At 39.1% G+C, this 461,373-nt stretch carries 454 protein-coding genes, 1 tRNA gene, 4 pseudogenes and 1 riboswitch (2 of these 460 running past the window's edge); of the genes and pseudogenes, 221 read left to right on the forward strand and 238 right to left on the reverse strand.

The annotated features are described in order from the left end of the window. The 3 genes in view from plsX to yceD are tightly spaced (at most 16 nt apart) and all read right to left on the reverse strand, a layout consistent with a single transcriptional unit that may run on beyond the window. Window positions 1–45, reverse strand: partial view of a phosphate acyltransferase PlsX gene (gene plsX, locus ED622_RS11005; RefSeq protein WP_122033929.1) — the beginning only. The gene continues 981 nt to the left of window position 1, outside the view; only the first 45 of its 1,026 coding nucleotides appear in the window; it begins with the start codon at window positions 43–45; its stop codon lies beyond the left edge, outside the window. Between the two features lie 10 nt (window positions 46–55). Beyond that, entirely contained in the window at window positions 56–226 is a 171-nt protein-coding gene (rpmF, locus tag ED622_RS11010; RefSeq protein WP_122033932.1) for a 50S ribosomal protein L32, read from the reverse strand. A 16-nt stretch (window positions 227–242) separates the two neighbouring features. Beyond that, window positions 243–764: a 23S rRNA accumulation protein YceD gene (yceD, locus tag ED622_RS11015; RefSeq protein WP_122033934.1), complete on the reverse strand. Its 522-nt coding sequence runs from the start codon at window positions 762–764 to the stop codon at window positions 243–245. A 133-nt stretch (window positions 765–897) separates the two neighbouring features. Between yceD and ED622_RS11020 the strand changes: the two genes are divergently transcribed. Continuing rightward, the gene (locus tag ED622_RS11020; RefSeq protein WP_122033936.1) at window positions 898–1,479 is read left to right on the forward strand and encodes a nucleoside triphosphate pyrophosphatase; all 582 of its coding nucleotides are present in this window, start codon (window positions 898–900) and stop codon (window positions 1,477–1,479) included. Between the two features lie 90 nt (window positions 1,480–1,569). On the opposite strand, the gene rluC is transcribed toward ED622_RS11020, so the two are convergent. Continuing rightward, window positions 1,570–2,517 (reverse strand): 23S rRNA pseudouridine(955/2504/2580) synthase RluC, encoded by a 948-nt coding sequence (gene rluC, locus ED622_RS11025; protein ID WP_122033940.1) that lies wholly within the window; start codon window positions 2,515–2,517, stop codon window positions 1,570–1,572. 444 nt (window positions 2,518–2,961) lie between these two features. On the opposite strand from rluC, the gene rne reads away from it, so the two are divergent. The 3 genes from rne to cobO all read left to right on the forward strand — a co-directional run bounded on the left by rne (window position 2,962) and on the right by cobO (window position 8,389). Further along, entirely contained in the window at window positions 2,962–5,934 is a 2,973-nt protein-coding gene (gene rne / locus ED622_RS11030) for a ribonuclease E (protein ID WP_122033942.1), read from the forward strand. A gap of 173 nt (window positions 5,935–6,107) precedes the next feature. Next, window positions 6,108–7,655, forward strand: a complete 1,548-nt coding sequence (locus tag ED622_RS11035; RefSeq protein ID WP_122033945.1) for a SulP family inorganic anion transporter — start codon at window positions 6,108–6,110, stop codon at window positions 7,653–7,655. 128 nt (window positions 7,656–7,783) lie between these two features. Next, window positions 7,784–8,389, forward strand: coding sequence for a cob(I)yrinic acid a,c-diamide adenosyltransferase (gene cobO / locus ED622_RS11040; protein WP_122033948.1), 606 nt, complete (start codon window positions 7,784–7,786; stop codon window positions 8,387–8,389). Between the two features lie 89 nt (window positions 8,390–8,478). Here the strand turns inward: cobO and ED622_RS11045 are convergent, their stop codons facing one another. The 3 genes from ED622_RS11045 to apbC form a co-directional block, all read right to left on the reverse strand. Further along, window positions 8,479–10,614 (reverse strand): AsmA family protein, encoded by a 2,136-nt coding sequence (locus tag ED622_RS11045; protein ID WP_122033951.1) that lies wholly within the window; start codon window positions 10,612–10,614, stop codon window positions 8,479–8,481. 172 nt (window positions 10,615–10,786) lie between these two features. Beyond that, the gene (gene udk, locus ED622_RS11050) at window positions 10,787–11,434 is read right to left on the reverse strand and encodes a uridine kinase (protein WP_122033954.1); all 648 of its coding nucleotides are present in this window, start codon (window positions 11,432–11,434) and stop codon (window positions 10,787–10,789) included. A gap of 105 nt (window positions 11,435–11,539) precedes the next feature. Further along, on the reverse strand, window positions 11,540–12,607 hold the full coding sequence (apbC, locus tag ED622_RS11055) for an iron-sulfur cluster carrier protein ApbC (protein ID WP_122033956.1): 1,068 nt from the start codon (window positions 12,605–12,607) through the stop codon (window positions 11,540–11,542). 133 nt (window positions 12,608–12,740) lie between these two features. Here apbC and metG point away from each other — a divergent pair, with 133 nt between their 5' ends. Further along, window positions 12,741–14,801, forward strand: a complete 2,061-nt coding sequence (gene metG, locus ED622_RS11060; protein ID WP_045102541.1) for a methionine--tRNA ligase — start codon at window positions 12,741–12,743, stop codon at window positions 14,799–14,801. 278 nt (window positions 14,802–15,079) lie between these two features. Here the strand turns inward: metG and pyrF are convergent, their stop codons facing one another. From pyrF to aroA, 7 genes are all read right to left on the reverse strand, one after another. Then, complete coding sequence (pyrF, locus tag ED622_RS11065; RefSeq protein WP_122033959.1) at window positions 15,080–15,784, reverse strand: orotidine-5'-phosphate decarboxylase; 705 nt, start codon at window positions 15,782–15,784, stop codon at window positions 15,080–15,082. A gap of 69 nt (window positions 15,785–15,853) precedes the next feature. Further along, window positions 15,854–17,023, reverse strand: a complete 1,170-nt coding sequence (lapB, locus tag ED622_RS11070; RefSeq protein ID WP_122033962.1) for a lipopolysaccharide assembly protein LapB — start codon at window positions 17,021–17,023, stop codon at window positions 15,854–15,856. A gap of 7 nt (window positions 17,024–17,030) precedes the next feature. Continuing rightward, window positions 17,031–17,315: a LapA family protein gene (locus ED622_RS11075; protein WP_122033965.1), complete on the reverse strand. Its 285-nt coding sequence runs from the start codon at window positions 17,313–17,315 to the stop codon at window positions 17,031–17,033. A gap of 133 nt (window positions 17,316–17,448) precedes the next feature. Next, a complete protein-coding gene (ihfB, locus tag ED622_RS11080) occupies window positions 17,449–17,730 on the reverse strand; it encodes an integration host factor subunit beta (RefSeq protein ID WP_045102545.1) in 282 nt (93 codons plus the stop codon). A gap of 59 nt (window positions 17,731–17,789) precedes the next feature. Continuing rightward, window positions 17,790–19,463 (reverse strand): 30S ribosomal protein S1, encoded by a 1,674-nt coding sequence (gene rpsA / locus ED622_RS11085; RefSeq protein WP_060991473.1) that lies wholly within the window; start codon window positions 19,461–19,463, stop codon window positions 17,790–17,792. Between the two features lie 96 nt (window positions 19,464–19,559). Next, entirely contained in the window at window positions 19,560–20,234 is a 675-nt protein-coding gene (gene cmk, locus ED622_RS11090; protein ID WP_045102547.1) for a (d)CMP kinase, read from the reverse strand. Between the two features lie 159 nt (window positions 20,235–20,393). Continuing rightward, window positions 20,394–21,674, reverse strand: a complete 1,281-nt coding sequence (gene aroA / locus ED622_RS11095; RefSeq protein WP_122033968.1) for a 3-phosphoshikimate 1-carboxyvinyltransferase — start codon at window positions 21,672–21,674, stop codon at window positions 20,394–20,396. A gap of 197 nt (window positions 21,675–21,871) precedes the next feature. Between aroA and aat the strand changes: the two genes are divergently transcribed. From aat to infA, 3 genes are all read left to right on the forward strand, one after another. Then, window positions 21,872–22,582 carry a leucyl/phenylalanyl-tRNA--protein transferase gene (gene aat / locus ED622_RS11100; protein ID WP_122033970.1) on the forward strand — a complete coding sequence of 237 codons (711 nt, stop codon included), beginning with the start codon at window positions 21,872–21,874 and terminating at the stop codon, window positions 22,580–22,582. A gap of 5 nt (window positions 22,583–22,587) precedes the next feature. After that, window positions 22,588–23,280, forward strand: coding sequence for an arginyltransferase (locus ED622_RS11105; RefSeq protein ID WP_122033973.1), 693 nt, complete (start codon window positions 22,588–22,590; stop codon window positions 23,278–23,280). An 89-nt stretch (window positions 23,281–23,369) separates the two neighbouring features. Beyond that, a complete protein-coding gene (infA, locus tag ED622_RS11110; protein ID WP_005420180.1) occupies window positions 23,370–23,588 on the forward strand; it encodes a translation initiation factor IF-1 in 219 nt (72 codons plus the stop codon). 90 nt (window positions 23,589–23,678) lie between these two features. Here the strand turns inward: infA and clpA are convergent, their stop codons facing one another. Together clpA and clpS are read right to left on the reverse strand one after the other, a co-directional pair. Continuing rightward, entirely contained in the window at window positions 23,679–25,934 is a 2,256-nt protein-coding gene (gene clpA, locus ED622_RS11115) for an ATP-dependent Clp protease ATP-binding subunit ClpA (RefSeq protein ID WP_122033976.1), read from the reverse strand. A 42-nt stretch (window positions 25,935–25,976) separates the two neighbouring features. After that, a complete protein-coding gene (gene clpS / locus ED622_RS11120) occupies window positions 25,977–26,297 on the reverse strand; it encodes an ATP-dependent Clp protease adapter ClpS (RefSeq protein ID WP_122033979.1) in 321 nt (106 codons plus the stop codon). 394 nt (window positions 26,298–26,691) lie between these two features. Between clpS and cspD the strand changes: the two genes are divergently transcribed. Both cspD and ED622_RS11130 read left to right on the forward strand, forming a co-directional pair. Beyond that, window positions 26,692–26,913 carry a cold shock domain-containing protein CspD gene (gene cspD, locus ED622_RS11125; protein ID WP_122033982.1) on the forward strand — a complete coding sequence of 74 codons (222 nt, stop codon included), beginning with the start codon at window positions 26,692–26,694 and terminating at the stop codon, window positions 26,911–26,913. Window positions 26,914–27,064: 151 nt separating this feature from the next. Continuing rightward, the gene (locus ED622_RS11130) at window positions 27,065–27,568 is read left to right on the forward strand and encodes a hypothetical protein (protein ID WP_254052625.1); all 504 of its coding nucleotides are present in this window, start codon (window positions 27,065–27,067) and stop codon (window positions 27,566–27,568) included. A gap of 75 nt (window positions 27,569–27,643) precedes the next feature. Here the strand turns inward: ED622_RS11130 and ED622_RS11135 are convergent, their stop codons facing one another. Both ED622_RS11135 and ED622_RS11140 read right to left on the reverse strand, forming a co-directional pair. Next, entirely contained in the window at window positions 27,644–29,101 is a 1,458-nt protein-coding gene (locus ED622_RS11135; RefSeq protein ID WP_122033987.1) for a protein adenylyltransferase SelO, read from the reverse strand. 110 nt (window positions 29,102–29,211) lie between these two features. After that, window positions 29,212–29,288: transfer RNA gene (locus ED622_RS11140), tRNA-Arg, on the reverse strand. 264 nt (window positions 29,289–29,552) lie between these two features. Here ED622_RS11140 and folD point away from each other — a divergent pair. From folD to ED622_RS11160, 4 genes are all read left to right on the forward strand, one after another. Beyond that, the gene (folD, locus tag ED622_RS11145; protein ID WP_122033989.1) at window positions 29,553–30,410 is read left to right on the forward strand and encodes a bifunctional methylenetetrahydrofolate dehydrogenase/methenyltetrahydrofolate cyclohydrolase FolD; all 858 of its coding nucleotides are present in this window, start codon (window positions 29,553–29,555) and stop codon (window positions 30,408–30,410) included. A 185-nt stretch (window positions 30,411–30,595) separates the two neighbouring features. Further along, complete coding sequence (locus tag ED622_RS11150; RefSeq protein ID WP_122033992.1) at window positions 30,596–32,530, forward strand: PrkA family serine protein kinase; 1,935 nt, start codon at window positions 30,596–30,598, stop codon at window positions 32,528–32,530. A 127-nt stretch (window positions 32,531–32,657) separates the two neighbouring features. Then, on the forward strand, window positions 32,658–33,926 hold the full coding sequence (locus tag ED622_RS11155) for a YeaH/YhbH family protein (RefSeq protein WP_122033996.1): 1,269 nt from the start codon (window positions 32,658–32,660) through the stop codon (window positions 33,924–33,926). Window positions 33,927–33,935: 9 nt separating this feature from the next. Continuing rightward, entirely contained in the window at window positions 33,936–35,453 is a 1,518-nt protein-coding gene (locus ED622_RS11160; protein ID WP_122033999.1) for a SpoVR family protein, read from the forward strand. 98 nt (window positions 35,454–35,551) lie between these two features. Here ED622_RS11160 and ED622_RS11165 read toward each other — a convergent pair whose 3' ends face one another. After that, window positions 35,552–37,780 (reverse strand): NADP-dependent isocitrate dehydrogenase, encoded by a 2,229-nt coding sequence (locus ED622_RS11165; protein WP_122034002.1) that lies wholly within the window; start codon window positions 37,778–37,780, stop codon window positions 35,552–35,554. Between the two features lie 170 nt (window positions 37,781–37,950). Here ED622_RS11165 and ED622_RS11170 point away from each other — a divergent pair, with 170 nt between their 5' ends. Both ED622_RS11170 and ED622_RS11175 read left to right on the forward strand, forming a co-directional pair. After that, the gene (locus ED622_RS11170; protein WP_122034005.1) at window positions 37,951–38,571 is read left to right on the forward strand and encodes a pseudouridine synthase; all 621 of its coding nucleotides are present in this window, start codon (window positions 37,951–37,953) and stop codon (window positions 38,569–38,571) included. 104 nt (window positions 38,572–38,675) lie between these two features. After that, window positions 38,676–38,849, forward strand: coding sequence for a hypothetical protein (locus ED622_RS11175; protein ID WP_122034007.1), 174 nt, complete (start codon window positions 38,676–38,678; stop codon window positions 38,847–38,849). A 115-nt stretch (window positions 38,850–38,964) separates the two neighbouring features. On the opposite strand, the gene ED622_RS11180 is transcribed toward ED622_RS11175, so the two are convergent. The 5 genes and pseudogenes from ED622_RS11180 to norV form a co-directional block, all read right to left on the reverse strand. Continuing rightward, the gene (locus ED622_RS11180; protein ID WP_122034009.1) at window positions 38,965–39,237 is read right to left on the reverse strand and encodes a hypothetical protein; all 273 of its coding nucleotides are present in this window, start codon (window positions 39,235–39,237) and stop codon (window positions 38,965–38,967) included. Window positions 39,238–39,298: 61 nt separating this feature from the next. Continuing rightward, window positions 39,299–39,634, reverse strand: a pseudogene (locus ED622_RS11185) (DUF1971 domain-containing protein). A gap of 55 nt (window positions 39,635–39,689) precedes the next feature. Further along, window positions 39,690–40,463, reverse strand: a complete 774-nt coding sequence (locus tag ED622_RS11190) for a ferredoxin--NADP reductase (protein ID WP_122034012.1) — start codon at window positions 40,461–40,463, stop codon at window positions 39,690–39,692. A gap of 13 nt (window positions 40,464–40,476) precedes the next feature. Then, entirely contained in the window at window positions 40,477–41,622 is a 1,146-nt protein-coding gene (gene norW / locus ED622_RS11195) for an NADH:flavorubredoxin reductase NorW (protein ID WP_162922546.1), read from the reverse strand. A gap of 14 nt (window positions 41,623–41,636) precedes the next feature. Then, window positions 41,637–43,172 carry an anaerobic nitric oxide reductase flavorubredoxin gene (norV, locus tag ED622_RS11200; protein ID WP_122034016.1) on the reverse strand — a complete coding sequence of 512 codons (1,536 nt, stop codon included), beginning with the start codon at window positions 43,170–43,172 and terminating at the stop codon, window positions 41,637–41,639. Between the two features lie 187 nt (window positions 43,173–43,359). On the opposite strand from norV, the gene norR reads away from it, so the two are divergent. The 4 genes from norR to purB all read left to right on the forward strand — a co-directional run bounded on the left by norR (window position 43,360) and on the right by purB (window position 48,210). Beyond that, window positions 43,360–44,898, forward strand: a complete 1,539-nt coding sequence (gene norR, locus ED622_RS11205) for a nitric oxide reductase transcriptional regulator NorR (RefSeq protein ID WP_122034018.1) — start codon at window positions 43,360–43,362, stop codon at window positions 44,896–44,898. Between the two features lie 116 nt (window positions 44,899–45,014). Beyond that, window positions 45,015–46,139: a tRNA 2-thiouridine(34) synthase MnmA gene (gene mnmA, locus ED622_RS11210; RefSeq protein WP_045102564.1), complete on the forward strand. Its 1,125-nt coding sequence runs from the start codon at window positions 45,015–45,017 to the stop codon at window positions 46,137–46,139. A gap of 12 nt (window positions 46,140–46,151) precedes the next feature. Continuing rightward, complete coding sequence (gene hflD / locus ED622_RS11215) at window positions 46,152–46,769, forward strand: high frequency lysogenization protein HflD (protein WP_045102565.1); 618 nt, start codon at window positions 46,152–46,154, stop codon at window positions 46,767–46,769. A 70-nt stretch (window positions 46,770–46,839) separates the two neighbouring features. Next, window positions 46,840–48,210 carry an adenylosuccinate lyase gene (purB, locus tag ED622_RS11220; RefSeq protein WP_122034020.1) on the forward strand — a complete coding sequence of 457 codons (1,371 nt, stop codon included), beginning with the start codon at window positions 46,840–46,842 and terminating at the stop codon, window positions 48,208–48,210. 122 nt (window positions 48,211–48,332) lie between these two features. Here purB and ED622_RS11225 read toward each other — a convergent pair whose 3' ends face one another. Continuing rightward, a complete protein-coding gene (locus tag ED622_RS11225) occupies window positions 48,333–48,761 on the reverse strand; it encodes a hypothetical protein (protein WP_122034023.1) in 429 nt (142 codons plus the stop codon). A gap of 232 nt (window positions 48,762–48,993) precedes the next feature. On the opposite strand from ED622_RS11225, the gene ED622_RS11230 reads away from it, so the two are divergent. The 5 genes from ED622_RS11230 to ED622_RS11250 all read left to right on the forward strand — a co-directional run bounded on the left by ED622_RS11230 (window position 48,994) and on the right by ED622_RS11250 (window position 55,840). Continuing rightward, complete coding sequence (locus tag ED622_RS11230; RefSeq protein WP_122034025.1) at window positions 48,994–51,087, forward strand: methyl-accepting chemotaxis protein; 2,094 nt, start codon at window positions 48,994–48,996, stop codon at window positions 51,085–51,087. A 290-nt stretch (window positions 51,088–51,377) separates the two neighbouring features. Then, on the forward strand, window positions 51,378–52,355 hold the full coding sequence (locus ED622_RS11235; protein ID WP_122034027.1) for a tripartite tricarboxylate transporter substrate binding protein: 978 nt from the start codon (window positions 51,378–51,380) through the stop codon (window positions 52,353–52,355). Window positions 52,356–52,475: 120 nt separating this feature from the next. Further along, on the forward strand, window positions 52,476–52,976 hold the full coding sequence (locus ED622_RS11240) for a tripartite tricarboxylate transporter TctB family protein (RefSeq protein WP_045102570.1): 501 nt from the start codon (window positions 52,476–52,478) through the stop codon (window positions 52,974–52,976). Window positions 52,977–52,992: 16 nt separating this feature from the next. Next, window positions 52,993–54,519, forward strand: coding sequence for a tripartite tricarboxylate transporter permease (locus ED622_RS11245; RefSeq protein ID WP_045102571.1), 1,527 nt, complete (start codon window positions 52,993–52,995; stop codon window positions 54,517–54,519). A gap of 124 nt (window positions 54,520–54,643) precedes the next feature. Then, window positions 54,644–55,840, forward strand: a complete 1,197-nt coding sequence (locus tag ED622_RS11250) for a DEAD/DEAH box helicase (protein ID WP_122034030.1) — start codon at window positions 54,644–54,646, stop codon at window positions 55,838–55,840. 110 nt (window positions 55,841–55,950) lie between these two features. On the opposite strand, the gene ED622_RS11255 is transcribed toward ED622_RS11250, so the two are convergent. From ED622_RS11255 to ED622_RS11270, 4 genes are read right to left on the reverse strand one after another with little or no spacing between them, the layout of a single operon-like run. After that, entirely contained in the window at window positions 55,951–56,835 is an 885-nt protein-coding gene (locus ED622_RS11255) for a patatin-like phospholipase family protein (protein ID WP_122034032.1), read from the reverse strand. Between the two features lie 20 nt (window positions 56,836–56,855). Continuing rightward, window positions 56,856–57,326 carry a Cys-tRNA(Pro) deacylase gene (gene ybaK, locus ED622_RS11260; RefSeq protein ID WP_122034034.1) on the reverse strand — a complete coding sequence of 157 codons (471 nt, stop codon included), beginning with the start codon at window positions 57,324–57,326 and terminating at the stop codon, window positions 56,856–56,858. 26 nt (window positions 57,327–57,352) lie between these two features. After that, window positions 57,353–58,027 carry a response regulator gene (locus tag ED622_RS11265; RefSeq protein WP_122034036.1) on the reverse strand — a complete coding sequence of 225 codons (675 nt, stop codon included), beginning with the start codon at window positions 58,025–58,027 and terminating at the stop codon, window positions 57,353–57,355. Between the two features lie 45 nt (window positions 58,028–58,072). Next, window positions 58,073–59,674 (reverse strand): sensor histidine kinase, encoded by a 1,602-nt coding sequence (locus tag ED622_RS11270; RefSeq protein WP_122034038.1) that lies wholly within the window; start codon window positions 59,672–59,674, stop codon window positions 58,073–58,075. A gap of 215 nt (window positions 59,675–59,889) precedes the next feature. Here ED622_RS11270 and ED622_RS11275 point away from each other — a divergent pair, with 215 nt between their 5' ends. Together ED622_RS11275 and ED622_RS11280 are read left to right on the forward strand one after the other, a co-directional pair. Then, complete coding sequence (locus tag ED622_RS11275; RefSeq protein ID WP_122034040.1) at window positions 59,890–61,644, forward strand: formate--tetrahydrofolate ligase; 1,755 nt, start codon at window positions 59,890–59,892, stop codon at window positions 61,642–61,644. Window positions 61,645–61,747: 103 nt separating this feature from the next. Beyond that, entirely contained in the window at window positions 61,748–62,248 is a 501-nt protein-coding gene (locus ED622_RS11280; RefSeq protein ID WP_045102578.1) for a YfbU family protein, read from the forward strand. A gap of 203 nt (window positions 62,249–62,451) precedes the next feature. On the opposite strand, the gene ED622_RS11285 is transcribed toward ED622_RS11280, so the two are convergent. Beyond that, window positions 62,452–63,156 (reverse strand): oligogalacturonate-specific porin KdgM family protein, encoded by a 705-nt coding sequence (locus ED622_RS11285; RefSeq protein WP_122034042.1) that lies wholly within the window; start codon window positions 63,154–63,156, stop codon window positions 62,452–62,454. Between the two features lie 508 nt (window positions 63,157–63,664). Between ED622_RS11285 and rlmA the strand changes: the two genes are divergently transcribed. Both rlmA and ED622_RS11295 read left to right on the forward strand, forming a co-directional pair. Continuing rightward, entirely contained in the window at window positions 63,665–64,474 is an 810-nt protein-coding gene (rlmA, locus tag ED622_RS11290; RefSeq protein ID WP_122034044.1) for a 23S rRNA (guanine(745)-N(1))-methyltransferase, read from the forward strand. Between the two features lie 260 nt (window positions 64,475–64,734). Continuing rightward, a complete protein-coding gene (locus ED622_RS11295) occupies window positions 64,735–65,337 on the forward strand; it encodes an outer membrane beta-barrel protein (RefSeq protein ID WP_162922510.1) in 603 nt (200 codons plus the stop codon). Here the strand turns inward: ED622_RS11295 and clcA are convergent. Together clcA and lpxM are read right to left on the reverse strand one after the other, a co-directional pair. After that, window positions 65,314–66,726, reverse strand: coding sequence for a H(+)/Cl(-) exchange transporter ClcA (gene clcA / locus ED622_RS11300; RefSeq protein ID WP_122034048.1), 1,413 nt, complete (start codon window positions 66,724–66,726; stop codon window positions 65,314–65,316). The two genes, ED622_RS11295 and clcA, sit on opposite strands and share 24 nt — an antisense overlap. 223 nt (window positions 66,727–66,949) lie before the next feature. Beyond that, window positions 66,950–67,891, reverse strand: coding sequence for a lauroyl-Kdo(2)-lipid IV(A) myristoyltransferase (gene lpxM / locus ED622_RS11305; protein ID WP_122034050.1), 942 nt, complete (start codon window positions 67,889–67,891; stop codon window positions 66,950–66,952). Between the two features lie 78 nt (window positions 67,892–67,969). Between lpxM and ED622_RS11310 the strand changes: the two genes are divergently transcribed. Then, entirely contained in the window at window positions 67,970–68,395 is a 426-nt protein-coding gene (locus ED622_RS11310) for an HIT domain-containing protein (protein ID WP_122034053.1), read from the forward strand. A gap of 89 nt (window positions 68,396–68,484) precedes the next feature. On the opposite strand, the gene ED622_RS11315 is transcribed toward ED622_RS11310, so the two are convergent. Together ED622_RS11315 and ED622_RS11320 are read right to left on the reverse strand one after the other, a co-directional pair. Then, window positions 68,485–68,745: a YfcL family protein gene (locus ED622_RS11315; protein WP_122034055.1), complete on the reverse strand. Its 261-nt coding sequence runs from the start codon at window positions 68,743–68,745 to the stop codon at window positions 68,485–68,487. A gap of 7 nt (window positions 68,746–68,752) precedes the next feature. Further along, on the reverse strand, window positions 68,753–69,283 hold the full coding sequence (locus tag ED622_RS11320) for an elongation factor P hydroxylase (protein ID WP_122034057.1): 531 nt from the start codon (window positions 69,281–69,283) through the stop codon (window positions 68,753–68,755). Window positions 69,284–69,456: 173 nt separating this feature from the next. Between ED622_RS11320 and ED622_RS11325 the strand changes: the two genes are divergently transcribed. Together ED622_RS11325 and ED622_RS11330 are read left to right on the forward strand one after the other, a co-directional pair. Next, window positions 69,457–69,984 carry an MgtC/SapB family protein gene (locus tag ED622_RS11325; RefSeq protein WP_122034059.1) on the forward strand — a complete coding sequence of 176 codons (528 nt, stop codon included), beginning with the start codon at window positions 69,457–69,459 and terminating at the stop codon, window positions 69,982–69,984. A gap of 111 nt (window positions 69,985–70,095) precedes the next feature. Continuing rightward, window positions 70,096–70,734, forward strand: coding sequence for a trimeric intracellular cation channel family protein (locus ED622_RS11330; RefSeq protein WP_122034061.1), 639 nt, complete (start codon window positions 70,096–70,098; stop codon window positions 70,732–70,734). Between the two features lie 184 nt (window positions 70,735–70,918). Here the strand turns inward: ED622_RS11330 and aroC are convergent, their stop codons facing one another. Next, window positions 70,919–72,004, reverse strand: a complete 1,086-nt coding sequence (aroC, locus tag ED622_RS11335) for a chorismate synthase (RefSeq protein ID WP_122034063.1) — start codon at window positions 72,002–72,004, stop codon at window positions 70,919–70,921. A gap of 611 nt (window positions 72,005–72,615) precedes the next feature. Continuing rightward, a complete protein-coding gene (gene prmB, locus ED622_RS11345) occupies window positions 72,616–73,548 on the reverse strand; it encodes a 50S ribosomal protein L3 N(5)-glutamine methyltransferase (RefSeq protein WP_122034065.1) in 933 nt (310 codons plus the stop codon). A gap of 52 nt (window positions 73,549–73,600) precedes the next feature. Between prmB and smrB the strand changes: the two genes are divergently transcribed. Beyond that, the gene (gene smrB / locus ED622_RS11350; RefSeq protein WP_122034067.1) at window positions 73,601–74,134 is read left to right on the forward strand and encodes an endonuclease SmrB; all 534 of its coding nucleotides are present in this window, start codon (window positions 73,601–73,603) and stop codon (window positions 74,132–74,134) included. 74 nt (window positions 74,135–74,208) lie between these two features. Here smrB and sixA read toward each other — a convergent pair whose 3' ends face one another. Then, entirely contained in the window at window positions 74,209–74,679 is a 471-nt protein-coding gene (gene sixA, locus ED622_RS11355) for a phosphohistidine phosphatase SixA (protein WP_122034069.1), read from the reverse strand. A 154-nt stretch (window positions 74,680–74,833) separates the two neighbouring features. Here sixA and ED622_RS11360 point away from each other — a divergent pair, with 154 nt between their 5' ends. After that, entirely contained in the window at window positions 74,834–77,611 is a 2,778-nt protein-coding gene (locus ED622_RS11360) for an insulinase family protein (protein ID WP_122034071.1), read from the forward strand. A gap of 110 nt (window positions 77,612–77,721) precedes the next feature. Here the strand turns inward: ED622_RS11360 and fadJ are convergent, their stop codons facing one another. Both fadJ and fadI read right to left on the reverse strand, forming a co-directional pair. Further along, the gene (gene fadJ, locus ED622_RS11365; protein WP_122034073.1) at window positions 77,722–79,821 is read right to left on the reverse strand and encodes a fatty acid oxidation complex subunit alpha FadJ; all 2,100 of its coding nucleotides are present in this window, start codon (window positions 79,819–79,821) and stop codon (window positions 77,722–77,724) included. Beyond that, window positions 79,821–81,149, reverse strand: a complete 1,329-nt coding sequence (fadI, locus tag ED622_RS11370; RefSeq protein ID WP_122034075.1) for an acetyl-CoA C-acyltransferase FadI — start codon at window positions 81,147–81,149, stop codon at window positions 79,821–79,823. The genes fadJ and fadI overlap by 1 nt, the downstream gene beginning before the upstream one ends. Before the next feature lie 856 nt (window positions 81,150–82,005). Between fadI and ED622_RS11375 the strand changes: the two genes are divergently transcribed. The 3 genes from ED622_RS11375 to ED622_RS11385 all read left to right on the forward strand — a co-directional run bounded on the left by ED622_RS11375 (window position 82,006) and on the right by ED622_RS11385 (window position 85,874). After that, entirely contained in the window at window positions 82,006–83,244 is a 1,239-nt protein-coding gene (locus ED622_RS11375) for an outer membrane protein transport protein (protein WP_122034077.1), read from the forward strand. Between the two features lie 562 nt (window positions 83,245–83,806). After that, complete coding sequence (locus tag ED622_RS11380) at window positions 83,807–85,105, forward strand: outer membrane protein transport protein (protein WP_122034079.1); 1,299 nt, start codon at window positions 83,807–83,809, stop codon at window positions 85,103–85,105. 163 nt (window positions 85,106–85,268) lie between these two features. Next, window positions 85,269–85,874 (forward strand): DUF2238 domain-containing protein, encoded by a 606-nt coding sequence (locus tag ED622_RS11385; protein ID WP_122034081.1) that lies wholly within the window; start codon window positions 85,269–85,271, stop codon window positions 85,872–85,874. 82 nt (window positions 85,875–85,956) lie between these two features. On the opposite strand, the gene ED622_RS11390 is transcribed toward ED622_RS11385, so the two are convergent. The 22 genes from ED622_RS11390 to flhA form a co-directional block, all read right to left on the reverse strand. Next, a complete protein-coding gene (locus tag ED622_RS11390; protein ID WP_122034083.1) occupies window positions 85,957–86,742 on the reverse strand; it encodes an MlaA family lipoprotein in 786 nt (261 codons plus the stop codon). A 106-nt stretch (window positions 86,743–86,848) separates the two neighbouring features. Further along, on the reverse strand, window positions 86,849–88,063 hold the full coding sequence (gene ccmI / locus ED622_RS11395; protein WP_122034086.1) for a c-type cytochrome biogenesis protein CcmI: 1,215 nt from the start codon (window positions 88,061–88,063) through the stop codon (window positions 86,849–86,851). Continuing rightward, window positions 88,060–88,575 (reverse strand): cytochrome c-type biogenesis protein, encoded by a 516-nt coding sequence (locus ED622_RS11400; RefSeq protein WP_122034088.1) that lies wholly within the window; start codon window positions 88,573–88,575, stop codon window positions 88,060–88,062. Before ED622_RS11400 ends, ccmI begins: the two co-directional genes overlap by 4 nt. Then, the gene (locus ED622_RS11405; RefSeq protein ID WP_122034090.1) at window positions 88,575–89,126 is read right to left on the reverse strand and encodes a DsbE family thiol:disulfide interchange protein; all 552 of its coding nucleotides are present in this window, start codon (window positions 89,124–89,126) and stop codon (window positions 88,575–88,577) included. Before ED622_RS11405 ends, ED622_RS11400 begins: the two co-directional genes overlap by 1 nt. Before the next feature lie 3 nt (window positions 89,127–89,129). Next, window positions 89,130–91,088, reverse strand: a complete 1,959-nt coding sequence (locus ED622_RS11410; protein WP_122034093.1) for a heme lyase CcmF/NrfE family subunit — start codon at window positions 91,086–91,088, stop codon at window positions 89,130–89,132. Further along, window positions 91,085–91,570, reverse strand: coding sequence for a cytochrome c maturation protein CcmE (ccmE, locus tag ED622_RS11415; RefSeq protein ID WP_122034095.1), 486 nt, complete (start codon window positions 91,568–91,570; stop codon window positions 91,085–91,087). Before ccmE ends, ED622_RS11410 begins: the two co-directional genes overlap by 4 nt. Next, window positions 91,567–91,773 (reverse strand): heme exporter protein CcmD, encoded by a 207-nt coding sequence (gene ccmD / locus ED622_RS11420; RefSeq protein WP_005420294.1) that lies wholly within the window; start codon window positions 91,771–91,773, stop codon window positions 91,567–91,569. Before ccmD ends, ccmE begins: the two co-directional genes overlap by 4 nt. After that, window positions 91,773–92,519 (reverse strand): heme ABC transporter permease, encoded by a 747-nt coding sequence (locus tag ED622_RS11425; protein ID WP_122034097.1) that lies wholly within the window; start codon window positions 92,517–92,519, stop codon window positions 91,773–91,775. The genes ccmD and ED622_RS11425 overlap by 1 nt, the downstream gene beginning before the upstream one ends. A gap of 42 nt (window positions 92,520–92,561) precedes the next feature. Continuing rightward, window positions 92,562–93,230: a heme exporter protein CcmB gene (gene ccmB / locus ED622_RS19950; protein WP_045102604.1), complete on the reverse strand. Its 669-nt coding sequence runs from the start codon at window positions 93,228–93,230 to the stop codon at window positions 92,562–92,564. Beyond that, window positions 93,231–93,845, reverse strand: a complete 615-nt coding sequence (ccmA, locus tag ED622_RS19955; protein WP_045102605.1) for a cytochrome c biogenesis heme-transporting ATPase CcmA — start codon at window positions 93,843–93,845, stop codon at window positions 93,231–93,233. Between the two features lie 275 nt (window positions 93,846–94,120). Next, window positions 94,121–94,582: a DUF2802 domain-containing protein gene (locus tag ED622_RS11435; protein ID WP_122034100.1), complete on the reverse strand. Its 462-nt coding sequence runs from the start codon at window positions 94,580–94,582 to the stop codon at window positions 94,121–94,123. Beyond that, complete coding sequence (locus tag ED622_RS11440) at window positions 94,582–95,076, reverse strand: chemotaxis protein CheW (protein ID WP_122034102.1); 495 nt, start codon at window positions 95,074–95,076, stop codon at window positions 94,582–94,584. The genes ED622_RS11435 and ED622_RS11440 overlap by 1 nt, the downstream gene beginning before the upstream one ends. A gap of 29 nt (window positions 95,077–95,105) precedes the next feature. Beyond that, window positions 95,106–96,197 carry a chemotaxis protein CheW gene (locus ED622_RS11445; protein ID WP_122034104.1) on the reverse strand — a complete coding sequence of 364 codons (1,092 nt, stop codon included), beginning with the start codon at window positions 96,195–96,197 and terminating at the stop codon, window positions 95,106–95,108. Further along, on the reverse strand, window positions 96,197–96,964 hold the full coding sequence (locus ED622_RS11450; protein WP_122034106.1) for a ParA family protein: 768 nt from the start codon (window positions 96,962–96,964) through the stop codon (window positions 96,197–96,199). The genes ED622_RS11445 and ED622_RS11450 overlap by 1 nt, the downstream gene beginning before the upstream one ends. Window positions 96,965–96,973: 9 nt before the next feature. After that, window positions 96,974–98,110 carry a chemotaxis response regulator protein-glutamate methylesterase gene (locus ED622_RS11455; RefSeq protein WP_122034108.1) on the reverse strand — a complete coding sequence of 379 codons (1,137 nt, stop codon included), beginning with the start codon at window positions 98,108–98,110 and terminating at the stop codon, window positions 96,974–96,976. Between the two features lie 15 nt (window positions 98,111–98,125). Beyond that, window positions 98,126–100,300: a chemotaxis protein CheA gene (locus ED622_RS11460; RefSeq protein ID WP_122034110.1), complete on the reverse strand. Its 2,175-nt coding sequence runs from the start codon at window positions 100,298–100,300 to the stop codon at window positions 98,126–98,128. Window positions 100,301–100,309: 9 nt separating this feature from the next. Further along, a complete protein-coding gene (locus ED622_RS11465; RefSeq protein ID WP_122034112.1) occupies window positions 100,310–101,026 on the reverse strand; it encodes a protein phosphatase CheZ in 717 nt (238 codons plus the stop codon). A gap of 33 nt (window positions 101,027–101,059) precedes the next feature. Beyond that, window positions 101,060–101,440 carry a chemotaxis response regulator CheY gene (gene cheY, locus ED622_RS11470; protein ID WP_005420316.1) on the reverse strand — a complete coding sequence of 127 codons (381 nt, stop codon included), beginning with the start codon at window positions 101,438–101,440 and terminating at the stop codon, window positions 101,060–101,062. A gap of 36 nt (window positions 101,441–101,476) precedes the next feature. After that, entirely contained in the window at window positions 101,477–102,208 is a 732-nt protein-coding gene (locus ED622_RS11475) for an RNA polymerase sigma factor FliA (protein WP_122034114.1), read from the reverse strand. Beyond that, window positions 102,201–103,091, reverse strand: coding sequence for a MinD/ParA family protein (locus tag ED622_RS11480; protein WP_122034117.1), 891 nt, complete (start codon window positions 103,089–103,091; stop codon window positions 102,201–102,203). The genes ED622_RS11475 and ED622_RS11480 overlap by 8 nt, the downstream gene beginning before the upstream one ends. Continuing rightward, window positions 103,088–104,578 (reverse strand): flagellar biosynthesis protein FlhF, encoded by a 1,491-nt coding sequence (gene flhF, locus ED622_RS11485; RefSeq protein ID WP_122034119.1) that lies wholly within the window; start codon window positions 104,576–104,578, stop codon window positions 103,088–103,090. Before flhF ends, ED622_RS11480 begins: the two co-directional genes overlap by 4 nt. A gap of 33 nt (window positions 104,579–104,611) precedes the next feature. Beyond that, window positions 104,612–106,705 (reverse strand): flagellar biosynthesis protein FlhA, encoded by a 2,094-nt coding sequence (gene flhA, locus ED622_RS11490; RefSeq protein ID WP_122034121.1) that lies wholly within the window; start codon window positions 106,703–106,705, stop codon window positions 104,612–104,614. 263 nt (window positions 106,706–106,968) lie between these two features. Here flhA and ED622_RS11495 point away from each other — a divergent pair, with 263 nt between their 5' ends. Further along, window positions 106,969–107,643: a flagellar brake protein gene (locus ED622_RS11495; RefSeq protein ID WP_122034124.1), complete on the forward strand. Its 675-nt coding sequence runs from the start codon at window positions 106,969–106,971 to the stop codon at window positions 107,641–107,643. 11 nt (window positions 107,644–107,654) lie between these two features. Here the strand turns inward: ED622_RS11495 and flhB are convergent, their stop codons facing one another. The 41 genes from flhB to ED622_RS11700 all read right to left on the reverse strand — a co-directional run bounded on the left by flhB (window position 107,655) and on the right by ED622_RS11700 (window position 149,361). Further along, the gene (gene flhB / locus ED622_RS11500; RefSeq protein ID WP_122034127.1) at window positions 107,655–108,785 is read right to left on the reverse strand and encodes a flagellar biosynthesis protein FlhB; all 1,131 of its coding nucleotides are present in this window, start codon (window positions 108,783–108,785) and stop codon (window positions 107,655–107,657) included. 30 nt (window positions 108,786–108,815) lie between these two features. Continuing rightward, window positions 108,816–109,598, reverse strand: a complete 783-nt coding sequence (fliR, locus tag ED622_RS11505; protein ID WP_122034129.1) for a flagellar biosynthetic protein FliR — start codon at window positions 109,596–109,598, stop codon at window positions 108,816–108,818. Between the two features lie 18 nt (window positions 109,599–109,616). Continuing rightward, entirely contained in the window at window positions 109,617–109,886 is a 270-nt protein-coding gene (gene fliQ, locus ED622_RS11510) for a flagellar biosynthesis protein FliQ (RefSeq protein ID WP_122034131.1), read from the reverse strand. Window positions 109,887–109,896: 10 nt separating this feature from the next. After that, entirely contained in the window at window positions 109,897–110,766 is an 870-nt protein-coding gene (gene fliP, locus ED622_RS11515; RefSeq protein WP_122034133.1) for a flagellar type III secretion system pore protein FliP, read from the reverse strand. Then, window positions 110,753–111,139, reverse strand: coding sequence for a flagellar biosynthetic protein FliO (fliO, locus tag ED622_RS11520; RefSeq protein ID WP_122034136.1), 387 nt, complete (start codon window positions 111,137–111,139; stop codon window positions 110,753–110,755). Before fliO ends, fliP begins: the two co-directional genes overlap by 14 nt. A gap of 28 nt (window positions 111,140–111,167) precedes the next feature. Next, the gene (fliN, locus tag ED622_RS11525; RefSeq protein WP_122034138.1) at window positions 111,168–111,557 is read right to left on the reverse strand and encodes a flagellar motor switch protein FliN; all 390 of its coding nucleotides are present in this window, start codon (window positions 111,555–111,557) and stop codon (window positions 111,168–111,170) included. 22 nt (window positions 111,558–111,579) lie between these two features. After that, on the reverse strand, window positions 111,580–112,614 hold the full coding sequence (gene fliM / locus ED622_RS11530; protein WP_122034140.1) for a flagellar motor switch protein FliM: 1,035 nt from the start codon (window positions 112,612–112,614) through the stop codon (window positions 111,580–111,582). Window positions 112,615–112,621: 7 nt separating this feature from the next. Then, window positions 112,622–113,107, reverse strand: coding sequence for a flagellar basal body-associated protein FliL (gene fliL, locus ED622_RS11535; protein ID WP_122034142.1), 486 nt, complete (start codon window positions 113,105–113,107; stop codon window positions 112,622–112,624). Window positions 113,108–113,177: 70 nt separating this feature from the next. Further along, entirely contained in the window at window positions 113,178–114,386 is a 1,209-nt protein-coding gene (locus ED622_RS11540; protein WP_122034145.1) for a flagellar hook-length control protein FliK, read from the reverse strand. A gap of 134 nt (window positions 114,387–114,520) precedes the next feature. Next, entirely contained in the window at window positions 114,521–114,961 is a 441-nt protein-coding gene (fliJ, locus tag ED622_RS11545; protein ID WP_122034147.1) for a flagellar export protein FliJ, read from the reverse strand. Window positions 114,962–114,994: 33 nt separating this feature from the next. Next, window positions 114,995–116,314: a flagellar protein export ATPase FliI gene (gene fliI / locus ED622_RS11550; protein ID WP_122034149.1), complete on the reverse strand. Its 1,320-nt coding sequence runs from the start codon at window positions 116,312–116,314 to the stop codon at window positions 114,995–114,997. Beyond that, window positions 116,315–117,112: a flagellar assembly protein FliH gene (fliH, locus tag ED622_RS11555; protein ID WP_122034151.1), complete on the reverse strand. Its 798-nt coding sequence runs from the start codon at window positions 117,110–117,112 to the stop codon at window positions 116,315–116,317. A 97-nt stretch (window positions 117,113–117,209) separates the two neighbouring features. Beyond that, window positions 117,210–118,262: a flagellar motor switch protein FliG gene (fliG, locus tag ED622_RS11560; protein ID WP_122034153.1), complete on the reverse strand. Its 1,053-nt coding sequence runs from the start codon at window positions 118,260–118,262 to the stop codon at window positions 117,210–117,212. Next, on the reverse strand, window positions 118,255–119,985 hold the full coding sequence (fliF, locus tag ED622_RS11565; protein WP_122034156.1) for a flagellar basal-body MS-ring/collar protein FliF: 1,731 nt from the start codon (window positions 119,983–119,985) through the stop codon (window positions 118,255–118,257). Before fliF ends, fliG begins: the two co-directional genes overlap by 8 nt. Window positions 119,986–120,002: 17 nt before the next feature. Beyond that, window positions 120,003–120,314: a flagellar hook-basal body complex protein FliE gene (gene fliE, locus ED622_RS11570; RefSeq protein WP_060991566.1), complete on the reverse strand. Its 312-nt coding sequence runs from the start codon at window positions 120,312–120,314 to the stop codon at window positions 120,003–120,005. A gap of 100 nt (window positions 120,315–120,414) precedes the next feature. Next, entirely contained in the window at window positions 120,415–121,851 is a 1,437-nt protein-coding gene (locus ED622_RS11575) for a sigma-54 dependent transcriptional regulator (protein WP_122034158.1), read from the reverse strand. Window positions 121,852–121,853: 2 nt separating this feature from the next. Beyond that, window positions 121,854–122,915 (reverse strand): PAS domain-containing sensor histidine kinase, encoded by a 1,062-nt coding sequence (locus ED622_RS11580; protein ID WP_122034160.1) that lies wholly within the window; start codon window positions 122,913–122,915, stop codon window positions 121,854–121,856. 126 nt (window positions 122,916–123,041) lie between these two features. Next, the gene (locus ED622_RS11585; protein WP_122034162.1) at window positions 123,042–124,523 is read right to left on the reverse strand and encodes a sigma-54 dependent transcriptional regulator; all 1,482 of its coding nucleotides are present in this window, start codon (window positions 124,521–124,523) and stop codon (window positions 123,042–123,044) included. A gap of 189 nt (window positions 124,524–124,712) precedes the next feature. Further along, window positions 124,713–125,123, reverse strand: coding sequence for a flagellar export chaperone FliS (gene fliS / locus ED622_RS11590; RefSeq protein WP_122034165.1), 411 nt, complete (start codon window positions 125,121–125,123; stop codon window positions 124,713–124,715). Window positions 125,124–125,138: 15 nt separating this feature from the next. Further along, window positions 125,139–125,429: a hypothetical protein gene (locus tag ED622_RS11595; RefSeq protein WP_122034167.1), complete on the reverse strand. Its 291-nt coding sequence runs from the start codon at window positions 125,427–125,429 to the stop codon at window positions 125,139–125,141. Window positions 125,430–125,462: 33 nt separating this feature from the next. Beyond that, complete coding sequence (gene fliD, locus ED622_RS11600; RefSeq protein ID WP_122034168.1) at window positions 125,463–127,430, reverse strand: flagellar filament capping protein FliD; 1,968 nt, start codon at window positions 127,428–127,430, stop codon at window positions 125,463–125,465. Window positions 127,431–127,454: 24 nt separating this feature from the next. Then, window positions 127,455–127,874, reverse strand: a complete 420-nt coding sequence (locus ED622_RS11605; RefSeq protein WP_122034170.1) for a flagellar protein FlaG — start codon at window positions 127,872–127,874, stop codon at window positions 127,455–127,457. Between the two features lie 125 nt (window positions 127,875–127,999). Continuing rightward, a complete protein-coding gene (locus tag ED622_RS11610) occupies window positions 128,000–129,136 on the reverse strand; it encodes a flagellin (protein WP_122034172.1) in 1,137 nt (378 codons plus the stop codon). Window positions 129,137–129,378: 242 nt separating this feature from the next. Beyond that, window positions 129,379–130,506, reverse strand: coding sequence for a flagellin (locus tag ED622_RS11615; RefSeq protein ID WP_122034174.1), 1,128 nt, complete (start codon window positions 130,504–130,506; stop codon window positions 129,379–129,381). A 438-nt stretch (window positions 130,507–130,944) separates the two neighbouring features. Continuing rightward, window positions 130,945–132,078, reverse strand: a complete 1,134-nt coding sequence (locus ED622_RS11620; RefSeq protein WP_122034176.1) for a flagellin — start codon at window positions 132,076–132,078, stop codon at window positions 130,945–130,947. Window positions 132,079–132,391: 313 nt separating this feature from the next. Then, a complete protein-coding gene (locus tag ED622_RS11625; protein WP_122034178.1) occupies window positions 132,392–133,525 on the reverse strand; it encodes a flagellin in 1,134 nt (377 codons plus the stop codon). A gap of 56 nt (window positions 133,526–133,581) precedes the next feature. Beyond that, entirely contained in the window at window positions 133,582–133,962 is a 381-nt protein-coding gene (locus ED622_RS11630) for a hypothetical protein (RefSeq protein ID WP_122034180.1), read from the reverse strand. 251 nt (window positions 133,963–134,213) lie between these two features. Further along, the gene (locus tag ED622_RS11635) at window positions 134,214–135,353 is read right to left on the reverse strand and encodes a flagellin (RefSeq protein WP_122034182.1); all 1,140 of its coding nucleotides are present in this window, start codon (window positions 135,351–135,353) and stop codon (window positions 134,214–134,216) included. A 738-nt stretch (window positions 135,354–136,091) separates the two neighbouring features. Beyond that, a complete protein-coding gene (flgL, locus tag ED622_RS11640) occupies window positions 136,092–137,285 on the reverse strand; it encodes a flagellar hook-associated protein FlgL (RefSeq protein ID WP_122034184.1) in 1,194 nt (397 codons plus the stop codon). Window positions 137,286–137,302: 17 nt separating this feature from the next. After that, window positions 137,303–139,183, reverse strand: coding sequence for a flagellar hook-associated protein FlgK (gene flgK, locus ED622_RS11645; RefSeq protein WP_122034186.1), 1,881 nt, complete (start codon window positions 139,181–139,183; stop codon window positions 137,303–137,305). A 271-nt stretch (window positions 139,184–139,454) separates the two neighbouring features. Next, a complete protein-coding gene (flgJ, locus tag ED622_RS11650) occupies window positions 139,455–140,459 on the reverse strand; it encodes a flagellar assembly peptidoglycan hydrolase FlgJ (RefSeq protein WP_122034188.1) in 1,005 nt (334 codons plus the stop codon). Window positions 140,460–140,596: 137 nt separating this feature from the next. Further along, window positions 140,597–141,718 carry a flagellar basal body P-ring protein FlgI gene (locus ED622_RS11655; RefSeq protein ID WP_122034190.1) on the reverse strand — a complete coding sequence of 374 codons (1,122 nt, stop codon included), beginning with the start codon at window positions 141,716–141,718 and terminating at the stop codon, window positions 140,597–140,599. A gap of 2 nt (window positions 141,719–141,720) precedes the next feature. Then, window positions 141,721–142,512, reverse strand: coding sequence for a flagellar basal body L-ring protein FlgH (gene flgH, locus ED622_RS11660; protein WP_122034192.1), 792 nt, complete (start codon window positions 142,510–142,512; stop codon window positions 141,721–141,723). A gap of 12 nt (window positions 142,513–142,524) precedes the next feature. Beyond that, window positions 142,525–143,313 (reverse strand): flagellar basal-body rod protein FlgG, encoded by a 789-nt coding sequence (gene flgG / locus ED622_RS11665; protein ID WP_122034194.1) that lies wholly within the window; start codon window positions 143,311–143,313, stop codon window positions 142,525–142,527. Between the two features lie 54 nt (window positions 143,314–143,367). Next, complete coding sequence (locus tag ED622_RS11670; RefSeq protein ID WP_045102651.1) at window positions 143,368–144,117, reverse strand: flagellar basal body rod protein FlgF; 750 nt, start codon at window positions 144,115–144,117, stop codon at window positions 143,368–143,370. A gap of 213 nt (window positions 144,118–144,330) precedes the next feature. After that, window positions 144,331–145,629 (reverse strand): flagellar hook protein FlgE, encoded by a 1,299-nt coding sequence (gene flgE, locus ED622_RS11675; protein ID WP_122034196.1) that lies wholly within the window; start codon window positions 145,627–145,629, stop codon window positions 144,331–144,333. Window positions 145,630–145,793: 164 nt separating this feature from the next. Then, complete coding sequence (gene flgD / locus ED622_RS11680) at window positions 145,794–146,504, reverse strand: flagellar hook assembly protein FlgD (protein WP_122034198.1); 711 nt, start codon at window positions 146,502–146,504, stop codon at window positions 145,794–145,796. A 15-nt stretch (window positions 146,505–146,519) separates the two neighbouring features. Continuing rightward, window positions 146,520–146,936 (reverse strand): flagellar basal body rod protein FlgC, encoded by a 417-nt coding sequence (flgC, locus tag ED622_RS11685; protein WP_005420405.1) that lies wholly within the window; start codon window positions 146,934–146,936, stop codon window positions 146,520–146,522. Window positions 146,937–146,938: 2 nt separating this feature from the next. After that, window positions 146,939–147,334, reverse strand: coding sequence for a flagellar basal body rod protein FlgB (gene flgB, locus ED622_RS11690; protein WP_065593831.1), 396 nt, complete (start codon window positions 147,332–147,334; stop codon window positions 146,939–146,941). A gap of 192 nt (window positions 147,335–147,526) precedes the next feature. Further along, window positions 147,527–148,354: a protein-glutamate O-methyltransferase CheR gene (locus tag ED622_RS11695; protein WP_122036092.1), complete on the reverse strand. Its 828-nt coding sequence runs from the start codon at window positions 148,352–148,354 to the stop codon at window positions 147,527–147,529. 86 nt (window positions 148,355–148,440) lie between these two features. Further along, on the reverse strand, window positions 148,441–149,361 hold the full coding sequence (locus ED622_RS11700; protein WP_122034200.1) for a chemotaxis protein CheV: 921 nt from the start codon (window positions 149,359–149,361) through the stop codon (window positions 148,441–148,443). A gap of 74 nt (window positions 149,362–149,435) precedes the next feature. Here ED622_RS11700 and flgA point away from each other — a divergent pair, with 74 nt between their 5' ends. The 3 genes from flgA (at window position 149,436) to ED622_RS11715 (ending at window position 151,187) form a co-directional block, all read left to right on the forward strand. Continuing rightward, window positions 149,436–150,182, forward strand: coding sequence for a flagellar basal body P-ring formation chaperone FlgA (gene flgA, locus ED622_RS11705; RefSeq protein WP_162922512.1), 747 nt, complete (start codon window positions 149,436–149,438; stop codon window positions 150,180–150,182). A 215-nt stretch (window positions 150,183–150,397) separates the two neighbouring features. After that, window positions 150,398–150,709, forward strand: a complete 312-nt coding sequence (gene flgM, locus ED622_RS11710; protein WP_122034204.1) for a flagellar biosynthesis anti-sigma factor FlgM — start codon at window positions 150,398–150,400, stop codon at window positions 150,707–150,709. A gap of 49 nt (window positions 150,710–150,758) precedes the next feature. Beyond that, window positions 150,759–151,187: a flagella synthesis protein FlgN gene (locus tag ED622_RS11715; protein ID WP_122034213.1), complete on the forward strand. Its 429-nt coding sequence runs from the start codon at window positions 150,759–150,761 to the stop codon at window positions 151,185–151,187. Between the two features lie 376 nt (window positions 151,188–151,563). Here the strand turns inward: ED622_RS11715 and ED622_RS11725 are convergent, their stop codons facing one another. Together ED622_RS11725 and ED622_RS11730 are read right to left on the reverse strand one after the other, a co-directional pair. Continuing rightward, window positions 151,564–151,995 (reverse strand): LPP20 family lipoprotein, encoded by a 432-nt coding sequence (locus ED622_RS11725; protein ID WP_122034215.1) that lies wholly within the window; start codon window positions 151,993–151,995, stop codon window positions 151,564–151,566. A gap of 11 nt (window positions 151,996–152,006) precedes the next feature. Next, entirely contained in the window at window positions 152,007–152,642 is a 636-nt protein-coding gene (locus ED622_RS11730) for a FlgO family outer membrane protein (protein ID WP_122034217.1), read from the reverse strand. Between the two features lie 168 nt (window positions 152,643–152,810). Here ED622_RS11730 and ED622_RS11735 point away from each other — a divergent pair, with 168 nt between their 5' ends. Together ED622_RS11735 and ED622_RS11740 are read left to right on the forward strand one after the other, a co-directional pair. Continuing rightward, complete coding sequence (locus ED622_RS11735) at window positions 152,811–153,947, forward strand: flagellar assembly protein FlgT (RefSeq protein ID WP_122034219.1); 1,137 nt, start codon at window positions 152,811–152,813, stop codon at window positions 153,945–153,947. Between the two features lie 142 nt (window positions 153,948–154,089). After that, window positions 154,090–156,030 (forward strand): diguanylate cyclase, encoded by a 1,941-nt coding sequence (locus tag ED622_RS11740; protein WP_122034221.1) that lies wholly within the window; start codon window positions 154,090–154,092, stop codon window positions 156,028–156,030. A gap of 117 nt (window positions 156,031–156,147) precedes the next feature. Here ED622_RS11740 and gltX read toward each other — a convergent pair whose 3' ends face one another. The 7 genes and pseudogenes from gltX to zipA form a co-directional block, all read right to left on the reverse strand. Further along, window positions 156,148–157,575 (reverse strand): glutamate--tRNA ligase, encoded by a 1,428-nt coding sequence (gene gltX / locus ED622_RS11745; RefSeq protein WP_122034223.1) that lies wholly within the window; start codon window positions 157,573–157,575, stop codon window positions 156,148–156,150. Window positions 157,576–157,744: 169 nt separating this feature from the next. Then, window positions 157,745–158,536: a hypothetical protein gene (locus tag ED622_RS11750; protein WP_122034225.1), complete on the reverse strand. Its 792-nt coding sequence runs from the start codon at window positions 158,534–158,536 to the stop codon at window positions 157,745–157,747. Between the two features lie 299 nt (window positions 158,537–158,835). Further along, window positions 158,836–159,772: pseudogene (locus ED622_RS11755) on the reverse strand (porin); the annotation flags it as partial. Between the two features lie 396 nt (window positions 159,773–160,168). Continuing rightward, window positions 160,169–160,966 carry a hypothetical protein gene (locus ED622_RS11760; RefSeq protein ID WP_122034229.1) on the reverse strand — a complete coding sequence of 266 codons (798 nt, stop codon included), beginning with the start codon at window positions 160,964–160,966 and terminating at the stop codon, window positions 160,169–160,171. A gap of 298 nt (window positions 160,967–161,264) precedes the next feature. Further along, window positions 161,265–162,204 (reverse strand): annotated as a pseudogene (locus ED622_RS11765) (porin); the annotation flags it as partial. A gap of 537 nt (window positions 162,205–162,741) precedes the next feature. Beyond that, entirely contained in the window at window positions 162,742–164,748 is a 2,007-nt protein-coding gene (gene ligA / locus ED622_RS11770; RefSeq protein WP_122034233.1) for an NAD-dependent DNA ligase LigA, read from the reverse strand. A 90-nt stretch (window positions 164,749–164,838) separates the two neighbouring features. Further along, on the reverse strand, window positions 164,839–165,801 hold the full coding sequence (gene zipA / locus ED622_RS11775; protein ID WP_122034235.1) for a cell division protein ZipA: 963 nt from the start codon (window positions 165,799–165,801) through the stop codon (window positions 164,839–164,841). A 288-nt stretch (window positions 165,802–166,089) separates the two neighbouring features. On the opposite strand from zipA, the gene cysZ reads away from it, so the two are divergent. From cysZ to crr, 5 genes are all read left to right on the forward strand, one after another. Then, a complete protein-coding gene (cysZ, locus tag ED622_RS11780) occupies window positions 166,090–166,842 on the forward strand; it encodes a sulfate transporter CysZ (protein WP_122034237.1) in 753 nt (250 codons plus the stop codon). Window positions 166,843–166,975: 133 nt separating this feature from the next. Beyond that, window positions 166,976–167,944, forward strand: a complete 969-nt coding sequence (cysK, locus tag ED622_RS11785; RefSeq protein WP_122034239.1) for a cysteine synthase A — start codon at window positions 166,976–166,978, stop codon at window positions 167,942–167,944. Between the two features lie 319 nt (window positions 167,945–168,263). Further along, window positions 168,264–168,521 (forward strand): phosphocarrier protein Hpr, encoded by a 258-nt coding sequence (gene ptsH, locus ED622_RS11790; protein WP_045102671.1) that lies wholly within the window; start codon window positions 168,264–168,266, stop codon window positions 168,519–168,521. 56 nt (window positions 168,522–168,577) lie between these two features. Next, window positions 168,578–170,302: a phosphoenolpyruvate-protein phosphotransferase PtsI gene (gene ptsI, locus ED622_RS11795; protein ID WP_122034241.1), complete on the forward strand. Its 1,725-nt coding sequence runs from the start codon at window positions 168,578–168,580 to the stop codon at window positions 170,300–170,302. 76 nt (window positions 170,303–170,378) lie between these two features. Beyond that, on the forward strand, window positions 170,379–170,888 hold the full coding sequence (gene crr, locus ED622_RS11800; RefSeq protein ID WP_045102673.1) for a PTS glucose transporter subunit IIA: 510 nt from the start codon (window positions 170,379–170,381) through the stop codon (window positions 170,886–170,888). 318 nt (window positions 170,889–171,206) lie between these two features. Here the strand turns inward: crr and ED622_RS11805 are convergent, their stop codons facing one another. From ED622_RS11805 to ED622_RS11815, 3 genes are all read right to left on the reverse strand, one after another. Next, the gene (locus ED622_RS11805) at window positions 171,207–172,112 is read right to left on the reverse strand and encodes a Dyp-type peroxidase (RefSeq protein ID WP_122034243.1); all 906 of its coding nucleotides are present in this window, start codon (window positions 172,110–172,112) and stop codon (window positions 171,207–171,209) included. A gap of 82 nt (window positions 172,113–172,194) precedes the next feature. Further along, complete coding sequence (locus ED622_RS11810) at window positions 172,195–172,587, reverse strand: hypothetical protein (RefSeq protein ID WP_122034246.1); 393 nt, start codon at window positions 172,585–172,587, stop codon at window positions 172,195–172,197. A 13-nt stretch (window positions 172,588–172,600) separates the two neighbouring features. Then, window positions 172,601–173,050, reverse strand: a complete 450-nt coding sequence (locus tag ED622_RS11815) for a DUF2919 domain-containing protein (RefSeq protein WP_122034248.1) — start codon at window positions 173,048–173,050, stop codon at window positions 172,601–172,603. Between the two features lie 200 nt (window positions 173,051–173,250). Here ED622_RS11815 and ED622_RS11820 point away from each other — a divergent pair, with 200 nt between their 5' ends. After that, entirely contained in the window at window positions 173,251–173,610 is a 360-nt protein-coding gene (locus ED622_RS11820; protein ID WP_122034250.1) for a DUF2956 domain-containing protein, read from the forward strand. Between the two features lie 78 nt (window positions 173,611–173,688). Here the strand turns inward: ED622_RS11820 and ED622_RS11825 are convergent, their stop codons facing one another. From ED622_RS11825 to napF, 6 genes are all read right to left on the reverse strand, one after another. Then, window positions 173,689–173,820 (reverse strand): TIGR02808 family protein, encoded by a 132-nt coding sequence (locus ED622_RS11825; protein ID WP_122034252.1) that lies wholly within the window; start codon window positions 173,818–173,820, stop codon window positions 173,689–173,691. 9 nt (window positions 173,821–173,829) lie between these two features. Next, window positions 173,830–174,405, reverse strand: coding sequence for a NapC/NirT family cytochrome c (locus ED622_RS11830; RefSeq protein WP_060991610.1), 576 nt, complete (start codon window positions 174,403–174,405; stop codon window positions 173,830–173,832). A 32-nt stretch (window positions 174,406–174,437) separates the two neighbouring features. Further along, window positions 174,438–174,911 (reverse strand): nitrate reductase cytochrome c-type subunit, encoded by a 474-nt coding sequence (locus ED622_RS11835; protein WP_122034254.1) that lies wholly within the window; start codon window positions 174,909–174,911, stop codon window positions 174,438–174,440. A 76-nt stretch (window positions 174,912–174,987) separates the two neighbouring features. Beyond that, complete coding sequence (napA, locus tag ED622_RS11840; protein ID WP_122034256.1) at window positions 174,988–177,477, reverse strand: periplasmic nitrate reductase subunit alpha; 2,490 nt, start codon at window positions 177,475–177,477, stop codon at window positions 174,988–174,990. After that, on the reverse strand, window positions 177,474–177,746 hold the full coding sequence (locus tag ED622_RS11845) for a chaperone NapD (RefSeq protein ID WP_254052651.1): 273 nt from the start codon (window positions 177,744–177,746) through the stop codon (window positions 177,474–177,476). Before ED622_RS11845 ends, napA begins: the two co-directional genes overlap by 4 nt. Before the next feature lie 11 nt (window positions 177,747–177,757). Continuing rightward, window positions 177,758–178,276, reverse strand: coding sequence for a ferredoxin-type protein NapF (gene napF, locus ED622_RS11850; protein WP_045102682.1), 519 nt, complete (start codon window positions 178,274–178,276; stop codon window positions 177,758–177,760). A gap of 188 nt (window positions 178,277–178,464) precedes the next feature. On the opposite strand from napF, the gene narQ reads away from it, so the two are divergent. From narQ to ED622_RS11865, 3 genes are read left to right on the forward strand one after another with little or no spacing between them, the layout of a single operon-like run. Beyond that, a complete protein-coding gene (gene narQ, locus ED622_RS11855) occupies window positions 178,465–180,156 on the forward strand; it encodes a nitrate/nitrite two-component system sensor histidine kinase NarQ (RefSeq protein ID WP_122034258.1) in 1,692 nt (563 codons plus the stop codon). 20 nt (window positions 180,157–180,176) lie between these two features. Further along, complete coding sequence (locus ED622_RS11860; RefSeq protein ID WP_122034260.1) at window positions 180,177–180,788, forward strand: response regulator; 612 nt, start codon at window positions 180,177–180,179, stop codon at window positions 180,786–180,788. A 1-nt stretch (window position 180,789) separates the two neighbouring features. Next, window positions 180,790–181,119, forward strand: a complete 330-nt coding sequence (locus ED622_RS11865; protein WP_122034262.1) for a DUF4156 domain-containing protein — start codon at window positions 180,790–180,792, stop codon at window positions 181,117–181,119. A 100-nt stretch (window positions 181,120–181,219) separates the two neighbouring features. Here ED622_RS11865 and ED622_RS11870 read toward each other — a convergent pair whose 3' ends face one another. After that, complete coding sequence (locus ED622_RS11870; protein ID WP_122034264.1) at window positions 181,220–181,501, reverse strand: helix-turn-helix domain-containing protein; 282 nt, start codon at window positions 181,499–181,501, stop codon at window positions 181,220–181,222. Between the two features lie 271 nt (window positions 181,502–181,772). Between ED622_RS11870 and ED622_RS11875 the strand changes: the two genes are divergently transcribed. From ED622_RS11875 to ED622_RS11890, 4 genes are read left to right on the forward strand one after another with little or no spacing between them, the layout of a single operon-like run. After that, window positions 181,773–182,120, forward strand: a complete 348-nt coding sequence (locus tag ED622_RS11875) for an ArsC family reductase (protein ID WP_162922513.1) — start codon at window positions 181,773–181,775, stop codon at window positions 182,118–182,120. 54 nt (window positions 182,121–182,174) lie between these two features. Next, the gene (gene dapE / locus ED622_RS11880; RefSeq protein WP_122034268.1) at window positions 182,175–183,308 is read left to right on the forward strand and encodes a succinyl-diaminopimelate desuccinylase; all 1,134 of its coding nucleotides are present in this window, start codon (window positions 182,175–182,177) and stop codon (window positions 183,306–183,308) included. Window positions 183,309–183,362: 54 nt separating this feature from the next. Next, complete coding sequence (locus ED622_RS11885; protein ID WP_122034270.1) at window positions 183,363–184,031, forward strand: M15 family metallopeptidase; 669 nt, start codon at window positions 183,363–183,365, stop codon at window positions 184,029–184,031. A 2-nt stretch (window positions 184,032–184,033) separates the two neighbouring features. Continuing rightward, window positions 184,034–184,234, forward strand: coding sequence for a DUF2897 family protein (locus ED622_RS11890; RefSeq protein WP_122034272.1), 201 nt, complete (start codon window positions 184,034–184,036; stop codon window positions 184,232–184,234). Window positions 184,235–184,270: 36 nt separating this feature from the next. Here ED622_RS11890 and bamC read toward each other — a convergent pair whose 3' ends face one another. Together bamC and dapA are read right to left on the reverse strand one after the other, a co-directional pair. Then, the gene (gene bamC / locus ED622_RS11895) at window positions 184,271–185,323 is read right to left on the reverse strand and encodes an outer membrane protein assembly factor BamC (protein WP_122034274.1); all 1,053 of its coding nucleotides are present in this window, start codon (window positions 185,321–185,323) and stop codon (window positions 184,271–184,273) included. Window positions 185,324–185,334: 11 nt separating this feature from the next. After that, window positions 185,335–186,216, reverse strand: coding sequence for a 4-hydroxy-tetrahydrodipicolinate synthase (dapA, locus tag ED622_RS11900; RefSeq protein WP_122034276.1), 882 nt, complete (start codon window positions 186,214–186,216; stop codon window positions 185,335–185,337). A gap of 273 nt (window positions 186,217–186,489) precedes the next feature. Here dapA and ED622_RS11905 point away from each other — a divergent pair, with 273 nt between their 5' ends. Both ED622_RS11905 and bcp read left to right on the forward strand, forming a co-directional pair. Next, window positions 186,490–187,020, forward strand: coding sequence for a glycine cleavage system protein R (locus tag ED622_RS11905; RefSeq protein WP_122034278.1), 531 nt, complete (start codon window positions 186,490–186,492; stop codon window positions 187,018–187,020). A gap of 27 nt (window positions 187,021–187,047) precedes the next feature. Beyond that, window positions 187,048–187,515, forward strand: a complete 468-nt coding sequence (gene bcp, locus ED622_RS11910; protein ID WP_162922548.1) for a thioredoxin-dependent thiol peroxidase — start codon at window positions 187,048–187,050, stop codon at window positions 187,513–187,515. 87 nt (window positions 187,516–187,602) lie between these two features. On the opposite strand, the gene ED622_RS11915 is transcribed toward bcp, so the two are convergent. Further along, complete coding sequence (locus tag ED622_RS11915; protein ID WP_122034282.1) at window positions 187,603–188,673, reverse strand: AI-2E family transporter; 1,071 nt, start codon at window positions 188,671–188,673, stop codon at window positions 187,603–187,605. Window positions 188,674–188,681: 8 nt separating this feature from the next. Continuing rightward, window positions 188,682–188,903 (reverse strand): sulfurtransferase TusA family protein, encoded by a 222-nt coding sequence (locus ED622_RS11920; RefSeq protein WP_122034284.1) that lies wholly within the window; start codon window positions 188,901–188,903, stop codon window positions 188,682–188,684. Window positions 188,904–189,073: 170 nt separating this feature from the next. Between ED622_RS11920 and ED622_RS11925 the strand changes: the two genes are divergently transcribed. The 3 genes from ED622_RS11925 to ED622_RS11935 are packed head-to-tail and all read left to right on the forward strand — an operon-like array spanning window position 189,074 to window position 191,346. Then, complete coding sequence (locus tag ED622_RS11925) at window positions 189,074–190,528, forward strand: M48 family metallopeptidase (RefSeq protein ID WP_122034286.1); 1,455 nt, start codon at window positions 189,074–189,076, stop codon at window positions 190,526–190,528. Window positions 190,529–190,543: 15 nt separating this feature from the next. Beyond that, on the forward strand, window positions 190,544–190,894 hold the full coding sequence (gene arsC, locus ED622_RS11930) for an arsenate reductase (glutaredoxin) (protein ID WP_122034288.1): 351 nt from the start codon (window positions 190,544–190,546) through the stop codon (window positions 190,892–190,894). Between the two features lie 20 nt (window positions 190,895–190,914). Beyond that, on the forward strand, window positions 190,915–191,346 hold the full coding sequence (locus ED622_RS11935) for a DUF2069 domain-containing protein (protein WP_122034291.1): 432 nt from the start codon (window positions 190,915–190,917) through the stop codon (window positions 191,344–191,346). A gap of 82 nt (window positions 191,347–191,428) precedes the next feature. Here ED622_RS11935 and ED622_RS11940 read toward each other — a convergent pair whose 3' ends face one another. Next, window positions 191,429–192,595, reverse strand: coding sequence for a DUF2066 domain-containing protein (locus tag ED622_RS11940; protein ID WP_122034293.1), 1,167 nt, complete (start codon window positions 192,593–192,595; stop codon window positions 191,429–191,431). 205 nt (window positions 192,596–192,800) lie between these two features. Here ED622_RS11940 and ED622_RS11945 point away from each other — a divergent pair, with 205 nt between their 5' ends. Further along, complete coding sequence (locus ED622_RS11945; protein ID WP_122034295.1) at window positions 192,801–194,051, forward strand: uracil-xanthine permease family protein; 1,251 nt, start codon at window positions 192,801–192,803, stop codon at window positions 194,049–194,051. 122 nt (window positions 194,052–194,173) lie between these two features. On the opposite strand, the gene upp is transcribed toward ED622_RS11945, so the two are convergent. Continuing rightward, window positions 194,174–194,800: a uracil phosphoribosyltransferase gene (gene upp / locus ED622_RS11950; protein ID WP_045102702.1), complete on the reverse strand. Its 627-nt coding sequence runs from the start codon at window positions 194,798–194,800 to the stop codon at window positions 194,174–194,176. Window positions 194,801–195,025: 225 nt separating this feature from the next. Between upp and purM the strand changes: the two genes are divergently transcribed. Both purM and purN read left to right on the forward strand, forming a co-directional pair. After that, complete coding sequence (purM, locus tag ED622_RS11955) at window positions 195,026–196,066, forward strand: phosphoribosylformylglycinamidine cyclo-ligase (protein ID WP_045102703.1); 1,041 nt, start codon at window positions 195,026–195,028, stop codon at window positions 196,064–196,066. Between the two features lie 138 nt (window positions 196,067–196,204). Further along, the gene (gene purN / locus ED622_RS11960) at window positions 196,205–196,843 is read left to right on the forward strand and encodes a phosphoribosylglycinamide formyltransferase (RefSeq protein WP_174213445.1); all 639 of its coding nucleotides are present in this window, start codon (window positions 196,205–196,207) and stop codon (window positions 196,841–196,843) included. Window positions 196,844–196,895: 52 nt separating this feature from the next. Here purN and ED622_RS11965 read toward each other — a convergent pair whose 3' ends face one another. After that, on the reverse strand, window positions 196,896–197,723 hold the full coding sequence (locus ED622_RS11965) for a class II glutamine amidotransferase (RefSeq protein ID WP_122034298.1): 828 nt from the start codon (window positions 197,721–197,723) through the stop codon (window positions 196,896–196,898). A 74-nt stretch (window positions 197,724–197,797) separates the two neighbouring features. Beyond that, a complete protein-coding gene (lpcA, locus tag ED622_RS11970; RefSeq protein WP_045102705.1) occupies window positions 197,798–198,379 on the reverse strand; it encodes a D-sedoheptulose 7-phosphate isomerase in 582 nt (193 codons plus the stop codon). Between the two features lie 352 nt (window positions 198,380–198,731). On the opposite strand from lpcA, the gene fadE reads away from it, so the two are divergent. Then, the gene (gene fadE / locus ED622_RS11975; protein ID WP_122034300.1) at window positions 198,732–201,179 is read left to right on the forward strand and encodes an acyl-CoA dehydrogenase FadE; all 2,448 of its coding nucleotides are present in this window, start codon (window positions 198,732–198,734) and stop codon (window positions 201,177–201,179) included. Window positions 201,180–201,250: 71 nt separating this feature from the next. Here the strand turns inward: fadE and ED622_RS11980 are convergent, their stop codons facing one another. The 3 genes from ED622_RS11980 to dnaQ all read right to left on the reverse strand — a co-directional run bounded on the left by ED622_RS11980 (window position 201,251) and on the right by dnaQ (window position 203,605). Next, complete coding sequence (locus tag ED622_RS11980; RefSeq protein WP_122034302.1) at window positions 201,251–201,430, reverse strand: hypothetical protein; 180 nt, start codon at window positions 201,428–201,430, stop codon at window positions 201,251–201,253. Between the two features lie 174 nt (window positions 201,431–201,604). Next, the gene (locus ED622_RS11985; RefSeq protein WP_122034304.1) at window positions 201,605–202,867 is read right to left on the reverse strand and encodes a TIGR03503 family protein; all 1,263 of its coding nucleotides are present in this window, start codon (window positions 202,865–202,867) and stop codon (window positions 201,605–201,607) included. Window positions 202,868–202,876: 9 nt separating this feature from the next. Then, window positions 202,877–203,605: a DNA polymerase III subunit epsilon gene (gene dnaQ / locus ED622_RS11990; RefSeq protein WP_122034306.1), complete on the reverse strand. Its 729-nt coding sequence runs from the start codon at window positions 203,603–203,605 to the stop codon at window positions 202,877–202,879. A gap of 37 nt (window positions 203,606–203,642) precedes the next feature. Here dnaQ and rnhA point away from each other — a divergent pair, with 37 nt between their 5' ends. Further along, window positions 203,643–204,116, forward strand: coding sequence for a ribonuclease HI (gene rnhA / locus ED622_RS11995; RefSeq protein WP_122034308.1), 474 nt, complete (start codon window positions 203,643–203,645; stop codon window positions 204,114–204,116). Here the strand turns inward: rnhA and ED622_RS12000 are convergent. Continuing rightward, window positions 204,113–204,853, reverse strand: coding sequence for a methyltransferase domain-containing protein (locus ED622_RS12000; protein ID WP_174213449.1), 741 nt, complete (start codon window positions 204,851–204,853; stop codon window positions 204,113–204,115). The two genes, rnhA and ED622_RS12000, sit on opposite strands and share 4 nt — an antisense overlap. A 51-nt stretch (window positions 204,854–204,904) precedes the next feature. Between ED622_RS12000 and gloB the strand changes: the two genes are divergently transcribed. From gloB to ED622_RS12015, 3 genes are all read left to right on the forward strand, one after another. Further along, window positions 204,905–205,663, forward strand: coding sequence for a hydroxyacylglutathione hydrolase (gene gloB / locus ED622_RS12005; protein WP_122034312.1), 759 nt, complete (start codon window positions 204,905–204,907; stop codon window positions 205,661–205,663). 113 nt (window positions 205,664–205,776) lie between these two features. Further along, window positions 205,777–207,342 carry a LysM peptidoglycan-binding domain-containing protein gene (locus ED622_RS12010; RefSeq protein WP_122034313.1) on the forward strand — a complete coding sequence of 522 codons (1,566 nt, stop codon included), beginning with the start codon at window positions 205,777–205,779 and terminating at the stop codon, window positions 207,340–207,342. Further along, entirely contained in the window at window positions 207,339–208,031 is a 693-nt protein-coding gene (locus tag ED622_RS12015; protein ID WP_122034315.1) for a YIP1 family protein, read from the forward strand. The genes ED622_RS12010 and ED622_RS12015 overlap by 4 nt, the downstream gene beginning before the upstream one ends. Here ED622_RS12015 and ED622_RS12020 read toward each other — a convergent pair. The 21 genes from ED622_RS12020 to rpsB all read right to left on the reverse strand — a co-directional run bounded on the left by ED622_RS12020 (window position 208,012) and on the right by rpsB (window position 230,765). After that, the gene (locus ED622_RS12020; RefSeq protein ID WP_122034317.1) at window positions 208,012–208,878 is read right to left on the reverse strand and encodes an endonuclease/exonuclease/phosphatase family protein; all 867 of its coding nucleotides are present in this window, start codon (window positions 208,876–208,878) and stop codon (window positions 208,012–208,014) included. The genes ED622_RS12015 and ED622_RS12020 overlap by 20 nt on opposite strands. 89 nt (window positions 208,879–208,967) lie before the next feature. Then, window positions 208,968–209,306: a nitrogen regulatory protein P-II gene (glnB, locus tag ED622_RS12025; RefSeq protein ID WP_060991646.1), complete on the reverse strand. Its 339-nt coding sequence runs from the start codon at window positions 209,304–209,306 to the stop codon at window positions 208,968–208,970. 92 nt (window positions 209,307–209,398) lie between these two features. After that, complete coding sequence (locus ED622_RS12030) at window positions 209,399–209,710, reverse strand: cytochrome c (RefSeq protein ID WP_122034319.1); 312 nt, start codon at window positions 209,708–209,710, stop codon at window positions 209,399–209,401. A 52-nt stretch (window positions 209,711–209,762) separates the two neighbouring features. Then, window positions 209,763–211,106, reverse strand: coding sequence for a tRNA lysidine(34) synthetase TilS (gene tilS, locus ED622_RS12035; protein WP_162922514.1), 1,344 nt, complete (start codon window positions 211,104–211,106; stop codon window positions 209,763–209,765). Between the two features lie 72 nt (window positions 211,107–211,178). Then, a complete protein-coding gene (gene accA / locus ED622_RS12040; protein ID WP_122034324.1) occupies window positions 211,179–212,138 on the reverse strand; it encodes an acetyl-CoA carboxylase carboxyl transferase subunit alpha in 960 nt (319 codons plus the stop codon). A gap of 51 nt (window positions 212,139–212,189) precedes the next feature. Then, the gene (gene dnaE, locus ED622_RS12045; RefSeq protein WP_122034327.1) at window positions 212,190–215,669 is read right to left on the reverse strand and encodes a DNA polymerase III subunit alpha; all 3,480 of its coding nucleotides are present in this window, start codon (window positions 215,667–215,669) and stop codon (window positions 212,190–212,192) included. Then, window positions 215,669–216,292: a ribonuclease HII gene (rnhB, locus tag ED622_RS12050; protein ID WP_122034329.1), complete on the reverse strand. Its 624-nt coding sequence runs from the start codon at window positions 216,290–216,292 to the stop codon at window positions 215,669–215,671. Before rnhB ends, dnaE begins: the two co-directional genes overlap by 1 nt. A gap of 4 nt (window positions 216,293–216,296) precedes the next feature. Then, window positions 216,297–217,448 carry a lipid-A-disaccharide synthase gene (gene lpxB, locus ED622_RS12055; protein WP_122034331.1) on the reverse strand — a complete coding sequence of 384 codons (1,152 nt, stop codon included), beginning with the start codon at window positions 217,446–217,448 and terminating at the stop codon, window positions 216,297–216,299. A gap of 74 nt (window positions 217,449–217,522) precedes the next feature. Beyond that, the gene (gene lpxA / locus ED622_RS12060; protein WP_122034333.1) at window positions 217,523–218,311 is read right to left on the reverse strand and encodes an acyl-ACP--UDP-N-acetylglucosamine O-acyltransferase; all 789 of its coding nucleotides are present in this window, start codon (window positions 218,309–218,311) and stop codon (window positions 217,523–217,525) included. Between the two features lie 2 nt (window positions 218,312–218,313). Next, window positions 218,314–218,766, reverse strand: coding sequence for a 3-hydroxyacyl-ACP dehydratase FabZ (gene fabZ / locus ED622_RS12065; RefSeq protein WP_122034335.1), 453 nt, complete (start codon window positions 218,764–218,766; stop codon window positions 218,314–218,316). 127 nt (window positions 218,767–218,893) lie between these two features. After that, window positions 218,894–219,913, reverse strand: a complete 1,020-nt coding sequence (gene lpxD / locus ED622_RS12070; protein ID WP_122034338.1) for a UDP-3-O-(3-hydroxymyristoyl)glucosamine N-acyltransferase — start codon at window positions 219,911–219,913, stop codon at window positions 218,894–218,896. 8 nt (window positions 219,914–219,921) lie between these two features. After that, on the reverse strand, window positions 219,922–220,437 hold the full coding sequence (locus ED622_RS12075) for an OmpH family outer membrane protein (RefSeq protein WP_122034340.1): 516 nt from the start codon (window positions 220,435–220,437) through the stop codon (window positions 219,922–219,924). Between the two features lie 73 nt (window positions 220,438–220,510). Beyond that, the gene (gene bamA, locus ED622_RS12080; protein WP_122034342.1) at window positions 220,511–222,937 is read right to left on the reverse strand and encodes an outer membrane protein assembly factor BamA; all 2,427 of its coding nucleotides are present in this window, start codon (window positions 222,935–222,937) and stop codon (window positions 220,511–220,513) included. Window positions 222,938–222,966: 29 nt separating this feature from the next. Further along, window positions 222,967–224,325, reverse strand: coding sequence for a sigma E protease regulator RseP (rseP, locus tag ED622_RS12085; RefSeq protein ID WP_122034345.1), 1,359 nt, complete (start codon window positions 224,323–224,325; stop codon window positions 222,967–222,969). A gap of 2 nt (window positions 224,326–224,327) precedes the next feature. Beyond that, on the reverse strand, window positions 224,328–225,530 hold the full coding sequence (gene ispC / locus ED622_RS12090) for a 1-deoxy-D-xylulose-5-phosphate reductoisomerase (protein WP_122034347.1): 1,203 nt from the start codon (window positions 225,528–225,530) through the stop codon (window positions 224,328–224,330). 272 nt (window positions 225,531–225,802) lie between these two features. Further along, complete coding sequence (locus tag ED622_RS12095) at window positions 225,803–226,642, reverse strand: phosphatidate cytidylyltransferase (protein WP_122034349.1); 840 nt, start codon at window positions 226,640–226,642, stop codon at window positions 225,803–225,805. Window positions 226,643–226,645: 3 nt separating this feature from the next. After that, window positions 226,646–227,419 (reverse strand): isoprenyl transferase, encoded by a 774-nt coding sequence (locus ED622_RS12100; RefSeq protein ID WP_122034351.1) that lies wholly within the window; start codon window positions 227,417–227,419, stop codon window positions 226,646–226,648. Between the two features lie 123 nt (window positions 227,420–227,542). Then, a complete protein-coding gene (gene frr, locus ED622_RS12105) occupies window positions 227,543–228,100 on the reverse strand; it encodes a ribosome recycling factor (RefSeq protein WP_122034353.1) in 558 nt (185 codons plus the stop codon). A 35-nt stretch (window positions 228,101–228,135) separates the two neighbouring features. After that, window positions 228,136–228,867, reverse strand: coding sequence for a UMP kinase (gene pyrH / locus ED622_RS12110; RefSeq protein ID WP_122034355.1), 732 nt, complete (start codon window positions 228,865–228,867; stop codon window positions 228,136–228,138). Window positions 228,868–229,056: 189 nt separating this feature from the next. Further along, on the reverse strand, window positions 229,057–229,902 hold the full coding sequence (gene tsf / locus ED622_RS12115) for a translation elongation factor Ts (protein WP_122034357.1): 846 nt from the start codon (window positions 229,900–229,902) through the stop codon (window positions 229,057–229,059). Window positions 229,903–230,036: 134 nt separating this feature from the next. Next, window positions 230,037–230,765: a 30S ribosomal protein S2 gene (rpsB, locus tag ED622_RS12120; RefSeq protein WP_122034359.1), complete on the reverse strand. Its 729-nt coding sequence runs from the start codon at window positions 230,763–230,765 to the stop codon at window positions 230,037–230,039. Between the two features lie 356 nt (window positions 230,766–231,121). Between rpsB and map the strand changes: the two genes are divergently transcribed. The 3 genes from map (at window position 231,122) to ED622_RS12135 (ending at window position 235,133) form a co-directional block, all read left to right on the forward strand. Continuing rightward, window positions 231,122–231,949 carry a type I methionyl aminopeptidase gene (gene map / locus ED622_RS12125; protein ID WP_122034361.1) on the forward strand — a complete coding sequence of 276 codons (828 nt, stop codon included), beginning with the start codon at window positions 231,122–231,124 and terminating at the stop codon, window positions 231,947–231,949. Window positions 231,950–232,003: 54 nt separating this feature from the next. Continuing rightward, entirely contained in the window at window positions 232,004–234,625 is a 2,622-nt protein-coding gene (gene glnD, locus ED622_RS12130) for a bifunctional uridylyltransferase/uridylyl-removing protein GlnD (RefSeq protein WP_122034363.1), read from the forward strand. A gap of 127 nt (window positions 234,626–234,752) precedes the next feature. Beyond that, entirely contained in the window at window positions 234,753–235,133 is a 381-nt protein-coding gene (locus ED622_RS12135; protein WP_122034365.1) for a DUF3461 family protein, read from the forward strand. 74 nt (window positions 235,134–235,207) lie between these two features. Here ED622_RS12135 and secF read toward each other — a convergent pair whose 3' ends face one another. From secF to queA, 5 genes are all read right to left on the reverse strand, one after another. After that, a complete protein-coding gene (gene secF / locus ED622_RS12140; protein ID WP_122034367.1) occupies window positions 235,208–236,158 on the reverse strand; it encodes a protein translocase subunit SecF in 951 nt (316 codons plus the stop codon). A gap of 13 nt (window positions 236,159–236,171) precedes the next feature. Beyond that, complete coding sequence (gene secD / locus ED622_RS12145) at window positions 236,172–238,028, reverse strand: protein translocase subunit SecD (protein ID WP_122034369.1); 1,857 nt, start codon at window positions 238,026–238,028, stop codon at window positions 236,172–236,174. Between the two features lie 53 nt (window positions 238,029–238,081). Continuing rightward, on the reverse strand, window positions 238,082–238,414 hold the full coding sequence (gene yajC, locus ED622_RS12150; RefSeq protein WP_122034371.1) for a preprotein translocase subunit YajC: 333 nt from the start codon (window positions 238,412–238,414) through the stop codon (window positions 238,082–238,084). 95 nt (window positions 238,415–238,509) lie between these two features. Further along, window positions 238,510–239,637 (reverse strand): tRNA guanosine(34) transglycosylase Tgt, encoded by a 1,128-nt coding sequence (gene tgt / locus ED622_RS12155; protein ID WP_122034374.1) that lies wholly within the window; start codon window positions 239,635–239,637, stop codon window positions 238,510–238,512. Window positions 239,638–239,833: 196 nt separating this feature from the next. Continuing rightward, entirely contained in the window at window positions 239,834–240,886 is a 1,053-nt protein-coding gene (queA, locus tag ED622_RS12160) for a tRNA preQ1(34) S-adenosylmethionine ribosyltransferase-isomerase QueA (protein WP_122034376.1), read from the reverse strand. 244 nt (window positions 240,887–241,130) lie between these two features. On the opposite strand from queA, the gene ED622_RS12165 reads away from it, so the two are divergent. Then, window positions 241,131–241,574, forward strand: a complete 444-nt coding sequence (locus ED622_RS12165; RefSeq protein WP_122034378.1) for a CBS domain-containing protein — start codon at window positions 241,131–241,133, stop codon at window positions 241,572–241,574. A 96-nt stretch (window positions 241,575–241,670) separates the two neighbouring features. Here the strand turns inward: ED622_RS12165 and aceA are convergent, their stop codons facing one another. The 3 genes from aceA to ED622_RS12180 all read right to left on the reverse strand — a co-directional run bounded on the left by aceA (window position 241,671) and on the right by ED622_RS12180 (window position 246,091). Continuing rightward, entirely contained in the window at window positions 241,671–242,999 is a 1,329-nt protein-coding gene (gene aceA / locus ED622_RS12170; protein ID WP_122034381.1) for an isocitrate lyase, read from the reverse strand. Between the two features lie 14 nt (window positions 243,000–243,013). Then, window positions 243,014–244,618, reverse strand: a complete 1,605-nt coding sequence (gene aceB, locus ED622_RS12175) for a malate synthase A (RefSeq protein ID WP_122034383.1) — start codon at window positions 244,616–244,618, stop codon at window positions 243,014–243,016. 573 nt (window positions 244,619–245,191) lie between these two features. Beyond that, complete coding sequence (locus ED622_RS12180) at window positions 245,192–246,091, reverse strand: hydrogen peroxide-inducible genes activator (protein ID WP_122034385.1); 900 nt, start codon at window positions 246,089–246,091, stop codon at window positions 245,192–245,194. A 148-nt stretch (window positions 246,092–246,239) separates the two neighbouring features. On the opposite strand from ED622_RS12180, the gene ED622_RS12185 reads away from it, so the two are divergent. Together ED622_RS12185 and ED622_RS12190 are read left to right on the forward strand one after the other, a co-directional pair. Beyond that, window positions 246,240–246,848, forward strand: coding sequence for a peroxiredoxin C (locus tag ED622_RS12185; protein ID WP_122034387.1), 609 nt, complete (start codon window positions 246,240–246,242; stop codon window positions 246,846–246,848). A gap of 250 nt (window positions 246,849–247,098) precedes the next feature. Then, on the forward strand, window positions 247,099–247,842 hold the full coding sequence (locus ED622_RS12190; RefSeq protein WP_122034389.1) for a copper homeostasis protein CutC: 744 nt from the start codon (window positions 247,099–247,101) through the stop codon (window positions 247,840–247,842). 85 nt (window positions 247,843–247,927) lie between these two features. Here ED622_RS12190 and ED622_RS12195 read toward each other — a convergent pair whose 3' ends face one another. Together ED622_RS12195 and ED622_RS12200 are read right to left on the reverse strand one after the other, a co-directional pair. Continuing rightward, window positions 247,928–248,293: a YgiW/YdeI family stress tolerance OB fold protein gene (locus ED622_RS12195; protein ID WP_122034391.1), complete on the reverse strand. Its 366-nt coding sequence runs from the start codon at window positions 248,291–248,293 to the stop codon at window positions 247,928–247,930. Between the two features lie 44 nt (window positions 248,294–248,337). Then, window positions 248,338–248,973 carry an AcfA family outer membrane beta-barrel protein gene (locus ED622_RS12200; RefSeq protein ID WP_122034393.1) on the reverse strand — a complete coding sequence of 212 codons (636 nt, stop codon included), beginning with the start codon at window positions 248,971–248,973 and terminating at the stop codon, window positions 248,338–248,340. Window positions 248,974–249,105: 132 nt separating this feature from the next. On the opposite strand from ED622_RS12200, the gene ED622_RS12205 reads away from it, so the two are divergent. The 3 genes from ED622_RS12205 to ED622_RS12215 all read left to right on the forward strand — a co-directional run bounded on the left by ED622_RS12205 (window position 249,106) and on the right by ED622_RS12215 (window position 251,955). Continuing rightward, window positions 249,106–250,032: a LysR family transcriptional regulator gene (locus tag ED622_RS12205; protein ID WP_122034395.1), complete on the forward strand. Its 927-nt coding sequence runs from the start codon at window positions 249,106–249,108 to the stop codon at window positions 250,030–250,032. A 183-nt stretch (window positions 250,033–250,215) separates the two neighbouring features. Next, complete coding sequence (locus ED622_RS12210; protein WP_254052627.1) at window positions 250,216–251,136, forward strand: YadA C-terminal domain-containing protein; 921 nt, start codon at window positions 250,216–250,218, stop codon at window positions 251,134–251,136. Window positions 251,137–251,460: 324 nt separating this feature from the next. Continuing rightward, on the forward strand, window positions 251,461–251,955 hold the full coding sequence (locus tag ED622_RS12215; protein WP_122034400.1) for a hypothetical protein: 495 nt from the start codon (window positions 251,461–251,463) through the stop codon (window positions 251,953–251,955). A gap of 89 nt (window positions 251,956–252,044) precedes the next feature. Here ED622_RS12215 and ED622_RS12220 read toward each other — a convergent pair whose 3' ends face one another. The 8 genes from ED622_RS12220 to phoB all read right to left on the reverse strand — a co-directional run bounded on the left by ED622_RS12220 (window position 252,045) and on the right by phoB (window position 261,207). Beyond that, entirely contained in the window at window positions 252,045–252,605 is a 561-nt protein-coding gene (locus ED622_RS12220; protein WP_122034402.1) for a VC2662 family protein, read from the reverse strand. Between the two features lie 188 nt (window positions 252,606–252,793). Further along, window positions 252,794–253,492 (reverse strand): phosphate signaling complex protein PhoU, encoded by a 699-nt coding sequence (phoU, locus tag ED622_RS12225; RefSeq protein WP_122034404.1) that lies wholly within the window; start codon window positions 253,490–253,492, stop codon window positions 252,794–252,796. Between the two features lie 37 nt (window positions 253,493–253,529). After that, window positions 253,530–254,348, reverse strand: coding sequence for a phosphate ABC transporter ATP-binding protein PstB (gene pstB / locus ED622_RS12230; protein ID WP_122034406.1), 819 nt, complete (start codon window positions 254,346–254,348; stop codon window positions 253,530–253,532). Between the two features lie 4 nt (window positions 254,349–254,352). Further along, window positions 254,353–255,876, reverse strand: a complete 1,524-nt coding sequence (pstA, locus tag ED622_RS12235; RefSeq protein WP_122034409.1) for a phosphate ABC transporter permease PstA — start codon at window positions 255,874–255,876, stop codon at window positions 254,353–254,355. A gap of 25 nt (window positions 255,877–255,901) precedes the next feature. Next, window positions 255,902–258,115: an ABC transporter permease subunit gene (locus ED622_RS12240; protein WP_122034411.1), complete on the reverse strand. Its 2,214-nt coding sequence runs from the start codon at window positions 258,113–258,115 to the stop codon at window positions 255,902–255,904. A gap of 70 nt (window positions 258,116–258,185) precedes the next feature. Continuing rightward, window positions 258,186–259,166 carry a PstS family phosphate ABC transporter substrate-binding protein gene (locus ED622_RS12245; protein WP_371413441.1) on the reverse strand — a complete coding sequence of 327 codons (981 nt, stop codon included), beginning with the start codon at window positions 259,164–259,166 and terminating at the stop codon, window positions 258,186–258,188. 16 nt (window positions 259,167–259,182) lie between these two features. Beyond that, window positions 259,183–260,481 (reverse strand): phosphate regulon sensor histidine kinase PhoR, encoded by a 1,299-nt coding sequence (gene phoR, locus ED622_RS12250; protein WP_122034415.1) that lies wholly within the window; start codon window positions 260,479–260,481, stop codon window positions 259,183–259,185. 33 nt (window positions 260,482–260,514) lie between these two features. Continuing rightward, window positions 260,515–261,207, reverse strand: a complete 693-nt coding sequence (gene phoB, locus ED622_RS12255; protein ID WP_122034417.1) for a phosphate regulon transcriptional regulator PhoB — start codon at window positions 261,205–261,207, stop codon at window positions 260,515–260,517. Window positions 261,208–261,422: 215 nt separating this feature from the next. On the opposite strand from phoB, the gene rdgC reads away from it, so the two are divergent. The 3 genes from rdgC (at window position 261,423) to ED622_RS12270 (ending at window position 264,205) form a co-directional block, all read left to right on the forward strand. Continuing rightward, the gene (rdgC, locus tag ED622_RS12260; protein WP_174213450.1) at window positions 261,423–262,334 is read left to right on the forward strand and encodes a recombination-associated protein RdgC; all 912 of its coding nucleotides are present in this window, start codon (window positions 261,423–261,425) and stop codon (window positions 262,332–262,334) included. Window positions 262,335–262,559: 225 nt separating this feature from the next. Continuing rightward, a complete protein-coding gene (gene yegQ, locus ED622_RS12265) occupies window positions 262,560–263,951 on the forward strand; it encodes a tRNA 5-hydroxyuridine modification protein YegQ (RefSeq protein WP_122034421.1) in 1,392 nt (463 codons plus the stop codon). Continuing rightward, window positions 263,951–264,205 (forward strand): YfhL family 4Fe-4S dicluster ferredoxin, encoded by a 255-nt coding sequence (locus ED622_RS12270; RefSeq protein ID WP_122034423.1) that lies wholly within the window; start codon window positions 263,951–263,953, stop codon window positions 264,203–264,205. The genes yegQ and ED622_RS12270 overlap by 1 nt, the downstream gene beginning before the upstream one ends. 114 nt (window positions 264,206–264,319) lie before the next feature. Here the strand turns inward: ED622_RS12270 and ED622_RS12275 are convergent, their stop codons facing one another. The 4 genes from ED622_RS12275 to ED622_RS12290 form a co-directional block, all read right to left on the reverse strand. Beyond that, window positions 264,320–265,414, reverse strand: a complete 1,095-nt coding sequence (locus ED622_RS12275; RefSeq protein ID WP_122034425.1) for a DUF3541 domain-containing protein — start codon at window positions 265,412–265,414, stop codon at window positions 264,320–264,322. 182 nt (window positions 265,415–265,596) lie between these two features. Continuing rightward, window positions 265,597–266,742 carry a molecular chaperone DnaJ gene (gene dnaJ, locus ED622_RS12280; protein ID WP_122034427.1) on the reverse strand — a complete coding sequence of 382 codons (1,146 nt, stop codon included), beginning with the start codon at window positions 266,740–266,742 and terminating at the stop codon, window positions 265,597–265,599. Window positions 266,743–267,227: 485 nt separating this feature from the next. Then, on the reverse strand, window positions 267,228–269,132 hold the full coding sequence (gene dnaK, locus ED622_RS12285) for a molecular chaperone DnaK (protein ID WP_122034429.1): 1,905 nt from the start codon (window positions 269,130–269,132) through the stop codon (window positions 267,228–267,230). Window positions 269,133–269,346: 214 nt separating this feature from the next. After that, a complete protein-coding gene (locus tag ED622_RS12290; protein ID WP_105054892.1) occupies window positions 269,347–269,766 on the reverse strand; it encodes an Hsp20 family protein in 420 nt (139 codons plus the stop codon). Between the two features lie 396 nt (window positions 269,767–270,162). Here ED622_RS12290 and ED622_RS12295 point away from each other — a divergent pair, with 396 nt between their 5' ends. Beyond that, window positions 270,163–271,260: a YcjF family protein gene (locus ED622_RS12295; protein ID WP_122034431.1), complete on the forward strand. Its 1,098-nt coding sequence runs from the start codon at window positions 270,163–270,165 to the stop codon at window positions 271,258–271,260. Next, window positions 271,247–272,863 (forward strand): GTPase family protein, encoded by a 1,617-nt coding sequence (locus tag ED622_RS12300; RefSeq protein WP_122034433.1) that lies wholly within the window; start codon window positions 271,247–271,249, stop codon window positions 272,861–272,863. Before ED622_RS12295 ends, ED622_RS12300 begins: the two co-directional genes overlap by 14 nt. A 53-nt stretch (window positions 272,864–272,916) precedes the next feature. Here ED622_RS12300 and ED622_RS12305 read toward each other — a convergent pair whose 3' ends face one another. Then, window positions 272,917–274,602, reverse strand: coding sequence for an amidohydrolase (locus ED622_RS12305; protein WP_122034435.1), 1,686 nt, complete (start codon window positions 274,600–274,602; stop codon window positions 272,917–272,919). A gap of 132 nt (window positions 274,603–274,734) precedes the next feature. On the opposite strand from ED622_RS12305, the gene ED622_RS12310 reads away from it, so the two are divergent. Beyond that, window positions 274,735–275,622 carry a LysR family transcriptional regulator gene (locus tag ED622_RS12310; protein WP_122034437.1) on the forward strand — a complete coding sequence of 296 codons (888 nt, stop codon included), beginning with the start codon at window positions 274,735–274,737 and terminating at the stop codon, window positions 275,620–275,622. Here ED622_RS12310 and ED622_RS12315 read toward each other — a convergent pair. Together ED622_RS12315 and ED622_RS12320 are read right to left on the reverse strand one after the other, a co-directional pair. Then, window positions 275,585–276,124, reverse strand: coding sequence for a CIA30 family protein (locus ED622_RS12315; protein ID WP_122034438.1), 540 nt, complete (start codon window positions 276,122–276,124; stop codon window positions 275,585–275,587). The genes ED622_RS12310 and ED622_RS12315 overlap by 38 nt on opposite strands. Before the next feature lies 1 nt (window position 276,125). Then, window positions 276,126–276,401, reverse strand: coding sequence for a DUF3081 domain-containing protein (locus tag ED622_RS12320; protein ID WP_122034441.1), 276 nt, complete (start codon window positions 276,399–276,401; stop codon window positions 276,126–276,128). A 197-nt stretch (window positions 276,402–276,598) separates the two neighbouring features. Here ED622_RS12320 and ED622_RS12325 point away from each other — a divergent pair, with 197 nt between their 5' ends. Both ED622_RS12325 and ED622_RS12330 read left to right on the forward strand, forming a co-directional pair. Then, on the forward strand, window positions 276,599–276,751 hold the full coding sequence (locus ED622_RS12325; RefSeq protein WP_371413436.1) for a DUF2256 domain-containing protein: 153 nt from the start codon (window positions 276,599–276,601) through the stop codon (window positions 276,749–276,751). A gap of 37 nt (window positions 276,752–276,788) precedes the next feature. Next, a complete protein-coding gene (locus ED622_RS12330) occupies window positions 276,789–278,360 on the forward strand; it encodes a cryptochrome/photolyase family protein (protein ID WP_122034444.1) in 1,572 nt (523 codons plus the stop codon). A gap of 19 nt (window positions 278,361–278,379) precedes the next feature. Here ED622_RS12330 and ED622_RS12335 read toward each other — a convergent pair whose 3' ends face one another. Next, the gene (locus ED622_RS12335; RefSeq protein ID WP_122034446.1) at window positions 278,380–281,253 is read right to left on the reverse strand and encodes a UvrD-helicase domain-containing protein; all 2,874 of its coding nucleotides are present in this window, start codon (window positions 281,251–281,253) and stop codon (window positions 278,380–278,382) included. Window positions 281,254–281,594: 341 nt separating this feature from the next. Between ED622_RS12335 and ED622_RS12340 the strand changes: the two genes are divergently transcribed. Continuing rightward, window positions 281,595–282,299: a hypothetical protein gene (locus ED622_RS12340; RefSeq protein ID WP_216822080.1), complete on the forward strand. Its 705-nt coding sequence runs from the start codon at window positions 281,595–281,597 to the stop codon at window positions 282,297–282,299. Next, window positions 282,292–284,610: a DEAD/DEAH box helicase gene (locus tag ED622_RS12345; protein ID WP_122034450.1), complete on the forward strand. Its 2,319-nt coding sequence runs from the start codon at window positions 282,292–282,294 to the stop codon at window positions 284,608–284,610. The genes ED622_RS12340 and ED622_RS12345 overlap by 8 nt, the downstream gene beginning before the upstream one ends. 217 nt (window positions 284,611–284,827) lie before the next feature. Here ED622_RS12345 and ED622_RS12350 read toward each other — a convergent pair whose 3' ends face one another. Next, window positions 284,828–286,054: a hypothetical protein gene (locus ED622_RS12350; protein WP_122034452.1), complete on the reverse strand. Its 1,227-nt coding sequence runs from the start codon at window positions 286,052–286,054 to the stop codon at window positions 284,828–284,830. 269 nt (window positions 286,055–286,323) lie between these two features. Between ED622_RS12350 and ED622_RS12355 the strand changes: the two genes are divergently transcribed. Beyond that, window positions 286,324–287,169 (forward strand): LysR family transcriptional regulator, encoded by an 846-nt coding sequence (locus tag ED622_RS12355; RefSeq protein ID WP_122034454.1) that lies wholly within the window; start codon window positions 286,324–286,326, stop codon window positions 287,167–287,169. A 4-nt stretch (window positions 287,170–287,173) separates the two neighbouring features. On the opposite strand, the gene ED622_RS12360 is transcribed toward ED622_RS12355, so the two are convergent. From ED622_RS12360 to ED622_RS12370, 3 genes are all read right to left on the reverse strand, one after another. Next, window positions 287,174–287,551: a RidA family protein gene (locus ED622_RS12360; RefSeq protein WP_122034456.1), complete on the reverse strand. Its 378-nt coding sequence runs from the start codon at window positions 287,549–287,551 to the stop codon at window positions 287,174–287,176. Between the two features lie 2 nt (window positions 287,552–287,553). After that, window positions 287,554–288,684: a pyridoxal-phosphate dependent enzyme gene (locus ED622_RS12365; RefSeq protein WP_122034458.1), complete on the reverse strand. Its 1,131-nt coding sequence runs from the start codon at window positions 288,682–288,684 to the stop codon at window positions 287,554–287,556. Between the two features lie 306 nt (window positions 288,685–288,990). Beyond that, window positions 288,991–289,863: a LysR family transcriptional regulator gene (locus ED622_RS12370; RefSeq protein WP_122034460.1), complete on the reverse strand. Its 873-nt coding sequence runs from the start codon at window positions 289,861–289,863 to the stop codon at window positions 288,991–288,993. Between the two features lie 101 nt (window positions 289,864–289,964). Between ED622_RS12370 and ED622_RS12375 the strand changes: the two genes are divergently transcribed. After that, complete coding sequence (locus tag ED622_RS12375; RefSeq protein WP_122034462.1) at window positions 289,965–291,011, forward strand: DUF1214 domain-containing protein; 1,047 nt, start codon at window positions 289,965–289,967, stop codon at window positions 291,009–291,011. Between the two features lie 75 nt (window positions 291,012–291,086). On the opposite strand, the gene ED622_RS12380 is transcribed toward ED622_RS12375, so the two are convergent. Next, window positions 291,087–292,568, reverse strand: a complete 1,482-nt coding sequence (locus ED622_RS12380; protein ID WP_122034464.1) for a carboxypeptidase M32 — start codon at window positions 292,566–292,568, stop codon at window positions 291,087–291,089. Window positions 292,569–292,722: 154 nt separating this feature from the next. Further along, on the reverse strand, window positions 292,723–292,854 hold the full coding sequence (locus ED622_RS20090) for a hypothetical protein (RefSeq protein ID WP_122034466.1): 132 nt from the start codon (window positions 292,852–292,854) through the stop codon (window positions 292,723–292,725). A 235-nt stretch (window positions 292,855–293,089) separates the two neighbouring features. On the opposite strand from ED622_RS20090, the gene ED622_RS12390 reads away from it, so the two are divergent. Then, window positions 293,090–293,719, forward strand: coding sequence for a LysE family translocator (locus tag ED622_RS12390; protein ID WP_122034468.1), 630 nt, complete (start codon window positions 293,090–293,092; stop codon window positions 293,717–293,719). Window positions 293,720–293,804: 85 nt separating this feature from the next. Here the strand turns inward: ED622_RS12390 and ED622_RS12395 are convergent, their stop codons facing one another. Next, window positions 293,805–295,490: a mechanosensitive ion channel family protein gene (locus tag ED622_RS12395; protein ID WP_122034470.1), complete on the reverse strand. Its 1,686-nt coding sequence runs from the start codon at window positions 295,488–295,490 to the stop codon at window positions 293,805–293,807. A 380-nt stretch (window positions 295,491–295,870) separates the two neighbouring features. Beyond that, complete coding sequence (locus ED622_RS12400; protein ID WP_122034471.1) at window positions 295,871–297,247, reverse strand: sodium:alanine symporter family protein; 1,377 nt, start codon at window positions 297,245–297,247, stop codon at window positions 295,871–295,873. A gap of 96 nt (window positions 297,248–297,343) precedes the next feature. Further along, window positions 297,344–297,449, reverse strand: a riboswitch (glycine riboswitch). A 301-nt stretch (window positions 297,450–297,750) separates the two neighbouring features. Between ED622_RS12400 and ED622_RS12405 the strand changes: the two genes are divergently transcribed. The 3 genes from ED622_RS12405 to ED622_RS12415 all read left to right on the forward strand — a co-directional run bounded on the left by ED622_RS12405 (window position 297,751) and on the right by ED622_RS12415 (window position 300,349). Next, entirely contained in the window at window positions 297,751–297,909 is a 159-nt protein-coding gene (locus tag ED622_RS12405; protein WP_122034473.1) for a hypothetical protein, read from the forward strand. A gap of 80 nt (window positions 297,910–297,989) precedes the next feature. Next, complete coding sequence (locus ED622_RS12410) at window positions 297,990–298,736, forward strand: hypothetical protein (RefSeq protein ID WP_122034475.1); 747 nt, start codon at window positions 297,990–297,992, stop codon at window positions 298,734–298,736. A 143-nt stretch (window positions 298,737–298,879) separates the two neighbouring features. Then, window positions 298,880–300,349: an MATE family efflux transporter gene (locus ED622_RS12415; RefSeq protein ID WP_122034477.1), complete on the forward strand. Its 1,470-nt coding sequence runs from the start codon at window positions 298,880–298,882 to the stop codon at window positions 300,347–300,349. 86 nt (window positions 300,350–300,435) lie between these two features. On the opposite strand, the gene ED622_RS12420 is transcribed toward ED622_RS12415, so the two are convergent. Next, a complete protein-coding gene (locus ED622_RS12420; RefSeq protein WP_122034479.1) occupies window positions 300,436–303,096 on the reverse strand; it encodes an ExeM/NucH family extracellular endonuclease in 2,661 nt (886 codons plus the stop codon). Window positions 303,097–303,452: 356 nt separating this feature from the next. Between ED622_RS12420 and ED622_RS12425 the strand changes: the two genes are divergently transcribed. Continuing rightward, window positions 303,453–304,307: a DNA ligase gene (locus ED622_RS12425; RefSeq protein WP_122034481.1), complete on the forward strand. Its 855-nt coding sequence runs from the start codon at window positions 303,453–303,455 to the stop codon at window positions 304,305–304,307. 65 nt (window positions 304,308–304,372) lie between these two features. Here the strand turns inward: ED622_RS12425 and ED622_RS12430 are convergent, their stop codons facing one another. The 6 genes from ED622_RS12430 to rbsD form a co-directional block, all read right to left on the reverse strand. Continuing rightward, window positions 304,373–305,386: a substrate-binding domain-containing protein gene (locus ED622_RS12430; RefSeq protein ID WP_122034482.1), complete on the reverse strand. Its 1,014-nt coding sequence runs from the start codon at window positions 305,384–305,386 to the stop codon at window positions 304,373–304,375. A 75-nt stretch (window positions 305,387–305,461) separates the two neighbouring features. Further along, window positions 305,462–306,379: a ribokinase gene (rbsK, locus tag ED622_RS12435; RefSeq protein ID WP_122034484.1), complete on the reverse strand. Its 918-nt coding sequence runs from the start codon at window positions 306,377–306,379 to the stop codon at window positions 305,462–305,464. Between the two features lie 205 nt (window positions 306,380–306,584). After that, the gene (gene rbsB, locus ED622_RS12440; protein WP_122034486.1) at window positions 306,585–307,463 is read right to left on the reverse strand and encodes a ribose ABC transporter substrate-binding protein RbsB; all 879 of its coding nucleotides are present in this window, start codon (window positions 307,461–307,463) and stop codon (window positions 306,585–306,587) included. 142 nt (window positions 307,464–307,605) lie between these two features. Further along, window positions 307,606–308,592, reverse strand: coding sequence for a ribose ABC transporter permease (gene rbsC / locus ED622_RS12445; protein ID WP_122034487.1), 987 nt, complete (start codon window positions 308,590–308,592; stop codon window positions 307,606–307,608). Further along, complete coding sequence (rbsA, locus tag ED622_RS12450; protein ID WP_122034489.1) at window positions 308,589–310,103, reverse strand: ribose ABC transporter ATP-binding protein RbsA; 1,515 nt, start codon at window positions 310,101–310,103, stop codon at window positions 308,589–308,591. Before rbsA ends, rbsC begins: the two co-directional genes overlap by 4 nt. 12 nt (window positions 310,104–310,115) lie before the next feature. After that, a complete protein-coding gene (gene rbsD / locus ED622_RS12455) occupies window positions 310,116–310,535 on the reverse strand; it encodes a D-ribose pyranase (RefSeq protein ID WP_045101937.1) in 420 nt (139 codons plus the stop codon). 299 nt (window positions 310,536–310,834) lie between these two features. Here rbsD and catB point away from each other — a divergent pair, with 299 nt between their 5' ends. The 7 genes from catB to ED622_RS12490 all read left to right on the forward strand — a co-directional run bounded on the left by catB (window position 310,835) and on the right by ED622_RS12490 (window position 315,936). Further along, on the forward strand, window positions 310,835–311,464 hold the full coding sequence (gene catB, locus ED622_RS12460) for a type B chloramphenicol O-acetyltransferase (RefSeq protein WP_122034491.1): 630 nt from the start codon (window positions 310,835–310,837) through the stop codon (window positions 311,462–311,464). A gap of 211 nt (window positions 311,465–311,675) precedes the next feature. After that, complete coding sequence (locus ED622_RS12465) at window positions 311,676–312,707, forward strand: cytosolic protein (RefSeq protein WP_122034493.1); 1,032 nt, start codon at window positions 311,676–311,678, stop codon at window positions 312,705–312,707. A gap of 173 nt (window positions 312,708–312,880) precedes the next feature. Then, window positions 312,881–314,146 carry a DEAD/DEAH box helicase gene (locus ED622_RS12470; protein ID WP_122034495.1) on the forward strand — a complete coding sequence of 422 codons (1,266 nt, stop codon included), beginning with the start codon at window positions 312,881–312,883 and terminating at the stop codon, window positions 314,144–314,146. Between the two features lie 135 nt (window positions 314,147–314,281). Further along, window positions 314,282–314,443, forward strand: coding sequence for a hypothetical protein (locus ED622_RS12475; RefSeq protein ID WP_122034496.1), 162 nt, complete (start codon window positions 314,282–314,284; stop codon window positions 314,441–314,443). Between the two features lie 64 nt (window positions 314,444–314,507). After that, window positions 314,508–314,960 carry a YccF domain-containing protein gene (locus ED622_RS12480; RefSeq protein WP_122034498.1) on the forward strand — a complete coding sequence of 151 codons (453 nt, stop codon included), beginning with the start codon at window positions 314,508–314,510 and terminating at the stop codon, window positions 314,958–314,960. 248 nt (window positions 314,961–315,208) lie between these two features. Continuing rightward, complete coding sequence (locus ED622_RS12485; protein WP_122034500.1) at window positions 315,209–315,451, forward strand: hypothetical protein; 243 nt, start codon at window positions 315,209–315,211, stop codon at window positions 315,449–315,451. 149 nt (window positions 315,452–315,600) lie between these two features. Next, on the forward strand, window positions 315,601–315,936 hold the full coding sequence (locus ED622_RS12490; RefSeq protein WP_122034501.1) for a DUF4156 domain-containing protein: 336 nt from the start codon (window positions 315,601–315,603) through the stop codon (window positions 315,934–315,936). A 47-nt stretch (window positions 315,937–315,983) separates the two neighbouring features. Here the strand turns inward: ED622_RS12490 and nqrM are convergent, their stop codons facing one another. The 3 genes from nqrM to ED622_RS12505 are packed head-to-tail and all read right to left on the reverse strand — an operon-like array spanning window position 315,984 to window position 316,902. Continuing rightward, the gene (nqrM, locus tag ED622_RS12495) at window positions 315,984–316,181 is read right to left on the reverse strand and encodes a (Na+)-NQR maturation NqrM (RefSeq protein WP_122034503.1); all 198 of its coding nucleotides are present in this window, start codon (window positions 316,179–316,181) and stop codon (window positions 315,984–315,986) included. Next, window positions 316,178–316,618: a NifB/NifX family molybdenum-iron cluster-binding protein gene (locus tag ED622_RS12500; RefSeq protein ID WP_122034505.1), complete on the reverse strand. Its 441-nt coding sequence runs from the start codon at window positions 316,616–316,618 to the stop codon at window positions 316,178–316,180. Before ED622_RS12500 ends, nqrM begins: the two co-directional genes overlap by 4 nt. Beyond that, window positions 316,618–316,902 (reverse strand): DUF134 domain-containing protein, encoded by a 285-nt coding sequence (locus tag ED622_RS12505; RefSeq protein ID WP_122034507.1) that lies wholly within the window; start codon window positions 316,900–316,902, stop codon window positions 316,618–316,620. The genes ED622_RS12500 and ED622_RS12505 overlap by 1 nt, the downstream gene beginning before the upstream one ends. Before the next feature lie 222 nt (window positions 316,903–317,124). Between ED622_RS12505 and ED622_RS12510 the strand changes: the two genes are divergently transcribed. Both ED622_RS12510 and ED622_RS12515 read left to right on the forward strand, forming a co-directional pair. Further along, window positions 317,125–317,469: a hypothetical protein gene (locus ED622_RS12510; RefSeq protein ID WP_122034509.1), complete on the forward strand. Its 345-nt coding sequence runs from the start codon at window positions 317,125–317,127 to the stop codon at window positions 317,467–317,469. Between the two features lie 8 nt (window positions 317,470–317,477). After that, window positions 317,478–317,753, forward strand: coding sequence for a nitrogen fixation protein NifW (locus ED622_RS12515; protein ID WP_122034511.1), 276 nt, complete (start codon window positions 317,478–317,480; stop codon window positions 317,751–317,753). 80 nt (window positions 317,754–317,833) lie between these two features. On the opposite strand, the gene ED622_RS12520 is transcribed toward ED622_RS12515, so the two are convergent. Next, window positions 317,834–319,405, reverse strand: a complete 1,572-nt coding sequence (locus tag ED622_RS12520) for an arylsulfatase (RefSeq protein ID WP_122034512.1) — start codon at window positions 319,403–319,405, stop codon at window positions 317,834–317,836. A 414-nt stretch (window positions 319,406–319,819) separates the two neighbouring features. On the opposite strand from ED622_RS12520, the gene ED622_RS12525 reads away from it, so the two are divergent. From ED622_RS12525 to ED622_RS12565, 9 genes are all read left to right on the forward strand, one after another. Then, complete coding sequence (locus ED622_RS12525; RefSeq protein WP_122034514.1) at window positions 319,820–321,367, forward strand: arylsulfatase; 1,548 nt, start codon at window positions 319,820–319,822, stop codon at window positions 321,365–321,367. Between the two features lie 162 nt (window positions 321,368–321,529). Beyond that, complete coding sequence (locus tag ED622_RS12530) at window positions 321,530–323,776, forward strand: multiheme c-type cytochrome (RefSeq protein ID WP_122034516.1); 2,247 nt, start codon at window positions 321,530–321,532, stop codon at window positions 323,774–323,776. A 97-nt stretch (window positions 323,777–323,873) separates the two neighbouring features. Beyond that, complete coding sequence (locus ED622_RS12535) at window positions 323,874–324,869, forward strand: MoxR family ATPase (protein WP_122034518.1); 996 nt, start codon at window positions 323,874–323,876, stop codon at window positions 324,867–324,869. A gap of 8 nt (window positions 324,870–324,877) precedes the next feature. After that, window positions 324,878–325,816, forward strand: coding sequence for a DUF58 domain-containing protein (locus ED622_RS12540; protein WP_122034520.1), 939 nt, complete (start codon window positions 324,878–324,880; stop codon window positions 325,814–325,816). Continuing rightward, window positions 325,813–326,337, forward strand: a complete 525-nt coding sequence (locus tag ED622_RS12545) for a DUF4381 domain-containing protein (protein ID WP_122034521.1) — start codon at window positions 325,813–325,815, stop codon at window positions 326,335–326,337. The genes ED622_RS12540 and ED622_RS12545 overlap by 4 nt, the downstream gene beginning before the upstream one ends. Further along, complete coding sequence (locus ED622_RS12550; protein WP_122034523.1) at window positions 326,327–327,397, forward strand: VWA domain-containing protein; 1,071 nt, start codon at window positions 326,327–326,329, stop codon at window positions 327,395–327,397. The genes ED622_RS12545 and ED622_RS12550 overlap by 11 nt, the downstream gene beginning before the upstream one ends. Next, entirely contained in the window at window positions 327,390–329,105 is a 1,716-nt protein-coding gene (locus ED622_RS12555; RefSeq protein ID WP_122034524.1) for a VWA domain-containing protein, read from the forward strand. The genes ED622_RS12550 and ED622_RS12555 overlap by 8 nt, the downstream gene beginning before the upstream one ends. After that, window positions 329,105–330,454, forward strand: coding sequence for a BatD family protein (locus ED622_RS12560; RefSeq protein WP_122034526.1), 1,350 nt, complete (start codon window positions 329,105–329,107; stop codon window positions 330,452–330,454). The genes ED622_RS12555 and ED622_RS12560 overlap by 1 nt, the downstream gene beginning before the upstream one ends. A gap of 64 nt (window positions 330,455–330,518) precedes the next feature. Beyond that, on the forward strand, window positions 330,519–331,427 hold the full coding sequence (locus ED622_RS12565; protein WP_162922550.1) for a LysR family transcriptional regulator: 909 nt from the start codon (window positions 330,519–330,521) through the stop codon (window positions 331,425–331,427). A gap of 88 nt (window positions 331,428–331,515) precedes the next feature. Here ED622_RS12565 and ED622_RS12570 read toward each other — a convergent pair whose 3' ends face one another. After that, window positions 331,516–333,168 carry an alkaline phosphatase family protein gene (locus tag ED622_RS12570; protein ID WP_122036097.1) on the reverse strand — a complete coding sequence of 551 codons (1,653 nt, stop codon included), beginning with the start codon at window positions 333,166–333,168 and terminating at the stop codon, window positions 331,516–331,518. A gap of 94 nt (window positions 333,169–333,262) precedes the next feature. Then, the gene (locus tag ED622_RS12575; RefSeq protein WP_174213451.1) at window positions 333,263–334,048 is read right to left on the reverse strand and encodes an SUMF1/EgtB/PvdO family nonheme iron enzyme; all 786 of its coding nucleotides are present in this window, start codon (window positions 334,046–334,048) and stop codon (window positions 333,263–333,265) included. 215 nt (window positions 334,049–334,263) lie between these two features. Here ED622_RS12575 and ED622_RS12580 point away from each other — a divergent pair, with 215 nt between their 5' ends. Next, window positions 334,264–335,580 (forward strand): anaerobic sulfatase maturase, encoded by a 1,317-nt coding sequence (locus ED622_RS12580; protein ID WP_122034531.1) that lies wholly within the window; start codon window positions 334,264–334,266, stop codon window positions 335,578–335,580. Between the two features lie 15 nt (window positions 335,581–335,595). After that, entirely contained in the window at window positions 335,596–336,585 is a 990-nt protein-coding gene (locus ED622_RS12585) for a HEAT repeat domain-containing protein (RefSeq protein WP_122034533.1), read from the forward strand. A gap of 69 nt (window positions 336,586–336,654) precedes the next feature. Here ED622_RS12585 and ED622_RS12590 read toward each other — a convergent pair whose 3' ends face one another. Next, window positions 336,655–338,037, reverse strand: a complete 1,383-nt coding sequence (locus ED622_RS12590; RefSeq protein ID WP_122034535.1) for an MATE family efflux transporter — start codon at window positions 338,035–338,037, stop codon at window positions 336,655–336,657. A gap of 278 nt (window positions 338,038–338,315) precedes the next feature. On the opposite strand from ED622_RS12590, the gene ED622_RS12595 reads away from it, so the two are divergent. Continuing rightward, the gene (locus ED622_RS12595) at window positions 338,316–338,921 is read left to right on the forward strand and encodes a riboflavin synthase subunit alpha (RefSeq protein WP_122034536.1); all 606 of its coding nucleotides are present in this window, start codon (window positions 338,316–338,318) and stop codon (window positions 338,919–338,921) included. Window positions 338,922–338,938: 17 nt separating this feature from the next. Here the strand turns inward: ED622_RS12595 and ED622_RS12600 are convergent, their stop codons facing one another. Both ED622_RS12600 and ED622_RS12605 read right to left on the reverse strand, forming a co-directional pair. Then, a complete protein-coding gene (locus tag ED622_RS12600; RefSeq protein WP_122034538.1) occupies window positions 338,939–339,142 on the reverse strand; it encodes a CPXCG motif-containing cysteine-rich protein in 204 nt (67 codons plus the stop codon). A gap of 177 nt (window positions 339,143–339,319) precedes the next feature. Continuing rightward, window positions 339,320–340,192, reverse strand: a complete 873-nt coding sequence (locus ED622_RS12605; RefSeq protein WP_122034540.1) for a fructosamine kinase family protein — start codon at window positions 340,190–340,192, stop codon at window positions 339,320–339,322. Window positions 340,193–340,466: 274 nt separating this feature from the next. Between ED622_RS12605 and ED622_RS12610 the strand changes: the two genes are divergently transcribed. Beyond that, a complete protein-coding gene (locus tag ED622_RS12610) occupies window positions 340,467–340,802 on the forward strand; it encodes a DUF3802 family protein (protein WP_122034542.1) in 336 nt (111 codons plus the stop codon). 102 nt (window positions 340,803–340,904) lie between these two features. On the opposite strand, the gene ED622_RS12615 is transcribed toward ED622_RS12610, so the two are convergent. Beyond that, window positions 340,905–341,381 carry a C40 family peptidase gene (locus ED622_RS12615; RefSeq protein ID WP_122034543.1) on the reverse strand — a complete coding sequence of 159 codons (477 nt, stop codon included), beginning with the start codon at window positions 341,379–341,381 and terminating at the stop codon, window positions 340,905–340,907. Between the two features lie 336 nt (window positions 341,382–341,717). Between ED622_RS12615 and ED622_RS12620 the strand changes: the two genes are divergently transcribed. Together ED622_RS12620 and ED622_RS12625 are read left to right on the forward strand one after the other, a co-directional pair. Next, window positions 341,718–343,310 carry an AbgT family transporter gene (locus tag ED622_RS12620; RefSeq protein WP_122034545.1) on the forward strand — a complete coding sequence of 531 codons (1,593 nt, stop codon included), beginning with the start codon at window positions 341,718–341,720 and terminating at the stop codon, window positions 343,308–343,310. Between the two features lie 167 nt (window positions 343,311–343,477). After that, the gene (locus tag ED622_RS12625) at window positions 343,478–344,167 is read left to right on the forward strand and encodes a pseudouridine synthase (RefSeq protein WP_122034547.1); all 690 of its coding nucleotides are present in this window, start codon (window positions 343,478–343,480) and stop codon (window positions 344,165–344,167) included. A gap of 77 nt (window positions 344,168–344,244) precedes the next feature. On the opposite strand, the gene ED622_RS12630 is transcribed toward ED622_RS12625, so the two are convergent. Beyond that, a complete protein-coding gene (locus ED622_RS12630) occupies window positions 344,245–345,048 on the reverse strand; it encodes a sterol desaturase family protein (RefSeq protein WP_122034549.1) in 804 nt (267 codons plus the stop codon). Between the two features lie 86 nt (window positions 345,049–345,134). On the opposite strand from ED622_RS12630, the gene ED622_RS12635 reads away from it, so the two are divergent. Then, window positions 345,135–345,878, forward strand: a complete 744-nt coding sequence (locus ED622_RS12635) for a tRNA-uridine aminocarboxypropyltransferase (protein WP_122034551.1) — start codon at window positions 345,135–345,137, stop codon at window positions 345,876–345,878. 124 nt (window positions 345,879–346,002) lie between these two features. Next, a complete protein-coding gene (gene nagK, locus ED622_RS12640; RefSeq protein ID WP_122034553.1) occupies window positions 346,003–346,914 on the forward strand; it encodes an N-acetylglucosamine kinase in 912 nt (303 codons plus the stop codon). Window positions 346,915–347,036: 122 nt separating this feature from the next. Here nagK and ED622_RS12645 read toward each other — a convergent pair whose 3' ends face one another. Next, entirely contained in the window at window positions 347,037–347,747 is a 711-nt protein-coding gene (locus tag ED622_RS12645) for a hypothetical protein (RefSeq protein WP_122034554.1), read from the reverse strand. Between the two features lie 285 nt (window positions 347,748–348,032). Then, window positions 348,033–348,653, reverse strand: coding sequence for a porin family protein (locus ED622_RS12650; RefSeq protein ID WP_122034556.1), 621 nt, complete (start codon window positions 348,651–348,653; stop codon window positions 348,033–348,035). Window positions 348,654–348,810: 157 nt separating this feature from the next. On the opposite strand from ED622_RS12650, the gene ED622_RS12655 reads away from it, so the two are divergent. Next, on the forward strand, window positions 348,811–349,311 hold the full coding sequence (locus ED622_RS12655; protein ID WP_216822081.1) for an acyloxyacyl hydrolase: 501 nt from the start codon (window positions 348,811–348,813) through the stop codon (window positions 349,309–349,311). A 98-nt stretch (window positions 349,312–349,409) separates the two neighbouring features. On the opposite strand, the gene ED622_RS12660 is transcribed toward ED622_RS12655, so the two are convergent. From ED622_RS12660 to ED622_RS12690, 7 genes are all read right to left on the reverse strand, one after another. Further along, the gene (locus tag ED622_RS12660; protein ID WP_122034560.1) at window positions 349,410–349,742 is read right to left on the reverse strand and encodes a PBPRA1643 family SWIM/SEC-C metal-binding motif protein; all 333 of its coding nucleotides are present in this window, start codon (window positions 349,740–349,742) and stop codon (window positions 349,410–349,412) included. A gap of 110 nt (window positions 349,743–349,852) precedes the next feature. Continuing rightward, on the reverse strand, window positions 349,853–350,902 hold the full coding sequence (locus ED622_RS12665; RefSeq protein ID WP_122034561.1) for a YhcG family protein: 1,050 nt from the start codon (window positions 350,900–350,902) through the stop codon (window positions 349,853–349,855). A 244-nt stretch (window positions 350,903–351,146) separates the two neighbouring features. Then, a complete protein-coding gene (locus ED622_RS12670; RefSeq protein WP_122034563.1) occupies window positions 351,147–352,928 on the reverse strand; it encodes a bifunctional molybdopterin-guanine dinucleotide biosynthesis adaptor protein MobB/molybdopterin molybdotransferase MoeA in 1,782 nt (593 codons plus the stop codon). Beyond that, window positions 352,925–353,509 (reverse strand): molybdenum cofactor guanylyltransferase MobA, encoded by a 585-nt coding sequence (mobA, locus tag ED622_RS12675; protein WP_122034565.1) that lies wholly within the window; start codon window positions 353,507–353,509, stop codon window positions 352,925–352,927. The genes ED622_RS12670 and mobA overlap by 4 nt, the downstream gene beginning before the upstream one ends. Next, the gene (locus ED622_RS12680) at window positions 353,487–354,194 is read right to left on the reverse strand and encodes an energy-coupling factor ABC transporter ATP-binding protein (protein ID WP_122034567.1); all 708 of its coding nucleotides are present in this window, start codon (window positions 354,192–354,194) and stop codon (window positions 353,487–353,489) included. The genes mobA and ED622_RS12680 overlap by 23 nt, the downstream gene beginning before the upstream one ends. A gap of 12 nt (window positions 354,195–354,206) precedes the next feature. Then, window positions 354,207–354,905, reverse strand: a complete 699-nt coding sequence (locus ED622_RS12685; RefSeq protein ID WP_122034569.1) for an ABC transporter permease — start codon at window positions 354,903–354,905, stop codon at window positions 354,207–354,209. Window positions 354,906–354,908: 3 nt separating this feature from the next. Continuing rightward, window positions 354,909–355,730: a substrate-binding domain-containing protein gene (locus ED622_RS12690; protein ID WP_122034571.1), complete on the reverse strand. Its 822-nt coding sequence runs from the start codon at window positions 355,728–355,730 to the stop codon at window positions 354,909–354,911. A 281-nt stretch (window positions 355,731–356,011) separates the two neighbouring features. Here ED622_RS12690 and ED622_RS12695 point away from each other — a divergent pair, with 281 nt between their 5' ends. Both ED622_RS12695 and ED622_RS12700 read left to right on the forward strand, forming a co-directional pair. Beyond that, entirely contained in the window at window positions 356,012–357,430 is a 1,419-nt protein-coding gene (locus tag ED622_RS12695) for a sigma-54 dependent transcriptional regulator (RefSeq protein ID WP_122034573.1), read from the forward strand. Further along, window positions 357,427–359,469 (forward strand): cache domain-containing protein, encoded by a 2,043-nt coding sequence (locus ED622_RS12700; RefSeq protein WP_122034575.1) that lies wholly within the window; start codon window positions 357,427–357,429, stop codon window positions 359,467–359,469. Before ED622_RS12695 ends, ED622_RS12700 begins: the two co-directional genes overlap by 4 nt. Window positions 359,470–359,728: 259 nt before the next feature. On the opposite strand, the gene ED622_RS12705 is transcribed toward ED622_RS12700, so the two are convergent. Next, the gene (locus tag ED622_RS12705; protein WP_122034577.1) at window positions 359,729–359,911 is read right to left on the reverse strand and encodes a hypothetical protein; all 183 of its coding nucleotides are present in this window, start codon (window positions 359,909–359,911) and stop codon (window positions 359,729–359,731) included. 249 nt (window positions 359,912–360,160) lie between these two features. Here ED622_RS12705 and ED622_RS12710 point away from each other — a divergent pair, with 249 nt between their 5' ends. Continuing rightward, a complete protein-coding gene (locus ED622_RS12710; protein WP_122034579.1) occupies window positions 360,161–360,892 on the forward strand; it encodes a glycosyltransferase in 732 nt (243 codons plus the stop codon). 21 nt (window positions 360,893–360,913) lie between these two features. Then, complete coding sequence (locus tag ED622_RS12715; protein ID WP_122034581.1) at window positions 360,914–362,191, forward strand: LssY C-terminal domain-containing protein; 1,278 nt, start codon at window positions 360,914–360,916, stop codon at window positions 362,189–362,191. Window positions 362,192–362,251: 60 nt separating this feature from the next. Here ED622_RS12715 and ED622_RS12720 read toward each other — a convergent pair whose 3' ends face one another. From ED622_RS12720 to ED622_RS12730, 3 genes are read right to left on the reverse strand one after another with little or no spacing between them, the layout of a single operon-like run. Then, window positions 362,252–363,616 (reverse strand): ATP-binding protein, encoded by a 1,365-nt coding sequence (locus ED622_RS12720; protein ID WP_122034583.1) that lies wholly within the window; start codon window positions 363,614–363,616, stop codon window positions 362,252–362,254. Between the two features lie 15 nt (window positions 363,617–363,631). Beyond that, window positions 363,632–364,288 (reverse strand): response regulator transcription factor, encoded by a 657-nt coding sequence (locus ED622_RS12725; protein ID WP_122034585.1) that lies wholly within the window; start codon window positions 364,286–364,288, stop codon window positions 363,632–363,634. A 32-nt stretch (window positions 364,289–364,320) separates the two neighbouring features. Further along, window positions 364,321–364,710, reverse strand: a complete 390-nt coding sequence (locus tag ED622_RS12730; RefSeq protein ID WP_122034587.1) for a PepSY domain-containing protein — start codon at window positions 364,708–364,710, stop codon at window positions 364,321–364,323. 329 nt (window positions 364,711–365,039) lie between these two features. Here ED622_RS12730 and ED622_RS12735 point away from each other — a divergent pair, with 329 nt between their 5' ends. The 4 genes from ED622_RS12735 (at window position 365,040) to ED622_RS12750 (ending at window position 368,384) form a co-directional block, all read left to right on the forward strand. Beyond that, on the forward strand, window positions 365,040–366,596 hold the full coding sequence (locus tag ED622_RS12735) for a BCCT family transporter (RefSeq protein WP_122034589.1): 1,557 nt from the start codon (window positions 365,040–365,042) through the stop codon (window positions 366,594–366,596). Window positions 366,597–366,732: 136 nt separating this feature from the next. Then, window positions 366,733–367,167: a hypothetical protein gene (locus ED622_RS12740; protein ID WP_122034591.1), complete on the forward strand. Its 435-nt coding sequence runs from the start codon at window positions 366,733–366,735 to the stop codon at window positions 367,165–367,167. Between the two features lie 120 nt (window positions 367,168–367,287). Beyond that, window positions 367,288–367,683, forward strand: a complete 396-nt coding sequence (locus ED622_RS12745; RefSeq protein WP_122034593.1) for a copper resistance protein — start codon at window positions 367,288–367,290, stop codon at window positions 367,681–367,683. A 209-nt stretch (window positions 367,684–367,892) separates the two neighbouring features. Continuing rightward, window positions 367,893–368,384, forward strand: a complete 492-nt coding sequence (locus ED622_RS12750) for a hypothetical protein (RefSeq protein WP_254052628.1) — start codon at window positions 367,893–367,895, stop codon at window positions 368,382–368,384. A gap of 85 nt (window positions 368,385–368,469) precedes the next feature. On the opposite strand, the gene ED622_RS12755 is transcribed toward ED622_RS12750, so the two are convergent. Then, a complete protein-coding gene (locus ED622_RS12755; protein WP_122034597.1) occupies window positions 368,470–370,149 on the reverse strand; it encodes a chitinase in 1,680 nt (559 codons plus the stop codon). 186 nt (window positions 370,150–370,335) lie between these two features. Here ED622_RS12755 and ED622_RS12760 point away from each other — a divergent pair, with 186 nt between their 5' ends. The 7 genes from ED622_RS12760 (at window position 370,336) to ED622_RS12790 (ending at window position 374,209) form a co-directional block, all read left to right on the forward strand. Further along, window positions 370,336–370,782: a GNAT family N-acetyltransferase gene (locus tag ED622_RS12760; protein WP_122034599.1), complete on the forward strand. Its 447-nt coding sequence runs from the start codon at window positions 370,336–370,338 to the stop codon at window positions 370,780–370,782. Between the two features lie 56 nt (window positions 370,783–370,838). After that, entirely contained in the window at window positions 370,839–371,258 is a 420-nt protein-coding gene (locus ED622_RS12765) for a GNAT family N-acetyltransferase (RefSeq protein WP_122034601.1), read from the forward strand. A 12-nt stretch (window positions 371,259–371,270) separates the two neighbouring features. Beyond that, window positions 371,271–372,056, forward strand: coding sequence for an SDR family oxidoreductase (locus ED622_RS12770; protein ID WP_122034602.1), 786 nt, complete (start codon window positions 371,271–371,273; stop codon window positions 372,054–372,056). Between the two features lie 35 nt (window positions 372,057–372,091). Continuing rightward, window positions 372,092–372,937 (forward strand): sulfurtransferase, encoded by an 846-nt coding sequence (locus ED622_RS12775; RefSeq protein WP_122034604.1) that lies wholly within the window; start codon window positions 372,092–372,094, stop codon window positions 372,935–372,937. Between the two features lie 18 nt (window positions 372,938–372,955). Continuing rightward, complete coding sequence (locus ED622_RS12780; protein WP_122034605.1) at window positions 372,956–373,174, forward strand: DUF6500 family protein; 219 nt, start codon at window positions 372,956–372,958, stop codon at window positions 373,172–373,174. After that, a complete protein-coding gene (locus ED622_RS12785; protein ID WP_122034607.1) occupies window positions 373,175–373,615 on the forward strand; it encodes a GNAT family N-acetyltransferase in 441 nt (146 codons plus the stop codon). 129 nt (window positions 373,616–373,744) lie between these two features. Continuing rightward, window positions 373,745–374,209 (forward strand): N-acetyltransferase, encoded by a 465-nt coding sequence (locus ED622_RS12790; protein ID WP_122034609.1) that lies wholly within the window; start codon window positions 373,745–373,747, stop codon window positions 374,207–374,209. A gap of 9 nt (window positions 374,210–374,218) precedes the next feature. Here ED622_RS12790 and ED622_RS12795 read toward each other — a convergent pair whose 3' ends face one another. Continuing rightward, the gene (locus tag ED622_RS12795; protein ID WP_122034610.1) at window positions 374,219–374,869 is read right to left on the reverse strand and encodes a glutathione S-transferase; all 651 of its coding nucleotides are present in this window, start codon (window positions 374,867–374,869) and stop codon (window positions 374,219–374,221) included. A 182-nt stretch (window positions 374,870–375,051) separates the two neighbouring features. On the opposite strand from ED622_RS12795, the gene ED622_RS12800 reads away from it, so the two are divergent. The 4 genes from ED622_RS12800 (at window position 375,052) to ED622_RS12815 (ending at window position 381,599) form a co-directional block, all read left to right on the forward strand. Continuing rightward, window positions 375,052–377,304, forward strand: a complete 2,253-nt coding sequence (locus ED622_RS12800; RefSeq protein ID WP_122036099.1) for a peptidase U32 family protein — start codon at window positions 375,052–375,054, stop codon at window positions 377,302–377,304. A gap of 121 nt (window positions 377,305–377,425) precedes the next feature. Then, window positions 377,426–377,956, forward strand: a complete 531-nt coding sequence (locus tag ED622_RS12805) for a GNAT family N-acetyltransferase (protein ID WP_122034612.1) — start codon at window positions 377,426–377,428, stop codon at window positions 377,954–377,956. A gap of 63 nt (window positions 377,957–378,019) precedes the next feature. Then, window positions 378,020–378,370 carry a hypothetical protein gene (locus tag ED622_RS12810; RefSeq protein ID WP_061002434.1) on the forward strand — a complete coding sequence of 117 codons (351 nt, stop codon included), beginning with the start codon at window positions 378,020–378,022 and terminating at the stop codon, window positions 378,368–378,370. A gap of 337 nt (window positions 378,371–378,707) precedes the next feature. After that, complete coding sequence (locus ED622_RS12815; protein WP_122034614.1) at window positions 378,708–381,599, forward strand: alkaline phosphatase family protein; 2,892 nt, start codon at window positions 378,708–378,710, stop codon at window positions 381,597–381,599. 22 nt (window positions 381,600–381,621) lie between these two features. On the opposite strand, the gene ED622_RS12820 is transcribed toward ED622_RS12815, so the two are convergent. Then, window positions 381,622–382,515, reverse strand: a complete 894-nt coding sequence (locus ED622_RS12820; RefSeq protein ID WP_122034615.1) for a LysR family transcriptional regulator — start codon at window positions 382,513–382,515, stop codon at window positions 381,622–381,624. A 147-nt stretch (window positions 382,516–382,662) separates the two neighbouring features. Here ED622_RS12820 and ED622_RS12825 point away from each other — a divergent pair, with 147 nt between their 5' ends. The 11 genes from ED622_RS12825 (at window position 382,663) to ED622_RS12875 (ending at window position 395,607) form a co-directional block, all read left to right on the forward strand. After that, window positions 382,663–383,448: a putative hydro-lyase gene (locus tag ED622_RS12825; RefSeq protein ID WP_122034617.1), complete on the forward strand. Its 786-nt coding sequence runs from the start codon at window positions 382,663–382,665 to the stop codon at window positions 383,446–383,448. A gap of 61 nt (window positions 383,449–383,509) precedes the next feature. Further along, window positions 383,510–384,250 carry a 5-oxoprolinase subunit PxpA gene (locus ED622_RS12830; protein WP_122034619.1) on the forward strand — a complete coding sequence of 247 codons (741 nt, stop codon included), beginning with the start codon at window positions 383,510–383,512 and terminating at the stop codon, window positions 384,248–384,250. 2 nt (window positions 384,251–384,252) lie between these two features. Further along, window positions 384,253–384,969: a 5-oxoprolinase subunit PxpB gene (pxpB, locus tag ED622_RS12835; RefSeq protein ID WP_122034621.1), complete on the forward strand. Its 717-nt coding sequence runs from the start codon at window positions 384,253–384,255 to the stop codon at window positions 384,967–384,969. Beyond that, complete coding sequence (locus tag ED622_RS12840) at window positions 384,966–385,922, forward strand: biotin-dependent carboxyltransferase family protein (RefSeq protein ID WP_122034623.1); 957 nt, start codon at window positions 384,966–384,968, stop codon at window positions 385,920–385,922. The genes pxpB and ED622_RS12840 overlap by 4 nt, the downstream gene beginning before the upstream one ends. A 114-nt stretch (window positions 385,923–386,036) precedes the next feature. Beyond that, window positions 386,037–387,281, forward strand: a complete 1,245-nt coding sequence (locus ED622_RS12845) for an NRAMP family divalent metal transporter (RefSeq protein ID WP_122034625.1) — start codon at window positions 386,037–386,039, stop codon at window positions 387,279–387,281. 213 nt (window positions 387,282–387,494) lie between these two features. Next, entirely contained in the window at window positions 387,495–388,184 is a 690-nt protein-coding gene (locus ED622_RS12850; RefSeq protein ID WP_122034627.1) for a DUF969 domain-containing protein, read from the forward strand. Further along, window positions 388,178–389,083: a DUF979 domain-containing protein gene (locus ED622_RS12855; RefSeq protein WP_122034628.1), complete on the forward strand. Its 906-nt coding sequence runs from the start codon at window positions 388,178–388,180 to the stop codon at window positions 389,081–389,083. Before ED622_RS12850 ends, ED622_RS12855 begins: the two co-directional genes overlap by 7 nt. A 9-nt stretch (window positions 389,084–389,092) precedes the next feature. After that, window positions 389,093–389,731, forward strand: coding sequence for a pyroglutamyl-peptidase I (gene pcp, locus ED622_RS12860; protein ID WP_122034630.1), 639 nt, complete (start codon window positions 389,093–389,095; stop codon window positions 389,729–389,731). Window positions 389,732–390,088: 357 nt separating this feature from the next. Continuing rightward, on the forward strand, window positions 390,089–391,981 hold the full coding sequence (locus tag ED622_RS12865; RefSeq protein WP_122034631.1) for a methyl-accepting chemotaxis protein: 1,893 nt from the start codon (window positions 390,089–390,091) through the stop codon (window positions 391,979–391,981). 239 nt (window positions 391,982–392,220) lie between these two features. Then, complete coding sequence (mltC, locus tag ED622_RS12870) at window positions 392,221–393,375, forward strand: membrane-bound lytic murein transglycosylase MltC (protein WP_122034633.1); 1,155 nt, start codon at window positions 392,221–392,223, stop codon at window positions 393,373–393,375. A gap of 174 nt (window positions 393,376–393,549) precedes the next feature. Next, window positions 393,550–395,607 (forward strand): HD domain-containing phosphohydrolase, encoded by a 2,058-nt coding sequence (locus ED622_RS12875; RefSeq protein WP_254052629.1) that lies wholly within the window; start codon window positions 393,550–393,552, stop codon window positions 395,605–395,607. 124 nt (window positions 395,608–395,731) lie between these two features. On the opposite strand, the gene ED622_RS12880 is transcribed toward ED622_RS12875, so the two are convergent. Beyond that, on the reverse strand, window positions 395,732–396,571 hold the full coding sequence (locus tag ED622_RS12880; RefSeq protein WP_122034635.1) for a formate dehydrogenase accessory sulfurtransferase FdhD: 840 nt from the start codon (window positions 396,569–396,571) through the stop codon (window positions 395,732–395,734). 183 nt (window positions 396,572–396,754) lie between these two features. Here ED622_RS12880 and ED622_RS12885 point away from each other — a divergent pair, with 183 nt between their 5' ends. From ED622_RS12885 to ED622_RS12980, 19 genes are all read left to right on the forward strand, one after another. Next, window positions 396,755–397,216: a DUF3305 domain-containing protein gene (locus tag ED622_RS12885; protein WP_122034637.1), complete on the forward strand. Its 462-nt coding sequence runs from the start codon at window positions 396,755–396,757 to the stop codon at window positions 397,214–397,216. Further along, window positions 397,197–397,769, forward strand: coding sequence for a DUF3306 domain-containing protein (locus tag ED622_RS12890; RefSeq protein ID WP_122034639.1), 573 nt, complete (start codon window positions 397,197–397,199; stop codon window positions 397,767–397,769). Before ED622_RS12885 ends, ED622_RS12890 begins: the two co-directional genes overlap by 20 nt. Window positions 397,770–397,972: 203 nt before the next feature. Further along, window positions 397,973–399,649: a 4Fe-4S dicluster domain-containing protein gene (locus tag ED622_RS12895; protein WP_162922516.1), complete on the forward strand. Its 1,677-nt coding sequence runs from the start codon at window positions 397,973–397,975 to the stop codon at window positions 399,647–399,649. Between the two features lie 5 nt (window positions 399,650–399,654). Next, window positions 399,655–400,254, forward strand: coding sequence for a molecular chaperone (locus ED622_RS12900; RefSeq protein WP_045103297.1), 600 nt, complete (start codon window positions 399,655–399,657; stop codon window positions 400,252–400,254). Between the two features lie 79 nt (window positions 400,255–400,333). Further along, window positions 400,334–400,531: a twin-arginine translocation signal domain-containing protein gene (locus ED622_RS12905; RefSeq protein WP_045101998.1), complete on the forward strand. Its 198-nt coding sequence runs from the start codon at window positions 400,334–400,336 to the stop codon at window positions 400,529–400,531. 12 nt (window positions 400,532–400,543) lie between these two features. Continuing rightward, on the forward strand, window positions 400,544–403,399 hold the full coding sequence (locus ED622_RS12910) for a formate dehydrogenase subunit alpha (RefSeq protein WP_122034642.1): 2,856 nt from the start codon (window positions 400,544–400,546) through the stop codon (window positions 403,397–403,399). 13 nt (window positions 403,400–403,412) lie between these two features. Beyond that, complete coding sequence (gene fdh3B / locus ED622_RS12915; RefSeq protein ID WP_045102000.1) at window positions 403,413–404,021, forward strand: formate dehydrogenase FDH3 subunit beta; 609 nt, start codon at window positions 403,413–403,415, stop codon at window positions 404,019–404,021. Between the two features lie 16 nt (window positions 404,022–404,037). Next, entirely contained in the window at window positions 404,038–405,057 is a 1,020-nt protein-coding gene (locus ED622_RS12920) for a formate dehydrogenase subunit gamma (RefSeq protein WP_122034644.1), read from the forward strand. Between the two features lie 210 nt (window positions 405,058–405,267). Then, window positions 405,268–405,462: a CPXCG motif-containing cysteine-rich protein gene (locus tag ED622_RS12925; RefSeq protein ID WP_122034645.1), complete on the forward strand. Its 195-nt coding sequence runs from the start codon at window positions 405,268–405,270 to the stop codon at window positions 405,460–405,462. Window positions 405,463–405,850: 388 nt separating this feature from the next. Next, window positions 405,851–406,258 carry a VOC family protein gene (locus tag ED622_RS12930; RefSeq protein ID WP_122034647.1) on the forward strand — a complete coding sequence of 136 codons (408 nt, stop codon included), beginning with the start codon at window positions 405,851–405,853 and terminating at the stop codon, window positions 406,256–406,258. 240 nt (window positions 406,259–406,498) lie between these two features. Further along, entirely contained in the window at window positions 406,499–407,038 is a 540-nt protein-coding gene (locus tag ED622_RS12935) for a GNAT family N-acetyltransferase (protein WP_122034649.1), read from the forward strand. A 194-nt stretch (window positions 407,039–407,232) separates the two neighbouring features. Next, entirely contained in the window at window positions 407,233–407,919 is a 687-nt protein-coding gene (locus tag ED622_RS12940) for a hypothetical protein (RefSeq protein ID WP_122034650.1), read from the forward strand. Between the two features lie 30 nt (window positions 407,920–407,949). Continuing rightward, on the forward strand, window positions 407,950–408,270 hold the full coding sequence (locus tag ED622_RS12945) for a hypothetical protein (RefSeq protein ID WP_162922517.1): 321 nt from the start codon (window positions 407,950–407,952) through the stop codon (window positions 408,268–408,270). 278 nt (window positions 408,271–408,548) lie between these two features. Then, window positions 408,549–409,382, forward strand: coding sequence for a hypothetical protein (locus tag ED622_RS12950; protein ID WP_122034654.1), 834 nt, complete (start codon window positions 408,549–408,551; stop codon window positions 409,380–409,382). A 144-nt stretch (window positions 409,383–409,526) separates the two neighbouring features. Beyond that, entirely contained in the window at window positions 409,527–410,432 is a 906-nt protein-coding gene (locus tag ED622_RS12955; RefSeq protein WP_122034655.1) for a hypothetical protein, read from the forward strand. 152 nt (window positions 410,433–410,584) lie between these two features. Next, complete coding sequence (locus ED622_RS12965; protein WP_122034659.1) at window positions 410,585–411,127, forward strand: hypothetical protein; 543 nt, start codon at window positions 410,585–410,587, stop codon at window positions 411,125–411,127. A gap of 180 nt (window positions 411,128–411,307) precedes the next feature. Next, window positions 411,308–411,994, forward strand: coding sequence for a hypothetical protein (locus ED622_RS12970; protein ID WP_122034662.1), 687 nt, complete (start codon window positions 411,308–411,310; stop codon window positions 411,992–411,994). A 103-nt stretch (window positions 411,995–412,097) separates the two neighbouring features. Further along, window positions 412,098–412,628 carry a GNAT family N-acetyltransferase gene (locus ED622_RS12975; protein WP_122034663.1) on the forward strand — a complete coding sequence of 177 codons (531 nt, stop codon included), beginning with the start codon at window positions 412,098–412,100 and terminating at the stop codon, window positions 412,626–412,628. A gap of 125 nt (window positions 412,629–412,753) precedes the next feature. Then, window positions 412,754–413,635 carry an NAD(P)-dependent oxidoreductase gene (locus ED622_RS12980; protein ID WP_122034665.1) on the forward strand — a complete coding sequence of 294 codons (882 nt, stop codon included), beginning with the start codon at window positions 412,754–412,756 and terminating at the stop codon, window positions 413,633–413,635. 194 nt (window positions 413,636–413,829) lie between these two features. Here the strand turns inward: ED622_RS12980 and ED622_RS12985 are convergent, their stop codons facing one another. Further along, window positions 413,830–414,336, reverse strand: a complete 507-nt coding sequence (locus ED622_RS12985; RefSeq protein WP_122034667.1) for a GNAT family N-acetyltransferase — start codon at window positions 414,334–414,336, stop codon at window positions 413,830–413,832. After that, entirely contained in the window at window positions 414,333–414,605 is a 273-nt protein-coding gene (locus tag ED622_RS12990; RefSeq protein WP_122034669.1) for a DUF1778 domain-containing protein, read from the reverse strand. Before ED622_RS12990 ends, ED622_RS12985 begins: the two co-directional genes overlap by 4 nt. A gap of 237 nt (window positions 414,606–414,842) precedes the next feature. On the opposite strand from ED622_RS12990, the gene ED622_RS12995 reads away from it, so the two are divergent. The 23 genes and pseudogenes from ED622_RS12995 (at window position 414,843) to ED622_RS13105 (ending at window position 430,876) form a co-directional block, all read left to right on the forward strand. Next, entirely contained in the window at window positions 414,843–415,244 is a 402-nt protein-coding gene (locus ED622_RS12995) for a hypothetical protein (RefSeq protein ID WP_122034671.1), read from the forward strand. Between the two features lie 77 nt (window positions 415,245–415,321). Beyond that, entirely contained in the window at window positions 415,322–415,654 is a 333-nt protein-coding gene (locus ED622_RS13000) for a YnfA family protein (RefSeq protein ID WP_045102021.1), read from the forward strand. A 21-nt stretch (window positions 415,655–415,675) separates the two neighbouring features. Further along, window positions 415,676–416,128, forward strand: coding sequence for an NUDIX pyrophosphatase (locus ED622_RS13005; protein WP_122034672.1), 453 nt, complete (start codon window positions 415,676–415,678; stop codon window positions 416,126–416,128). Between the two features lie 35 nt (window positions 416,129–416,163). After that, window positions 416,164–416,327 (forward strand): annotated as a pseudogene (locus tag ED622_RS13010) (transcriptional regulator); the annotation flags it as partial. Then, entirely contained in the window at window positions 416,322–416,504 is a 183-nt protein-coding gene (locus tag ED622_RS19990; RefSeq protein ID WP_216822089.1) for a hypothetical protein, read from the forward strand. The pseudogene ED622_RS13010 and the gene ED622_RS19990, both read left to right, overlap by 6 nt. Window positions 416,505–416,530: 26 nt before the next feature. Then, the gene (locus ED622_RS13015) at window positions 416,531–417,313 is read left to right on the forward strand and encodes an aminoglycoside phosphotransferase family protein (protein ID WP_122034674.1); all 783 of its coding nucleotides are present in this window, start codon (window positions 416,531–416,533) and stop codon (window positions 417,311–417,313) included. Window positions 417,314–417,557: 244 nt separating this feature from the next. Further along, window positions 417,558–418,049: a type II secretion system protein gene (locus ED622_RS20115; protein WP_122034676.1), complete on the forward strand. Its 492-nt coding sequence runs from the start codon at window positions 417,558–417,560 to the stop codon at window positions 418,047–418,049. 203 nt (window positions 418,050–418,252) lie between these two features. Then, the gene (locus tag ED622_RS13025; protein WP_122034678.1) at window positions 418,253–418,849 is read left to right on the forward strand and encodes a glutathione S-transferase family protein; all 597 of its coding nucleotides are present in this window, start codon (window positions 418,253–418,255) and stop codon (window positions 418,847–418,849) included. A gap of 52 nt (window positions 418,850–418,901) precedes the next feature. Beyond that, window positions 418,902–419,666: a GNAT family N-acetyltransferase gene (locus ED622_RS13030; RefSeq protein ID WP_122034680.1), complete on the forward strand. Its 765-nt coding sequence runs from the start codon at window positions 418,902–418,904 to the stop codon at window positions 419,664–419,666. After that, window positions 419,667–419,867 carry a hypothetical protein gene (locus ED622_RS13035; protein ID WP_122034682.1) on the forward strand — a complete coding sequence of 67 codons (201 nt, stop codon included), beginning with the start codon at window positions 419,667–419,669 and terminating at the stop codon, window positions 419,865–419,867. It abuts the gene before it with no gap. A gap of 636 nt (window positions 419,868–420,503) precedes the next feature. Then, entirely contained in the window at window positions 420,504–422,357 is a 1,854-nt protein-coding gene (locus ED622_RS13040; RefSeq protein WP_122034684.1) for a retron Ec67 family RNA-directed DNA polymerase/endonuclease, read from the forward strand. 192 nt (window positions 422,358–422,549) lie between these two features. Beyond that, complete coding sequence (locus ED622_RS13050) at window positions 422,550–423,995, forward strand: HEPN domain-containing protein (protein ID WP_122034687.1); 1,446 nt, start codon at window positions 422,550–422,552, stop codon at window positions 423,993–423,995. A gap of 149 nt (window positions 423,996–424,144) precedes the next feature. Beyond that, on the forward strand, window positions 424,145–424,603 hold the full coding sequence (locus ED622_RS13060) for a hypothetical protein (protein WP_122034691.1): 459 nt from the start codon (window positions 424,145–424,147) through the stop codon (window positions 424,601–424,603). A gap of 176 nt (window positions 424,604–424,779) precedes the next feature. After that, window positions 424,780–425,757: a hypothetical protein gene (locus ED622_RS13065; protein WP_254052630.1), complete on the forward strand. Its 978-nt coding sequence runs from the start codon at window positions 424,780–424,782 to the stop codon at window positions 425,755–425,757. Window positions 425,758–426,355: 598 nt separating this feature from the next. Continuing rightward, entirely contained in the window at window positions 426,356–426,625 is a 270-nt protein-coding gene (locus ED622_RS13070) for a DUF1778 domain-containing protein (protein ID WP_122034694.1), read from the forward strand. Further along, window positions 426,622–427,152 carry a GNAT family N-acetyltransferase gene (locus tag ED622_RS13075; protein ID WP_122034696.1) on the forward strand — a complete coding sequence of 177 codons (531 nt, stop codon included), beginning with the start codon at window positions 426,622–426,624 and terminating at the stop codon, window positions 427,150–427,152. The genes ED622_RS13070 and ED622_RS13075 overlap by 4 nt, the downstream gene beginning before the upstream one ends. 77 nt (window positions 427,153–427,229) lie before the next feature. Next, window positions 427,230–428,111, forward strand: coding sequence for a DMT family transporter (locus ED622_RS13080; RefSeq protein WP_254052631.1), 882 nt, complete (start codon window positions 427,230–427,232; stop codon window positions 428,109–428,111). A 110-nt stretch (window positions 428,112–428,221) separates the two neighbouring features. After that, window positions 428,222–428,983 carry a ribonuclease H family protein gene (locus ED622_RS13085; RefSeq protein ID WP_122034700.1) on the forward strand — a complete coding sequence of 254 codons (762 nt, stop codon included), beginning with the start codon at window positions 428,222–428,224 and terminating at the stop codon, window positions 428,981–428,983. Window positions 428,984–429,076: 93 nt separating this feature from the next. Further along, on the forward strand, window positions 429,077–429,358 hold the full coding sequence (locus tag ED622_RS13090) for a hypothetical protein (RefSeq protein ID WP_122034701.1): 282 nt from the start codon (window positions 429,077–429,079) through the stop codon (window positions 429,356–429,358). Window positions 429,359–429,461: 103 nt separating this feature from the next. Further along, window positions 429,462–429,593 carry a hypothetical protein gene (locus tag ED622_RS20095; RefSeq protein ID WP_256372594.1) on the forward strand — a complete coding sequence of 44 codons (132 nt, stop codon included), beginning with the start codon at window positions 429,462–429,464 and terminating at the stop codon, window positions 429,591–429,593. A gap of 108 nt (window positions 429,594–429,701) precedes the next feature. Then, a complete protein-coding gene (locus tag ED622_RS13095; RefSeq protein ID WP_122034703.1) occupies window positions 429,702–430,037 on the forward strand; it encodes a zinc ribbon domain-containing protein YjdM in 336 nt (111 codons plus the stop codon). A 5-nt stretch (window positions 430,038–430,042) separates the two neighbouring features. Then, window positions 430,043–430,396 carry a YkgJ family cysteine cluster protein gene (locus ED622_RS13100; RefSeq protein WP_122034705.1) on the forward strand — a complete coding sequence of 118 codons (354 nt, stop codon included), beginning with the start codon at window positions 430,043–430,045 and terminating at the stop codon, window positions 430,394–430,396. Next, window positions 430,397–430,876, forward strand: coding sequence for a hypothetical protein (locus tag ED622_RS13105; protein ID WP_122034707.1), 480 nt, complete (start codon window positions 430,397–430,399; stop codon window positions 430,874–430,876). It begins immediately after the preceding gene. 184 nt (window positions 430,877–431,060) lie between these two features. Here ED622_RS13105 and ED622_RS20050 read toward each other — a convergent pair whose 3' ends face one another. Beyond that, window positions 431,061–431,207, reverse strand: coding sequence for a hypothetical protein (locus ED622_RS20050; protein WP_254052632.1), 147 nt, complete (start codon window positions 431,205–431,207; stop codon window positions 431,061–431,063). A gap of 150 nt (window positions 431,208–431,357) precedes the next feature. Here ED622_RS20050 and ED622_RS13115 point away from each other — a divergent pair, with 150 nt between their 5' ends. The 3 genes from ED622_RS13115 (at window position 431,358) to ED622_RS13125 (ending at window position 432,772) form a co-directional block, all read left to right on the forward strand. Next, window positions 431,358–431,864: a hypothetical protein gene (locus ED622_RS13115; protein ID WP_122034709.1), complete on the forward strand. Its 507-nt coding sequence runs from the start codon at window positions 431,358–431,360 to the stop codon at window positions 431,862–431,864. Between the two features lie 120 nt (window positions 431,865–431,984). Next, a complete protein-coding gene (locus tag ED622_RS13120) occupies window positions 431,985–432,332 on the forward strand; it encodes a RidA family protein (RefSeq protein ID WP_122034711.1) in 348 nt (115 codons plus the stop codon). A gap of 44 nt (window positions 432,333–432,376) precedes the next feature. Then, complete coding sequence (locus ED622_RS13125) at window positions 432,377–432,772, forward strand: ACT domain-containing protein (protein WP_122034712.1); 396 nt, start codon at window positions 432,377–432,379, stop codon at window positions 432,770–432,772. Here ED622_RS13125 and ED622_RS13130 read toward each other — a convergent pair. Further along, window positions 432,762–433,535: a carbohydrate deacetylase gene (locus tag ED622_RS13130; RefSeq protein ID WP_122034714.1), complete on the reverse strand. Its 774-nt coding sequence runs from the start codon at window positions 433,533–433,535 to the stop codon at window positions 432,762–432,764. The two genes, ED622_RS13125 and ED622_RS13130, sit on opposite strands and share 11 nt — an antisense overlap. Before the next feature lie 172 nt (window positions 433,536–433,707). On the opposite strand from ED622_RS13130, the gene ED622_RS13135 reads away from it, so the two are divergent. The 6 genes from ED622_RS13135 to ED622_RS13160 all read left to right on the forward strand — a co-directional run bounded on the left by ED622_RS13135 (window position 433,708) and on the right by ED622_RS13160 (window position 437,380). Then, window positions 433,708–433,971: a hypothetical protein gene (locus ED622_RS13135; protein WP_122034716.1), complete on the forward strand. Its 264-nt coding sequence runs from the start codon at window positions 433,708–433,710 to the stop codon at window positions 433,969–433,971. A gap of 107 nt (window positions 433,972–434,078) precedes the next feature. After that, entirely contained in the window at window positions 434,079–434,624 is a 546-nt protein-coding gene (locus ED622_RS13140; protein WP_122034718.1) for a sugar O-acetyltransferase, read from the forward strand. Window positions 434,625–434,831: 207 nt separating this feature from the next. Continuing rightward, complete coding sequence (locus tag ED622_RS13145; RefSeq protein ID WP_122034720.1) at window positions 434,832–435,257, forward strand: DUF1090 domain-containing protein; 426 nt, start codon at window positions 434,832–434,834, stop codon at window positions 435,255–435,257. Between the two features lie 16 nt (window positions 435,258–435,273). Then, the gene (locus ED622_RS13150) at window positions 435,274–436,074 is read left to right on the forward strand and encodes a PhzF family phenazine biosynthesis protein (protein ID WP_122034722.1); all 801 of its coding nucleotides are present in this window, start codon (window positions 435,274–435,276) and stop codon (window positions 436,072–436,074) included. Window positions 436,075–436,146: 72 nt separating this feature from the next. Further along, window positions 436,147–436,809, forward strand: coding sequence for a hypothetical protein (locus ED622_RS13155; protein ID WP_162922519.1), 663 nt, complete (start codon window positions 436,147–436,149; stop codon window positions 436,807–436,809). 133 nt (window positions 436,810–436,942) lie between these two features. Then, a complete protein-coding gene (locus tag ED622_RS13160; RefSeq protein WP_122034725.1) occupies window positions 436,943–437,380 on the forward strand; it encodes a PaaI family thioesterase in 438 nt (145 codons plus the stop codon). 456 nt (window positions 437,381–437,836) lie between these two features. On the opposite strand, the gene ED622_RS13170 is transcribed toward ED622_RS13160, so the two are convergent. Both ED622_RS13170 and ED622_RS13175 read right to left on the reverse strand, forming a co-directional pair. Further along, on the reverse strand, window positions 437,837–439,447 hold the full coding sequence (locus ED622_RS13170) for an NAD(P)/FAD-dependent oxidoreductase (RefSeq protein ID WP_122034728.1): 1,611 nt from the start codon (window positions 439,445–439,447) through the stop codon (window positions 437,837–437,839). Between the two features lie 101 nt (window positions 439,448–439,548). Continuing rightward, complete coding sequence (locus ED622_RS13175) at window positions 439,549–440,493, reverse strand: LysR family transcriptional regulator (RefSeq protein ID WP_045102047.1); 945 nt, start codon at window positions 440,491–440,493, stop codon at window positions 439,549–439,551. A gap of 123 nt (window positions 440,494–440,616) precedes the next feature. On the opposite strand from ED622_RS13175, the gene ED622_RS13180 reads away from it, so the two are divergent. The 5 genes from ED622_RS13180 (at window position 440,617) to ED622_RS13195 (ending at window position 444,063) form a co-directional block, all read left to right on the forward strand. Then, entirely contained in the window at window positions 440,617–441,969 is a 1,353-nt protein-coding gene (locus ED622_RS13180) for an MATE family efflux transporter (protein WP_122034730.1), read from the forward strand. Window positions 441,970–442,044: 75 nt separating this feature from the next. Beyond that, window positions 442,045–442,701, forward strand: coding sequence for a bifunctional 2-polyprenyl-6-hydroxyphenol methylase/3-demethylubiquinol 3-O-methyltransferase UbiG (locus tag ED622_RS13185; RefSeq protein WP_122034732.1), 657 nt, complete (start codon window positions 442,045–442,047; stop codon window positions 442,699–442,701). A gap of 160 nt (window positions 442,702–442,861) precedes the next feature. Continuing rightward, window positions 442,862–442,987, forward strand: a complete 126-nt coding sequence (locus ED622_RS20100; RefSeq protein WP_256372595.1) for a hypothetical protein — start codon at window positions 442,862–442,864, stop codon at window positions 442,985–442,987. 68 nt (window positions 442,988–443,055) lie between these two features. Further along, window positions 443,056–443,601, forward strand: a complete 546-nt coding sequence (locus ED622_RS13190) for a VRR-NUC domain-containing protein (protein WP_122034734.1) — start codon at window positions 443,056–443,058, stop codon at window positions 443,599–443,601. A gap of 63 nt (window positions 443,602–443,664) precedes the next feature. Continuing rightward, complete coding sequence (locus ED622_RS13195) at window positions 443,665–444,063, forward strand: DUF3465 domain-containing protein (protein WP_162922520.1); 399 nt, start codon at window positions 443,665–443,667, stop codon at window positions 444,061–444,063. Window positions 444,064–444,101: 38 nt separating this feature from the next. Here the strand turns inward: ED622_RS13195 and ED622_RS13200 are convergent, their stop codons facing one another. Beyond that, window positions 444,102–444,257 carry a carbohydrate-binding protein gene (locus tag ED622_RS13200; protein WP_254052633.1) on the reverse strand — a complete coding sequence of 52 codons (156 nt, stop codon included), beginning with the start codon at window positions 444,255–444,257 and terminating at the stop codon, window positions 444,102–444,104. Window positions 444,258–444,532: 275 nt separating this feature from the next. Between ED622_RS13200 and ED622_RS13205 the strand changes: the two genes are divergently transcribed. Both ED622_RS13205 and ED622_RS13210 read left to right on the forward strand, forming a co-directional pair. Further along, window positions 444,533–446,464, forward strand: a complete 1,932-nt coding sequence (locus ED622_RS13205; protein WP_122034740.1) for a transglycosylase SLT domain-containing protein — start codon at window positions 444,533–444,535, stop codon at window positions 446,462–446,464. 21 nt (window positions 446,465–446,485) lie between these two features. Continuing rightward, a complete protein-coding gene (locus ED622_RS13210; protein ID WP_122034742.1) occupies window positions 446,486–446,812 on the forward strand; it encodes a DUF4144 family protein in 327 nt (108 codons plus the stop codon). A 46-nt stretch (window positions 446,813–446,858) separates the two neighbouring features. On the opposite strand, the gene ED622_RS13215 is transcribed toward ED622_RS13210, so the two are convergent. Next, window positions 446,859–447,020: a CCGSCS motif protein gene (locus ED622_RS13215; RefSeq protein ID WP_122034744.1), complete on the reverse strand. Its 162-nt coding sequence runs from the start codon at window positions 447,018–447,020 to the stop codon at window positions 446,859–446,861. A 176-nt stretch (window positions 447,021–447,196) separates the two neighbouring features. Here ED622_RS13215 and ED622_RS13220 point away from each other — a divergent pair, with 176 nt between their 5' ends. The 6 genes from ED622_RS13220 (at window position 447,197) to ED622_RS13245 (ending at window position 450,408) form a co-directional block, all read left to right on the forward strand. Next, entirely contained in the window at window positions 447,197–447,640 is a 444-nt protein-coding gene (locus tag ED622_RS13220; RefSeq protein WP_122034746.1) for a PACE efflux transporter, read from the forward strand. Window positions 447,641–447,690: 50 nt separating this feature from the next. Further along, a complete protein-coding gene (locus ED622_RS13225) occupies window positions 447,691–448,302 on the forward strand; it encodes a sugar O-acetyltransferase (protein WP_122034748.1) in 612 nt (203 codons plus the stop codon). 148 nt (window positions 448,303–448,450) lie between these two features. Continuing rightward, the gene (locus ED622_RS13230) at window positions 448,451–448,882 is read left to right on the forward strand and encodes a hypothetical protein (RefSeq protein ID WP_122034750.1); all 432 of its coding nucleotides are present in this window, start codon (window positions 448,451–448,453) and stop codon (window positions 448,880–448,882) included. 179 nt (window positions 448,883–449,061) lie between these two features. Then, window positions 449,062–449,718 carry a Qnr family pentapeptide repeat protein gene (locus ED622_RS13235; RefSeq protein WP_122034753.1) on the forward strand — a complete coding sequence of 219 codons (657 nt, stop codon included), beginning with the start codon at window positions 449,062–449,064 and terminating at the stop codon, window positions 449,716–449,718. 12 nt (window positions 449,719–449,730) lie between these two features. Next, entirely contained in the window at window positions 449,731–450,042 is a 312-nt protein-coding gene (locus tag ED622_RS13240) for a cupin domain-containing protein (RefSeq protein ID WP_122034755.1), read from the forward strand. 75 nt (window positions 450,043–450,117) lie between these two features. After that, entirely contained in the window at window positions 450,118–450,408 is a 291-nt protein-coding gene (locus tag ED622_RS13245; RefSeq protein WP_045102058.1) for a putative quinol monooxygenase, read from the forward strand. Between the two features lie 137 nt (window positions 450,409–450,545). Here ED622_RS13245 and ED622_RS13250 read toward each other — a convergent pair whose 3' ends face one another. Together ED622_RS13250 and ED622_RS13255 are read right to left on the reverse strand one after the other, a co-directional pair. Further along, window positions 450,546–451,766, reverse strand: coding sequence for a NupC/NupG family nucleoside CNT transporter (locus ED622_RS13250; protein ID WP_122034757.1), 1,221 nt, complete (start codon window positions 451,764–451,766; stop codon window positions 450,546–450,548). 292 nt (window positions 451,767–452,058) lie between these two features. Further along, the gene (locus ED622_RS13255; protein ID WP_045102060.1) at window positions 452,059–452,970 is read right to left on the reverse strand and encodes a LysR family transcriptional regulator; all 912 of its coding nucleotides are present in this window, start codon (window positions 452,968–452,970) and stop codon (window positions 452,059–452,061) included. Here ED622_RS13255 and ED622_RS20170 point away from each other — a divergent pair. Further along, window positions 452,927–453,037, forward strand: coding sequence for a DUF3894 domain-containing protein (locus tag ED622_RS20170; RefSeq protein ID WP_371413437.1), 111 nt, complete (start codon window positions 452,927–452,929; stop codon window positions 453,035–453,037). The two genes, ED622_RS13255 and ED622_RS20170, sit on opposite strands and share 44 nt — an antisense overlap. A 100-nt stretch (window positions 453,038–453,137) precedes the next feature. Next, the gene (gene cobB / locus ED622_RS13260) at window positions 453,138–453,851 is read left to right on the forward strand and encodes a Sir2 family NAD+-dependent deacetylase (protein WP_122034759.1); all 714 of its coding nucleotides are present in this window, start codon (window positions 453,138–453,140) and stop codon (window positions 453,849–453,851) included. A gap of 88 nt (window positions 453,852–453,939) precedes the next feature. Here cobB and ED622_RS13265 read toward each other — a convergent pair whose 3' ends face one another. The 5 genes from ED622_RS13265 to potA all read right to left on the reverse strand — a co-directional run bounded on the left by ED622_RS13265 (window position 453,940) and on the right by potA (window position 459,067). Next, window positions 453,940–454,983, reverse strand: coding sequence for an extracellular solute-binding protein (locus ED622_RS13265; protein WP_122034761.1), 1,044 nt, complete (start codon window positions 454,981–454,983; stop codon window positions 453,940–453,942). A gap of 209 nt (window positions 454,984–455,192) precedes the next feature. After that, window positions 455,193–456,227 carry an extracellular solute-binding protein gene (locus ED622_RS13270; RefSeq protein ID WP_122034763.1) on the reverse strand — a complete coding sequence of 345 codons (1,035 nt, stop codon included), beginning with the start codon at window positions 456,225–456,227 and terminating at the stop codon, window positions 455,193–455,195. A 110-nt stretch (window positions 456,228–456,337) separates the two neighbouring features. Then, window positions 456,338–457,108, reverse strand: coding sequence for a spermidine/putrescine ABC transporter permease PotC (gene potC, locus ED622_RS13275; protein ID WP_122034765.1), 771 nt, complete (start codon window positions 457,106–457,108; stop codon window positions 456,338–456,340). Next, on the reverse strand, window positions 457,108–457,965 hold the full coding sequence (gene potB / locus ED622_RS13280) for a spermidine/putrescine ABC transporter permease PotB (protein ID WP_045102066.1): 858 nt from the start codon (window positions 457,963–457,965) through the stop codon (window positions 457,108–457,110). The genes potC and potB overlap by 1 nt, the downstream gene beginning before the upstream one ends. Beyond that, complete coding sequence (gene potA, locus ED622_RS13285; protein WP_122034767.1) at window positions 457,949–459,067, reverse strand: spermidine/putrescine ABC transporter ATP-binding protein PotA; 1,119 nt, start codon at window positions 459,065–459,067, stop codon at window positions 457,949–457,951. The genes potB and potA overlap by 17 nt, the downstream gene beginning before the upstream one ends. A 326-nt stretch (window positions 459,068–459,393) precedes the next feature. On the opposite strand from potA, the gene ED622_RS13290 reads away from it, so the two are divergent. The 3 genes in view from ED622_RS13290 to ED622_RS13300 are tightly spaced (at most 9 nt apart) and all read left to right on the forward strand, a layout consistent with a single transcriptional unit that may run on beyond the window. Beyond that, complete coding sequence (locus ED622_RS13290) at window positions 459,394–460,242, forward strand: hypothetical protein (RefSeq protein WP_122034769.1); 849 nt, start codon at window positions 459,394–459,396, stop codon at window positions 460,240–460,242. Window positions 460,243–460,251: 9 nt separating this feature from the next. Beyond that, the gene (locus tag ED622_RS13295; protein WP_122034771.1) at window positions 460,252–460,986 is read left to right on the forward strand and encodes a glucosaminidase domain-containing protein; all 735 of its coding nucleotides are present in this window, start codon (window positions 460,252–460,254) and stop codon (window positions 460,984–460,986) included. A gap of 1 nt (window position 460,987) precedes the next feature. Continuing rightward, window positions 460,988–461,373, forward strand: the 5' portion of a protein-coding gene (locus ED622_RS13300; RefSeq protein ID WP_122034773.1) for a DUF2987 domain-containing protein. Its footprint extends 262 nt past the window's final position; only the first 386 of its 648 coding nucleotides appear in the window; the start codon lies at window positions 460,988–460,990; its stop codon lies off the right edge, out of view.

Below are 461,373 nucleotides of genomic sequence, written 5' to 3' on the forward strand. Positions count from 1 at the left end.
GAAATCCCCACCCATCGCATCAATTGCAATGGTTAGCTGCTGCAAAGCGTCAACCTTACTTGTTGATTACCTTGCGGCCACGGTAAAAACCGTCAGCTGTAACGTTGTGACGAAGGTGAGTTTCGCCACTAGTTGCGTCTACAGATAAAGCAGCTGTAGTTAGTGCATCATGTGAACGACGCATGCCACGCATTGAACGTGATTTTTTGCTCTTTTGTACGGCCATGGACCCTACTCCTCAATTACTGTTGTTTTAAAGATTTTAAAACATCAAACGGATTCGGTTTCTCTTCCTCTTCAGGAATTTCGCCAAATACCAAATTGTTAGATTTGACCTGACAATCTTTAATGTCATGCATAGCGACTTGCGGCAACGCTAGAATAAACTCGTCAGTTACCAACTCAACGAGATCAACTTCACCTACTTCATTTAAATCTACAAACTCATATTCCTCAGGAACTAGAGCTGCCTTTTCTTCGCTTAAAAAAGGCGTACACTTAAATGATACATTTAGGTGATGTTCAAAATTTTTATTACAGCGTTGACATTCCAACAATACATTGACGCTAGCTTTACCAGAGATAACGGCTAATCGTTGTTCGTCAACTTTAAATGACATCGTGACTTCAGCATCACTTTTCACATCTTCAGTAGATTCAGCCAAACGCTTTAAAATATCAGATTGGATGATTCCATCGTAATCTAATCTTCGTTGAGCGTTTTGGATTGCATCAACTGTTCGTGGTATTTTTACCTTTTGCATAGGGCGCGCATCTTATCTTTCTAAAGCCTTAGAGTCAAAGAAAAATGGCAAAAAATATGCTTTTTTTCTTCCCAGTTGCTATTTCAGCAGAGTTGCTAATAATAAACGAAAAGTTTAAGAAGAAGAACCCATTATGCAACCAAAACTCATTCTAGCTTCAACATCGCCTTTTCGACGCTCGATCTTAGAGAAGATCCAAGTCCCTTTTGATGCAATTTCACCCAATTGCGATGAGACACCGTTGGAAAATGAATCACCTAGAGATTTAGTCACTCGCTTAGCGGAGCAAAAAGCACTCTCTTGCGGCATTAAGGATCCTAACTACTTGATCATAGGATCCGACCAAGTCTGCAAGATTAATGATCGCATTGTAGGAAAGCCATTAACACGCGAAAAAGCCATTACTCAACTTCAGGAAGCCAGCGGGCAAATTATTACTTTCTATACGGGTTTATCGCTATTTAATAGCACGACAATGGTGAGTGAAACCCTTTGTGAAGAGTTTAAGGTTCATTTCCGCCAGTTAACAAAAAAACAAATTGAAAATTATGTGGATAAAGAAATGCCATTGTATTGTGCTGGTAGTTTTAAGTGTGAGGGACTTGGTATTGCCTTATTTGAAAAACTAGAAGGAAAAGATCCAAATACTTTAATTGGTCTTCCCTTGATAACACTGATAGATATGCTGGAACGTCAACAATTCCAAGTTTTATAAGCAATTTTTTGATCGAAAGATGTGAGTAAAAAAAAGCGATAAGTGCTAAATAACACTTATCGCTAGAATAATAAAAAGAGTAACCACACGTTACTTTTTAGAACGTAATCCTTTTAAAACTCTTTCTAGTCGATTTTCCATTGGAGCGCTAATATCCATTAACTCTTCCGTACTTGGGTGAGTAAATTTGATATTCGCTGCATGTAAGAACAATCGGTCTAGACCAAACTTACCTGAATAAGCATCAAATCGTCTATCTCCATAACGATCATCCCAACCAATTGGGTGACCAGTATATTGTGCATGTACACGAATTTGATGGGTACGCCCTGTAATTGGACTCGCCTGAATCAATGTTGCTTGCTCAAATTTCTCTAAAATCTTAAAGCGTGTTTCAGAAGGCTTACCATTAGGGTTCACTCGAACAATACTGTTCACTTCATTTTTAAGCAAAGGAGCATTGACCACTTTACAGGTACTTTTCCATTCGCCCATAACTAAAGCAAAATAATACTTTTGAACCGTCTTATTTCGGAACTGTTCTTGCAATCGACGTAATGCTGAACGCTTTTTAGCAATTAAAAGAATACCTGATGTATCTCTATCAATTCGGTGCACTAGTTCTAGAAAACGAGCCTCTGGACGTAACGCACGTAACGCTTCTATCGCCCCAAATTTTAAACCACTACCGCCGTGTACCGCAGTACCCGATGGCTTATTCAAAATAAGAAGATGATCATCTTCATAGATAATGCAGCTTTCAAGCTCAGAGACTTTTGCCAATTTAACATTCGGCAACTCAGGAGCTGTTGATTCAGGTAACTTCACAGGAGGAACTCGAACTATATCCCCCTCTTGAATTTTATACTCTGGTTTAATGCGTTTTTTATTTACACGAACTTCGCCTTTACGCACAATTCGGTAAATCATACTTTTTGGTACATTTTTTAAGCGGGCAAGAAGAAAATTATCGATTCGTTGCCCTGCAAAATCGTCATCGATCTCGACGAATTGCACTTTAGGTTTATCTTCATTCATTTGTGTATTCTACTGTCTTAATTCTAATTGATGAACCTTTTTTAGCTCACTTTCAAATATTGAAGATTGCTGAGGCTTGATCTGACTGTTATAGTGAGCATCTGAAATCAGCCCAGATGGCTATTTCTTCACCTTGGTGAGCATAAAAGCACCAACACGAACTAAAAATATACTGCTCGAATGCGGTGATGCAGCAATTGGCGTAAGACATCCGTACTGCTTTGAGTTTTTTTGCTTGATATGCCTCAACCATTTTTTATGTTTTAACGACCGCGAATTATTGCGGATCAGCACTATTTTATCGATAGTGTTGATGTGGATTGTGCCCTAGAGCATCCCTGAGTTCCAGCCGTGAGGCTGCACATGTAATCAGCCTTGGGATCTGGCACCATTTGAAATGGATGTGGACAAACAAGCTCGACAATTTGTAATGAGTATTCCCTAATGAAAAGAATGTTGATTAACGCAACCCAAAAGGAAGAGTTGCGCGTCGCATTAGTTGATGGCCAACGCCTTTTTGATCTAGATATCGAAAGCCCTGGTCACGAATCTAAGAAAGCTAATATTTATAAAGGCAAAATCACACGTATCGAACCAAGCTTGGAAGCAGCTTTTGTTGATTACGGCGCTGATCGCCACGGTTTCCTTCCCCTTAAGGAAATTGCAAAAGAATATTTCCCACAAGGTTACACTTATCAAGGCCGTCCAAATATCAAGGACGTATTGAAAGAAGGCCAAGAAGTTATTGTACAAGTTGAGAAAGAAGAGCGTGGCAATAAAGGCGCAGCTTTAACAACATTTATATCTCTTGCCGGTAGCTACCTTGTTCTTATGCCTAATAACCCTCGTGCTGGCGGAATTTCTCGTCGTATCGAAGGTGAAGAACGTACCCAATTAAAAGCAGCACTAAGTACATTAGAACTACCTCAAGGTATGGGTCTGATCGTACGTACTGCTGGTGTTGGTAAGTCTGCAGAAGAATTAGAATGGGATTTAAACGTACTCCTAAATCATTGGGAAGCGGTTAAACACGCCTCAGAATCTAATCAAGCTCCTTTCCTAATTCACCAAGAAAGTAACGTAATTGTTCGCGCAATTCGTGATTACTTACGTCGTGATATTGGCGAAATCTTGATTGATAGCCCAACAATTTTTGATCGTGCTCGTCAGCACATCCAACTTATTCGCCCTGATTTCTTATCTCGCGTTAAGTTGTATGAAAGCGAAGTACCGCTATTTAGCCACTACCAAATTGAAAGCCAGATTGAATCTGCTTTTGAACGTGAAGTGCGCTTACCTTCTGGCGGCTCAATTGTTATTGACCCAACAGAAGCACTGACTTCTATTGATATCAACTCAGCTCGTGCAACTAAAGGCGGCGATATCGAAGAAACAGCATTAAATACTAACCTAGAAGCAGCAGATGAAATTGCTCGTCAATTACGTTTACGTGATCTAGGTGGCCTAGTTGTTATCGACTTCATTGATATGACGCCTGTTCGTCACCAACGTGAAGTAGAAAACCGTATGCGTGAAGCTGTTCGTATGGACCGCGCTCGTGTTCAAATTGGTCGTATTTCTCGCTTTGGTTTATTAGAAATGTCTCGCCAACGCTTAAGCCCGTCTTTAGCTGAAGCAAGCCATCACATTTGTCCTCGTTGTACGGGTACTGGTGTGGTTCGTGATAATGAATCTCTAGCACTGTCTGTTTTACGTCTTATTGAAGAAGAATCTCTAAAAGACAATACAACACAAGTACTTGCTGTTGTTCCTGTCTCTATTGCTTCTTACTTGCTCAATGAAAAACGTCGTTCAGTTCAGCACATTGAAAAGTTCCATAACGTTCGCGTTATCATTGTTCCTAACTCTGACATGGAAACACCTCACTTTGAAGTGGTTCGTATCCGTGAAGGTGAAGAACAAGAAATGCTTTCTTATCTTCTGCCTAAGAAGCTAGATTCATTACGTGAAGCGGATGCGAAAGAAGCACCGGTTGCTAATACTGCACCAAGAAAACGTGAAGAACCTGTTCTTCAAGGTTTTAGTGCTCCTACTCAAGCTGCCCCAATGGCAAAAGCTCCAGAAGCAAAAGTAGCAGAAACTAAAGCTGTCGCTTCAACAGAAGAGAAACCAGGCATTATTAGCCGTTTCTTCTCTGCAATTGCGAACTTCTTCTCAACACCAGAAACAGCGCCTGTTGCTGAAGCTGAGAAAAAAGTAGAAGAAGAAAAACCAGCTCAACCTCAACGTCGTAACCAAAATCGTAATAACGATCGTCGTCGAAATGAGAATGGTCGCAATAATCGTAATCGCCGTAACGGTAATGAACCTCGCAATACCAACGAAAATCGTAACGATAATCGTCGTGGTAAAAAAGTTGAAGACACGCCAGTTGCTACTGCTAAACCAGTAAAAGCAGCTGATAATAAGCCAGCTAAACAGCCTAAAGTTCGCAAAGAAATTGTAGAGCAAGGCACTCAATTGGCAGCGGATGCACAACAAGCACCAGTTCAAACACCAGAAAAACCTGTAGAAAAACGCGAGAAAACGGTTCAAGTTAAACAACGCCGTCAACGTCGCCAATTACAGAAAAAGGTACGTACTGGTCAATCTGTTGAAGTTGAAACTAAAGTAGAAACTGAAGTAGTAACAGCAGTTGAAACTCAAGTTAAACCAGCAGTTCCTGTTGAAGCGAATACCGAGCGTAAAGAAGGTCAACGTCGTAACCGTCGTTCTCCACGTCATTTACGTGCAAGTGGTCAGCGTCGTCGTCGTCGTGATCGTCGTCCTTTCAACCCTTCTCGCTTATTTGCTGGTGTTGCATCACCAGAACTATCGATGGGTAAAGTTTGTCCTGATTACACTCGAATTTTAGAGCAGAAAAAAGCCAAGCTGCAACAAGAGAAATTCGTTGATAACGAAACTCAAAATGCACAGGATAAGGCAAAACAATCGACACCAGCGAAAGCAAACGTCGGCGGTGTCGCTTTCCCTGAAATGGCAATGGGTAAAGTACTACTTCCTTACATTGCAGCGCCTATTGTAGAAGCTGTCGTTACTGAAACTGTAATTACTGAAACACCAGTAATTGAAACTCCAACAATCAACGAAGCACCTGCGAAAGTAGAAGCACCTATTGTTGAACAAAAAGTTGAAGTTAAAGAAGAAGTAATTACTCCGGCTGTTATCGCAGTTGAAGAAACGCCAACTCCTGCTGTTAATGTTGTTGCTACAAAGCCTCAATATAAAGGTCAAGCATCTTCTGGTATGACAAAAGCAAGCGGTCCAACAGAGATTAAGGAAATCACTGTAACTGCAGCGACATTCAGAACAGAACGCTTTGAACCAAAACAAGCGGGTAGCCAAACAGCCACTTCTCAAGCAAGTGCTGCAATGGCAAAAACTGCTGGTTTATAACTTTTTAGGCTAACGCCTTCTAATAGATAAACCTGAATTAAAGCAAGTTACGTTTCGGCGTAACTTGCTTTTTTTATATTGATAACCTGAATAAATATTGAACTTCATCACGCTTTTCTGTACGATCCGCGGCATGAATGACTGAAAAACAACCAAGAAGATATCTAAAAAACATGTTTGAATTCCCAAAATTTTCTAATCATTCAGTAAAGAATGATGTTCTATCAGGATTAACCGTTGCGTTAGCTCTTGTTCCAGAAGCCGTAGCCTTTGCCTTTGTTGCCGGTGTTGACCCAATGGTTGGCCTTTATGCTGCCTTTATCGTTGGTCTAATTACTTCTATCATTGGCGGACGTCCAGGCATGATCTCTGGTGCTACAGGCGCTATGGCTGTAGTTATGGTTAGTCTTGTTGCTATGCACGGCGTTCAATACCTTTTTGCTGCCATTTTACTCGCCGGTATTCTGCAAATTACTGCAGGTTTATTTAAACTAGGTAAATTTATTCGTATCGTTCCACATCCTGTGATGATCGGTTTTGTAAATGGCTTGGCTATTGTTATTTTCCTTGCTCAACTTGGTCAGTTTAAAGCTCCGGATGCCCTAGGTAATCTTGATTGGTTACAAGGCCCAGAAATGATGCTAATGCTTGGTCTTGTTGCATTAACAATGGCTATCATTCACTTTTTACCAAAACTAACAACGGCTGTTCCTTCTTCTTTAGTTGCTATCATCGTTGTAACTGGCTTAGTTCAAGGGTTAGATTTAGACACACGTACTGTTGTTGATTTCTTGCGTACAATGAGTGGTGATGAAGCTGCAACACTTGCTGGTTCACTGCCTACCTTCTCTGTACCTAACGTTCCTCTTTCTTTAGAAACGTTATACATCATCTTCCCATACGCATTAATTTTAGCGGCAATCGGTCTAATCGAATCATTACTAACCCTAACAGTAATTGATGAAATGACAGGTACTCGCGGCCAATCTAACCGTGAATGTGTTGGTCAAGGCGTTGCAAACGTAACTTGTTCTGTATTTGGTGCGATGGGCGGCTGTGCAATGATTGGTCAATCAATGATCAACGTAAACTCAGGTGGTCGTGGTCGTTTATCAGGTATTACTGCCGCACTTGCTCTACTTGGCTTCATTCTTTTCGCTTCAGGCTTAATTGAAATGATCCCATTAGCTGCATTAGTTGGTGTTATGTTCATGGTTGTTATTGGTACGTTTGAGTGGGCTACATTCAAACTGGCTCGTCGCGTACCAAAACAAGACTTCTTTGTAATTGTTTTAGTAACCGTGGTTACTGTACTAACCGACCTTGCTGTTGCCGTTGGTGTTGGTGTTATCGCTTCTGCGCTAATGTTTGCATGGCAACACGCGAAACACATTTACTCAACAAATTCAGTTTCTGACGAAGGTTCTAAGGTTTATGAAATTAACGGCCCAATCTTCTTTGGTTCTGCTGCTAACTTCTTAGAGTTGTTTGATGTAGAAAATGACCCGCAAAACATCGTGATTGACTTTGCGGCATCACGAGTTGTCGATCACTCAGCAATTGAAGCGGTTGATACCATCGCTGAACGCTACTCTAAAGCTGGTAAAAAAGTACACCTGCGCCATTTAAGTCAAGATTGTCATGCGCTTCTAAACAAGGCTGGTAGCCTAGTAGAGATTAATGTGCAAGAAGACCCAATCTACAAAGTGGTTAGCCAATAGTTGCTCTTTCATTTTTATAATTGATTGATAATAAAAATCCCGATATGGTTCTCCTATCGGGATTTTTGTATTTATCACGCGACAAAAATTCAAACAGCTTCCCCCCCTCTTATTTAATGGAATAAAAAATGACTGACCTAGAACAAAAAAACGAACGCTATAAACAACGTCAATCAAAGATCAAAGAAAATGTAGATAAGCGTGTAGAAGAAGCACAAACAGAAAAAGGTTTACTGATTGTTGTTACTGGCAATGGAAAAGGTAAAACAACCTCAGGTTTTGGGACCGTAGCCAGAGCGGTTGGACATGGCTTAAATTGTGTTGTTGCTCAATTTATTAAAGGTACTTGGGATTGTGGCGAAAGAAACTTACTAGAAGGTCATGGTGTCCCTTTCTATGTAATGAAAACAGGGTTTACTTGGAATACGCAGGATAAAACCGCTGATACAGAAGCCGCACAGCGTGTATGGCAAGATTGTAAGAAAAGCCTGTCTGATGAGTCAATCGATCTCGTTTTATTGGATGAGATGACTTACATGGTCACTTATGGCTATATTGACTTAGAAGAGCTTAAAACGGCTTTGATAAATCGTCCAAAAATGCAATCCGTAGTAATTACAGGACGAGCAGCCCATCGTGAATTAATTGAAATGGCTGATACGGTATCTGAAGTTCGAAATGTAAAACATGCTTTTGATTCTGGCGTTAAGGCCCTAAAAGGCATCGACTGGTAGATCAGCCCTCTATCCTTAATAACAAATAAAAATGGCCTGTATCAATCATGATCACAGGCCATTTTTTAAACTGTTATTATTACGGTAGATTAATTAAAAAGTCCTTTCAGCAGTTTATTTGCCGCTTCTTTTACTTTTTCATCTTTAATTTTATCACCATACTTCTCTTCAAGCTTTTCTATACCACGATCAATTTCTTTCTTGGCTTTTTGCTGCATAACATCATCAAACTCAAGCTTATATTTTGGCTTAACCCATGGGCCAGTAATTCTAATTGGTATGGTTACGTCTTTTAGATCATCAATATCTTTCCCACCCTGACCTTTCAGGGAGCCAACGATAGAAGTCTTAATTAGCATATTTGCCGTTTCATGAACGTAATCAGCCGAGCCTTCGCCATGAATACGTAGTAATGGGGATACCATCTTAATATTTTTCGTCGTTGCATTGCCTTTTGATAAATAAAAGTCTGCCGTTAATGCACTAAAATCAGTTTTTTCAGCTTCTTCACTTCCTTGAACTTTTTCACCTTTGATTTTTGCATAAGTTGTTCTAATCAATAATGGGATATTAACGCCATTCACGGCACCATCTGCAAAATTAACGGATGCTTTCCCTTTAATATTTTGTTTTAGAGCACTTGGTTTTAAGCTCTTACCTGAAATATTAAGTGCGATATTACCAGTACCTTCAACTAGACTTTCACCCATAACATCAGTCAATAAAGGAGCAACCTGTACACCTTTAATTGATTGCTTAAAGGTATACGTTGGCGTGCTATTACGAGCATCCAACATTGCTGTCATATCAATGCCACCACTGTACAAGCTAGAGTGGAATTTTGTCAGTTTTAGCACCCCACGATTCACTGAAAATACAGAGGTTACATTTTGCATCTTGGCATTACTTGCCTTAAATTTATCAATAACTATCGAGCCTGCCACATCAAGTGTTTTTAATGCACTTAAATCAGGTTCCACTTCTTTTGCCTTACTCGCTGATACTTTTTTATTACTGTTTGTTGTCTTTTCAGTTGCTGTTGGTTCACTCTGAGGTAAGGTTGCTAATAACGCATCAACATCAACATTTGGACTCTGCAGTTCAAAACGTACCTTAGGAATATCGTTTAACTGCACGCTCATCTTGCCATTAAAATCAGTATCTACCGCTGACAGAGCCAATTTTTCAATCTTTAAATACGATTTATTTAAATCAAATGAGCTGTTAAAACCAATAACGGCGGTAACATCTTCATTTGGTATCCCTTTTCCTTTCACATTATTTGTACTTGAAAAGTCTTTAACTTGAACAACATCTAATGCTTTTGGTACATACAATGCAAATGTAGAGTTTGAACTTACTTGAAGCGCATTAGCCTTACCCGCCGCCTTTAAACGAATGTTCGCCCACTCATCAAAAGAGAATTGATCAATGGTGAATGTGATATCTTTAAATTTATTTGATGCATCAGAATAAGAAGCAGTAAATTCTGTCTGCTTTAATGACGCCGCATCTAATGTAGCAGCAATATTTAAATCAGTCTTACCGTCTAGCGCCACTTTTTGCTGACCTAGGTCTCCTTTTAAATTAAAGGATAACTTTGCCCACTCACCTGGACTGAACTGAGATAATGACAAATTCATATCACTAAAATACATTTTAGTGCCTGCTTTATCATCTTGAATAAGTACTTCCGCATTGGTTAATGCAATACCTTCTAGAGTCACCTTCCAATCATTAAGCTGCGTGCTCGGTTTTGTATTTTCAGCGCTAACCGTTTCTTCTGCAGCCGTTTCTGTTGGTATTACTTCCGCGGTATCATCTGTTACTTTTTCTGGCCCAATGTTATCAAGGTTACTCACCCCATTTCTTAATGTATGCAACGTAAAAGAGGCACCATCTAGAGTCACTAATCCAATATTAATTTCATGCTGGAATAATGGACGTACATTAAGATCTAAAACCGCATTATTAAACTTCACAAGATCAGGAGTAGCAAAGCCATCTGGATTACTTAGAGCTACTTCACCAATAGAAAAGCCAATCGTTGGGAAAAAACGCCACTCGATATCACCATCAATGGTTAACTGGCGGCCAGTCTGCGCTTCTACCTGCTCTTTTATTAGCGGTTTGAAGTCATTTGGATTCACAAGCAGCACTAGCACCAAAAATGCAACGATGACTGCGATAAACGGAATGCTAATTAATAAGGCTATTTTTTTCACGACCAAAATCCATCTATTGTATTTAAAGGGTTACAAGAGTGTTAATTATGCCATCAGTTAGACATAAAAAACATACGGTTATCTATAGTTATATACCTAAATATTTCAAAGTGACAGAAAGCAGACAAAAAAAAGGCCAACAATGACGTTGGCCTCTTTTAAAATCACTATATTACGCTTTTAGTAAGCGTGAAATATGAGCTTTCAATACATCAATCGCAATTCGGTTTTTACCACCACGTGGAACAATGATATCTGCATGTTGTTTTGATGGATCAATAAATTGCATGAACATTGGGCGTACTGTTTTCTGGTATTGCTGGAATACCGATTCCATTGTACGACCACGCTCTTCTACATCACGCTTAGCGCGGCGTAACAAACAAATATCTAATGGCGTATCCATAAACACACTTGCGTGCATTAAATTACGTAAACGCGGATCAGTTAAAAGTAGAATGCCTTCTAAGATGATCACTTTTTTAGGAGTCATCACATCGACTTCAGAAGTACGAGTATGCTCGGTATAGCTGTAGGTTGGAATATCAACCGCTTCACCACGCATAAGCTGCTCAAGATGCTCACAAAGTAATTCGTGATCAAGTGCGCTTGGGTGATCGTAATTTGTTTTGACTCTTTCTTCCATGGTCAGGTGGCTTTGGTCCTTGTAGTAACTGTCTTCAGTTATTACACCAATTTGATGATCGCCAACTTTTGCTCGTAGTTCGTTATAAATAGTCGAAGCGATCAAACTCTTACCTGAAGCTGATGCCCCTGCAATACCTACGATAATACAGTTTTGATTACTGTTCTCTGACATAAAAGATACCTAAAAGTGTGCGAGATGCGGTGATTAAAATAAAACCGCCTAATTATAGGGATTACGAACTACACTTTCCACCGATAATTACACTTAACTTAGACACTATAATGACTTGAACATTATTTGGTCAACAATGACCTCTCCTTGCCAATATAATCGGCTAGACACCTGCTCTGCTAACTGAATATAGAGCTGACTGTGAGCACTTTTCACATTTGAGGCCACACTTGGCGTCCCAGAATCCGTTTCACTTCGAATATCAATATGTAGAGGAAGCTTACCTAATAATGGGATCGCATAATGTTTCGCCATTGATTCTGCACCACCAGTCCCAAAGATCGCTTCTTCATGCCCACATTGAGAACAAATATGCACACTCATATTTTCGACCACACCAATCACTGGAATATCTACTTTAGTAAACATATTAACCCCTTTGATTGCATCCATTAATGCGAGGTCCTGTGGTGTTGTTACGATAACAGCCCCTGTCGTTGGGATCTGTTGTGACAAAGTAAGTTGAATATCACCGGTACCTGGTGGCATATCAATGATCAAATAATCCAAGTCAGGCCATAAGGTTTCATTCACTAACTGTGACAATGCTTTAGAGGCCATTGGACCACGCCATACTGCCGCTTCTGCTTTATCAACTAAATAACCAATTGAATTACTATAGAGACCATGAGCTTCAACTGGCATCATTCTATTATTATCAACAATATTTGGCTTTTTATCTTCAACACCCAACATAAGAGGTACAGATGGGCCATAAATATCAGCATCTAAGATCCCAACTCTCGCGCCTAGATGTTGGAGTGCTAATGCTAAATTAACCGCCGTTGTTGATTTACCCACACCACCTTTACCAGAACTTACTGCAATAATATTCTTAACGCCTTTCACTGCCGGTTTATTTGTTTTTAAAGTAGCAGGTTTCATTACAATCACGACTGATAATGACGGTATCGCTAAGATTACTTTTTGTGATTCCACCCAAGAGAGTAATTCCTGCTTAATTGAGCCAGAAACAAAGGGTAATGTTACTGTAATCACGCCAGTTGCCGCGATTGAAACCATATTAGGGATCTCAGCCCAACCCTCACAAAGTTGTGGATGCGTAAATTCATTTAACCAATTTTTAATCTCTGCCATCGTTGTAAATGCCATCTTAGCAACTCCTCATCTATTTTTACCCATCCTATCACTAATTGAACCCTTGATCCTCTATGCTTTCTAGCTCGCTTCAGGTACTATTTATCTCTTAAAATTTTCACCCATCACATTAAGCGAAAGAGAAGATATGGCTACAGATCCGAGAAAAATTCTGGTTACATGTGCCCTACCGTATGCAAACGGTTCAATCCACCTAGGTCATATGCTTGAGCATATCCAAGCGGATATCTGGGTTCGTTACCAACGTTTACGCGGCAACGACGTTAACTTTATTTGTGCAGATGACGCTCACGGCACACCAATCATGCTTAAAGCTCAACAGATGGGTATTACTCCTGAAGAAATGATTGCAGCAGTTAGCGAAGAGCATCAAAAAGATTTCTCAGGCTTTGACATTAGCTTTGATAACTATCACAGCACACACAGTGATGAGAACCGTGAACTAGCCTCTCATATCTACTTAGAGCTAAAAAAGAACGGTTTTATTACTAGCCGTACTATCTCTCAGTTGTTTGATCCAGAAAAAGAGATGTTCTTACCTGACCGTTTTGTAAAAGGCACATGCCCAAAATGTAAGTCAGAAGAGCAATACGGTGACAACTGTGATAACTGTGGCGAAACGTACAGCCCTACTGATTTAATCAACCCTAAATCAGCCGTTTCAGGTGCTACACCTGTAATGAAAGATTCAGAGCATTTCTTTTTTGACTTACCTCAATTTGAAAGCATGCTAAAAGAATGGACTCGTTCTGGTTCTCTTCAAACTGAAACAGCAAACAAAATGCAAGAATGGTTTGAGTCTGGTTTGCAACAATGGGACATCTCTCGTGATGCACCTTATTTTGGTTTTGAAATCCCAGGCGAAACAAACAAGTTCTTCTACGTTTGGCTAGATGCCCCAATTGGCTACATGGGTTCATTTAAAAACCTGTGTGACAAGCGTGACGATTTAAACTTTGATGAATACTGGAAGAAAGACAGCACCACTGAACTTTACCACTTCATCGGTAAAGACATTGTTTACTTCCACAGCCTATTCTGGCCTGCAATGCTAGAAGGTTCAGGTTTCCGTAAGCCAAACAATGTATTTGTTCATGGTTACGTTACTGTGAATGGCGCAAAAATGTCTAAATCAAAAGGCACATTCATTAAAGCAGGAACTTACTTAAATCACTTAGATCCTGAATGTTTACGTTACTACTACGCCGCTAAACTTAACAGCCGTATTGATGATCTTGATTTAAACCTTGAAGATTTCACTCAACGTGTAAACTCTGATGTCGTAAACAAGATTGTTAACCTAGCTTCTCGTAACGCTGGTTTCATTACTAAACGTTTTGATGGCAAGCTTTCTGATAACTTTGTTGCTCCTGAGCTTTACAACGAATTCGTTGCTGCTGAAGGTCGCATTGCTGAGCTATACGAAACGCGTGAATTTAGTCGTGCTATTCGTGAAATTACCGCGCTTGCTGATAAAGCAAACCAGTACATTGACGAAAAAGCACCTTGGGTTCTTGCGAAAGAAGAAGGTAAAGAACAAGAGCTACAAGAAGTCGCTTCTGTTGGTATTAACCTATTCCGCGTATTAATGGCTTACCTAAAACCTGTAATGCCAGAGCTTGCTGCACGTACTGAAGCTTTCTTAAATGAAACGCTGACGTGGGAAGGCATTGCACAACCACTAACGTCTCATGAGATTACTAAGTTCAAAGCATTATTTGCTCGTATTGATCCTAAGAAAGTAGAAGCAATGGTTGAAGCTTCAAAAGCAGATGCTGCAATTGAAATGGCAGCAAAAGAGAAAGCGGAAGCGGACAAAGAAAAAGCAAGCCAAACTGAACTAGACAAAGAACCAATCGCAGATGAGATTGAATTCGATGCGTTCGAAGCAGTTGATATGCGTATTGCTCGTATTATCTCTTGTGAAGAAGTTCCAAAGGCAAACAAATTGCTTAAATTCCAATTGGACATCGGCGGTGAAACTCGTCAAGTATTCTCTGGAATTAAATCAGCATACAAACCTGAAGAACTAGAAGGCAAGCTAACTGTTATGGTTGCTAACCTTAAACCTCGTAAGATGAAGTTTGGTATGTCTGAAGGCATGATCCTAGCTGCAGGCCCTGGTGGTAAAGATCTTTGGATCCTTGAACCACACGAAGGTGCTCAACCTGGTATGCGTGTAATGTAATTCTTTTTCTAAAAGATAATACCAATCGTAGTAAATAACTGCTCATCCTAGCTAGTTAAAATGCTCGATAACTGCGTTGAAATTTTTGATTGTAGAATAACTACTTATCGAAAAATTTCGCCTTGTTCTCAATCATTTTTTCTGCGCTATTTCTGATCACTTACTTACTGTGATTGGTATAACTTACAAACAAAAATAGAGACCAAATGGTCTCTATTTTTTTATCTATTTTGTAGGTGATTACAAATTTAGAATCTTTCACCTATCAAATTACACACTTATAAAACTGACGCTAAAGAAAGGTTAATCTCATTTAATACTTGCGATGGATTCTCAGCTTGTGTAATTGGGCGACCAATCACTAAATAATCAGAACCTGAAGTAATAGCATCTACTGGCGTCATAATACGTTTTTGATCACCTACAGCAGAACCTGCTGGACGAATGCCAGGAGTCACTAATTTAAATTCTTTACCTAGATCAGCTTTTAACATTGATGCTTCTTGTGCTGAACACACAACACCGTCTAAGCCACTATTCTTAGTCAATGCAGCAAGACGTTTCACTTGTTCTTGTGGTGCAATATCTAAACCAATGCCCGCTAAATCTTGTTGCTCCATACTTGTTAGTACTGTTACACCAATAAGTAATGGACGATCTTTACCATACGGTTCTAAAATCTCACGTGATGCGGTCATCATACGCTCACCGCCACTAGCATGAACGTTAACCATCCATACACCCATTTCAGCAGCCGCACGTACCGCTTTTGAACACGTATTCGGAATATCATGAAACTTTAAATCTAGAAAAACAGAAAAACCACGCTTATGAAGCTCTTTTACAAACTCAGGGCCAAATAAAGTAAACATCTCTTTACCTACTTTTAGTCGGCAAGAGCTAGGATCAATTTTATCAACAAATGCTAATGCGTCTGCTTGATTGTCATAATCCAATGCCACAATCACCTTTTGGTCTTTCATTTTCTCTCCTTGGGAAATTAATCTACTTACATTTTATTCAAAAAAAGAGGCACAAATTGCGCCTCTTAATTATTCACCATCTAAACCTTTAATAGGCTTAATAACGCCCCATCCTTTACAAGAAGGACATTGCCAAAATAATCGATGTGCAGAAAAACCACACTTGGCACAGCGATAGTTTGGCTTCATTTTTAACTGTTCCCCTACCAAGTTTTGTAAACTTGCTAGGCTTGCTTTTGCTCGACCATCTTCAGCTTCATCAACATGATAGCCCATCAGACGATAGAAGCCTTTCATTGTTGGGTTTTTAAGAAGCTGCTTAGTCATATAACCTTGTGCTAATGCCGTACCTTCATGCTTAGCTATTAAATTAGAAAGCATGAGTTCTGCACTTGCTCCAGCCCCTTTTGCAATCGCTTCTTTTAAGAAGTTAAGCAGTGAACCTTCTCTATCTAGATGTTCGTAACACTCAGCTAACAGCGGCAATGCTTCACTTATAAAGTCAATATCTTGATCTAGTACCGACTCTAACTGGCTTGCAGCGCCTTTATAATTTTCTTCTTCTATGAGTAATTTAGCCATCATAATTGATGCACGTACACATTGATTATCAACTGATAATGCTTTTTTTAAATTCTGCTTGGCTTTGTTTAGGTTACTCTCTGCAAGTTCCTGCATTGCTAATTCGCAGTAGTAGTGAGCAATATCAGGTTTTAGCTTTTTCTTACCCATTTTGACTAAACTGTTAGCAAAGATAATGGCTTGTTCCCATTCACGAGTTTGTTGATGAATAGCGACAAGTTGCAATAAAGCAGCTTCTCTATGATCGGGTTCATCAATCAATTGCTCAAATATTTTTTCAGCTCGATCGAGAATACCAGCAACCATATAATCTTTGGCTAATTGCTGTAGAGCGATATTACGTTGGTCTAACGTTAGGTTTGGACGAGCAATGAGGTTTTGGTGAATTTTAATGGCTCGATCAACCTCTCCGCGACTTCTAAAAAGATTACCTAGCGCAAGGTGAGTATCAATCGTATCGCTATCAACTTGGAGTAGTTCGATGAAGTGATCTACCGCTTTATCTGATTGGTCAGAAAGCAATAGATTCAAACCCGCCACATATTGACGTGACAGGTGATTAGTATCTCTTTGACGTTGTTGTCTCGCACTCCTATTACCCATATACCAGCCGTATCCTGCTGCAATAGGTAATAATAGGAATAGCAACTCTAACATTCAGCTATTACCCTTTTGTTGAATCTAAACGTAATTTATCCAACTCAACCGTTTTCTTTTCAAGACGTTTACGTAAACGGCGTTGAGTCATACTTACTTTTAAATACATACTTCCGCAAATCAACCAACCTAGGCCAAAACCAGTAGCAAAGAAAATACCAAGCAAAGTAGATAATTGGAAATCACCTTGAGCTAACAAGTAATTAAAATTCACAACAATCTGATTCTGTGCTCCCACGGCTAATGAGATCAAAAATAAAATAATCAATAAAACAGCAACAACAATTTTCACTGGTATTTCCTCCAGTTAATGAATATCCAAAGTATCTTATTTTACAAATCTAAAGATACACCTAAACGCACTGAAAATGAACATAAAAAAACGGCATACTAAAAAGTATGCCGTTTTTATATGCCAATTCACATTAGCTGAAATTCACACGTTCACGCAGTTCTTTACCTGGTTTAAAGTGAGGAACGAATTTACCGTCCAATTCAACTTTATCGCCAGTTTTTGGATTACGACCTAAACGAGGCTCTCGATAGTGTAGAGAAAAACTACCAAAACCACGAATCTCTATACGATCCCCGCCCTCTAGCGTTGTTGCCATCTGTTCAAGGATTTCCTTGACTGTATCTTCAACCTGCTTAGCAGAAAGTTGAGGCTTTTTACTACACAGTTGTTCAATCAGTTCAGATTTTGTCATAAATGACCTCTCCTACGTTATCGAAAGAAAAGGGAGCATTACGCTCCCTTTAAATTTACTTATTCGCCTTTAGCAGCTTTGAAAGCGTCAGCCATAGCGTTACCGAAACCACCGTCTTCAGACTTAGTGTTCAGTGAAGCCATTGCTTCTTGCTCGTCAGCTTCATCTTTAGCTTTGATAGATAGGTTAACTACGCGGTTCTTACGGTCTACACCAGTGAACTTCGCTTCAACGCTATCGCCAACGCTTAAGATTAGAGATGCATCTTCAACACGGTCACGAGAAAGCTCAGAAGTACGGATGTAACCTTCTACGCTGTCTGCAAGAGTGATTGTAGCGCCTTTAGCGTCAACAGCTGAAACAGTACCGTTTACTAGAGTACCTTTCTTGTTGTCTGCTAGGTAGTTGTTAAATGGGTCTTCTTCCATTTGTTTAACACCTAGAGAAATACGCTCACGTTCTGCATCTACTGCTAGAACTACAGCAGAGATTTCGTCGCCTTTCTTGTACTCACGTACCGCGTCTTCACCTGTAGCATTCCAAGAAATGTCAGATAGGTGAACTAGACCGTCGATGCCGCCGTCAAGACCGATGAAGATACCAAAGTCAGTGATAGATTTGATCTTACCAGTAACGTGGTCGCCTTTAGCTTGCGCTTCAGCGAATGTCTGCCATGGGTTAGCTTTACATTGCTTAAGACCTAGAGAGATACGACGACGTTCTTCGTCAATCTCAAGAACCATAACCTCAACTTCGTCGCCTACATTAACAACTTTAGAAGGGTGGATGTTCTTGTTAGTCCAATCCATTTCAGAAACGTGTACTAGACCTTCAACGCCTTCTTCGATTTCAACGAAGCAGCCGTAGTCAGTTAGGTTAGTAACACGACCAGAAAGTTTGTGACCTTCTGGGTAACGCTTAGCGATAGCTACCCATGGATCTTCGCCAAGTTGCTTAAGACCTAGAGAAACACGAGTGCGCTCACGATCGAACTTAAGAACTTTAACATTGATCTCGTCACCAACATTTACGATCTCAGATGGGTGCTTAACACGCTTCCAAGCCATATCTGTGATGTGTAGTAGACCGTCAACGCCACCTAGATCAACGAATGCACCGTAGTCAGTAAGGTTCTTAACGATACCTTTAACTTCCATGCCTTCTTGTAGAGAAGCAAGTAACTCGTCACGCTCAACACTGTTTTCAGATTCGATAACAGCACGACGTGAAACAACAACGTTGTTACGCTTTTGGTCAAGTTTGATTACTTTGAACTCTAGCTCTTTGCCTTCAAGGTGCAGAGTGTCGCGTACTGGACGTACATCAACAAGAGAACCAGGTAGGAATGCACGGATACCGTTAAGTTCAACTGTGAAGCCGCCTTTAACTTTACCGTTGATAACACCCATAACTGTTTCAGCATCTTCGTATGCTTTTTCAAGTTGGATCCAAGCTTCGTGACGCTTCGCTTTCTCACGAGAAAGTTGAGTTTCACCGAAACCGTCTTCAACAGCGTCAAGAGCAACGTCTACTTCAGAACCAACTTCAACTTCAAGTTCGCCAGCAGCGTTCTTGAATTGTTCAGCAGGGATTGCTGCTTCAGACTTAAGGCCAGCGTCAACAAGAACGAAACCGTTCTCGATAGCTACTACAGTACCTTTAACGATGCTGCCTTGTTGGAATTCAGTTTCAGATAGAAACTCTTCAAAGAGTTGAGCAAAAGATTCAGTCATTAATTTGATCTTCAATATTAAACGTCCATGGGTATCCTACCGCATGGGGTTGATAGTAAGGTTAGTTATCATCCTTGCAACTAACTAAGTTTTTAATTATAGCTTAGATTCAATAAAAGCAATAGCTTGAGCAACCACTTCTTCAATATTCATTGACGTTGAATCTAATACTAAAGCGTCTTCAGCAGGACGTAATGGCGCGACAGCTCTATTGCGGTCTCGATCATCACGTTCTTGAATTTCGCCTAAAAGACGGTCAAATCTAACATCTAACCCCTTCTGTTGCAACTGCTTCATTCGGCGATTCGCTCGTTCTTCAGCACTTGCATCTAAAAATATCTTAACTTCTGCGCCCGTAAATACAACAGTTCCCATATCTCGGCCATCAGCAACAAGGCCAGGAGCCGAAGCAAAGGCTCTTTGGCGACGCAATAAAGCTTCACGAACCTGTGGTAATGCCGCGACTTTTGAAGCCGCCATTCCGGTCTCTTCTTTACGAAGTTCAGAAGACACATCTTCGCCTTCTAAGATGACTTTTACTAAATCACCTTCGGCCTTAAATTGTACGTCTAGATTTGCAGCCAGCGGAACAAGTGCGTCTTCTGAATCTAAATCAACGCCATGGTGGATTGCAGCTAATGCTAACACGCGATAAATCGCACCAGAATCTAATAAGTTATAACCTAGCTTTTCTGCAAGTAACATGCACAGTGTGCCTTTACCTGCTCCACTTGGACCATCAACAGTAACGACTGGTGAATGAGTTGTCATGGAGTTCTCCAATTATTTATTGTGATTGGTTTCTACGAGCGCATTATACCCAAGTCAGATTATTTATATACTCTAGATAGCCAAAAACTAAAAAAGCCCTGTATCTTTTTATACAGGGCTTATGTCAATAAAATCGTACTCTTACTTGTAAATCAAAAATTACACACTTAACTCTTTTAATTTATCAAAATAATCAGGGAACGTTTTTGATGTACAACCAGGATCATTAATCGTCACTGGTGTGTCACTCAATGCTACGAGTGAAAAACACATCGCCATACGGTGATCATCATAAGTATCAATTGCTGTATGCTTTAATGATGTCGGTGGCGTTATCGTAATGTAATCCTCACCTTCTTCGACTTCTGCTCCCACTTTTCTTAATTCTGTCGCCATCGCCGCTAAGCGATCAGTTTCTTTTACACGCCAGTTATATACATTGCGAATAGAGGTCGTGCCCTCTGCGAATAACGCTGCAGTCGCTATTGTCATCGCGGCATCAGGAATATGATTAAAATCCATATCAACGGCTTTTAACTCACCTTTGCGGGCAATAACATAATCATCCCCCCATTCAATGTCAGCACCCATAGCCGCTAACGCATCAGCAAACTGAACATCGCCTTGAATGCTTTTTTTGCCAATTCCCGTGACTTTAACTGAACCACCTTTAATGGCTGCCGCCGCTAAGAAATAAGACGCTGACGATGCATCACCTTCAACAAGAAAGTCACCCGGTGCAACATACGTTTGATTAGCAGGAACAACAAAGGTTTGATAGTTTTTGTTATCAATCTTAACTCCAAACGTTGCCATGATATCTAAGGTAATATCGATGTATGGTTTAGAGACTAAATCACCCACAATATTAATTGTCGTATCTTGATTTGATAATGGTGCCGCCATTAAAAAAGCCGTTAAAAATTGACTTGAGATAGAACCATCGATTTCTACCGTTCCGCCTTTTAAGCCAGTTCCTTTAATTTTTAATGGTGGATAGTTTTCATTTTCTAAATATTCGACATCAGCACCAGCCGCTTTTAATGCGGAAACTAAATGACCAATAGGACGCTCTTTCATACGAGGTTCGCCAGTAAGAACAAACTCACCCTTGCCTAGACATAATGCAGCCGCTAATGGTCGCATTGCTGTTCCTGCATTACCAAGAAATAGCTCCAAAGCTTCAGTTGGCTCAAAAGCATGACCTAAGCCAATAACTTCACAAACTGTTTTATCTTCGGATAAATTATATTCCACACCTAATGACTTTAGTGCATTGAGCATATGACGAATATCATCACTATCAAGTAGATTAGTAAGTGTTGTTTTCCCTGAAGCCAATGCAGCAAGTAATAATGCTCGATTTGAAACACTTTTTGAGCCAGGTAGATTTATTTGACCATCAATTTTTGAAATTGGTTGAAGAGTTAAGCTTTCCATGTTTATGTAAAAATTCCTATACAAATAAATAATAATGCTACGCTCGGTATTTCACCTCATGATTGCATAGCTGTTTCAGCTTTCATTGTTATTTTTTGTTATTCTTCATACTTTCAGAGTAACGAAAACCAAAGCGTTGTACCAGAGGCAATGTCGTCTCTTTACTTAAAAATAATGAATACTTATTTCTTTTGCTTATGACTATCTATTTGCCCCAACTTGATTCAAATGAAACAAGCCCTTTCCCTGCCATCGAAAGTGCATTAAATGATCCTGATGGATTGCTTGCAATGGGGGGAGACTTATCTTCAGTTCGTCTACTCAATGCTTACCAACATGGTATTTTCCCTTGGTATAGTTCTGGTGATCCTATTTTATGGTGGAGCCCAAGTATTCGAGGTGTTTTTTTACCGACTCAATTTTCACCATCGAAGAGTTTAAGAAAGTTTTTTAGAAAATCGAACTATGAAGTCACCATAAACAAATCAACAGATCAAGTGATTGAACTTTGTGCATCCACTAGGAGTGCAGAAGAGACGTGGATCATGCCTGAAATGATTCACGCCTATAAGCAGCTCGCAACATTGGGGATTTGTCATTCTGTTGAAGTCTGGTGCAATAATGAACTTGTTGGTGGGCTGTATGGTCTCCAAATCGGCCAAGTATTTTGTGGTGAGTCTATGTTTTCATTACAGACAAACGCTTCTAAGATTGCCTTATGGCTATTTTGCGAACACTTTGTTAACTCTGGAGGGAAATTAATCGACTGCCAAATGATGAACCCTCACCTTGAAAGTCTAGGAGCAGTAGAAATGAAACGATCTGACTTTAAGGTCACACTGGACAAACTTGTAAATACTCACGTCGCATCAAATTGCTATCTACCACAATTATTAGGGGGTAAATAATCACCATGAGTCAATACTCTCTTGAAGTTGGATTAACCCCCGAAGGCCCTTGTAGCTACCTTCCCGAACAGCGAGAACGCCTAGCTGTCGCTATGGATCAAGAGCTGCATTCACCTCTGGGTTATCAAGCATTAATTCGCCTTGGATTTAGACGCAGCGGAGCTACTATTTATAAACCTATGTGTAACGCTTGTAGTGCTTGCCAACCTTTACGAATTGATGCTGAAGAATTTTCACCAAGTAAAAGCCAAAAACGAATTTTAAATAAATTATCTGCGTTTACTTGGGAAATAAAAACAGAAATGGATGATGAATGGTTCGCATTATATGAACGATATATAACCGCCCGCCACCAATCAGGCAGTATGTTTCCTGCGAATGAGGAACAATTTTTTGAATTTTCTCAAGCAGAATGGTTACCTAGCCATTTTCTTCATATTTATGAAAATAATGTTCTTATAGCAATTGCAGTAACCGATATCTTAGTTGACTCAGTCAGCGCTATGTATACCTTTTTTGAGCCAGAGCATCTGTTATCTCTAGGAACCGTTTCTATTCTAATTCAACTAAAATTATGTAAACAATTGCAAAAAAACTGGCTTTACCCTGGTTACCAAATAGACGATTGTCCAGCAATGAAATATAAAGATCGATATAAACCTAACCAAAAGCTAGTAAATATGGTCTGGCGAGGGTAAAATGCCCACCAAACTTTACATACATCATTTTTAAGGGCATTATTGGCCGCTTAAAAATCAGCCAAAGCTATCTATATAAAGAGGATTCAATGGCAAAAGAAGACGCAATTGAGCTGCAAGGCACGGTTCTAGATACTCTACCAAACACAATGTTTCGCGTAGAATTAGAAAACGGTCACGTTGTTACTGCTCATATCTCAGGTAAAATGCGTAAAAACTACATCCGTATTCTTACTGGTGACAAAGTAACAGTTGAAATGACTCCTTACGATTTATCTAAAGGCCGTATTGTCTTCCGTGCTCGTTAATTTGTCATTTTTAGCAAATTAGTTTGCTATAAATAATAATAAAAAAACCCAGTCAATGACTGGGTTTTTTATTATTTAAACATTAATCAATTAATGTACCGCTTCTGCTTCACTGGTAAACTCAAAGGCAAGCTCTCCGCCTTTATTCAGTTTAACTCGAACCGTACCACCATTAACTAACTCACCAAATAACAATTCATTTGCCATTGGTTTTTTCAGGTTTTCTTGAATAACTCGAGCCATTGGGCGTGCACCCATTGCTTTATCATAGCCTTTCTCTGCAAGCCATTCTTTCGCTTCTTTTGATACTTCCATTGAAACACCGCGAGCATCCAACTGCACTTGCAATTCAACAATGAACTTCTCAACAACAAGAGATATCACATCTTTGCTTAAATGCTCGAACCAAATAATGTTATCTAAACGGTTTCTAAATTCAGGCGTAAAGATTTTTTTAATCGCCGCCATTGCATCAGTACTATGATCTTGTTGAATAAGACCAATCGATTTCTTCACCGTTTCTTGAACCCCAGCATTGGTTGTCATAACAAAAACCACATTACGGAAATCTGCTTTACGACCATTATTATCAGTCAGCGTACCATTATCCATAATTTGAAGTAGTAAGTTAAAAACATCTGGATGCGCTTTTTCTAGTTCATCAAGTAAAACCACTGAATGAGGGTGTTTAATAACTGCATCTGTTAGTAGGCCACCTTGTTCATAGCCAACATAGCCAGGAGGAGCACCGATCAAACGACTTACTGTATGACGCTCACCATATTCAGACATATCAAAACGAAGAAGCTCAATACCAAGAGCTTTTGCTAATTGAACCGTTACTTCTGTTTTACCAACCCCTGTAGGTCCAGCAAACAAGAATGAACCAACTGGTTTATTATCCGCACCTAAACCTGCTCTACTCAGCTTAATAGCTTCACATAACACATCAATGCCTTGGTCTTGCCCAAACACTAACATTTTAAGCTTCGCATCCAGTTTCTTCAGTACATCTTTATCACTAGAAGATACTGATTTTTCAGGGATCCTTGCCATCTTAGCCACCATCGACTCAATATCTGCAACATTGATGGTTTTCTTTCGACGACTAGCAGGCATTAAACGACAGCGAGCTCCAGCCTCATCAATTACATCAATCGCTTTATCTGGTAGATGACGTTCATTAATATACTTAGCAGACAGCTCTACCGCCGCTCGTAGCGCTTTATTGGTATAACGAACTTCATGATGCTCTTCGTATTTACTCTTAAGACCAATAAGGATCTTAGTAGTGTCATCCAATGATGGTTCTAAAATATCAATTTTTTGGAAACGACGAGCCAATGCACGCTCTTTTTCAAAAATAGTGCTGTGCTCTTGATAAGTCGTCGAGCCAATGCAACGCAACTTACCACTACTTAATAACGGCTTAATTAAGTTAGCGGCATCCACTTGTCCGCCTGACGCCGCACCCGCACCGATAATCGTATGAATTTCATCAATGAATAATACCGCATGTTCTTCATTTTCAAGCTGTTTTAAGATGGCTTTAAAGCGTTTCTCAAAGTCACCACGATACTTAGTTCCTGCAAGCAATGAACCTATATCTAATGAATAAATAATGCAGTCTTTAATTACATCAGGAACTTGCCCCTCAACAATGCGCCAAGCCAGCCCTTCAGCAATGGCCGTTTTACCAACGCCCGCTTCACCAACAAGTAGTGGGTTATTTTTACGACGACGGCATAGCACTTGAATTGTGCGTTCAAGCTCTTGATCACGTCCAATAAGAGGATCAATCCCCCCATTTTTAGCTACTTGATTTAAGTTAGTAGCAAAACTTTCTAACTGATCTTCGGAATTAGCTTCGACTGCTGTTTCGACATTATTTGAATTGCTATTTTCATCTCCGTGCTCTGGAGCACCGTGAGAGATAAAATTAACAATATCTAATCGGCTAATGTCATTCTTTTTAAGGAGGTATGCGGCATGCGATTCTTGCTCACTAAAAATAGCGACAAGAACATTTGCACCAGTGACTTCACTGCGACCTGATGATTGAACATGAAAAACAGCTCGCTGAAGAACACGTTGAAAGCTTAACGTAGGCTGAGTTTCACGACTTTCATCATCAACAGGAATCAACGGCGTCGTTTGTGTAATGAATTCATCAATTTCAGTTGCCAATGCCTTTAAATCGGTATGGCAAGCTAAAAGAGCTTCGTGAGCAGATGGGTTCTCTAATAGAGCAAATAACAAATGCTCTACTGTCATGAATTCATGACGCTTTTCTCGTGCACGAGCAAACGCGCTGTTTAAACTCGCTTCTAATTCTTTATTTAGCATAGGAACCTCCCAAAACACCAAAATATGGTGTAACGAACAAACTTACGCTTGTTCCATTGTACACAGCAGTGGGTGCTCATTATCACGCGAATACGTATTGACTTGCGCAACTTTAGTTTCTGCAACTTCAGCAGTGAAAACCCCACATACTGCTTTCCCTTCATAATGCACTGTTAGCATTAATTGTGTTGCTTTTTCCAAATCCATGGAAAAAAATTTATCTAAAACTTCGACAACAAACTCCATTGGAGTGTAATCATCATTATTTAAAACCACCTTATACATTGGTGGTGGTTTTAACCCAGTTTTCTCCAATTCCAATACATCTGAATCAGGAGAAATCCATTCATATGGTTTGCTCATGTCGCCAACTGATTAGTTAAATAACATTCCCAGATACCTTTTAGTATCCCCTTATTATTCAGCCTAATCCAGACCGGTAACGACATCAAACAAAAGATGTCATTTTCATGTCTTTATCACTTATTTTTTACTTAATCGAATACAAAATCGACGATACAAACTAAAGGATAGTGCGTTTTTTTTGTTATCACCAACTTATTTATCAATCTGATATTACTGATAATAATGTTAATCTCAGATGTGATATAATGCGTGAATGTTACAAAAGTAAATAAATTGTACTTGACTCCCTCTTTAGATTTAATAGAGTGTAGTAATTAGTGGTTATCAATTAATCAGATTTTTAATTGATGAACATTATGCTAGGTAAATTAAATGCAGAAGGATGTATAGCATGGCAACAGGTACAGTAAAATGGTTCAATAACGCTAAAGGGTTTGGCTTCATTTGTCCTGAAGATGAAGATGGTGATATTTTTGCTCACTATTCTACAATTGAAATGGATGGCTACCGCACATTAAAAGCAGGGCAAGCCGTTACCTACGAAATTCATGAAGGACCAAAAGGCTTTCACGCAAGTGAAATTAAACCACTTGAAGGAGAGCTTGCTAAATAACCTTCGTGACGACTAAAAAGGTGAGTATTGGTACTCACCTTTTTTGAACCTATCAAAATAGCCACACTCCAACTCTTATCACGTCCAACTTTAGGCCTTAACTTTGAAATATTTATTATCCTTCGTATTGTTCATTTTTCTAAGTGGTTGCGTGTCAGAAACCATTGAAGAAAAAAGCACGATTAATCTTGTTACCATTGGCAATATCAATGACGTGGTTGCAGGAAAACATTTTTTTTCTTGGCACCCAACGATTAGTGCGAATTACTTAAACACTGAACTGAATGATAATAATACGGAACAACAATTTATTACCTCATTAAAAAACGAGTTAATACAAAAAGGCTTTATCTACACTGACAACCTAACACAAGCAGATTTTTATATTGGCTATGGATTGGGTATCGATAGTGCGATTAGTGATCAACAGATTTTAAATAAAACAGGTCTACTGACAGGTCTACAGCCTTTAAATACAGCAGATGAACAAGAAAAAAATAAAGCCAGCGTATTTATCGCTGTATTTCTACCCAATCAAGTCAATGCCTCTTGGACTATATTGGCACAAGGTTACACCAATACCGATGATAGTAGAAAAGATGCCATGAACGAATTACTGCAATTCATGTTTCACAGCTTAGAAAGTAAGATTTAGATCACACAGATTAAATGTTAACCAAAAATAAAGAAGCAGCGAATATCGCTGCTTTTTTATTTCTAAGATTATCGATTATGAGGAACAGCTAATTTCCATTTTCTTACCCCACTCAGGAGGTAATTGAGCATACTGTTCAAATTCAGGGTGTTCATCAAATGGCGACGCTAATAACATAGCTAATACATCAACCTCCCTGTAATCCCCTTCTTTAGCCTTATCAATCGCTTGCTGAGCTAAATAGTTTCGAAGAATGTATTTAGGGTTTACCTTTCTCATCTCCCGACAACGCATCTCGGTGTTCTCTGCTTCACTTTCACAGCGTATTAGATAAAAGTCCATCCATAATGTTGCTGCGTCTCTATCTATAAATAAATCCACCACCGTTTGCTTATCTTGAGTATCTAAATAAGACAAAGCTCTCATAAAGCGAGTGTAATCGACTGAATTTTGAGACAGCAACTCAAACATCGATTCAAATAAACGACTGTCTCCTTCTTGCTTAGACAGAAGACCCAATTTTTTCCGCATCGCCTGACTAAAATAACCATGTAATTGAGTTTCGTATTGCTCTAAAGAGGTTTCTAAATCTGATTTATCAATCAATGCAGAAAGAGAATGAGCCAGTGCAGATAAATTCCATAACCCTATTTTAGGCTGCTGGTTAAATGCATAGCGTCCTTGGTAGTCAGAATGATTACAAATGTAGCCGGGCTCATAATCATCAAGAAAACCAAAAGGACCATAATCAAAGGTTTGACCAATAATCGACATATTATCCGTATTCATAACACCATGAGCGAATCCAACCGCCTGCCACTGTGCAATCATATATGCCGTTCTATCTATGATTTGATTGAACATTGCAACATATGGTTTCTCTTCATTTAAGCAATCTGGAAAATGCCATTCAATTACTTTATCCGCTAATAATTTCTGCTCTGCCAATAAATTTGAATAAAACAAATGCTCAAAATGACCAAATCGAATATGAGTCTCAGCCATTCGGATCAGTAAGGCTCCTGTTTCATAACCTTCTCTAAAGACAGGCGTATCACTCGTCATCATCCCTAATGCTCTTGTTGTAGGGATACCTAATCCTGCCATGGCCTCACTGCACAAATATTCACGAATAGTAGATCGAAGTACTGCTCGACCATCACCAGAGCGAGAATAAGGCGTTAGCCCTGCTCCTTTTAAATGAAGATCAAAACGGTTTCCTTCTTTATCTGCTATTTCAGCAAGTAATAACCCGCGACCATCACCAAGATCAGGATTATAGCCACCAAATTGATGTCCGGCGTATTTCATCGCTAATGGTGAAAAAGCAGACGGCACAGTCTCCCCAGAAAAAGAAGATAACAGCTCTGGGTTATTCTGCGGCATTTCAGGTAAACCAAATCGCATAGCCAATTCACTGTTCCATATTAGCCAATCAGCGTTTTCTAATGGCGTTGGCTGAACATAGGTAAAAAAACAATTCGGCAGTTCTGAATAACGGGTGGTAATTGAAAAGGCGTTCCAAAAAGACATGAGAGTAATCCATTAACGGTGCAATGAACTAACGCTAGCATATTGAGATATGATATGACAGAAATGAAAAAAGCCGCACTAACCATGAGGTTAATGCGGCTTTTCCAATTTGGTACGCCCTGAAGGATTCGAACCTTCGACCACCTCCTTAGAAGGGAGGTGCTCTATCCAGCTGAGCTAAGGGCGCTCTATGGGGTAGGATTATACGAATATACGAAAACAGATCAATCCTTTTCTTATCATTATCTTACTGAATGCTGAAAAATAAAGCAGATTGGCTATTGTTTGATTAAATATAGGCTTTTAACTTCATACTCAATAACATATTTATGGGTGCTGCTATTTTTAAAACTTCACAAACGGAGAAAGCAATCGTTTGCGTCTAGCTATTACTATTTAATTCTGAGACAATACGCACGTCAATCAGTCAAAGCCCTTGTATAGGATTATTATGACCGCTCAAATTATCGATGGAAAACTTATCTCCCAAACTGTTCGCTCAGAAGTTGGGGCTCGTGTTAAAGCTCGCGTAGAAGCCGGATTACGTGCTCCAGGGCTAGCCGTGGTATTAGTAGGACAAGATCCTGCCTCTCAAGTTTATGTTGGAAGTAAACGTCGAGCTTGTGAAGAAGTCGGCTTTATTTCAAAATCTTATGATTTACCAACAACAACGACAGAAGCTGAATTGCTGTCTATTATTGATACATTAAATCAAGATGCTGAAATTGATGGTATTTTAGTTCAACTCCCTCTTCCTGCAGGAATGGACAGCACTAAAATTTTAGAGCGCATTGACCCAGAAAAAGACGTCGATGGCTTCCACCCATACAACGTAGGTCGTCTTTCTCAACGTATTCCAAAGTTACGTTCATGTACCCCAAAAGGTATTATCACTCTGCTTGATCGTTACAATATTCAAGTGCGTGGAATGCACGCAGTTGTGGTTGGAGCATCAAACATCGTTGGTCGCCCAATGACACTTGAATTGCTGCTTGCTGGTTGTACTACTACAACTTGTCACCGATTCACTAAAGATCTTGAACACCATATTCGTCAAGCCGACCTTGTTGTGGTTGCCGTTGGTAAACCAAACTTCATTCCAGGAGAGTGGATTAAAGAAGGCGCTGTCGTGGTCGATGTAGGCATCAATCGCTTAGATTCAGGTAAATTAATTGGTGATGTTGAATACGATGTAGCAAAAACAAAAGCAAGTTACATCACCCCAGTTCCTGGTGGCGTTGGCCCAATGACAGTGGCTAGTTTGATCGAAAATACCTTATTAGCTTGTGAGCAATACCACAGCAAATAACATAAACTATTAACTAAAATATCAATTAGCGAGCTTTATTAGGCTCGCTTTTTTTATATCTGCGCACTGCCACACTTCTTGATTAAATTTCATCCTATTTTCAGTTTTTTCTTGGACAAAATAAGGGTTTAGTAACTAACCTTAAGATGCTTAATAAAAAAAACGGATGACAAGAGGAAATGGATATGAGTATTTTTGACCACTATCAAGCCCGTTATGAAGCGGCAAAAGATGAAGAGATTTCACTGCAAGATTTCTTGTCCTTATGTAGTAATGACAAAAGTGCTTATGCCAATGCAGCAGAAAGACTTCTCATGGCTATTGGGGAACCTGAAGTTATCGATACTGCTCTTGACCCTCAACTTAGCCGTATATTTTCCAACCGTGTGATCTCTCGCTATGAGACATTTAAAGACTTCTACGGTATGGAAGAGCCTATTGAACAAATTATTTCTTACCTAAAACATGCAGCTCAAGGTCTCGAAGAACGTAAACAAGTGCTTTACCTATTAGGCCCAGTAGGTGGCGGTAAATCATCATTAGCAGAAAAGCTAAAAAGCTTAATGCAAAAATTACCTATCTATATTCTAAGCGCGAATGGCGAAAGAAGTCCCGTCAATGACCATCCCTTCTGTTTATTTGACGTAACAGAAGATGGCGAACTGCTAAAAAAAGAATATGGTATTGAACCTCGTAACCTTCGTTCAATAATGTCCCCTTGGGCCGCAAAACGATTAAATGAATTTGGTGGTGATATCACTAAATTTAAAGTCATTAAAGTTCACCCCTCAATTCTTGAGCAGATCGGTATCGCCAAAACCGAACCCGGTGATGAGAATAACCAAGATATTTCATCATTAGTTGGGAAAGTTGATATTCGTCAGTTAGAGCATTTTGCCCAAGATGATCCCGATGCTTACAGCTATTCAGGATCACTCTGTAAAGCCAATCAAGGCTTGATGGAATTTGTAGAGATGTTCAAAGCACCAATTAAAGTACTCCACCCTCTTCTAACTGCAACTCAAGAAGGCAACTTTAATGGGACAGAAGGCTTATCCGCCCTACCATTTGATGGCATGATTTTGGCTCACTCAAATGAATCAGAATGGCAAACGTTCAGAAACAACAAAAACAATGAGGCCTTTCTAGATAGGGTATACATAGTTAAAGTTCCTTATTGTTTACGAGTATCTGAAGAAGTCAAAATCTATCAAAAGCTATTGGAACACAGTGATCTATTTCATGCGCCTTGTTCTCCAAGTACCTTAGATATTTTGGCTCAATTCTCGATACTTTCGCGCCTAAAAGATCCTGAGAACTCATCTCTGTTCTCAAAAATGCGCGTTTATGATGGTGAAACACTTAAAGACACCGATCCAAAAGCCAAAAGCTATCAAGAGTATCGTGATTTTGCAGGAGTCGATGAAGGCATGTCAGGGCTTTCAACACGGTTCGCTTTTAAAATTCTATCTCGTGTATTTAACTTTGACCAAACCGAAGTTGCCGCCAACCCTGTTCATCTATTCTATGTTATTGAACAACAGATCGAACGAGAACAATTTGCTCAAGATATTGCCGATAAATATACCGAATTCGTCAAAGGCTTCTTAGTCCCTAAATATGTCGAATTTATTGGAAAAGAAATCCAAACCGCTTATTTAGAGTCGTATTCAGAGTATGGTCAAAATATCTTTGATCGCTATGTCACCTATGCCGATTTTTGGATTCAAGATCAAGAATATAGAGATCCAGAAACCGGACAATTGTTTGATCGCTCTGCCCTCAATGATGAATTAGAAAAAATTGAAAAAACCGCAGGGATCAGTAACCCGAAAGATTTTCGAAATGAAATTGTTAACTTTGTTCTAAGAGCGAAGGCAAATAACAATGGCCAAAATCCAAATTGGACAAGTTACGAAAAACTTCGTGTCGTTATCGAGAAAAAAATGTTCTCCAATACTGAAGATTTACTTCCAGTGATCTCTTTCAATGGAAAAACGTCAACTGACGATCAGAAAAAACACGATAACTTCGTTGCTCGTATGATGGAAAAAGGCTACACCAAAAAGCAAGTCCGTCTATTAGCAGAGTGGTACTTACGTGTTCGAAAATCTTCATAAGTAAACAACAGGACGTTGCAGCCCATAATCAATTATGGGCTGACCCAGTAACATTTTGATTAAATTACTGTCTATATAAGTAGGCAGAATACTTTATCAAGGTGGTATGAATTAGGAGGGCAATATTATGGCTCAATTTATTGACCGAAGGTTGAATGGCAAAAAGAAAAGCACGGTCAACAGACAACGCTTTATTCGTCGCCATAAAGATCAAATTAAACGTGCAGTCTCTGATGCCGTAAATCAACGTTCAGTCACTAATACTGAGGGTGGTGAAAGCATTTCGATTCCAAAAGGAGACATTTCCGAGCCTGTTTTTCATCAAGGCCAAGGGGGTATTCGCGAGCGTGTTCTTCCCGGTAATGACCAATTCATCAAAGGCGATAAAATTGACCGTCCACAAGGGGGAGCAGGTGGTGGTTCAGGCGCAGGAGACGCGAGTGCTGATGGTGAGGGAGAAGATGAGTTTAGCTTTCAGATCTCAAAAGATGAGTATTTAGATATTCTATTTGAAGAGCTTGAGCTTCCTAATTTAGAAAAAAATCAAGTCCAAAAGATCACCGAATGGGAAACCCACCGAGCGGGCTATCAAACCGCAGGGATCCCATCCAATATTGATATCGTTCGCTCATTGCAGCAATCACTGGCTCGCCGAACCGCCATGACCGCAGGCAAAAAGCGCTTACTGAGCGAGCTTGAGCAAGAATTAGAACAGGTAAAAAACAGTGAACCCGCTCACCCACTTGCTGTTCGTAAAATGAAAGAAGAAATAGAAGAGCTACGAGAAAAGATTAAACACGTCCCTTACATTGATTCTTTCGATCTACGCTATAAAAACTACGAACGAACCCCGATTCCATCAAGTCAAGCTGTCATGTTTTGTTTAATGGATGTCTCAGGCTCAATGGACCAAGCAACCAAAGACATAGCAAAACGCTTTTATGTTCTACTTTATCTATTTCTTACTCGCACTTATGAAAACGTCGAAGTCGTTTTTATTCGCCACCACACTCAAGCAAAAGAAGTTAACGAACACGACTTTTTCTATTCTCAAGAAACGGGCGGAACCATGGTTTCTAGTGCCCTAAGATTAATGAAAGAAGTCATAGTAGAGCGATTTCCGGTTAATGAATGGAACATCTATGCAGCTCAAGCGTCTGATGGCGATAACTGGGCAGATGATTCACCAAAATGTAAAGAGTTACTCACGGCTTCAATTCTTCCATATTGCCAGTACTACTCTTACATTGAAATAACCAAACGTCACCACCAAACATTATGGACTGAGTACGAAAAGCTAGCACAAGGATTTGATAACTTTGCGATGAAAAACATTCGTTCGCTTGAAGACATCTACCCTATTTTTAGAGAATTATTTAAAAAACAGCTGGCTTAGGAGGCAAGGATGAAGAACAAAAAAATGCTACCTGATGGGCCAGATTGGACCTTTCAAATGCTAGAGCAATATCATGTTGAGATAAAAAAGGTCGCAGAATTTTATCGCCTAGATACTTATCCCAACCAGATTGAGATTATTACCGCAGAGCAAATGATGGATGCTTATTCTAGTGTCGGTATGCCGATTAACTACCACCACTGGTCTTTTGGTAAAAAATTCATTCAAACAGAACAAAACTACAAACATGGCCAGATGGGATTAGCCTATGAAATAGTGATCAATTCCTCACCATGTATTGCTTATTTAATGGAAGAAAATACCATCACAATGCAAGCCTTAGTCATGGCTCACGCCTGCTATGGGCATAACTCTTTTTTTAAAGGTAATTATCTATTTCAAACATGGACTGATGCGAGTTCAATTGTCGATTATTTACTTTTTGCTCAACAATACCTTACTCAATGTGAAGAAAAGTATGGAGTTGATGAGGTAGAAAAGATCCTCGATTCTTGCCATGCCTTAATGAACTACGGGGTAGACAGATATAAACGCCCAGAGAAAATCTCAATCGCAGAAGAGAAAATCCGCCAAGAAGACAGAGAAGCCTATCTTCAATCTCAAGTGAATGACTTATGGCGAACCGTGCCAAAAGCAAAAGAAGAAAATAGTGAAGAAAAAATACGTTTTCCCTCAGAGCCTCAAGAAAACATTCTTTATTTTATAGAAAAACACGCGCCGTTATTAGAGTCATGGCAACGAGAAGTGGTTCGAATTATCAGAAAAATCAGCCAATATTTTTACCCACAAAAACAAACTCAAGTCATGAATGAAGGCTGGGCAACATTTTGGCATTACACCATCTTAAATCACCTTTATGATGAAGGCCTAGTCTCAGAAAAGTTTATTCTAGAGTTCTTACATAGCCATACTAATGTGGTTGCTCAACCTGCCTATAACAGTCCTTATTATAACGGGATAAACCCTTACGCTCTTGGCTTTGCTATGTTCCAAGATATTCGCCGGATATGTGAAGAACCCACCGAGGAAGACAAAGAGTGGTTTCCTGATTTAGCAGGTAGTGATTGGCTCGATGCCGTACATTTTGCAATGCATAACTTCAAAGATGAGAGTTTTATTAGCCAATATTTATCGCCTAAACTCATACGTGAATTTAAGCTATTTTCCATTTTAGATAATGATAAAAATAAGCATATTGAAGTTAATGCAATTCACGATGAAACAGGTTATCGGGAAATAAGAGAAAAGCTAGCAGCTCAATATAACTTAAGTAACCTTGAACCTAATATTCAAGTATGGAATGTCGATGTTCGAGGAGATCGCTCTTTAGTTCTTCGTCATATTCCACATAATCGCATTCCTTTAGATAAAGGCCATGACGAAGTCATGAAACACCTTCATCGTCTATGGGGATTTGATGTGATTCTTGAAGAGGTTATTTCATTTAATCGAGCAGAGATTATCTCTTCTTGCCCTAAGCGTAATTATTACAATACCAATATTTAACTTCTTTTATTCTAACCGCCATTAAATAGAAAAAGCCTTGAGATATCGCTACCTCAAGGCTTTATTTTATCTAACAACTATTATAAGTAATCGATAAATTATAGTGACGCTAGTGCTGCATTTAATGTAGCACTTGGACGCATTTCTTTCGCAGCAAGCTCAACAACAGGCTGGAAGTAACCACCCACATCGCCAACCACACCTTGTGCTGCATTTAGCTCATCAACAATCTTAGTTTCATTAGACGTTAATGTTTCAGCTAATGAACCAAAGTAAGCTTGAAGCTCTGCATCTTTTGTTTGTACTGCTAGCTCTTGAGCCCAATACATTGCTAGATAGAAGTGGCTACCACGGTTATCTAACTCACCGACACGACGTGATGGTGATTTATTTGTTTCAAGGAACTTAGACGTTGCAGCATCTAACGTATCTGCAAGAATTTGTGCTTTTGCATTACCCGTTGTCACACTTAAGTGCTCAAATGAAGCAGCAAGCGCTAAGAACTCACCTAAAGAATCCCAACGTAAATGGTTTTCTTTTTCAAACTGTTGCACGTGTTTTGGAGCAGAACCGCCCGCACCCGTTTCAAACAGGCCACCACCATTCATAAGAGGAACAATAGACAACATTTTCGCTGAGGTACCAAGCTCTAGAATTGGGAATAGATCCGTTAGGTAATCACGCAGTACATTACCCGTTACAGAGATAGTATCTTCACCTTTGATAATACGCGCTAACGTATATTCAGTGGCTTCAACAGGAGATAGGATTTGAATATCAAGACCTGCTGTATCGTGATCGGCAAGGTAAGTATTTACCTTTTTAATCAACTCAGCATCATGAGCACGATTTGCATCAAGCCAGAAAATAGCAGGAGTACCTGTTGCACGAGCACGGTTTACTGCTAATTTAACCCAATCTTGAATTGGAGCATCTTTCGCCTGACACATACGCCAGATATCGCCTTCACCCACAGAATGTTCAATTAGAGCAGAACCCGCTCCATCAATCACTCGTACCGTTCCTGCTTCAGAAAGAATGAACGTCTTATCGTGAGAACCATATTCTTCTGCTTTTTGAGCCATCAAGCCTACGTTTGGCACAGAACCCATCGTTGTTGGATCAAATGCACCGTTTGCTTTACAGAATTCAATCACTGATTGATAAACACCCGCATAACAACGATCTGGGATCATCGCTTTAGTGTCTTTTAGTTGGCCATCAGGACCCCACATACGACCAGAAGTACGTAGTGCAGCAGGCATAGATGCATCGATAATCACGTCACTTGGCACGTGAAGGTTTGTAATACCGCGATCTGAGTCCACCATAGCAAGTTCAGGTTGGTATTCGTAAACAGCCGCAAGATCAGCTTCAATCGCTGCTTTTTCAGCTTCTGGCAATGAGGCGATTTTAGTGTAAACATCACCTACACCATTGTTTGCATCAACACCTAGCTTTTCAAAGGTTGCTGCATGTTTTGCAAACACCTCTTTATAGAACACTTTTACGGCATGACCAAAAATAACAGGATCTGATACTTTCATCATGGTAGCTTTCATATGCAAAGAAAGCAGAACATCTTCTTCTTTCGCTTTTTTGATTTCAGCGTCAAAAAATTCAACTAATGCTTTTTTGCTCAGACAAGAACCATCAATGATCTCTTTATCTTTCAGTGCCAAACCTTCTTTAAGAACCGTCACTGCACCATTGTTAGCAACAAATTCAATACTCACATTTGTTGCACCATCAATCGTTACTGATTGTTCACTTGAGTAAAAATCGCCTTCACTCATACTTGCAACGTGTGACTTGGAATCAGCAGACCAAGCACCCATTGAGTGCGGGTTATTACGAGCGTATTGCTTAACTGCACCAGGCGCACGACGATCAGAGTTACCTTCACGAAGAACTGGGTTTACCGCTGAGCCTTTAATCTTGTCATAAACCGCTTTAACGGCTTTTTCTTCATCTGTTTTTGCTTCTTCTGGGTAGTTAGGTAGAGCATAGCCTTTTGCTTGAAGCTCTTTAATTACCGCATGAAGCTGAGGAATTGACGCACTGATATTTGGAAGTTTAATGATATTGGCTTCTGGCGTTTTTGCTAGTTCGCCAAGCTCTGCTAATGCATCACTAATGCGTTGTTCTTCTGTTAAGTACTCAGGAAAGTTTGCAATTACACGACCAGCAAGTGAGATGTCACGTGTATCAACGTCAATATCCGATGACGCTGCAAATGCTTGAATAATTGGAAGAAGTGAATGCGTCGCCAGTGCTGGCGCTTCATCAGTGATAGTATAGATAATCTTAGATTTTTGCGTTGTCATTTAATTTCCCTATTTAATCTACAAAACCCGTAACAAAACGTATAATAGGCTTTGTAATTTACCGACTTTATTTTTATTAGTCTCTTGTTTCACGCGCGTACTATAGCGAAAAGCGATGAACTTTAAAACTAAACACCACAAAAGCTTTACAATTTTGCAAGGTAGTTAACATGACATTCAAGCGTTCCCCTAATTGGAAAAAACCGGCCTTTAAGAAAAAAGCGATTCAAAAGCCACGCCCTGCACCAAAAGATCGTAAAGTCCTTATCTTTAATAAACCTTTTGATGTATTGAGTCAATTTACTGATGACCAACATCGCCAGACGCTCGCAGATTTTATTTCAGTAAAAGATGTTTACGCCGCTGGTCGCCTTGATCGCGATAGCGAAGGGTTATTAATCTTGACCAATGATGGTGTCTTGCAAGCACGATTAACTCAGCCAGAATCGAAATCACCAAAAACCTATTGGGTACAAGTTGAAGGTGCTCCAACCGAAGAAGATTTAGAAAAACTTCGCCAAGGCGTAGAATTAAAAGATGGAATGACACTGCCAGCAAAAGTAGAAATGATGACAGAACCTGATTTATGGGAGCGTAATCCTCCGGTTCGATTCCGAGCTGCCATTCCAACCACTTGGATTGCGATAACGATTATTGAAGGCCGTAATCGTCAAGTTCGACGCATGACGGCACATATTGGCTTCCCAACGTTACGTTTAATTCGTTACTCAATGGGCTATTGGACTATAAAAGATGTCCCTCACGGTGAATGGAAAGAAGTCAGTCTATAGTCACAGCAATAAACAATGTAAATAATAAGTTAAAAAAGCGCTACACGTTTAGTCCTTTTTCACTTAGACTCAAGAAAAGACGATGAAGTTATGAAGGAATAAAAATGAATGTAATCATTAAGGTAGCAGGGATTGCTAGCGTACTATTATTATCTGCCTGTGCTCCAGCAGATAGAGCAGATATAAACTCTACTGAACTGACTAACGAGCATTATAAGAACCAAGAAAAACAACAACAAAACTGTATGCTAACAGGTGAAATTGGCTGTGCTAATTAATTAGGCTAAGCCCAGAACAAACTTATTAAGCCAATAAAAAGGCCTGATAGAATCACTACTATCAGGCCTTAATTTCAACATCAAAAAGACAGTTTACTGCCCTTTTGTATTGAGTTTATTCATCACCCATAAAGCTCATATCTGGTAATGATTCTAGATTTTCTTTATAGCGTTTTTGATTAAATTCTGCGCCATTTTTCATCACATCAAAAACTTCAACAGCCAACGCACACGCCATCATTTCAATCGCATCTTCGCGTGAGTTACCTGTCATTACCAAGCGCATTAATGTCTCTTTTACTGCAACTGGGCTGCCATCTTCAATTTGATTTTTTACGGTCTCAATCAATGTTTCTTCAGTCATGAAATCGTCTTGTTGATCTGTCATCTTACTTCTCACTCAATAATTTCGCCTACTATGCCATAAATGCAAAGTAAAGAGGCGTAAATTATTTAGCATTGAACATTTTCTTACCGGTCTTATCTTGATCTGACCAAAAATTAATATTGAATTGAGCATCATCACTCAACTCAACTCGATGCCAGTACTGAGGAGGGCTTGTTGCAAATTGCCCTGCGTTAATAACGACTTTAACTTCAGGCTCTGTCGCTTCTGAATCTGCAAAGCCATAATAAGTGACCACACCTTCCATTACACATAACTAACCAAAAACATCAGCCGCTGTATGATGATGCGATAATAGTGCCTCAGGTACATTATCTTTCGTGAAAAATGGGGTAGAACGTTGGATTTTCCAATTTTTTGGGATACGTAAATGGCTCATAATAATCTCTCCAAATAAATTTTTTATTCTTTCGTCATCATATATTTATCGGTTCTTACCAATAGTTTTCAGAACTAAACTGCCCTGCTTTACGACGAAGATGTTTGTTAAAACCTAACTCTTTTAGCGCATCAGATGTGTCTTTAACCATGTTAGGGTTGCCGCAGATGTATAAGAAACTACGCGTTTTACTAAGCTGGCATTTGGCACGACTCTCGATCTCTCTGCTGAGCAGCAAAGTCGGGATTCGTCCACATAAAGTTCCGGTGACATGTTCTCTAGAAACAATTGGTACATAATGAAACCTCTTATTGTATCTATTAATTAATTGTTGGATCCGCTCTTGATAAATCAACTCAGACTGCGTTCTTACTGCATGAACTAACACAATATTTTTAAATCGAGTTTCAAGTAATGGTGTTTCTAATATTGAGATAAATGGCCCTATGGCCGTACCTGTTGATAATAACCATAAATCCTCTACACCTTGAGGCATTTCATTAATGGTCATAAACCCTGAAGCTTCTTTACCAACAAAAATCTCGTCACCAGAATTTAGCGCTTTAAGACGAGGAGATAACTCCCCGCTTTCATCTGCAATGATCAGAAATTCCATCTGTTGGTGCCCTTCCGTCTGCTTTGGGTTATTCACTATGGAATAAGCTCTTCTTACCCAATCACCATGCCCATCAGGTAGTGCTAATTTAGTAAATTGTCCCGCCTGATAAGCACTAATTGGCGCTTCTACAAACAAACTGAATAAATGATCAGTCCAGTCATAACGACGAAGAACAACCCCTTTAATTAATCCATGTGGAATTTCTGTCATAGCTCACCTCTCATTATTTCGTATTATGTATCTCTCTAAATAAAGGAAATGCGTTCTTAACTAATTCATTGGTTACCACAAATCCAGTTAACTGATTATTGGCATTGTAAGCTTTAGCACATAACCCTTGCGTATCAATATCAACAGCCCAACGTTCAATGTCGACTGATGTATTACCCGCAAGCTGTATTGGATAATGGGGCGTTTTCACCTTCACCATCATATTTGGTAATTCAAGTATCGTCTCAGTTCCTAATAAGGTTTTTGCTAACGCATTCGCACTCAATAAGATAGGTTGTAGGTATGCCATTACCTTGCCTTCTATTTCAGCACAGTCACCTAATGCATAGACATTATTCGCTGACGTTTGCAGTATTGAGTCAACAACAATCCCTCGATTAACCATAATGTCCGACTTTATGGCTAGCTGCGTATTAGGTTTTAGCCCAGCGGCTGATATCACACAATCCACTAAATACGATTGACCATTCGTTGTCGTTACTCGATATCTATTATCTTGTTTATTTACCGCTTGCACACAATCCGACAAAGTAACGGTAACCCCTTTTTCTCTGCATGCTTTTTCAAGTGGCAGTGAAATAAAGTCAGGGATCATATTAGCCAGTAGATGACTATTTGGCTCAACCAAGGTCACCATTTTCCCTGCATTTGCCAAATCCATTGCGAGCTCTGTACCTATTAAACCACCACCAACAACAAGTACTTTTTTAGACTCCAATACTTTTTGTTGAATACCAGCAAACTCTTTTAGGCTATTTAATGTCAGGATTTCTTCACATCCATCACCGTGAAAAGGTGGAATAAATGTTTGAGACCCTGTTGCTAATACCAATTTCCCATAAGCATACTGCTCATCATTTACAGTAATCGCTTGGTTCTCAGCATCTATCGACTCAACGAAGGCATGCGTATGTAAAATGACATTGTATTGCTCAGCAAAAGCTCCTCCAGTTAATGTAATCATATCTTCTGGATTTTGTTGCTTTGAAAATACGTGACTCAAATCTGGCTTGTTATAGTCATCACCACTGTCATTCGTAAACACATGAATCGGACAATCACTATTAGTTCGACGAATAGTTTTAATTAATTGGTAAGAGGCAAAACCACTACCAATAATAACGATAGGTAAACTCATCATTTATCCTCCAACTACTTAATTTCAACAAATACGTCTTTACCTAGATGACACTCAGGGCATAAGAAGTAATCAGGTACTTCTGACCAAGGAGTATTAGGCTCTACACCTTGATTTGGCTCACCAAGAGCAGGATCGTACACCCAGTTACATACTGTGCATAACATGCACTGTGAAGCGCTGCTTTCTCCGGTAGCTCCGACTTCTGTATCGTTTGCCGCTAATTCAACAGCAGGTTCAATCATGACGACTGGATCTTGGGCTGTTACTTCTTTAGCCACCGTTGGTTCAATGACTTTTGTTGTTTGCTCTTTTTTTTCTACATTAATGGTATTAAACGTGGTAGTTAGTGGTTTTAGTGCCCACTGTTTTGCAATAAATTGCCCATGCTCTCGACATAACTGCATTGCTTTACCATCTGGACGCCATTTCGCTTTTAAACCCACCGCGGTTTCAAAACCAGCATCAGTTAAGCGAGAATGAATTCTGTCAACAGCACCACCATTCCAACCGTAACTACCAAATGCACCTGCTTTTTTCGCTTTAAATCGAAGGCCTGTAATTTCTTCTAACATGCCCGCAATTTTAGGCATCATCACATTGTTCATGGTTGATGAGCCAACAAGGATCCCTTTTGAGCGGAAAACACTGGTTAAAATATCATTCTTATCTTGGCGAGAAACATTGAATACTTTGACCGCAACAGCAGGGTCAATATCATGAATACCTTGAGCAATCGCATCAGCCATCATTCGAGTGTTGTTTGACATAGAATCGTAGAAAATAGTAATACGATCTTCTTGATAATTATCAGCCCACTCTAAATATTGATGAATGATTTGAGTTGGATTATCTCTCCATACACAACCGTGAGAAGTTGCGATCATATCGACAGGTAAATTAAAGCTTAATACTTCTTTGATTTTTGCCGTTACTAATGCACTGAATGGCGTAAGGATATTAGCGTAGTAACGTAAACATTGATCCATCAATTCCGTTTGATCTACTTCGTCATTAAACAAGCGCTCATCACAATAGTGTTGGCCAAATGCATCATTACTAAACAAAATTGCATCACCGGTTAAGTACGTCATCATGCTGTCTGGCCAGTGCAGCATTGGCGCTTCAACAAAAATCAATTGCTTGCCATTACCTATATCTAACGCATCGCCCGTTTTAATTGGATTAAAATTCCATTCAGGGTGATGATGGTGACCAACAATTGAATCAATCGCGTTTTCAGTACAATAAATTGGTGTACCCGGGATCTTATCCATTAACGCAGAAAGTGCCCCTGCGTGATCTTCTTCAGCATGATTAATTACAATATAATCGATGCTAGCAAGATCAATTTCCATTTCTAAATTTTGAATAAACTGGTGGCTAAAACGATGGTCCACCGTATCAATTAATACTGTTTTCTCTTCTTGAATAAGATAACTGTTATAGCTTGTGCCTTTGGTCATTTTAAATTCAGTACCATGGAAGTCAGACACTTCCCAATCACGTTGGCCAACCCAGTTAACATTATTTTTAATATGAATAGTCATTGTTTTTTTCTCATTTAATTATTAGCGTTACAATATCTATAGCATTGAGCGTGCCAGTTTTTATCTTATTGATTTAAAAGAAATTAATAAACAAAGGCATTTAGTAATTGTCATTATGACACCTGTTTACTTTTGTCAAAAAGACACTACAATAGTCAAATTGACAATTAAAGAGTTGGGTAGAATAATGAGGAACATGAAAGAAGAATGGGCTCAAATTGCATTGGATTTAACGTCCGGATTAGACAGTAAAGACCGTTTTGAACGTTTATTATCAACCATTCGAAATGCGTTAAAATGTGACGCTTCTGCTTTACTCTTATTTAAAAATCAATACTTCTCACCACTAGCAACCAACGGCCTAGACAGTGATGTGATTGGGCGTCGTTTTGCTATTTCACAACATCCTCGTTTAGAAGCCATAGCACGAGCTGGTGATATTGTTCGCTTTCCTCCAGACAGTGATTTACCCGATCCTTATGACGGATTAATTAAAAATAAAAAAGAACTCCTTCATGTGCACTCTTGTATCGGGCTGCCTTTACTTGTTAATGAACGATTGATTGGCGCAGTAACTATTGATGCATTCGATCCTGCTCAATTTAATAGTTTTACCAATAAAGAACTTAGGATCATTAGCGCCTTAGCTGCAACCAGTCTGAACACCGCTTTACTGATGGAAAAATTAGAAAATCAGTCTTCAGGGGGATCAACTGGATCATCCTTTGAAAACGCGCAGCAGAACAATGTTGAGATGATTGGTGAATCAAAAGCGATGAAAGAGTTAAAAGCCAATATCAAAGCCGTCGCCAATACCGAGCTATCCGTTTTAATCACAGGAGAAACAGGGGTTGGTAAAGAGTTAGTGGCGAGTGCTTTACATGAGCAATCGTCAAGGGCAAATCAAAACTTAGTCTACTTAAACTGTGCCGCTTTGCCCGAATCTGTCGCAGAAAGTGAACTGTTTGGTCATGTAAAAGGGGCGTTTACAGGAGCTATTAGTAACCGTAAAGGCAAATTTGAATCCGCCGATAATGGCACGCTGTTTCTAGATGAAATTGGTGAGTTATCTTTAGCGCTACAAGCCAAATTATTACGCGTTTTACAATATGGTGATATTCAACGAATTGGCGATGATAATCACATTAAAGTAAACACTCGTATTATTGCAGCGACCAATAAAACGTTAAGTGAAGAAGTTAAAGAAGGCAATTTTAGAGCTGACTTGTACCACCGTTTAAGTGTCTTCCCAATTTTTGTGCCTCCACTGAGAGATCGAGGAAGTGACATTACTCTTCTAGTTGGCTACTTTGCCGAAAAGAGTCGCGTAAAACTAAGAGCATCAAGCCTACGTATTACCCCAGAGGCCATTAGCGTACTTAATGCTTATCCTTGGCCTGGTAATGTTCGTGAATTAGAACACGTCATAAGCCGAGCGGCTGTTTTATCTAGAGCACAAAGTATTGATTCAGATTTAACCCTCTCTACTTCGCATTTTTCTATTCAAAAAGAAACCGACACTAAAGAGTCTGTACCACAATCAACAGAAGAAGTAAGTTTGGAATGTAATAAAGGATTACGCTTAGCAACCGATGAATTTCAAGCCAAACTAATCCAAAAAACGTATCAAAAACATCAACAAAATTGGGCGGCGACAGCAAGAGCATTACAAGTTGATACGGGAAATTTACATCGTTTAGCAAAACGTTTAAATCTTAAGGAATAAATCCCAAAAATCATTTTTATTTCGCAGATATAATTATGTGATTTTGCTCTCGGATCTGTCCTGAGCATATTCTTTCTGTTAGAATCTGCCTCAAGTTTTATTAGTGGTGTTAAAGAATGTCAGACAACAGCCAAAAGAAAGTCATCGTCGGTATGTCCGGTGGTGTAGATTCTTCAGTATCAGCCTATCTACTTCAGCAACAAGGATACCAAGTTGAAGGTCTTTTCATGAAAAACTGGGAAGAAGATGACAACGAGGAATATTGTACCGCTGCCGAAGATTTAGCCGATGCACAAGCGGTGTGTGACAAATTAGGTATTCACCTTCACACCATTAACTTTGCATCTGAATACTGGGACAACGTTTTTGAATATTTCTTAGAGGAATACAAAGCGGGCCGTACGCCAAATCCTGATATTTTATGTAATAAAGAAATCAAATTTAAAGCTTTCTTAGAATTTGCTGATGAAGTACTAGATGCAGATTTCATAGCTATGGGCCACTACGTTCGTCGTACTTTCCCAAGCGCAGAAGAAATCGCAAATGGTGCAAAACCAGAAATGCTTCGTGGTTTAGATTCAAACAAAGATCAAAGCTACTTCCTATACACATTAAGCTCAGATCAAGTATCTCGCAGCCTATTCCCTGTTGGTGAGCTTGAAAAACCTGAAGTACGCCGCATTGCTGAAGAGCAAGATTTGATCACAGCGAAGAAAAAAGATTCTACTGGTATCTGCTTTATTGGTGAACGTAAATTCACTGAATTTTTAGGCAAATACTTACCAGCACAACCAGGTAATATCGAAACCCCAGAAGGTAACATCATTGGTCAACACCAAGGTTTGATGTACCACACTCTAGGTCAACGTAAAGGGTTACACATCGGTGGCTCTAAAGGCGGCGGCGGTAACGAAGACCCATGGTTCGTTGGTGAAAAAGATTTAAAACGTAATGTATTAATTGCCGTTCAAGGTAAAGATCACCCATTACTAAAATCTCAAGGCCTATTAGCTTCTCAACTGCACTGGGTTGATCGCACTCCGATTAAAGCCCCATTGAGCTGCACGGTGAAAACACGTTACCGTCAAACTGATATCCCTTGTACCATCATCCCTATTGATGATGAAAACATTAAAGTGATTTTTGATGAAGCACAAATCGCAGTGACTCCAGGTCAATCTGCTGTTTTCTACTCAGGTGAAATTTGCCTAGGTGGCGGCATCATCGAAGAGCGTATTTAAGGAGTTCCGAGCGTGGCTAACACTTTATTTGACAGAACCATTGCATTTGCTGGCATTTGCCAAGCGGCAAGCTTAGTACAAAAAATGGCGAAAGATGGGCACTGTGATCAAGCTGCGTTTGATACTGCTATTCAATCAATATTAGAAATCAATCCAAGTAATACGCTTGCTGTTTATGGTAATGAAGCGAACTTACGTATTGGTTTAGAATGTTTGGTTCGAGATTTTGACAATACGCCATCAGGCAGTGAATTAACTCGCTACTTGATCAGTTTAATGGCGTTAGAGCGCAAACTTGCAGGCCATCGCGATGGTATGAGCAAGCTTGGTGAACGCATTAGCACTATTGAGCGTCAACTTGAACATTTTGATATTCACGATGAACAAATGCTCAGTAACATTGCCAGCATTTATTTAGATGTGATCAGCCCTATGGGCCCTCGCATCCAAGTGACTGGTACACCATCTATCTTACAGCAACCGATGACACAGCATAAAGTGCGCTCCCTGCTTCTTTCAGGTATTCGTTCCGCTGTATTATGGCGCCAAACGGGTGGCAAACGTCGCCATTTAATTTTTGGTCGTAAGAAAATGGTAGAGCAAGCAAAAATTATTTTAGCTCGAATTTAAAAAATTAAAGCCTACTTGAATCTCAGGTAGGCTTTATCCTTTAACCTTTATAGATATCTAGGAGATTCACATGGAATTGTCAGCATTAACTGCTGTTTCACCTGTAGATGGTCGCTACGGAAGTAAAACAATTTCTCTACGCAGCATCTTTAGTGAGTACGGCTTACTAAAGTACCGCACTGTTGTTGAAGTTCGTTGGCTTCAAAAATTAGCAGCTACGCAATCGATTGCGGAAGTGGCTACATTAAGCGCAGAAGCGAATCAATTCTTAGATAATATCGCAGCTAACTTCAATGAAGAAGATGCTATGCGTATCAAAGAAATTGAACGCACTACTAACCACGATGTTAAAGCTGTTGAATATTTCCTTAAAGAAAAAGTTGCAGAGGTTCCTGAACTTCACGCAATTAATGAGTTCATCCACTTTGCATGTACTTCAGAAGACATCAACAACACATCTCACGCTCTAATGCTTAAAGAAGCACGTGATACTGTGATTCTTCCTGAAATCCGTAACGTTATCGATGCAATCAAAGCATTAGCTAACGAGTACCGTGACATTCCGCTTCTTTCTCGTACACACGGTCAGCCAGCTTCTCCATCTACTATGGGTAAAGAAATGGCTAACGTTGCGTACCGTATGGAACGTCAATATAAGCAAATCGAAAACGTTGAGATCCTAGCAAAAATCAATGGTGCTGTAGGTAACTATAACGCTCACCTTTCTGCTTACCCTGATGTTGATTGGCATGCATTTAGCGAAGAGTTCATCACTGAATCTCTAGGCGTTAACTGGAACCCATACACAACTCAAATCGAGCCTCATGACTACATTGCTGAGCTATTTGATGCGATTGCACGTTTCAACACTATCCTTCTTGATTTTGACCGTGACGTTTGGGGTTACATAGCTCTTGGTCACTTCAAACAAAAAACGATTGCTGGCGAAATCGGCTCTTCAACAATGCCGCATAAAGTTAACCCAATCGATTTTGAAAACTCTGAAGGTAACCTAGGTCTTGCTAACGCTATCTTTAGCCACCTAGCACAAAAACTGCCTGTATCTCGCTGGCAGCGTGACCTAACTGACTCAACGGTTCTTCGTAACCTAGGTGTTGGTTGTGGCTACGCTATCATTGCATACACGTCGACTCTAAAAGGCATTAGCAAATTAGAGATCAACCGTGCTGCACTTGAAGCTGAGTTAGATAAAAACTGGGAAGTTCTTGCAGAACCTGTACAAACAGTAATGCGTCGTTACGGCATCGAAAAGCCATACGAAAAACTAAAAGAACTGACTCGTGGTAAACGTGTAGATGGCGAAGGCATGCGTGCATTCATCGACGGTTTAGAAATCCCTGCAGATGAGAAAGTTCGTCTAAAAGAGATGACGCCAGCAAACTACATCGGTCAAGCTATCGAGCTAACTGACAAGCTGTAATCTTTACGGTTATTTTTAACCCGACAGATTAACAAGCACTAAAAAGCCCTGTATCAAACGCCTTTAAGCGTACTGTTACAGGGCTTTTTTATTCGGTTTTTATTTATTCGAGTTGATGCTAATTACATCACACACTCTTGCATTTCTTTTGCGCCTTCAACACCTTTCTCAATTAAGCTCTGCGCTTCTTGGTTTGAAATCGTCGACATCACTTTATCCAATAACTTCTCTGCACTAGATTCTGATGACGCTTCCACTAAACAACTGTACGCATTAGCAATGTGCTCTTGGATTTCAACCAGTGCTTTAGGGTTGCTGTAATCTGCATTTAACGCTTCATCAATTGATTCTGCAAACTCAGATGCAGAGCTGGCTGCGTCACCAAATTGTTCAATATTAATCGCTTCTAGATCTACTGATTCTAGCTTTTCTTGAGCCATATCTACGGCCTTATTTGCAGCCTCTTGCGCTTTATCAATCGCTTGACTTGCGTCATCACACCCCATTAAAGCCACAGAAAACAATAAAGGAACTAATAATTTTTTGTTCATTTTTTTCTCACTATACAATTATAAAGATAACCAAAACAGACTAACAGAAAACCAATAAAATAAGAGAGTTAGCTTGTATCTAAGTATGAATATACAAGTATAAATCATCGCTTGTGAAGTCAATGTGAACAAGGCGACTAAATAATATACGATTAATATCCATATTTAACTAATGGTTATTCATTCTGAGTCGATAAGAGGTTCTATAAAATACACTTCTATTGGAAAGATTATGTTTAAATCGATAAAAACACGTATAGCTGTCAGTGCTGGGCTTGCTATTTTTATTACACTAAGCACTACAATGTTTTTTACCACCATCTCTTATAACAATGTTAATGACGAGATTACCCGACATGTATCTGACCAACTTGCTGATAACATTGATTATAAATTACTGTCTATTGCCAGCCAACAAAGTGCAGAACTAAACGGACTTTTTTCTCCTGTTATTAGTAATTTAAAACAACTCAAATCAGTTTTAGAACTGTCTAATGATAACCAAGCAAATGCCGACCTTTTAATTAAACAATTCATATCTTCATTAAAAAACCAAAATGACAGCGTATTTGCTGGCTATATGGTATGGGAAGAAGGCCAATTCATTAAAGACGATTCTGAGCTTACCCAAAAAGCATTAAATAAAGACGGTATTTTATCTCCATTCTTTTCACCAACAGACTCTAGTTTTGAAGCATTAGGTATGGCTAGCTTTAGTAATACAGCTTTAAATAATAATGGTGAACGTATTGATGAATGGCACTTAGCACCTTTTGAATCAGGAAAAAGCTTTGTAATGGAACCATACTATTACAATGTAAGAGGCAACGAGGAGCTAATTACTACTATTAGCTTACCATTAGTAACAAATAACAAAATTATTGGATCTATAGGCTATGATTGGTCAATTAAAAGTTTCCAAACAATTAGTAAGCAAGCAGCCCAAGCCATTGGTATTCCAAATGCTGTAGTGTCTATCGCATCATGGAACGGAACTTTATTATCTTTCAGCCAAAATGAAAGCTTAGTCGGAAAACAAGTTAGAAACGATTTTGCTCAGCACTGGGCTCAAATCCAACAAGAAGCAAAAACAAACAAACCATTCTTAAAAGACATAGGTCAATTCAAAACAGCTATCGCAACCATTAATACAGGTTCAAAACCCTGGATTGTAATGGTGTCAGTTCCTGTAGAAATTTTACAAAAAGAAATTACTGACTTTAACTCACTAAGTACTCAACTCAGTCATGATGCGCTTTCTAATGGCCTTTTAAGTGGTTTAGTTTCTTCAATTATCGGTATTACTATTATCTTTATTTTAGCAAGACAAATTGGGAACACATTGATGAACTTAACATCACGCTTTGAAAATATAGCTCAAGGCGATGGCGACTTAACTCAGCGTATTGAAGTCACATCTAAAGATGAAATTGGCCAACTTGCTTTCTGGTTCAATACCTTTATCGAGAAAGTTCAAAATACACTTCATAATGCAAAAGAGACGGCTGAACTCGTCTCTCAATCATCAATGAATACCATGACTGAAACAGAAAAGTCACAAATAAAACTTCAAAATCAAGTCAATGAAGTGACACAGTTGGCAACTGCAATTAATGAGATGAGTGCAACAGCCCAAGAGGTAGCATCATCGGCATTACAAGCCGCAACGGCAGCAAGCCAGATCCAAGCAAGCAGTGAAGAAGGTCAAAAAATCATGGATAACGCAGCAGCTTCAGTAGAAGAATTAGCGTCGTTCATTAATGAAGCCCAAGAGCAAGTCGTTAACTTGGCGGCATCGAGCAATGATATTCAAAAGATCCTGCTTGAAATCGGCGGAATTGCTGAACAAACCAATCTACTGGCATTAAATGCCGCGATTGAAGCCGCTCGTGCAGGTGAGTATGGCCGTGGGTTTGCTGTTGTTGCTGATGAAGTTCGTAACCTAGCAAGCCGCACACAAAGTTCAACTCAAGAAATTAATAATATGCTTGCTGTATTACAACAAAATACTCATAGCATTGTGACGGTAATGGACAGTAGCCAAAAGCAAGCATTCGCAACTAAAGAAGAAACGCTAATTGCACAAGAAAATCTGAAAGAGATCAGTACCGCTATTCTGGTAGCCAATGACATGAATAATCAGATTGCTTCAGCCGCAGAGGAACAAAGCTCTGTCTCTGAAGAGATAAATCGCAATGTGACAAGTATTAACGAAGCCGCTGATGAAGTTCTTTCTGATATGCAAACTTCGTTAAATGATACCGCAGAGCTAACAAAAGAAAGCCATTCACTAGCTCAGAAATTAAGTGAATTTAAAACTCAATAGATTTTAAAACCTAGAATCTACATTTAATTAAGCCATGCTTTTTCTCTATTGCATGGCTTTTTTATTTATCCAAATCCGCATGAACTTTATGAACAAAATTCATTTAATGTTCTAAATAGCCATTATCATCTCTATCTAGCCAAAACCCCCTCAAGTGAATAACATTTACGTAACAACCAAGAAAAAGCAGTATATATCGAACGATAACAGCTCATAGAAGCTGTAACCCCTACTCTCAAGTTTCACACCATAACGACAGAGAAACTTGGACACATAAGGACATGTTATTCATGCTTACTTCATTTAAAAAACAAATCACAGCCTCAATGATTGCTGCAACCTTTGCACTTTCAGGTTCAGCTATTGCAGCCGAACTTGAAAAAATTCACTTCATCATTCCTGGTGGTGCTGGTGGCGGTTGGGATATGACAGCTCGCGGTACCGGTGATGTATTGCTTAAATCAGACATCATTGAACAAGCGTCATACCAAAACCTTTCAGGGGGCGGCGGCGGTAAAGCTATTGCTCATTTAATTGAAACTGCAGAGCGCCAGCCAGATACATTAATGGTCAACTCCACGCCTATCGTGATCCGATCGTTAAGTGGTATTTTCCCGCAGTCATTTCGAGACCTAACCCCAGTTGCTGCAACTATTGCCGATTATGGTGCGATTGTCGTAAATAAAGACTCTAAATATACCAGCTGGGAGCAAGTGGTTGCTGATTTTGAAAAAGACCCTCGTTCAGTAAAAATTGCAGGCGGTTCAGCTCGAGGCAGCATGGATCACCTAGTGGTTGCGGCAGCATTTAAAGGTGAAGGCTTTGATGCAAGAAAAGTACGTTACATTGCGTACGATGCCGGTGGCAAAGCAATGGCTGCACTGCTTTCAGGCGAAACACCTCTACTTTCAACAGGGTTAGGTGAAGTGCTTGAAATGTCGAAAAGCGGTCAAGTTCGTATTCTTGCTATCACAGCACCTAAACGTTTAGAAAGTGCGCCAGAAATCCCAACACTAACTGAATACGGCAATGAAACCGTCTTTGCTAACTGGCGTGGTTTCTTCGCAGCGCCTGGTACACCACAAGCGAAAATCGATGAGTACAGAGAAGCCTTCGATAAGATGTATGAAACGGATCAATGGGCGGTAGTTCGAGATCGTAATGGTTGGATTGATAACTACAAGGCGGACAAAGACTTTTATGCTTTCCTTGAAAATCAAGAATTGCTAATGGGTAACCTAATGCGTGAGCTTGGCTTCTTAAAATAACACAATCATTTCAGCTGCCTTGAATAATTAATGACTCTCCCGGATATGGCTCATTAATGTTCCTGTTACCTCCTCCTTGCACCTTATGTTCAAGGCAGCCTTTTTCTTACTCTTTTTTAAATGGATGAATGGAGAGAACTCATGTCGTACTCTAGCTCTTCTCTACTATGCCGAGATCGCGTTGGCGCAATCATTTTTTTACTGGTCTGCTTATGCTATGGCTACCAAACCAGTTTAATTCCTTTATTTCCTGGTGATGAATACGAACCCTTCACCGCTCGAACCCTACCTTACATGCTGACCTTTGCTGGTATTTTTCTTTCATTACTTCTTATTGTCTCAGCTCAACCTGATGAAAAAAGTGGTGCCGTATTAGGCTTTAACTGGAAGCTCTTAATTGGGTTTATCATTTTAATGGTGTTGTATGGCATTGGTTTAACATGGCTCGGTTTTGTTCTAGCTACAAGCCTATTTTTACTGGCAGGGTTCTATCTTTTAGGCGAACGTCGTAAACCCATTTTATTTGGCGCCTCGTTTCCTTTCGTTACTGGATTCTGGCTACTTCTTACCAAAGGTTTGGATATCTATCTAGAACCTGGTTATCTTTTTCTTGCTTGGTAAACCCTAGGACTTAATTATGTTAGATGGAATTTTAGCAGGCTTATCAACAGCGATTATGCCAACCAACTTGATGATGGTGATGATCGGCTGTTTTGTAGGTACATTCATCGGTATGTTGCCGGGTCTTGGCCCTATTTCTGCCATTGCCTTAATGATCCCGATTAGCTACGGACTTGATCCAGCATCAGGTATGATCTTAATGGCGGGTGTTTATTATGGCGCCGTTTTTGGTGGGTCTACCTCATCAATATTGATTAATGCACCGGGCTGTTCTTCAACTGTGGTTACTGCCTTTGATGGTTATCCAATGGCACAAAAAGGTCAGGCAGGTAAAGCCCTTGCGCTTGCTGCCTACTCCTCTTTTACCGGTGGTACACTTTCAGCCATCATGCTACTGATTGCAGCTCCAGCGCTTGCCAAGGTATCTCTTAGCTTCCAATCATCAGATTACTTTGCCCTAATGTTAGTCGGCTTATCCGCTGTTGCAGCATTCGCAGGTAAAGGCCAAGTGATTAAAGCTTGGATGATGACCATTCTTGGTTTAATGCTTTCAACCGTCGGCATTGATAAAGGCATTGGTGTCGAGCGCTTTACTTTTGGCTTAACTGATTTAATGGATGGATTCAGCTTCTTATTGCTTGCAATGGCAACCTTCGCATTAGGGGAAACCTTGATGGGAATATTAAAACCAGAGCAAGACACGCGAGATGATGAACAAAATAAAATGTCTGACCTAGGCAGCATGAAAATCACCAAAGAAGAATTTAAAGAGGTTGCTCCTGTTGCTGTTCGTTCATCTATCCTTGGTTTCTTTACTGGCGTATTACCCGGCGCTGGCGCAACTATTGCGGCATTCTTAAGTTACGGAATGGAGCGAAACCTAGCACCAAAAGATAAAAAAGAAGAGTTTGGTAAAGGCAGCATCCGTGGATTAGTGGCACCTGAATCGGCAAATAACGCCGCATCAAGTGGATCATTTGTTCCCCTGCTTACCTTAGGTATTCCTGGCTCTGGAACGACCGCAATCATGCTTGGTGCCTTAATCGCTTATGGTATTCAACCTGGTCCAAGACTGTTTGTCGATCACCCTGATATCTTCTGGTCAGTTATTATCTCTATGTACTTTGGTAATATCGTATTAGTGATCCTAAATTTACCGTTAATTCCATACATCTCTAAATTACTTGCTGTGCCAAGAACCGTATTGATGCCGATGGTTTTATTCTTCTCAATTACTGGGGTGTATTTAGTCTCATTTAATACCGTTGATGTATTCATCATGATCTTTATTGCGATGGTGGCAATAGCCCTGCGGCTTGCCAATTTTCCACTAGCCCCCTTACTGCTCGGATTTATATTGGGTGGCATGATGGAAGAGAATTTACGTCGAGCATTAATGATCAGTGATGGTGAGTTGAGTTTCTTGTGGGAACGTCCTATTACCTTTAGTTTCACTGCTATTGCTGCAATTGTGCTTATTCTTCCAATGCTACTGACGTTTATCAATAACGTTATCCGTCCTAAGTTTGCAGTAAAGTCATAATCTTCTAATCTAACCGTCTAATATGGACACCAATACTAAGGATAGTATTGGTGTCTATTTCCTCTGCTGCCATTTCTTTTTTTCATGCTACAATCCCCTTCTATTCATATATCTGAGATTTCACATGCCATTTTCCAAACTTGGGTTAAGCGATCCAATTTTAAAAGCCATCGACGAACTGGGTTATAAAGCCCCAACTCCAATTCAAGAAAAAGCCATTCCCGTTGCGCTTACTGGAAAAAACCTAATTGCAGCCGCGCAAACAGGTACAGGTAAAACAGCCAGTTTTGTATTACCAATTTTAGAAATCCTCAGCGAAGATCCAACTAAGGTTCGTGCTAAACGTGTTCGTGCATTAATTTTAACGCCGACACGTGAGCTAGCGATCCAAGTTGAAGACAATATTCAAAAATACAGTAAGCATATCGATATTAGTTCACTGGCTATGTACGGTGGCGTTGATTATAAAAATCAAAAAGAACGTCTGATTGAAGGGGTTGATGTATTAGTTGCCACTCCTGGCCGTCTTCTTGATATGTACACGCAACGCGCAATTCATTTCGATGAAATTGAGATTTTAGTTCTTGATGAAGCAGACCGTATGCTCGATATGGGCTTTATTGAAGACATCAATAAAATCATCGAGCGTTTACCGCTTGATCGCCAAAACATGTTGTTCTCTGCAACACTGTCTGATCAAGTACGTTTTTTAGCGAAAACAGCGGTAAATAATCCAATTGAAATTACTATTTCGCCAAAAACGACATCAGCACCACAAATTGATCAGTGGTTAACCACGGTTGATAAAGACAGAAAATCAGCACTGCTTAGTCACTTAATTACAGAAAATGAGTGGGACCAAGCACTGATCTTTATTGAGACTAAACACGGTGCGGCTAAATTAGTTAGCCAATTAGAAAAACGCGGGATCAGAGCAGAAGCTTTCCACAGTGGCCGAAGCCAAGATGCTCGTGCAAAAGTACTAAATGACTTTAAAGAAGGTAAATTACAATACCTAGTTGCTACAGGTATTGCGGCTCGTGGTATTGATATTGATGAGCTAACACGAGTGGTTAACTACGACCTACCTTTCCCTGCTGATGATTACGTTCACCGCATTGGTCGTACTGGTCGTGCTGGTGCAAAAGGTGAGGCTATCTCATTTGTTTCTAAAGATGACTTTAAAAACTTATGCATGATTGAAAAACGTCTTGGACACTTAATTGTTCGTAAAGAAATAGAAGGCTTTGCACCACGTAAAGAAGTGCCTATTTCTATTTTGAATTTTAAGCCTGCAAGAAAACCAGCACCAAAGTTCTAACCACAACTTGGTTAGATTACTAAATTAAAAAACGCCCATACTTTTTACTAGAAAGAGAAGTGAAAAATATGGGCGTTTTTATATCTATCTGTTGATTAAGATAAGAGGATTTATAGAAGATGCTTTAAGGCATGCCCCGCTCTTTCATAACCTAAGTCTATCATTTCAGCTGTGCGTTCAAACTCAAATGTGCCACACGCATCTCTTGCTATTTCAACCGTAATATCTGGCGGATAAGCCGCAAGCTTTTGTCTCGCAATAGTGCTTTGCATCGCATCGAACGCTTGGTTTGCAATATCATACATACCTAAATCTATTCGCGATGCCTTCTCCGTTAAAGAACCAAAATAATCACTCACTTTTCGATGAAATGGCATATCTTCTTCTGGCTCTTGTGCTGAAATATCCACTTGATTGATCCCAAAGTCATCAATTTTATGGCTAATTTCACCAGCTAAGTTTACCGCAAGAGTAATATCGGAATGATCAGCAAAAGTTGGAGCAATCGGAACAGGGTTTAATACTCCGCCATCAATTAATGTTTTTCCATTAAATTCAATTGGCATTAAGTAAAGCGGTAAAGAGATAGAAGCTCGAATCGCTTGCAAAAGTGACCCTTTTTGTAACCACACCTCTTTTTCATTGCTAATGTCTGCAGCAACTGCGGTATAAGGAATTGAAAGATCTTCAATATGTAAATCTCCCAAGATATGACCAAGACGATTCATAACTTTATCGCCTTTAATTAGTCCACCTTTACCCCAATTGAAATCCATCAAAGAGACAATATCGAGCTTGGTGATAGTTCGCATCCACGCTTCAAATTCATCTAACTTTCCGGCGGCATATACCCCTCCGACAACAGTACCAATAGAGCAACCAGAGACAGATACAATCTCAAAATCATGTTCTTCTAACCAACGGATCACGCCGATATGAGCAAGGCCTCTCGCTCCACCACTTCCAAGAACAAGCGATACTGTTTTTTTCTTCATGGGGTTTCTCCCTTCCATGATCACTCTGCTTTAATATCCATAAATTGTGCGTTTAACACTTGCTGTAAAGCCTTAGGGGCTAACCCAATATCTAGCCCTCTTTTACCACCACTGACATAGATGGTTTCAAACTGCTCAGCCGTATTATCAATCACTGTTTTCAATCGTTTCTTTTGGCCAAGAGGACTAACGCCTCCCATGACGTATCCGGTCGATTTTTGAACCAAAGCAGGATCGGCCATTTTTGCTTTTTTGCCACCAGCAGCTTTAGCAATTAATTTCATACTTAAATGGGCAGCAACAGGAATAATACCAACGACTAGCTCTTTCTCATCTACTTGAACCACTAAGGTTTTAAACACCTCTTCATCAGGTAATCCCAGTTTTTCGGCCGCTTCTAATCCATACGCTTGAGCTTTTGGATCATGGTGATACTCAAGCACTTGATGTTCAATTTTTGCTTTCTTTAATAATTTCGTTGCTGGTGTCATTGCTATTAATACCTTAAAAAATAGGGTTACGCCTTAAAGTACGTCCGCTCTGGTCGCCCAACACTGCCATAAGAGAGGTCGGCACTCAATTCTCCAGAGCTAATGAGATATTCTAAATAACGACGAGCAGTAGTTCGGCTTACACCAATTAACTCACCTGCTTGATCTGCCGTTAATTGCTTTTCATTCACAAACAGTTGGCGCACTTTTTCTAATGTTACGCTATCAATGCCTTTGGGTAATCTTGCCACAGGCGTTGTCGTGGTAGAATGCAGCATGGCATCAACCATGGTTTGATCAATATCAACTCGATTAATAAATTGTTCTTTTTGACTTAAATATTTATTAATTGACTCTTCTAAGCGACTAAATATAACAGGCTTTAACAGATAATCTACCACACCACCACGCATTGCTTCTTGCAGCGTATTCACATCTCTGTCAGCTGTAATTAAGATAACATCAGGGGACGACTCTTTTTGGCGTAACTCACGCAATATATCAAGCCCGTTACCATCAGGAAGATAAATATCCAATAGCACTAAGTCTGGGTTTAACACATCAAATAACGTCGTCGCTTCTTCCTTACTGGCTGCAATTCCTATGACCTCTACATAATCTATTTTATCCAGATTACGGCGATGTATTTCTGCGATGCCAATATCATCTTCTACGATAACGATCTTGATTTTACTACTCACACAATATCCTTTTGTTTATTCTTTATATTTATAAGATTGGTTGCTCTATGAATGCAACTTTTTTGGCAAATAAATGGTCATCAAGGTTCCTTTTCCCTCATCACTTCTGACCGTAAACTCTCCGTGATAATGATCGACTAATTGCTGAATAAGATGCAAACCAACCCCACGTCCTTGTTCCGGTTTTGTAGATACGCCTCTTTGAGTTAACTGTTTAAAGCTAAATGCCTGCGGTAGGCCGCACCCTTTATCTTCTACTTCGATAATCACTTCTTGGCCAAAATCAGTCACACTGACAATAATAGGCTCAGTTACTTCTTTTGATTGATTCAAGGTTGCATCAAACGCATTGTCGATTAAATTTCCGATAATCGTCACCATATCTTCAGCACGAATATGCTCAGGTAAATGCGTTAATTGCGTCCCTTCCTCTATATCTAAAACTAAACCAAGCTCTCTCGCCCTCTCACTTTTACCAAGCAGTACCCCTGCAATCATAGGTGCAGAGATACTTTCTCGTAAAAACTCAATTAACTTTTGATAGCGTAGGCTTTCTTGTCCGATGATCTGCTGTACTTCTTCAATCTTACCTAATTGGATCAAGCCGCTAATGGTATTTAATTTATTTCGATGCTCATGAGTTTGGGATCGTAATAAATCGGCATATTGCTTAACTTGAGAAAGTTGAGTCGTCAATTCACTGATTTCATCTTTACGTCGAAAACTAGATACCGCCCCAATCACTTCACCGTCCATCTTAATCAATTCTCGGTTAGCAATAACGGCTTGGCCATTTAGTATCAACTCAATATCATGCTCTGATTGTTGGGTAACCAAAAGCTTAGTCAAATCACTGTCTGGCAAGACTTCAATAAATAACCGATTTAAAGACTGCTTAGGATCTATACCTAATATGTCACAGGCGCTTTTATTAATAGATCTAAGCTTACCATTCGCATCAATACTCAAGACCCCTTCACGTAATGTTGAGAGTGTGACTTGTTGTTCTTTATATAAACGCCCAAATGCTTCTGGCTCAAAACCAAAAATAGGCTTTTGAAAGCGCCTAGCGACAAAGTTAGCAATGAGGGTATTAGCAAAAATAACCAGCACAGCCATCCCAAGAAAAAAGCTGAGAAAGTGAGAAACTTTGCTATCAATAGTGGTTAGTAAATAACCGACTGAAACCACTCCGATAATCTCACCACGATCATTTATAATCGGTGTTTTTCCGCGTACAGAGTGACCTAATGAACCTTTGGCGTATGAGATATAGGATTCGCCTAACTCTAGCGCTTGCTGGTTATCTCCCCCCTGCATCGGCTTTCCTATCCGCTCTTTAATCGGATGAGCGATTCGTATACCTTCTTTGTTCCCCACAACAATAAAAGCCGCACCAATGGATGAGCGTAATCGTTCTATTTTTTCTTCGATTAACAAGGGAGCATTTTTCTCAATGGCCATCATCACTAATGGTGACTGAGCGAGAAATCGAGCAACGCCTAACGCTTTATCTCCGCTGTCTTGTGATTCCCAGTGCTTGATATATAAGAACGCACACACAGACAAAATTAAAAGCTTACCTACGCCAGAAATGGTCATTACTGTTAATAATCGACGTCTAAAATTCAAATCACGCCAAGACATTCATTTTTCCTTGTTAATCTTGCCTTAACAAAGAGTATCACAAGCCATTAACCTATTCTTAAACCTTGTTCATACTCTTGATCACACCTTATAAATATTTTCATCAATTCCATCGTAAAGTTAGGGAATTAATTCAGTATCACCCCACTTATGTGGTATAAAAAGCGCGCTTCTTTTCAGCATTTTTAACTCTTTCCCAAAAGGTTTCCGTTACTATGAAAAGCGATATTGAGATCTGTCAAACTGCGACACTTATCAGAATGAAAACGATTGCGTCAAACTTAGGACTGCATGATGATGACATTACGCCACAAGGTCGCTATAAAGCAAAAGTCAATATTGACGCCTTAAAACACCTTGAAAACAAACCAAATGGTAAGTTAATTTTAGTCAGTGCTATCACGCCAACGCCCCTTGGTGAAGGTAAAACAGTGACGACCATTGGCCTAGCTCAAGGCCTAGCAAAATTAGGCGAATCCGTCAGTGCCTGCATTCGTCAACCTTCAATGGGACCTGTGTTTGGGGTAAAAGGCGGGGCTGCAGGTGGTGGTTATAGCCAAGTCGCTCCAATGGAAGAACTAAACCTTCATTTAACAGGCGATATTCATGCTATTACCGCGGCACATAACTTGGCCTCAGCAGCCATTGATGCTCGTATTTATCATGAGCAACGTCTAGGCTACGAACTGTTTTCTGAAAAGAACGACCTTCCCGCATTGCGAATTGATCCTGAACGAGTCGTTTGGAAACGAGTAATGGATCATAACGATCGCGCCCTTCGCATGGTCACTATTGGCAATAATGAAGAGGGAAAAACTATTAACGGCTATCAACGTGAAGATGGTTTTGATATTACCGCCGCTTCTGAATTGATGGCTATTCTGGCACTGGCGAGCGATCTTCAAGATTTACGTCAACGTATTGGTCGCATTGTTGTTGCTTATAATCTTGATGGCGAGCCCGTAACCACTGAAGATCTGCAAGTTGCTGGCGCAATGACGGTAACAATGAAATTTGCTATCAACCCAACCTTAATGCAAACGCTAGAAGGCGTACCGACTTTTGTTCACTCAGGTCCTTTTGCCAATATTGCTCATGGTAACTCTTCTATTATTGCCGACAATATCGCATTAAAACTGACTGATTATACGGTAACAGAAGGCGGTTTTGGTTCAGATATGGGATTAGAAAAAGCCTGCAATATTAAAGCGCCATTAGCAGGTAAAGCACCTGATTGTGCAGTGCTTGTTGCAACACTTCGAGGCATTAAAGCAAACTCTGGTTTATTTCCATTATCTCCAGGTCAAGCCTTACCTAAAGCCCTATTCACTCCAAACCAAGAAGCATTAAATGCAGGTTTAGATAATTTACAATGGCATATTAATAACTGTGCTAAATATGGTTTACCTGTTGTTGTAGCGATTAACCGTTTCCCTGAAGATACTCAAGAAGAGTTGGATTTCTTACAACAGTGGATTGCTGCATTGTCATCAGAAACCAATGTCGATGTTTCTATTAGTGAAGCTTTCGTTAAAGGTGGTGAAGGCGCAAAAGAGTTAGCTTCAAAAGTGATTGCTGCTTGTAAAAAAACAACTCAATTCATACCGCTATACACCAGTGACATGAGCTTATTTGATAAATTAAATGCAGTCGCAATTAAGGGTTACGGTGCTGAGCGTATTGAGCTATCAGAAAAAGCGCAGCAACAACTAGAACAGTTTGAGAAGTTAGGTTACCAATCTTTATCTGTGTGTATGGCAAAGACACCAGCTTCTATTTCAACAGATGGCAATATCAAAGGTGCACCAACAGATTTCATTGTTCCTATTCGTGAATTGAAACTGTGTGCTGGTGCCGGCTTTATTTATGCACTGTGTGGCAATGTCATGACGATGCCGGGTTTACCAGAAAAGCCAGCATTTATGAATTTAGACATTGATACAGATGGAAACATAACTGGACTTAGCTAAGATCACATAACTTAATATAGATCATATTCTATGTGCTACATTTACTGTTAATCTAGCTTCAACTTTTTATACAAATTTACTTATAATTTTTGAGGTTATCCTGATGGATATGACAAATGCTCAACGCTTAATTCTTTCTAACCAGTATTATTTGATGTCACAGATGGATCCTGCAAATGCAGAAAAATACCAACGCCAACAACTGATTGTTGAACGTGGTTATGAACTACAAATCCGTGAATTAGATAAAGACTTTGGTTGCATTACAGAAGCAGAATGTCGTGAGATCATCGACTTCATGGAGATGTACCATGCAATGCAAGAATCTTACAATATGTTAGTTCCTGAATGCCAAGCAAAAGTAGACGCTCGTCGTCTTCAGTTTTTAGGCTTTGATATTGCAACAGAAGCGCAGCAAGTGAACTACGTTCGTTTCCTAACAACTTCTGAAGGTTTATACCCTCAGTTTGATAAAGCGGATCACCACTTCAATAGCCAAATGACAATGACTGATAAATATCGTCGTATGCTAACAACATGGCGCAACTGCCCACGTCAATACCACTTATGTTCAACAGAGATGGCGCAAATCTTTAACGCTTAATTTCTATATAGCTAAGCGCTAAACATAAGTAACCAATTAAAATCCTCGCTCTGGCGGGGATTTTTTATGCCTGTGTTTTATTACTATATAAACAAAAAAATCCCCACTGACGGATCAGTGAGGATTTAGCTTTCTAACTTGATTAACGCTAGCAGTCCACCCTTATAGGATTTGCATGATTAATCATGGTTTAGAAACAGAGATTACCAGCTGTAAGAAGCACCAACTACGAATGCGTTGTTGTAGTTGTCAGCTTGGTTACGGTACTCAACGTATGGTTGAACACCTTCTGATTTATTCCAAGTAGCACGAAGCTCGTGGTCCATAGCGCTATCGCGTGAATCACCATTATGAGCATCACCAGCAAGTACGTATACGTTGTTGTAGCTTAATGTCACTGCCGCGTCTGTCAGTGTATAAGCAATACGGTTATCAAAACGTACATCCATGTCATTAGCATTTTTATCAGCAGCATCAATGTGAGCACGAGTACGGTTAGAGATAGAAATACCGTTATCGAAGTTGTAACCAATTTTCACTAGTGGACGGTATTGTACTTCTTTACCGTTAGCCATTAGGTGGTGGTAACCTACCGCCATCCATAAATTTTCGTTAATAGCGAATGATTGCTCTGCACCTAATGTTACGTATGCTGGAGAGTTTGACTTAACGCCATCATCGTTTGCTTTTAAAGAACCTAGTTGAATACCATCAAACTCGGTTAATAGCGTTAAACCACCGAATGAATTATCAAACGTATGACCCGCTTCTAGCGTAGATGTCATACCAGAACCATGTAGGTTGCTATCGTGTGCTTGTACGTTACCAGTTACATAAGTTGAGTCAGCCATTGCTGCACCAGAAAGAAGAATTGCTGGAACGATAAGTGCTAGTGTTGATTTTTTCATGTGATATACCCTATATATTTAAACTGTTTGGCTTGGTTCTTCTATTGAGACCATCAATATATAAAGACCAAACTCTCAAAATTTTGTAATCCGTTAATGTTTCTCTAAATCCGTTGAGATGAATCATGCCCTATTAATTCGCTCTGAAAAATTAATCCAATTCATAGTTTGACCAACTTCAAAAACAGCCTGTATGAAAATATATAAAGCAAATAAAAACAATAAGATAGGCACTAATTATCATTTTATAATTTAGGTTTTATGTTATTTATTAATGGTGAGATCACATTTTTCACAGCGATAATTAACAATTAACGTGATCACGGTCTCTCTGTTTTGAGAACAAAAAAGGTCTTGTTAGCTTCTATTAGGGGCTGTATTTGAAGTGAGTCACATTATTAATTTTGAGACTAAAATTAAATAGCAGCAGAGATTTTTTATTAGTGGGTCTTTTTATTCTAGAAATGAAGAAGTACACTGCAGCCCTAATCTAATTTCAGGTCTGGTTATGTCTTATCAATGCCCTTTATGCCAATGCGAGTTGCATCTTACTAGCAACCAATATCGTTGTGAAAACAACCATCAGTTTGATAACGCAAAAGAAGGTTATGTAAACCTCATGCCAGCTCATCATAAGCGTTCTAAAAACCCTGGTGACAATAAAGAGATGATGCAAGCTAGACGCGCTTTTCTAGAGGCTGGGCATTATCAACCGATGCAACAACAGGTAGCTAGCTTATGTCAGCAATATATAACGGATGATTCAGCCAACCTACTTGATATTGGTTGTGGTGAAGGTTATTACACCTCAAAAATTGCAGAGCAACTTGATGGTAAAGATGCGAACGTCTTTGGCCTCGATATTTCAAAAGTTGCTATTAAATATGCTGCAAAACGTTATCTAAATTGCCAATTTAGCGTCGCTTCAAGCCACCGCTTGCCTTTCTCTGATCTAAGTTTAGATGGCATTGTACGTATCTATGCACCATGCAAAGCACAAGAGTTGCACCGTACAATTAAAGATAACGGATACCTAATTACCGTAACGCCAGCAAGTCATCATTTATATGAATTGCGTGAAGGGGTTTATGGTGATGTTCGCCTACATGATGAAGAAGCAGAAGATATTAGTGGATTTGATCTTATTGAAGAGAAAAAATTAACTTACGATATGCACCTAAATGGTCTAGAAGCCCTGCATTTATTGGATATGACGCCGTTTGCATGGAAAGCGACAGCAGAATTTAAAGCCGAATTGGAAGAGAAAACTGCATTTGATTGTAAAGCGGACTTTATGATTAGAGTTTATAAAAAATAAACATTGAGTCTCAAAAATAAGATGCCAAATAACTATTTAATTAATAAAAGTTATTTGGCATTTTTATATCTACAACCAATAACTCTTCCATTTTTCTCTCATTTTTAATCCATTCCTGCCTACAATATAAAAACGCAGCGTAAAAACTGATCTAAATCAAAATATATCGATAGGCACCATTTTATCGAACTCCGAGAGAACAACAAGGAGAAGTATTGTTTGGTCTGATACTTACATATTAATCAATATGGATGAATCTTATGAAGTGTTTACTTATTTGTATGTTGCTGCTTATTTCTAGCCATAGTTTCGCTAAACTAGATAATATTTACCTCTCATCTGGAGTCGAGAAATCATCATTAGCATTAAGCGGGGCTGAAATTGATTTAGAAAATGGGTTATTTGTAAAGATCGGTTACCCGTTTGTATTAGCGCCAGATTATAATCTTGTTGTTGAGTTTGAGTATAGCCAGATAGGAAGCTATGAACATCATTTAACTGATAATGTTGGTTATGATAATGTAGAAATAGAGGCTAGCTCTGTAGGTATGAATTTAAAATATCAATCTTATCTTTTTGATTCTGATTTCTATTTAGCAAGTATTCTTGGAGTTCATCAATATTCTTTAGATTTAATGGTAGATAGCTTATCGCAAACGAATGCAAACGGAACAACCTTACAAACTACCATCTCTGGTGAAAAATCAATAAAAGAAGTCGGACTATCTTATGGCGTGGAAATTGGATACTCACTGCCATATTCATTAAATATAGCAGCAAGTTATACTATGGGAAGAGTGATTTCTGATGGTGTCGCTATCGACCTTTTATCAAGCCAACTAATCTTGAGCTACATCTTTTAAAGGTGGCTGATGATCCGCCCTCAACTCTTTATCTTTCAACAAAGATTGCTTTAAAAGTGCAGAATACAATGGCTGACCACCAAGTGCTTGAGCAATAAAAGTGGCTCCTAGCGTGGTCACAAGTAGAGGCAGTATCAGCTGGTAATTATTCGTCATTTCTACAACAAGAATTACCCCTGTAACAGGCGCTCGAACCGTTGCTGCAAATAACGCACCCATTCCCGCAATAGCATAGACCCCAGGCTCTGAAACCCATTCAGGGAACCAAGCAGCCATTACCACACCAAAAGACAAACCAAGTAATGTTCCCAACGCTAACATTGGTGCAAAAATACCACCCGGAGCACCCGATGAAAAACAAGCAACTGTTACAATAACACGCAGTACAAAGAATCCAACCATGATCATCCAAGCCATTGGGCTATAGAACATCTCTGTAATAATTTCCATACCACTGCCAGAGAGCTTTGGTGCGATTAGCTGTAATAAAGCAAATGTCCCACCAAATGCAGCACCCAATAAAACAAGACGTGACAATCTATTTTGGTGGAACTTTTTAACTTTACTGGTCCCTTTTAAAATCCACTTATTAAAATTAACACCAATAATGCCAAATATAATACCTAAAATAGCGAATAAGAGCAGAGATCGAAGTGGTGGAACCTCAAAGCTTGGGATCGTCAAAAATGCTTCTTGGCCATGTAAAGAGCGCATTACAATAGTTGCAACTGCCGTTGCTAAGGTGACACATTTAATTGAAGTAATGTTATATCGAAACTGGGGACGCATTTCTTCAATAACAAACAAGATACCCGCTAAAGGCGCATTAAATGCAGCGGCTAAACCTGCCGCAGCACCAGCTGCTGTTAATATATGAGAAGAGTGACTAAAGCGTTTACCTTTAGATGCGATCATTCGTCCAACCGCACCACCAATTTGAATCGATGGTCCTTCACGGCCAAGCACCATTCCAGAACCAATGGTTAACGTGCCTGCAATAAATTTGATCGGTAATACACGAGCCCAACGAATATCATGAGTACCATCTAATGCCCCTTCAATATGAGGGATCCCACTGCCTGCCGCTTCCGGTGCAAATTTAAAGGTAAGCCAAAAACCAAAAGCCGCCATTGCTGCACCCGCAAGTACCGCCGCAACAGGAGCTAAGTATTCAGAATAAGGAAGAGAGTCAACAAAATGAAGACGTTGCTCTGTAATTAATCGAATTGATGCTTCAAATAAAGCAACGACAGAGCCAGCAATACCACCAACAAGGGCTGATAAGAAAAGCAGTGCATAGTAATCAGTTTGTGTAGTTAAGAATTTAGGGGTTGTGCGATGCTTTAACATCCCACCTTGAAAGAAACGAAAATTGGGTGATTTTGGCATTTATCGTATCAACTTAGCACTAAAGAGCATTATGAACGTTATAGAATAGAGATCACAAATAATTATACGCTCTGCACCTAAATAGACCCTAACCATTTGTAAAAACTTAGATTGATTAAATGACCAAGATCGAACTTTGATATAAATCAACAAAATATAAGGATACAAAAAAAGCTCATTTCATGATGAAGTGAGCTTTAAAATACATAAATGTTATTTACATTTAATATAAACGGCTACCGTCAGGTCGAGAACGCAGTAAGTTTAATACCCACATATATTGCTCTGGACGCTCTGTCACTAACTGCTCAATTGCAATATTCATTGCACGTGCATCGGTTTCTTCATCGCCAGATGGAAAATCAGCAATCGCAGGTAGAGTGATAATTTCAAACTGCCCTGTTTCTGCATTATAAGATGGCAACATTGGTACCACTTTCGCCTTCGATAAGCGAGCCAATTTACCAAAGCCTTTTAATGTTGCTTTTTGAGTCGCAAAGAAAGGCACGAACACACTGTTTTGCGGTCCATGATCTTCATCTGGTAAGTAATAAGCCAAGTAACCTTCTCTAATCGCCTTGATTAATGGTTTTATACCAGCACTACGAGCATAAATTTTACCCCCATACTGCATACGCTGAACATGCATTAACCAATCAGTAATAGGGTTCTTTTGTGGCTTCATCATGGTTGTCACATGATAACCGCGAGACGCGAGTAGAATAGCAGGGAAATCAATCGCCCACGCATGTGGAGCAAGAATAATAATATTCTCTTTTTGCTCTAAAAGCGGAAACAAGTTTTCTCCACCAACAAAAATACCTCTATTCTCGTTATGCTTACGACTGCGAATAATTAACTCAGAGAACCCAAGCATAACTTGAGCGCCTGTAATATAGGTATCTTCTAGTAACTTTTGTTGCTCTTGCTCTGACTTCTCAGGAAAACAAGTCGCAATATTTAACTTAGCACGTTTAATCCCACCACTTGGCTTCTTAAGTACCAATTTAACAATCTTTGCAGCTAATTTGTCACGTAATCGAAAAGGAACAAACGCCAAAATAACAGCGAAACCAACCCCTAACCATGTAGGCCAGTATCTAGGATGTAGAAACGCCCACTGAAATGTTGGGTTATATGCATTTTTATCGACTTTTTCACTCATGAATAGATTCACTTATTCTTTATTATGAACTGTTTATGATATAACAAAGCATTGCTGATAGAAACCAAGGAAATTCGAATGGCTTTTCAATTACACTCTCGTCTACAACAAGATTGCATTATTTTAGGTAATCTTCCTTTATGCCAAATTTTAATGATTAAAGAAGATATTGGTCCTTGGTTAATTTTAGTTCCTCGTATTGAGAATTTAAAAGAAATTCACCACATGACAACAGAGCAACAAATTCAGTTTATTCAAGAGTCGAGCGCCGTTGCACAGTTATTAGAAGATAACTTTACGCCAGATAAAATTAATATCGGCGCGCTTGGTAATTTGGTTCCTCAACTGCACATCCATCACATCGCACGCTTTACCACTGATTGTGCTTGGCCAGGACCGGTATGGGGCAACACTAATGGAATAATCAGAGAGCAATCAGCTCAAACAACATTAGTTTATCAATTGCGCGATAAGCTTGATGCGATCTCTGGTTTTAAACGTTAATTTGTTGGTTAATTAAAACAATAGACATAAAAAAGGCAGCTCTTATTCAAGCTGCCTTTCTATAACTCTACATTCAGTACATCTATCGGTTATGCGTTTTGAAGCTCATCCCATAGATCAGCAACAATAATGCGATCAGCAGGTGCTAATTCTGATTTTGCAGCATCAAGACTGTCATTGATGTGTGCTTTTAATACTTCGATATCACTTACACCTTGCTCTTCACATTTAGCTACAGACAGTGAAATATGACCACGTAAATAGCCACCAGCAAATAACTCATCATCCGATGCTGTTTCGATACGAGCATCAATCAGTTCAAGCATTTTTTCTTCAAATTCAATGATCATCTTTTTCCTATTGGACAATAAATTGTTCTTTAGTTAGTGGGGTGACTTGATAAAACTCACGCAACGCATTAGATAGCGCCTCTACACGCGGAGGTAATCCATTATCTAAAATCCCCATCACTTCATTATGTACTTTAGCCATGAATGCTAAACGATCTGGTTCAAAATCGCCATTTAAGTTGTCACAACTGACGTTAAATTTTAACCCCGCACTTAATGAAAGGATCCACTCATACGCTTGAGGTCTAATTTCAACTTTCTCAAACTCAGATTGAACTTGCTCTGTTCTGCCATCCGGTTCATACCAATAGCCAAAATCTTCCAATAAACGACGTTCAGGACCAGCAACACACCAATGAGCAATTTCGTGCATACCTGATTGATAAAAACCACGAGCAAAAACAATTCTATGGTAATCAAACTCACTATCTGCAGGTAAATAAATCGGTTCATCGCCCCCTAATACGAGTTTCGTATTAAAAGACTCTAAGAAAGTAGCGTTAAAAATAGAAATTAAATCGGAGTATTGATGAGACATACGAAAAGCTTAGCTATAATAAAGAAGGTAACATTCTACCTTAAGCATAAACAAAGACCTATCTAGATAAATAATTTTTATCCTCTGTTTCAAAATTATTCATTATCTGTAAAAAGAGTGTCCTGATACTCTCAATAATTATCATTTCCCTTTTGATTGGAGTTTCACCTCCCGTGAATGACATCACTTTACAACTGGCTCAATTACTTGATTTAGGGCCTTTTTCTTGGACTGCTATTTCAGCTTGTGCTTTTAACGGTTTATTAATTGGTGTTGAAAGACAAACTCGAGGAAAACCAGTAGGAATAAGGACCTCTATTTTAATCATCTCAGGCACTTATTTCTTCTTAGCAATGGCCATGTCTTTATCTGTTAATTCCCTTGACCATGCTCGAGTTCTTGGGCAAATAATTACTGGTATTGGTTTTCTTGGCGCTGGTGTAATGATGACTCTAGATGGAAAAATCCACGGCGTTACCTCTGCCGCCATTATTTGGGTTTTAGCCGCATTAGGTATGATGATAGCACTGGGGTACATTCAACAATCAATCATCATTACTTTACTCGCTCTATTTGTTTTATTAGGCATTGATAAGCTTGAAAATACCTTTAAAAGTCTCCGTCGAGGTGTGCATCAAAAATTCCTTAATATAAGAACACATAAACCAAGATCTCAAAGCCTCGATAAAACGCATAAATAAAACTAATCTGAAAAATGTCGGAATAGTTTTTTTCATTCGTCATTATAGGTTTAATTTCATAAAATCCCTGCCTTATTATTTCGCCAACATAACACGGTATGGTATTAGTAAATGTTATTAACAATTCTTTATATTATAGGGATCACCGCTGAAGCCATGACTGGCGCATTGGCGGCAGGCAAGAAAAAAATGGATTGGTTTGGCGTCATGCTAGTAGCAAGTGCTACCGCTATTGGTGGTGGTACTGTGCGTGATATTTTATTGGGTCACTACCCTGTTGGCTGGGTAAAGAATCCTCACTTTCTTGTAATTACTTGTATTGCAGGCGTATTAACCACATGGATTGGCCCATGGGTTGCTAAAAACCACCGTTTCTTTGTGGTATTAGATGCTATTGGCCTTATTGTATTTAGTATTATTGGCTCACAAGTGGCGCTAGATATGGGCCTGCATCCATTAATATGTGTGGTAGCAGCCATTGTTACCGGTGTCTTTGGTGGGTTATTACGAGATCTATTCTGTCGTCAAATGCCAATGGTATTACATAACGAACTCTACGCATCGATTTCACTACTTTCATCAGTCTTATACATTAGTTTGTTGCACTTCGGCGTAGATGAATTAATAACAACGGTTGTAACTATCACGATTGGTTTTTCTGCGCGTATGGCGGCGGTAAAATTTGGTTGGTGTTTACCTGTTTTTCATTTAGATATTACCGAAGATCAGCCAGAAAGCGTTAAGAAGTGATGAACGTTAAAGAGACTAGGGACGAGATCTTAGGGGCTAGGAAGAGCTAAATATCAAATACAAACAGAAAGAGCCAGATCGAATGTAACTTCAATCTGGCTCTTTTTATTTATGTCTATTAATAGTAGAGGATGGTTCTTCCGCTCTTAACTCGTCCCTAAAAACTAGTCCCTATCTCCTACCACTAAATCTTAGGCGTTTCTGTTTGTACACCGAAGTTCTGACCACGGTGACGAACTAGATGATCCATAACCACAATCGCTAACATCGCTTCAGCAATCGGAACCGCACGGATACCAACACAAGGATCATGACGTCCTTTCGTAATTAACTCTGTTTTTTCACCGCTACGAGTAATCGTTTCACCCGGAACTGTAATACTAGAAGTAGGTTTTAACGCAATGTGAGCCACAATATCTTGGCCAGATGAAATACCACCTAAAATGCCACCCGCATGGTTTGAACTAAAACCTTCAGGTGTTAATGGATCACGATGCTCTGAACCACGTTGTTGAACCACTTCAAAGCCATCACCAATCTCAACACCTTTAACCGCGTTAATTCCCATTAAAGCGTGGGCAACATCTGCATCTAAACGATCAAAAACAGGTTCACCTAAACCAACCGGTACACCTTGTGCAACGACGGTAATTTTAGCACCAATAGAGTCACCCTCTTTCTTTAACTTACGAATAAGCTCATCAAAGGCGTCAACTTTACTCGCATCAGGGCAGAAAAAGGCGTTGTTTTCAATTTCATTCCAATCAACAGAATCAATGGCAACATCGCCCATTTGTGATAAATAAGCGCGGATCTCAATACCAAATTCTTGCTTTAAGTATTTCTTTGCTACAGCACCTGCCGCCACACGCATCGCTGTTTCACGAGCTGATGAGCGACCGCCACCACGATAATCGCGTTGTCCATATTTCTGATGGTAAGTGTAATCTGCATGTCCCGGACGGAACTTATCTTTAATTTCTGAATAGTCTTTAGAACGTTGGTCAGTATTTTCAATCAATAAACCAATTGAAGTACCTGTTGTTTGACCTTCAAATACGCCCGATAGAATTTTTACTTCATCGGCTTCACGTCGTTGAGTAGTGTATTTTGATGTACCCGGTTTACGACGGTCTAAATCAATTTGTAGATCCGCTTCGCTCAATTCCAAACCTGGAGGACAGCCATCCACTATACAGCCTAAAGCTAAGCCATGACTTTCACCAAACGTTGTTACTCGAAAATGTTGTCCAATAGAGTTTCCAGCCATTACTTCCTCTGTAAATAAATTGATTCGCCACTATTAACTGACTAATAATCAGTTTTCAATAAAACCATATTGTCTTGAATCTCAGTAAGAGTAAAGCCCCTAGCAATGCTTTCTCTCTAAATTAGTGGATGCACCTTTTTCTTACTCCTAATTTTCTTTGCCATAATTATGGTTTTAAAAAATAAAAGCGGCAATTTGTGACCTCGATCCAAAAAGTAATTTTAATTGATAAGACTCTCAATTTGAGGAATATCCCTTTACTGACATCGATGCTACAACGTATAATTAACACTTGATTCATTAATGAGCCAAAAACTTAAAATAAACACAAAGATGTTGATAAAACAAGCAATTCATGGATGAAGTTTTTAACGAAAGGATAGCAAAAAATAATTGGCATCATTCCTGCTAATTACTTAATACCATTAACGATTAAGAGAAGAAAATGAAACTACTTCGTCTAGTAAAAAAAGCATTGCGTAAAAATAATATCAGCGAAAAGCAACAAACTCTTCGTAATCGTCTTGATTTTGCTATGTCACAAAGTAAAAACGCATAAAAAAGCCCAATGCGAACATTAGGCTTTTTATCATGATTTAAGTATTTCTAACTTAATCGCGGTAAAGAGAAAACTCTTCAGCACAGTCAAGAAGCTGTTGTTTAGTTAACATGAATACACCATGTCCACCTTCAGCAAACTCAATCCATGTAAATGGAATTTCTGGGTACTGATCCATCATATGAACCATAGAGTTACCCACTTCACAGATCAAGAAACCGTCATCAGTTAAGTAATCTGGTGCATTCGCTAGAATACGACGAACTAATTTAAGACCATCAGTACCTGCTGCTAAACCTAATTCAGGCTCGTGCTCAAACTCATCAGGTAAGCTGTTCATGTCTTCTTCATCCACATACGGTGGGTTTGAAACAATGAAGTTATACTGATCTTTTGGAATGTCTCGTAATAGATCAGAACGCATTGGGAACACTTGTTGCTCCATGCCGTGATCTTGAACGTTTTGCTCTGCAACCATTAGTGCGTCAGTTGAAATATCAATCGCATCTACTTCTGCATCTGAGAATGCATGAGCACACGCGATAGCGATACAACCACTACCCGTACAAAGATCCATAATGCGAGTTGGTTCTTCTTTCAACCATGGTTCAAATTGTGCTTCAATCAATTCAGCAATTGGTGAACGAGGTACAAGTACACGCTCATCAACAAAGAACTCAAGGCCACAGAACCACGCTTTATTAGTTAAATAAGCTGTTGGAATGCGCTCGTTAATACGGCGAACAACACGCTCAACAATACGTAAACGCTCTGTTGATGTTAAACGAGATTCACGTACATGAGCAGGAACATCAATAGGTAGATATAACGTAGGAAGTACGAGTTGAACCGCTTCATCCCATGCGTTATCTGTACCATGGCCATAAAAAAGACCTGCTGCATTAAAGCGGCTTACTGTCCAACGCAACATATCCTGTAACGTATGAAGCTCAGAAACGGCCTCTTCTACAAAAATCTTATCCAAAATTGCCCCCAAAACAAGTTATAATACTGCTGTTAATTATTGGAATTTAAAAATGAGCAAAAACGACCACCTATCAGATGACGAACTTTCGCTGTTCCGTGAAGCAGTACAAGGCTCTAAAAAGTTGCAACAGGATACCATAATCCATCAACCGAGTAAGAACTTTAGCGAACAACAAAAGCAAAGAAAATCGTTAAAAGAAGGGAAAAATGAAGAGTTTTTCTTTTCTGATGAATTTGTGCCGCTTTTAGACGAAGAAGGCCCAGTTCGCTACGCTAGAGATGGCGTATCAAAATACGAAGTAAAACGCCTAAGACGTGGTGTTTATGTGCCAGATGTCTTTCTAGATATGCATGGTATGAAGCAAGATGAAGCCAAACGAGAGTTAGGTTCAATGATTGCTTATTGCCTTAAAGAAAATGTTTCTTGTGCTAGTGTAATGCACGGGATTGGTAAACATATCTTAAAGAAAAAAGTGCCTTTATGGCTTGCTCAACATCCTGATGTAATGGCTTTTCATCAAGCGCCTTTAGAGTTTGGTGGTGCCGGAGCAATTTTAGTCTTACTCTCAATCCCAGACAGATAGATACAAAAAAGATCCCGAAAAGCATCATAATAGCCGATGCAAAGGGATCTTTTTTAGGGTACTTAGCTATTGTTTTATGGCTGTTGCAACCATAACAGTTCACTTTTCCCTGTAGTGTGAGAATACTCAACACAAGATATCGCTGATGTAGGAAACATTGGTGGCATGATCCCAGGAACAAAATCCGCCGTTAAATATCCAACAAGAGGCAAATGAGAAACAATTAAGATATTCTCAATCTCTGCAACACTACCTAACGCTTTCACGTATTCCACCACATCATCAGAATCACCGTATGGCGTGATCTCATCAGAGGTTTCAACTTTCGCATCCACCACATTCAAAATAGGCTTAATCGTTTGCCAAGTTTGCTGAGCACGAATGTACGGACTCACTAATACATAATCGAACGTGACATTATGTGTTTTCATTAACCAATGCGCTATTTTCGCAGATTGGCTCTCACCGTGTGACGTTAAATTGCGTTCTTCATCAGAAGGGGCGTACGCTTCTGCTTCGCCGTGACGCATTATGAATACTTTCATTTATTCATTCTCAAATCATTACTAACCTCACAATAGTAGCAAGCAAAACTAAAAAGAGGAAAGAGAGAGTTTGCTAGTCTGTGGTATCAGCGCCATAATTGTTCAAATAAATAGAATAATAACGTTGGTTTTCGCCTTCAAACAGGAGCACCCTGTGCATATCAGCCCTAATGATAAAAAACATTATCGTTTCATTGAACTCGATAACAAGCTGTCCGTACTACTTATTCAAGATGATGCAGCCCCTCGCTCTTCCGCTGCACTTTCTGTCAATGTTGGTCATTTTGATGATCCTGAACATCGCCCAGGTCTTGCCCATTTTTTAGAACACATGCTGTTTCTTGGCACTGAAAAATACCCAAAGGTCGGTGACTTTCACGCCTTCATCAATCAACAAGGCGGCTCAAATAACGCATGGACCGGCACTGAGAACACAACGTTCTTCTTTGAAATAGCTCACAATGCCTTTGAAGAAGGGTTGGATCGCTTTGGGCAATTCTTTTATGCCTCTCTGTTTAATGAAGAAGCGGTAGACAAAGAGCGTCAAGCCGTCGATTCTGAATACAAATTAAAACTGAAAGACGATGTACGCCGAATTTATCAAGTTCATAAAGAAACCATCAACCAAGCGCATCCGTTTTCCAAGTTCTCCGTCGGCAGTATTGATACTTTAGCAGATACCGAGACCTCTTCGATTCGTGATGAAATGCTGGCCTTTTATCAACAACACTACTCTGCTGATTTAATGACAGCGGTGGTCCTTGGTAATCGCCCACTATGTGAACTAGAGCTATTAGCAACCCAATCTTTCGCCTCGATCCCAAACCAAAATCTTGGTCATAAAGCCATTGATGTTCCTTATGTCACCGAAAAAGAACAAGGTTGCTGGATTAATATCGAGCCACTTAAAGAAGTGCGTAAACTGAGTCTTGCTTTTCACTTACCAAATCAAGACCATTCCTATAAAACCAAACCATTGAACTACATTGGTCATCTTCTTGGTTATGAAGGTGATGGAAGCCTAATGCTGTATTTAAAAAAATTAGGTTACATCAATTCATTAACCGCAGGTGGTGGTGTCAGTGGCAGTAATTTCAGAGAGTTCACTCTATCTTATAACCTGACAGAAAAAGGGCTTTCTCACACTGATGAGATAATTAAAACCACGTTTCAATACATTGAATTAATTAAACAGCAAGGGTTTGATGAGTGGCGTTACAGCGAGAAAAAAGCGGTTTTAGAATCGGCTTTTCAGTTTCAAGAAAAGAGTAAGCCTCTTGATTTAGTTAGCCATTTGGTGATGAACTTACAGCGTTATCATGCCGAAGATGTCATGTACGCTGATTACATGATGGAAGGCTACCATGAGCAACAGATTAAAGAGTTACTGAGCTTATTTACTCCAGAAAAAATGCGCATTACTTTGGTTGCTCAAGATCTAGAATATGATCGTAAGGATAAATGGTATCAAACGCCTTACTCTGTCTCCCCTATTAGCCAAGAGCAACTTCTTGCTTGGCGTGTCAAAGAGTTACATCCAGAGTTACATCTACCAGAGCAAAACCCGTATATTTGTTACGATCTTGAGCCGCAGCAACTCGAAGAAATAACAGAATATCCAACCTTAATCGAAGACTTACCCGGTTTTCGTTTATGGCATAAACAAGAGGACGAATTTCGAGTACCAAAAGGCATGGTCTATATTGCTATCGACAGCCCTCACTCAATTTCTGACCCAAGAAAAATTGTAAAAACTCGCTTATGTGTCGAGATGCTGATGGATGCGTTAAGTGAACAGACTTACCAAGCTGAAATTGCAGGCATGGGCTACAACCTCTATTGTCATCAAGGTGGTGTAACACTCACCTTATCTGGTTTTAGTCAAAAGCAACCATTACTGCTTGATGTGATTTTAGAGCGCTTTACCACTCGTGAGTTTAGTGTTGAACGTTTTAAATTCATTAAAGATCAGTTAATCCGTCATTGGAGTAACGCATCAAAAGAACGTCCAATATCACAGCTATTTAATGCGTTATCTGGGATCTTACAACCAAATAACCCTCCATACCCTGTGCTTCTTGAAGCATTAGAAAGTATTGAAGCGGATGATCTTCCTAATTTTGTTCAAGCGATGTTTGCTGAATTACACGTAGAGATGTTTGTTTATGGCGATTGGTCAAAACAACAGGCATTTGATTTAGGTGATTCGCTTCAAAATGCCCTAAGAATGCAAAACCAAACTTACGAAGAGTCTTTCCGTCCTCTTATCATGTTAGGTAATTCTGGCACATTCCAACGTGAATTATTTTGTGATCATTCTGATTCTGCACTCTTGGTTTACTATCAATCAGAACAAGAAGATCCACGAAGTTTTGCGCTGTATACCTTAGCAAATCATTTAATGTCGGCTTCTTTCTTCCATGAGATAAGAACCAAACAGCAATTGGGCTATATGGTCGGGACTGGTAATTTACCGCTAAATAAACATCCAGGATTGATCTTGTATGTTCAATCACCAATGGCACCACCAGCGCTATTATTGGATTCGATTGATGAATTTTTAAATGCCTTTTATATGGTGTTATTAGAGTTAAATGAAGAGCAATGGCAAAGCAGTAAACAAGGCTTAATTGACCAAATATCAGATCCAGACACCAACCTGCGTGGACGCGCACAACGTTTGTGGGCTTGTATTGGTAATAAAGATTTAAATTTTGATCACAAAGAACGAGTGACAGAAAATCTAGAAAGCTTAACTCGTACTGAAATGCTGCGCTTTGTAGTAGGTATTTTAAAACCAAGAACGGCGAATCGTTTGATCATGCATTGCCAAGGCACAGAGCACGAACAATATGATCGTCTAGATGTGGGTCTTGAGATTGATTCTATTGATGAGTTTCAACTTAGAGCCAAAGATATCACCCTTGGGTAAGCTTTAATAATCTCGACTTTATTAAGTAAAAAAAGCCATCATACTCCTTCGACTATGATGGCTTTGTACTATTGATGACTTACTCTCGGTTAATAAGAACTACCAACTTCTTACTGAGAAAAACGATCGCCATATTTCTCAGCGTATTGTTTCATCAATGCGGCTAATTTCTCTTCACCAAGGCTTTCCATATAAGTAAATGGACCGCCTAAGAAAGGAGGGAAACCAATCCCAAAAATAGCGCCAATATCCCCATCTCTTTCTGAGCGAATAATACCTTCATCCAAACAACGTTTTGCTTCAGATAACATAGGTAATACGCAACGCATCGCTATTTCATCTTTAGTTAGTTGCGATTGAGGTTTTATCTTTAGTAACGAATAGACCTCTTGATCTGGCTCTTTCTTCTTACCTTTATAGACATAAAATCCGCGTTTGGTTTTCTTACCTAAACGCTTATCATCAATTAAGGTTTGGAACACATCAGGACTGCGGAATCTATCACCCAGTTCAGCTTCTAATATAGGCATGATCTTCGCGCCAATATCCACACCAACTTCGTCTAATAATGAAATTGGCCCAACAGGGAAACCAAAGTCGAGTAAAGCTTCATCAATCACTTCTATCGGTTCGCCAGCTAATAGTAATCTTGCCGCTTCATTCATGTAAGGCGCTAAAATTCGGTTTACATAAAAGCCTGCACAATCTTTAACCACTATCGGCGTTTTACCTTGTTGCTTCGCTAAAGAGACCACGGTAGAAATCGTTTCATCACTGGTGGTTTCATGAGGGATCACTTCGACCAACGGCATTTTTTCTACCGGGCTAAAATAGTGCAAGCCGATAATGTTTTCAGGCTTTTGAGCTCCTTCCGCTATTTGGCCTATTGGCAGTGAAGAGGTATTCGTAGCGAAAATAACGTCCTCTTTTCCTTGCTCTTGTACTGCTTTCACCATCTCTTGTTTTAAAGTGAGATCTTCAAAGACAGCCTCAACCACCACATCTAATTTTTTAAACCCACTAAAATCCGTCACGCCCGTTAATTGCAGCATCTGTTGCTGTAATTTGGCTTTACTGATTATTCGACGTTTTCTTAATTTATCTAGACGCTGATAATGGTATTGGTAAGCGTTTAGTAACCCATCGTTACTAATGTCTTTTATCGTGACGTTCTTTTTAGCTTTAGCAATAGAGACATGAGCAATGCCGCCCCCCATTAATCCACCACCTAATACACCAACTCGATGAATAACCTTAGGTTCAGCATCACTGCCTTTCTCTTTCTTCATCTCTGTCATTGCAAAAAATAATGAACGCAGTGCGGCGGATTCTTCTGTCATGGTAAGTTTGCCGAACTGCTCGGCTTCTCGCTGTAATCCTTTTTTAATCCCTTTATCTAAACCGTGTTCAATGCTATCTAAAATCGCGGCAATGGCCGGATAGTTACCACGAGCTTTTTTCTGAGCTTGTTTCTCTGCCTGAGAAAAAATCACATTACGGCCAATAGGGTTTCTTGATATCGCCCACTCTTTCGCGGCTAATTTTGTTTTTGATTTTTTCTTTAGTGCAAATTCAGCAGCCGTTCGAGATAAAATAGTTTGTGGTACTGACGCATTAACAACGCCTAGTTTTAGCGCTTTTTTAGGTCTTAATTGCTTACCAGTCAAAATAATATCTAAGCTTGCAAGCAAACCGATTAATCGAGGCAATCGCTGTGTTCCACCAGAACCTGGAAGCAAGCCTAATTGCACTTCAGGTAAACCTAATTTTGTTTTATTGTCATCACTACAGATACGATAATCACACGCCAACGCCAACTCTAATCCGCCACCTAAGCAAGGACCGTGAATTGCGGCAACCGTGGAAAATGGCAGATCTTCAATGCGTTGGAACAGTTGCTGACCTTTTTCAGCCAATGCTTGTGCCTCTGCTGCACTTTGGCAATCCGCTATCATGCTAATGTCGGCACCCGCAATAAAGTTATCGGCTTTACCAGATTGGATTACTAAGCCTTTAATGCTTGAATGCTGTGCTTCAATGTCATTTAGGACTTGAGTAACCTGCTCTGCAAACGCCGCTTTTAAGGTGTTCATTTTTTCGTTAGGTACATCAATCGTCAGCCAAGCAATGTTTGCATCATCTTTATACCAAGTAAATGCACTGGTGTTTTCTACTGCTTCAATACGATTATTATTAATTTCTTCCGTCATTATTCTGCCTCCAAGACCATTGCTGCACCTAATCCACCGGCGGCACATGCGGTATTTAATCCAAAACCACCACCGCGGCGTTTTAATTCTCGCAGCGTTTGAATGATCATTCTTGCTCCAGTAGCTGCAAAAGGATGCCCATAAGCCAGTGAACCACCAAGCACATTGAATTTATCCATGTCTATTTCGCCAATGGCTTTATCTCGCCCTAAACATTCTTTGGCAAATTTATCAGACGCAAACATTTTTACGTTAGACAAGGTTTGAGCTGCAAAAGCTTCGTGCATATCAATAAGCGTTAAATCTGATAAAGAGATACCAGCTTTATCTAGTGCCATTGGTGTGGCATAAGATGGCCCCATTAGCATATCGTTATGTACATCGATCGCGCTAAAGGCAAAAGAGCGAATATACCCTAATGGTTCATAACCTAATTCTTTGGCACGTTTTTCACTCATCAATAAGATCGCAGCTCCCCCATCGGTTAATGGCGTACTATTGGCTGCGGTCACTGAGCCATATTTACGATCAAACGCAGGTCGAAGCTTGGCATAACTAGCAAGCTCAGAGTCATAACGAATATTGTTATCTTGCGCTATCCACGTTTTATACGGTTCTGGAAATGCAGTCATGACTTCATCTTGTATCAGCCCGTCTTGCCACGCTTTAGCGGCTAACGAGTGTGAACGGTGCGCTAATGCATCTTGTTCTTCACGCGTAATGCCGTGACTTTTTGCCATTTGCTCTGCGGTTTGTCCCATTGAAATCCCTGTTGAGTATTCCGCTACAGCAGGAGGAACAGGGGCAATGTCTTTCATTGATAAGGTACGAAGAAGAGAAAGTTTTTGACTCATGGTTTTGGTTTTACTGAGGGCAAGCAGAGTTGCTGCCATTTTTTTTGATACCCCAATAGGCAAAACAGAAGATGAATCAGCCCCGCCAGCAATACCGATATCAATGGTTCCTGCCATGATACTTTCAACCACGTTTGCCGTTGTTTGAAAACTGGTCGCACAGGCACGAGTCACACTGTAGGCATCAGTTCCGATGTTCATTCCTGTTCCCAATACAATCTCACGTGCAATGTTTGGCGCTTCTGGCATTTGTACCACTTGCCCAAAGACAACTTGGTCAATCAACTTAGGATCGATATCTGTTTTATCCATTAGGGCTTTCACTGCAAGCTTACCGAGGTCTACCGCAGGCGTAGAAATAAAAGCGGTTGATTGCTTTGCAAATGGGGTTCGAATGCCTGAAACAACCGCAATACGATCACCTTGTCGTGTCGTTAGTGGCTGATAGGTCTTTGAAAATTTGGCGTTTGACATTGCATCTCCTTGCATAATATCAACCTAAATTAGTGGTCTGACCTCAAATTGTAACTAATTTGTTAATTTTGAAAAGTGCGTTATAGTAGAAATGTGAGCGGCGGATTATTAATCACTAAAATAGGATATTAGGAAGATTAGTGTGATAGTGCGTGGAAGCGGTCAAAATGTCATCAACTGACAATTTTGATAAAAAAAAACCACATCAATCGATGTGGTCAGAATAAAAAACAATTAACGATATAGCCAATTGTAAAATCAGTTTCACCTGATAAGGAGAAAGTAAAGTCAGCCTTCAAAAGGAAATGTTATCTTGCTCAACGGGTTGATTGCTCAACCAGATAACGAGAGCAACTATAACGTGTCTCAGAATTCATTTATTGAAATAGATCAATTTTATGTTCTTTTCCTACTTTAAGATAAAATCTATCAATTGAGCCAAATTCAATTACCATAAAAATACCTGTCACTACCAATTAACATACCCCTTAAAAAACTTCGAAAAATAATGAACTTATCTACAATTTAGCCCACTCAAGCGCCTCATATAGAGCACAAGCTCTAATATTCACTCAACTTTAAAAATTAACCATAAAAATCAAACGTTTAAAACGAAGCCCAACACAGTAAAATAACCACAAAACTAGAGCTTTAACTCTAGTTAGTTAATTCAGGATGATATTTACGCGCAAATCACGACCAGATCACGAATTTTAATGATTTTTTAGAAGTGGTCGGATTTGTCGTCTATGCTCTGATCGTTATTATCTCGTCATCGAGATTTCAGTCTCAACTAAAATAAATCTTTTCAGTCGTAAAATTGAAAGGAAATAACAATATATGGAATATAATAATTATGAATAAGAAGCGCTTGTTTACCAAAACACTTCTAGCTGCAACCATTACTCTTGCAACGCAACAAGCTACTGCTGCAGGTTTCCAACTAAACGCACAATCAGCAACAGGCCTAGGCCGCGCATTTGCTGGTGACGCAGTAATCGCTGATAACGCATCAGTAATGTCACGTAACGCCGCCGCTATGGCCCTTTTCGATTCATCACAGTTCTCGACTGGCGTTAACTACATCAAAACAGATATTGATGTGACTGATATTGAATATGCAGGACAAAGCCTAGATAGCGAAAATAATAGTAGTGGTACTCCTGTACCAAATATCTACTACGTTCATCGTTTAAATGATCAATGGGCATTTGGTGCTGGTATTTATTCAAACTTTGGAACAACGAACAACTTCGATGATAGCTTCGGTGCTACAAATGGTGCAAGCATCTATGGCGGTACAACTGAAATCAAGAGCATTAACTATGCATTAACTGTATCTTACCGTATCAATGAACAATTTAGCATCGGTGGTGGTTTAGATATCGTTCAAGGTACAGGTACGCTAAAAAGAGAATCAGCCCTTGTACCTGGAAAAACAGCTTTAGATGTAGAAGCTGATGGTGTTGGGCTTGGCTGGAACCTTGGTGCTGTTTATGAGTTAGATGAACGTAACCGTTTTGGTTTCTCATACCACTACAGCCCAGAAATTGAAGCCGAAGGAGATATGTATTATTTACCAGCGGCAGCAACAACAGGAAGCCCTGATATAAGTAACCAAAAACTATTAATGCCATTACCAAGCATGGCTGAGTTTTCTGGTTACCACGAAATCAAAGACACTAAGTTCGCAGTTCACTACTCTGTACAATGGATTGGTTGGAGCTCATTTGATGAATTAAATACATCAGGTGGTGAAACTTTAAATGAATATAATTGGCAAGATGGCATGCACTATGCGATTGGTGGTACTTACTTCCTAAATGATGCATGGACACTACGCGCAGGTTATATGTACGATACTTCAGCACAAGATCAAGATACATCAATCTCTGTACCTGATTCAGATCGCCAATGGTTCTCGGGTGGTTTCAGCTATCACTTTCAGAAAAAACACACGGTTGATTTTGGCTTCACTTATCTATTAGGTAAAGATGTTACTGTATCTGAAACAAACGCTGCTGCCGCACCTTTAACAGCAACAACACACGCAGACGCAATTCTTGCCGGTGTTCAGTACAGCTACAGCTTCTAAGATTTATTCTTAAAAGTGTAAATTCAAAAGGTCAGCATACGCTGGCCTTTTTTGATCGTCACTTACACAAAAATAATATTATACAAACTAGAAACGATACGCTGCGCTAACTAGAACGCTTCGCTCTATAAGAGCCCCCCTCTAACTCCCCTTTCTATTTACTTTATCGATCTCAATTATTCATCAACAAAGGGAAGAACAGTATTGTGATCGCGGTGGTTACAACAAATGATGGGCAGTCCCCTCCCCTGAAACCTGCAAGCGAAGCGATCTGAACCCTGCTCTTCCTAACCCCTAAAAACTAGTCCCTACCTCCACCAAAATTTCAGCGTACACATATACCCTCAACCACCAATTCAAACCTACACCTGTACGCCCAAGTAACACATCCGACCAGATAAATACAGAAAAAATCACTATTTTTGAAGTTTTTTACAAAAAAAAGCCCTTAAAACACGAATAAATCAATTTTTTGTTTGAAGTTTTTACTCTAAAACGTATTATCCACTCCTACTTATTACCACCAATTTCAGCGTACACTTGTACCAATATGGAAAATTAAATGAACAATAATAAAAACCGCCTATCTCTTGCTATCGCACTTGGTCTATTAGGCTCAGTAGCAAGCACAAATTCTATGGCAGCAGGCTTCCAATTGGCAGAGTATTCAGCAACAGGTTTAGGCCGTGCATACGCAGGTGAAGCAGCTATCGCTGATGGCGCTGACACACAATGGCGTAACGTGGCAATGCTAACGTACTTAGAAGGCACTCAAGTTTCTGTTGGTGGTATTTATGTAAACCCAAATATTGATGTTGAGGGTTCAACTGATGGCTCTGCATCTCCAATTCCAAGTACTCCAGATACAACAACTAAGTCTGAAGATTTTGCTCATGATGCAATTATTCCTAACTTATATGTATCACACCGTGTAAACCAACAGTTAGCAATTGGTTTTGCTGTTGGTACTAACTACGGTATGGAAACTGATTTAGGAACTGACTTTACAGCTACTAACTTTGGCAATGAAGCAAGCGTTATTACTAAAGAAATCAACGTAAACATGGCTTATCAAATTAACCAACAATTCAGTGTTGGTGGTGGTGTTCGTTACGTAATTGCTGAAGGTAGTTTTGGGGCTGTTGCTCCAAATCAAACAGGTCCATTAGCTGGCACAACTCTAAAATATATGGAAGGTACTGATGAAGCTTGGGGTTGGCAAGTAGGTACAGCTTGGCAAATTAACGATTCCAACCGCATTGGTTTTAGCTATAAATCTGAAGTGGCTTTAAATTTAGAAGGTAAAGCAAATGGGTTTGCATTTAATCCAGGAGCACCTAACGCTAAATATAATGGCTCAATGGAACTTGCGTTACCAGCTACAGCTGAGTTAGCTAGTTATCACCAATTAAATGATAAAGTAGCAATTCATGCTAGCTTTAACTGGACAGATTGGAGCAGCTTTGAGAAATTAGAAGCTCATATTCCAGCTCTTACTCCTCCAACTCAAGAAATAAAACAAGAAAACTGGGAAGACAACTACCGTCTAGCTCTGGGTGGTACTTATTCTCTGAATCAAAAAGTAACTCTACGTACTGGTGTTGCTTACGATACATCAGCAGTAAGTGAAGAGCACCGCACTGCAACGATCCCTGAAACTGACCGCTTATGGTTAAGCATGGGTGCAGGTTACGCATGGTCTGATAACCTAACATTAGATGCTGGCTTTACGTACATTTTCGCAAAAGATGCAAAAATGCATGAAGATGACGCAGCTTCACTACCTGCAGGTGGCGATTTCACTGGCGAAACAACAGGTAACGTATGGTTAGTCGGCGTTCAAGCAAACTACCGCTTCTAATCAACACTGACTGAATAAACAAAATTGCATTAGGCCTCTTTATTGAGGCCTTTTTTATTTATAACTGTATCTAACATTCAAAAACTAGACCTTGCCGATATAAATCATCACGCTACACTCAACTTGTAACCTCTTTACATTCCATTATTTGGAGTCATTTTCTATGTCTTTCATCAATACATTTAAACAACAGCCAGTATTATTGTTGCTTACACTTATCTATAGTGCCGTCTTTTTATTCGCAGGCTTTGATCCGGTTTCTCGTGCCGTTTGGTTTGCAGAAATTCTTCCTGCGCTACTAATTTTAGTCGGTATCTTTTTCATGGCATCACGCTTTGAGTTCAGTACTACGGCATTAGTTTTAATGTTTGTCTGGCTTATCTTACATACCATTGGATCTAAATATACCTTTGCTGATGTGCCTTTTGATTGGTTTAATAATTTAATCGGTTCTGAGCGCAATAACTTTGATCGCGTCGCTCATTTCTCTATTGGCTTTTATGCTTACCCTATTGCGGAATATCTAATTAAAACCAAGAAATGCTCTGCACCACTCGCGATGACATTTGGTTTGTTTACCTTAATGAGTGTAGCTGCAGGTTATGAGATTATTGAATGGTGGTATGCGGCAGTTGCCGGTGGTGAAGAAGGGATTGCCTTTTTAGGATCACAAGGGGATATTTGGGATGCGCAGAAAGATATGCTGTGTGATACCGCAGGGGCATTAAGTGCTTTATTATTAATGCTAATCCAACGTAAAAGTGACTAATTTCAGGTTTCAGGTTTCAGGTTTCAGGTTTCAGGTTTCAGGAGAAAGTGACTCCTGAAACCTGAGATGCTATTACCAATTCTTATTCGTCTATCTCATCGAGATAATCATCAAGATCGTCTTCTGCATCTAAGTCTACTTCTGGTTCAACTTCAGCTTTAAAGTCTTGACGTTGTAAATACACATCACGCGTTAATACGTATGGATCGGGTGATGCTTCTAACATCGGTTCTTGAGAAATCAATTGAACGCGAGATTCCATGCCCTCTAAGCCCCACTTCCCTAGGCCTTGCCAGAAGTTTAGGTAAGAGAGCGGCATGTACAGCCCATCAACAAAGTCCCCTGCTTCACGCAGCGTCCAAGGCCCATAACCCGGTAGCATGAAATAAGGACCATTACCTACGCCATAATGACCAAGTGCATCACCAAAAGATTTACTGTCTGGTTTATTAATCTCGGCAGCACTCGCAATATCAATTAAGCCAACTAAACCAAGCGTGGTGTTTAACCAGAATCGATTGAAATGCACCATAGCAACACTGCCATTCCCCATGATTAAATTGTTAATCATGCTCGAAGGCTCATCTAAATTGGCTAAGAAGTTAGCTATCCCCATACGAACTGGGGTCGGAGTATAGTCAACATAAGTAACAGAGACAGGACGCACTAAATAGGGGTCTAAAATATCATAATTTAGATCCCACATGACACGGTTAAACCCCTCTAGCGGATCACCACTATGAGAGTCATCGTATTCAACCTCTACGACTTCTGTTGTTTCTAACTCTTCATTATCTTGTTCTGGGGTTTGCGAACACCCAACAATTAAGAACAATAACGAACAAGATATCCATACTCTTTTAAACACAATACACCTTCGCCTAACTTTATTAATATTATTATAGTTTATTCAAAAAAAACGGGCAGAAGCTCAATGCTCCTGCCCGTCATAGTATGACAGTTGTTAATAGATATTAGTATTGCTTATCAATCTCAAGCGATACATTTTCACCTAATGTGCTGACTGTACTTTCACCGTACCAATCGCCTTCTTTAGTCGATACGTTACCATCTTGGTCGATACGAGCTCGAACAATAAAGTTTGGCATATCAGACAGTTTACGCTGCTCAATCATATTGTTGTCATCTGACATCATGATCTTCAACGGGAAACGGCTAAGTGGTATACGAGCCGCAGCAACTGGCATTGCAGAACCATCAGCAGGATGGATCGATACAATCACAACACCTTGCGAAGGTAGCGTTACATTGCTGCCTAAATTAACAGTAATAGGTACTTGCTTACCTATGCTCGCTTCAGGGTTCATCTTAGATTGAGCACGCTCAATACTACGAGTCAACATTTCATAACGAGAGTCATCAGGACCAATCAGCATTTGCATTGCTTTCCATGCTGATACTGCACCTTTATAATCTTGACGCTCAAACGAGCTGAACGCTAATAACGATAAGGCACGTAAGTTTGTCGAGTCACTACGAAGTACTTGCTTAAGCATTTTCTTAGCTTGATCCGCTTTAGCATCATCACCCGAAAGCATTAACGCTTGAGCATAACCCAATTTAATCTCAACATTTGTTGGCTCTAGTGCATACGCTTTTTTCATCGCACCTACCGACGTATCGATATCACGATTCGACATACCGATACGACCTAATAGGAACCAACCCATCGCGTCTTTTGGTTCATTATGTAATTTAGTACGTAATGCCAATGTTAGGTTTGTCATTTCTGAATCACTAAGAGAAACACCTTCAGGATTCATTAATTGCTTAGATAGTTCAGGTAAGCGTGCACTTACTTCTTGCCACTTTTCAATTTTATCGATATTGCCAAACTTAAAGTACAAGCCATAAGAAATTACGATAAAGATAATGATCGAAGGCAAAATAAATAATCGTGCATTCAAGTTATCTTGCTCAGTTTTTTCTTTTGCTGGAATGTCATCTAACAAAGATTGCTTTAGCTCTGTGATTAACTCATCTTGGTTATTCACAAGGCCTTCGGCATCTTCTTCTTTCAATTCAGCTAAGCGATCTTTATAGAAGGCTTTATTCAATTCATCTCGGCGGGCTTCATCATCTTGGTCTTTTGCTTTCCATAAAGGAAGAATGATAAATACCACACCAACAAAAATTAGGGCTAAGGTCGAAATCCAAAACAAAGTCATTTGTTTACCTTCCCATCTTCATTTTTATTCTCATCTAATAGTGCGTTCAAACGTTCTTCATGTTCGTTATCCCACTCTTCTGAATTATCTTCTGCTACTACTTTTGATTTACGGCTACGAAGCACAATAAAACCAAAACCAAACACAAGCACACCTAATGGCCCTAACCATAGGATCAGCGTACCTGCTGTTAGTGGCGGATCGTACGTTACAAAATTACCGTAGCGATCGATCATGTAATCCACAATTTCTTGATCTGATTTACCTGCTTTGGTCATTTCATACACTTTATGGCGCATGTCTTGAGCAAGCTCAGCACTTGAATCAGCAATATTGTTGTTCTGACACTTAGGGCAACGCAGGGTTTGGCCTAGTTCTTTAAATTGCTGCTCTTGTTCTGGTGAATCAAACTTATACAGATCAATAGTTGCGTAACTTGCTTGCACCGCAAAGAAACTCAATGCGATAGCAACAAAGCTACGAAGTCCCCATTTACGTAAGCGACTATTCATTATTTAGCCTCCGCAACAAGCTGCTCATACATTGGCTTTAATACTTCATTCCAATTACGATCATTGACATCACCAACGTGACGGTAACGAACGATACCATTGCTGTCGATTAAGAAGGTTTCAGGTGCGCCGTACACACCTAAATCCATGCCTAGCATGCCATCACCATCAAACAGAGTAATCAAGTAAGGGTTACCAAGCTCTCTTAGCCATTGGATTGCCCCTGCACGATCATCTTTATAGTTCATACCAATAATTTTAACGCCTTGAGTTGCAAGGGTATTTAGGTATTTGTGTTCAGCATAACAAGTTGGACACCATGTCGCCCATACGTTAAGCAATAAAGGCTCACCTTTAAAAATGCTTTGGTCGTACAGTTTGCCTTCTTCTGCTAAATCTTCTAAACGAAACTCTGGTACGTGCTTACCAACTAATACTGACTCTAGCTTAGTTGGATCATCACCATTTGAGTTACGAGTTAACTGAGTAGCGAACACGGCAACTAAAATTAAAAACAGAGCTAATGGTGCAAATAAAAACTTCTTATTCATAATTTAAGCTTCCTGTTTTTTATCTATTTTACGGAAACGGTAGCGCTTATCAGATAATGCTAATATGCCACCAATTGCCATAAATAATGTACCAGCCCAGATCCAACGCACGAATGGTTTGTAGTAGATACGTACAGCCCATGAACGGTTGTCATCTAAACGCTCACCCATTGCAATGTATAAATCACGAGTAAAGCCACGATCAATCGCTGCCTCAGTCATCATTGAACCTGCAGTTTCATAAAAACGTTTTTCAGCATGAAGCGTATTAATCGCTTTACCATCAAGAGTGATATCAAAATCAGCGGTATAACCATCATAGTTAGGACCATCTGTATCACGCACACCAGCAAAGTAGAACTGATATCCGTTCATTTCAATATGCTCACCTGGTGCTAAACGTACATCTTTTTCGATGCTGTAGTTTTGTACCATGGCAATACCGATAATACTCACAGCTAGGCCAATGTGTGCAAACATCATTGCCCAGTGACTACGACCAAGTTTAGTTAGACCTACCGCAAAAGTATGACGGTGAGTAGCACGTTCATGCAATTCAAAGCCGTGTAAGATCACTATCCAAAGAGACATCATCCAGCCAAGGTATGGCATGAATTGGAATCTATCAGCAAAGATAACCATAAAGACGGCAGCTAGTGGGATCGTAATCGCACCAGTAATCACCATGCGTTTTGCTAAGTGACTTAAGTTGTCACGCTTCCAACGGATCAGAGGACCAATACCCATTAAGAAAGCAAATGGGATCATTAACCATGCAAATAACATATCAAAGAATGGCGCACCGATAGAAACCGAACCCAGACCTAATTGTTTATGTACTAATGGTAATAAGGTACCGACAAGAACGACAACTAATGCCGTCATTAATAGAATATTGTTAGCTAATAATGCATTTTCACGAGAGAACAGTGAGAAATTACCACGAACTCGTACTGATGCGCCTCTTAATGCAAACAGCAGTAATGAACCACCGATCACCATGACGAGGAAACCAAGAATGAACATGCCACGAGAAGGATCAGACGCAAAGGCGTGAACTGATACTAAAATGCCAGAACGAACTAGGAACGTACCTAATAAACTTAATGAGAATGCTAAAATCGCCAGTAATACAGTCCACGCTTTAAACGTACCGCGTTTCTCTGTTACTGCTAGTGAGTGCATTAATGCGGTACCAGCAAGCCAAGGCATAAATGATGCGTTTTCTACTGGATCCCAGAACCACCAGCCACCCCAGCCAAGTTCATAATATGCCCACCATGAACCTAGAGAGATACCTACTGTTAGAAATGACCATGCAGCGATTGTCCAAGGACGAGACCAACGAGCCCAAGCCGTATCTAAACGACCTGCCATTAATGATGCGATAGCGAAAGAGAAAGCAACCGAGAAACCAACATAACCCATATATAGCATTGGTGGGTGAATGATTAGACCCGGATCTTGTAGTAACGGGTTTAAATCACGACCATCAATTGGGAAGAATGGTAGCGTACGCAAGAATGGATTTGATGTAAGAATAATGAACAGTAAGAAACCGACGTTAATCCACCCCATTACTGCTAAAACACGCGCAACCGATTCTTGTGGCATGCCACGGCTAAAGGTAGCAACAGCAACAGTCCAACCTGCTTGGATAAGAACCCAAAGCAATAAAGACCCTTCGTGAGCGCCCCAAACTGCCGTTAAACGGTAATACCAAGGAAGTAAACTGTTTGAGTTACTTGCGACGTATTGCAGTGTGAAATCATTAATGTAGAAAGCCCACATTAAAATACCGAATGATAAGCTTAGGAGTAAAAACATACCCCACGACAATGGCCTTGCACTTTGCATTAACGCTTTATTGCCACGGCTTGCGCCATATAAAGGCAATATACTCAATAGGATAGAAAGTCCTAAAGAAGCTATTAAGGCAAAATGACCGAGTTCTGCGATCATTGACCTGTTCCTTGTTTTTGTTGTTCAGTGTATTGAAGAGGTTCATGAGTCTTTTTCATTGCTTCTGCAATTTCAGGCGGCATGTATTCTTCATCATGCTTAGCCAGTACTTCATGAGCCTTAACTGTGGTTGCATCGACAAGAACACCTTGCGCTACAATGCCTTGTCCTTCACGGAATAAGTCAGGAAGAATACCGTTATAAGTAACCGTAACTTCTGGACCAATATCGGCAACTTTAAATGAAACTTCTAAAGATTCGCTATCACGCTTTACAGTGCCAGCGACAACCATGCCACCAATACGAAGACGTTGACCAACCTCAGGCTTAGTGCCATCAGGTTTACCGTTAACGAGTTCCGTTGGGGTATAGAATAAATCCATATTTTGATTCAATGCATAAATCATCAAGCCGACTGTTGCACTGACCCCAAAGAATAGAGCAAGGATCAATCCTAGGCGCTTTTTACGTCTTGGATTCATAATGTGTTCTCCATAGTTTTTGCTTTTTTAATTCGTTCTTCTCGTGCCATTTTTTGTTCAATCTCTTTTAGCAATTGACGACGTTTGCCTAAGCTAGAAAATAGAATCCAAAATAATGAAAGAAACGTGGCACCGAATGCGCCCCACACATAAGTGGCGTATCCACCCATGGCTAAAAAATCACTGAATGTATCAAAATGCATTACAATAATTCCTTTTTCTTAACTAACGCTCTAACCCAAGGACGGTGGCTCTCTTTTGCTAAAATTTCATTCCTAAAACGAATAAGAGTCACAGAACCAAAGAAAGTTGCAAAACCAATGATATTTAATAACAAAGGCCACAACATATCGGCAGAAATAGAAGGTTTATCAAACTTTGTGATGCTTGCACCTTGGTGAAGCGTATTCCACCACTCTACTGAGAAGTGAATAATTGGCAGGTTAATCACACCAACAATAGCCAGGATACCTGCTGCACGAGCTGCTGTGCGTTGATCATCAAATGCGTTATATAGTGCCATTACACCTAGGTATAAGAAAAGAAGAATAAGTTCAGATGTTAGACGTGCATCCCATACCCACCATGCGCCCCACATTGGTTTACCCCAAACGGCACCCGTTAATAAGGCAATAAATGTAAATACTGCACCAACAGGAGCCATTGCTGCAGCTGCCATGTCAGAAAGCTTTAACTGCCACACTAAACCAATAAATGCCGCTATCGCCATCGACATATAAGCGCCCATCGACAAAATAGCAGAAGGGACATGGATATAGATAATTCTAAAACTGTCGCCTTGCTGGTAATCAGAAGGGGCAAATGCAAGACCCCAAATCGTACCTACAGTTAAACTGAGAATAGAGATCACCGCAAACCATGGCAGCAGTGTTGTACTTAATTGATACGCTTTTTCTGGTTTAGCGTAAGGATGTAGCCATTTCCACATTGGTTTGTCTCACTTACTTAAATATTAAAATTATAATTATATTTACTGAACACTCACTCGCAGTGCCGAACTAATGGCAAATGGAGTCAATGTTGCGGAGCCCATTAAAAGAGCACCTAAAATCGCTAATTGGCCATTATAAGCCATACCTAAGCTTGCAGCATCAATTGCAGATGTCGCAAAAATTAGAACTGGAATATATAACGGAAGAATAAGAAGACTCAATAATACGCCTCCTTTTTGAAGACCAACCGTTAACGCTACCCCAACCGCACCAAGAAAGCTCAAGGTTGGTGTTCCTAGCAGCAATGTCAAAACAATGGCTAACCATGTATTAAAATCTAATGATAATAGAACCGCTAATAACGGGCTAATGATGATCAATGGCAGACCGGTTAATAACCAATGCGCGACCACTTTAGCTAGAACAAGTATAGATAATGGACTTGGCATTAGCATCATCTGCTCTAGGGATCCGTCTGCAAAGTCATCTCTAAAAAGGCGCTCTAAAGACAATAATGCCGATAACAAAGCAGCAACCCAAACAATACCCGCAGCAATACGCGCCAGTAAATTTGGCTCAGGCCCGATACTTAATGGAAATAGCGTGATCACGATAATAAAAAACCAAAGCGGATTAAGAATATCGGCTTTACGACGAAACGCGATTAATAACTCACGTCGGATAATGGTTGTCATTGAAGCAAACATCTATTCACCTAACCTGATTTTTTTAAGCTCATTACTGTCAGTAAACAGATCCTGATGCGTTGTCAGCAAGACGATCCCACCTTGTTTTGCATGGCTCATAAACAACTGTTCAAGTACTTTAACACCTTGTTTATCAATCGCGGTTAACGGTTCATCTAATACCCATAACTTATGGTTACTCAACCAAAGGCGAGCTAAAGCAACTCGACGCTGTTGACCTGCAGATAATTGCCCTGCAGCTACATCTTCTCGTCCTGCTAAACCCACACGAGCTAATGCATCCCAAATGGCTTCTTCGTTATAATTGCTGTGCATCGATTGATAAAATGCAAGGTTTTCAAATGCCGTTAATTCACGCTTAACACCAGTATGATGACCTAAGAAAAGTAAATCACTATGAAACTCTTCGCGATTTTTCTTTATCGATTCACCATTCCAATAAATATCGCCTTCATCCGCATAACCTAACCCTGCAATAATACGCAGTAATGTGGTTTTACCTGCGCCATTTTGCCCTTCTATCTGAATTAACTCACCATCAGAGATAGTAAAACTTAATTGTTCAAATAGAACGCGTTCATCTCGAATACAGGTAACGTTACGAATTTCTAGCATAAGTATCTATTGTTGAAAAATATTAGGGGCATTCTAGCACAGCAAAAACGGCGAAACTTAGATATAAAACAAATCTATTTAGATAGATAAGTAAATAAGTATGTCATTTAGTTTCAAATTCTTTAATCACGAAATCCACTAAGAATTCATAGAGTTATAACAACAGATAACCCCTACCACCTTGTGGGTATTTCTGATTTTTTATACCGAATTCTATAACGAAAAAAGCCCCTTATAAATAAGGAGCTTTAAAATTCATTGGCTATGAGACGCAGTTAGTCTTCGTCTTCGAACCGTAATGGTGGAATCGAGCCTTTACCACCAGCAATTTTAGCCTGTAAAGACATCATTAACTCAGCTTCTGCTTTTGGCAGCTCACATTCTTCCATTAGCTCGTTAATGCCCGCACCCAACTGAACCAACTTATTGGCTCTTGAATACAAACGACTGTCAGCATCTGTATTTTCAAGCTCGTTTAAGCGCTCATCAAAATGTTGACTCAATTGAGTAATATCCGCAACTTTCTGCCCCATATTGATCGAGGCTGTGCGAAATTCAACAAACTGCTTATTAAGCTTTTGCTGCTCATCTTGAAGTTGTTGATTCTGCTTTTGAGCGTGCGTTAATTGCGCTGCTAACTGTACATTCTTGCGATTTAAGATAACAAAAATTACAAGAACTAAAATTACAGCAGCCGCTGCTAATAGCTCTGAGAGCTGAGTTAAAATATCAACCATTATAGGCTTGCCATGTCATCCCATTCGTCTTCAGACAAAAGTTTGTTAAGGTCTACCAAGATAAGTAATTTGCCTTCACGGTTACTAACGCCCTGAATAAACTTAGAGCTTTCTTCCGTGCCAACACTTGGCGTCGTATCAATTTCTGATGAACGTAAGTATACAACTTCAGCTACGCTATCTACAAGGATACCAATAACCTGACGCTCAGATTCTATAACGATGATACGTGTATTATCTGTGATTTCACCTTGCATTAAGCCAAAGCGTGAACGAGTGTCAATCACGGTTACTACATTACCACGAAGGTTGATAATCCCTAGAACGTAGTCTGGCGCGCCTGGTACTGGTGCGATTTCTGTGTGACGTAATACTTCACGTACTTGCATTACATTGATGCCGTAAGTTTCTTCTTCTAGTTGAAACGTTACCCACTGTAATACTTCATCATTCACTTGATCCTTGCGGATCTCTACTTCATTAATCTGAGACATTCTATTTCCTCGTACTCTTAGAGTTATTTTTACTCTATTCCCTTAATGTCCAGACCGGCATTAAGCATCGTAATCATCGCCTCAACGTGAATTAAGGCACACATCTTCTCTTTTACCATTCCTGATAGCCATGGACGCTTTCCAGCGGTTTCTCGCCAACGAATTCGATCGCTCGTAAGGGTTTCAGTTCCGGCTAACGCATTACACGCTAATCCCCATTTGCTTTCTCCAAGCATAACAAGGTATTGGTAATCTTCTTTATAACTGTCATCTTTAATGCTTTGTGGCATGACCCACTTTGCTGTATCCAGCGCATCTATTTTTGTATCACGGTTATTTTGCAAACCAAGATACCAATCAGGACGACCAATTAAATGGTTTAATTCCGTTATCTGGTGAATACCGCCTAATTGTGCCAATGGAACCGCAAATGTCACGCCCATTACTTCAAAAAAGAGAACTTGAAATTCATCATCATGCTCTGAGTTTTCCCAATCTAGTCCGCTTAACGGCGGTGCTTTACCCGTTTGCGTTTCAAGTTGGATTTCAGTCTCATCACTGGTCTCTTTTTCATTATTCGGTATCACTTCTGAACTATCAGTATTGAGCTCAGATGGAGGAGTCACTGTTATTTTATCTGAGATATCCCACGCAGATAAATCGGGCTCTTCTTCTGGTTCTTCAGCAACTAACGCTTCAACAACCGTTTCGGTTTCAACGGTTGTCTGAATAACTGGTTCAACGTCAACAACAGCTTGCTCAGTTTCAATATTGTTTGATACTAAAGCATCAATTTCAATTTGAGCATCAAGTTGTGAGTTTTCTAGCTGACTCAATAAACGCTGAACATCTTCTAATTGAGGTAGCTCAAACGGATAGTCTTCAAAATCATCCGTTTTTGTTGAAAATTGTGGCTGATATTGTGGTTCTGGTGATGCCATTACCACTGACTCTGAATGCCAAGTAATTTCTAGCTCTGGCTCTGGCTCTGGCTCTGGCTCTGGCTCTGGCAGAACAGTGTTTACTGTTTCTGGAACCAGCTCAATGGTCTCTTCATCTAACAGTGATGAAAAGTAGTCATCAAGTGCTTCTTCACTGGTAAATGTTTTAAAATCAGCCATTAAGCTAATCTCTCCAAATAATTTAATAATGTTTTATAAGCAAAAACACCACGACTATTTGGCGAGACAAATGATGGCGGCATTCTTTTTAAACTGGCATCTCTAAACTTAGTATCAATCGGTACTGCTGATGCCCATACTTGATCTGAATACGTCGATTTCAGCTCCATTAATGTCTGTAATGACGCATTAGTTCGTTTATCGTACATGGTTGGAATAATGGTAACATCGAACAAAGACGGTTTATTTCTCTGCATGATGTTTAGTGTTCTCATCATTCTTTCTAGCCCTTTCATCGCTAGAAACTCAGTCTGTACTGGGATCAAAATACGCGTACTTGCCGCTAATGCATTAACCATCATTACTCCTAAAATAGGAGGGCAATCGATCAATACATAATCGTACTCATCTTCTAATGCTTTTAAGGCACGTTTAAGTACTAACCCCATGCCGTTACGGTTACCCATAACACGATCTAATGTTGCAAGAGACATATGTGCAGGGATGATATCTAACCCTGGAATGTCACTTTTTAAAACAAACGGCATAACGCTTGTTTTATTGATCGCTGGCAATTGAAACAACTCAAATAAGCTGCAAGGTAAATCGTCTGAATCATAACCTAAATACGTAGTTAACGAACCGTGAGGATCTGTATCTACCATAAGCACACGCTTACCACGCTGAGAAAGTAAACCAGCGAGGGTAATCGTTGTTGTTGTTTTACCAACACCACCTTTCTGGTTTGCTATGCTCCAGACAATCATTACTATTTCCTACTTTAATCCCACTTCAATGAGCATTCTTTCTGCTACACGTTCAAGTGGTAAACTTTCTGATGATAAGCCTGCTTTATCTATCGCTTGAGGCATACCATAAACAACACAACTTTGCTCATCTTGAGACCAGATAGTCGCACCTGCCGCTTTTAGCATTCGACAGGCTTCACGACCATCGGCACCCATTCCTGTCAGGATCATAGAAAGTACTTTATCGCCATACACTTTAGCAGCAGACCCAAAAGTAACATCCACGCAAGGCTTGTAGTTTATGCGTTCACCACCATCTAAGATCTTCAAACGAGAAGATCCTGGACGACCATCAACCATCATCTGCAAGCCACCGGGAGCAAGATAAGCACAACCAGGTTTAAGAACATCCCCATCTTGGGCTTCTTTCACTTGGATTTTACACAAGTTATTTAATCGTGCTGCAAAGGCCGCGGTAAAGGTTGCAGGCATATGCTGAACCAAAATAATCGGATGCGGATAATTAGCAGGAATAGCGGTTAGTATCTTTTGTAATGCAACAGGACCTCCCGTTGAAGTCCCGATAGCCGTTAATTGATACTTTTTGCCTGTCGCTTTAAAACGCTGACCTACAGGAGCTACTGGTGTATTTTTGACTGGCGCTGCTGATGTTAAAGCCGCAGAACGAGTCGTTGTTGCTCGTGTTGTTGGTGCTATTGCTGCTGTTGCTGTCTGCGATGCCAATAAAGGACGACGCATAAATGACTTTTTACGTGCAATTTCAGCAATACGTTTTTGCAATAAGCTTACTGCTTCGTCTCTATTGCGTGCTATATCTTCAAATTTCTTAGGTAAGAAATCCAAAGCTCCAGCATCTAAAGCATCAAGTGTTGCCTTAGCGCCATCATGAGTAAGAGAAGAAAACATCAACGTCGGCGTTGGACAGACCTTCATGATTTCTTTCACCGCAGAGATGCCATCCATTACCGGCATCTCAATATCCATGGTGATAACATCTGGCTTTAGTAATTTCGCTTTTTCTACCGCTTCTTTACCGTTAACCGCAACATCGATCACCTCAAGACGAGGATCGGCATTAATGATTTCACTAACTCTACGACGAAAAAAACTTGAATCATCAACAACTAATACTTTTATTGCCATGTTAATCCTTGTTCATTAACACATACGAACTGCGTAACGTTTTAGCAAATTTGGAACATCAAGGATCAATGCAATATGTCCATCAGATGTGATGGTCGCACCTGCCATTCCTGGCGTACCTTGCAGTAGTTCATCAAGAGGTTTAATGACCACTTCTTCTTGACCAATCAGCGTATCCACAACAAAACCAACTCGTTGTGCTCCTAATTGAATAATAACCACATGACCTAGTCCTTTACGTTCTGTTTGGCGAGAACCTTTAACTAACCAGTCTTGTAAGAAGAACAGTGGAATCGATTTTTCACGGACAATCGTCGTTAACTGACCATCAACCATGTTTGTTTTCGATAAATCAAGATGGAAAATTTCGTTTACACTAGCTAAAGGTAATGCGAATGGTTGATTCGCAACACCTACCATTAGAGTAGGAAGAATCGCTAGTGTTAGTGGCACTTTGATTACGATCTTTGTGCCTTCACCCATACTTGAATCAATATCAATAGAACCGTTTAGTTGGTTGATTGCAGTTTTAACTACATCCATGCCTACACCACGACCTGAGATATCTGAAATTTCAGTCTTAGTTGAGAAACCAGGAGCAAAAATTAAGTTATAACACTCTTTATTGGTTAATCGAGATGCTGCATCTGTATCCATTAAACCACGTGTTACGGCAATGCCACGAAGTTTATCCGCATCCATACCACCACCATCATCAATGATGCTTAATAGAATGTGATCACCTTCTTGAGAAGCAGATAAGATCACTTTACCGGTGCGATCTTTACCTGTTTTAGCTCGCACGTCTGGCATTTCAATACCATGGTCCACAGAGTTACGTACTAAGTGAATCAATGGATCAGCAAGCGCTTCAACCAAGTTTTTATCTAAATCTGTTTCTTCACCGCGCATTTCTAGCACGATGTCTTTTTTCAATGCTCGAGCTAAATCACGTACAACTCGAGGGAATCGACCAAATACTTTCTTAATTGGTTGCATACGTGTTTTCATTACTGCACCTTGTAGATCGGCAGTAACGACATCTAAATTTGAAACCGCTTTTGACATTTCTTCGTCATTGCTATTCAAACCTAAACTAACCAAACGGTTACGTACTAATACAAGCTCACCCACCATATTCATGATGTTATCTAGTGTAGATGTATCAACACGAACTGTACTCTCAGCCTGTGGCTTAGACTGTGGTTTAGCCGGCGCTTTAGCTACAGGCTTGACTTCAGGAGCTTGAGTTCTTGTTGCTACAGGAGCCGTTGTTCGTGTTGGCGCTTCTTGTGCGACAGAAGCTGGTGCTACCGAAGCCATTGCTGCCGCTGGTTTTACTGCTTGTTCAAGCTCTTCATCTGTTGGTCCCTTACCTGAACCATGTAGCTGATCTAACAGTTTTTCAAATTCATCATCGCTCATGAGATCTGAATCACCGGCTAACACTTCATCAACAGATTTTACATCTGCAGCTGGTGCTACTGGCGACTTACTTGGGCTTTGGCCTGAACCATGAAGCTCATCAAGTAAACGTTCAAATTCATCATCAGTAATATCGCCATCTGACATACTACTATTTGAGATTGATACCGTAGGTGCGGCTGGAGCTGGTGTTGCTACGACAGCTGATGGCGCAGTACCTTTTCCATGTAATTCGTCTAATAACTTTTCGAATTCGTCTTCAGTAATGTCATCCACGGAATCGTGCAAATTATTAGCTGGACTTTCAACAACCACATCTTCAACAACAGGAACTGCAATAGCTTCTTCAACGGCTAATGCCGCTTCATCTTCTGATGTAGGCTTACTTAGTCGATGTAACTCATCAAGAAGTCGCTGCTCTGCAGGTTGTAATGCTTCGCCATTCTGAACCGAAACAAACATAACATTAACGTTATCTAAGGTTTCAAGAATAGTATCCATTAACTCAGAAGTAACTTTACGCTTACCAGTTCTAAGAATATCGAACACATTTTCCGCACCATGACACGCATCAACTAACTCAGTTAATGAAAGAAAGCCTGCGCCGCCCTTTACTGTATGGAAACCACGAAAAATAGCATTTAATAGCTCAGAGTCATCAGGACGCTGCTCTAATTCAACTAATTGTTCAGAAAGAAGCTCAAGAATTTCTCCTGCTTCAATTAAGAAATCTTGCAGGATGTCTTCATCCATTTCAAAGCTCATAATATTCCTCTAAAATCCTAGACTGGCTAATAGGTCATCAACATCATCTTGTGACGCAACAGCATCTTCACGTTCATGCGGGTTTAAGATAGGGCCTTCGGCTTTAGAAGGTTTTTCTTTCCCTTCTTCCTTACCAAGCTGCTCTTCAACTTTAAATAAAGTCAAAATATCAACCAGTCGGTCTTCAACTTCTTGAACTAGCGTAATAACTCGTTTAATAATTTGTCCGGTAAGATCTTGAAAGTCTTGTGCCATTAAGATATTAGTCAATTCATTACGTAACTCTGAACTATTACCTTCAACTTGAGTCAATAATCCATCAATGTTGTGACATAAGGCTTTAAATTGAGCGAGCTCAATACGGCCTTTCATTAAACTGTTCCACTGTGGGCGAACCTGCAACAAGCCTTCATGCAACTCGTCAGCAATAGGTAATGAACGGTCCACAGCATCCATAGTTTTATTGGCGGCCATCTCCGTTTTATCAATCACATATTGCAAACGATCACGTGCATCAGGTATCTCATCATTCGCAATAGCAACCACACGATGATCAAGCTTAAAGTTCTTTAATGACTCATGAAGATCACGAGTTAAAGACCCTATCTCTTGCAACATTGGAGGTTCACTAGAAACGGCGAATGAAGCGACAAATTGATCCGCTTCTTCTTGCTTGCCTGCTTCTAATAAAGCAACAAGCTCTTTGGCATCAGTTAATGAAATCATCTTATTAGTTAATCCTTACCGAGCAACATTGACTTATAAACGTTCAAAAATCTTGTCTAATTTTTCTTTCAATGTTGCCGCTGTAAATGGTTTAACAATGTAGCCATTTACGCCAGCTTGAGCCGCTTCAATGATCTGTTCGCGTTTTGCTTCTGCTGTGATCATTAATACAGGTAAATGCTTTAATTCGTCATCGGCACGAATTGTTTTTAGCAAGTCGATCCCTTGCATCCCAGGCATGTTCCAATCTGTTACTACAAAATCGAAACCACCTTTTTTAAGCAGTGGTAATGCTGTTAAACCATCATCCGCTTCTTGAGTGTTATTAAAACCTAAGTCACGTAATAAGTTTTTTACAATACGGCGCATTGTTGAGAAATCGTCAACAATAAGGATCTTCATGTTTTTATTCAAAATCGCCTCCAGTGAGGGCAAAGTAACGGGATTTAATTATTCTACTGTCCAAGTTGATAACTTGGCCCGTAGTCGTTGCATTGATTGGCTATGTATTTGGCTAACACGAGATTCGCTTACACCAATAACGGCACCAATTTCTTTTAGGTTTAACTCTTCATCGTAGTAAAGAGATAAAACCAAAGCTTCTCTTTCTGGAAGTGTTTTAATCGCTTCCACAAGAGCCACTCTAAAGTGTTCGTCGGCAACACCTTGAAATGGAATATTATCGTCGGCTTGTTCTTCTGTTGTTATTACATCATCAGAAACACCTAAATCTTCCATGCCGACCAGTTTACCGCAATTTACATCATTAAGTATCTGATAATACTGATCTAAGGGTAATTCTAAATGCTCAGCTATCTCTTTATCGGTCGGTTCACGAGAAAGTTTAGCTTCAAGAGCTTTAATTGCTGCATTTACCATTCGACTATTTTTATGAACAGAGCGAGGAACCCAGTCTCCACGTCGAATTTCATCCAACATTGAGCCACGAATTCGGATACCGGCGTAAGTTTCAAAACTTGCGCCCTTACTGCCATCATAATTTTTCTGGGCTTCTAACAGACCGATCATGCCAGACTGAATAAGATCATCAACCAATACACTCGCAGGTAATCTGGCCATTAAATGATGGGCAATGCGTTTCACTAAATCAGAATATCTTTCTAAAAATGCTTTCTGACTGTTTACATTGCCTTTATGATCGTATGTTAAGCCATCAGACATAATCGTCCTCTACTTCACTTGATTTTTCATTTCGTAATAATTTCTCTACGAAAAACTCCAAATGGCCACTTGGAACCTTTGGTACTGGCCAAGTCACCACTTTATTTGCTAACGATTTCATCGCTAACGCTGCTGGAGAGCGAGGATAAGCATCTACAACAACTTTTTGTTTTCTAACAGATAAGCGTACTTTCTCATCCAAAGGAATACAAGCGACAAGTTCCATATTTGCAGACAAGAAGCGATCCGTAACTAAGGTTAACTTAGCAAACAATTCTCGACCTTCTCGATAGCTTCTTACCATATTCGAAACAATTTTAAAACGTTGAACATTATGTTCTCGGTTTAGCAATTTGATCAATGCATAAGCATCAGTAATAGATGTCGGCTCATCACAAACAACCACAAGTACATCTTGAGCTGCGCGTGAAAAACTTGTTACCATATCAGAGATACCAGCAGCCGTATCGATTAGTAATATATCAATTTCTTCTTCTAAACTACTAAAAGCACGAATAAGTCCTGCATGCTGCGCTGGTGTTAGCTCTGCCATCGATTTTGAACCTGAAGTAGCAGGAATTAATTTAACTCCGTATGGCCCTTCAACGATAATATCTTGTAAATCACATTCGCCATCAAGTACATGGCCTAGGTTTTTATGTGCTCGTACACCGAGCATAATATCAATATTTGCTAAACCAAGATCACCATCAAGTACCATCACTTTCTTTCCTTGCTGAGCAAGTGATAATGCTAAATTCAATGTTACGTTTGTTTTACCTACGCCGCCTTTACCACCCGTTACGGCAACCACTTTGGTCAACGTAGGTTTAGTCAATCGTCGTAATCCACTAGCCTGATCGTATATATTATTATCAATCATAAGTTGTCTGCCTCTGGCGTGTCACTATTCCAGAAATGAGGGTCCTTTTCCGTCGTCTTTTCTAGTAATTCATTTGCTTTTGCTACTAAGTATTTTGGTTGTGCAAGTACAATATCTTCCGGCACTCGTTGTCCATTAGCAATGTAGGCAATAGGCAATCCGTTTTCAATAGTTACACTAATCAGCTCACCTAAACTTAGTGATTCATCAATCTTACTTAAAATGCATCCCGATAATGGAATACGTTTAAAATGATCTATCGTTTCTTGTAAAACTCGTCGCTGCGCTGTCGCAGGCATAACTAAATAGCTGCTGATCTGTGAGCCACTGTGTTCCATTAAAGTATCTAACTGCTCAGTCAATCGAACATCTCGTTGACCCATTCCTGCTGTATCAACAAGAATTAGTCGGCGATTACGCAGTTGATATAATACTGCAGCTAATTCATCGGCATCTTTTGCGATACGTACTGGGCACCCCATAATACGACCATAAATAGCTAATTGCTCTTGAGCACCGATTCTGAAAGTATCTGTTGTAACTAGCGCAACTTGGTCTGAACCATATTCCATTGCAGCTCTTGCTGCTAGTTTTGCAATTGTCGTTGTTTTACCGACACCTGTTGGGCCTAATAACGCAACAATGCCTCCACGAGATAAGGTATCTACTTTAGAGGTTGGGATCTGCTCTGCAAGTAATTTAAGTAAAGCTGACCATGCATCTTTAGGGTCGGTATCTTCTGGAATATAGCACGCAAGCTGATCGGCTAGCTCTGCTGATAAACCCATTTTCTCTAAACGTTTAATTAGCATCGCACGCAATGGCTCACGTCTTTCAACTTCTTGCCACATTAAGCCTGAAACTTGATGCTCTAATAAACGACGAATAGACGACATTTCTGAACGCATGTTTTCTAAATCTTCATTAGAGTCATGCATAGAGCGTCGACCTTTCTCATAACGAGAAGGGTCTAATTTAGGTTGTGAGCGCGTGTTTTTTTGCCCCATTGGATCATCTGAAATAAGGTGCGCTAAATTTGGATTATTTTGAATCGCACGAGTCATTCCTGATGTATCTAATTTAGAAATTTGGGGCTTTGCTGATGAATAAGATTCTGTCGGTTTATTTTGAAATTTAGACTGACGCTTTAACAAAGCCGCTAAGCTGTCTTCTTCTCGCTCAGCATTTTTAGGCTCAGATACATTTGAGTCCGAATTAGACCCCGCATTTGAACCATATTGTTTGATCATATTTGCAAAACGACGTGTCATTGACCCTTTGCCAACACTCACTTTATCCTCTTCAATACGGCGAGGGGCTTGTGTTGATAACGATCCTTGCTCTACACTAGGATCAATCGCTGCAACGATCTCAATACCACCAGTTACTTTTTTATTTGACATAATGACAGCATCGACGCCAAGCTCTTCTTTTACTTGAACCAGAGCTGAACGCATGTCTTTTGCAAAAAATCGTTTAATTTTCAATATCGTATTCCTGCGCTAAATAAGTCGACACAATTAATTACCAACGGCTTGAACTATTCTTATTTGCTTCTCATCTGGAATTTCTTGATAAGAAAGAACTCGTAAATTAGGAATAGTATTTTTAACAAACTTGGCTAGCGTCGAACGTAACACCCCTGAAGTCAATAAGACCGCGGCTTCTCCTTTTAACTCTTGCTCTTGAGTCGCAAGTGTTAAAGAAGTTTGTAAACGCTCAGCTAATCCAGGCTCAATACCAGTGCTTTCACCGCCTGATGCCTGCATGGTTTGATGCAATATTTGTTCCAACTCAGGAATTAAGGTTATAACAGGCATTTCTGCCTCTATACCATTGATTTCTTGAACAATTAGTCGTTTCAATGAAATTCGAACTGCTGCCGTCAAAATGTCAGGTTCTTGACTTTTTGGCGCATATTCCGACAAAGTTTGGACAATGGTTCGAATATCACGAACTGGAATTGCTTCATTCAATAAATTCTGAAGCACTTTCACCACAGCACCTAATGGTAATTGTTCAGGAACTAATCCTTCTACCAGTTTAGGTGAACTTTGTGAAAGCAGCTCTAATAAATTCTGAACTTCTTCATGCCCAAGCAGTTGTGCTGCATTATTGGTTAATAACTGGCTTAAGTGTGTAGCTAATACAGTTGCAGCATCAACTACCGTATACCCTAGTGCTTGAGCGTGTTCTCTTTGCTCAGCATTAATCCACACTGCTTCTAAACCAAAAGCAGGATCAAATGTTGGTTCACCTTCAATAGCACCATACACTTGGCCAGGGTTAATCGCTAATTCTTTGTCTGGTCTAATTTCAGCCTCACCTCCCGCAACCCCCATTAAGGTTATACGGTATACGTTTGGTGGTAGCTCTAAGTTATCTCGAATATGTACAGCTGGTACTAAGAAACCAAAGTCTTGGGATAATTTTTTACGAACCCCTTTAACGCGATCAAGTAATTCACCACCTTGCTCTTTATCTACCATTGGAATTAAGCGATAGCCCACTTCAAGCCCAATAACATCAACAGGTTGAACATCATCCCATGATAGCTCTTTTGGTTTTGATGATGATATTTCCATTGGCGGAGCGGCTTTTTTATCTTCACTTTCTTGTGTTTTCTTCTTCGTTAGATAATACGCCCAACCACCAGCAAGAAGTGCAAGTAAGATAAATGGAAAATGCGGCATCCCAGGGACAATACCCATTACAAACATAATACCTGCGGTTACCATTAGTGCTTTAGGGTTATCAACGAGTTGGAATACTAATTGTTCACCCATATCTTCATCTGTGTTCTGGCGAGTAACCATGATCGCCGCACCGATAGACAGTAGTAACGATGGGATTTGAGCAACTAGACCATCACCTATGGTTAACAATGTGTAGATTTGGATTGCTTCACCAAAACCTAAATCAAATTGCGCCATACCAATAGCAAGGCCACCAATAATGTTGATAAATAGAATAAGGATACCTGCAATTGCGTCCCCTTTTACAAATTTTGAAGCACCATCCATTGAACCGTAGAAATCAGCTTCTTTCGTAACTTCAAAACGACGCGTTCTTGCTTGTTCTTGATCGATTAATCCAGCGTTCAAATCCGCATCAATCGCCATTTGTTTACCTGGTAATGCATCCAAGGTAAAACGTGCGCTTACTTCTGAAATACGACCCGCACCTTTGGTTACAACCATAAAGTTAATAATCATCAAGATAATAAATACGATCAAGCCCACGGCATAGTTACCGCCAATAACTACATTACCAAACGCATCGATTACGTTACCCGCAGCTCCAGGCCCTTCATGACCATGCAGCAATACCACACGCGTAGATGCAACGTTTAAGGCTAAACGGAGTAACGTTGACACTAGAAGAATTGTTGGAAAGGCTGCAAAATCTAGTGGACGTCGGGTATAGATAGTTACTAATAAAACAACCATTGCGAGAGCAATATTAAAAGTAAACATCAAATCGAGTAAGAATGCAGGTATTGGTAAGATCACCATAGCTAAGGTGGATAGCACCAATATTGGAGCACCTATTGGTGGTAAACGCTTACCTTGTAAGAAAGATAACTTATTTGGGAGTGGCATTTGAAATTTCATTAATTCCGCTTCTTATACTCGATTCTACTGTCAGTGTTCTAACAATAAATAACTAATCACATGAACTCGATCCCTACAAAGCAAATTTCGAGCCAGATTAATGTCACTTTTTTGGCTTTGTCGTATCACTTTTCTGACAGATATAACAGTAATCACAAAACTTAAATTAAGCACTTAATTTTTAAGGAAAAAGATCAATCTAGATTGAATATTATCGCGTCATTTGTATAATTATATTAATTATTTCTTTATCTGGTAGTAGCATGGCTGATGTATCTCTTAGTACTAATCAAAATGTACTGAATAAAATGGATATCGGCGGTAGGGTCATTATCGAAGTTACATGTCCAAATGGGCAATCAGCTCAAGCAAGTTCAATATTAGTTGGGTTTAAAAAAGGCCAATATATATTTATTGATTATCCTGCATCTCCCCCATTAGAGTTCAACAAAATCTACTTAGAAGGGGCTGAAGTTACTTTTAGGGCTGTGACTAATACGACACATCGAGATGTTATTGCATTTAGAACTCAAATCCACTCGGTGATTTACCGTCCTATGGAGATGATCTGCCTTCATGCGCCAAGCAGTATCTCAATGAGACAGATCCGAACTCATCAGCGACTTGATACAGAGTTTTCATGTAACTTAGCGGTAGGAAATCATAATCTGACTGGGCGAATGGTCGACTTTTCTGCTGGCGGGTGTGCGGTTTCACTGCCTGCAAAACTCAACGCCAACAACCTTATTAATCAAAAGGTTATAATCTCAATTGAGCTTGACGGGGTAGAGCCAATCTCGGTAAAAGGAGAGATAAAAAATGTCGAAGCAAAAGAGAACCAATCAAAACTGGGAGTAATGTTTGAGCTAAATAGCCTTAGTGAATCCGAGTTACAAACCCTTCATCACCAATGCATTCTTAAAAGCTGGTCTGTATAAAAAGAAAATCACTACTTCTTTAGTTCATCAGGTATTGTTAGCGTATCTTTATCAAGCTCAGGTCGTGTTCCGCCCTTCTTCTTGTATTGCTTCATCTGAAATATATACGCTAAAATTTGTGCTACTGCAGCAAACAACCCATCAGGAATTTGCTGCTCCACTTCCGTCGAGTGATAAAGTGCACGAGCAAGCGGTGGCGCAGGTAAGATATCAATATTATGCTCACGAGCAATTTCTCGGATCTTCATTGCGATATGATCCACCCCTTTTGCAACCACAATTGGCGCTGAGTCTTTGCTTTGATCATAACGTAATGCCACAGAATAGTGCTCAGGGTTGGTAACAATAACGTCAGCTGATGGAACATCTGCCATCATTCTTCGTTGTGTCATTTCTCGTTGAAGCATACGGATACGCCCTTTTACTTCAGGCTTACCCTCTGTTTCTTTATATTCGTCTTTAATTTCTTGTTTAGTCATTTTCAATTGATTGGCGTGTTGCCAAATTTGAAATGGAATATCAATCGCCACCACTATCAATAATGTACAACTGATCAATAAGATAAAGTTTAATAGAATATCCAAAGAGTGAAAAATATTGGCTGGATAAGTATCTAGACTTAACTGGAAAAGATCCGCTTTACTTTTATCTATCAGATAAAACGCTGTTCCCCCTACTAAAGAGACTTTTAATATCGACTTTAAAAGCTCAACCCAACTTTGCATACCAAACATACGTTTAATACCAGACATAGGGTTCATTTTTGAGGGTTTTGGCATCGCAGCTTCTGCCGAAAAACTGATCCCACCAAGCCCTGCAGCTCCAAGCAAAGCAGCAACAAATAGCGTAATAAGGATTAAGAAAACAGGGAATACAAGTGCAATTAAGGCACCGCCAACAATTTCTAATAATTTATTGGTGTCATAAATCTCTTCTCGTGAAATAGAAAAGAAACGTTCCATTATAGAAAATAATGCTTTGGCTACATCTTCACCAAACCACATTAATGCAACTGAACCACATACCAATACTGATACCGACGCCAACTCTTTTGACCTTGCAACCTGCCCTTTGTCTTTGGCCTGTTGCAAGCGTTTGGCCGTGGCGTCTTCCGTGCGTTCTTGACCGTCACTTTCAGCCATAGCTGACCTCCATACTCTTAATTATAACCATTAACAGTCTAGCCTAATCAAACTACAGATCTGCTCTTCAGCACGGATCCAGTGCAATTCATAATGATTAAATAAGCCAAGTATAATGTAAGACGTTAGTAATAAACCGACGAGTAGTGCAAAAGCAAAACCTAATGAAAATATATTTAGTTGCGGCGCGGCACGAGTCATTACACCAAAGGATAAGTTTACGGTTAATAGGGCAATAATGGCAGATAAAGACATACTGAGGCCCGCTTTCATCATGATCCCAAGCCAACTAGCCAGAGATTGATAATCTACACTTGTGAGTTTTCCAGCACCAACCGGTAGCGTAGTAAAACTTATCACTGCAAAGTTAATCATTTTTAAGTGTCCATCGGTTGCTAAAAAAAATAGAATCGATAAAAACATGAATAACTGGCCTAATAGCGGTGTATTCTGACCATTCGCGGGGTCAACCATGGAGGCAAAGCCTAAGCTCGATTGCATACCAATAATTTGACCTAGTAATACAAAAGTTTGAGTAACAAAGACAGTTACCATTCCCATTGCAACACCAATAATTATCTGCTCTGCTGTAGTCATAAAACCTTGAAATGACATTAGCTTAATTTCTGGGGGCATTGCTGGGATCATAGGCATCACAGCAAAAGTGATACTTAGTCCTAAATAGAGCCGAATTCTAGGCGAAACAAATCGAGCCCCAAATACTGACATCACCATTAGCATGGCGGAGATGCGCGTATAAGGCCAAAAATAGGTCGCAATAAAATCTAATACTATTTGAGTTGGGTATTCCATAATGTCAATTCATGGGTTTTAATAAAGTATTGTCGGCATTCGAGCGATAATCTCATAAAAATATTCCATTAACATTCGAGTCATCCAATGCCCGAACAGCATCAATGCCAATAGTGTTACGATTAAACGCGGTAAAAAGCTTAACGTTTGTTCATTGATAGAAGTTGCGGCTTGAAAAACGGCAACCACTAAACCAATTAATAGACTCGGTATGATAATGGCACACACCATGATAAGTACCATGTAGAGTGCACCACGAAATATCTCAATCGCCATTTCAGGGGTCATATTCGTGCTCCTACGTACTAAAACTGCCAGCAAGTGTTGAAAGTATTAAATTCCAACCATCAACCAATACAAACAACATCAGCTTAAATGGCAATGAAACAATCATTGGTGAAAGCATCATCATACCCATGGCCATCAAAACAGATGCCACAACCAAGTCAATAATGAGGAAAGGCAAGAAAAGCATAAAACCAATCTGGAACGCTGTTTTCAATTCAGAGGTAATGAACGCGGGAATAACCACTGTAATAGGCACATCTTCTGGGTTATCAACTTCTACTCCAGACATATTTACAAAGGTTTCTAGGTCTTTCACTCGCGTTTGTGCCAGCATAAACTCTTTCATTGGGATTTGAGCGCTATCAAACGCTTCACGAGCGGTAATGTCTTCATTGATATAAGGTTGAATTGCCGTTTCGTTCACCTTATCAAACACGGGAGCCATGATAAAAAAGGTTAAAAACATCGCAATACCAATAATCACTTGGTTTGAAGGCGTTTGTTGTAACCCCATGGCTTGTCGTAATATCGACATGACTACAACAATACGAGTAAATGAGGTCATCAAAATAACCATTGCTGGCAAAAAGCCCAACATGGTCATTAACGCCAGTATTTGAAGGTTTACTGAATAATCTTCACCGCCACTGGCATTGCTTGTCATAGTAAACGCAGGAATACCACCACCAGAGCTGCTACCTTGAGCAATAGTTTTAGCTGCACCCGAATCTTTTTCCATCGCCGTCACAGTCATGCTTTCACCACTGGCTGCGGTAGCTGGGATGGCGCTTGCTAAATCATCTACCGCCCACGCAGAAGATGCCATGAATAAGAGTGAAAAAACCGCCAAAGTGGCGGCAATTAAATTAGTTTTTAGCATCTTTTTTCATCAGTTGGCTTAGTTGTGCAGAGAATGGCGCTAGTTTGCTCTCGCTGATTTCCAGCGGTTTCTCGAGCTTACTCAGCATATTGATATTTTGAGAAGTAATCCCGATAAGGAATTGCTCTTCTCCAACTTGAACTACAGCAATACGCTCTTTAGTTCCTACTGGCAGTTGTTTAACAATACTCATCGCACTGCCTGAACCACCAACCACACCAGGTACTCTCATTCGCTTTAATAGCCATGCAAAAAATAGAATTAATGCGATGACAAAAACAAGTGACCCTAAAGTGGCCGCTAAATCTACATTAGCTGAACCTGCGGCAAATAAAGGAAAGGGCATCAATGCCAATAACCATAGCTGTTTCATACCCTTCCTTTTATTTAATATTGCTTAATTAGCGTAGTTTTTTAATGCGCTCAGTTTGGCTGATAACGTCAGTTAAACGAATACCAAACTTGTCATTTACGACAACCACTTCACCATGAGCGATAAGTGTGCCATTAACCATAACATCTAGTGATTCACCAGCGATACGGTCAAGTTCAACCACAGAACCTTGGTTAAGTTGTAATAAATTACGAATACTAATATGTGAACGCCCTACTTCCATAGAGATAGTCACTGGAATATCTAAAATAGTATCAAGCTTACGACGTTCATCTTCATTGAACGATGGTTCTTTCGCTTCTAAATCATCCAAAGGTGCTGCTACTGCCTGAGCATCAGCACTTTCACTTAGTGCAGCTGCCCATTCGTCAGCCATCTGTTGTTCATTTGAATCCATGATCCATTACCTTCTCTATTTCTTATTCGTCGTCATCTAGATCAAATAATACGTCTTTACCTAAGAAGGCTAAATCCGTCTTCACCATATCTGGACGTTTAATTTTTTCAGTGATCTGTACTGCTAATTTGTCGTTAGATTTTCCAACTTTACCGCGGTAAGTTGGTAATTCCTCGACAAATACAGTCGCAGCTTCAGGCATTTCAACCGGAATAATATCACCTGCTTCTAAATCCATTAGATCGCGCAATGAAATTTTGCTTTCTAATAGATTAACTTTCATTTCAACTGGAATATCCATGATCTCATCGCGAAGTGCTTTACTCCAACGAACATCAGTGTCCATCTTGTCACTTTGAACACCTGCATCAAGTAATTCACGGATAGGTTCAACCATTGAGTATGGGAAAACAACGTGGAAATCACCGCCGCCGCCATCAACTTCAATATGGAATGAGCTCACAACAATCACTTCTGTTGGGCTCACTATATTCGCCATGGTTGGGTTAACTTCTGAGTCTAAATACTCAAATTCAACCCCCATTACTGGTGACCATGCTTCTTTATAATCTTCGAAGATTACTTTTAATAGTAGCTGAATAATTCGACGCTCTGTTGGCGTAAATTCTCTACCTTCAATCTTAGCGTGGAAGCGTCCGTCACCACCGAAGAAGTTTTCAACCAAAATAAAGACTAAACGCGCTTCCATCGTAACTAAAGCCGTTCCTTTCAATGGACGAAAACGCACCATATTCAAACTGGTAGGTACATATAGTGTATTTTGATATTCACCAAACTTCACCATTGATACGCCATTAATTGATACTTCAGCGGTTTTTCTTAGCATATTAAACAGGCTAATACGCATATGGCGCGCAAAGCGTTCGTTGATCAATTCCAGTGTTGGCATTCGACCACGAACGATTCGGTCTTGTGATGAGAAATCAAAGTTCTTCATTGAACCTACATTTTCATCACTACCGACAACTTCATCTTCAACGTCATCTACACCGTGGAGTAGAGCATCAATTTCATCTTGGGATAATAGATCTGTCACATTTAACCTATTGCATTACAAAGTCAGTAAATAATACTTTTTCTATTACAGGTTTCGCTGTAATTTTAGTAAAGGCATCTTGAATATCTCGTGTCGCCTGTTCACGTAGTTCTATTCGTCCACGAGGCTCTCTTAATTGCTCAACAGTCGCAGCAGCAAATGTTGACAGTAAAGCGCTTTCAACTAAAGGCGTATGTTGCTGTGCAATGGCTTCATTATCAGTACCTCGCATCATCACTTGTACTTTCAATTGAACTAATCGGTCACGTTTATCACCCGTGACATTAAAAATAAAAGGTTGAGGCAGGTTTAAATATAGCGCCGGCATTTTCGCTTCTAATGCAGCAATATCTTGCTCTGTAGGTTCTGCTGCTGGCTCACCAGATAAAAAGAACCAAGCTGCTGCACCACCGCCACTCAGTAATAATACAATCAATGCGATGATAATGATCAGTTTCTTCTTATTTTTAGGCGCGTCACCTTGCTCTGCCATTGTACTTCCTCTTAGGTAAATCGTTAATTATTATTCTAAAATCACGGCCGATAATGGCGTAGCATAAAGTTTATGCGTAAAAACTGATGCCATCATTAGGTTTTGATACTTGCACACTGACTTCATGCTCTTCAGAAGACGCTTCACTAAAACCAGAACCTTGACGAGAAGACTCTTCTTTTTGATAACCATACTGTGAAGAATCACCTGAACTTTGCTGCTGTACTGAAGTATCGGCTAATTGAATACCTTGTTGAGCAAACATTTCTCGTAGACGAGGTAAACTTTGTTCTATCGCATCACGAGCTTGTTGGTTTGACACGGTAAATTGAACCCCTGCACTATCAGCGCCCATGTTTAGGCGAATATGCATGCGTCCCATTTCTGGCGGATCAAGACGAATATCAACATGCTTTAAGTTTTTCGCCATCATCATATTGATTCGTTCAGCCACTTCATCGCTAACTTGTTCTTGGCGAATGTTCAATGGCGCCGTTGCTGGATCCGTTTTCTGAGCGGCTGCCGCTTGCTGTGTCGCCGTGGTTCCTGATGCTGTTGCTAGTTGTTGAGCAAAAGAGTCTGCTGTTTTTGATTCCGTTAAACTTACCGTTTCACCATTAGTAACGGCAGTCATACCCAATGCTGATATATCCATTTTGGCTTTTTGTGCATCGGCTAATTTACCTGATTCGGCTTCTGCCTTGCCAATAAGAGCCGTTGCTGTTAACAACTCTTTAGTTGATTCTTTATTTCCTGAGGCTTCACCTTTGGTTTGAGTTTCCCCATTAGCTACTTTGGATTGTTGCCCCCATTGGATCTCTTTTACAGGATCTGATTCATCTCCTGTTGTTTTACTGCTTTCCTTTCCTGTAACTACAGCAACACTTGCTTGAGTCATTACCAACTCTGATTCTTGTTGCTCTGTTTCTTCGCCAGTATTTTCGGCTGACTTATCACTCTCTTTCTTTAACGTGCCATTAGCTTGGTCAAGGCGAGATAATAACTCAGAGCCTTCACCTACTTTATCTTCGACCGTATCTTCTTTTGTTACTTCAGCGTCTGATTTTTCTTTTTTTCCAGTTAAAACGGCCTCATTTGCTGCAGTTTTCTCTTCTGCCGCTACTTTTTTGGCGTCTTCTTTTTCACTCAATCCCATCAACTCTTTTAGCTCTTCAACAAAGCCTTCAGATTCAGTTTTGTCTGCGGCAGCCGTTTTGGTATCAGGCTTTACAGGCACATTTTTATTGATACTGTTTAATGATAGGTCATGACTGCTCATAGTATATTCTCTACATTGAGTGTGGATTTTTTGACAAGAGCAATAGTAGCTCAACGTTTGATATTTTAAAGCAAATATTAAGCCACTTTTAAAAATAGTCCGTATTTATAGATGATGAGCAGATAAGATGATCACTAAGGTTTAGAGCGACGAGCAAATTGTAGGGTCGAAAATTCATCCATCATATTTTGCTCTTGTTTATCGAGCATTTTTTGACGTTCTGTTTTCTTTTTATCAATCATCCACTCATACGATCGGCGCTGTTTTCGCGTTTCTTGCCAATAGGTTTGACAATTATCCACTTGAGATGTGAAATGCGACTCTGCACTTTTTTGCTTCGTTAGGGTTTCATCTAATTGAACTAAAAATTTATTCAAATGACTGTATTGGCTGGCAGTTAACCCTTGCTGGCCACGCTGCAACAACTGATTACAGTAATCAAGACGATATTTTTCAATCTGCTTTACTTGTTCATAGAAGTTATCAAGCTCTGCTTTAGCGCTGTTTAATGCCATCACCGCTTGATTCTCTCTTTCTTGAGATTGCTCTAATAAAAAATCAAAGGTACTACTCATGAGTTTTCCTTTTTTTCGTCCTTTGTATATTCATTAGCCACCTAACAACATCTTAAGCATATTCTTACACATGTCATACGGTACTGTTTCTTTCATGCGCTGTTGTAGATACTCATCTAAGCGTGGTTTTAAAGTAAAGGCTTGATCTATTGCAGGATCTGTTCCTGGTTTATAAGCCCCAATGGAAACAAGATCTTGATTCTTTCTACAAATTGAAAGAACCTGTCTTACCGCTTTCGACATTAACATATGCTCTTCGTCGGTAATTTGTGGCATCACACGACTGACCGATTTTTCAACATCAATTGCTGGGTAATGCCCCGCATCTGCCATTTCACGTGATAGAACAATATGCCCATCCAAAATTGCTCGTGATGCATCAGCGATTGGATCTTGTAAGTCATCCCCTTCGGTTAATACTGTAAAGAAAGCCGTAATAGAGCCTTGATTTTCGTTACCGTTACCGGCACGTTCAACTAAGGCTGGAAGCTTTGCAAATACAGAAGGCGGATAACCTTTTGTCGCAGGTGGTTCACCAACAGATAGTGCAATTTCACGTTGAGCCTGAGCAAAACGCGTTAATGAATCCATTAATAATAAAACATCTAAGCCTTGATCACGGAAGTACTCAGCAATCGTCAGTGCCGTTTGACACCCTTTTAAACGCATTAATGCTGATGAATCGGCAGGAGCGGCAACAACAACAGAACGTTGGCGACCTTCAGGGCCTAAGATTTCTTCAATGAACTCTTTTACTTCTCGGCCACGCTCACCAATCAGCCCAACCACAACGACTTGAGCGGTGGTACCACGAGTCATCATCCCTAGTGTTACTGATTTACCTACACCTGAACCAGCAAATAAACCTAAACGCTGCCCTTTACCGACAGTGAGTAGTCCATTGATCGCTTTTAAGCCAACATCAAGCGGTTCTGTAATTGGCTTTCGTGCTAATGGATTGATTGGCTCAGAAGTAAAGGAGGCGGTTTTTTCAGTATATAACTCGCCAAGTCCATCAATCGGATTACCCACCCCATCAACGACTCGTCCTAACAATTCCATACCAACAGGAATACCGCTGCCACCAACGATAGGCGTCACTTTCGCCCCAGGAAGCACACCTGAAACTTGCTCATTAGGCATTAAGAATAGGTTTTCACCAGAGAAACCAACGACTTCTGCTTCAATCTCACCGTTAATGGTTTCCACTAAACATGAGCTGCCAATAGGTGCTCGACAACCTGTTGCTTCTAAGGTTAAGCCAACAACTCGCACTAACTTGCCAGAAGCAATTGCTCGCGTTGTTAGTCCCGTTGTCTTATATTGAGAAAGGCGTTCAGACAATGAAAGCATTTACTGATTTCCTTGATGACGATTTACACCACAAAACTTAGCTAATACGCTTTTAATACGCTCTTCAAGTAAGTAACTCACTTTAGAATCAGACGCTTGAATTGTAATATCACCAATATTCATTGATGGTTCAGAGGTTAATATCCACTGTTTCTGCGCTAACGTTTCTTCACCATAAGCTTCAACGACACGCTGGTGATCATCTGGGTGAAGTGAAATACTGATTTCACGCTCGGTAATCGGTAACGTTTCAACAGACTCTCTAACTGTATCAAGTAATACTTGTGGGTTGGTTTTAACCTCTACATGGATCACTTCTTTTGTCAGAGCTAATACCATATCAATCAATTGTTTTTCAACTTGTGAATCCATTAATTCTAATGGGGCAGCAAACTTATCTGCCATTTCAATTAACTGTTTAATTCGCTCTTCTATTTCAGCTTGTCCTGAAGCAATACCTTCATCATAACCGGCTTGATAGCCTTCAGGTTTACCCGCATCAAAGCCTTCTGTTTGACCTTTTTCTAATCCTTCTTTGTAGCCAAACTCTTGCCCTTGCATCAAGCCTTCATTATAAGCACCTTGTTTGATCTGCTCGATAATTTCATCGGTAAGAACAAACTCTTCAGGCTCTTCTTCTTTGGGGATTGATGGGGTCCAGCTAGGATCATAATTTAAAGCAGTTTCACGGGCTGGTTTATCTGGGTCAGAATAATCAGGCGACTCCCAAATATTGGTTTTTTGTAGTTCGCTCTCATCGGTAATGCGAATAAAGCCACGTTTTTTGCTGATACTCATGATGATAACCCGTAAAAATAAGATGATTAGAATGCATAACGGCCATTCCAATCATTGAAATAGCCGTTTAATTATAACTTAAAGAACTGACAACGTATTATACGAATTCGTCTGCGCCACCCGAAAGCATTAGATCACCAGAATCTGCCATTCGACGTGCCACTGCCAGAATTTCTTTCTGTGCAGCTTCAACATCAGCAACTCGTACTGGGCCCATTGCTTCAAGATCATCACGCATAAGTTCCGCAGCACGTTTTGACATACACTTAAACATTTTCTCTTTAAGTGCATCATCTGCGCCTTTAAGTGCTTTTTGCAACACTTCTTGCGGAACATCACGCAATAGCATTTGAATACCTTGGTCTTGTACATCGATAAGGTTTTCAAACACGAACATAAGATCTTGGATTTGAGTTGCAGTCTCTTCATCTTGGTCGCGAATTTGATCCATCAACATACCTTCGATACTGTTATCTAGGTAGTTCATGATTTCAGCCGCCGCTTTCAAGCCACCAATTTTCGCCGCTTGCGCACCAGATTGACCCGCAAATTGTTTCTCCATGATTTCATTCAGTTCAGCAAGTGCTGATGGCTGTACTTCTTCAAGGTGTGCAATACGCATCATAAGATCAAGACGTACACGCTCAGGGAACTGAGATAAAATTTCCGCTGATTGGTCAGGGTCTAGATAAGATAATACAATGGTTTGGATCTGTGGGTGCTCATTCATGATGATGCTTGCCACTTGACGTGGGTCCATCCATTTCAATGAATCTAAACCTTTAGAACCGCTTCCTAGTAGAATTTGATCTACTAGATTGTTTGCTTTATCTTCACCAAGCGCTGCGACTAATGCATTACGCATAAAGTCTTCACTGCCCATACCAATACTAGTGTACTTCTGAATATCTTCTAAGAAAGCACGGTGAATCGCTGACACTTTTATCTGATTTAAATCCGATACAGTTGCCATTGCTGCACCGACTTTTTGAACCTGTTTAGGCTCTAAATGACGAATAATACTTGCAGCATCCTCTTCACTTAAACTCAGTAATAATATAGCGGCACGTTCAGATCCTGATAACGAAGAAAGATCAAACTCTGGAGCTTCTTCATCTTTCTTTTCTGCTTCTACGATGTCATTAGCCATTTTCAGATACCCAATTTTGAACTACTTGTGCTGCCAATTCTGGTTCATTTGCTACCAGCGCTCGAACTGCTTTCAATAAGTCTTCGTCTTTATGTAAATTAGGAAGATCGATACCTGAACCAAATTCAAATCCATCACCATCCAAATCACTACCGATTAAGCCCATCTCACCTTCAGCACCTTCACCTTTGGCAATGGCATCATCTTCAGCTTGATTAGGGAACAGCAATTTATTCATTGCTGGTCGAACAAGGATAAGCAGTACGGCAATAATTACAATCGCTCCGGCTAACCACTTAATCCAATCGTTAAAGTTTGGATGTTCCCAAATTGGCACATCAATCATTATTGGTTGTTCTTCAATGGCAAACTTAACGCCTAGTACGTTTAATAAATCACCACGTTGCTCGTTTAAGCCAACACTACCAATAATTATTTGACGAATTGTTTCAATTTGTTCTGCTGATACAGGCGTATAAGTTACTTCACCAGTTTCAGGATTCACACTTTGACGCTCTTTTACTGCAACTGAAACTGTTTGACGAGCAACCGTTCCCGTTTGTTTACGCTCATGACTAATTGTAGTATCTAGCTCAAAGTTACGTGTCGCTTCTTTATGAACAGAGCCTTGACCTAGTACCGAGCCATCTTTAAGTTCAGCAATATCTTGAGGGATAGCTGAATCTACAGGAGGCTGATTACTTAATGCACCAGGAACACCCGCAATCACATTACCGTTATTATAATCTTCTAATGTGTACTCACTTCGTGTTGATGGTGTCTGTGGATCAAATTGCTTACGTGTTTGCTCAACCGCACTAAAATCCATAGATACATCAACTTGAGCTGTGTAATTACCTAGCCCTAAAATAGGGATAAGAATTGCATCAATTTTATCGCGTAGTGATTGTTCTTGCTTACGCTCTAATTCTTGCTCTTTACGATGAGCTGTTGCCATTGGATCTTGTGTACCAGAGCTCAATAAGCGACCATGTTGATCTGTCACCGTAACACGCGTTGGTTTCATTCCTGGAACCGCACTTGCTACCATATCAACAATTGAATCCACTTCTTCTTGCTTTAGATTTGCTCCCATACGCATTGTTAAGAATACCGTTGCCGATGCTTCTTGGTTATGACGTACAAAAACACTTTGTTTTGGCATCGCTAATAATACTTGAGCTTTGCGTATTGGACGCATTTGTTCAAACGTACTGGCTAATTGACGTTCGCGACTTAGTTTTAGACGTTCTTGCTCTAAACGTTGTGAAACCCCAAATCCCATATCTTGCAGTAAGATATCATCGCCTTCAGCTTCTGTTCGATTTAAACCAGCTCGAGAAAGATTAAGTTTCATTTTACTGAATTCAGACGCTGGAACTAAAATGGTATTACCATCCAGTTTATATTCTGATTTCTGCGCATCAAGATGATCGAGAACTTGGATAAGCTCGTCGGTTTCATACACACCAAGAGGTCGCATTTCAGGTTCTTGAACCCAAAAGAAAAGCATAACAATTAATGCTACACAGATAGACACAGATAACACTAAAATCACTTGACGTAATAAATCAAGATTACCAAGAGCTGAATCTAACTTTGACGAACTTTGCTCATCAACATCTAAATTTTGACTATCAACAGAATTATCCAGTGCCATTGCACTTCCTGCTGACATCCCATCAGATACCGTTAAGTCTGTATTTTTGTTATCTTCTGACACGCTTTAATTCCTAGAAATTATACAGGCATATTCATGAGCGCTTTATAAGCATCAACAAGCTTATTACGCACTTGAATTGTGGCATCAAATGCAACACTTGATTTATTGCGCGCTATCATAACGTCAGATAATGAAACCCCTTCATCACCTCGGTCAAAACGTACAGCCAAATCACTTGATGCTTGTTGTAAGCCATTTACGTTATTTACTGCTTTTGCAAACATTGCACTGAAGTCCGCACCGACCTCTTTGCCTGTTGCTGGACGCGTTGTATTTGACGCGTCAAGCATCATTGCTTGCATTTCGTCTTGTAAACCACCAATCTTCATTTCTATTCTCCGACCCAGTCAACTAATTGACTTAATTTTACGACCCGAAGTATATAAAGCAATTTACATACCAAAATATCAATAACTATAAGTCACTGTTTTAACTTGGGATATCAATTCCAGCATCTCGCATTTTTGCAAGCTTATAGCGGAGTGTTCTAGGACTAATACCTAATTTCTCTGCCACATCTTTACGCTTTCCGTCACACGCTTTTATCGTTTCAAGAATAATTATGTACTCTTGCTCACGTAATTCACCGCCTAGACCTGTTGATGAGCTAGGACTCTCTATATTGACACTTTCTGTGCCAGCGATTAATGGTTCATTTATTGACGGTACCTGTTGTTCTGGTTTGATCATTGGAGCTTCACCACTGACAACTCGTTGCAAACTGCTTGCATCAGCCCAATCGACACCTTCAAGTAAAACGTCGTCAGCCGTAATCAAATTTGATTCCGCTAAAATAAGCGCTCGTTGCACAACATTATCCAATTCACGAACGTTACCAGGCCAAGAATAGCTTTCTAATTTTATCGTTGCTTCCTCACTGATCTTTGGCACAGGCAGGCCTTGTTTTTGACAGTGACGTTCAATTAAGTGCTGGGCAATTGGAGCAATGTCTCCTTTACGCTCTTTTAACGCTGGCCACGCAATTGGGAATACGTTTAAACGATAATATAAATCTTCTCTGAAATTGCCTTCTTCTACGTATTTTTTCAAATCACGGTTACTTGTCGCCAAAATACGAACATCTAATTTGATGCTCTTGCGGCCACCTAAGCGCTCAACTTCACGCTCTTGTAATACACGCAATAGTTTCGCTTGTAGGTTAAGATCCATTTCACTGATTTCATCCAGTAAAATAGTGCCGCCTTGCGCTTGTTCAAATTTACCCGGACACGCTTGAACGGCACCCGTAAATGCGCCTTTTTCATAACCAAATAGAGTTGCTTCTAGCATATTATCAGGGATCGCTGCACAGTTAATTGCAACAAAAGGGCCTTCACTACGCTGTGAATTGTTATGAATATAACGAGACATCACTTCTTTGCCTGAACCACTAGGACCAAGCACCATCACGTTTGCGTCAGTTCGAGCCACTTTATCTGCCAATTTAAGTAATTTGAGACTTTTTTCATCAGCAACAATGGCATCGCCGGTTTGTTCATTTTTTACTGGAGCATAGCGACTTACCATATTTAACAGCACTTCTGGCGCAAAAGGCTTAGCCATGTAATCTATTGCGCCTTCTTTCATTGCAGAAACCGCATCTTCAATATTGGCATACGCTGTCATTAGAAGAACCGGTAAATTTGGCCAATTTAATTTGATACTACGCAGTAATGCTAAACCGCCCATTCCAGCCATTTGAACATCTGAAACTACAATATCAACAGATTCTTTTTTCAAAATTAACAAAGCAGTTTCTGCACTATCTGCTTCAACCCATTCATAACCAGCTAATTCTAAGGTGTCGATCAACGCTTCGCGTAGGCCTTCATCATCTTCTACGATCAATACTTTACTTTGCGCCATGGTTATTCTCCAGATTCTGTTTGAGTTGCGGATTCAGCATAAGTTGTTGTTAGCGGGATCGACATGGTGAAGCACGCACCATCATCCGGTTCTGAATACAATTCAAGTTGCCCTTTATGTGCTCGGCATACCATTTGTACAACCGCTAAACCAAGGCCTGTACCTTGAGAGCGCGTTGTAAAAAATGGTTCCATTATTTTATCTTGCAGTTCCAACGGAATACCGGGGCCGTTATCTTGCACCGATATTTTTAAGAATCCATTTACAGGCCTGAAAAATACATCAATTTGACACTCTTTTCCTACTGCCTGAATCGCATTCATAATCAAGTTGCTAATCGCACTGGCAATAGCATTTGCGTTACCCATTAGGATAGTATTTTCATCTTCGATCTCTAAGTGATAGTCAACTTGATTCGACTGCAAAGCGGTTTCAACCATAGGTCGATATTCAGCAACAAGATCACTGATCGTAAACGGTTTAACGACTTTATTATCACCACCTTTCGCAAAAAGCAGCATATCATTCACTTGTTTTTCAAGATCATGAAGGCGATCTACTAATTTAGTTTGAAAACGTTTATGTGTTGCAGCAGGAAGGTTAGGTGACCCCAAATTAGAAGCGTACAACATGGCACTTGATAGAGGAGTTCTTACTTGATGGGCAAGGGAGGCCACCATTTTTCCTAATGAGGATAAGCGCTGTAATCCACTCACTCGAGCCTGTAATAAGCGGGTCTCTGTAAGATCGGTAATAAGAATCAATTGACCCGTTTCAGAGGCTGAGATAGCTAAACGGACTTTACGACCGTTACGCAATGAGATCTCATGCCCGTCATCTTCTCTAGGATCAAATGAACGTTGAATCACCTCAAACCAACGCTCGCCAAGTAATGGTGGCCCTAGTAATTTTATCGCTTCTGGATTGACTTCACACACCACGCCTTGGGTATCCAGTAATATCACACCTGCAGGCATTACATCGAGCACTTGCTTATAACGCGTATTCTGTTCTTCTACTGTACCAAGAGGTGAATTAATTTCATCCTCAGAATTACCATGCATAATTTTATTCCCGCCAAAACAACAAAAGGGCTAATGCATTTTACATGCCAGCCCTTTTATTTCTTACTTTCAATAACTTACAAGTTACATTCAAGTTTGACGAGTCAATTATTTGTCATTCTAGAATTAACGAATATCATCTTTATTCAGATTATATTTACGCATTTTCTCTACTAATGTGGTTCTGCGCATTCCCAGCATATCTGCGGCACGTGCAACGACACCATTTTGAGCTTCCAGTGCTTGGCAAATCATATTCACTTCAACATCAGCCAGCATTTCTTTAAGGTTTAAACCATCTTCAGGTAAATCATTTGCTGACGGACCAAAGCTTTGTGCTGATTGCTGAGGCACACCACCATCATTGAAATTAGAGAACATATCAGCCAACGCTGCTTGCTCTTGCTCTTCAATTGTCTGTTGATTATTGTTCTCTGGTTGAAATTCAGGAATATCACTGTAACGATATTTCGTTGGCAGATGATTCACATCCACAGACTCTCCAGGGAACAAAATCATCAAGCGCTCAATAAGATTCGCTAACTCACGAACATTACCAGGCCAATGATGCTCCATTAACGAATTAACCGCACGAGGAGTTAAACGAACACGGGCACTGCCTTCCGCTTCCATTCTTGCTAGTAGTTCTTGCAATAATAGAGGAATATCTTGTTTACGTTCACGCAACGCTGGCATTTCGATTGGGAACACATTCAAACGATAATATAAATCTTCACGGAATGTTGATTTGTCAATCATGTCATCAAGATTACGGTGTGTTGCCGCTACGATACGAACGTCTGCTTTAATGCTTTGATTTCCACCAACACGTTCAAAACAACGTTCTTGTAATACGCGTAATAACTTCACCTGCATTGACATTGGCATATCACCAATTTCATCTAAGAAAAGCGTACCACCCTGTGCCAATTCAAATCGACCTTTACGTGCCGTAATTGCACCGGTAAAAGCCCCTTTTTCATGACCAAAAAGCTCACTTTCAAGAAGATCAGGAGGAATAGCACCACAGTTAACAGGAACAAACGGACCTTTACGACGAGGTGAATGATAGTGAAGGTTTCGAGCAACAACTTCTTTACCTGTACCTGACTCGCCTAATACAAGAACACTGGCTTCAGTGCCTGAAACTTGTTCAATTAAGTGACGTACTGTGCTGATAGCTGAACTTTGCCCAACCATACTGCGAAATAAGGTGTTTTTTCGACCAAGGTGTGGAATACCAAGACCACGGCGCCCCATAAATTCTTGACAGTGACGTAATGCATCCGTTAATTGAGGATAATTAACCGGCTGGCTTAATTCCCCTACGTAATTCGTCAGATCGTCAAGATCATGCTTTGCCCCCGCAAGCATAATCACTGGGATGTGATTATTATTAACTAACGATTGTTTAATAAGGTCTTTATTTGATCCACTAGAAATCTGCCCTAAAAAACATGCACTCCAAGGATCACTCCACTCAAAAGTAGACAATTCTGAACTTGAAATGGCATGACAATGCTCACCGATAAACTCAAGAATTACCTTAAGATTATGTCGATTCTGCTCATCATCTTCAATAATTAGTGTCTTTGCTAAACCGTGCATAGAGGTGATATGTGCCTTAATTCTTTGATTTAATTGGCCAATTCATTGAACAACAACGAAATTATAGGCCTATTTTATAGCATAAGAAAAATAAGGCAACCATGACTGCCAATAAAACGACAGCCATACCGTAAATGAGAGGTTAGTATAAAAATCAGAAAAAGTAACTTGATTTATAAAACTATTTGATTAAATACCAACTTGATCAGCGGTAAGGTTGTGAAACTCCGCTGGGATTTGATCCCATGCCGATTTAATTTCACGTAACATATCAACCACATCATCAATCGGTTGAGGTTCATTGTTTTGATTTGCGTGTGAAATTTGACGGATCATAAAGTCATACAAAGAATCAAGATTGCTTGCGATATCACCACCATCATCCATTGAAAGGCAAGTACGTAGACTAATCACGATATCTAATGCTTTACCAAGACGTTCGCCCTTTACAGCTGTATTTCCTTGCTGCATAGCTGCTTTACCTTGGATTAATCGCTCAATAGCACCAGCCATTAGCATTTGAATTACCTTATGAGGTGATGCAGCACTTAATTGGCTATCAATTGATACCTTCTTATATGCTTGTAGTGAACCTCTCATCGTATTTCCTCAGTTTTATTGAAATTTTCTATATAGCTGAACCGATTTTTTTGCATGGTTCAACTTTTGATAATCTAAAGCAAATTGCTGCCCTAATTGATTCATGTCATCAACAATTAATTTGGTTCTAGCAATTGCGGCTTGCCATTCAGTGGAATGCACTATTTCTGACACCTGCATACACTGATGCAAGAGTTGTTCCCGATTTGATAAAAAAGTCGCCAACAGTTCAAAATTAATATCATCGATTTGATATAGACTTTGTAACTCACGGTCTAATTTTTCTAATTGTTGTAATAACATCATCGAAAACACCTAATATATGGTTTTACTATTCTTTTAGCCTAATGCGTTCATCATGCCAGATAACTGAGCTTTCATTTTTCCTGTGACGTCTTGCATATTGGCAAATTTATTACGAGTACGCTCTTGCATGCTGTCCATTCGGCGATCTAAATCCACTTGCTGATCATTTAAACGATAATTTTGATCTCGCATAGTATTCATTCGAGTACGAATAGGACCAGTCACTCCTGTCATACTTTGAATAACATCTTCTATTTTTTTAGCAAACCCTTTCGAACCGCCAAAAAAAGTGTGCAATTGACCAAAGTTTTCATTCAATTGACGATCGAGCATTGTGTGGTTTATTTCTAACGTTCCCTGGCGAGTCGTCGAAATACCTAATTCTATAAGCGTTTTAACATCTTTTGGAGCGGATTCCACAGGTGCCACAAAAGCGGATTTCAACCGGGATTCAGCTGAACGAACGACACTATCTCCAGCTAATGGGCCACTTTGCCCTGTCGCAGGATCAAAACCACTCAGTGCTTGAGTCGTTTCATAAAACTGATTATAGGTAGCAACAAATTGTTCAATCGCAGCTTTTACACCATCCCTATCAAACTGCACATCTAAATCAATACGCTTACTGTTCTCAGTTGTTGTGCCTTTTAGCGTGATATCAACGCCATGAACCGCATCTTGAATGACATTGGTGTCACTGCTTATTCTAGCAACGCCATCTAATACTACTTTTGCACTGCTCGCGGTTTGGACCTCTTGAAGACCTGAATACAAAGGCTTACGTGGAGCTTCAGGCTTAATCGCTTCTACGACTTTTTCTATCGGTTCTAATTTTTCTTTCGCTATTTCTTTGATCGTTGGCGGCAGCTGTTCAATCTTTTCTTTTGCTATATCAACAAGTTCTTTTTTAGGTGCAACTTGAGGGGCTTCATAAGTGATACCTGCAGATTGAAATACAGTATCTGGAGTTTGACCTATTTCAGCTAACGCTTCTGCCGCCGATTGATCACCCTGTTTTGCCGCTTTAGCTAATTCTACTTTTTCATCTTCGCTTGGTAGCGCTGCTTGTAATGTACCAGCGGTACGCTCACTCCAGCCAGACATGCCTGATGTTGGGTCTGTTGGATCTTCAAGTGTAGATAATGCAGCCGTTGCCTCTTGTTGAACTAAAATCTCTTTTGCCGCTTTTTCTTCACGCGCAAGTTCTCTATTAGCAACATCAATTAAAGGTTTAAAGTAAGCGTATTTTTCTTCATCACTTAATTCTGGAATTTGTTCTTGAGTTAGAGGAGCTCCAACTTGTTGAGCGGCAATCTCAGGCGTATTTTGATAATTAAGAAGTGTTGGTATATCAAACTTTGTTGACACTGATGAATCAAAATTTGGATTGAACGCGAGACGATGTAGCTGATCATTATATTCTGCATCAACTTCAATTTTAACTTTATGACTTTCGCCAGGCTTATCTGAGGCGAGAATAAGACGTGATCCGCCATCGTCTTTAACGATAGAGGCTTGTACGCCAGGATTTGATGGCGCACCGTTGATCTGCTTTAACAAATCGGTAATTTTGTTATTTTTACCAATAATTTCAATAGTGAACTCTTTATCACCTAATGAAATATCAAGCTTGCCAGGACCAAATTTAGCATCATCACGAATTGGCGATGATGCTAATTTTTGTGCTTGAGCTAATTGTAAAACATCAATTGTGTATCGACCGGCCAAGGCTTCAGGTGTTGCTGTAGCACTCACCACTGCATCATCACTACTTGAAATCGTTCGTGATGCAAACGTATCTTCTTGACGAAACGTCGACATTAAGTTTTTCATGGTATCTAACGATTCTTGCAGACGGCCGTAACCACTGATATTCATATCTATATCTGAGCGCTCACGGTCAATGCGCTGCTGCTTTGGTAAGCGCTCGCTTTCAACTATTTTGCTCACCATAGAATTAATATCTAGGCCACCACCCATCCCCATCGGGCTCATACTCATGAAGCTCTTTCCTCAATTAACGTTTTATATCCTCTCAGCTATCAATCCAGAAGCACTGGCAGCTAATTCTCTAGCAACTTCCAACATTTTTTCATCAGGGATCTGACGGATGATATCACCTGAGCTAACCTCAATGACGGTAATAACCTGCCGCCCTGATTCTTCATCTAGGTGAAATGATAATCCTCGAACCATGCTTTTAACGTATTCATTCAGCTCTTTTACTGCTTTATGAAGTTCTTCTTTCTTTTTCGTTTCAAGCTTTTGTTCTGCTTCTACCACTATAGCTTGGCTTTGCGTCATTGTTTCTGACGGTTCAGTGTTTGCTGTTTTATTTACGGTATTCACAGATAATGTTGGCTGCACATTAGATCTAGCAATTTGCGTGCCGTTATTTGGGGATAGAGAGGACAGGATTGATGAAGATACAGATGATGGATTCATAGTATTTTCCTCCTAATACGAAAAAAGACAGCTGGAGAGCGGTCCGGCTGTCATATTTCAGTAAGTGGGTTGACGATGAAGCCGCCCACCTACCTATTTAAGTATTATCAATTAATCAGAGTGGATTAACGTAATAGACCTAGAGCAGCGTTTGGCGCTTGCTTAGCTTGAGCTAAGATAGAAGAGCTTGCTTGCTGTAGGATTTGTGCTTTAGTCATTTCAGTTGTTTCTTTCGCGAAATCAACGTCTTTGATTTGGCTCTTAGCAGCAGAAACGTTTTCGTTAATGTTGTCTAAGTTGTTGATTGTGTGACCCATACGGTTTTGAGCTGCACCTAGCTCAGAACGGTGGCTATCAACAAATTTCATTGCTGCATCAACAACTGCGATTGCGTCTTGAGAACCAGCTACTGAAGTAACATCGATGTTACCAACAGTTTTTTGAGCTTGAATTGCATCAGACATACCAGTTTCGTTAGCTAGAGCGCCAGAGAATTCGATTTCGCCTTCAATAGTGCCTTTTGCTGCGAATACTTGCAGTTTACCGTCTTCACCAACAGAAGCACTAACTTTGTCAGTTTGGCCGTTGATGTACGTTGCAACTTCTTCAATATCATCGCCAGCTTTAGCGTTGATTGAAACAGATTGCTCTTCACCAGACTTATCTGTGAAAGAGATTGTCATGTTTGCATCTTTACCAGCAGTCCAACCAGCAGCAACACCTTCTTTCGCAGTGAAAGATTGGCCACCCATGTTTGACTCATCTGCACGTAGGTTGTTCAGAGTAAGCATTACTGCTTCACCAGAATCAGCACCAACTTGGAAAGATTTAGTACCGAAGCTACCGTTTAGTAGACGAGTGCCACCAAAAGAAGTTGTTTCAGCGATACGGTTCATTTCATCAGAAAGAGCCGTTACTTCTTGTTGGATTGCGCTACGGTCAGCGTCAGTGTTTGAACCATTTGACGATTGCAGTGCAAGATCACGTACACGAGAAAGGATGTTTGAAGTCTCTTTCATTGCGCCTTCAGCTGTTTGCATCATAGAGATGCCGTCGTTTGCGTTACGAACCGCTACGTCTAGACCACGAGTTTGCGTGTTTAAACGGTTAGAGATTTGTAGGCCAGCAGCATCATCTTTAGCACTGTTGATCTTGTTGCCAGAAGATAGACGTTCCATTGATTGGTTAACGTCAGATGTTGCGCTGTTTAAGTAACGCTGAGCTGTCATTGCTGATACGTTAGTATTTACTGTAATAGACATAAATAGATCTCCTAAGGGATAATGCAATGGCGGTGTGGTCTCATCCTCCGCACCAACCATCGTTTCTCACATATATTTAAAAGCATATCTCTATGTATTAAGTAGACTCTCACCTCTACAAAATACATCGCGAGATAGCCTAAGTTTAATTTTATAAAGTAAGTCAAACTCACTTATAACCTGTTGGGATAGAACTTTGCAGATAGCTTAGCTCTCATTCTCACAAGTGTTTACTATGCTGATTAGCCCAACAGGCCTAATGCTGCATTTGGTGCCTGCTTAGCTTGAGCAAGAATAGACGAGCTCGCTTGTTGCAGGATTTGAGATTTCGTCATAGCTGTCGTTTCTTTAGCAAAATCAACATCTTTGATTTGGCTGTTAGACGCATTCACGTTCTCATTAATATTTTCTAAGTTGTTAATGGCATGACCAAAACGGTTTTGGAAAGCACCTAAATCAGCACGATTTGAATCTACGTATTGCATTGCTGAGTCAAGAATTGCTACCGCTTTTTGTGAACCACCAACCGTTGTTACATCAATGCTTTTTACTGTATCAGTAACCTTATTACCCATACCTAACTCGCTGCTTAATGCGCCACTGAATGCAATATCAGTTGCTTCAGCTGCTGCAAATACTTGCAGTTTACCTTCTTCTGTAACAGAGGCGTTTACGGCATCGCTTTGACCATTGATGTAAGTAGCTACTTCTTCAATGTCATCACCAGCTTTTGCATTGATTGTGATGTTTTGTTCTTGGCCATCTTTATCAACAAAATTCATTGTTAATTCAGTGTTTTCTGCACTTACTGACCAGTTTGCATCTTTGCCTTCCGTCGCAGAATAAGTGTGACCACCCATCGCTGTTGTATCAGAACGCATGTTATTCAGTGTTAGCATTACCGCTTCGCCTGAATCCGATCCAATTTGGAAAGACTTAGTTCCAAACTGGCCATTTAGTAGACGAGAGCCACCAAACGAGGTTGTTTCTGCAATACGGTTTAATTCGTCATTCAAAGCAACCACTTCTTCTTGAATCGCAGTACGGTCAGCTGTTGTGTTTGAACCGTTAGAAGATTGAAGTGATAAATCACGCATACGTTGAAGGATGTTCGTTGTTTCGTTCATCGCACCTTCAGCAGTTTGCGCCATTGAGATACCATCGTTTGCATTTCGAACTGCAACATCTAAGCCGCGAGTTTGAGAAGTAAGACGGTTTGAAATTTGTAGGCCAGCCGCATCGTCTTTTGCACTGTTAATTTTAAGACCTGAAGACAAACGCTCCATTGAGCTGTTTAGGTCGCTAGTTGCGTTGTTTAAGTAACGCTGTGCAGTCATTGCTGATACGTTTGTGTTTACATTGATAGCCATAATTTATTTCTCCACTTTGGTTCCGAATCACTCCGCTCCTGGACCGGAAACCGTATTAATCATCGTTTGATACTTAACTTAACGACCTTGTTTTAAATTACTTTAGAAAAACTTTTTATTTTTTTAAGTTTTTCTTTTGTAAGCATTTTAAAAAACCTCAGTCGTAATGCCTTGTAATTAAGTTATCGCTCGCGATCGGAAACTCTTTAGGAAAAAAGATAAAAAAAATGAAATAAATTTAAATGAAAGGTAAAACGGGAGGAAGATCGCTATAAATAGACATAAATACAATGATATCGCTTGATTTTTGCACAGCCAAAATCAAAGTTAACCCAATATACGGAACTTCATTTTAATTACTTATATAAAAAAAGCCGAGGCAAGCCTCGGCTTTGGCATAGTGTGAGAGCACTACTACCTTAGAAGTTTATATATTACCTATCTTAATAAGCCAAGTGCAGCATTAGGCGCTTGCTTAGCTTGAGCTAGAATAGACGAACTTGCTTGTTGAAGGATCTGAGCTTTTGTCATCTCTGTGGTTTCTTTTGCAAAATCGACATCTTTGATACGACTATTTGATGCAGATACATTTTCATTAATGTTATCTAAGTTAGAAATAGCATGACTAAAGCGGTTTTGGAATGCACCTAAATCAGCTCGATTCTCATCAACAAATTGCATTGCTGCATCAAGAACTGCGACTGCCTTTTGTGAGCCACCAACCGTCGTTACGTCGATGCTCTTAACAGTTTCAGCTTGTGCTGCACCCATATTTAGTTCGCCAGCCAGAGAACCACCAAAGCTCACCTCACCTTGCACCTTATCATTAGAGGTAACAATTTGTAGTTCACCATCTTCAGATACTGATGCATTAATTGAATCTGTCTGGCCATTAATATAAGTTGCCACTTGTTCAATATCATCGCCTGATTTTGCGTTGATTGTCAGTTCTTTCTCTTCGCCTGCTTTATTTAAAAATGACACGGTTAATTCTGAATTTTCAGCATTAGCAGCCCAGCCAGCATCAAGCTTAGTTTCTGCTTTATAACTTGTTCCACCCATTGAGGCTGAATCAGAACGCATGTTATTTAAGCTAAGCATTACTGCTTCACCAGAATCAGCACCGATTTGGAATGATTTAGTACCAAACTGACCGTTAAGAAGACGTGAACCACCAAATGAAGTTGTTTCTGCAATTCGGTTTAACTCGTCATTAAGCGCACCAACTTCTTGCTGAATCGCTTCACGATCAGCAGAAGTATTTGAACCATTAGAAGATTGAAGAGATAAATCACGCATACGTTGTAAGATGTTTGTCGATTCATTCATCGCACCTTCAGCCGTTTGTGCAATTGAAATACCATCATTTGCATTACGAACAGCAACTTCTAACCCACGAGATTGAGACGTTAAACGATTAGAAATCTGTAGGCCTGCTGCATCGTCTTTTGCGCTATTAATTTTAAAGCCAGAAGATAGGCGTTCCATTGATTGATTAACGCCATCCGTTGCATTGTTTAAGTAACGCTGAGCAGTCATTGCTGATACGTTAGTATTTACTGTAATCGACATAGTGGTATCTCCGTTTAGTTTTCCGATTGTTTTCCGTAGTTCGGAAAACTGAGCTTTATTATTCGACACTAAATTAGTTGCTATTAGTGCCTGATACTTAATTTAGCGACGGTTAAAAATAAACCTTTATCGATTTTCTTATAAAATCATTGATTGCTTTATGAACTATGACCACGCTTCAATTTTTTAAATCTTTGACAAAAAAACAACTAAAGTTTTTACTATTCTGTCCGAGAAAAGCACCTTCTCCTTTTCTTTAGGCAAAAAAAAACCAGCTTTCGCTGGCTTCTTACTATATAAACTAACTGATGTATTAACCAAGCAACTTCAGTGCAATATCAGGCGCTTGTTTGGCTTGAGCAAGTACAGTGGAACTTACTTGTTGTAAGATTTGCGCTTTCATCATCTCAACCGTTTCTTTTGCAAAGTCGGTATCTTCAATACGACTGTTTGATGCCGAGATATTTTCATTAATATTATTTAAATTATTAATTGCATGATCAAAACGGTTCTGAAACGCACCTAATGTCGCACGCTCTTTATCGACAAATCCCATGGCTGCATCTAACGTTGCAATCGCTTTTTGAGAACCACCTACTGTCGTTAAATCTAAGTCATTCACGGTATCAAATACAGCACCACCAATGGCTAATTCAGCAGATAATGAACCGCCAAAGGTCACCGCACTTGAGACTAAATCACCCGCGGTAAATAATTGCAATTGGCCGTTCTCATCCACTGACGCTTGAACGGTATCATTTTGCCCATTGATGTAAGTTGCCAACTCCTCAATATCATCACCCGCTTTCGCTTCTATCGTGATTTCTTGAGCTTTACCATTTTCATCAGCAAATGACATTGTTAACGTTTGGCCGCCCTCAGGAACTGTCCAACCTTTGTTTAACTGGTTTTGAGAGGTGTAATGAAATCCCCCCATAGCTAAAGTATCAGATCGCATACTGCCTAGCGTTAGTTGAACAGCCTCACCCGCATTAGCACCAATCTGGAAAGTTGATGTTCCAAATTGACCATTCAATAAACGACGACCGCCAAAAGAGGTGGTCTCTGCAATACGGTTCAATTCATCATTTAAGGCATCCGCTTCTTCTTGTATTGCCTGGCGATCTTGTTGAGAGTTAGAGCCATTTGATGACTGCAGTGCTAAGTCACGCATACGCTGAAGAATGTTAGTGCTTTCATTCATTGCCCCTTCTGCAGTTTGGGCAATAGAAATACCATCATTGGCATTACGCACGGCAACATCTAATCCGCTCATTTGAGCTTGTAGTCGATTGGAAATTTGCAGTCCTGCAGCATCATCTTTAGCGCTATTAATTCGCTTACCAGAAGAAAGACGTTCCATCGATTGATTTAACTGCTCTGTCGCTTGATTTAAATATCGCTGTGCCGTCATTGCAGACACATTGGTGTTTACCGTTACAGACATAACAATCTCTTAATATATTTAATCTTAATAGTTATAGCGGCCAAATTACTCAAAGCTTAACTGATATTTTGATGATGGCAGCGGCTGCTGCTTTCTATTTGATAATGATTAGGATCAATACCTTCCGACTTCAATAAGTTAATAAAAGCAGGACTTGAGCATTCTTCTCCTAAATAATGTTTTAGATCTTTTATGGCCTTACGTTTTACTTTATGAATAGGAGAATTAAAGCATTCTCCATAGCCTTTAATATGGCTATTTCTAGAAGTGATGCCTTTTTCTTCAAAGTAGCGCTCAACATCTGGATCGATGCATGATTTAGCTAAAATGAATGAATTATATTTCACATAGGATACAACATCATTATTGTGCAGCTGGGCACTAAGCGTAGAAAAAGATAAAGAAGTTAATAATAAAAATCGTAAGAATGAACTCATAGCATGACCTTACTTATAGAATAGACAGTAAGTCATCGACCGAAATAAGGTTTTCTAAATTAAAAAGAGTATTTTTAGAAGGGTAGCCCCAATTAAGGGGCATAAAGCTAGGCTGGTTTTTTATGAGGAGATCTGTGAGAAGAACACAAAAAACCAGTTACCTGAAGCTTGCCAACAATCAAATGAACAAGAGGATGATGAGAGATGAGAGCACCTCTTGTTCACTAAGATGACTGTTGTTAGTTACTCAATTACTGCAGTAAAGTTAGTGCAGCGTTTGGTAACTGTTTCGCTTGAGCAAGAATAGACGTACTAGACTGCTGAAGGATTTGTGCTTTTGTCATGTTTGTTGTTTCTTTAGCAAAATCAGTATCTTTGATTCGGCTGTTAGAAGCAGACACATTCTCTTGAATGTTAGACAAGTTGTTGATGCTGTGGCCTAAACGGTTTTGTTTAGCACCTAAGTCAGCACGCTCACGGTCGATATAAGCAAGTGCAGAATCGATAACACCGATAGAAACTTGAGCATCACCCACTGATGTTACGTCTAGTTTATCAACTGTTGCTTTGATACCAGCACCGCCAGCTAAACCTAACTCAGACGCAAGGTTACCTGATACTGCTAACTCACCTTCGATAGATGGTTCAGCAACAAACAGTTGAAGTTTACCTTCATCACCAACAGATGCAGAGATCTTGTCTGATTGACCGTTAATGTATGTCGCTAACTCTTCAATATCGTCACCAGCTTTAGCGTTGATATCGATAGAAACAGCTTCACCTTTTTGAGTTGTAAACTCTAATTTTAGGTCATTTTTGCCAGCTTCTACATTCCAAGATGCGCCTTTACCGTTTTCAGAAACAAAACGTTGACCACCCATGCGGCTGTCATCAGCACGTACAGACGTTAATTCAATAAGGATAGCTTCACCAGCATTTGCGCCGATTTGGAATGCTGACTCACCGAACGTACCGTTAAGTAGACGACGACCACCAAAAGAGGTTGTTTCAGCAATACGGTTTAATTCATCAGACAGTGCATGTACTTCTTCTTGGATAGAAGAGCGATCTTGATCTGAGTTAGAACCGTTTGCCGCTTGTAGTGATAAATCACGCATACGTTGAAGGATGTTTGTCGATTCGTTCATCGCACCTTCAGCTGTTTGAGCGATAGAAATACCATCGTTCGCATTACGCATAGCAACATCAAGACCACGAGTCTGAGCTGTTAAGCGGTTAGAAATTTGTAGACCAGCAGCGTCATCTTTTGCGCTGTTGATTTTAGTACCTGAAGACAAACGCTCCATTGAGTTGTTTAGATCGTTCGTTGCGTTATTTAGGTAACGCTGCGCAGTCATCGCAGATACGTTAGTATTTACATTTACAGCCATCGTTGCTCTCCTTGAGTTTCGTTTTCACGAAATCTACTTTCTGCTCTATTCAGAAATATTTAAAATTCATAGTTAAATATCAGCCACAATTGGCCAATGTTTTTCAATGTCATGTAATTTACATATCAAATCTCATGCCAAGATGAGAGAAACACATACATTAATGACTGACATGCAAAAGCAAAATGATTAACTCTACTTTGCAACTGCTATGTCACTATTTACCATTGGCAAACTGTGAACGTCTCAGTCATAGTTATTAATTAGCATAAGGTGTGCCAGTTTTCAAAATTGAAAGGGAAATATCAAAAAATAAAATACAACCAATTAAAATCAAAGACTTAAGTGACCAATCAATACTCACCCACCATACTCTAAATACTTGAAAACCAACCTTCTTGCCGCTTTTTTATAAACATTGCCGCATTGTCTCTCAGTCAATATTTAAGAACTAACCAGTAGATTACATTTTACTAAAACGTCTATCTATGGCTTAAGTACAACCAATAAGAATAAAATAGGAAAATAACTGTGGTTTTCAATAATAGGCGGCAAATATTTACAATATTCAAGTGAAGCGGCAAAGCTATTCCTATTAGGGTTTTATTTTATAGTTCATATAGTTATAGAGATTTCCATAAATCACCACATTCATCTTCCCACACCGATGGTAACGATAAATAGCAGGCATAAAAAAAAGCCCAACATGTCTGTTGAGCTTTCAATATTATTTAATCTCTATACGTAATTAAATAATGTTATGTCTTTTACTTTACCAAAGGCTTGCTGAGAAGCCTGAAGTGCACGTGTATTCTCACTAAATTCAATCACGGCTTGAGCATAATCCAAATCTTCAATTGAGCTTAACGATTTAGAGATTGTTAAATCAAAATCTTGGTGCTGCATTTCTTGTTGATCAAGCGTATTTTGTCTTGTTCCTACTTCAGCCTGAGCTTGGCTTAAGTGAATAAATGCGGCATGAAACTCATCAGTCACTTGATGTAACTCAGCTGTACTTGACGCATCAGATACATGGTTTAGTGCCAGTTCTTGTGCTTTTTTGAAAGAATCAAAAACGCTAATCGTTTTCTTTGGTTCAAGAGTAATCGTATCGCCTGCTTTTAGCTGGCCACGGATCTGTATATCTACCCCTTCATATTTAATCCCTTCAGCAGGATCAAACAGGGCAGTTTTTACTGCACTACCATCTTTTGATAATTGGTAATTATATTTACCATCAGCACCTGCATTAAAACTGACTTCATACGTTGCAGGATCGGTATAATTTGTATTTGTCGCTTTGGACAGTAGTAATTCAGACCCTTCTTTTAGTGAATATTGCGGGTCGTAATCACCAAATGGGTTTTTAATTTCTGTAAATAATTTACTACCCGAGTCATTTACAGCCACTTCTATTGAACCTGATACTTTCAAACTACGCTGATATTCATCACCAGCATAAGCAACAGTTCCATCATTCGATCGGAAGAATGGTTGTGTTTTTGACTTGGTACCAGAGAATAAATAATTCCCTGATTCATCTAACATGTTAGTTAGATTTAAAAAATTATCTGCAATGCCTTTAATGTCTTGTGCATGAGCATAACGATCTTCTGGTGCAAGAGAACCGTTAATCATTTCCATAACACTACGTTTAGCATCATCAGCAAACTGTTCAGCATTAGCGATGGCTACTTCATGACGCTCTAAACGGTTACGCGCTAAAACAATAGTATCGCTGTATTGACGTAACTCTTCTTTCTTTTGCGTTAAGTTTTGTGCATATAACGCAGCAACGGGGTCGTCACCTGCAGTTAATAGCTTTTTACCTGACGCCAATTGCGCGCTGTTTTGATGAACTTTCGCTTCTTGACGAGAAATATCATTTTGAACTGATTGGTAGTTATGAAAGCTTGAAATACGATTTAACATACTCTATTGCCTCCTAATTACGATAATTGCAAAATTGAATTAAACGTCTCATCTGCCGCTTTCATGATTCGAGAAGAAGCCATGTATGCTTGTTGAAACTTCATCATGTTTGCCGCTTCTTCATCTAAGTTTACGCCAGCAACAGAAGCAACACGACTTTGTGCAGCTTCATTCTCTACACGTGAAACTTCAGATAAACGAGAGGCTGTCGCTTTTTTAAGGCCAATCTCTGTATTTACGTTCTGGTATAAATCAATAACGGTTGAGCGACCTTCGTCCATCACTTTACGTGTTTGCAAGCCTTGCATTAATAGCAAGTTACCATTATCACCTTCAGATGGAACTAAGTTAGCTGCAAATTTATCATTTGCTGCGGCACCACCAGTAAGTTCAAATGTTGTACCACCCACAGTTACTGCGCCTTTTGCCGGGTAAGTTTGTGGTTCAAGCAACATTTTTCCTTTCATATCCAAAACGGCAAATTGATTTGCAGCAGGAGAAATAACAACTTGAAACTCTTTTAATTCACCCGCTTGTAATACTTTAAATTTTGCATTACCTGTTGCGAATGTCGCTGAGCTTGCATAGCTTTGTGCGGCTATTTTCTCAGCTTCATTCATTTCAAGCTTCATTTCGCCAGCCGCTATACGCGTTGGACGAAGTAATACACGTTCACCGGCGCCTAGTGGTTCACGAATTTCAACTCGCATACCGTCTAGGAAAAAGGTCGATGGGTTACCGGTTGGGTCTAAACGCTGTACTTCACCTGTAGGTCGGGTCACCGTATATTGGCTGCCATCATACTTTAGGGCATAATCGCCTGCTTTTAGTTGGCTAATATCATCAATGAATACACCAACTTCAGCAGAAGAGTCCCCAGGAATAATGGCGCGGCTACGAGCTGCTTGCTCTGAGTTAACATCAGAGAAAATGTTTGCACCAATCTGTCCACGCAGATCTATTGCTTGGCTTTGTAAACGGTTAACTTCACTGCTGAAACCAACTGCCACGCGGCCTAATTCATCCATGATGGTAGGAATTGTGCTATCACGCAATTCAAATAACGCTGACATTTTACCGCCAATGCTATCATGTTGAATCGCTTTCATTCCCTTACCTTCAACCATAGCTAGTCGGCGCTGTAATGGGTCAGGAGTCCCTGCTATCATTTTCAATTCACTTGAATGAGTACCAGACACTAGCATGTGTCCACCACCAATTAAGACATTGAATGCATTCTCGTTATCACGCTTAGTAATGGTAACTTTTGTGTATTGAGACAGTTCTTTAATTAACTTTTCATGACGATCCATTAGGTCATTGTGCGGACCTGGGGTCTTGACCATCATTTGGTTAATTTCTTTTAACTCTAGAGCAATACCATTCATACGCTCTACCGTTAGATCCATCTTTTTATTTACGTCTGAGTTTTGCTGACGTACGTTCTCATAAAAGTCATTTAAGCTTTGTGAAACAAGACGTGATTTTTCTAGGACTACTTTACGTGCACCGATTTCGTTAGGGCTGTCGGCAAGAGTTTTTACGGCATCAAACCAATCATTGATGTTTTCTGGAATACGCTTAGCACCAATAGATGACATCATATTCGTTAGAACATCAAGGTTAGCTTCTGTATCCATAGAGTAGCTTAGGTTGGTTGTAGAAAGGTTCAATTCGTTAGTTGCGAACTGATCAAACGAACGTCGCACAGCGGCAACGTGCACGCCTGCGCCGAGGTTTGCACCTGACACCCAATGAGGCATATTTGTGTCTTGAACTACCGATTGACGACTAAAGCCTTCAGTATTAACGTTGTTAATATTGTGACTGGTCGTATTCAGTTGACGCTGCGCCGTAAGCACACCTTGTGTACCTAGATGTAGCAGATCAAGTCCCATGTTGCCTCCAAAAACTCTATAAAAGATGCGATAAAAAATTTCCTAACAAAACTAATATAGCAATCAGTGTGCCAACTTTTAAACTCAGCATTTTCAATGAGATAGATAAACCCACAACCTTAAAGTCTCTCTTTGCCACTAGATTTCTGTATTTATCGCCTTTCTTTGCCTCTTTTGGTTTTTAAGCGGCAATAAAGCAAAAAATCCTGCCGCTCAGTGATATGACAACACTAAGCAGCAGGATTTTAGATATTTACTAATTCAGTAAGGTTTATTTAGTTAAGCTTTCTACGGTCTTCATTACACTCATGACTTTATTAGTATAGTTTGGATCAGTTGCATAACCAGCACTGTGGATCCCTTTAATAAAACTTTCTGAACTTTCTGTTTGTTGTAATGCGCGCTCATAACGTGGGTTTTGATTTAAGAATCGAACAAAATCACTAAAGCTCTCTTCATAGTTATCGTATGAACGGAAGGCAGCATTCTCTGTCACTGCGACATTATCGTGATATTCCAACGTATTCTTAGCTATCTTATCGCCCTGCCAGCTTCTATCGGCTTTAATGTTGAATAAGTTATGGCTAGAATCCACTGAATTTTGAATAACTTTTTTACCCCAACCAGTTTCTAGCGCGGCTTGAGCAATTAATACATTTGAGTCAATGCCTAATGCTTTTGCGGCTTTTTCAGCATACGGCTTCATGGTTTCTACAAATTGCTGAGGAGAATCAAATTTCTCGGGTTGCTGTACCGGTCTTGCTGCCAATGCTTTTTCTAGCTGTGCAATACTTGGGGATTCTGTCTGTGATGCTTGTTTAGCTTCAGATCCCTTAGGATATGAGTAATCAACCGGCAAGCGTAACGTTTCATCGGTTGCCGCTTTGCGCATTGCCATGCGAGCATCTTGCTCTAAGTTTTTGCCGTTATGCACTGGTGGCTCTTGATTCATTGATGCGCCAAGTTGTGCAACAATCATATCAGCTAAGCCTAATGAGCCTTTTTTCGACAATTCTGTCGCCATTTGATCATCACGCATTTGCTCAAAGAACTGCTGATTATCACTGCTCATCATATCTGATTTGAATGAATCATTAGCATTACGCATTGATTTAAAAAGCATTTGCGTAAAAATAGATTCAAATTGTTCAGCCGCCGCACGCAGCGCTTTGTCTTGGCTTTCTTGATCGCCATTAACCGCACTTTTACGTAAGTTATCTAGGCCACCCACATCATGGATAAAACCTACGTCTGTCATATTTACTGAATTATTCATTTTTACGCTTACTCTTTTTAATCAGGGTAATAAATCGACTGTCTCTACATTACTAACAGAGCAAGTTTAATGCCAAAAAAAACGCACTTCCGAAGAAGTGCGTTTCCTGTAATTATTTTTCTGTTTATCAAGGAACATTAAATAATGATCAATTGACCTTCAATTGCACCAGCTTGCTTCAATGCTTGTAGAATCGCCATCAAATCCGATGGTGCTGCACCTACTTCATTTACAGCTCGGACTAAATCATCAAGGGTTAGTCCCGGCTCAAACTTAAACATTTTGCCTTGCTCTTCTGTCACTTCAATATCAGAGTCAGGTACAACAACCGTTTGACCATCACTAAATGGACCCGGTTGGCTTACTTGTAAATTTTCTTTAATCGCAACCGTCATACCACCGTGAGTCACTGCGGCAGCTTTTAATTTCACGTGCTTACCGACAACAATAGTACCAGTACGAGAGTTAACAATAATTTTTGCAGAACCATCTGCTGGATCAAAATCAACATTCTCGACGGCTGATAAGAAAGCCACTCGTTGGCTGATATCACGAGGTGCACGCACACGAACAGAAGTTGCATCAACCGCTGACGCCATGTTTGGACCTAGGAAGTTGTTTACTGCATCAGCCATACGTTGAGCAGTAGTAAAATCAGACTCTAATAAATTAAAGGTGATGAAATCACCACGGCCAAATGGAGATGGGATCTCACGTTCAACCATTGCGCCACCAGAGATACGACCTACGGTTGGGTTATTACCAACAATTTTAGAACCGTCAGCCCCCGTAGCACTAAAGCCACTTACAATTAAGTTACCTTGTGCAATAGCGTAGGTCTTACCGTCCAGACCTTTCAGGAAGGTTTGTAGCAAAGTACCACCACGTAAGCTTTTTGCGGAACCTACAGAAGAAACCGTCACATCAACTACTTGACCTTGTTTTGAAAATGCAGGCAAGGTTGCGGTAACCATCACTGCCGCCACGTTTTTTGTTTTTGGCTTTGTACCTGGTGGTAATTGAATACCAAAGTTTTGCAGCATGGCATTAAAGCTTTGATCGGTAAATGGTGTTGATTCACCAGTACCTGGTAAGCCTGAAACCAAGCCATAACCAATTAATTGGTTACTACGAACCCCAGCAACTTCTGCCACGTCTTTAATACGTGCTGCTTGTGCTGTAGAGATACTTAGGCATAACCAAGTAAAGATTAAAGTAACTAGGCTTTTATTCACGTCAAAACTCCAACGATTCGTCATTATTATAGTGCTACATTAAAGAATCGTGCCAAGAATCCAGGTTCTTGCATATCTTGTTGATCACCCGTACCTGAATACTGGATACGTGCGTTTGAAATTCGGGTTGATGCAATGGTGTTATCAAAACTAATGTCATCAGGACGAATAGTGCCACTCAATCGGATATATTCATCCCCAGTATTAAGTGTTAGCCACTTCTCGCCACGGATCAATAAGTTACCGTTAGCTAAAACTTCTACTACTTCTACCGTGATCGAACCACTTAAACTGTTACTTTGGTTAGCTGAGGTGTTTCCGGTGAAGTTATTATCGTTAGATAGCTCGTAAGAGAAATTATATTGGCCACCCATCTGTAACTCTTGACCACCGACTTGCAATGGGTCCATGCTTGAATCATTTGATTTTGATAATTCAGCATCGGCACTTTTTGCCGCTTTGGTATTCTCAGCTAAAGTCACAGTAACAATGTCACCTAAACCACGAGGCTTGGTATCGTCATACATGTCTTGAGCATGATCCATATTGAACAATGAACCTGTTGCCGCAGCGTAATGCTCTGGTTTCTCTTTAGGATGAATAGGAGCCCAAGCTGGATCGCCTGAAATAGGATCATTACGACCACGAAGTGTATCAATAATGCCCCCTCCCTCTTCTTTCGCTTTATCACCTTCTACTGCATCAACATTGGTGGTAGCAGAAGTCACTTCGCTATCTTGTAAGTTCGGGTTTTGAACTAATAGCGCTTCACAACCGGTTAGAGTCGTTAGCATTAGTAAACAAAGAAGACGTTTCATCCTAATCACCAATTACAGTTGTTGGTTAACAAAGCTTGCCATTTTATCAACAGCAGAAATTACTTTTGAGTTCATTTCATAAACACGTTGTGCTTCGATCATGTTCACTAGCTCTTCAGTTACGTTTACGTTTGATGCTTCAAGCATAGATTGACGAATAGCACCTAAGCCTTCTAGACCAGGAACCCCTTCCTGTGGGTCACCACTAGCACCTGTTGGTAAGTAAAGGTTTTGACCTACAGGCTCTAAACCACCTGGGTTAATGAAATCAACCGTTGTGATTTGACCAATCACTTGGTTATCTTGTTGGCCACGTAGACGAACAGACACTTCACCATCCGTACCAACAGTTACATTAATTGCATCTTCAGGAACGATAATTTCAGGTTCTAAACGATAACCAGCACCTGTTGTTACGATTGCGCCTTCATCATTTAACGTAAATTGACCATTACGAGAATAACCAATGTTGCCATCAGGCATAGTCACTTGGAAAAAGCCTTTGCCTTCGATCATCATATCCATGCCGTTAGACGTGGTTTGAGCATTACCGTTAGTAAATACTTTTTGTGTTGCCACAACTTTAGAACCCGCACCTAGCATTAAGCCAGTTGGTAACTCTGTGTTTTGTGTTGACTGAGCACCGGCTTGGTTTACGTTTTGGTAAAACAGATCTTCAAATACGGCACGGCTCTTTTTAAAACCAACCGTTGAGGCATTCGCCAAGTTGTTTGAGATAGTCGCAATGTTAGTTTGCTGTGCGTCTAAGCCTGTTTTACTTACCCATAATGCTGGATTCATTGTGTATTCCTCTAAATTCTTTAATGTATTAAGTTAATCAAGTTAATTGTTCAATTAACCCATACGTAATAATGAGTCTGAAGCTTTATCCATCTCTTCAGCGGTACTCATCATCTTGACTTGCATTTCAAACTGACGCTGCAAATCAATTAAATTGGTCATCTCACCTACGGCATTAACGTTACTGCCTTCTAATGCACCTTTTAGTACGGTTACACCCGCGTCTGCTTGAAATGCATTATTAGGATTTTTCGAACGGAACAAACCATTCGTGTCTTTAAATAAATCGCGATTATCGGTACGAACTAATTTAATGCGGTCAACTTCTGCCATCGCTTCAGCTGGAGCACCTTGCTCAAGAACAGAGATAGTGCCGTCCTTTGCAATTTGAATCTTTGAGATCGGAAGCGGCAACGTAATTGGCGCGTCATTCTCACCTAATACTAGGTGGCCGCTGCCATTCATTAATAAACCTGTCTCATCTATTTTTAGATTACCAGCACGAGTCAAACCTTCACGACCGGTGTTGTCCATCACTGAAATCCAGCCATCGCCTTCAATTGTTAAATCTAAATCACGGCCAGTTGTAATTACTGAACCTTGAGAAAAGCTACTTCCTGGACGCTCTGTCATATTGAACACACGAGTAGGCAAACCTTCACCATACGCTTGCATTGAACGTGCTTGCTCTAAATCAGCACGGAAACCCGTTGTACTTACGTTGGCAAGGTTGTTTGAACGCAGCTGCATAGCTTGCATGTTTTGCTTTGCGCCACTCATGGCTAAAAATAATGCGCGATCCATAATGAACTCCAATAATCTATCTGAAGTTATAATAGCAATGAGTGTGCCAAGTTTTTTTAATGTTTCATATCAAAAGGTTAGAAGTGTAACAGTGAAGAAAAAGAAGAGGCATGGTACCGGGGAGGAAAAAGATTGAAACCAAGAGGCAACAATTCTGGGTAAAAAATTGCCGTCAATGTCGACGGCAATTTGATAAATAGATACTCGTTTAAATTAACGAATTTGTAGGATATTTTGTTGCAGTTGGTTATGTACATCCAATGAACGAGAGTTCGCTTGGAAGTTACGTTGTGCAGAAATCAAATCAACCAACTCTTGAGTCATATCGATGTTTGATTGCTCTAACGTACCACTTTGAATATCACCAAATGAACCTTGGTTTGCTTCACCCCAAATTGCAGCTCCAGATGCTTGTGTCGTTGACCATTGAGTGCCACCGTTTTGAGCAAGGCCTTGTTGGTTAGTTACACGAACCATTGCTACGCGACCTAATGTCACATCTTTACCATTTGAATAAGAACCAACAATGTTACCACTCTTATCAATATCTACTTTTGATAAGTAACCTGTTGTTGCGCCATCTTCACTGAAACGACGCATTTCAAACGGTGCTGAGAACTGCGTTGGGTTATCAAACTTCATCGTTAATGTCTGAGAAGGATCAGCACCATTTAAGTTTAAACCATTCTCACCTAGCGTTGTTGTTGCAACCGGTTGACCAGCATTGATACTTTGAGTTGTACCATCATTATTAAATATAATCGAATGACCAGTTTGACCTGCCGCATTTGTCGCATCACCTGCATTGATATTTACGGGTTTTTCACCATCAATATCTGTTGATGAGTAGAACACATTCCAGCGGTTTGGTTGCGTTGCATCTTTCACATAATAAGTGGTCATTTTATATGGTTGACCTAATGAATCGTACGTCGTTACCGATGTCGACTTATTATAAGTATCAGGATCGTTCATATCAAAAAGAGCAGGATCTTTTGGTACTTCAGTCGCAGGCAAGTTCATGCCAATCTCAACGTTTTCTGTTGGTTTTGGTTTACCAAATTGGTCTGGGATCTTCAGTGCTTTTGGCTCATAAGAAGATACATTGCCTGACTCAGGATCAACTTCGTAACCTAATAAGAATTCATCATTTGATGTAGTTACATAGTTTTCATTATCTAAGTGAAATGCACCGTTACGGCTTAATTCATTCGTTGCTGGCTGTAGGCGATCTTTTGCTACCGCAAAGAAACCTTGACCAGAAATACGTAAATCCATTGGGTTGTTAGTATAAATACTTGAGCCTTCATGGAATTGCTGAGCAATTTTCGTTGTTTGTGCACCACCACCTGTTGTGGTTTTAGCATTTGAAAACAACGATGATGAATAAACATCACCAAACTCTGCACGAGACTCTTTAAAACCAAACGTATTGGCATTCGCCAAGTTGTTTGATGTTGTGTTTAGATCTTTTTGAGCAGCGGCTAGACCACTTAATGCTACGTATGACATTTGATATCTCCTATCTAGCTACGCTGATGATTTCCAATTCCATTAACGATCACAGTCAATTGGGAATGTTAAAGGAATTGGCATAGCTCTATGTTTTAATGAATTTGTTACAGTAAATGGGAGTATTCAGGCAGCGATAAACTGCTGCACTGAATATTCGCCTTTTATGCCTTACCTACTTCTAGCACTTCTGCCAGTTTCATAGGTGAAGCAAAACCAGCAAGATTAAGCAGAACATTGCCATCGCCTTTGCCTAGAAGAACACTATTTACGTTAGCGTATGTTGATACACCAAACTCTTTGTTTTCTCCATCAAGCACACCAGCAGCTTTGATATTATAGCTACCAGCAGGCATTACATTGCCTTTTTCATCCTTGCCGTCCCACTCAACACGAGTATCGCCAGCAGGTTTAGCGCCCACATTCAAAGTACGAATTAATTGGCCTTGCTCGTTTTCAACACGAACCATTAGGTTATTAATTGCCTGTGGCAATTTAACCATTGCCGCCATACTTTTATCTGCTTCTTTTAGCCCTTTAGCGCCAGGTACTAGAACATCACGGCCAACAAGCGATGATGCTTGTAATGCTTGGTTAGATGTCATTGATGAATTCAAGCTATCAAACTGTGTATTCATCTTGCCAATACCATCAACGGTTGCAAATGATGCCATTTGCGCAATCATTTGATCGTTTTCAACCGGCTTAAACGGGTCTTGCTGAGACAACTGTTTGGTTAATAATGAAAGGAAGTCTTCTTGCTTCAGTTCATTTTTGCCACCAGTAGCCTTTTCAGGCTTATTTGCCTCTTGAAGACTTTTAAGCTGGTCGATGTAGGACAAGCCGTTTTGACCAACGTTATTGATTCCAGTCATAGCTACCTCCTATCCTTATTGACCCATTCGCAGAGTACTCTGCAACATTTGTTTACTCGCATCTGCTACTTGAACATTCGTTTGGTATGAACGAGAAGCAGAAATCATGTTTGCCATTTCTTCCATCACATTAACGTTTGGCTTAAAAATATAGCCATCGTCATTTGCCATAGGGTGATCAGGATTATATTCAGCACGTAATGGTTTTTGGCTTTCAACAATACCAAGAACTTTTACAGGAACTGTATGATCTTGTTTGTATTTTGCTTTACTCAATTCCGCACCAAAGACAGCTTGGCGAGCCTTATAAGTTTCAGCAGCAGAGCTACTTACACTGTCAGCATTTGCCATGTTACTTGAAGTGGTGTTAAGACGAACTGACTCTGCACTCATCGCAGAACCTGTAACGTTAAAAACATTAAATAAGCTCATCTCTATTCCCCTTTAATTGCTTTGGTTAGGTTTTTGAATTTGCTACCTAAAAATTCCAATGATGCTTGATGACGAAGTTGGTTTTGCATAAATAAATTACGCTCCAAATCCACATCTACCGTATTGCCATCTCCCGTATCAGGTTGAGTTGGTACGCGGTATTGAATTTCCCCTGCCACTCGTGTTGAGGCATTGATGTGCCGACCATCTGTACGGCTAAGACCCATGCTTGCCTTAGATGTTGCCGACTGCATTGCTTTTTGAAAGTCCATTCCTTTTGCTTTATAGCCTGGAGTATTCGCTTGAGCGATGTTCGTCGCTAGCATTTCAGCACGTTCAGAGCGAACTCCAACCGTATACTGGTGAATACCTAGTGCATTATCAAAAGAAATTGCCATTTCAAACCCTCCACAAGAACTGACTAGCAGTATATATATTTCATATTGCAACCTGTATGCCAACTTTTCAATTCACAGAACAGATTGACGATACTACTTGCATAAAATTAGCAATATTTATGCCGACTCTAAATAACAAGCACAAAAAAAGCGACCTAAGCCGCCTTTTGTATACTAATTAATCAATTTTAATTATTTTAGCTTATAAATGATACCTGGATTACAACGAACCATTTCAAACTTATCAGTTAAACCGGTTAGTGATTCAGAAGCACCCAGTAGTAAATATCCGCCGGGGTTAAGACTTGCCGCCATCTGATTTAACACTTTGGCTTTCATATCTGGTGAAAAGTAAATCAATACATTACGGCAAAAAATGATATCGAACTTGCCTAATAAGCTGTAGCTATCCATCAAGTTTTGCGGACGGAAGTTAACCATACGTTTAATTTTATCATTAATCTTCATTTTGCCATCACCAGCATCTTCAAAGAACGCACGACGACGCTCAGGAGACAGTCCTCGGCTTAATGCTAAATTATCATAAACACCGGCTTTACATGTATCTAGCATTGTCGGTGAAATGTCCGTTCCAGTAATACTAATATTTGGAAGAAAACCAGGCTTACGCGCTTGGATTTCTGAAATAATCATCCCCATAGAATACGCTTCTTGACCTGATGAACTTGCCGCAGACCAAATTTTAAGAGGTCGACGGTTTGCCGCTAACTCCGGCAATAATTTTTCAGATAAAACGGTAAATGGGTAGCCGTCTCTAAACCATAGCGTTTCATTGGTTGTCATCGCATCAACCGCGGCAACACGTAATTCACGGTTACGACCAGAAATTACTTGTTTTAATAGATCAGATAATGAAGCTAATGAAAACTTAGCAACTAAAGGACTCAGTCGACTTCTTACTAAATATTGCTTACTGTCACCAAGGACAATGCCACATTGAGATTCAAGAAAACGGCTAAAATCACGATACTCTTGTTCGTTGATAGTTATAGTTGTCATTAACGATTTTACTTCCAAATAAAAATGAATTGCCATGTCTTACCAAAGCCATGGCTAATATATTAACTTATTGTAAAAAGCGGGAGTTACTTTTCTACCGCTCTCTTAACTGCAGCACCCAATTCATCTGGGTTAAACTTTGCAATAAACTGATTTGCACCTACACGCTCAACCATTGCTTGGTTAAATACACCACTTAAAGAAGTATGCAATATAACATGTAAGTCTTTTAATGCTGGTTCACGACGAATTTCTGCTGTTAATGTATAACCATCCATTTCTGGCATTTCAACATCAGAGATTACTAGGCCAATTTGCTCATAAATACTGCCTTCATTAGCCATATCAACGAGTTTATCTAGTGCTTCTTTACCATCTTTTACCATGATAGTTTCAAAACCGATAGATTGTACTGCACGTTGAACTTGCTTACGAGCAACACTTGAATCATCTGCAATCAGTACTTTTCGCACAATTTCAGGGCTGATTGCTGCCATTTCTTCAACCAATGTTTCATTCATGGTTTCATCAATAGGCGCAATTTCCGCTAAGATTTTTTCTACATCCAAAATTTCAACGAGTTCATCGTCAATATTTGTCACAGCAGTTAAATAGTTTGCACGTCCAGTACCTTGAGGCGGCGGTAAAATCGCCTCCCAATGCATATTAACAATACGCTCAACAGATTTAACTAAAAAACCTTGAATAGTACGGTTAAATTCCGAAATAATAATAAAGCATTTATCTATTTCTGTGGTCGGACGACCGCCAGTAGCAAGGCTTAAATCAATTACCGAGATCGTTTGGCCACGAATATGAGCTACGCCTTTTACTAAAGGATTCAAATTAGGCATTGAAGTCAATCTCGGACACTGTAATACTTCTTTTACCTTAAATACGTTAATACCATAACGTTGGCGTCCCATAAGACGAAAAGTAAGTAATTCTAAACGGTTCTGCCCTACAAGTTGTGTGCGCTGATTCACCGAATCCAGTATGCCTGTCATATGTGACTCCATCTTGTGCCATTATAAATGAATCGCGAGCCTAACATAAACCTATTAAGAACACGATATACCACATGGCATTTTATATTAAAATTATGATGATAATAGAAAAACATAGTATGAATATCACCATTTATCGACTTATAAGCGTTATCGGCATATTTATAAGTTTCTTTAGCTTGAATGTCCATGCTGCCACAGATGAGCAATTAAAGGCAATTAAACAGGCAGCAGAATCATTTATTGAACAGAAAATTGATACACCAAAAAATGGAACCTTACAAGTGGAAGCTGTGCGTATTGATAGCCGTATTTATGCGACTGATTGCCCAACCCCACTAACCACCACCTTGCCAGGAAAGCTCAATACTAGCGGAAATACTTCTGTACTTGTTGAATGCCCAACTGATAATTGGAAAGTGTATGTTCCTGTAAAATCAGAACTTATGATGCCTTTAGCTACCGCTGTAACCTCGTTATCAAAAGGACATACAATCTCGAATAGAGATATAACACTGACCTTAGTTACGAGTCGAGTCTACCGCAGAGGTGGGTATGTTAATGTAAACGACCTTATTGGTTCTCGTATTAAACGCAGTGTCAGGGCCGGTAATGTTGTTGAAAAAAACGATATCTGCATGGTATGCCGTAATGACAGCGTTATAATTAAGGCAGTAAAAGGAGAATTAAGTATCATCACAAAAGGAACCGCTTTAGGTGATGGTGCGCTTGGTGATAAGGTCAATGTGAAAAATGATAAATCCAACCGTATAGTCAGTGGGATAGTAACTAATGTAGGTGTGATTAGTATTCGCTTCTAATAATACCGAATTTAGACCAATCAAAATTATTTTTTCTAAACTATCCCTGTTTACTGCCGATATGATTTTTGTGGCACTAATTATGCTTATATTATCCACAGTTTAAAAATAATGAAAAAAGCGTCAAAAAATTTCATTATTTACTTAAGTTATTTTTTTGACAGCCGATAGATAGATTAAGAGAATGTATTAACCGGCTAAAAAGGCTTGAATATATGACAAGTATTGACCAACTACGTGCTAGCCAAGCTATGGCGACATTACGTAATCAAGCTCGTGTTGATTCTGGTGATAAGTCACCTGCAAGTTCAACACCTGCTATGTCTGCGAAAATGGATGCCGTTTCTTTGAGTAATCAAGGTAAAGAAATTGGCCAAATGCACCAACAATTAGCAACAGAACCTTCGTTTAACGAAGATAAAGTTGCTGCAATTAAAGCAGCTATCGCAAATGGCTCTTACTCTGTTGATCCTGAGCGCCTAGCAGACAACATGATTAAATTTGAAGATGAATTAGCCGGCCTATAATCTTAGGCTGGTGATTTTTCTCATCATATCTATTTAATAAAGAGACACTATGGCTCAAACATTAACTGAATTATTAGATCTACAGCGTAGCGTTGCCCTCTCTCTTTCGACTGTTCTTAGTCGTGAGAAGGTTGCTATCGCCAGTAGAAAACCGGCTGAAATGGAAAGCGTTGCACATGATAAACTTGGCTTGCTAAACCAACTACGCCAATATGACCAGTTATTAGGTAGCCACGCAGAAAGACAGCTTCTTTCTGAAGATAGTGCATTAACAGAAAAAGTCACTGAAATAAAATCTATTATTCATGATTGCAAAGAAGAAAACGCCGTTAACGGTGAAGCACTTCAACGCGCACAACTTAGTTTTAATAAACTAAATAACCTGATGCAACAAAGTCGTGGTAAAAATGGCATGACTTACACCGCTGAAGGTCAAACTCGTAATATCACGACATTAGGTACTAACGTAAAAGCCTAATCTCCCCAACGCCAAAAAATCTTAAGTATCGATAATTTCTATCGATATACGGCACAGTGCTATCTGAACTTTTGTCTTTGTCTAAATATCTAGCCCCTGCCATTCCTATTTCTTACTCCCCCCCGCCTAAACTCTAGGCCTAGCTCTATCTATCCTTACTGTCCTCTAAACTCTAATTTCTGCTCTACCCATTTCTTACTCGTCCCTAACATCTAGTCCCTTTTACTCTTTCTCTTTCTCTTTCTCTTTCTCTTTCTCTTTCTCTTTCTCTTTCTCTGCTCAATAAAAAAGCCCCCGGAGCTAAAAACACCAAGGGCAAATATGTTGAATGAGAGTGTATTAATAAACGGTTATTAAATAACAGTCTATCCGCTATTTAGAACAGCGTGGTTTTTCTTTGTGTTGATGGTACGTCGTAAACCTGGCCTTGGTTTTTCATTCGTTCCATTTTTTTCAAATCTAATTTCAATTCAGTTACGTAGCTGTCACCAACTGGGTAAGTCCTCACGACTTCAGCTCCGCGAATGATACCATCAACACCAGCACTAGTTGTTTCTTCTCCTAGCTGTTGATCGTTCATTTCAACTTTACCGCTAATACGCATGCCATAAACTTGCTCAGCCAATTCTCTATAAGCGTCAACTTTTGAAGCGCGCATTGCTCGAATTCTCTGCTCATCTATATTTTTTCCGGCTTGCTCGCTAATACTGGCATAACCAACAGCATTTAGATGATCATCTTGTCGCATTGTTCCAAGAGGCTGACAACCGACTAGAACAAGTAGTGCTAATAGAAACCAATGTTTCATCGCAATTCTCCTTATGGACGTAGAATAATAGTATTACGCTCTGCTTTTTTCACATCAGAACGAATAAGAACACCATCTTCCATACGCATAGTATTTAAGGTATCTAAATCACGGCCAATTCGATCCGCAGGTAGGAAACCTTGTGCCGATGCCACAACAACTCGTGTTTGCATACCAATAACACGAGCATTAACTAACACACCACCATCTTGACGAAGCATGGTACCTGTTAATACATAATCAACTTGCTGCTCTTGTACTAACTCTTTCCAGTCTCGACTAAAGGCAAAATCACCTTGTTGAGTTACTCGAATGTTACCTGTCGTTTTATAGTCAATAACTTTAAAGCCACGACGTTGCAGCTGAAAGATAAACCCTTCAGTAACAGAGTTGCCTAACCAGTTTGTTTGATCCATTTGCTGTAAATCAACAAAAGACGTAATCGCAATTGGAGAACGTGCCGACAATGTCGTGTTCGATGTAACCAACTGCTCTGTTAAACTTTCAATAAAGTAATCCATTGTGTGTCGAGGAGTGTCCGCCAACATAAATGGGCTGCCATTATAAGGTTCTTTACCATTATAAATTGGTGAGTAAGCGCATGCACTAACCACCATTGACAGCAAAATTACAACTAATACTCTCATTCTATTATCTCCAGATAATGTTTTAATGTACTTACTCGCTTGATTTAAGCGTCAAATTTAAACTAGGAACAAAAATTGCAGTAGTTTATGAAACGCAATTTGTAAGTACTTTTATCAATCAACAAATAATAGTTAGCAAATTTCATACCCATTTGGCAGACAGCAGCAATGAAAAGAATATTTTTTTTACTTACATCATTATTAACAATAAGTTACGCACCATCAGCAAGTGCTGAATGGTTTGAGGTAACAGGGTCAGCGAGTGTGCTTACCAGTAAAAATGCGGCAAGATCTCATGCACTAGAAGATGCCGCTTACCAAGCTATGTTATTTTCAGGGGCTGACATTAGCCGCTTAAAAGATCTTAAAACCTTTTTAGAAAATGATGAAAAGCGTTATCAATTCAGCGGCAGTGAAATTCGCAGTATTGAAGTAGTAAAAGAGAAAAAGAAAAACGGCAAACTGTATCTTACTGCCCGTATTGATATCTATCCTTCGGCAAACAGTTGCCATATTGGTCAATACAAAAAAACCGTCATGACCAGTGAGATCACCATCGACTCTCCTCAACAAGCTGTCATGGGTAAAGTGTACAAAATGGGTGAAAGCCTTAGTACCGTATTTTCTCGTCAGCTAGATAAAGAGTCACAAAGTTTTATCTCTGTAGGAACGTCTCATTTGCGTATTGATAAACGCCAACCTGAAGTCGTTAAAATGATTGCAGAAGATCATGGTGCTCAATATATTTTCTCTGGAAACATCACAGATTTAAGTGCAACTATCGAACAAAACTTACTGCTGAAAGATACCATTAATCGTCAATTTGCTATTGAAGTTGCTGTACTGGATGGTAAAACAGGCCAAACTGTTTATAACAATAATTATCGTGAAGTGGCTCAGTGGGACTTCCCAAAAACCAGTGAAGTGGACACTCAAAGTGCTCGTTTCTGGACATCCGCTTATGGCGAGATGGTATTGCGAGTTAATCGCGATATGATGCTTGACTTAGAAAACCAATTTGCTTGTAAAATCACTCTTCCGCAAGTTGTTAGTATTCATAACAACCGTATCACGATGGATCTTGGTCGTATTCATGGAGTTAAAAAAGGCGATAAACTGGATTTATGGCACACTGGATCTTTCATTGATCAAAGTGGCTTACCTCGAAATAAGGTGGCCAAAACAAATATAACACTTACCGTTGATCGTGTTTATGAGCAGAATTCAGAACTAACTATTGATCAGCCTCAACTCATTAATAGTGTTCAAATTGGCGATGTAATGCATAAAACTGTCATTCAATAAAAATAGATGTAGATCATTAATATCTAAGAGAAACTATCAATGAAGGTAGTTTCTCTTTTTTTTATGAGCCTTGCCCTCGTTTTCCTTCTCCTCTTACGATACCCTTTACTAATAATTAGAATACTATACTTATTGAGTCATCATGCTAGGACACTTTCGACTACTTGTCGGCGCTTTTTTGCTACTGATCAGTACTTATCTATCCGCAGCTTCGGTTATGGAGGATGAGGAGTGGCAACAAAAATATCATCACAATAGGGTTTCTTCCCCAGAAAAAGCACTCGCTATGCTGCAAAGGGCCTATGACACTATAGACCCTAGTGCTGAACGTATCTATATCGCAAGTCGTATCCATGGCTTTGTTACCCGACGCGGTAATAATTATCGTCATAAAACGTCTAATAAAAGCCTAACCCCCTACGAACAAGTCGAATACTTTTCATTAATGGCAATGGATCATGATGATAGAGGGGAATACCAGAAAGTAATAGAATCAATAGAAGCCGCACTACACATTTCGAAATCACTGCATGACCCTGAATTGGATGCCGTATTATCTATTCAGCAATGCCGACTTAATTTAGATTTAGGTAATTATTATGTAGCTGAGTTTTATTGCCAATCAATCATTAAATATCTTGAAAAAACAAGCAGCCATTATATTGATAAAAAGTGGCTGTATCGCTTACTTGCAATGAGTTACCAAGGCAGCAGTAACTATGAAGCCGCATTACTAGCAAATGAGGAAGCACTTCGTCACAGCAAACCTTATGACATAAATGACACGACTTACTCAAACATTAGTCATTTATTGCTTAGTATGGGTCGATTACATAGCGCTAAAGAATTCGCTCAAAAAGCATTAGCCCTTCGTATTCAAAGAAACATCCCACAGAAAATAGCTCAGGCAAATATATTACTAGCGAGAATTCATCTTCAGTTATCACAATATGATGACGCTGAAATTCTTGCTCGCACTGCAATTGAAAACTTAAAAGAGTCAAATAACAGCTATACACGCAATATAGCCTACTTTACTCTTGGTTCTATTCTGCACAAAAAAGGCTTTCATGATGAGGCCATTGAATACTTATTGATTACATTGAATTCACAAGAAAAAGAATCAAATTCGATTTTTGTAATAAATACCTATCAAGTGCTTAGTCAGATTTATTTGCAGTATAAAAATCCAAACAAAGCGATTGAATACATTTTAATTGCCATTTCTAAATCAGAGACCTCACAAAGCCTTCAAGAACTCTCTGATTCTCTTTTGATATTGACTGATGTATATGAGTTTACTCAACAATATCAATTAGCTCTCAGCACACAAAAAAAACATCAAGCAGCAAAAAATAAAATTCATGCTCAAGATACAGCCAAGGCTTACGCTGCATTAAAGCTGAGAAATACTGTAATTCAAACGGAAAGAGAACTCATTGAAAGTCTTAAAGAGCAACAAGAACAGCAAAAAGAGCTCATTACCTCTCAACGCAATCGTGTTTATTCTCAGGTAATTATTATCGTTCTGGTTGTTTTTCTTATTTTCATTCTTCGCTCTCGCCAGAAACTAAATACATTGGCCTGTAAGGATGTACTCACAGGAGCAAACAGCAGACATCATATGTTTGAACTAATAAGAAAACGCCTTAGTGGATACCACCAACATACCGCTCTTGTTATGCTTGATATTGATAATTTTAAACAATTGAATGATAAATATGGCCACCCAAATGGTGATCTGGGCTTGAAGCATTTATATAAAACACTTGAAAGAGTAATACCGCTGCCACATCAGATTGGACGCGTTGGTGGAGAAGAATTTCTTCTGTTACTTCAAGAGGAAGGGAAAGATCACTGCCTCACCCTTATTGAGCAAGCTCGTCAAGCACTAGAGAGCTCAAGTTTTGATACGCTTGATGGGAAAAAGCTCTCTATTACAGCAAGTTTTTCTTGGATATACCTAGATAAAAATATGGATAATATTGATCAACTTTATTTCATCTTAGATGAAGGGCTATATCAAGCTAAGCAGAACGGTAAAAACTGTATCGTTAATGCGTTAGAAGACGAGATCACCTAACCCTCTTCTAATACCAACCGTAGTAAATTACTATCTAAAGTAATATTAAACTGGTATTAAAAAAGCCGCTGAATAATCACTTATTCAGCGGCCCTTGTATTTCATAATGACTAGATATTACTGAGCGTTAGCTTCACGTTCAGCAATAAATGCTAATGCCATCTTGATACGAGCAACAACACGCTCTTTACCAATGAATTGCATTACCGCGTCAACAGATGGAGATTGACCACCACCAGTAACAGCTACACGTAAAGGCATACCAATCTTGCCCATACCAATTTCAAGCTCTGCACATACTTCTTCAATCACATTGTGAAGGTTTTCAGTTGTCCACTCTTCTAGAGCTTCAACTTTAGTAAGAGCAAGCTCTAGTGGGCCTTTAGCAACGCCACGTAGGTGTTTCTTCGCTGCACCCGCTTCGAACTCTTCAAAATCTTGGTAGAAGTAGCGAGATTGCTCTGCTAATTCGATTAGCGTATTACAACGCTCACCAACTAAAGTGATTACATCAGTAATTGCTGGACCATTTTCAAGAGAGATCTCTTTTTGATCTAGGTGCCATTGTAGGTATTTTGCTACGTACTCAGGTTCTGATGTTTTAATGTAATGGTTGTTTAACCATAGAAGCTTATCAGTATTGAAAGCTGATGCTGATTTGCTTACTGCATTTAAACTAAATAAGTTAATCATCTCTTCTTGAGAGAAGATCTCTTGATCACCATGAGACCAACCTAAACGAACTAGGTAGTTGTTTAGTGCATTTGGTAGATAACCTTCATCACGGTACTGCATAACAGAAACAGCGCCATGACGCTTAGACAGTTTTGCACCATCATCACCTAAGATCATTGCACAGTGTGCAAACATTGGTACTGGAGCACCTAATGCTTCATAGATGTTAATTTGACGAGGTGTGTTGTTGATATGATCTTCACCACGGATAACTTGAGTAATACCCATATCCCAGTCATCAACCACAACTACGAAGTTGTATGTTGGTGCGCCATCAGTACGACGGATAATCAAATCATCTAATTGGCTGTTTGAGATTTCGATACGACCACGGATCTGATCATCAAATACTACCGAGCCTTCTTTAGGGTTACGGAAGCGGATAACGCACGCATCACCTTCTTTTGCTGCAGCATTAGCGGCAACAATTTTAGGATGGTTTGCGTCATAGCGAGCCATCTCTTTGTTTTCTTCTTGCTCTGCACGAATTTCATCAAGCAGATCTTTTGATGCGTAGCATTTGTATGCTTTATCTTCTGCAAGCAGTTGATCTACAACTTCGTTGTAACGGTCAAAACGCTTAGATTGGTAATAAGGACCTTCATCCCATTCCATACCCATCCATTGCATACCTTCTAGGATCGCATCAACCGCTTCCTGAGAGTTACGCTCAAGGTCAGTATCTTCGATACGAAGAACAAATTCGCCGCCTTGGTTTTTAGCAAAAAGCCATGAGTAAAGTGCAGTACGTGCACCACCAACGTGAAGGTAGCCTGTTGGGCTTGGAGCAAAACGAGTTTTAACCGTCATTGTTATTACCTTTTGAAGAGGTTGCGCTGAATCTGTCAGCACCACATAATTTATGCGCTATTTTAGCACCATAAGGTAAATCTACAATGGGAAAGAGGGAGAGTACCTAATTTAAAAAATAGAAAAAGTGGTGAAGTAACTCACTTAACCACTTTTAAAATTCAAAAAATTATTTATTTAATAACCAAGTTAAGATTTGAGCTTTATCTTCTGTTGAAGCTTTCTCATACCAGTAACTCAACATCTCTAACGATTTAGACGAGGTAGTTAATTTACTGTTTACCGTTTTACGGTTAGCAAAAGCCCACTCAGTGAATTGCTCTTGCTCAGCAGCTGTCGCTTCATCAAACCAATATTTAGTCATTTCGACTGGTTTAGACTGTTCTGTTATTACAGCTACAGAGGCTATAGGTTCTTTAATTGTTTCAACTGTAGAGTTCGCTTCTTTTTCATTAAGAATTGCTTGAAAATATCCAGAAGGAATAGAAAAAGACAACTGTGACATATTATTTGTTGTACTAACGACGTAAGTTAAGCCACTTTGTGCTGATTGCTTAATTTCTTGATTATTAATAGGGAATGTAAAGTATTGTGTCGCAGTACAATGCTCAGAGCAGGTCTCTGTTGATGGTGAATATGCACTAATACCACGTTTTTCGCCATTGATACTCACAGAGCTGTATTCATAGTTAGCTTTAAAATAACTTAATTCAACAGCTACATATGACTCAGGAATCACTTTATTTGATGTCGGATAATTTGCAGTCACTTGCGATGTATTTCTCAACGCATTAGCACCTACACTCTCACTTTCAATTGGGTTAATACTCTTTGCTTCTATAGAAATATAATTTAGCTTTCGAGATGTTTCTTTAATCGCATCACTAAAGTCATCATCACTTGCTAATGTGGTACACCCACTAAGTAATACAATGCTTAGTCCTAAAATTCTTTTATACATCTTATTACACCTTAAATTTTAAATGCTCTTAAAGTAAAAAGCGCTAACAACATGATTGCCAGCGCTTTTAAAGTTAGCTAAGTCACAACTTTCTTAGAAGCCGTACTCTAAACCGATACGTGTAACGATATCAGTATCTTCTACACCAGAATCTTTATCAGTAGAAGTACGAGCAGCTACACGAAGGTAAGGAACAAAACCATTATGCGAAGCCATTAACTGCGCCGAAATAGTATCGCTTGCTTCTGTTTGATTTAAATTCATAGCAGATGCTGATGTTGTTGTTCCAGATAGATCAGCTTCTAAGTTAGCTGAATAACCAATTTTCAATCCAATTGGGCCATTCCAGTATTGACCAACAACAGAGAATGAATCTTGTGTATATTGACGAGAACCATTATCTAACTCTTCGCCTTTATAGGCAGCAGCTAAACCAAAACCAGCAGGAAGACTTGCCTCAAAACCAACGATGTAAGCAAAAGTATCATCTTCAAAACCAGCAACAGCTGCAGTACAATCTGGAGTAGCAGGAGCATCAGGGTCAAACGCACAAGATTCAGCAGTCGCCGCAGTTATACGAGTTCCAGACTCAACACCACCCATGAATGTGATTTTTTCGAAGCTGTATTTTGCACTTGCGCCAACAAAGTTAGAATCACGAGTCGCAGCACCGCCGCCGTTAGCATTATCATCACGGCCAACAGAAGCTGCAAATGAGAATCCACCAAACTTAGGAGAATCGTAACGCACTTGGTTTGATTGACGATCGTAGTGACTATTGATACCGCCCCAATCGAATACAGAACCTAGGCCAGGGTTAGAGAAAGGCCAGTCAACGATTTCGTATAGTGGTGTAAGAACACGACCAACACGTACATTACCCCAATCACCAGATGCACCTACGAATGTATCACGGAAACCTAGCACACCACCAGATACCCCACCGTGACCCCAGTCAGTACTATCTACATAACCAGATTCGATTTGCATTGTAATCAATACGTTTTCGAACATTTCTTTATGAGCACGGAAACCAATACGAGATTCGTTTTCAACAACATAACCAGAGCTAGCATCTCTGTTATCTGTTGTATTGTAGTTTACTACAGAGATAGCAGCCACACCGTAAACATCAACATTAAAGTCAGAGTTAATACCAACTTCTTTAGCTGTAACACCAGTTGCAACTAATGCAATTGCTGCACCTAAAAGTGTTTTTTTGAACATAGTCATAATTCCTTCATTTAACTAATATAAGTAATACATGGATATTTAAGTTGGTCGCCGAAATGAACCATGCACTAGATTTGTTGTCTGGAGCAGACTATGACAATGTTTTTTCACAAAGAAAATATAGTTATGTTTTTTGAGTGACGAACTTCAAAACTCAGAATTTATAAAAAAACATAAGACATAAAAATCAACAACTTAGCAAAAGCACATAATAAGATTCACTGATTAAAAATAAAACAAAAGAGATCGAAATCTCAAAAAAAGCACACGCAACACTAAAATACCAGAACTTAGATCACATCATTTTTAGTAGTAATTAGAACTATTTATTTTAATTTAAAAAAAAGTGCGAACTAAGTCGCACTTGATATTTTACGCAAATTAATAAACTATTGAAAACTATGCTCGATTCAATAACCAAGTCAAAATCTGAGCTTTATCTTCTGTAGAGGATTTCTCATACCAATAACTCAACATCTCTAATGATTTAGAATCAGAGTTTAATTGTACGCTAATTGATTTTCTATTTATGAACGCCCACTCAGTAAATTGCTCTTGCTCTGCAGCTGTCGCTTCATCAAACCAATATTTGGTCATTTCTACTGGTTTCGTATCTGCTGATTTTATTTCTGCAACTGGTTGTTGCGTAATTACTACTGGTACATTTTGCAATTGAAGTGCTTTTTCATCTAACACAGCTTGGAAATAACCAGCAGGAATCATGAAAGATAATTTAGACTGTTCATTTTTTGTTTTAACTACGTAAGTTAAACCATTCTTTGCAGCTGATGAGATATCATCATTATCTATAGGAAAAGTAAAATACTGCGTTGCTGTACAATGCTCAGAACAAGACTCTGTTGAAGGCGAATATGCTGTTATTTCTATTTCAGTGCCATTAAATAGTACAGAGCTGTACTCATAACTTGATTTGAAATAACTCAACTCTACAGCAACATAAGATTCTGGAGGTTCTTTTTTTGATATAGGGTAGTTTGCAGTCAATTGTGACGTATTGCGTAATGCATTAGCCCCGATATTTCTATTTTCAATTGGTGTTATGCTCTGTGCTTCTATCGAAATATAATTAGACTTTCGTGTTACCTCATTAATAGCATCTGTAAACTCATCATCACTTGATAATGTAGAGCACCCACTAAGTAATACAGCGCTTAGTCCTAAAATTCTTTTATACATCTTATACACCTTAAATTTTAAATGCTCTTAAAATAAAAAGCGCTGGCAACATAATTGCCAGCGCTTTTAAAGTTAGCTAAGTAACCACTTTCTTAGAAGCCGTACTCTAAACCTACGCGAGTTACAATATCTGTATCTTCTACACCAGAATCTTTATCTGTAAAAGTACGACCAGCAACACGAAGATAAGGAACAAAACCATTATGAACAGCCATTAACTGCGCCGAAATAGTATTACTTTCTTCTGTTTGATTTAAATTCATCGCTGATGCTGATGTTGTTGTGCCAGATAAATCAGCTTTTAGATTAGCTGCATAGCCTAACTTAAAACCAATTGGGCCATTCCAGTATTGACCTATTACAGAGTAAGAGTCTTGAGTATATTTACGAGCACCATTATCTAACTCCTCCCCCTTATACGCTGCGGCAATACCAAAACCAGCAGGTAAACTTGCTTCAAAACCTACTATGTATGCAAAAGTATCATCATCATAGCCAGCAACTGCATCTGTACAATCTGGTGTAGCAGGAGCATCAGGATCAAACACACAAGATTTATCTGTACCTGCTGTTACACGAGTGCCTGACTCAACACCACCCATAAATGTAATTTTTTCGAAGCTATATTTTGCATTAGCTCCAAAGAAGCTTGCGTCACGAGTAGCTGCACCACCACCGTTAGCATTATCATCTCGTCCTGCAGATGCTGCAAATGAGAAACCACCAAACTTAGGTGAATCATAACGTACTTGGTTTGATTGACGATCGTAGTGACTATTAATACCACCCCAATCAAATACAGAACCTAAACCAGGGTTAGAGAAAGGCCAGTCAACAATTTCATATAATGGTGTTAAGACACGACCAACACGTACATTACCCCAATCGCCAGATGCACCGATAAATGTATCGCGGAAACCTAACACACCACCTGACACACCACCATGTGACCAATCAGTACTATCAACATAACCCGATTCAATCTGCATCGTAATTAAAACGTTTTCGAACATCTCTTTATGGGCACGGAAACCAATACGAGATTCATTTTCTACTACATAACCTGAACTTTTATCATTATTGTCTGTTGTGTTGTAGTTAACCGTAGAGATTGCTGCAACACCATACACTTCAACATTAAAGTCAGAGTTAACACCTACTTCTTTTGCTGTTACACCTGAAGATGCTAAGGCAACAGCAGCACCTAACAATGTTGTTTTAAAAAATTTGTTTTCCATGGAATAAAGCTCCTAAAAATGGATATAGCTGTGTTCGTTATTTACTGGCTTTAAGTTGGCCGCCGAAAGCAATAAATAACTCTCCTAATTCACACAATTTTTAAATAAGAAAAGGAAAATTTAAAAATTGTAATTACCTTATATTTTTTCCTGCATACACGCTGTGCATCCATGAAATAAATACTAAACCGATCAAAAAAAACATAAAACAAAAACTTAATTTTCTATAAAAAAAATATGAGCGAGCGCAAACTTCTTTCGCGTTAGTGATTAAGATCAAATTAAACAGATCAATAATCATCAAAAAACATCTTTTAAAGCTAAAACAGCAGGTTATAAATATAAAAAAAGCCTCAATGCGATGCAGGTCTCATTATATTGTAAATAGTAGACCACTCTGTATCTGTTCCTTTAGGGTTGAATAAATAGAGTATTGTTAACTATCAAAACCACTACCTATAAATTAAAAGATGAATTTCAAGCATAAAAAAAGGAGCTCTAAGCTCCTTCTTTATTTAATTAATGACTGTGTAATTGTTAATTTAGTAATTCAATTAACTGCTCTTCATTCATTATTTCAACGCCAAGCTCTTCCGCTTTGGTTAATTTCGATCCAGCGGCTTCGCCAGCAAAAAGGATATCGGTCTTTTTAGATACACTACCGGTTACCTTAGCTCCTAATTCTTGCAATGCAGCTTTGGCTTCATTACGTTTAAGTTTATGTAGTGTCCCTGTAAGCACTACTACTTTACCAGCTAATGGTTGTGGTACAGATTCATCAAGCGCTTTAATTGCAGGCCAGTGAATACCCATCACTTGCAAATCTTCGATAACTGCTTGGTTATGAGGTTCAGCAAAGAAATTTAAAACGTGTTTAGCAACGATATCACCAACATCACTTACTTCGATTAATTGCTCAAGTGTCGCTGCTTGAACCGCTTCTAATGTTGAGAAATGCAAAGCTAAGTTTGCTGCAGTAGCTTCACCCACTTCTCTGATACCTAAAGAATATAAAAATCGAGGTAAGGTTGTTGCTTTAGCTTTGTTTAATGCATCAACCACATTTTGAGCTGATTTAGGCCCCATACGCTCTAGTACAGTTAATATTCCGGCTGAAAGCTTAAATAAATCAGCAGGGGTTTCTACCATTTCTTTATCAACTAGCTGTTCGACGACCTTGTCACCTAAACCATCGACATCAAGCGCTTTACGAGAGACAAAATGCTTTAGTGCTTCTTTACGTTGAGCTGGACAGACTAAACCAGCTCCACAACGAGTGACTACTTCGCCTTCCACTCTTTCAAGCTTAGAATCACAGGCTGGGCAGGTTGTAGGATAAATAATGGCTTTACTGTCTTCTGGACGACGAGCTTCAACAACTGAAACAATTTGTGGGATCACATCACCTGCACGACGAATAATCACAGTATCGCCAATATGAACGCCTAAACGTGCAATTTCATCGGCATTATGCAGTGTGGCATTACTTACGGTGACACCACCCACAAATACAGGTTCAAGTTTCGCGACAGGAGTAATAGCTCCAGTACGTCCAACTTGGAACTCAACATCATTAAGAACCGTCAGTTCTTCTTGTGCTGGAAACTTATAAGCAATCGCCCAGCGAGGAGCTCTAGCTACAAAGCCTAGTTGTTCTTGAAGTTCAATATCATCAACTTTAATCACCACGCCGTCGATTTCGTATTTCAATGCATCTCGACGCTCAAGAATGTCTTTATAGTAGGCTTTTACTTCTGCTAAAGAGCCGCATTGCTTGGTCTCTTCACACATAGGTAAGCCCCAGCCTTTAAGCTGAACAAAACGCTGATAATGACTTGCCTCTAATTCACCACCATCAATCACACCAACGCTATAAGCATAAAAACTCAGTGGACGTGTTGCTGTGATCTTAGAATCTAATTGACGTAAACTGCCTGCTGCGGCATTTCGTGGGTTAGCGAATGGTTTTTCACCGCGCTTTAACGCTCGCTCATTTAAAGCATCAAAACCCGCTTTTGGCATAAAGACTTCACCACGCACTTCTAATCGTGTTGGCCAACCTTCACCTTGCAGTGTTAATGGAATGCAACGAATCGTTCTTACGTTTTCAGTAATATTCTCCCCCGTTGAACCATCACCACGAGTTCCTGCTTGTACTAATTTACCATTTACATAGAGTAGACTAACCGCAAGACCATCCAACTTAGGCTCACAACAGAATAGAGAAACAGATTTAGCAATAAGACGATCGTTCATTCTTTTTTCAAAGGCTTCTAACTCTTCGTCACTGAACGCATTATCAAGAGAAAGCATTGGGATCTCATGCTGAACTTGAGTAAAACCATCCAACGCTTCACCACCCACACGTTGGCTAGGTGAGTCAACGCTCACTAACTCTGGATGTTCAGACTCTATAGATAGCAATTGTTGCATCATTCGGTCATATTCTGCATCAGGTAGCTCAGGGCTATCTTCTACATAATAACGATAAGCGTGGTAATTCAGTTGTTGTTTTAGCTCATCTAAGGTCTGTTCAATACTCATGATTCATCAACTTCTTGTTCTGTTTTCTAAAAATAAAAAAAAGGCTCAAAAAGAGCCTTTCTCATTAATACTAATTCTATAGTAGATAATCTATTTACGGCAAAAAACTTTCGCTCTTCCCTTATATTCATCTATTTTATTTGGTGTCAGCATGGCTCTTTTTTCATCGAGAACATTACCACCAAGCTCTGAGCTTACTAACTGAGCCGTCTGTAACATCAGTTTAAAGTTATGTTCAGCATCACCAAAACAAGGTAATGGTAAGAAGAATGAAATACCTGGTGTTGAAAACTCTTCACCTTCTGGGACTTGAAAATGCCCTGGCGAAACCATATTCGCAGTACTAAATAATACTTTTCCAGATCCAGAGAGATCCGAATGGCGATGATAGATCCCCATATCACCAAACACTAATCCATTTTGCTCAAGACTATTGAACAAACGATTTCCGTTAAAGCGTTCTGTTCCCATACCATGGACATTAATTACAATAACGTCTTCTTCCGGCTCAGGCTCAGATTCTGGCTCTGGTTTTGTTTCTATAATCGGCGCAACCACCGGCTCTTCTACTATTATTGGTTTTTCAATATGTAGCTCTGGCTGAGGCTGTTTTTCTTGAACGATAGCGGTATCATCAATTGCCGAAAAGGAGATCATTGGCTCTTCTTCGATGATTATTTCTTCTTTTACCGGTATCTCATTAACTACTGCCTCCTGTCTTTCAACAGGCTGCTCTTTAATCACTGCAATAGGCTCTTCAACCGTATTGTCTTTATGCTCAAAATCAAAAAGAGGATCCTTTGAAAAAGCCGGTTCTTCGCGTGTAAATGCAGGCTCTTTTCTTTCTTTTGGCGTATTAGCCTCTTCTTTTGCTTGATCAAAACCACGCATAGGAGCGACTTCTTCTTCATCAATGTCTGAATCAAAATCGATGTCTACTTTTTTCCCAAATTTTGAGTTTGTTTCTTTTCGACTTGTCCATAAGCCATGAAACAATAACGCCGCAATGGCCAATGCCCCAACAAGTATCAACACTAATCGCAATTCTTGCATCGCTAACTCTCTGCTCTTCTGCTTTATTGAACTCCCCTCTTTTATCGATAAAAAGAAAGAAGCTAACTTTAACTACTATATTAAAGTAGTTTAACTAATCACGTTAATCTACCACTACTTCTTGATAATGTACCAAATAATAGCCCCATTGTTGAATAACAAAATGAAAGTGGTGACATAAATCTTACATTTGAACAATTTGGACCGACTTTATTTACGGTAATTCCATTTATTTGTGCTTATTTTTGAGTATAGTGAATACATGATACACAACCGTAAATTTTGATTATGAATTCATTGAAACAAACTCAATCTGGTGTTCAGTACTTTTTTACTGGCATATCACTCGCAATGACACCAGGTATTCGTCGCTTTGTGTTTATCCCACTACTGATAAATTTTGTACTTTTAGGGGGATCGTTTTTTTATCTATTTAATCAAATTGGTGGCTGGATTGAACAGATCTTAGCTCAAATTCCAAGTTGGTTAAATTGGCTATCTTATATATTGTGGCCCCTTATTGTTATCAGTATTCTTGCCGTCTTCTCTTATTTCTTTAGTACCATTGCAAACTGGATAGCTGCACCATTCAATGGTTTATTAGCGGAACACTTAGAAGCAAAGTTAACCAATCAACCCGCTCCTGATGGTGGAGTTCTTGATGCTCTGAAAGATTTGCCACGGATCTTTACAAGAGAATGGCAAAAACTAAAATATTATCTACCAAAAGCATTAGGATTATTTATTCTATTTTTTATTCCTGCTATTGGTCAAAGTATCGCCCCTGTTTTATGGTTTTTGTTTACCGCTTGGATGATGGCAATTCAATATTGCGATTACCCATTTGATAATCACAAAGTGCCATTTGAAACTATGCGAGACGATTTAAAGACTAAGCGTGGGAAATGCTTATCTTTTGGTGCTTTAGTTACCCTGTTTACTATGACTCCAATTTTAAACCTATTTGTGATGCCGATTGCGGTTTGTGGCGCGACCGCTATGTGGGTCGATGTGTATCGTAATGAACATACAAACCGTTAATCCATAACTTATAACCTTTTGATCCTTTCTCATTTAAGTAACTCTTCGTATTCTAAATAGGTAGAGTTACTCAAAAGAGTACAAAAATCATAACCCATATAATCACGCTTACCGTAAAATGAAGGAACAGATCATGACAAAGATTTACGAAGATAATTCTCAAACGATTGGTAATACACCGCTAGTTCGCCTTAATCGTGTAAGTAAAGGTAACGTATTAGCAAAAGTTGAAGCTCGTAACCCAAGCTTTAGTGTTAAGTGTCGTATTGGCGCCAACATGATTTGGGAAGCAGAAAAAGCAGGTACGTTAAAAGAAGGGATTGAGCTTGTTGAGCCGACGTCAGGTAATACGGGTGTTGCTCTTGCTTTTGTTGCTGCCGCTCGTGGTTATAAACTAACACTAACAATGCCTGCATCAATGAGTCTTGAGCGCCGTAAACTGCTTAAAGCACTAGGCGCAAACCTAGTATTAACAGAAGCACCTAAAGGTATGGGTGGCGCGATCGCAAAAGCAGAAGAAATTGTAGCAAGCGATCCAAGTAAGTACCTTCTTCTTCAACAGTTTAATAACCCTGCAAACCCTGAGATCCACGAAAAAACGACAGGACCTGAGATCTGGGAAGCAACAGAAGGTAATGTTGATGTATTCGTTGCTGGTGTTGGTACTGGTGGTACATTAACAGGTACAAGTCGCTTCCTTAAACACACTAAGAATAAAGCGGTACTTTCAGTTGCGGTTGAACCAGCTGAGTCTCCAGTGATTGCTCAAGCGCTTGCTGGTGAAGAAATCAAACCTGCTCCACATAAGATCCAAGGTATTGGTGCTGGCTTTATTCCTGGAAACCTAGATTTAGCATTAATCGATCGCGTTGAAGCCGTAACTTCAGAAGATGCTATTGAAATGGCGCGTCGACTAATGGAAGAAGAAGGCATTTTAGCTGGTATCTCTTCTGGTGCTGCTGTGGTTGCAGCGAACCGTATTGCTGAGCTTCCAGAGTTTGCAGACAAACAAATTGTAGTGGTACTACCGAGTTCAGGAGAGCGCTACCTAAGTACTGCACTTTTTGCTGGTTTGTTTACAGAACAAGAAAACGAACAATAAATCTACGTTTTTCACGTGTTCAAATCAATTTTTCCTCCAAAAAAGCCCCTTATGGGGTTTTTTTGTTGATTTCATTTCACTCCTTAGTAATAATCTAGCCACTTTATTTTTAGGTGTAAAATAATTACAATCCAAGATAAAGTATCAACATTAGACTCGTTTAATGTTACAAAATAAGAAAGAATATATAAATTACTGTCGTTAACCTATTTACTCTTAGACGGATTGTTTCTGAGGCTGTGATGTGCGAAAGTACAGTCATAAACAGAATTGGTTAACGACATTAATTCAACATAAAATATAAATCGGGGTATACACAATGTATTCACAAGACGTAGTAATCACTGCAGAAAACGGCCTTCACACTCGTCCAGCGGCTCAGTTCGTTAAAGAAGCGAAAGGTTTTGATGCAAAAATCACTGTTACTTCTAACGGCAAAAGTGCAAGTGCTACTAGCCTTTTCAAACTTCAAACTTTAGGTCTAACTAAAGGTACTAACGTAACTATCTCTGCTGAAGGCGCTCAAGAGAAAGCTGCAGTAGACCACCTAGTTAAACTAATGGATGAGCTGCACTAATCAGCTTTTTCTTTATTATTCTCATTCTCTAATTTGATCAATGTTAAGGTAAAGCTATGATTTCAGGCATTCTAGCATCTCCAGGTATTGCTTTTGGTAAAGCATTATTACTTCAGGAAGATGAAATTGTCCTAAACAAAACTCCAATCTCTGAATCTCAAGTAGAAGCAGAAGTTAAATGTTTCTTTGACGCTAGAGCTAAGTCTTCTGAGCAATTAGAAGCGGTTAAAGCGAAAGCGCTAGCAACATTCGGCGAAGAAAAAGAAGCAATTTTTGAGGGGCATATAATGCTTCTTGAAGATGAAGAGCTAGAAGAAGAAATCTTAGCCCTTATCAAAGACGACAAGCTTGCTGCTGATTTTGCAATTTACTCTGTAATTGAAGAACAAGCTTGTGCTCTTGAATCTTTAGATGATGATTATCTAAAAGAGCGCGCTACAGATATCCGTGATATCGGTAGCCGCTTTGTTAAAAATGCACTAGGCATCAACATTGTTTCACTAAGTGATATCAATGAAGAAGTTATCCTAGTTGCTAACGATTTAACGCCTTCTGAAACAGCGCAAATCAACCTAGACTACGTTCTTGGTTTTGCTTGTGACATCGGCGGTCGTACATCTCATACTTCTATCATGGCGCGTTCTCTTGAACTTCCTGCTATCGTTGGTACTAACGATATCACTAAGCAAGTGAAAAACGGCGACATGCTAATTCTTGATGCGGTTAACAACAAAATTGTTATCAACCCATCAGAAGCAGAGCTAGCTGAATCTAAAAAAATCCGTGACACTTTAGTTGCAGAAAAAGAAGAACTAGCAAAACTTAAAGACCTACCAGCTATCACTCTAGATGGCCACCAAGTTGAAGTTTGCGGTAACATCGGTACAGTTAAAGACTGTGACGGTATCATCCGTAACGGCGGCGAAGGTGTTGGTCTGTATCGTACAGAATTCCTATTCATGGATCGTGATGCACTTCCTACTGAAGAAGAGCAATATGTTGCTTATAAAGAAGTAGCAGAAGCGATGCATGGTGAGCCAGTGATCATCCGTACTATGGATATCGGTGGTGATAAAGATCTACCATACATGGATCTTCCTGAAGAGATGAACCCATTCTTAGGATGGCGTGCAATCCGTATCAGTTTAGACCGTCGTGAAATTCTACGTGACCAATTACGTGGTATTTTACGTGCATCTGCACACGGTAAACTGCGTATAATGTTCCCAATGATCATTTCTGTTGAAGAAATCCGTGAGCTGAAAAAAGCAATCGAAGAATACAAAGTAGAACTTCGAGCTGAAGGCCTAGCATTTGACGAAAGCATCGAAATCGGTGTAATGGTTGAAACGCCAGCAGCTGCTGCAATTGCACATCACTTAGCGAAAGAAGTTAGCTTCTTCTCTATCGGTACTAACGATTTAACACAATATACTCTTGCTGTTGACCGTGGTAACGAAATGATTTCTCACCTATACAACCCACTATCTCCAGCGGTTCTGCTTGTAATTAAGCAAGTAATCGACGCTTCTCACAAAGAAGGCAAGTGGACTGGTATGTGTGGCGAGCTAGCGGGTGATGAGCGTGCAAGTTTACTTCTTCTAGGTATGGGTTTAGACGAATTCAGCATGAGCGGTATCTCTATCCCTCTTGTTAAGAAAATCGTTCGTAACACAAACTTTGCGGCAGTAAAAGCAATGGCAGATGAAGCTCTTCAAATGCCTACAGCAGCAGAAATTGAAGCACACGTTGAAAAATTTATCGCAGAAAATACTAAGTAATAGTATAGTTGCAAAGAATTAAATATAGCCACTAAGTTTTAGTGGCTATTTAATATAAACTTTAGGGAGCTACACAATGGGTCTGTTTGACAAAATTAAAAGCGCATTTTCTTCTGAAAGCGCTGACGCTGGTGCTATCGACATCATCGCACCTCTTTCTGGTGAAATTGTAAACATCGAAGATGTGCCAGACGTAGTGTTCGCTGAAAAAATCGTTGGTGACGGTATTGCTATCAAACCTGCTGGCAACAAAATGGTTGCTCCAGTAAACGGTACAATCGGTAAAATCTTCGAAACTAACCACGCTTTCTCTATCGAATCTAACGACGGCATCGAGCTTTTCGTTCACTTCGGTATCGATACTGTTGAACTTAAAGGTCAAGGCTTTACTCGTATCGCTGAAGAAGGCCAAGAAGTTAAAGCTGGCGACACTGTAATCGAATTTGATCTTGCGTACCTAGAAGAGCACGCTAAATCAACGCTTACTCCAGTTGTTATCTCTAACATGGACGAAATCAAAGAGCTTACTAAGCTTTCTGGTGCTGTTACTGTTGGTGAATCTCCAGTTCTTAAAGTAACTAAATAACCTTTCCTAATCGATTGATTTAGTTTACACAAGACATTAAAAAGGCCGCTGTTATCTCTTAGAGAAAACAGCGGCCTTTTTGTATCTGCCCTAATATAAATAATCAAGCAAATACCATTATTTCTAATGGTACCTACTTATACCAATCGTAGTAAATAACTGATCACCCTAGCTGGTTAAAATGCTCGATAACTGCGTTGAATTTTTTGATTGTAGAATAACTACTTATCAAAAAAATTCGTCTTGTTCTCAAGCATTTTTCCTGCGCTATTTCTGATCACTTACTTACTGTGATTGGTATTAAACTTTAGAGCAAAATTATTTAACTTTTAGCTCAGCGAACATTTCTTGTGATGGTGCGAAGAAATAACCACCAGTAACAGCATCTGTAAAGCGTAATAGTTGATCTGTTTTACCATCGATTTCACCGTACATGCTATCTAACATAACCTGGAAGTTATGAACAGAATGACAGTATGCGATGAACAATAAACCATGATCGCCAGAAACTGAGCCGTATGGCAAGCTATGACGTAAAATCTTAACGCCTTTACCATCTTCTTTAATATCTACTCGACCTACGTGAGAGGCTGCTGGAACGTCCTCTAGCTCTATTGAATCAGGCTTAGTACGACCAATAACTTTTTCTTGTGCAGATACAGATAAACGATTCCATGCCGGGATCTTGTGAATGAATCGTTGGCACATCATGTAACTGCCACCCGCAAATTCACCATCAGCAATTAATGCCACTTCTGCACGCGCTTCATTTTTTGGATTTTCAGTGCCATCAATAAAGTCGGTCATATCACGAGAATCTAAAAAACGATAACCAGACACTTCTTCTTTGATTTCAACATGCTCAGAAATAACATTCATCAGTTTACGTAAAATATAGAAGTGTAAATCGTGGCGGTTTGAGTGGATATGAATATAAACATCACCATGGGTTGCGGGAGCAATTATATCGCCTTTACCCAATTGCTTAAATTTAGCCAATTCAGAAGGCATAGGTGCGGATAATGTAGACCAGAAATCTGCGCCAAAAGAGATCGCGCTACTTAAATTTGCGCCTGGTTGCTCTTCGTTTAATTCAGAGATTAAAGATGGCAGTGATTGTAACTGCTCAAGAACAAGCTGAGGATTACTGTTAATATTTATCGTTACATATAATGCAAAGCGATCTGGTTCTGGCAGTAGTGCCGTTTGAGGGGTGTAAGACATGAACTCAGTTCCTTTCTATTTTGAATTAACTGAGTCCATTATATGTAATAAATCATGGGATTGTTTGATAATTAATAAGAGTTTATGAAGAAATCACTTCTACTGATAATTTTACGGTTTCTTTTGCTGAAGAATCAGAAACCATATAGGATTCTTGATTGTTAAGTTTAGTAATTATAGTGGGTGCACATAACACTCTCACCCGACCTTCACTCTCTTCTTCTACCACACGAAAAGCTATTTCTACATTCTCTGCGTCGATGTTCTTAATCTCAGCCCATGCTTTAACTTGAGACTGTTTATCAATTGAATTAAACACCAATGTTTCTTCACCCAATACCAATGAAGATGATGAATTTGTCATATATTGTAAATTAGGGCGATTAATCTCTAACCCAACATCTAATTGCCAATCCGCCATTGCTAACGGACTTAATAAAGCACTAAATAATAGCGCACTTGTTGATAAATCCATTGTCGACTCCTCTTTAAGTCAAACTAAAGCATATTTTTACTCTCTTACTACGAAGTAAAAAAATTAAAAACCAACTAAGAAGCAAGATAAGAACTGCACTGCTTAATTGAAACTCTCCTCGATTAATCACAACCGATTTAATTAACATTATGAGATCGATAAGTACCATCATAATAGTTAGCCATCGACCTTGCTTCCAAAGGGTGAGCATAAAAGGGCGTGTGGGCTTTTTAAAGCTGCTTAACCACATAAAAAAGACAATCGGTAAGCTTAGATATAAACTTGTATACAGACTTGAATGGCTTGGATAAAACAGTGAAAGTAAATCTGCGCCTTGTTCTCGACTCGCTCCTGCCATTACAAAAACAACAACAGAGCGGATTAATAGTGCCCAACCGAACCATAACCAGATCGGTGGTTTTAACCAGCCATGTTCGTCATATGCATCAAATGAATACTGCATTTTTCTACCTTAAAAATAACTATCTTCTTAGTAGACTTGTTCAGCTTACTAAAATGATTAAAAATAACGATTAGATAAAATTAAAACTTTGAGCTCACAACGGTTCAAAGATCAAAAGCAATGTTGCCATCACACTTTGCATCGCTTACTGTTTATGTATATATGCACATACTCCAAATTGTTTAAAATAAAGAATAATTATGACAAATAATAAAAAAACCAATGAGACCGTTTCAGTTGAATCCCAACAAGAAGCGATGAAGATAGCTAAAGCTACACAAAAACCGGCACAAACAAAAGAACAAACCAAATTGATTGCTCAAGGAATAGAAAAAGGAATTACTCTTTATAAGAAGCAGCAAAAAGAGAGAGCAAGAGAAGCGGATAAGTTAAAGAAAAAAACACAGCGTCAAAAGCAAAATAATTCAGCCTCTGCAACACTAGAAGAGAAGAAAATCCAGCAGGAAAATATCACGACAGAAACGAATAAAACCTTACCTTGGATTCTATTGGCTGTAAGCTGGGCAGGCTTTATTTATTATACTGTACTTGGCATTTAACCCACTAAAAAACAATAAAAAAAGAGATGAACAATAAGCTCATCTCTTTTTTATTTTACTAATACGTAAGTAAATTAACTATTCTTTATCGGCTTTAAGTGATAACACCCAAATAGATAACACAGCAACAGCAACAAACCCACCAAGGATAATACTAGGCATTGCAATGTAACCTAACGTATGCCAAATAACAGACTCTAATGTACTCATGCTATCTCCTTACCAACCTTCAACGCCAGACATGTCAGGCAGTTTATGAGCAATACCTTTATGACAATCTACACAGGTTTTATCGCCTGATGCTAATGCCGTTGAGTGTTGCTTCGCACTACGAGGTCCTTGCTCTGAGAAATCCATGTAGTTAAATTCATGGCAGTTACGACACTCTTGGGAGTTATTCTCTTTCATTCGGTGCCATTCTCGTTCAGCTAGATGACCACGACGTTCTTTGAATTTCTCTTCAGTATCAATCGTTTTAGTTACGTAATGCGCAAACAATTCTTTTGATGCTTGAACTTTACGTACGATTTTATCTGTCCAGTTATGAGGTACGTGACAATCAGAACAGATAGCACGAACTCCTGAACGGTTTGAGTAGTGAATCGTTTCTTGGATCTCTTTAACGATTGGTGCGTGACAGCCAGAACAGAATTCTTCTGTGTTGGTTGCTTCCATACCAGTGTTAAATGCGCCCCAGAAAAGTAAACCACCCATAAAGCCCATAAATAGGACAATACCTACTGCCGCTTTACTTGGAGATGAAAAACGCTTCCAAAATGCTTTTAATAATTTCATGTATAGCCTCTCTTAACTTTATTGGCTATCAACTAGCGCAATGAGTCCACACGTTCAAATTCATTCTCAACTAATGGTTTTGCATCAGCTTGAGGGACGTGACATTGTAGACAGAAGTAACGACGAGGCGATACATCTGAAAGTACAGCATCTTCACGATTCACATAGTGCGTAACACTGATCTTCGTTGCACCCATTTCTTTTGCATTTTTCCAGCTATGACATGATAAACATTTGTTCGCGTTTAATGACACTTCATAGTTACGAATCGTATGAGGAACTAATGGTGGCTGGTATACATAATCGCTTTCTAATGCATGATCACGAGGAAAACGTTTAAAATCATCTGCTGGACGCGTTGTTTCTAACTCAGACGCACCACGCAGTGACTCTACGCCACCGATGCCACCCGGATTGTTTAACTCCGTAGTTTGTTCAGTTTCCGCTTGTACTGCGCCAGCAAACAAAAGTCCAACTGACATAAGCGCTATAATGAATTTTTTCATTCTAATTTCTCCGCCTTAAGGCAAACTCTTTGAAATAGGCTACTCACGTCTTAGTCAGTAACCTACCTATTAGTAATTAAGCAATTTTAGTGATCTTAACTGGGCACTTCTTATAATCTGTCTGTTTAGACAGAGGATCGGTAGCATCCAAAATCAATTTGTTAATTAAGATGCGAGCATCAAAGAATGGTACAAATACCAATCCTTTAGGCGGACGGTTACGACCTCGTGTTTCAACACGAACTCGAACTTCACCACGTTTATTAGAAATTAATACTTCATCGCCACGACGCAAATTACGCTCCTTCGCATCAGCAGGATGAATATAACAAAGCGCATCAGGAACAGCTTTATAAAGCTCAGGAACACGACGTGTCATAGTACCTGTATGCCAATGCTCAAGAACACGACCAGTACATAACCACATATCAAACTCATCACCAGGAACTTCTGGTGGCGCTTCATATGGTGCAGAGATAATTAATGCTTTACCATCAGGCTTTCCATAGAAGTCCCAATCAGACCCTTTTTTCGCGTATGGATCTGACCCCTCTTTAAAGCGCCATAATGTTTCTTTGCCATCAACTACAGGCCAACGTAAACCACGTACATTATGGTATGTATCATATGGTGCTAAATCGTGACCATGGCCACGACCAAACGTAGCGTATTCTTCAAATAGACCTTTTTGTACGTAGAAACCTTGATCTTTCGCATCATCGTTTAGCTCTTGAGCTTCTGACAATGGGAAGGCATCAACATTACCGTTTTTGTAAAGTACGTCATACATAGTTTTACCACGGAATTCAGGTGCTTTAGCTAATAGCTCTTCGCCCCACACTTCTTCTACTGTGAAGCGTTTTGAGAATTCCATGATTTGCCATAAATCAGATTTAGCTTCGCCTTTTGCTTGTACTTGTTGGTACCAAGCTTGAGTACGACGTTCAGCATTACCATAAGCACCTTCTTTTTCTACCCACATTGCTGTTGGAAGAATAAGATCCGATGCTTGAGCTGTTGCAGTTGGGTATGGGTCAGAACATACAATGAAGTTTTCTGGGTTACGGTAACCTGGTAAACGTTCAGTGTTAATGTTTGGGCCCGCTTGCATGTTGTTATTACACATTACCCAATAAGCGTTAATCTTGCCGTCTTTAAGCATGCGGTCTTGAACAACGGCGTGTGCGCCTGGCTTGCCATTCAATGTACCTTCAGGTAGTTTCCAGATTTTTTCTGAAATTGCACGGTGCTTAGGATTAGCAACAACCATGTCTGCAGGTAGACGATGTGAGAATGTACCTACTTCACGAGCTGTACCACATGCTGAAGGTTGACCAGTCAATGAGAATGGGCTATTACCCGGCGTTGAAATTTTACCCGTTAACAAGTGAATGTTATAAACAAGGCTGTTCATCCAAACACCACGAGTGTGTTGGTTCATACCCATTGTCCATAAAGACATTACTTTTGTTTTTGGATCCGCATACTGCTTAGCTAGAGTGATCAGATCGTCTTCTGATACACCTGACATTTCAGATGCTTTTTTCGCTGTGTATGGTGCAACTGATGCTTTATATTCCTCAAAACTGATTGAGCTCATCGCTCCAGAATTAGGATTTTCCGCTTTCATTTGTAGCGGATCAGTATCACGAAGACCATAGCCAATATCTGTTGTTGCTTGCTTGAAGTTCGTGTGTTTATTTACGAAGTCCCAGTTTACTGCATCGTTTTGAATGATGTAGTTAGCAATGAAGTTAGCAATGGCAAGGTCAGATTGAGGTTCAAAAATATACCCTTTATCTGCTAACTCAAATGAACGGTGGTAGTAAGTAGATAATACGTTCACTTTAACGTGTGGATTACTTAAACGACGATCTGAAATACGAGTCCATAGTACTGGGTGCATTTCTGCCATGTTTGAGCCCCACAGAACAAAAGAGTCTGCGTGTTCAAAGTCATCGTAACAACCCATTGGTTCATCAATACCGAATGTACGCATAAACGCACCTACCGCTGAAGCCATACAGTGACGAGCATTTGGATCGATGTTATTTGAACGGAAGCCTGCTTTCATCAATTTAACGGCTGCGTAGCCTTCCATTACCGTCCACTGACCTGAACCAAACATACCAACACCTGTTGGACCATGCTTTTTCAGAGCGGCTTTCCACTTCTCAGCCATTGTGTCAAAAGCAACGTCCCAAGAAACAGGAGCAAAGTCACCTTCTTTGTCGTATTGACCATCAGTCATACGCAACATTGGCGTTTGAAGGCGATCTTTTCCGTACATAATTTTAGATAGGAAGTAACCTTTGATACAGTTAAGACCTTTGTTTACAGGTGCTTCTGGATCACCTTGAGTCGCAACAACGCGACCGTTTTGAGTGCCCACAAGAACAGAACAACCAGTACCACAAAAACGACAAGGCGCTTTATCCCATTTAATTTTTGTTTGGTCAGAACTAACGATTAAATTAGTTGCTGATGCTGGTAAAGTAATACCTGCTACAGCTGCAGCTGATGCTGCGGCGTTTGCTTTAACAAACGCACGTCTTGTCATTTTCATGATTCATCCTCACATTGCGAATCAAAGTGCTCGATTTGGTGGAAAACTAAAGCGACATTTAGAATCCCTTCGAAGTCATTTATTTTATCTATTGAATCTGTAATGTATCCTTGGTTTTCAGTTTCAAGAACAACAATCAATTTGCCCTCTTCACTTTCTCCATGGATCTCTGTATTCGGTAGTGCCAGTATTTTTTCTTTTGTTTGTTCTAAAAATTCAGGTTTAACATGAACCACTAAACTTGAAATATGAACTTCATTTTCAGGCAAATTTTCTAACATTATGTTTGCTCTTCCAGTGTCATGCTAATAGCAGAAGTAGGGCAAGCAGCAATGCACCCCCCACAACCATTACACACATCTAAGTTAATTTGAGGCTGAGCGACATTTCCCAGCACCAATTGAAAACGTATAGCTTGTGTTTCACACATATCGCTACAACTACGACATTCAACCGATTGTTTCGCTAAACAACTTTCATTTATAGATACTTTATGAGAGAAAGCTGTAGCAACAGTTAAATCAAATAAGTTTTCAGGGCAACTTTGAGCACATCCTTCACAGAAGGTACATTCACCCTTGGTAAAGTCGACAATGGGAAAACCACCATCACCTTTAACAATTATGTTTTCTTCACAGGCAGCAATACATTTTTCACATTGAGTACATTGAGAAACAAAACTTGCTTCATTGCCTACCCAAGGTAGCCGCTGCTGTATTAAAGGATGTATCTTTTTCTTATTAGAGAAACGACTGAAAAGACCACGTTTAGAATGGTCAATTGTATTTTTTTGACTCATCTATTCACATCTCCTTTCGTCTATTCATATTTTTATATGTGGCATATTAAGTTTTGTCATATTTATTGATATACCTCATAATGGTTAAACAGTGGGTATACTTGTTCTGGATCAATTTTTAAAACAATTAAAAACAACAGAATAGGCCTAATTTGCCTTTTATTAATCATAGGTCACACATAACAAATATGAAACACAAGAAGACCTCAATTTTAACAAAAACCATTGCTCAAGTGATGTTATGGATTGTAATAATATCAATTGTGACAACTAGCCTAGCTTTGATGACGCTATCCTCCAGTATAAAAGATGCTGAGGCCGTTAATATTGCGGGGTCTTTACGTATGCAAAGCTACCGATTGGCTTTTGATATTGAAACCAACTCACCAGAACTTATAGCGCATTTAGAGAAATTTTCTGAATCGATAGAATCCCCTTCTTTTAAAACACTAGATCAATGGTTTGTTCCTGATGATATTGAAGGCTATTACGAAGATATTCGATTACAGTGGCATTCGTTGCATCCCTCGCTACTTAGTGATAATAAACAGATCTACCTTAATAAAGTCTCTAACTTTGTTGATGAAATTGATCGCTTTGTATTTCGTCTGCAAGAATTCTCAGAACGAAAATTGCAGCTTTTATCATTTATAGGTGCGCTTGGTTTATCGTTAATCGTCTTTTTAAGTGTTTTTATTATCTTCTTTACCCAACGAAAAATCGTAAGCCCACTTCATCATTTAGTTGCTGCAAGTAAAGCTATGACCAGCGGCAACTACTCTGTTCAGGTCAATTTAAAAAGTGACAATGAATTAGGTCAACTAAGTGATTCATTCAATCATATGGCAAAGCAAGTTGACCTTAGCTATAAAGAGCTAGAAAGCAGAGTTGAAGATAAAACAAAAAAACTGAGCCAAGCCAACCGTTCATTAACAACACTCTATCAGTGCTCCCAACAGCTATCCGCTTCTCAACTTGACGAACAGGTCTTTAAAAATATTTTAGATACCTTTGTTAATATCGAAGGGATTACCAGTGCTCGATTAATTGTTGAAGAAGAGTCTGGTGGAGATTGGGAAATTACGAGTGGAGAATCAAACACTTCACCTTGGAGCTTGCAAGAGCTATCTATTGATGGAGAACAACTTGGTTATTTACTGTGGCAATTTTCTCTTCCTTGTCCAGATCAAAAATTGATCATTAATATCGCAAATATTCTTGCTCGTGGCGTTTTTTATAACCAAGTTCAAAAACAAACCCACCAATTAATTCTTTTAGAAGAGCGCTCAGCCATTGCTCGTGAACTGCATGATTCATTAGCACAATCTTTATCTTATTTAAAGATTCAAACCACCTTGTTGAAACGACGATTATCAGCATGCGATTGTAAAAATACAGGCAATACATTAATAGAATTAGATGAAGGGCTTAAAAGTGCCTATACTCAATTAAGAGAATTGCTTAATACCTTTAGGCTAACGATTAATAAAGCCCATTTTGGTGAGGCTTTACAAGAAATAACCACCACATTATCAGCACAAACCGAAATAAATATTAGAGTAAATAATGAGCTACCATCTTTACCCATAAATGCTCAACAGCATGTTCATTTATTACAATTAATTCGTGAAGCTACATTAAATGCCATCAAACACTCAAAAGCTGATAATATTATCATTACGTGTTTTCAAGAAGGTGAGCAAGGCTACATTAACATTGAAGACGATGGGGTAGGATTTGACCCTAGTAAAGAAAAAATAAATCATTATGGATTAAGAATAATGCAAGAGCGCGCTACCTGTGTTCGTGGCAATTTATCCATATCCTCTGAATTAGAACACGGTTGTACAGTGAACGTTACGTTTCCACTTAACCAATAAAGCAATAGAAGGTACAAATTATGTGGAATGTTGTAATCGTTGATGATCACCCGTTAATGCGTCGTGGTATTGGTCAACTACTCTCTTTTGAAGAAGAATTTACCTTAATAGGTGAAGCAAGTAATGGTACCGATGCCGTAGCTCTAATTTCTCAAGATGAACCTGACTTAGTTTTACTTGATTTAAATATGAAGGGAATGTCAGGTTTAGATACTCTTCATGCCTTAAGAAATGAAGGCGTTACTTGTCCAGTCGTTATATTAACGGTTTCAGACAATAAACAAGATATCAAAACCTTAGTTAAAGCCGGTGCTGATGGCTACTTATTGAAAGACAGTGAGCCTGATGAGCTGATTTCATTATTAAAAGAAGCGATGAAAGGCGGAAAAGCTTACTCTGAACAAGTAAAAGCATGTTTGGAACAAGAAAATAACGGTGATGATAAATTAGCTCACTTAACCGCTCGTGAATTAGAGATCTTACAAAATGTAGCAAAAGGGATGCGTAACAAACAAGTTGCAGACAAACTCTTTATCTCTGAAGCTACCGTTAAAGTTCACATGAAAAGTTTATTAAAAAAACTGAATGTAAAATCACGAGTTGCCGCGACATTAATTTACTTAGACTCATAATATGAAATTACTGATAACAGGACTGTTAAGTCTCTTTTTACTTAGTGGCTGCCAACTAACAACGCAACCAATGAGTGATGAATCCGAAACCATTGCACTTCATTACAATGATAATGCGGCTAAAGGCTGCACGGAAGTGGGAACAGTGACAGGAAGTGAAGGTCATTGGTATACCTTCTTCTTTATATCAAATAAAGACTTAATGATTGCCGCCGTTAATGACGTAAAAAACGAGGCTCAAACATTAGGAGCCAACACCGTAGTCCTTCAAGACCCAATGGCATTTAATACATCAGTAACCTTACTTGGCTCTGCTTATACTTGCCCATAGGTATTTTTAGTTCTAACTAAACCTCATTCATAAAAAATAAAAACGCCAACAATTATGTTGGCGTTTTTATTCAATCCTCAGCACAGTTAAAAGCACTGTGCTAATGATATAAAGTTGATGCGATCTCATCTTCTCGTGAGCATACCCAATCTGGATCATACGGCCCCCAATCTGAAAGACGATAATAACCGTCATTATGACGACGACCATCTTGCACAAACATTAACTCGATACCAATCCCAGGCAAAGCTTTCAATACATCTTGAATCGTACGACGAGGCCAACCTGTTAACTCGACAAGCTTAGGCACATTTGGCCTTTCTAAATTATGTACCAACAACGCTAAATATAAGCGCCTGGCAAACACTGGATTCAACTCCATTGATACCTCCTGATTTAATAAGAGTAATTATTAATCATTCAGTATTAATGATGTTGAGGTTGATCAACTAATTACGAAAATATACTTACAATTTCACTAATAAACACATAAATCTGCATTTCTTGTAATTAATTTTCATAACTATCATTACTCATCACCCTATAATCATCCAATATTAACCAGTAAAATACTAAATAACGCCTAGCCTCTGGCGTATTTGATCAAATCTAGTTATAAATAGACCATAATTAATAACATAATGAAGAAAGTCATGACTGCAATTTACGGAATTAAAAACTGCGACACCATTAAAAAATGCAAAAAATGGTTAGAAGCAAACGACATCGATTTTACTTATCATGATTACCGCACTGACGGTATTGATAAAGAAATGGTTACCACTTTTGTTCAACAATTAGGGTGGGAGAACGTAGTTAATAAACGTGGTACCACTTATCGTCAACTGAGTGACGAACAAAAAAACACGTTAAATGAAGAGAATGCGATTGAACTATTACTGGAAATGCCAGCAATGATCAAACGTCCTGTTCTTATTCATAATGATGCATACCATTTAGGCTTTAAGCCAGCTCAATACGAAGCGCTATTTAACGTTTAGTTTACTGTGCCATTTAACTCTATGGCCAATTTAAAAGAAGTAAAGGAATACATAATGTCAGATACCCCAACATTAGCACTTGCTAAAGATCTATTAAGCCGTCAATCCATCACTCCTGAAGATGCCGGCTGCCAAGAGCTAATGATTAAACGCTTAGAAGCACTTGGCTTTACTATTGAAATCATGGTTTTTGAAGATACAACTAACTTTTGGGCCCGCCGTGGTACAGAAGCACCCTTGTTTACTTTTGCAGGTCACACTGATGTCGTTCCTACTGGATCGTTAGATCATTGGAATACTGACCCGTTTGAACCAACGATTATTGATGGCATGCTATACGCACGTGGCGCAGCAGATATGAAGGGCTCACTGGCTTGTATGATTGTTGCCGTTGAGCGTTTTGTTGCTGAGCACCCAGACCATAAAGGTTCAATTTCTTTTTTGATCACTTCAGATGAAGAAGGTCCATTTATTAATGGCACAACTCGTGTGGTTGATACGCTAAAAGAGCGTAATGAAATTATTGATATGTGTATTGTTGGTGAGCCATCAAGCACAGATCATGTGGGTGATGTTGTGAAAAATGGCCGTCGCGGATCTCTAACTGGTAATCTAACGGTTAAGGGAATTCAAGGGCACGTTGCTTATCCGCATATTGCTCGAAATCCTATTCATCAAGCAATGCCAGTATTAACTGAATTAGCAATGACGGAGTGGGATAAAGGCAATGATTACTTCCCTCCAACCAGTTTCCAAATACCAAATATAAATGGGGGAACTGGGGCATCAAATGTGATCCCTGGCGATGTCGAAGTAATGTTTAACTTTCGCTTTAGCACAGAGTCAACAGTGGAAAGTTTGCAACAACGTGTTATTGATACATTAAATAAACACGATTTAGAGTATGACTTAAATTGGATCATCAATGGCCTGCCATTCTTAACCGATACTGGCGATCTACTCACTGCTGTTGTTGATGCTGTTGATACGGTTAATCAGCAAAAACCTCAACTATTAACCACTGGTGGCACATCTGATGGCCGTTTCATTGCACAAATGGGCTCTCAGGTTATTGAGCTTGGTCCAGTTAATGCTACGATTCATAAAGTAAATGAATGTGTAAAAGTAGATGATTTAGAAAAGCTAACGGATATGTATCAAGAAGTGCTTAATAATCTACTTGCCTAATCAATTTGGGTATATGATAAGAGGGTAACTCCTCTTATCATTGTTTGGTGATTTATGAATAATCAAGAACTTACCGGCTTATCTAGCCAACACCTCTCCTTTGTTGTGCCGCACCGTCAACTTCACCATGATTGTATTTTATCTTTCCAATCTTTAGAAAAAGCAGCATTAGAGGCTGGTTTTACCCTCACTATCGCGAGTAGTTTCCGTGATTTTGAACGCCAGTTGATGATTTGGAATAATAAGTTCAATGGTATTCGTCCAATTTCAGGTGAAGATGGTCAACCCATTGATAGCAGTAAAATGAGTGATATTGAAAAGATTCACGCCATTATGCGTTGGTCAGCACTTCCAGGTTCTAGCCGTCATCACTGGGGGACCGATCTTGATGTTTATGCCTCAAATACACTTCCAGAAGGAGTAAACCTTCAACTTGAACCTTGGGAGTACGATACCGGTCATCAAGCAACCTTCAGTTTCTGGCTAAAAGAAAACGCACCAACGCACGGTTTCTTCTTCCCTTACAATACTGACCGAAAAGGAGTGGCTATTGAACCTTGGCATATCAGTCATAGAGAGAAAAGTGCTGAGCTAATGACAATGCTAACGCCTGATGTACTTTTAAATGTTTGGAAAGACGTCGACTTGGCAGGAAAAGACACTATCATTAAACATATTGATACAATATTTGTACGCTACGTAACTAATATCAATAAGGAGTGAATATGGAATGGTTAATGAACCCTTGGGTTATCATCGTTATTGTTTTAAGTGTTGTCATTGGTAATCTTGCCGCTTTAAAAGCCACTGCGAATATGAAATTTAAGCACACAAAAAAAACGGTCTCTCCTCAAGAGAAAGAGGATAAATCAGAGCAAGAAACAACAATACAGCAAAAAGAAGATGAAAAAAAAGACGCTCAGTAAAATGAGCGCCTTTTGCTGATAAATTAACGGGTAAGTTTACTCTTCAGACTTTTCTTCTTTCGGCATATTATTTGATTTTTCGATCATCGCCGCTAGAACAGGAACCACTGAATCAAGCGTGGCTTCATCTACAGGTTTCCCTCCAGCATCGGTCACATTAATTGAAGTACGGTTGCCTAAGTCACCCAATAGAAGATTATAAGTGCTGCCTTCAAAAGAGAGGGGTTTAGTTCCTATCTCTTGCCAGAACTCATCATCAGGTTCTTTATATTTAACTTCAATTGTTCCTTGAGAACGGTTTCTGTCTTCAATCGTTAGTCCCATCATTGGCAATAACTCACCAAGACGCTCCCAGAAGATATTATATGGTGCACGAGCAATAATGATTGGTAAACCACTTCTATCTTGCCCCATAGAGATAGGAATGCGCTTCACTAGCTCTTCCGCACGAATACGGGCTTCTTCACGTAACTGCTCATCATAAGCTGACGTCACTAAATTGGTAATTAGAATGTTATAACGAGCTTTATTGGCTTGAGTAACATCCATTTTCTTGCCATCTACTTGCCAATCAATCAGAGAAATTTGGAAACCAAAACGGTTATTCTGTTTTAATTTAACAATTTTATAGCGCGCACCAAACTCATGGTCTTCATCTTCTGAATTCCATTTTAGCCAATCGGTTTCTAATTCAGAGTCATTTTGTGTGATTAAACCAATATCACGCTTCTCAATTAAAGTTAACACCGTTTGCCAAAGCTTATCGACATCTTCTTTTTTAACAAGCCATACTGTCACCTCACCCTTTTGCTCTTCAATGCGAGCGCCAGGGATCAATTCAAGCACTTGCTGAGGCGGTCTAATATCGACATCCTTACCAATACCACCAACATACTCCCCTTTAGGGATATCATATTGAGGATAAAATTCAGGTTTTGCCTCTGCTGGTTGCTGCCACTCTTTTAAAGGTGGTGTTTCCAAGTACTTAAAATCTTGCTTAGCTTGGCGACGCTCTGTTGGACTGCTTGAACATGCTGATAAAACCGCAATCATCAATGATCCAACAACAAAGCGAGTGTTCACTTTCATTTTCAATCCTATTACTTCAACACACCTGAACGAATCAAAGCTTGTTCAACAATTGGTTGTGCTGACAGGCTTAATTCCGTAAGTGGTAAACGAATATCTGGGTGAGTAATCATACCTAAACGATGCGTAGCCCATTTTACAGGCATTGGATTCGCTTCAATGAATAAATCTTTGTGTAATGGCATTAAGCGTTGGTTAATTACTTCAGCTTCTTCAAACTTACCTTGAGCTGCTAACGCGAACATGGTTGCCATCTCTTTTGCAGCAATATTTGAGGTCACTGAAATAACACCGTGGCCACCTAATTTTACAAAATCAAGCGCCGTAGCATCATCGCCACTCAGTTGGATAAAGTTTTCACCACAAAGTTCACGAGTAAGTGCAATTCGGTCTAAATCTGCGGTCGCATCTTTTAACGCAACAATGTTTTCAAACTCTGACAGACGAGCAACGGTTTCAGGTAATAAATCAACCGCGGTACGACCTGGAACATTATAAAGAATTTGAGGAATATCTGTTGCTTCAGAGATCGCTTTATAATGTAGGAATAACCCTTCTTGTGTTGGCTTATTATAATAAGGTGTCACACTTAAACAGCCAGCAACGCCTGAGTCATGAAAAAGTTTACTAAACGTTACTGCTTCATGTGTTGCATTTGCGCCAGTTCCTGCAATAACAGGAATGCGCCCATCAGCAAACTCAAGAGTCTTCATTACAAGCTTGACATGCTCTTCTACACTTAATGTCGCTGACTCACCTGTTGTACCAACAGCAACGATGCCATTTGTACCAGCATCAATATGATAATCAACAAGGTTTTTTAAACTAGTGTAATCGACTTCACCATCGGTATCGAGTGGTGTAACTAATGCGACAATGCTACCTGAGAACATATCCTTCTCCCTTTTTTCTTAGCCTGAATGTGCGAATAGATTCTGTTATTCATTAATATCATTGCAAAGAGTCATCATCCTTGACCATATAAAGCCATATGGTTTTCGTCTTCTATGCAATAAGCAGAATCATTCAATCAATATTCCTCAAGGATATTACATAAGAGCCTCTGTTGTAGAGTCTTTTTTTTGACGATTGTCCACTATTGCTTGCTTATCACACAATCACTTGCGTGTTAGTATTAGGTTATCTTTTTCAATAACGAGTTTTTTATGCCTCAACACCTTGTAATTACCGCTGTCGGCACTGACAGACCAGGTATCTCTAATAAGGTGACTCGTCTTGTCACCGACTCAAGCTGTAATATTGTTGATAGCCGTATTGCATCATTTGGTAGTGAGTTTACATTAATCATGTTGTTGTCTGGTACAGCAAATGCGATTTCTCGTATTGAAAATACCTTGCCTTTACTTGGGCAAAAACACGATTTAATCACTATGATGAAGCGAACCTCTCCTCATCAAGATAGAGATATTTTTTATACCATTGATGCCTTTGTTGAATCAGAAGATCGCCCAGGCCTCACTGAGAAATTTACTGATTTTTTAGCCAATCGCGATATCGATTTAAAAACCTTAAGTGCTCAAACACTTAAAAAAGGCGAGAACCAAAATACATTTCAAATTCAAATTACCGCAGAAATTTTTAAAGAGTGCCACATCATTGAGATACAAGAGCAGTTTGAAGCGCTATGTGCCTCACTCAATGTAAGCGGTAAGATAAACTTTTATAAAACTAATTAGAAAACACAGTCAAAAGGAAATATCATGATAACGCCATTAGCAGCAGGCTCACCTGCACCCGACGTATCACTTCTTGATCAAAATGGAGAATCAATTTCTCTTTCTGATTTACAAGGAAAGAAAGTTCTATTTTATTTCTACCCAAAAGCAATGACGCCAGGATGTACCGTTCAAGCTCAAGGTCTTCGTGACATTAAAGCGGAGTTAGATGCCCATAACGTCGTTACACTTGGGGTAAGTATTGATCCTGTTAAACGTTTAGGAAAATTCATCGAACGTGATGAGCTGAACTTTACGTTGTTATCAGATGAAGATCATACTGCTGCAGATGCCTTTGGCGTATGGGGTGAGAAGAAGTTTATGGGTAAAGTGTACGATGGATTACATCGTATTAGCTTTCTAATTAACGAAGAAGGCGTGATTGAACACGTGTTCAATAAATTCAAAACTAAGACTCATCATGAAGTCGTTTTGGATTATTTAAACAATAAATAAGCTAAACGAAAAGTAATCGTTTTTAAAAGCTCAAAACAAGAAAGGCGGTGCTCATCAAAAGCACCGCCTTTCTTTTATTTATTTACTTTATGATGCTTTATTAAATACTTCATCCGTTGCAGGTAACGCTTTCCAAACCGCTTTAACCAATGTCGCTAACGGAATAGCAAAGAAGACGCCCCAGAACCCCCACAAACCACCAAATACAAGCACCGATACAATGATCGCCACTGGGTGCAGATTAACGGCCTCTGAGAATAGGACTGGCACTAATACATTGCCATCTAATGCCTGAATGATCCCATAAGCAAGTACTAACCAATAGAAATCAGGGGTTAATCCCCATTGGAATAACGCCACAATCGCAATCGGCACAGTAACTGCAGCAGCACCTATATATGGGATAAGTACTGAGAATCCGACCATTACGGCTAATAGCAGTGAATAGCGCAAATCCATGATGAAGAAAGTAATGTAGCTCACCCCGCCGACAATGATAATTTCAACCACTTTCCCGCGAATATAATTACTAATCTGCTCATTCATCTCAACCCATACTTTGGTCGCTAAACGACGGTTTTGAGGAAGGATGTTACTCATGGTTGCCACCATCTCTTCTTTATCTTTTAATAAGAAGAAAACCAGCAGCGGAACAAGGATCAAATATACCCCTAATGCAGCAATACTAACTAATGATGCCAATGAGCCTTTAACCATGGTTTCACCCATGCCAAGTACTTTGCCACGTAATGTATCTAATAAAGTATCAATCGATTGAGGCTGAATGAACTCTGGATAACGTTCAGGAAGGCTTGATAAGAAATTATGCAACCCATTAAACATTGATGGCATATCATTAATTAAATTACCTATTTGATTCCAAATATTTGGCACCAATCCAAAAACAGCCATTAACATCACACTGATAAACAGAATAATCACTAACATTACAGAGAGGGTTCTTGGTATGCCAAGTTTAGTGAGCTTAACCACTGGCCATTCAAGTAAATACGCCAAAACGATGGCAACTAAAAGAGGGGCGATAAGATGGCCAAAGAAATAAATCGTAATAAAACCAACGATAAGAATGGCAACAAGGCTAACGGCGTGTGGATCTGAAAAGCGGCGTTTATACCACTTTGTAACCATATCTAACATATTAAGTTCTACTTCCTAGTAACAGTTAAAAACGAACATGAGTCTGTTTGTTCTAAATGAATATCAAATGAGTGTTGTTCAAAGTACCTCATGATATCGGCTAACGATGTTTTGTCGACGACTTTGAGTTGTAATTGTTCATCTTTACCCAAAGAGTGACTCTCTCGTTTTGCTAATAGTAATGACATTGGGCAACGATGTTGTGATAAATCTACGCTTCTGGTTTTCATTCTACGACTCTATAGATATGATAGATTCCAATTAAAAGAGTATAAATCACATAATTAAAACAAAAAAGAAACCAATTCCAAATGTGATACTCTTATATAGCTCAATTACGCTATTATTTTTTCTACGACTTATCCAGATTAGTATTGTTAAAAGGATTTGCAAAAACAACATGTTCAAACTAAAAAAAATGGCCAGCGCTTTATTGATCACATCAATACTGACAAGCACGCTTCCTGTTTATGCAAATAACGACCTTAATCTCCCTGATATTGGTACGACGGCAGCATCAACGCTGACCATAGACCAAGAGCTTATCTATGGCGATGCGTATATGCGTATGCTTCGCGCAAGCCAACCTGTTATTAATGACCCTGTTTTAGCGGAGTATGTCCAAGATCTTGGTCATCGATTAGTTGCAAATGCCAGTGATGTCAAAACACCTTTTCATTTTTTCCTAATTAATAACAGAAATATCAACGCCTTTGCTTTCTTTGGTGGTTATGTTGCACTTCATTCTGGCTTATTTTTGCACGCGCAATCAGAAAGTGAACTTGCGTCGGTGGTTGCTCACGAAATCGCCCACATAACTCAACGTCACCTTGCTCGAAGTATGGAAGATCAGGCAAAACGTTCACCAGCAACCATGGCGGCTCTTATTGGATCATTACTGCTCGCTATTGCAGCCCCAGAAGCAGGGATAGCCGCGATTCATGCCACTACCGCTGGTGCAATGCAAAGTTCGATTAACTACACCCGTAGTAATGAAAAAGAAGCAGACCGGTTTGGTATCGATACCTTGGCAAAGTCTGGTTTTGATGTCTCAGCAATGCCGCGTTTTTTCTCTCGCTTAGCGGATCAATATCGCTATGCAAGCACACCACCACCCATGCTGCTGACTCACCCATTACCAACTTCTCGTATCACAGATAGCCGAGAAAGAGCGCAACAATACCCAATGCGTAGAGTGAGCACTTCATTACACTATCAACTTGCCCGTTCACGTATTGTGGCTCGTTACGCTGGAATTGATAGTAGTGCCGCTTTAGATTGGTTTTCACGTAAATCGAAAACGCATAATAGCGAGATTAAAAATGCCTTAAATTACGGTAAAGCATTAGTCTATATAGATTCAAAGCAATACGCGAAAGCACAACCCTTGCTTAGTGATTTATTAAAAAATGACCCTCTCAATGTTTTTTATATTGATGCGGCAACCGATTTAGATCTCTATACAAAAAAGAATGAGCAAGCCATTACGCGCTTAGAAAACGGCTTAGTTCAACTGCCAAATAATCCGGTATTAACCATTAACTACGCTCACGCCTTATCTGAAAGCAATAAACCCGCAGAAGCGGTTCGTGTATTACAGCGCTATACCCATGATAATCCAGACGATCCGACAGGGTGGCAATTATTGGCTAAGGCTTACCATGATAATGGCAGCGCTAATGGTGAATTAGCAGCAAGAGCAGAAGTCTACGCCCTTAAAGGTATGTGGAACAAAGCATTAAATAATTACACTCAAGCCAGTCAACTGGTTGAGTATGGAAGTTTAGATCAAGCAAGGTACGACGCAAGAATCGATCAGCTTCGTCTATCAAGAGAGCGTTTCAGCGCTTTATAATCAAAAGGAAAAAGTATGTCTGTTATTATTTATCATAACCCTCGTTGCTCAAAAAGCCGTGAAACATTAGCGCTATTAGAGGCTCAAGGCGTGACCCCAAGCGTTGTGAAGTACCTAGAAGAAACACCAAGTGTTGATGCCTTAAAAACGCTATTCTCTCAATTAGGGTTCGATTCTGTTCGTGACATGATGAGAGTAAAAGAAGCTGAATATAAAGAACAAAATCTAGGAGATAACTCAGTAACGGACGAGCAGCTCTTTGAAGCGATGGTACAAACACCAAAATTGATTGAGCGCCCTATTGTGGTTAACAACAACCAAGCAAAAATAGGTCGTCCACCAGAGCAAGTTTTAGAGATTTTATAGCATTAAGCAGGAAGCTAAACATGGATCCAGTTGAAATGAGCGCAGAAACAAAGCGCTATCGTTTTCTTGCACTATTTTGCAACTTAGCACTACTTGTCTTTGTCGCTCTTTGGCATAGTACTCTCTCTCCTCATCCGTTGATCAATCCATATGGCATTATGGTGGCATGGATTATTCCAATGCTTTTTCCACTAAAGGGGATCATTCAAGGTAAGCCCTACACGCACGCATGGGCAAACTTTATTTTAATGTTCTACTTTTTGCATGGTTTAACCATACTTTGGCTTGATGAGGGGGGGCGTTATTTCGCGCTAGTTGAAGTCATCCTTACCTCAGGGGCGTTTATTGGTAACATTTACTATGCTCGCTTACGAGGCAAAGAATTAGGATTAAAACTAAAACGTTTGTCTGAAGTAGAGAAAATAGAAAAAGCCAAATATACCGAGAAATAGTAAGCTTACAGACACAAAAAAGGTGATTACATTCATTATGTAGTCACCTTTTTTATTTATACTTATTAAGGGTAGAAATGTCTTAACTTGCGCTCAATTGATACTCATGAACGACTGGCTGAACTTCTTCAGCTTCAGTTTGCATCTCTTCGCTCACGACAGGCATACCGTCGTCTAATGGTAGTTCAGCTTCTTGCGCCACTTCCTCTGTAATAACATCAGTTTTAATATCATCATCTACAGCAACAGCAATTGGCTCTTCTGGAATGAGTGAAATACGTGAGTTCTTACTTAAAAGTTCATCATTAAACTGTTGATAATCACCTAGCAAGCTTAATGTGTAAGTGACTTTATCACCTTGGATTGTATTTACCTGCACACTAGCTACTGAGTTCATTTGCTGTAATTGCTTCTCAATAGTGAAAAAAGAACGTGTTGTATGAACGCCTTTAATCGATACTGTTTCTGACTCACTAGCCACTGCAGCTAAGTTCTTAGTGTACGTTTTAGCAAAGTAATCACTCACTTCATTAACCATATCAGCTAACTGAACAGAGCCCGATGCTCGACCTTCAATCGACTTTTTCGATGTCGTCACTAGATATTGAGGCGTAGAGTCAAATAGAGTCCATGTAGAGCTATTACCACGTACTTTTACGACTAAAATAGCTTGTGGATTATAGCGCTCACTCGCATCTGCAATTGGTTTTTTAAAGTTACCCCATAAATCTGGGATCTCGATTGAGGTCACATCATCAAAATCCCCTACAGGGAACATGACAGGTAAGCCTCTTTCATTCGCTGCATCTTTAATTCGAGTGATTAAACTGTTGTTTGATTGCTCCCAAATAATACTTCTTTGGTAATTGTATTCATTCACAATCCAAACCAATACCGATTTACGTGGCGTCTCCCAAATACCGACTTCAGCTTGAGTTAACAAACTCAATACCATTTTAGAGTTGTACCCTAGCTTCATCGCACGTGGGGCATCATCATAATCAACAAAGCTCATTTGCGTTACGTAGCGATCACTCTGCGTTAATGCTTTTTTTATCACTTCATTATCAGCAATCGTTGGTTGCCCTGATACTTTAACTAATACATTAACTAGGCCTTCTTTTTTCGCTAAGCTTTCTGCTTTTTCAGAGCCAGTTAATTGTACTTCGGTATGATAAAGATCACTTTGCTGCTGTGCAAAAACAGGTCCTGCAATCAGACAAACAACTAAACATAAAATACGTAACATCAAACAACCTATAAATACTTTTATAATTACCGCTGATAATAAGGGCTATCCCATTATTCAGCAAGGATTCGAATTGACTCAGATCTAATTTTCAAGCTATTAGAGTGATACTTTCGTAAAAAGTTTTATTTTTTCACGAGCTAAATCAAGATATTTATTAATAAAATAGTGATAGAATCCCTCAAATTCATTACTGGAAATGGAAATGCTATACAATTTGTTCCAAGGCTTTCAAATGTTGTTCGTTGCATTTGGTGCACTCGTTCTTGTCCCCCTCCTGACAGGCTTAGATCCTAATGTTGCTCTATTTGGTGCCGGTGTTGGTACCCTTCTCTTTCAATTAGTTACTCGTCGCTCTGTCCCTATCTTTCTTGCTTCTTCTTTCGCTTTTATCGCTCCAATTATTTATGGCACCCAAACATGGGGCATTCCCGCTACGATGGGCGGACTAATGGTTGCCGGTTTAGTGTACGTTGCATTAGGCGCGGTCATTAAAGTTCGAGGGGTGGCGTTTATTCATAAATTATTACCTCCAGTGGTCGTTGGTCCTGTGATCATGGTGATTGGTCTAGGTTTAGCCCCAACCGCCGTTAACATGGCACTAGGTAAGACAGGTGATGGTGGATTCCAGCTTGTTGATGGGCAAATTGCATTTTGGATTGCTGCAGCGTCGTTATTTACCACGATTGGCGTCAGTGTTTTCTCTAAAGGGTTCTTTAAATTACTGCCAATCCTTTCAGGTATCATTGTTGGCTATTCATTGAGCTTACTTTGCGGTATCGTCGATTTCACCCCTGTTCATCAAGCCGCTTGGTTTGCTCTACCTAACTTTACTTACCCTGAATTTAATATCAATGCGATCTTATTTATGATCCCTGTGGCTATTGCGCCAGCAGTTGAGCACGTGGGTGATATGTTAGCGATTTCAAACGTAACTGGTAAAGACTATCTTAAAAAGCCTGGTTTACACCGCACGATCACTGGTGATGGTATTGCGACAATGGCAGCCTCTCTTATCGGCGCGCCACCAAATACGACTTACAGTGAAGTGACCGGTGCAGTAATGCTAACCAAAGCATTTAACCCAGTTATCATGACATGGGCTGCTGTGTGTGCCATTGTTCTTGCTCTGGTTGGTAAGCTTGGTGCGATACTACAAACAATCCCAGTTCCTGTTATGGGTGGCATTATGATCTTGTTGTTTGGTTCTATCGCAACGGTTGGCCTAAATACACTGATTAAAAACCAAGTTGATTTACATAAAGCACGTAACCTAACGATTGTAGGTGTGACTTTAGTCTTTGGTATTGGTGGTATGGCGGTAGGTATTGGTGACTTTAACCTACAAGGCGTAAGTCTTTGCGGGATCGTTGCTATTGCACTTAATTTAATTCTTCCTGATGACCTAGGTGAAAGCCATGTTGTCGACAATGCACAGATGGAAGAAGATAAATAGTTCTAGGGTCTAGGGTCTAGGGTCTAGGGTCTAGGGTAAATAAAAAGGATTGATGATTACCCATCAATCCTTTTTTAATTCTTAAAGCATTAAGTAAATATATAATTACTTAATGGTACCGATTATTTAGTACCGAAGATCTTATCACCAGCATCGCCAAGACCCGGAACAATATAGCCCTTATCATTTAGCTTTTCATCGATAGCGGCAGTATAAAGCTCAACATCAGGATGTGCTTTTTCTAGCGCTTCAATACCTTCTGGTGCAGCAACAAGTACAAGTACTTTAAAGTGCTTACAACCGTTCTCTTTTAGAAGATCTAGTGTTGCGATCATAGAACCACCCGTCGCAAGCATTGGATCAACAACAAGAGCAATACGCTCATCGATGTTAGACGCTAACTTGTTAAAGTATGGTACAGGCTCTAGTGTTTCTTCATCACGATAAACACCAACAACACTAATACGTGCACTTGGGATATGCTCAAGAACACCATCCATCATGCCAAGACCTGCACGAAGAATTGGCACTACTGTTACTTTTTTACCTTTAATTTGGTCAACTTCAACAGGGCCGTTCCAGCCGTTGATAGTTACTTTTTCTGTTTCAAAATCTGATGTTGCTTCATAAGTCAGTAGGCTACCTACTTCAGTTGCTAATTCACGAAAACGCTTAGTACTGATCTCACCTTCACGCATTAAACCGATTTTATGTTTTATTAGCGGATGTTTTACTTCAACAACTTTCATTTCTGACTCCAGATATATTAATCAAACCTTTCAATTATACATGCTTTTTTCATTAAAAATAATTTCTAATAACAAAAAATGTGGTCATCTGACTAAAATAACTTACTTGCTTATTTTTAATTACAAAATTTCTTCAAATTTCCTTACGCAAACGTTTCCCTTTTTACATTGTGCTGTTAGAATGGCGCGGATTTTTGAAATCCAACCTATGGCGAGGACACCTCCGTGAGCGACAACAAAACTTCTCTTAGCTACAAAGATGCTGGTGTAGACATTGATGCTGGTAATGCACTTGTTGATCGAATTAAAGGCGTAGTAAAACGTACTCGTCGCCCTGAAGTAATGGGTGGCATTGGTGGTTTTGGTGCGTTATGTGAGCTTCCAACTAAATATAAACAACCTGTTTTAGTTTCTGGTACTGACGGCGTTGGTACTAAGTTACGTTTAGCGCTTGACCTAAATAAGCACGATACTATCGGTATCGACTTAGTGGCAATGTGTGTTAATGACCTAATTGTACAAGGTGGCGAACCTCTGTTCTTCCTTGACTATTATGCAACGGGCAAACTTGATATCGATGTGGCTGCTGAAGTAGTAACAGGTATCGGTGAAGGTTGTATTCAAGCAGGTTGTGCATTAATCGGTGGTGAAACTGCTGAGATGCCTGGCATGTACGAAGGCGAAGACTACGACGTTGCTGGCTTCTGTGTTGGTGTTGTTGAAAAAGAAGATATCATCGATGGCACAAAAGTCGCTGCTGGTGATGCACTAATTGCAGTTGGTTCAAGTGGCCCACACTCAAATGGTTATTCATTAATCCGTAAAATCCTTGAAGTTTCAAACGCGGATCTTAGCGAAGAGCTAAACGGAAAAACCGTTGCTGACCATCTTATTGAACCAACAAAGATCTACATTAAATCAGCACTTAAAATGATTGCAGAGCATGATATTCATGCTATCTCTCATATTACAGGTGGTGGTTTCTGGGAAAATATCCCACGTGTACTTCCTGAAGGCACAAAAGCAGTTGTTGATGGTAAGAGCTGGGAATGGCCTGCTATCTTTAACTGGTTACAAGAAAAAGGTAACGTAGATACCTACGAAATGTACCGTACCTTTAACTGTGGTGTAGGCCTTGTTATTGCACTCCCAAAAGAACAAGCTGAACAAGCTGTTGCTCTACTAAATGCCGAAGGCGAAAACGCTTGGGTAATTGGTGAAGTCGCGGCGGCTGAACAAGGTGAAGAGCAAGTAGAGATCCGTTAATCGATTTCCACAAACTTTGAACTAGTTCATAAAGCATAAATAGAAAGGTGATCAATTATTCGATCACCTTTTTTATATCTGCCATTTGTGCTCGAATGGTTATCATTACTTAATATTAAACAAAATAAGATCATTATAATGAAGAACATTGTTGTATTAGTCTCTGGAAGTGGCAGTAATCTACAAGCGTTTATTGATGCCTGTGGTAATAATATTCCAAATGCCCGTATTGCTGCGGTCATTTCAAATAAAAGTGACGCTTATGGATTACAGCGAGCACTAAATGCAGGAATTAATGCTCACTGTCTAAGTGCTGTTGGTTATGAAAGTCGTGAACAGTATGATGAAGCCTTAGCGACACTCATTGATATCCATCAGCCAGATGTGATTATTCTCGCTGGATTCATGCGTATTTTAAGTGAAGACTTTGTTTTACGTTATCAAGGTAAGATGCTGAATATTCACCCTTCTCTTTTACCAAAATACACCGGGTTGCATACGCACCAACGTGCTATTGATGCTGGAGATAAAGAGCACGGCACAAGCGTTCACTTTGTCACTCCTGAATTAGATGGTGGTCCGGTGATCCTTCAAGCAAAAGTACCTATTTTTGATAATGATAGCGCAGAAGAAGTCGCATCACGCGTGCAAGCTCAAGAGCACGTTATCTACCCTATGGTTGCCAATTGGTTAGTTGAAGAGCGATTAATCATGCAGGATGGTAAAGCCGTACTTGATGGTAATAGCTTAGGCCAATCAGGGTTAGAAACTGAATAATAAAAATGCCCATCAAGATGATATTGATGGGCATTTTTTTTATGCATAGTGCTTACGCATTAATTGGGCATTCTGATGGCGGTGGAGCCATATCAGGCACCGTATCATGATTACCTGCGGTTAATTCACCAAAATGAAACAGCGCATATTCGCCGACTTTCATTTTATGCCACTCTTCATTATCGGTTAATGGTCGAGTTACCACGACTGAAACCACATCATTCGGTGTCGTTTCTTTATGGAAATCTATCGTCACATCTTCATCAATCAATGAAGCTTGACCAAATGGCGCACGCCTTGTGATCCAATGTAAATTATTCGAACAGTAAGTCATCAGATACTCACCGTCACTCAAAAGCATATTAAACACCCCTAAGCTTCGCAGGTGATCACTACACTCAGAGACAAATTTAAACATCAGCATCATATCTTGAGGTGGCTCAGGATATTTATCTTCTAGCTGATTCAGCAACCAACAAAAAGCACGTTCACTGTCTGTTTCTCCAACAGGTCGAAAACGCCCTGTCGATAATTCATTAAAACCCGTTAATTGGCCGTTGTGAGCAAACGTCCAATACCTCCCCCATAACTCTCGTGTAAATGGATGGGTATTCTCGAGATTAACATCACCACGGTTTGCTTGGCGGATATGGCTTATCACAGCTTTACTTTTTATTGGGTAATCTTGAACTAACTCAGCTATTTTTGAGTGACAACTTGGCTTTGGGTCTTTAAATGTGCGAAATCCTTTCCCTTCATAAAAAGTTATTCCCCAGCCATCACGATGAGGGCCAGTATTGCCACCACGTTGAACTAAGCCTTTAAAACTAAAACAAATATCGGTTGGTACATTTGCACTCATTCCGAGCAATTCACACATACTTGCGCAACTCCTTTATTCGCAATCAAACGGTTCACAACAACTAAAAATCATTACGAACCGTTTCAGATGAATTATTTTTCCATTTCTTTTTCAATTAATTGAATAACAATATGGATAATTTTAATGTGGATCTCTTGAATACGGTCAGCATATCCGAAATGAGGTACACGGATCTCAACATCAGCAAGACCCGCCATTTTACCACCATCTTTACCCGTTAGAGCGATGGTTTTCATGCCTTTCTCTTTTGCCGCTTCAATAGCTTTTAAAATGTTACCTGAGTTACCTGAAGTCGATAAACCAAACAACACATCCCCTTTAGAGCCGACAGCTTGAGTGTAACGAGAAAAAACATGGTCATAACCAAAGTCGTTACTCACACAAGATAAATGGCTAGGATCAGAAATCGCAATACCTGGGTAACCTGGACGGTTTTCACGGTAACGGCCTGTTAGCTCTTCAGCAAAATGCATCGCATCACAGTGTGATCCACCGTTGCCACAAGACAATACTTTACCGCCTTGTTTAAATGAATCTGCAATAGTTTTGGCAGCTAACTCAATTTGAGCAAGGTTTTTATCGTCAGCTAAAAAGTCATTCAGTACTTGAGCGGCTTCTGTTAATTCAGAACGGATCAGATCTTGATAAGACATAGGATACTCTCTTTTATTATTTTCCCTAACTGGGGTTAATCTCAGTGTACCTATCCCGCTAAATCTTTAAAAGAGATTCACCTTATATTTCTTCTTTCTAGCGCATAAATTCTGCGATTCATCCCGGATTAAATTAGATATCGCGCACTCAAAAACAAATATTGTTTATTAATTACTCAAGCTAGATCACTTTTTAAGCATTAAGCTTATTTACTTTTTATTAACATTAGATCTACACTTAACATAACTGGTTAGACCTCTTATCAGGTTAAATTAAAAAATAACATTACGACCGAGTATCGTAACCACCTCTGTTCCTACAAACAGAGCAGCGCCGGAAAAGGAGAATCACATGGCCCTGACATTTTTAGCGACATTCATTGCACTTGCTGCATTAAGTTATCATAGACAATCCCTGCGAACCGCAACACTGGTCACCGCAGGTATTCTAGCGGTTAGTTCAGGGCTAGGTTATGCAGGCCTAATTACTTGGGGTGCCTTCTTAGTCATTGCTGTGCCATTGAATATCCCTTCAATTCGACAATCTATTTTCAGTAATAAAGCACTCGCTATGTTTAAAGGCGTGATGCCTGAAATGTCGCAAACTGAAAAAGACGCGATTGAAGCCGGTACAGTATGGTGGGAAGCGGAGTTATTTAAAGGAAATCCAGATTGGAAATTTCTGCATAACATTCCAAAAAATACGTTATCAGCGGAAGAACAAGCCTTTATGGATGGTCCAGTCGCTGAAGTGTGTCGCATGGTAAACGACTATGAAGTGACGCATGAACTTGCCGATTTACCACCAGAAGTATGGCAATATTTAAAAGACCATAAATTCTTCGCCATGATCATTAAGAAAAAATATGGCGGTTTAGAGTTTTCAGCGTATGCACAATCTTCTGTTCTACAAAAACTAACTAGTGTATCAGGTGTTCTTTCTATTACTGTTGGTGTTCCTAACTCATTGGGCCCTGGCGAACTTCTTCAACACTACGGTACTGAAGAACAAAAAAACCACTACTTACCTCGTCTAGCTGAAGGTAAAGAGATCCCATGTTTTGCGTTAACAAGCCCAGAAGCCGGTTCAGATGCAGGATCAATTCCTGACTTTGGTATCGTAACTAAAGGGATGTGGCAAGGCGAAGAAGTGATTGGTATGCGCCTTACATGGAATAAGCGTTACATTACCTTAGCTCCTGTTGCTACCGTTTTAGGCTTAGCGTTTAAATTACAAGATCCTGATGGCTTACTAGGTGATAAGAAAAACCTAGGTATTACTTGTGCTCTTATCCCTACCGATTTAGAAGGCGTTAAAATTGGCCGTCGTCATTTCCCATTAAATGTGCCATTCCAAAATGGTCCAACACAAGGTGACGATCTTTTTGTACCGTTAGATTACATCATTGGTGGGCAAGAAATGGCGGGACACGGCTGGCGTATGTTGGTTGAATGTCTGTCTGTTGGTCGTGGTATCACTCTACCATCAAATGCAACTGGTGGTGCTAAAATGGCCGCGCTTGCAACTGGTGCTTATGCTCGAATTCGTCGTCAGTTCAAACTTCCAATTGGTAAAATGGAAGGGATTGAAGAGCCATTAGCACGTATGGCAGGTAATGCTTACATGATGGATGCAGCAAGTGCACTGACGGTTGCTGGTATCGTTCAAGGTGAAAAACCATCAGTTATCTCTGCTATCGTGAAATACCACTGTACTCACCGAGCACAACGCATTGCTATTGATGGCATGGATATCGCTGGTGGTAAAGGCATCTGCTTAGGTAGCTCAAACTTCTTAGCACGTAGTTACCAAGGATCACCGATTGCGATTACCGTGGAAGGGGCAAACATACTGACTCGTTCAATGATCATTTATGGTCAAGGGGCTATCCGTTGTCATCCTTATGTTCTTGAAGAGATGGATGCGGCTTATTTAGAAGATAAACAAGCGTCTCTTGAGAAATTTGATGCCGCCGTCTTTGGTCACATTGGCTTTGGTATCAGTAACTTTGTACGCTCACTATGGTTTGGTTTAACCGATGGCCGTGGTTCTAAAACGCCATTCAGTGATGAAACAAAACGTTATTACCAACAAGTAAACCGCTACAGTACCAACCTTGCATTGTTATCTGATATTTCAATGGCAGTTCTAGGTGGTAGCTTAAAACGTCGCGAACGTATGTCAGCTCGCCTTGGTGATATTTTAAGTCAACTTTACTTAACTACATCGGTCCTAAAGCGTTTTGATGATGAAGGTCGCCAGAAAGAAGATTTAGCATTAGTGCATTGGAGTGTTCAAGATTCACTACATCAAGCAGAACAAGCGATTGATGGGTTACTAGCAAACTTCCCAAATCGATTTGTTGCAGGTGCTATGCGCTTTATCCTATTACCAACAGGTCTTCGTCGCCAACGCCCAAGTGATAAACTTGATCATAAACTGGCTCGTATCCTTCAAGAGCCATCAGGTGCACGTAGCCGAATTGGTCGTGGATTATTCTTAGAAGCAAGTCGATTTAATCCAGTTGGAAAAATGGAAGAAGCGCTAATTGATATCTTAACTGCCGAGCCAATTTATGATCGAGTATGTAAAGAGTCAAAACAACGCTTACCTTTCATGCAATTAGATCGTGTCGCTAAAATAGGGTTAGAACTAAATATCATCTCTGATAAAGAAGCTCTACTACTTCGCAAAGCAGAGAAGAGCCGCTTAGCAACCATCAGTGTAGAGGACTTTGACCCAAGTGAACTTATCGTAAAGCCACAAACTAATAACTTTGAGCACAGTAAAATAGCTTAATATCAATAAAAATAGATAGTAAAAGGCCAGAGCAAATGCTCTGGCCTTTTTTAATTTAGCGATTAGGGAAACTATCTATTTAAGTTTACCACTAACTTTAAGTAAATAATTTCTTCGATGGATAAGTAATCAACGCTGTTATTATCAACACCTAGTAAGCCACAACCAATCAACTGGCTTAGTGTTACTTTCTTATTCTTCATCAGTAGATCATTAAACGTTTCTTCTAACGCCAGTCTATACTTATCCAAAATAGTCCCCCTATCAATAATTGACAGGATTATATTTAATAAAAAGATAGAATACAAACTTTATAAAAAAGCAATCGTTATCTATGTAAAAAATGTAACAAAATAAATAATTAACAATAAAAACCGCACTTATGCGGCTTTTTATACCAATGTAATTAGAATGAGAGGCTTACATTAGACTTTAGGTGGCGGTGGCATTGATAGCTTTTCTGATTTAGGCGATGCTGCTTTTTGTGCTTTAACTGCCTTTATCTTTTTCCAGCCAAAAATCCCCGCAAAAGTAAGAAGGATAATAAGTAAATTACCAACAGCAATATAAATCCAAAACCATTTACGAGCCTCAGCTCGCTCGATTTCTAATTTTTTCTGCTCTTCAATTTTACGTTGCGCCGCTTCTTCTTTAATTCTTGCTTCATAAGCCGCTTTTAAATCAATCGGCTCAGTAACACCATAATTATGCTTTCCAAGGTAAAATTGAAGCGGACGATTTGTCGCTAAGTCCGTTGCATATACCCAGCCAGACCACGTATTTTTGCCTGGTAAATAGCTATTAGGTAAATCAAAATAAAGTTTACTCTCTTCTTTCTCAGCTTGAGATTGAGTCACTGTTACAGCTTTATTTGGATCAATTTGTTCAATATGAGCGGCAAGTGAGCCCGCTTTAATCAATCCCCCCTCAGTATCAATACTCATCGAATGACTGCGATTTTCATTACGAGCCTGAGTAAAACTTGCACGAATAGGCGCAGGATAAACTAATACATCTTGCTCTACTGTTCTAAGAAAAACACCGTTACGAGATTGAATTCGAACCCAATATTTACCCGGTTTAATGTTTATTGGAAGATTAACGGTAAAAATACCATCGGCAGCAACTTCATCAAGATCTTGACCATCATCTTCAAAAGTCCCTAGAACCTCAGCTAAAGGGCGTGCCTCTTTCACTAACTCTTTTTCATTTGCAAGATAAGGTGTAAACGTGACATTCAACTTAATCCGATTTAAAAAATCACGCAATACAAGTGGTTTACCGTCTTGTAGCAAGCGAGCGGTAAACTTTAAACTTTCAGATTGGTACAGTTTTTTCGGTAGCGTATCTACATTAAGAGTCAAATTAGATAATATTTTTATTTTATTATCTGGAGTGATCTTACCTATCGCTTGCCATGGACCGGGCATAGGGTTTTCAATAGAAATGATGTCCATACCACTTTCTTCATACCAAGCAACATGCTCAGGGTGCTCCCACGCATAATACTTAGTGCCATCCGGACGAACGAGCGTTACAGCTTGAGATGCTTTTTCTCTATAAACTAAAAAAGAAACTTGTTTTATGGTTGGATCAACTCGAAAACGGTTATCCAACCACGACATTTCAGTACTCTTTGCCCAAGAAACCATTGGGACAAACAGCACTATCATCAATAACCGCCACATATTACACTCCTAACTACGCCACAAACAGGCATCACCAACTATATCCAAACGCTTTTCATGCGCTTCTATTTCATCGGCCGTTGCACGTAAAACCTTTAATCCTTTTCTTCCTGAATTCAATCTTTTAATGCTTTCTTCAGAAGAATCTGATTGGTTTTCTGCATTAAAACTCAAGCTGGTTTGCCCACCGGTCATTAGCAGATAAACATCAGCCAAAATCTCAGCATCGAGTAAAGCGCCGTGAAGTGTTCGGTGTGAGTTGTCTATTCCGTATCGGTCACAAAGAATATCCAGATTATTACGCTTGCCTGGGAAGATTTTCTTCGCCATGGCCAAGGTATCGGTAATTTTACAATACTGGTCAGTTGTACCTATCAGCTTGTTTAATTTACTGAACTCATAATCCATAAAGCCGACATCGAAGGGCGCGTTATGAGCGACTAACTCAGCCCCTTTGATGAACGCTAAAAACTCATCATGGACGTCTTTATATTCAGGTTTGTCATACAAAAATTCATCGGTAATACCATGTACATCAATCGCTTCAAGATCAATTAATCGATCAGGCTTGATATACACATGGAAGTGGTTACCAGTTAACTTTCGGTTGATGATCTCGACCGCACCAATTTCAACAATACGGTGGCCTTCATAGACTGGGCCGCCAGCAAAGTTCATACCGGTGGTTTCTGTATCGAGAACAATAATTCGATTCGGGGAATTGTCGCTAGTATTCATAGGCTCATTTGTGTCAGACTATTTCTAAATTCTTCTAATGATAACAGAGATAATGAAGCAGGTTGAAATTTTCACAGATGGTTCTTGCTTAGGCAATCCAGGTCCTGGTGGTTACGGTATTGTGATGCGCTATAAAGGCACAGAAAAAACCTTTGCCGAAGGGTTTAATCAAACCACCAATAATCGCATGGAAATGTTAGCGGCCGTAATTGCTCTACGTAATTTAAAAGAGCCATGCTCTGTAATATTAACGACAGACAGCCAATACGTTCGTCAAGGGATCACCCAATGGATCCATGGGTGGAAAAAACGCGGTTGGATAAAAGCAGATAAAAAACCAGTAGTTAATGCTGATCTTTGGAAACAATTAGACGCAGAAGCAGAACGACACACGATTGACTGGCGCTGGGTTAAAGGTCATGCCGGCCATCGTGAAAATGAAATGTGTGATGACCTAGCAAGAACAGCAGCTGAAAATCCGACTCAAGATGATGCGGGTTATCCGGGTTAATCTGATTTAACCTTACTTTGACGTGTTTGAGCGACTGAAATAGGAGCCAATTTCGGCTTCTTTTTCCAAGCAGATTTAATCGGTCTCAATGGGTAAGTACGTTTTCTTGCTACGATAAAATAGATACCGCTGATTGGCTTAACAGAATCTCCACCTAAGTTTTCAAACCACGTCCATATTGTGCGATAGCGAGTCAAAGGCGCTAAAGCAAAACAGTCGCTATACACTACCTCAAAATTTAATACGCTAAGCCAATCTTTAATTCGGTGAGGGGTAAACATACGCCCACTCCACGGTAAATTATTTTTTCGCCAAGGGAATAAACTCGCAATACCTATGGCACTCATAGGATTAAAGCCCGTTAAAATAATATAGCCGTCATTAATTAAAACTCGATCGACTTCCCTTAATAACTGGTGTGGATCAGATGAATAATCAAGCTGATGAGCAAGCACACACGCATCAATACTTTTTTCTAAAAAAGGCAATTGAGGGAGCTCAGAACTAATATTCTTTAATGAATTTTTGTTATCTAGGTTAACTTGGTGTTTAATATTACAAAAGCGACTATCAAGCTCAGCACTTAACCCACCAATTTTAAGCATGTGGTAACCAAACAGTTTAGGGCACCATTCATCAAGACGAGACTGAATTAGCTCACCGATCCACTCACCGTGAGGGATGTCTGACCATGAATGCGGCCTTTCAATTTTTTTATCAAGCAGTGCTGGCTTAATCAATATCGTTACCTATAACTATTTATGATACAAAATTTGGAGATAAGGTTAATGCTATCAATAAAAAGCATACCTGCATTTAATGATAATTACATTTGGCTAATTCACAACACTGATAATCATTGTGTTGTGGTTGACCCAGGAGATGCAGCCCCAGTATTAGCATGTATTAAAGCACATAATTTTATTTTAGATGCTATTTTGATTACTCACCACCACCACGATCATATTGGCGGTGTTCCTGAACTCGTACGTCAGTTTCCTAATATTAATGTGGTTGGCCCAGAAAATGAACCGATTCCAACCTTAACTCATCCTGTTCGTGACGGTGACTTCGTTGAAATATTTGACGAAAAGTTCATGGTACTTGGTGTTGAAGGTCACACCAATGGCCATATTGCTTATGTCGGCGATGAAAAACTTTTTTGTGGAGATACCCTATTTTCTGCTGGTTGTGGTCGTTTATTTGAAGGCACCGCAGAACAGATGTTTCATTCCCTACAAAAATTAGCGGCACTACCCGATGAGACAGAAGTGTACTGTGCTCATGAATATACCGCTTCAAACTTAGCATTTGCTCTCACTGTTGAGCCTGATAATGACTATTTACAGCAATACCGAGAAAAAGTTCTTAAGCTTCGCGCTAATGGTAAATCAACAATTCCATCAACAATGCAACGTGAAAAACTAATCAACCCATTTTTAAGAACCAATGAAGCCAGTGTGAAACAGGCTGTTGCAGGTAAGGTACTTAACAATACAGAAGTTGAGACCTTTGCCGCATTAAGAAGATGGAAAGATGAGTTTTAAGTAGGAAACTTGTCTGAAGTGTGGTTGCAACGTATTATCCGTGTCCAAATAAAAAATATGAATGCCAATATCATCAATTGATGTTGGCATAAGCACACTGAAGGCACTACACAATGAAATTTAAACTCCATTGGATTGGATTAGCATTACTCGCTGGCTGTCAAACAGCTCCCCCACCTGAAGAGAGTCCATCTGACAATAATTCAGGGAATTCATCAGCAGTAGTTGCCCCTTCAAAAACGGATACCACTCCTGCTAAAGTAGCCCCAGTTGAAAAACCAGCACCAACCCCTCAAGAGCAGGAAGATGTTTGGCAACGAATCGCTATGCAATTGGATATGCCAATTCCTGATCATGAATCGGTTGATTACTACCGTAACTGGTACATCAAGCATCCAAGTCATTTGCGTACAGTGGCAAAGCGTGCAAAACCTTTTCTATACATGATTACGGTTGAAATCGAAAAGCGCGGTTTACCAATGGAACTCGTTCTACTTCCAATTGTAGAAAGTGCGTTTGACCCATTTGCTTACTCTCATGGCAGTGCTGCTGGTTTATGGCAATTTGTTCCGGGTACTGCCGATCGTTTTAAATTAGAACGCAACTGGTGGTATGACGGTCGACGTGATGTTCCTGCAGCAACAAACGCGGCATTAGATTATATGGAATATTTTGACCGCCGTTTTGATGGTAACTGGCAGCATTCAATTGCCTCGTACAACAGTGGCGCAGGTCGAGTATCTCGCTCAATCACAAAGAACAAAAAACTAGGTAAACCAACTGACTTTTTCTCATTAGATTTACCAAAAGAAACCAGCGGTTATGTACCGAAGTTACTGGCTTTGGCTGATGTAATTAAAAACCATGAAAAATATGGTGTTGAACTACCGCCAATTGCAAATAAACCAGTATTAGAAATGGTTAACCCAGCACAACAACTCGATCTTGCTATCGCGGCTGAGTTTGCAGGAATCACCATTACAGAGCTACAAGGCTATAACCCAGCTTATAATCAATGGGCAACCTCTCCTGATGGCCCGTATCATTTACTTTTACCAATTGAGCACGTCGCGCAATTTAAGGAAAATTTAAAGAAAAATGGCGATAAAACCATGAAAGTTGTACGTTACAAAGTACAACCAGGTGACACCATTAGCCAGTTAGCAGTAAAACATAACACAACATCAAACATCATCGAACAAACCAATGATTTAAATGGTTCGAGTATTCGTGTCGGGCAATATCTATTAATCCCTACCGCTTCTCAAGGCAACAAAACGTACGCACTAAGTGCACCGCAACGCTTAAAGAAAACACAAGAAAAAGCGAAGGGTAAATATAAGCTGAGCCATAAAGTAAAAGATGGCGAAAGTTTGTGGAGTATCGCGCGAGATAACTCTATTTCATACCGTGATTTAGCTAAATGGAATGGCATGGCACCAAAAGATTCTTTACGTGTTGGTCAAAACTTAGTGATTTGGAAAAACAGCTCCGATGGCGCAATCATCCGAACTGTACATTATCAAATCAGACAAGGTGACAACCTAAGCTCTATCGCACAGAAATTCAGTGTCTCTGTGACAGATATTATGAAATGGAATAACATCGAACGTGGCTCTTATATTAAGCCAGGACAAAAATTAAAACTTTACGTTGATGTTACTAAGGTAAACGTATGACACCTTCTTCAAATCCATTAATTTTATTGGTCGATATTTTCCGCTCTCCAGCCGATTGCTTTGCTGCATTATATGAACGTGGAAAATGGGCTTGGCTACCTTATGTTTTATTGATCTTCGCACCATTCATGTTTTGGGGAACCTATTTTGACCTCGTCAATTTTGAATGGGTTACCACTAACTTAACCGCACAAATCGAAAGCATTGGCGGACAAGTTCAAGGCGAATGGCTAACCAAAGAAATTTTATTAGCCGGTGAAGTGATTAATGATGTGATGGGCCGAACGGCAACTATTTTATTATTAGCACTATGGTTTAAGCTTGCAACCAAACAGAGCCAATATCAGCACGGTTACTTCAAATGGGTTGCAGCCAGCACTATCGTGATGTTCCCTGCGTTAATTGGCGATATTGCAAGTTATGCTAGCCTGCTACTTAATCATGCTAACATCATGCCTTACGCTGCCGATTTAAACAGCTTAAATGGGTTAATAAAGCTACCAATGACTGATCATTGGTCAGCTTATGCGAGCTCTTTCCCACTGCTTATGCCTTGGTATATCGCTTTAAGTTATGCCGCATTAGGTGCATGGACAGACTTAGAGCGTTCAAAAGCGCTTATCATAGCAATCCTTCCTTGGGTTACTTGCTTTACTCTTTGGGGCTTTGTTACTGCTTTTTCAGGCTAAAACTTACCAGTAGTGGATTATGATCAGAAGCGTTACTCTTTATTGAGTGCGCTTCTTTTATTTCTAAGCCACGATAAAAAATATGATCCAAAGGCAACCCAGTAATAAAGCGCATTCTTTCATCTGGTGTAAATACCACTTCTTGTAAGTCCAGCGACTGCACTTGTTTTGTTAATTCAGTTAAGCGAGCATCACTCCAAGAATTAAAATCTCCAGCGACAATTAAAGAACCTTTATGTCCTTTCACTTCTTTAGAAAGTCCTTCAATTTGATTTTTATAATCTTCGGTTCCTAACGTAAAGTTAATCGCGTGAATATTGATTACCATCAGTTCTTCACCATTTGATAGCCGATATTCAGACAGCAACGCCGATTTAGGTAAACGAAGCCAAGGCTCTATGGCGGTATGCGCACACACTTTGGTCGCTGGCACTTTTGCTAACGTTAATACCCCTGCGCTGGTATCAAAAATATCAAACGCTCGTACTAGCTCTGCTGAATACGATTTATCAATAACAAATTGCTTTAGTTCCGGCAGTAAACTGGCTTCTTGTAATAACACCAAGTCTGATTGAACTGATAATTTATTTAGTGCTGTTTTCCAATTATCTTCTTGCTGTTTATAAATATTCCACACCAATACATTCAATTGACCATCACGATCAATTGGGGCAGAAACATCAAACTGAGCGCAGCCTGATTTATATTGAAGAGGTGTTTGTGATGAGGTATTAGAAAGCTCTATAAACTCAGGCTCTACTGGCACTGTGAAAATAATAGACTTTGCTGCTAATGTTAAACCAACAACAACTGCCGCACATGATAATAAGAGTGTTTTCTTTTTCATAAACAAAAAAGGAGTGAATAATCACTCCTTCCTTAAATAGTAATAATGCTAACTAGACTAGCAGATACTTTTGACCATTGAAATTACGATTAAATGGCATCTTCGTCTTCTTCACCCGTACGGATACGGATAACTCGACTAACATCTGTGATAAAAATTTTACCATCACCAATTTTACCCGTTTGTGCCGTTTCAATAATCGCATCCACACATTGATCAACGACATCATCAGTAACGACGATTTCTAATTTCACTTTAGGTAAAAAATCAACCATGTACTCTGCACCGCGGTATAGTTCAGTATGGCCTTTTTGACGACCAAACCCTTTCACTTCAGATACCGTCATACCTGTGATACCAACATCAGCAAGGCTTTCTCGTACATCATCAAGTTTAAATGGCTTAATAATGGCTTCGATCTTTTTCATATTAGTCCCTTAACATTCATATTTAATATCAGCCTATTATCGTTGAGCCAAAGCGAACATACAACCTAGGAATAGCATTACTTAATTGATGTTTACTTCATTGTCGAGTAATACGCCGCTAAATTCGCCATATCAGCATCATTCAACATTGCAGCCATCGGTTGCATTACTGCTGAATTACCACCACTACGTTGTTTGTTTTTATACGCTTTTAATGATGATTCAATATATTGAGCATTTTGCCCTTTTAGATTTGGGTAACCTGGGATAACAGCAATACCATCAACACCATGGCATGATGCACAAATAGCCGACTTTGCTTGGCCTGCTGCGGCGTCTCCCGCTGCAAATGTCGGTGCTGAGGCCAGTAATGCGATAACTGCTAATCCAATTGTTTTTTTCATTATATTGCTCCATTTATATTTTCAGTTATTTTGACAAGTTGGTCTAAAATGTCTATTTCGAGCCTGATTTCTTCCAGATCAGCTCACACTCTTTCCCTGAAAAGGTGCGACAGACAAACAATCCAGCAATAGCGGCAAGCTCTTCATTATAAAAAATCATCGGTAGTCTGCTTCTTTGCCAACTCGGGATACCATACTCTTGATATAGCTTTTTCATTTTACGACTGCGTTCCCGTACCTCAGGGTGAGCTGTCAGCCCTAAAACATTGAAGCGTACTTCTATTTTTTCATCTTGATTTGGTGCTCTTAACAATAAGCTTTGCTCATCATTTTTATTGTTTAAACCTCTCTCTTCCACTCCCGTAGAAAAAATTAATCTACCAAGCTCATCTGGCAGGTCTAAAACATCACTCAGCTCTTTCTTCCAAGTCGAAAGATCTTGGTATTGAGGTAAACAATATAGATTATCTTGAAAACGCCTTAGCTGAATAGCGCCTAGCTCTAATTGTGGATTAGCGTCTTCTTTGGCTTTTGCTACTTCATTCCACAATATTTGTAATTGCACTTGGCTTGGTAAAGGGATAGCAAACTGCTTTAACCAAAGTCTTAATAACATATTACGAGCTAATTCCGATTCACTATTTAGCTGTGAAATAGAAATGCCTTGATACACATTTTGAAACGCGATTAATTTAGGTTGAAGTAATTCACTTAGCAGACTTTCTTGTTCCGCACATAATTGAGCACTGCGTGACACAGCAGATGCAAAACTTGGCCAACGTTGTACCAAGTTAGGAACAATCTCATGACGCAAAAAATTACGATCAAATCGAGTGTCCTTATTACTTTCATCTTCAACCCATTCAAGTTCATTATCTTGTGCGTATTGCTCAATTTCAGATCGAGAAATCGTGAGTAATGGTCGGCACTTATAGCCATTAGATAAAGGAATTACCGCAGGCATAGAAGATAAGCCTGCTGGTCCACTGCCTCTTTTTAATGCCAGAAATAAGGTTTCAACTTGATCATCTTGGTGCTGGCCAGTGAGTAATAAACTATTGGCTTGCATGTGCTTTTCTAAGGCTTGATAACGGGCTCTTCTTGCAACCTCTTCTAAACTGTCTTGCGCACTAACAACCAGCTGCACTCGTTCAATATAGAGCGGAATAGACAATAAATCACAATGTGCTTGGCATACGGCTTCCCAATCAAAGGCATGCTTACTCAATCCATGATTTACATGAACAGCAATGCATTCCAATTGTTTCTCTTTAGCATAAATTGAGGCAAGACGAAGCAAGACCATAGAATCAATACCACCACTTAAAGCGATTACTAGATGTGGTTTGGCTACAGGGTAAGAATTCAATTGGGATGAGAATTGAGAGTTAAGCATAACAGTATGTCCAGATAATAAAAAAGCGAGCACTTAGGCTCGCTTTCACTTTACTCTATCTGACAGAAATTATCAGCAGTAACCGTAGCTCATTAGGCGTTGGTAACGGCGATCAAGCAAGGCTTCTTCATCAAAACCTTCAAGTTCATTCAATTGTTCAATCAAACGAGCCTTAATATTTTCAGCAGTTGCTTTATGGTTACGATGTGCACCACCTAGTGGCTCATCAATGATCGTATCAATCAACTCAAGCTCTTTTAGACGAGGAGCAACAAGACCCATCGCTTCAGCAGCTTGTGGCGCTTTATCTGAATCACGCCATAAGATTGAAGCACAACCTTCTGGAGAAATTACTGAGTAAGTAGAATATTGAAGCATGTTAACGTAGTCACCTACACCAATAGCCAATGCACCACCAGAACCACCTTCACCAACCACATTACAGATCACTGGAACACTTAGCTCTGACATGATTTTTAGGTTTGTTGCGATAGCTTCAGATTGTCCACGCTCTTCTGCACCAACACCTGGGTAAGCACCAGCTGTATCGATAAAAGTAATGATAGGCATTTTAAAACGCTCTGCCATTTGCATTAAACGTTTTGCTTTACGGTAACCTTCAGGTTTTGGCATGCCAAAATTACGCAGTACTTTTTCTTTTGTACCACGGCCTTTTTGGTGACCAATGATCATCACAGGACGGCCATCTAAACGCGCCATACCACCGACTAATGCTTTATCATCAGCAAAAGCACGATCACCCGCTAATTCATCAAACTCTGTAAACATATGTTCGATATAGTCTAGTACATATGGACGCTCTGGGTGACGAGCAAGCTGTGCCACTTCCCATGCGCCTAAGTCACTAAATGTTTTCTTTTTAAGCTCTAAACATTTATCTTCTAATTGCTTAATTTCTTTTTCTAGATCAAGCGTATTATCTCCACCACGACGAGAAATATCACGCAGTGCTTCAATTTTAGCTTCTAGTTCTGCAATTGGTTTTTCAAATTCAAGAAAATTTAGGCTCATCAAAGAATCCTTGTTAGTTCAAGGCCGCTCAAATTAGCAGCCTTAGTTATTCTAGTTAAATTCAAGCTCGACTTGCTGTTCGCCAAGCAACGACTTCAAATCATCCATCAGTTGGTCTGTTGGCGTAACTCGCCACTCTGTCCCTAAGACCAACTTAACACGAGCATCTGCTCGCTGATAATATACATTTACCGGAACAGTCCCTGCCCGATTAGGCTCTAGTATTTGACTAAAGCGCTCAAAAAATTGGTTATTAATTTGTGCTTCAGTAACAGAAACGGACAATCCACGAGCGTATTTTTCTCGTGCATCTCCCAATGACATCACTTCACGGGCAGACATTTTAAGCCCCCCATTGAAATCATCAAAGCTGACCTGTCCAGAAACGAGCACTATTTTGTCAGTTTCTAGCAAATCGGCGTATCGATCAAGCGCATCAGAGAATAACATGACCTCCATTCGACCCGATCTGTCATCCAAAGTCATCAAACCAATACGACTGCCTCGTTTTGTTGTCATTACTCTAGCAGCAATAACTAAACCTGCAACCGTTACCGTTTGATCGCGCCTCGTAACGTGAGCATCATTCAAACGCCACGTGGTATATCGAGACAGTTCTTTAATGTACGCATTAACGGGGTGTCCAGTTAAGTAAAGCCCTAACGTTTCTCTTTCCCCTTCAAGCCAGACTTTTTCAGGCCATCTTGGAACATGAATATACGCTTGCTCTACCTCTTCTGGTGCTTGAGTTAATACCCCAAACATATCCGATTGACCAAACGATTCCGCTTGATGATGTTGCCCTGCCGCTTTCATTGCATCATCTAAAGAGGCCATTAATGCAGCACGGTGTGGACCTAATCGATCTAATGCTCCAGAACGGATCAGTTTTTCAACCACTCGTTTATTGGCTTTCTTGGTATCAATTCGAGCACAGAAATCAAATAAATCACGGAAATGCCCGCTTTTATTTCGCGCCTCTATAATGCTTTCAATTGGGCCTTCACCCACTCCTTTGATTGCACCGATACCATAAACAATCGCGCCACTCTCATCGACATTAAAACGGTAAAGGCCCGCATTAACATCAGGTGGTAACACTTTTAGTTTCATACGGAAACATTCATCAACAAGACCAATGATCTTATCGGTGTTATCCATATCTGCCGTCATTACCGCTGCCATAAACTCGGCAGGATAATGGGTTTTTAACCATAATGTCTGGTAAGAAACTAAGGCATAAGCGGCTGAGTGAGATTTGTTAAAACCGTAGCCGGCAAACTTTTCCACCAAGTCGAAGATTTTCATCGACAACTCACCATCTACACCATTGGCAATCGCACCTTCTTTAAAAGTACCACGCTGCTTTGCCATCTCTTCAGGTTTTTTCTTACCCATCGCACGACGAAGCATATCTGCGCCACCTAGCGTGTAACCCGCTAAGATCTGTGCGATTTGCATTACTTGTTCTTGATACAAAATAATGCCGTAAGTTGGCTCTAGTGTTTCTTTTAATGATTCATGTTGCCATGTTGCATCAGGGTAAGATACCTCTTCTCGACCATGTTTACGGTCAATAAAGTTATCTACCATGCCTGATTGCAAAGGACCCGGACGGAAGAGTGCTACGAGTGCGATAATATCTTCAAAGCTGTCCGGTTGCAGTCGTTTGATAAGATCTTTCATACCACGAGATTCCAGCTGGAATACCGCCGTTGTTTCTGAATTTTGAAGTAGCTTAAATGACGCGTGATCATCCAACGGGATCGACTCGATGCGTATTGGGTCTTTACCTTCTTTTTTCAAGCGTGGGTTAACAAGACCCAACGCCCAATCAATAATGGTTAATGTTCTTAACCCCAAGAAGTCGAACTTAACTAGCCCCGCAGTTTCAACGTCATTTTTATCAAATTGTGTTACTGGAAAATTACCATCAGCATCACAATACAATGGTGCGAAATCAGTAATCGTCGTGGGTGATATAACAACACCACCGGCATGCTTACCGGCATTTCGAGTACAACCTTCCAAGATACGACACATATCAATCAAGGCTTTAACTTCTTCATCGGCCTCGTATAATTCTGGAAGTTGCGGCTCCGCTTCAAACGCCTTAGTCAGCGTCATCCCAGGATCTGGTGGTATTAATTTAGATAGGCGATCAACAAAACCATAAGGGTGACCAAGAACACGGCCAACATCACGAATTACCGCTTTTGCAGCCATGGTACCAAAGGTAATGATCTGAGATACCGCATCACGGCCATACATTTCAGCCACGTGCTCAATAACCTGATCACGTTTATCCATACAGAAATCGATATCGAAATCGGGCATAGATACACGTTCTGGGTTCAAGAATCGTTCAAACAGAAGATCATATTCAAGAGGGTCGAGATCGGTAATATCTAGTGCATAAGCAACTAATGAACCCGCACCTGACCCTCGACCTGGACCTACCGGAATATCATTATCTTTAGACCATTGGATAAATTCCATTACGATTAAGAAATAACCAGGAAAACCCATTTGGTTAACAACGTCTAATTCTATTTGTAGACGTTCATCATATTCTGGACGGCGCTCTAAGCGTACTTTTTCATCTGGAAATAAAAAGGCTAAACGTCTTTCTAGACCTTCTTGAGACTTCTTAACTAAAAAGTCTTCAATCGTCATCCCTTCGGTTGGGAAGTTCGGTAAGAAATACTCTCCCAAGCGAACGGTAACATTACAGCGCTTCGCTATTTCAACACTGTTTTCTAACGCTTCAGGAATGTCAGCAAAAAGCTCACACATCTCTTCTTCTGAGCGTAAATATTGCTGTTCACTATAAAGCCTTGGTCTACGAGGATCGACAAGAGTAAAGCCGTCATGAATCGCTACACGAATTTCATGGGCATCAAAATCTTCTGCTTTAATAAAACGAACATCATTGGTTGCAACAACAGGCAACCCTTCTTTTTCTGCGAGATCTACAGCAAAGTGAAGATAACTCTCTTCATCAGGACGACCCGTTCGAGTTAACTCTAAATAATAATGTTCAGGAAAATGAGTTTGATAAAAATCAACACACTCAGTCGCTAACTCTTTGTTACCTTTAAGTAAGGCTTTACCTACATCACCACTTTTACCACCAGAAAGAAGTATTAACCCTTCTTTATGCTCAACTAACCACTCTTTATCCATAACGGGAGTATGTTGAACATGGCCTCGTAAATAAGCTTTAGATATTAATAATGTAAGATTTTTATACCCTTCATTATTTTTAGCTAAAACAGTTAAATTAAACAGCTCATTACCAAACTCTGCTGACTGAACTTTAAAGTCAGCACCAATGATCGGCTTAACCCCTGCTCCATGCGCTGCGTAGTAATACTTAACTAAACCACATAGGTTAGTAAAGTCCGTCAAGCCCATGGCTGGCATGTTCATTTCAGCCACTTTCTTCACTAATGGTGGAACTTTAGAAAGTCCATCTACTAATGAAAAGTCACTGTGTACTCTTAGGTGTACGAATTTAGGTTCTGACATTACTCAATTCCTAATACACGTTTCACTGGCTTAAAGCTACGTCGATGCTCTGAAATAACTCCATGCTCCTCAATCGCAGCAAAATGCGCTTTTGTCGGATAGCCTTTATGTTTAGCAAAGCCATATTGAGGAAATTCTTTATCTAGCACTTCCATTTCTCTGTCACGAGTTACTTTTGCAATAATAGATGCAGCACTGATCTCTTGAACTCGTAAATCACCTTTAACAACCGCTAAGCCATCCATAGGCAGTTCAGGAACTTTATTTCCATCTATTAAGGCAAAGTCTGGAGTTATCTTTAATCCAGCAATGGCTCTTTGCATCGCAACCATTGTAGCTTGAAGAATATTTAGTTCATCAATTTCATGCGCTTCACAGCGACCTAATGACCATGCTAGTGCTTTTTCTTGGATTTCAGGAAACAGTAAATCACGTTTTTTATCTGTTAATTTTTTAGAATCCGTTAATCCTTCAATTGGGTTATTAGGGTCTAAAATAACGGCAGCAGTCACAACTGCACCGACAAGCGGACCTCGGCCTACTTCATCAACCCCTGCAAATAACTGGTAACCTTCAGGATATTCAAATGGTGGTAATTCTTTAGCGTCTGTTTTTTTTGTCATGTGATTATTCTGCTGTTTCTTTATTGATTAGACGTAATACGGCCTGAGCAGCTTGCTTATCCGCGTCTTTTTTTATCCACTGATGCATTTCAGTGAATTTTTCAATGAGTTCGTGGTTATCGTTACTTAACACTTTTTCCATTGCGGGATAAAGAAAGTCAGGATGACACTCTTCTTGAATAAACTCTTGAACCAATTCTTTTCCAGCTAATACGTTAGGCAAAGAAACGAATTCTGTAATAGACAACTTTTGAGCGATCCAACCCGTTAGTTTATTTACTTGATAACCAACAACCATTGGTCGCTTAACTAGCATACATTCTAGAGCAACTGTACCAGAAGCAAGCAATACGGCATCAGCTGCTGTCATTACATTACGAGCCGTATCCTGAATAATAGTAAATTCTAATTCCGGTGCGGTTTCTTTCCAGATTGTTTCAAATTGTTCACGTCGTTTTTCATTAACTGCAGCAACGACAAAGCCCATCTCTGGATGTTGTTTATGAATGCGCTGGCAGGTCTCAATGAACGGTTTAGCGATTAATGCTACTTCACCACCACGACTGCCCGGTAAGACAGCAAGCCATTGACGCTCTTGCTCTAATCCAAGCAGTTCTCTTGCCGCTGCTTTATCACTTTGCATTGGAATAGCATCAGCAAGCGTATGACCAATAAATTCACAGGCCACATTATATTTATCATAAAATGCTTTTTCAAAAGGCAAGAACGCTAATACTAAATCAGTGGCAGCATCAATTTTAAAGATACGTTTTGGGCGCCAAGCCCATACAGAAGGGCTCACATAATGAACCGTTTTAATGCCTTTTTCTTTTAATGTTTTTTCTAAGCGTAAATTAAAATCTGGAGCATCAATACCAATAAAAACATCCGGTGGATTTTGCGTAAAATAACGTACAAGCTCAGCTTTAACTTTTAATAAGCGCGGTAAACGACCCAATACTTCCACCAACCCCATTACCGCCAGTTCTTCCATATCAAATAATGACTCACAACCTTGAGCTATCATTTTTGGTCCACCGATCCCAACAAACTCTGCATCAGGATATTGCGCTTTAACTGACTTAATAAAGCCTTCACCTAGGGTGTCACCTGAAAGTTCGCCAGCCACAATGCCGATTCGTAATGGTTTGGTCATTTTTGCTCCAAAATAAAAAAGGCCTACATCAAGAGGCCTTTATAATATGCTTATATATTTTCTAAACGCCGTTATTAACGAATAATACCGCGCGTTGATTTCTCAAACAAATCTAAGAAGCCTTGAAGCACTGGAAATTCATCAATTTCTTTATTTATTTCTGCTTTTGCCTCTTCTAGCGTATTACCGTTACGATAAAGCGCTTTATAAGCACGGCGAATTGCATGGATTTCTGGTCTTTCAAAACCACGACGTTTTAATCCTTCGATGTTGATGCCGAAAGGTTTACAGTGGTTACCTTGCGCCATCACAAATGGAGGCACGTCTTGAACAACAACAGATGCGCCACCAATAAAGCTATGAGCACCAACTGTACAGAACTGATGAACAGGTGATAATGCAGAAACAATCGCATAATCTTCAACCGTTACATGCCCTGCTAACGTGGCATTATTACCCATGATGATATTGTCACCAAGGATACAATCGTGTGCGATATGAACATTTACACAAAGTAGATTATCACTACCAACAGTAGTCACACCACGGTCTTGAATCGTACCACGGTGAATCTGAACACTTTCACGGATAACGTTACGATCGCCAATAACGACGGTCGTAGCTTCACCACTGTATTTTTTATCTTGGCTTTCTTCACCAAGAATAGCGAATGCAAAAATACGGTTTCCTTTACCTATCGTCGTATCACCTTTGATAACTACGTGCGACATTACTTCCGTATCTTCACCAATCGTCACATTACCTGAGATATAAGTAAACGGACCAACAGAAGCATTAGCCCCAATGGTTACGTTTCCTTCAATCACAGCTGATGGATGAATTTTAGCCGTTTCATGAATCATAATTAAAACTCTCGTCTCGCACACTTAAGCTCTGCAGAACACACTACTGCACCATCAACTTTAGCCACACCATTAAATAGTGCGATACCACGACGGTCTTTAATGAATTCCACTTCAATCATTAATTGGTCACCAGGAACTACTGGCTTACGGAATTTTGCTTTATCAATACTAGCAAAGTAATACAGTTCATTTTCAGCGGGTGCGCCAAATGATTTAAATGCTAGCAAACCTGTCGCTTGAGCCATCGCTTCAAGAATCAATACACCAGGAAAGATTGGCATCTGTGGAAAGTGGCCAGTAAATTGAGGTTCATTTACAGACACATTTTTGATCGCGTGTAGGTATTTTTCTTCTTCGAAATCGGTTACACGATCAATCAATAAAAAAGGGTAACGGTGAGGTAAAAGCGCTTGGATTTCTGTAATATTTAATGTTTTATTTTCACGAGTCAAAATAATATTCCTGTAAAACAATATCGTATCTGAGTCTTAGTGTAGCTCAAATAGAGTAATAATAGATAGACAAAGGTCTGCAAAATGCAGACCAATACTTATTAATTAGAATGTGACAAAGGGATAACTAATCGACCAGTTTTCTCTCTACTGCCTTTAAGCGCTTGTTCATATCGTCAATCTTATGCACACGCGTTGCGGTTTTACGCCATTCTTTGTTGGTTTGCAGTGGGATACCTGAAGAATACATGCCCTTCTCAGCAATGCCTCTCATAACCATACCCATACCAGTAATGGTAACACCGTCGGTAATTTCAATATGACCGTTGATCACTGAACCACCACCAATAATGCAATGCTTACCAATTTTGGTACTGCCAGCAACAATTGTACCACCAGCCATCGCAGAACCTGATCCGATTTGTACGTTATGTGCTATCTGAATGTGGTTATCAATGATTACATTGCTTTCAATAACAGTATTATCAATCGCACCACGGTCAATTGCCGTATTAGCGCCGATCTCAACATTATCACCAATAATCACAGAACCTAGCTGTGGGATTTTCACCCATGTGCCACGATCATTTGCATAACCAAAGCCATCAGAACCAATGACTGTACCTGCTTGAACAAGACAAGATTCACCAATTTCGACACGATGATAAACAGATACGTTAGCCCATAACTTAGTATTTTTACCAATTTTAGCTTCTTGACCGATAAAACAGCCAGCGCCAATAATCGCACCATCTGCAATAACAGCTTTTGATTCAATAACTGCATTATGACCAATAGCAACACCTTCACCAATCACGGCATCATCAGCAATGAATGCTGACGCTGCAATGTCTTTTGCTGGTGCAGGTGTTGTATCTAACGCTTGCGCTGCTAATGCGAAACCCAAATACGGATCTTTCATTATCAATGCGTTTGATTGGCAAAATTCCACATCTGCTTCTTTAACTATCACAGCAGTGGCTTGGCAATCACCCATTTGCTTACGATATTTAGCATCAGAAAGAAACGTAATGTCCCCTTCACCAGCTTTGCTCATCGAAGCGATAGAATGAACAACAACATCACCATTTCCGTGGACTGTTGCACCTAGTTTTTTTGCCAATTCAGCAAGCGTAATACGAGTCATGTTCAACCTTATTTAATTGCTTTAATTACTTTTTCAGATAGGTTGTCTTCTGGTTTTGCCCAAAGAAGTGTCGCTGCATCAACAACCATATCGTAACCTTCTTTATTTGCTACTTTTTCAACAGTTTGCTGCACTTGCATAATCAATTTCTGACGCTCTTCACCTTGACGACGACGGTTATCTTCATCTAATGCTTGTGCTTTTAATTTGTAATCTGATTGTAGAGAAGCGATCTCACGTTCTAGTTTAGTCTTACCAGATGCACCTAGTAGCTCACCGTCACGTTTGATTGTTTCTACTTTATCTTTGATTTTTGATTCTAAGCTGCGTAGTTCATCAATACGATCTTTAAATTCAGCACGAAGTTTTTCTGAAATAGCTTCACGCTGTGGCATCTGTTGAACGATTTGAGCCATGTTCACATAACCAATTTTAGTTGCTGCTTCTGCTGCATTAGCAAAAAAAGAACCACTTAACATTACTGCGCCTAAAGCGGCTACTTTTACTAATTTTTTCAAAATCATATCCTTACTTGATTATTATTGACCTAAATAGGTTTGTTTTACATTAACACTTTTCTATTAGAGCTATCAATACTTAGAAAGTTCGACCAATGGTGAAACTAAAGAATTCATCATCATCACCTTCATAAATTTTCACAGGTTTCGCCACTGAGAATACCAATGGCCCCATCGGAGACATCCATTGAAGCGCGGCACCGTATGAAGAACGGAAGTTACTTGGGTCAGAATAATCATAGTAGTACTGACTACCACTTGCTATTTGACTGTCACTGTACTGAGCTTCGGTATCCCACACACTTGCCATATCAAAGAACACACTGGTTCGGATCTGACTTTGAGTTTCTTCACCGGCAAACGGAGTTGGTACAATCAATTCAACACTGGCTAGCGCTGTCGCATTACCACCGGTCGAATCATCCGTTACGATATATTCAGGGTTATTACCTCCAGCAGAACCTGAACCTTGGGCGTATACCGCTCTAGGACCTACTGAGTTTGAACCAAAACCACGTAAGGTTGTAAAACCACCTGCATAAAAGTTCTCATAGAATGGATACAGGTTATCATTACCATCGGTTTGACCGTAACCGTTACCATAGCCAGCCTTACCACGCATCAATAAAGCAAATTCATGCTTTTTAGTTAATGGGAAGTATTGGCGCACTTCATATTGTGCTTTAAAGTACTTAGCATCTGAGTTTGGCGTTGATATTTTATATGATGCACGCTGATAGTTACCTGCTGTTGGGAAGTACCCTTTATTCAGGTTATTACGCGTCCACGATAAAGTAATATCAAAGTCGTTTAAGTTTAGCTCATTGTTTTTGTCATCATAAGCATCACCAACTGATTGTTTAAACTTACTTACTTGTTCGTTCTCATCCAAGTTACCGATCTTATTATGAGTATAGCCAACACCAATCTCAAAATAATTCAGCTCATCAAATGGGAAACCCCAGGTTAAACTAGTACCATAACTTTGGTTGGTATAGTCAACAATACCTGCATCTGATGCTTCAAATTCGTTATAGAAAATCTTACCACCTAAACTGACACCATCAAGGTTCCAGTAAGGGTCTCGGTAATCTAAACTGATGTTCTTTTGGTAATCGTTCATCATTGCATTGATACCAACACGGTTACCAGAACCAATGAAGTTATCTTGCTGAAGGCCAACTTGGAAACTTACGCCTGATTCAGTACCGTAACCAACACCGAAGTTAACGCTGCCTGAGTTTGCTTCTTTTACAGAATAAACCAGATCAACTTGATCATCCGAGCCAGGAACACGAATCGTCTGTACATCTACCGTTTCAAAGAAACCAAGACGATTAAGACGATTTTTACCGGTTTCAATTGATTTTGAGTTTAACCAAGCGCTTTCCATCTGACGCATTTCACGACGTAACACTTCATCTTTAGTCGATGTATTACCAACAAACTTGATATCACGAACGTAAATACGGTTACCCGCTTCTACGTTAATGACTAATGATACCGTTTGGTTTTCATCATCAAATTCAGGCATGGTACGAACTTGAGGGTAAGCGTAACCCGCTTCACCTAAGATTCGTTTTACATTTTCTTCTAAGCGAGTAACTGCAGAGCCGTTATAAATATCACCGTCTTCAAAAGTAACTAGCTTTTTAAACTCTTCTTCTTTACCGATTAGCTCGCCTTGAAATTTTACACCACTAACCGTATAAGGAGCGCCTTCTTCAACCGTCAATGCAATATAAACGCCTTTCTTATCTGGCGATATTGATACTTGAGTTGAATCAACTTGGAACTTCAAATAACCGCGATCTAAGTAATATGAACGTAAAGCTTCAATATCACCTGCTAATACTTGTTTTTGGTATTTTTCATCCGCTAAGAAGTTCCACCAAGCAACATCAACACTTAGATTAAAGCGACCAAGCAATTGCTCATCCGTAAAAACTTCATTACCAATAAAGTTAATCTGTTGAATTTTAGCTGATACACCTTCTGTAAATACAAATTTCAAATCGGCACGGTTTCGAGGAAGTGGAGTCACTACCGCGTGTACCGTCGCATTGTATTTACCAACACTGTAATAGAAGTCCTCTAAGCCTTTTTCAATATTGCTTAGTGTCGTTCTATCTAAAGCTTCACCGACACGAATAGAAGAAGCTTCTAAGTTCTGCTGCATCTGCTCTTCTTTAATGGCTTTGTTACCAGAAAAAGAGATGTTTGCGATCGTTGGTCGTTCAGTAACTTTGATCAATAAAGCATTACCATCACGGTATACTTTTACATCTTCAAAGTTACCAGAAGCAAATAGTGCTTGAATGACTTGTGATACATCCTGCTGGCTCATTGAATCGCCAACTCGAACTGGAGTTTTAAGTAATGCAGCACCTAATGCTACACGCTGTAATCCCTCAAAGCGTATGTCATCAACCACAAAAGTTTCTGCGCTCTGCGCTGCTACACTGCTAAAGAGCAATGTAGCAATCAACAATTTTTTCATCGCCATAATACGTTTTATAATTCCCTTGCTACTACTTAAAGGCGCATAAAGTCGTTAAATAAAGCGACAGCCATTAATGACATGATCATTGCTGTACCTACTTTATAACCAATTTCCTGAACTCTTTCCGATACGGGTTTACGTGTAATGCCTTCAATAGCAAAAAAGAGTAAATGTCCGCCATCCAATACCGGAAGAGGTAATAGATTAATAATACCTAAATTAACACTAATTAAAGCTAAAAATCCTAAAAATGATACTAAACCATACTCAGCGGTGGTTCCTGCTCCTTTTGCGATAGAGATAGGGCCACTTAAGTTATTTAAAGCAACATCACCCGTGAATAATTTTTTAGTCATGGTTAATGTTAAATCAATAATACTGCCTGTTTTTTCAATCGCTTTTCCAAACGCAACAAATGGGCCGTACTGTTTTTCATAACGATAGCCTTCAGGCCATTGCTCAAAGACTGGTGAAACGCCAGCAAAGCCGATCACATCGCCTTTAGCATTTTCTTTACTATCTGGTGTTAATGCCAAAGTAGTTTCAACCCCATCACGAAGAACGGTTAATTCAATCGTTTTATTTGGGTTGGCTTGAATAGCATTCACCATCTCTTGCCACTTCGTTAACTGAGTTCCATTAATCGAAACTAAGCTATCTCCAACAAGTAACCCTGATTTTTCAGCGGCACTGTTCGCACTAACATTCGCGATATCAAGCGTCAATTCAGGACGGTAAGGTAAAAAACCTAATGACACCATCGGTGAATCTTTTTCTGGGTCAAATGCCCACTCCGATAAATCAAGATATTTAGTAATATCTACACCAATATTATTTTTATCGCTGTAGGTTACCGTCATTGATTCATCACCGATATGAGAAACAATCGCCATGTTTACCGCTTCCCAATCGGAAGTTTTGATTCCTGAAATGGCTTTTAGTTCCACTCCTGATTCAATTCCTGCTTGAGAAAAAATAGAGTTATCATCAATATGACCGACAACAGGTTTAAGGGCTGTTACTCCGATCATAAAAGCAAGCCAGCATGCAATCACGGCAAAAATAAAGTTTGCGATTGGGCCCGCTGCAACAATAGCGCTTCTTTGCCATAGAGGGCGGTTATTAAAGGCGTGTTTTTTTAGCTCTTCAGGCACATCATCAACACGCTCATCCAGCATTTTCACATAACCACCAAGCGGGATCATTGAAATACTGTATTCAGTGCCATCTTTGCCTTTTTTACTCCAAAGTGCTTTACCGAAACCGATTGAAAACTTCTCAACAATTACACCACAACGGCGCGCAACCCAAAAGTGGCCGTATTCATGCACAGCAACAAGAATGCCTAGTGCAATAATAAATGATGCTAAATTCCATAGAAGTTCTGACATAGTTAAACCTTTTTAATTGCCTCATCGGCATAATGACGCGCCATTCTATCTAGGTCAATCAGGCTTTCCAAGCTATCTAGCTCAAGGTTTTGGAAGTTTGCACAGACTTTGTTCAAAACCAGCTCATTAATTCGAGCGATATCGGTAAATTTAATTTCACCGTTCAAAAAAGCAGCAACAGACTGTTCGTTTGCCGCATTCAAACCAGTCGTCGCATGCTGACCTAAGTAACATGCATCAATAGCTAACTTTAGACATGGATAACGAGAGAAGTCAGGAGTAATAAAACTAAACTCACCGACTTTAGTAAAGTCTAGCGGCTCAACACCCGCATTCACTCTTTCAGGATAAGACATGGTACACGCAATTGGTGTTCTCATATCTGGCAGCCCCATCTGAGCAAGCACAGAGCCATCTTTGTATTGCACCATAGAATGAATGACAGATTGTGGATGAATAACCACTTTCAACTGCTCTTTGCTCGCATTAAATAGCCAGCGAGCTTCAATATACTCTAAGCCTTTATTCATCATTGTTGCTGAATCAACTGAAATTTTAGGTCCCATCGACCAGTTTGGATGGGCAATTGCCATCTCAGGAGTGACCGTTTCAAGTTCACTTACATCGGTATAACGAAAAGGACCACCAGAGCCTGTTAATAAAATAGAGCTAATACCATTAGCATCTAAATCACAACGACCTAGCTTTGCTTGAATTGATTGAGGGAGGCATTGGAATATCGCATTATGCTCACTATCGACCGGAAGTAATTCAGCACCATACTGTTCAACGGCATCAATAAACAGTTGACCAGACATAACTAAAGCTTCTTTATTTGCCAGCAGAATACGTTTACCCGCTTTTACTGCTGACATTGTTGGTAATAGACCTGCAGCACCAACAATAGCGGCCATCACTGTATCAACTTCATCAAGCTGAGCTATATGACACAGGCCCTCTTCACCAGAGAATACTTCAGTCGTTATTTTACGCTCTTTTAGCAGCACTTTTAGATTATCAGCAGCAGTCTTACATGCCATCGCAACGTATTTAGGCTGCCATTCACTGCAAAGTTCTAGCATCTTATCAACATTAGAACCCGCACCCAGAGCCACAATTTCAAATTGATCCACGTTCTGTTTTGCGACTGAAAGTGTACTACTGCCAATTGAGCCCGTAGCGCCTAAAATAGTTAACTTGCGCATAATAAAATTGCCATGATGAGTAAAAGATAGAAAAACGGTAGATAATAATATCTACCGTATAACTTAAAATGAATTAGGTGATATTCATTGCCGAATATCTAATGCCAGCGTATACCAATTCCATTAATTATCTGAACATTATTACTAGTTAAATCACTCAATAGTTGCGTTAAAAATTATTATTGTAGAATAACTACTTATAAGAATTTTTGCCTTACTCTTAAGTGATTTTCCTGCGTAATAAATAGAACATCTAATTAGTTACATTGGTATTAAAAGAAATATAAGAAAGCAAAAACAGGGAATGCCGCAGTTAAGCTATCGATACGATCTAAAATACCACCATGACCAGGAATGATGGTGCCGCTATCTTTAATATCAGATGCACGCTTAAACATGCTTTCTACTAAATCACCTAATACTGAGATGATTATAGTCGCTATAAATATTCCCATCATTGTTGCTGTGCTTTCAAAACGAATATCAAAGGCACTTGCTGCAGCCCAGCCAATAATAATTGCGGTGATAATGCCACCAATTAAACCTTCAATCGTTTTGTTTGGGCTTACCGCTGGTGACATTTTACGTTTACCAAAAGTTTTACCCGCAAAGTAAGCGCCACTATCAGCAGCCCACACTAGTAAACAAACTAATAAGACTAATTTCGCACCATAAAAGTTATCTAGTGCATAACTGTCTGCGCGAAGTAATAGAATACTCCACAAAAATGGGATCATGGTTAACCAACCAAAAAGGTGCTTTAAAAGGAGGTTGTTTTGCCATAATTTCTTACTGCTTGGAAACGTAAGTACGAGTCCTGACGCAACTAACCACCAAATAGTACCAATCAATAGTATCGCTTGGTGTCCATCACTTGGAATCATCAATTCAAGTGTTGATGTAGGAAGTAAAAATAAAGAGGCAGCAAGGGCTGCTACTGAAGGGATTAAAGCAACATAACGTGATTTTGATTCAGTAAACTGAGTCCACTCCCAAAAACCAACCAGAGTAATTGCAGTAATCGCAATTAAGAAGCCTTGCATTGGCAACATGAAAATGCCAGCAATGACTAGAGGGGCTAAGATAAGAGCAGTAATAATGCGCTGTTTCAAACTTTATCGATCCTTTTCGTTCATTAGAGCTTGGATTTGTTCACCCGTACAACCAAATCGTCTTTCTCGACTTACAAACCAAGCAACAGCATCTGCTAAGCTTTGTTCATTAAAGTCAGGCCAATATTGGTCGGTGAAATAGAACTCAGCATACGCCATTTGCCACAACATAAAGTTGCTAATACGACATTCACCACTGGTTCTTATCATCAAATCCACATCAGGCAAATCTGACATTGTCAGCTTAGAAGCAATCATTGCTTCATCTATATTATCTGCCTGTAAATTACCTTGCTCTACTTGATAAGCAAGACGTTTAACTGCTTGGGTAATATCCCACTTGCCGCCATAGTTTGCAGCAACATTTAACACTAAACCTGAATTTTCACAGGTTAATGCTTCAGCATCCACAATCTTCTTTTGAAGACGAGAGCTAAATTGAGAAGTATCACCTATCACACGTAATTGAATATTATTTTTATGAAGACGTTTTACCTCACGAGAAAGTACCGTGATAAACAACTCCATAAGAACGCTAACTTCTTCTTCGGGACGGCGCCAATTTTCACTGCTAAAAGCAAAAAGTGTAATCGCATTGATGCCTAATTTACTCGCCGCTGATATGGTTTTTCTCACCGCGTCAACACCGGCTTTATGACCAAATACACGAGGTTTTCCCTGAGCTTTCGCCCAACGTCCATTACCATCCATAATTACCGCAATATGTTTTGGTAATACATCAAATGATAAAAACTCGCTGTTAGTTGGACTGGTCATATAACTCCCTTAAAAATAAAAGCGCTGATGTCTACACACAGCGCTTCTTATCGTGTTCATCGCCGATATCATATCATTAATTAAATGAAAAAATCAGTCTGAACAATGAGTAATAAAAGTAAATTATACTTCCATTAACTCTTTTTCTTTAACTGCAAGTACTTCATCAATGCTCTTCACTGCAATATCAGTTAGCTTTTGAATGTCGTCTTGTGTTCTGCGATCGTCATCTTCAGAGATTTCTTTATCTTTAAGAAGACCTTTAACATCACCGTTTGCATCACGACGAATATTACGAACAGCAACACGAGCACCTTCAGCTTCGCCACGTACGATCTTAACAAGATCTTTACGACGCTCTTCTGTTAGCGGTGGAAGTGGCACACGAATCACAGTACCAGCAGACATTGGGTTTAAACCAAGGTCTGACATCATGATCGCTTTTTCAACAAGACCAGCAAGTTCTTTATCAAAAACAGTAATTGCAAGAGTACGTGAATCTTCAGCAATAATGTTAGCTACTTGATTGATTGGTGTTCTTGCACCGTAATACTCAACACTAAGGCCAGATAGTAGGCTTGGGTGAGCACGGCCTGTACGAATTTTTAACAGGTTATTTTTAAGTGCTTCAACACTTTTTTCCATACGCTCTTGAGCGTCTTTTTTGATTTCGTTAATCACAACTTCACCTTAATTGTTATTTTTATTTCGGACGATTATTTAGCGCTACTGATTAAAGTACCTTCAGTTTCACCCATAACAACACGACGTAATGCACCAGGTTTGTTCATATTGAACACACGAATAGGCATTTCATGGTCACGTGCCAGAGTAAATGCAGCTAAGTCCATAACTTTTAATTCTTTTTCAAGAACAGTGTTGTAATCCAGTTTATCATATAATTCTGCATCAGGGTTAGATACTGGATCTGCAGTAAACACACCATCTACTTTGGTTGCTTTTAATACTACGTCTGCTTCGATTTCAATACCACGTAAACACGCAGCTGAATCTGTCGTAAAGAATGGATTACCAGTACCTGCAGAGAAAATCACTACACGGCCTTGACGAAGCTGAGCAATAGCATCAGCCCAGTTGTAATCGTCACACACACCTTTAAGAGGAATTGCAGACATTACACGAGCATTAACGTAAGCACGGTGAAGCGCATCACGCATTGCCAAACCATTCATTACGGTTGCTAGCATACCCATGTGATCACCTACAACGCGGTTCATGCCAGCTTCAGCAAGACCTGCGCCACGGAAAAGGTTACCACCACCGATTACAACACCAACTTGTACGCCAAGTTCAATCAGTTCTTTTACTTCTTGAGCCATACGCTCAAGTGTTGCAGGGTCAATACCAAAACCCTCTTCGCCTTGAAGTGCTTCACCACTAAGTTTCAATAGAATACGCTGATATACTGGTTTCGGGTTCGTCGTCATGGTTCTTACCTTTTCACTAAGAGTTGTCGAAATAACTGTAGCCATTTGATATTAAATGTATTTCTGTAAAAGCAAATGGCTACAACTATCGTTTAATGTAATACAAGAGGCATTAAAACTAAGTTGATTCTTTATTCACAAAAAGACCGCAGCATGGCCACGGTCTTTTTTATCAACAATACGAAAGGATTAACCTTTTTGTACTGCAGCTACTTCGTCAGCAAAGCTCATTTCAGCCGCTTTCTCGATACCTTCACCAACTTCTAGACGTACGAAGTTAGATACTGATGCGCCTTTTTCTTTAAGAACTTCAGCAACAGTTTTCTTAGGTTCCATGATGAAAGCTTGACCTGTTAGAGAAACTTCGCCCGTGAATTTCTTCATACGGCCGATAACCATTTTCTCAGCGATTTCTTGAGGTTTGCCTTCGTTCATAGCGATTTCAACTTGAACAGCTTGCTCTTTTTCTACTACTTCAGCAGGTACGTCAGATGGGTTAACGTACTCAGGCTTAGAAGCAGCAACGTGCATAGCGATGTGCTTAAGTGTTTCAACTTCGCCTTCACCAGCAACAACAACACCGATTTTCTCGCCGTGACGGTAAGAAGCTAGTGCAGCACCTTCAACAAGTTGAACGCGACGGATGCTGATGTTTTCGCCAATTTTAGTAACTAGAGCGATACGAGTATCTTCAAATTTAGCTTGAAGAGCTTCGATTTCTAGACGCTCAGCTAAAGCTGCTTCAGCAACTTCGTTAGCAAATGCTAGGAAACCTGAATCTTTAGCAACGAAGTCAGTTTGACAGTTAACTTCAAGAAGAACGGCAACGCCAGCTTCTTCTTTAATAATGATTGTGCCTTCAGCAGCGATGTTGCCTGCTTTTTTAGCCGCTTTTGCTGCGCCAGATTTACGCATGTTTTCGATTGCTAGCTCGATGTCGCCTTCAGCTTCAACAAGTGCTTTCTTACATTCCATCATACCAGCAGCAGTACGTTCACGAAGTTCTTTAACTAGAGCAGCAGTTACAGTTGCCATTCTCAATTCCTCAATATAAATAGGTATAAAAGTTAAAAATCAGGGGCCAAATTGGGCCCCTGCTAACTATATTTAGTTTACTACGAAACTAAAAGACTCACTAGGAGCAAATAATAATTCGACGAGTCGAAAAATTACTCAGCTTCTACGAAACCGTCTTTTTCAGCTACAGCTGCAACGTCTTGGTTACGACCAGACTTTACAGAATCAGCAGCAGCGTTCAGGTAAAGTTGGATAGCGCGGATTGCGTCATCGTTACCTGGGATAATGTAGTCAACGCCATCTGGGTTTGAGTTAGTATCAACAACAGCAAATACTGGGATACCTAGGTTGTTTGCTTCTTTAACTGCAATGTGCTCATGGTCAGCATCGATAACAAATAACGCGTCTGGAAGACCGTTCATGTTTTTGATACCACCTAGAGATTTCTCTAGTTTTTCCATGCTACGTGTACGCATAAGCGCTTCTTTCTTAGTGATTTGCTCGAAAGTACCGTCTTGAGCTTGAACTTCAAACTCTTTTAAACGCTTGATAGACTGACGAACAGTTTTAAAGTTAGTAAGCATGCCGCCTAACCAACGGTTGTTCACGTAGTACTGGTCACTGTTGATTGCAGCTTCTTTAACAGCTTCAGATGCAGCGCGCTTAGTACCAACGAAAAGAACCTTACCTTTTTTGCTACCGATTTTAGCAAGTTCAGCTAAAGCTTCGTTGAACATAGGTACAGTTTTTTCTAAGTTGATGATATGAACTTTGTTACGAGCACCAAAGATGAATGGCTTCATTTTTGGGTTCCAGTAACGAGTTTGGTGACCGAAGTGAACACCAGCTTTAAGCATATCGCGCATTGATACAGTTGCCATTTGAGAATTCCTCTATTAAATGGGGTTAAGCCTCCACATACCCCGCTTGTAATCCGACCCTAACCATTTGATTGAAACAATCAAAAAATTGAGCACCCCGGACAGCGTGACGGTATGTGTGTGATTTAAAATTAAAGTATAGTCGGTATTGAGAACAAATTGTTCATCAATCCGGCGCGCTTTATACCATAAAAACGCCGCTAAAATCTACTATTTTCAAAAAAATCATTCTTAATTCCTTTGAAAGAAGAATTATTTTTCATTCTTCTTCATATTGAAAGATAAACACAGCCTAGGTAAACTAAGAACAATTATCGTTTAACCAGAACGATTTATTTCTAGATAGAGAAAAGCCCATGTCAGTAAATATTAAAAACGCTGCAGAAATTGAAAAAATGCGCGTTGCCGGCCAATTAGCCGCAGAAGTACTTGAAATGATTGAACCCTTCGTAAAAGCAGGGGTAACAACAGAAGAACTTGATCAAATTTGCCACAAGCATATTACTGAAGTACAAGGTGCTATTCCTGCACCACTGAACTACCATGGTTTTCCTAAATCTATTTGTACCTCAATCAATCACATTGTGTGTCACGGTATTCCAGCAACACAAGATGAGCAATACAATGGTTTTACTAAACCAGCAGTACTAAAAGATGGCGATATTCTTAATATCGACATCACAGTAATCAAAGATGGTTACCACGGCGATACTTCAAAAATGTTTTTGATTGGTGACGTTAGCTCTACAGATAAGCGTCTATGCTTAATTGCACAAGAAAGCCTGTATGTAGGTATGCGTAAAGTAAAACCTGGTGTAAAACTGGGTGAAATTGGTACTGCTATTCAAAAATACATCAAGGGAACAACACCAAAATGCTCTATCGTTCGTGATTACTGTGGTCACGGCATTGGTGCAAAATTCCATGAAGAACCACAAGTTGTTCACTACAAAAACAGCGATCGTACTGTATTAAAAGCAGGCATGACCTTCACTATCGAACCAATGATTAACCTAGGTAAATTTGGTTGTCTTCAAGATGATAACGATGGTTGGACTGTTTATACTGGTGACGGTAAAAATACCGCTCAGTGGGAACATACCATTTTAGTCACTGAAACTGGTTGCGAAGTATTAACCCTTCGCGCAGAGGAAACTATTCCTCGCCATATGAAAAACAAATAATAAACATAAACAGAAGGCTTCGGTCTTCTGTTTTTTTTATCAGCAGGGATTGCTATGAAATACACATCGCCTCTTGCTTTATCTGATCAGCAACTCACAATTACTGAATTAAAACAGCAACTCACTCTTTTCTCTCAACATCAAACGGATTGCTTTCACCAAAGCCTACTTGTTTCAGAGTTGGTTCTTCAGCGTGCCACCTATTTCGATCAGTTACTTTCACGTTTATGGCTATTTTTTAAATTTAATGATTCACCTAACTCCTCACTGATTGCTGTTGGTGGTTATGGCCGTAGTGAGCTTCATCCTCTATCTGATATTGATATCCTTATCTTAACCAGCGATGCCACTAGCGATGATTTTTGTCAAAAAGTCAGTAACTTCGTCACGTTACTGTGGGATTTAAAACTAGAAATTGGCCATAGCGTTCGTTCATTATCAGAATGCATAGAGATTGGAAAAAATGATTTAACCGTAGCAACCAACCTGCAGGAAGCTCGTTTAATCTGTGGCAATGAAGAACTGGCTCATCAATTAAAATTAAACATTCATTCTGATAGCTTTTGGCCAAGTGAATCTTTTTATCAAGCCAAAATTGAAGAACAAAAAAAACGCCACCGACGCTATCACGATACGACCTATAATTTAGAACCAGACATAAAATCAAGTCCGGGTGGATTACGAGATATTCATACCCTAAGTTGGATTGCTCGACGTCATTTTGGGGCAACTTCTTTACTTGAGATGAGCCAAGCTGGTTTTTTAACCGATGCTGAATACCGAGAACTATTAGAATGCCAAGAATTTTTATGGCGGGTAAGGTTTGCTCTGCATATAGAACTAAAACGGTATGACAATCGCCTGACTTTTGGCCATCAACCACAAGTTGCTGAGCATTTAGGCTTTATTGGTGAGGGAAATCGTGGTGTTGAGCGCATGATGAAGGAGTTTTATCGAACCCTACGTCGTGTCGCGGAGCTCAATAGTATGCTTCTGAAAATTTTTGACCTTGCTATTATTAACCAAGGCGAGCAAGAAAAAGCCATTATTATTAATGATGATTTTCAACGGCGTGGTCGGTTCATTGAAGCAAGAAAACCAGCCTTATTTCAAGCTCGTCCTGACACTATTCTTGATATGTTCTTGCTCATGGCAAATGACTCATCTATTGAAGGCGTTGCTCCACCAACAATGCGACAACTACGTACGGCTCGCCGACGATTAAATCGTTTTTTATGTGATATACCTGAAGCTCGTGACAAATTCATTCAACTAACACAGCACCCTAACGCTCTTCATAAAGCCTTTAGCTCTATGCATAAGTTAGGTGTACTTTCAGCCTACTTACCTCAATGGAGTCACATTGTAGGACAGATGCAATTTGATTTGTTCCATGCTTATACTGTTGATGAACACAGTATCCGTTTGCTAAAGCATATTAATACATTTTTGGATTCAGAAAATAGACAAAAACACCCCATTTGCTGTGAAGTTTATCCAAAGATAATCAAAAAAGAATTATTGATTATTGCCGCCATTTTTCATGATATAGCAAAAGGGCGAGGAGGAGATCACTCTGAATTAGGTGCTATTGATGCTTATGAATTCTGTATTACTCATGGGTTATCGAAACCTGAAGCTAATTTAGTCTCTTGGTTAGTTAAGAGTCACTTACTGATGTCTGTTACCGCTCAACGCCGCGATATTTATGATCCCGACGTTATTACAGAGTTTGCTAAACAGGTTCGAGATGAAGAGCGATTAGATTACTTAGTCTGTCTGACTGTTGCTGATATTTGTGCAACTAACCCTGATCTTTGGAACAGTTGGAAACGCTCTCTCATTGCCGATTTATACAACGCTACTCAAAGAGCATTACGTCGAGGATTAGAGAATCCACCCGACATGCGTGATCGTATCCGCCATAATCAATACATGGCTTCAGCGCAATTACGCAGTGAAGGGTTTACTCAATGGGAAATTGAAGATTTATGGCGTCGCTTTAAAGCTGATTATTTTTTACGTCATACTCACCAACAAATTGCGTGGCACAGCAGTAATCTGCTTCGCCACTTAGATAAAAAGTCATCACTAATATTAGTCAGTAAAAATGCAGCTCGTGGTGGTACTGAAATTTTCATTTACAGTAAAGACAAAGCTCACTTATTTGCAACCGTTGCAGCAGAACTCGATAGACGTAGTATTACCATCTATGACGCTCAGATCATGTCGAGTAAAGATGGCTATGCTCTAGATACCTTCATGGTTCTGGATCAGAACGATGAACCAATAGATGAAGAGAGACAACAGCGCTTAATTGAGCAATTGTATGCGGTTGAGCTTGAAACCCAAGAAAGTCACATTAAAACCCGTCGCCCACCACGTCAATTACAACATTTTACGGTAAAAACTCGCATGGAGTTCTTACCAACAAAAACTGGTAAGCGTACCTTGATGGAATTTGTTGCCTTAGACACACCAGGATTATTGGCAACCGTTGGAGCGACTTTTGCACAGCTAGGCGTGAATCTTCATGCCGCAAAAATTACGACTATCGGAGAAAGAGCGGAGGATTTATTTATTCTTACCTCTGACATAGGTGGTCGATTAGATGATGAAAAACAAGCTGAACTAAAGGCCGCATTAATTGAGAATGTCGATAATCTAATTAATTGATATTTATAAATGAAAGTGAGTGGGTCAACTAAACCGATCCACTCCACAAGTTTTCCGTTCACTATTTGTACTCATCCTTATCTTAGATAAAGATTGAAGCGACAACATAATAATAATGGAGTAAATAATGTACCCACACCTAGTTAGTCTTGGAATTACAGAACCTGAAAAAATAGACCGTTACTCTCTACGACAAGAAGCCCAAAAAGATGTATTAAAAATTTACTTTGGCAAACAAAAAGGCGAATTATTCGCTAAAAGTGTAAAATTTAAATATCCGCGCCAAGTAAAAAATGTCTTAGTTGATAGTGGTAGTCATCGTTATAAAGAAACCACTGAAATTAATCGTAACCTAACACTAATCATTGATGAGCTTAATAAAATCACACGTCCAGAAAAAGAAACACCAGCGGACGTGAAAAAGAAAATCCTTAAAGATCTTCGTCACTTAGAAAAAGTAGTGGCAAGTAAAATTGAAGAAATCGAGCGTGATCTAGATAAACTTTAAAACCGCTTTTTATGTAATAAAAAAATGGACCAATTAAGGTCCATTTTTTATAAGTAGAATATATACATTACCTATTAAGGCATTTGCTCAAATTCTTCTTCACCTTCTTTATCGACAGGTGTTGGCATTAGGTGTTCGCGAGTGATGCCTAATTTAAGAGCTAATGCTGATGCTACGTAAATAGAAGAATACGTACCAACGGTAATACCCAGTAGTAATGCAAGAGCAAAACCGTGGATCATTGCTCCACCTTGGGTAAACAATGCAATTACAACAAATAAGGTTGTAGCTGAAGTGATCAGCGTACGACTTAATGTCTGAGTAATTGAATCATTCATAATATCTTCAGGTTCACCCTTACGCATCTTCAAAAAGTTTTCACGGATCCGGTCAAATACAACAATAGTATCATTCAATGAATAACCAACTACCGTTAATAGTGCCGCGATAATCGTCAAATCTACTTCAATTTGTAGGAATGAAAAAATACCTAGTGTAATGATAATATCGTGAGCCAGTGCTAATACTGCACCTGCTGCAAGACGCCATTGGAAACGTATCGAAACGTAAGCCAAGATACACAATAAAGAAACAAGAATAGCTAAACCACCTGCTTCAGTTAGTTCATCCCCTACATTAGGGCCAACAAACTCAATACGACGCATTTCAACTTGATCACCTGTGCCTTCTTTAATTGCACTGATAATCTGGTTACCTAATTCTTCCCCTTTAATCCCTTCACGAGGTTGAAGACGAACAATAACATCACGTGCAGTACCGAAGTTTTGTACTGTTGCATCACCAAAGCCTTTTGCTTCTAGTGCACCACGAATATCTGTTAATTGAGCAGGTTGTTCAAAACCCACTTCAATTAATGTACCACCCGTAAAATCTAAGCCCCAGTTCAACCACTTTGTTGATAGAGTAGCAATTGACGCTACAATCATCAGCATAGAGAAGAAAAAGGCAGGCTTAGACCAACGCATGAAGTCGATGGTTTTCTCTGCTTTCATTATTTGAAACATGACAAATATTCCCTTAGATCGACAGTTTGTCTACGCGCTTGCCGCCGTAAACTAAGTTAATAATACAACGAGTACCTACAATCGCAGTAAACATTGAAGTCAAAATACCAATAGACAGCGTTACCGCGAAGCCTTTGATTGCACCAGTACCAACAGCAAATAGAATAATCGCGGTAATTAACGTTGTAATGTTTGCATCGGCAATCGTACTGAATGCATTCGCGTAACCTTGATGAATGGCTTGCTGTGGATTACGTCCGTCTTTTAACTCTTCACGAATACGTTCAAAGATAAGTACGTTTGCATCTACCGCCATACCTACGGTTAATACGATACCAGCAATACCCGGTAACGTCATTGTGGCACCTGGAATCATCGACATAACACCAATAATTAATACTAAGTTAGCAGCAAGTGCTAAATTAGCAACCAGACCAAAGCCACGGTAGTAGACAAGAGTAAACAGCATTACTGCAATCATACCCCAGATACACGCTTGAATACCCATATCGATATTTTGTTGACCCATAGATGGACCAATCGTACGCTCTTCAACAATCGAGATTGGCGCAATTAGTGCACCTGCACGAAGTAGTAAAGCAAGGTTATGAGCTTCTGCTTGAGAGTCAATTCCCGTAATACGGAAACTACGACCCAATGCAGACTGAATCGTTGCTTGGTTAATTACTTCTTCTGTTTTAGAAAGAATTACTCGACCTTCAGGTGTACGACGACCGCTGTCTTTATACTCTGTAAATACCGTTGCCATTAGCTTGCCGATATTTTTACGAGAGAACGCAGTCATCTTACTACCACCTTCACTGTCTAGTGAGATGTTAACTTGTGGACGACCGTATTCATCAGCACTTGAGCTTGCATCTGTGATGCTCGCACCGCCAAGAATAATACGTTTCTTCAGGACAACTGGACGACCATTACGATCTTCTTTAATTTCGCTACCTGCTGGTGCTCGACCATTTGCAGCCGCGGCTAAATCAGCTCGATCATCCACTTCACGGAATTCAAGAGTTGCCGTCGCGCCTAAAATTTCTTTCGCACGAGCCGTATCTTGAACACCCGGTAATTCAACTACAATACGACTAGCGCCTTGACGTTGAACAAGAGGTTCAGCAACACCAAGTTCATTAACACGGTTACGAATAATTGTAATGTTTTGCTCAACCGCGTAGTTACGAATTTCTTGTAAACGTTGTTCTGTGTACTTAGCAACTAATTTGTATTGGCCATTTGATTCAGATTCAACAAATGTCATATCACGATGGATATCAGACAATACTTTTTTAGCTTCAGCTAACTGCTCTTCGTTACGAAGAACGACTTCAACTGCATCTTTACCTGACTCACGAATAGCACGGTAACGAACTTTTGCTTCACGTAAATCAGTGCGGAAGGACTCTTGCTGTTGACCAATAAGCTTACTCATTGCCGCGTCCATATCCACTTCCATTAAGAAGTGAACACCACCACGTAAATCAAGACCTAGCTTCATTGGAGCTGCACCAATAGAAGTTAGCCAATCAGGAGTTAATGCTGCAAGGTTTAGTGCCACTACGTAATCTTTACCTAGTGATTGATTGATAATATCTCGAGCACTGATTTGAGAATCAGTATCACTAAATCGAACAAGTACACTGCCGTTTTCAAATGCAATAGACTTATAGGCAATATTATTGTTTTTTAAATTTTCAGCGACAACATCCAGCGTAGAGGTCTGAACCTCAGTACCACGGCTACCCGTGATTTGAACGGCTGGATCTTCACCATAGAGGTTTGGAAGTGCGTATAACGCGGCAATAAGTAGTACTGAGACTACCATCAAGTACTTCCATAAAGGGGAACGGTTTAACACAGCGATGTCCTTAATGAAAAATACCCCCTAACCGAAATTAGAGGGTACAGTTTTTATAGTGATTTCAGAGTGCCTTTTGGCAGAACCGCTGAAACAAAATCCTTCTTAATAGTTACTTCGTTATTTGCGTTAAGCTCAATCACGATGTAATCATTTTCTTCAGATGCTTTAGTAATTTTACCTACTAAACCGCCTGCAGTAAGAACTTCATCACCTTTGCCCATAGAAGACATTAAGTTTTTGTGTTCTTTTTGACGTTTCGCTTGTGGGCGATAAATCATAAAGTAGAAGATAACTGCAAACATACCAAGCATGATAAACATTTGCATACCACCGCCTTGTGGCGCTGCTTCACCAGCTGCATGAGCCTGAGAGAAAAAATTCATTTAATAACGTCCTCGTTAATCTAGTTTCTAATTTCCGGTTTCTAAAATGTGACCATACACATATCCCTTTAGATATATGGGTGATAACTCTGTTTTTAAAGGTCTTTTAATGGTGGAACTTCACGATCACGGCGTGCATAGAACTCTTCTACGAACTGCTCAAAACGTTCTTCTTCCAGTGCCTTACGGATGCTCGCCATAATACGTTGGTAATAACGTAAGTTATGAATCGTATTTAGACGCGCACCTAAAATTTCATTACAACGATCTAAGTGATGTAAGTAAGACTTGCTGTAATTCTGACAAGTATAACAATCACACTCAGGATCTAGTGGTGTTGTATCTGTTTTATGTTTCGCATTACGGATCTTGATCACACCGCCAGTCACAAATAGGTGACCATTACGTGCATTTCGCGTTGGCATAACGCAGTCAAACATATCAATACCGCGACGAACGCCTTCAACCAAGTCTTCAGGTTTACCGACACCCATTAGGTATCGTGGCTTATCTTCTGGCAATTGTGGACATGTGTGCTCTAAAATGCGATGCATGTCTTCTTTTGGTTCACCTACTGCTAGGCCACCAACAGCATAACCATCAAAACCAATTTTCGTCAGCGCTTCAACAGACACATCACGTAAATCTTCGTATACACCACCTTGAACAATACCAAATAGTGCATTCGGGTTTTCTTGGCGATCAAATTCATTACGGCTACGATCAGCCCAACGGATTGAACGTTCCATTGAAATACGCGCTTCATCATGCGTTGCAGGATATGGCGTACATTCATCAAAAATCATAACGACGTCAGAACCAAGATCGTACTGGATTTGCATTGATTTCTCTGCATCCATAAAGATCTTATCACCATTTACAGGACTACGGAAATGTACACCTTCTTCAGTGATTTTACGTGTTTTACCAAGACTGAATACTTGGAAACCGCCTGAATCGGTTAAGATTGGGCCTTTCCAGTTCATGAAGTCATGTAAATCACCGTGTAGTTTCATGATCTCTTGACCAGGACGCAACCATAAATGGAATGTGTTACCCAGTAAGATCTCAGCACCAGTGCCTTTTACTTCTTCAGGTGTCATGCCTTTAACAGTACCGTAAGTACCTACTGGCATAAATGCTGGAGTCTCAACCGTACCACGGTCAAATTGTAATTGACCACGACGTGCGCGACCTTGTTTTTTAAGTAGTTCGTATTTCACGAAACCTCCAATAAGCCAGAGAAACAATCTGACAATTTGTTTAATTTGCTCACATTAAAAGGGTAATGTAGCACCTCTGTATTACCACCTTTCGATTATAAATAATGGTGATAACACAGTCGAAAACGTCCTGTTTTCTATTTCACTGGCTCCGTGAGCGAAATCTAAATTTATCTTTGCGTTTAACGTGTCTTAATTACGCCGTTTTCTTCGTAATGAACATCGCATCACCGTAACTAAAGAAACGGTATTGATTATTTACCGCTTGATCATACGCCTTCATGGTATTTTCATAACCCGCAAAAGCACTTACAAGCATAATCAAAGTAGACTCAGGTAGATGGAAGTTTGTTACCAATGCATCCACAACTTGGAATTCGTAACCTGGGTAGATAAAAATTTCAGTGTCATCAAAAAATGGCGCTAACTCTGTACCTTGTTTTAACGCATGTTGCGCCGCACTTTCAAGTGAGCGAACCGAAGTCGTACCAACAGAAATAACACGACCACCACGAGCTTTGGTTGCTTTAATGGCATCAACTACTTCTTGAGAAACTTCCGCATATTCAGAATGCATGTGATGTTCTAAAATATTATCAACACGAACAGGTTGGAATGTACCCGCGCCAACATGAAGCGTAACGTAGGCAAATTCTACGCCTTTTGCGTTCATTTTTTCTAGAATCTCTGTATCAAAGTGTAAACCAGCGGTTGGGGCTGCAACAGCTCCCGGTTTTTCGTTATAAACCGTTTGGTAACGCTCTTTATCTGCATCTTCATCTGGACGGTCGATATAAGGCGGTAATGGCATGTGACCAATTTCATCTAAAATATCTAATACTTTCTTTTCAGAAGTAAAACGAATTTCAAATAAAGTATCATGGCGGGCAACCATTTCTGCTTCATACTCTTGATTCTCGCCTAACCACAGTTGATTACCTGGCTTTGGTGATTTAGAGCAACGTACGTGGGCTAACACTGAATGCTCATCTAGAACACGCTCAACCAACACTTCTAGTTTACCGCCAGAGGCTTTAACACCAAACATACGAGCAGGAATAACACGCGTATTGTTGAATACAACAAGATCACCACTCTGTACTAAATCCAGTACATCAGTAAACTGACCATCATGTAATTCACCACTATTACCATTCATTTGTAATAGGCGACTTGCCGTACGCTCAGGTTGAGGGTAACGCGCAATAAGTTCATCGGGTAATTCAAAATGGAAATCGGATACTTGCATGGTTTACTTCTTCATCAAAAATGGCAGACAGAGTAGTATATTCACGCGAAGAGCAATAGCAAGGGATGAAGCAATATACCTCTCAAATTTTCAATAAATATACACTTTGCAGATTGAAATTGACTTTAAACAGAGAAAGTCCCATCAATATTTTTGTCTCTTCAAAAAATCTAGCCAGCTCGCACTTTTTTCTTTCATCTGCCTCTATATTTACTAAAGGATACATAAATCAGCAGGAGCAATTATGTTCACCATTAGCGACTTGATGACAACTCATCCTCATACTCTGCTTCGTTCTAATTCTTTAGAAGATGCCAAAGCATTAATGGACGAGCACGGTATTAGGCACGTACCTATTGTAGATACAGATCACTCATTGATTGGATTAGTCACTCAACGAGATTTATTAGCAGCTCAGACATCATGTTTAGAAAAGCCCACCTTCGAAGATATCTCCACTCTCGATATTCCACTCAATGCAATCATGCATGAAAATATCATGAGTATTTCTCCACACGGAGGATTAAAATCAGCGGCAGTATTCATGCAAAAACACAAAGTAGGTTGCTTGCCAGTTGTTGATCATGGGAAGTTGGTAGGAATAATTACAGACTCAGATTTTGTTACCATTGCGATTAATCTATTAGAGTTGCAAGAGGAAGTCGATCCGATGGAGATCGATGAATAGCAATAATTAACAGACAAAAAGAAAGGGAGACTCCATTCTCCCTAAAACGTGATAATACGACTCTTTTTTATTATGTGGATATGGGGTTAGTATTAATTAAGCGTTGGTTTTAAATTGCTCTTCTTCTGTTGAGCCTGTTAGTGCGGTCACTGATGAATTTCCACCTTGAATGGTATTGGTCATAATATCAAAATACCCCGTACCTACTTCTTGTTGGTGCGCCACAAAAGTATAGCCCTTCGATGCCGCTTCAAACTCTTTACGTTGAACCATTTCAACATAATGACGCATTCCCTCACCTTGTGCATAAGAGTGCGCTAGTTCAAACATGTTAAACCACATGTTATGAATACCCGCAAGCGTAATGAACTGGTATTTATACCCCATGTCTGCCAGCTCTTGTTGGAACTTAGCAATGGTTTCTGAATCTAGGTTTTTTTCCCAGTTAAACGATGGTGAACAGTTATAGGCTAATAGCTGATCCGGGTATTCTGCATGAATAGCCTCTGCAAACTTACGAGCTTCTTCTAAACATGGCGTTGCGGTTTCACACCATACCAAATCAGCATAAGGTGAATACGCCAGACCACGAGAGATAGCTTGGTCAATACCTGCGGTTACTTTGTAGAAACCTTCAGCAGAGCGCTCGCCTTCAATAAATTCTTGATCATACGGATCACAATCAGAGGTCAGCAGATCTGCGGCATTAGCATCGGTTCTTGCAATAACCAATGTTGTTGTGCCTGCTACATCGGCAGCAAGTCGTGCTGCTACCAGTTTTTGAACCGCTTCTTGAGTTGGAACTAATACTTTCCCCCCCATGTGACCACATTTTTTCACTGACGCTAGCTGATCTTCAAAGTGAACCCCTGCCGCACCTGATTCAATCATATTACGCATCAACTCATAACCATTTAACACGCCACCAAAACCGGCTTCTGCATCGGCAACAATCGGTAGGAAGTAATCAATGCCCTCTTCTGGCGTTGTACCATTTGACCATTGAATCTGATCTGCTCGGCGAAAAGCATTATTAATACGTTTAACTACCGAAGGTACTGAATCTACAGGATAAAGAGATTGATCAGGATACATGGTCGATGCGGTATTGTTATCTGCGGCAACCTGCCAACCAGAAAGATAAATAGCTTCAATTCCGGCTTTTGCTTGTTGGACTGCTTGCCCACCCGTTAGCGCACCAAGACAGTTCACATAGCCTTTTTTAGATGTGCCATTCACTAGTTCCCATAATCTATCTGCCCCTTTTTGAGCAATCGTATTTTCTGGTGCAAATGAACCTCGAAGGTTGATCACCTCTTCAGCTGTGTAAGGACGAGTTACGCCATCCCAACGTGGGTTTTCTGCCCAATCTTTTTCTAGTGCATCAATTTGTTGTTGGCGAGTTTGCGGTTTAAATGTAGTCATAATAGTTCCCTCTCTTATAAATATTCATAGCCAGGTAGTGTTAAAAAGTCCGTTAGTTGATCACTGGTGGTTAGTTGCTCCATCAGTTTTGCAGCTTGGGTAAATTGTCCTGAATCAAAACGCTCAGTTCCCAATTCATCCTCTATTACTTTTATTTCTTCCAATAACATGGTTCTAAACAAATCAGCCGTTACGGTTTCTCCGTTATCAAGTGATTTCCCATGTTGTATCCATTGCCAAATAGACGTTCGTGATATTTCAGCCGTTGCAGCATCTTCCATTAACCCATAAATAGGGACACATCCATTGCCAGTGATCCACGCTTCAATGTATTGAACCGCGACACGAATGTTATGACGCATTCCCTCTTCTGTTCTTTCACCTTCACAAGGTGCTAATAATTCTTCGGCGGTAATGGGGTTGTCATTTTCTCGACTGATATCTAGCTGATTGGTTCGATCGCCTAATACCTTGTCGAACTCTGCTCTCGCGGTGTCAGCTAATCCTGGATGAGCAACCCAAGTGCCATCATGTCCATTATTGGCTTCCAGTGATTTATCAGTTTGAATTTTATTCAACACCCAATCATTTTTTACCGGATCTTTCGATGGGATAAAGGCGGCCATTCCTCCCATCGCAAACGCTCCTCTTCGGTGACACGTTCTGATCAGTAATCGTGAATAGGCATTTAAAAACGGTTTTTCCATTGTCACTACTTGGCGATCAGGTAGCACGCGATCTGGGTGATTTTTTAAGGTTTTAATGTAGCTAAAAATGTAATCCCATCGGCCACAATTCAATCCAACAATATGTTCTTTTAAGCTGTATAAAATTTCATCCATTTCAAATACAGCAGGCAGCGTCTCTATTAATACTGTTGCTTTAATAGTGCCTTGTTTTAAACCAAACTCACGTTCCGCAAAAGTAAATACATCACTCCACCACGCCGCTTCTTGGTAGGCTTGTAGTTTAGGAAGATAGAAATACGGACCACTGCCTTTTTTTAATGACGTCTGGTAGTTGTGATAGAAATAAAGCGCGAAATCAAACAAAGCTCCGGGAATAGCAACACCATTAAAAAGCACGTGCTTTTCTGGAAGATGCAAACCTCGAACTCGACAAATCAATACCGCTGGATCTTGTTTTAGTTGATATACCTTTTGAGTTTGAGGGTTGGTGTATTGGATCGTGCCATTCATTGCATCTCTAAGGTTAATCTGTCCGTTTAATACCGCTTCCCATGATGGTGCTAGTGAATCTTCAAAATCTGCCATGAATACTTTCACATTGGCATTTAATGCATTAATCACCATTTTTCTGTCCGTAGGCCCAGTGATCTCAACGCGTCTATCTTGAAGATCACTTGGAATACCTTGAATACTCCACTCAGACTCTCGAATAGATCGCGTCTCTGTCAAAAAGTCAGGTAGCTCTCCTGCGTCTATTTTTCGCTGTCTAGCTTGACGAGTTTCTAAAAGCTCAGGCACTCGATGCGCAAATTTATCGACAAGATGAGTAAGAAAGCGAACGGCTCCAGCACTTAATACTTCGTCTACTTGAGGAAGACTAGGTCCAATAATGGATATCTCTTGTTCTTTCGTCGTCATTGTATCTGTCATGGTTTGCGCCTCCGGCAAAATTACATTTGTAACTAAAACACTACGATTTAGTATTCATGTTTCATCCTATTCATCGTTCTTTCTGTTTACGTCTATTACATTCTCGAAAGAGCGAATGAATTACAACCCCTACCAAAGGCTAATATCACCTTGAATTTTCAATGAGATGTCGACATAAAACAGAAAGTTGAGTTATGAGTAAATGCTCTATAAAGATAATTGTCAAAGATTAATTTTTACATTTATTTAACACGGGAAGGTCACTATGATCTGAAAATTACGTTATAAAATTACACAAATTAAACTTGTAAAATTGAACATGTAAAATTCACAGTTTTAATTTCACAAAGAAAACAGCGGGATAGAATAAAAAAGGGGTGATAAGTAAGCTTGTTTAGAGAGGAATAAAAAGAAAGTGGCGGTATACAACAAGAAGAAAAGAAATAAACTGGTCAGATCTGTTTGATGATAAATATAAAGAAGTGAGAATGCGGTCACTAATTGCTCTATTATTCAAAAGTAGAAAAGCGCTTATTTAAACAATAAATAAGCGCCTTAAATATGAAAATAAAATTATAAAATCTGTTTAACAACGTCTGCCAGCTGGTGAAAAGCTTGTAAACGAGATGAACTTGGACGCCAAACTAGCCCAATTTCTCGTGACGCTTCTTGACCCGGTGGCTCAACGACAACAAGATTTTGGTTATCCAACAAACCGTGCTTAATAGCCATTTGAGGAATAAATGTCGTCCCTAGCCCATTAGCCACCATTTGTACTAAAGTGTGCAAACTAGTTGCAGTAAACGGATTTATTTTTTCTTTTTTAGTTAATTTACACGCTGATACCGCATGATCAGTCAAACAATGCTCCTTCTCTAGTAAAAAAACATATTCATCCGGTAGGTCATCATAACGAATAGGTGTAGAGATAGAACCCGCCTGATCTTTACTGATCACCATCTTAAACGGATCATTACCAACAACCAGACTGTCCATACCTCCAATATCAACAGGCAAGGCAAGAATAAGAACATCTAACTGTCCCTGACGTAAAGCGGCTAATAAATTGGTCGTTGTATCTTCTCTTAGTAACAAGGTCAGTTGTGGGTAGTTTTTATTGACCTCTTGTACTAAATCACACAATAAAAAAGGCGCAATAGTAGGAATACAGCCAACTCGAAGCTGCCCTTGCATAGCATCGCCTTGGCATAAAGAGCCGAGTTCGATTAAATCTTGACCTTTGGCTAGCAACTCGCGTCCTTGAGCAACTACTTTCTCTCCTATTGGAGTAAAAACTAATGTTTTTTTATCACGCTCGTATAAAGGACAACCAATTAACTCTTCAAGATTTTGTATCCCTTTACTTAAGGTTGACTGGCTAACAAAACATTTTTCTGCTGCATCACCAAAGTGACGGGTTTCATGTAGGGTAATAAAGTAGTGTAACTGTTTTAATGATGGCCACTTGTTCATCGCTTTTCTCGATTACATTAATCTATTTAATTCGCTTTTTTCTATCATACCTTTTGTACTATAGTTTGTCCTGTTGAAACAATTTATTGTTTTCAAAAACAAAGCCAAACACGAAGTTTGGGAAATCTAATTTTTAGGAGATTCAAAAATGGTACTAGTAGGTCGTCAAGCACCAGACTTTACTGCTGCAGCTGTTCTAGGTAATGGCGAAATCGTTGATAACTTCAACTTCAAAGAATTCACTAAAGGTAAGAAAGCGGTAGTATTTTTCTACCCACTAGACTTCACTTTTGTTTGTCCTTCAGAGCTAATCGCTTTTGACAACCGTCTAGCTGATTTCCAAGCTAAAGGCGCAGAAGTAATCGGTATCTCTATCGATTCACAATTCTCTCACAACGCATGGCGTAACACTGCTATCGAAGATGGCGGTATTGGCCAAGTTAAGTACCCACTAGTTGCTGACGTTAAGCACGAAATCTGTAAAGCATACGATGTTGAGCACCCAGAAGCTGGCGTTGCTTTCCGTGGTTCTTTCCTAATCGATGCTGACGGCCTTGTTCGTCACCAAGTAGTTAACGATCTTCCACTAGGTCGTAACATCGACGAAATGCTACGTATGGTTGACGCACTAAACTTCCACGAGAAGAATGGTGAAGTTTGTCCAGCACAATGGGAAGAAGGCAAAGCAGGTATGGACGCATCTCCAAAAGGCGTTGCAGCATTCCTATCTGAACACGCTGACGACCTAAGCAAGTAATTGCTGACCTAGGGTATTTACATCAAATACTCGACTGCACCTAAGCTCAACGGTGCATGTGGCTAGAATATTAAAAGCGTATAAACGCAGTAGCCTAAAATCAGAAAGTTTGCCTAATACTAAAAGCCCTGAAGTTTTCTTCAGGGCTTTTTTCTTTCTTCATAGAGCGTAATTCTGACGCCTTCTTCACACATCTAAAGATAAATATTCTTTATACTGACTAATTCTCCATTATTTCTATCTACATATCATGTCTATTAAAATTGAAGTCTGTATCGATAACTTAGAATCTCTGCATAATGCTATTAATGGTGGCGCAGATCGCATTGAACTCTGCTCTTCACTGGCGTTGGGGGGATTAACACCAAGCTTTGGTTTCATGAAAAAAGCAGCGACTATCTCTTCTATTCCTGTTTATGCAATGATCCGTCCTCGCCAAGGAGATTTTCTGTATGACAACGACGATATCTCGGCCATGATTGAGGATATTCATGCAGCAAAATTAGCCGGCTTACAAGGGGTAGTTTTTGGCGTATTAAAAGCTAATGGCGATATTGATATGCCGCTGTCTGCACGATTAATGAAAATCGCTAATGACAATGATTTAGGTGTAACTTTTCACCGCGCTGTTGACCAATGTTCTAATTATAAAAAAGCCATTGAAAACATTGCAGAGCTCGGTTGTGAGCGCATACTTACCTCTGGTCTGGCAGCGAATGCTTATGATGGTATTGATGTTCTATCTGACATGGTAAAACTAGCAAATGGGCGATTTGAAATATTAGCAGGTGCTGGTGTCACCGCTGAAAATGCGAAAGAGATCATTGAAAAGACGGGTATAACTGAGATCCACTTATCCGGAAAATCAACTCGTCCAAGTAAAATGAAGTTAGTATTAGATGGCGTTAAAATGGGCACTGGAGATTTAGATGATTTTATTGTCCCAGTGACTGACCCTAAAAAAATAGACGCAGTAAGACAACAAATTAGTTAATACGCTTTACTGTCATGACAAAAATGCCAGAGCTCATCACTCTGGCATTTTCACTATAAATAACGATTTATTATTGAAATGGTTATTATTTTGCTAATTGAATAGAATTAACGTCAATCATTGTTTCAGTCCATTCTTTATCAACTTCACCATGAATTACAATTTTAGTTTCAGGTGTTGCTTCAATACCATTCCAATCTTTATGATCGATCTCTATTCTCACTTCACCTGTTTCATCTTTAAATTGGTACTCTTCATTACCTAATGAAGACGTGATGTAACCTGTCAATGTAACTGCTGCATCATCATCTGAATCTAAAGCAGCTCTAACTGTACTCACTGACACTGAACTAGGGCCAGTAAAGCCACCTTTTACCACTTGAGTATTTTGAGCAGCGAAAGCTGTTGAAGATGCGAATACTAATGCGCTTGCTAAGATAATTTTTTTCATTTTATTGTGCCCTAAATTTATAATTAAATACTGATAACGCTATATTAGAAGTAGTAAGCTGAACTCAACATGAACGATGTTGAATTAGCTACGCTATCTGCTTGATAACTTGCTGAAGCCCCTAGCGCTAGGTTTGGGATCACCATGTATTCAATACCTACGCTTGCAATACCACCGAAGACACTTTCTGATTTTGAGCTTCCCGCAACATAATCTTGTGTATATTCGTGATCAGTAAAATCATTTTCATATTCAGTATTTGCTGATGAATCAAATTTATATTGAGTATAAGTTAAACCGAAACCCGTTTTTAACTGTAGCTTTTCATTGATGTTATAGAAATATACTGGTTTTAAAGTAACTTGAGTTGCATCTAAATCAGCATCCCACTCACGTTCTTTTGTATAACCAACTTTATCTGATTTTAACATTTGACTACGGGAATCATCACTCTCAAATGTCTTATAGCCCAACTCTAAGCCAAACTCATTAAAACGATAGCCGACAAAACCACCAAACGCAGAGCTTGAATCATCAGGTGTTAATGTGACGTTATCTTGTGAAAAAGTAGATGAATAATCATGACTCATGTTTGTGACACCATATTCTAAGCCAACGTATGGAGCAGCAACCGTTGCTGTAGAAGTTGCAGCCATTAGCAAAAATAAATACTTTTTCATTATAAATTCAATCCTATAGTCATGGGGTTAAGCTTGGTCTTAATTCGTTATGTAGGTACTATAGAGGGTAGTTCGTGAAGGAAGCGTGAAGAGTTATTAAATAATTCAGATTTTATAAGGAAATAATTTACCATGGCAAAAGATCTATTCGCCACATTAGATTTAAACTTATTGAGAACTTTTTTAATTCTTTCTCAAGAGTTAAATATGCGTAAAGCCTCTGAGCGATTATTTGTTTCTCAGCCAGCAATCAGCCAAGCGTTACAAAAACTTCGTAACCATTTTGATGATGAGTTATTCATTAAAGTCCGTCATGGCCTGAAACCAACTCCTTTTTCTGAAGAGCTAGCCGAAAACATTCAACCCTACCTTGATGGTTTATCTTCTATCTTAAATTCATCTCAAAATTTTGAACCATATAAATTAGAAAAAACACTGACAATAGCCTTAGCACCTCAAGTATTGAGTTGCCTGTCAGGCTCTCTATTTCACCAAATTCGTGAAGAAGCCCCTAATGTTAACTTGCAGCTAGTTAATTGGTCTGAATCGACTTTTGATGATCTTATCAAAGGTAAAATAGATATCGCCGTCAATTACGAATTTAATGCCGTTCAAAAAGAGCTTATTTCGCACAAATTATTGGAAATCAAGGGTTGCGTTATTGTGCGTCAAGATCACCCAATAACCAAAACACTCGCTACCCCTTATGATTTTGAAGGTTATGAAATCGCTTCTTTAATTATTCCTGGTTGGAACAGTAATAAAAGCCTTGCTGCTGATGTTTTAGATGAACTTAATATAGATTATAAAGTGGGTTTTCGTTCTGAATTACCAATGGCATTAATTGATGTTGTCCAACATACGGATATGTACTTCCCATCCACCTCTCTTTTTCCTACTCATCAATATTCATCACTTAGACGTATAGACCTAATTCTTGGTGATATTGTTTTAAATTACCCTATCTATAGCTTTTATCATCAAAGACATAAAAAGAATCCTCTCTACGTTTGGCTCAATAAATTGATTAAAGAACTCCTGCTAAAAAGCGACACTTAACTTATCAATAACGCAAAATAAAACAGGTGTGATAAGACTTACTTATAATCAAAATAATTATAGGTGATTAGAAAGTAACCACCAAACTCAATATTATTCATTCCATCAAACGGAAACAGATTTATCGGTAAGCAAGGATGCTCATTACTGATCTAACTTATGATTAATATTGAGAGTTATAAAATGAAAAAATCTATCTTAGCACTATCCCTAACTGCCATCTTTTCTTCTTCTGTTATGGCTGAAACCATTCAGAACCCAGCAGAGCTTCCAGGAATTGACAACTCTATTCCATCTGTATCAGACCGACCAAGCCCTGATTTTGGAAACACTCCCAATTGGGGATTAGGCCCTACTCAACCACCAATGGTAACAGAGCCTGAATGGCAAGTTCCTTCAACACCAGTTGAACGTCCGCTGCCAGATGCTCCTGTAGATCGACCACAACCGACAGACCCAGATTTTGGTATTTCAGTTCCAACTCAACCACCACTTGATGACAATACACCAAACCGTCCAACTCCTGACTATGGTGATACACCTCACTGGGGAATTGGTCCAGATAAACCTGTCGATCGTCCAGAACCTGTAGACCCTGATTTTGGACAAGCGGTTCCTGAGCAACCACCAATGGATAATACTCCAGAAAGACCACAACCTCAGAAACCAACGCAACCGCCAGTTGATGACAATTCACCAGAACGTCCTCAACCTCAAGTTCCAGTGCAACCGCCAATGGATGACTCTCCTGAATGGGGGATCCCACACGTCACTGATGGTCAACGCATTACTTCATTAGAAAATGAATTCAAAGCCATGGCTGAAGAGAATAATCGTCGCTTCAATGAGCAAGACGAAAAGATTGATGGGGTTAGAGCAGGTTTGCATGCTGTAGCCAATGCTCGTCCATTTGTAACAAGTGGTGAATTTGCTATTGGTGCCGGTGTTGGTTTTTCCGGCTCAAAAGAAGCATTAGCTCTAGGTGGGGCTTACGGTATTAATGAACAATTAAGTGTTTCTGGTACCTTCCACTACGAATCATCAGGTAGTTACTCATCATCCGATGTCGCTGGTGGTGTTGGTGTTCAATACAGCTTCAAATAAATAACTCTCGCCCCGCTAAGGATTGGTAGGGCACTTTTATTTAATGCTTATGCTAAATAAATAATAGAATTCTACTGCAACTCTATTTCTGTCTTTGACAACTCACCATACCGGTAGTATCGCCTCTGTTCTCCCATGCAGAGGCTTTTTTGTGTATTCCTTACAATTCAAATCCATACCCATTAATAAGCTTTAGTTATGATTAAGATAAACACTAGTGATTAGTGATGTATGCAAGGATTTCTTACTATAGCTCCATCAAAACAATTAAAGATAAAACAAAGCACGGATGCTTTTTAAAACTATTATGAGAGAGTATCCATTATGAAAAAATCACACCTAGTTCTTGCTATTGCAACCCTATTTAGCGCAAACACTTTTGCTAATGACTTCCACCTTTCTCCTGAAATTAAAATCGGTCCTTACGGCGGCTTTGGTATTCAAGCTGGTGTTACCGATGCTTTAGGCTTTGATGCGGCATTTATCAGTTATGGACGTACTGTTTATAGCAGTTCTATGTATGACGAAACTATCGATTCATACCGCTTTGGTATTCAACAGATGTTTGGCGCATCAAAAATGCATGGCATGCAGCTTGAGGTCGGTCTTGCAGATTATGATGGTAAGAAAACTAAAAGTGGTGAAACTACAAAAGAAAGTGCATTAGGTTCAAGCATTGGCGCATCTTATGTTTTCCAAGCAACGAACCATTTAGGACTAAGAGCCGGTGTTGATTTAAACTACTTCCCAATGAGCGATACTTATATTCCTTATGAGCTATCAACTAACTTTAATATCGGTATGACGTTCACTTTTTAAGTGAACCAATCACAGTAAGTGATCAGATACAAAAATGGCGCTGTTTATTTAAACAGCGCCATTTTTATTTAATATTGAATTGAATCAAATTACATCGCAAAGTTTACGATTGGGAAACAAGGTAGGAAACCATTTTCCGCACAGTTGATCAGACCAACTTGAACACCTTTGATTTCAGATGTCATGTTGAAGAAACCAACTTGAACGTGTGAATCATTTGAAAGGTTAGCAACACCTACATCAACCATGGTGTAACCTTCAGAGTAGTTCACTGCAGATACGTTAGCACCTTTAACATTATTAGTGATGTTTACAAAACCTAGGTTCGCACCTAAATCATCACCCATATGCCAGTTAAACAGACCAAAAGATGCACCTGTCATGTTGCCATTAACTTTGTTCGCACCGATAAACAGTGGGAAGTTAACACCTGTTAGGTTATCACTCTCAGACATACCAAGCGCAAAATCGACACCAGTTACATCGCCAGTTTTACCATGAAGAGCTGCTAAACGAACGCCTTTTACTTCACTTGCCGCTGGTGCATTAAAACCATTCAGAGATGAAAACATCACTGGTGTACTATCCGCCATAGCGAATGATGAAACCATAGATAACGCCGCGCAAGTACCAACTAAAATCTTCTTCATAATATATTCCTTTATTACTATAATTTATGATTATTAAATGAATCTATTTTTGTATTATCAATCGCATTATGAATGCAATAGCTCATAATATACTCGTTAGTTGCGATAAATACAGCATAGCTCAAATTTTATTTGTTTGATTATTATTTTTAAGTCAAAGGCTTATTTCGAGTGAAGTATCACTCAACTTATTTAATCACATCATCAATATTTTGATCGCCGATATGACGTACATCCTTTCCTTTGACAAAATAGATAATATATTCACAAATATTCTGGCAACGATCGCCGACTCGCTCAATAGCACGAGCCGCCCACATTACCTTCATAACACTTGGGATTGAGCTAGGGTCTTCCATCATGTAGTTCATTAATTGACGAATAACCGCGTCATATTCTGCATCTATTTTATCGTCAAACTTATAAGCTTCGGTGGCCGCTTTTACATCCATACGTGCATACGCATCTAGTACTGAATGCATCATTTTTACTGATTGACGTCCAAGAGATTCAAGAGAAACTAATAAAGAATGATGTTTATTCGAAAAGTTTTCTAGCGATACTTTCGCTATTTGAGAAGCGACATCACCAATACGTTCTAAATCAGTAATCGTTTTAATGATCGCCATGACTAGGCGTAAGTCACTAGCGGTAGGCTGACGCTTTGCAATGATACGGGTGCACGCTTCATCTATTGCCACTTCCATGGCGTTCACTTTATGGTCTTCATGCATAACACGTTTTGCCAAATCGGCATCGTGATTATGTAATGCTTCTAATGCATAGGTAAGCTGCTGCTCAACCATCCCCCCCATGGTTAATACATGAGTGCGAATAGCTTCAAGTTCGGTGTTAAATTGGCCTGAAATATGTCGACCAAGTTGCATGGTATGTCCTTATTTTATCGTTGGCCTATTATAGGAATTATCCATAGCGGCCTGTAATGTAATCTTCAGTTTGCTTATGTATTGGTGATGTAAAAATCGTATTTGCATTACCGTATTCAACCAATTTACCTTGGTTGATAAAAGCGGTGTGATCGCTCACTCGTGCAGCTTGTTGCATATTATGCGTCACAATAACAACGGTATATTTACTTTTTAGCTCATAGATAAGCTCTTCAATCGTCAGAGTAGAAATAGGATCCAAGGCTGACGTTGGTTCATCTAGTAATAATACTTCTGGCTCAATAGCAATTGCTCTAGCGATAACTAAACGCTGTTGCTGACCACCAGATAATCCAAAAGCATTTTCATGCAATCTATGTTTCACTTCGTCCCATAGCGCTGCTGCTTTTAAGGCTTCTTCTACTGCTTCATCTAATACTCGCGCTTCTTTTACGCCCTGTAAACGTAAACCGTAAACAACATTCTCATATATTGACTTAGGAAACGGATTTGGCCGTTGAAACACCATTCCCACACGACGACGTAGTGAAGGTATGTCCGTATTTGGCTGATAAATATCATCACCAAATAATTTAATAGATCCTTGGATTTTGCAATTATCAACAAGATCATTCATACGATTAATACAACGTAGCAACGTAGATTTACCACAACCAGATGGTCCAATAAACGCCGTTACTTGTCCTTTAGGGATACGCATCTCTATATTGGATAATGCGAATGTTTTATCGTATTTTAAACAAAGATTATTAATCTCTATTGCGGTATTTTCATCCGATAAATTATTTACGTCTATTGGCGATAGAAAAGAGAGATCCGGTGATAATGAATACATATAGTTATAACTCCAATGTTCGATATTTCTCTCGTAAATTATTACGAATTGCGATGGCCGTTAAATTTAATCCAATGATAACGGTTACTAATAAAAAGGCCGTTGCATACACAATAGGTCTGGCAGCTTCAACATTAGGGCTTTGAAATCCAACATCATAAATATGATAACCAAGGTGCATAAATTTTCTATCTAAATGCAAATAAGGAGCAACAGCATCCACCGGTAAAGAAGGCGCTAATTTTACCACCCCAACTAACATGAGAGGAGCAACCTCACCTGCGGCTCTTGCCACCGCTAAAATTAACCCCGTCATAATCGCAGGGCTTGCCATAGGCAAAACAATCTTCCATAAGGTTTCAAACTGAGTTGCACCTAATGCTAACGAGCCATGACGTACTGAATTAGGAATACGACTTAACCCCTCTTCGGTTGCAACAATCACAACAGGAAGAGTTAAAATAGCGAGAGTTAACGCTGACCATAACAACCCTGGTGTTCCAAACGTTGGTGTTGGTAATTCATTTGAATAAAAAAGTTGATCAAGCGTTCCGCCCACCACATAAACAAAGAAGCCTAAACCAAAAACACCATAGACAATGGATGGTACACCCGCGAGATTTATCACCGCAATTCGAACTAACCTTGTTAACATATTAGGCTTTGCATATTCATGTAGATAAATCGCAGCAATGACACCTAATGGCATCACAATAACAGACATCAAAAGTACTAATAAAATCGTTCCGAAAATAGCTGGAAAAACACCGCCTTCAGAGTTTGCTTCTCGTGGGTTATCAGAAATAAAGCCATACAATTCTTCAAACCAATGTTGTGTTTTCTCTTGTAATGACATCGCATTGGGAAACCATATATCAACGACATTATCACTGCTTAATTTATAAATCTCACCCTGACTATCTTTTAAAATTAAATAGCTATAGTTCAACTGGCTCGAAATCTCCTTAACTTGTTCATTAAGGCTTTCTTCTTGTTTTTTAAACTCACCATCAGTCAGTTCTGAGTTTAGTAATGCATCAAGCTGACGATACAGTTTATATTGTTCTTGCTCTAATAAATCAATCTTAGCTTTTTCACTTCGAACCCATGATTCAACTTGCTGTCGATTAAGTTCAAGACCATTAGAGGTTTCAATAATCGTTCCAAAATATTTACCATGTTGAAGTCTATCCACCACCACAAGAGCTTTGGGCTTGCTTACTGATTTAATTTTGTTTTTATCTATATTAATAAAATCAAAACCATTAATGTCTCGATTCCCAACCTTAATCACTAACCGTTCTAATTTTTCAGTATTAGTATCATGCAACTTTTCAACATCATACAACTGTCCAATAATCACTTTTCCGTCTGTCGTGTGCCACTCTTGTAACGCCGTTGGCCAAAAATAAGATAATCCTTTCCAGCCAATCAATAATAGAATACCAAGAACCGCAATCATGCTAATACTCACAGAACCAGCTGTGAGCCATATCCAAGGTGAACCTGATTTAATCCAATGTTTCATTTATCTACCTTCATTAAGATCAAACCTACAAACTACGATACTTTTCACGTAACCCTTGCCGTATCCACTCGGCCAATGAGTTCACAAAAAAAGTAAATACGAACAGTAAGAATGCCGCTAGGAAAAGCATCCTAAAGTGAGAGCTGCCCATTTCTGATTCTGGCATTTCAATGGCAATATTTGCCGCAAGGGTTCTCATTCCCTCTAAAATATTGCCATCCATAATTGGGGTATTTCCGGTTGCCATCAATACAATCATGGTTTCACCAACCGCACGACCTAAGCCCATCATTACCGCTGAAAAAATACCAGGGCTTGCCGTCAGCAACACAACTTTGGTTAAGGTTTGCCATTGCGTTGCTCCTAATGCTAATGAGCCTTCAGATAAATGCTTTGGCACTGAAAAAATGGCGTCTTCAGCGATGGTGTAAATTGTCGGAATAATCGCCGCGCCCATGGCAATACCCACCACTAAAGCATTACGTTGATCGTAACCAACGCCTTTGTCACCAAGATAGCTGCGTAAATCGCCATGAAACAACCAACTTTCAATAATGTACCCGTATTGAAAAGTAAGGTAGCCAATCCCAATCAAAGCAGGGATCAGTAATATTGCGTGTTGCCCGCGCGGTAATTTTCGCATGATATGTGCAGGTAATATGTGCCAGATAAACGCAATAATAATCATACTTAGTGGAAAGAGTACAAATAGGCTAAATACGGCGACTAAATTATTTTCAACAATAGGAGCTAACCAAATACCCGCTAACAAACCAATAATCACCGTGGGTAACGCCTCCATTATTTCAATGGTTGGTTTTACATATCGACGAACATTGGAAGACATAAAGTAAGCGGTATAAATCGCACTGCCGATTGCAATTGGCCCCGCAAATATAAGCGCATAAAAAGCTGCCTTTAAGGTACCAAACGCCAAGGGTATTAGGCTAAATTTGGATTCAAAGTCATCATTGGCTGCAGTTGATTGCCAAATATATGCAGGATCAGGATACCCTTCATACCATATTTTACCAAAGACAGACTGCACACTCACTTCAGGGTGAGGATTGGTGACCTCAAAACATTGCCAACCTTTTTTCGTTAGCACGATAAGCTTTTCAGCATTTGGTGGTTGAGTTACTGCCAATACCTCTTCATCAAACAGATGCTGACTATAAAGCGCTTTCTCTGTTGTTGTGTGAACTAAAGATAAGTCACCTTTAGCATCAACAATCGCCACGCCTTTACGATACACCTCTGGTGCCACTTGTTTAATCTGGCCATCAACATTAAATGTACGGATTAAAGTTAAACTACGTTTCTCATTTTTAATCGTATCAAACCACTGCGATAAACTGCCATTCTCACTCTGTACTAATACCGAATGTGCACCAGATAATAACGTCAATTTTTGAGCTGATTCTTTTAATTCAATGCGTTCTCGTAAGTTGGCTTTATGATCTTTTAATGTCCAAACTTGCAGTTCATGTTGATACAAGAAATACAGAAAATCATTATTTGGCGTAATAACCATCGATAACAATTTTTTTGTCTTATCTAACGAAACCGTTTCAAATTCAATCGGGATCGCTTTCCAAACTGATTCACCAGTCATTTGGTTAATTACACTATCAAGTTCAACACCGAGTATTCTCTCATCTTGTGTTTGCGTTAAAACAACCCCTTCGACAGGAGTAAGACTTAGAGCAACTTGAGTTAAGGCTTGTTGTTTTTCATCAATTTGAATAAGAGGAAATGGCGTAAAGCTTTCAACATAAGGGATAAGTTGACGCTTTCCTTGTGAATAGTTGGTTTGAAAGCCTATTTGAGCAAATTGAACTTGCCCTTTTGAATCACCAAAAGCAAACCAATCTTGGCTTTCAATGGTTGCAGCAAATGCAGTTGGGTTATCTATTATTTGAGTTTCACTGACTTGTTTCTTGCTTTGTAAATCAATGAACTGAACCTGACCTTTATCATCAATACGATAAGCCATCTTTCCTTGTTCATCAGATCCTATTGCCAATGTGACATTCTTATATGATGTAAGATATTGAGATAAAGGCTCAACCGTTACTGAGGTGAAAATAGGAGCAATGACCGCTAATAAATAGAAGCAGATAAGCATAAGAGCCGCAATGATCCCTACGCCGCTGGATTTCACCCAAATACGCATAATCAGATCTACAACATAGCGTTGTCTGTCTCGAAGTCTCTGATTAGGTTTGGCGTATGCCATGATGGGGTAACCTCTGCTCTTAAATTAATAGTAATTGGTTTTCTTTGTATTTTACTGCGTAAACAAGAGTTTAATATAACTCTAATTTAGATAATTCTTGTAAAACAAATCGTTCAGACAGGGCAATATAACCATCTTGTTCTACTCTCTTTTGACCATTCGATGAAAGCATATAACGAATAAATTCAGCTTCAAGCGGTTTCAGTTTAGCCGTCGGGGGCTTGTTAAGGTAGATATATAAGAATCGTGCTAATGGGTATTTCCCTGACGTTATATTACTTGTCGAGGGCTCAATATAATCTGTCCCTTCTACACTGATTGGCAATAATTTCACTCCAGACATTTGATAACCAACACCAGAATAACCAATGCCATTTAATGATGCTGAAACACCTTGAACTACAGAGGCTGAGCCCGGCTGTTCATTGACATTAACTTTAAAGTCACCATCACATAATGCATGCTGTTTAAAGTAGCCATATGTACCAGAGACTGAATTACGGCCAAACAGTTGAATGCGATGCGTTGCCCAACGGCTATTTATTCCTAAATCTTGCCAATTGTTTACCGGCTTTAATGCACCACAACGCAACGTAGCGGAAAAGATAGAATCAATCTGAGTAAAGTTAAGCCCTTTAATTGGGTTATCCTGATGAACAAAAATTCCGAGAGCATCAATAGCGACTCGGAGTTCAGTTGGTGGATAACCAAATTGTCGTTCAAAAGCGGCTTTTTCACTTTGCCGCATCCGTCGGCTCATTGGGCCAAATTGAGCAGTGCTTTCTATTAGTGCAGGAGGTGCAGTAGAAGAGCCTGATGCTTGGATTTGAATATTTACATTTGGATAAATACGTTGAAAATCTTCAGCCCATAAGGTCATCATGTTCGCTAACGTATCAGAGCCAATCGACGATAAATTACCCGAGATCCCAGCAACGCGCTCATAAGGTTCTAACTTTCCATCATAAGAAAAGGCATTTTGTATAAACCCCAGCCAAAGCAATCCCACAGAGATTAAACCCCGGATCCATCTTTGCTGCTTGCTATACATAACCTTCATGATGTCCTTATTTTAATATTAGTTTTTTTGGCAGAACAAATGAGAAAGTACTTCCTTTACCCAATTGGCTTTGTATTTCTAATTGTGAATCGTGGTGACTAAGTGCATGCTTTACTATCGCGAGTCCTAAACCACTGCCGCCAGTATCTCTTGAACGCGCCTTATCTACCCGATAAAAACGCTCTGTTAAACGAGGAATATGTTGAGGTTCAATTCCTTGTCCACTATCTGTTACTGTTAATACAGCCCCAGATCGTGCCTTTTTCCATTCAACAATAATCTCTGCGCCATCCGTAGTATGCTTAACTGCGTTATAGACTAGATTTGAAATTGCACTACGTAATTGGTCTTCATCGCCTAACACTTTAAGATCATGATCTATATTAAAGGTTACTTTGTGGTTTCTATTTCCACTTAATGCGATCGCTTCTTTTTCTAAAATATCTAACATGGATGGTACATCAACACGATCTTCTAGCATTGATGTTGCTGCGGCTTCTATTTTTGATAATGTAAGTAATTGCTCAACTAAGCCTTCCATTCGAGATAACTGCTCAGTCATCACACCATGTGCTCTATTCCACATTGGTCCAACAAGCATCTCAGGATCTTCTGACATTTCTAAATAACCACGAAGTACCGTCATTGGCGTTCGTAATTCATGAGAAACATTAGCAAAGAAATTACGACGCATACCTTCTAGTTGTTTAATTTGCGTAACGTCACGTACCACCATCAAATATTCACCATCACTATACGGCACAATACGTATCTCAAGTGTCTTATCTGTGTTAATCGGTGATGGCATATCTAATGGAATATCAAAGTGTTGAGTCATTAAATATTGCACAAAATCAGGCGTTCGGATCAAATTAGTAATAGGTTGTCCTGAATCACTAGGCCAGCGAAAGCCAAGTAATGATTGGGCCAAGGTATTACACCAAACAATGTTGCCTTCATGACGAAAAACCACCACAGCATCAGGCAGAGCTTCAGCCCCTTGTCTAAAACGACGAATTAACGTGGATAGTTCTTTACGACGCTTTTTATGCCTTTTTTGCAGACGGTAAGTTTCATCAAAAATCGGTTCCCAGCTACCAGAAGCAGAGGGTGGCGTCGCTTTACGCCCTTCATGTAACCAGCGAGACATTTTAATTTGGTTATGCAAATGCCAAATCAATAATATAAACGAGGCAAGAAACAACAATGGCCATAACGCATCAAATAAATACCCAACGATAACCCAAGGTACGTAGAAAAAAGCCAATTCTCCAACGAGCTTTTTCCATGACAAACGTTCAACCATGTATCTTACCCTTAATTTTTATTTAGTTATCAATTACGACGCTTGAATCGAGAAACGGTAGCCTGCTCCACGAACCGTTTGAACTAAACGATCATGGCCTTCTGTCTCTAACGCTTTACGTAAACGACGAATATGAACATCCACCGTACGATCTTCTACATAGACATTCGTACCCCAAACATTATTCAATAACTGTTCGCGGCTATACACTCTCTCTTGATGTGTCATAAAAAAGTGCAGCATCTTAAATTCAGTAGGACCCATATCAAGTGGCTTATCGTTCGCCGTCACTCGATGTGAAACAGGATCAAGTTTTAATCCTTGAACATCAATTAATTCTTCTACTGATGTCGGAGATACACGACGAATTACCGCTTTTAAACGTGCCATTAATTCTTTTGGTGAGAACGGTTTAGTAATGTAATCGTCAGCTCCAACTTCTAGCCCACGTACTTTATCTTCTTCTTCACCGCGAGCCGTTAGCATTACTACTGGAATTTTTTTAGTAAACTCATCACGTTTAAGGTGTTTAATCAAATTGATGCCTGAGCCACCTGGCAACATCCAATCCAACAAAATTAAATCTGGGTAAGGTTCGCAGAGTAACTCAAGAGCTGTATCATAATCTTCAGCTTCAATCGGTTCATAGCCTTTTTGCTCTAGTACAAAGCACAGCATTTCACGGATTGGGGCTTCATCTTCTACAACAAGGATCCTTCTAGACATTCTCTTCTACCTAAATTAACCAACAAAATTTATGACGCTATTATTAAAGTTAATTATGACACTTTTGTGACCATTGAAAAGAAAACTTCATATTCTTCTTATTGATATTTCTACCTGAGTGTCATTTATCCAAGATCCTGAAATCTATACAAGCAATATTCAATAAAATCTCCTATCATAAGCGCACTTAAAAAAGATAGGAATTCAGCAGCATGATGTGGTTTAAAAATTGTTTAATTTACCGTTTTACCAAAGAGATTGATCTCAATCCTGAGCAACTTGAAAAACAACTGAACGATTTTCGTTTCACACCTTGTGGCAGCCAAGATATGCAAAAATTTGGCTGGGTAACTGCAATGGGCCGTCATGGTGACATGCTGACTCACGTAGCAAGCAAAAATATTCTTATCTGTGCCAAGAAAGAAGAAAAAATGTTGCCAGCGTCAGTGATTAAAGAATCAATGAACGCAAAAATTGATGCCATGGAACTTGAGCAAGGTCGCCCTCTTAAGAAAAAAGAGAAAGACTCTATCAAAGATGACATCGTGATTGATCTTCTTCCACGAGCATTCAGCAAGCATCAACAAACCTACGCACTAATTCTTCCAGAAGCAGGCTTTATTATTGTTGATGCGGGCAGTTACAAAAAAGCGGAAGACGTATTAGCGCTGCTTCGTAAATCTATCGGCAGCTTGCCTGTAGTTCCTCTAACTTCAACGCAACCTATTGAAAACGCATTAACAGAATGGGTTAAAACAGGCACGACTCCTCAAGGTTTTGATATGGGTGAAGAAGCGGAACTAAAAGCAATTTTAGAAGATGGCGGCGTGATCCGTTGTAAGCAGCAAGAATTAGTGTGTGATGAAATCCATGCTCATATTGATGCAAACAAAGTGGTCACTAAGTTAGCTCTAACTTGGCAAGACCGTTTAGAGTTTATCCTTGCGGATGACCTATCGCTAAAACGCCTAAAATTCAGCGACGAAATTAAAGACCAAAACGAAGATATTGGTTTTGAAGATAAAGCAGCACGTTTTGATGCTGATTTTTCTCTAATGAGCTCTGAGCTTGATGCACTGCTTCCTGATCTATTCAAAGCACTTGGTGGCATTGAAGAGAAAGAATAAGACGATACGCTTCGCGTCTAGATACTATAAAAGCAATATACTTACCTGCTCTTATAGTTTCTAGTTAGCGTAGCGTATAGCTCCTAGGCCAATACCCCTATAAAATACAAGTTCAATCTTGCTAATCCCTAGCACTTCCCTCACTTTCCATGTAAAATCCGGCCTCCTTCATATCCACGTGATATGACCTGACCTGAGATCAGAATACAACATTGGGAAGCAATCATGTTTAAGCCAGAACTACTTTCGCCTGCGGGCAGCCTTAAAAATATGCGTTATGCGTTTGCCTACGGTGCAGATGCAGTTTATGCAGGCCAGCCACGTTACAGCCTTCGTGTTCGTAACAACGAATTCAACCATGAAAACCTAGAAATCGGCATTAACGAAGCGCACGCGCAAGGTAAAAAACTGTATGTGGTATGTAATATCCAACCACATAACTCAAAGTTAAAAACCTTTATTCGTGATTTAGAGCCAATCGTTGCTATGGGCCCTGACGCATTAATCATGTCAGATCCTGGTTTAATCATGATGGTTCGTGAAGCTTTCCCAGAAGTAGTTATTCACCTGTCAGTTCAAGCTAACGCCGTTAACTGGGCGACAGTTAAATTCTGGTCTACTCAAGGTGTTGAGCGTGTGATCTTATCTCGTGAATTATCACTAGAAGAAATTGAAGAGATCCGTGAACACTGTCCTGATACAGAACTAGAAATTTTTGTACACGGTGCATTATGCATGGCGTACTCTGGTCGCTGCTTGCTTTCTGGTTACATGAACAAGCGTGATCCAAACCAAGGTACATGTACTAATGCATGTCGTTGGGAATACAAAGCTGAAGAAGCAAAAGAAGACGAAAACGGTCAAATCGTTGAAGCTAATCCAACGGGTGTTGAGATCCAAGATGTGGAAGTTCAAAACGAGCGCCCAGACAACACACTAGGTTTAGGCAAACCAACGGATGAAGTGGTTCTTCTTTCTGAAGCACACCGCCCTGAAGAGAAAATGGCAGCATTTGAAGACGAGCATGGTACTTACATCATGAACTCTAAAGATCTTCGTGCTATCCAACACGTAGAGCGCCTAACGAAAATGGGCGTTCACTCTCTTAAAATCGAAGGTCGTACTAAGTCTTTCTACTACTGTGCTCGTACTGCTCAAGTTTATCGTAAAGCGATTGATGATGCTGTTGCTGGTAAACCATTTGATGAAAGCCTAATGGGGACGCTAGAGAGCCTAGCTCACCGTGGTTACACTGAAGGTTTCCTACGTCGTCATACACATGATACGTACCAAAACTACGATTACGGCTACTCTATCTCTGACTCTCAACAGTTTGTTGGTGAATTCACAGGTAAACGTCGTGGTGATTTAGCGGAAGTTGATGTTAAAAACAAATTCCTTGTGGGTGATTCAGTTGAGATCATGACACCACAAGGCAACTTAACACTGACGCTAGAAGTGATGGAAAACCGTAAGAGTGAAGCAGTAGATGCAGCAAAAGGCAACGGCCACTTTGTATTCATCCCTGTTCCTGCAAACGTTGATTTAGAATATGGACTTCTAATGCGTAACTTACATACGGGTGAAGATACTCGTAACCCACATGGCAGTAAGTAATGGCGTTATTGATCAATAAAAAATGCATCAACTGTGATATGTGTGATCCTGAGTGTCCAAACGAAGCGATCACCATGGGCGACAAGATCTACGAAATTAATCCAGATCTCTGTACTGAATGTAAAGGCCATTACGATGTTCCTACTTGTCAGTCGGTTTGCCCAATCAACAATTGTGTCATTTCGGATCCAAACAACGTAGAAACAGAAGAAGAGTTATTAGAAAAATTCGTTAAGCTTCAAGGCCTAGCGTAATAATCTCTAATCACCTGATCTGATTCAAATAAAAACGCCCAGTGATATCACTATCTCTGGGCGTTTTTGTATCTGATTTACAAAGTAAGTAGCTAACAATGCAAAGATACTTGCTTATTTTGTCACAAGACCATAGGGCTTACTTTTAAATACCTTTGGTTCATTTTGAATCGTTGGTGCGGCATGCGGTGTTTGCCAATCAAGTAACATAATCGCTAATACATTACGGTGCTCACCCTCAGTTAAATCAGTACTGTTTGATGTTGATGGCACCATATTCTTCTCACGGTTAATCGCATCTTGAATATGTTTTTGCGTTTTATATACCACGGAATCGTTTTCTAATCCTGCCAGTAAGAAGGTAATTCCTACTTCTGAAATAATGTCTTCTTTGGCTCTTTCTAAAATAGTATCAATGTTATTACGCAGGTAATCGTATATCCATTGATGATCAGACTCTTTTAATGGGTATTGATAATATTGAGAATCAGCCAATAAAATATGCGTTAATCCGTAGATCTTATTGCCATATTGCTGCTTAGTAAGCTCTGCATCTTTTTCATCTGGGTAGGCTAATTTAAACGCTTCTACAAAGTCATCAACCACATCTTGCTCACCCAATTGACGTAACCAATAAACTTGATTAGCTAGTTGAGCTGCCCATGCTTTAATCATCGCCTCATCTGTCGCGTATTTTTTAAAATCATAACGACGGATAATTTCTCGCAGCTGTTTGTCATTACGATGCTTTAAACCGTATTCATTTGCACGAGCCATTGAGCCAAGTAAATCAACACCAAGATAGAGATACTCCGGCATAGTTTTAGTGGCTTGATAACGTAAAATACTACGGGTATCAGTATCATCTACGTAGGTGCTTAGCCGTTTATTGGAATACGCTTCAATCTGTTTTGGTGTATAAACTTCAGAAGAGAATTGATTAAGTCGACTTGCCACTCGTGCCATATCAGACCAAACGGCTGCTGAGTATTTAGGATCCATAGTTTGGCGATACATACGTAATCCGTAATGACCCGCTTTAAATGCCGACAGTGTATAGAGCTGGGTTTCATAGGTATGACGAATTGAGGCGGCATCTTGCTTAAAGCTCGGGACCGTTCTCCCACCCTCCATTATTTCGGCATTGGCAGTAGTTGAACTAAGCAGTAAAACAATAAATAGCGATAACGTCCGTTTAAATAACCCCATACTCACTCTCTTCTACATTAAGAAACTAAAAACACAATTGGTTACATAATAAACGAGAAGAATAGGAAATGGTCAGCAATATGTAAATAAACGGCATCTGATCATTTGTTGGCGGCATAAAAAAAGCCTAATGATATAAAATGAATATCATTAGGCTTAAATTTATTGGTTGATGGATTAACTTATTTAGTTAAATCATCAAAGAAGTTCTTAACGCCAGATAAGAAACCTTCTGATTTAGGGTTGTGCTTCATCGCATCTTTCCCATCAAATGATTCTTGGAATTCTTTAAGCAACTCTCTTTGGCGTTTGGTTAATTTAACTGGAGTTTCAACAATCAGTTTAACGATTAAGTCGCCAGTGCTGTGTGTACGAACGCCTTTAACACCTTTGCCACGCATACGGAACATACGGCCCGTTTGAGTTTCTAGAGGCACTTTCAAGCTTACACGACCATCAAGAGTAGGAACTTCAACTTCACCGCCTAGTGCAGCCATAGTAAAGCTTACAGGCACTTCACAGTATAGGTTGTTACCGTCACGCTCAAAAATATTATGCTCTTTTACATGTACTTGTACGTATAGATCGCCTGCCGGAGCGCCGTGCTCTCCCGCTTCACCTTCATTAGATAAACGAATGCGATCACCAGTATCAACACCTGCTGGGATCTTAACATTAAGCGTTTTAGTCTTTTGAACTCGACCTTCACCATGACAAGAGTTACATGGGTCTTTAATGATCTTACCTTTACCATGACAAGTAGGACAAGCCTGCTGTACAGCAAAGAAACCTTGACGCATTTGAACTTGGCCATGACCGTGACAAGTGCTACAAGTTGATGAAGAGGTACCTTTCTTAGCACCAGTACCTTCACATGGATCACAAGAGACTAATGTTGGTACTTCAATCTCTTTATCACAACCACGAACCGCTTCTTCTAGCGTAAGTTCCATGTTGTAACGTAAATCTGAGCCGCGTTGTGCACGTTGTTGACCACCGCCACGACGGCCGCCACCAAAGATGTCACCAAACACATCACCAAAGATATCGCCAAAGTCACCTTGACCGCCGCCAAAGCCGCCGCCACCGCCCATACCACCTTGTTCAAAGGCTGCATGACCGTATTGATCGTAAGCTGAACGCTTTTGAGCATCCGTTAAGATCTCATACGCAACTTTTACTTCTTTAAACTTTTCTGGCGCTGTTTCATCGCCCTGATTACGATCAGGGTGGAATTTCATCGCTAGACGCTTATAGGCTTTCTTAATATCACGCTCTGAAGCATCACGGCTTACGCCCAATACTTCATAGAAATCACGTTTAGACATGCTTTGGTCACCAATTCTTTTGATACTGCCGGCAGTGACACCATCAGTATGAGTTCAATCTAGATAATCAGGTTCAACGTTCGAGAATGATTATCTAGATTGACCTTAATAATATATCAACCTAAACAAGTACCGACTCATTCTTGCTTGTGAAAATTAATTATAACTTCGTTATAAATTATGTGATTAGAATACTAATTAACACAATTTATGCCTTGTTCTAATCAATTTTTCCTACGCAATATCTGAATAGTTACTTATTCAGGTTGATATTACAAACTTGCGGGCGGTAGAGAAAACTCCAACGCCCGCAATATATTTTTTCATTCGAAGCATTCAAGATATAGGGCTTTTGCTCTTTTCTTAAATGACTAAGGCAATGATTTCTTTAAGCTAGAAGTGTTAAGTTCAAGGCAAAAGCACGGAGTTTACGTTAGTAAATGAGTACTTTTAACGCAGGAATTAACCCTTCTAGCGACAAGAAATTACTTGTCTTTTACTTCTTCGAACTCAGCGTCAACAACATCATCTTCTTGCTTAGGTTGCTCACCCGCTTCAGCACCTTGTTGTGCTTGAGCTTTCTGTTGAGCGATTTCCATTAGCTTTTGTGCTGCTTGCATTAGCTCTTGAGTTTTCGCATCGATTGCTTCTTTATCATCGCCTGACTTAACGTCTTCTAGAGCTTTGATTGCTGCTTCGATTTTTTCTTTCTCGTCAGCTGGAAGTGCATCGCCTGCTTCTTCGATTTGTTTTTTCGTACCGTGGATCATTTGATCCGCTTGGTTACGTGCTGTTACTAGCTCTTCGAACTTTTTGTCCGCGTCTTTGTTAGCTTCAGCTTCTTGTACCATTGCTTCGATTTCTTCGTCTGTTAGACCACCAGAAGCTTGGATTGTGATCTTCTGCTCTTTACCAGTCGATTTATCTTTTGCAGATACGTTTAGGATACCATCAGCATCTAGGTCGAATGTTACTTCGATTTGTGGCATACCACGTGGTGCTGCTTGGATACCTTCTAGGTTAAATTGACCTAGAGATTTGTTGTATGTCGCTTGCTTACGCTCACCTTGAAGTACGTGGATTGTTACCGCACTTTGGTTATCTTCAGCAGTTGAGAACGTTTGGTCCGCTTTAGTTGGGATCGTTGTGTTCTTCTCGATTAGCTTAGTCATTACGCCACCCATCGTTTCGATACCGAAAGAGAGAGGAGTAACATCTAGAAGAAGGACATCTTTAACGTCACCCGCTAGTACGCCACCTTGAACGGCAGCACCCATTGCTACTGCTTCATCAGGGTTTACGTCACGGCGAGCTTCTTTACCAAAGAAATCAGCAACTTTAGCCTGAACCATAGGCATACGTGTTTGACCACCAACTAGGATAACATCAGTGATGGCATCAATAGTTAGATCAGCATCTGCCAGAGCCACTTTTAGCGGTTCAAGCGTACGAATGACTAAGTCTTCAACTAGAGATTCTAGTTTTGCACGAGTCACTTTAACGTTCATGTGCTTAGGACCAGTCGCATCAGCAGTAACGTAAGGAAGGTTTACGTCAGTTTGTTGAGCTGAAGACAGTTCAATCTTCGCTTTTTCAGCTGCTTCTTTAACACGTTGCATAGCCAGTGGATCATTTTTTAAATCAATACCTTGTTCTTTTTTGAACTCGTCAACTAAGAAATTGATCATACGGTTATCGAAATCTTCACCACCTAGGTGAGTGTCGCCGTTTGTTGCAAGCACTTCGAACGTTTGCTCGCCATCAACGTTATCGATTTCAATGATAGAGATATCGAAGGTACCACCACCAAGATCGTATACTGCGATAGTGCGCTCGTCGCCTTTTTTATCTAAACCGTAAGCCAGTGCTGCTGCTGTTGGTTCGTTGATAATACGTTTAACATCAAGACCTGCGATACGACCTGCATCTTTCGTTGCTTGACGTTGAGCATCATTAAAGTAAGCAGGAACCGTAATTACTGCACCAGTTACTTCTTCGCCTAGGAAATCTTCTGCTGTTTTCTTCATTTTCTTAAGAATTTCAGCAGACACTTGAGGAGCAGCCATTTTTTGGCCTTGCGCTTCAACCCAAGCATCACCGTTGTCAGCTTTAACGATTTTGTACGGCATGATTTCGATATCACGTTGAACTTCTTCGTCTTCAAAACGACGACCGATCAGGCGCTTAATTGCAAACAATGTATTTTGTGGATTAGTAATCGCTTGACGTTTAGCTGGCTGACCAACAAGTGTTTCGCCATCTGTGTAAGCAATTACCGATGCAGTTGTACGTTCGCCTTCCGCATTTTCTAAGATACGTGGTGTGTCGCCATCTAAAACAGCAACACAAGAATTCGTTGTACCTAGGTCGATACCAATGATTTTACCCATAATAATTTTTCCTTTGAATTCGCATTAGTTATTTTAATGCAAATAATTTAAATTTGATGTTGTTTAATAAGCGTAAACCTAATGTTTACTTACGGGTCTACGCTATTCTCAATGAAATATGATGATTTATATTCACGTTAATCAATAGGTGAGGGCTGTATTTTTATACTAAATACAATGTCTTGTTATCACCGATGAGTAACGACAATATGTGTTATTGATTGATTAAAATCTTACGTGCTTGCACGGCTTCTGGTACTTCTCGAACAAGATCAATATGAAGCAATCCATTTTCCATGCTTGCTGCAGATACGGTTACATAATCAGCAAGTTGAAATTTTCGTTCAAAGTTGCGCTCTGCAATGCCTTGATAGACGTAAGTTGGTTTTATTTCAGATGAAGTAATGTCACCTGACACAATCAGCATATGTTCGTCTTGAGAAATTGTTAACGAATCTTCAGAGAAACCAGCAACAGCCATGGTTATACGGTAGTTGTTCTCGTCTTTCTGTTCGATGTTATATGGTGGGTAACCATTTTGAGATGGTTTGTTAGCGCTGTTTTCTACAAGATTAAACAGGCGATCAAAACCAATGGCATGACGGTATAGGGGAGAGAAATCGATATTACGCATAATACTATCCTTTAAAATAAGCAATAGTTCTCGACGCACTAAGCGAGGAGAAAGAACACATATTCAGAGCCAACATAGACTCATTAATGACATATGGTTCAGGATTAAATGTTAGAAACAACGCTACTATTCTTAAATAAGTAATCAGTAGAGCCGCTTCATTTTGATAACGTTCTGTTCCCTATAATAAGGCGAACCAGTTATCAATGAACTCCAAATGGCAATTCATGTAATCAATATATGCTTCCGAAACTTTGGTGTCAATACTTTGATTAGAAAATTTAATGATTATTTTTGGTTTGTATTTTTAATGCAGATATTCGCTTTCAATGATGATTGATCTTTTAGGTGTTATAATCGAGAGATACTTTATTCTCTTCCATTAGTTGGAATGATATGTTCGATCAAATCAAAGCATTCATAAACCCAAGTAAAAACCCAGACTTAACTCAAGCTCACGAGTTTCAGCGCAAGCATTTACCTACCTTATGGCTACTCGGTAAAACAGGTGCGGGTAAATCTTCATTCATTCAAGCCTTAACTGGATTATCATCGGTTGAAGTGGGTAATGGCTTTGCTCCTTGCACCATGACCGCCGAGGCGTATGAGTTTCCGAAAGATAAGCCAATTATGCGCTTTTTAGATACCAGAGGGTTAGGTGAGGCAGATTACGATCCAAAAGACGATCTTGAAGAAATTGGTCAATCAGGTCATGCCCTCGTTGTTGTAATGAAGGCCGATGAACCAGAACAATCTTCAGTCATAGCGGCACTAAAACAGATCAAGAAGAAAAAGAAAATTAAGCATTTATTGCTGATTCATACCGCGGTACTTCTTAGTGAAAAGGCAAATCGTGATCGTCAAACGACCTTTAATGAACAGCAGGTTAAAGAGGTATGGGGTAAAAATGTTGAGGCAATCTCGGTTGATTTCGAAACCAGCGACGGTTCAATATATAACTATGATGCGCTGATCGAGAAACTCACCAAGCTATTACCGGTCATTGGGATGATGGTCGAGAATAAAGATCACGCCACTGTTGAAGAAGCAAACTTTGATAAAGTTGAGAAGGAAGTACTTTGGTATTCCGGCAGTGCGTCAGCAAGTGATTTAATTCCTGGGGTAGGATTGGTTTCTGTTCCAGCCATTCAAGCCAAAATGTTACACAGCTTAGCCAATCAGTACGGCGTTGAGTGGAACAAGAAAACCTTTAGTGAGTTGATAGGTACGCTTGGCAGTAGTTTTGCTTTGCAATATGGAGTAAAACTAGGCGCAAGGCAATTGGTTAAATTTATCCCCGTTTATGGTCAAACCGTGGGTGCGGTTGCCGCTGCTGCAATGAGTTTTGGAACCACTTACGGATTAGGCAGAGCCGCTTGTTTCTACTTTTACCATAAGAGTAAAGGCGAAGAAGTATCAACTCTGGACATGCAAGATCTCTATAAAGACTCTTTGAAAAAAGGTAAGGAAGTGTCAGGTTATGCACAAGATTAAACGCCTATATCGTTTATTGTCGGATCTCTCTGGTGGACGCTGGGGGATCGTCATTATCTCCTCAGTGCTTCCTGTCATCATTATGATGGGTTTCGCTCTGTTTCTTGCAATTAAGTATGGCTACCTATTAGAGCTGTCTATTACCATTGCTGTCAGTACGTTAGCGGTTAGTATTCCTTTATTTATTCTAAGCCGCACCGCAGATAAACCAGTTAAAGCCGTAACAGAAGAAACCAAAATTGAGATTAAAGAGGGTCTGGTTAAAGCCTCTGAAGAGTGGTCTCATAATGAAGTCGCCATATGGAAGCAATCACAGCACTATTCGAGAGAGTTACTCAAAGATAATGTCGAGTGGAGAAACCTTGATGAAATAGGGTTAGATGTTCTTGAATTTGTGGCAACGGAGTTTGATAAAAAAGCGTTAGATTTCTCAATTCCTGAAGGTTTAAAACTGTTTGAAGAGATCAGTCAGCGATACAAAGTTGTGGTGCAAAAACACATTCCTGGTATTGAGTATTTAAAGCTCTCGTACATTAAAGCTGGATATGACGCTTATGATAAATATGGCGATGTGGGTCAAAAGATAGTAAAAGCCGCGATCTGGGCGAATCATGCAAAAAATCTTTATTATAATCCGTTAAAAGTCGTATCTGATCTCAGTCGAGAGCAAGCTACCTCATCAATGACCAGAGGGGTTGTGTCTGATATGCAGCAAACAGCCAAAGAAGCGTTATTAGATGAAGTCGCTGCGGTTGCCATTGATTTATACAGTGGTCGATTTAGTTTGGAAGAGGGCGATTTACAAGCATCGACGATTTCAAAGCAAGATGAAAAGAGAGTAGCGACAGAGCTAGAGCCGATCCGAATTGTGATGGTCGGACAAACCAGCTCTGGTAAATCATCGATTATAAATACATTAAAAGAGGAATTTGTTGCAGAAGTAGATGTACTGCCATCTACCGATAACGTGACGGTTTATAGCGCACTCGTCAATGAAGCCGAAGTGAATGTAGTTGATTTACAAGGACTAGACGGTAACGAAAAAACTGAAAAGCAGATGCTAAAAGAGATGACCCAAGCAGATTTAGTGTTATGGGTCTTAAAAGCCAATCAATCGGCTCGTGATCTTGATAAGCAATTGAATGAAAAATTCGAGCGCTATTATGCCGATCCAAAAAATATCTCTCGTAAAAAACCAACGGTTATTTCAGTGGTAAACCAAGTCGATAGACTAAACCCCGCTTGGGAGTGGGAGCCACCTTACGATCTAGAACATCCAACAGCAGCAAAAGCAAAAGTGATTAAACAAGCGATGGAATACAACAAAAAGCTGTTGTGTTCCGATCTTGTTTTACCGCTATCAATCTCAATAGATAAGACGCATTTTGGTGTTGAAGAGTTAAAACAGACGTTAGTAGACAAAATCACCGAAGCTTATAACGTACAGCGAAATCGTCAGCGTAAAGAAGCGATGGAGAGAGGAGCATCATTGAAAAAACAACTGGGACGCGCAGTTAACGTCGGTAAGAAGGTCGCGCCAAGTGCCCTAAAAGCCGCCGCACCAAAACTGGCTGAAATGGCAATAAAGAAAACAATTAAATAGGTTTTTTTAATTCGCCACCTTTAATAATAGAGGTGGCGATGATTTACCTCGGACTAGTCGTCACTATTTAGATAGACCGTTTTCCCATCTTTAATCGTTTCTAAAATAGCGATGTCTTTTATCTTCATTGGGTCAATCTCAAGTAGGTTCTCATTTAAAATCACCAAGTCGGCACGTTTTCCAACCTCAATAGATCCTTTGCTTTTCTCTTCAAAGTTCTGATACGCCGCATTAATGGTTATCGCTTCTAACGCTTGATATGGCGTGATTTTATGGTGCTCACCTAAGGTTTGATTACTGCGTGTTACACGATTTACTGCGCTCCACATATTAGTCATCATGTCTGGGAATAACACAGGGGCGTCCATGTGAATCGTAAACATCAACTCATTTGAATTTGCCCACCCCATAGGCGAGATGTTAGATGCACGCCAAGGGCCTAACACTGAATCACGATGCCAATCTCCCCAAAAGAAGGTGTGAGCCGGGAAGAAAGAAGGGGTCATCTCATTTTTCTTCATTCGCTTTATTTGGTCTAAACGTGTGGTTTGAGCGTGGATCACCACTGTTCGACGATCTTCTTTGCCATATTTGGCATCAGCAAGCTCAACCGCATTTAATAGGATATCTGCCGACGCATCGCCGTTACTGTGGCTTAGGATCTGAGCATTCATTTGATACGCGGTATCTACCCATTGATTCATCTCATCTTGAGTTAATACAGGGTAGCCGTGGTAATCATAAGCGTGGCTGTGTGGGGGTACAAAATATGGCGTTGAGAGATAAGCGGTTTTACCTTGTGGAGAGCCGTCACCCACCATTTTCACGCCTGCTAACGTTAAACCATTAATGGATGATTTCATCGGCATGACTTTTACTGCTTCTTTTAAATCGACCCATTTCGCATAAGCAAGCAGATCTATTTTTAGCAAATCATTCTCTGCCATGGTTTTCATTGCGTTAAGTGCAGGAAGCGTCGCTAAGCCTTCTTGTGTGGTCGTAATGCCATAACCTGCGTATAAATCCTGAACCTTACCAAAACGACGAACCGCATCTTCTTGCGTCATTTCAGGTAGGTTTCCTAAAATCGGATAAATGGCAGATTCTTCTAATACACCAGTCAGCTCACCATTATTATCACGGCGCAATACGCCACCATCAGGGTTCGTGCTTTGCTTAGTGAATCCAATAAAATCAAGCCCTTTGCTGTTACAGGTCGCAAGGTGTCCTGATATATGTATGGCACAGAAAGGGTACTCTTTACTGAACGTATCAAAGAACTGCTTCGTTGGGTGTTGCTTCTCTTTTAGCTCGGCATCATCATAACCAAAAGCCACATGAAGGCTATTTTTATCAAGATTTGGTTGATTAAAATAGGCTGTTATTATCTGTTCAATCTCATCAAACGAGTTCACCTTTCCCATTGGTGCAGGGTAAAGAAACGGACTTTCAATTAAAGGCAGATATTGAGCAAAATGGCCGTGACTGTCGATAAATCCCGGTGCAAGGATTTTGCCTTTTAAATCTCTTACTTGGGTAGTGGTGCTTTTTTGTTTAAGGATCTCTTGGTTATTGCCTACCGCCACAATAATGCCATCTTTAATGGCGATAGCCTCTGCGCGATCAGATTCACCCGTCACCGTGATTATGCCACCATTGGTAAAAATCAGATCAGGTGAAGCCAATACAAAAGGTGAAACAAGAAAGCCTGCAAGTAAACTCAATGGGAACGTCTTCATAATGTCCTCTCTGTTTTTGCCATAACTAAAATTAAGTAATATCTTTTCATGTAATACCAAAACAAAAAAGTCAGTTATGATAGGGTATACCTAACAAGCTGGGTGGAGATATAAAATCGAAGGAGTGATTGAATGCATACATTAGAACAAGTGAGCGCTTTTGTTGCCGTATATGAACAAGGCTCATACAGTAGCGCAGCAAGAAAGCTTAAAAAATCTCGAACTACAGTACGTGAACATGTGGTGGCCTATGAGGATTTGTTAGGTTATTCGCTGTTTGTGATTGAAGGCAGAAAAGCCATTCCAACAGAGAAAGCTGATCATTTGTATCACCGTGCTAAGTTAGTTGAAAAACAAAATCGCTCTCTGTTTGTGCAAAGCCAAGCCTTGTACGAATCTAACGTTCATACCGTTACGATCTATTATGATGTGATCACGCCTCTCAGTTTAATTACGCACATTGAAAAACGTGTGATGGATTACAACTCAGACATCGTTATAAATTGGAAGCATCGCACTCGGCAAGAAGCAATGGATAAATTGCAAGAAGGTGAATGCGATATAGCTATCATGCCATATCGTGGGCAGTTGTTTGCAGAGAAAGAAGTCACATGGAAGGCGATAAAACCGATCCAAGTTGGGTGCTATGCAGGCGTCAACTCACCTTTGGCATTAATTGATGATTTAAAGATCGAAAACTTAATGCTAGATACTCAATACGTCACAGAGAACTTCGTGACCTTAAAATTGAATTTTACCTCGATTCAAGTTTCACCAAAAATGCACACCGTTAGTAATAACGATCTCCTAAGTGAGTTAGTAAAACAGCATGGCTGGACAATTATGCCAAGGCATTACATGACGTCATACGTAGAGCGAGGAGAGGTGGTTGAATTGAAGCTAAAAGAGTTAGGAAGTAATGTGTCTTTTGGCCTCAATGCCTTTTATTGTTACGGCAAGGCAGAGGTAGAAGTGTTTGGGCTTATTCTGGAGTGGATTGAGGAGTGGGATGGTTTTTGAGTGTTTTAAACAGAATTTGAGCCAAGTTTAGATTAAAGGGTGATGTTTGTTTATTTGTAATGAGAAAGCCAACTTGCTTGATGTCTTCCGCCACAAGATCGGGAGCGTGATTAAGTAATTGCCCTCTAAAAACAGCTTGAAAATTGTGTAAGTGAAATGTCTTTGTCTGCTGTTTACCTTTGATGGTGGTGAAATCGTGTTTGTATTGAATACGCTCACCATTCTTCCACGTGGTAAGTCTTAATTGATAGGTATGCCCATCGCCCGTGAACATAAATTCTATTGTGTTTACTTCTTTAGATAGAGACTCAATATAGCGCTTTATAGAGCTAAAGCCTCCATTGTTTTCTAGTGATAATGCACCTAGAAATCGGCATGTTTTCCCATCGTAGTAAAGCTGGCCAATTGAAATGCCACCCATTACGTTGTCATTTACCGCAGACCACCGTTGATACTCGTCGGGGTTTGTAAAATCAATAATTTCAAATTGTTGTTCACTCATCCTAACTTTCCTTAACACTATGATTTTCCGTGATCATTGCTAAACATTGGTTGGTGAAATCAGAGTAGTTTGATGACTTGTCGAATTCGATTTTAAGTGAACCATGAAACATCAAGGTGACGGTCACATCTTTATAGCCCAGCCAACAGGTATATCCATCGTAATCATGCCATGCGGATATCTCGTCTAATACATATCTATTATCCAGCAACTTTCCAGATGAACGAACGCAATCAAATACTCTAAGAAATTCTTTAATCGTCAGTCTGTTATCCATATGTAACTCCTCGTTCGTATACAAATAAAAGTACTTTTTTATTACTAAACTAACTACGAGTTTGCCCTATACCTAGATCACCATGTCGATTAACTAGTTTGAATTAGTTGATCTTTTTGTGAACCACAAAGTGCTTTCCTGCGTAATTTCTCTGTAGGTCGGTAATGATTCGGTTCTTAGTATCGAGCGATGACGTTATGGAGAGCAACATGAAAAAATCTCAGTTGCCAGAAAAGATATGCGCTGTTTGCCAGAGACCATTTCGTTGGCGAAAGAAATGGGAGCGAGACAGGCCAATGGTTAAATATTGCTCCAAGCGTTGTCGGTCTTCACGACATCAAAGTGAATAACAAATCCACCCATGAAAATTTAAGATAGAGGATGATTATGAATGCCACAGCTGACCGCTTACGACTCATTTTAGGTGACCAATTAAATGCCAGTCATTCATGGTTTCAACACACCGATCCACAAACGATTTACGTGATTGCAGAAATGCATCAAGAAACCGCCTATGTAAAACACCATGTTCAAAAAGTGTGTGCTTTTTTTGCTGCGATGACCCAATTTGCAACCGCATTAGAAAGTGCAGGGCATCGAGTGATGCATTTAACCTTGGACGATACAAAGCCATTTGAAAGAATAGAGGATCTATTAAATCACCTTATTGCTGAGCACCATATTACCCATTTTGAGTATCAACTCCCTGACGAATACCGTTTACGCAGCACGCTAGAGCGCTATTGCTTGTCATTATCAATATCTTCTCAAGTTTATGAAAGTGAACACTTCTTTCTATCTGAAGCGCACATTGAAAAAGAGTTTAAGCCGAACCATCATCATCGCATGGAACCTTTTTACCGTAAGATGAGAAAGCGCTTTAATATACTGATGGAAGAGGGAGAACCTGTTGCAGGCAAGTGGAACTTTGACAGTGCAAATCAAAACAAATTAAAGGTAAGTGAGTTTGAAAGTGTGCCCACGCCTTTATTATTCGCTAACGATGTCACTGATATTCTTGAGCGCTTAGAACGTCATAATGTGACGATGATTGGACAAGCGAATAATCAACTGTTGTGGCCAGTAAATCGGCAGCAAGCGAATGAGTTATTAATGTTTTTTTGTCGCTATTGCCTACCGTTGTTTGGGAAGTTTCAAGATGCTATGGCATGTAAACTTGATGATATGCTCACGCAGAAACAATGGAGCTTGTTTCATAGCCGTTTATCCTTTGCTCTTAATGCAAAAATACTCAGTCCTATGCAAGTGATTGATGCTGCTATTACGGAATTTAATCAACGCCCAGATGCCATAGATATTGCTCAGATAGAAGGTTTTGTTCGTCAAATTCTAGGGTGGAGAGAGTTTGTGCGTGGGATCTACTGGCGCAATATGCCTGATTATCAAAACCTAAATAAACTTGAAGCGTCATTATCATTACCAAGTTGGTTTTGGGCAGGGAAAACAAAAATGAATTGTATGCATCATGCGATACAGCAGTCTCTTGATTTCGCCTACGCACACCATATTCAACGTTTGATGATCACGGGTAACTTTTGCCTATTAACAGGTATTAAACCTGACGAAGTAGATGAGTGGTATTTAGGGATTTATATCGACGCAATCGAGTGGGTTGAAATGCCAAATACTCGTGGCATGAGTCAGTTTGCAGATGGTGGTATTGTTGCTTCTAAGGCTTATGCAGCCAGTGGCAACTACGTGAATAAAATGAGTGATTATTGCTCTGATTGTCACTATAACGTGAAGCAAATAATTGAACCAAAGGCATGCCCACTAAATGCACTGTATTGGCACTTTATGCATACACATATTGAGCAGTTTAATAACAATCCACGCACCAGAATGGTTTATGCAAATTGGCAGAAAAAATCAGAAAAACAGCAGCAAGTGATATTAGATAAAGCAGAAAAACTGCTGTCTGATCTTGAGAAACTATAGATGCTTGTCCTTCATTTGTTTAACAATTCTGCTTATATGAACAGTTACTCTCAAAGTTTTTACGATAGGTAGAGCATCCCCAAAAAGCGCCATATTTGCCTTGTCTAAGCTTCATTTCACTTCCGCAGTTTTGGCAAAGTGGACGTTTATCGCCACAACTGACATCAATACAAACTTGATAACTGTTTGTGGCATCGTGTGCCATTGGGCTTCCACATTTAGTACATGGCGTTTCTTTGTGCTTGCAGCGTGGATAAAGAGAGCAAGACATGAATTTCCCATATTGACCCGTTTTTGGTCTTAGCACCCCAGAACCACATTGATGGCAAGTGATCTTCTCTGCTTCTTTTTGAATAAGAGATACATCAAATTCATTGGTCTCTACAGGGTATTTGGCTTTAATAAGCTCAGTGACAAACTCACTCGCATCCATCATATCAACCAGAAGATAAACACGATGTTTTGCACGAGTTAAAGCAACATAAAATAAGCGTCGCTCTTCTGCATATTCAAATTTATCTCCTTGCGGTAACAACGCATCTACCAGTGGTGGGGTCTGTTTTTCAGAAGGGAAACCGTGTTTACCTGTGGCTAACCCCATAACAACGACATACTCCGCTTCTTTACCTTTTGATGCATGAAAAGATTGAAGCTCAATATCCAATGATGAGTACTGGTGTTTTATTCTTCTTAAAAGGTTTAAATCGGGAAGTTGATACCAATACCGAGCAAGTAAATAGACTTTATTTTTACTCGGTGTTTTAGAAGCAATGACTTGATTAGATATTGTCGTGAGTGCTTTATCTAATGCTGATATACCAGAATCTTCAATACCTTGACGAACAATACTGACGGCAGGGCGGTCAACTTGCACAAGTGATTTAATGTCTTTTTTCAATTGAACAGGATTCTGCGTAACAAAACGAGTGGCGACATCACCAATAGAGCTGTTAAATCGAAAAGTCATGTCTAAAGTCGTTTCAGAGGTTGCACCAAAGTAGTTAGAGAACTCCGTCGTTAGGCGTACATCTGCACCACTAAAACGATATATTGCTTGCCAATCATCACCCACACAAAATAGTGATGATTTAACCGTATTATCACGCAAAGCCTTAACTAATCTTGCTCTTGGTTCTGAAATATCTTGGAATTCATCCACCAACAGAAACTTCCATGGAGAGTGAAACTGACGGTTTTGAACGTATTCTAAGGCTTTACCTATCATATCGTTAAAGTCGATAACTTGATTATCGTTTAAATACTTAGCATAACGTTGATAAAGCGGCATTAATAACTCCAACGCCTTTGTTGTTTGCATTGGATCAACGGATTCGTTAATGATTTTATCGACACCGCTTTCATCAAGACACGCCGCTTTGTACATATCAACCAATGCACCTAATAATTTTGCTAACTCTGTTACTTGTCCCAGTTGTTCTAAATTATCAAGTAAGGCGTTATCAGAGACAGGTTCTAATTTTACGCCTCGAGCGAGTAACTCTTTCTCAAGTGCTTGTGGCAGTTTTCTTTTTTTATGCTGATGGTAAAAAACTTCAACATAACCTGTGCCATATTGTTTATGTGTCTTGCGTTTCCATTCAATACCTTGCTGATAGCGCTCTCTATTTATGTATGGTGCAGTATCCCCATTTTCATCAGTACCGTAATATTCAATATAGATATCGTAGTCAGGGAGATAGAAATCAGGCTCGTATTGACGGTATTTCTCTGTAGCTACATCAAAGCGGTATTTGGCTTCATATTGATACTTAATTCCTTTTCTAAATAACCAATTGGCAACAACAAGCTCACCGTAGCTTTTTACTTTCTCGCCATTCATGGTTTGAACTTCATTATCATTTAGGTATTTAAGATAAGCGCCTTGAGATTCAAATTCCCACGGGTTTTTATCAACGAAATAATAAGAGCTAAAATAATCAAGTAATGCCTTTCTATAGTTATTATCACGCATAAGAATTTCAATCTCATCGTGCATCCATTTGGCTTTTACTTTTGGATTATCTTCAAGCTTAGATAGGCTAGGGGCTTTGCCTTCGACCTCAGAGATTATTTTTACACCAAGACTGTGGAAGGTACTTGCTTTTACATCATCAAAGCCCAGTTTTTCTTTAATTCGTTCATTCATTTCTTGAGCAGCAATTCGGCCATAAGCGAGCATTAATATCTGCTTTGGACTCGCTTTACCGCTATTAACCAAATACCCAGCTTTACCAATCATGACGCTTGTTTTACCTGTTCCTGCGCCAGCAAGTAAGAGGTTGTTGTCATTATCAGTAACACAAGCGATTCTTTGTCTATTGGTTAAAGGGTTAGATTCAACGCTATCAAAAAAGGTTTGGTATTGAGCTAATTGCTTGTTTATATAGCGTTGGCGAATCTTTTCAATATCTGCTGACGACCAATGATGAATATTAGTAAGTTGTGTCGCTGTTTTATGCGCAAGCTCTGATAAGCCCTCAACCTTATCCCAACCTTTCCAACGCTTAATTTCATTACGTACTACTGTGCGGATATTTTCTATCGAAGAGTCTCTAAGAAACGTTGATGTGCACTGAATGTAAGCATCACTGAGAAAATCTTGTAATCGCTCTGCATTTTGATTCGCCCAGAAGGGAAAGAAACGCTTGGCATATTTAAAAGGCGTGAAATATCCCAACATTCGGTAGCGATGGTTTTTTCCTTGAGAGATAAAGGTTAAACAGCCGCCATCAATAGAAAGTGAAAGATTGGGTGGGGAATCGAGTTGATCCCACTTGATGATGGTTTCATTTTCGGCCTGAACAACACGTATTCCATCATTATCTATTGTTATAACCGCTTCTTTTTTAAAGAGACGAGCTATCGGGTTTGTTGAAAGAATCCATGAAGTCATTATGTACGGCCAGATAAAGTGTGAAGTGACTCGAAAATTAGCTGTAGTCTAGCGTAATAAATAACGGACTGTATTTGAGCCAAGTTAACTTTTGTGAATTTATAAGCAGTTTTGAAAAATGGTGGTGGATTTGCTCTGTTATTTGTAGAAGGAATCTGCGGTCGTGCGGTAACATGGCTTAGTTTGGAGACCGTATGAAGTGGGCATTTATGGGATCAAAGAATCTCTAATGCATATATAACGAGCGGAAAAGCAAAATATTAGTTTATATAAGAGAGAATCTTTTTCTTATATAAACTAATGGCAGGCTTTATTAAAATATTTTACCGTGGGATGTAACCTTGAAGTTATTATTTTTAAATGAAACCAATATGTCTATTTATGCTAAAAAAGCAAAAGGAAAAATATACTCTATAGCTATTGACGTTAGTGATCTTGAGCAGCGTGTGAAAGATATGCAGAAGGTTGTATTAGATACGAGTTGGTTAGATGAATTAGATGTAATAGATAGGCTTGGTTATGAAGCAAGGTCTAAAGGAACTGTTGAAAAAATTATGCATGAAATCTTAAATAATGTCGAAACTGATATTTCTGAAGATTTCGGGGAATACATGGTATCAGATGTAGCTCAAACAGCGCTGAAAGATTATTTGTCACATATCAGATTGCCTTTGGCCGAGTTTATAAAAGAGAAAATATCGGGAAATCCAGGTTTTGACTTTCATACGGAGTCTCCAAGTGCTTTAGTTTCTTTTGGTGAAGCCAAATACAGCGGTGTTCAAAGTGCTCATGGACGAGCATTAAAGCAGATAAATGAATTTATTAAAGCTCAGAAAGATATTCAGGAATTACCAGATCTGCGTAGATTTGTAAGCGAAGCTGCTATACAAAATGCAGTTTCTGGCAATAAATCTTATAGTGCCGCTTTTTCGATTACTTCTGATGATGTAGAGCATATTATGGATAACGCCATTAGGTCAATTCATATGAAAACCCTTTTAAATTATGATGCAATATACTTACTTGGAGTAAAAATAAGTGCTTAAAGATCTTATTCAAGGGATTAATATTCGTGAAATTCTTGAAAAAGCAATTAAAGAATTTCATGAAATTGGTCCAATATCTATGGCTACTTTAGAAAGACTTAGTTTAATAAAACTCTATCATCCTGATATTTTTAATGAATATGAACCTAAAATATTGAGTGTTATGGGTTTGTTTTATAAGATAGAGAAACCAAAGTCTTTTATTGAATCGGTGTATCAAAATTTAGGTGATACGATTAAAGAGCAATATGGGAAGCAATTTACTCCGATGCAGGCCAGTGCTTTTAAATCTATTTCTACAAAGAAGTTTTATTCTTTTTCAGCACCAACAAGTACAGGCAAGTCACATCTTTTTCGCGACTTAATAGAAAAGGAAGAAGGGGATATTGTTATTGTTGTACCATCTAGAGCACTAATTGCTGAGTTTTATTCATCAGTAGTTAACTTAGTAGATAAAAATGTATTGGTACTTCAATTTGTAGAGAATATTAATCAACATCATACAATTAGAAGGATTTTTATCATTACGCCGGAAAGAGGCGTTGAACTTTTTAAGTATATTGATGATTTTGATATTAGATTGTTTCTATTTGATGAAGCTCAAATTTCTGAAGAGCCTATTAGGGGAATTACATTTGACGCTTTTGTTAGGCGAACTGAAAAATTATTTCCAACGGCAAAAAAAGTATTTGCTCATCCATTTGTATCTAACCCTGAAGCGCAATTGTCTAAGCATCATTTTACAGAAAATTTTGAAGCTAAGAACTTTAAGCAAAGTAATGTTGGTAAAGTTTACTTATCTAGAAATGAAGATGGAAGCTTAGAGTTTTTCTCTCCTTTTAGTAATAATGACAAAATTGATTGTAATGTAGATATTATTGAAAAAATTCTTTTAAACAATGGAACCGTATTAATTTTCATTGCTAAAAATAGAATTTTCAATGGTGGACATATAGAGAATTTTAATAAATATATTGAAATATGTCCTATTTTAAAAGATATGGAAGCTCTCAAAATAATTGAGGACCTGAAAAAATATATAGGAGCTTCGGAAGGGCAGTTTGGTAAACACTCCTCATTTTTAAATTTAATGGAGAGAGGGGTAGTTGTTCATCATGGCTCTATGCCTTTAAAGGCTAGGTTATTGATAGAACAGTTTGTAAGAGATGGTTATGCTAAAATTTGTTTTGCTACTGCAACTTTAATTCAGGGTATTAACATGCCATTCGATTGCGTATGGATTGATAATTTTCATAAAATGGGAGATTTGACGTTAAAAAATTTGATAGGGAGAGCAGGAAGAACAACATCAAAGCGTAATTATTTTGATTTTGGTTATACAATAATTAATAGAGCCAATGTTAATACTTTTAGCTCCCGAATAGCTTCTCAGTATGAGATTAAACCAACATCAAAGCTTGATGATGACCCTAAAGATGTCGATGAAGATTATTCTGATTTAATTACAGCAATCAAGACAGATACATTTAATGATGAGCTCCATTTAACAGATTCGCAAATTGAAAGACTAAGTAATTCAAACTTAAAATCAGATATTCGATTTGTTTTAGATAAACTTGTTGTAGGTGACACTGCCATTAGTGGACATAAATATTATGAAATTAAGCCATCTGATAGAAAAAAATTAAAAGAAAAAATAAAGAAGATATATATAACTCATTTGAAAAGAGATTCATTAACAAAATCAGAACAAACAATTTTGAGTGCGTCTATACCTCTATTGTTGTGGCGAGTTCAAGGGAAATCATTTAGCGAAACATTATCTCTAAGGCATTCTTATTTAACAAAACGAGATGAAAGGCGCTCTTTACTTAGAAAATTGAGAGAAAAATCAATTTCACAAAAAGAATACAATATAGCCTTTAAAGAGATAAAAATTGAATATTCAGCGAGAGCCGAAACTCTTCCAAATAAAAATGTTAGAGCGATTAGTTTATTTACTCGAGGAGCTACAGTTAATCAGTTTGATTATGATCTATTGGTATATGATACATATGATTATTTAGACAAAGTTATTAGTTTATCTTTATCTGATCCATTGTGTGCTGCTTTAACTATGTACTATCAAGAAACAACAGATGTTAGGGCAAAGGTTTTTAAAAATTTAATTAGGTATGGAACGAATGATGAAGTTCAGATATGGTTATTAAAATATGGGTTTGATCCTGAGGACACCGAATGGATTTGTGAATATGTAGAATATGTTAATGAAAATGAAATTAAATTTGTTGGCAACTTATCTAATTTAAATGAAAAACAATTAGGTGTTATACAAAGATATTTATATTAGTTTTTATATTACAGTTTTGTTTGAAGTACATAAATTAAAAAGGATGTAATTGAGCGCATCCTATTTATAATTATCATCTAAGATTGTCCTTTGCTAGTCGAAGTCACACTTATTAATTACCTGTTACTTGCTTCACTAAGTTATCTGACTAACATCATAAGATATAAGTTAATTAAAATTCAACGGGATATAGTTATCCCGTTGATAGTGAATAGAATTAAAGAGGCATACCGTTAAGCATTGGTTGGCCATTAGATAATTCAAAGGTTGCACTGAAATTACCACTTGGTTCAGCATTAAAATATCTATCTACAACGTTTTTCAGTGGTGAAATATTTGCAATGGTATTTGGATCTACAATAATATCAATCTTAGAATGAATGTTGCGGATTACAGCATCGCCTACTTTATATTTAGGCATATTACTATAGTTATCTGGCTTAAGTTGAATGTTTCCATTTATACTTGATTCGTTAATTGATAATGAAAGCTCTTTTGCATTAATACCAGCTTCAAAAAATTGTTGCATAATCTCTTGCTGTTGTTTATTTGAATTGATGCTTGTTGAGTGTAAAGCAATGTCTCCTAATTCTTCTAGAAGATCTAATTGGATGCCTTCTACTGCTGTCTTGAAATTAAAATTTAAGTTAGGTATGGAAAATTGCTTAGCTTGAAGTGAAGCTTTTTGTATATCTATGTTAGTTGAAAATTTTGATCCGGTTTCATTTTCAGCAAGATTTATTGTCCAATTGCTATCTGACAATCTTATACCTTCTTTTGAGCGAGTACTTTGAAAGTTAAAATCACCAAGATTAAAATTGATAGAGCTGTTATTAGTTTCAATGTTATCTAAAAGTGTAAGATCTATATCTTTCATATTTAGTGCAAAAGAATTATCTCCTAAACTTATTGTTGGTAAGTTGGCTTTAAGAACTTGTTCTTTGTGGTCTGCAACTAAGTTAAATGAAAGCTTACCAATGTTAACCTTTTCTCTACGTGATTGAATTGCACCTAATTGAATATCACCATTCAAATCAAGTTGCTGAGTAGTTGTTGAGAACGTATATGTAATATTCTCATTAAAGGTAGTTACTTCCTTTATAAATTCAGCTGCAAAACCTTTATCTTTGGTTAATGCAAAGTTGCCATTAACATTTAAACCAAAAAGACCAATTTCAGCATAATGAGTCATGAGGAGGGGAAGTTTTTGTTGGCGTTTACCGTCAATAATAAAGTAGAAAGAGTATTCTTCTTTTATTTCTTTCCCATTAATTTGGCTAGAAACACGCTGAACTTGCAGTAATTGTGGATCAATTTTTTCTAAGCCGTTTAATACTTGAGTTGGAATTTCTTGACCAATTTTTTCAATCATGTAGTTATTGGCAGCAAAAGCTCCACCTAATAAAGCTAATGATACACCGCTAGCAACTAACACCTTATTCATGTTAAATCCTTATTATTAATTATTGGTTTACATGAGATTTTCACTCATTCACTTAGTATATATATAAAAGAAAAATAATCACTTTATATCTTCAATTTGAGGCTTTTAAGTTATTGATATTTATGTTAAAAATGATTTTGCGTGCTGGATGGTTGCGTTATTTAATGATTGAGTTTGATAAACAAATCACTCTTTACTAACTTTTTTGCAAGCATCATAAAACATAGATAAACTGAGTTAACTATTCCTGATTTTCATAAGATAATGCGATGTTACTTGAAGGTATTGAAACGCTTTTAGTTTTAAGTAAAGAGAAGACAATGAGTCGTACAGGCAGCGTACTGTACCTTAGTCAATCTGCGGTTAGTAAGCGTATTACAAAACTAGAAAAGCGTTTAGGAAAAAAATTGATAGAGCCTAATGGCCGTTATGTCACGCTCACGGCTGATGCTAAATCGCTAATTGACAATATCGCTCCAACGTTTAGCGAACTTTGCGGGCGCATATATGAACAACAAGCCTTAGCGAATGATTCTTTGCTTAGAATTGATTGCTCTGAAACGCTTGTGGCAGGGTATTTCAGCCAAGCGCTATCAATATGTTTCCATGATGATCCAAATTTGACCGTCACAACGAATCACACGCCACGAATTGTCGAAAATGTTAAGTCAGGAAAAGCGACATTAGGCCTTTGTGCCGGGTATTTACCATCTGGACATGGGTTATTAAGCTTCCATCTTTTCGATGAACCATTTTATGTTGTTAGCAACAAATATTTGGATAAGCTACCTAATGAATTGATAACAACGGATCTGACAAACAGTGCGAATACTCATCAGTCGGTTATTTTAGAAGCCTTAAAAGTGAACCCTATAATGGAGCTAGATTCATATACCGCAGCAGCCCATTTAGCATTACAAGGGACTGCTCCGGCACTGATTCCTTTTTCGGTAATAAAAGCATTAAATATAGAAGAGCGTTATTTATATCAATATAGCGAACTCAAACCGCTTTTTAGACCCATCTATATATGCACCAGACAAAATAATTATCGATTAGAGCGAGTTCAGAAAGTCATTACCGCACTTTCTGAGCACGTCAATATTAAGCTATGAGGCGTTATTCACATATAGCGATGCAATCGACTTCAATCTTTAATCCAAAGTGCAGTTCTCTGGTTGGTACTATGGTTCGCACCGGTTTATGCTCCATAAAGTACTTTTTGCAAATCTCATTAACCGTGTCCCACATATCAATGTCTGAAATGTAGATAACCAGTTTTAATACTTGTTGAAGTTCGGTTCCTGCGTCTTCAAGAATGGTGTTCAAATTATCTAATACACGACGGGTTTGTTGGTTTATATCACCGTTTATTTTTTCCCCTGTATTTGGGTTAATTGGTAATTGGCCAGATACGTAAATTAATCCATTATGTACTATTGCTTGAGAGTAATGACCTGCTGTTTTTAATGAATTTTTAGTTTGAATATATTTCATTATTAACCTCTCGTATCATTGATTAAATGTTCAATTGAGTTTATTGCTTTGAGTCCATTTCCGGTGACGACTCCAACGGTGAGCTCGTCAGGTTTGATTTCTTGCGTTTTTATAAGCTGAGCGATTCCTGCAAATGCCGTCGCCGATGTTGGTTCGATAAAGAATCCTTGTGCTCCCATTTCTTTTAATGCTGATTGGATTTGTTGTTCATTAACACTAATAAAATTCCCATTCGTTTCTTTGACAAATTGAACGATCTCATTCATTCGTGATGAACGCTTAATCTTAATACCCTCAGCAATGGTATTTTCTGATGTAATGTTGATTTCTTTATTGTTAAAGGTTTGAACGAACGGCTGAATGCTTTCACTTTGAATACCAAAAAGGCGAGGGAGTTTGCTTATTTCTCCGCCTTTTAATAATTCAGAGAAACCGATATATGCCCCGGCGAGTAAACTTCCATTCCCTGCGGGAACAACAAAATTATCAGGGGCTTTATACCCACATTGTTCCCATATTTCATAAGCGATGGATTTGACGCCTTCGATAAATAGGGGATGCCAGTTATGCCCAACATAATGACTTCCATGAGTGACGCTGCTCTCTATTGCGGCTAGGGCAACATCTTCTCTTGTTCCTTTTATTTCAATACAGTTAGCGCCATATAATCGCGTTTGTGTTGTTTTTCCTTTGGATGTACCAGCAGGCACAAATATGTTGCATTGCATGTTTCCTTTAGCGGCATAACCGGCATAAGCACTTCCTCCATTACCGCTTGAGTCTTCAGCAATGCTCGTTATTCCATGGTTGTTAAGGTAGTTGATTACAAGAGAGGCTCCTCGATCTTTAAATGAGCCTGTTGGTTGTAGCGAATCAAGTTTAACCAGTACTGGAGTTCCTGATATTTCAGCTTGGCAAAGAGGTGTGATGGTTTCATTGAAAGTGATGTCGATATCGTCTTTTTTTATTGGGAAAGCACTAGAATAGCGTCTAGGTGTGAATTCATTTTCTATGAGATCTTTTTTACTAAATGACGTTTGAGGTTTAACCCATAAGGCAAAGCCACATTCACATTTTATGAGTTCAGGTTTAGGTGCGTATTCTTTATTACACGCCATGCAGATGTATTTCATGGATGATCACTTCTACGTTTGATGAATTAGAAGAAATATTCTACGGGCGATTTTTTTATTTTATAAAGGAAAGATCGGTATTTGTTCTATTCCTGAATGGAATAGGTAGACGCAATTATTAATTGGTTATGAAAAAAAAATGGATGCAGCCAATATCTGCATCTATTTTTTAATTACTTAAAGTAAAGCGGCGAATTAACATCTAGTTTTTACCCTAAATAGAGTTTCTCTAAGTGCGCTTTAAAGAAACTTGCTTCTCTACATCTACGGTTTGTCTCATTGCACTCAGTGTGTAGTTCGCATGGATTATTTACTTGCCGATAAAGATGAATGAACGATATTTAATAACAGCTTAGTAAATGGACTGTGTCGGTCTGATGTTTTTACATACGAAACGACATTTAATGGCATATTATATCTATCTGGTACTTTGATTTTAGTATGTTCTGATGATTGATTTGAAGCTTGAATAACACAAGCAAATCCAGGTTTTCGACAGTACTCTAATGCCACACCAACACTTGCAATGCTTCCTATAAATGAAAGATCAATCCCTTTGCTGCTCAAGTTCTCAATAAAACGGTAACGGTTGTCATTCCAACCAGTACTTGTTATCGCTAAAAATGGCCATGAAAGGACCTCTTCAAAAGTAGGGATAGGCTGATTTTTACTGACTATAAATGCGTATTCATCATCAAACATCCTTTTTTGATATAGAGATGCAGATACCGTCGGGTTTGAATAATGGATACCTAAATGAGTCTCATTGTTTAGCAAGTCTTGCGAGGTAGTTTGACGCCATGTGTTGATATCTATTGAGGCATTTGGAAATGCAGCTTGTAATTTTTCAAACAGATTGCAGCCATATTTTTCTATAAGAGAAGAAGCGATTGATACCTTAATTGGCTTATCATAGTTTGCACTATCGAATTCATCTAAGACCATCATTTGATCAAACTGAGTAATAAGCTGGCGAGCTAAAGGATAGAGTTTAATGGCCTCTGGTGTTGCTTCTAAGCCATTTTCTCCTCTCTCGAATAAACTGTATCCCATCTCTTCAGATAGTTTTGTTAACTGCTTACTTACGGCACTTTTATTTATGCCACGAACCTGAGAAGTAGCATTAAGGCTTTTAAATTCCATCATGCTTATGAAGGTGCGAAGAAAGTTAAGATTCATAATGGTTTCCGTTTTGGAAAATATGATTATAGATGAAGTTCATTTAGGATACCTTATAATCGCCAACATATCTTCTGAACTGAATAATTTAAGGCGAACTTATGTTTAAAAAATCACTACTTGTTTTGACCATTTCTGCTAGCACAATCTTATTTGCAACTGAATCCTTTGCTGAGCAAACAACTAAGGTGACAGTAACTGCTGATAATTACCCTACACTTGAGACGAATCGCCAAATGGTTAACAAGACGATTGAAGCGGGTGGTATGAATAAGTTTGCGCACCGTCGTCAGTTAACGCAATTAGATGAACAAAAAGTGGTACGTCTTAACCGTGATACCTATTACTCATGGGGCATTGTAGATATTTCTAAAGGTGCTACATATACATTGCCTGATGTGGGCGATAAGTACATTTCAGCTCAAGTGATTACTGAAGATCACCGTATACAAGCAATGAAGTACGGAGCTGGTACGTATGAGATTTCTACTCATGATGATTCACAAACACACGCGATTGTATTTGTACGCTTAGACTCTAGTTTCACGGAAGCAGAAGCGAAAGAGATCCAAGATAAAATGCGCATTGATGCTAACAGTGCTGAACTCGTTACACCTATCAATTTTGATATGGAGAAATTCATAGAAGTCGAGAATAAACTGAAGGCACAAATGGGGGCTATTAGTAACCGTGATGGAGCTGAAGCAATTACGGGTATGTTCACAGATCCACTTGATGCTTCAGCTAAAGATTATACCCTTGAGAAGTACACCGTTGGGGCGGCTATCGGTTGGGCTGGTGCTCAAAAAATTGATAACGTGTATGAAGTATCAGATAACTACCCAAGCAGTACGTGCTATCAAGCAACATTTAAAAATCCAGAAAATAAAGCGTTCTGGTCAGTCACTGTTTATAACGGCAAAGGTTTTATGTTTAATGAGAAAGCAAACATCAATTCTTACAATGCTGATATGAATAATGATGGTACTTTTACAGTAAGCTTCGGCTGTGGTAATGGTGCGATAAATAACTTGGTAACTGCGAATGAAACCGCGGAATTCAATATAGGCGTCCGTCATTATCAAGCTTCTGATAAAGTACGTAGCGGTGAAATTCGTATCTTACCGACAGTAAAAGCAGTTAAATAGATAGCGGTAGAGCCTTTACGAGATAACTTAGAGTATCAATAAAAAAGGAGCAGCTATAGACTGCTCCTTAATTCGTTAAAGATAGCGATTCTCTAAATGCGCTTTAAAGAATTCAGGATTCAACACATCACCTGTCGCCTGTTTAACCAACTCATCTGTTGAGAGTAGGGATGCTTTCTTCCAAATGTTCTTATCTAACCATGCAAAAATTGGTTCTAGATTACCTTGTGAGATCTGCTCTGCAACGTTTACTTCTTTTTTCATTGCTGCCATAAACTGTGCTGCGTACATTGCACCTAATGTGTAACTTGGGAAGTAACCAAAGCTGCCATCTGTCCAGTGAATGTCTTGCATACAACCGTTTTTGTAATTGTCTTTAGTTGATAAACCTAAGTACTGCTGCATTTTTGTATCCCATAATTCAGGGATATCTGTGTATTCGATTTTACCGTTCATTAAGTCACGTTCAATTTCATAACGAAGGATAACGTGAGCAGGGTAAGTGGCTTCATCAGCATCTACACGGATAAAATCTGGGTTTACTCGTGTGTAGATTTTTTGCAGGTTACTTGATTCAATGATTTTTGGATCAGCCTGAGTAAAGTGTTTAGCAACTAAAGGAGATAATTGAGCAATAAACTCTTGGCTACGGCCTAATTGCATTTCAAAAAACAGGCTTTGAGATTCATGAATGCCCATCGAACGAGCTTGTCCTACTGGTAGCCCTGCAAACGCTTTTGGTAAACCTTGTTCATAACGTGCATGACCCGTTTCATGTACCGTGCCCATTAATGATTGCACAAAATCACTGTCATCGTAACGCGTGGTAATACGAACATCGGTAGGAACGCCGCCACAGAAAGGGTGCATGCTGACATCAAGACGGCCATGGTCAAAGTCAAAATTTAGAAACTTCATTACATCTAAGCTCAGCTGGCGCTGTTGCTCTGTCGGGTAGTGGCCTTCAGGTAAATGAATAGATTCTGTCGCTTGTTTCTCTTGGATCTGCTGGATAAGTGTTGGCAGCCATGTTTTTACGTTATCAAAAACCACATCAAGTTTGGCTGTGGTGGTTCCTGGTTCGTATAAATCAAGCATGGCATCGTAAGGCGTTAATCCTGTGATGTCTGCGCGGATTTGAGCTTCTTCTTTTGATAGCGCGACAACTTCTGCAAAGTTCTTACTGAATCCCGCCCAATCATTCTCACCACGCTGAGTACGCCATGCATGTTCACATTTAGAACCGGCAAGAGATTGTGCTTCGACTAAAGCTTCTGGTAGGGCAGTGGTTTGTTGCCATTGAGATTTCATTTCACGAAGGCTTGCTTGCTCATTAGTCGATAAAGATTCTGATTCTGCTTTATCAAACCATTCTGCTAGGTGCGGGGCATTACCAAGTTGATGTAGATGAACAGACAGCTCAGCCATGGCTTCTGATCTCGCTTCATTACCACCAGATGGCATTACGGCAGCTTGGTCCCACCCACAAATGGCAGATAGATGTTCAAAGCGAGAGATTTTTAAATGGTGTTGAACGAGTTTTTGGTAATGGCTCATAGATATTCCTTCATTTTAATTATTCTAACTTTTAATGATTGTAACTCTATGTTTATCGCTAGGTAAAATATTTACAGTAATCAATGACATTAAACAGACAAAAAAATACCCCGCATTAAGCGAGGCATACATTTTCACAAATAGTGAAAGTGGTTTAGCTAATTTTTACAGGCCAGCCGTAAGATTTGTACTCTTCAGCTAGCTTGTTCGCGATCTCAGTAGATACAGTTGCTGAAACCCATTTGCCAAAACCCATTACTTGATATTCTAATGTTACATGATTCATAATTATTCCCCCCCAGATATGAATGCGTGTACTTTATCGCTCTTCATTAGAGATAACTTTCATATCAGGGTCAAATAGATCGATATATGGCTTATTTTATATAAACGTGCAAAATAAATGAAATGTATAAATATATGTAGAGTATTTATTCAAATTTATAGACTGAAAGGAAAAGATAGTAATTATTTATTTAATCGATATATTAATATAACCTTCAGTAAAATATGGATATAGCATGATAACGGATTTTTGGGCATTCTTTATTGCGATATTACTTTTAACGATGACTCCAGGGTTAGACACCGCCTTAGTTATTCGCAATACCACGCGTGGTGGTTGGAAAGATGGCATTACTTGCAGTCTTGGTATTTGCTGTGGTCTGTTTGTGCATGCAACCTTATCTGCGGTGGGGTTGTCCGTGTTGCTTGTTGGCTCTGCTGAGCTGTTTACTGTAGTAAAAACTGTGGGTGCTATTTATCTGATTTATTTAGGAATACAATCAATTAGAAGTACGTTTAATAAGCATCAAGCGATGAATACGACAAGCGAGAAAGGTAAAGATAGTAAGCCTTTAGCTGTTTCATTTAAAGAAGGTTTTTTATCTAATATCTTAAATCCTAAAACCGCGGTGTTTTATCTGGCGTTATTACCCCAATTTATTAACCCTGAATATAGTGCGTTTATTCAATCACTATTGATGGCGAGTATTCATTTTATTATTGCGATGCTTTGGCAGGGTGGAATTGCATTATTGGTTGAGAAAGCTCAAGAGATGATGGCTAGCGAAAAAGTGACGAAGAGAATAGAGAGAATAACAGGCATGGTACTGATTGTATTAGGTGGTAATTTGCTAGTTTCTAAGTGAGTGTTCTATCTATTAAATTAAGAATGCTATACATAAATTTTTCAATCATAGGTATAGCATTCTTATTGTTAGTCGATAAGTGTTATTAACTGTCTTTAGAGCGAACTGAGTCAATCACATTACCAATCTTTTCGGTTATTGGGTTTGGCTTTTTTGGTTTTTTGTCTTTTTTTGCAAAGTGAACATGTACATCTTGCTGAGCAAAGGGAATCGAAATCCCTTCTTTATCAAAACGTAATTTCACTTCACGAGTAACATCCCAATACACATCCCAATAATCGTCTGTTTTAACCCAAGGACGAACAATAAAATCAACAGAAGATGCACCTAGCACGTGAACACGAATATTTGGTTCTGGCTTTTTCAATGCTGCAGGGTGAGCATCAACAATTTCTGCTAAAATCTTCTCAGCTTTTTCGATACTGTCTTCATATCCAATGCCAAACACCATATCGACACGGCGTAATCGTTCATGGGTTACGTTCTTTATTACGTCTCCCCAAATCTTACTATTGGGCAAAATGATGATTTGGTTATCAAAGGTTTTGATCGTGGTGTTAACAAGGCTCATGGAGCTTACCTTGCCAGATACGCCACCGGCCTCAACAAGATCACCAACATCAAATGGACGGTAAATAAGTAACATCATGCCCGATGCAAAGTTAGATAGGGTATCTTGTAATGCGAAACCAATAATAATACCGGCGACACCAAAACCTGTGAGAACAGGCGCGAGATCTAAGCCTATTTTAGAGAAAGCGATCAAGATACCAATAAAGTAAATGAGCTTACTCGACATCGATACAAAGAAATCTTGCATCAACTTACTCATGCGCAAATGCGGCTGTACTACGGCTTTTAAAACAACACGGCTGGTGAGTTTTGCAACCATGCGAGTCGCAAACAGTATCAATACGAAAACTAAGAATTTGAGTAATTGATCTGGAGCGTGCTTTAACAGCCAATTACTGCCAGATGAAATCCAGTTACTTAAAATAGCGGTAATAACAGGGAAGTTAAGAATATCTTCGGTTAAATTACCTGTGGTAGAAAAAAGCTGTCGTTTGTAATCGGTGGTATTGATATTTAGTTGGTCAGCAATACTAATCAGTTTTTCTAACCCTTTGGTTGAGTTAGTGACTTTGCGTTCAAAAAATAGGTGATCGAGGGTGAGGGACGATTTCTCTGAATCGGATGAATGAGCCAGTTGATCGGACAGCAGCTGTTCACGGCTAGTATCAAAACTTAATGATGCAGAGAGAAACTTAATTTTTTGATCAATAAATAACTTAAAGGCGGTTAATTTTGATTCCTCTGGTTTTCCTAGTTTCGCAAGCCATTGGTAGTTTTCAAGTTGGTCATTTAGAGATAGGTAGTAGTAATCTCTAGATTCTTTAAGCGTATTTTGCAGTGCAAGTTTGTGTTCTATATCTGCTTTGTCTAATTTCGCTTGTTTTTGTTTAATGTCTTTGTCTAGATAGTCAATAGAGCGATCAGCATAAGCGACTTGGCTTTCTACTTCTTGGATTAACAGTGGCGTGGTTGTCTTATCATGACGTTTGATTAAATCAGCTAAGACGATCCTAAGCTCGTTATTTTTACCAAGCTGCTGAACTCGGATCACGGCAAGATCGCTTCCTGTAAACGAAGCTGCTTCTTTTTTTAATCGTGCGACTTCATTATTTATTTTGTCTAAGGCTTCTAGATCTTGAGCTTCATTAGCAAAGGAGATAGAGCTAAAAAAGAGAAGGAGCCAAATAAAATTGCGCATAATGCCTCTATTGCGGTGAAGGAAGTTAGGTGATGCCTTTTATGTATTGTAGTGAAATATAAAGGAAAGTGGCACAAGAAATTTTTTAGGAGATGTCCCAAAAATGAAAAAGCAGCTGTGAAAGCCGCTTTTTTATTTGGTGTGTAATGTTGATTAGTTAAGTTTTTTGAACTCATCAAACAGAGCTTTAAAAAAAGAGATTAAAAATCCAGCTACAATCACTAATAATACTGAACCAAATATCAGAGTTAATATTTCCATATATCACCTCGTAAAAGAGTACAAAGTGAGTATAGTAGATTTATAAATTTATTTATTTGAATTCATAGATAAAAATGAAATAAGGTGTATCTAAACGAGCATACACCTCAATATTTCATTTAACTGTAAACGGATTCTTTGTTTCTATTCTCTTGTTTACTAAAGAAAAGGTGAGTCTCTTCTATGATGATATGACGTAATGCGATTAAACCAATTAAGTTTGGAATTGCCATTAAGCCATTAACAATATCAGCGATTACCCAAATGGTATCCAAGTGCATATAAGCGCCTGATGCAACTAATGCAATAAATATGATTTTGTATGGTAGTACGCCTTTAGTACCAAAGAGATAGGTTACACAACGTTCACCATAATAGTTCCAGCCTAGAATGGTAGTGAAAGCGAAGAACATCAAGCCAATAGAAACTAAATAAGGGCCAAATTGGTCAGAGCCTAAACCAATCGCAAACGCTTGGGTTGTCATTAATGCACCTGCGGCATCACCTTGCCAAACACCGGTAACCACTAAGGTTAAGCCTGTCATAGTACAGATAATCACGGTATCAAAAAATGTACCCGTCATAGAGACTAAGCCTTGTTTTACGCAAGAATCTGTTTTTGCGGCAGCGGCAGCAATAGGGGCGCTACCAAGACCTGATTCGTTTGAGAACACACCACGCGCAACACCCGATTGAATCGCTAGCATGATAGAGGCACCAACAAAGCCTCCCGTTGCTGCGCTTCCTGTAAAGGCTGATGTAATAACCAGTTGGATAGCAGAAGGAAGAGCTTCAGCTTGCATGATTAATACCGAAAGGCATGAAACCACATAAACGACAGCCATGGTTGGAACCACTTTTTCTGCTACTTTAGCAATGGATTTAATACCACCTAAGGTAACAACAGCAACAAGAACCGTTAAAATTCCACCGGTTAACCAAGCAGGGGCATTCATTGTCAGTTGGGCTGAATCAACAATGGCGTTGATTTGTGGAAACGTACCAATACCAAAACAAGCAACGCCCAAGGCAAATAGAGCAAACAGCTTAGCAAGCCATTTATTACCCATGCCATATTCAATGTAATACATTGGGCCACCAATCATTTGGCCATTGCTATCGGTTTTTCTGTATTTTACCGCCAATAAACATTCTGCGTATTTTGTTGCCATTCCAAATACGGCTGCAAGCCACATCCAAAATAGGGCACCAGGGCCACCCATTTTAATCGCGGTAGCAACACCGACGATATTACCAGTACCAATGGTGGCTGATAGAGCTGTACATAAAGCAGCAAAACTAGAGACATCACCTTTGCCTTTGCTTTCATTTTCTTCTTTTGAGAAGACCATTTTCAGCGCAGTTGGTAAATGACGTAATTGGAAAATACGAAGTCGGAATGTAAAGTAGATACCTGTACCCACTAATAAGATCAATAGAGGTGGACCCCAGATGAAGTTATCGATAGTAACAAGCGTGTTGTGAAAGGTGTTCATGGTTTCCCCTTAATAAAGCATATAGTAAGGAGAAGAGAGAGTGGTGTACCAAAACCAAAAAATAGGCAATAGTATAGAGCCGAGATTAATCGGATCACTTTCTCCTCTGTCCTTTTGCCTGAGAGTTTCACCTTTATCATTTTTCAGATAAGGGCTTGCTCCTTCGGCGGCCGATTTAACGGCTCTCTCCAGAGATTCCTCCAACTACAGTCCTCACCTTATTCATGGTTTGAATTAGGCGCCTGAAAGATTTACTTCTTCGGCGGGCGTAACCAATTACTGGTTGTTGCCACTCTCCTGCAGTCTTCATCGGATCAACAAATTTTAAGCTATGAAATAGCTATGGGGCATATGTTAGACAAGTCACATTTTTTTGTCATGCCTTTTATTTACAAAATAGATAAAAATTGATCGAAAACGGTTTCTTTGTTCAAAATAACAACGACAACTCAAGTATTTAGAAGCTAAAAGTGTGCTAAAGTATAAGAAAAGCGAGGTGTACTATGTTACGAATTGCAGTCATTATTTTATTGTTTGCTCTATCTGCCTTATTGTTTAAATACAGAGCAAATGAAAAAATCCAAAAGTCAGTGATTTATACATCAGTCATTGGTGTTGTTATTTATGTGTCATACATCATGATTTCAGAACTGATACGATAAATTATCTTTTTACGAACAAAACGTGTAGATAATAGTTCTATACTGTTTATTGCTTATATATGAATGCTTGAGGTTAATGCGTGAGTGTAGAAAATCAAACCAGAACGACAGACGATCATGATGAAGATGTCATCATTATTGAAGAAAAATCAAAAACGAATCACTGGGTTGCCGGAGTTACGTTAATTATTGGCGCCATTGCTGGTGGGCTAATTGGTTCGAGTGTGTCTGACAATAAATGGTCTGAGGCTTATGCTCAACTTGAAGTAAAAACTAAGCAATACCAAGCGGAGTTGAAACAAGCTGACGTAAAAAGTGCAGAGCTTGATGTGTTGATTGCGACAGAAAAAGAACAAGCGTTAGAAGAGCAAAAGAAAGTAAATGCTGAAGATAAGGCACAAGCGGTTGCCGCTGAAGCTAAAAAACGCACATCAATAACCAAAGAAGTAGGGGCATTAAAATCTCATAACGCTTCATTGGGTATGCAAGTAGAAGAGCAAGATAAACAAATCACTCAATTGACTAATCAAGTTGATCTACAGCTAACTATGTTATCTCGTGCTAAGCAATTATTTCAACGTCAACTACAGTTAAAAGAAGAAGCAAGCGCTCTTGAAGTAAAAGTTGAAGTGACAACGGCAAATGAAAAGCAATTAGCAAAAGAGTGTAAAGTATATCTTGAGGGTAAAAGTTGGGATGTGAAGTCAGACGTATGTAAGCGTCAAGAAGAAGCGAAGAACCTCATAACTCAATACAACGATGAACTGCAACTTCTGCAAATGGATATTAAAGAAATTGATCGTATTAGCGAAGATTTAGGAATGTAAATTTCCATATTCAATAAAAGAAGCCACACATTGTTGTGGTTTTTTTATACGCTTGATTTGTATTGAGAATTATTTACATTTGAGTTGTTTGTGATTAATCAAAGATATATCATCCTGTAACAAAATGTATTTGGAGAAGATGAGTGAGTAATCAATCAGCTAAATTTGTTCAAGGTTCGACTATGCGTCATATTTTAGTGATGTCTGGAACAGCCTCTATTGGGTTAATGGCACTGTTTGTTGTTGATCTTCTCGATATGTTTTTCATTAGTATGTTGGGACAAGTTGAACTGGCCGCGGCAATTGGTTTTGCTGGAACAATTATCTTCTTTTCTACGTCGGTATCTATCGGCTCATCGATTGCTATGGGCGCCTTAGTGTCTAAAGCATTAGGGGCGAAAGAGAATGATACCGCTAAACAGTTAGCGTCCAGTACATTGGTTATCGCTTTTATTGTAAACAGCATTATTACCATCACAATGTTTTACTTTATTCCTGAATTACTTGCCATGATAGGCGCGAAAGGAGTGGTGGCAGAGCGCGCGCAAGCGTATCTTTCTATTCTTTTGCCAAGTACGCCAATTATTGCTCTTGCTATGGCAGCAGGTGCTGGGCTAAGAGCGGTAGGTGATGCAAAGCGCTCGATGTTAGCCACTTTGTACGGTGGTATCGTTAACGCTATTTTAGATCCTATCTTTATCTTTGGTTTTAATATGAATGTCGAAGGTGCAGCGATTGCCTCGGTTATTTCAAGAATTACCGTCCTTGTATTCTCACTTTACCCTCTCATTGTGACGCATAAACTTATTGAGTTTCCAAAATGGGATGAGGTGAAACGTCATTCTCCGGCTATTTTTACCATCGCGGTTCCTGCCATTGTGACCAATACAGCGACACCGATTGGCAATGCGATTGTGACATCTACCTTAGCGCCATTTGGAGAAGATTTTGTTGCAGGTTTTGCGGTAGTTGGGCGATTGATCCCAGTGACGTTTGCTGTGATCTTTGCTATGTCAGGGGCGGTTGGTCCTATTATCGGGCAAAACTATGGGGCTAAACGGGTAGATAGGGTGCGTGAGACGTTGCGAAACTCTCTATTTTTTACCGCTATTTATTGTGTCTTTGTTTCGCTAATTTTATATGTTCTTCAAGATCTTATTATACAAAGCTTCAGTCTTGTTGGTGATGCGGCGCTGATCATGAGTACATTCTGTACCGTGGTTGCTATTACTTTCATTTTTAATGGAGCAATGTTTGTAGCAAATACGTCGTTTAATAATTTAGGCAAACCTCTCTATTCGACAGCGTTGAACTTAAGTAAAGCGACTATTGGTACACTGCCTTTTGTGTATTTTGGCGCACAATGGTACGGCGGGATTGGGGTGCTTTATGGCCAAGCCCTAGGTAATATTGTGTTTGGTATTATCAGTATTATAGTATTAAGAGTTCATGTTGTGAGTATGGTGAAAGAGCATTGCCAAACGCTTTCATCTGATGACACATTGGCGGATATTTCTGTAACCATGACGCCATTTTGTAATAACGATGCAGTAATTATGCAAAGTGGAGCTAAAAAAGAAGATACATTAGAGAACCCATCTTTGTCTGGATAAGCGTTGACATTGATCTTATTGAACTAATAAAAAATGGTGGCACTGTATAAATACAAGGCCACCATTTTTTGTTTTAGATTTTCGTATTATTTTTGTTTAGTTAATTTTCTACGTAAAAAACCAAATCCAAACAATGAAGCCAGCGCAAAAAAGTTAAATGATGCGGCTTTCTCATAATCAAGTGAAATCACGATAGGATCATGATCGGATGCGGAATACATGTCGTGGTATTTCACCATATCACCCGTGTATTTTGAGCTGTATTCAAATAAGTTACTTTCTGCGGCATTGATGTGCCAATCTTCAATTTCAGTCACACGCTCAGCCAGTGACTCATTGGCTAATGCATGGTCAAGATTACCTAGTTCACCAGAGTAGGTATAAGAGAAGGTCTCAGTGCCATGTAGGTGAGTGTTTAGGTTAATATAACCATAACCTTGTGTAATTTGGCTGCCAGTTTCTTCATAAGGAAGTGGATTACCATTTTTATCTGTACCTAGCGTTGTATAAGCCGCGGTGAAAATATCACGGTCGTATTTTTCTGGGCTATAGTCAGTTAGTGTTAGTAGGGGATCTTCCATTCCATAGGCGTTCATGTCACCTAAGATGAGAATATCGCCTTTAACCGTTTCTAGATCATCACCGAGAGCTTTGGCTGCAGAAACTCTGAAGCGGTTACAGTTTCCTTGTAGATCGGCAGGATCACTGTTTTCTTCAAAGTTTTGCCATTGCTCAATACACTCAGAGCCTTTTGATTTTAGATGATTAACCACGACAGTTAATGGCTCATTAGCTTCTTTAACCATAAATTCTTGAACTAGACTGTGACGTTGATATTTGTCATAGGCTGGATTGAATTCAATGGTGCCATTATTATCACGAGTGACTGTATTTTCAGCCACGTGTTGTTCTGGTGTTTTGATAACACGCGCTTTGCCTTTGAGTTTCACTTCACTTGGGCGATACAGTAGGGCAACCATGATGGCATCTGAACCTAGATATTCACCTTGATATTTGTCTTTGTTTTTAATCTCTACGTATTTGTAGTGATCCTCTTCATCGTCAAATTTAGCATTTAAAGCCGTTGTTAAGTCACTAATGGCGCTGTTTTCACCAAAGCCATTATTTTCAACTTCCATTAAACCAATAATATCAGCATCAATGGCGACTAATGCAGATAGGATTTTAGCTTGTTGAATAGCAAAGTCATCGGCATTTTCAGCACCACGGTTTTGACCTGTTGGATTAGCATCACCACCAGTAGCGACGGATGTGAAGTAGTTTAATACGTTAAAACTTGTGATGGTTAAGTCTTCATCATCAATGCTTGGCTCATCTGTTCGCTCAACATTAAATAGGGTTGAACCATCATCATTAAGCACTTGAGTAATAATATTGTCTTGAGTGATGGTGTTTGAGACAACTAAACGGTATTGACCGTAAGAATAAGCAACAACACCTTCTAGACCTTCAATACGCGCCCCTAAACGTAGGTAGGAATCAGCACTGCCATCTTGATTAATATCCGCTGCAAAATCAGGGAAATAAGGGACTTTTCCGTTCGCGGCTTTGTTGTCTGATTCAATCGTAATTTGGCGTTTTGCATTATCTTCAGCTAAGGCAATCGCTTCTGGACTCTCTGCCGCAAAAAGTTGAGTTGGTTTAAATAGTGGCTCTCCATGAGACAGCACCATGTTGTTACGTTTACTACCGTAATCAAAGCTGAAATTACGAGTAATACGTAGATCTGAATGCGATGTTATCTGTACCTTCATCCCTTCGTGGCGCTCTAATGCATCTGCTAGTGTTTCACCTTCATTAATGACTAATTCATTCACTTGTGCAGGGGATTCAGTCCTTTGAACTATATAGTTATTAGTATCAGGCTTTAATTGTGTTTGGTTGTAGTACTCTTGAACTTTGGCTTTTACACACACAACTGCACCAGGTTGGATCTGTTGAGATGGCGCGCTGCCTGTACTTACAAAAATACCTTCTGAGCTATTTGGATCAAAGTCATCATTAAGGCCTTGTAGGTAAAAACCTTTTAATAAGCTTTCGCCACGCGCAGTGACAATACCTTGAACAAAGTACTCTTCTGTTGATGTAAATCCACTCGTGATCAGAGGCGATTTATCACCTGTGCCTTGAATTTGGTTAATTTCGGTAAAGGTTGGAGGCGTACCTGAATCTGTTTCACAAGCAAACGCAGGGGGTGGCGTTACGCCTTCTTTATATTCCCCAAGCCCTTCAATATTATCCTTTGATTTTTCAAGCCACATAGCAGAATCAAACGTTGTGCTAGGAGTTAAATCAGCTCGAACAAAGCTTTTGTCTTTACCCCAATCAACATCGCCGTCAACGCCAATGCGATCATGCTCTGCACCATCTTTGAATAACATGTAAGTCTCATCACCATTATGGTTAACGATACTTTCAATGCTATCTGTCACGCCTTTAATTGCATCAGAGGCACGGCTGTTTGAAATAACGTAGACACTTTTTGCATCTAAGGTAATGGCAGATAGGTCGAGATCATTTTTCCACTCGTTTAATCCATTGTATTTATATTTAAGAACGTAGCCAGAAAGTGATACCGAGCTGTCGCCTGTGTTACTGATTTCTAATGATTTATTGTAACTTCCGCCTTCTACATACTGAGAAATAATAATATCAGCGTATGCATTACCAGAGAGGGCTAATCCTACCGCCATTGCTAGAGAGGTTTTCAATTGAGTTTTTTTCATTTCACTGCTTTCCGTAGTCATGTTATATGAATTGAGATGACTCATTCGATGAGTCTATAAATTAAAGCTCTCATATTGATATGTCATAAACATTATATTTGCATGAATAATGTGAGATTGAGCAGTGCTGTAACGCTATAAATTTGGCAGAAATCAATTTAATAACAAAAATAGTAATAGTGGGTATTTACACAGTGTTATTAGAAATAGATTGTGAGTTGAAAATATTAAAACTGATTATTACATAGATAATCGATATGAATCGTAATTGAATGAATTTAAAATATAAAGCGTTCGTAATGCCAATTTGTAAACGTCATGATGAGTTAAATACAGAGAATGAATAGGTGGCATGAATGAAAACGTTATCTTTGTCGGCGCTAATAACCTTAGGCCTGATGTCCACGAATGTGCACTCTCACGATGAGCCTAATACGGCATCAATAGACGTATTATTAGCCAAAGAATATCACAACGATCTCGATATTGATGGGTACTGGCTAAGTGAAAAGCTGGATGGGATTAGAGCATATTGGACTGGCTCTGAGTTATTAACGCGAACGGGCCACAAAATCGCTGCCCCAGATTGGTTTACTGATCCTCTGCCTAAATACGCAATGGATGGTGAGTTATGGGCGGGAAGAGGGGGATTTCAACAAGTAGCAAGAACCGTTTTAGATGGCCAGCCAGATGAAGAGCAATGGCGAGAGATTACGTTCATGGCGTTTGATTTACCTTTCTCTACAGGCATGTTTCCTAAGCGTTATTACGAATTGGAAGTATTGGTTAAAAAGTTGGATAAACGCCATGTCAAATTAGTCGAGCAATATCCAATCAGTACTGATGAAATGCTGTTTGAAACATTAGAAGATATCTCAATCAGAAATGGTGAAGGACTCATGCTAAGAAAGCTCGATAGCATTTATCGACCAGGTCGAAGTGATGATTTGATTAAATTGAAGAAGCATCAAGATAACGAAGCGATAGTGGTGGGTTATACCGATGGAAAGGGAAAATACACAGGAATGGTTGGGGCGTTAATCTTACAAATGCCAAATGGGAAAGAGTTTAAAGTGGGCAGTGGTTTGAGTGTTGCTGAAAGAGAAGACCCGCCTAAGTTGGGCCAAAAAGTGACGTATCGTTACAATGGTTACACTGATAGTGGTATTCCAAAGTTTGCTCGTTATCTTGCGGTTCGTGAAGGTTATTAATAGAGATTATTTGAAGAGAGCAATGGAGCTTATATTTAGCATAAACTCCATATTATATAGTTTGATTATTCACAAGTGCTTAGCGTTTTAACGCTGTCTCGAACCATTAATGTCGGTTCTAACTGTATCACATGATTTGTTTGTGATTTAGTTTGGATTTTTTCCAATAATGAATCAACGGCTTGTTGCCCTAATCGATGTTTTGGTTGGTGAATAGTGGTTAACGATGGCGTAATGTATTTTGCCATCTTGATATCATCATAACCTACGATAGAAAGATCATTTGGTACTGAAATTCCTTTCTTACTCGCGCAATTGATCACACCCATTGCCATCATGTCATTTGATACAAACAGAGCGGTAGGTAATTTACCTCTTGCATGCAGTTCATTAAATGCAGTTTCTCCACCTTCACATTCAAAGTCACCAGAGGCGATCCACTGTTTATTAATCTCTAATCCAGACTCTTCCATCGCTTGTACAAAACCACTTAAACGTTGCTGTGCTTGCAGTTTGTTCAGAGGGCCCGTTAAACAACCAATTTCAGTATGACCTTGTTCAATTAGATGTTTTGTTGCTAAGTAACCGCCGTGGTGGGAGTTATCTTGGATTTTATCGCTTGGAAAATCAATTAAGCCCCAGTCCATTACAACCGTTGGGACGGCTTGGTAGCGAGAAAATAGCTCAAGCACTTGGTTTTCAATTTCAGTGCACATCAGCAATAAGCCATCAACGCGCTTTTGCAGTAGGGTATCTAAACTTGAATGGACACGTTTTGCATCGCCTTCGGTATTGCATAAAATCAGGTTGTAACCCATCTCATAACAACGTCGTTCAACGCCTTTTACTACTTCGCCAAAAAATGGATTGGTAGAGGTAGTAACTAGCATACCAAAGGTTTTTGTGTGGTTGACTTTTAAACTGCGAGCGAGCGCAGAGGGCGCATAATTCAGCTCAGATACCGCGGTCATGACACGTTCAGAAATATCATCACTGACAAAGCGTGTTTTATTTAGAACATGACTCACCGTAGAGGTAGAGACACACGCGTGTTTGGCTACATCTTTGATTGTTGCCATAAATTCAATCCTTTGTTTATGTCTTTATGAGTAAATCACTAAGGTGTTTAGCTCATAAAGACACGAAAGTCGGTATTAGTGCTCTAGTAAAAAACGCTCGACTTCTGTGATAGAAGGGATAGAGGTTTGAGCACCCATTCGAGTTACTGATATTGCCGCCGCAGCATGAGCAAATTTAATCGCATCATCCAATTTACGGCCAGATTGTAAGCCTGTTAAGAACGCACCGTTAAAGGTATCACCGGCGCCTGTTGTGTCGGTTGCTTGAACTCTAAAGCCTTCAACTTGACGGCCTTTACCATCTTGGCTAATCCACACGCCTTTGCTACCCAGAGTGATCATCACGGTTTCAATGCCTTTCGCATGAAGTGCGTCAGCAGCCTGTTGAGCGCTTGCCATGTCTGTCACTTCAATGCCCGTTAGTAATTCAGCTTCTGTTTCATTAGGCGTAATCATATCAACAAGTTGTAATAAGTCATCACTTAATTGGTGAGCAGGAGCAGGGTTTAGAACGACTTTAGTGCCTGCTGCTTTTGCAATTTGTGCTGCTTTTTCGATGGTTTCAATCGGTGTCTCAAGCTGCATTAACAAGGTATCAGCCGCTTCAATTAAGCCGTGATGAGGTGCAATGCGTTCCGCGGTTAAGCATGCGTTTGCTTCAGCAGAAATACAGATGCTGTTTTCACCGGTTGCTGCAACTTGGATCATCGCAATGCCGGTTGGTGTGTTTTCTTCAATCATCACACCGTCAGTATTAATACCATCGAACTTAAATGCTTCAATCATTTGGTGACCAAAGCTGTCGTCACCTACGCTTGCAATAAAAGCAATATCAGCGCCTAAACGTGCCGCAGCAACAGCTTGGTTTGCGCCTTTTCCGCCAGGGATAACAGAGTAGCTGTGACCGTGTAACGTCTCACCTGGACGTGGGAAAGAAGCAACTTGAAGAACGTGATCTGCGTTTACGCTACCTAAAACAACTAATTTATTCATAATGCGCCTTTGTTTCTTATCTGGAAATGACCTTGAAGTTATCGGTCTTAAAACATATGGGTAAATGGGTGACTAACTTATTTATAGTTTCATTCATTTAACGATATGTTTTTGTATTTCTATGTTGGAGAAGAGTAGAGCATCAGTGCAATTTAGTTGTGAGCGCACCGATGCTCTATTTTTACTTACTAAACTATTTATTCAATTACTTAGCGATAACTTTTAGGTCAACAGGAATGTATTTTTCTACTGTTTCCCCTTTTAGTACTTTAACGGCAGTTTCAACACCAAGAGCACCAATTAGGTCAGGCTGTTGTGCGATAGTTGCACCAAGTAGGCCACGGTTAACGGCAGCGATACCATCTTCAGTGCCATCAAAACCGACGATTAGAACGTCTTTACCTGATGCTTGAACAGCACGTAGAGCACCTAACGCCATTTCATCATTTTGAGCAAATACCGCTTGAACATCAGGGTTTGCTGCAATCATGTTTTCCATTACGTTAAGACCTTTAGTACGGTCAAAATCAGCTGGTTGGCTACCAAGTAGAGTAAGACCACCGCTGTTTACTGTTTTCATGAAGCCTTCACCACGCTCACGGGCAGCTGATGTCCCTGCAATACCTTCAAGTTGGATAACGCGCGCTTTCTCGCCCACTTTTTCCATGATGTATTTACCCGCCATTTCACCACCGGCAACGTTATCTGATGCAATGTGACTTACAACATCACCACGGCTTGCACCACGGTCAAGAGTTAATACAGGGATGCCAGAGCGGTTAGCCATGCGAATCGCATTTGAAACCGCATCAGAATCTGTTGGGTTAATTAGGATTGCTTTTACGCCACGAACCGTAAGATCTTCAATGTTTGAAAGCTCTTTACTTGGATCGTTTTGAGAATCCAGAACAATCAGTTTGTAGCCTAGGTCTTTTGCTTTTGCTTCAGCCCCTTCTTTCATGGTCACAAAAAATGGGTTGTTCAACGTAGAAACGACCATTGCCATTGTATCTTGAGCCGCAGCTGTCGATGTGAAAGAAGCAGAAAGTAGGGCTGCAGAGATTAGGGTTGCTAACTTTTTCATTCTATATTCCTTGTAGAGTGTAGGGCGGCACAAATCAAACATGGTACGTCTGGTTGTGCCTATTTCTTGTTTTAAATAGCAAACGAATTTATAGGGGTGACTCTTATTCGTATAAATTATTAAGTGTTATAAATAATGGGTATTACTTGTTTTTGTTGTCTACTAATACTGCCAGTAGGATAACCACCGCTTTGGCGATCATTTGGTAATAAGAAGAAACATCTAATAAGTTCAGTGCGTTGTTTAAGAAGCCGATAATCAGAGCACCAACGAGTGTACCCATGATGCGACCTTTACCGCCCGCTAGACTTGTACCGCCAAGTACTACTGCGGCGATAGCATCTAGCTCATAACCCATACCAGCAGTAGGCTGAGCTGAAGAAAGACGAGAGGTTACGATTAAGCCTGCCAGTGCCGCAAGTAGACCACAGATAGCGTAAACACCGATCTTAACGCGATCTACATTGATACCAGATAAGCGAGTTGCTGATTCATTGCCGCCAAGTGCGTAAACGTAACGACCAAAGCGTGTGTGATTTAGTAAGTACCATACCGATGCAAATACAATAACCATTAACCAGATTGGAACAGGGATGCCAAGTGCGTAACCTGTACCAAGCCATGAGAAGCTATCAGCAACATCAGTAAAGCCTGTTGAGATAGGGCGACCTTCGGTGTAAACCATTGTCACACCACGTAGCAGCGTCATTGTTACTAGGGTTGCAATAAAGGCTTGAACCTTACCTTTAGCGATAATAATACCGCTTATTGCACCCAGTGCAGCACCTGCAAGTAGCGCAGTAGGAACCGCAATCATTACCGGAATTTCAAGACCAATCATGGTGGCAGCAAAAGCACCACAAAGCGCGAGTACTGAGCCTACACTCAAATCAATACCAGCAGTTAAGATAACCAGTGTCATACCCACTGCGATAATCGCGTTAACCGAGGTTTGGCGTAAAATATTTAAGATATTGTCGACAGTAAAAAAGTTGTCGTTTAAAAAGGAAACCACGACAATTAACAGTAAAAGCGCGATTAACGATTTTTGTTCAATCAGCCATTCTTTAGAGAACATGCCGCCTTTCTTTTGTTGCGTTTCAGATGAAGTCATTGATTTAGTGCTCATGCTATTACCTCGACGTTTTGCTCAACAGTTTTACCTACTGCACAAGCCAATAATTTTTCTTGATCTGCATCTTTTGCCATGAATTCGCCACTGATACGGCCTTCATGCATAACCAAGATGCGGTCACTCATTCCTAACACTTCAGGCATTTCTGATGAGACTAAAATAATGCTCATGCCTTCGGCTTTAAATTGGTTTATTAATTGGTAGATCTCTTTTTTCGCACCAACATCAACGCCACGAGTAGGCTCATCTAAAATCAAGACTTTAGGGCGAGTCATTAAGCCTTTAGCTATCGCTACTTTTTGTTGATTTCCGCCAGACAAGTTACCGATAATTTGGTCGCGAGTCGGGGTTTTAATGTTGAATAAGCGAATAAAATCTTCTACTGCGGTGACTTCAGCGTAATGATCAATCTGAACGCCTTTTGATAACTGATCTAGCGAGCATAAAGACATGTTCTCTTTCACTGATAAACCAAGTACTAGGCCATCACCTTTACGGTCTTCAGAGATATAAGCGATACCATTTGCCAAACCATCACGAGGAGAAATAGGGTTAATCATCTTATTGTTTAGTTTAATTGCGCCACACGTCATTGGTGCTGCACCGTAGATAATTTTCATTAACTCAGTACGACCTGCACCCATCAAACCTGATACGCCAAGGATCTCGCCGCGATCTAATGAGAAGCTAACATTATGAACACCAGGCCCTGAAACATCGAACAGCTCTAATGATTTTTCATTGTGTTGAACGTCAATGCGAGGGTATTGCTCATCTAAACGACGGCCAACCATCATTTCAATTAGGGTATCTTCATTAATCTCTGCAACCACACGTTCGCCAATGAATTTTCCATCTCGAAGGATAGTAATGTCATCACAGATCTCGAAGATCTCTTTTAGACGGTGTGAGATATAAACAATGCCGCAGCCTTCATCGCGAAGCTCATTAATCACTTTAAATAGAGATTCAGTCTCAGTATCTGTTAAGGCATCTGTCGGCTCATCCATGATGATAACTTTAGATTTAAACGACAGTGCTTTGGCAATCTCAACCATTTGCTGTTCACCTAAACTCAGTTCACCTAATAGCTGGCGAGAGTGGTGTTTTACATTCAAACGTTTAAGTAGAGCATCAGCGTCTTTATACATTTCAGCCCATTTGATACCACCAAATGCATTGGTTTTCTCACGGCCTAAGAAGATGTTTTCAGCAATGGTTAGTTCAGGAATAAGGTTCAGCTCTTGGTGAATAATACTGATACCAGATTCTTGAGAGTGCTTAGGGCCATTAAAGTTAACCGCTTTGCCTTCGTAACGGATTTCACCTGCATCCATTGCGTAGATGCCAGTTAATGACTTCATTAAGGTTGATTTACCCGCGCCATTCTCGCCCATTAGGGCCATAACTTTGCCGGAATAGACATTAAGACAAGCGCCATCCAGTGCTTTTACACCGGGGAAGGCTTTCTCAATGCCGTTTAATTCTAAGATAGCTTGAGTCATAACGTGTCCTATTTAAAATACAACGCCAGATTGGAAAATCACGTTAGCGTAAGGAGTACATTCACCAGTACGAACGACGGCTTTACTTTGTTGTGTGTGTACTTTGAATGCTTCGTGAGGCACATAAGAAACGGTAATTGATTTTCCACATAGTGCTTCTTCAGCAGCAATAAGCGTCATTAGCTCATCGTGTAGTTGTGGGCTAACGGTTTTGAATTCTTCAGCAACGATAGCGCCTTCAATTTGCATTTCAGACAGTGTCGCTTTTACGGTATCAATAAAGGTTGGTATTCCCTGAACTACCGCTAAATCGATGCGTTGTGATTCTTCAAAAATCGGCAGACCAGCATCGCAAATGGTGACTTCATCAGTATGGCCAAGAGTGGCGATTACATATGATAATTCTGCGTTTAGTAGTGTATTTTTCTTCATGAGAATACCTTTAGTTAATTAATTATGAACACATACTGCTTATTTAATGCTCATCGAAACGTTTGCGTAAACGTTTCGATGGTGAATTTAGAGCAATAAATGACACTTTGCACCCAAGAATGTAACTAAGTGTGATCAAACGCAGAAATCTAATTGATGAAAGACTAAATAAGAGATCTTGGTCAAATTTTGATGGTGACCATCAAGAAAGGCATAGAGGAGTTGGAAAAATCAAACTAACTAATGGAATTAATCAAATGTTATGATGGTAATGTTATAAGCTTAAAAGAGAATGCATAGTGAACAATTACTTTGAAAGCCCATTTGTTGGGAAATCATTAAAAGAACAAGTAACTAACCCGAATATTATCGTTGGTGAGCACAGCTACTATTCTGGTTATTATCATAATCACAGCTTTGATGATTGTGCTCGCTATTTACTGCCAGATAGAACAGACATTGATAAGCTTATTATTGGTAGCTATTGTTCCATTGGTTCGGGAGCTGTCTTTATGATGGCAGGAAACCAAGGGCATCAAAATAAGTGGGTGAGTACCTTTCCTTTTTTCTATCAAGATAATGATAACTTTACTGATGCTAAAGATGGCTTTGAGCGTGCTGGTGATACCGTTATTGGTAATGATGTTTGGATTGGTACAGAAGCAATGATCATGAGTGGTGTAACTGTAGGTGATGGGGCAGTCATTGCAAGTCGTGCTGTAGTTACAAAAGATGTCGCTCCTTACTCTATTGTTGGTTCAAACCCTGCAAAACATATTCGTTATCGTTTTACTGAGACTGAAATATCACAATTGCTAGAAATGAAGTGGTGGCAGTGGAGCGATGAGCAAATCAAAGGAGCGATGAATTTAATGTGTTCATCAGATATTTCTGGTTTGTATTTATATTGGAAAAACAGTAAGAATTGATAATCCGGTGGTGGATTAATATCATTGGTTCATAACAGTCTACATTCACTGTGTTATAACCATCAAACAAAACAGAATGCCAAGTTATGTGTATAGCTTGGCATTTTTGTACCGAAATCATTCCAACTGTAATTATTAGTGTTCAAACTAATATTTTCGTTTAACGTCCATCTTTGATACAATCTCGCGCCTGTTTTTGATGGAAGATTAAATGAAATTATTATATTGGTTAGATGAGTGGTTAACCAACTCACGTTCAGAGCAACAAGCACAACTGCCAATGTCTGGTGGAGACTTACTAGACAATGTGTATGTTAAATATAACTTTGTTGATGTGAACAAGCCGCTATTATTCACTTTTTCTCCTGCTGGGACTAACGTACAAGAACAAGATCTACATGAAGATTTTGCACCTTGGGGTTACCACTTAGCGCAAAAACAACAAGTGAATGTTATCTCTTTCCAGCACTTAGGAAAAAGCAATTGGTTCCGTAGTCGTAATTTAATTTTCTTTTTAGAACAATTATCTACATTACTTGAACCTTTTACTTATCGTTTAGGCTATGGTTTAAGTCGCGGTGGCTTTGCTGTTGGTGCTTTTGCAAATTTATTGCAGCTTGACCAAGTATTGCTGTTTCATCCTGTTAGTACTAAAAACCAACAAACAGCCCCTTGGGATGATAGGTCGAGTACCGAAATTGCACAGCAGTTTGATTGGGAAGGGGATTATCACGATCTCGATTTAGGTAAAGCGAAAGGGTATATCATTTATGACCCAACCAATCGTATCGACCGTTTGCATGCTAAACGTTATCCAGAACTAACCCATTTACGAGTTTTTGGTATGGGACATGGAACTCATGCAACGTACTTGAATAAATTTGGCTTTTATAAGCAAGTAGCAGTAGATTTCATTCGTAATCAACAGATTGATATTGCACAGTTCCGTCAACAAACGAGAACATTGCGTTTTAAAGAAGACTATTACACACGTCTTAGTAAAGTGAATGCGAGCTCTGAACACCGTCTAGGTTTGTTGAGCAAAGCACATAATATCTTGATTGATGAGAAAGAGGCGCATGTGCAAGAGCATCAAGCGCAAATTGATGTGCAGCCGCTTATTGAAATCGCACTTAGACATCAAGATGATCATCCTAAAGATGCGATCAAATTGTTAGAAATGGCTCAGCAATTAGTGCCAAATGATCCTTTAGTTGAGCATAAGCTTAGACAGTTACTTTAGATCTGATTTGTTGTCTTATTATCGAAGCGCCCCGTTTTAAATGGGGCGTTGTTGTATTCAGAGCACTATTTATTATCAATAGAGAGTGCCGTAGGGCTGATTTAATTCACTTTAAAAAGCAAAAATAGGATAAAATAGTCGACTATTATTTTAGCTTTGAGCCATTTATATTCATGACCACTACTACAGCACCAGCCAATTTTTCAGAACTTGGTCTTATTTCTCCGTTGTTAGCACGATTAACAGAGTTGGAATATCAACAACCAACGCCTATTCAAGCACAAGCTATCCCAAGTGTATTAGCTGGCCGTGATCTAATTGCTGGGGCGAATACTGGTTCTGGTAAAACAGCCACTTTTGCATTACCTATGTTGCAGCAAATTTTTGAGCAACAATCAGGCAAACCACAGAGCAATAAAGGTAACTATGTTACGGGTTTAGTGTTGGTTCCTACTCGTGAATTGGCACAGCAAGTTGCTGATAGTATTAAATCATATTCTGCGCATTTCAATGGTGCGATTAAAACGGTCTCAGTATTTGGTGGTGTATCCGTCAATAAACAAATGTTGACTCTACGTGGCGGTGCAGACATTTTAGTGGCAACACCAGGTCGATTATTAGATTTGATCTCAAGTAACGCGATTAAGCTTGATAAAGTAAAAACCTTAGTGCTTGATGAAGCAGATAGAATGCTAAGCCTTGGATTTACTGATGAGCTTAATGAATTACTTGCGTTAGCACCAAAACAGAAGCAAACATTATTATTCTCAGCAACGTTTCCTGAAGAAGTAGAGGGGTTAACTCAAGCATTACTTAATAACCCTGTAGAACTTCAATTACAAAGTGCAGATGCAAGTACGTTAGTACAGCGCGTATTTACCGTTAATAAAGGTGAAAAAACAGCCGTATTAGCGCATTTGATCCATCAGCAGCAGTGGCGCCAAGCGCTTATTTTCGTTAATGCTAAAAACAGCTGTAATCACTTAGCGGATAAGTTATCTAAACGTGGAATTACCGCTGAAGTATTTCATGGTGATAAAGGTCAGGGCGCTCGTAGTCGAGTGCTTGAAGGCTTCAAAGCGGGTGAGATTGATGTACTCATCGCGACTGATATTGCGGCTCGTGGTTTAGATATTGAAAAACTGCCTGTAGTAATTAACTTTGACTTACCAAGAAGCCCAGCAGATTACATGCACCGTATTGGTCGAAGTGGGCGTGCTGGTGAAGTGGGTCTAGCGTTATCATTAATCGATTTTGAAGATTACCATCACTTTAAAATTATTGAAAAGAAAAACAAGATCCGACTTGAGCGTGAACAAGTAGAGGGTTTTGAAGTAGATGAAGAGATCACAGAAGCTTTATTAGAAGCGATTAAACCAGTAGCAAAACCAGAAGGTACTGGTAAGAAGAATAAAAGAAAATACCCAGATAACTGGTAAAAAACACAGCAAGTTTATTGAATTGATATAATTAAAAACACTCGACAATTAAACTTGTTGAGTGTTTTTCTATGTATTGAGCTTATACAAATTTCAGTAATTATCTAATTAGTTATATTGGTATTAGGAGTTAATATGAGAAAATTTTATACAACCGAAGGGAATACTTCTTCCAAAAAACAAAAAGAAGCTTATCCTGTACTTGCACTGTGTGAAAACTGTGTGGGTCAATACACGGTCATTAGTGAAGGTGAGAGAACCTATGATCGTTGTGTAAAGTGTGGCGCTGATGACTAATTATTGTGATCTTATTTAAGATGTAATCGACTATCAACAATCGTATGTAAGGTAAGGAAATAAAATGAGCGCAATTGGTAATTTAATTTGGTTTCTTTTTGGTGGTGTATTCATGGGTCTAGCTTGGTGCTTTTTTGGCTTATTAGCCTTCATTAGTATCATCGGTATTCCATGGGGAAGAGCGTGTTTTGTTATCGCTGGGTTTTCTTTTTTCCCATTTGGTAAAGAAGCCATTGCTCGTGATGAATTGACGTTAAATGAAGACATTGGTACAGGAAGTCTTGGTTTTATCGGTAATGTGCTGTGGTTTATTTTTGCAGGTTTTTGGTTGGCTCTCGGTCATGTGATGTCTGCTGTAGCTTGTTTTGTAACAATCATTGGAATTCCATTTGCGATTCAACACTTAAAACTGGCCGTAATCTCAATTGCGCCTATTGGTCAGACAATTGTAGATAAAGAAGTAGCGGCGGCGGCTCGTCGTGCGAATGCCGAAGCTGAAGCGAATAAGTGGCGATAAATCGCATATTAAATAGTGTCGATAATGTAACTCTAATTATCGATGCTATTTATTTTGATATAAATCATTAAATATTACTTTAGTCTTTTATAATTAAATTGAAGAAAGGCAGGTTAATATTGTTGAAATTGCGAAAGATAATACAAAACGACGACATTAATTTATAAAACGCAATCATTGGTAATAATAATGTGTGATGATATTGATTCAGTATCATATTATGTATTATTCGTGTAATGAGGTGCGTTATGACAGAAATGGCGATATCCGGTTATCTTGGATGGTTCTTTTTATTATTAATTAGCTATCCTTTTGCTTTGGTTGTTATCAATATTGTATATTATGAACCTGTTCGAAAGAAAGCGACTTTTTGGTTTAATATAATCTGTTTACTATTAGCTGCTTTTCTTTTGGTTATGCACATGAATATAGAAATTATTTATGGAAAAGAATTGCTGGATGCTTGGTATAGTGCTAATCCTGATGAATAATACAACATTGAAATAGTTAATATTAAGGTTACGACTGTCAACTATTATCGGTTAGTTCCTATTAAATTCAGATCGACCTCACTTTCTGCTTGCCAGTGGCTAAATTTTCACTAAAATCGCGCAACATTTATTTGATTAGTGATTAATTAATGAAAACGCTAATAGCTAGTACTATGCTAGCATCGTCAATGATATTAACAGGCTGTGTAACTTTCCCCACTCAAGAATCAGAAAAAGTAGCCGTGATTTGGGATGAAGTAGAAGTCGTTAAAGACTGTCAACGTCTGGGTGTTGTATTTGGGTCAGAAGGCCACTTTTATGATTACTGGTTACACGCTGATAAAGATATGGTTTGGGGCACATTAAACCAAATACGTATTAAAGCAGCGGCTTTAGGGGCGGATACGTTGTATTTATATCAGTCTTTAAACTTCTCAAGTTCAGTAACTATGTTTGGTAACGCTTATTTGTGTAATACAAAATAAAACGTTACCAAAATTGCAGAGTGAAACTAGATAGCTGGTTTCACTTTTTATTTATCTGTAGGTTCTGATATTTGATAGAGTTTATGTTCATCGCAAGTTGTTTCACAATTACATACTTTATCTACACCAACATTGTTTAATCCGCCGCAACTTCCTTGAATTTCTTTACGCCCAAAGATTACCCCTAAAGCCATTAGAAGAATGACTAATACAAAAACACCAAAGGTAATTAAAACGGTATTCATGCTTTAAATCCTAATACAGTCAATTTGTGTTTTAATTGTGATGGTGCACTTAACTTTGAAGCCGTCATACTGTGCTTTTTATTACAACAACCTTGTTTTGTATTTTTACAATGCCGACCTTGAGATGCACGAGTCAATTCAGGAAGTTCAGTAAATGTAGCATTATTTAACGCGATATTACCTTGAGCGTGAAATACTCGAATATTTGATTCAAGTAAGTTAGCAAGCATTTTTTGTCCAATATTACGAACAATAAGAGCATTAATTTGTTGGTTTTTTAATAGCGAGAGTAGTGATTTTTTGCCACCACAACCAGCGCTATTAAGTGCAGGGTTTGGCATTGTTTCTGAATGTGTTTGGTCTGTAAAAAGAAACGATTCAGCTTTAGAAAAGTGTCCTGCAATACGGCCATTTTGATAAGGAATAGCAAATTTCATTATTCAGTCTCCGTTTGGAGCATTAAAGCCTGACCATTAACCAAGCAACTGCTTACTTTAAATCTAGCTTGTTTAACGATGTTACCAAAGGTTTGTCTAGATACCATCATCTGATCGGCAGCGTCTTGTTGACTTAATCCTTCAAAATCAGCCAATCGTAATGCCTCTAATTCTTCAGCAAGTAGTTGTACTTGCGGTAGTTCTGTTGTTGGTACGCCATTAGGTTTAAAGCAACTGTATGGTGCTCTACTACAAATACGACGACACTTTTTAGGTCTAGCCATAATGCTCTCCATTAAATACAAGCAAAGCATAAGCCTATTATTAGCATATGCCAATAACTATTTTTGGCATATGCTAATAATTAGTGTCAGGAAGATTAAAAACTAATCATGAAGAGTATTTTCTTTATTTAGATCAAGTGGTTTTTATTGTGACTAACGACAAGGTGATATTTATTCGATATTATGCGCCTTTATTAGAATAATGAATTGGCAATAAATCTTATGAAAATTTCTGTTGATGGTGGTTCTTTTCAAGTTTCTGTTGAAACTGAATATGCAGGGTTGGTAGTTGAAGCAACAAAGATTTTTCACTCAACTCGTGAGCAAGCTGGATCAAACGACAAAGCAATTTTACGTTTTCTACAAATCATCATTGAGCATCGTGAAGACAATGATGCAATTGGTTATGCATCAATGGGATTATTAGGTTGGTATAACGAAGTAATTTATGCTGTTGAAGATAAAGACATTACGTTAAATCTACCTAAGATCTTACCGCATTTATTAAATCCTACTGGCGATCTTACTGCAACCAGTGCGACTGAAATGAATACGTTTAAGCATTAGGATTTACGATGAGCCAAGCTGAAATTCAAAAAATCATTGCTAGCTTTACTTCAGTAGAGCAGCTTCTTGAGCATTTTGATATTGGCTTTGACAGTAAGTTTATTGATGAATATCGAGAGCCATTAATGAAACGATGTAATGGCTACTTACTGCTTTCTAAACCTGATGATTGGTTTTCGGCTCGTCGCGCTATTAAAAATGCATATTGTAAGATCCAAAGAGGGCGATTAGATCCCCATACTCGTTCAGCGTGCAGTGGTTGTACTACGTGTATTAGGCGGTAGCTCTAACAAACAGTATGAATAGAAAAAGCCCTCAATGATCAACATTGAGGGCTTTTGGTTTATTAGCTTTAAAAAATAAATTACTTCACGTTTAAGCTATTCATTTGTTGTTGTAGTTTATCCAATTGCTGCATTTTTGCTTTCATTTGAAGAGATTGAGAGCTTATAGCAGCTGGATTCATTAATTGGCCAGACTGCATTGGATAGTCAGGTAGAGTGTTAAAGAACTCACCTAATACATCTTGCATCGGTACGAATAGCCACATGTTATCTGCCATCCAGCGTAGGTACATACCCGATTCGTGTGGTGCTTTTTCAAATGGGTCTGCACGTAGATGAATGATTTGAGGCCAGTTTGGCTCTAGGCGAACCGCGTTAGAAATATTACCTTCCATTACTGCAAAGTTTAATTTCCAATCCTGCCAGCGAACTGCGTTTAACTCACCATTTGCTGTGAAGTAAAGCAGGGATTCACGAGGTCCTTTATCTGTTTTGCCTTCAAATAATGGTTTGAAGTCATAACCATCAATATGAACCTTGAACTCTTTGCCATTGGCTTTGTAGCCTTTAGCCAGCTTTTCTTTCACATTAGGAACACCAGCCGCATCAAGTAAGGTTGGAAGCCAATCTTGGTGTGCCATCATTTCATTGATCTTAGTTCCTGGTTTGATTGTGCCAGGCCAGCGTACAAGTTGTGGAACACGCATACCGCCTTCCCATGTTGTGCCTTTTTCACCATAGAATGGAGTTGCACCGCCATCAGGCCATGTTGCTGTTTCTGCACCGTTATCAGTTGAGTAGATAACGATGGTGTTATCTGCTACACCTAGGTCGTCTAGTTTATCCAGTAAAATACCGACGTGATCATCGTGCTCAAGCATGCCATCAGCATATATACTGATGCCTGATGCACCTTGGTATTTCTCTTGCAGACGAGTCCAAACGTGCATACGGGTGGTGTTATGCCAGATAAAGAAAGGCTTATCCGCTTTAACTGCTTTTTCCATAAACGCTAATGAAGAATCTAAGAACTCCTCATCGGCATGCTCCATACGTTTGCGCGTCATTGGGCCTGTATCTTCGATCTTACCATCGGCATACGACTTAATCACACCACGAGGGCCGTAGTTTTTACGGAATTCAGGATCTTTAGGGTAGTAATACGTTTCTGGCTCTTCTTCAGCATTTAAATGATAAAGATTTCCGAAAAACTCATCAAAACCATGAGCGGTTGGCAGGTGTTTATCTTGATCGCCTAGGTGGTTTTTACCAAATTGAGCGGTCATGTAACCTTGTTCTTTTAAAAGATCAGCAATAGTAGGAGCCCAATCAGGAATACCGTGGTCAGAACCCGGCATACCAATGGTTAAGAGGCCTGTACGGAAAGGTTCTTGACCTGTAATGAAGGCAGCACGACCAGCAGTACACGATTGTTGGCCATAGTGATCAGTAAAAAGGGCACCTTCATTAGCGATACGGTCAATGTTTGGGGTTTGATAGCCCATCATGCCTTGGTTATAGGCGCTAATGTTCCAGTAACCCACATCATCACCAAAAATAGCGAGTATGTTTGGTTGAGATGCGGCCATCACTGTACCAGAAGTGGCAAGTAGACCAACGCCAACAGCAATTTTACTTAAATTATGTCCCATGAAGAACTCCAATTAGTTGCGATTAATTGGCTGTACTCTAAGTGAGAAATAATATTTCGTCGCTTTATAGCGGTTATAACCAATGGTTATATTTTTATTTAAGGTGTTGATTGTAATGTTGTTTTTTGATTGTCTGTCCCGTCTTGATTTAAGAAGGAATGAGATCTTTCTCAAATAATTTTAAACGGTTGTTTTTTATTATTTTATTTATGAATTTTTAAAGTGAGTTTTAATGAGAGTTACCTTGGAAAAAACTCTATTTTTCTTGAAAAATGATTCCTACAAAGGTTATTAGTTCATAAGTTGAAGCTAGACATCAAAAATAATTTTTTTTATTGGATAAATTCGCAAGAGACTTATTTCTATACTATATATTTACTCGATGCTGCTTTTTTAAGGGAAACAGGAGTTTATATGGAAATGAAAAAGGGAACACAACGTCGATTGAGTATTCTTGGAGCCGTATTAATGGGTGCTTCTGGGTATACTCTTGCTGCTGAAAAGCCAAATATTTTGGTTATTTGGGGGGATGATATCGGCCAATCAAATATCAGTGCTTATACCTTCGGTTTAATGGGGTATAAAACACCGAATATCGATAGTATCGCCAAAGAAGGGATGATGTTTACTGATTACTATGGTGAGCAATCATGTACTGCAGGACGTTCTACTTTCATTACTGGGCAAAGTGTCTTACGCACAGGCTTGAGTAAAGTTGGTTTGCCTGGTGCAGATATTGGTTTGCAAGCAGAAGATGCCACTATTGCTGAAGTGCTAAAACCAATGGGTTATATGACTGGCCAATTTGGTAAAAACCACCTTGGTGATAAAGATGAATTTTTACCGACAGCGCATGGTTTTGACGAATTTTTTGGCAACCTTTACCATCTCAACGCTGAGGAAGAACCTGAGAATATTGACTATCCTAAAGATCCTGAATTCCGTAAGAAATTTGGACCTCGTGGAGTTATTAAATCGTATGCTGATGGCAAGATTGAAGATACGGGCCCTCTAACGCGTAAGCGTATGGAAACCGTTGATGATGAAACCATGGCTGCTGCGATTGATTTCATGGGACGAGCAGTTAAAGCGGAGAAACCATTTTTTGTATGGTGGAACGCAACACGAATGCATTTTAGAACTCACGTAAAACCAGAACTTCAAGGTTCAACCGGTATCAGTAATTATGCTGATGGAATGGTTGAGCATGATAATCACGTAGGTGAAATTTTAAAAGCCGTTGATAATCTAGGCATTAAAGATAATACCATCGTGTTCTATTCTACCGATAATGGTCCACATATGAACTCGTGGCCTGATGCAGGTACCACACCATTCCGTAGTGAGAAGAATACTAACTGGGAAGGGGCATACCGTGTTCCTGCGATGGTTCGTTGGCCGGGTAAAATTGAACCGGGTGTCGTATCAAATGAAATCATGCACCACATGGATTGGCTACCAACGTTTGCCGCCGCTGCGGGTGATGACAAGATTAAAGATGAGTTGAAAAAAGGCACAAAACTTGGCAACAAGAGTTTCAAAAACCATCTTGATGGCTACAACTTTTTACCTTACCTAACGGGTAAAGAGGATAAGGGCCGTCGTGAAGAGATCTTCTACTTTACTGATGATGGTGATTTAGCTGCACTTCGTTATAACAAGTGGAAAGCGGTATTTATGGAGCAACGTGTTAACGGTACGCTTCAAATTTGGGCTGAACCGTTTGTAACATTACGTGTACCTAAGTTGTTTAACTTACGTATGGACCCATACGAAGTGGCTGATGTAACGTCAAATACGTATTACGATTGGTTATTAGATCATGCGTATATGTTCGTTCCAGCACAAGCGTATGTAGGAAAATATTTAGCGACCTTTGAAGAATTTCCTCCTCGTCAAAAAGCAGCAAGTTTCGGCCTTGACCAGGTAATGGAAAAACTGCAACAACCTCACAATAAATAGTGAAAATAAGATAATACTAGGGCTCTTCGGAGCCCTTTTTTATTTCTGATAGTATTCACATATTCATGAATACTAATGGAAAAACCAGTAAATATACTCTATATCTACTGTATTGTTATCTTTAGAATTAGAGATAAAAAATGTATAAATACAAGGATGTATATGAGCAGTAAAAAAATCGTTTATGGTTTTTTCGTTTTATGGGTGAGCATTGTTAGTTTTTCATCAAATGTGTTTTCTGCTGATTTTGTTGGCAGTGATGCATGTATTGATTGTCATAAAGAAGAAACTGAGGCTTGGAAAGGGTCTGATCATGAAATGGCAATGAAACACGCAGATAAAGACAGCGTGTTTGGTGATTTTAATGACGCGACTTTTGAGTTTAAAGGAAAACCAAATAGCTTTTTTAAGAAAGGTGATGAATATTGGGTCAATATCGAAGGGCCTGATGGGAAGTTCAACGATTATCAAATTAGTTATACCTTTGGTTTTGAGCCATTACAGCAATACATGGTGGAATTTGAAGACGGGCGTATTCAATTAATACCATTCGCTTGGGATTCGCGTAGTGAGGAAGAGGGTGGTCAACGTTGGTATCACCTTTATCCTGAGATGGAAAAAACGGATGAGTTCTATTGGACTAATACTGGGCAGAACTGGAACTTCATGTGTGCTGATTGTCACTCAACGGATGTAAAGAAGAATTACGACGCGAAGACTGATACCTATAACACCAGCTGGTTTGAAATTAATGTTGGTTGTGAAGCCTGTCATGGCCCAGCAAGTGAGCATATTGCTTGGAGTAAGAACCAAACAGAAAATAAAAATCCACACTATGGATTTGATCGTGATTTGAGTAAGTCAGTTAAAGAGTGGGTGTTTAAAGAAGGCCATACAACGCTTCAACCAAAAGAGATTGCACAAACCGACCAAGTCGCGGTATGTGCGCAATGCCATAGCCGTCGAGTTCAAATTAATGAAGACCAAGCACATGTAGAAGGTTCTTTATTAGACAGTTATTTACCGAGTTTAATTACTTCTGGTTTATACCATAACGATGGTCAGATTTACGATGAAGATTATGTATATGGTTCTTTCATGCAGTCGAAAATGGCGGAAAAGGGTGTCACTTGTAGCAATTGCCATAACCCGCACTCAACCAAGTTAGATATTCCAGAGCAAGCCGTGTGTAGCCAATGTCATATTGCCTCAGAATATACACCAGAAAAACACACCTTCCATGAAGCCAATACCGAAGCATCGCAGTGTACGACATGTCACATGCCAGAAACGACTTACATGGGCGTAGATGCAAGACGTGATCATAGTTGGCAGATCCCAAGGCCGGATTTAAGTAAAAACATCGGCACACCTAACGTGTGTACTCAATGCCATGAAGAGAAAGACGATGTATGGGCAGATAAAAAAGTCGGTGAATGGTTCCCTGATTCAGCTTATCGAAATCAACAACACTTTGCGGTGGCATTTTATGCCTCAGACATTAATTATCGCGGTGCTGGGGATGCCCTTTCATATACCGCGCAAGATGCGAAGCAATCTGGGATTATTCGTGGGTCTGCATTGCAACGTTTAAGCGCGTTTCCAAGTAAGAATACCTTAGTGGCATTGGGACGGGCGGTAAAACATGATGACGAATTAATTCGCTTAGGCGCAATTCAAGGGTCAGCAGGGTATACATCTCATGATCGTTGGCAAATATTATCGCCGTTATTAACAGATAGTGTGTTGGGTATTCGTGCCGAAGCCGCTGGTGCATTAGCGGCGTACTGGCCAGAGTGGAATCCATTACAACACGAGCAGTTATCTCCTGCATTAAATGAATACATTAATATTCAACTTTTTAATGCAGATAGAGGTTTTGGACGTACTAATTTGGGTAATGTTTATCGCTCACAAGGTCAACTTGAAAAGGCAGAAGAAGCCTATTTAGGAGCGATTGATGTAGAGCCGTATTTTGTTAATAGCTATGTAAATCTTGCGGATTTATATCGAGCCCAAGGCAATGAAATGAAAGGCCTTCTGCTGATGCAACAAGGGATCAAAGCACAACCTAAATCTGGTGCACTACGTTACAGCGCAGGATTAGCACTATTGCGTTTAGGTAAGAAAACAGAAGCCGCTAATTACTTTAAACAAGCAACTGAAATTGAAGCACAAAATTCACAATATTGGTATGTGTACGGCTTATCACTTGAAGGTATTAACCTTAATCAAGGTGCGAATGCATTGGCAAAAGCTTTTAGTTTAAGCGGTAATCCTCAGTATTTATTTGCACAGTGTGATCAACTGTTAAAAGCTAAATCACCACAAGCGCAATCCTGTATTACGCAACTTGAACAATATGCCCCTAAAAATGTGATCAATGAACTTAAAAAACGGCTTTATTAATGAGCACTATAACCAATAGTTATGATGGACTTAACTAGAATAGTAAAAGCTAAATTTTAGTATCTATTGGTCTAACTCGTGAACGTAAGGAGAAAACATGAATCAAACTCAGAAGGCTATTACATCGCTTATCTCTCAAGTAGAGAAATCGGTGATTGGTCAATCCCATGTCGTGCGTTCACTGGTTATTGGGTTATTAACTCAAGGGCATGTTTTATTAGAGGGATTGCCAGGCACCGCAAAAACGCGTTCGGTTAAATCGTTGGCTGATAATTTACATACCTCGTTTGGGCGTATTCAATTTACGCCAGATCTATTGCCATCTGATGTGACGGGTACAGAAGTATACCAAGAGCAAAATGGTAAACCGCAATTGCATTTTCAACCGGGCCCTATCTTTAACAGTATTGTTTTAGCCGATGAAATCAACCGAGCGCCAGCCAAAGTACAAGCGGCGCTATTAGAAGCCATGGCGGAGGGCACGATAACTGTTGGTGATCAAACTCATACCTTACCTGAATTATTCATGGTGCTTGCGACACAGAACCCAGTAGAGCAAGAAGGGACATATCCATTACCTGAAGCGCAAATGGACCGATTCATCATGAAGGTGTCGGTTGATTATCCTGATGATGAGGCTGAGTTAGATATTATTCGTCTTGTTCGTGGAGAAGAGTCACCACAAAAACACACACAAGAAGATAATCTTGAAATAGAAACGGCTATCCAACTTGATCCTTCTGTAGTGATGCAAGCGCGTTCTGAATTATCTCAAATCGAAGTGTCTGAGATCAGTGAGCGTTACATCGTTGCTTTGGTTATGGCGACACGTAAACCTGAGCGTTATTCTGAATCAAACTTGTCTCGTTGGATAGAAATTGGTTCGAGTCCTCGAGCATCCATTTCATTAGATAAGTGCGCTCGTGCGTATGCATGGTTACAAGGTCGAGATTACGTAGAGCCGGATGATATTCGAGCAATGGCACATTCAGTGTTGGGGCACCGTATAACGTTGAGTTATGACGCTTTAGCCGATGGCGTGACGCAAGAGCAAGTCATCAATGAATTGTTGGATCATGTTGTTATTGGGTAGGGCTTTTTATGAACGAAAAAAGCACCGATACACGTATTCATTGTGAATACAGCCAATTAGTAAAACTGCAATCTCAAGCGAGATCGTTCAGTTTATTACCGAATTTAAAATCAGGCACCGCGTTGTCTGGTCGCCATTCGTCTATTTTTCGTGGGCGAGGTTTAAATTTTGAGGAGTTAAGACATTATCAACTCGGTGATGATATTCGTAATCTTGATTGGAAGGTAACGATGCGAACTGGCAAGCCTCATGTTAGATCGTACACGGAAGAGAAAGACCGCAATTTTATTATCTGTGTTGATCAACGCAGCAGTATGTATTTTTCATCAGTAGAGACAATGAAATCGGTTGTGGCTGCTGAATTGGCAGCACTCACTGCGTGGCGTATTTTACAAGACAGTGATCGTGTTGGTTTTGTCATCAGCTCAAGCGAGAAAATGCACTGGTTAACGCCAAAACGATCTCAAGGTGATTTACTCCATCGGCTGCAATTGTTATCTAGTATTAATAAGTCTTTAGACGTCGAAAGTAAAGACGTTGATGGTGTTGGTTTTTCACAGTTTGTGACACTATTAGGTCGATTAAAGCTTAAAGAAGCAACCATTATTATCCTAAGTGATTGGCATGGCGTTACCTCTGATGAGATAACTCATTTAAAACACCTTCAAAAACACAATGATGTATTAGGGGTATTAATCTCTGATCCTTTCGAGTCCAATTTTCCATCACAAAGCAGCTCATGGGTGGTGGGTGATGGCGCATTTCAAATTAACCTTAATGACGCAAAGAAATTTGATCTAGCTAATAAAGGGTTGAGTGTTCATCAAGATTTAAAGAAAGAGCAACTAATTCAGCTGATGGCAGCAAAAGGCCTTCCTCTTATTGAAGCGGATACGTCAGGGCATCATATCGAGCAGCTGAAACGCGCAATAGGAGGCAGACGATGAGCATTCATGAGCCGCCAAGCAGTTATATGCTGAGAAAAATGAGTGAGGTGACCGTTCCCGATCATGTGAGCTGGTTTCCGCAAACGATAGGTTGGAAAATTGTCGCCATCATTCTTTTGGTTTTTTCGGTTTACTGCATTGTGGCATGGATTAAAAAGTGGTGGGCAAATCGCTATCGTCGTGAAGCAAGCAGTTTATTAAATTTGATATCGAGTTCTGTGAATAATCCATCGTTAAGTTATGAAATATTTGAAGTGATGAAAGCAGTACTTACGCATATTAGCGCAAAGAATGCGACACTCTTTAAAGACGATTTTCTTATCGCATTGGATAGTTATTCACTCGATGGTACAGGTAATTTTAATAATGAACTTGGACAACAGTGGATGCGTTCATTAGTGCAACAGCAATATGCATTATCAGAGCAGCAACTCACTGATTTAACTGTGTTATGTCAACAATGGTTATCTAACCATGTAATGCCTACATTGAATCAAAATGGAGGTGAAGATGCAGTTTAATCAGTTGGAATTAGCGAACCCATATTGGTTATGGATGCTGCCATTACCGATCATTATTTATTGGTTAATCCCAGCTTACCGTACACGCCAATCCGCCATTAAAGTACCTTTCTTTGATGTGTTAGTAAAAGCGTTAGATGAGTCTCCATCAGAAGGAGCAAGTCAGTTACAAGCAAGTTATTGGCAAAAAGCATTTTTGATTATTTCATGGTGTTTATTAATTTTCGCACTGACCAAACCGACTATTTTAGGTGAACCTCAAACTCGTGAAAGCTTAGGGCGAGATGTGATGGTCGTGGTGGACTTATCTGGTTCGATGGCAGAGCAAGACTTTGTGTCTAAAGGTTCTTCAGACAAAGGTTCTATTCAAAAGATTTCTCGTTTAGAAGCAACAAAAGAAGTCTTGGCCGATTTTGTTAAAACTCGAAAAGGGGATCGTTTAGGGTTAATTCTTTTTGGTGATGCTGCGTTTGTACAAACTCCATTTACTGCGGATCAAAAAGTGTGGTTAGAGCTATTGAATCAAACTGACGTGGCAATGGCAGGGCAAAGTACCCACTTGGGTGATGCTATTGGACTTGCGATTAAAGTCTTTGAGCAAAGTTCAAAAGAAGAGACAAGCAGTAAGACTGATACCAAAGACAATAAAACAAAACCACGAGAGAAAGTCGCCATCGTTTTAACGGATGGTAATGATACTGGCAGTTATGTTGAACCGATTGATGCAGCCAAGGTTGCGGCAGCTAAAAATGTGCGTATTCATATGATTGCAATGGGTGATCCAAGAACTGTTGGGGAACAAGCATTAGATATGGATGTGATTAATCGAGTCGCCGAAGCCTCTGGCGGGAAAGCGTTTCAAGCCATTAATCGTGATGAATTAGAGCAAGCTTATGAAGCCATTGGTGAATTAGAGCCTCAACTATATGAAAGCACGACTTATCGACCAAAGCAGTCAATTCATCAATACCCAATGATGTTGATCGTCATGATGTATTTATTCGCTTTTGGCTTTGCGACAATTAAGCGTCATGTTAAATCGGGAGAAAAGCATGTTTGATTCCCTGATGTGGCAGCAAATTGCTGAACAATTTCATTTTATTCGACCGTTATGGTTATTGATCCTAATCCCGTTTGGTATTGTGATTTATTTACGTTGGAAACAAGATGCAAAAAATGAATGGCAAGAACAACTACCAAAACATTTACGTAATGCATTAACCATTAATGATGCGGGATGGAAAAAACAGCTGCCATTAAAGTTGCTAGGTGTTTCTATGTTTGTCGCTATTATCGTGTGTGCAGGTCCAACTTGGCAGCGTGAAGCGTCTCCATTTGGTGAAGATAAAGCAGCGTTACTTATTGTTCTGGATAACAGTGAATCGATGTTGCAAAAAGATCTTGCGCCAAACCGATTAGAGCGTTCTAAGCAAAAAATACGAGACCTAATCAAGCAACGACAAGGTGGTAAAACAGGGTTAGTCGTCTTTTCTGGCTCAGCACATTTAGCCATGCCATTAACCAAAGATGATTCGGTATTCGCGCCATTTTTAGCTGCAATTCAACCCGATATTATGCCTGTAGAAGGTAAAAGCGCAGAAACAGCCTTACCACTTATTGACCCTCAATTGGGGGCTGAAAGTGTGGGAACAGTACTGTTAATTACTGACGGTGTTAACCCTACAACGACGGAGGCATTTAAGAGTTACTTTGAGAAAAGTCGACATCAATTATTAGTATTGGCGGCAGGAAATGGTGACAGAGCCAGTGATAACCCGATGGACCTTTCATCGCTTAAGTCATTAGCCAGTAAAAGTAATGGCAGCGTCGTTGAAGTGACGATTGACGACAGTGATATTAAGACGCTAAACAGTAAAATAGAACGTCATATGCAGCTAAATAATGAATCGGCAATGCCGTGGAAAGACATGGGGTATTTTCTTTTATTTCCTGTCTCTCTTTTGATGTTGTCATGGTTTAGAAAAGGCTGGTTAGTAAAATGGTGTTTGGTGGCATTGATTGTTTTCCCTAGTTTTTATTCGACTCCAACTTATGCTGAAACGGTCAGTCTAAAAGCCAAAACGAATGAACCAGTAAAAGAAGTGACGGCATGGGATAGAACGACGCAATGGTGGATGGATTTATGGTTAACACCAGATCAACAAGGGCAATGGTATTTTGATAAATTCGAATATTTAACGGCCGCAAAACGTTATCAAGATCCTCTTAAAAAAGGCATCGCTTATTATTATGCCGGCGAATATAAATTGGCTCACAGTGCTTTTCTACAAGTAAAAACCAATCTAGGTATTTTTAATGCGGCGAATTCGTTGGCAAGACAAAGAGAATATCTTGCTGCTCGTGATGTTTATCAGTTATTGCTAGAAAGAGATCTTGAAAGTGAGTTAAAAGAAAAAGTAGAAAACAATTTATCGATCATGCAAGGCATTGTCGATGAAGTGAATCGTATGAGTGAAAGCCAGAAAGGCAGCACAGATGGACCTGAAGAGTCTTTTGAATTAGGGGATGATAAACCTAAAACGGGTGATGGCGCGGATGAGAAAGTAGATTCTGCATTAATGAAAGAAGAGAAACTGAATGCGAATGAAATTTTAGGTAGCCAAGAGCTTGCTGATAAGTGGCTACGCCGTGTAGAGGCCGACCCTAAGTATTTCTTACGTGCGAAATTTCAGCTTCAACTTCGAGCCCAGTCATCTGGTTCTCAATCATCGGTTTCTGGATCAGAAAATAGTGGAGAAGGTAAATAATGTCTCAAAATAACGATAAACGTCGAGTCATACACCTTTGCATTTTTGTCGCCGTTATATTAATGGTGATGAGTTTTGGTTCTAGAGCCAATACGGTTGAAACACTCGATAAATCCGATCAGGTAACAATAAAAACGTGGTTAAGTGATCCGAATAAAACTAAAGAAAACAAGGATAAGAAAGCGCCAACTTATGCCGTAAATCAGCAAATCATTTTATATATAGAAGTCGTTACGCCAAGGTGGTTTACCGGAGGTACTCGAATAGCGCCTATAGAAATTCCGAATGTAGTAGCAAAACAGCGTAACCAATTAGCCACCAATTTTACAGAAAGGCGCAATGGAGCAACTTGGACTCATCAACGTTGGGAGGTGACATTATACCCACAAGTTGAAGGCAATTTTGTTGTCCCACCAACGGCTGTTAAGGTACAAGTTTCACGAGAAAATTCGGGAAACGTTTCTGGTGTTTTATATACAGAACCACAACGGTTTACCGCAATTACGCCATCAGGTTTATTGAATGATGACTCTGAATGGGTATCTGGTCGTGATTTTTCAGTTGAACAAGAGTGGGATAAATCAAATGATGACTTAAAAGCGGGTGATGCGATCACTCGTACCATCACCATCAAGGGCTCAGATACATTAGCTATGTTGATCCCTGAATTGATTAAGCAAACTTCGACAGCGAATTATCAAACGTACTCACAACCTAACCAATTAGATGATTCACAGACTCGTGGCGATTATTTGTCAGAACGAAAAGAGTCGGTTGTTTATGTTCTTCAAAATGGGGGGGAGGTAGCGTTCCCAGCCATTAACTTAACCTGGTGGGATACCGATGCTCAAGAATTAAAAACCATTGCGCTTGATGGCCAATCATTTTCTGTTTCTCATACAGTGAGTTCTTGGTTGCACCAATATTGGCAGTGGTTAGTAATATTGATGAGCACTGCCGTTGTTATCTTATTTAGTGTGATTAAAACCATTCGTTATTATCAAACTCATCCATTACCTGCTTGGCTTATCTATTCGAAAGCCGTAAATAAACAAGAGTGGGGAACAGTAAGAGTACTTCTTTATCGAACGCTGAGAATGAAAAACAAAACCTTGGAGTTAAAATACTGCCATTCAACCAGTGATTGGCAACAAGATTCGTCTACCTTTCAAACAAGAGAGATCACTAAAAAGATATCCTCTCGTTTATGGAAAAGAATATCTTCTCCAACAAATAGATTATCTTCTCTCTTTTCAATGTGGAAGCCAAAAGCGGTATTTCCTCAGTTCAATCAGTTACGAAGAAAATATGTAAAAAACCAAGAGAATCAACACAAAAGAAAAGATTAAAGGTTGTATCGAGCTTTTAGTTATATACAGTGGAAGTAGGGATCAATCAGTAGTGTCAGTAATAATGAAAAGTACAGAGCTTAATTTAATACCTATTTTTGTCGCAATTTATGAAGAAAAAAACCTTTCTAAAGCCGCGGCAAGGATGAATATTAGTCAACCTGCAGTAAGTAAAGCGTTGAAAAGATTACGTGAGATTTATGACGATCCTTTGTTTCATAGAAATACCTCTGGGGTAGAACCGACGGTATTTTCTTCTGATATTTATCCCGCAATGTCAGCAGCATTGAAGAATTTTACATCGACATTATCAGCATCCAGAGAGTTTGACCCTAAAACCTCCAACCGCATATTTTCTATAGCGGTGGTATCAACGGTTAGTTATTCCCTTATTCCTAAATTAGTTAAGCAAATTCGAGCTTGTGCGCCTAATGTTTCGCTAGAAGTGCACCCTCAATTTACTGAAGATTTGGAAGCCGATCTACGATTACAACGTTATGATTTGGTCATTGATATGGCGATAAGAGGTCGAACGTTATTAAAATCAGAAGTTATCTATACTGAAAAATTAAAAGTAGTTTGTAGTCAAAACCATCCTCGGATCGGTGATGAAATATCACTAGAAGAATTCTTAAGTGAAGAACATGTTGCTGCATCGCGCTGGCACAGTCGAAGCAGCTTATTGAATGGGGATGATATAGTAGAGCTTGAGGCTCGAAATATTGTAATAAGAGCAGCTGGCGCATTCGAAATGATGCCAATTATTAGTTCAACAGAAATGATAGGGATGCTTCCACAATCGGCAATTTCTGATTTAGGTGCGTATTACAATTTGAAGTCGTTAGATTTACCTTTTGATCGCCAACAACATGATTTGTGTATTATCTGGCATCCAAGCCGAACGGCAGAAAGTGGACACCGTTGGTTAAGACAACAAATTCAAAAAGTGGCGAATAAAGTAGCCATCCCATAATCTATTTAGTTTGTTTTATAAGTACATAGAATATAAAAAGCAGTGTTGATTTCTCAGCACTGCTTTTTGTTGTTGGTATTATCTTCGGTTAATCTTGCGTTACTTCAGTTAATACCTCACCAGTCGTCCCACTCGGTTGTGTAATACCTAAAACATTCGATAAGGTTGGCGCAATGTCGTAAGGGGTAATTTCACGGCTGATTTTTTCATCATCAATGTTATAACCAGCAAAGATCACCGGAACATGAGTATCATAACGCCAAGGTGAACCATGAGTGGATGCTATGGTTAATCCATCCATGTCATTAATGTAGTTTCTAGGATTGTAAACCACATAAACATCACCAGAACGCATTGGATGATAGTTATTTTTCACCAATTGCATTGTGTGAGTAGTCGGCACTTGGTTTTTCTCAATATCTGAGCTTGTTACCGCGTAAGCAATGCCTTTTACTTTTAGTAACTCTTCGGCGACTGCCTTTTGTACCTTATCTAACGCTATGCCTTTCTTCTTGATTACTTCATGATTTAAATACACATAAGGTTGGGCATATAAACGAATTGCGTCTTCACCTAAGCCAAATTCTGTTTTTAAACGAGTGAGTAATTCTGGAGAGATTAAACTTTTTTGATTGAAGTAGGCGGCTTGATTTGCCCCTAATGCATTAATCGTAGCAGGGGCTTCAGGTACACCGTGATCGGCAGAAAGCACAATCAGTGTATTCTTCAACCCAACTTGCTTATCGACTTTTTTAAGTAAGTTGGCAATGGTTTTATCTAATCGAATTAAGTTGTCTTCTGTTTCTAAACTTGATGGACCATACATATGAACCACATAGTCATTTGATGAGAAACTAACCGCAAGGTAATCGGTGAATTTTCCTTTGCCTAAATTTTCTTCTTTAAGGAGTGTTTCAGCAAAGTTCCCAGTGATTTCATCTCCAGCAGGGCTAAGTGTTAGCATTGTACTGTAGTATTTATAGCTTGCAGGACCATAAGGGTGAGGGAAGGTACGTTTAAATCCTGCAAGGTCAACTTTGTAATCGGGATTGCCTTCTTTTAAAGTATATTTATTTTCAGGCAGTGATAATGCCCATTTTTTTCCTGAGTATTGGTTAGGTACTTTTTGTTGGTTCCATGCGGTTACCCATGCAGGGTACTCATCATAATAGTAATTACTGGTCACAAATTCTGATTGTGCTTTAGAGAACCAAAACGTTTTCCCTGAATGACCACCTAACGAAATAGCGCCACGGTCTTTTACTGATACCGAGAATATTTTTGATTCACCATTGCTTGCTATCGCGAGTTCGTCGCTAAAGGTGGTGGATAAAATAGGCTCAGGTGAGCGACCATCTTGGGTTGCGACCTTTTGAGTTGGGTCGATCTCGGTTGATTTATTTACACCAGCACCTGAGGTAAGCATGCTGTAATTGCCATCTTCAACGTTATATACCAAGCGCTCTTCATTTCTGTCATACCACACATTACCAACCATGCCATGAACACTTGGTGGAGCTCCTGTAGCAAGGGAGACATGTCCAACAATGGTCTCGGTATTTCCGTGTTGGTAATGGGCATTGGTATAATAAGTACCATCTTCCATTAAGTAGCGAAAGCCATCCTCGCCAAAGTTCGCTTGGTAACGCTCTAGTAAATCACCACGAAGGCCATCAACAGTGATTTGTAACACTAATTTTGGGTTATGATCATTTGCCAGAACGGTTCCTGGTACCATCATTACCCCAGCGAGTGCGAGACAATGTAATGCGTTGTTCTTCATGTTTTTATTCCTTGCCAAAAGAGTAATAGTTATTAGTAATCTTAATTATTGATTACTTTGCATCTCTTACTAAGCGCAAACCCATATCAGCCATGATAATGGATTGGCTTGCGAAATCTCGACGGTAGTTTTCTGATTCATTTGCCTTATAAGAAAAACTGCTGCCTCGTACTGACTTGTGCGCTAAGCCACTTGCTTCGTCTCGTGCATTGTTTGGATTATCGGTTGGTGAGAAACGGTAAAAAGTATCATCATAAGCATCACTAACAAACTCTCCAACATTGCCTGTCATATCATATAAGCCTAGTTCATTAGGTTGCTTCATTCCAACGGGATGAGCTTGATTATTGGCGTTATTGGCAAACCATGCGACGTCATCAATGTTATTCGAGCCACTGTAAGTGTAGTTTTGGCTTAGTTTTCCTCCACGAGCGGCATATTCCCACTCTGCTTCTGTTGGAAGACGGTACGTTTCACCTGTCAGTTCATTGAGTTTTTCAATAAAGTAATTGGCTTGCTGCCAGCTTAAGTTATTTACCGGAATGTTCGGAGATTGGAAATAACTGAGAGATGATCCCATTACCGATTCAAATAATTCCTGAGTGACTTCAAATTTTGAAATATAGAAATCATCAACTGAAACAAGATGAGCTGGCTTTTCAGCTTTCTTCGCATATGGAGAGTCTGAACCCATTTGATATTTACCGCCCTCAACATGGACCATGGTTTCTTCTATTTTTTGAGTTACAGGGTGTGGTGGTGCAGTTGCACATCCTGCTAGCACTGAACTAAGAAATAAGGAGGTAAATAATGTTTTAAAATTGGTTAAAAAAGAGATTCTAAACATGACATTCTCAACAGTAATGATTGAGTATTTATCATACAGTGAAAGCACTTTCCAAAATGGAATAACGTGTATAACTAATACCGATGTTCTTTTTGCTTATTATGGAGTTAGAACTTGCTTAACAACTGGCTATAAAGGGTGGCTAATATGTTTGTTAGGTAAGTTCTTTTTCTCAAATCAAAGACTCATTATTAATAGGAATCAATATGATCATTACTCAAGGTCCTCAGTTTCAGGGTAAGGCTTCAAAACGATTACACGTCATGGCAAAACCCATTGGTGCTGTGTGTAATATTGATTGCACATATTGTTATTATTTGAGTAAAGAGGACTTACTTGAATACAAAAAAGATTGCTCCCCACAAATGGATGACGAGACCCTAGAAATCTATATTCGCCAATATATTGAAGGCCAAAATACGCCTGAAATTATCTTCTCTTGGCAAGGTGGAGAGCCAACATTACTAGGTTTAGATTACTTTAAGAAAATTGTAGAGTTTCAGAAGAAATATCAGCCAGAAGGGATCGTAATTTCTAATGATTTACAAACTAACGGTACTTTACTAACCGATAAATGGTGTGAGTTTCTTGTTGAAAATAACTTTTTAGTTGGTTTAAGTATTGATGGCCCTGAGTTATTACATAATGCCTATCGCACTAACAAAGCAGGCAGAGGGACTTTTAACCAAGTAATGAAGGCGGTGGATTTACTGCATAAGCATCAGGTGAAATTTGCGACCTTAACGTGTGTAAATAACTTAACGAGCCGAAATCCATTAGAAGTGTATCGATTCTTACGTGATGTGGTGAAATCGCCACAAATGCAGTTTATTCCGATTGTTGAACAAAAAACCTTTAGAACGGTAGCGCCACAAACAGAGCAACTGGCAGCGCAATTGCGTCAAGGTGATAAACGCCTTATTCCGGGAAACAAAGAATCAATAATGGAACCTTGGTGTGTTTCAGATGAAGCCTGGGGTAACTTTTTAATCGCCGTTTTTGATGAATGGGCACAAAATGATCTAGGTAAAGTATTCGTCCAATATTTTGAAGCCAGTGTCGAAACCTGGATGGGGCGTAAGAACCCATTGTGCACCTTGGGCGAAATTTGCGGCAAAGGCCTAGCAATGGAGTATAACGGCGATGTATTTGCATGTGACCATTACGTCTACCCAGAATACAAGATTGGCAATATCCATACTCAAGAATTAGATGAGCTGGCGTTCAGTCGTAAACAGCAAGAGTTCGGCTTTGCTAAAGCGAAAACATTAACTACCCAATGCCAGCAATGTGATTATAAATTTGCCTGTCATGGTGAGTGCCCTAAAAATCGATTTATTAAAACACGTGACGGTGAGCCGGGGTTAAATTACCTATGCGCTGGTTGGAAGAAGTTTTTTGCTCATGCGGATAAATCAATTGCGTATATTTTAAGAATGCTAGGCAATCCAGTTCAACATGGAAAGTTTAGTGATGCGGCTCGACAGCAAGCGCAATCTTCTGCGTTTCCAACTAAGTTTTAATGGAGGGGGGGGAGAATGAAACCATTACTGAAAAAATGCGCCGTACTAGGGCTTGCTAGTCTATTTGCCATTGCAACACCAGTATATGCGACAGATTCATTACAGAGCATGACACCAGAGCAACAATTGGCTTATACGGCACAAAATAAAAATGAGAGTAAAGAGAAACGCGCAGAGGCGTTGCGTCAATTGGCCCGTTATCCTAATCAAAACAGTTTAGTTGCCGTAGCAAGAGGATTAAAAGATCCTGCCCCCATGATTCGTGAGGCGGCAGTAATAGGTTCAGATTTATACCAATTTAAACATCGCTGGCAGATAGTATCGCCGTTATTAACTGATTCTGAGTTGAGCGTTCGTATGGCAGCAACGGCAAACTTACTTCGTGAATACAACCAGATGTCGGCATCTCAGCAAGCTCAAATTGAAGCGCCATATCAGGAAATGACGGCATATTTAACAAAGCAACAGGACTCTGGGTCTCAATTACTATTAGCCGATGTGTATCGTTGGCATGGTGAGTGGAGTGATGCCGATATTATTTATCAAGAGTTGGTGAAAATAGCCCCTGATAACTCGCAAATATGGTTAAATTTATCGGATAATTATCGAGCACAGAACCAAGATGATCAGGCACTATTAATATTAGATAAAGCGATTGTTCAATTACCAAAAGAGGCGAGTCTATATTATTCAAAAGCGTTAACTCAGGTACGTTTAAGTCAGAAAACCCAAGCAGCACAATCAATACAGGCTGCTGCTGATTTAGCCGAAAATAATAGCTATTATTGGTATTTAAATGGCGTTTTGCATGAAGATATTGACTTAAAAACCGCGACAGAATCGTTTGAGCAGGCGTATTTGATCTCGGGTTCACCGGAACAACTTTATGCGGTATGTGATATTTACGTGCGCTATGGAAATGATAAGGCGGAGGCGTGTTTAGAAGAGCTTGCCAAAGTTGCTCCTGATTATGTAATTGCTCAACTAAAAGAAAAACAAAAATAATTAGGAATGTTAATAATAAAAAAGCCCGAGGTATATAGTACCTCGGGCTTTTTTTTATGCTTTTATGAATTAATGCATGATTTGCAATTCATCAACTTCCATATCAATACGAGATGGATTTTTCTGCAGCCAACGTAGTCGTAGACTAAGTAAAATAGCAGAGGTAGTTAAACCACCAATAAATCCAATCCAGAAGCCATATACGCCCATAGGTTCAATAATCCAATCCGTCATACCTAGGATATAACCGGAAGGCAAACCAACAATCCAATAAGAGACAAACGTACACTTAAAGATTGCCGTCATGTCTTTATAGCCACGAAGTGCACCAGCGGCGACAACTTGTACAGCATCTGTACATTGGTAAATCACAGCTAAAAGCATCAGACTTACAGCCAGCTCAACCACTTCTTTATTATCTGAGTATAAATACGCAATATTTTCACGGAAGATGAAGGTTAATACTGCGGTACAACATGCCATCATCAGACCAAAAGCGAGACCACAGAAGCTTGCAATCTTTGCCCCTTCAAGATCGTTTTCACCTAGCTTGTGACCAACGCGAATACTAACGGCAATCGCGATACTCATTGGCACCATAAAGATCAACGATGAGAAGTTAATCGCGACTTGGTGCGCAGCAACAACGATTGAACCTAATGGTGAAACAAGTAGGGCAACCGCTGCAAATAATGTCACTTCAAAGAAGATAGAAAGAGCAACAGGAAGGCCGAGTTTAAATAGACGGTAGATCTCTTTTGCTTGTGGCTTATTCCATGTTTCATATAAATTTACACGACGTAATTTAGGCGCAATAAACGTATAGATAACCATGGTGATAAACATTAGCCAATACACGATTGCCGTTGCAACACCACAACCCACACCACCTAATGCCGGCGCGCCCATTTCGCCATACACAAACATCCAGTTTAAAGGTACGTTAGCTGCAAGACCGATAAAGCCGATGATCATTGCTGGTGTGGTTAAAGACAAACCTTCACAGAAGCTACGTAGCGCTTGGAATAATAAAAACGCAGGAGCAGCCCATAGTACCGCATGTAAATACCCTTGAGTCTTTTCAAATAACTCAGGTTCCACATCCATAGCCGCAATAATAAAGCCTGCGTTATAAAGGATAAGCATAATCGGTACAGAAACGATTAACGCTAAGTAAATACCTTGGTGGATTTCAAATGGAACTTTTTTAGATTTTCCTGAGCCATTCAATTGAGCAACTACAGGTACAAGCGCCATTAATAAGCCAACACCAAATAATACTGATGGAAGCCAAACACTTGCTGCAATTGCCACTGCTGCCATGTCAGTTGCGCTTACGCCACCAGCCATAACGGTATCAACAAACCCCATGCCTGTCTGAGCGACACTCGCAATTAGGACTGGTGTTGATAATTTAATTAATCGAACGATTTCTTTTTGGTATCTGTGCACTGATTCACCGTACAAATTTTTAGTATAAAAAGGGCATTAATGTATTAAAGAGCATAAATGCGAGTTCATTTTGCGCTAGTAGCTATCGCAAAAGAAAATTGGGTCTGATTGAGTGCTTTGAACAGAGAGAACTGTTAAAGGTAAGCAGAAAGTGGACAGTATATAGATTAAGAGAGACTTCACAAAATGAAATATTCAACGTATCGTAGATATTTTTAAAATAGCTAAAACCAAATAAAACAACTCAATGTATTTAATGGTATTGATAGGAGATAATGATGTTTACTGGGATTGTTGCAACAACTGCAAAAGTAATTGAAATAATTAAAAAAGAAAAATTTCAAACCCATGTAGTAGAAATTCCTGCACCGTATCATCAAGGTTTAGAGATTGGCGCGTCTGTTGCTCATAATGGGTGTTGTTTAACCGTAACTAATATTAATGGGCATCTTATTTCTTTTGATTTGATTGAAGAGACACTGCGTTTAACCAATCTTGGGTTATTAGAAGTAGGGCAATTTATTAATATTGAGCGTGCAGCTCGCTTTGGTGATGAAATTGGCGGTCATTCAATGTCTGGCCATATTGTTGATGTGATGACGGTGAGAGAGATTAATCAAACGACTGAAAATTGCCAAATTTGGTTTGATGTTGCGCAGCAATGGACTAAGTACATACTGCATAAAGGCTACATTGGGGTTGATGGTATTAGCTTAACCATTGGTGATGTTGATGAGAAAGGCTTTAACGTTAATTTGATCCCTGAAACGTTAGAAAGAACCAATTTAAGTGGTCGTGGTATTGGCGATAAAATTAACTTAGAAATTGATCCGCAAACACAAGCAATCGTAGATACGGTAGAGCGAGTGTTAGCGAATCAATAATGAGTTAAAGAAATGACTTAAAATAGTCCATCTTCCTCATTATTCGTCGTCAGATTTACAGATTGGTTTTGAGGGTTTATCTCCATCGTGAATTCAATTGCTCGATGACAAGATGGACAGTCATCATAAACGGTTTTATTTGATTGCTTGTGGTCAATAAGCATATTAATAGCGTGTTGACAGTTTGGGCACTGTATATTTTGATTTGTGTAATTATTCACAACAAACTCCTTATTATTGTTCTGCAATTACGAATATGTACTTTGGTGTATCTTCATTCATAGTAGAAAAGAGAGTTGGTTTTTGAAGTGAATTAAGTGAAAAGATTGATGATATCGACGTTTTTTTAATCTAGATTAATAAAAAATGAGATGGTGAGTACCATCTCATGTATTACATTATTTATTTTTATTTAGGTCAAGTTTATCAATTAGCTGCTGAGCATGGAGCATATACTCTCCACCGAACATAGAGCAGTGATTTAATACATGATAAAGACTATATAAATGCTGACGAGTTTCAAAGCCTTCTGCTATAGGGGTGATCGATTGATATCCTTCGAAAAAGCTGTCCTGAAATCCACCAAATAACTCTGCCATTGCAAGGTCACATTCAGGATCCCCCCAATAAGAAGCAGGATCATAGCTGATTGGGCCTTTAACACTCAGTGCAATATTTCCGTGCCAAAAGTCACCATGTAATAGAGCTGGTTTAGGCTGATGATTACGTAATATGTGTTTTGAATTTTTAACTAAGGTTTTTATATCACCAAATTCCATGCCTTTTTCATGCAAAAGTTGCAATTGCCAACCAATGCGCTGCTCGGCGAAGAAACAATCCCATCGACGGTGCCAGGTATTAATCTGTAATACATTACCTAGGTAATTATCGCAATCAAAGCCGTATTCAAGCTGATCTCCCCATAAATGATGGTTAGCAAGGCTAACACCGAGATCAAATGAGGTGAGTTGGTCCATAGGCTTTGTTGGTAGAAAATTGAGAACTAAAAATGAGTGCTCTTTAGTCGTTCCAACATGAAGAGGCGATGGGACAAACATATGGTCTGATTGGTCAAGCTGATTGAGGCTTTCCGCTTCGGTTTCAAAAATAGGGAGTTCTGCACGCTCATTGACTTTAATAAAGTAGCGCTGAGCACCATCACTGATCATGTAACAATCATTAATCTCCCCACCATTTACAGCTTCACGTTCAGAAATGATAAAAGGGCGACCCGTTACATCAGAGATTTGTTGAGCGATAGCTTGCCACATAATTGCCTCTCTTGAATATCTGAAAATTACCTAACTAAGCATAGTGTATTCTTAATAAATATCTGTGAAGTAAGGCAAAAAATTACTTTCAATATTATAGTAATAAGACAAATCAATAGATTTACAAGAAGAGAACAATCTGCGGGCGTGGTTTGAATTGTCAATGTAAAAGGAAAGTATTTGAGAGTTATTCTCTATTTTGATAAATTACCAATAAGAGCTTGTGAAAAATGAGCATTTATAATTATAACGAACTATTACTAACGGACAGACTATGATTGTCAATACAGAAGGTTACCATGCTCTTATTGAGTATCTAACAGAACACTTAGCGATTTTTGCAAATCAGCAAGGTGACACTGGTGAAGAGACAGTAGAAGATATTGTAACCGATTTAATTGCTTCTAATTTAATGACGGTATTTGCACAAAACCCAGAATTGGATGCAGATGTTCGATTTACGTTGTTACGTGAAGCTGATGCGGTAGTTGCAGATTTAGGTGAAGTACTTGCTGGTGCTTGGGTTCAAAAAGCGACTAATGAGCAAGTGATGTTTCTCGATGATTACATCGGCCTGATTAAAAATCTATTTGATAGCGCTTTCAAATAACGTCTAATCGCATAAATGCATTGATTATGAAGCCAAATAAAATACGACTAAATATAGTCATTATTTTATTTGGTTTTTTACTTCTATCTTTTCAATAACGCCTTACAGAACTCGTCTAACTTGCCAGAATGCTTTTTTCCAATAAGGGTTATCTAGGCTTGAAATGATCACACCTTTCGATGTAGATGCATGCATAAACTCTCGATTTCCAATATATACGCCTACATGCCTTACTTTTACGCTAGTTTTAAAGAAAATAAGGTCGCCTTTCTTAGCATTCGATAAAGAGACCTTCACGCCAGTTTCAACTTGATACTGTGTCGTTCTTGGAAGCCATTGTTGATGCAAACTACCGAGTGCATCTTGTGTGAAAGCCGAACAATCCACGCCTTGCTTGCTTGTACCACCATATTTGTATGGGACACCTTGCCATTCTTGAAAATAGTCTTGATACCCATCAGACGTCGATAATTGAGGGTGTTGAGTGCTAATTTCTTGTTTTGTAAGCTGTGGCTCAGAAGGGGAGGCACAACCAAATAAAGTGAGTAAAGCAAAAATAGAGATAAAATGGCGAGTCATGTTCAATCCTAGATAATAAAACCAACCTTACTATTCTGACTTATCTCTATAGAAAAAATCAATATTAATAAAAGTAAGCCTATATAATCATTGATATTGTAAATGATTATCGCCTAATGTTAATTGTAAGTTTTATGTTTTGGTGAAACTATGGTTATAAACACTACAAATGAAATATTTTGTGACATTTTGAGCTTTTAATGATTTTTACAATCGTGTAACCTTTGCGTGAATTTTGGAAGTACTTACTTTTAACTAAAAGACACATAATTTAACCATTTGTTTCAGAATGGAGTGTTTTTAATTATAAAGAAAGACAAAAACAAGGAGTTACAGATGAGTTCGTCTGCATCGCAACAACATAATCAACAGCAGCCAAAAAGGCCGTTGTTCACACGTTTTCTTGATTCAGTAGAATATTTAGGAAATCTATTACCACACCCAATTACTCTGTTTGCAATCTTTTGTGTGGCAATTTTAGTTTCATCAGGCATTGCTGGCTACTTTGAACTATCAGTAATGGACCCTCGCCCAGAAGGGGCAAAAGGCCGAGCCGCTGATGGTATGATCCACGTGGTTAGCCTTTTCAATGCTGAAGGTTTACAGCTTATCGTTACTAACCTAGTGAAAAACTTTGTCGGTTTTGCACCATTAGGTACCGTTCTTGTTGCAATGCTTGGTGTTGCAATCGCTGAGCATTCAGGCATGTTATCTGCTGCAATGCGCGGCATGGTAATGGGCGCGTCTAAGCGTATGGTTACAGTAACGGTTGTATTTGCAGGTATTATTTCAAATACGGCATCTGAGCTTGGTTACGTAGTACTTATCCCACTAGCTGCAATGCTTTTCCACTCACTAGGTCGCCACCCGTTAGCAGGTCTTGCTGCGGCGTTTGCTGGTGTATCAGGTGGTTATTCTGCAAACCTTCTAATCGGTACGGTTGATCCACTGCTTTCTGGTATTACAGAAACAGCAGCACAAATGATTGACCCAACTTATACAGTTGGTCCTGAAGCAAACTGGTACTTCATGTTTGTTTCTACATTCTTTATCGCAATCACTGGTGCGTTTGTAACAGAGAAAATTGTTGAGCCAAAACTTGGTAAATATAACGATGAAGAAGCGTCAGAAGATTTATCAAATGATAAGATGGGTAAGCTAACTGCTATTGAGAAGAAAGGTCTTAAATTTGCAGGTGTTGCTGTTCTTGTTGTGAGTGCACTACTTGCATGGACGATAGTTCCTGAAGATGGTGTATTACGTTCAGCAACAGGTACGGTTGCAGGCTCACCATTCTTGAAAAGTATTGTGGCATTCATCTTTGTATTCTTTGCGGTTCCTGGCTTTGTTTACGGTAAAGTTACTGGTTCAATGAAGAATGATCGTGACGTAATCAATGCAATGGCAACATCAATGTCTTCAATGGGCATGTACATTGTTCTTGTATTCTTTGCTGCACAGTTCGTTGCTTTCTTTAAGTGGACTAACTTTGGTCAAGTAATTGCGGTTGGTGGTGCGAGCTTCCTACAAGATATCGGTCTTACTGGCCCAATGCTATTCTTCGCATTCATCTTAATGTGTGGCTTCATTAACTTAATGATCGGTTCAGCATCTGCACAGTGGGCAGTAACAGCACCAATCTTTGTTCCAATGTTAATGCTAGTAGGTTACGCACCAGAGACAATTCAAGCGGCTTACCGTATTGGTGATTCAACAACGAACATCATCACACCAATGATGAGCTACTTTGGTCTTATTCTTGCTGTAGCAACACGTTACATGAAGAATTTAGGTATCGGTACACTGATTGCAACAATGTTACCTTATTCAATGGTATTCATGTTTGGTTGGAGTATCTTGTTCTACCTATGGGTATTCGTATTCGGTCTACCAGTAGGTCCAGGCGCAGCAACATTCTACACGCCATAGTTGGTAATAGAATAAGCGCTTAGTTCTGAGTATATAATTAGAGCTAGATATATAAATTAAAGGCGATCTTCGGGTCGCCTTTTTTGATCGTTCGTTTTTGTAATGCGATTGCTTATTTGAGCAGAGCAAGGATAATGGCTGGATGATGAGTGGTAATGTGTGGTTCTATGCGCCTTGATAAGTTTATTTGTAAAAGTACAGAATTAACGAAAACCCAAGCGGTTGAGTTGATTTTAGAGGGAAGAGTAAAAGTAAATGGTGACACTGTCACACTTGAATCAACTCAAGTTCATGAGAATAATGACATTACTCTTGATGGAAAAGAGTTAGTCGCTCGACCTTTCCGTTATCTGCTAATGAATAAGCCAGCCGATACTATTTGTTCGAATATTGATGAAGTTTATCCTTCTTTGTTTAATTACATCAATGAGGGCAATAATACTGAGCTTCATATTGCTGGGCGTTTAGATGCAGATACAACAGGCTTGGTGCTAATAACCGATGATGGCCGTTGGTCTTACAATATTATTACTCCAGCGAAGAAGTGCGAGAAAGTTTATCGTGTGGGTTTACGAAATCCAATCTCAGAAGATGCTGTTGATATTTTTACTTTTGGTGTTCAGCTACAAGGAGAATCGCAGCTGACTCGACCTGCTAAATTAGAAATAGTAAGCGAGAAAGAGGTATTATTGACGATTACAGAGGGTAAATTCCATCAAGTAAAGCGCATGTTTTCCGCTATTGGCAATAAAGTGATTTCATTACATCGAGAAAAAATTGGTGAGGTTATGCTGGATGTTGAGGTAGGAGAGTGGCGCTATTTAACAGATGCAGAAGTGACGTCATTTAAACAGTAAATATCTCTTTGAAGAGATGGTACTGTTAGCGTGAAAACAGCAATGAGATACCCTGAGAGTACCTCATTGCGATATGATTATTTCTTTCTAAATGGTTGAGTCAGCATTTTATCTAAATGTTGTTCTCTTGTTTTTCTAAATAACCCGAGCCCAATTTTCATCTCTTCATGCCCATCTCTTGGCTTGACTAAATAGGTGTTTCCAAAGCGATCCCAAATAGATAAAAAGAAGCCATAATTATTATTCATTTCAGTAACATGAATGGAGTGGTGAACTCGATGGAAATCAGGCGTAACAATAATTGAGCGTATGTAGCGATCTAACCCTTTTGGAATAAATAGATTACTGTGATTAAACATAGCGCTGATGTTTAACAGGATCTCAAACAGAATAACCGCTTCAACAGGGATCCCTAATAAACCAATAGCCGCAATCTTAATCAGCATAGAAATAATGATTTCGATAGGGTGGAAACGTGTACCAGTCGTGACATCAATGTCTTGATCAGAATGATGCATACGGTGTAAGCGCCATAATAGAGGGACACGGTGAAAAGCACGATGTTGCCAATAGATTAACCAATCTAACAGTAAGATGGATAGAAGCCCTGTGAGAAACTGTGGCGTGTTTAGGTAATAAAATAGTCCCCACTGTTCTTGATTTGCAATTAAAGCAGCATCAATCGCCAATAAAGGCAGAGCTAGGCGTAAAATAAAGCTATTAAAAAAGACTAAGCCAATGTTATTAAACCAGCGAGTAGATTTTTTTTGAGTCAAAGCTTTGCGCGGCCATCGGTATTCAGCCAAGGCAAAAATGATGAATGCAACGATAAAACACCCCAACCGAAGGGGGTTACTGTATTCAATCCAGTTAATTTCCATTAGGAATTCTCTTATAGAACTTGTTATTACTTATACTGTAAGTAAAATGCGCTTTTTTTTCCATATAAATAGCTTGGTTATTGCAAATGCGTATTCACAAAGTCCATCAATTACATAAAGAAAGATTAGCACGTTCAACAAAACCCTTTAATGCGCGTGGTGCTAATGTGAACCGTTGTGAGTATTGCCAAGTTCATCAAGACTACTGTATTTGTGAGTATCAACCTGCAGTTAACTCTAATGCTGCTTTCTTACTTATTATGTTTGATACTGAAGTTCTAAAACCTAGTAATACTGGAAAACTTATTGCAGATTTAGTACCTGAAACCCATGCGTATTTATGGTCTCGTACAGAGCCAAATCCAGATATGTTAGCGTTATTGCAAGATGAATCATATCAACCGTTTGTTATTTTCCCTGAAGAGCAAATTGAAAATAAAGCGCTAGTCACTAATGATATTGTGATTACAGAAGGCAAAATGCCTTTATTTATTTTACTTGATGGAAGTTGGCGTGAAGCAGGCCGTATGTATCGTAAAAGTACTTACCTACATAAATTGCCTGTCCTGTCTTTTAATCGTGAGCATTTATCTAGCTACATTATGCGTAAGGCCTCAAAAGATCACCAGCTATCAACGGTTGAAGTGGCAAGTTTGGTGTTGGATTTATTTGGTGAAAAAGAGAACGCAAGACACCTTGAATGTTGGTTTGAATTATTCCGTGAGCATTATCTTTACAGTAAGCGACCAGTAAAAGGGGCTGAACGAGGAATGGGCTTAAAGAATTTGATTGAATTTCGTACAGAACTGAAAGAAAGCAACCAAATCTAATGGGGTTTTGAGGTTCATTTCACACAAAATAAAAGGTAATTCCGCCTAGGTCACAGTCTGTATTTATATAAATTAGGTAAAATAACACCATAAAAATTTAAATAGATTAGGACAAGGATACCTTATGTACTACGGTTTTGATGTAGGTGGCACAAAGATTGAATTTGGTGCGTTTAATGAAAAATTAGAGCGCGTTGTCACTGAGCGAATTCCAACACAAACGGAAGATTACACATTATTGGTTGATGATATTGCAGGTTTAATTGCAAAATACGACGCTGAATTTGGTGTTGAAGGTAAAGTCGGTTTAGGTATTCCAGGAATGGAAGATGCTGAGACAGGCGCTTTATTAACAAGTAATGTTCCTGCTGCTAAAGGTCAATTTCTACGTAAAGACTTAGAAGCAAAGATCGGTCGTTCAGTAAAAATCGACAACGATGCTAACTGTTTTGCGTTATCAGAAGCGTGGGATGAAGAATTAAAAGATTCACCATCAGTAGTGGGCCTAATCTTAGGTACAGGTTTTGGTGGTGGTTTGATCTTTGATGGTAAAGTATTTTCGGGTTATAGCCATGTAGCCGGTGAATTAGGACACTCTCGCTTACCAATCGATGCATGGTTTCACTTAGGTGATAAAGCACCATTATTAGAGTGTGGTTGCGGTAATAAAGGTTGTATTGATAATTACCTTTCTGGTCGAGGCTTTGAACTGCTCTATGCTCACTATTATGGTGAAGAAAAGAAAGCGATTGATATCATCAAAGCGAATGAAGCTGGTGATGAAAAAGCGGTAGAGCATGTTGAGCGTTTTATGGAATTATTAGCAATTTGCTTTGCTAACCTGTTTACTTGCTTTGATCCGCACGTGGTTGCACTTGGCGGTGGCTTATCTAACTTTGAATTGATTTATGAAGAGTTACCAAAGCGTCTACCAAAACATTTATTATCTGTAGGTCGTGTGCCTCGTATCATTAAAGCGAAACACGGCGATTCAGGCGGTGTACGTGGTGCGGCGTTCTTAAATATTAAAGAGTAATCTTGACTCAATATTTAGAATAGAAAATGCAGATACAAAAAGAGCCTCATGTTGTTTGTTATTACTAACAGGTAAACAAAGGCTCTTTTTTTGTGCGGTTTAAACTTAAAAAGAGAAGTGAACTAGAAGTTATAGCCTAGGTGTAAACCGAAGAAAATTTCTTTATCGCCAAAATCAGTACCAACACTACCTAAATATTGGTAACCATAATCACCGTAGTCAGCAGAGAGGTGAATATCCAGTGCTTGGTTAGTCCAACCCAGTTTATTTTCAATGTTTAACCCTGTTGAATCTTCGAAGACCATATCTAGAATGATGTCTCCACGGTAATACATATCACCAAATAAGAATAGGCTACCAGCATTTAATGACAAACCAGAGTTATCAGTCTCAAGTAAAGGTTCATTTGAAGAGGTATTAAAGCTCTTATAAGCTAAGCCAATGTTGCTACTACCAAAACCAGTATCCATAACAAAATTACCACCAAGGGTAAGAGTGCTTCTATCCAGTGTGAGACCTTGCTCGTCTAATGGCTGAATATTATATGAACCATAAGCGTTAAAGTTTTTACCACTAAACTTACCACCAATAGATAAATCTGAGTCAGCAGTCGGATTATCAGCATACCCCAGAGTTATCGCAGCAGCGCCAAGAGATATTTGTCCATCAATAGCCATTCGTGCATCTCGTGCATTACTTTCCATTGATTTGGTTGTTGAAATACTAACGTTATTTCCGGTAAAACGAGGGTCTTGAACATGGAAATCATTAGCAAAAGCCGCAGATGAAATAAAACTTAAAGCAGCAGTTGAAATTAGTAGATTATTTTTCATTGTAAACCTTATATATAATGTTATTTATAGTTATGCCTTAATTAACATTAAGGCATAGATAGATTAAATTATAATTATAATTCACTCAATATTCGTATATTTTATAAATACATACTTTAAGTTTATTTACTTTATAGTTTTCTATTATTACTGATGATTTGTTAAATTATTGTCTTTATTTAGACTGTGGTATTGATTTTGCTTATTTATTTCAATGTATCTATTCATATTTTATTCGCTGAGTGAAATTAATTATTACAATCAGAAATAAATTAAATTTATTTTTTAAAATACCAGACCTAAATATAATCCAAGTGATACATTCGGATCGATAGTTATATCATCTGTGAATTCGGAGTACATATAATAATGGATGCTAGCCCCAACTAGAACGTTATCATTGAGATTAAACTCATTAGCAAGGCTTAATCCATAGCTCAATGAATCACCATTAGAGCTATATTTCATTAAGCTACCATTAGAGATGTCATAATCATCAATCTTTAAGAAGGAGTAGCCTAGTTGAGCACCTAAGACTATGTTTGAGGTAGAGATAGATATTATATGGTCGTAGCTAAGATTAAGGGTCTCTAAGGTTATACTTAAATCTTCTTCTTTTATTTCATAGTCGGTACTTGGCTTGTAATTCATAGATATTCTATTGCTCTTATTTATGTATAGCCCAAGAGATAAATCAAGTGATGAGTCATGTTTGAATTTTATATTTGTATTGTCAATTCCAATAGGGCTTCCATAATTCCCACCGACTTTAATAAATGGGGCATCTGCGGATAATATTGAAATAACAGTACCTATATCCCTAACTAATGTGTCTGATACATCAGCGTTTGAGTTAAAAGATGTAGGTATTAATATTGATAAAAGATATGCGTATTTATTTTTCATATGTAGTTCTTAATATTTATTGGTTGTATTATAAGGTTAATCTTCCATAATTTAATTTTCCAATTAATATTTTTATTATATGTTACTAAATATTTTTTCATTGTTGAAATTACTTATTATGAATAATACCATCCGTTTTTTATTAAGGAATTATCATGTGAAGAAGCTATTGTTAATATTTATAATTATATACTCCAATAATATTAGAGCATCTAATAATCAATTAATGATATATACAGGCCAAAGCTCAAGAAGCTCAGGTCTAGAAGAATTGTATACAGTTAAATTGCAATATAGCCAGCCAAATGAGTTTTTTAGAATCCCAGGGCGTAGGAACATTGAAGCTGGATTTTTTGCTTTTGGTGAGCATGAATCAAATCTAGATGAAAATAATCAGTTTATTGCTGGTTTATCACAAGATCTGTACTTATTAAATTCACCTTTTCTTTATGCTGGTGCAGGGTTAGGTGGTTACATTAAAAGTAAATCGACAGAAAGGATTAGCTCTAAGGTAACATTCGGACAAAAAGTGTTTATTGGTGTTAACGTAAATAGAGTGAATATAGAGGCGTACTTTCGTCATTACTCTAATGGAACATTGACGAATAAAAATGCAGGACAAAATTTTGTAGGCTTGGCTGTCGGTTACTATTATTAAAAAGAGCCTCATGTTGTTTGTTATTACTAACAAGTAAACAGAGGCTCTTTTTTGTTGTGCTGCTTAACTAAGATTAAGTAGTTAAAGTTAACTACTAATTAAGCACAGCATTTTTTGTATTTTTTACCGCTACCACAAGAACAAGGTTCGTTGCGATTAGGTGTTTTTTCAAAGCGAGTTGTTTTTGGTTTATTTAAAACACCGTCAAGCTCAAGAATATTTTCTTCTTTTTCAGCATTCACTTCGATGTTGGCGAATAAGCTGTGCTCAGTAAGCTGCGCTTCAATTTCAACTTTACGCTCTTCTGTTTGAACAACTAAAGTTAGTGGTGCTTCTTCAGTACCTAACTTAACGTCACGTTTAGTGTTAAAACCAGAAAGAACGTGGTTTTGACGAGTTTCGATACGACCTTTGAAGAACATTTTAGACATCTTGGAGCCTTATAATTTTTGAACACAGTATTTTAGGCACTTTATACCATCAAAGAGCCTAGCAATAAACTAGAATAAAGCTCTAAATATAATTAAGACAGAGTCTGGTGTCAGTATTCATACTTTCCTTGCTGTTCGAGGATTAGTCGACGATCCTTTTCTAACTGTTGGCGTAACTCTTCTTCAGTTGGTAGTTCTGTTATATATTTAGAAGCGAAGAGTTGTTCACTCTCATTGAGGACTGAATATTTTGCTACCGTTTTATTGTTTTCAGTACACAGTATTAAGCCAATAGTAGGGTTGTCATCACTACGTCGCTTTTTTTCTTCATACATTCTTACATACATATCCATCTGACCTACATCCTGATGAGTCAATTTATGCATTTTTAGATCAATCAGTAAAAAGCATTTTAGATGAAAATTATAGAAGACGAGGTCGATGTAATAGTCACCATCATCTGTTGTAATGCGTTGTTGACGTTCAACAAAAGCAAAACCTTTTCCTAATTCAAGTAGAAATTTTTTGAGGTTATCAATGAGCCCTTGCTCTAGTTCATTTTCTTGAAGAGAGTCGGTCGGTAAACCAAGAAAATCAAAAATGTAAGGATCTCGTAGATAGTTTTTTGCTGATACAGCAAGAGCATCAGTGTGTTGCTTGGCTTCATTTAAAACAGGTTTAATCGCTTTATTATCAGCTTGGCTAGCCAATAAGCGTTCATAATAGAGGGTACCAATTTGACGTTCTAGGGCTCGAGCAGACCAAGATTGTTCAATAGATTCTTGCATATACCATTGACGAGCTTTATTGTTTTCGATGCGAATAAGGATACGGTAATGAGTCCAACTCAATTCGGTACGCACTGCGTTCCGAATTGGAAACGTCTGATAAAAACTTCGCATATTACGTAGGTTACGAACATCAAATCCTTTTCCAAACTCTTTAGTTAAAGAAAGTGATAATGCTTTTAGAGTCCCTTTGCCGTATTCAGCTCGGCTTTGTCCTTGTTGTTCATCTTCAACGATCAAGTGTCCTATCCGCCAATATGTTTGAACCATCGTTGAATTAACAGCTTGAGCAACGTGTTTATGGCTGCGGTTTAATACATCTCGAATACTGTCTAGTAATACGTTTGATTGTGGTATTAATGGCTTAGTCATAATGTCCTCGTAGCTTTGAAATAATAATAATTTTGGTAATTATCGGCTCATTCATATTGATTAAATCATTTAATTACATTGGGATAATGAAGGATTGCTCTTGAAAATATATAAGCTTCTCTTTTGATTGTTTTAGAACAAAGCAAAAACGAGACTGAAGTCAGAAAAGATAAGAAATAGAATGATAAAAAAGCCCCACAAACGTGAGGCTAGATTCGATATTGTTTAAGAAAGATACACAGTGTTATACCCGTGAGTTTAACGGAATAATTGTTACCTTCTGACCAATATCTACCGACTCAACTGCAGGTTGCACCTCAATTAAGCAGTTTGCTTCGCTCATTGAGCGTAAGATACCAGATCCTTGTTTACCAGTGGTTACCACTTCCATTTGACCATTTTGGTTAATCGAGTAAATGCCACGGCTGTATTCAGTTCGGCCAGTGCGAGAGCGGATAAACTCTTTAGCGATTGCCGTAAAAGTCTCAGGTTTCCAGTTATCTTCACCTTGAAGTTTACGTAATGCAGGTTCAACAAACTGTAAGAACGCCACCATTACCGCTACAGGGTTACCCGGTAAACCAAAGAACGGAGTATCACCAATATGACCAAAGGCAAGAGGGCGGCCAGGACGCATATTTATACGCCAAAAGTTAATATTGCCCAATTTATCTAAGATCGTTTTGATGTAATCGGCATCACCAACCGAGACACCACCAGAAGATAAAATCATATCCGCTTGTTGTGATGCTTGAGAAAGCGTTGACTCTAAAGCGACTTCACTGTCTTCAATGATGCCAAAATCAATCACTTCACAGCCGATCTTCTGCAATAACGCCGTCAACGTGAAGCGATTTGAGTCATAAATCGAATTGGTTTTTTGTGCTTCACCCGGTGCTTGAACTTCATCACCAGTAGAGAATATAGCAACTTTTGTTTTTGTGATAACAGGGACAGAAGCAATGCCTAAAGACGCAAGCATACCCACTTCAGGAGCCGTAATACGTGAGCCTTTAGCCACACAGGTTTGGTCGATAGCAAGATCTTCACCTGCTAGACGAACGTTTTGGCCTTTACGAATGCCAGATTTTCCTGTATCAAAACGAACTTGATTGCCTTCTTGAGTTGCTTGTTCACGCATGATCACGGTATTACCATTTTCAGGCACTGGTGCGCCCGTCATGATTTTCGCCGCTTCACCATGTTGAAGAGGGCGATCGTAACTGTGACCAGCCATGATCTCGGCAACTACGGTGTAGCTTTCACGCTCTAAATCATCACCACAAATCACATAACCATCCATCGCTGAATTATTATGCTGAGGAACATTGATCGGCGATAAAATATCTTGAGCCGCTAATGTATTAATGGATTCAACTAAAGAGACATTGTTTTGTGAGTTTAGTGGTGTGATGGCCTCTAAAATCTTAGCTCTACCTTGACTAACAGATAAAAACGCAGGTGATAATTCATCGCAGTTAGCGGATAGATCACTTTGTTGTTTATGTTGATGCTGTTTAACGTAGTCAACAATGAACGCAGTGATAGCATCAGTATTGTTGATGTCCATTTGAGGCAGTTCTGATTCAGCTTTTGAGTCTGCTGCAATCGCAATGATGTTATCATCTTCTGGGAAGATCCACGGCTTACCGACTTCATCACGGTGTAATTCAATCTTGGTGTATGGCAGTTGCTTAAAACCTTCAATAAGAATCAAATCAAGTTCAGTTTGATCTAACTTATTGATTAGTTGCTGACAGGTAGTTTCTTCATCAGGCGTTTCAGTAATTAATGCATTACGAAAACGAGAGCTGATCAACATTTGGCTCGCACCAGCTTTACGTAAACGGTAGCTGTCTTTGCCTTCTTGGTCGATATCAAAATTATGATGTGCGTGTTTGATGACTGCGACTTTTAGTCCCATTTCATTAAGTTTTGGTAATAGCTTTTCTAATAATGTGGTTTTACCTGTGCCGCTATAAGCAGCAAAACCCAATAAAGGGATAGACGCAGTCGTTAAGCTCATAATAAAGGTCCAAATTGTTCGAGTTCTTGAGGGCTATTCAAATTGATAAAAGCATTTGGGTAATTAGAGAAATCAGCAAAGACGGTATTACACTCTTTGTATAATAGAATAATTTTTCTATCACCGCGCGCTAAGAAAGCATCAATTTTAGGAATAATGCGTTTGTGCATTAAAGTTACAACCGGTTGCATGTATTCGCCATCATGAGCGACTACAATGTCAGTATCTTCTTTTACCGCATCACACAATAAAGCAACAAGGTTGTCAGGTAGGTTGGGGGAATCACAAGGAATAAAACCAACCCAATCAGAATTCATATTGATTAAACCAGAATGCATTCCGGCCAATGGCCCTGGGTAATCGCTAAACTGGTCAGAAAACGTGACGCCGTAACTTGTGTATTGTTCAATACTGCGATTAGCGTTGATGGCAATCTGATCGGTTTGAGGCGTTAATATGTCTATTGCATGTTCGATGAGTGGTTTATTTTTAAAAGCGACAAAACCTTTATCTTGACCACCCATACGACGAGCTTGTCCGCCCGCTAAAATTACCCAACTAGTTTGCTTTGGCTGGAGCATACTTATCCTTGCTAACAATCACTTTTAATGGGGTTGATTCTATCAGCTTTGCGTCTGAAATGGTCCATTGACGATGACAAATTTCAGTTAAGGCATTGGTTTGGTGACTGGTTACTACAATACTAGAGCCACGTTCGAGTAGATCTTTGGCCATAATAACCAGTAACAGGATAGATTCTTGGTCAACGCTCGCACTTGGTTCATCCATCAGTAAAATAGACGGTTTTAGTACCCAAGCTCGTGCCATAGCAACACGTTGCTTTTCACCACCAGATAAAACAGAGATATGTTCATCGGCTAAGGTTTCTAACCCAACCATGCGTAACGCATTGATTACCATGTGACGCTTCTCAAGCTTATTCATGGTGGTGTATTTCATGCCATAAATAACGTTATCGAAAACAGTCCCATCAAATAAAAATGGGTTTTGATGCAGGTACACAATTTGATTATTGCCTGAGCGACCAAACAAACGTGCAGTCCAGTGTGGTTGATTAAGGTTAAGCTTACCGGTTGTTGGGTTTTGTAACCCAGATAAAATCTTAAGTAATGTTGTTTTACCTACGCCATTAGCACCACGTAAATAGACAGATTCTTTTGGCCCTAATGATAAATGTGGGATGTGAAAAAGCACACGATCATTAAATCGCATCGATAGATTATCGGCAGTAATTCTTATTGTCATTTTTTATGCCTACTAAGTACGTAAATACCCTTTACCACGAGTGATAGAGAGTAAAAAGTTTAACACCAGAGCTAAAATTAATAGCACCATACCAAGAGCAACCCCTTGAGCAAACGCACCTTTTTGGCTTTCCATAGCGATTGCGGTTGGAATGTTTCGTGTAGCATTAAAGATGTTACCGCCGACCATCATAGAGCAGCCGACTTCGGTGATAATTCGAGAAAATCCAGCAATGATAGCGGCAAGAATAGGAAACCGTGTTTCCCAAATTAAGCTACCAAATGCTCGTGGTAACGAAGCTCCTAGAGTAAATGCAGTTTCCCATACTCGTCGATCACTGTGTTGAAATGCGCCGTGCATCATCGCGACCATAATAGGGAAACAGATAAACATTTGACCGATGATCATTGCTTCTTGAGTAAAAAGCAGTTGCCAATCGCCAAGAGGTCCAGATCGAGAAAGAACCATATACAGCAATAAACCAATCACAACAGTAGGTACAGATTGTAACGTGTTAATAATAGAGAGCAGTAGCCACCGCCCAGGAAATGAACCATATGCAAGCGCAAACGCCAGCAAGAGGGCAGGTAATAACACAACTGCCATTGCAAACAATGAGACAGAGAATGAAACACCAACAATGCTCCACAATGCAGCATCACCGCTAAACAGTAATTGAATGGCTTCGTGAGAGGTGGCTAAGATAGTCATGGATTATTTAGCGTCCGCAGTGAACAATTTTTTACCACTAAGAGTAAAGCTATCGATCATTGCTTGGCCTTTGTCACTTATTAACCAATCACTGAATGCTTGAGCACCTTTTGTATTTAGGTTGTTGTAACGCTCAGGGTTAATAAGAATCACCTGGTAAGGGTTAAATAGACGCTTGTCGCCTTCAACCATGATCTTAAGGTCAAGTTTGTTCTGGTAAGCTAACCAAGTACCACGGTCTGTTAATGTGTAAGCTTGTAGCTCAGAGGTCATATTCAATGTTGGTCCCATACCTTGGCCAACGGCTTTGTAGCCACCGAAGTTTGGTTCAATTTTCGCTTGAGACCATAAGATTAATTCTTTTTTGTTTGTACCTGAGTCGTCACCGCGAGAAACGAAAGTAACGTCTGATTCTGCCATCTTCTCAAATGCAGTAGTCACGTCTTTCATACCGTGGATGTGTGCAGGATCAGCTTTAGGGCCAACAAGAACAAAGTCGTTATACATTAATGCTTTTGGATCAACGCCATAGCCTTTTTCAACAAAGCTTGCTTCCGCTTTAGGAGCGTGTGTCATTACTAAATCAACATCACCGTTTTCGCCCATTTTTAGCGCTTTACCTGTACCTGCTGCCAATACTTGAACTTCATAGCCAGAATCTTTTTTAAATTCAGGCAATAGGTAATCAAGTAAACCAGAGTGGTAAGTACTTGTTGTTGTCGCTAGGCGTACAATGCTTGCGTCATCCGCATATACGTTAGTTGCCGAAAAAGAACCAAGAGCCAGTGTAGCCATCACTGTAAACGTACTGATTTTATTGTTCATGTTATATCCATGTAGTGTTATTAAAATTACTGCAAATGCAATAAATGAATAGACTCATCGGCTTTAAAGCAATCATTATGCCAGAAATCATACTGATAAAATTATCTTTAACTTAATGATATTTAACCGATTAATAGGCATTTTGACATAAAAACCCTACAAAAAATGTGACTAGGACAAAATGTCTCATACGAAAGGATACATTTTGTAGAATTAAAGGTAGAATAAGTAGGACATTTTGACCCACATCTCTCGTTAAAGCGCATAAATTAGGAAGCTCTATGGTCTCGAAATCAGATTGGAATGCATTTTCAGTACTTGTTGTTGATGATGAAGTTGGTATGCAAACCATACTAAAAAAAGCATTAAGTAAACAATTTGGACAAGTTCATACCGTTGGAACTATTGAAGATGCCGAAGCTATTCGTCAATCTCACCATCTTGATTTGATCATTCTTGATATCAATTTACCCGGTCAAACGGGATTAGAGTGGCAGGAAAGTATTGCCAGTGACTCGCGAAATTATGACGTTATATTTATGACTGGGTACGCAGAGTTAGATACTGCAATTCAGGCGTTGCGTTTAGGTGCTGCTGATTTTATTTTAAAACCGTTTAATCTTGAAAATATGCTGCAAGCGGTGAAGCGCTGTATGGATCGTCGTTTAGTTGAGAGAACCAACTTTGCATTACAGCGAGAAGTGGAAAAAAACAACCCAATTGAAATGATCGGTAACGCTGAAAAAACCATAGAATTAAAGCAAATGGTTGCTCAACTTGCACCATCAAATGCCGCCGTATTAATTGAAGGTGAATCGGGTACAGGTAAAGAGCTTGTGGCTCGTGGTTTACACCAATTAAGTCACCGTAACGGCCCGTTTGTTCCTCTTAACTGTGGTGCTATTGCACCTGATCTTCTTGAAAGTGAACTGTTTGGTCATACATCAGGGGCGTTTACTGGGGCTAAAAAAGGACGTGAAGGATTATTTAGAGTCGCTAACGGTGGAACTCTATTTTTAGATGAAATTGGTGAAATGCCCATTGGAATGCAATCGTCCCTTCTACGTGCCTTAGAGCAGAAAGCCATTCGACCTGTGGGTTCTGAAAAAGAAATCCCTGTTGATGTTCGTATCGTAGCGGCAACCAACCGAAATCTTCTTGAAGAAGTTGAAAAGGGTAATTTTAGAAAAGATCTCTTCTATCGCTTGAATGTCCTTACTGTTTCACTGCCAGCCTTGCGTGAGCGCAAAGCTGACTTGGCCTGCTTAACCGAGCATTTTTCCCACATGATCGCGAAAGAAATGGGGTTAAAACCAATTCACTGGGCACATGAAGACATCGTTGCTATGGCTCACTATGATTGGCCCGGGAATATTCGTGAGCTTAAAAATATGATTGAGCGTTGTATTTTACTCGGTAAACCGCCAGTAGAGCACTGGTCTAGTTTACAAGGTGACACGCCACTGCACCAATCACCTAATCAAGAGCCGATTTTAAATCAAGAACCAACGGAATGTACTTGTATGCCAGAAATGGATGAATACCCAGATCAGTGGACATTAAAAGAAGTTGAAAAGAAGCACATAATTACGGTTGTAGATTTGCATGACGGGAACAAGTCAGCGGCAGCAAGGCAACTAGGTGTTGCTCGTAAAACACTAGAGAGAAAATTTAAAGAGTGGAGTGAAGAGATCGCATGATGTTATCTCCTCTTTTATGGAAACGTAGAATCAAAACCATGGTGAGATACCGTTTATTGTGGTTAAACTCTGTTCCTTTATTTCTCACATTGCTTGCTTTAGTGATTATTACTGCGTTTTGGTCGGTGCATTATACGTGGCAAAACGCACTCAATGATGTAGGAAGCAAATTATCCGTAGCAAACAACAGTATTGATTTTTTACAGCAAGAACAAGGCGCGGAACTCCATAGTTTTGTTGAATCTTATCAATTCCAAATAAGATTAAAAAATAATGATCCACAACTTCAATATTGGGCAGAGAACCAAGCAGATAATTATAACTCTGACTTTATTGTTGTTCATCCTGCTAACTATATTGAACATTTACCAGAGTCATCAGTTAAAGCATTATCATTAGGAATATCGCGTACCTTTTTTCAAGTAATGAGCAATGTTGATTTATATAACATTAGTCCTCAATTGAGTACTCGAGTTCAGGTGATTAATAAGAATGATGGCAGCATAGAAAAGCGTGGATTAGTCAGTAGAACGTTAATTCCTATTTTTAGTGATGACGGTAACTTAGCGTGGATAGTTGATAGCGGTATTCTTCTAAATAACAGTACATTTTTAGTCGATCGAATCAGAGATCTTATCTATCCAGAGGGAGATTTAGCGTCGGATAATTATGGAACGGTAACTCTATTTCTAGACGATTTACGTATTAGTACCAATGTCCCACTGCATAATGACTTTGCGAATAAATCACTTAATCAGGGACGAGCAATAGGCACAAGTGTCTCAACTGTCGTAAAAAAGAGAGTGATTGAAAAGGGAGAGCGTTGGGTTAATCGAGCTTATGTATATAACGATTGGTATATCTCTGCTTATCAACCGATAAAAGACATGAACAATAATGTGATTGGAATGCTATATACCGGTTATTTAGAGTGGCCGTTACTTAAGCAATACTTACAGAATTTAGTGGAAGCTGGGGTAACCATACTCATTACTTTATTGTTATCGACTATTTTTGTGCATCGTGGAGCAAGAGATCTCTTTCAACCAATTGAAAAAATTCACTATGTGGTGAAGTCAGTGCAAATGGGTAAAGATGTTCGTATTGGTGAGTTGGGGTTAGATAATAGTCACGAACTTGCGAGCCTGGCACAACAATTTGATAATATGCTCGATCAGTTGCAACAGAGAAATATAGAGATCCAACGAGCATCAAAAAATTTGGAATCTAAAGTTGAATCTCGTACCGCCAGTTTGCATGAAAAAACCATTGAACTAGAGCAATACATTAAGTTATTAAAACAAGCGCAAGATAAGCTCATTATGAGTGAAAAACTGGCCTCTCTTGGTGAGTTAACTGCAGGGATCGCTCATGAAATAAATAATCCAACCGCGGTAATTTTAGGTAACGCGGAGTTGATTAAATATGAGTTGGGAGAGGGCGCTGAAGTTATTTCAGAAGAGCTTGATGCGATAATGGAGCAGATAGATCGAATTCGTAATATCACGCGCAGTCTGTTGCAATATAGTCGACAAGGTGGAATTCAAGATCAAGTCACTTGGCAGTATATTAATCCAATTATCGAAGAGAGTGTGACGCTCGTGAGAACAGGAGCACACAAGCGAGATATTGAGGTAGAGTTTGATTTTGAGCAGCCACCGCGAGTTGAGGTTAATCGACATCATTTGTTGCAGATCTTAGTTAACCTGCAAATGAACGGTATTCATGCGATGAACAGTAAAGGGAAATTGATTATTCGTAGTCGTACTTGGTGCGAAGAAGGTAAAGAACGAGGTGCGATTATTGAAGTTGAAGATTTTGGTTGTGGCATGTCATCAGAACAATTAAATCGGATCTTTGACCCATTTTATACCACCAAACGAGACGGTACCGGTCTTGGTCTTTCTGTTTCGCAAAGTTTATTAAGTCAAACCGATGGAGAAATAAAAGTGCGCTCACAGCTTGGTGAAGGTTCTACGTTTATTATTTATTTACCAATAAAATCAGAGCATCATCAATTCGATAATTTGGTTGGATAAAAAAGAAACAGGAAAAATGTTATCCGCTTCACAAAATATGGAACAACTTTAAAATTTGTACTTTTTATAGCCATAATGTTTACGAAATTCGTTGATATTAAGACGACGATATAAGATAGTTAGCACGTCCGGTTATGACCCCGAACAGTACTAAATTAAGCCACATTCTGAGACGTGTGGCTTTCCTTTTTCTTCTCCTTTACTTCTTGTTTTATCTATTCTTTTCTAGATGTATCCATTCTTTTTTTAATTAAAAAATCTAATCAATAATGACGATATTATCAGTCTGATCTGTATGTAATTGAGCTTTGTTTTGTTCGATAAGTTGAACTGCGTGAGAGGGAGTAACTGCATGAAATTGTCCTTTCATACGAATACATGACGCTTCCCAAGCATAATCTCTATATAAGCCCGTTTGAGTATATTGAATAATCACTTTCATTTTAATTCTCCTTTTAGATTGAACAGCTATTGAGCTTGTTAACAATAGTTTGAGTGAAGATGATGTGCTACAGCTAAAAATGCAACATTAGTTTTACAAAATAAAGAAGGCGTTATTTTTCTATCGAAGTGATTTAGCTCTTTAATTATATATATGAACCCAAAATGAATAATGTGCTCACTAATCATTAAGATACGACCCTGTATTCTTACTCCTAAGTTAACGAATGAATCTACTTGGAGAATAATTATGAGCCCATTAAGCATTGTAATCATCACATTAAATGAAGAAAAACGAATCGGTCGTTTATTGGAAGATTTAACAAAACAAACAAATCAAAACTTTGAAGTGATCATTGTTGATTCAAACAGCGAAGATGCCACATGTGAAGTTGCTCAGGCCTTTGCCGCGAGCATTCCTGATTTAACGATCCACAAAATGGATAAACGTGGTGTTAGCCTAGGTCGTAATACTGGCGCATCACTCGCTAAGCATGAACGCTTATTATTTTTAGATGCAGACGTAAGCCTAAAAGCGGATTTTCTTGAGAGAGCAGCAACACAATTAGCTGAGAAAAAATTAGAAGTCGCTGGTGTGTATATGGGCTCTAAAGGGCTTCCTATTGCTCATCGAGTAGGCTACGGCTTATTTAACTTAGGTTTATTTGCTACTCAATTCACTTTTCCAACCGCCGTTGGTGCGTGTATTTTCTCAACAAAGCGTGCGCACAATGAATTGCAAGGTTTTGATGAAAACATCACCTTATGTGAAGACTGCGATTATGTGAAACGAGCAAGTCAAACCTGGCGTTTTCGATTTTTACCAATGACGTTTGAGTTTGATCCACGTCGATTAGATCAAGATGGTTTATTTACGATGGGAGCTACGTATTTAAAAGCTAATATTCGTCGCTTTTTCTTTGGTGAGATGCGCAATAATGAGATGGAATATAAATTCGGTCATTATTCTGAGCAAAAGTAACCAGCATAGGTAAGCGTGCTTATGTATGATTCTATGGCATTATTTACGGGCGCATTATTGGATGCGCTCATAGGGCCAAATTTATTTGTGCCGGGTGAGCCGTTCTTAATTGCAGCCGGTTTTCAGCTTCATCAAGGAGTTTGGGCTGGCGTTATTGCGGTATTGTTCGGTGGTCTTATTGGTGATCAACTCAGTTATTGGATTGGACGTCGCTTTGGCCGAAAGGCTCAGACACGATTAATGAACTGGCAACCAAAAATTCGCCGTCCCATTGCTCGCTGTCGCTTGTTACTTCAAAGAAAAGGTAATTCGGTCTTACTGTTTGCTCGCTTATTAGGACCAGTGGCTTGGATCGTTCCCTTTATCGTTGGTGTAAATAATATCGAGTGGCGACGGTTTTCATTGTTTGCATCTATTGGATTACTACTTGGCGTGGGTCAATTTGTCTTATGGGGGTATTTACTCTCTTATGGGATTGATGCCTTTCCGTGGATGAGTGATATGACACTATTTGTCACCGAGCATAAACAATCAATAGTGACCTTGTTACTGATAGTTATTTTTTTCATGATGGCAAAGAAGTTTCAATGGAAAAATATTGGCAAGAAATCAGTAGCAGTAGTTGTGAGTGCTATTATTTATTTGAATTATAGTCATTTTTTTTGGGTTGCTGATGATGTAATAGAAAAGCCAATTCCTGCACCATTGCATTTTGATGAAACAAAAACATCTTTCAAAGCTTTCCCTGGAGTGTCTTCGTTTTTTGATGCGCAAGCGGTTAATATCGCACTTATTGGCCATCATCCTCAATCGATAATGGTGCAATTAGGTTGGATTGAGAATAAAACATTTTCTCGTGATGATATTGAATTTGTTGATTATCTTTCACTGATTAAGAATAAAACACCACCGGTTTCTGATCTATTTTGGAACGGGCGGATACAAGATATGGCATTTCAATTACCGGGCGATTTATTAAAGAGAAGTCATATTCGGTGGTGGAGTGCAGGTAAGAACGGAAATAATGAACAAGTATGGTTAGGAGCACTAAGTTACGATGATGGGTTAACGATTACCGCTTACCGAGGTATTGTGACTATGTTACATAGCATTGATCCGAATGTAGATGAGGAAAGAGAACGGTTAAAAACGAGTATTGATACTCTTTTTCTCGATTTAACGACCTTAAATATAGCTTATGCAGAACCGATCACTGAAGATGAACAACATGATTACTATTCTGATGGAAAGATACTGGTCATTGGTTCATCACAGAGTTTACTCATCGCAAATAATTAGGGTCGTTTTGACCCTAATTTAGATTGTCAGAATACGATGTTTAATAAAGCAGAAAAACGATCACTCTTTTACTAGTGGGAAGGTTAGGGTGGCTTTTAGTCCTCCCATTGCACTCTTTGATAACTCAAGCGAGCCGCGATAACTGTGCGCCATTTCACTCACAATATTTAGCCCAAGACCTGTTCCTGGAGTCGTTTCATCCAAACGGATACCACGTTTAATGACTTGTTCAAATTCTGATTCAGGAATACCTTCACCATCATCCTCAATCATTATACGAATTTGATTTGCTTCAACTTCCTTAGAATGAACACGGATCATTGAATGTGCCCATTTATATCCATTCTCAAGTAAGTTTCCTAGCATCTCATCGAGATCGGTTTTATCGACGGCGATATGATCTTCACTGTCTAGCTCATTTATTAATATTACCTCACGTTCAGCATAGACTTTATCAAATGCCATTGAGATCGCATCTACTCGTTCAGAGGGTGAGGTAGCCACTGAGAGGATATTCATTGAACCTGCCATGCGAGCACGACTAAGGTGATAATCAATATGTGCTTGCAGTTGAGCAATAGGAGCAGATAACCGATTTTTATCTTCAACGCTCAAATATTCTAACTCATTTTTAAGTACCGATAGAGGTGTCTTTAATGAATGAGATAAATTACCGGCATGATGACGAGCACGTTCAAGTAACTCTTGGTAATGAAATAATAGTGCGTTGAGATCAGAAACCAATGGCGCGATCTCTTGAGGATAATGCTGACTTAATGCCTGTTGTTCACCTTTACGCAGCATCACTAACTCAGATTGCATTTTAGCTAAAGGGCGAAGTGACCAACTGACTTGAATACCGATAAGAAATAGTACCCCACTAAATAATAAGCCAAGAATGATCCAGAGCTGGCCTGTAAGTTGATGTAAGGTTTTTTCTAATGGATCTTCATCAAGACCAATAGTGATGGTTATTGGCTGTTTAATTTCAGGAAGGTAAATATTTTTTTGTATGTAAATAAGCTCTTCGTTATTAGCGCCTTTCACTTTTGGTTTAATAGATAAGCCATCTTCTTTGAATGTGAGCTTTTTATCCCACAATGAACGCGAACGTAGCTCACCTCCTTTGGTTGATGCCGTCCAATAAAGACCACTGTAAGGTTGACTAAAGCGAGGATCAGATAAACGCGATGGCATGATGAGGTTGCCTTTGCTATTCACTTCGATATTAGCGGTGATCTCATCCATTGACAGTAATAGCTGACTTTTTACATCTTGGACTAGATAATCGTTTACTAATTTAGGGATACCAATTCCCGCAGCAAATATCATGGCAGACAGCCAAAAAGCTGCAGCAAGAAGTAAGCGGCTTTTTAAGCTCAATTTTTTAAAGGTATGTTTAAATTGTCTCGGTGATGTATTCACAGTAGACCTTTATATTTAAGGATTTAATTGATAACCAAGGCCACGAACCGTTTTAATAATTTGTGGCGCAATTTTTTTACGAATACGACCGATAAATACTTCCACCGTGTTTGAATCACGATCAAAATCTTGCTTATAAATATGCTCTACAAGCGTGGTTCTTGAAATAACCTTATCGGGATTATGCATAAAGTAGGCAACAACTTTGTACTCTAATGCCGTTAAGCTTACTGCTTGTTCTTGCCACAACACTTTTGAGCTGCGCGTGTCTAAACTTAATTCCCCAATTTTTAAAATAGGAGAAGCGTTACCAGAAGCGCGACGTAATTGAGCACGAATACGAGCGATCAATTCAACCATTTCAAAAGGCTTGGTCAAATAATCATCAGCCCCTGCATTAAGTCCTTCAACACGTTGAGATAGGGTGTCGCGAGCACTTAGAATAATGACGGGTGTATTGATGTTTTCATCTCGAATACTTTTCAATACGGTTAGTCCATTTAACTTAGGGAGCCCGAGATCTAAGACAATCGCATCCCACTCCTCAGTTGTTGCGCGATATAAGGCATCAATACCGTCTTGGGATAACTCAGGAACCCAGTCAGCACTTTCTAAGGTTTCAATGATTTGTTCGCCTAAACGTGGGTCATCTTCTACGACTAAAATTTTCATTATTATTCTCTTAGTAATTATCTTTTTTGTTGTTATTTAAGAGCTGCGCGAATATCGCGGCCTTTGATTTCTGTGATAGCTAAGGTTGCTGCATCATATTCAACTTTGATTATATTACTCTCATGAACCAGTTTTAATTCGTAGGTCCATTCATTGTCGTCTTCATCCAGTTCTACTTTGATAATTCGGCCATGAAAGTCTTTCTCAACCATAGCGTAAAGCTCAGAAAATGGCTTTACTAAACCGGCTTGAACTGCTTCATAAACTTCATCTTGATCTTCATCTATATCTATTTTAGCGCCATTTTGCTGAACATCTTGAATGAGTTGATGCCCATCAGGGTGATCATTAGCAAAAGCACTTTGTGATAATGGAAAAAAAGTGAATAGGGCAGCAAGGTATATGGCTGGTTTTTTTAGCATGATGCTTCCTAATTAAGTCAATATAGGAGAAGTATAAAACAGCGAAGATGAATAGAACATGAATTTTATTCAGAAGAAAATTTAATAAGGAAAGCTCAATTTACTCTAATCATAATGAGTTATTTTGATAAATGTGTAAATTATTCTGGGTTGTTGTAGTATTTCATGGTGTTATTTATAAGTTGTTGATTTTAAATTTTAATTTTTAATTTGTGTGATGGTAATCATAATTATATGACTGTTTTTTTGCCTTTTTTAAAAATATTTCACTGGTTTTACGTTTTTCAAGCTGCTAGAGTCCCATCCCTCACGCATCAAGTGGGATACCCATGTTTAAAAATAGCAATGAAAATAGCGATAAACTAGTTCCAACACTTACTATAGGATTTATCCTTTTATTTCTTCTCTTTGCTCTTGTTGATTTATCAACATTTACTGCAACGATTCAAACCGTGTTTATGTCGGCATCGACAATGTTTGGTTTGTGGTGGCAGTGGTTAATGATCATCACGTTTGTTTTAGCTCTTATCATTGCGATGAGCAGTTATGGCAAAATCAAAATGGGTGGCGAAGAGAAACCAACGTTCGGTACGTTCAAATGGGTCGCAATGATCATGTGTACCTTACTTGCAGGCGGGGGCGTTTTTTGGTCAGCCGCTGAACCTATCTTTCACTTCATTACTCCTTCTCCAACTTTTTCTGATGTTAAAACCGGCACTCTTTCAGCAGTAACTCCTGCATTAAGCCAAAGCTTTTTACATTGGGGTTTCCTAGCATGGGCTGTATTGGGCACATTAAGTACGATTGTACTAATGTACGCACATTATAACTGCGGTGTTAAATTACGTCCTCGTGCGCTGCTATACCCAATCTTAGGTAACAAACTTGAAAACCATTGGTTAGGCTCAGTGATTGATGCTTGTTCAATTATTGCGGTTGCCGCAGGTACGATTGGACCAATTGGTTTCTTAGCTACGCAACTTAGTTATAGTTTAACCGTGCTAACAGGCCTTGAAAGCTCGCTGATGAGCCAAATCGGTCTTTTATCTATGATTGTAGCAATTTATTCAGTTTCAGCCTTTACAGGGATGGACAAGGGCTTACAGTGGTTAAGCCGAATGAATGTTATTGGCGCTGTTACGTTATTAGTTGCAATTTTGGTGCTAGGCCCAACAAGCTTTATCTTTACTGAGTTTGGTCTTGCATTTGGTAACTATATTCAACACCTACCGGAAATGAGCTTAAGTACTGCAGATCCAGCATGGAACTCGTGGTGGACATGGTTCTTCTGGGGTTGGTTTATTGGTTTTGCTCCAATGATGGCTATCTTTATTGCGCGTATTTCTAAAGGTCGTAGTATCCGTGAGCTTGTGATTACAGTAGCAATTATTGCTCCTATCGCGACAAACTTCTGGTTCTCTGCATTGGGTGGCACAGGTATCTTCCTTGAGCTACAAACTCCGGGCAGTATTTCTGGACCATTGCAAGAAGCGGGCTTACCTGCGGTATTATTGGCGTCATTAGAACAACTGCCATTAAGCTGGTTGTTAATTCCTGCATTCTTAGTACTGACTACGACATTTGTTGCTACAACGGGTGATTCAATGGCGTACTCAATTGCAATGGCAGTTGAAGGAACGGATAAGCCGTCACGTTTCCAACGTCTGTTTTGGGCATTAATGATGGGTGTGGTTGCTGGCGTACTATTGATTGCAGGGGATGGTGGATTAAACGCTCTACAATCTTTCATTGTGATCACGGCGGTTCCAGTTTCAATCTTACTTGGCTTTACGTTTATTTCAGCACCTATTGCTGTATTACGAATGAAAAGTGCCGAGCAAGAGAATCAATCTGAAGCAGTTAATCAAAAAACAGCGACAGTATAAGATAGAAACATAGAACGAATGAGAGGCTTATCACATAATCTGTGGTAGGCCTTTTTTATTGCCTGCTATTTGAGTGTAATGGTTACTCTTTCCAAGGTCAGGGAGGGGGCATTCTTCAATTATTAGGAGTAAATAGATGTTAGACAAAGATCAAATACTGCTGCAACTTTTTTACCGTGAAATAAAAGAGACTTCTATAATTGATAAGTCAGCTCTTGATGGTGGCGAATTTGTAGATAATGAATATAAAAAATGGTTAGCAACAAAGAGAGAGTTTCAGCTACCAGAAATCTATGATGCTCATTGGGTAAAAAGTTGTACGGCAGGGTATATAACAGAGCTGATTTTCACTAAAAATGGCAGCTTAACTGAGTTTACTTTATTTGATAGATTAAAGACGGTGGGCCATTGGGTATTAGATGATGGCTTATTGTATGTATCAATATTTAAAGGTGAAAACCAATACGATTTTGTAATTGTCGCAAACTCTAGCGTTAACATTCATTCTGCTATTGAATATAAAAATGACGAGTTGCATTCCTATCTTAAATTAGCTCAGACGAGAGTGTAGGTTAATTTATTTATTGTAATTTACGTAATTTGTTATTTATAAAGTAAAAACTGATACGCATCATAGAGTTTATTTTTTCAGACTGGTCTAATTGTCGTTCGATTTACTATTATGATTATTATGACCGCACTTATTTCAAATAGAGATAAACATTTTAGAGCAAAGCTATTATTAAGCTTTGTTCTTTTAAGTGTGTTCATTTGCTTTAGTCAATTGGTTGGAGTTACATCTAGCTGCCAAGACCATTTAATTGAAGCGCAAGCGAGAGTGCACCAACTTGATTCGACTATTGATACTGGGTCTCAACAAGTTGCTCAGAAATGTGATTTAGTTGAACACTTACTGTCATTTGAAAATAGCATGAATGATCTTTTGTTATGTGCGTGGCTGCTGCTTGGTGTTGCACTACTTCTTATTCCTCTTTTACATGCCCCTCCCTTACTTTTTGAGCCACTAGAACAGCAAGTTCAAAAGGTTCGACGGCGGCATCTTCGATTTTGTGTCTTTCTGGAATAAAAACTTAAGTAATACCAATTCCAATAGTTATCTGATCATTATTGCTGGTTAAATCACTCAATAGTTGCGCGAAAAATACGTATTGTAGAATCACTACATAGTAAATATTCGCCTTCGTTTAAGTAATTTTCCTGCGTAATAAATAGGTTATCTAACTAATTATATTGGTATAAAAATGAATGAATTATTTTTATTTTACTTAGGAAATTATGATGAAAAAATTAGAAAAAGCGATTGATGTTATTAAATATTTACCATTCTATATGTTGTTTGCACCATTTTGGTTTTCAAACGGGGTGGTTGATAAGTTTTATGGCATTTTATTTGGAACACGACACGGTGACAGTTGGGATGGCTGGAAAGAGTATATAGCAGGTACATGGTCGCAAAAGCCATTAACAAACACATTATTGGTACCTATGTATGACTATTTGTTTCCTGTATTAATTGCTCTACAGATTTTACCTGTTGTTCTTCTAATTGTTTCATTCTTGAAACTAGAGATATTACCAAATAGACCTAAAACTTTATTGAAAGCAGGTTTGTTGTCTTCTTTGTTTGTTACAGCATCAATGGCTGTTTCTCAAACATTAGCAGGGGCTTCAGATGTTCAATATTTGTTCCAATTTTGGGGTGTATCATTATTGGCATTTTGGTATGTAGAGACACAAGCTAAGTCGTTAACACCAGTTACTGCTTAGTTCACTAAATATGATAAAGCCCTTCAGTTAACGCTGAAGGGCTTTTTACGTTTAAACACCTAAACATCTATTTAATTAGATAGTATTACACTCTTTTCCAAACTCCCCATTCACCAGAAGCTTCAGGGTTATTACCTTGAGTCCACCACTGAGCTTGATAAGTTACGCCGTTAACGGTCACTTGGTCACCGCTATTATAACTTGCAGTTACATCCCATGTTGAATCAGGATCTACGGGTACTGTTGGAGGTGTTGGCTCTACTGGAGTAGGCGGAGTTGGTTCAATAGGAGCCGGTTCTACTGAATTTTCAGTTGTAGTTCCGCTGATCACTTCCCAAACACCAGTTGTACTTGTTGCTGGGTTATCACCTTGGTTCCACCATTTAGCTTGGTAAGTTACACCACTTACAACTACTTGATCGCCAGTGTTATAAACCTTATTTGCATCCCAAGTATTTGTTGGATCTACCGGATCGGTGGGATCAGTCGGGTCTGTTGGTAAAGAATCAACCACACGAGTCACAGGCCAATTAGCGTGAGACTCATAGAAGTTAGTAACACATTTCTCATAATCACCAGGGACAAGCGCAGAATATGCAGTCTGGAAGCCCACTAATTCACATTCAAAAGAAGCACCTTCTGGACGATCAGAATAGTATTTCCAATTACCATCCCAGTTAGTATAAAGCACATCGGTTGCACCATTTAAATTCAAACTGCCATAAGGGGTTTGTTGCCAACAGGTATTTGCTTCATCCGCTTCTACTGGAATTTGGTAATGTTTTGCTAAACCCTCCCAATAGCGAATGCGGTTAACGGGTTGGCCTTTATCTTTGTTTTGCTCTCCACATTCAATACCGCCATTAATCACGTTAATCGTTGTACCAAATCCGTAGCCGATACCTGCATCAGTTTCTCGTTGAGAAGGGGTCCAAGTACGGTCGATAACATGTAGCATGGCAGGTTTTGGTGCTTGGGGTGTTAAAAAGAACCAAATAGCAGAGGCAAGATTTAACCAAGAATCAGCGACTAGCCCTGGATTATTTAGCAATACTGTCGCATCACCATCGTACATAACTTCAGAGAAAGCGCCGTAGTTAAAGTGGTAAGATAATTGTTTAGCACCACGGCCGAAATAGCCTTCACCTGCGGCACAGGGCCAGCGTTTATTTTGCCAATCATTTTGGCCACAACCAGTAGTGTATCCTTCTTGACCTTCAGACCATCCCATTTCACGAACGTGCACTAAGGCTTGTTGCCACTCTTCAAGCGCAAGGGGGTTGTCAGATACGTTATCAACGGCAATGTGACCGCCAGTCTCTTGAGAGAAATGCGCAAATGCCGTTACGATGGATTTTTTACAAATGGCATCAGCATCACGCCCATCCGTATAGTCACCACAAAAAGCAGGGAACTTGCCAATTGCACGTAAGAAACGAGTATAAGTGTATTCAGGCGCTGCCATTTGAGTTAAGAAAAACCATTCAGATTGAGGAAAAACACGCTCAACACGTTTCACGTTCGCAGGATTTGTTGCAACACCAGCATCAATCGCTTCTACTGCGGTATTTGGTAATGTTTCTAATGCTTTAGCCCAGACGTCATACATAGGGTCTAATGTTTTCGCATCTTCGGCAGCTTTAATTTCTGCTTTAGAAACAATATAACCTGTTGGGTTTTCAGGATCAGGCTGAGGGTTCATAGTGAAACTATTGGCTGCAAAACTGCAGGCAAGTAATGATGGGAGTATAGCGAGTTTGAACATGGATAACTTTCCTTGTCGTTAATTATAAAATAAAAATAAGTTGGAATAACTATAGAAGTTTTTATAAAGTTCGGTTATCTAGAAATATGAATCAGTTTTAACTATGCGAGTTGTTTCAAAGAGTATAAATTATAAGTAAAAGCATATTCACAATGTGATTAGCACTACAGTCAGGGAAATGTATTAATGATAAGCATCAGGGCAGCAGAGAAAATCGATTTAAAAAAGATCTATGAAATAGAAACAGAAGCGTTTGGTAATCATGGATATCCATCTTTTTTCATTAGACAGGCTTTTGATTGCTGGACTAATGGACTGCTAGTTGCCAAAAAAGAGAAGGAAATTGTAGGCTATCTTTTACAAGTGCCATCAAGCGCAATAAAAGGAGATGCATGGGTACTATCATTGGCTGTGGCAAAGAAAGCACAAGGTATTGGGCTTGGTAAACAATTACTAGAAACAGCGATTGAGAATGCCAAAGGATATAAACGATTACTCTTAACGGTATGCCCGAAAAACACAGGTGCATATGCTTTGTATCAATCGTATGGTTTTTATTTATTAGAAGAAGAGCAAGACTATTTCGATATTGGTGAAGGCCGTCTTGTTTTAGCTCTGGATATTGCAAAGTAACTTGTTATTGTATCTTTTAAGAATAAAAAATAGATAACATTAAAGATGGAGAGAGCATGGAAATCGTTTACAAAGTCAATGAACCTATTACTGCAGAGCAGTTTATTACTTTATTGAAGAAAACCTCTTTAGGTGTCCGTCGTCCCATTGATGATGTTGAAAAAATACAAGCCATGCTTGATAACTCAAACCTAATTGTGACCGCATGGGGCGATGGGGAATTGATTGGTATTGCTCGCTCAGTTACTGATTTTAACTTTTGTTGTTATTTATCCGACTTAGCAGTAGACGAAAGTATTCAATCTGTCGGGATTGGAAAGTATCTTATTTTGGTGACCAAAGAAGAGTTAACGCCTGATTGTAAATTAATCTTACTCGCGGCACCAAAGGCAGAAGGGTATTACCCCAAAATTGGCTTTGAAGCTCACAATAGTGCATGGGTTTTATCCGATGCAAGTCAATTGGCTCTTTTCTAGCAAGGTAATAAAATGACATCAATTAGTGTATTAGGTTGTGGTTGGTTAGGTTTACCTCTAGCTAAAGGTTTAGTGAATGATCTCTTTCAAGTTAAAGGCTCTGTGAGAAGTGAGGAAAAAGCAGAAGCATTAAAGCAAATTTCTGTTATTCCCTATGTCTTAGACCTTGATAAGCAAGAGCAAGATTGGGCGCCGTTTTTACATTCAGATATTCTTGTTATCGCGATACCATCGAAGAATATTGAGGGCTTTTCCTCTCTTATTGCTTTAATAGAGCAGTCTTCAATTAAGCACCTTGTGTTTGTGAGTTCAACGTCGGTTTATGCTGATAACAATGGGGTAGTCACTGAAGAACAATCGGCATTAAACGCTTCAGTCTTATATCAAATAGAGTCTTTATTTACCCAATCAACGGCTTTTAGTACTACTATTATTCGCTTTAGCGGTTTGGTAGGTTATTCACGAAATCCTGGACGATTCTTTGCTAAAAGTGGGCGCTCAGTGAGTAACCCAGACGCACCAGTTAATATGATCCACCAAGATGATTGCGTTGAGTTAATTAAGCAGATCATAAAACAAGAGAAATGGAACACTATCTTTAATGCCTGTGCTGATACGCACCCAACAAAACGAGAGTTTTATACACAAGCCTCGCAACGTATAGGCATTGCTCCGCCTTGTTTTATCGAATCAGATGAACAAACTTTTAAAATCATCAGTAATCAAAAGATTAAAGACACATTAGGGTATGAGTTTATTTATCCCGATGTGATGAAAATTACTTACGACGAATGTTAATTCACCAAAGCGCGATTCTAACTAAGGACAGAATAATGAAGAACTCATCAGTGACAAGCCCATTAATAACAAGCACATGGTTAGCTGAACACCTTAATGATGAAAAACTGGTCATCGTCGATGCTTATATGGCGAATGTCGTTGGTAAAGAGCCTTTAGTTTATGAGGCATTCTCTTGTTTACCTAACGCTCGCAAGCTTGATGTAGAAGTTGAATTTTGTGATCACGCCTCTGCTCAGACTCATACATTACCGACTGAAGCGCAGTTTACTCAAGCAATACAGAAACTAGGCATTAATTCAGATTCAATCGTTGTTTTATACGATAACCAAGGTATTTACTCTGCTCCTAGAGCGTGGTGGACGTTTAAAGTGATGGGATTTGAACATGTTTACGTTCTGGATGGTGGATTACCTCAATGGCTAAAAGAGGGAAGAGAAACGGCATCAGAATACACAACAACATCGATATTAGGCAATGCCACTGTGAAAGCGGTGAAAGGCTTAGCATGTGATTCGGACGAAGTACTTAGCGTAATAAATACCGATGTTGCAATTTTAGATGCGCGTGGAGAAATGCGCTTTTTAGGTAAGGCACCAGAACCACGAGAGGGAGTTCGTAGTGGTCATATTCCAAGCTCGAAAAATATCCCATTTTCCATATTGTTAGATAATTATACCTATCAAGATGAAGAGACATTACGAGCTATTTTTGCAGAAAGAGTACCTTCAATAGATACAAAAACCTATTTCAGTTGTGGCTCAGGTATTACCGCATGCATCTTAATGTTAGCAGCCGTATCTATTGGTTATAAAGAGGTCGTTTTATACGATGGCTCATGGGCTGATTGGGGAACTAATCACTCGTTGCCGATAGAGTAATTAAAGTAAGAGTGATCTATGAGAGACATTTTAAGAGCCAAAATCATCACGGTGTGTGATAAGAAAATAGAGCTAAAAGGGGATAATGTAGGCTTATCTTTTTATGCTTTTTTTGCCAATAAAAACGATGAACCAGAGTTATTAATGGAAGCGGCCACGTGGTGGATTGCTACCCATAAATTAGATCACTTTGAAAAAGCAATTAAGATAAAAGCAATGATTCAAGATGGGCAATAAATGAAAATAGAAATTCGCCAAGGCACAATAGAAGATGTACTCGAGGTAGATGCTCAGATCCCAGAATTTGATGGTCGAAATACCAAAGAGAAACTAGAACAACGGTTAAGTGATATAACACATTTGATTTTAATAGCGACGCATAATGAGCAACCTGTGGCGTATAAAATGGGTTATGAATTATCACACTTTGAATTTTACAGCTGGCTTGGTGGCGTTATTCCAACAGCTCGCAAAAATGGTATAGCGACACAACTACGTTTAGCACAGGAGTCTTGGGCGCATAATCAGGGTTATACAGCGATTAGCGTCAAATCGATGAACCGTTATCCAGCAATGTTACAGCTACTGATTTCAAGTGGTTATCATGTTTCTGGTTACGAAGACAAAGGAACAACAGATAAAAGTAAAATTATGTTTATAAAAAGAATGATCAGCTAACGTATAGTAAAGAGCTAGGTTGAACTAGAGTAAAAAATCACTCTTTATGGTCTACAATCAAAGAATAGGTAAACCAAGTTATTACAGATGATACTTTGAAATAATAAGCTCAGAATAAAGGATGATTCAATGGAAAGAATTACGTTTAAAAAAGTCACAACGTGTGAATATCCCTCATTGTTTGGGATATATAAAACGTATTTTCACTCTATAATTGAAGGCTCACTTGGCTGGGATGAAATGTTTCAACAACAACGTTTTTTCGATTCATACCCTCAAGAGTGGTTTGATTGGGTTATGTTTAGCGGAGAGCGTTTAGGGTTAATTTGTACTCATTTGGATCTTAACAAAGCACATGTTCATCTGTTTATCATTTTTAAAAAATACCAAAACAAAGGAGTAGGTGCTTCTGTCATGAGATGTTATCAGCATCATTTCAGTGACAGGGTCACTAAGATAAGCCTTTCTTCATTTAAAAATAACCCTAAAGCTATCCAGTTTTATCACGGATTAGGGTATAAAATTGTCGGAGAAGATGAACACTTTGTCGAGATGGAACATTCACTGCTTTATTCTGGACAACTTGGGAGTTAACAAAGACGGTTATTCCCCAAAAATAATCTTCTCAGATCCTTTCTGCCATTTTGGGTGTGTAAACATCGCTTTTGAAAAAGTAGGGTCATTATAATGATTCACCAACCACGCTCTTAAATAAGGGAGCGGAGCTTGAGCGTACCACTTCTTATCGACTCGTGAAAACTGACGAATAAAGGGTAAGATAGCGTAATCCACCAAACTCGGTGTTTCTCCCATAATATAAGCATGCTGAGATAACGCCAGTTCGATAGTCATTAACCATTCACAACACCGTTCTCTGCATTCAACTTCATTCGTATCATGATAGCGAGAGGCTGCACGATATTTTTGCAATGCATCCACAAACTCATTATCACTTTGATTAATGATATCAAGCATCTGAGTTAATTTTGTCTCATCGTGTGAATAGAGCAAATTATTAGGATCTGATTGGGTGAGCGCCCATACCATCACATCAAGACTTTCATCTATTACAGAGCCATCACTCAGTAGCAATACAGGAACTGTGCCTTTTGATGAAATCGACAACATTTCTTCAGGTTTATTGTTCATATCAATATCGCGCAGCACCACAGTCTGTTGTGCATGCAAAATAGCAAGACGAGAACGCATCGCATATGGACACTGTCGAAGAGAGTAAAGAATAGGCGTTGTCATGATGAAATACTCAAAAGTTAAAGCAATTAAAACGATATTAACGGAATAAATGGCTAGATCCAGCCTTATTTCTTTATGATCTAGATCAATAAAAGCCGAATGAGTGGTAATAAAAGCGTGAGGCGAGTAGAATGCCCCCTCAAAAAAATTATTACATAAAAACCGAAGCGAGCAATTTCATAATGAGTAGAAAACTTGAATTATTGGCACCTGGTGGTGATGTTGAAGCGATTAAAGCGGCCATCGTTGCAGGGGCAAATGCCGTGTACTGTGGTTTAGATATCTTTAACGCCCGTAACCGCGCATCCAATCTTTCATTTGATGAGCTAAATGGTGTATTGCGACTAGCTCATGAATACGGTTGTGAAGTATTTCTGACCCTAAATGTTGTTATTTTAGAGCACGAAATCAAATCATTAGTTAAGTTACTAAATCAATTAGTTAATACAACACTTGATGGCATTATCGTGCAAGATTTAGGTGTCTTTAACCTAATCAAAAAGCACTTCCCAACATTAGATGTTCACGCTTCTACTCAGTTAACGACACACAATGAAGGTCAACTTCATTTCCTTTCAAAAGTTGGCGCGTCACGTGTTAACTTATCTCGTGAATTGAACATTGATGAAATTAAAGAGATGACAGCGGTTGCTCATGAACATGACATGCTAACAGAAGTATTTGTTCACGGTTCTTTGTGTATTGCATTCTCTGGTCAATGTTACTCAAGCTCAGTAAGTGTGGGTAACTCAGGTAACCGTGGCCGTTGTAGTCAAGCGTGTCGTGATGAATACGAAGTAACAAACGTAGGCACTAAGTACCCTCTGAACTTAAAAGATAACTCAGCGTATTTTGACCTTCCTGAATTAGTTGATGCAAAAGTCGACTCATTGAAAATTGAAGGCCGTATTAAAGGCGCTCACTACGTATATACCGTGGTTGAAAACTGGCGTAAAAATATCAATAAATTTGTTGAGACAGGTGAGCTATATGAAGATGACTCTAATCTTCATAAAGTATTCAACCGTGGCTTAACCAACAAATTCTTGAAAGGCAATTTGACTAAAGACATGTTCATCGATAACCCTCGTGATAACAGCGTAAACTACGCGGTTGAGCAGAGTAACTCGATTGATGTAGTACAAATTCAAGAAGTTAAACAAGATCTTTACAGCGCTAAGAATGCACTGGGTGCGACACTTGAAGAAAAAGTGAAGTCATTAAGCATCGATAAAATTGCGGTTACTATTGCTTTCAAGGCAACGTTAGGCGAACCATTAACGGTCGTTGTAACGCCAAGCCAAGATGATCAAGAAACGTTTGAAGTGAAATCAACATCACTACTGAGCGAAGCTGGTCAAAAAGCGATTACAGAAAAAGAGCTAGAAAAACGCTTTAAAGGCGTGATTAACCCTAACTATGAATTACTAGGTTATGATTTCTCTGAGTTAGGTGAAAACTTAGCGGTTCCATTCCGAGAATTGACAGAAATTAAAGATCAAGTCGCTTTCCTGATGAATGGGTCTAAAGAAGTTATTAAACATACTGAAGTTGACGCATTGCCAGTCTACCCAAAAGTGGAAGAGAAGCCTAAGTTATCAATGCTGATTGCTGATGTTGCTGACTTAAATGTCTGCGATGCAACAGATGCCGATATTTACTTCAAGTTACCAGAAAGCTTCAAAAAACGTGATCGTAAGTACATCAATATTTTCTTAGAAAACCCACGTTTGATCCCATGGTTCCCAGCGGTTCTTATTGGTAAAGACTACGACGAAGCCGTTAAAGTACTTGAAGAAGTAAAACCGGCTCGTATCGTAACCAATAACACGGGTATAGCGTACAAAGCCTTTGAAATGGGTATTGAGTGGGTTGCTGGTCCATTCTTAAATACAACGAACTCACACGCTTTAGTGACAATGAAAGAAACACTAAATTGTGCAGGTGCGTTTATTTCAAATGAGATCAATAAAGGTCAGATGAAGCACATTCGTCGTCCTGAAAACTTCAAATTGGCGTACAGTATTTATCACCCAATTTTAATGATGACAAGCCGTCAGTGTTTCTTCCAACAAACAGTAGGGTGTAATAAACCAGCGATTGAAGCGGGTTGTATGCTGAAGTGTGAGAAAGCCACCACAATTACTAACGTGAAAGGCATTTCGTTCGCGGTAGATAAACAAAAAGGTGGCTACCCAAGCATCTATAACCACGAACAATTCCTAAATATGGATATTGTGAATGACTTCTCTGGTCTGTTTGATGAGTTCTTCATTGATTTAACAAACATCGGTGGTGGTTCTAAAGAGCAAGCCGATAAAGTTGAGTTAGTTAAACACTTTGAGAAATTGATCAATGGCGATACTAGTGTGAAAGAAGAGCTGTATACCATGGTTCCGATTAATACTAACGACCAATATCAACAAGGTTTGTAAGATTTAACCGATAGCTTAAAAGATGAAGCCGCGATCACACATCGTGGCTTTTTTTTGTCTATAATTCAGATAGAGCTAGGTATAAACGTCTTGGTTAGAATAAAAATAAGAGGGATTGGTTATGGTGACATTACAGTTACTCGAAATAGAAGATGCAAAAGGTTTACTAGAGTTTGAACTCACCAATAAAGAATGGTTTGAATCTTTTATTGAAGCACGAGAAGAAGATTTTTTTAGCGAAAAAGGCATTAATGAACACATCGCTTTTTGTCTTTCTGAATATAAAAATGGCAAGATCTATCCAATGCTATTAAAAGACGAGCAAGGTGTTATTTGTGGTCGTGCGAATCTTTATAATATTAACCAAGAGAAAGAGTCGGCCTATATTGGTTATCGAATAGGTGAAGAGTTTACAGGAAAAGGAATCGCAACATACGCGACTAAAGCGTTAATTGAAATTGCGAAAGAAAGATTAACATTAGGGTCATTATTGGCGACGGCATCGACGGATAATTTGGCATCCCAAAGAGTGTTAACCAAAAATGGTTTTAAACAAGCGGGTTTTAGACCTGAGTTTACCATTGTCGACGGTGAAATTATTGATTGTTATGAATATCGCTGTGTAATTAAGCAGTTGTCGGCAGTGGTATAGAGTGAGATATAGCTCTAAAGCAGGGCTTGCTATATACTTTCTTGTTTCAAAGGAATTCCTATAATGGAAATGATCATCGTCTCTTCTGAAAAACAGAAACGTCTAATAATGATCTTTGCTCGTATGAAAGCAAAGATGTCAGATAAAGCGTTACTGAAAAATTTAGACGCATACCAAATTAACTCAACGGCTTATCCAGCATTTAAGAAAGCACAAGATCTTCGTGTTGAGCGTATTCATTTACCTTTTGGTGATGATAAAACAGGCTCATTAGATGGCGGTGATTTCTTGTTCCGTTACCTTTCTAAGGGCTATATTTGTCTTGGTGATTTTGAAGGTCAACCAAAACCAGATCTAGGTCCATGGGGTGTTCGTTCTGTTCGTCGTCAACCTAAAATCGGTTTCGGACTGTAATAGATTAAAACTATCAATTACAGGATAGTTATAGCTGCATTGTAATATTGGTTAGCTAACCAGAATTAAATTGCAATGGGAGTATTCTATAAAATTCATATTATGAGTTTTGTAGAGGACTTCCATTGATCATCTCACAGCAAGATCCATCACTCCTCCTTTGCTATTCTAACCTCTTCATTATATTTAAATGTGTAATTATAACTATTTAAGAATGCCGCCAATGAAGCAAATCATTCAATATTATCTAACATCTTCGAATTAACTATTTGATAATTCTGTATACTAAGCGGCTCTGAACGATAACTTATTTAAATCGCTATAAAAGGAAGTTAAAGTGAAATACAGACCGTTTTCGTCAATATTTACGATCAGTGTGTTGTCTCTTTCGATTTTGAGTGTAAACAGTTTAGCCAACGTCAGCTCAATTCCTGTCGTTGGCGGAGTTGTTAACTCAGCCGAAATACTTAAAAATCAGATACATTCTTCTGTAATATATACAACGGAAACGGTTCGTGATGCCGCTATTTTTACTATTGCAGGCATCACATTAGATGCTTACATTTTATCTCTTCCACTGGATAGTGATGTTAAAAAAAGCATCATTGCAAAACTATCCAATCCCTCATACGCGATCCCTTTAGGTCATTTTCTTTATACCTTTGTTGATAAATACGGAGATATGGATAATGAAGATGCTTTTAAAGCCTATTTAAAAACTCAATATGATGAAGAAACACTTAATGGGTTCAGTCATTCTTTGTTTACTTTAAATGATGTTAAAAAAGAAGAGAAACCAGAGTTAGCTGATAGCCATCATCAAGGGCTAAATATTGATCGTAAATTCATTGCGAACATGGTGATTGTTTATGATGAATTAGTGCAAATTGGTGAATGGAAGGATCTTGAGGTCTTACCCGAGCGCTATACTTATCTCTCTGATACTCCAGAAGACCGGAAAATAATAGATAAAATTCAACCAATCATCATTGCTGGAATGACAAAAGCGGTCACAAGTATGGATGAGGGAGAAATGCGTGGGGCGTTAGAACAAATCATTGAAGAGGGTAAGCCTGAGCATAAAGGCTCTGTGAATAATAAAGCAGAAGCATTAACTATTACTCTTATTGATTTTGTTCGTCTTAATGTATTGAAATCATACCGTCAGTTTGTTTACCAAGAGCAGCGACAAGAGGTCCTGAATAAATGGTTACAAGAGAGCTTTAAAGAGAACCCAGAGACGGTTATTGCTTATTTAGAATCTCGTCAGCAACGTCGACTAGCTGTTCAGGTCACTGTTGATGGTTTGCAACAAGGTCTGCTTGAAGGACTAATGTCGCCGCTTGAAAAACCATTTATTAGGCAGATATATCAAGATCACCTTAAGCATGAAACCTATAAGCCTCAGAATGAAATCACCACGCAGCCAGAGCATGAACAGCAATTATCATTCTTAAAAAGGCTGACAGAGAAAGAGTATAACGACTCATCTTACTTGCCATTTTTTACTGAGTTATACCAAAAGTACGATAAAAGTATTGTCGATGTGGGCATTTCATCAACACCGACTATCAGTGTTCGCAATTTACCGATAATAAAAACGGGTGCAAAAGTGTCTGGTGAAGGAGGCACAGGAATACCGAATTTCCATTTTGTTGATAGAAAAGAAGATCGTGCATATTACTTTTTCGGTAACGATGCTTTGCAACTTGATCGTCTAATGGACGCGAACAAAGTTCAAACCATGTTCGATCGCTTGGATTATCTAGTCACTCTAAACTGCAATGCCCAATACGATTGGAATGCACATACGACTTATGATGGCTTAGTGAATCTAGGAGCCGGTGAGAGTTTACGAGACTTTGGTGAAAAGCGTTGTTTACGAGAGTTAACACAACGAGCCAAAGTAGAAAAAACGATTGTTAAGATGCGATCAGAGTTAATTGACGATATTCGAATTTATGACGATATCTTTGTCTTGGATATTTACAGCAAGTTAACTCAAAAATGGAAGATCCAACAAAACTTAAAATCCCTCTCTAAACTAGAACAAAAAGGCATGCCAGACTACGCCTTAATCTATAACCCATGGCCTGATCATTTTGCCCATTTCACTGGTCCATTTAGTGATGAAATCCTCATGCCTACAGGGGAATTGAATCGACTAGATTATTGGTTAACGCAATTTACCAACGTATATAAAGAGGCGGGCGTATACGACAGAACGCTTTGGGGTATGGCAGGTGATCATGGTTTAGCGCCCGTGTATTACTCTCTTAATCCAGAAAAACAGGTGTTCGATTCTCTTCAAACAGAGCTTGGTTATCCGTTAGTGGTTAAGAAGATCTCTTCGGATGAAGGTGAAGGACCTAAAATTACCAACGCGCTTAATTATGAAAGTAATAAAGAGGTTGATGTGGTGGTCGCCTCTACAGCAGGTGGTAACTTTATGATGGATTTCTTTAATTCATCCGAAGGCTGGAAAGTGCAACCTACATACGCAGAATTAACAACGTGGACGCCTGTTAATGCCCAAAAAGGTGGCTCTATTAATGTGGTTAATGAAATCGCATCACGTTTAAAAGAGTCGTTAGATTATCTCGTTGTTAGAGAAACAAACTGCACGTTAGATGAATGTACAGTTCGAATTATTGGTTTTAAAGACGATGTTAGAGTTGATGAATTAATCACTAAAAAAGGGGACAGATTACTTTATCAGCCTGTTATTGGTTCATCCCAATTACTTGAACTCGATGTTCTGAATCCTTATAAATCGCAGCCAAATAAAGCTGAATTAGCATCATACCAAGCGTTATATCAACGATGCATGGTCTCTGCCGTTAATGACAATGTGAATTCATGGTGTACAGAGCAAGAGTGGAGAAACCTGACGGCTTACACGGCGCGACCAGATTCCGTGAATCAATTAGCTAAATTGTATGAAGAAGATCGAGCAGGAACGATAAACTTATTCCCTAAATTTGGGGTTGGGTTTAATACTAAAGTGCCCGGCAGACATGCAGGAGAACATTACTTAGAAAAAGACGCCTTTTTAGGATTTTGGGGGACACCTATCGGCTCGAATGTTACGCCATTGAAGAGCGATGCGAACGGGTCATTGGCTCCCACATTATATGAATACCTTACTCAAGAAACCGTAATTAAGAATGAAAACGGATGGGGCTTTCTTTCTTTGCTCAGTGAGTTAGACATACAATCAAGTAAATAATAAAAGAAAATAGAGTCATCGATTAACTTAACGTTTGATATTGCTCTGCTGCCTCAAAGGTAAGTTTTGCGGCTTCAATTGTCATTAGGTTAATCGGTGTGTCGAGATAAGCGATAGAAAACTGTAAAGGGTTAGGAGTCCAATCAGATTCAATTATCTTTAATGTGTTGTTTTTAAGTGCTTCGACAATCACTTCTTTAGGCAACATTGCAATGCCGACGCCACTTTCGGCTAAGCGAATACTTGCAGAGAGCGAGCTAGCGGAATAAAACCGTGTAGGCTGATTGTTATGCTTTTTAAAGTAACGTTCTACTTCATGATAAGGGCTCGTATTTCTTGCGTAGGTAATGATTGGCCAATGAGAGAAGTTGGTCGTTGCATGCAATGACGTTCGCTGTATCGTTGGGCTTGCTACCCAGTGCAAAGAATAATCACAAATATATTGGCTAACCACATTAGGCTCAACAACATCCCCTAATAGAATTGCAATATCAATATTACGAGCTAGCAGTTCCTTTCTAAGATTAATGGTCGCGTCTACGATTAGCTCAACCTCTAAATGAGGCAAGTTTTGGTGAATTAAAGAAAGATACTGTGGCAACCATGTATGAACGATTGTTTCTGATACTCCAACTCGTAATATCCCCGAAATAGCCTCTGAATTATTTGCTAGCGCATGAAATTGGTCTGCATTACTTAACAGTTTTTCAGCAAAAGGGAGCAGTTCTCGTCCTTTTGCGGTTAACGATATCGAACCTGTATCACGAAAAAATAGGGGTACATTTAAGGTTTCTTCAAGGTTCGCAATGCGTGTTGAAATTGCAGGTTGTGTTGTACATAAGTGCTTTGCGGCCTTTCTAAAGCTGCCTAAATGGGCTATCCACACAAAGGTTTCAAGTTGTTTTAAATTGAACACAATATCCCTCCCTTAGATTTTTTCTGTTACTGAGTGATAAAAAATATTTATCAAGAATAGCAGAAAAATACGAATAGACATTATTAAAATAAGCAGTAATGTAACTCTTGATTAACGATAGCATTACAAACTCAAAGGGAGAGTAGGATGGATAAGGACTTATCACTCAAAAAGCTGCGTGAAAAAATCAGAAATAACGAATTTACTGGTGCAACTTCAGGCTATGCATCTGGTTATTTACAAGCCAATCTTGTCATATTACCTGCGCTTTGGGCGGCTGATTTTTTGCTTTTCTGCCAGAAGAATCCTGTTGCATGCCCGTTGATTGATGTCACTCAAGCGGGGGAGAGATACCTTTCTTCTATTGGGGCTGATATTGATTTATCTACGGATGTTCCTGAATATCATGTGTTCTATGAGGGTAATTTTGAAACTTCAGTCTCTGATCTTACCGAATTATGGCAAGACGACTTAGTTACGTTTGTTTTAGGATGCTCTTTCTCATTTGAAGAAGCGCTAATTCAATCTGGTTTGTCTATTCGAAATATTGATGAAGGCAAAAATGTCTCCATGTACGACACTAACATTCCTTGCGAGCCAGCAGGTAAGTTTAACGGTAGCTTTGTGGTCTCTATGCGTCCATTCACTCCTAAAGATGCAATACGTGCGATTCAAATCACGACTCGTTTTCCTAAATCTCACGGTGCACCAGTGCATTTTGGTGACCCTGATTCGATTGGTATCTCTGATATTGCTAACCCTAATTATGGCGATGCTGTACAGATCAATTCAGGGGAGGTTCCTGTGTTTTGGGCGTGTGGCGTGACTCCTCAAAATGTTATTCGTCAAAGTCGTCCTCCTTTCTGCATCACTCATGCGCCCGGAAAAATGTTGATTACAGATCGTTTAAGTTCCGAATTTGCAGTGCTGTAGTCAGTAAACGTTCTTTTTACATCGTTGTTATTAAGTCGCCAAAAATAATTAAGGAAAGGGAATGAAAATTAATTGTGATATGGGTGAAAGTTTTGGGCTATGGACGCTAGGCGATGATGCCGCTGTCATGCCTGCGTTAGATATGGCAAACATTGCCTGTGGTATGCATGCTTCTGATCCCAGCGTGATGATGAAAACGGTCGCGTTAGCAAAAGAGCATAGTGTAATGATTGGAGCACATCCTGGATATGACGATTTACAAGGTTTTGGACGACGAGACATAGCGATGAGTTCTGTTGATCTTGCGTCGTTGTTTATCTATCAGCTAGGTGCACTACAAGGAATATGTCAAAGCCAGAATACAAAACTAAGCTATGTAAAACCTCACGGCGCGCTTTATAACATGATGATGAAGGATGACGCTATTCTTGAGACCTTGTTATCAGCACTTCAACGTTACGATGTCACATTGCCATTGGTTATTATGGCTGTTCCTGATCACGCTCGTTACCAAGCATTGGCCGATAAATTTGGCATTACATTATGGTTTGAAGCATTTGTAGATCGGGCTTATGACGAAGAAGGGCGATTAGTTCCGCGTAGTGTACCTAACTCAAGCCATCATACGAATGCAGCAATTCAACATCAAGCAGATCAATTGATTGATCAAGGTTGTGTTACAACGCTAACTGGAAAGAAAATAACGATCCATGCCGACACATTATGCATTCATGGTGATGGTCCTTTTTCTGTGCCGACAGCCGTATATTTGCATAAAAAGCTTCAGAAAAAGGCTCAATAATAATGAAAATATCAGCCGTTAATGAATCGACCGTTTTAGTGGTATTTGCCGATAGTGTTAGCCCTGAAACTGCAGATATTATTGCTCAATCTGTTAGCGTTATTAATCAACATCCGGATTTGTTCGTTGTTGATATGGTGCCGTCATATACTTCTATTTTAATCACTTATGATTTAACTCGAATAGAACTACGAACGTTTATGTCTCGACTAAATCAATGCCTTCAGCAAGATAACAAAGAAACTCAATTATCCTCTTCTATGGTTATTGAGTTACCGGTTTATTACGGACCAGAAGTCTCTCTTGATGCTGAAGAAATAAGTCGCCATACCGGGTTGTCATTTGATGAGATTATTTCTATTCACTCATCCCAAGAATATCGAGTGTATGCTATTGGCTTTGCTCCGGGTTTTGCTTATTTAGGTAATACGGACCCTCGTATTCATATTCCTCGTAAAAGCACACCGCGCTTGAAAGTGCCCGCTGGCAGTTTAGCTATTGCGGAGCAACAAACCGCCATTTACCCAAAATCGTCACCGGGAGGGTGGCAAGTGATAGGGCGAACGCCTGTTAACTTGATTGATTTTAATCGCGACAACCTGACGGTTTTTGAGATGGGGGCAAAAGTGACTTTTAATCCTATTTCACGAGAAGAGTATCTAGAGATGGGAGGCGAATTACCAGAGATCTCATTAGTGGAAGAGGATGATAAAGCATGACATTACGAATTCACAGTACGGGCCCATTAGCACTGCTTCAAGATAAAGGCCGATATGGTCACCAATCTGTAGGAGTGACACCGGGTGGACCAATGGATGAACATGCGTTTGATTGGGCGAATAAATTAGTCGATAACGATTTAAATGCCACTCAAATCGAAATTACCCTAGGACAGTTTAGTTGTACGTTTTATGCCGCAACCACAATAGCTTTAACTGGTGCTGACATGGGAGCGAAGCTTAACGGTGAAGCGATCAGGCCTTGGCAAAGTTACGCGATTAATTCCGGTGATAAATTGGAAATGAGCATCGCTCAATCAGGGTTACGAGCTTATCTTGCTGTGAGTGGTGGATTTAAAGTTGAAACAATTTTAGGAAGTTCAGCGACGGTAATTCGTGATGGATTAGGTGGCTATGATGGTAAAGGCACTCCATTAACGGTAAATAGTTTGATTCGTTATTCAGTTGATGTATCACAGTTATCAACCTCTTTTTCTGAGCCAAGATTACGTAAGCAAGTACCGAGTCGATTTATCCCAAGTTATGAACGCCATATTAATATCGGTGTTATCCCAAGCTATCAATATGATGATTTTTTGATTGCTGATCGTGAACGATTTTTTTCATCAATTTATACGGTCTCAACCAATATTGATCGAATGGGTTATCGCTTATCTGGTGAGGCTATTCACTGTCAGCGTAATAATTTAATTTCGGAAGGGATCGCGCTTGGAGCAATTCAAATTCCGAGTGATGGTCAGCCAATTGTGCTGATGCGAGATCGCCAAACTATAGGAGGATACCCAAAAATAGGGTGTGTTGTTCATGCTGATATTAGTCGTTTAGCGCAATGTTTACCGGGTTCAACAGTGCAATTTTATGAAAAAGAACTCTACAGTGCAGAAGCCGAATTGATGATACAGCGCCAGTTTTTTACTTCGTATAACTCTTAGAACAACGAACAGCTACCTCAATATCTAAGATAAAAATATTAATACAAAAATCTCGATTAACGAGAATACGCTGCAATAGCAACATGCAGAAGAGTGACCACAGAAGGAAATCGTATGTCATTAGAAAAAATTGAATCTCAGCCGTCTAGCATGACGCAAGATGAAGGAAAACCAGCAGCACGCTCGGGCTTTAGTTGGTCATTGATTATGGGGGCTGCTTTTTTAATGGCAACCTCAGCGGTAGGACCGGGGTTTTTAACTCAAACTACTGTGTTTACTCAAACATTAGGTGCAAGCTTTGCCTTTGTTATCCTTATTTCTATCATTTTAGATATTGGTGCTCAGCTTAATATTTGGCGAATCATTGTTGTGTCTAAAAAACGAGCGCAAGATATCGCGAATGATATTTTCCCCGGTCTTGGTTACGTGATTGCAGGTATGGTTGCCATTGGTGGTTTAGCTTTTAATATTGGTAATATCGGTGGTGCAGGGATGGGGATGAACGTTTTATTTCCTGATATCACACCAATAGTAGGCGCAGCTATTAGTGCCGTGGTTGCCGTTGCTATCTTCATGTTGAAAGATGCTGCTAAAGTTATGGACCGTTTTACTATCGTAATGGGGGCTGCGTTAATAGCAATGACATTATATGTACTATTTTCAACTTCACCTCCGGTTGGTGAGGCGTTATATCGTGCAGTATGGCCAGAGAAGCTTAATGTACTTGCGATTATTACATTAGTTGGTGGCACGGTTGGTGGTTACATTACTTTTGCGGGTGCGCACCGTTTGATTGATGCGGGTGTCACGGGTCAAGAAGCACTACCACAAGTTAACCGAGGTTCTGTCTCTGCAATCAGTTTAGCTTCAGTGGTTCGTGTTATTTTATTTTTAGCAGCATTGGGGGTGATTAGTTCTGGGGTCACGTTAGATCCAACAAATCCTCCTGCATCGATGTTTAAGCATGCCGCAGGTAATGTAGGTTATAAGATCTTTGGCTTAGTTCTTTGGGCCGCTGCGATCACCTCTGTTATTGGTGCTGCATATACGTCAGTATCATTCTTAAAAACATTACACCCAACGATTGAGTTGCATTCACGTCGATTTATCATTGGCTTTATTGTGGTATCCACATTTATATTTTGCTTTATTGGTAAGCCTGTCATGTTATTGATTGTAGCAGGTGCTTTAAATGGATTTATCTTACCAGTAACGCTAGGGCTTATGTTGATTGCTGCAACTAAACCATCAATTGTTGGTGACTATAAGCACCCAGTTTGGATGTCAGTCTTTGGCTGGTTAATCACTGCAATGATGGCTCTTATGAGTATATACACCTTGTATGTGATGTTTTTTTAATCAAGTTGACGAGTGATATTGAGAATATAGTTATATTTTAGAATTATTATTCAGATAATGGCTTTTTATCTGCTTGATTTTAAATATACTAAATCGCAGGCCCTAATATGTTTACCGACGTGTTAGGGCCTCATAGGTTTTAACGCAATGTGAGATTTATAAGTATCAGCCCATCATGATGTAAGGCTGAGATAAAACAAATAAGGATATATGATGATTGATTTCTGGCCGTTGATTGGAGTGGTGATAATTACTCTTGGGCTCGCTTTACGTTTAAATACACTATTGGTTATTTTAACCGCAGGGATAGTGACAGGGTTAGTTGCAAAGATTGATTTTATTGAGATTTTATCCATTCTAGGCGCTTCATTTACTCAAAACCGTTACATGTCTTTATTTATTCTAGTATTGCCTATGATTGGGGTATTAGAACGATTTGGCTTAAGAGAACGTGCAGAAACACTGATTGGCTCAATCAAACAAGCTTCTGCTGGCCGAGTTATGTTTACGTATTTATTACTACGGAAAGTAACGAATGCATTAGGTTTAAACTTGGGAGGGCATCCATCCATGATCCGTCCTTTAGTTGCCCCAATGGCAGAAGCCGCTGCTGAGAAAAATAGAAAACCATTAACGAATAAAGAAAGACAGCACCTTCGTGCACTTGCTGCAATGAGTGAAAACTTTGCTAATTTCTTTAGCCAATTAATTTTTATTGGTGCTGGCGGTTTGTTATTAATTAAAGGTGTGCTTGAAGAGCATGGTTACAGTGTTGCTTTAAATGACATGTTTATGTGGGCGATCCCCACAGCTTTAGCCTCGTGTGTCGTATTTTATGTTCGAGCATGGATAGAAGATTCACGCTTGGCAAAAGCTGGTAAGCAGGAGCAAGAAGAATGTTAGAGTATATTTATCAAGCGACAGGCTTACTTCTTATTGCGTTTTCTCTTCAAAGTTTTATGGATAAAAAGAATCCGAAAGCAATAGGGACAGGGCTTTTCTGGCTAGCCTATGGTGTTTCTTTCTGTTTAGGTAGCGTATTACCTGATTGGGTTGTTGGCGTATTAGTACTTATTATGACGTTAATTGCTTCAGTGGGTTTAATGGGTATTGGGTCATACAATTCAAGTGACAATGAGTTTAGAAAAAGCAGTGCCAAATCTTTACAGAATATGCTGTTTCTTCCCGCGATTATTGTCCCTGTTGGTACGATTTTATGGAGCCAAGTAACCGGTGAAAGTGCACTTATTGGCTTAGGGATAAGCTCTGTTCTTTCATTGTTTGTCGCTAATTGGCTGACTAAGTGTAAGCCTGTTCAAAGTATCCATGAAGGACGTCGATTAATTGATACTATTGGTTGGGCAGCGATTTTATCGCAATTCTTAGCGGCATTAGGCTATTTATTTGGCCAGGCTGGTGTAGGTGATACGGTTTCACAAATAGTAAAAGAGATCGTGCCACATGGTAGCGTTTTAGCCTATGTGATTGCGTACACGTTTGGTATGGCTATTTTCACCATTGTAATGGGTAACGCGTTTGCCGCTTTTGCTGTTATTACCGCAGGTATTGGTATCCCACTATTAATTGTTGAAATGGGGGGAGATCCTATCGTAGTGGGTGTACTAGGCATGGTTTCTGGCTATTGTGGAACCTTAATGACGCCAATGGCGGCTAATTTTAATGTAGTACCTGCCGCTTTGTTAGAGCTCGATAATAAAAACCAAGTGATTATCACTCAGTTTATTCCCGGTTTTATTATGCTACTAATTAACACTACCTTTATGTACTTTTTTGCCTTTTAGGGGTTAACGATGAAAAAGATTCTAATTACAGGTTTCGAACCTTTTGGTAATGATAAAATTAACCCTGCGCTAGAGGCCGTAAAGCTAATTGCAGGCCGTAAACTTAATGGCGGTGAGATTAGTATTTGCCAAGTGCCAGTTGTGCGCTATAAATCTATTGAAACAGTAAAAAAAGCGATTGAAGATCAACAACCCTATGCAGTGATCACTGTTGGTCAAGCTTCGGGTCGCACAGCAATAACACCAGAGCGAATTGCGATTAATGTTGATGACTTCCGGATCCCAGATAATGACGGTATTCAAGTGATTGATGAACCAGTCATAGAGGGAGGCCCAGATGCTTATTTTACAACATTACCAATCAAAGCGATGGTGAGTGAAATACAACAAAAAGGGATCCCAGCTCAAGTATCAAATACGGCAGGTACTTTTGTATGCAACCATCTGTTCTACGGGATACAGCATTATTTAAAAGATACCAATATTCGTCATGGGTTTATTCATATTCCATTATTGCCAGAGCAATCAGTGGATGGCTCCCAACCAACAATGAAGTTAGAGCAAATAGCAGAGGGCTTAGCTATTGCAGCACAAGCTATCATTGATAATAGTGAAGATATTCAAGAAGGGGCAGGTACTATTTGTTGATTTAAAAACAGATAATTCTATCTTTATTTTAGAACCCAACAATTATTTATATTGTTGGGTTTTTTAATGATAACTATGTAAATAACTATTATATTTCAGTGAGTTGTGAATGCAGCGTTAAGTGTGTGTGTTTATGATGCTAAGTGTTTTCTTGCTCAAAAAATCAAGAGTAAATTTTCGCTTATTTTTGGGTTCCGTTTGTGAAAAAGGGCACATTTTTAAATAATAAGACTGCTAAGATGACTCAGAATGTAACCACTTGTTTCATTGGTGAGTTATGCAATGTAGGGGGTGTAGGCTCCACTGATAATTCTACATTGCTTTATATTATTTAGAATTATAAAAAGTAGACATATTATGCATTTAACATTAAAAACAAAGCTTGTAATAACAAGTGTTGCTCTTATCGTTTTAACGATTATCTCGTTGGGTACTTTTTCATATCAAACGATGAAAACACAAGCCTGGGATGGTATTCGTAGTGAGAGTGGGAATACTGCAAAAGCATACAGTTTAGGGGTTGGGGATTGGTTCAAAGGCCGTCAAGATGCGATTACGGCAATGAAAGAAGCCATAGAACGAGATCCGAATTTAGATATGGTGGCACACTTAAAACAAACCTTTACTTCGGGTGGTTTTGGACTGAGCTACTATGGTGATGCAGAGGGCGTAATGCAACGTCAAGATCCATCATTGAATAAAGCAGGTTATGACCCACGAACTCGTGGTTGGTATAAAGAAACTCTAGCAGCCAACAAAGCGATTACCACAAAGCCTTATGTTAGCCATACCATGCAAGCACTCGTGGTTACACTAACAGAGCCTGTGCGTGAAAATGGCCGAATTGTAGGTGTAACAGCATCAAACTTAGCACTTGGAGCTTTAATTGATGATGTGTTAGACATTCCTGTACCAGGGAAAGGCTACGCAATGTTACTTGATATCAGTAATAAGATTGTTGTTGCTCACCCTAATGAAAAAATTGCCTTAAAACCGATTGCAGATCTTGGTAAAGGTTTTGATGCGAATAACCTAAATAAAGAAATATCATCCGATGGTTTTTTCTTCACCGAAGAGAACGGTAGAGAAGAAGCGGTAATGATAACAGCAGTGCCTCATACGAATTGGGCAATTGCGTTAGTGATGGATAAAGAAACCTTAGAAGCGCCGTTAAATGCAATGCTATTTAAACTAATATTTATTGGCGGTTTAATTTTATTGTTTGTTTCATTATTTACCGGCTGGTTAGTTACACGTCAACTGCGTGAATTAGGTACCGTATCAGAAGCATTAGCAGATATTGCAAATGGTGAAGGGGATTTAACCGTTCGTATTAACGTTAAATCAGATGATGAAGTGGGTAAGCTTGCTGAAAACTTTAACCAGTTTGTTTCTCGTCTTCATACAATGGCATCGAATTTACGCGAAATCACATTAGAGCTTAATCGTTCAGCTGCGGACTCAGCAGATTCAGCATTTCAACGTAGCCAAAACATTCGTCATCAACAAGATGAAATTACCATGGTCGCGACTGCGGTAACAGAAATGGCAAGTGCAACCCAAGAGATAGCAGGCAATGCAGAGAATACAGCAAAATCTGCAGAGCAAGCGGTAGGCTTAACCCAAGAAGGGCATAATCAAGCAAACCAAAGCCAAGCATCAATTGGTAATCTTGCGCGTGAAGTAAACAGTGCGGTAGGCATCATTGAAGATTTGAATGGTCATGCACAAAAGATCAGCTCAATTCTTGCCACCATTCGTTCAATTGCAGAACAAACGAATTTACTGGCATTGAATGCCGCAATAGAAGCAGCACGAGCTGGAGATCAAGGGCGTGGGTTTGCAGTTGTTGCTGATGAGGTTCGTGTGTTATCTCAACGAACTCATACCTCAACAGAAGAAATTCAATCAATGATTGAAACATTGCAGTCGACAACACAAGAAGCCGTCTCTGTTATGTCGGACAGCCATCACTTGGCAGAAACCAGTGTGAAAGATGTCGATGACGCTGGTATGAGTATTGAGAATATAGCAGCTCAAATTAATGTGATTAGTGATATGGCGACACAGATCGCTTCGGCAGCAGAAGAGCAGTCAAGTGTAACCGCAGAGATCAGTCGCAATACAGAAGGAGTGCAAGAAGTTGCAAACCAAATGGCGAGTGAAGCAGAAACTGCAGCACAGCAAGCAGAGGCATTAAAATCGTTAGCTGATTCATTAGAAGAAGAGATCAAACGTTATAAGCTTTAAACGTAAAAACTTAATAAAAACCGTCATTTTTTGACGGTTTTTTTGTGTCAAAAAACCGTGATTTTCTTTCAAAAAGAAAGAGGTAGGAACAACTTATAAAATATTTTATAAACATCTTTCATTAACTATTCCCAAAAGTAAAACAAGGTGTAGAATACGCCTCCTTATCGGCTAACACACTATGTGTGAACTATTCCAGTGTATTGAAAATAAAGACGAATACACTTTTTAGGATATAAATGAAAAACGCATTACTTGCCCTTGTTATTTCTTTAGTCACGACTTCTTGTACTCCAATTTTTGATGGTAATTACAATCAATCAAATTCAGAATCATGCGATTGTAGTGGTGGTGTATCAAAACCAAATACATGGCAGCCCGGTTCATCAAAGCCAAGCGCATCAAAACCAACCCAGTCGGTCGAAGAGCAATTAGAAAATCTTGCTAATCAAGTTCATAATAAATGGGGTGACAAAGAGTTTCTTGAAGCCGGTAAGCACCGTTACGTAAAGTATCTTGATGGTTATCGTACTCGCGCACATATTGATTTTGATAAAGGTAAGATCTATGTATCGACTATTTCTCAATATCAACCTAAAGAGGCACTCAAAAAAGCCATTATAGGTACAGTTTTAATGCCTGCAGATCCATCGCATGTGGATTTATTCAGTGATAAGTCAATCCCTTTACGTGGCCGTCCTTTTTTACTCGGTCAAATTAAAGATCAAGAAAACAAAGACATTGAATGGCCTTGGCGTGCAGGGCAATACGCGGACTATTTAATTGAAAATAAACTTAAAACGAAAACCATCAAAAATGGAAAAGCGTATTACGTTGAGATCTCAATGGTGGATGACCATTTAGAGCAACGTGAATTCCAATATGCAGACTTGATCAAAAAAGCATCGAAAGAATACGATATTTCAATCGATTTAATTTACGCCATTATCCAGACGGAAAGTAGCTTCAACCCTTATGCAGTAAGTCATGCTGGTGCCTATGGTTTAATGCAGGTGATCCCAAAAACGGCAGGCGCAGATGTATTTAAATTAGTGAAAAACAAATCAGGAATCCCAACAAAAGAGTATTTGTTTAATCCAGCAAACAACATAGATACAGGCACAGCCTACTTTTATATTTTAAAGAATAGATACTTACGAGATATCACTCATGCAACCAATAAACATTACAGCATGATTTCTGCCTATAACGGGGGATCTGGAGGCGTATTCTCTACGTTTGATACAAGCAAAACTAAAGCTATCAGCGAGATAAATAGTTTAAAACCGGAGCAGTTATATTGGGCGTTAACCAATAAACACCCAAAAGCAGAAGCGCGTCGATACCTTGAAAAAGTGTTGAAGTTTCAAAAAGAATTTAATGAAAAAGCGTAGATAGAATATGTTGATTGAGAGGATGAATAAATTGAATTATACATTAATAGCTTAATTTGTTAGCTTCTCGGTCTATGAAAACTTCACTCTAATTTAGTTGGTGGTAACGACAGGTTGAAACAGATTCTCTTTTGTTTACTGTGTTTATATTCTTCATTTTCATGGTCACTTGAATTGACCAAAGAAGAAAGTGAATGGCTTAAAAATAATAAAAACTTTACATTTTATAATGATAATTATGATTCAAGACTTTTCTTTATTGAGAATGGCATTCAAAAAGGGTTATACAGCTATTTAGTTGCGGACATTAATAAGAAATTAAATACAAATTTCACCGTGCAAATTGAAGATATTGATGTATTACATGACAAGTTTAATAATTTTGATTCTGGTGTGTATTTTGATTTTGCGAATACAAAAGAGAGACGTGAAAGCTACTTTTTTGTCCCTACACTATATCGAGTGAGTACAAAAGTATTCTTTAGAGATACCTCAATTATTGAAGATCTAGTTAGTTTGAATAATAAGAAAGTAGGTCTTATTGATGATTGGTACTCCACCACTAACTTTGTAAATCAATACGCTGATGAAATAGATTATATTCCGGTTAAATTTAATACGTTAAGTGAGTTAGTTGCAGCACTAAATGCGGGAGAGATTGATGCTTTTGTTGCTGATACACAGGTGATCACAGACAAAGCGTATCCGACTCTTAATTTACCTCGGTTACAGAATTTATATACGTCATTTGCAATCTCAAAGGATTACATTGAACTCAACAGCATCTTAATCAAATATTTTACTGAACTAGAGTCAAAAGAAGTAAAAGAGATGGTTATAAAATCTCGCGAAGATTACTTCATCTATTTATTTAAAAAGAGCGAAGAGCTTAAAGGCTTAACGGTTAGTGTTGGGTATGGTGCTAATGAGTTTCCTACCAGTTACTATGTTAATAATGAATATCATGGAATAGCCCCAACACTTTTTGATAGTATTAAATTAATATTTAAAGATGTTGTGACGTTTATTGAACCAGTAATCGGAGAGTGCAACGAGTATGATGTTTTGTTGTCGGTGTATAATAATAAGTGCATAACAGACAACTACTTCTTAACCAAGCCATATTATACCTTTGAGCTATCGGTTTTTAATAAGTTAGAAGGGAATTTTATTTCAGAAATTGGGGATGTTAACTACTCAACCGTTGGAATGTTGAAAAATGCGTATTACTACGATTATGTAAAAAATAATACGTTAAATGTGGAAATGGTATTTTTTGATACTTTTGAAGAAATAATTAAAGCCGTAGATGATGGGGTCGTCGATTACGCTTTTGGTGATCAACGATTATTGCTTAATCACACTATTAATCATGATATGTTCGATCTAAAAGTAGCTGGCACGTTAACAGAAAAATCCTCTGTTTATATAGCGGTAAAAAAAGAGCATAAGGCGTTATTTGATGCGATTAACCTTATTTCAATAAGCTCGGATAATGAACGCCTAATTAAAAATATCTATATTAATGAAAATGAAAAGTACCAAAGAAATGATCTATGGGCATTAATCATGGTTTTTAGTGTTTGCATACTCATTATCGTTCTTTTACTTATACGAGATTTTCTTGCGAAAAAAACACAGCACCGACTGTTAACTATGAATGAGTCCTTGATTGGTTCATTAGAGATGGCGTCTTTGTACAGTGATGAAGAGACCAGTGAGCACAATAAACGGATTAATATTTACTCTGAGTATTTGTCGACTCTTCTGAAGATGCCAAAAGAGTTTGTAGAGGATATCCGAATGATCGCTTCTCTGCATGATATCGGCAAAATTGGTATCCCTCATTACATTTTAAAGAAACCAGGCAAGCTTGACCCTGATGAATTCGATGTGATGAAGCAACACGTTAACATTGGCTATGAGATTATAAAGAATACTGATCTTAGTCTAATAACTAAAAATATCGTGCTTTATCATCATGAAAAGTGGAATGGAAAAGGGTATTTAAACTTAGTTGGTGAAGATATTCCAATTGAAGCAAGAATCGTGAGTATTGTTGATGTGTATGATGCACTAAGACAAAAACGGGTTTATAAAGAAGGGTTTACTCATGAGGTTGCAATAGAGATTATTGCCGAGGAAAGAGGTGTCTCTTTTGATCCTATGATTGTTGATCTGTTTTTACATAATCATGAAGAGTTTAGAGCTATTTTTGAGAATAATCAGTAGGTAGAAGCAGGGGCTAGTTTTTAGGGGTTAGGGATTAGTAAGAGCAGGGACTAGTTTCTAGGGACGAGTAACTGCTTTGGGCTCTTACTCGTCCCTGCTTTTTCTAGTCCTTAGTCCCTAGCTTCTAGTCCCCAAGTGCAGCTTCGCCTTTCACGTCAAAATTGATTTTTTCATGGCCAGCAAATACTTGGAAGCGTTTACCTTTAGCGCGAGCAATAATCGTAATGCCAAATTTCTGCGCCAAATCTAAACCCATTTGCGTTACGCCTGAGCGAGATAGTAAAACGGGAATACCCATTTGAGCAACTTTGATCACCATTTCAGAGGTTAAACGACCTGTGGTGTAAAACAGCTTATTGTCGCCCGTACCACGGTTTAACCATAATTCACCCGCAAGTGTATCAACCGCATTATGACGGCCTACATCTTCCACAAAAGAAAGCACTTGGTTGTTTTCACAAATCGCACAGCCATGAACCGCACCAGCCGCTTTATAGGTGTCATTATGATAAGTCAGCGCTTCTAATGATGCATAAAGATCTGATTGGTTAATCGTTACTTGAGGCACTTGGTAATTCTCAAGTTGCTTCATAACGTTGCCATACATGGTGCCTTGACCGCAGCCAGAGGTAACCGTCTTCTTCTTTAAATTCTCTTTAACGTGTTCGGTGGTCTCTTTAGTATTCACCGCGGCTGTTTTGGTTTCCCAATCAATCATGATGGATTCTAATAACGTCACATCGCTAATAAAATGTTGATTCTTTAAATAGCCAACGACTAATTCAGCAGGGCGTGCACCTAACGTCATTAGAGTCACCACTTCTTGCCAATTCAACATAACCGTTAATGGTTGTTCACACGCGACTTCTTTTGTTAGCTTCTCACCGTATTCATCATAAACATCCACAGTAAGAGTTTGTTTAGGTACAGCGCCAGTAGTTATTATTCTTGGTGATTGGCTCAAAGTAAGCTCCAAATTAATGAGATTTAAAGTAATTAATGATATTTAAGGTAGCAAATGTATTACAGGCAAATTTTATACCACAGGATGAGTTGTGGTTAAATTAGAAATAAACCGTTGTTGGTATAAGGATTGCTTTATAGTGTGAATAGAGATAAAAAAGCCTCATAAAAAGAAGGGTGACTTGTGGATCAAAAAACAGAAAACCAATGGCCACTTCAGTTTGAAGTGATTGAAGAAACCAAACAAGTAGGACGTTGGAGTGCGCCATCTTGGCATATTGGTGACATTCATCTTTATGAGAAAAAAACACAAGCAGCGCAAAGTAACAGCATCTTGTTTGAGCGTGAGCTAGAAATATTCTTAGATGAACGAACCGATTACCGTTTTAATTTAAGCTCTCAAGATCCAAAGCTATTTTTTGCCTTTGAAAATGATAATGACGTACTTACCCCAGTAATGATCACGGCTTCACAAAGCTTGATAGGGCAATACATGGATGGTGATTACGTTGTGCTATCGATTGGAATGCCATTACCTGTACAAGCATGGCTAGAAGCTTTTATTGGCAAAAACGGTGAGCTGATAGAAGTTCGTAGAAAGAAACGTAAAGGTGCGGGGCGCGCAAGTGAGCAACTTCCTAAGTAGATGGGCACTGAGAAAACAGAAGGTAAAACAAGGTGAAGAGGTCAGTGATGAGCCGATTCAAGCACCGTCAACACCTGTTATTGACGCTTCTGTCGATGATGTTGAAACAGCATCAATTCTAGAAGAGGAAGAATCAACGCCTGAGATAGATCTGCCTACCGAGGCCGATCTAGGTGAAATCACAGGAACCAGCAATGTCAGCCAATTTATGGCAGCAGGGGTAGATAAAAACCTGAAAAAAGCCGCATTGCGTAAGATGTTTTTGAACCCTGAATTTGCAATGGAAGATGAGCCAAACTACTCAACACCACCAAAATTGGATAGTGAAACTGCAGCCAAATTACGAGATTGGATGGTAGAGCCTGTTGAAGAAGAAGGCGAGAGTGAGCAAGAGTCAGTGGCAGAGCAATTATCAGAATCATTATCAAAAGAAGCATCAGAACAACAACAAGAATTAACCGATAAAAATGAAGCAATAAACCGTAATGATAATGAATATCAATACGTTGCTGGCAACGAAAAAGCGTCAAGTGAGACAAAAAAGACCACTTAAACAATCGGGACATTTTGAACCAAGGTGAGACAAAATGTCCCTACAAAAAACACCGCCTGCCAAATAGTCTAAAAATTGCGCATTTTATCCTATTAATATTTCTCATTATTACCCATTAAGTTGGTACGGTTATTGCGATATAACACCTAGAAACCAGTCACAGAACTGAATAGGCCCAAATGGGGTCAAGAATAGGTGAAGCAATGTTAACCCAATTTTTAGCACAATCTGAAACAACGAATGCCAAAGCGCGTCAGTTCGCTATTGCGCAAACCGTTGAGTTAAACAACTTAATCCCACCAACGGTTAGTTACGAAAGCCGTGGTAACTTGATCATCATTGGACCTACCAGCATTATTGTTGATGTTGCCGAGCAGTTCTCAGAGTTGAACAGTATCACACTGGTATCAACCGAATCCGATGCACACGATAAAGAGACTGAAAGAACGGTTTACCATGCTAAAGATTTAAGCATCAAAGGCTTTTTAGGCGCATTTGATGTTGAGTGTACGCTAAATGGTGAACGCGTTAATCTAGCAAAAGCAACCATTGGTGCCGCTGCATTCGATCTTGTGTTAGACATGAAACTAGACAGTGTAATGTCAGAGCAAGTGCCAGTACCTGGTTACTATCCTGTAGGTCGTGGCTACCCAACACTTGCACAAGTGCTTGATGAATTACCAGCGCTTGTTGGTACGTTTGATAAACCAAAATACTTTCGCTTAAATCCAGAGTTATGTGCACACAGTTCACGTGGTGTAAAAGGGTGTGAGCGTTGTGTTGATGCTTGTCCTGCTGGCGCACTAACCAGTGAAGGCTCTGATCAAACAGGCCACCACATTCAAATTAACCCATACCTTTGTCAAGGTGTTGGTACCTGTGCAACGGCTTGTCCGACTGAAGCTATTAGCTATGCATTACCAGAAGCGGAAAAAACACAAAACTTCGCAACTCGTCTATTAGCAAACTACAAGAAAGAGGGTGGTGAAACACCAATTATCGCTTTCTGTAGTGATCGTCATGAAAACTTTAATGTGATGGCACTAAAAACCATGCCAGATCATGTTATCCCAGTAGTTCTTGATGAGCTTCTTTCTGTCGGTATTGATACATGGTTCTCTGCACTTGTTAATGGTGCAGCACAAATCCTTTTCATTGCCAGCCGTAGAATGCCTGAAACCATTCAGCGTGTATTAACGCAAGAAGTTGAAATCGCACAGGTTTTCTTATCTCAATTAGGGTTAGACCCTCAACGCATCCAAGTGGTTTACATGGAAGCGTTACACGAAATGACGCTTGTCGATACGCCATTAGCAGTAATTGAACAACCTTTAACTGGTAATAAACGTGCACGCTTAATGGGCGCGTTAGATCACCTCGCTGCTGATGCGACATCAAACAATATCGAAATTACCGAAATTCAATCTCTTCCTTCTCATGCGCCTTATGGCAGTGTGAGCTGTGAAACGAAAGACTGTACTTTATGTATGAGTTGTGTGGCGGTTTGTCCGACTCGTGCACTGCACAGTGATCCAGATTCACCAACATTAAAATTCATTGAGCAAGATTGTGTTCAATGTGGCCTTTGTGTCAGCGCGTGCCCAGAAAAAGTATTGAGCATGAAAGTGCAAATGAACTGGAGCCAAGCAGAGCGTCAAGAAACACAAATCATGCATAAAGAAGATGCCGCTTGTTGTATTACTTGTGGAACGCCTTTCGCTCCTGCATCAATGATTGAAATGCTAAGAGTTAAGTTACAGGGTAACCCTCACTTTAGTGATGAAGCTTCTATCAGTCGTCTATACATGTGTGAAGATTGTCGAGTGAAAGACATCTTTACCGATCTGTCTGCAAACCCAGAAAAACAATTAAAGGTGTAATGACCATGAATGAACAACAACAAGTAAGACAAGAAATCTATGGTTTATTAGCGCATTTGTTTCGTATTGCACCAGATCAAATGGTGATTGATTGGTTAAGTACCCTTGAAGTTGAAGGCAATGACAATCATGAGATGAGTCAAGCCTGGGTTGCGGTTTCAAAAGCGGCTCAAGAATCAAATCAAGAAGCACTAACAGACGAATACCAAAACCTATTCATTGGCGTTGGCCGTGGTGAAGTGATGCCGTTTGGCTCATGGCACATAGCGGGCGCTTTAATGGAAAAACCGTTAGTTGCCCTTCGACAAGATCTAATGCAATTAGGTTTTGAGCGAGCAGATGACGTAAAAGAGCCTGAAGATCATATCTCAGCATTATGTGAAGTAATGGCTATGCTTATTGAAGCGAATGATGCAGAAGTTCTGCAACAACGATTCTTTAACCGCCATATCCAACCTTGGTATGTCGCGCTGTGTGAGCAAATCAATAACGCTGAAAATGCGGATTTCTACAAATCAGTGACACAACTAGTTGAGGCGTTTTTCATTGTAGAACAAACGCGCTTTGCAAAAAATCCAAACGCAATTGAAGTCACAGAAGTATAAAAGTTGTTGTGACTTAAAAGAATTAAAACCATAAAAACAGACGCCCATTCCAAGTGAATTGGAAGCAAAGGAGCATTGAATGAGCAATAAAAATACGGACCTAAACCGCCGCACGTTACTGAAGGGTCTTGCAACTGCAGCTGCCGCAGGAACAGTAGCCGCAGCCGTTTCAGGAACAGCAAGTGCAAGCACAGTAACGGATAAAAAAGACGTTGAGAAGAAAGGCGATGGATATCGCGAAACTCAACACATTCGTGACTATTACGATAGCCTATAACGGAGCTTAATAATGAAATTGACTAAACGTTCCGATTCGGTACAAAAGCAAGAGAACCAGCTGGGCATTACACGTCGTATGTTCATGCGTACTTCAACGATTGCTGCGGGTGCAGTAGCAAGTGCAAGCATGTTTGTTCCAAGCATGATGAAAAAAGCACAAGCGAAAGAAGTGCCAGTTGATGCGCCAACAGAAGTGAAACGTACAATTTGTTCTCACTGTTCTGTCGGTTGTGGTATCTACGCTGAAGTACAAAATGGCGTATGGACTGGTCAAGAGCCAGCATTCGATCACCCATTTAACGCAGGCGGTCACTGTGCAAAAGGCGCAGCATTGCGTGAGCATGGTCATGGCGAACGTCGTCTAAAATACCCAATGAAGCTAGAAAATGGCAAATGGGTAAAACTGTCTTGGGATCAAGCGATCGAAGAGATCGGCAACAAAGCACTTGAGATCCGCAAAGAATCAGGTCCAGATTCAGTGTACTGGTTAGGTTCTGCGAAGCACAACAACGAACAAGCGTATTTGTACCGTAAAATGGCATCACTATGGGGTACAAACAACGTCGATCACCAAGCGCGTATTTGTCACTCAACCACAGTAGCCGGTGTTGCAAACACATGGGGCTATGGTGCAATGACGAACTCATTCAATGACATGCATAACTGTAAATCTATGCTATTCATTGGTTCAAACCCTGCAGAAGCTCACCCAGTAGCAATGCAACATATTCTGATCGCAAAAGAGAAGAATGGTTGTAAGATCGTTGTTGCCGACCCACGTCGTACACGTACAGCAGCAAAAGCGGATCACTATGTTTCATTGCGTCCGGGTTCAGACGTTGCCTTCATTTGGGGCGTTTTGTACCACGTTTTTGCAAACAAATGGGAAGATCAAGAATTCATTAACCAACGTGTGTTTGGTATGGATGAGATCCGCACAGAAGTAGCAAAATGGAATCCAGCAGAAGTTGAGCGCGTAACAGGCATTACAGAAGCTGAAGTGTACGAAACGGCAAAACTGCTTTCAGAAAACCGTCCAGGTTGTGTTGTTTGGTGTATGGGTGGTACTCAACATACAACAGGTAACAACAACACGCGTGCTTACTGTGTACTAGAACTTGCACTTGGTAACATGGGTAAATCAGGCGGTGGCGCAAACATCTTCCGTGGTCACGATAACGTACAAGGCGCAACGGATTTAGGTGTTCTTTCAGATACGCTTCCTGGCTACTACGGTGTTGGTGAAGGCGCATGGAAACACTGGACTAAAGTATGGGATCTTGATTTTGAGTGGGTGAAAGGCCGCTTCGATCAAGGCAAATACAACGGCAAAACGCCGATGAACAACTTTGGTATTCCTGTTTCTCGTTGGGTTGATGGTGTTTTAGAAGACAAAGCAAACATCGAACAAAACGACAATATCCGTGCAATGTTCTACTGGGGTCACGCAGTAAACTCACAAACACGTGGTACTGAGATCAGAAAAGCAATGAAACAACTGGATATGATGGTCATCGTTGATCCATACCCAACCGTTGCTGCTGTAATGAATGATCGTACTGACGGCGTATACCTTCTTCCTGCAACAACGCAGTTTGAAACGCACGGTTCAGTAACCGCATCAAACCGTTCATTCCAATGGCGTGAGCAAGTAATTCAGCCGTTGTTTGAATCAAAACCTGACCACGAGATCATGTACCTACTGACTAAAAAGTTAGGTTACTCAGATCAACTGTTCAAAAACATCAAAATTGATGAGAACAATCAACCTGTAATTGAAGACATTACTCGTGAATTCAACAAAGGTATGTGGACAATTGGCTACACAGGTCAAAGCCCAGAGCGTATTAAAGCGCACACACAAAACTGGCACACGTTCCACAAAACAACGCTAGAAGCAGAAGGCGGCCCAGTTAATGGTGAAACCTACGGTCTTCCTTGGCCTTGTTGGGGCACGCCAGAAATGAAGCACCCAGGTACGCACATTCTTTATGATACGTCTAAACCTGTAGCGCAAGGCGGCGGTAACTTCCGTACTCGTTTTGGTGTGGAATTTGAAGGCGAAAGCTTACTAGCAGAAGACAGCTACCCAGTAGGTTGTGAGATTGAAGATGGTCACCCAGAATTCACTGACAAACTGCTTAAGCAACTTGGTTGGTGGGACGATCTGACTCCAGCTGAAAAAGCAGCAGCAGAAGGTAAAAACTGGAAAACCGATCTATCTGGCGGTATTCAACGTGTTGCCATTAAACACGGTTGTATGCCTTTTGGTAATGCAAAAGCACGTGCGATTGTATGGACGTTCCCTGACCGTGTTCCACAACACCGTGAGCCGTTATACACACCACGTCGTGATTTAGTTGCTGATTACCCAACATGGGATGACCGCGCGGCTAACTTCCGTATACCAACATTGTACAAAACAATTCAAGACCAAGATAAGTCAAAAGAATACCCAATTATTCTGACTTCAGGTCGTCTGGTTGAGTACGAAGGTGGTGGTGAAGAAACACGTTCAAACCCATGGCTTGCAGAGCTTCAACAAGAAATGTTTGTCGAAGTTAACCCGAAAGACGCAAACGACATCGGCTTTAAAGACGGTGATATGGTTTGGGTTGAAGGTGCAGAGAAAGGTCGAATTCACGTTAAAGCAATGGTGACACGTCGTGTTAAACCTGGCTTAGCGTTCGTACCATTCCACTTTGGCGGTAAATTCCAAGGTGAAGACTTAACGACTAAGTACCCAGAAGGAACGGTTCCATACGTTATTGGCGAAGCAGCAAACACAGCAACCACTTATGGTTATGATCCTGTAACACAAATGCAGGAAACCAAAGTGACACTATGTAAAATCACGAAAGCGTAAGGGGTGATATAAAATGGCTAGAATGAAATTCTTATGTGACACCAAGCGTTGTATTGAATGTAACGGCTGTGTCACAGCATGTAAAAACGAAAATGATGATGCGCTAGAGTGGGGCATCCAACGTCGTCGTGTAGTAACACTAAACGACGGTGAGCCGGGTGAAACATCAATCTCTGTTGCATGTATGCACTGTACTGATGCGCCTTGTATGGCGGTTTGTCCTGCGGATTGTTTTGAACACACAGAAGATGGCATTGTATTGCATAACAAAGATCTTTGTATCGGTTGTGGCTACTGCCTATTTGCTTGCCCATTTGGTGCGCCGCAGTTCCCTAAACAGGGTGCGTTTGCTGAGCGTGGCAAAATGGACAAATGTACATTCTGTGCAGGTGGACCAGAAACAGAAGCGGGTTCAAAAGAAGAACGTGAAAAATACGGCGCAAACCGTATCGCAGAAGGCAAATTGCCAATGTGTGCTTCATTATGTTCAACCAAAGCACTGCTTGCTGGTGATGCAGAGAAAGTATCTGACATCTTCCGTCAACGTGTTGTAGAGCGTGGCGCAAAAGACGCAGGTTGGACAAACGGTGAAGACTTATCGTTCGATGCGACTAAGAGCTAATCCGGTGGAGAGAGCGATGTTGAAACAACTAAAACGTCTTTCTCTTTCGTTATTGCTGCCAGTATTGGCAGCATTAACACTGACATTTGCTATGCCTAGCATGGCAAATGACAGTGTAGCCGCGAAAAGTGCAGAGAAAGAGATGACCCAACTTGGTGGTGCTGATTTTTGGCGTCAAGTAAGAGCGGGCGAAGAAGGCTATACGACCTCACAATCACCAGAGCATGGTGTACTTATCAGTACGGCTGGCGAAACGTGGTATGTGTTAAAAGAGAAGTGGATGTCACCATTAGGTGCATTAGCGATCTTTGGTAGTTTAGCAATGGTGACACTGGCGTATTTTACCATTGGTCCCCTAAAATTAAGCAAACCAAAAACAGGACGTCGAATTCAGCGTTGGAGTAAAATGGACCGTGCATTGCATTGGAGCATGGCGTTCACGTTTTTAACACTGGCGTTCAGTGGTTTATGTTTGATTTATGGTAAGCACTTTTTAAAACCGGTATTACCAACCGATATTTGGGGCATGATTATTTATGCCGCGAAGCAGTATCACAACTACATGGGCCCAATCTTTGGCATTCTATTAATGACTGTTTTAGTGAAATGGTGGAGAAAATCCATTGTAAACAAAACTGACATTCAATGGTTCATGAAAATGGGCGGTATGGTTGGTAAGCATAAAGGCTCGCACCCATCAGCAGGTTTCTCAAACGGTGGTGAAAAAGCGATTTTCTGGCTTCTAATCTGGTTTGGTGCAATCGCAGCGATCAGTGGGTTTGTACTAGATTTCCCTATCTTCGGCCAATTACGCCGTGATATGGAATTATCGAGCTTAATCCATATGCTTGCAGCGTTGATCTTGATTTGTGGTTTCATCTTCCACATCTACATCGGTTTATTCGGTATGGAAGCTGGACTAGAAGGCATGGTGACAGGCGATGTTGACGAAACATGGGCTAAAGAACACCACGATTTATGGTATGAAGAAGTAAAAGACTTACCAGAGAATCAGCCAAAAGATAAAAACAGCTAATAACGAGTTAAGATTCGTATAGCGATAATTTGTAAAACTAAAAGCCGAGCAGGATAACTTGCTCGGCTTTTTTACGTTTAAAAACAGTCTTCTCACACTTAGTCACGATGTCGATCCTATTTATCTTTGCTATATTTATTACGTTCTCAAAGATTAATCTTGAATAAATAATGCTAAGAACGCTGTTGATTTGTGTAGAAGGGAGATGGAATGGAACTATTACATGAAGAAAAAATATGTTGCCCTTATTGCAATGAAGTGATTGTAATTGTCGTTGGCTCTGAAGATCTTGACCAAGAATATATTGAAGATTGCAGCGTTTGTTGCCAACCGATTAGAGTTCAGGTTACCACCAACATCAATGATGAATTAATGGTGATTACCTATAATGAAAATGATGCCTAATCGGTCATACTTAGATGTGATGTCTTGGTATTTTTTCGAATAAAGAATAGTCGAACTCTTTACTAAAATAGATATGCGTTACCATTTTAATAATCCAGTAAAAATTCTCTTGATCTAAACTTAGCTTGAGGTTTTATGCTTATCCCAAATAAAAAGAAGGGGATAAGCTATGCAAAATAACTACATAAAAGAATTAGCAATTAAGAGTTATCAGGAAGAGATAACCAGAGAATATATCAATTCAAGAAAGCGTACATTTCATTATCCAAGCTTTGTTTCTGGGCTAATTGCAGCGGTGTTTCTGGTTGGTTTTTTTTGATTTAAACGAAAAATGGTATTTGAAAAATCACATGGAAGAACGTAATCAATATTTATATAAGGGAAGTAAATGAATTTTAATCAAGTTACGTTGGCGGTTCATGACATAAATTTGGCTGTCGATTTCTATAAAGCTCTTGGATTAACTCAAATTGTTGGTAATGAACACTACGCCCGTTTTTCGTTTCCTGATGGTGATGCAACATTCTCTATTTATCTAGATACTGATAAAAAGGGGCTCGATTGTCGAGGTGTGATTTACTTTGAGCATGAAGAACTCGAACAATTGGTAGAGTCGCTAAAAAGTAAAGATATAGTCTTTTCTCAAGAACTGATAATGCAATCTTACCTATGGAAAGAAGCGGCATTAAGTGATCCTTCAGGAAACAAAATAAAATTATATTGGGCTGGTGAAAATCGTTTGAACCCACCTTGGAAACTGAAGAGCGTAGCTAATAAGGGGGATACTTTAACTTAGCAAAAGCCAAATCAATACCATTCAATCTATTACTAATATTATCAATAGCTTGAATCATTAAAAAATACGAGTTTAAAAGCAAAATGAAAAGAAATAGAATGAAATCCACTTATGAAAGGGTATGATGTACGAATGAAAAACATACATCGTCATTAATTTTTAACGACAAGATTCGAAATCAATAAGTTCGTTGAGGATTTTGGGTGTATGTATAAGGGTTATATTGGCAAAAGGTGAATTATGTTTACAGTGGAAATTGATAGTGAATTGAAATTGGCACTTATTGAGCCATCTTTTGCGAAAAAATATTTTGATATCGTGTCAAAGGAAGAAGCTTATTTATCTCAATGGCTAGCTTGGCCACCACATGCAAAATCAGAGGATTTCTTTCTACGCTTTGTGCGTAAATCGTTACTTGATTATGCGGAAGGCAAAGGAATGGTTTGCGGCATGATTTACCAAGGTGAATTAGTCGGTAATGTCAGCTTCAACACGATTAATCATAATTTAAAAATGGCTGAGATTGGCTATTGGCTTAGTGAGTCTTATCAAGGTAAGGGCATTATTACTCGTGCTGTGTCTAAGTTAATCGAGATTGCATTCACAGATTTACAGCTTGAGAAAATTCAAATAGCAGCAGGCGAGAACAACCTACCAAGCCGTAAAGTTTGTGAGCGTTTAGGAATGACATTAGAAGGCATTATTTCTAATCGCGAAAATCTGAATGGTCGTATTATTAATCATGCTATTTATGGTTTATCAAAGCACCCTGTGAGCTAACCGCATAAAGCGACACGTTGTCGTATAGGATGAATGTAGCGAACAATATCGATTAGTTTATGATATTGATTTATTTGAGTTTTAGATAAAGGCTAGATGCTTTAATAGAATAATTAGGGACAAATGTTGTAGTGAACTATAAGACATTTTGTCGTAGAGAGAGCGTTAGCCATTTTAAAAATCACGAGGAAATAATGACTTTTGTAGTAAATATTTTGAACAAAGATTTTTCATTGATTGCTTCTGATAAGCGAGCCAATACAACTGGACCGACAACAATCAAGATGGGAAATATCACTATTAATGCTGAAAACGGCGCAACAATTGACGGCTACAAGAAAATATATACGAATGAGTCTAATTCATTTGCTGCTGGTATAGCTGGTGTTACCGATAGTCATTCCTACGCGAAAATATTAGAATCTACAGCGGATATTAATTTAGCATTACGCAATATTCGAGAGCATATGGAGTCTTTTTTAGATGTAAATAATCGAGAAAAGTTACTAGAAATGAACTCTCTTACTGAGAATCAAGGCGTTATCACTTTTTTTGATGGTAAGACAGATACATACTTTTCTAATTTTTACTTGTTCAGTGAAATTCATAATTATACTCGTTTATTTGCTCGCTCTGAAGAGGGCACTAGACTCATTCATATTGGCTCAGGAAGTTCTCATTTTGAGAGTATTTTTAGCACTGAAGAAGTTAATTCATTTATTGAAAGTATTTCTGGTACAACAGATATCGAAAGGGTTCTGCTTTGGTTAAACGAAGTGTTTGGTAAAGTGAGTGACGCTGATGATAGTGTAAGTAGTGAATTTGTTGCGTATGTTTCTACTAGAGAAATCCCTGAGTTCATCGAAGTAACAAATAGCTAACAAAACATTTAAGAGTGATAGTAGGTAAAGATGCTATCAATCAAAGCATTGAGAGTTGTATCTCCCAGTATTTGCGACTGTTGTACGTCAGGAATAAGTCATTACAGTCATGTAATGGTAACTAAGGTTAAATCGACTCAAAGCTCTTGGAATTTAAATGGTGTCGGTGAACTTAGAGGTGTTACGGCAACATGTCCTTACTGTGCTGCTATGTACGAAGCCGTCGAGCGTGTTGTTCCTATCCATGTGAAGACATTAAACTGCCCAAAATGCAAAGAGAAAGATACTCTCGAACTGACGGTTAATGACATAAATCATACGTCTTTACTTAGTAAAAGCGGTGATCTTTAGTTTGAATTTCAAGCAGAGCTTCGATGTACTAAGTGCCAAGAGAAAAAATCATTCAGCCAAAAAATTTGGGATATCCTGAGTGCGTCTGAAGTGGAAATTACTTTAACAGGTATCCGCATAAAACGAGCCTAACAAAGCGTTCAAGACGGATTCACAACGCTTGGCGGTTTCAGTTCCAGTCAGGTTTAGTGTTTAAGGTACAATGATTTAGGTTTGGTGGTTGGCGTTGTTCACCACTTAACGCGGCGTTAATTGGCAGTTGAAATTGGTAGAAATCAATGAAATTAAAAAAATTATTACAACACGATTTTATACAGGCTTTTGAAAGCTTGTTAGTTACTCTTTTTGAAAAAGAGTTATTTATAGCGAGCCTAAGGAATTATTGTTCTCATGGGAACCCTTTGAGATTCCATAATTTTGCGTTTTCCATGCGTGAACTCGTATTGCACATAATTGCAAGGCGGGCGCCTATTGAAGAAGTTAAGGAGACTAACTGGTACGAAAAAGAGCATGAGAAGTTTGATGTTACTCGACGACAACAACTAAAATTTTGCGCTCAAGGATATTTGTCTGACCAGTTCTTTACAGAGGCTGATCTAGAAGACCTAAACTCAAATATCAAATTCTATTTAAAGAAGTTCAACTTCTTTAATAAGTACACGCACATAACCGAAAAACATTTAAAACCCAATCCTAAACAGTTCTATACAGACATGAAGTTTATTATTGAGTTTTCTCAAGAAGTTGTGGAACAACTTGAGTCATGGGATAGCATAGTCGTATCTGCGGTTGAAAATCGTTGCCATGAACAGATTTTCCAGTCGGTTATCAATAACTTCCCTGATGACTTAATGATTTTGGCAAACAATGTAATCATTGAAGAAATTCACCCAGAAGAACTGGATATAGTCGTTGTTAGTGATGAACATATTGAGGTTAGTGTGAATGGTACGGTTTATGTTAGCCAAGAATATGGAAAAGGTGAAGATTTCACCGAAATGGCAAATAATTATCCGTTTACGATCTCTCTTGAAGTATCTGTTGATGACCCTAGTGATATCACAGTTGACCCAAGTAGTATTGAAGTTGATACGTCAAGTTGGTTCGAGTAAAGCCACTTAACAAAGTATTTAAGAGTGATTCCCAACGCTTGGCATTTTTCATTCCATCGTTGGGTTTAGTGTTTACGGTGGTAAGGTTGAGTTTCGTGGTAGTGTTGCTCACACCTTAATGCGGCGTTATAAATAAGGACAAGTATGGGAAATCCGGACATAGATAAAAAACAAGAAGAGAATAGTAAAAACGTAGAAGAAGTTACTATTGACTCCAACGAGTATAAAACTTTACTAGAAACTCAGCTTTGGGAAAGAACTAAACAGCGTGTTTGGACACTAATAGGTGCAATTCTTATTATAGTTTCTATATTAGGCTACCTTGGTTTAAATACTTATATTGATGCAAAAATTGCAAAGCAAACGGAAAAGGCACAAGAGTCTTTTAAAAAGGAAACTGAACGTACATTGTTTTACTCAAAAAGTCTTGCTTTACTTAATGCTCAATATACAGTCGCTCTAAGTGAGTTTCGCAAGGATATTGCTCATATACAAAATGTATCTGAGCAAAATCATAGAATGGCTTTTTTACTCTCTCAAGAGAAAGGGACACCTGTTTCATCACATGATGTATTGAGTATGAAACTACAATTATTATTAAGGCAATTAATTGTTCGTACTGATTTTACACCAATCATTGCACAAAAGATTGATCCAGTTAGTTTAATCGACGGAAATAAGCACTCTCCTTTCGGTGGAAGGAAAGATGTGATTATTGAAGTATACAAATCAAATGGTTCGTCATACCAATTGTCTGCACATCCTATTTTAAATGGTAGTTTAGTTGGGTCGATTTTAGATATAAAGTATCGAATCGTTGTATTACATGCTCTCAGCAAGACTTACGGTGAGTTTGAGTCAGAGTTTCTAGGAGGTAGCCATAACCCTAGCGTACCATTCTATGGAGCCAGTGACTTTTATCAGCTTGAATTAGAAAAGCGCTATAAAAAGTATGCTATGTCCATAGCCGAAGGGTACTTGAGTAAATCAGAACTTACTGATTTTAAAGAACATTTTGACTTGTATAGTGCCAGTTATTTCGGGATCTAATTATTTATAACAATCTGTTTAAGAGTGATTCGCAACGCGTGGCATTTTTGCTATGCGTTGCGTTTAGTGTTTAAGGTGTTATGCGGGAGCTTCAGTATTACGTTGCTCACACCTTAACAGGGCGTTAAGCATTTCATAATAAAGGAGGATTAATGAATCAATTCAAGTCGAATTTTCTTAAAAAAGTTAAGACGAATGATAAGGATAGAGCATCTAAAAACTCAGTTCGTGCTGCATTATCAAGATGTAAAACATACAGTAGTGACAATCCAAGAGACCGCAAAAAATTTAGAGATGATTTTCGTGAAATGGTTGTCAATCTTTCAAAGGAATACTCTACTTCAGTTTCTCAGTCAAAACATGAAATAAATATCGTAAATATAAGTAATGTATTGTCTCAAAAGCATGGGCATATCTTAGTTAACGGAAGATTAAGAATAGGTCAAGCTCAAAAGGCTCTCAATTTGTACCTAAAATATTTATGGTGCTTGGGGCGCTTGGAAATAACCCCACCGAATTGCCCAGTAGACAGCATTGTTCTCAATGGAGCCAATTTAAAAGGTTGCTTATGGACACATCTTGATTGTATCGAAACGTACAACTCGTGGTGTTTGAGCATATCTAAACATGCGAAAGTTAATGGTTTTGCTAGTGCTCAAGAGTGGGAACTTCAAACGTGGAACGCAAATGCCTAACAAACTGTTTAAGAGTGATTCGCAACGCCTGGCGTTTTTGCTATGCGTTGGTTTAAGTGATTAATGTGGTATGCGGCGGCTTCGGTATTGCGTTGGCTTCCCACTTAACAGGGCGTTAGCTATAAGAGCCTATACCTTGGTTCTGAAAGATGTCACCTATAAATTGAATAAAGATAGATTATGACTATTGAAAAATTAGAACTACCAGATTGGACTTTAGGTCTTGAAAAATTATCCAAAATACCAGGTACTCCTGAATCTGTTGCATTGTCAATTTGTGAAACTATAAAGTTAATGTTGGTGATTTTACCCATTTTTGGAATGGTGATCATTCTTGGTGATTTTAATGGAAAATCCTATGAATTAGTCGGTGCTCTGATGGGGGAACACTTTGGTAAATATAGTTTAATGACATCGGCAATAAGTGTTGCTGTATATAATGGAATATATTTAGTTGTACCATTTCAGCGAACAAAAATTATTGCTTTAGTCGATTCTGCCAGATGCCTCTCTCAGTCAATAACAATTGGTTTTGGCATCATACTTTTAATAACATATATATTTATCTTTTCCTTTAGTTTGGTTGGAGATGTAAAAACTGAGCCAGTTATTTGGGTTGTTCCTTTTTTATTGTCGCTACTTACCCCTTGTGTTAACTGGGTTTGTATACTGGTCAAGTATCAGTGCCCTCGTGCTGTAAGTATGATTGTTGGGGTGATTATTTTACCTATTGTTATGTTAATAATTAATTTTGCATATGAGATTGGTTTTCATGGTAGGTTATTGATTAATGGACAATACATAAGCGTGCAAAGCGTGCAAAGCGTTCTTAAGTGGTACCAATCATTTAATTTTTTTGGTAGCTAACAAGTTGCTTGAACGGAAAAAATAACAGTTGGCCATCGCTTCGCGATTATATCCAACTCTTCTTTTCCGCTTAGCAAGGCGTTATAATTTTTAAGGGAACAATATGATTAATAGCTCAAAGTTGAAATCTATAGCATTTACGACAACGAGACTTGAGGTTGAAAGTGTTGACTCTTATTTGGCGTCAGGGTTGCTGAAATCACAGTTATTGTCTGAAATTGTTAACTTACTTTCTCCCTCAGTTGTTGAATCATTACCTCCATATTTTCATGATATTAATACTGAATCGGATGCTGAAGTCTGGCTTTTTAAAATGGTATCAGAAAGCCATTTGTTTTCAGTTAAACGTAAAGGTTTTGCCCCGATTATTGGTTTCGTTTTCCTTTATGAATCAGATAATGCTACAGCTCATTTAGGTTATCTATTAGCTGAATCTAGTTGGCATCAAGGTTACGGTAGTGAGTTATTGTTTGGTTTGCTCAAAAGTTGCCGTGATAACCAATTAGTAGAAAAACTTATTGGTGGCGTAGATATTGGAAATGTAGTTTCAGCAAAGTTACTTGAAAAAGTTGGTTTTGTTGCAACTCAAGAGAGTGGCAATGGCGTCATTTTCTACGAATGTGTGTTGTCTTAACCACAAATTATAACCAATGCGTTAAGACAGATTTCCAACGCATGGCTTTTTTCATTCTATCGTTGGGTTTTGTGTTTAAGGTGGCGTTAGCTGCTTTGAGGTCAACAATTAGTAAGGTGTCTTAAATGAGAATCTTGGTAACAGGCTCTGCGGGTAGAGTTGGGCGTGCAATCTATATTAAATTAATGCGAACACATGACGTAGTAGGCATTGATAAAACGCCTTGCTCAACAGCTGATTACGTTGGTGATATTCGTGATAGTGCTATGATGGATGGGGTTCTTGAAAATATCGATGTCATCATTCATACAGCGGCTCTTCATGCCCCTCATGTTGGATTAGTACCTGATTCAGAGTTTCAATCTATCAACGTAGATGCGACTGAAAAACTGGCTTTAGCTGGTGTAAAAGCAGGTGTTAAGCACTTTATTTTTACCAGTACAACTGCGTTATATGGTTATGCTTCGACGCCTAAAAGTATTGCAGGTTGGGTTGATGAGGAAGTTATCCCGCAACCTAAGTCGATTTATCATAAAAGTAAAATTGCGGCTGAGACTAAGCTAGAAGAAATTTCAAATCTGTTTCAGCTTCCAGTGACTGTGCTCCAAATGTCGAGATGCTTTCCTGAGCCTGCGGATTTAATGGCAGTATTTCGTTTGACCCGTGGTATTGATGCTCGCGATGTAGCAAATGCTCATTTATGTGCTGTGGAAAAACGGCTAAGCGGTTTTAATCGTTTTATAATCTCAGGGGCAACACCTTGTCATATTTCTGATTGCGAAGCTCTATATACTGATGCCGAAGCTGTCATCAAGCGTAGGTGCCCAGAAATCGCGTTAGCATTTAAACAAAGAAATTGGCAGTTACCTCAAAGTTTAGATCGCGTATATGATTCATCGTCCGCACGTGAGAAATTAGGTTGGTTACCTATACATGGTTTTGAAAGTGTTTTGGAAATGCTAGATACTGAAACAGCTGAAGTATTACCAATTTTGAAACGCAGCTAACAAACGACTATGGTGTCAATAACTCAGTTTTGGATTTTCCCCTCAAGCTGAGGCTTTTTTATTACGAATACTTCCAAGCTCAGGGAGATTACTTATTGGTGTATTCAAGCTTCTATTATGATGAAATGTGGATAGGATCTTGGTTGAGAATGGGCGAGGGATAAATCCTATAGTCTCGTTAACTGGTTCTCGGTTTAAATTAATTCACCGATACTGGCTCTAATGTCTGCAATTGTAATAAACAGTTTGTTATCAGCGTCTTTGAACGCAGTAAAACCGTATTTTTCATAGAAAGATTCAGCTCCATCTTTTGCGTCAACTATGACAACAGGGAAGGCGACGGTTTCACTTGCCATTAATAGTTTTCTAAGCGCATCAATCAAAAGCCATTCACCGAAACCTTGGCCTTTGTATCTATGGTCAACGGCTAAGCGAGCAATTAAACCACCAGAAGTTACACTGTAATTTTTCTTCTGTAATTTAGGTGGTAAATCCTGAATATCAATCGGAGTCATGGTTAATGTGTAATAACCAATAATGTGCTTAGGACATTGTTTATCTTCAAGAACAAAGGTACGCGTATTGTCTTTCTTAGATTGTTGGCTAGCCATCACTTTCAAGTAATTGTTGAGTGCGGTAATGCCACAATCAAAACGGTTTCGGTCATGTTTAGCTTTTTCTAATTGGACAGTATTCATTATTGAGTTTTATTCATATAACGTGAAGCAGCTTTTTGTAACTTGCTATTTGGGTTGGCTGGTTGGTCTAACGCAGTCATTAAACTCATAGCATCTTGCTGACTTAGTTGTAAGGCACGTTCACGTTCCATAATAGTTTTAGCTTTTTCTATAGCCGCACTAAGCACAAATGAGTTAATGCTAGACATACCGGCAATAGCCGCAGCTTGAGACAGTAGTTCTTGTGTCTCAATATCTACACGTGCTGTAATACGAGGTAATGCAGTAGCCATAATAATCTCCATTCAGTGTCAAAGTGGCACAAGTAAATTGTAGTTTAATTATTCTATGCTAACAAGGTTTGTGTCATTTTGGCACGCAGTTAAAAAATGCATCAACACGTTTTACTATACTCGGCATCTCAGGTTGTCTAGGGTTTCTCGTTTTAAGGCGTCAATTTCAAGTATGATTGTATAGTAGTAAACGTGTTATGCAGGCGTTAGGTAACTAAGGAGTTTCAAGTAGAGCATATGAAACCAAGTATAAGTGATGTATTAAAAGCTCTTCAGGATAGCTGGTCTTTAGAAAGCACTGAGGAACCAGAAAACTGGACTCAATCTAATCCAAGTCGTGGGCAATGTGGAATATCTGCGCTCATAATTAACGACTATTTTGGCGGAAAGCTAGTTCTATGGAAGGTATTTTTGCGTGAAGAGCAAGTTGGCTTTCATTACTCAAACGAGTTACCCGATGGTACTCTACTTGATTCAACTGGCGATCAATTCTGGGAAAGTGAAGAACTAAAAGAACCTTCTTCATTTGAAAGACCAGATAAACCACCAAAGAATGGAGCTGACCGGTATTTGAACTTATCAAATTTGGTTCGTAGTAAATTGGAAAGTTATCGGGTAGAAGCGGAAGTCTCTACCTAACAATTTAAATGATAATCTACATGGTAGCAAACGTGTTATGAAGGCGTTGTTCGGTTGCAGAAAAATAGGAGTTTAAGTTGCTAGAAATCAAAACAATAGGGCTTTTCTTTGTAACCGCTATTGCAGAAATATTGGGCTGCTATTTGCCATACCTTTGGTTAAAAGAAGATAAATCGATTTGGTTATTGGTGCCTGCAGCTTTCTGTCTTGCTCTATTTGCATGGTTATTGTCTTTACATCCGACAGCTGCTGGTAGGGTTTATGCCGCTTACGGTGGTGTCTATATTTTTGTCGCAATTTTATGGTTGTGGGTCGTAGATGGCATTCGTCCTAGCTTATGGGATATTGTAGGAGCTTCAGTAGCGATACTAGGAATGGCAATCATAATGTTCGCTCCAAGAACCACATAACAATAATTCAAGAGGGTAATTATGATCCCATTAAATACATCAATAGTGTCAGGTGTGGCATTATCTAAAATTGATGGCGAAGTGAAAATGCTACTCATGAAAAGAGTAAAAGGTGGCTTTTGGTGTCATGTCGCAGGCTCAATTGAAGAAGATGAAACCGGCATTGATGCTATCGTTCGTGAGTTTAAGGAAGAGACTCAAATTGAAGTCTCAAATCTATACAACGCTCAGTTTTTAGAGCAGTTTTATGAAGCGAGTGTGAATGTAATTCAGCTTATCCCTGTTTTCGTTGTGATGTGCCCACCAGAGCAAAAGGTGACACTAAATGAAGAACATACAGAATATAAGTGGTGTAGTTTAGAAGACGCGCTAGAGTTGGCCCCATTTCCAAATCAACACGCAGTGTTTAAGCATGTGTGGTCGTATTTTGTAGAAAAGCCAGTCAATGCGCTTTATCGGGTAGATGTTGACTAATAAACAATTAAAATCTTTTATGGAGGAATGGCGTAATGAGCAATCGTGATCTATTTTCAGCGTTAAGTTCAGCTCTTGTTGAAGCTAAAGAGCATTCAGAGGGTAAAGTTACTCTCAAAACTCACCAAGTAAATGACTCAGTGAGCTAAATGTCTCACCAGAGGAAATCGTCAGTATTCGGGAGCAATTCAATATGTCATCTGTCTCAGAGAAAGATTGGAAATTATTTCGGAAGCTACAAGTTGAATTAACGTCGAAAGATTGTGATTTAGTATTTAAGAACGTTGAAAATATAACCAATAATCGAGTTGGTAAAGAACATCTTGATGGCACTATTCTAAATGACCTTCAAATGGTTAAGTCGATAAAAGCCTAACAAATAAATCACTCATAAGGAAATTCATGGAAGAACTTCAAGGTGGGCGTGAAGGGCAGGTTTTTCGCTCTGAACACAAGGTTTATCGACCACGTGGTAAGTGGTCTAAAACGATACATAGTTTGTTGTCCCATATTACCGAGAATGGCTTTAATGCAGCCCCTAAGCCTTACGGTTTTGATGACAAAGATAATGAAATCTTATCTTATGTCGAAGGAGACGTTTTCAATTATCCGCTAAAAGGTAATATTGCCACGACTGAAGCATTAACTTCGGCTGCTAAACTTCTTCGTTTATACCACGATGCATCGAGTTCGTTTCTATTAAATCATTCGGTTGAGTCACTAGAGTGGATGCTCCCTAGTAGAGAGCCCATGGAAGTTATCTGTCATGGAGACTACGCGCCATACAATGTTGCTCTGATTGGCTTAGAAGCCGTGGGTATTATCGATTTTGATACTGCGCATCCAGCGCCGAGAGTTTGGGATATCGCTTATGCCGTGTATTGTTGGGCTCCTTTCAAAACCAATGAATACGATGCAATGGGGAATTTAGGATCTCAATCTATACGAGCTAAGCAGTTTTGTGATGCTTATGGTTTGCTTGACGTTGATCGTTTGGCTTTAGTTAAAGCAATGACAGAGAGAGGTCAAGCGTTGGTTGACCATATGCATAATGAAGTAAGTAATGGCAATCAAGCTTTTATCGAAAATATCAGAGATGGTCATCATTTAGCGTATCTAGCAGATATCCAATATTTGAGTGAAAATAAGCAGTATATTACCGATGTATTGGTTGGTAAAAAGTGATTATAACAACGCTTGGTGCTTTTCATTCCGCATATCTTCACCTCTCACATCGAATTTAGAGTTACAACCACTTTTCTAATGCAACCAATGATAGCTGTTTTCTCAGATCTCTATATTTACTGGTGAATAAAAAGGCAATCAACATTCATTTTGTGAATTATTACTTTCTGTGCCTGATCGAACTTATCAAATATGTTATGTTTTATAAATAATAAATAAGTCAGAATTATTCGCTAGGTAAATAATGAAAAGCAGTGGTTTTACTCTAATAGAGCTCGTCGTCGTAATCGTTCTTCTTGGTATTCTTTCAGTCGTTGCCGCACCTAAATTTCTCAATTCACAATCAGATGCACGTATCGCTGCATTGGATGGTTTTATTGCACAGTTTCATACGGCAGATAACATAGCAGTGAGCAAAGCGGCCATTACGGGAGTTGATGATAGCGATGGTGACGTTTTATTACCCGGAACGGATGTGTACGTGAACCGTGGTTATATCAGTTTAAAAGCCGATAATGTAAAAAATGCGATGAATACGACAGGCTATTCAATGGAAAATTTTATGGGTAATAATATTCCACTACTAATGATTGGCTTGGGGGAGAATGTCGATTTTAGTAAATCGAGAACGGAGCAATGCTTTGTTATGATTTCAAGAAGTTTTGGTAATTTTGGTGCTAATAACCAACTCGCTTACGGTGACTTAAAGATCACTAAATATTACCGAGATTGTTAACTCATAATACCGAGGCTTCTATCCTGAAACTTGGTTACTAGTTGAAGTCGCAGAGACAATTGCTTGTTCATCAACACGATTTACTACATTCGTGATTCAAGGTTTCTTTGGGTTTATCGTGTTTAAGTGATAAGTTTAGGTCTAATCTGCATACTGGCTAGTGCGTTTGCAGGCGTTAAATAAAATCGTCAAGGAGGACGTAAATGAAAGTGTATGGTGACCTACAATCCGGAAACTGTTTAAAAGTTAAGATGTTATTATCCTTTTTAAATATTGAGCATGAGTGGATTCATGTGAATATTTTAGATGGTGAAACAAAAACCGCTGAATTCCTATCTAAATACCCCAATGGAAAAATCCCAGCAGTAGAATTGGATGATGGTCGTTATCTGTGTGAATCGAATGCCATCTTAGGGTATTTTTCTGAGAACACGGTATTCCTACCAACAGATACCTATTTGAAAGCCAAGATGTATGAGTGGTTATTCTTCGAACAATATAGCCATGAGCCTTTCATTGCGGTCGCTCGTTTTATTCAAAAATACTTAGGTATGCCTAAAGAAAGGGAAGACGAGTATCTTTCACTTCAAAAGGGGGGACATAAAGCGCTTCAATTAATGGAAAATCAATTAACCCAAACTAAGTATTTAGTTGGCAATGAAATGACCATTGCTGATATTTCTCTTTATGCTTATAGCCATGTTGCCGATGAGGGTGGTTTTAATTTAACTCGTTATCCAGCAATTCAAGATTGGTGTCGCCGTATTCAATTAACATCAGGGTACGTTGGTATGGCGTAATTGAGAGTTAACAAAGCAAGGATAATGAGCAATTAACTGTTTCGAGGAAAATATGAACATACAGGAAGTTACTCGTATTTATAATGAATACGAACGAAAAGGAAACACTCTCGGTGGCTATACAAAAGTGGTCACTTCTGAGGTAGTTAAATTTGTTTCTGATAACCAATATGGCAGTTTTATATCATTCTTTGACCTAAATGATGAAAATGTAGGCAGTGTTATCGAAAGAGAAAAAGCGTATTTTGCACAGCGTGATCTAGCTTTTGAATGGAAGGTTTACGATACAGATTTACCATCTTCAATTGATAAAAAATTGATATCCCATGGGTTTGAAAAGGGTGAGTCAGAATCCTTTATGGCGCTTAGTTTAGATGAGCTCTCTATGATAGATGTTGATAACGATGCATGTGTCGAGGTGAGTGACGAACAAGGAATAAAGGATGCGATTTCTGTCCAAGAGCAAGTATGGGGCGGCGATTTTAGTGGCCAATTAGCTCAACTTATTAATGCGAAAAAATCAGCCCCTGATGATTTAACAATCTATGTCATTTATGAAAATGATTTACCCGTTGCGTCTGGGTGGATTGTTTATACGCCCAATAGTCCATTTGCAGGGATCTGGGGTGGCAGTACACTTAAAGAGCACCGTGGCAAGGGCTATTATTCGACTCTTTTGCATCAGCGAATGAATGATGCTATCAAGCGTGATATCCAGTATTTAATTATTGATGCGTCTGATATGAGTAAGCCAATTGTAGAAAAGTATGGTTTTCAATTTGTTGCGAAAACAACGCCATATACTCTAGAGGCTTAAATGGAAGTATTTCTAGTAAAAATTAACGCTGAATTTCGCCATATTCTTGAGAATCTGTTCCCATATTATATTTATGATATGCCTGAATATATGGGCTGGTCTCCAAATGACAACGGTCAATTTAGCTTTAATAAAAGCAGCTTAGACGTATATTGGGAGCGGGTAGATCATGCTCCATACTTTACGTTGATAATGAATTAGCCGCTTTGAAGTCTAGCCAATATCTATTTATTCTTTTTTATACGATATTCAAAAACCGAGCAGGGTAATTTGATCGGTTTTTTTGTATCTAATGGTTGGAAGAAGAGAAAAACCACCACCAATAATTAATATTATCAATAATTTGAGTTTTAGCAAAAAATAGAACTTAAACGAAAATAAGAAAAACCCCCATGAAACCTATCTCAGAAAGAGTATGATGTACGTAAGGTAAATAAATGGTTTACGCCTGAACTAACGGCATAAAGCGACATGTTGTCGTATAACATGAGTACAGTGACTACACGGCATAGTTTATGGTGTTGATTTATGGGGGTTTTAGAGAAAGGCTAGATGCCCTAGTAGAATAACTAGTGACAAATGTTATAGGTGAACTATAAGACATTGTGTCGTAGAAAGAGCGTTAAGTGGCTAGTTGAGTTTTTCTGGAGTTTTATATTGATTATGTTTCATAACTGATCTAGAATGCCGTTCGGCTTATGGGCAGATTTTTAGTTCGCGTTTCGCGATCAGTGAAGAAATGGTCCGTTCGGATTGCCTTATATAGTATATCATACAGGTATATATAGGATATATAGTGCGTAGGAGTGCCCATAAGCCACTAATTAGGGGTAATTAATGTCAAGATTAAAGCGTCTAAAGTCAGCATCAACAAAACCTGAATTTGCCAAAGTATTGGGTATTGATACAGCTTTTCTTACTCGCTGCTTATATATCAACAAGCCAGAGAACCAATATCACCAGTTTTCTATTCCGAAGAAATCAGGCGGTGAAAGACTTATAAATGCACCTTCTGAGGAACTTAAGAGCCTTCAAAAAAATCTGTCAATATTACTATTAGACTGCATTGATGAAATTAATGCGGAAAAATATCCAGATTCACAATGGTCTAAACCGAAACTTCGAAAAAATGGTGATCCAGACTATGTTGCTGAAGTTCTTAAGATAAAGATTCCCAATGTGCAAGTAAAGCAACCTTCGTTATCTCACGGTTTTGTAAGAGAGCGTTCAATCCTTACGAATGCTATGATGCATGTCGGAAAAAAGAACGTCCTAAATATTGATTTAGAAAGTTTTTTTGATAGTTTCAATTTTGGACGTGTTCGTGGTTTTTTTATAAAAAATGCCAACTTCAATCTTGACCCACATATTGCAACAGTAATAGCTCAAATAGCCTGCTTTGATAACAAACTGCCTCAAGGCAGCCCATGCTCTCCTGTAATAACTAACCTTATTTCACATACCCTAGATATACGGTTAGCCTCGTTAGCCAAGAAATATAAATGTACTTATACGAGGTACGCTGACGATATAACATTTTCAACTAGGAAATCTGAGTTTCCTCCTCAAATAATGAAACAAAATGAAATTGGTTATGTGCCAGGTAGATTGTTAAAGAGTGAGATAAGACGTTCAGGGTTTTCTATAAATTCTAGTAAAACTAGAATTCAATATAAGAACTCCAGACAAGATGTAACAGGCCTGGTAGTAAATAAAAAACCTAATGTGAAACAAGAATATTGGCGATTAGCGCGGGCGAAATGCAATCAGCTATTTAAAACAGGTAAGTTTACAACTATAAAAGACGGGAGTGAAATTGACGGTAACCTCAATGAGCTTGAAGGGCAGTTAAACTTTATTGATCAAGTTGATCACTATAACCGGATGAGACAAAAAACACCTTTAAGTACCGATTACACACATACTAAAGTTGGGAAAAATACTAAGGCCATACTTTCGGGTCGGGAAAAAACTTTTAGTAGTTTCTTATATTATCGACTTTTCTGTGGAAACGAGAAACCTACTATCTTATGTGAAGGTAAGACTGATAATGTTTACTTAAAGTCTGCAATCAGTGAGTTAAGTAAAGATTATCCTCAATTAGCACACCGTAAAGGGGATAAGTATGAGCTTTTAGTACGTTTTGTCGAGTACTCAAAGCGAAGCCGTTTTTTGTTAGAGTTATTCGGAGGGGCTGATTACCTCCGAGGTTTTGTGGATTCGTTCGAAAAGAACATGAAGCTCTACGAGGCCATAACACCTAAACATCCAGTTATTGTCTTTTTAGATAACGATGAAGGACCTCAACAAGTGGTGAATTTGTTGAAGTTAAAAAACTTTCAGAAAAAAATCGAATTGTTTCCATCTTCTCTTGATAAGAAGGAGGATATTCGAAAGTCTGAATTTATACATGTTATCAAAAACCTATATGTTGTTTTTACACCGTTAGCCAAAGATGGCGGAGAGACAGATATAGAGTATTTCTTTGATGATAAAACGCGTTTAATGAAACACCCTAATGGTAAGTGTTTCAACACTGTAAAGAAACGGGACTCAAAAAGTGATTTGAGCAAAGATGCATTTGCTACACATATAGTCAAAGAAAACAAAACGAAAATAGATTTTAATGGGTTAAAGCCTCTTTTAAACTCTATTGTAAAAGTGATTAATCATTATGACTCTCTGAGGTAGCTTTCTGCAAAATGCGGAATAGCCACTTAACAATCTGTTTAAGAGTGATTCGCAACGCTTGGTGTTTTTGCTATGCGTTGCGTTTTGTGTTTAAGGCTGTATGCGGAAGCTTCGGTATTGCGTTGCTCACACCTTAACAGGGCGTTAGATTTCTATCCCAAGTTGGGTGTTTTTAATTTAGAAGGAAAATAAGTGGAAGAGTTTAAAGTAGAGCAGTTAATTGTCCTTAAAAAGGATGGAGGATTTTGTAACAACACAAAATCTTTTAACCAACTGCTCCAATCTAATTCAGATATAACAATCACGTCGAAAAAGTTAAAGTATAAAAAAGAACTAGAAGTATCTTACAACTTAATATGTGATGATGTTGAAGGTAAAGAGCAGAGGTTCTTTCAGATTTCCTTAATTATGAACTCTGGAGAAGAGTCATTAGATTTATTTGTTGAGCTTCAAAGGGAGATAAGAAGTCTTATCTCAAAGGCAGGTGGAGCTCCTGAAACCTTAGTTGATGACGTGTCAACATACTACGCAAATAAAGCATACCCATATATTCACAGGGTAGAGAATCTTCTTAGAAAGCTAATTACTAATTTTATGATTAGGAAAATTGGTAGTAGTTATGTTCAAGAAGCGTCTCCAAATGAGTTTAAAGTAGCTATTGATAATAGTAAGAGAAAGAAAAATGGCTATATGAATGCGATGTACCAAGTTGATTTTAAGCATCTCTCCGACTTTTTATTCAAACCATACACTAGAAAAAAGGATAGTGAATTACATTTGATGATTCGTAAGGCTACTGTCCTTGAGGATTTAAACCTTGATGACTTGAAAGAATTCGTTCCTCGATCAAATTGGCAGCGATATTTTTACTCAGAGGTTGATTGTGAAGATACTTTTCTGTCCAAACGCTGGCAAGAATTATATGACTTAAGGTGTATGATTGCACACAATGCAATCGTTAATAAAGCGAAGTTTACCCGTATTGTAGAGTTAATTGAGGAAGTAGAAAAAATTCTGCAAACTGCAGTCGATAAGCTAGATAGTGTAGATGTTCCAGAAGATGAACAAGATATTGTAGCTGAAAATGTTGTGGCTAATATTAACGATGCTTTTGCAAACTTTATATTAGAGTGGAACTTGCTGGAACGTTTTTTAGAAGATATTTACAGCTTTTTATCAAGCTTTGATAAGTTTAAAAAAGTAACAAGTAAGAATCATTTTTTAAAAGGGCTTAAGCAACCACCAGTCGAGTTGCTTAGATATTTGGCTAAAACTAAAATAGTGCCTACTGCATTGATTGAAGACATTCATGAAGCACGAGTTTTTCGAAATAGACTTGTGCATGGAATGGAATCATACCCATCATCAGAATTGTTAAATATGAAAGAAAAACTAGACTTGGCTAGTATTCAGACTCGCTCAATACTAGAACGTTTGGTAAACAGAAAGTGTGTTATTTACTTTGAAGAAACTGAAGGCAGTTATCGTGTGAATAGCGTTGAGTCGGTGTTGTATAGTGAAGTAGAGGAAATATCAATCGCAGTACAGGAATTTAGCTCAATCGAAGAAATGATTAGGTATGTAAGTGAATCATTTTTCATCAGTCAGGAAAATATCGAACTAATACAAAAAATCTAACAAACTGTTTAAGAGTGATTCGCAACGCGTGGCATTTTTACTATGCGTTGCGTTTAGTGTTTAAGGTGGTATGCGGTGGCTTCGGTATTGCGTTGCTCACACCTTAACAGGGCGTTATATTTCAAATCAGATTCGGAGCAAAATTTAGAGTGGAATGGACTATTAATTGGAATGCTCTCTCAGCTATATCGACAGCTATCGCTGCTCTTGTAGCGTTAGGATTAGGTGTTTTCCCTCCAATCATCAGAAGCCGAATAGAGCGCGAATTGGCAGTGGAACGAACTTATAATCGTATGAAAACAGTGCAGTTGGTAGTTAAAAAGTATCGCTATTATAATGTGCAAAAGATTGTTCAAGATGGCTTCACACAATACCAATACGACACTAGTAATGCGAAGTCTATTGCGATAAATATCGACCTTTACCAAGAAGCTAACAAGCTACATGAGTTAGCAGAAAAACTTGATGGGAAAGTTAAATCAAAAGTAACGACTACTTTAGATCTGTTGGTTGGCATTTCTTCTGGCTTTCCATTCCACAAAGAAGATTGGGATCGTTTGGAGACATTGATTGATGAGTCGATCAATCAGTTGAAAGCTAAAATGTAGTTCAGGTAAAACTTGAAATATAACAAGTGTTTTAAGTGGGATTCGTAAACGCATGCCGAACTCGCTTCGCTCAAACATAGCACACATTCACTCACCCCTTAAGCAGGCGTTAGCCCCAAGTTTACGAGGATTATTAAGTGGCAAGTCCCAAAAAGTTTTATTTGTCTGAATTTGCAGTGAATTTATGCACTTCACGTTGGTTGATGACTCCTGTCAGTCAGTTGATGTCTGGTGGTACTATGGGAGCAGAAGAGCAAAAAGTCGCAAATAATTCCCATATATACCTTATTTGTAAGCGTCCAATCTTATCGTTCTCAAAACATACTTTCTGTTATGAAGATGGCAATGTATCAGGACATATAAATTACAGAATCGAGGGGGTCGTAAGTGAGCTAGAGTTTTCAATACCGTTTCCATTGCTTGATGGCGCAACAGAGGTGGGTTTAAGCAAATATCCTCACCGAGAGTTCTCTACTTTCAATGACTCTGGTGAAGAAGTTCGATATATGCCTGCTTCAACAGTTGCTATGGGGCTAGGATTACACTATCGAAATGAAGAGTTGCGTAACCTTGAAGTTTTGTATGTAGGGCAAGCATTTGGTGATGGTTCAAGAAGTGCTTTTGATAGACTCAAAAGTCACTCTACACTGCAAAAGATCCTCGCTCAAGCACAGTACGAAGACCCTGATAGTGAAGTGTTCGTACTGACGTTTGAGTATATGCCATATAGGGTGCTCAGCCATATGGATCCAAGAGCTAAGGATGCAATTACAGATCACCGAGATATTGATCGATTTAGAAGTATCATGAGTAACCCTCTAACTGAACATCAACAAATATGTTTAGTAGAAGCAGGGTTAATTAGATACTTTCAACCTAAATTCAATGCAATCTACAAAGACAATTTTCCTAACGCTAACCACAAGATCTTGGAAAGTTGTTACGATCTAGACTTTTCCGCTTTGGTTGTTGAAATAAATACAGATGAATTGGGTTTTAATTTATATTCTGATTCTGTTAAACTAAATGATCATCATATTAGTAAAGTCGACATTCTCGATCCTGCACAGCGCTGGGGGTTCTTCCATCATTCGCGAGGTGACGGTACCACTTTTCAGATGCCAAATGTTATAACTCGTAGGTCAAAGGGCTAACAAATAAGGATTAAGCGCTGCGCAGCCAGCGTTAAATTCCGGGTGTTGAACAAGCCCGTAGCCACTTCTTTATAGTAAATTGTACGATCTAGCTTGGTAGGTGCATCGCCTTGAGTCTTTTCTCAAGGCGAGTGAGGCCAAGATAAGATTACGATAGTAATTTTATCAATGGGTTAGCTATTTTTAAAATCGTCTTATTTGTTGTTTCTCCTCTGGTTTAACTTTAGCCATTATCCTTATTATGTTTGCCTTTCGGCTATCTCGGTCGCGTTATGCCCACGCACTCCATGTCATGCAGACAACGAGGGCAGGTTCGTATTGCTTTGGCTCGGATGGGAATAATGCTTGGTGGCATTTGATAAAAAATGCCAAGCATGAGTAATTGAATAAGTACTTGTTGCAAGCTTTTAGGCAGTACATGCTGCAAGATGAGCAGCAAGAACTTAAGGGTGTTCATAAAGTTCAACAATCTGTTTAAGGTTGATTCAGCACACGTGGCATTAAAAATCCCGTACTAGCTCTGTACAAATTGCGCTTTGGTTGTTTAAATCTTATACTCAGGTTAATTACGGAATTACTCCGTACGATTGGAGGTTTTATGGCTACTGCAAGACTTGATATCCGTTTGGATGCAGAAATCAAAGCTAAGGCTGAGAAAGCTTCAGCTTTACTTGGTTTAAAAAGCTTAACTGAATATGTTGTTCGTCTAATGGATGAAGATTCAACTCAGGTAATTTCTGAGCATGAAAGCATCACTGTTGAAGCAAATGTATTTGACCAATTCATGGCAGCTTGTGACGAGGCTAAGGCTCCGAATAATGCATTACTTGAAGCCGCTGCATTTACTAAAAGTGGTGAGTTTAAGTGAGTTACTCCAAAACTTTCAAAGAATTGGATAAATCACAGCACGATAGAACATCATTTGACTGTGGGGAAAAAGAGTTAAACGATTTTATCCAAACTCAAGCCGCTAAACATATGCAAGCAGGTATTAGCCGCACTATGGTTTTGCCTGCTTCTCTGCCTCTACCAAATCAAAAATATCCAATTTGTTCGTTTTATAGTATTGCGCCAAGTTCGATTAGCCGTGATACGTTGCCACAAGCGATGGCTAAAAAATTACCACGCTATCCAGTTCCTGTTTTCCTTTTAGCTCAACTGGCGGTTCATAAAGAATTTCATGGAGGTGGGCTAGGTAAAGTTAGTTTAATCAAAGCTCTCGAATATCTTTGGGAAATTAACTCTCACATGAGAGCTTATGCCATTGTGGTTGATTGTTTAACTGAACAAGCGGAGTCATTCTACGCAAAATATGGTTTCGAGGTTCTTTGTGAAATCAACGGTCGTGTAAGAATGTTTATATCAATGAAAACAGTCGGTCAGTTATTTACTTAGACGTATTAGCTAGTGTGTTTTCAGACGTTAAATAAATCGTCTAACCATAATTTGATATGCCAAAGAGATTAAGATAGGTGATAAATATAAAAAACATTCAAACGATGGGATATACCATTGCTGCATTAATGGCGTTTGCTGCAAATTCGGTACTATGCAGAATAGCACTGAAAGATGATGCCATTGATGCATCAAGCTTTACTGCGATACGTCTTTTATCTGGCGTTCTCATGTTTTTCATTTTGTTTCGTTTCAAAGCTAAATCATTCCCCAGTATTTCTGAAAAGAAAGGCAGTCACTGGAAAACAGGTTTTATGCTATTTCTCTATGCGATAACCTTTTCATTTGCGTATATATCATTGGAAACAGGGATGGGCGCGCTTGTTTTATTTGGTGCTGTTCAACTTACAATGATAATCACCAGTATAGTGAAGGGAAATAAATTACATGTCTCGGAGTGGCTAGGCATTGCTATCTCTTTTAGTGGCCTTGCTTATTTAGTTTATCCGACACTGACGACACCTAGCTTCTCAGGTTTTGTTTTAATGGGATTGTCAGGTATTGCATGGGGATTATACACATTGTCTGGTCGTGGGTCGGTTGATCCTATGGGAGATAGTGCGCTTAATTTTAAATATACAATTCCTTTAGTTTTATGTTTGATTGCCATTACCTTCCCAATGATGGAGATTTCATTTTATGGGGTGGTATTAGCGATTCTTTCAGGTGCTTTCGCGTCAGCGTTAGGTTATACAGTTTGGTATGTCGCATTAGGTGGTTTATCAGAAATAGAGGCCGCCGTTGTTCAATTATCGGTTCCCGTTATAGCAGCAATCGGTGGGGTTATATTTGTCTCAGAATCAATTAGTTTTCGGCTAGTTATAGCATGCTTACTTGTCCTTGGTGGGATCTTAACTGTGCTGGTCGGTCGCTGGAAATTTGCACATAATCGAGCGTAATAATCATATCAACACGGTTTACTGATTCGATATTCTTAGATTGGTTTTGGGTTTACCGTATTAAGTGGTAAATTTAGGCTTAATTGCATATTTTAAGTAAGGGAAATAGATTGGCTCAAAAATACTACGTAGTCTGGGAAGGTCGCGAAACTGGAATATTTACAACATGGGCTCAATGTAAAGCTCAAGTCGATAAATTTGCCGGAGCGAGGTATAAATCATTTCCTTCATTAGTTGAGGCTGAATCGGCTTTTGGCCATAAATCGAGTATTCAATCATCTGCTGCTAAGACGGCGAAAGCACCAAGTAAGTCAAAAAAGACGCCTCTTACTCAACAACAAATAACGGATATGCTATTTGATATTAAAATCTTCACGGATGGGGCAAGTGTCCCTAACCCTGGTGAGGCGGGTGCTGGTATTGCGATCTATGAGAATAATAAGATAAGTGAATTGTGGTATGGTATTTATCAAGCGGTAGGTACAAACAATACTGCTGAGTTAAACGGATTGCATCAGGCTTTTATATTGGCAAAAGAGAAAATGGCGAAAGGGCATTCAGTTGCTATCTATTGTGACTCTACTTATGCGATACAAAGTATAACTCAATGGGCTGCAGGCTGGTCAAAGAAAGGCTGGACGAAAGTAAGTGGAGAAATCAAAAACTTAGACATTATTAAACCAATGTATGCGTTGTATCAAGAGATAGCGAACAAAGTGGAAATCTATCATGTTAACGGTCACGTTGGCATTGAAGGTAATGAATTGGCGGATAGAATGTCGATTGTAGCGATTGAATCTAAAGATGAGTCGTTAACTCTTTATCGAGAAACGACAGACATAGCGAAAATTTTAGCGCTTCGTGCAGGTTAAGAAATACATACGCAATTTTATAGCAATAAATGTGTTCTAATTTTAGTGACACACTCTGATTTTTCTCTGGTTTGGTAATAAAAAGGAAGTAGTATGAATTTGGATAAAGCTAAAAAACGCATCGCTAAACAGGTTAAGAAAGGTTTCCATGGCTACCCTAAAATTACGTTGGCTTATTACGGAGCAACGAAAGATTGTGCAACTGAAGTGGTGGTTCAATTTACGATGGGAGAAGGTGATAGCTCACAAGAAGAACGCTTCTCTTGTGAGACTGAAATAAGAGAAAATGAATTGGTTCAAACAACATTGTTGAAAATTATTGAGAGAGCTGATGCCAATTCAGTGATCGAAATAGAAGGTGTTGCGCTGCTTTAGTATGCCTAACTAGGTTTTACACATTGATATGTATATATCGTCTTCTAAAGGCGATTTATACTGATTGCATCTAAGATTTTTAGTTATTAACAAGGAGTGTGTCATGGGTACTGTTATCGGAATAGGTGTTTTGGCATTCATTGCGTTCTTAGTAAAAAAGAACACGGGCCTACATTTACACCAATGGATTACTAAAAAATATCAAGATCATTTAGATAGTAAAAACCACGACTAAGCGCATTTTATATAATGAGTGCGTTTATTTAAACACTCGAATCTACTCGCAATGATAAAATAGACCTATTATTATAGGGATAAGTTTAATCAATAAGAAGTAATGAACATGTCTCTTCCTCCTTGCCCTGTATGTAACTCAGAATTCGTTTACCAAGATCAAAATAATCTTATTTGTCCTGAATGCGCTCATGAATGGAACCCTGAAGAAGCGTTAATGGAGGCAAGAGTCATCGTAAAAGACGCAAATGGAACCTTATTGGAAGAAGGCGACAAAGTTACGGTAGCGAAAGATCTAAAAGTAAAAGGCAGTTCTTTAGTGATTAAAGTTGGCACAAAAGCCATTGTTAAACGCATCGTTGATGGAAAAGATCATCAATTAGATTGTAAAGTGGATGGCGTTGGTGAAATGATGGTTACCGCTCAGTTTGTAAAAAAGGCCTAACGGTTATGAATAATAATGGAGAGGTCATCGAAATCTTACGTAGCCATATTCCATCATTTGAATGCACAAAAGGGTGTCACGATTGTTGTGGGCCAGTCACTGCGTCTGCGGAAGAAATGCGCCGTTTGCCTGTAAAAACAGATGCCGAGCATGAAGCTGCATTAGAAGAATTTAACTGCGTGCATTTGGGACCTCATGGTTGCACTGTGTATGGAGAGCGTCCATTAATTTGTCGTTTGTTTGGTACAACACCACGTCTGGCTTGTCCTAATGGTTGTCGACCAGAGGAAATGGTTGATGAGAACATTGAGAAGTTAGTGCATCACTTTAATAGAAATACACGCCAAGTACTGGTTTAAATGAAAACAGTATCTATTATCGCTCTAATCGTGAGCTCTGTACTTGTTGGCTGTACACATTTAACGCCATTAGAACTGCCAATTTTAGCATCTGATATTCAACCTCAGACTTATACTTATAATGAACTTAATGCTAAGCAAAATGTGTTATGGGGAAAAGCTCGTAAACACATTCTTAAAATGTACGGGCAAAGCCAACCAGTTATTCGAGTAGCTAACCAAACAAATGGTACTTTGATAGGTAAAGGTGTTATCGGTTGGAAAACCTCACCAACAAGCGAATTATATTGTTACTCTGAATATGATTTTCGATTAATGGCACGAGATAATAAGGCTCGTTTTCAACTGCAATTAATACCGGGTGTTCTTACTAAATCGAGCTGTGAGAATAGGGAACTCCCTTCGCAATACGGCTATAAACAAATAATCGATCAGTTTGATGCTATGTCGGATAAGCTTGAGAGCACGTTATTAGAATAATGTCATTTGATTTGAATGATGCGTTTTGATATCTAATGGTGAGCTTAGGTTTTGAAAGTATTCAACCCAAACACTATTGCTTCGTGGAAACTCTCGTTTTAGAGATTTCTTGGCTTGTTTTTTAGTGCTTGCAGCGTCTCCAATAAATGATGCATTTTTAAATCCATTCTCTATGATTTGATACTTAGTTGTATTGATACTTAGTTGTATTGATACAGTAGATAAGAAAGCCGCGATCTTTTTTATACGTTTTGAATTGAATTGCTTCTTTTGGCTGTAGCTCTCGAAGTTGTTTTTCGATAAGTGGTACGATTTGGGAAATATGAACCATGATAAATTAACTCAATTTTATAATAGGTTAAGATAGCATAAGTAAGGTTATTATAAGTGATAACTAATATTGCAATCAAAAGAACCATAAAAGTAGATAATAGAAAATCTACTATAATAGAGTTAATAAAGGAGTAGGAGGTGCGCGATTATGTCTCTTTTAAATGGCCCTTTAGACAGTCATCAGAATTACTTAAATTACATTGCATTAGAAAACTGTTTTGAATACTTTGGTTTGGTGGAATCACAGAGAAAACAGAAGAGTTTCGATTTAACAGCAAACTATCATCGACTTCGATTGCTTCTTAATGCTATGGAATCGATGAATACTGTTTTGGACTACTTCTTCCATGAGCAAAAAGAATCGCAAGGATGGAATGATAGCCAACGTAATCTTATTCTAGAAAGAATCAAACGAAAGCATCCAGTCCTATACCAACTAGATCAATTACTGAATGCCTATAAGCGTGTTGAGCATCGTGATATGAAAGCTCTTGTCGCGACAGATCTACAAGCAACCGTGGTTTCGATAAGTTCAATTAAGCAAAAGATAGAGATTGATTTTAATTCCACTGAGGATGAACGCATTATTAGTGATGCGTTTGATTTTTGGTTTGAATACAATAAAGACCCAGATATTAATATGTTACTACCATAGTGTGATAGACATCATTAACGCGGCATAAATAGTGATTATTTTTTATAAAATTATGGTGACAAAAGATCAAATGTTGAGCAAAATGCGCCTCGATAATTTATAACTGAGTGTTATTGAACAATGGATATCCAACGTATTAATCCAAGCGCTAAATGGTCTGATGTAACTGTTTTTAATAAGATGGCACACTTTGTTGAAGTGCCATTTGATGAAACGGCAGATATGTTAGGTCAAGTAGAACAAGTATTTGCACAAGCTGAAGAGATGCTAGCAAGTGTGAATAGTGACAAATCACGCCTTGTGTCTGTGACTATCTATGTAACGGATTTTGCAAACCTAAGTATTTTAAACGAAGCGTGGATCAACTGGTTACCAGAAGGGTGCGCACCAAGTCGAGCGTGCCTAAAAGTTGAGTTGGCAGATCCTGCGTATTTAGTTGAAATTGCATTCGTGGCAGCTGTTAAGTAATGTTCGTTTTCATTCGATTTTAAGATAGATAAGTAGGAGTTAAGATGTCAGGGATGACGGATTTAGATATGCTATTAACATCAATGTCGCCACAATTAATGGATGGCGACTATGTTTTTTGTACTGTGAAGGGGGCATTGAGTGAATACGTTCAATATAACCCGCTAGCAACATATCAAGAACGTGAGGGCCTAACATTAGTGTTAAGCCTAGAGGAAGCACGTCGAGGTAAGTTTGAATTCGACGGTGTTTATCGTTTAATCACTCTAATGGTACATTCTAGTTTGGATGCAGTAGGCTTAACTGCTGCGGTTGCAAACAAACTGAAATCATATGGCATTAGTGCAAATGTCATTGCCGCTTATTACCATGATCATATTTTTATTCAAAAAGAGAAGGCCGAGCTCGCATTAACTGCTTTAAAAGAATTTAGCAGCTAAAAGCTAAGGCATTAAAGCCTACACATTCAATTCCTTCAGCCTTAAGCCAATGTAATAACTCGGGTGATGTTAATAAATCTCTCTCTACCACACGCATAGCTAGATAGCTTGTTAGTTCAGTAAGGTCAGAGTTATCTTCTGTACTTGGATGGCACATGAGTTCTAAAATACCATTAGAAGAAAGCGTGTCTTTATAGGTTAAAAGTAGGGCTTGTAACTGCTCAAGAGATACTCCGTCATCAAAAAATTGAGCGCCAAATGCATCTGGAGTAGGTACTGTTAGTCCATCTTGGCCACTTACAATATTATCTATGCGACGAACAGGAAGTCCAGTTTCATTAGCAAATCGAATAAATGCTTTTTTTAATGGCGGGTATACACCAGCGAAATGGTGACTATCAATATGATTAATGTCAAAACCTGCCTTAATTGCGGCATTATACTGCGCCTTAAGCTCAATATAGACCTCTTCTTCGCAGACATTTTTAGTCATTAGTATTTTTCTATTGAGGAAGTACCCATTAGCATCAACTAGGCTTGAAACTGTGGCAGGATCTGACAATGGTTGCCCTGCAGTGACGGTAAAGTGCAGACCAATCTCAGGAACTAAGCCTTGTTTATACAGTAATGTTGCGTGTTTAACTCCTTTTTGATTCATCATTATTGTGGTTGAGGTAACGATACCTGACTTAAAGCATTCAACGATGCCATTATTCACACTTTCTGATAAGCCAAAATCATCGGCATTCATGATTAATTTCACGACTATTTATCCTAATATCATTATTTCTTGGGCTGCTAAGTCTATTAGTAAGTCATTTAATCGTAATTAACAAGTGAGTATAATCATCTGGTGAATAACGAAGGCTAATGCGTGATAGAGCCCCCGGTTTTTTAAGATATTAGATCAGTATTTAAGGTTAAGTGTGAATTATATGAACAAAGCAACAACTATGGGAATGCTCATTTCATTTTTAGGTTTAATTGGACTTATTACTGCGATGTCTATTGGTTCTCATTTTCCAATATATCAGTGGCCTTACGAAGCATTTCAAGGCATTGCCTTTTCTCTGTCCTTTGGACTCGGGTTATCCGTAAGTATTAGTTACATTGTAACTTGTGTTCTGGTTTTTATTGCTGCGAGTGTTTTCTTTATGTTGGGTGCTAAATTATCGCGCTGCCTGTTTCGTGCTAAGTGATGGCAAAGTAAAATAATCAGATTAATAAGTGTGTGTCACGTTCCGTGCTTTTAATGTTGAGTATAATTCTAAGATAACTGTTTTTATTAAACTTTCTGGGATTTTAAATGACTGAAAAAGAAAAGATGTTAGCCGGTCTTCCGTACGATGCTTGGGATAAAACATTATTAAATGATCGTATGAATGCTAAGGCAGTTTGCCATAAATTTAACCTAGCAGATCCAACTCAACTAGATGAAAGAATGGCGATTCTAAAAGGGCTTTTATGTATTAAAGACCAAGCTCATATGGAACCTAACTTTTTTTGTGACTATGGCTATAATATTGAAATTGGCAGCAACTTTTACTCAAATCATAATCTGACGATTGTTGATGTATGCAAAGTGACGATTGGTAATAACGTATTATTTGGCCCGCACGTAATGATCTCAACGGGTACTCATCCTTTAGACCCGATTGAGCGCCAAAAAACAGAATATGGTGTGAGTATTTCTATCGGCAATGATGTTTGGGTTGGCGGTAATGTTTCTATTTTACCAGGTGTTAAGATTGGTAATAATTGCGTAATTGGAGCGGGCAGTGTCGTTAACCGTGACATCCCAGATAATAGTGTTGCTGTTGGTAACCCTTGTCGGGTGATCAAATCCATTTAAGCGATAAAAAAACGGTATTTATTATGCACCCAGTGGCCTTAGGTTATTGGGTGTTTTATTTTTAAATAAAAAGAAATGAAAGCAAAACGATACTGCTTAAACTATGAACTAGAATTGTCGTTATACCAGAAACTCTTACCTATATTTCACATAAGTAGAGCCAACATGATGTAAATTAATGGAATTATAAATATTAGGATAATGATCATGAGACAGAAAACATTACGCTTACTTTTAGTTTCTACAATGAGCTGTGGTGCCTTTTTTTCAGGAGCGGTAATGGCTCAAACGTCATCTCTTACTGATTGCAGTACTAAAGTTGGTTGTGACCAAAAAAGCTGTGAAATTGAAAAACAGATCTCTTTTGCTAAAGAGAATGGAAATGAACACAAATTAAAAGGATTAAATATTGCACTTGAAGAAGTGCGTACCTATTGTACTAATGAGAACATTAAAAACGATTTAAAAGAAGAAATTGAAGAGCTGAATGAAGAAATAGCGGAAGACCATTCAGATTTGATTGAAGCGAAGCAAGATCAAAAATCAGATAAAGTAGATAAATATCAACGTAAGATTAAAGAAAAAGAGCAAGAGATTGAAAAGCTTAAAAAAGAGTTAATGAGAATTAAATAAAAATCAGGGGTTGATAATGGATTTAGATATCTATCAAGTGGATTCATTCACTACAGAAGCGTTTAAAGGAAATCCTGCAGGAGTGTGTATTACAGAGCATGGATTAACAGAAGTACTGATGTTGTCAATTGCTGAGGAAATGGCGGTTTCAGAAACGGCATTTCTTTCTCTTTTTGATATGAAGTTAAGATGGTTTACTCCAGAAGTGGAAGTGGCTTTATGCGGTCATGGAACCTTGGCTGTTGCGCATATCTTAAAAGAAATAGGAATAGCGAGTATTGATGACACCATTATCTTTAATACCTTGTCAGGAGTATTGTCGGCAAAATTACAAGACTCAAGCATAGCGCTCGATTTTCCTGCTACAGAGCTGACATTTACTGATATTAAAAAGAAAGACTTACTTCTACATTTAGGTATTGAAGAGAAAGACGTCGTATCATTTGGTCAATTCGATACGAAAGATTTTATTGAGATTAAAAGTGAAGCAGCGTTACGTAATCTTTCGCCTAATTTTGATGGATTAAAGCAACTGACTGGTCGTGGTGTGCTTGTTACTGCAGAATCATTATCTGATGAGTTAGATTTTGTTTCTCGTTACTTTGCTCCGTGGGTAGGGATTAATGAAGACCCTGTTACGGGTTCTGCGCATTGTGCATTAACCGTGTATTGGTCTAATAAATTAAATAAACTGCTCTTGAATGGTTACCAAGCCTCATCTCGTGGTGGTTATATTAGTACTGAATTATTACCAACGGGTCGAATTAAGTTAATTGGCTCTGCGGTAACAACAATAAAAGGTAAATTGATAATATAGGCGTCATTTATAAATAAAAAGGGTTAAGGTTAATGGCTTCACCTTTGTATTTCTGTTTTTAAATAGGTAGTTATGGACAGCTTTTTTAGTAGTGAGATTATTCTCTCTAATTCGACCTTCTTTTTCTTTATGACGTTATTACTTACTGGCTTTCTTCATATTCCGCTTTGGTGCGGTAAAAATTTGTCTAAAATACAATGGAAAAAAATTGATTATCTTTGGCCTATTGTTGCTGGTATTGGTTTGATGGGGACGGTTTCTGAAGTCAGATCAAGAGTGGCGAGTGATTGGGCTGATACTGAACATACACGAGCGGTGTTAAGTCTAGAATCTATAAATGATTATACAGTGAATCAATTAAACAGTTTCTTATGTGCGAATGATGCAAGAGTTGATGGGGGGATTGCATCGCAACAATCTTGCTTATGGCTTTCTGAATCTGCGCGCTATTTACAATCAATAAATTTTAATGAGTTACCCAATGTTACGTTTGATAGTTTGCCAAAAATTACATTTAGTTCTGATTTGATCGATTCGGATGTCATGTGGTTGCAAGGCATGTTTGATAATTATCAGACTCAAAAATATGTCTATGAAAGTACGGTATTAGAAACAAAGAAACACCCATTAGAAGAGCTATTTTGGTATTTGAGCCCTTATTTGATCTGTATTGCAATTTCAGTTCGTGTGACTAAAGTATCTGCAGAGTTAAAGATGGAGAGGCAATCTGAATGATCTGACTTGATTAGTGGTCGGTCCAGATAGAACCTGGCTCACACTATGACTAAGGGATAATAGCGTTTCTTTATTTAAGCGGTATTTTTATTAATGTAGATAACAATACTAATAAAATACATAAGGAAATGTGATGCTCACTGAAAAGCTATCAGGCTTAGAATTAATGCAGGCAATGGTGACGGGGGATTTTCCTCATCCATCAATGGCTGATGTTGTTCCAATGAAAATTATCTCAGCAGAATATGGCAACGTGGTGTTTGAAGCGATGGCTGACGAACGACACTTAAACCCACTTGGTGGCGTACATGGTGGTTTCTTCGCAACGGTGATGGATTTAGTGACAGGTTGCGCTGTTCATACGACATTAGAGCCGAATATTGGGTATGGAACGATTGATTTGCATGTAAAGATGCTCAGAGCCATCCCTAAAAATACGTTATTGATTGCAGAAAGCCGGGTGATTCAATCTGGTTATTCTTTGGGGATATCGGAAGGAAGTTTGAAAGATGAAAAAGGGAATTTATATGCCCATGCGACCGCAACTTGTATGATCTATCGGGATAAATGATACCAGTTAATGATAATGTGGTATTAGATTTACAGGTATACTAATTAAGGATGCGCCATGTTGTTTAAATTGATTTTTCTATTTGCTGCACTAACGCTACATGGTATTAGGATGAACCCTTATTCTCCAGCACTTCTTTATACTGTCCCTCTTGTGTTAATGAGTTTGCTATCTGGTTCTTCATTCTTTATGTCGTTGGTATGGGGTGTGATAACTCTGTGTGTATCATTTGTGTATTTTTCGCTATTAACTAATGTGTCCAGTGGTCCAAGACATTATGCAATTATTATTTTGGGGGGAATATTATTAATTTTCTTTGTGTAAACAAAATCAGCAGTTAAAGACGCGGATAAGAGAACATTGGTGATGCGTGGATTTTTAATACAATTAGAGTTGGAAGTATAATAAAGAAGAATAAAAGCAGTATATTTCTATACTGCTTTTGGATTCAGCTAATTACGCGTTTTTTAGCATATCTAGAGCAACCGCCTCAGCGATTTTAATTCCATCAATACCTGCAGATAAAATACCACCGGCATAACCTGCGCCTTCACCACCTGGGTATAATCCTTTCGTGTTTAGACTTTGGAAGTCTGCGCCACGTTTGATTTGTACCGGAGATGAGGTACGAGTTTCTACGCCAGTTAGCATGGCATCTTTACTGTCAAATCCACGGATTTTCTTAGCAAATGCAGGCAGAGCTTCACGAATCGCTTCAATCGCAAAATCTGGAAGTGCATCGCTAAGATCTGTCATTTTAACGTTAGGCTTATAAGATGGTTCAACGTTTTCAAACGGCTTACCTTTACCAGCCGCAAGGAAGTCACCCACCATTTGAGCTGGAGCATCATAGTTACTTCCGCCCATTACGTATGCATGGCGTTCTAGCTTACGTTGTAGAGCAATACCTTGCAGCGGATCATTATTAAAGTCTTCAGGTGAGATACCAACAACGATTGCACTGTTTGCATTACGCTCACTACGTGAATATTGGCTCATACCGTTAGTTACTACTGCATGTTCTTCTGACGTAGCAGCAACAACAACACCACCCGGACACATACAGAAGCTGTATACAGAGCGGCCATTTTTACAGTGGTGCACGAGTTTGTAATCAGCTGCGCCTAGAAGTGGGTGGCCTGCATTTTTACCAAATCGAGCTTGGTCAATCATCTCTTGTTTGTGTTCAACACGGAAACCAATTGAGAATGATTGAGCGTCCATACGAACACCTTTGTCATGTAGCATTTGGAATGTATCACGCGCACTATGACCAATCGCAGCAACAACGTGTTTACTATTAATGACTTCGCCACCGTTTAGTGTCACGCCTGTCACTTGTCCGTCTTCGATATTGATTTCATCAACGCGAGTTTCAAAACGAATGTCACCGCCTAGCTCAATGATTTTACTGCGCATTTGTGAAACCATCGTCACTAACTTATAAGTACCGATATGAGGCTTACTTACGTAGATGATTTCAGCAGGAGCACCGGCTGCAACAAATTCTGTTTTTACTTTAAGTCCTAGGAAGCCTGGATCTTTCACTTGGCTGTATAGCTTGCCATCAGAGAACGTGCCTGCGCCGCCTTCACCAAACTGAACGTTTGATTCTGTGTTTAATTCACTGGTACGCCAAAAACGGAAGGTATCTTTTGCACGTTCATGTACTGACTTACCACGTTCTAATACGATTGGTTTGAATCCCATTTGCGCTAAGATAAGTGCAACAAATAAACCACATGGGCCCATACCAATAACGATAGGGCGCTCAGTTAAATCAGCAGGAGCAGTGGCAACGTATTTGTATTCTGTGTCAGGTGAAACACGAATATTATGGTTGTCTTCAACGTTGCCTAGTAGCTGCTCTTCATTCACGTCTTGCAGGGCAATATCTAGTGTGTAGATTAAGAAAATTTGATTCTTTTTACGTGCGTCATAGCCACGTTTAAATACATGGATATCAACCAGCTGTTCTTCAGTAATAGACAGTGTGCTTAAAACTGCATTTTTCAGTTCGTCTTCACTGTGATCCAGCGGTAATTTAACTTGGTTGATACGTATCATAATTCACCTGATAGTTGGCATGAAAATAAGCGCGTAGTTTACGTGATCTATCTCAAAAATGTAATCAATATTACCGCTTAAAAACGGCAAAAGTACTCATTTTATATCACACCATACCAATGATGTTTTTTTGCCAGTTTTTTCAATAATGTAATTTCATTTTCTGAACTCACTTTTAACCATTCTATTAGATCATCAATTACGGCTGAATGGGTTCGTTGGTGTCCATAATAGGTCCATGCACTGTGCTGAATTTTCACATTTTCAGGGCAATAGAAGAAGCCTCTTTCTAATTCTTGAAGTATTAACAATAAATCGGTAACGGTTACACCTTGTCCTGATAAACAGGCACTTAATGCGAGATCTAGAGAAAGAAAACTGGTATTTCTTATCTGTTGATACGGGGGCATAGCGACATCTGCTAACCACATCTTCCAATCGTGGTGATCAAGCGTAGGGTGCAATCTTGGCATAGTTAAAATTGAATCTATATTCGTATGCTCTGTTGCGATACTTGCGGCACACACTGGGGCCATAAACTCTTCTCGAAGAAGGAACATATTTTCTTTGTTGTCGTAATGATCTTTTAAGCGTGTATGGAAGATCAGTAGATCATAATCTGGGTTATCTAAACATTCGTCTTCTTCTAAAGAAGGGATAATTACGATTTCGTAATCAGGGTAACGTTCATTAAGCTCTCGAACTTTAGGGATGAGTACTCGAGTAGCAAAGCTGAGCGTTGCTTTGATAACGATTCGTTTCTGTTTTGGCTCTTGCCAAGATGAAATGATTGATTCTAATGTGGAATAGTTACCTTGTAACGCATGATAAAGCTCTAATCCTTGTAAAGTCAGTTCAATGGCTCGATGCTTTCGTATAATCAGGGATGCACTGAGATCATCTTCAAGCTGCTTTACTTGACGACTTACTGCACTTTGAGTCACATTCAATTCATTGGCGGCAGAGGTAAAACTCATTAGGCGCGCCACGGATTCAAAGGTTTTTAGTCCATTATGTGAGTACGGTAAATTGGGATAAGGGGTCATAATTTATTCACATGAGTTTTTGGAATGTCAGTGTGACGGATATATCAATTGAATACCAGTCTCTAACCCTTTAACTTTGGCTAATTGATACCTTGGTTTAATTAATATAAGAATTCTCTTTTTATGAAAAAAATACTGTCACTCGCATTCCCACTTATCATCTCACAACTTATTTCTATGGCATTGGTGCTGACTGATGTTTGGATGATGTCGCGGTTAAGTGTTTCTGCATTGGCAGGTGGTGGTCTGGGCGCTTCAATCTACTTTTTTATTTTTATTATCGGTAGTAGCACCGTTGGCTGTGTCGCTAACTTAATCGCGATTGCTTATGGGCAGCGTTTAGCAAGACCTGATTATGGAAATCAACAGATCCGTTTAGCGGTTAAAGGGGCAGTATTACTGTCTGTGCTATTAAGTATTGTTCTTATGTTTCTTTTTTCGTATGCACCAGTAGTATTAAGAGCAGCGAATCAACCAGAAGAGATGATTACTTTGGCGATGGAATATGTTCACGCTTTGAAATGGGTTATGTTCCCATCATTCATATTACTTGTACTGCGTGGACTAACCAGTGCATTGGGTAATGTAAGATCGATTATGGTGATGTCAGTTATTACTGTGATTCTTAATGTTCCGATCAGCTATGTCTTAACGTTTCAATTTGATATGGGTCTTACTGGTTTAGGGTTAGGAACGGCAATATCAGCCTTTGTTGTGATGATTGGTTATGGCTTATGGGTATTTAAGCAAGCAGAGTATCAACAATTTGCTCCTTGGTTACATCTTGAAGAGTATTCATTGAAATTAATGGTTCCGCTACTCGTGATGGGATTACCAATTGCAGTCGGAGCCTTACTTGAACATGGCTTAATTTATGGTGGTACGCTAATGGCGGGAACCATCAGTATTGCTTCTTTAGCACTGCATCAAATTTTATTGCAGTGTTTAAGTTTTACGTGGAATTTTAATTTTGGTTTCTCACAAGCGGCAGCCATTTTAATAGGAAGAGATTTTGGCTCGGAAAATTACGCCGGTATAAAGCAAACGTCACTACATAGCTTCTTGCTTGTGACTGCTATTAGTGTCTTTTTATCTGCTGTTTTTATCATTTGGCCAGACAGCATTGCAAACTTGTTCCAGCTTGATGATGGTACTAATAACATGTCCACATTATTGTCTTCTGTTATTTGGGTTGTGGCTTTGTGCTTTATTGTGGATGCATGGCAGTTGTTAGCCATTAATCTATTGCGTGGGATGAAGATAGTCTCTATGCCAACCGTTATGACGGCGATTGGTTATTGGGTATTTGGTTTACCTGCGGCGTGGTTACTCACGCCTTTATTTGGGCTAGCGGGGATCTGGGCTGGTATTGGTGTTGGGTTAGGAGTAACAGGGGTATTGTTACTGATACACCTAATGATCGCTATTCGTCGTCATAACGGTATAAAGAACCATACTATTCATGCAGTGAGCTAGTCTGGTAAGATGTGCTAACTGGTGTATTTCAGGTAAATTCGAGTTCCTTTATATAAACAGTTTCGGGTACAAGTAATGAATAAAGAGTCAGCAACGTTTGCTGGACAGGCGGTGTATTCTAAAAAAGTACTCTCTATCTATGATTTATGGGTATTAGGTTTTTCAAACCATTATTTATGGAAATGCCCAACGAAGTTAATTAGCCAACAGTTTATTGAGCTTGCATCAAAGAACCATTTAGATGTAGGGGTTGGTACGGGGTATTATTTAAAAAACCATTTATCGTTAACAGAGAGACGAGTCGCTTTAGTCGATCTTAATGAAAATAGCCTTGAATCAACAGCAACTGCTATTCAACATTTTAACCCAGAAGTATATCGTAGAAATATACTGGATCCTCTAGAGCTTAAATGTGAGAAATTTGATTCAATCAGCATCAATTATTTACTGCATTGCTTACCTGGAGAGTTATCGGAAAAAAGCGTTGTTTTTACGCATCTACATGAGGTGCTAAATGATGGTGGGGTGTTATTTGGCAGTACTATTTTAGGCCAAGGCATTCCGAAAAATGTGTTTGCAAGTAAATTAATGAACTTCTATAACAAGAAGGGGATTTTTACTAATGAAGACGATGACGTTCACACGTTAGAAACGGTATTGAACGATACTTTTGTTGATGTGGAAATTAATATTATTGGTTGTGTGGCTCTCTTTTCTGCTCGAAAAAAATAACAAAATCACCTGCTATTTAGCACTCAGCATTCTAATGTGCTGAGTGCTTCTTCTCAAACTCTTCTTTTTTCATTCTAGATATTTAAATAAGTTCACAAATTGCATCCTAAATTCATGGTAATTTATCTCTATGTTAAATGTTTTAAATCAAGGGGATGTAATGGGAACAGTAATAGGCTTAGTACTACTGGCTCTTATCGCTTACATGGTGAGAAAGAAGACGGGACTGCATTTGCATCGTTGGATAGAAAAGAAATATCAAGAGTACGAAGATTCAAAAAAATGAGTCTATCTATTCTGTAATGATTCATGCCAAGTGAAAAGTATTGTTGTATCTATGAAAAGGAATTTATGATGATTCACACGATTAAAGAAACGGTATTTACCTATCATCAACGACTACTTGATGATTGGATAAAGGGAAAGAGAGAGTGGTTACCGTTGAGTTTATTTACCCCAACAGTGGTTGAGCAGCAACTCAATGAGTATTTTGGGGCGTATTTTGGATTATCTCAATATATGAAACAAGGTTGGCTAGGTACGGCATTTTATGCTTTAGGCAATTGGGAACCAGATAACCCTTTGTATACTGAAGGACGAATTTTACTGGCACAATATATAAATCCGAATAAGTTATCTCTTTTTAAAGGATTACGAACAGGGGTAACTTCTGGAGAGCCTGATTTGTTCTTATATAAAACAGATGGTTCTATATTGTTTGTGGTGGTAAAAAAAGAGGATGAATACCTTTCAGACGCCGAGTTAATCTGTTTATCAAACATTAAATCAGTATTAGAATGTGATGTAGAGGTTGCCTATCTTGCAGAAGAACGCAGCCTTTATACTCCCAAAAGTTATGATATTAAAGTTGTTCAATTTCCAAACCCATTAGGTGTGTAATTCTTTTATATATTAACTCGAATTTTTAATATGTTTATTAAGCAGTAGGTAATAGAGTCCATTATGGTCAAACGTATATTAGTCAGTTTCTTATTTTTTCTAGGTCTGTTTTCATCTTCAGCGTGGGCAAGTAACGCTGACGTGAAGCGTGCTTTTGATTCTCAACGTAGTGATGTTCAAGTTGAGGGGGCTGGAGAGGTTGTTCGAGTGTTGCCGGATGATAATAAAGGTTCAAGACATCAAAAGTTTATACTTCGTTTAGATAATCGCTTAACCATTTTGATTGCACATAATATTGACTTAGCACCGAGAATTCCAAACTTAAGAAAAGGCGATACTGTTAAGTTTTATGGTGAGTATGAATATTCAAATAAAGGCGGTGTCGTACATTGGACCCATCTTGATCCAGGAAATCGTCATACTCATGGATGGTTAAAGCACAACGGACGTACTTACGAATAGAAATTTAAATCCCCTTCCTAAACAGAAGGGGATTTTCATTATAAGGGTGTACAAGTTTTAATTATTTCCCATGGCGAGTTTTCTAAGAGCCCAGGGATTTCTAACTGTGTCCACCATTGAGCTTGCCACATTTTTCCTTGGTAAGTGACCGTATTGCCTTTTTGATAAACATTATGCACTTGCCATTTTGTCACTTTACAAATTCCTTTTCAAAATGAAAAAAGAGTGTAGTAAATGCCGATTACAAAACAAATAATGAGTAAGAACTTTATATAGGCGTGTGTAAATCTGCGACGTTATTCACCATGAGGTGTAACTAAAAGAAATGCTGATTATATTGTTAATAGTTGGAGGGGAAAAAGAAAATCTTATTACAAATGATATTTTTAAAAAATGGAACGCAGTAGGCTAGATAATTTGATATAACTGAACCAAACTCAATCTATGCATTTATGGAAAAGGATTTTCAATGCGGTTAGTTAAAGTGAATTGGTTTGTTATTTTTATTGGGATGTTTAGCTCCCCAAGCTCTGTTGCGGTATCTGAATTATGGCTAAATCGCTATGCTTATGATGCGATTCAACAGGGGTTTAATAACAAAGACATTTCTGTTTATCATAGAAAGCGTTCGAGTATAGATGACTACCCGCTAGCAGCTTATACTGATTACCGCGCTTTCTTATTTGATATAAATAACAAAACCCCTCAACAAGTGAATCAATTCTCACAAGATTTTTTTGATTATCCATTCTCTGTATCTATACGTGTTGATTATCTTAATGCCATGATAGCCACGAGAAACTGGGGTAATCTATTAGACTATCAGAAAGAGCTGCCTAAAGACCAAAACTACCAATGTTATTATTACACTGCCTTTTATCATCAAGGGAAAAAAGATATTGCCTTTGATGGCGCTAAATCTTTATGGCTAAATGGAAAGAGTGTTTCTAGTGCCTGCGATGAGCTGTTTCAACATTGGGTAAATGCCGGGTTAAGAACCGATGATGTGATAAAGCAACGAGCTTTGCTGTCTATTGAAAAACGAAATCCTAAGTTAATAAAATACCTTGCGAAACTGGTTTCAACTAAAGCCGATCGTTTGATCCTTAATGAAATGTATATGTTGTATCAAAACCCAATCAGAGTAACTAAGGCATTTACAACTAAAGACGATACGCCATTTAATCGAGACTATGCTCAAGTCCTATTAAAACATTTGGCTCGGAATTACATAGATAAAGCGTACTTAGCATTTACTCATATAACAGACCATTACTCTTATAAAGGCGATGAGATCCAAAATACGTCAGAATTTATTGCGGTTCGACTTTTACAAAGTACAGATGATAAAGAAATAACATGGAGAGACGACGTTTTTAAACATTCGGATAACGATTATGTATTAGAACAAAGGGTTCGTTTAGCCATAAGTAAAACAAAGTGGCAAGAGGCTTACTTCTGGATTGCTCGTTTATCAGATGAAGCACAAGCAACGTATCGTTGGCAGTATTGGTTAGCAAGGAGTGAAATCGCCTTAAAAGAAACAGAGAAAGGTGAAGCTCGTTTGAAACGGATAATGGGGTATCGACACTTTTATAGCTTTGCAGCAGCAATCACATTAAATAGAGCAATTAAATACCCAATTGCTAATGTTGATTTTCAATTCGATGATCTAATTCATTACCATCCAGATCTTCAAAGGGTTAATGAATTACTCCGTTTAGGTAAAGAGGCACCGGCAAAAAGTCAGTGGAGATACTTAATAGCGAGAGCTAGCCATGACGATAGAGCCAAGCTGGCAGCTTATGCGAAGCAAGAGGGCTGGCATGACTTCTCATTTGAAAGTACGTTGCGTGGAGAGCTATGGGACTATATAGATTTACGTTTTCCCGTTCGTTATTACTCTTTGTTTAAGCATTATGGGAAAAAACATAAGATAGACCCAATTACCTTATTGGCGCTAGCAAGACAAGAGAGTGGATTTAATTCTTTATCTCAATCACCCGTTGGTGCGTTGGGTGTGATGCAAGTATTACCAAGTACCGCTAAGTATATGGCGGATAAATACAAATCAAAGTATAAGCAGCCTACTGATTTGTTCGATGCAGAGAAAAACATAGCGATAGGCAGTCAGTATTTAAGTTCCTTGTTAAGACGTTATAAACAAAACAGAGCCCTGGCATTTTCAGCTTATAATGCAGGACCTACTATGGCTGGGGTATGGCGAAAACAAGCAAGTGATGAGATGGATATTTTTGTTTATATTGAATCTATAACGTTTAAAGAAACAAGAGTTTATGTTAAAAACATACTAATGTTTGAAGAGTATTACCGCTATGTCTTAGGTGTAAAGGGTGATTTTTTAAATGATTCAGAATGGGGCTTTAAGAAAAGTAATTAATACAACATAGGAAGATAATAAATGGTAGTTTGGCCCGCAATTGTAAAATTTGAAGGTGATTCAGAACTTGATTACATTTCTAGTGAAAGCGAATGGAAAATAGAATCGGAATTACATTATTTAGGCTATCAAGACAAAGACATCTTGGTTGATTCGACGGGGGCTATATTTAGTTTGAATGACCCAATCAATAATATGACTAAGATTATTAGTACCAACAAAACAATAACGATGGATATTTTACTTGAGCTAATTAAAGAGCATCAATCTTCTTTAGGTTTATGTTGCGCCGCTAAAGTTGGTTTTGACTCTATTAAAGGCGCGATTGAATCTGTAAAAGAGTCATAAAGAAACCTCGATGGTAAGTATACCTCGAGGTTTTCATACGCGAAAATTATGAACACGAGCCGCAACAAACTCCAGGTTCACCGTGTTTTCCTTTTTTCTCTGCTTTATTGTCTTCAGTGCTTTTAGTTGATGCCTGCTGTTGAATTACCGCTTTTGTTTCTTTGTTGGTTTCTTCTTTTTTGAAAATCTTTTTAAGTGAGAATGTCATAAGAACTCCTGATGACTATTAAGTTGTATTTTAAATGCATCTTATTGATTGTTTATTGATTAGTCAAGAGTACATTCTTATCACTCTTAACTCATCTGATATTTAGATGGTATCTAACTATTTATATTCGATTCTGTAGATATAATGTATCCAACATTAACGTTTGGAGTTATATAATGAGAAGCCGTCTAGATCGTATTCGTCACGCTATTTTATTTGAATTAATTGGTTTGGTATTGATTGTAGGTGTCCTAAGTCAGTTTGGCTTTGAAATGGGGCATGTGGGTATTATGGGAGTTGTTTTCTCTGTGGTGGCTACGGGATGGAACTATGTCTATAACATTTTATTTGATAACTACATGATAAGAAGAACAGGTAGCACAGTAAAAACGACGATGAATCGTGTTATGCACAGTTTAGGTTTTGAAGGGGGGTTATTGGTTCTTACTATTCCTGCAATAGCATGGTTCTTAAATGTCAGCCTAGTTGAAGCCTTTATTTTAGATATTGGTCTCGTTGTGTTTTATCTGTTTTATGCTTATATCTATAACTTGGCTTATGATAAAGCTTTCCCTATACAGCATAAAACTCAGTTAAAGAATGAGAACGTAACAATATAGTTTTATTTGGTTGGATTTAAATAGGGAGTCTCGTTTAACAAGGAGTGAGAATGAGTCATAAATTGTCAGATTTTAGTGTGCATATTCCTATTGATCGTGAATTGATGGATTTTCAAAACCAAGTAAAAGAAAAACTCTATGATTTTAATCATAGCCGCCCGTCACAAGGCGTACTTAGACAATCTCTATTGGATGATCTCTTAGGAGGCAATAAAGGAGTTACCATCATTCCTCCTTTTTATTGTGATATGGGGAAAAACATTTGTTTTAAACAAGGCGGTTTTTTAAACACAGGTGTCACTATTCTTGACCTTGCTCCCGTAACTATTGGTGAATACGTTCAAATTGGTCCTAATGTAGTCATTAGCACTGCCGGACATCCTTTTGATCTTGCTGAACGAGTGCTTCCTATTGCTACAGGTAATCCTATTGTTATTGGCGATAATGTATGGATTGGTGCTAATAGTGTTATTCTGGATGGGGTAACCATTGGTAATAGAAGCATTATTGGAGCGGGGAGTATTGTCACCAAAGACATTCCTTCTGATTGTGTTGCTGTTGGTAATCCTTGTCGTGTAATTAAGTCAATTTCTCATAGTAAAATGCCGACAAATGAAGAATTAGATGAAATGTGGTTGCCATTGTTTGATGTACATAATTAAAGATAGAATTAACAATTGTCTTTTTTTGAACAACTTATGTTATTAGTGATCGCGATTGCATTATGCGTTTATAAAATCTCTTAGACTATAAATTGGTAGGCTTATTATTGGGATATAGTCTATCGATTGCATAGCCAAGGAGGCAGTTATGGACAATGTAGCAATCGCATTACATCAATTAAATAGGGCTATTGATCTTTACTTCAATGAGCATGACTTTGTCAGTACGATTACTTTAAGCAGTGCTGCACAGGCCATTCTTGTAAAAAGGTTATTGGCTGAAAGTCAGGTCAAAGCATGTGAAGACGTTATTTTTAATTCAAAAGCTATTTTGATGACTGAACGATTAGATCAAAAAACGAATTTGTATGCGTCAATGTCCACAGAAGACACAAAAGAAGAGTGGGAAAATAAGGCAACACAATTACTTATGTATTGTTGCGATAGTATCCTAAAGTTAAATCTTCCCCGTAGTAAGCAAGTGATATTCTTTCTTCGCTCAAAAAGTAAAAATACGTATCTAGTTTCAACAATTAAATCAGTTCATATGAATCTCTCTCTAATGCGCGTTACAAGCTAAAACTTTTTTATTGAGATTCTCGGGTTTCCATCTAATTACTGTTGCCGACAGAGTGTATTTAGTGGGTTAAATTAGCGATTTAGCATGGTTTTAACTTGCTGTTTTTAAAGGTTTTATATTTATTGGTATTTATTAGAGATACTGATAGTCTTCTCTGACACAAATTAGAGAGGTTAAACATGGCTATATATAATGAAGTATTCGACAAAATAGATTTCTCACGCCAAGATTTAAGTGACTCTTATTATGAAGGGTGTAAGTTTTATTGTTGTAATTTTAGCCGCGCAAACCTTAGAGACGCTCGATTTGTTGATTGTACTTTCATTGAACAAGGTGCAATTGAAGGCTGCCATTTTGATTACAGCGACTTGCGTGATGCTTCGTTTAAAAATTGTCGCTTAACCATGGCTAACTTTAAAGGCGCAAATGGATTCGGAGTAGAGTTCAGAGATTGCGATCTAAAAGGGGCTAATTTTTCTCAAGCCAGTTTTGTAAATCAAATTAGCCATCAAATGTATTTCTGCTCTGCCTATATCACGGGTTGTAACTTGTCTTATGCAAACTTTGAACGTTTGTGCATAGAAAAGTGTGATTTATTTGAGAATAAATGGAACGGTGCTAATTTACAGGGGGCTTCATTTAAGGGCTCTGATTTATCTCGTGGTTCATTCTCTGAAGACGTATGGGGACAATTTAAAATGCAAGATGCTAATTTGTGTCATTGTGAATTAGAAGGCTTAGATCCTCGTAGGGTTGATTTAACAGGCGTTAAAATTTGTGGTTGGCAACAAGAGCAATTATTAGAACCACTGGGTTTAGTCGTTTTACCTGATTAATAGGAGAGTGGGATGGATAATTTATTTACAAACCTTCCTAATGATCTCAGCAATGAGGTATTTACTGATTTAGTGACAAGTCATTCTGTGCGTATAGAGAGAATAGTATCGTCAGGCCAAAGCTCTCCTGAATCTGGTTGGTATGATCAAGATGAAAATGAATGGGTTTTAGTACTTGAAGGTTTTGGTACGATTGTATTTGAAGATGGAACAGAGAAAACATTATGTAAGGGAGATTACTTAACTATCCCTGCACATCAAAAACATAAAGTGAGTAAAACAGATCCTGATAATTTAACGATTTGGTTAGCGGTCTTCTATTGAGTAAATGAAGGTTCTTACATTTGGGCTTTTAATCGTTTACTCTGTCTTCTCTATTAATAGAACGGAACAAATATAATGACTCAAACACTGACTATTGTTGCAAGAATTGAAGCACAAGAAGGTAAAGCGGAATTTGTTAAAGCAGAAATGCTTAAGTTACTTGAACCAACACGCAAAGAAGTTGGTTGTATTCAGTATGATTTACATCAAGACAATGACAACCCGTGTGTATTTGTGTTCCATGAGCAATGGGAAAGCGAAGCGCTTTTACAAGATCATTTAAATGCGGCTCATATTGCTGAGTATGTAAAAGCGGTAGACGGCTCAGTCGCTTCATTTGTACTTAATCGCATGACGAAGCTTTAGTACAGATTAAACACCGACGATTTATTAGATGCAGCAAGCTTATTGTATAGCTAGTAAGTCATGAATAAGAAAAAGCCACTCACGTATCATCATGAGTGGCTTTTTTATATGTTATGTATCTTTTAGTATCGACTCCCTTAGAAGGAAAGGAAGATACCAGCAACTGTTGCGCTCATTAAGTTTGCTAATGTTGCGGCAAAGATAGCTTTCATCCCTAGGCGTGCAATATCTGGACGGCGACTCGGTACTACGCCACCTAATCCACCCATTAACATGGCAATAGAAGTTAAGTTTGCAAAGCCACATAAAGCAAAGGTAACGATAGCTTGAGAATGCTCACTTAATTGGTCTTTTACTGCCATTAAATCTGCAAAGGCTACAAATTCATTAATCGCGATTTTTTTACCAATTAAACTTGCAGCAACGGTTGCTTCTGACCATGGAACACCGATTAACCATGCAACAGGGGCAAATAGGTAACCAAAAATAAGATCTAAGCTTAAGTTATCAAAACCAACTAATAAGCCAACTTTATGTAATCCACCATTTACTAGGGCAATTAAGCTAATAATAGCCAGTAAGCTTGCACCTACTGCGAAGACAATTTGTAATCCGTTTAATGCACCTTGTGAGGCTGCATCAATAATATTTACAGGTGCATCATCAACAGTATCTTCTTCGTATTGAACCGCTTCATTAATTTCTTCAGTTTGTGGAACAATAAGTTTAGCCATCATTAATCCAGCAGGAGCCGACATAAAGCTTGCTGCGATTAAGTAACGTAATTCAACGCCTAAACCTGCATAACCTACCATTGTTCCACCAGCGACAGAGGCTAAACCACCCACCATTACGGCAAACAATTCAGAACGAGACATTTTAGCAAGGAAAGGGCGAACAACTAACGGTGCTTCAACAGAACCAACAAAGATATTAGCGGTTGCTGACATTGATTCTGTACGAGTTGTACCAAGGAAGCGCTGTAAACCGCCGCCAATAATTTTAATTATCCATCCCATGATACCTAAGTAGTAAAGAACAGAGATTAATGCAGAGAAGAAAACGATGGTAGGCAAAACGTTGACAGCAAAAATAAAGCCTAATTTGTATTGGGCTAAATCACCAAAAAGGAATTCTGTGCCTACACGTCCATAAGCAATAATGTCTGAAACAGCCATGGAGATACTATTAAGGATAGTTTGGCCAATTGGTACGTAGAGGATGAACCCGGCGAACAATAACTGAATTAAGAACGCGCCTAATACAGTGCGCCATTTGATGGCTTGTCGGTTTTCTGAAAAAAGAAACGCAATCGCGAATAGGCAAACAATGCCTAAAATACTGACCAAAAAGTTCAAGGTCAAACTCCAATAGTATTTAGTTAATGATTGCGGGGGTATTCTAGTCAAAAATAAAAGTGTGACAAGGATCAAAATGTTATTGAAACTACATAGCCATAACAAAAATAAGGTGATTTGTTTATAGTTTCATCAATAAAAGCATATTTGAGAGTTTTATCACATATAAAAGAGTCAGTTGTTAGTATATGGGATAATAATGCGAGTTAATTATGATTATTATCCCTAAAGTGAGGTGATTTTTTACCGATTAATATAATTAACAAAGATTGAAAAGTTGATTAGGTAACCATTACACATTATCAATCTTCTCTGCATTAATGTGGTGGCGAACAAACTCCATAAAGATCTGTACTTTTTTGGCTAAGAATTTACGACGCGGATAAACAGCATAAAGAGGCATTGATTGATTTAATTCCCAATCAGGAAGAAGTTGCACAAGCTTACCAGTTCGTAATTCATCAGAAAGCAGATAAGTCGCAATGTAGCCTATACCATTACCTGACACGGTCGCGTTACGAATCGCATCGGCAGAATCAATTCGATAATTCCCTGATACTTTTATTTGTAGATTCTCATCTCCTTTATGGAAACCCCACACATTATCTTTACGCTCACGACTCATGTAAGTTAGACAGTTATGCTTTTTAAGATCATAAGGATGATAAGGGATCCCATGTTTAGCTAGATAGGTAGAGTTAGCGACTAGCACAAAATGACAATCAATAAGATGCCTTGCGACAAATCCTTCAGGAGGAGAATCCATCACACCTATCCATAAGTCTAATTGCTCTGCAATCACATCAATCTTATGATCAAACAAAGTTATCTCTATATTAAGCTGTGGATAGCGCTGATGAAGCTCAGATAAATACGGCAATATATGATTGGTTGCAAAAGACTGTGCGATACCGACACGTAACTTACCATTTAGTGTATCGATATTAGAAAGCAGCTCATTTTCAGCTTCGTTAATTTCATCGGCGATATTGGCACAATGCACTGCGAACGATTGGCCTGCTTCAGTAAGGGAAAAAGAGCGCGTAGTTCGTTGTACTAACTGAACACCTAAACGCTCTTCAAGGAGCTGAATTTGAAGACTAACTTGCGTTCTCGAAATATCCAGAAGCTGAGCGGCCTTGGTAAAGCTTTTCTGCTGAGTGAGCGCATTGAACACGATCATTTGTTTGGCTTGCTTTAACATAGGCTTCTCTATTGGTAACTTTAACAGTAAAAAGAACATCTCTATTGTAATAGAGCGATTGAATTGAATAAAGTGAGTTGTGTCTTTGTTTTAAGTTATCTATTGAAAAGGCATCGTTTTTTCATGATAGTGTTTAGGGATAAAAGACGGCGGCTAAGGATAATGAAATGCTATTTCCATATAAGAATATTGTTATTTTAACAGGAGCAGGGATCTCTGCTGAATCAGGAATTCAAACGTTTCGTGCAAGTGATGGCTTATGGGAAAATCATCGAATTGAAGACGTAGCGACACCTGAAGGTTTTTTAAAGGATCCTGATTTAGTTCAAGACTTTTATAATAAGCGCCGTGCTCTGTTAAAAAGCGATGCTATACAGCCCAATGCGGCTCATAAAGCGCTCGCTAAGCTTGAAAAAGAGCTCGATGGCACGGTTACTATTGTGACGCAAAATATTGATAATTTGCACGAACGTGGTGGCAGTTCAAATGTGATTCATATGCATGGTGAATTGAATAAAATACGCTGTGAAGAATCAAATCAAGTGATTACGTGTACGGATGATATTCATACTGGCGATCTCTGCCATTGTTGCCAGATCCCCGCACAATTACGACCTCATGTAGTTTGGTTTGGTGAAATGCCATTAGATATGGGACAGATTCACGATGCGCTAAGTAAGGCTGATCTGTTTATTTCAATAGGCACGTCTGGCTCTGTGTATCCGGCTGCGGGTTTTGTGCATGAAGCGAAACTTCATGGTGCGCATACGATTGAAATCAATCTAGAGCCAAGTGCAGTTGACGATGAGTTTGAAGAGAAGCGTTATGGTAAGGCTGGGGTGTTAGTTCCTGAGTTAGTCTCAGAGTTATTAGAGAGCTAAGCCTTATCATTAAAAAAGCCAATGAATACTGTGATTCATTGGCTTTTATTAGGTAACTTCAATCTTGATGAAGTTAAGTCGAATTATATTACATATCTACTTTTAGACGTTGGAAGTATTCATCATAAAGTGCGCTTGCTTCACCGACTTCATCTTGCCATTCGCCTGAATCCATTACTTCTTGTGGTGGGAAGATGTTTGGATCATTAGCAAATTCTTTTGGAAGAAGAGGGTATGCTGATTTAACTGGTGTTGGGTAACCAATTTCTAATGCAATTTTTGCTGCATTTTCAGGACGAAGTAGGAAATCCATCATTTGATGAGCTGCATCTACGTTTTTAGCACCAGCAGGAATTGCTAGGCTATCCATCCAGAAAATAGTGCCTTTGTCAGGCCAAACGATTTGAATGTCAGCGCCTTCTTCACGAGCCATGTAAGCTGAGCCATTCCAAAGCATACCAACGCTTGTTTCACCTGCTAGATATGGGTTTGCAGGGAAATCAGAGTTAAATACTAATACGTTTGGCATCAGTTTTTTAAGTTCTTCATAAGCGGCTTTGATTTCATCTGGATTGGTTGTATTTGCTGAGTAACCAAGCTTTGTTAAAGCGATGTGGAACACTTCACGTGAGTCATCCATCATCATTAACTGACCTTGCCACTTTTCATCCCAGAAATCATTCCAAGAGTGAAGTTCATTCGGGTTCATCATATCAGCATTAACACCGATACCTGTCGCGCCCCAAATATAAGGAATAGAGTAGTTATTATTTGGGTCAAACGGCTTATTTAAGTAGTTCGGATCCAAATCTTTAAAATGAGCCAGTTTTGTTTTATCAATTTTTTGTAGCATACCTTCTTTGCGCATTTTAGACACAAAGTAAGTTGAAGGAACAATTAGATCATACCCAGAACCTTGAGTTTTTAACTTGGCATACATGCTTTCGTTAGACTCATAAGTTGAATAATAGACTTTGATACCAGTTTCTTTGGTGAAGTCTTCTAGTACTTCATTAGGGATGTATTCTGACCAGTTGTAAAAATAGAGCTCTTTATCTGCAGCTTGTGCATTACCAGCGATTAAGGCTGCAGCGCACAGTCCTGTAGAGACGAGAGTGGTCCACTTTTTCATTTCCTTCTCCTATATCAGAGGGATTTCCATTAATTAGCCGAACATTATAGCAATAATTGAGACAGACTTCATGGGTTTATAAATCAAGGGCTTGATATAGATTAGTTTTTAAGGAAAGAAGGGGGAGTAAAGAGTGAATATACGCTATCTATAAATATAAAAATGGCAGCGTAAACGCTGCCATTAATTAAGGTCAGTAAAGGGTTAGGTTACTGTCCGGCTTTCAGTTTTAAGAAGTACTCTTCGTATTTCACTGTCATATCACCAACGGCAGATTGCCATTCAACACGGTCAAGATCTTCTTGAGATGGGAACAGTGGAGCTACATCTTTAAATTTATCATTTGATGCTTTAACTGCTGTTAAGTAACCAGTATCACCTGAAATGCGTGCTGCAATTTCTGGGCGAAGTAGGAAGTCGATCATCTTATGTGATGCTTCTACGTTTTTTGCACCAGAAGGAATAGCAAAGTTATCAACCCAACCAATGCCACCTTCTTTAGGGAAGATTAATTTGATTGGTAGACCTTCTGCTTGTGCTGCCGCCGCTGAACCATTCCAAAGCATACCAAGACCAACTTCTCCAGCCATGTATGGTGCTGCAGGGTTATCAGAGTTAAACACTAATACGTTTGGCATTAGTTTTTGCAGTTCAGCGTAAGCCTCATCAATTTCTTTTGGATTTGTTGAGTTACCAGAGTAGCCTAATTTACGTAATGCAATATGGAACACTTCACGAGTGTCATCCATTAACATTAATTGACCTTCAAATTCTGGGTTCCAAAGGTCGCTCCAGCTATTAAAATCGTCTGGATTATACATTTCAGTATTTACGGCAAGACCCGTAATAGCAACTACGTGTGGGATAGAGTATTCATTTTTTGGATCGAATGCTTTATCTAGGTAGTTTGTATCTAAGCCATTAAAGTTTGAAATTTTTGATTTATCAATTGGTTGTAGCATTTTTTCGTCACGCATTTTTGCAACGAAATAAGTTGAAGGAACAACAAGATCGTAACCCTTGTTATGAGCCTTCATTTTTGCGTATAAAGTTTCGTTAGACTCATAAGTAGAGTAGATAACTTTAATGCCAGTTTCTTTAGTAAATTCTTCTAAGATATCACTGTTGATGTATGGTCCCCAGTTCATGAATACCAATTCATCATTTTCTTTTGCGTTAGCAACATTCATTGTTAGTGCTAAAGCACAGGCGGTTCCAGTAAAAAACGCAGCCATTTTGTTCATTGATTGACTCTCCATTAGAGTGATAAAAAAGAAGACATGTCGAACAAAAGGCATGTCTTCCAGATTCTATTGTTTATACTAAACAATTGATTTTAACATTAATTTGTAATTTACTTTATTTTTTCTCTTGCTAGTAATTGAGATAGTACAACTAAAGCAAGTGAAACAATTAACATTACTGTTGCTAGGGCATTGACCTCAGGTGAAATACCAACTTTTACCATTGAGTATATCTTCAGAGGTAAAATTTCATAAGTTGGACCCGTTACAAATGAACTAATAATTACGTCATCAAGAGATAATGTAAAGCTCAATAGCCAACCTGCAGCAACGGCTGGTTTTGCAAGCGGTAAGATAATCTGTTTTAGAATTACCCATTCACTTGCCCCTAAATCACGGGCCGCTTCAAGCATCTTCACATCAAAGCCTTTTAAGCGGCTGTATACTGTCACAACCACAAATGGCAGACAGAAAGTAATGTGAGCAATTAACAGGGTTAAAAAGCCAAGTTCAAAGCCGATCACCAAGAAGATAGCCAATAATGAAATAGCCATCACGATATCAGGTGACATCATTACGATAAACAATAAACCGTTTACGAATTTCTTGCCTTTAAATTGGTAACGGAATAGGGCTACTGCCGTTAAGCTACCAATAACGGTTGCTGCTGTACCTGAAATCACTGCAATAGTGATTGAGTGCCAAGCCGCTTGCATTAAACTGTCATTATTTAATAGCGCTTCATACCATTTAGTTGTGAAGCCGCCCCATTTCATGCCAAATTTACTTGCGTTAAATGAGTTCACAATCAAAACAATGATTGGTAGGTATAAGAAAATATATACCAAACTCATGAAACTGAATTTTATTGTGCGTCCCATTAATCTAGATCCGCCTTTTTATTTAATAACTTGCCTGCACGATAGTATGCGTACAGCATCAATGCCATTGCTAAGGTTAGGGCAATACTGGTTGCTGCACCAAATGGCCAGTCACGAGCATTAAGAACCTGACTCTTAATAACGTTACCAATTAATAGGTTTTTCGCGCCACCTAGTAGATCAGAAATGTAGAACATCCCTAATGCAGGTAGAAGAACTAACAGACACCCACCGATAATTCCTGGCATTGTTAGTGGCAAAACAATCTTCCATAATGTTTGAAGTTTGTTTGCACCTAAATCACGAGCAGCCTCTAAGTATGTACCATCCAGTTTTTCAATGGCGGAATACAGTGGCAAGATCATAAAAGGCAATAGGATATAGACCAAACCAATCATAACTGCACTTTCTGTGTACATAATACGTATTGGTTTATCGATGATATCCATAGCAATTAAGCTTTTATTCAAGATACCTTGCGTGCCTAACACTATTTTTAACCCGTAAGTACGGATCAATGAGTTAGTCCAAAAAGGAACAATGATCAAAAACAGCATAAATGGACGCCATTTTTCAGGCATTTTTGCAACAATGTAAGCGAATGGGTAACCCACAACTAAACATATTAGCGTTGCAACAATGGCCATATAAAATGAGTGCCACAGTACTTTTGCATATAGAGGATCAAAAAGACGTAGATAGTTATCCATCGTAAACGTCATTTCAATTAAATTTGCTTCATCACGAGTTAAGAAACTGGTGCCAATAATCATTACATTTGGAATGAAAACGAACAGCAGTAACCAAGTTACGATAATTGTGATGATGATATTTTGGAGATTAAACTTCTTGTTCATCTGCTAACACCACTTCCCAGCTTTCAACCCAAGTAATTGCTACTTTTTGACCTAAAGAGTGATCAACATCTGGATCATCTTCATTAAAGAACTCACTGATCATTACTCTCATACCAGAATCTAATTCAAGTACAGAATCTAATGTCATCCCTTTGTAGGTACGTTCACGAACGTAACCTGTGATGCCTTTAGTATCTGATTCTTTAATTTCTTCAAGTCGTAAATCTTCAGGACGCAGCAATACTTTTACTTTGTCACCAGGATTAACATCCAGTTCACAGTAAACAATTGCAGACGTATCTTCGATTTCAGCTTTAATGCGTTTTTCATCAAGGCGTTCTAGTACAGTAGCTGCGAACACGTTGATTTCACCGATAAAGCGAGCAACAAATAAGTTCTTAGGTTCTTCGTAAATTTCACGAGGCGTTCCGTCTTGTTCGATAATACCATCACGCATAACAATAATACGGTCTGACATCGAAAGAGCTTCTTCCTGATCGTGAGTTACAAAGATAAAAGTAATACCCAGCTGACGTTGTAATTGTTTAAGCTCAATTTGCATTTGTTTACGTAATTTGTAATCAAGAGCAGATAAAGATTCATCCAATAGTAGAACCTTAGGCTTATTTACTACTGCGCGTGCAATAGCGATACGTTGTTGTTGTCCACCAGATAACTGATGAGGTTTACGATTTGCCATTTGTGCTAGTCGAACCATCTGTAACGCTTCAGTTACGCGAGGTTCAATTTCATTACTTGGCACATTTTGCATACGTAGACCAAACGCAACGTTTTCAAATACCGTCATATGTGGGAATAGGGCATAGCTTTGGAATACGGTATTCACATGCCTCTGTTCTGCGGGTATTGACGTTACATCTGTCGAATCCAGTAAAATTGTTCCTGCATCTGCGGTTTCAAAACCTGCGATCATGCGTAACACTGTGGTTTTACCACAACCTGACGGGCCAAGAATTGTTAAGAATTCACCGTGATTTACATCTAAATCAAATTTAGAGATCACTTCTTTGCCATCAAAACTTTTTGAAATGCCTGTTAATTTAATAACGGCTTCTTTTTCGGATTGTTGTGTAACGTTCAATGTCTTTTTATCTCCGCCTTGGGTAGTGATACCGCGCTTAGTGTTATGAATGTAAGATGGGATTTCGGGCGCATAATAGACCCCAAGTTACGATATGAAAAGGGTTTTTTATTTGATTATTCAATTTTTTTTATTACATGTCATCATTTAATGGTTTAGTGTACATAACTTGAGCTTTATTATAGACAAAAATCAGTAAGTTGCTCCATTTTGTTACAATTAAAAATCATTACTTTTAAAGGATTCGTAAATTTCTTTTTTTTGTCTACTGCACTAAGTGAATGAACACCGTATAATCGCAGCATGTTTTATTGTGGTACACAGAAATGAGCGATCAACTAAAAGAAAAAACCTTTCTTCTTGGTGGAAGTATTGAGAAAGCAATCTCAGGGCAAGTAGAATTAAGTCCTGTGAGCGTACTCCAAGAAGCTTGGAAGAATACCGTTACGCATTTTTTTACGTTTTCTCCAGCAATCTTATTATTAACCTTTTCTTATATGGCGGTATTTTTTATAGCCTTACAAGTACAACTCGGTGATCCGGCTGTGTTATTTCGTGCTTTTTTAGGTGAAACAGAGCTAACGACTCAAATTTCGTATGCGGCATTCGTTGCCGGTTTGAGTGCACAAGTCATCGTTTCGCCATTAACTGCTGGTGCTAGCTTAATGGGGATGAGTCACGCTGCTGGGTTGAAGTGTCGTTCAAGCTATATTTTTAAGGGTATTGCATCTGCAGGGATGGTTGCGTTAGTGACGATTCTTTCTGAAGTCCTTCAGGGTTTAGTGAATATTTATTTGCCTATGATTGCCTTGTATTTATCGATGGCCTTTGGTTTTGCTCTATTATTAGTGTGTGAGAAAAAAATTCCGCCATTAAAAGCATTATTACTCTCTTTTAGAGCGACAAATAAAAAACTAACCTCGATGCTGCTTATTCATATCGTGATCATGTTGGCTTTAGTATTTGGTATTGCATTATATGGTGTGGGTTTAATCGTGGTTATGCCATTTATCTTTAATGTAAAAGGGATCTTATATCGAAATATGTTTGGTATTACATTGAAAGTAATGGTATCTGATAACGACCATGATAACGATAGTAATGGTGGCAGTAACGATGGTGAGGCTCAGCACCGCCAAAATAAAGATGTAAACAATAATATTTTCAACGCGTGAGTATTAAAAATGATTAAAAAAATTCTGATATTATCAACAGTACTAATGATTGCTGCATGTACGCCAAAAGAAGACGTGCCTGATTTTAAAGCTTTTACTGATGTAAAAGAGAAAAAAGCGGCTTTCTTTAACTTTATGTACCCAGCTGTTATTGCTGAAAATGCCCGAGTAAAAGAAGAACGTGAATTCTTAGAGTCATTAGTGATGAAACTAGATAATGACACTGACGTTTCTTCTAAAGAGCTAGAACGAGCAACTGAGTTATCAACGTTATATAAAGAGACGTTGACTGATTCTGGTATTACAGCTGATTGGGTCAATGCAATGCTTGTTAAAGTTGACTATATTCCAGCACCGCTTGTATTAAGCCAAGGTGCGAATGAATCAGCGTGGGGGACTTCTCGTTTTGCTCGTGAAGCCAATAACTACTTTGGTCAATGGTGTTACACTAAAGGTTGTGGTGTAGTACCAAGTAAGCGTAATGAAGGTGCTGCTCATGAAGTCGCTAAGTTTGATTCATCTCAAGGCGCAGTTCATGCGTACTTTATGAATGTAAATCGTAATAATGCGTATGCAGAACTTCGTATTATTCGAGCGAAGCTACATAGCTCCCCTGAAGCGTTAACACCAGAACAAGAAGCGAATGCATTAGCAAATGGACTTATTCGTTACTCTGAGCGTGGCGAAGCTTACGTTGAAGAGATCCAAGCGATGATCCGACATAATAGTCAGTATTGGAGATAAAATGAAAAAATGGATTGGTGCGACAACGTTGTCACTGTTGTGTTTGGCGTTACCAGTTAAAGCTGAGCAGTATCGTTTTACATATTCGAAACTGTATTACCAGTTAAAAGTGAATCAGAAAGAAGGTCATGATAACGTTCGTATGGCACTGTTTTTTAATGACTCACAAACTGGTAAAGCGTGTCATATAACAAAAGCATGGATGGAAAAAGAAGAGCATTACGAGGAATTTACAATCCCAAGTAGTCAGGAATTGCCTCTTCCAATTGATGACAATCTAAAATCAGCCAATCCATTGGTTTATATTCAAACAGAAGAAGGTAAGCAATGCGATATTTCGATGGAAGTATTAGCAGATAAAGCGTTATCTGGTTCTGTCAGCTTTAA

The sequence above is a fragment of the Aliivibrio sp. EL58 genome (assembly GCF_900312675.1).
Taxonomy (GTDB): Bacteria; Pseudomonadota; Gammaproteobacteria; order Enterobacterales; family Vibrionaceae; genus Aliivibrio.

Bases quoted from the DNA above. Each gene is read 5' to 3' on its own strand.
- rpmF (WP_122033932.1), bottom strand. From the start codon at position 226: ATGGCCGTACAAAAGAGCAAAAAATCACGTTCAATGCGTGGCATGCGT.
- yceD (WP_122033934.1), bottom strand. From the start codon at position 764: ATGCAAAAGGTAAAAATACCACGAACAGTTGATGCAATCCAAAACGCT.
- ED622_RS11020 (WP_122033936.1), top strand. From the start codon at position 898: ATGCAACCAAAACTCATTCTAGCTTCAACATCGCCTTTTCGACGCTCG.
- rluC (WP_122033940.1), bottom strand. From the start codon at position 2,517: ATGAATGAAGATAAACCTAAAGTGCAATTCGTCGAGATCGATGACGAT.
- rne (WP_122033942.1), top strand. From the start codon at position 2,962: ATGAAAAGAATGTTGATTAACGCAACCCAAAAGGAAGAGTTGCGCGTC.
- ED622_RS11035 (WP_122033945.1), top strand. From the start codon at position 6,108: ATGTTTGAATTCCCAAAATTTTCTAATCATTCAGTAAAGAATGATGTT.
- cobO (WP_122033948.1), top strand. From the start codon at position 7,784: ATGACTGACCTAGAACAAAAAAACGAACGCTATAAACAACGTCAATCA.
- udk (WP_122033954.1), bottom strand. From the start codon at position 11,434: ATGTCAGAGAACAGTAATCAAAACTGTATTATCGTAGGTATTGCAGGG.
- apbC (WP_122033956.1), bottom strand. From the start codon at position 12,607: ATGGCATTTACAACGATGGCAGAGATTAAAAATTGGTTAAATGAATTT.
- metG (WP_045102541.1), top strand. From the start codon at position 12,741: ATGGCTACAGATCCGAGAAAAATTCTGGTTACATGTGCCCTACCGTAT.
- pyrF (WP_122033959.1), bottom strand. From the start codon at position 15,784: ATGAAAGACCAAAAGGTGATTGTGGCATTGGATTATGACAATCAAGCA.
- lapB (WP_122033962.1), bottom strand. From the start codon at position 17,023: ATGTTAGAGTTGCTATTCCTATTATTACCTATTGCAGCAGGATACGGC.
- ihfB (WP_045102545.1), bottom strand. From the start codon at position 17,730: ATGACAAAATCTGAACTGATTGAACAACTGTGTAGTAAAAAGCCTCAA.
- rpsA (WP_060991473.1), bottom strand. From the start codon at position 19,463: ATGACTGAATCTTTTGCTCAACTCTTTGAAGAGTTTCTATCTGAAACT.
- cmk (WP_045102547.1), bottom strand. From the start codon at position 20,234: ATGACAACTCATTCACCAGTCGTTACTGTTGATGGTCCAAGTGGAGCA.
- aroA (WP_122033968.1), bottom strand. From the start codon at position 21,674: ATGGAAAGCTTAACTCTTCAACCAATTTCAAAAATTGATGGTCAAATA.
- aat (WP_122033970.1), top strand. From the start codon at position 21,872: ATGACTATCTATTTGCCCCAACTTGATTCAAATGAAACAAGCCCTTTC.
- ED622_RS11105 (WP_122033973.1), top strand. From the start codon at position 22,588: ATGAGTCAATACTCTCTTGAAGTTGGATTAACCCCCGAAGGCCCTTGT.
- infA (WP_005420180.1), top strand. From the start codon at position 23,370: ATGGCAAAAGAAGACGCAATTGAGCTGCAAGGCACGGTTCTAGATACT.
- clpA (WP_122033976.1), bottom strand. From the start codon at position 25,934: ATGCTAAATAAAGAATTAGAAGCGAGTTTAAACAGCGCGTTTGCTCGT.
- clpS (WP_122033979.1), bottom strand. From the start codon at position 26,297: ATGAGCAAACCATATGAATGGATTTCTCCTGATTCAGATGTATTGGAA.
- cspD (WP_122033982.1), top strand. From the start codon at position 26,692: ATGGCAACAGGTACAGTAAAATGGTTCAATAACGCTAAAGGGTTTGGC.
- ED622_RS11135 (WP_122033987.1), bottom strand. From the start codon at position 29,101: ATGTCTTTTTGGAACGCCTTTTCAATTACCACCCGTTATTCAGAACTG.
- folD (WP_122033989.1), top strand. From the start codon at position 29,553: ATGACCGCTCAAATTATCGATGGAAAACTTATCTCCCAAACTGTTCGC.
- ED622_RS11150 (WP_122033992.1), top strand. From the start codon at position 30,596: ATGAGTATTTTTGACCACTATCAAGCCCGTTATGAAGCGGCAAAAGAT.
- ED622_RS11155 (WP_122033996.1), top strand. From the start codon at position 32,658: ATGGCTCAATTTATTGACCGAAGGTTGAATGGCAAAAAGAAAAGCACG.
- ED622_RS11160 (WP_122033999.1), top strand. From the start codon at position 33,936: ATGAAGAACAAAAAAATGCTACCTGATGGGCCAGATTGGACCTTTCAA.
- ED622_RS11165 (WP_122034002.1), bottom strand. From the start codon at position 37,780: ATGACAACGCAAAAATCTAAGATTATCTATACTATCACTGATGAAGCG.
- ED622_RS11170 (WP_122034005.1), top strand. From the start codon at position 37,951: ATGACATTCAAGCGTTCCCCTAATTGGAAAAAACCGGCCTTTAAGAAA.
- ED622_RS11175 (WP_122034007.1), top strand. From the start codon at position 38,676: ATGAATGTAATCATTAAGGTAGCAGGGATTGCTAGCGTACTATTATTA.
- ED622_RS11180 (WP_122034009.1), bottom strand. From the start codon at position 39,237: ATGACAGATCAACAAGACGATTTCATGACTGAAGAAACATTGATTGAG.
- ED622_RS11190 (WP_122034012.1), bottom strand. From the start codon at position 40,463: ATGACAGAAATTCCACATGGATTAATTAAAGGGGTTGTTCTTCGTCGT.
- norW (WP_162922546.1), bottom strand. From the start codon at position 41,622: ATGAGTTTACCTATCGTTATTATTGGTAGTGGTTTTGCCTCTTACCAA.
- norV (WP_122034016.1), bottom strand. From the start codon at position 43,172: ATGACTATTCATATTAAAAATAATGTTAACTGGGTTGGCCAACGTGAT.
- norR (WP_122034018.1), top strand. From the start codon at position 43,360: ATGAGGAACATGAAAGAAGAATGGGCTCAAATTGCATTGGATTTAACG.
- mnmA (WP_045102564.1), top strand. From the start codon at position 45,015: ATGTCAGACAACAGCCAAAAGAAAGTCATCGTCGGTATGTCCGGTGGT.
- purB (WP_122034020.1), top strand. From the start codon at position 46,840: ATGGAATTGTCAGCATTAACTGCTGTTTCACCTGTAGATGGTCGCTAC.
- ED622_RS11225 (WP_122034023.1), bottom strand. From the start codon at position 48,761: ATGAACAAAAAATTATTAGTTCCTTTATTGTTTTCTGTGGCTTTAATG.
- ED622_RS11230 (WP_122034025.1), top strand. From the start codon at position 48,994: ATGTTTAAATCGATAAAAACACGTATAGCTGTCAGTGCTGGGCTTGCT.
- ED622_RS11235 (WP_122034027.1), top strand. From the start codon at position 51,378: ATGCTTACTTCATTTAAAAAACAAATCACAGCCTCAATGATTGCTGCA.
- ED622_RS11240 (WP_045102570.1), top strand. From the start codon at position 52,476: ATGGATGAATGGAGAGAACTCATGTCGTACTCTAGCTCTTCTCTACTA.
- ED622_RS11245 (WP_045102571.1), top strand. From the start codon at position 52,993: ATGTTAGATGGAATTTTAGCAGGCTTATCAACAGCGATTATGCCAACC.
- ED622_RS11250 (WP_122034030.1), top strand. From the start codon at position 54,644: ATGCCATTTTCCAAACTTGGGTTAAGCGATCCAATTTTAAAAGCCATC.
- ED622_RS11255 (WP_122034032.1), bottom strand. From the start codon at position 56,835: ATGAAGAAAAAAACAGTATCGCTTGTTCTTGGAAGTGGTGGAGCGAGA.
- ybaK (WP_122034034.1), bottom strand. From the start codon at position 57,326: ATGACACCAGCAACGAAATTATTAAAGAAAGCAAAAATTGAACATCAA.
- ED622_RS11270 (WP_122034038.1), bottom strand. From the start codon at position 59,674: ATGTCTTGGCGTGATTTGAATTTTAGACGTCGATTATTAACAGTAATG.
- ED622_RS11275 (WP_122034040.1), top strand. From the start codon at position 59,890: ATGAAAAGCGATATTGAGATCTGTCAAACTGCGACACTTATCAGAATG.
- ED622_RS11280 (WP_045102578.1), top strand. From the start codon at position 61,748: ATGGATATGACAAATGCTCAACGCTTAATTCTTTCTAACCAGTATTAT.
- ED622_RS11285 (WP_122034042.1), bottom strand. From the start codon at position 63,156: ATGAAAAAATCAACACTAGCACTTATCGTTCCAGCAATTCTTCTTTCT.
- rlmA (WP_122034044.1), top strand. From the start codon at position 63,665: ATGTCTTATCAATGCCCTTTATGCCAATGCGAGTTGCATCTTACTAGC.
- ED622_RS11295 (WP_162922510.1), top strand. From the start codon at position 64,735: ATGAAGTGTTTACTTATTTGTATGTTGCTGCTTATTTCTAGCCATAGT.
- clcA (WP_122034048.1), bottom strand. From the start codon at position 66,726: ATGCCAAAATCACCCAATTTTCGTTTCTTTCAAGGTGGGATGTTAAAG.
- lpxM (WP_122034050.1), bottom strand. From the start codon at position 67,891: ATGAGTGAAAAAGTCGATAAAAATGCATATAACCCAACATTTCAGTGG.
- ED622_RS11310 (WP_122034053.1), top strand. From the start codon at position 67,970: ATGGCTTTTCAATTACACTCTCGTCTACAACAAGATTGCATTATTTTA.
- ED622_RS11315 (WP_122034055.1), bottom strand. From the start codon at position 68,745: ATGATCATTGAATTTGAAGAAAAAATGCTTGAACTGATTGATGCTCGT.
- ED622_RS11320 (WP_122034057.1), bottom strand. From the start codon at position 69,283: ATGTCTCATCAATACTCCGATTTAATTTCTATTTTTAACGCTACTTTC.
- ED622_RS11330 (WP_122034061.1), top strand. From the start codon at position 70,096: ATGTTATTAACAATTCTTTATATTATAGGGATCACCGCTGAAGCCATG.
- aroC (WP_122034063.1), bottom strand. From the start codon at position 72,004: ATGGCTGGAAACTCTATTGGACAACATTTTCGAGTAACAACGTTTGGT.
- smrB (WP_122034067.1), top strand. From the start codon at position 73,601: ATGAGCAAAAACGACCACCTATCAGATGACGAACTTTCGCTGTTCCGT.
- sixA (WP_122034069.1), bottom strand. From the start codon at position 74,679: ATGAAAGTATTCATAATGCGTCACGGCGAAGCAGAAGCGTACGCCCCT.
- fadJ (WP_122034073.1), bottom strand. From the start codon at position 79,821: ATGACGGAAGAAATTAATAATAATCGTATTGAAGCAGTAGAAAACACC.
- fadI (WP_122034075.1), bottom strand. From the start codon at position 81,149: ATGTCAAACGCCAAATTTTCAAAGACCTATCAGCCACTAACGACACGA.
- ED622_RS11375 (WP_122034077.1), top strand. From the start codon at position 82,006: ATGAATAAGAAGCGCTTGTTTACCAAAACACTTCTAGCTGCAACCATT.
- ED622_RS11380 (WP_122034079.1), top strand. From the start codon at position 83,807: ATGAACAATAATAAAAACCGCCTATCTCTTGCTATCGCACTTGGTCTA.
- ED622_RS11385 (WP_122034081.1), top strand. From the start codon at position 85,269: ATGTCTTTCATCAATACATTTAAACAACAGCCAGTATTATTGTTGCTT.
- ccmI (WP_122034086.1), bottom strand. From the start codon at position 88,063: ATGACTTTGTTTTGGATTTCGACCTTAGCCCTAATTTTTGTTGGTGTG.
- ED622_RS11400 (WP_122034088.1), bottom strand. From the start codon at position 88,575: ATGAATAGTCGCTTACGTAAATGGGGACTTCGTAGCTTTGTTGCTATC.
- ED622_RS11405 (WP_122034090.1), bottom strand. From the start codon at position 89,126: ATGAATAAGAAGTTTTTATTTGCACCATTAGCTCTGTTTTTAATTTTA.
- ED622_RS11410 (WP_122034093.1), bottom strand. From the start codon at position 91,088: ATGATCGCAGAACTCGGTCATTTTGCCTTAATAGCTTCTTTAGGACTT.
- ccmE (WP_122034095.1), bottom strand. From the start codon at position 91,570: ATGAATCCAAGACGTAAAAAGCGCCTAGGATTGATCCTTGCTCTATTC.
- ccmD (WP_005420294.1), bottom strand. From the start codon at position 91,773: ATGCATTTTGATACATTCAGTGATTTTTTAGCCATGGGTGGATACGCC.
- ED622_RS11425 (WP_122034097.1), bottom strand. From the start codon at position 92,519: ATGTGGAAATGGCTACATCCTTACGCTAAACCAGAAAAAGCGTATCAA.
- ccmB (WP_045102604.1), bottom strand. From the start codon at position 93,230: ATGTTTGCTTCAATGACAACCATTATCCGACGTGAGTTATTAATCGCG.
- ccmA (WP_045102605.1), bottom strand. From the start codon at position 93,845: ATGCTAGAAATTCGTAACGTTACCTGTATTCGAGATGAACGCGTTCTA.
- ED622_RS11435 (WP_122034100.1), bottom strand. From the start codon at position 94,582: ATGGTTGATATTTTAACTCAGCTCTCAGAGCTATTAGCAGCGGCTGCT.
- ED622_RS11440 (WP_122034102.1), bottom strand. From the start codon at position 95,076: ATGTCTCAGATTAATGAAGTAGAGATCCGCAAGGATCAAGTGAATGAT.
- ED622_RS11445 (WP_122034104.1), bottom strand. From the start codon at position 96,197: ATGGCTGATTTTAAAACATTTACCAGTGAAGAAGCACTTGATGACTAC.
- ED622_RS11450 (WP_122034106.1), bottom strand. From the start codon at position 96,964: ATGATTGTCTGGAGCATAGCAAACCAGAAAGGTGGTGTTGGTAAAACA.
- ED622_RS11455 (WP_122034108.1), bottom strand. From the start codon at position 98,110: ATGGCAATAAAAGTATTAGTTGTTGATGATTCAAGTTTTTTTCGTCGT.
- ED622_RS11460 (WP_122034110.1), bottom strand. From the start codon at position 100,300: ATGAGCTTTGAAATGGATGAAGACATCCTGCAAGATTTCTTAATTGAA.
- ED622_RS11465 (WP_122034112.1), bottom strand. From the start codon at position 101,026: ATGATTTCATTAACTGATGCCAAAGAGCTTGTTGCTTTATTAGAAGCA.
- ED622_RS11475 (WP_122034114.1), bottom strand. From the start codon at position 102,208: ATGTCTGATGGCTTAACATACGATCATAAAGGCAATGTAAACAGTCAG.
- ED622_RS11480 (WP_122034117.1), bottom strand. From the start codon at position 103,091: ATGATTGATAATAATATATACGATCAGGCTAGTGGATTACGACGATTG.
- flhA (WP_122034121.1), bottom strand. From the start codon at position 106,705: ATGAAATTTCAAATGCCACTCCCAAATAAGTTATCTTTCTTACAAGGT.
- ED622_RS11495 (WP_122034124.1), top strand. From the start codon at position 106,969: ATGGCTGATGTATCTCTTAGTACTAATCAAAATGTACTGAATAAAATG.
- flhB (WP_122034127.1), bottom strand. From the start codon at position 108,785: ATGGCTGAAAGTGACGGTCAAGAACGCACGGAAGACGCCACGGCCAAA.
- fliR (WP_122034129.1), bottom strand. From the start codon at position 109,598: ATGGAATACCCAACTCAAATAGTATTAGATTTTATTGCGACCTATTTT.
- fliQ (WP_122034131.1), bottom strand. From the start codon at position 109,886: ATGACCCCTGAAATGGCGATTGAGATATTTCGTGGTGCACTCTACATG.
- fliP (WP_122034133.1), bottom strand. From the start codon at position 110,766: ATGCTAAAAACTAATTTAATTGCCGCCACTTTGGCGGTTTTTTCACTC.
- fliO (WP_122034136.1), bottom strand. From the start codon at position 111,139: ATGAAACAGCTATGGTTATTGGCATTGATGCCCTTTCCTTTATTTGCC.
- fliN (WP_122034138.1), bottom strand. From the start codon at position 111,557: ATGGATTCAAATGAACAACAGATGGCTGACGAATGGGCAGCTGCACTA.
- fliL (WP_122034142.1), bottom strand. From the start codon at position 113,107: ATGGCAGAGCAAGGTGACGCGCCTAAAAATAAGAAGAAACTGATCATT.
- ED622_RS11540 (WP_122034145.1), bottom strand. From the start codon at position 114,386: ATGAGCAGTCATGACCTATCATTAAACAGTATCAATAAAAATGTGCCT.
- fliJ (WP_122034147.1), bottom strand. From the start codon at position 114,961: ATGAGTAGTACCTTTGATTTTTTATTAGAGCAATCTCAAGAAAGAGAG.
- fliI (WP_122034149.1), bottom strand. From the start codon at position 116,314: ATGCTTTCATTGTCTGAACGCCTTTCTCAATATAAGACAACGGGACTA.
- fliH (WP_122034151.1), bottom strand. From the start codon at position 117,112: ATGAGTATCAGCAAAAAACGTGGCTTTATTCGCATTACCGATGAGAGC.
- fliG (WP_122034153.1), bottom strand. From the start codon at position 118,262: ATGGCTAATGACATCGTAGAAGCAGAAAAGAAAGATGAAGAAGCTCCA.
- fliE (WP_060991566.1), bottom strand. From the start codon at position 120,314: ATGAAGATTGGTGGTTTACAAGACGAAATGCAAGCAATGATGCTTGAC.
- ED622_RS11575 (WP_122034158.1), bottom strand. From the start codon at position 121,851: ATGGCGCAAAGTAAAGTATTGATCGTAGAAGATGATGAAGGCCTACGC.
- ED622_RS11580 (WP_122034160.1), bottom strand. From the start codon at position 122,915: ATGCATGGTAATTCTGAGGATGAAATTAATTCACCTCTTGGTACAGTA.
- ED622_RS11585 (WP_122034162.1), bottom strand. From the start codon at position 124,523: ATGCACGGTTTAGCAAAGACACTAATTATTGAAGATGATGAGCAGAAT.
- fliS (WP_122034165.1), bottom strand. From the start codon at position 125,123: ATGAGAGGTTCACTACAAGCATATAAGAAGGTATCAATTGATAGCCAA.
- ED622_RS11595 (WP_122034167.1), bottom strand. From the start codon at position 125,429: ATGATGTTATTACAACAATTAGAAAAATTAGACCGTGAGTTACAAAGT.
- fliD (WP_122034168.1), bottom strand. From the start codon at position 127,430: ATGAGTATGAGCCCGATGGGGATGGGTGGTGGCCTAGATATTAATTCT.
- ED622_RS11605 (WP_122034170.1), bottom strand. From the start codon at position 127,874: ATGAATCCATCATCTGTATCTTCATCAATCCTGTCCTCTCTATCCCCA.
- ED622_RS11610 (WP_122034172.1), bottom strand. From the start codon at position 129,136: ATGTCTATTACAGTAAATACTAACGTATCAGCAATGACAGCTCAGCGT.
- ED622_RS11615 (WP_122034174.1), bottom strand. From the start codon at position 130,506: ATGGCTATCAATGTAAACACAAACGTATCAGCAATGACTGCACAGCGT.
- ED622_RS11620 (WP_122034176.1), bottom strand. From the start codon at position 132,078: ATGTCGATTACAGTAAATACTAACGTATCAGCAATGACTGCTCAGCGT.
- ED622_RS11625 (WP_122034178.1), bottom strand. From the start codon at position 133,525: ATGTCTGTAACGGTAAACACCAATGTGTCTGCAATGACGGCACAGCGA.
- ED622_RS11630 (WP_122034180.1), bottom strand. From the start codon at position 133,962: ATGAGTTCATTCTTACGATTTTTATTATTAACTTCTTTATCTTTTTCT.
- ED622_RS11635 (WP_122034182.1), bottom strand. From the start codon at position 135,353: ATGGCTGTAAATGTAAATACTAACGTATCTGCGATGACTGCGCAGCGT.
- flgL (WP_122034184.1), bottom strand. From the start codon at position 137,285: ATGTTAAATCGTATTTCAAGCTTTCATAACTACCAATCAGTTCAAAAT.
- flgK (WP_122034186.1), bottom strand. From the start codon at position 139,183: ATGGGACTTGATCTGCTACATCTAGGTACACAAGGTGTGCTTACGGCG.
- flgJ (WP_122034188.1), bottom strand. From the start codon at position 140,459: ATGAATAATTCAGTAAATATGACAGACGTAGGTTTTATCCATGATGTG.
- ED622_RS11655 (WP_122034190.1), bottom strand. From the start codon at position 141,718: ATGACGAATCGTTGGAGTTTTGACGTGAATAAAAGCCTAGTTACTTTA.
- flgH (WP_122034192.1), bottom strand. From the start codon at position 142,512: ATGAAACGTCTTCTTTGTTTACTAATGCTAACGACTCTAACCGGTTGT.
- flgG (WP_122034194.1), bottom strand. From the start codon at position 143,313: ATGAATCCAGCATTATGGGTAAGTAAAACAGGCTTAGACGCACAGCAA.
- ED622_RS11670 (WP_045102651.1), bottom strand. From the start codon at position 144,117: ATGGATCGCGCATTATTTTTAGCCATGAGTGGCGCAAAGCAAAACATG.
- flgE (WP_122034196.1), bottom strand. From the start codon at position 145,629: ATGTCATACGTAGCATTAAGTGGTCTAGCCGCTGCTCAAAAAGATCTA.
- flgD (WP_122034198.1), bottom strand. From the start codon at position 146,504: ATGACTGGAATCAATAACGTTGGTCAAAACGGCTTGTCCTACATCGAC.
- flgC (WP_005420405.1), bottom strand. From the start codon at position 146,936: ATGAGCTTATTTAATGTTTTTAACGTTACAGGTTCTGCGATGAGTGCA.
- flgB (WP_065593831.1), bottom strand. From the start codon at position 147,334: ATGGCAATTTCTTTTGATAATGCACTAGGTATTCACCAGTATACGGTT.
- ED622_RS11695 (WP_122036092.1), bottom strand. From the start codon at position 148,354: ATGACAACTATAACTATCAACGAACAAGAGTATCGTGATTTTAGCCGT.
- ED622_RS11700 (WP_122034200.1), bottom strand. From the start codon at position 149,361: ATGACAGGCATACTGGATTCGGTGAATCAGCGCACACAACTTGTAGGG.
- flgA (WP_162922512.1), top strand. From the start codon at position 149,436: ATGGCATTTTATATTAAAATTATGATGATAATAGAAAAACATAGTATG.
- flgM (WP_122034204.1), top strand. From the start codon at position 150,398: ATGACAAGTATTGACCAACTACGTGCTAGCCAAGCTATGGCGACATTA.
- ED622_RS11715 (WP_122034213.1), top strand. From the start codon at position 150,759: ATGGCTCAAACATTAACTGAATTATTAGATCTACAGCGTAGCGTTGCC.
- ED622_RS11725 (WP_122034215.1), bottom strand. From the start codon at position 151,995: ATGAAACATTGGTTTCTATTAGCACTACTTGTTCTAGTCGGTTGTCAG.
- ED622_RS11730 (WP_122034217.1), bottom strand. From the start codon at position 152,642: ATGAGAGTATTAGTTGTAATTTTGCTGTCAATGGTGGTTAGTGCATGC.
- ED622_RS11735 (WP_122034219.1), top strand. From the start codon at position 152,811: ATGAAAAGAATATTTTTTTTACTTACATCATTATTAACAATAAGTTAC.
- ED622_RS11740 (WP_122034221.1), top strand. From the start codon at position 154,090: ATGCTAGGACACTTTCGACTACTTGTCGGCGCTTTTTTGCTACTGATC.
- gltX (WP_122034223.1), bottom strand. From the start codon at position 157,575: ATGACGGTTAAAACTCGTTTTGCTCCAAGCCCAACAGGCTACCTTCAC.
- ED622_RS11750 (WP_122034225.1), bottom strand. From the start codon at position 158,536: ATGTATAAAAGAATTTTAGGACTAAGCATTGTATTACTTAGTGGGTGT.
- ED622_RS11760 (WP_122034229.1), bottom strand. From the start codon at position 160,966: ATGTATAAAAGAATTTTAGGACTAAGCGCTGTATTACTTAGTGGGTGC.
- ligA (WP_122034233.1), bottom strand. From the start codon at position 164,748: ATGAGTATTGAACAGACCTTAGATGAGCTAAAACAACAACTGAATTAC.
- zipA (WP_122034235.1), bottom strand. From the start codon at position 165,801: ATGCAAGAATTGCGATTAGTGTTGATACTTGTTGGGGCATTGGCCATT.
- cysZ (WP_122034237.1), top strand. From the start codon at position 166,090: ATGAATTCATTGAAACAAACTCAATCTGGTGTTCAGTACTTTTTTACT.
- cysK (WP_122034239.1), top strand. From the start codon at position 166,976: ATGACAAAGATTTACGAAGATAATTCTCAAACGATTGGTAATACACCG.
- ptsH (WP_045102671.1), top strand. From the start codon at position 168,264: ATGTATTCACAAGACGTAGTAATCACTGCAGAAAACGGCCTTCACACT.
- ptsI (WP_122034241.1), top strand. From the start codon at position 168,578: ATGATTTCAGGCATTCTAGCATCTCCAGGTATTGCTTTTGGTAAAGCA.
- crr (WP_045102673.1), top strand. From the start codon at position 170,379: ATGGGTCTGTTTGACAAAATTAAAAGCGCATTTTCTTCTGAAAGCGCT.
- ED622_RS11805 (WP_122034243.1), bottom strand. From the start codon at position 172,112: ATGTCTTACACCCCTCAAACGGCACTACTGCCAGAACCAGATCGCTTT.
- ED622_RS11810 (WP_122034246.1), bottom strand. From the start codon at position 172,587: ATGGATTTATCAACAAGTGCGCTATTATTTAGTGCTTTATTAAGTCCG.
- ED622_RS11815 (WP_122034248.1), bottom strand. From the start codon at position 173,050: ATGCAGTATTCATTTGATGCATATGACGAACATGGCTGGTTAAAACCA.
- ED622_RS11820 (WP_122034250.1), top strand. From the start codon at position 173,251: ATGACAAATAATAAAAAAACCAATGAGACCGTTTCAGTTGAATCCCAA.
- ED622_RS11825 (WP_122034252.1), bottom strand. From the start codon at position 173,820: ATGAGTACATTAGAGTCTGTTATTTGGCATACGTTAGGTTACATTGCA.
- ED622_RS11830 (WP_060991610.1), bottom strand. From the start codon at position 174,405: ATGAAATTATTAAAAGCATTTTGGAAGCGTTTTTCATCTCCAAGTAAA.
- ED622_RS11835 (WP_122034254.1), bottom strand. From the start codon at position 174,911: ATGAAAAAATTCATTATAGCGCTTATGTCAGTTGGACTTTTGTTTGCT.
- napA (WP_122034256.1), bottom strand. From the start codon at position 177,477: ATGAAAATGACAAGACGTGCGTTTGTTAAAGCAAACGCCGCAGCATCA.
- napF (WP_045102682.1), bottom strand. From the start codon at position 178,276: ATGAGTCAAAAAAATACAATTGACCATTCTAAACGTGGTCTTTTCAGT.
- narQ (WP_122034258.1), top strand. From the start codon at position 178,465: ATGAAACACAAGAAGACCTCAATTTTAACAAAAACCATTGCTCAAGTG.
- ED622_RS11860 (WP_122034260.1), top strand. From the start codon at position 180,177: ATGTGGAATGTTGTAATCGTTGATGATCACCCGTTAATGCGTCGTGGT.
- ED622_RS11865 (WP_122034262.1), top strand. From the start codon at position 180,790: ATGAAATTACTGATAACAGGACTGTTAAGTCTCTTTTTACTTAGTGGC.
- ED622_RS11870 (WP_122034264.1), bottom strand. From the start codon at position 181,501: ATGGAGTTGAATCCAGTGTTTGCCAGGCGCTTATATTTAGCGTTGTTG.
- ED622_RS11875 (WP_162922513.1), top strand. From the start codon at position 181,773: ATGACTGCAATTTACGGAATTAAAAACTGCGACACCATTAAAAAATGC.
- dapE (WP_122034268.1), top strand. From the start codon at position 182,175: ATGTCAGATACCCCAACATTAGCACTTGCTAAAGATCTATTAAGCCGT.
- ED622_RS11885 (WP_122034270.1), top strand. From the start codon at position 183,363: ATGAATAATCAAGAACTTACCGGCTTATCTAGCCAACACCTCTCCTTT.
- ED622_RS11890 (WP_122034272.1), top strand. From the start codon at position 184,034: ATGGAATGGTTAATGAACCCTTGGGTTATCATCGTTATTGTTTTAAGT.
- bamC (WP_122034274.1), bottom strand. From the start codon at position 185,323: ATGAAAGTGAACACTCGCTTTGTTGTTGGATCATTGATGATTGCGGTT.
- dapA (WP_122034276.1), bottom strand. From the start codon at position 186,216: ATGTTCTCAGGTAGCATTGTCGCATTAGTTACACCACTCGATACCGAT.
- ED622_RS11905 (WP_122034278.1), top strand. From the start codon at position 186,490: ATGCCTCAACACCTTGTAATTACCGCTGTCGGCACTGACAGACCAGGT.
- ED622_RS11915 (WP_122034282.1), bottom strand. From the start codon at position 188,673: ATGTTAGATATGGTTACAAAGTGGTATAAACGCCGCTTTTCAGATCCA.
- ED622_RS11920 (WP_122034284.1), bottom strand. From the start codon at position 188,903: ATGAAAACCAGAAGCGTAGATTTATCACAACATCGTTGCCCAATGTCA.
- ED622_RS11925 (WP_122034286.1), top strand. From the start codon at position 189,074: ATGTTCAAACTAAAAAAAATGGCCAGCGCTTTATTGATCACATCAATA.
- arsC (WP_122034288.1), top strand. From the start codon at position 190,544: ATGTCTGTTATTATTTATCATAACCCTCGTTGCTCAAAAAGCCGTGAA.
- ED622_RS11935 (WP_122034291.1), top strand. From the start codon at position 190,915: ATGGATCCAGTTGAAATGAGCGCAGAAACAAAGCGCTATCGTTTTCTT.
- ED622_RS11940 (WP_122034293.1), bottom strand. From the start codon at position 192,595: ATGTTACGTATTTTATGTTTAGTTGTTTGTCTGATTGCAGGACCTGTT.
- ED622_RS11945 (WP_122034295.1), top strand. From the start codon at position 192,801: ATGCTATACAATTTGTTCCAAGGCTTTCAAATGTTGTTCGTTGCATTT.
- upp (WP_045102702.1), bottom strand. From the start codon at position 194,800: ATGAAAGTTGTTGAAGTAAAACATCCGCTAATAAAACATAAAATCGGT.
- purN (WP_174213445.1), top strand. From the start codon at position 196,205: ATGAAGAACATTGTTGTATTAGTCTCTGGAAGTGGCAGTAATCTACAA.
- ED622_RS11965 (WP_122034298.1), bottom strand. From the start codon at position 197,723: ATGTGTGAATTGCTCGGAATGAGTGCAAATGTACCAACCGATATTTGT.
- lpcA (WP_045102705.1), bottom strand. From the start codon at position 198,379: ATGTCTTATCAAGATCTGATCCGTTCTGAATTAACAGAAGCCGCTCAA.
- fadE (WP_122034300.1), top strand. From the start codon at position 198,732: ATGGCCCTGACATTTTTAGCGACATTCATTGCACTTGCTGCATTAAGT.
- ED622_RS11985 (WP_122034304.1), bottom strand. From the start codon at position 202,867: ATGTGGCGGTTATTGATGATAGTGCTGTTTGTCCCAATGGTTTCTTGG.
- dnaQ (WP_122034306.1), bottom strand. From the start codon at position 203,605: ATGAATACTAGCGACAATTCCCCGAATCGAATTATTGTTCTCGATACA.
- rnhA (WP_122034308.1), top strand. From the start codon at position 203,643: ATGATAACAGAGATAATGAAGCAGGTTGAAATTTTCACAGATGGTTCT.
- gloB (WP_122034312.1), top strand. From the start codon at position 204,905: ATGCTATCAATAAAAAGCATACCTGCATTTAATGATAATTACATTTGG.
- ED622_RS12010 (WP_122034313.1), top strand. From the start codon at position 205,777: ATGAAATTTAAACTCCATTGGATTGGATTAGCATTACTCGCTGGCTGT.
- ED622_RS12015 (WP_122034315.1), top strand. From the start codon at position 207,339: ATGACACCTTCTTCAAATCCATTAATTTTATTGGTCGATATTTTCCGC.
- ED622_RS12020 (WP_122034317.1), bottom strand. From the start codon at position 208,878: ATGAAAAAGAAAACACTCTTATTATCATGTGCGGCAGTTGTTGTTGGT.
- glnB (WP_060991646.1), bottom strand. From the start codon at position 209,306: ATGAAAAAGATCGAAGCCATTATTAAGCCATTTAAACTTGATGATGTA.
- ED622_RS12030 (WP_122034319.1), bottom strand. From the start codon at position 209,710: ATGAAAAAAACAATTGGATTAGCAGTTATCGCATTACTGGCCTCAGCA.
- tilS (WP_162922514.1), bottom strand. From the start codon at position 211,106: ATGCTTAACTCTCAATTCTCATCCCAATTGAATTCTTACCCTGTAGCC.
- accA (WP_122034324.1), bottom strand. From the start codon at position 212,138: ATGAGCCTAAATTTTCTTGAATTTGAAAAACCAATTGCAGAACTAGAA.
- dnaE (WP_122034327.1), bottom strand. From the start codon at position 215,669: ATGTCAGAACCTAAATTCGTACACCTAAGAGTACACAGTGACTTTTCA.
- rnhB (WP_122034329.1), bottom strand. From the start codon at position 216,292: ATGACAAAAAAAACAGACGCTAAAGAATTACCACCATTTGAATATCCT.
- lpxB (WP_122034331.1), bottom strand. From the start codon at position 217,448: ATGACCAAACCATTACGAATCGGCATTGTGGCTGGCGAACTTTCAGGT.
- lpxA (WP_122034333.1), bottom strand. From the start codon at position 218,311: ATGATTCATGAAACGGCTAAAATTCATCCATCAGCTGTGATTGAAGGA.
- lpxD (WP_122034338.1), bottom strand. From the start codon at position 219,913: ATGACTCGTATTACGCTTGCTGAATTGGCAAAAAAACTAGGTGCAACA.
- ED622_RS12075 (WP_122034340.1), bottom strand. From the start codon at position 220,437: ATGATTTTGAAAAAATTAGTAAAAGTAGCCGCTTTAGGCGCAGTAATG.
- bamA (WP_122034342.1), bottom strand. From the start codon at position 222,937: ATGGCGATGAAAAAATTGTTGATTGCTACATTGCTCTTTAGCAGTGTA.
- rseP (WP_122034345.1), bottom strand. From the start codon at position 224,325: ATGTCAGAACTTCTATGGAATTTAGCATCATTTATTATTGCACTAGGC.
- ispC (WP_122034347.1), bottom strand. From the start codon at position 225,530: ATGCGCAAGTTAACTATTTTAGGCGCTACGGGCTCAATTGGCAGTAGT.
- ED622_RS12100 (WP_122034351.1), bottom strand. From the start codon at position 227,419: ATGACCAGTCCAACTAACAGCGAGTTTTTATCATTTGATGTATTACCA.
- pyrH (WP_122034355.1), bottom strand. From the start codon at position 228,867: ATGACGACGAACCCGAAACCAGTATATCAGCGTATTCTATTGAAACTT.
- tsf (WP_122034357.1), bottom strand. From the start codon at position 229,902: ATGGCAACTGTAACTGCTGCTCTAGTTAAAGAACTTCGTGAACGTACT.
- rpsB (WP_122034359.1), bottom strand. From the start codon at position 230,765: ATGGCAACTGTATCAATGCGCGATATGCTTAAAGCTGGTGTTCACTTC.
- map (WP_122034361.1), top strand. From the start codon at position 231,122: ATGTCAGTAAATATTAAAAACGCTGCAGAAATTGAAAAAATGCGCGTT.
- glnD (WP_122034363.1), top strand. From the start codon at position 232,004: ATGAAATACACATCGCCTCTTGCTTTATCTGATCAGCAACTCACAATT.
- ED622_RS12135 (WP_122034365.1), top strand. From the start codon at position 234,753: ATGTACCCACACCTAGTTAGTCTTGGAATTACAGAACCTGAAAAAATA.
- secF (WP_122034367.1), bottom strand. From the start codon at position 236,158: ATGTTTCAAATAATGAAAGCAGAGAAAACCATCGACTTCATGCGTTGG.
- yajC (WP_122034371.1), bottom strand. From the start codon at position 238,414: ATGAATTTTTTCTCTCAGGCTCATGCAGCTGGTGAAGCAGCGCCACAA.
- queA (WP_122034376.1), bottom strand. From the start codon at position 240,886: ATGCAAGTATCCGATTTCCATTTTGAATTACCCGATGAACTTATTGCG.
- ED622_RS12165 (WP_122034378.1), top strand. From the start codon at position 241,131: ATGTTCACCATTAGCGACTTGATGACAACTCATCCTCATACTCTGCTT.
- aceA (WP_122034381.1), bottom strand. From the start codon at position 242,999: ATGACTACATTTAAACCGCAAACTCGCCAACAACAAATTGATGCACTA.
- aceB (WP_122034383.1), bottom strand. From the start codon at position 244,618: ATGACAGATACAATGACGACGAAAGAACAAGAGATATCCATTATTGGA.
- ED622_RS12180 (WP_122034385.1), bottom strand. From the start codon at position 246,091: ATGAACAAGTGGCCATCATTAAAACAGTTACACTACTTTATTACCCTA.
- ED622_RS12185 (WP_122034387.1), top strand. From the start codon at position 246,240: ATGGTACTAGTAGGTCGTCAAGCACCAGACTTTACTGCTGCAGCTGTT.
- ED622_RS12190 (WP_122034389.1), top strand. From the start codon at position 247,099: ATGTCTATTAAAATTGAAGTCTGTATCGATAACTTAGAATCTCTGCAT.
- ED622_RS12195 (WP_122034391.1), bottom strand. From the start codon at position 248,293: ATGAAAAAAATTATCTTAGCAAGCGCATTAGTATTCGCATCTTCAACA.
- ED622_RS12200 (WP_122034393.1), bottom strand. From the start codon at position 248,973: ATGAAAAAGTATTTATTTTTGCTAATGGCTGCAACTTCTACAGCAACG.
- ED622_RS12205 (WP_122034395.1), top strand. From the start codon at position 249,106: ATGGCAAAAGATCTATTCGCCACATTAGATTTAAACTTATTGAGAACT.
- ED622_RS12210 (WP_254052627.1), top strand. From the start codon at position 250,216: ATGAAAAAATCTATCTTAGCACTATCCCTAACTGCCATCTTTTCTTCT.
- ED622_RS12215 (WP_122034400.1), top strand. From the start codon at position 251,461: ATGAAAAAATCACACCTAGTTCTTGCTATTGCAACCCTATTTAGCGCA.
- ED622_RS12220 (WP_122034402.1), bottom strand. From the start codon at position 252,605: ATGAAGAAGATTTTAGTTGGTACTTGCGCGGCGTTATCTATGGTTTCA.
- phoU (WP_122034404.1), bottom strand. From the start codon at position 253,492: ATGCAACTTGGTCGACATATTTCAGGCCAATTTAACACCGAACTTGAA.
- pstB (WP_122034406.1), bottom strand. From the start codon at position 254,348: ATGTATTCATTATCACCGGATCTCTCTTTTCTATCGCCAATAGACGTA.
- pstA (WP_122034409.1), bottom strand. From the start codon at position 255,876: ATGAAACATTGGATTAAATCAGGTTCACCTTGGATATGGCTCACAGCT.
- ED622_RS12240 (WP_122034411.1), bottom strand. From the start codon at position 258,115: ATGGCATACGCCAAACCTAATCAGAGACTTCGAGACAGACAACGCTAT.
- ED622_RS12245 (WP_371413441.1), bottom strand. From the start codon at position 259,166: ATGTATAGCAAGCAGCAAAGATGGATCCGGGGTTTAATCTCTGTGGGA.
- phoR (WP_122034415.1), bottom strand. From the start codon at position 260,481: ATGGTTGAACGTTTGTCATGGAAAAAGCTCGTTGGAGAATTGGCTTTT.
- phoB (WP_122034417.1), bottom strand. From the start codon at position 261,207: ATGTCTAGAAGGATCCTTGTTGTAGAAGATGAAGCCCCAATCCGTGAA.
- rdgC (WP_174213450.1), top strand. From the start codon at position 261,423: ATGTGGTTTAAAAATTGTTTAATTTACCGTTTTACCAAAGAGATTGAT.
- yegQ (WP_122034421.1), top strand. From the start codon at position 262,560: ATGTTTAAGCCAGAACTACTTTCGCCTGCGGGCAGCCTTAAAAATATG.
- ED622_RS12270 (WP_122034423.1), top strand. From the start codon at position 263,951: ATGGCGTTATTGATCAATAAAAAATGCATCAACTGTGATATGTGTGAT.
- ED622_RS12275 (WP_122034425.1), bottom strand. From the start codon at position 265,414: ATGGGGTTATTTAAACGGACGTTATCGCTATTTATTGTTTTACTGCTT.
- dnaJ (WP_122034427.1), bottom strand. From the start codon at position 266,742: ATGTCTAAACGTGATTTCTATGAAGTATTGGGCGTAAGCCGTGATGCT.
- dnaK (WP_122034429.1), bottom strand. From the start codon at position 269,132: ATGGGTAAAATCATTGGTATCGACCTAGGTACAACGAATTCTTGTGTT.
- ED622_RS12290 (WP_105054892.1), bottom strand. From the start codon at position 269,766: ATGCGTAATATCGATTTCTCTCCCCTATACCGTCATGCCATTGGTTTT.
- ED622_RS12295 (WP_122034431.1), top strand. From the start codon at position 270,163: ATGTTCGATCAAATCAAAGCATTCATAAACCCAAGTAAAAACCCAGAC.
- ED622_RS12300 (WP_122034433.1), top strand. From the start codon at position 271,247: ATGCACAAGATTAAACGCCTATATCGTTTATTGTCGGATCTCTCTGGT.
- ED622_RS12305 (WP_122034435.1), bottom strand. From the start codon at position 274,602: ATGAAGACGTTCCCATTGAGTTTACTTGCAGGCTTTCTTGTTTCACCT.
- ED622_RS12310 (WP_122034437.1), top strand. From the start codon at position 274,735: ATGCATACATTAGAACAAGTGAGCGCTTTTGTTGCCGTATATGAACAA.
- ED622_RS12315 (WP_122034438.1), bottom strand. From the start codon at position 276,124: ATGAGTGAACAACAATTTGAAATTATTGATTTTACAAACCCCGACGAG.
- ED622_RS12320 (WP_122034441.1), bottom strand. From the start codon at position 276,401: ATGGATAACAGACTGACGATTAAAGAATTTCTTAGAGTATTTGATTGC.
- ED622_RS12325 (WP_371413436.1), top strand. From the start codon at position 276,599: ATGGAGAGCAACATGAAAAAATCTCAGTTGCCAGAAAAGATATGCGCT.
- ED622_RS12330 (WP_122034444.1), top strand. From the start codon at position 276,789: ATGAATGCCACAGCTGACCGCTTACGACTCATTTTAGGTGACCAATTA.
- ED622_RS12335 (WP_122034446.1), bottom strand. From the start codon at position 281,253: ATGACTTCATGGATTCTTTCAACAAACCCGATAGCTCGTCTCTTTAAA.
- ED622_RS12350 (WP_122034452.1), bottom strand. From the start codon at position 286,054: ATGAATAAGGTGTTAGTTGCTAGCGGTGTATCATTAGCTTTATTAGGT.
- ED622_RS12355 (WP_122034454.1), top strand. From the start codon at position 286,324: ATGTTACTTGAAGGTATTGAAACGCTTTTAGTTTTAAGTAAAGAGAAG.
- ED622_RS12360 (WP_122034456.1), bottom strand. From the start codon at position 287,551: ATGAAATATATTCAAACTAAAAATTCATTAAAAACAGCAGGTCATTAC.
- ED622_RS12365 (WP_122034458.1), bottom strand. From the start codon at position 288,684: ATGAAATACATCTGCATGGCGTGTAATAAAGAATACGCACCTAAACCT.
- ED622_RS12370 (WP_122034460.1), bottom strand. From the start codon at position 289,863: ATGAATCTTAACTTTCTTCGCACCTTCATAAGCATGATGGAATTTAAA.
- ED622_RS12375 (WP_122034462.1), top strand. From the start codon at position 289,965: ATGTTTAAAAAATCACTACTTGTTTTGACCATTTCTGCTAGCACAATC.
- ED622_RS12380 (WP_122034464.1), bottom strand. From the start codon at position 292,568: ATGAGCCATTACCAAAAACTCGTTCAACACCATTTAAAAATCTCTCGC.
- ED622_RS20090 (WP_122034466.1), bottom strand. From the start codon at position 292,854: ATGAATCATGTAACATTAGAATATCAAGTAATGGGTTTTGGCAAATGG.
- ED622_RS12390 (WP_122034468.1), top strand. From the start codon at position 293,090: ATGATAACGGATTTTTGGGCATTCTTTATTGCGATATTACTTTTAACG.
- ED622_RS12395 (WP_122034470.1), bottom strand. From the start codon at position 295,490: ATGCGCAATTTTATTTGGCTCCTTCTCTTTTTTAGCTCTATCTCCTTT.
- ED622_RS12400 (WP_122034471.1), bottom strand. From the start codon at position 297,247: ATGAACACCTTTCACAACACGCTTGTTACTATCGATAACTTCATCTGG.
- ED622_RS12405 (WP_122034473.1), top strand. From the start codon at position 297,751: ATGTTACGAATTGCAGTCATTATTTTATTGTTTGCTCTATCTGCCTTA.
- ED622_RS12420 (WP_122034479.1), bottom strand. From the start codon at position 303,096: ATGAAAAAAACTCAATTGAAAACCTCTCTAGCAATGGCGGTAGGATTA.
- ED622_RS12425 (WP_122034481.1), top strand. From the start codon at position 303,453: ATGAAAACGTTATCTTTGTCGGCGCTAATAACCTTAGGCCTGATGTCC.
- ED622_RS12430 (WP_122034482.1), bottom strand. From the start codon at position 305,386: ATGGCAACAATCAAAGATGTAGCCAAACACGCGTGTGTCTCTACCTCT.
- rbsK (WP_122034484.1), bottom strand. From the start codon at position 306,379: ATGAATAAATTAGTTGTTTTAGGTAGCGTAAACGCAGATCACGTTCTT.
- rbsB (WP_122034486.1), bottom strand. From the start codon at position 307,463: ATGAAAAAGTTAGCAACCCTAATCTCTGCAGCCCTACTTTCTGCTTCT.
- rbsC (WP_122034487.1), bottom strand. From the start codon at position 308,592: ATGAGCACTAAATCAATGACTTCATCTGAAACGCAACAAAAGAAAGGC.
- rbsA (WP_122034489.1), bottom strand. From the start codon at position 310,103: ATGACTCAAGCTATCTTAGAATTAAACGGCATTGAGAAAGCCTTCCCC.
- rbsD (WP_045101937.1), bottom strand. From the start codon at position 310,535: ATGAAGAAAAATACACTACTAAACGCAGAATTATCATATGTAATCGCC.
- ED622_RS12465 (WP_122034493.1), top strand. From the start codon at position 311,676: ATGAAATTATTATATTGGTTAGATGAGTGGTTAACCAACTCACGTTCA.
- ED622_RS12470 (WP_122034495.1), top strand. From the start codon at position 312,881: ATGACCACTACTACAGCACCAGCCAATTTTTCAGAACTTGGTCTTATT.
- ED622_RS12475 (WP_122034496.1), top strand. From the start codon at position 314,282: ATGAGAAAATTTTATACAACCGAAGGGAATACTTCTTCCAAAAAACAA.
- ED622_RS12480 (WP_122034498.1), top strand. From the start codon at position 314,508: ATGAGCGCAATTGGTAATTTAATTTGGTTTCTTTTTGGTGGTGTATTC.
- ED622_RS12485 (WP_122034500.1), top strand. From the start codon at position 315,209: ATGACAGAAATGGCGATATCCGGTTATCTTGGATGGTTCTTTTTATTA.
- ED622_RS12490 (WP_122034501.1), top strand. From the start codon at position 315,601: ATGAAAACGCTAATAGCTAGTACTATGCTAGCATCGTCAATGATATTA.
- nqrM (WP_122034503.1), bottom strand. From the start codon at position 316,181: ATGAATACCGTTTTAATTACCTTTGGTGTTTTTGTATTAGTCATTCTT.
- ED622_RS12500 (WP_122034505.1), bottom strand. From the start codon at position 316,618: ATGAAATTTGCTATTCCTTATCAAAATGGCCGTATTGCAGGACACTTT.
- ED622_RS12505 (WP_122034507.1), bottom strand. From the start codon at position 316,902: ATGGCTAGACCTAAAAAGTGTCGTCGTATTTGTAGTAGAGCACCATAC.
- ED622_RS12510 (WP_122034509.1), top strand. From the start codon at position 317,125: ATGAAAATTTCTGTTGATGGTGGTTCTTTTCAAGTTTCTGTTGAAACT.
- ED622_RS12515 (WP_122034511.1), top strand. From the start codon at position 317,478: ATGAGCCAAGCTGAAATTCAAAAAATCATTGCTAGCTTTACTTCAGTA.
- ED622_RS12520 (WP_122034512.1), bottom strand. From the start codon at position 319,405: ATGGGACATAATTTAAGTAAAATTGCTGTTGGCGTTGGTCTACTTGCC.
- ED622_RS12525 (WP_122034514.1), top strand. From the start codon at position 319,820: ATGGAAATGAAAAAGGGAACACAACGTCGATTGAGTATTCTTGGAGCC.
- ED622_RS12530 (WP_122034516.1), top strand. From the start codon at position 321,530: ATGAGCAGTAAAAAAATCGTTTATGGTTTTTTCGTTTTATGGGTGAGC.
- ED622_RS12535 (WP_122034518.1), top strand. From the start codon at position 323,874: ATGAATCAAACTCAGAAGGCTATTACATCGCTTATCTCTCAAGTAGAG.
- ED622_RS12540 (WP_122034520.1), top strand. From the start codon at position 324,878: ATGAACGAAAAAAGCACCGATACACGTATTCATTGTGAATACAGCCAA.
- ED622_RS12545 (WP_122034521.1), top strand. From the start codon at position 325,813: ATGAGCATTCATGAGCCGCCAAGCAGTTATATGCTGAGAAAAATGAGT.
- ED622_RS12550 (WP_122034523.1), top strand. From the start codon at position 326,327: ATGCAGTTTAATCAGTTGGAATTAGCGAACCCATATTGGTTATGGATG.
- ED622_RS12555 (WP_122034524.1), top strand. From the start codon at position 327,390: ATGTTTGATTCCCTGATGTGGCAGCAAATTGCTGAACAATTTCATTTT.
- ED622_RS12560 (WP_122034526.1), top strand. From the start codon at position 329,105: ATGTCTCAAAATAACGATAAACGTCGAGTCATACACCTTTGCATTTTT.
- ED622_RS12565 (WP_162922550.1), top strand. From the start codon at position 330,519: ATGAAAAGTACAGAGCTTAATTTAATACCTATTTTTGTCGCAATTTAT.
- ED622_RS12570 (WP_122036097.1), bottom strand. From the start codon at position 333,168: ATGATGGTACCAGGAACCGTTCTGGCAAATGATCATAACCCAAAATTA.
- ED622_RS12580 (WP_122034531.1), top strand. From the start codon at position 334,264: ATGATCATTACTCAAGGTCCTCAGTTTCAGGGTAAGGCTTCAAAACGA.
- ED622_RS12585 (WP_122034533.1), top strand. From the start codon at position 335,596: ATGAAACCATTACTGAAAAAATGCGCCGTACTAGGGCTTGCTAGTCTA.
- ED622_RS12595 (WP_122034536.1), top strand. From the start codon at position 338,316: ATGTTTACTGGGATTGTTGCAACAACTGCAAAAGTAATTGAAATAATT.
- ED622_RS12605 (WP_122034540.1), bottom strand. From the start codon at position 340,192: ATGTGGCAAGCTATCGCTCAACAAATCTCTGATGTAACGGGTCGCCCT.
- ED622_RS12610 (WP_122034542.1), top strand. From the start codon at position 340,467: ATGATTGTCAATACAGAAGGTTACCATGCTCTTATTGAGTATCTAACA.
- ED622_RS12615 (WP_122034543.1), bottom strand. From the start codon at position 341,381: ATGACTCGCCATTTTATCTCTATTTTTGCTTTACTCACTTTATTTGGT.
- ED622_RS12620 (WP_122034545.1), top strand. From the start codon at position 341,718: ATGAGTTCGTCTGCATCGCAACAACATAATCAACAGCAGCCAAAAAGG.
- ED622_RS12625 (WP_122034547.1), top strand. From the start codon at position 343,478: ATGCGCCTTGATAAGTTTATTTGTAAAAGTACAGAATTAACGAAAACC.
- ED622_RS12630 (WP_122034549.1), bottom strand. From the start codon at position 345,048: ATGGAAATTAACTGGATTGAATACAGTAACCCCCTTCGGTTGGGGTGT.
- ED622_RS12635 (WP_122034551.1), top strand. From the start codon at position 345,135: ATGCGTATTCACAAAGTCCATCAATTACATAAAGAAAGATTAGCACGT.
- nagK (WP_122034553.1), top strand. From the start codon at position 346,003: ATGTACTACGGTTTTGATGTAGGTGGCACAAAGATTGAATTTGGTGCG.
- ED622_RS12645 (WP_122034554.1), bottom strand. From the start codon at position 347,747: ATGAAAAATAATCTACTAATTTCAACTGCTGCTTTAAGTTTTATTTCA.
- ED622_RS12650 (WP_122034556.1), bottom strand. From the start codon at position 348,653: ATGAAAAATAAATACGCATATCTTTTATCAATATTAATACCTACATCT.
- ED622_RS12660 (WP_122034560.1), bottom strand. From the start codon at position 349,742: ATGTCTAAAATGTTCTTCAAAGGTCGTATCGAAACTCGTCAAAACCAC.
- ED622_RS12665 (WP_122034561.1), bottom strand. From the start codon at position 350,902: ATGACTAAGCCATTAATACCACAATCAAACGTATTACTAGACAGTATT.
- ED622_RS12670 (WP_122034563.1), bottom strand. From the start codon at position 352,928: ATGAGCTTAACGACTGCGTCTATCCCTTTATTGGGTTTTGCTGCTTAT.
- mobA (WP_122034565.1), bottom strand. From the start codon at position 353,509: ATGCTCCAGCCAAAGCAAACTAGTTGGGTAATTTTAGCGGGCGGACAA.
- ED622_RS12680 (WP_122034567.1), bottom strand. From the start codon at position 354,194: ATGACAATAAGAATTACTGCCGATAATCTATCGATGCGATTTAATGAT.
- ED622_RS12685 (WP_122034569.1), bottom strand. From the start codon at position 354,905: ATGACTATCTTAGCCACCTCTCACGAAGCCATTCAATTACTGTTTAGC.
- ED622_RS12690 (WP_122034571.1), bottom strand. From the start codon at position 355,730: ATGAACAATAAAATCAGTACGTTTACAGTGATGGCTACACTGGCTCTT.
- ED622_RS12695 (WP_122034573.1), top strand. From the start codon at position 356,012: ATGGTCTCGAAATCAGATTGGAATGCATTTTCAGTACTTGTTGTTGAT.
- ED622_RS12700 (WP_122034575.1), top strand. From the start codon at position 357,427: ATGATGTTATCTCCTCTTTTATGGAAACGTAGAATCAAAACCATGGTG.
- ED622_RS12705 (WP_122034577.1), bottom strand. From the start codon at position 359,911: ATGAAAGTGATTATTCAATATACTCAAACGGGCTTATATAGAGATTAT.
- ED622_RS12710 (WP_122034579.1), top strand. From the start codon at position 360,161: ATGAGCCCATTAAGCATTGTAATCATCACATTAAATGAAGAAAAACGA.
- ED622_RS12715 (WP_122034581.1), top strand. From the start codon at position 360,914: ATGTATGATTCTATGGCATTATTTACGGGCGCATTATTGGATGCGCTC.
- ED622_RS12725 (WP_122034585.1), bottom strand. From the start codon at position 364,288: ATGAAAATTTTAGTCGTAGAAGATGACCCACGTTTAGGCGAACAAATC.
- ED622_RS12730 (WP_122034587.1), bottom strand. From the start codon at position 364,710: ATGCTAAAAAAACCAGCCATATACCTTGCTGCCCTATTCACTTTTTTT.
- ED622_RS12735 (WP_122034589.1), top strand. From the start codon at position 365,040: ATGTTTAAAAATAGCAATGAAAATAGCGATAAACTAGTTCCAACACTT.
- ED622_RS12740 (WP_122034591.1), top strand. From the start codon at position 366,733: ATGTTAGACAAAGATCAAATACTGCTGCAACTTTTTTACCGTGAAATA.
- ED622_RS12745 (WP_122034593.1), top strand. From the start codon at position 367,288: ATGACCGCACTTATTTCAAATAGAGATAAACATTTTAGAGCAAAGCTA.
- ED622_RS12750 (WP_254052628.1), top strand. From the start codon at position 367,893: ATGATGAAAAAATTAGAAAAAGCGATTGATGTTATTAAATATTTACCA.
- ED622_RS12755 (WP_122034597.1), bottom strand. From the start codon at position 370,149: ATGTTCAAACTCGCTATACTCCCATCATTACTTGCCTGCAGTTTTGCA.
- ED622_RS12760 (WP_122034599.1), top strand. From the start codon at position 370,336: ATGATAAGCATCAGGGCAGCAGAGAAAATCGATTTAAAAAAGATCTAT.
- ED622_RS12765 (WP_122034601.1), top strand. From the start codon at position 370,839: ATGGAAATCGTTTACAAAGTCAATGAACCTATTACTGCAGAGCAGTTT.
- ED622_RS12770 (WP_122034602.1), top strand. From the start codon at position 371,271: ATGACATCAATTAGTGTATTAGGTTGTGGTTGGTTAGGTTTACCTCTA.
- ED622_RS12775 (WP_122034604.1), top strand. From the start codon at position 372,092: ATGAAGAACTCATCAGTGACAAGCCCATTAATAACAAGCACATGGTTA.
- ED622_RS12780 (WP_122034605.1), top strand. From the start codon at position 372,956: ATGAGAGACATTTTAAGAGCCAAAATCATCACGGTGTGTGATAAGAAA.
- ED622_RS12785 (WP_122034607.1), top strand. From the start codon at position 373,175: ATGAAAATAGAAATTCGCCAAGGCACAATAGAAGATGTACTCGAGGTA.
- ED622_RS12790 (WP_122034609.1), top strand. From the start codon at position 373,745: ATGGAAAGAATTACGTTTAAAAAAGTCACAACGTGTGAATATCCCTCA.
- ED622_RS12795 (WP_122034610.1), bottom strand. From the start codon at position 374,869: ATGACAACGCCTATTCTTTACTCTCTTCGACAGTGTCCATATGCGATG.
- ED622_RS12800 (WP_122036099.1), top strand. From the start codon at position 375,052: ATGAGTAGAAAACTTGAATTATTGGCACCTGGTGGTGATGTTGAAGCG.
- ED622_RS12805 (WP_122034612.1), top strand. From the start codon at position 377,426: ATGGTGACATTACAGTTACTCGAAATAGAAGATGCAAAAGGTTTACTA.
- ED622_RS12810 (WP_061002434.1), top strand. From the start codon at position 378,020: ATGGAAATGATCATCGTCTCTTCTGAAAAACAGAAACGTCTAATAATG.
- ED622_RS12825 (WP_122034617.1), top strand. From the start codon at position 382,663: ATGGATAAGGACTTATCACTCAAAAAGCTGCGTGAAAAAATCAGAAAT.
- ED622_RS12830 (WP_122034619.1), top strand. From the start codon at position 383,510: ATGAAAATTAATTGTGATATGGGTGAAAGTTTTGGGCTATGGACGCTA.
- pxpB (WP_122034621.1), top strand. From the start codon at position 384,253: ATGAAAATATCAGCCGTTAATGAATCGACCGTTTTAGTGGTATTTGCC.
- ED622_RS12840 (WP_122034623.1), top strand. From the start codon at position 384,966: ATGACATTACGAATTCACAGTACGGGCCCATTAGCACTGCTTCAAGAT.
- ED622_RS12845 (WP_122034625.1), top strand. From the start codon at position 386,037: ATGTCATTAGAAAAAATTGAATCTCAGCCGTCTAGCATGACGCAAGAT.
- ED622_RS12850 (WP_122034627.1), top strand. From the start codon at position 387,495: ATGATTGATTTCTGGCCGTTGATTGGAGTGGTGATAATTACTCTTGGG.
- ED622_RS12855 (WP_122034628.1), top strand. From the start codon at position 388,178: ATGTTAGAGTATATTTATCAAGCGACAGGCTTACTTCTTATTGCGTTT.
- pcp (WP_122034630.1), top strand. From the start codon at position 389,093: ATGAAAAAGATTCTAATTACAGGTTTCGAACCTTTTGGTAATGATAAA.
- ED622_RS12865 (WP_122034631.1), top strand. From the start codon at position 390,089: ATGCATTTAACATTAAAAACAAAGCTTGTAATAACAAGTGTTGCTCTT.
- mltC (WP_122034633.1), top strand. From the start codon at position 392,221: ATGAAAAACGCATTACTTGCCCTTGTTATTTCTTTAGTCACGACTTCT.
- ED622_RS12895 (WP_162922516.1), top strand. From the start codon at position 397,973: ATGTTAACCCAATTTTTAGCACAATCTGAAACAACGAATGCCAAAGCG.
- ED622_RS12900 (WP_045103297.1), top strand. From the start codon at position 399,655: ATGAATGAACAACAACAAGTAAGACAAGAAATCTATGGTTTATTAGCG.
- ED622_RS12905 (WP_045101998.1), top strand. From the start codon at position 400,334: ATGAGCAATAAAAATACGGACCTAAACCGCCGCACGTTACTGAAGGGT.
- ED622_RS12910 (WP_122034642.1), top strand. From the start codon at position 400,544: ATGAAATTGACTAAACGTTCCGATTCGGTACAAAAGCAAGAGAACCAG.
- fdh3B (WP_045102000.1), top strand. From the start codon at position 403,413: ATGGCTAGAATGAAATTCTTATGTGACACCAAGCGTTGTATTGAATGT.
- ED622_RS12920 (WP_122034644.1), top strand. From the start codon at position 404,038: ATGTTGAAACAACTAAAACGTCTTTCTCTTTCGTTATTGCTGCCAGTA.
- ED622_RS12925 (WP_122034645.1), top strand. From the start codon at position 405,268: ATGGAACTATTACATGAAGAAAAAATATGTTGCCCTTATTGCAATGAA.
- ED622_RS12930 (WP_122034647.1), top strand. From the start codon at position 405,851: ATGAATTTTAATCAAGTTACGTTGGCGGTTCATGACATAAATTTGGCT.
- ED622_RS12935 (WP_122034649.1), top strand. From the start codon at position 406,499: ATGTTTACAGTGGAAATTGATAGTGAATTGAAATTGGCACTTATTGAG.
- ED622_RS12940 (WP_122034650.1), top strand. From the start codon at position 407,233: ATGACTTTTGTAGTAAATATTTTGAACAAAGATTTTTCATTGATTGCT.
- ED622_RS12945 (WP_162922517.1), top strand. From the start codon at position 407,950: ATGCTATCAATCAAAGCATTGAGAGTTGTATCTCCCAGTATTTGCGAC.
- ED622_RS12950 (WP_122034654.1), top strand. From the start codon at position 408,549: ATGAAATTAAAAAAATTATTACAACACGATTTTATACAGGCTTTTGAA.
- ED622_RS12955 (WP_122034655.1), top strand. From the start codon at position 409,527: ATGGGAAATCCGGACATAGATAAAAAACAAGAAGAGAATAGTAAAAAC.
- ED622_RS12965 (WP_122034659.1), top strand. From the start codon at position 410,585: ATGAATCAATTCAAGTCGAATTTTCTTAAAAAAGTTAAGACGAATGAT.
- ED622_RS12970 (WP_122034662.1), top strand. From the start codon at position 411,308: ATGACTATTGAAAAATTAGAACTACCAGATTGGACTTTAGGTCTTGAA.
- ED622_RS12975 (WP_122034663.1), top strand. From the start codon at position 412,098: ATGATTAATAGCTCAAAGTTGAAATCTATAGCATTTACGACAACGAGA.
- ED622_RS12980 (WP_122034665.1), top strand. From the start codon at position 412,754: ATGAGAATCTTGGTAACAGGCTCTGCGGGTAGAGTTGGGCGTGCAATC.
- ED622_RS12990 (WP_122034669.1), bottom strand. From the start codon at position 414,605: ATGGCTACTGCATTACCTCGTATTACAGCACGTGTAGATATTGAGACA.
- ED622_RS12995 (WP_122034671.1), top strand. From the start codon at position 414,843: ATGAAACCAAGTATAAGTGATGTATTAAAAGCTCTTCAGGATAGCTGG.
- ED622_RS13005 (WP_122034672.1), top strand. From the start codon at position 415,676: ATGATCCCATTAAATACATCAATAGTGTCAGGTGTGGCATTATCTAAA.
- ED622_RS19990 (WP_216822089.1), top strand. From the start codon at position 416,322: ATGTCATCTGTCTCAGAGAAAGATTGGAAATTATTTCGGAAGCTACAA.
- ED622_RS13015 (WP_122034674.1), top strand. From the start codon at position 416,531: ATGGAAGAACTTCAAGGTGGGCGTGAAGGGCAGGTTTTTCGCTCTGAA.
- ED622_RS20115 (WP_122034676.1), top strand. From the start codon at position 417,558: ATGAAAAGCAGTGGTTTTACTCTAATAGAGCTCGTCGTCGTAATCGTT.
- ED622_RS13025 (WP_122034678.1), top strand. From the start codon at position 418,253: ATGAAAGTGTATGGTGACCTACAATCCGGAAACTGTTTAAAAGTTAAG.
- ED622_RS13030 (WP_122034680.1), top strand. From the start codon at position 418,902: ATGAACATACAGGAAGTTACTCGTATTTATAATGAATACGAACGAAAA.
- ED622_RS13035 (WP_122034682.1), top strand. From the start codon at position 419,667: ATGGAAGTATTTCTAGTAAAAATTAACGCTGAATTTCGCCATATTCTT.
- ED622_RS13040 (WP_122034684.1), top strand. From the start codon at position 420,504: ATGTCAAGATTAAAGCGTCTAAAGTCAGCATCAACAAAACCTGAATTT.
- ED622_RS13070 (WP_122034694.1), top strand. From the start codon at position 426,356: ATGGCTACTGCAAGACTTGATATCCGTTTGGATGCAGAAATCAAAGCT.
- ED622_RS13090 (WP_122034701.1), top strand. From the start codon at position 429,077: ATGAATTTGGATAAAGCTAAAAAACGCATCGCTAAACAGGTTAAGAAA.
- ED622_RS20095 (WP_256372594.1), top strand. From the start codon at position 429,462: ATGGGTACTGTTATCGGAATAGGTGTTTTGGCATTCATTGCGTTCTTA.
- ED622_RS13095 (WP_122034703.1), top strand. From the start codon at position 429,702: ATGTCTCTTCCTCCTTGCCCTGTATGTAACTCAGAATTCGTTTACCAA.
- ED622_RS13100 (WP_122034705.1), top strand. From the start codon at position 430,043: ATGAATAATAATGGAGAGGTCATCGAAATCTTACGTAGCCATATTCCA.
- ED622_RS13105 (WP_122034707.1), top strand. From the start codon at position 430,397: ATGAAAACAGTATCTATTATCGCTCTAATCGTGAGCTCTGTACTTGTT.
- ED622_RS20050 (WP_254052632.1), bottom strand. From the start codon at position 431,207: ATGGTTCATATTTCCCAAATCGTACCACTTATCGAAAAACAACTTCGA.
- ED622_RS13115 (WP_122034709.1), top strand. From the start codon at position 431,358: ATGTCTCTTTTAAATGGCCCTTTAGACAGTCATCAGAATTACTTAAAT.
- ED622_RS13120 (WP_122034711.1), top strand. From the start codon at position 431,985: ATGGATATCCAACGTATTAATCCAAGCGCTAAATGGTCTGATGTAACT.
- ED622_RS13125 (WP_122034712.1), top strand. From the start codon at position 432,377: ATGTCAGGGATGACGGATTTAGATATGCTATTAACATCAATGTCGCCA.
- ED622_RS13135 (WP_122034716.1), top strand. From the start codon at position 433,708: ATGAACAAAGCAACAACTATGGGAATGCTCATTTCATTTTTAGGTTTA.
- ED622_RS13140 (WP_122034718.1), top strand. From the start codon at position 434,079: ATGACTGAAAAAGAAAAGATGTTAGCCGGTCTTCCGTACGATGCTTGG.
- ED622_RS13145 (WP_122034720.1), top strand. From the start codon at position 434,832: ATGAGACAGAAAACATTACGCTTACTTTTAGTTTCTACAATGAGCTGT.
- ED622_RS13150 (WP_122034722.1), top strand. From the start codon at position 435,274: ATGGATTTAGATATCTATCAAGTGGATTCATTCACTACAGAAGCGTTT.
- ED622_RS13155 (WP_162922519.1), top strand. From the start codon at position 436,147: ATGGACAGCTTTTTTAGTAGTGAGATTATTCTCTCTAATTCGACCTTC.
- ED622_RS13160 (WP_122034725.1), top strand. From the start codon at position 436,943: ATGCTCACTGAAAAGCTATCAGGCTTAGAATTAATGCAGGCAATGGTG.
- ED622_RS13170 (WP_122034728.1), bottom strand. From the start codon at position 439,447: ATGATACGTATCAACCAAGTTAAATTACCGCTGGATCACAGTGAAGAC.
- ED622_RS13175 (WP_045102047.1), bottom strand. From the start codon at position 440,493: ATGACCCCTTATCCCAATTTACCGTACTCACATAATGGACTAAAAACC.
- ED622_RS13180 (WP_122034730.1), top strand. From the start codon at position 440,617: ATGAAAAAAATACTGTCACTCGCATTCCCACTTATCATCTCACAACTT.
- ED622_RS13185 (WP_122034732.1), top strand. From the start codon at position 442,045: ATGAATAAAGAGTCAGCAACGTTTGCTGGACAGGCGGTGTATTCTAAA.
- ED622_RS20100 (WP_256372595.1), top strand. From the start codon at position 442,862: ATGGGAACAGTAATAGGCTTAGTACTACTGGCTCTTATCGCTTACATG.
- ED622_RS13190 (WP_122034734.1), top strand. From the start codon at position 443,056: ATGATTCACACGATTAAAGAAACGGTATTTACCTATCATCAACGACTA.
- ED622_RS13195 (WP_162922520.1), top strand. From the start codon at position 443,665: ATGGTCAAACGTATATTAGTCAGTTTCTTATTTTTTCTAGGTCTGTTT.
- ED622_RS13205 (WP_122034740.1), top strand. From the start codon at position 444,533: ATGCGGTTAGTTAAAGTGAATTGGTTTGTTATTTTTATTGGGATGTTT.
- ED622_RS13210 (WP_122034742.1), top strand. From the start codon at position 446,486: ATGGTAGTTTGGCCCGCAATTGTAAAATTTGAAGGTGATTCAGAACTT.
- ED622_RS13215 (WP_122034744.1), bottom strand. From the start codon at position 447,020: ATGACATTCTCACTTAAAAAGATTTTCAAAAAAGAAGAAACCAACAAA.
- ED622_RS13220 (WP_122034746.1), top strand. From the start codon at position 447,197: ATGAGAAGCCGTCTAGATCGTATTCGTCACGCTATTTTATTTGAATTA.
- ED622_RS13225 (WP_122034748.1), top strand. From the start codon at position 447,691: ATGAGTCATAAATTGTCAGATTTTAGTGTGCATATTCCTATTGATCGT.
- ED622_RS13230 (WP_122034750.1), top strand. From the start codon at position 448,451: ATGGACAATGTAGCAATCGCATTACATCAATTAAATAGGGCTATTGAT.
- ED622_RS13235 (WP_122034753.1), top strand. From the start codon at position 449,062: ATGGCTATATATAATGAAGTATTCGACAAAATAGATTTCTCACGCCAA.
- ED622_RS13240 (WP_122034755.1), top strand. From the start codon at position 449,731: ATGGATAATTTATTTACAAACCTTCCTAATGATCTCAGCAATGAGGTA.
- ED622_RS13245 (WP_045102058.1), top strand. From the start codon at position 450,118: ATGACTCAAACACTGACTATTGTTGCAAGAATTGAAGCACAAGAAGGT.
- ED622_RS13255 (WP_045102060.1), bottom strand. From the start codon at position 452,970: ATGTTAAAGCAAGCCAAACAAATGATCGTGTTCAATGCGCTCACTCAG.
- cobB (WP_122034759.1), top strand. From the start codon at position 453,138: ATGCTATTTCCATATAAGAATATTGTTATTTTAACAGGAGCAGGGATC.
- ED622_RS13265 (WP_122034761.1), bottom strand. From the start codon at position 454,983: ATGAAAAAGTGGACCACTCTCGTCTCTACAGGACTGTGCGCTGCAGCC.
- ED622_RS13270 (WP_122034763.1), bottom strand. From the start codon at position 456,227: ATGAACAAAATGGCTGCGTTTTTTACTGGAACCGCCTGTGCTTTAGCA.
- potC (WP_122034765.1), bottom strand. From the start codon at position 457,108: ATGGGACGCACAATAAAATTCAGTTTCATGAGTTTGGTATATATTTTC.
- potB (WP_045102066.1), bottom strand. From the start codon at position 457,965: ATGAACAAGAAGTTTAATCTCCAAAATATCATCATCACAATTATCGTA.
- ED622_RS13290 (WP_122034769.1), top strand. From the start codon at position 459,394: ATGAGCGATCAACTAAAAGAAAAAACCTTTCTTCTTGGTGGAAGTATT.
- ED622_RS13295 (WP_122034771.1), top strand. From the start codon at position 460,252: ATGATTAAAAAAATTCTGATATTATCAACAGTACTAATGATTGCTGCA.